The sequence below is a fragment of the Micromonospora sp. WMMD558 genome, assembly GCF_049315255.1.
In the GTDB taxonomy this organism is placed as follows: Bacteria; Actinomycetota; Actinomycetes; order Mycobacteriales; family Micromonosporaceae; genus Micromonospora.
This window is the reverse complement of record NZ_CP186061.1, coordinates 1469181-1920817: the sequence shown is the minus strand read 5'-3', so window position 1 is coordinate 1920817 and position 451637 is coordinate 1469181. Positions and strand designations below refer to the sequence as shown.

The following is a 451637-nucleotide window of genomic DNA, read 5'->3' as shown; positions in this document are numbered from 1 at the left end:
CGCCTCCGTGCCGGACGAGCCGGCGTCCCCGCAACCGGTCAACAGCCCGGCCACGGTGAGCGCGCCGACCGCGCCGATCGCCAGCCGTGTGCGTGCCTGCATGTGTGCCCGCCTTCCGTGTCCCGGCGCGACCCCCTCCGGGCCGGCCGCGTGTCCGACGGGCGATCCGAGCCGCCCGCGCGTTCCACCCAACATCCTCCACGCGGGTCCGACAACTTCAGCCGGGCTTTGTCACCGGATCGTCACCCGCAGATCGGCAGCCGGCGGATTCGAGCGCACGCCGGCCGTGCCGGCCGTCACCCGCCCGCGACCGCGTCTGCCGCACGGCGGCTCGCGCGGCGGCGGCCGGTGCGCAACGGACGGGGGGTGACGAGCCGCTCGACCAGGGCCAGGAGCAGCTCGACCAGCATGGCGAGCCCCGCCACGAGCAGGCCCCCGGCGAGGATCTGGCCGCCGCCCGCGGCGATGTCGAGGCCGAACCCGGCGCGGATGATCTGCCCCAGGCCACCGCCGTTGACGAAGGAGGCCAGCGCGGCGGTCGCCACCACCTGCACGGCCGCGGTGCGGAACCCGGCGGCCAGGTACGGCACGGCGAGCGGCAGTTCGACCCGACGCAGCAGCTGCCAGCCGGAGAAACCCATCCCGCGTGCCGCGTCCCGGGCCTCCGGGTCGGCCTGGCGCACCCCGGTGTACGCGTTGGCGAGCAGCGGCGGCACCGCGAACACGGCCAGCGCCACCACCACCGCCGGCCGGCCGAAACCGAGGAAGGTGAGCGGGAGGATGGTGAGCAGAGCCAGCGTCGGGACGGCGAGCGTCAGGTTGGCGACCAGCACCACCAGCCCACCGCCGCGCCCGGTGTGCCCGAGCCAGAGCCCGATCGGCCACGCGATCAGGCAGGCAAGGGCCACCGCCGCCGCCGACATCGACAGGTGCTCGCCCAGCCGGTCCAGGATGCCGCCCGGGTTGGTCCAGTTCAGCGGGTCGTTGAGCCAGACCACCGCCGCCTCGATCGGGCTCACCGCCACCGTCCTCCCGTACCCCGGTGGGTGTTCCGCCGGGAAGCGCCGCCACCGGCCGCCCGGACCGCGCGCACCGCGGCGCTCACGCCGGGCTCCGGCGGCGCAGCCACGGGGTGAGCAGCCGGCCCACACCGGCGAGCAGCAGGTCGAGTACGAGGGCGAGCAGGACACAGAGCAGCGTCCCGGTCATGATCTGGGCCTTGTAGAAGTTGTTCTGGAAGCCGCCGAAGATGAGCTGGCCCAGCCCACCGCGCCCGACCACCACGCCCACGGTCACCAGCGCCACCGTGGACACGGTCGCCAGCCGCAGCCCGGTCAGGATGCCGGGCAGGGCGAGCGGCAGCTCGATCCGGAACAGCCGCCCCCAGCGGCCGTACCCCATGCCCTCGGCCGCCTCCCGCACCTCCGGAGGCACCTGCGCGAGCCCGGCCAGCGCGTTGCGCACGATCACCAGCAGCGCGTAGAGCGCCACCACGCCGAGCACGGTCACCGCACCGATGCCCAGGTACGGCGCGAGGAACGCGAACAGCGCCAGCGACGGGACCGTGTAGAGGACGCCGGTGACCGCCAGGATGGGACCGGCCAGCGGACGGAACCAGTACGCCGCGACCGCCAGGGGCAGCGCCACCACCACGGCGACGAGCACCGCCCGCGCGGTCAACGAGGTGTGGTCACGCAGCGCGGCGAGGATCGTGTCAGAGTTGTCCCGCACGTACTGCCAGGAGAACCACGGGTTACCCGGGTCGGCCCGGTAGCTCAGGCGGAAGGACATGTGTGGACGGTACCCCGACGGGGCGCGCCGAGGCCGGGGCCCGGGCCGCGTCGATCACGCTCGACGCGATCAGCAAGCGCTACCCGGACGGCACCGAGGCGGTCCGGGAGCTGACCCTGGACGTCGCCGCCGGTGAGCTGGTGGTGCTGATCGGCCCGTCGGGCTGCGGCAAGTCGACCGTGCTGCGGATGGTCAACCGGCTCATCGAGCCGACCGGCGGCCGGATCCTGCTCGGCGGGGAGGACGTGACGCGCGTCGACCCGGTGCGGCTGCGCCGCCGGATCGGGTACGTCATCCAGAACGTCGGCCTCTTCCCGCACCAGACCGTGAGCGCGAACGTCGCCACCGTGCCCCACCTGCTCGGCTGGCCCCGGGAACGCCGTCGCCGGCGGGTGACGGAGCTGCTCGAACTGGTCGGGCTGGACCCGGCGCAGTTCGGCCACCGCTACCCGCACGAGCTGTCCGGTGGGCAGCGGCAGCGGGTGGGCGTCGCCCGGGCGCTCGCCGCCGACCCGGTGGTGCTGCTCATGGACGAGCCGTTCTCGGCGGTCGACCCGATCGTCCGGACCCGGCTGCAGGAGGAGTTCCTGCGGTTGCAGGCCGAGGTCCGCAAGACCATCGTGCTGGTGACCCACGACCTCGACGAGGCCGTCCGGCTGGGCGATCGGATCGCGGTGCTCTCCCAGGGTGGCCGGCTGGAGCAGTACGACACGCCCGCCGCCGTCCTGGGCGCGCCGGCCACGCCGTTCGTCCGCGAGTTCGTCGGCGCCGACCGGGGGATCCGGCGGCTCGCCGTCACCCCGGTCACCCGGGAGGCGGTCGAGCCGCTGCCCACGGCGGTGGACGGGCTGCCCACGGTCCCGCTCGGCGGGTCGGCGTACGACGCGCTGGGCGTCCTGCTGACCTCCACCGCCGACCGCGTGGTCGTGACCGAGCACGACCGGCCGGTCGGCGTGCTCACCCGGGCGCGGTTGCTCGACCTGGGCCGTCCGGCGACCTGACGGCGGCCGGGGCCGGGTGCCGCCGCGTTCCCGGCGGTCGCCGTCAGGCCCGGCCGCCGAGGCTCGCCGTGCCGACGATCCAGCCGGCGAGGAAGCCGTACGTGGCGCCGGTGCCGCCGGACTGCACGGCGGTGAGCAGCGACGGGTCGGGGCCCGCGAACACGGCCAGCAGCGAGGCGAGGCCACCCGCCAGCGCGTACGCGGCCCATCCGGTGAAGAACTGGCTGGCCGAACCGGGCACCCGGGCCGCCTGGGCGGCGGGCAGCAGGTAGAGCAGGACCGCCGCGAGGGCCACCAGCAGGACGGCGCGCAGGTTCGCGGCGAACAGCCCGCCCGGCATGTCCGGGTCGTTTGACCAGGCGGGCCAGGCGAGCAGGCGGAGGAACCACCCGCCGGCGGACGAGGAGTCGGTGTGCTGCCCGGCCCACCCGACGTACGCCGGGCTGCCGCCGACGGCGACCAGGATGAGCGCGGCGGCCGCCCCGGTGCCGGCCGCCGTCCCGTACCGGCCGACGGTGCCGGCCCGGTTGGTGAGCGCCATGATCGATTCAGTTCCCGGGCGGCGGCGGGGCGCAAACCTGGCCGGCCCCGGTCACCCCGGGTGCTTCATCAGGTAGTCGATGAAGGCCGCCCGCAGCAGTGGCGCCGACTCCTGGTAACCGTGACCGGTCATCTCCCGCCACAACGCCACCGCCTCGTCGACGGTCGGCCCGACGGAGTTCGGGGCACCGTCGAGGGCCTCCGCCTCGTCGGCGTTCGGCAGGTGACGCAGCACCGACCAGAAGAAGCGCACGTCACGGTGCTTCCGGGCCACCGCGAACGCCTGCTCGCGCAGCTCCTCGGTGGACAGTGCGTCCAGCTCCTCGAACGACCGGCCGGTGGGGGACGTCGATGGTGTGTCGGTCATGTCGCCGAGCCTAACCGCCGAGATCACCGCCGGCCCGGTGGAACGCGGGGCCGCGTCCTCGCGCACGCCCGGCGTGGCTCACCGGTCGTCTGAGTCCCAGCGCCGGCCGGCGTCCCACTGCGGGACGTTCCACGGGTCCACCGGGTTCTCGGCGTGGTGGGCCGGTAGGGCCGGCGGCCACTCGCCGATCGGATCGGCGCGCTGCACCGCCCAGCCGCTGCTGATCCGGCCGTCCGGATCCGGGGTCACGTCCGTCGCGGACGCGCCGGGGCGCGGCCGTCCGTACGTCTCGACCAGCCGGGTGGCCACCAACCCGACGCCGAGCGCCGCGGCACCGACCGCCCACCGGCTCACCGAGTGGCCCTCGACCCGGAGGTTCGCCATGACGAGCGTCACCAGCGACACCGCCAGCAGCGTGCCGAAGATCCCGCCGCGGCGGCCGAAGGCGCTGGTCCCGGCGAGCAGGGACGTGCCGACGGCCAGGACCGTCCAGTCGAGGCCGGTCACCGGGGCGACCGGTCCGGCGTCGCCGGTCCCCAGCAGGACCCCGGCCGACGCGGCCAGCACGGTGGACACGATCAGCGCGGCACCGGCCACCACGCCGGCCACCACGCCTCGGCGGCGGGCCGGGTCGACAACCGGCCGGAACCGGCCGATCAGCCGGCGGACCGGCCGGAGCGCGGCGAACAGCCCGGCGAGCACCGCGACCGCCGCGAACCCGACGACGAGGTACAGCGCGTCCCGTGTCGGGTCGTAGCCGCCCTGCGGCAGGACGGGTGCGGACCGCTGCTCGATGAACACGATCACCCCCGCAGCGGCGGCGAGGCTGGCCGCCCAGCTGGGGACGTGCAGCACCACCACCGCGAGCGCCAGGACCAGCCCGCCGAGGGCCGCCGCGACGAGGGCCGGTCCCGCGGCCGCCACCAGCCCCCGGTCGCCCTGCTCGGCCACGTGCAGGGCCGCCGCGACGGCCGCCGGCCCGATCGCCAGGTTGACGGCAGCGGTACGCAGGCTCAGCCCGGCGGCGAACACCAGCAGCCCGAGTACGACCGCGTCGACGAGCAGCCGGCGCAGGCCGTCACCCCGGAGCGTGTCCGGGGCCTCCTGCCAGAGCAGGTAGGCGACGACGGCGAGCACCGCGAGGAGCAGCACCTCCCACCCGACGTGGACAGCGAACCGGTCCCGGCCGGGCTCGCCGTGCGCCGGGTCGTCGAAGACGTTCTCGAGCACCGAGGCGGGGATCCCGGACGCGGTGTCGGCGGACTCCCGCCCCGGTTCGTCGTACCCCATGCGCCCGCCTTCCAGGTGGCCGCCCGTCCAGGGTCCGACGCGCGGGCGGACCGGCGCGGCCGTTGCTCTCCGGTCGCAGGCACCGTACCTGTGTGGGAAGGCTGGCGAAAGCCCCTGCTCAGCGCCGGCCGGAGCGGCCCTCCCGGTCGCCGGGCTCCCGGTCCTCGTCGTCCTCCTGCTCGGGGACCCGGCACGACCGCTCCAGCCAGAGCGCCGCAGCCACCAGGGCCAGGGAGGCCAGCAGGCCGGCGCCGGCGACGGGCCGGTCGTCCGTCGCGGCGTCCGTGTTCTCCACGAACAGCCACCCGGTCAGGCCGCCGTAGAAGCCGGCGAAGATCGCACCGGCCAGCGCCGACGCCTTGGCCAGCACCACGAAACGGGCGACGAGCAGCGGATTCACCGGGTCACGACCGGGCCTCCGCTCGATGCGCCCCCGGGTGTTGACGGCGGCGTACCCCTCCAGCACGGCCAGCGCGGCCAGGGTGACCACCGGCAGCCACGGCAGGTCGGGCAGGTAGTCGTAGTAGAGGAAGCTGATCAGCAACCAGGCCACCGCGGCGGCCGCGAGACCGGCCACCACCAGCGTCGAGATCCGCGTGGGGCCCATCCGGCCGGAGCCCGGGCCACCCGGAGGTGGCGACTGCGCCTGCGTCATGCCGGTCGGCTCCACTGCCTCATGTCGTCGACTCTAACGCCAGATCGGGACGGGGGCGCAGTTCCAGCGCGTCGGTGGCGATCGGCTCTGCGTTGAGCAGATCGGTCAGCCAGCCGTGCCCGGGCAGGCGCCCGTACGGCTGGATGTCGATCCACGGCCGCAGCACGAACGCCCGCAGGTGTGCGCGGGGATGCGGCAGGGTCAGCTCCGGGTCGTCGCGGAGCACCGGTTCGCCGTCGCCCGTCCAGACCGCGATCACGTCCACGTCCAGGGTGCGCGGCCCGAAACGCCGCGCGGGGTCGCGTTCGCGCCCGGCGGCGCGCTCCGCCGCCCGCGCCCGCTCCAGCCAGTCGTCCGGGGTCGCGGCCGGATCCTCCGCCAGCACTACCGCGTTCAGGTACGCGGGCTGGTCGGTGTCGCCCCACGGCGGGGTCTCGTAGACGCCGGAGACCAGCAGCACCGAATCATCCAGGGCGGTGACCGCCGACCGCAGGTGGTCGAGGCGGTCGCCGAGGTTGCTGCCGAGGGAGAGCAGGGCACGGGTCATCGGGCACGCGTCCGGGTCATCGTGACGGCCACGTCGGTGAAGGCGTGCGGCACCGGCGCCTCCGGCTTGTGCACGGTGATCGTCGCGGTGTGCACCCGGGGGTCGGCCAGGCAGACCGCGAGCAACCGGTCGGCGAGCGTCTCGATGAGGTTCACCGGCTCACCGGTGACCACCGCGACCAGCCGCTCGGCCAGCTCCCCGTAGTGGACGGTGTCGCTCACCTCGTCGGAGCGGGCGGCGGGCGCGAGGTCGAGCTCCAGGACGGCGTCGACGACGAAGTCCTGCCCCTGGGCGCGCTCGAAGTCGTACACCCCGTGCCGGCCGTGGGCCCGTAGCCCGGTCAGCGTGATCCGGTCGGTCATCGCTCTCCTCCCGGTCCGACGGCCGGGGCGGGCCGGGCGCCTCCGCCCGCGCGCTCACCGGGCGCCAGGCGGGGCGAGCCGGTCGCCTGCCAGACCGCCAGGGCGTCCACGGTGGCCCGGACGTCGTGCACCCGGACGCCCCAGGCGCCGGCCGCGACCGCGAGCAGGCTGGTGGCGACCGTCGCGATCTCGCGGCCCCCGGTCGGCCGGGGGGTGCCGTCGGGGGCGGCCAGCAGCGTGCCCAGGTACGACTTGCGGCTGGCCGCGAAGAGCAGCGGGAAGCCCAGGTCGAGCAGCTCGGGCAGGCGGGCGCTGAGTTCCCAGTTGTGCGCCGCGGTCTTCGCGAAGCCGAGGCCCGGGTCGATGACGATGCGGTCGGCCGACACCCCGGCCCCCAGCGCCGCCTCGACCCGCTGCGCCAGCTCGGCCCGGACGTCCGCCACGACGTCGCCGTAACGCGCCAGCTCGCGCATGGTGCGGGAGTGGCCGCGCCAGTGCATGAGCACCCAGGGACACCCGGCGTCCCGGACGACGCGGGCCATGTCCGGGTCGGCCAGCCCGCCGGAGACGTCGTTGACCACCGCGGCGCCGGCGGCGACCGCCAGGTCGGCGACCCGCGCCCGGGTGGTGTCGATGCTGACCCGCACGCCGGCGGCGGCGAGCTCGCGGATCACCGGCAGGACCCGGGCCGCCTCGGTCTCCGCGTCGACCCGGTCGGCGCCCGGCCGGGTGGACTCGCCGCCCACGTCGACCAGGTGGGCGCCGTCGGCCCGCAGCCGCACGCCGTGTGCGACGGCGGCGTCGAGGTCGGCGTACCGTCCGCCGTCGGAGAAGGAGTCCGGCGTGACGTTCAGGACGCCCATCACCACCGGGGCCGGAGCCCGTACCAGATCGGTCACGGGTAGACCGTACCGGTCCTCGCCGACCGTCCCGCGCAGCCCGGCTCGGGGGTGCTGACATGCGAGTTAGTACAGGTGTACGATCGGACGCCGAGGCCGGATCGGGTCGACTCTTCGCGGGTTGTCGCAAACAGTGGGTGGCCGTACGCTTTGGAATTGCCCAGCATCGAGATGGCGAAGCCTGGAGGGAGGGCCGAAGCGGGAAAATCCGCCCAGAGCTCACCACTCGCCGTGGTGGGTGACGAACGCGGCGTCGTGGCCGCGCGACGTGAGCACCGTTCCCGCCAGGCATGCCTACTGCACCGCCGCGGCGCCGCCGGCCGCGATATGGGGAGGTTCCAGTGATCGCCATCGAGCTGATGGAGACGGCGTCGTCCGCCGCCGCCCACGCTCTCTCCGCCCTGGCGTCGACGCCACTCGCCGAGCCGGCGCCCAAGGGCATCGACACCGAGGGTGTCGTCACGTTCTTCGCCAGCAAGATCGCCCCGATCCTGCTGGCCGTGCTGGGCGTGATCTTCATCGGGCGGGCCAGCCGGGGTGAGATCTCCAAGGTGCTGACCAGTTCGGCCATCGCGATCGTCGGGCTGGCCTTCATCGCGGGTGCCGCCACCCTCTTCTTCGTCGGCGACTACCTGATCGACCTGATCTTCGAATAGGCGCGGGCACGACATGCGGCTGCGCACCGACGACGACATCTACCGGGCTCGCCTGGTCTACCTCGGGCCGCCCGGCTACACCCTTCCGGTCCATCTCCCGTACGCCCAGTACGGGTTGTTCATGCTGCTCGTTCCCCTCTACATGTTCATCCACTGGTTGTTCACGCTGCAGGTCGAACTCTTCCCGGCGTGGGAGATCGCGCTCGCCATCGTGACGACCTCGTTCGTCTTCCGGTACGTCGACCCGGACCGGCCGGCGCGCATGGTGATCCGCACCGCGCTGACCGACTGGCGGCGCACCCGGGAGCCGGCCGCCGAGCAGCGCGACCCCCGCCTGATCGGCAGCCGGATCAGGATCCGGGAGGAACTGGCATGACCGGGCAGTGCAACGACGCGGGTGAGGCGGTCGCATGAGTCGCTCCTCCACGCCGGGATCCCCGGCCGGACGTCCGGCCGCACCGCGCGGTGACCGTACGCGTTCGCACGACTACGCGGGCGAGTCCGACCTGGACGAGGTCTCCCTCGACCCGGCCCTGGTGACCACACCGGGCCACGGTGGGGTCGGCGTCTTCCAGGCACCCCGCCCGCTGCAGCGGCGGGCACCCGTGGAGCCCGTCTCCGCCGACGGCACGGACATCGACTCCCCCTTCCTGGACCTGTTCGGCGGCGCCGGCCCGACGCGGTCCACGCCGACGCGTCCACCCGCCCGCGAGCACCCCGCGATCCCCCATCAGCCCGCCGCCGTCGACCCGGCCGACCCCGGCGTTCCGCCGGCACGGCGGCAACCGGCCGTCCCGGCCCCGCCGACCGCGCGGGTCCAGCCGTCGCGGCCACCGTCCACACCGGTCGAGCCGCGACCGCAGGGCACCGGATGGTCGACGGGCGAGCAACCGACGGTCGCCCCGCCGCGGAGCCGGTCCGGCTGGGCCACCGGCCAGCAGTCGACGGTCGCCCCGCCCGACGCCCACCCCGATCGGGTCGCCGGGGAGCAGCCGGTCGCGGAGCCCCCGGCGCCGGTCGAGCCGCCGCCGGTCCCCGAGCCGTACGACGACGAGGTGGAGCCGCCCGCCCGCCCCGCCCGCGTCCCGCACCAGGCCGGCGACCGGTTGCCGGCGCTCCGTACCGCGACGGACGAGCCCGGCGCCACCGGCCCGGCCACCACCGGGCCGCGACAGCGCCGGACCGGTGAGCACCTGCCCGACCGGACGGGCACGCGGGACGTGACACCGCCCCGGCAGCGCTCCGCCAGCCGGCGGGACCGCCCGACCAAGCCGGTCCGGGTCCAGGCACCGAAGATCAAGTTCGGCGACCGGGATCCGGCGGTCGAGCTGGCGATCACCGAGATCGCCGGTCACCTCACCTTCACGCCGAACACGGTCACCGCCTGGTACTGGCTGCCGGAGGTGCGGTGGGCGTTCCGCCCGGACGCCGAGCGGGAGGCGCTGCTCTCGGCCATCAGCGAGCAGTACGCCGGGTTGGCCGGGTTCCGGCTGCACCTGCGGCGGACCACCCGCCCCTTCCCGGCCGACGAGTGGGCCCGCACCATCGACGCGCACACCGCCTCGCCACTGCCCGACGTACCCGGCACGCCGGGCTGGGGGGACCACCTCGTGGCGGCCCAGCGCCACCTGATGTCGGTCAACCACGCCGAGGGGCAGACGTACCTGGGGGTCACCTTCGCCCGGCGGTCGCTGGGCGACTCTCTGGTGGAGCGGATGCTGCGCACCTTCGGCCGCGGCGTGGCCGAGGGCGAGCGGCGCAAGCTCGGCCGCACCGTCGAGCAGTTCGACGAGGTGCTGGGCGCCTTCGGCATGCGCGGCCGACGGGTCACGGCGCAGGAACTGGAGTGGCTGCTCTACCGCTCGGTGGCGCTCTGCATGGCACCGCCCGGTCAGCTCTCCCCGGTCACCGACGGGCGCTGGGAACGCGGTGACCTGCTCGCCCTGACCGAGCAGGTGGAGCGGTACCGCACCCCGTACGGTTCGACGGTCAAGCTGGTCAACCGGATGACCGGCGAGGAGCGGCACGTCGCGGTGCTGGCCGTGGGCCGGATGGAGCCGCTGGAGATCCCCGAGCGGCACGAGCCCTGGCTGCACTTCCATGAGCGGCTGCCGTGGCCGATGGAGCTGTCGAGCCGGGTCGACATCCTGGGCTCCGGCGACTCCTTCCGCAACCTGGAGCACCGGCTGCGGATGATCCGCTCCCAGCAGCTCGACTACGCCGAGCACGGCATCGACGCCCCGCCCGAGCTCGAACGCCTCGCCAAGCGGGCGCTGGTGATCGGCGACGAGATGACCACCGGGCTGCCCGTCGATTCCGCCCGCGCACACGGCTGGCACCGGATCGCGGTGGGCGGCCGGACCCGGGAGGAGTGCCTCGAACGCGCCCGCCGGCTGATCCAGCTCTACTCCCGGGAGCTGCGGATCTCCCTCCAGCATCCGAAGAACCAGGACTGGCTGGCCCGCGAGTTCATCCCCGGCGAGCCCGTCGCCAACACCGGCTACGTGCGGCGGATGCCGGTCCACCTCCTCGCCGCAGCCCTCCCGCAGGCCGCCTCCACCGTGGGCGACCGACGTGGTGACCTCATCGGTCGTACGGCGGGCACCTGCCGCCGGCCGGTCTTCCTCGACCTGCACTTCCCGATGGAGGTCCGGGAGCGCTCCGGGCTGGCGGTCTTCGTGGCCGAGCCGGGCGGCGGCAAGTCCACCCTGCTCGGCGCCCTCGGCTACCTGGCCGCACGGCGCGGCGTCCAGGTGACGCTGCTCGACCCGTCCGGCCCGTTGGCCCGGCTCTGCGCCATGCCGGAGCTGGCGCCGTACGCGCGGGTGCTCAACCTGACCGGTTCGGAGCACGGCACGCTCGCTCCGTACTCGCTGATCCCCACCCCGCTGCGCAGCGAGTTCGCGGCCGGAGCGGCGGGCGACCGGGAGTTCGAGATCGCGGTCTCCAACGCCCGCGCCGAACGCCGCATGCTCGTGCAGGACATCTGCATGATGCTGGTGCCGCCGCAGGTGGCCCGCGAGGCGTCCACCGCCACCCTCTTCCGCCACGCCGTACGCCAGGTGCCGGCCGAGGAGACGTCCACGCTGGACGACGTGGTGACCTGCCTCGGGCAACTCGACGACGACGCCGGCCGGGAACTGGCCAACCTCCTGCTGGACACCGCCGAGATGCCGCTCGCGATGCTGTTCTTCGGCAGCCCGCCGGAAGGGCTGCTGGGCCCCGACGCCGCACTGACCGTGATCACCATGGCCGGGCTGCGCCTGCCCGACCTGAAGATCGAGCGCGAGTACTGGTCGGCCGAGGAGGCACTCGCCCTCCCCATGCTGCACACCGCCCACCGCCTCGCCGTCCGCCGCTGCTACGGCGGTTCGATGTCGTCCCGGAAGCTGGTGGGCCTCGACGAGGCGCACTTCATGGAGGGGTGGCGCTCCGGCCGGTCGTTCCTGGTCCGGCTCGCCCGCGACTCCCGCAAGTGGAACCTCGCGGCGCTCGTCGCCTCACAGAACCCGAAGGACATCCTCGGCCTCGACGTGCAGAACCTGGTCTCCACCGTGTTCGTCGGCCGGATCGCCGAGGACGCCGAGATCGCCTCCGAGGCCCTGCGCCTGCTGCGGGTTCCGGTCAACGACGGGTACGAGGCGACCCTCGCCTCCCTGTCCACCGCCGACGCCACGTCGGCCGCCCGGCTGGGATTCCGCGAGTTCGTCATGCGGGACGTCGACGGGCGGGTGCAGAAGGTCCGGGTCGACGTCTCGTACGTCGACGGGCTGCTCGACCACCTGGACACCACGCCGGCGGCGGTCGCCGCCGCGGCCGGGGTGCTGCCGTCCGTCGCACCTGAACTGGAGGCGTGAGATGGCCGGGGCCCGGGCTCGGACAGCGGCACTCCTGCTCGCCCTCGGCATCCTGGCCGGAGCCACGATCGGCTGGCCGGCGGTCGGCGCGTCGGCCGCCCCGGCGGCACCGCTGACGGCCCGGGCTCCGAGCGACCTCTGCACCACCCAGGAGTGGCAGGCCGACTTCCGTGCCTGCGTGGCGCGCCTCGAAGAGGTGGCCGAGGACGAGGTCACCTGCCGCAACGCCCCGACCCCAACCGCCCCGGATTCCGGCATCGCCGGTTGGTTCGCCTCCCGCCCGGAATCCGCGAAGCAGCCCGGGCCGAAGGGCTTCTACAGCGACTACGGCTACGCCGGATACAGCTACACCACGTACGACGTCGACACCGGTTGCGCGACCGCCGTGCTGCATCCGGACTACAAGTTCACCAACACCGTCGCGAACGGTGAATTCATGATCGCCACAGCGATCGTCGGCGCCTCGAACGCCCTGCGGGAGCGGGCCTGGGACCCGCGGTCGATGTGGGGGTGGGCGGATCCGCTGGTGGACCAGGCGACGAAGGCCATCTACCAGAAGGTCTTCAGCGTCTTCGGCATCGTCACGCTCTGCGTGGTCGGTCTCTACCTGCTCTGGCGCTCCCGCCAGTCGGACATGAGCAACGCGATGACGACCGCCGGATGGGCGCTGCTGGTCATGGTCGCGGTGACGGCCCTGGCCGCGTGGCCGGTGAAGTCCGCCAACGTCGCGGACGGCACCCTGATAACCACCCTCGGGGTCGTCCACGACGCCGTCGGCCCGTCCTCGAAGGACACTCCGCCGGGCCTGTGCGACGACCCCAACCCAGTGGCGTGCAAGGACCACCGACCGCCGGCGGTGCGGGCGAGCGACACCGCCACTGAGGCGATGCTGTACCGCAACTGGCTACGAGGGGTGCTGGGCTCCGCCGACAGTGAGACCGCGAAGAAGTACGGCCCGGCGTTGTACGACGCGAAGTCGCTCTCCTGGGAGGAGGTGCAGAAGCTCCGCTCCAACCCGGCGACGCGCGAGGGGACCATCAAGGCCAAGCAGCAGCAGTGGGCCCGCGTCGCGCAGCAGATAAAGACAGAGGACCCTGAGGCGTACGAGTATCTCCAAGGGGTCCGGGACATGGACCGCGTGGGGGCCGGTTTCATCGCGGTGCTCGCCGCGCTGCTCTTCGCGATGTTCGACCTGACCGCCTCGGTGCTGGTGCTACTGGGCTTCCTGATCTTCCGGTGGGCGGTGATCGCCGCACCGATCCTCGGCACGGTGGGGCTGCTGCGGCCGGCCAGCGCCGGCTTGCGCCGGCTCGGCAACGCCGTCGTCGCCGCGATCTTCAACATCGCCATCTTCGGCACCGGCGCCGCGATCTACCTGTTCGCGGTCGACCTCATCATGAGCACGCCGACCCTGCCCGGCTGGTTGCAGGTCGTCCTGGTGTGGCTCTGCGGTGTGGTCGGCTGGCTGCTGCTGCGCCCGTACCGGCGGATCACGCAGCTCGGCGGCAAGGACAGCAGCGAGGCGGTCAGCTCCGCCGGTTCCTGGCACCGGCGGTTCTTCCGCGACATGCGCACGGCAGCCCGGCTGGACGTCGCCGAGCCCGGCGGCACCGCCGAACCGACGATGGGCCGGCGCCGGCCGGTCGTCGCGGAACAGACCACCCTGCGACCGGAGGCCCGGCGCGAGGATCCGGTGCACGCCGGCGACCGTGGGAACCGCCCGGACGGCCGGGAACGGCCCGACGAGTCGGCGGCGTCACCGGAGGAGCGGGCCGGCGGCGGCCGGCCGCCGGTCGCCCCGCGGCAGCGACGGCAGCCGTCGGCCTGGACGGAGCCGGACGTCCCGGAGGAGAGCCCGTCCTTCGTGGTCTACCGGCCCGGCTCGACCGACGCCGTCCCCGAGCGCAGCACCCCCCGCATCCGCTCCGAGGCCCGGTGACGCGGTGCGACGGGCGGTCGAGTCTCTCCTCACCCGGGTGCTCCGGTCCCGGATCGGCATCGCGCTCGCTCTCGCCGTGGTCGTGTTCGGCGTCATCGGCGCCGCCCGGCTGGTCGCCGGCCCACCGGATCCGGGGGTCGGGCTCAGCAACCGCCCGGACCGGCCGATCACGACCGTGCCACCAACCGCCGGCGACGACGGGGCGATCGCGACCGGGGCGCCGCCCACGCCGGTCACCCGGGCCGGCGAACTGACGCCGGAGCAGGCCACCGACCGGTTCGTCGCCGCCTGGCGCGGGCGACCGGGCCTTACCGCCGACCAGTGGCACGCCGGCCTGCGGCCGCTGTCCACCCCGACGCTGACCGAGAAGCTCGCCGGCGCGGATCCGGCCGGCGTCCCCGTCGGCCGGGTGGCCGGTGAGCCGGCGGTCCAACCGCGGTCGGAGACCTTCGTCGAGGTGCTGGTGCCGTTCGACACCGGTCGGCTCCGGCTCGAGCTGGTGGCGCCGGACGGGCGATGGCTCGTGGACGCGGTGGACTGGGAGCAGGAATGAGCGACGGAAACCGACCCCCTCGACGTTCGCTCCGCGCCGGCGCGCTGGCCGCCGCGCTCACCGCGACCCTCGCACTGCTCTGCTGCACCGGCGGGGCCGGCGCCTTCTTCCTCACCGAGCTGGGCGGGGACGGCGGCGACCAACTGCGGCTGACGAGCCAGGACTGCACCGGCGACTTCCGCGTCGAGATCACCGGCCAGATGCCCCGGATGTCACAGTACGGGGAGGTCCAGCTCCGCAACGCCGCGCGCATCATCAAGGTCGGCCAGGAGATGAAGGTTCCACCGCGCGGGTGGGTGATCGCGGTCGCGACCGCGATGCAGGAGTCGCGGCTGCGCAACCTCGCCAACCCGACGGTGCCCGGCTCGCAGACCCGCCCGAACGAGGGTGTCGGCTCCGACCACGACTCAGTCGGCCTGTTCCAGCAGCGGGCGAGCTGGGGCACGATCGCCCAGCGGATGACGCCGGAGTACGCCGCCCGCAAGTTCTACGAGAAGCTGCTCCAGGTGCCCGGCTGGGAGCGGATGCCACTGACCCGGGCGGCACAGGCCGTCCAGATCAGCGCCTTCCCGGACGCGTACGCCAAGCACGAGACGCTCGCGTCGACCATCGTCAACGCGCTGGCCGGCGGTGCGGCGCGGACCGTACCGGTCGGCGGCGGTCAGGCCTGCGACGCGGCGGCCGCCGGCCGGATCGCCGCCTCCGGCTGGACCGCCCCGATCCCCGGCGGCGTCGGCTCCGGCTTCCGCACCACGGACCGCCCGGCACACAACGGGGTGGACATCGCCGCGCCGAAGGGCACGCTGATCCGGGCCGCCGCCACCGGGCGGGTGCTGGTCTCCCGCTGCGACCCGGACCGGGCCGGCCGACTGAGCTGCGACGTGGACGGCTGGCCGGACAAGGGCGGCTGCGGCTGGTTCGTCGACATCCTGCACGCCGGCGACTTCGTCACCCGCTACTGCCATCTGGTCACCAAGCCCCGGGTCCGGGTCGGCCAGACGGTGGCGGCCGGCGAGGTCATCGGCCAGGTCGGCAGCAGCGGCAACTCGTCCGGGCCGCACCTGCACTTCGAGGTGCACACCGACGGCGACCGCAGCAGCCGCAGCGCCATCGACCCGGTCCCGTTCATGCGGGACCGAGGGGCGCCGCTGCGGGGAGCGGAATGAGGCGCTCACCGTCATGACGGACCCGCTGCCCGACCCCTTCGCGGGCCAGCCGGACTGGGCACCGCTGCCGCCCCGACCGATCGAGATCGTGCCCGCCACCGCCCGGGTGGACCTGCGGGGGCGCCGCGTGCTCGTCGGGCTACCCGGCCTGGGCTGGCGGGGTGACCTCCGGGCCGACGACCGCGTGGTGCAGGGCAGCCGCACCTACGTGCCGGTCATCCCGGAGCACGAGTGGTACCGGGCGGAGGCCGACCAGGTGGAGGTCTTCGCGCCGCTGGTGCCCGTCGACCGGGTCTGGGTGGAGACCGTCGGGGTGCGCCGCGAACCGGCCAGGCGGGAGGCCGACCGCCTCGTGTCGCTGGACGCACCGGCGCACCGCGCCCCGACACCGGTCTTCGAGGCGGACGCCGTCGCCGGCCGGCGGGTCGTGCACGTGGTCGACTCGGTCGAGCACCGGGACCTGCGGGCGGTCACCGAGACCTACTCGGGCGCCGAGGGGGACATCTGCGTGCGCATCACCCGGGAGGTCGAGTGGTACCGGTGGGCCTGGCGCGGCCAGTCACCCACCACCCTGGAGGTGCCAGTCCATCTCCTGTGGATCGAGTGAGCAACTAAGTAGCCTTCCGGCCACCGCAGACACGCCACTCATCGTTGTCCTGGACGACGTCGAACGTCCAGTCCTCGCGCCGACTGCTGCGGGGCTGTCCGTTGGCGGAGCTTGAGATGCTGAGCGTGGTGGCGACCGACTCGCCCTGTTCGGTCGTTGAACGACTCAGCGAACCCCAGCTGACTCGGACGTCGACGTCAAAGTTCGCCTCCCGCTGCTCGATCTCGGCGCGAAGGGCCGCCAACGCCGCCACACCCGGTTGATCGCACGTGAAGAGGTCGGCCCGGGTGTCGTTGCGGTCCACGAGGAAGGCCCGCAGGTAGTTGTCCACCACCACGTCGGGCGCGCTGCGGTCCGGGGCGGTCGCGCGGTCGTACAGCACGTAGCCGGCGGCGAGCCCGCCCAGTAGCAGAGCCACGAACACCGCGGCGGTGACGGTGAGGATCGTGCGGACCCGGCGGCGCGGCGGGATCGGCGCCGGCGCGAGGGGCGGGGGCGCAAGCTGGTCGGAGGGGGACCGCTGCGCCGGTACGCGGGAGACCTGGGAACCGGCGGGGGGCTGCACTGATTCCACCCCCTGAGGCTAGCGGCTGGCGCCGGGAGACCCAATGCCCCAGATTTCGCGGATCGTGACGGACCCCTCCCCTCCGGTGACATCCACAACAAACACCGGCGCACCGCCGCTGTGCGTCCGCCGGGAGTGGGTGATCCTGGGTTACCGTCTCTGCGCGGGGAGGGGTTGCCGACTTCGCGCAGAGGGGGTGGACACGGTGGCCGGTGCGAGGACACGGGCGAGCCGGGCCGCCGCCCTGCACCGTCGGGCCGCCGCCACCGCGATCGCCGCCGTCGACGTCCTGGACGGCATCCGTCCCGTGCCCGCCGACCACGGCCGCCAGTACGAGCTGGCCGACCGGCTGCGTACGGCCGCCGCCCTGCTGGCGCCGGGCTGGGCGGGTGCGGCGCTGGACACGCTCGCACCGTCCACTCCGGCAGGGGAGGGCCCGCCGTCCTTCGTGCGGGTCGGCACGGCGGCCCCGCTCGACGACGCCCGGTTTCCCGCCCTGGTGCCGTTGATCGGCACGGGGAACCTGGCGATCGACACCGACGCCCGGGATCCCCGGGTCGCGGGGCTGCTGCGGGCCGTACTGCTGCGGCTGTTGGCGGCCACGCCCGCCGGGTCGCTGCTGGTCCGCGCGGTGGACGGGACGGGTACGGCGCTGGCGCCGTTCGCGGCGCTCGCGGACGCCGGGATCCTGCCGCCACCGGCGACGGACGTCGCCGGCCTGCGCGCGGTGCTGACCGAGGCGGAGCAGTGGGTGGCGCCTGGAGCGAGCGGCCGCCGCCGGCACGACCGGGTCCTCCTGCTGGTGATCGCCGCGCTGCCCGAGCCGACCGGCTCCACCGACCTCGCGCGGATCGAGACGCTCGCCGAGCAGGGCCGTTCCAGCGGTCTGCACCTGCTGGTGGCGGGCTGGCCGGCCGGCCGCCGGCCGGTGCCGCGCGCCACGCCACTCGCGGTCCGCACCGCGTACGCCCTTCTCGGGGACCCGCCGGGCGCGTCGTTCGCCGGCCCACGCGCCCCGGCCGGGGCGCATCCCGACCGGGCCGGCACCGCGGGCACCGAGGGCCCGGGCAGAGCAGACGGTGACCCGCCGGGCGGCCTGAACTCACCGGTCTTCGTCGAGCCGGACCCGCCGCCCGATCTCGTCGGGACGGTCTGCCGCCGGCTGGCCGACCAGGTCGAGGCGGGCTCGCGGCTGGCGTTGGCCGACCTCCTCCCGGGCCAGGACGAGCCCTTGTGGACGGCGACCTCGGTGGGCGGCCTGTCGACGACGGTCGGCGATGCCGGCGGCCGGCCGGTGTCCCTGGGTTTCACCGAGCTCACCCCACACTGGCTGGTCAGCGGGCGCTCGGGGGCCGGTCGGTCGACCTTCCTCACCACCGCACTGCTCGGCCTGACCGCCCGGTACGGCCCGGAGGAACTGGTCCTTTACCTCGCCGACCTCGGCGGCGGCGAGTCCTTCGTGGAGTTCCTCCAGACCGAGCGGGACCGCTCGTGGATCCCCCAGGTGCGCGCCGCCGCGATGGCGGCCGACCGGGAGTACGTGCTGGACCTGCTCGATCTTCTGGTGGCCGAGGTACGCCGCCGGGAGGACGCCGGTGCCCGGGCCGGCGGGCAGCGGTTCGCCGAGTTGCGCCAGCACCGGGAGCTGCCCCGGATCGTCTGCGTGGTCGACAACCTGCCGCTGCTCCTCGCCGGGCGGGACCGGACCGCCGCCGAGGCCGCCGCCCGGCTCGACGCGGTGGCCCGCGCCGGCCGGTCGTACGGGGTGCACCTGGTCCTGGCCGGTGAGGGCGACCTGGGCCTGGGGAGCCGGACGGACCGGGACTCGGTGCTCGGGCAGTTCCCGGTGCGGGTGGCGCTGCCGGGCGGCGGCGCGGTGCTCGAACCGACCAACGACTCGGCCGCCGGGCTGCCGGTGGGCAGTGCGGTCGTGAACACCGCAGGTGGGCTCGGCGGCCCCCGGGGTGCCATCCGCGGGCACGAGCGGGTGGTCCGCTTCCCCGATCCGCAGGACCACCCCGACGTGGTGGAGGCGCTGCGGCACCGGCTGTGGGACGCCCGCCCGGAGCGGGCCGCGCCGCCCGTGGTGTTCGCCGGGTACGCGCGCCCGTTGCTGCGCAACGATCCCCGGTACCGGACGGCGCTCGGCGGCGGGGCACCGGGGCCGGCCGCCCTCCTGGGGCGGGCGTTGGACGTGACGCGATCGACGGTGGCGGTGCCGCTGGGCCCCTCACCGGGGCGCAACCTGGCCGTGCTGGGGCCGGGGCCGGAGTCGGCCGGGCTGCTGGTCACCGCTGCCCGTAGTGTCGCCGCCCACCACCCACCGGGCGCCGCTCACTTCGTGCTGGTGATCCCGGACGACGACGCCCGTCCGCTCGCCGAGGCGCTCGCCGCCGAACTGGCCGAACGGCACCCGGTCGAGACGGTCGACCGCGCCGGCCTGCTCGACGTTCTCGACGCGACCGGGCCGGCCTACGTGGTCGCCTTCGATCTGGACGGCCCGCCGGGGCAGCTCGCGCCGGAGCGGCTGGGCGTGCTGCTGCGGGAGGGACCGCCGGCCGGCCGGCACCTGCTGGGCCGGTGGCGCACCGTGCCGCCGTTCGCGGCCCTGCTGGAGCCGGAGCGCGAGGTGACCAAGATCGCCGCGGTGGCCGCGGTGGACGTGCCCGGGGCGCAGCTCGCGACGGTGTTCGGTCGCGCGGTCGAGTGGCGCCCCCGGCCGGACCGGGCGGTGCTCTGGGACGGCCCGGGTGAGCAGGGCACGGTCCTGGTCCCGTTCGCGCTGGACGGAGCACCGGCATGAGTCGCGCGCGTACCCACGCCGCCGGGCCCGGGCGCCAGCGGACCACCGACGGCACCGCACCCGCCGACGTCGCGCCCACCGGCGCCGCCGGCGGTCCGGTCACCACCGCCTGGACGGAGTACCTCGCGGCGACCCGGCAACTGGACGGGGTCCGCCGGGACGCGGCCACCGCCGCGGGCGAGCAGGCCCACGCGGTCCAGGCCGCCCGCGAGGAGCTGGCGACGGTACGCACGCACCTGGCAGCGCAGGAGGCGCGGCTGCGCGAGGCCGGTGTACCGCCGATCTCGCTGGTGCCGACACCGCCGGAGCTGACGGAGGCGACCCGGTCGATGGCGAGTGGGCCCGCGGCCGTGCTGGCGGCGCTGCGGATGGCCGGCAGCCGTGCGGACGCGGCGGACGCGGCGCTGGCCGCGCGTGGGCTGGTCGGCGCGGCGGGTTGGCCCACCGCGGCGCGCAACCTGCTGGTGTACGCGCCACTGGCCCTGCTGGTGCCGCTGGTCCAGGTGGTGCTGCTCGTGGTGACCGGGCCGGGCCCGGTGACCCTCGCCGCGCTGGTCGTCGGGCTGCCGATGCCGGCGGTGGCGTTCGCCGCGGGGTGGCTGGGGGTCGGGCGGCTCTTCCCGGCCGGGCCCGGTGGGCGGGCGGACCGCACGGCCCGGCTGGGCGCGCTGGTCTGCCTGGTGCCGGCGGTGCTGGTCAGCGCCGTTCTTCTGCTCGCGCTCCTGGCCGGCTGAGCTGAGCCCGCCACCCCACCGTCGTCGACGGCATTGGCGGGCGGCCCGCCGTTGACCGGCGGCCGGTCAGCGGGAGTTGATCAGAGCCATCGCTTCGGCGCGGGACTTCGCGTCGCGCTGGAGAGTGCCGCGCACCGCGGACGTGATGGTCTGGGCGCCCGACTTCTGGATGCCGCGCATGGCCATGCACATGTGTTCGCACTCGAGGACGACGATCACGCCGCGCGGGTCGAGCCGCTCCATGAGCAGGTCGGCAATCTGCGACGTGAGCCGCTCCTGCACCTGGGGCCGGCGGGCGAAGACCTCGACCAGCCGGGCCAGCTTGGACAGGCCGGTGATCCGGCCGTCCGGGCCGGGGATGTAGCCGATGTGGGCGCTGCCCCGGAACGGCAGCAGGTGGTGCTCGCAGAGGCTCATCACGTCGATGTCCCGGACGAGGACCAGCTCCTCGTGGTTGGCCTCGAAGGTGGTGGTGAGCACCTGCGCCGGGTCGACGCGGAGGCCGGCGAACAGCTCGGCGTACGCGCGGGCGACCCGGGCGGGCGTCTGCTGGAGCCCGTCGCGGTCCGGGTCCTCCCCGACCGCGATCAGGATCTCGCGGACCGCCTTCTCGATCCGGGCGAGGTCCATCGTGTCCTCGATCGGGCGGCCGGTGAGCTTGCCGCTGATCAGCCGGGCGGCGACGTAGTCCATGGCGTCGTCGTCGGGTTCCGTGGCGGAGGCGGCCAGCCCCCGGTGGGGGCTGGCCGCCGTCTCGTCGGTGCTCAGTGCGTACCGTCCGAGTTGTTCGAGGCCGGGCCGCCTCCGACGGAGGCACCGTCGGCCTGGGCCTGCGCCTTGAGCGCCTCCTTCTCGGACGGGGTCAGCACCGGCGGCTCGGTGGAGGGCTGGCGCTTGCCGAAGCCGTTGTACGGGGCCATCGGCGGGCGCTTCGCCACCCGGGCGCAGATGCGGGCCATGTCGGCGGTGGAGAGGGTCTCCTTCTCCATCAGCTCGAGCACGATGTTGTCCAGGACGTCCCGGTACTCGACCAGGATCTCCCAGGCCTCGTCGTGCGCCAGCTCGATCAGCGCCCGCATCTCGGCGTCGATCTCGGCGGCCACCGCGTCGGAGTAGTCCCGCTCGTGGCCCATGTTGCGGCCGAGGAACGGCTCGTCGCCGCTGGTGCCGTACTTGATGGCGCCGAGCTTGGAACTCATGCCGTACTGGGTGATCATCGCTCGGGCCAGCTGGGTGGCCTTCTCGATGTCGTTGCCGGCGCCGGTGGTGGGCTCGTGGAACACCAGTTCCTCGGCGGCCCGGCCGCCCAGCGCGTACGCCAGGGTGTCGACCATCTCGGCGCGGGTCTGGGTGTACTTGTCCTCGGTGGGCAGGACCAGGGTGTGGCCCAGCGACCGGCCGCGGGACAGGATCGTCACCTTGTGCACCGGCGCGGCGTGCGGCAGCGCCCAGGCGACCAGCGCGTGCCCACCCTCGTGGTACGCGGTGATCTTCTTCTCCTGGTCGCTCATCACCCGCGTGCGCCGCTGCGGGCCGGCGATCACCCGGTCGATCGACTCCTCCAGCGAGTCGTTGGTGATCGCCCGCTGGTCCTTACGGGCGGTGAGCAGCGCGGCCTCGTTGATCACGTTGGCCAGGTCGGCGCCGCTGAAGCCCGGGGTCCGCCGCGCCACGGAGTCGAGGTCGACGTCCGGGGTGAACGGCTTGCCCTTGGCGTGCACCCGCAGGATGGCCTTGCGGCCCTCCATGTCCGGCGCGTCCACCGGGATCTGCCGGTCGAAGCGGCCCGGCCGCAGCAGGGCCGGGTCGAGGATGTCCGGCCGGTTGGTGGCGGCGATCAGGATCACGCCGCCCTTGGTGTCGAAGCCGTCCATCTCGACGAGCAGCTGGTTGAGGGTCTGCTCGCGCTCGTCGTGGCCGCCGCCCATGCCGGCGCCGCGGTGGCGGCCGACCGCGTCGATCTCGTCGACGAAGACGATCGCCGGGGCGTTCGCCTTGGCCTGCTCGAAGAGGTCACGGACGCGGCTGGCGCCGACACCCACGAACATCTCCACGAAGTCGGAGCCGGAGATCGAGTAGAACGGAACCCCCGCCTCGCCGGCGACGGCGCGGGCGAGCAGCGTCTTACCGGTGCCGGGAGGGCCGAAGAGCAGCACACCCTTCGGGATCTTGGCACCGAGCGCCTGGTACTTCGCCGGGTTCTGCAGGAAGTCCTTGATCTCGTGCAGCTCCTCGACGGCCTCCTCGGCGCCGGCCACGTCCGCGAACGTGGTCTTCGGCGTGTCCTTGGTGATCATCTTGGCCTTGGACTTGCCGAAGTTGAGCACCCGGGAGCCGCCGCCCTGCATCTGCGACATGAAGAACAGCAGCAGCAGGACGAGCAGGGCGATGGGGAGCAGGTTGACCAGCAGGCTCACCCAGATGCTGTCGGACGACACCTTGACGTCGGCCGGGCCGGTGACCCGGTTGTTCGCCTTGGCCTCGAGGACCTCGTTCCAGACCTCGTCGCCGACCTCGTACGGGAACTGCGCCTCGATCCGGTCGGTGGTGGTGTCGCCGAACTTGACCTTTTCGGCCAGGTCGAGCTGGATCGTCTGTTCCTTGTCCTGGAAGACGACCTTATTGATCTTGGGGTTGCCGGTGTTGAGCTGGTCGAGCGCAACGGAAGTGTCCACCCGGTGGTAGCTGGGACCAGCGGTGAACAGCTGACTGAGCACAACGGCGCCGAGGATGACCAGGATGATCCAGACCACCGGTCGGCGGAAGAAACGCGTACGTTCCATACTGTTGTCGAGCGCCGTGACGCCCGCATCCTCCTGATCGACGTCCTGACCGTCTGATGGTGTCGCCGCCAGCGCGGCGGCCGAGCCGCCGTGCGGGCCGGCATCGACCCCGGGGCGCCGAATCGCGCCGCGGTCATTCGACGGTACACCGTGCACGCGAGGTATGAGCTTGCCAGCCGGGCACTTACGCGCAGGGCGAACCGGGGTTTCAAGCCGGCGCAGCGGGAGCTCCGCACCCGGCCACCCGACCGCCCGGTCACGCGGTGCGAGGGGTCGGGCGTGGAGAGTGCCTCCACGCCACCGGCCTCCACCGTAGTCCGGCTGCCTGAGAGTCCGCTGAATGTCGGCGGGACGTCGCCGTCAGGAGCGGGCGTAGACCTCGGGCTTGAGGACGCCGACGTAGGGCAACTCGCGGTAGCGCTCGCCGAAGTCGAGGCCGTAGCCGACGACGAACTCGGTCGGGATGTCGAAGCCGACGTACTTGACCGGGACCGGCACCTTCACCGCGTCCGGCTTGCGGAACAGGGCGACCACCTCGACGCTCGCCGCCGAGCGGGACTCCAGGTAGCGCAACAGCCAGGAGAGGGTCAGCCCGGAGTCGACGATGTCCTCCACCACGACCACGTGCCGGCCGGCGATGTCCCGGTCCAGGTCCTTGAGGATCCGCACCACCCCGGAGGAGGTGGTGCCCTGGCCGTACGAGGAGACGGCCATGAACTCCAGCTCGGCCGGCGGGCCCTGGCGGCCCAGCGCCCGGGCGAAGTCGGCCATGAACATCACCGCGCCCTTGAGAACACAGACGAGCAGCAGCCCGTCCTCGACGTCGGCGTAGTCCGCCGAGACCTGCTTGGCGAGTTCCGCGGTCTTCTCGCGGATCTGCGCCTCGGAGATGATCACGTGGTCGATGTCGGCGTCGTACCAGGAGCCGTCAGCCATGGCTCCTAGCCTGCCGTACGCCGGATGGCCCCCGTCGGCGGGGCCGCCCCTTTCGGGCACGGTCCCGCCCGGGATCTTTCCGACGAAGGCCCCCAGAACGCTCAGCAGGCACGGGACCGCCAGCGCCGGCCGCCGTCGGTCGGCTTCCAGTCAGCCGAGTCCCGGCTGTCGGCGGTGAGGCCGGCCGCCGAGGCGGAGGCGAGGAGGACAAGGAACAAAAGGAACAGCAGGAACTCCATGGCGGCGCTCACTTTCGCGAGGTTCGTGTCGGTTTCGCCGCCGGTGCGCACCGGACTGTCCCCATTTTCCGCCACACCCACCAACCGGGACAGTGGCAGGAATGCCATTGGCCCTCGATTTCCTGCCACCCCTGTGGTTACCCTCGTCACATGCTCCGCTCCGTCGCCGTCATCGCCCTCGACAACGTCGTCCCGTTCGAGCTCGGGGTGCTCGCCGAGGTCTTCGGTACCGACCGCACCGCCGACGGCTTCCCCGGTTACCGCTTCTCCGTCTGCACCGTCGACGGCAGGCCCGTCCGCACCTCGTCGGGCTTTCACCTCACCCCGCACGGCGACCTCACGGCGGTCGACGAGGCCGACCTGGTGGCCGTGCCGGCGCACACGCACGGCACCCCGGTGCCGCCGGCCGCGCTCGCCGCGCTGCGCCGGGCCGCCGGCCGGGGCGCGTACGTGCTGAGCGTCTGCTCCGGCGCCTTCGTGCTCGGCGAGGCGGGGCTCCTCGACGGCCGCGAATGCACGACCCACTGGAAGTACGCCGACGACCTGCAACGCCGCCACCCCGACGCGAAGGTGCAGTGCAACTCGCTCTACGTGCAGGACGGGCGGGTGCTCACCAGCGCCGGCACCGCCGCCGGCATCGACGCCTGCCTGCATCTCGTCCGCCAGGAACACGGGTCGGCGACGGCCACCCGGCTGGCCCGCCGGATGGTGGTCCCCCCGCACCGCGACGGCGGGCAGTCCCAGTACGTCGAGGCCCCGATCCCGAAGGCCCCCGAGGCGCCCACGCTGGAACCGGTGCTGGAGTGGCTGATGGGTCACCTGGACCGGCCGCTGACCGTGGACGACCTGGCCGCCCGGGCCGACATGGCACCCCGGACGTTCGCCCGGCGGTTCCGGGCGGAGACCGGCACCACCCCGCACGACTGGCTCACCAACCAGCGGGTGCTGCTGGCCCGGCGGCTGCTGGAGGAGACCCGGCTCACCGTCGAGGAGGTCGCCGACCACGCCGGCTTCTCCGACGCCGCGGCACTGCGCCACCACTTCACCCGGCGGGTGGGCGCCACCCCGCAGGCGTACCGCACCACCTTCCGGGACCGCACCCCGGCCGGCTGACCCCACCGGCCCGGCCTCGGTGCCGGTCGGTCCGGGTGGCCTCAGAAGCCGACCAGCCCGCCGTCGACCCGGGACTCGGAGCCGGCGACGTACCCGCCGTCCGGGGATCGCCAGATCGCCTGCCCGTACCCGAAGACCGACGGCTCGGCCGGGACGGCGACCTCGTGGCCCCGGGCGTGCAACCCCGCGACCAGGCCGGGCTCCGCCGCCAGGCCCGGCTCGACGAGCAGCGACCGCCCGGCGTGCCAGTACCAGCGCGGCGCGTCCAGCGCCGCCTGCGGATCCAGCCCGCCGTCGAGGGTCGCCGACACGAGCTGCACGTGCCCCTGTGGCTGCATGTGCCCGCCCATCACCCCGAACGGGCCGACCGGCAGACCGTCGCGGGTCAGGAAGCCCGGGATGATCGTGTGGAACGGACGCTTCGCCGGCGCGACCACGTTCGGGTGGGCCGGGTCGAGGCGGAAGCCCAGACCCCGGTTCTGCAGCGCGAAGCCGTACCCGGGCAGCACCACGTGCGATCCGAACGCCAGGTAGGTGGACTGGATGAGGCTCACCATCATCCCGCCCGCGTCGGCGGTGCAGAGGTAGACCGTGCCGCCCCGCTCGGGGTCACCGGCCACCGGTTCCCCGGCCCGGTCGGTGACCAGCGCCCGCCGGGCGGCCGCGTACCCCGGGTCGAGCAGCGCCGCCGTGGGCACCGCCGCGCGGTCCGGGTCGGCGACGTGGGCGTGCGCGTCGGCGAAGCCGAGCTTGACCGCCTCGACCTGGCGGTGCACCCGCTCGGGCGGCGGCACGTCCGCGAGGTCCAGGCCGTCCAGGACGTGCAGGGCGAGCAGGGCGGCGAGGCCCTGCCCCGGCGGCGGCAGCTCCCAGACCTCGTGCCCCCGGTAACGGGTGTGCACCGACTCCACCCAGGTCGAGCTGTGCCGGGCCAGGTCGTCGCCGGTGAGGAAGCCGCCGGTGCGGGCGGCGTGCGCGTCCAGCGCCGCGGCGACGGTGCCCCGGTAGAAGTCCTCCGCCCCGCTCGCGGCGATCCGCCGCAGCGTCCGCGCCGCGTCCGGGTTGCGCCACCACTCGCCCGGCCGGGGCGCCCGCCCGCTCGGCGCGAACACCCGCGCGAACTCGGCGTACTCCTCCCCCACCAGGCCGGCGTGCCCGGCGAGCGCCCGCTCCCAGGCCGCCGCCACCCCGGCGGAGACCGGGTGGCCGTGCTCGGCGTACCCGATCGCGTCGCTGAACAGCTCGGCGAACGGCAGCGACCCGAACCGGTCGTGGAGGTCCCGCCAGCCGGCCGGCGCGCCGGGCACCGTCACCGGCAGCCAACCCCGGGCCGGCATCGCCGGACCGCGTCCCTGCGCGCCGCCCAGCGCGGCCACCGGTTCCGCGCCCGCACCGCCGGTCGCGGCGAGGACCGCCTCGCGGGTCAGCGCCGCCGGGGACCGGCCGGCGCCGTTCAACCCGTGCAGCCGGTCGCCGTCCCACACGATCGCGAAGAGGTCGCCGCCGATGTCGTTGGACGGCGGCTGCACCACGGTCAGGGTGGTCGCGGTGGCCAGTGCGGCGTCGACGGCGTTGCCGCCGCGCCGCAACACGGCCAGGCCCGCCGCCGCGGCCAGCGGATGGCTCGTCGCCACCGCGCCCCGCGGGGCGAACAGGGGCCTCCGGGGGTACGCCATCCGCCATGTCTACCGCCTCCGGCGGCTCCCGGACACCCCACGCCCGCTCACCCGCTCCGGCCGCGCTCCGGCCGCGCTCCGGCCGGAAGTGACCCTCGCCGTCGCCTTTGCTCTGCTTCAACCCACGCAACACTTCCGGACACGAACTGGTGCGCCGGTTGAAGCAGTGCAAAGGGACCGAGGGGAGAGGCGGTCGCTGGCAGGCAGGCTGGGTGGTGCCTGGTTCAGCGGGGACCGACGGCGGTCAGGCGGTGGTCGCGGCGGACCACCCGCAGCCCGCCCGGCAGGTACGCCGCCCCCTGCCCGCGCCAGCCCGTGACCAGGGCGTCCAGGGCGGCCACGTGCCGGTACGACAGCGCAGCCGGCGGCGCGCCCAACTCCCGGGCCCACGCGTGCAGCACCCGGCTGCGGACGGCGGGCGCGAGACCGGCGAGCCCGGGCACCGACAGCGCACCCCCCGGCTCCCGGACCGTGTCGAACGCACCGGCGGCCAGGTCGTCGAGCGCCTCGTTGTCGGCGGCGACCAGGCGGGCGGTGCGGGCCAGGTTGTCCAGCACCCCGGGCCCGAGGGCGCGGACCAGCGCCGGCAGCACGTCGGCCCGCACCCGGGCGCGGGCGTACGACGGGTCGGCGTTGTGCGGATCCTCCCAGGGGCTCAGCCCGAGCACCGCGCACGCCGTACGGGTCTGCTCCCGGCTCACCTCCAGCAGCGGGCGCAGCAGCGGAACGCCGTCCAGACTCCGCTGGGCCGGCATCCCGGCCAGCCCGCGCGGGCCGGCCCCACGGGCCAACGCGAGCAGGACCGTCTCCGCCTGGTCGTCCCGGGTGTGCCCGGTGAGCAGCGCCGCCGCGCGGTGCCGGGCGGCGACCTCGGCCAGCGCCTGGTAGCGGGCGTCGCGGGCGGCGGACTCCGGGCCACCGGGCCGCCCGGCCACCTCGACCCGGACCGACTCGACGGGGTCGAGGCCGGTCTCCCGGGCCCACGCCGCCACCGCCGCCGCCCGCTCCGCCGAACCCGCCTGGAGGCCGTGGTCGACCGTCACCAGCCCGGCGGTACGGCCCAGCCGCGGCGCAACGAAGGCGGTGGCGGCGGCCAGCGCGAGCGAGTCGGCACCCCCCGAGCAGGCCACCAGCACCGGCCCGGAACCGGGCAGGCCGGTCAGCGCGCGGCGGACGGCGACCCGGATCGCGGCGACCGGCGGTGCCAGCGCGGCCACGGGCGGACGGTCAGCCGGCGGCCGGCAGCGGGCCGGCCGGCCCGTGCACCCGGCCCACCCAGGCGTCCGGGTCGCCCAGCTCCTCCAGCCGGGGCAGGGTGAGCGGCGAGGCGAAGATTCGGTTGAAGCCCTCCATACCGACCCGGTCGACCACACCGTGCACGAACTTGCGGCCCTCGGCGTACTGACGCATCTTGACGTCGACACCGAGCAGGCGGCGGATCGCCTTCTCCAGCGGGTTGCCGGCCTCCCGGCGACGGTTGAACGAAGCCCGGATGCGCTCCACGCTCGGGATCACCTGCGGGCCGACACCGTCCATCACGAACTCGGCGTGCCCCTCCAGCAGCGTCATCAGCGCGGTCAGCCGGTCCAGCACGGCCTTCTGAGCCGGGGTCTGGACGAGGTCGAGCACGCTGGTGCGGCTCTCCGGGTCCTTCACCGCATCGGAGAGCGTGGCGACGCCCCGGCGCAGCCGCTCCAGCAGGTTGTCGCCGCCGGCCGAGGACGCGTCGACGAACGCCTGCACCTCGCTGAGGAAGTACGCCCGCATCCAGGGCACGGCCGTGAACTGCGTCCGGTGGGTGACCTCGTGCAGGCAGACCCAGAGCCGGAAGTCGCGGGGGTCGGCGCCCAGCTTCCGCTCGACCTCGACGATGTTCGGCGCGACCAGGAGCAGCTGGCCCGGGTCGGCGGAGAACACCTCGTACTGGCCGAGGACCCGGCCGGACAGGTACGCCAGCACCGTCCCGGCCTGCACACCCGTGACGCGCGAGCCGACCGCCTCGGTCAGCGCGCCGGGCTGCTTGTCCTTGGTGAGCCGGCTGACCAGCGGGCCGATGACCTCGCGCAGCCCGGCGATGTTGGTCGCCGCCCAGTCGCGGCGGTCGACCACCCGCACCGGCGGGTGCGACACCTGCGACCGCAGCCCGGTGTAGTCGGCGACGTGCCCGGCCGCCTCGTCGGTCAACCGCCGCAGATCGCCGACCACCTCGGTGGCCTCCGCGTACGACACGCGTGGGCCCGACTTGCCCAGCGCCCCCGCCGTCGCGGCGGCCAGATCCCAGTCCACGAACTGCGCCATGGACCCACCGTACCCGCGCCGCCACAACCCGGCCCGGGCTCGACCGCCGCGCGGGGAGCACCCACCCTCCCGGCGACGCCCCGAGGGGGCCCGTTCACCGGGCCCGGTACGGCCGGTGGACAGGCCCCTAACGGCAGCCGCAGCCGGCGAGGGCAGCGGCGATGCGGTCGAGGGCGGCGCGGGGCCCCTCCTGCCCGTCCGGCGTCCGGTCGGTGAGCACGGCGAAGCCCAGCAGCCGGCCGTCGACGGTGGTCACCACGCCCGCGATCGCGTGCACCCCGCTCAGGGTTCCGGTCTTGGCGCGGACCACGCCGGCACCGGCCTTCGCCGCCGCGCCCGCGTACCGGTCGGCGAGCGTGCCGGACCAGGCGGCGACCGGCAGGCCGCCGAAGATCGCGGCCAGCTCGGGGCGGGTGCCGTTGCCGGCGAGGGTGATCAGGTCGGTGAGCAGCGACGGGCTGATCCGGTTGGTCCGGGACAGGCCGCTGCCGTCGGCGAGGGAGAGTTCGTCGGCCGGCAGGCCCAGCTCGGCGGCCACCGCGTCCATCGCCTTCGCCGCCCCCGCGAACGAGGCCGACTCGTTCCGGGCCAGGGCGACCTGGCGGGCCAGCGCCTCCGCGACGATGTTGTCGCTGTCACTGATCATGAGATCGACCAGTCGCACCATCGGCAGCGATTGCACGACGCCCAGCTCGCTGCCCGGCGCGCCGGCCGTCGCGTCCGCCCCGGCCGTCGGCGCCTTGCCGCGCTTCACGGCGCCGGTCGGTATGCCCAGCAGCCGGGCGAAGGCGCGGCCGGCGGCGAGGTCCGGCTGGCTCACCCGCTCGGCGGCGTGGTCGCCGTTGTCGTGGTCCTTCTTCGCCCGCGGCACGTCGCTGCGCGCACCGTCGGTCATCAGCGCGGTGATCGACCCGCCGTAGCCGCCGGTCGGGATGTCGTCGTCCCAGCCGGGCTCGTGCACCGGGCCCGTGTAGAGCGACGAGTCGACGGTCAGCTTCGTGGGGCTGGTGCCGCCGAGGGCCTGCTTCACCTGCGCGGCCAGGTCGTCCAGCCGGGCCGCGCCGGGGTAGAAGCCGTTCTTGTCGACGGCGAGGGTCGGATCGCCGCCGCCGACGAGCACCACCTCGCCCGGGTTCGGGCCGGCGACCGCCCGGGTGGGGATCCGGTACCCGGGGCCGCGCGCGGCGAGCACGGTCACCCCGGTGACCAGCTTCGTCACCGACGCCGGCACCGTGCCGTCGTCCGCGCCCCGGCCGTAGAGCGACTCGCCGGTGGCGACGTCGGTCACCGACACGTTCACCCGATCGCCGAGCGCGGCGGCGCCGACCAGCGAGTCGATCTCGGCGCGTATCCCGGCGGCGGTGGGCAGCGGCGCGTTCGCGTCGGCGGCGGCCAGCACCGCCGCGGGCGCCGGCTCCGGCGTCTCCGTGGCGACCCGGTCGCCGGCCGGCTCGTCGCCCAGCCACTCCGCCACCGGACCCGGGCGGACCACGACGACGCCCACCAGGGCCAGGACGAGAACCAGCACCGTGGCCAGCACGGCCGGAAGGGTCCGGCGACGGCGCGCCGGGGGTACGGGGACGGCCGGCGGGGACCCGGCGGACGGGCCGGCCGGCGGCCGGGCCGACCCCGACGGCGGCGGGCCGGCGGGCGGCCGGGAGGCGGCGGCCGCCCAGAGGTCGAGCGGCTCGGGCCGGGGCGCCGCGCCGGGCGGCACGGCCGCACGGCCGCTGCCGGGCGGCACGGCCGCGCGACCGCTGCCGGGCGACGGCCACGACCGTGCGGGGTCCGGCCCGCCGGGCGGCGGCCACGACGCCGGAGCCTCGTTACCGTGGGTGGGCCGGTCGGCGGCCGAGCCGTACATCCGACCGGGTGGTGGGGTACGCGACGGGTGGGCGTCGGGAACGTGGACCCGACCGGTGGCACCGCCCCGACCAGATCCGCCGGTCCCCCGTCCAGAGCTCTCCTCCGGGCGGTAGTGTGAATCTTCCCTCCCCACGACCCCCTCCTCCCGCTGCGAAAATCTGCTTGGGTGACACTACTTCGGTCCGAACACTATGCGGGGGCCGGAGCACCGGTCGGGGGTTTCGCCCTGTCCGGAGAGCGACGACGCCGCTGGTCCGTTGCCAGCGTGGGCAGACGAGGGAGCGTGCAGATGGATTTCGACGTCACGGTTGAGATCCCCAAGGGTCACCGCAACAAGTACGAGGTCGACCACGCGACCGGCCGGATCCGGCTGGACCGCACCCTCTTCACCTCCACGCAGTACCCGGCCGACTACGGCTTCATCGAGGGCACTCTCGGTGAGGACGGCGACCCGCTGGACGCGCTGGTGCTGGTCCCCGAGCCCACCTTCCCGGGCTGCCTCATCCGCTGCCGCACCATCGGCATGTTCCGGATGACCGACGAGAAGGGCGGCGACGACAAGGTCCTCTGCGTGCCCTACGAGGACCCGCGCCAGGAGCACCTGCGCGACATCCACCACCTGGGCGAGTTCGACCGGCTGGAGATCCAGCACTTCTTCGAGGTGTACAAGGACCTGGAGCCCGGCAAGTCCGTCGAGGGTGCGACCTGGGTCGGCCGCCAGGAGGCGGAGGCGGAGATCGCCGCCTCGTACCGGCGCGCCCAGGAGGCCGCCGAGCGCGGCGAGTCCACGCACTGAGGCGTCAGCAGACACCGACCGGCCCGGGGGCCGCTCAGCCGAGCAGCCCCCGGGCCTGTTCGTACAGGTCGAGCACCGCGCAGGCGACCGGGACGACGGAGACCACCAGGGCGGTGTCGGCGAGGTCGGCGGTCCGGCCGACGTACGGGGAGACCGGCCGCCGCGCGTACGTGGTGCCCGCCGCGACCGCGACCAGGGCCAGCGCCAGTCCGCCGAGGGTCAGCGCGAGCAGGCCCCCGGGGCCCGACCGGTCGGCGAGCACGGTGCCGAGCACGGCGTAACCGGCGAGCCCGGCGACCACCGCCGGCACCCGGTGCCGGACGGCCACGAACAGCCGGGCCCGCAGCAGCAGCACGGTCGCGGCGACGCCGACCAGCACCCAACCGGCGACACCGCCGGTGAGCCCGAGCAGCACGGCGGCGAGGCCGGCCAGCACGGCGTGTCCGACGAGCATCCCGGTGAGCATCTCGTCGGTGCGGGCCACCGCCGCGTGGACCCGTTCGCGGTCCGGCAGGTCGCGCACCCGGTCGAGGCCGCCGCCCGGATCGCCGGTCGGCAGGGTGATCGGCGGCAGCGGCACCTTCCCGAGCCGGATCGCCAGCAGCGGTATCGCGCCGACCGCGAAGACGAGCACGCAGAGCAGGACCGCCGCGGCGCCGGCCGGGTCCAGCACCATCCCCCCGATCGCGGTGACCGCCCCGGCGAGCCCCACCACCGCGCCGGCGACGAAGACCCGGACCCGGGCCGCCACGCCGGCCAGGGCGAGCACCGAGACGAGCAGCAGCGCCGTCGCGCCGGCGAGCAGTTCGGGTACGCCGAGCCACCGCAGCCCCGGCACGACGCCGACCGGGTCCCCGCTGCTGACCGCGAGGGCGCCGGCCGTCGCGGCGTACGGCAGCGCGTACCCGCCGAGGGTGGCGCCGGCCGCACCGTCCGCGTACGCCCGCGCGGCCGCCGTGCCGGCGAGGGTGAGCAGTAGGGCCACCATGGCGGCGGCGGGCCAGCCGGCGGGGTGACCGGGACCGCCCGCGAGCACGGCGAGCAGGCCGACGGCCAGCGGCACCGCCGCGCCGGCCAGGGCGGCGACCCGGGTGGCAGCCGGGGACCAGGCGCCGCCACGCCGCCGCGCCCCGTCGGCGATCGCCTCGACGACGTCGTCGTACTCCAGTTCCGGCCACTGGGCGCGGGCCGGCACCAGGTGCAGCACCTCGCCGTCGCGGACGCCCTGGGGAAGCAGGGCCTGGGCGGTGGCGAGCGCCGCGCCGTCGCTGCGCCGCAGCACCCAGCCGCCGTGCCGCTCGCCGTCGTCGGCGAGCCCTTCGCCCGCGTGGCGCAGCACCTCGGGCAGCAGCTCGGCCAGCGGCACCTGCTCCGGCAGGGCCACGTCGAGCCGCCGCTGGGGAGCGTTGATGGTGACCCGGGCCAACCCGATAGTCATCGATGAGTCTCCATGTCGAGCGGGGTTGGTGGCTGCGCGGACGACAGGACTCTACCTACGATGAGCCAGGCTCGGGTTACCCAGCGCTGTCAGGAGATCGAGTGTCCACTGTCGTCATCAAGCGGCCACCCCGCCGCCCGGCACCGGAGATTCCGGTCGGTGAACTGCCGGTGGAGGCACCTCCGGAGATCCCGCCGGTCACCGGCGGGCGTTGGCAGCAGCTGCTCATGGTGCTGCCGATGCTGGGTGGCTCGGTGGCGATGGCGATGATGTTCGGCCGCGGCGGCGGCGCGTACTCGTACGTCGTCGGCGGGATGTTCGGGCTGTCGTCGCTGGCGATGCTGGTGACCTCCTGGGGCAGCGCCTCCGGCAGCCCGAAGAAGTCGGAGATGATGGCCGCCCGGCGGGAGTACCTGCGGCACCTCACCGGGCTGCGCCGGCGGGTACGGGAGACCGCCGGACGGCAGCGGGCCGGGCTCTACTACCGGCACCCGGATCCCGGCCGGCTCTGGTCGACCGTCGACAGCCACCGGGTCTGGGAGCGGCGGCCCACCGATCCCGACTTCGCGGTGGTACGCGTCGCCGTCGGTCCGCAGACCCTGGCCACCCCGCTGGTCCCCCCGGTCACCCGGCCGTTGGAGGAGCTGGAACCGATGACCGCCGGCGCGCTGCGCCGGTTCCTGGACGCGTACTCGGTCGTGCCCGACCTGCCGGTGGCCCTGTCGCTGCGCAGCTTCGCCCGGGTCCACGTCCGTGACACGGCCGCCGGGCCCGGCGGTTCGCCCGCCGCCGCCCAGGCGCTGGCCCGGGCGATGCTCACCCAGCTCGCCGTCTTCCACGCCCCCGACGAGCTGCTGGTCGCGGTGTGCGCGGCCCCCGAGCGGCGGCCCGCCTGGGAGTGGGTCAAGTGGCTACCGCACGCCCACCACCCCACCCGCACCGACGCGCTCGGCCCGGTCCGGCTGGTGACCAGCTCGGCCGTCGAGCTGGAGGGCCGGCTCGACGAGGTGCTGGGCAGCCGCTCCCGGTTCAGCCCGGCCGGCCCGGCCACCGACGGCCCCCACGTGGTCGTGGTGCTCGACGGCGGCGACCTGACCGGCGCGGCCGACCTGACCGGAGAGAGCGGCATCGACGCGGTCACGGTCATCGACCTGGACACGCCGCCCCCGCGCCTGCTGGACCGGTACGCCCTGCTGCTGGAGCTGCGGGCGGGCCGGCTGCACTCGCACTCCGCCGACGGGCACGCCGAGGTCGGCGTGGCCGACCGGCTCGACCTGACCGACGCCGAGGCGGTGGCCCGCCGGCTGGCACCGATGCGGCTGGCCACCGCCGTGCACGGCGGCGACGCGGCACCGGGTTCCGACCTCGGCCTGCTCGACCTGCTCGGCCTGGGCGACGCGGAGAGCTTCACCGCCGAGCAGGGCTGGGCGCCCCGCCCACCGCGCGACCGGCTGCGGGTGCCGATCGGGGTCGGCGCCGACGGCGGCACGGTGGAGCTGGACCTGAAGGAGTCGGCGCAGGACGGGATGGGCCCGCACGGGCTGCTCATCGGCGCCACCGGCTCGGGCAAGTCCGAGCTGCTCCGGACGCTGGTGCTCGGGCTGGCCGCCACGCACAGCTCGGAGCAGCTCAACTTCGTGCTGGTCGACTTCAAGGGCGGCGCCACCTTCGCCTCGTTCGACCGGCTGCCCCACACGGCGGCGGTCATCACCAACCTGGCCGACGCGCTGCCGCTGGTCGACCGGATGGTCGACGCGATCAACGGCGAGCTGGTCCGCCGGCAGGAATTGCTGCGCCGCGCCGGCAACTTCGCCGGCGTACGCGACTACGAGCGGGCCCGGGCCGCCGGCACCCCGCTCGCCCCGCTGCCGTCGCTGCTGCTGGTCTGCGACGAGTTCTCCGAGCTGCTGTCGGCGAAGCCCGACTTCATCGACCTGTTCGTCCAGATCGGCCGGTTGGGCCGGTCCCTCGGCGTGCACCTGCTGCTGGCGTCGCAGCGGCTGGAGGAGGGCCGGCTGCGCGGGCTGGACACGCACCTGTCGTACCGGATCGGGTTGCGGACCTTCTCGGCGCTGGAGTCCCGGACGGTGCTCGGGGTGCCGGACGCGTACGAGCTGCCGCGCTCTCCCGGGCACGGGTACCTGCGTTCCGGCACCGACCCGCTGGTCCGCTTCAAGGCCGCGTACGTCTCCGGGGCGGTACGCCGACGCGGCGCGGCGCCGGGCGGGGACGCGGCCGAGGGGTCCCGCGTGCTCGCGTTCACCTCCCACCTCGTCCCGGTGCCGGAGCCGGTCGGTCCGCCCGCCCTGCCGGCGGCCGAGGAGCAGGGCGGCACGACCCTGCTGGAGCTGCTGGTCGGCCGCCTGGCCGGGCAGGGCCCGCCGGCGCACCAGGTCTGGCTCCCCCCGCTCGGCCCGGCGCCGGCGCTGGACGAGTTGGCCGGCCCGGCCACCGTCGATCCGGCACGCGGTCTCACCGTCGGCAATCCGGAGCTGCACGGCGCGCTCCAGGTGCCGGTGGCCGTCGTCGACCGGCCGTTCGAGCAGCGGCGGGACCTGCTGTGGCTCGCGCTCGACGGGGCGGCCGGGCACGTCGCCGTGGTGGGCGCGCCGCAGAGCGGCAAGTCGACGGCGCTGCGCACGCTGATCGCCGCGCTGGCGCTCACCCACACGCCCGCCGAGGTCCAGATCTACTGCCTCGACTTCGGCGGCGGGGGCCTGGCGGCGCTGCGGGAGCTGCCGCACGTCGGTGGGGTGGCCGGCCGTGCGGACCCGACGGCCGTCCGGCGCACGGTCGGCGAGGTCACCACCCTGCTGGCCGATCGGGAACGCCGCTTCGCCGACCTCGGGGTGGAGTCGATGGCGGCCTGGCGGCAGCGGCGCGCCGCCCTGGCCGGCACCGCCCAGCCGGCCGCCGATCCGTTCGGCGACGTGTTCCTCGTGGTGGACGGCTGGGCCACGCTGCGCGGCGAGTACGACGACCTGGAGCCGTCGATCACCGACCTCGCCACCCGCGGGCTGTCGTACGGGGTGCACGTGGTGGCGACCGCCGTCCGCTGGCTGGACTTCCGGCCGGTGATCCGGGACCTGTTCGGCTCCCGGCTGGAGCTGCGCCTCGGCGACCCGTCGGATTCGTTGATCGCCCGCCGCGCGGCGGCGAACGTGCCGGAGAAGACACCGGGCCGGGGCGTCACCGCCGAGGGCCTGCACTTCCTCACCGGCCTGCCGCAGCTCGCCACGGGCACGGACACCGCCGACCTGGTCAAGCGGGTCGCCGCCGCCTGGCGCGGCCCGGCCGCCCCGCCGGTCCGGCTGCTGCCGCCGGTGCTGCCGTACGCCGACCTGGACCTCGCCGCGACCACCGGGCTGCGGATCCCGGTCGGTGTCGCCGAGGCCGACCTGCGCCCGGTGGTGGTGGACTTCGCGGCCGAGCCGCACTTCGTGGTCTTCGGCGACGCGGAGTGCGGCAAGTCGTCGTTCCTGCGCGCGCTGGCCACCTCGATCATGGCCCGTTTCACCCCGGAGCAGGCCCGGGTGATCCTGGTCGACTACCGGCGCAGCCTGTTCGACCTGACCGAGGCGGTGCACGTCATCGGCTACGGCACCGCCGCCGCCCACACCACCGAGCTGCTGGAGTCGGCCGCGGGCTATCTCCAGGCCCGGGCGCCGGGGCCGGAGGTCACGCCGGCCCAGTTGCGGGAGCGGTCCTGGTGGTCCGGTCCCGAGCTGTTCGTGCTGGTCGACGACTACGACCTGGTCGCCAGCGGCCCGGCGAACCCGCTGCGGGCCCTGGAGGAGCACCTGCCGCACGCGCGGGACGTGGGCCTGCACCTGGTCCTCGCCCGCCGGACGGGCGGTGCCGGTCGGGCACAGTACGAGCCGGTGGCGCAACGGCTGCGGGAGCTGTCCACGGCCGGGCTGGTGATGGCGGGCAGCCCGGAGGAGGGTGCGCTCGTCGGCCCGGTGCGGCCCGGACCGCTGCCGCCGGGACGGGGGCGGCTGGTCACCCGACGGGAGGGCGTACGCCTGGTCCAGTTGGCGCATCTGCCGCCGCCGTGACTGGTGTCCCCGGAACGCCCCGAAGGGCGGGCGGGAACCGGTAATCTCCCATCGTCATGTTTGCGTCGAGGTGAATGGCCGAGGATGTGACCAGGGTGCGGCGGAGCGGTGCCGCTCGACGTGCTGCCGGCCGGGCGTTGCTCGGAGTGGCGGCCGTTGCCGTGTCCGTCGGCCTGCCGTCCGCACCGGCGGCGGCCACCGCCGGCCCCGGCCTGCAGCGGGTCGCCGCGCAGGTCACCGCACCCGGCGCGTACGTCGACCCGGTCGTGTCGGGCGCCGCCGCCGGCCCGCTCGCCGCCCCGCCGGTGGGCCGGGCCCCCGACGCGAAGGGACGCACCGACCCGGTCCGCGACGAGCAGTGGCAGATCGACGCGTTGCGGGCCACGACCGCCTGGCGCACCTCCACCGGGTCCGGCGTCATCGTCGCGGTGATCGACTCCGGAGTGGACGCCTCGCATCCGGACCTTGCCGGCCAGGTCCTGCCGGGCCTGGACCTGGTCGACCCGCAGGGCGCCGGTGACCCGGATCCGGTGGGTCACGGCACCACCGTGGCCGGCCTGATCGCCGGCCGCAACGACGACAGCCGCGGTGTGGTGGGCCTGGCGCCCGAGGCGCGGATCCTGCCGGTGCGGGTCCTCGACGCCAAGAACCGCTACGACGACGCCATGGTCGTCGCGAAGGGTGTGCGTTGGGCCGTCGACAACGGCGCTCGGGTGATCAACCTGTCGCTCGGCGGCAGCAGCGACAGCGCGGCCCTGGCCGCCGCGCTGGACTACGCCTTCGCCCGCGATGTGGTGGTCGTGGCCTGCACCGGCAACGTGGCGACCTCGACCAACAGCAAGGTGTGGTACCCGGCGCGCGAGCCGGGCGTGCTCGCGGTGTCCGGGCTCGACCGGGACAGCGAGAACCTCTGGTCCGGTGCGATCACCGGCCGCCAGACGGTGCTCACCGCGCCCGCCACCGGCCTGGTCGGTGCCCGTTCCCCCGGCGGCTACTGGCGGGTGCAGGGCACGAGCTTCGCCGCGCCCCTGGTGGCGGCCACCGCCGCGCTGGTCCGGGCCCGCTATCCGCAGATGTCCGCCGGTGACGTGGTCAACCGGCTGCTGGCCACCGCCCGCGACATCGGGCCGACCGGCCGGGACGAGCGTTTCGGGTACGGGCTGGTGGATCCGGTCGCCGCGCTGACCGCCGACGTGCCGGCGATCGGGCGCAACCCGCTCGACGACCAGTCGTCGCCCGGCGTGGTCGGCTTCGGTCCGGCACCCGGGACGGCCGACGCGGCGGCGAGCGGCGGCGAGGTGGGCATCGACGCGTCCCGGCAGCAGACCCGCTGGTCGGCCCAAGCGGCCGGCTCCCAGCACGACTCCACCCCCGAGCGGCTGTGGACCGGGCTGGCGATCTCAGTCGCGCTGCTCACCGGGACCGCGCTGGTGGTGCGCCGGCTCCGCCAGTGGGGCCGCTGACCGTTCGCCGGATCCGACCGACGCCGGTCTGACCGGGTCACTTTCCGGGTAGAACGGACGGCATGACTCCGTCCGGCCCCCGTACGCTCCACCGGCCGTCCCGCCTGTCGTGGCGTGAGCGCCGGCTGCACCCGGACCACGCCCGGGGCCTGCGGCTGACCCTCGCCGTGGCGGCCGCGTTCCTGGTGCTGGTGCCGTTCACGCTGCTCGCCCTGCTGGTGCTGTCGTCCTGGTCACCGCTGCGCCGGCTGGACCGGGCGGTGACCGAGGCGCTCGTCGGCTACGGCCTGGACCACCCCGACTGGGCCCGGGCGATGAACGTCTGGACCGACGCCTTCGGTCCGATGCCGCTGCGGGTGGGCGCGCTGGTGCTGGTGCTCTGGTTGCTCCGGCACGGCCTCCGGCAGTTGGCGCTCTGGGTCGCCACCACCATGACGGTCGGCGGGCTGCTGGGACCGCTGCTCAAGCTGCTCGTCGGGCGGCCCCGGCCGGACCTTCCGGAACCCTTGGCGCAGGCGGTCGGGCTGGCGTTCCCGTCCGGGCACGCGCTGAACGCCGCGCTGGCCGCCGGGGTGCTGCTGGTGGTCTTCCTACCGGCGGGCCGGCCCGGCGGGCGGTACGCGGTGTGCGCCGCCGCGCTGGTACTCGCCGGGGTGACCGGGTTCAGCCGGGTGGCGCTCGGGGTGCACTGGGCCAGTGACGTGGTGGCCGGCTGGCTGCTGGGCGCCGCCGTGGTGGCCGCGACCGCCGCCGCCTTCACCGTCTGGCGGGACGTCCCGCCGGCCGCCGGGCCGGCTGTCGCGCGGCCGGAGCCGCCGGCACGCTGACCGGGCTGCCCCGCCGCAGGCCGGTGCGGATCCGCGCGACAGGCCCCAGCTACGTGCACTCGCCGGTGGCGACGCCACGGGTGCGCTCGGCGCCGGCCAGGGCGACCGGCCGGGCCTCGGCGGCGGTCACCGCGAAGCCGGTGTTCGGGTCGTCGGCCGCCGCCGCGAAGATCACCCCGAGCACCAGGCCGTTCGAGGAGACCAGTGGGCCGCCCGAGTTGCCGCTCTGCACCAGCGCCCGGATCGTGTAGATCTCCCGGGTCACGTTGCCGCCGGAGTAGATGTCCGGGCCGGTGATGTCGTCGACGTCCCGGATCCGGGCGGACTGCGCATTGTACGGGCCGTCGAGCGGGAAGCCCAGCACGATCGCGTCCGCGCCGCTGCCCGCGTTGCCGGCGGCGAAGCGCATGGACGGACCGGGCAGGCCGGGGGCGTACAGCACAGCCAGGTCCCGGTCCGGGTCGTACACGACCACCCGGGCGTCGTACCGGTCGCCGTTGAGTTCCACGACCGTGGAGCGGGTGCCGGCGACGACGTGCGCGTTGGTCATCACCCGGTCGTCGGCGTACACGAAGCCGGAGCCCTCGATCCGGCGGGAGCAACTCGGCGCGGAGCCGAGGACCTTGACCACCGACCGCTGGCTGTTCGCCACCACCTGGGAGCCGGCGAGCGCCGGGTCGGGCGGGGCGACCTGCCGGGCGCGGGTCGGGGCCAGGTCGCCGAACACGTCGGGGAATCCGTTGGTGTCGACCGTGTCCCGCAGCGCGGTCGACAGCTCCTGCGCCTGGTCGGGCAGCACCCGGTCCACCACGGTGAGCAGCGCGCTGTTGCGGATCGAGGCGGCCAGCCACGGCAGCGACGACGAACCCAGCGGCACCGCGACCAGCCAGGCGACGAGGAGGACGGCGAACAGCGAGACGAACGCGCCGCCGATGTCATCGGCCTGCCGGCCGACGTCGCTGGTGATCGTGCGGCGCAGGTGGGACCCGAGCCAGCCGGCGAGGGCCTGGCCCACCACCGCCAGCCCGAACACCGCGACCAGGGAGATCAGAACCCGGGTGCCGCTGTCAACGAACTGTTGCGCGAGCAACGGCCCGATCTGGAGCCCGACCAGCGCGCCGAGGAAGAAGCCGGAGAACGACAGCACCCCGATGACGAAGCCCTGGCGATATCCGCTGATCGCGAACACGAGCATGAGCAGCAGCAGTACGAGATCCACGGCGGACACGCCGTCAAGCGTACGGGCACCGGACCCGTGGAATGACCATCGCTGGCGGAAGGTGACTGTCAAGTCAGCGCAGGGCGGTCTCGTCCACCTCGTCGGTGCCGGCCGACGGCGCCGGGCTGGCCCCCGTCGGCGGGAGTTCCAGCACGCGTCCCCGGTGCCACGGGCGGGCCCAGCCGCCCATCTCCAGCAGCGCCGACAGCACACCGGCGGTGAAGCCCCAGACCAGCATCCCGCGCACCGAGAACGCCGGGCCGACCCAGCCGCTCGGGTGGCGTACGCGCATCCGGTTCTCCGGGTCCACCAGTTCGGCGACCGGCAGCCGGGCGACGTGGGCGACCTCGGCCGGCTCCCGGGGGTGCACCGGATGCGGGGCGTGCCACCAGGCGAGCACCGGGGTCACCACGAAGTCGCTCACCGGGATCCAGAGTTTCGGCAGCTCGGCGAGGACGGTGACGCTGGCCGGGTCGAGGCCGACCTCCTCGTTGGCCTCGCGGAGTGCCGTCGCGGACGCGTCCGCGTCCTCCGGATCGGCCGCCCCGCCGGGGAAGGCCGGCTGGCCGGCGTGGTTGCGCAGGGTGGCGGCCCGCTGGAGGACCAGCACGTCCGGGCCGACGCCGGGCGCCTCGCCGAGCAGCACCAGCACGGCGCTCTCCCGCCCACCCTGCTCGGGGGTCACGAGCCGGGTGAAGTCCTCGGTGCGCGCGCTGCCGAGCCGCGTCAGCAGCGGGTCGAGCCAGGGCGGCGGTTGACGGCTCACGCGGGCACCGCCTCACTCGCCGGCGCGGCGGACGCCGCCGCCCACGCCGACGCGGCCCCGCACCCGGGCCCTGAGCCGCTCACGCGGGCACCGCCACGCCGAGGTGCTGGCGGACCAGGTCGGTGAGGCGGGTGTCGTCGAGCGCCCCGCTGGCGTCGACGTGCCGGATGCGGCCGTCGGCGTCGACGAGGACGGTCAACGGGATGGCGTTGCGGCCCAACGCCCGTTGCAGCGCCTCACCCTGGTCGACCAGGGTCGGGAACCGGACCCCGAAGTCCTCGCCGATGGACTGCGCGCCGCCGCGGGTGTCCCGCGTGTTGACGCCGAGCACCGTCAACCGGCCGTCGGCCCGGTCGCTGAGGCGCTGGAACGCGGGCAGTTCCTTGCGGCAGGGTGCGCACCACGAGGCCCAGAGGTTGATCACCACGGGCCCCCGGACGTCCCGCAGCGCCACCGGCGCGCCGCCGGTGAAGCAGGTCAGCGTCAGCTCCGGCAGCGGCGTACCCCCGCCCGGGACGGCGGTCGCGGTGCCGGACGGCGCCGGAGCGGCGGTCAGCTCGGCGCAGTCCGCGAACGGGGAGGGCCGGTTCTGCGCCGCGCCGTCCCGCGTGGCGGGGGCGCCCTGCTCCGGGCCGGCGGTGCAGCCGGCGAGCAGCAGCACCGGGACCAGCAGGGCGGCCAGCCGCGTCCTCACGGCGCCTCCGCGACGACGGCCTGGACGGGGACCAGTTCCGGATCCACCCCGGCGGCCACCGCCAGGTCCCGGGCGCGGGGGCCCTTGAGCAGCTTCGCGGCCGCCGCCGGCTCGGTCGGCCCGGTGCCGTACGACGGGCAGAGCTTCGCGAGCGTGCACGCCCCGCAGGCGGGCTTGCGCGCATGGCAGACCCGCCGCCCGTGGAAGATCACCCGGTGCGACAGCATCGTCCAGTCCCGCTTCGGGAAGAGCGCCCCGATCGCGTGCTCGATCTTGACCGGGTCGGTCTCGGTGGTCAGCCGCCACCGGTGCACCAGCCGCTGGAAGTGGGTGTCGACGGTGATCCCCGGCACGCCGAACGCGTTGCCGAGGATGACGTTGGCCGTCTTGCGGCCGATTCCCGGCAGGGTCACCAGGTCGGCGAGCTTTCCCGGCACCCGCCCGTCGTGCCGCTCGACCAGCGCCTGGCCCAGCTTGATCAGCGAGTCGGTCTTGTTGCGGTAGAAGCCGGTGGGCCGGATCAGCTCCTCCATCTCGGCCCGGTCGGCGCCGGCGTAGTCGGCGGCGCGCGGGTAGCGGGCGAAGAGCTTCGGGGTGACCTCGTTGACCTTCTTGTCGGTGCACTGCGCGGAGAGGATCGTCGCGACGCTCAGCTCCAGCGCGTTGGAGTGGTTGAGCTCACAGTGCGCGTCGGGGTGGGTCTCGGTCAGCACCCGCCCGATCCGCCGGGCGCGGCGCGTCCGCCCGAGGTCGGTCTCGGTGAAGCTGGTGGTCACGCGGGAAAGCCTACGTCGCCGCCCCGACAGACGGTCGGGCCCACGCCCGCGCCCCGGCCGGTCAGCCCGCCGCGGGCGGGCTGATCTTCCCCGAGTCGTCGAGGACCGCCCCGGTCTCCGGGAAGTCCTTCCCGCTGACCTCCCGCACCAGGCCCAGACCGCGGTCGTCCGCGTCCATCCTCGGCAGACCCGCCGAGTTCATGTACGTCGCGGCGAACGACCCGCCGGCCCAGGTGCCGTCCGGCTTGAGCGACACCTTCAGCACCCCGCCCCAGCCCAGCCGGCCGCTGTTGTTGAGCGAGTTGCCGCCGCCGGCGAAGTTTCCCAGGCTGTACGCGATCAGCCGGCCCTGGTAGAACTCCATGCCGCGCAGGACGTGCGGGCCGTGGCCGACGATGAGGTCCGCGCCGGCGTCGATCATCGCCTTGCTGAACCGCACCGGGTCGCCCCGGTTCTCGCCCAGGTACATCTCGGTGCCCGGCTTCACCCGCGTCTTGTCGGCCCCCTCGGCGCCCATGTGCACCTGCACGACCACCAGATCCGCCCTGCCGGCCGCCTTGGTGATCACCCGCTTGGCCGCCGGGATGTCGGTCAGCGGGTTGGACCACGGGTACGACGAGAAGCCGACGACCGCCACCTTGACGCCCTTCACGTCGACCACGGTGATCTGGTCGGGCGCGCCGGTGTGCGCGAGCTCGTACTTCTCGAGCGCGGCCCGGGTGTTCTCGTAGCCCTTGGCGCCGTAGTCGTACCCGTGGTTGTTGGCCTGGTTGAGCAGGTCGAACCCGGCGTCGCGCAGGTGTGCCGCGTACTCCGGCGGGGCCCGGAACTGGTAGCAGCGGGTGGAGTTGGCCCCGCACTTGCCGGTGCCGGTGTCGACGGTGAGCGGCTCCTCCAGGTTGCCCATCACCAGGTCGGCGGCGAGCGCCTTCTCGACGTCGTCGAAGAAGCCCTTGCCGTTGTTCGCCGGCAACCGGTTCGGCGCGTTGGCCATGATGATGTCGCCGGTGGCGGAGAGGGAGATGGCCGCCTCGGCGGGCTGCGACGCACCACCGGAGGCGACCGGGGCACCGGTGCCGCCACCGCCGGCGCCGGGCTGCCAGACGGGCCCGGCTTGCGGGTCGGCGTCACCGCAGCCCGCCGCGAGCAGGGCGACGAGCAGCGCGCCGACCACCGGGAGGAGGCGGCGGCGGGGACGGGGCGACAGAGGGGCGGCAGCGTACATCGCCCGCGACCCTACCGGGCGGTGGACGCGCCGACATGACCCGATCGGGCAGATGTTCAGCCTGCGGGCCGGTGGGACCAGGGGACCACGGTGCCGGCGCCGCCGGTGCTGACGGCGGCGTGCACCGCCCGGGCCAGCGGCGCGCCCCAGGTGGAGCGGGGCCCGCCGTACGCCGCCTCCGGCCCGTCGACCGGGCAGAGGACCGTCACCGCGTCGGTGGGCGTGCCGGTGCCGGGTACGCCCAGCTCCGCGAGTGCCTGCGCCTTCGCCTCGGTGGCCGTCGCCACCGCGTTGACCAGGGCGGCGGGCCCGAGCCGCGCCGGCACGTACACCACGATGTTGACCGTGCCGACCCGCTGGACGGGGGTGGCGGTTGTGTTCGCCGTCACCCCGGGAGGCTCCGGTGCCGCCGCCCAGACCGGCATGCCCAGCCCGACCGTGGCCCAGACCCGCACGCCACTGTCCGTCCGGGCCACCACCTCCGCGACGTCCACGCCGGTCAGCAGGCCCACCCCGGGCCCGTCGAGGCCGAGCTGGTCGGCCAGCTCGGCCAGGTGGTCGGCCGGGTCCTCCCGGTCGTACGACATGGACACGGTGGCATTGACGACCCATTCCCGTACTCCCAGACCACCGCCGAGTGGCGCGGAGCTCACGGCCAGTAGCGGACGGTCGGCCCGCCACACCAGCAGCGGGGCGTCCCGCCCGTCCTCGTGGCGGGCGGTCAGGAACGGCTCGTTCAGCACGTGGCGACCCTACGACCTGCGGCGCCGGCCGGCGTACGCCCCTCGGGCGGGCGCGGGATCCTAGCGGGTGATCACGACAGTCGAGTTACGTCCAAGGATCAAGATTCCAGGGGTGCGCCCTGGATACCTGCTCACGTGCGCCTAGACTTGGCGGCGCGCGAGGGAGAAGCGTACGGCGGACCCGGCCGACGGACGGCACGCGCAGGCGGAGGTGCGCGATGGACGAGGTACTGGCCCGCAGCGGGATCTTCCAGGGCGTCGACCCGGAGGCTGCCGAGGCGCTCGCCAAGGAGATGGAGACGCTCGAGGTCCGGAAGGGCGAGGTCGTCTTCAACGAGGGCGAGCCCGGCGACAGCCTGTACATCCTGCTGTCCGGCAAGATCAAGGTCGGCCGCCGGGCGGCGGACGGCCGGCAGAACCTGATCGCGGTCATGGGACCGTCGGACATGGTCGGCGAGCTGTCGCTCTTCGACCCCGGCCCGCGTACGGCGACCGCCACCGCGGTGACCGACACCCGCCTGGTGCGGCTGCGCAAGCAGGCGCTGCGCCCCTGGCTCAACAACCGGCCGGAGATCGCCGAGCAGCTGCTGCGGGTGCTCGCCCGCCGCCTGCGCCGGACGAACGACTCGCTGGCCGACCTGATCTTCACCGACGTCCCGGGCCGGGTCGCGAAGAACCTGCTCCAGATGGCCGGCCGGTTCGGCACCCGCGACGGCGGCGTGCTGCGGGTGACCCACGACCTGACCCAGGAGGAGATCGCCCAGCTCGTCGGCGCCTCCCGCGAGACGGTCAACAAGGCGCTCGCCGACTTCGCCTCGCGCGGCTGGCTGCGCCTGGACGGCAAGAGCATCATCATCCTCGACCCGGAGCGCCTGGCCCGCCGCGCCCGCGTCTGATCGGGAACATCTGACGAACGGCCCGGACCGCCCCGCGCGGTCCGGGCCGTTCGCGTCCGCCGGCCCGTCCGTCTCACCTCCCGGGGGAGGTTCCGGCGGGCCGACCCGCCCGAAGGCTTGATCAACTCGGGATCATGGAACTCGGGGTGTCGCAGCGCCGGTGACTGCCCGACTTCAGGGAAATCGAGTGGATCAAACCGCGCGGGTGCGGACAGCGTTCTGCCTAAGGCAGAAGTCCTGGACATGCCGCCTCCGGCCGGTCACGGTGGATCGATGCCGGACCGGGTCGCCGTCCTCTCCGACATCCATGGTGTGCTGCCGGCACTGGAGGCCGTACTGGCCGAGCCGGACGTCGCCGCCGCCGACCTGATCGTGGTCACCGGTGACATCGCCGCCGGCCCGCAGCCGGTGGAGGTGCTGGACCGGCTCGCGGGGCTCGGCGAGCGGGTGTGCTGGGTACGCGGCAACGCCGACCGCGAACTGGTCGAGGCCCGGGCCGGCCGGCCGTCACCGATCGACGTCTCCAACTGGGCGGCCACGCAGCTCCGCGACGACCAGGTGGGCCGCCTGGCGGCGCTGCCGCTGACCGTCACCCTGAAGGTCGCCGGGCTGGGCCCGGTGCTCTTCTGCCACGCCACACCCCGGGACGACGAGGAGGTCGTCCTGGTCGACTCCCGGCTGGAGCGCTGGGCGGAGGTGTTCGCGGAGGTGCCGGCGGAGGTCGGCACGGTGGTCTGCGGGCACACCCACATGCCGTTCACCCGGCTGGTCGACCGCCGGCTCGTCGTCAACCCGGGCAGCGTCGGCATGCCGTACGGCGGTGCATTCTGGGCGCTGCTCGGCCCGGGCGTGCAGCTCCGGCGCACCCTCGTCGACGTGGACGCCGCGTGCGCGCGGATCGCGGCCGAGTCGACGTACCCCGACGCCGCCGCCTTCGCCGACGAGTACGTGCGCTCCCGCCACAGCGACACCGACGCCCTGACCGTCTTCGCTCCCCGCGACGGTCGCTGAAGCGCCCGCCAGCGGTGTACCGGGCAAGCCCATGATCGTCTGCTGATCAGCAGGACCGGACGGGCGCCCGGGCCCAGCTCACCATCAAACGATCATGGAGGGAGATCGCCACCGCCGCATGGTGGTTGCGCCGGCACGGCTGTTGGCCCGTCAGAAAAAGTCAGGCTTGACTGTTTGTTTCGGCGGCGGCACGCTGTTCCCGTGCCGACATCGACCCGCGTCCCTCAGCAGGAACGCAGCCGCGCCACCCAGGCCCGGTTGCTGGAGGCGACCGTGGACTGCCTGGTCGAGCACGGCTGGTCGGGCACCACCACGACCGTCGTGGCGACCCGGGCGGGCGTGTCGCGCGGCGCCCAGCTGCACCACTACCCGACCAAGGCGGCACTGGTCACCGCCGCCGTCGCGCACCTCGCCGAGCGGCGGGCGGAGGAGCTGCGCATCGAGGCGGAGGCCCTGCCCGCCGGCCCGCAGCGGCTCGACCGGGTGGTCGACCTGCTCGCCGCCGCCTTCACCGGCCCGCTCTTCGTGGCCGCCCTGGAGCTGTGGGTCGCCGCCCGCACCGACCGGGAGCTGCGGGAGGCGCTGGTGCCGCTGGAGGCGCGGGTCGGCCGGGAGATGCACCGACTGACCGTCGCCCTGCTCGAGGTCGACGAGCGCCGCCCCGGCGTACGGGAGGCGGTGCAGGCGACCCTCGACCTGCTCCGCGGCCTGGGCGTCGCCAACCTGCTCAACGACGACTCCGCCCGCCGCACCGCGCTCCTCGCCACCTGGAAACGACAGCTCACCCACCTGCTCGCCCTCTGACCCCAAGGCAACGGCGCCCCTCTCCCGCCGAGCCGCATCCGACCCCACCCCGCACCGATCACCGCCGACACCCCCGGAGGGCACCATGGTCAACCTCACGGACCTGCTGACGGACCTGGCCGCCGAGTCAGCTGACGTGGACTCCCTCGTCGCCCCGCTGTCCGCCGGCGACTGGGCCAGCCCGACGCCCGCGCCGGGCTGGACGATCGGCCACCAGATCGCACACCTGGCCTGGACGGATCACGTCGCCCTGCTCGCCGCGACGGATGTCGACGCGTTCTTCGCCTCGGTCACCACGGCACCGGACCCGGCCCGGCTGGTCGACGTCGGCGCCGAGGAGTTCCTCGCGCCGCCGGACGAGCTGCTGCCCCGCTGGCGGGCCGGCCGGGCGGCGCTCGCCGCCGCGCTCGCCGCCGCACCACCCGGCGAGAAGCTGCCCTGGTACGGCACCGGGATGTCCCCCGCGTCGATGGTCACCGCGCGGATCATGGAGACCTGGGCGCACGGCGAGGACGTGGCCGACGCGCTCGGCGTCACCCGGCCCGCCACGGCGCGACTGCGGCACGTCGCGTACCTCGGCTTCCGTACACTGCGGCACTCCTTCGCCGCCCACGGCCGCGAGGTGCCGACGGCGCCGGTGCGCGTCGAGCTGGCCGCGCCCGACGGCGCGACCTGGTCGTACGGCCCGGAGGACGCGGCCGACCGGGTCACCGGGCCGGCGCGGGACTTCTGTCTGCTGGTCACCCAGCGCCGGCACCGCGCCGACCTCGCCCTGACGGCCACCGGGCCGGTGGCCGACGCGTGGCTCGACGTCGCCCAGGCGTTCGCCGGCCCGCCCGGCGCCGGCCGCGAGCCACTGTCCACGAGGGACACCACTGTCTCCGAGGTGACGGCGTGAGCGGCTTGTCGAGCGCACCAGGCCGGCGTCTCGCGCGGTCGCCGGGCGGAGCGGGGTGACGGGGTGAGCGACGTCCTGCGGATCGGCAACGCCTCCGGCTTCTACGGCGACCGGTTCTCCGCCTGGCGGGAGATGCTCGACGGCGGTGAGTTGGACGTGCTCACCGGTGACTACCTGGCCGAGCTGACCATGCTCATCCTCGGCCGGGACCGGATGCGCGACCCCGACCTCGGCTACGCGAAGACCTTCCTCCGTCAACTTGAGGGCACGCTGGGCACCGCGCTGGACCGGGGCGTCCGGATCGTCACCAACGCCGGTGGGCTCAACCCCGCCGGTCTGGCCGCCGCCGTCCGGTCGCTCGCCGCGCGGCTCGGGCTGGACGTCAAGGTCGGGTACGTCGAGGGCGACGCCCTCGTCCGGCCGGACGCGCTGACCGCGAACGCGTACCTCGGGGCGTTCGGGATCGCCGCCGCCCTCGACGGCGGAGCGGACGTCGTGGTCACCGGGCGGGTCACCGACGCGTCCCTGGTGGTCGGGCCGGCCGTCGCCCGGTTCGGTTGGGGGCGGGACGACCTGGACGCGCTCGCCGGCGCGACCGTCGCCGGGCACCTCCTCGAATGCGGGGCGCAGGTGACCGGGGGCAACTTCAGCTTCTTCACCGAACTGCCCGACGGCGGGCACCGGCCCGGCTTCCCCCTCGCCGAGTTGCGCGCCGACGGCTCGTCGGTCGTCACCAAACACCCGGGCACCGGCGGGGCGGTCACCGTCGAGACGGTCACCGCCCAACTGTTGTACGAGGTGGGCGGCCCGGCGTACCTCGGGCCGGACGTGGTGACCCGCCTGGACACCGTGGGCCTCACGCAGGACGGGCCGGACCGGGTGCGGGTGTCCGGCGTCCGGGGCACACCGCCGCCGGGCACGCTCAAGGTGGGCGTCAACAACCTCGGCGGGTTCCGCAACTCGATGACGTTCGTGCTGTGCGGGCTGGACATTCCCGCGAAGGCGGCCCTGGTGCGCGGTCAGATCGAGGAGGCGGTCGGCAAGGAGGGGCTGGAGTTCGTCCTCGCCCGCACCGATCACGCCGACGCCCACGACACCGAGGCGGCGAGCGCGCTGCTGCACGTACACCTGCGGGACGGCGACAAGGCGCGGGCCGGGCGGGCCTTCTCGGCGGCGGCGGTGGAGCTGGCCCTGGCCTCCTACCCGGGCTGCACGCTGACGACGCTGCCCGGCGACGCGACCCCGTACGGGGTCTTCACCGCCGACACCGTGCCGCAGGACGCGGTGGATCACGTGGCCGTCCTCCCCGACGGCACCCGCCTGCCGATCCCCCCACCGCCGGTAACCGGTTTGGAAGGGCCCCTTGTACAACACCAGGCGTTAACAGGGGGCCCTTCCTTGCATCCCACCCGGCGCGGCCCGCTGGGGGAGCTGGTGGGGGCGCGGTCGGGGGACAAGGGGGGTGACGCGAACCTGGGTGTCTGGGCGCGGACCGACGCGACCTGGGCCTGGCTGCGCGGCTGGCTGACCGTCGAGCGGCTGGCCGAGCTGCTACCGGAGACCGCCCCGCTGACCGTCGAGCGGTACGAGCTGCCGAACCTGCGGGCGGTCAACTTCGTCATCCGGGGCCTGCTGGGGCAGGGGGTGGCCGCTTCGACCCGCTTCGACCCGCAGGCCAAGGCGCTCGGCGAACTGCTCCGCTCCCGCGTCGTCGACCTGCCGGCGCTCGGGGAGGCGACGTCATGACCACTGTGGACACTCCCGAACGCCGGCAGCTCCGCGAGCTGACCAGGACTTTTGTGACGAGGGAGGTGCTGCCGCACCTCGACGACTGGGAGCGGGCCGGCGAGGTCCCGCGCGACCTGCACGCCACCGCCGCGAAGCTCGGCCTGCTCGGCATCGGCTTCCCCGAACAGTGCGGCGGCAGCGGCGGCGACCTGCTCGACTCCATCACCGTCACCGAGGAGATCATTCGGTCGGGCGGCTCGTCGGGCCTGATCGCGGCGCTGTTCACGCACGGCATCGCGCTGCCGCACATCGTCGCGGCCGGGAGCGGTGACCTCGTCGACCGGTACGTCCGCCCGACCCTCGCCGGCACGATGATCGGCGCGCTCGCCGTCACCGAGCCGGACGGCGGCTCGGACGTGGCGAGCCTGCGTACCACCGCCCGCCGCGACGGCGACCACTACGTGGTGAACGGCGCGAAGACGTACATCACCAGCGGGCACCGGGCCGACTTCGTGACCACCGCGGTCCGCACCGGCGGGCCGGGCGCGGGCGGCATCTCGCTGCTGGTGATCGAGAAGGGTGCGCCCGGTTTCACCGTCGGGCGGCGGCTGGAGAAGCTCGGCTGGCACTGCTCGGACACCGCCGAGCTGTCCTTCACCGACGTCCGGGTGCCGGTGACGAACCTGGTCGGCGCGGAGAACACCGGCTTCCTCGCGATCATGCGGAACTTCGCCTCCGAGCGGATCTCCCTGGCCGTCCAGGCGTACGCGACGGCGCAGCGCTGTGTCGACCTGGCCACCCGGTGGTGCCGGGACCGGGAGACGTTCGGCCGGCCCCTGGCGAGCCGGCAGCTCGTCCGGCACCGGCTGGCCGAGATGCACACCCGCGCAGAGGCGGCCCGCGCGTACGTGCTCGCCGTCGCCGAACGGGTCGCCGCCGGGGAGCCCGCGATCAGCGAGGTGGCGATGGCGAAGAACGTCGCGGTGGCCGCCTGCGCCGAGGTGGTCGACGCCGCGCTGCAACTGCACGGCGGGTTCGGCTACCTGCGCGACGCCGAGGTGGAGCGGCACTACCGCGACCAGCGCATCCTCGGCATCGGCGGCGGCACCACCGAGATCATGAACGAGATCATCGCGAAGGGCATGGGCCTGTGACCACACTCGACACCGCGATCGACCCTGCCTCCCCGGCGGTCCAGGCCAACCGGGAAGCCCTGCTGGAACGCCTCGCCGAGCTGGACACGGCGCTCGATCGGGCCCGCGCCGGCGGCGGCGAGAAGTACGTGGCCCGCCACCACAAGCGTGGCAAGCTGCTCCCCCGCGAGCGGATCGAGCTGCTGCTCGACCAGGACAGCCCGTTCTTGGAGCTGTCACCGGTTGCCGCGTACGGCACGGACTTCCCGGTCGGTGCCAGCGTGGTGACCGGCATCGGCGTGGTCGAGGGTGTCGAGTGCCTGATCATCGCCAACGACCCGACGGTACGCGGCGGCGCCGTCAACCCCTGGTCCCTCGCGAAGACCCGGCGGGCCGGCGAGATCGCCCTGGCCAACCGCCTGCCGATGGTCAACCTGGTCGAGTCGGCCGGCGCGGACCTGCCCACCCAGGCGGAGATCTTCATCCCCGGCGGGCGGGTGTTCCGCGACCTGACCCGGCTCTCCGCGGCGAAGATCCCCACGGTCAGCGTGGTCTTCGGCAACGCCACCGCCGGGGGCGCGTACGTGCCGGGCATGTCCGACCACGTGATCATGATCCGGGACCGGTCGCAGGTCTACCTGGCCGGGCCGCCGCTGGTGAAGATGGCGACCGGCGAGGACGCCGACGACGAGTCGCTCGGCGGCGCGGCGATGCACGCCTCGACGTCCGGCCTGGCCGACTACCTCGCCGAGGACGAGCGGGACGGCATCCGGCTGGCCCGGCAGTGCGTACGCCGGCTCAACTGGCGCAAGCACGGCCCACCGTCCCGCACGAGCCGCCCGCAACCGCCGAAGTACGACCCGGAGGACCTGCTCGGCATCGCCAGCGCCGACCTCAAGGTGCCGTTCGACCCCCGCGAAGTCCTTGCCAGGGTGTTGGACGGCAGCGAGTTCGACGAGTTCAAGCCGAGCTACGGCACCGCGCTGGTCACCGGCTGGGGCGAGCTGCACGGGTACCCGGTCGGCGTTCTCGCCAACGCCCGGGGCGTCTTGTTCAGCGCGGAGGCGCAGAAGGCGGCCCAGTTCATCCAGCTCGCCAACGCCGCCGACACGCCGCTGATCTTCCTGCAGAACACCACCGGCTACATGGTCGGCACCGAGTACGAGCAGCGCGGCATCATCAAGCACGGCGCCCTGATGATCAACGCGGTGTCGAACTCGACGGTGCCGCACCTGACGGTCAACCTCGGCGCCTCCTACGGCGCCGGCAACTACGGCATGTGCGGCCGGGCGTACGAGCCCCGGTTCCTGTTCACCTGGCCGAACGCCAAGTCGGCGGTGATGGGCCCGGCGCAGCTCGCGGGCGTGCTGTCCATCGTGGCGCGGCAGGCCGCCGCCGCGAAGGGCCGGGAGTACGACGAGGAGTCCGACGCCGCGATGCGGATGATGGTCGAGCAGCAGATCGAGTCCCAGTCCGGGGCGCTCTTCCTCTCCGGCCGGCTCTACGACGACGGCGTGATCGACCCCCGGGACACCCGTACCGTCCTCGGGCTCTGCCTGTCGGCGATCCACAACGGACCGGTGAAGGGCGCCGACGGCTTCGGCGTCTTCCGGATGTGACCCCGTGAGCGCGAGGAACGCAGCGGAGCGGAGTCCCGCAGTCGCGAACGAAAGGCAGGCTCAGCCTTCATGATCCAGAAGTTGCTCGTAGCCAACCGGGGCGAGATCGCCCGCCGGATCTTCGCCACCTGCCGCGCGCTCGGCGTGCAGACGGTCGCCGTGCACTCCGACGCCGACGCCGACGCGCCCTTCGTCGCCGAGGCCGACCAGGCCGTCCGCCTGCCCGGGAACACGCCCGCCGAGACGTACCTCCGGATCGACCTCATCCTCGACGCGGCCCGCAAGGCGGGCGCGGACGCCGTCCACCCGGGCTACGGCTTCCTCGCCGAGAACGCCGAGTTCGCCACGGCCGTCACCGACGCCGGCCTCACCTGGGTCGGGCCGCCCGCCAAGGCGATCGCCGCGATGGGCGACAAGATGGCCGCGAAGGCGCTGCTCGCCGAGGCCGGCGTACCCATGCTGCCCACCTGGACCGACGCCGACCAGGTCACCGCCTTCCCGGTGCTGGTGAAGGCGTCCGCCGGGGGCGGCGGGCGCGGCATGCGCGTGGTCCACGACGCCGCCGGGCTCGCCGAGGCCGTCGCCAGCGCGCGCCGCGAGGCGGCCGCGGCGTTCGGCGACGGCACGGTCTTCATCGAGCGGTACGTCGAACGCGGCCGCCACGTCGAGGTGCAGATCTTCGGCGACGTGTACGGGACGGTGGCCGCCCTCGGCGTCCGCGAATGCTCGATCCAGCGCCGCCACCAGAAGATCGTCGAGGAGGCACCGGGCGTGCTCCCGCCGCAGGTGCGGGAGCGGCTGCACCAGGCGGCGGTGGCCGCCGGCCGGGCGGTCGACTACGTCGGCGCCGGCACGGTCGAGTTCCTGCTCGCGCCCGACGGGGACATCTTCTTCCTGGAGATGAACACCCGCCTCCAGGTCGAGCACCCGGTCACCGAACTCACCACCGGCCTGGACCTGGTCCGGCTGCAACTGCTCGTCGCCGAGGGCGAGCCGCTGCCACTGTCCGCGACCCCGCCGCCGGCCGGCCATGCGATCGAGGTACGCCTTTGCGCCGAGGACCCCGCCCAGGGCTACCGGCCGGCAACCGGAACCCTGCACCGGTTCGCCCTGCCCGGCGTGGCCGCTGAGTTCGGGCCGCTGGCCGGGCCGGGCTTGCGGCTGGACTCCGGCGTGGTCGACGGCTCGGCGGTGAGCGTCCACTACGACTCGATGCTCGCCAAGGTGATCGCCTGGGCGCCCACCCGCGCCGAGGCGGCCCGCGTCCTGGCCGGCGCCCTCGCCCGGGCCGAGTTGCACGGCGTGGCCACCAACCGGGACCTGCTGGTCCGGGTCCTGCGCAGCCCGGAGTTCGCCGCCGTCGACGTCGACACCGGCTTCCTGGACCGGCACCCCGAGGTCTTCGAGCCCCTGCTGCCCGCCGACGAGGTCCCCCTGGTCGCGCTGGCGGCGGCCCTCGCCTCGGCGGCCGGTCGCCGGGCCTCGGCGTCGGTGCTGGCCGGGCTGCCGTCCGGCTGGCGCAACGTCCCCGCCTTCCCGCAGGTCACCCGCTTCACCGGCCCGGACGGGAGGGAAATCGAAGTCCGCTACCGGCTGGACCGCAGGGGAGCGCTCGCCGACTGGTCCACGAACCCGTCGAGCGACGCCAACGCCACCGTGTCCCTGGTCGAGGCCGCCCCGGAGCGCGTCGTGCTCGACGTGGACGGGGTGCGGCGGGCGTACCGCGTACACCGTCAGGGGTCGGAGGTCTTCGTGGACGGCCCGGACGGGGCGGCGAGCCTGGCCGAGCTGCCGCGCTTCCCCCTGCCCACCGCGGAGCTGGCCGCCGGGTCGCTGCTCGCGCCGCTGCCCGGTGCGGTGACCCGCGTGCACGTCGAGGTCGGCCAGCGGGTCGCCGCCGGTGACCTGCTGCTGACCCTGGAAGCGATGAAGCTGGAACACCCCGTGCTCGCCCCCACCGACGGCGTGGTCGCCGAACTGCCGGTCCCCGCCGGCGGCCAGGTCGACACCGGAGCCGTGCTGGCCGTGGTCAACCCCCTTGAGGAGGCTCAGTCATGAACTTCGACCTCACCCCCGAGCAGGATCAGCTCCGCGACGCCGTGCGGGCGCTGGGCAAGCGGTACGGCCACCGGTACTTCGTCGAGAAGGCCAAGGCCGGCGAGCACACCACCGAGCTGTGGAACGAGGCCGGCCGGCTGGGCTACCTGGGCGTGAACATCCCGACCGAGTACGGCGGCGGGGGCGGCGGCATCACCGAGCTGGCCATCGTCTGCGAGGAGCTGGCCGCGGCCGGCTGCCCGCTGCTGCTCCTCGTGGTCTCCCCCGCCATCGCCGCCACGGTCATCAACCGGCACGGCACCGACGAGCAGCGCAAGCGCCACCTGCCCGGCTTGGCGGACGGCTCCCAGAAGATCGTCTTCGCGATCACCGAACCGGAGGCCGGCTCGAACTTCCACCGCCTCGGCACGGTCGCCCGCCGCGACGGCGACGACTGGGTGCTCTCCGGCCGCAAGTGCTACATCTCCGGGGTCGACGACGCCGGACACGTGCTGGTCGTCGCCCGCGTCGCCGTCGGAGACGGCAGCGCCGGCTCAGCGGACGCGGCTCCGCAGAAGCTGAAGCCGGCGCTGTTCATCGTGCCGACCGACGCGGCCGGGCTGACCTGGTCCAAGCTGGACATGGAGATCCTGTCCCCGGAGAACCAGTTCCTGCTCTACCTGGACGACGTCCGCCTGCCCGGCGACGCCCTGGTCGGCGAGTCGGTGGAGGCCGGCCTGCCGGCGCTGTTCTCCGGGCTCAACCCGGAACGGATCACGGTCGCCGCGATGGGCGCCGGCACCGGCCGGTACGCGATCGAGCGCGCGTCGGAGTACACGGCGACGCGGGCGGTGTGGAATGGGCGGACGATCGGCTCGCACCAGGGCGTGTCGCACCCGTTGGCGCACGCGGCCGTGCAGGTGGAGCTGGCCCGCCTGATGATCCAGAAGGCGGCGGTGCTGTACGACGCCGGCCGCGACCTGGAGGCCGGCGTCGCCGGCAACATGGCGAAGTACGCGGCCGGGGAGGCGGCGGCTCTGGCCGTGGACACGGCCGTGCAGGCGCTCGGCGGGGCCGGCATGACCACGGAGTACGGGGTGGCGACGCTGCTCGGGGCGGTACGGGCGGGGCGGATCGCCCCGGTCAGCCGGGAGATGATCCTCAACTTCGTCGCCCAACACGTCCTCGGCCAGGACAAGTCGTACTGAGAGAGCCCTCAGCCGGGTCTCTGGGTCCAGCTCCGCACGGTTCATTAGCGGGCGGAGCTTGATCTCTTCATCCCGAACGCCGATACGGGACACCGATCGTTGTCGATCAATGCCCTCCTGCGCGGCATAGCGAGGCCGCCTCTGCTGTCTTGTGTCGTCTATCGGCGGCGCTGGTGGTCGTCTCGCTGCCTCGCCGCGCTGCGCTCACACGCTTTCGAGGTCTGCGACCACACGTTCGGACCGGTTCGACAGCGCACATGACCAGCAGTTCGGCTGCCCGTCGGACCGTCATGGACGACCGTGTACGGCAGCGAATGAGACCACAGTTGAGACCACCCGCCCCAACGAACAGCGCGACTGTCGAGTCACGATGCGTGATCGGACGCCTGACGGTTGCACGACGCGCCCCTCTCCACGCACCTCACTCATGAGCCTCCCGAGGGGGTGGCAGGTTGGAGAATCAGGTGCCCGAGACGGTGAACGGCTCCACGGAACTCGTCATTGGCGATACGGGGGACGAGCCGACCGAGCCACGGCCCGAGGGCCGCGACGATACCGGCAAGCTCCTGGTGGTGATGAACGGGGCGCTGATCGGGGTGCCGTCCGCGTACGCGGTGTCGAACTCGCTGGCCGTCACTGCCGTCGCCGCCGTGTTGGCGGTCGTCATGGTCCTCGCGTGCTTGGCGCGCCGAGCCCGGTGATCCCCCGGGGCCTTCAAGTTTCTTGCCGAGCCGTTGCACGCTGAGCCCCCGCCCGGTACTCAACTAACGAAGGCCAGGTAGTTGGACATTGGCCGTCGTCACGCACGACGACCGATGTGCGCGCTACCTGGCGCGCAGCGAACCGGAAAGTCCGGGACGCATATGCACGCAGGAAGGGTGATTTATATGCGCAAAGCAGAGCAAAGGCTCTGGTTTGTCCAGAGAGAACGGAGGAATGAGACATGCCGTCACAGACCGAGATCCAGCTCGCCCAGGGGCAGTTGGCAGAGTTCGCCACGTACTACGAGGGCGACTACAAGCCCCTGGTCGGACTGCTGATCCGCTGGGGGGCTTCCCGGCACGAGGCCGAGGACGTCACCCAGGAGGCGATGCACGTCGCGCTCATGAACTGGCCGACCATCAAGTCCCCGAAGTCCTTCACCCGCACGGTCGCCCTCCGCATCCTGCACCGCGGCTGGCAGGTAGCCGAGCGGGAGGTCACTGCGGCGAGGCACGTGGCGCAGGACACCGCGGTGGAGTCTTTCGATGCCAACGAGGACCGGCCGGAGGTCATGAGCATGCTGCGGGCGCTGCCGGAGGCCCAGCGCGTGGTTTTCGTGCTGCACTGCGACGGCTACGGGCACACCGAGATTTCCGAGATCACCGGACAGCAGCGCGACACCGTGCGGTCGAATTTGCGGCACGCCCGTCAGAAGGTCCTCCGCATGCTGGACCCCGAGTCGACCCGGAAGGAGGCAACCCATGGACCATGACAAGGAGCACGAACTCGACCAGCTCATGGACCGCGCGTCCACGGCCGTACTGAGGTCCTTGGACGCCACGGTCGACGTCAAGCAGCGCCTGCGGGAGCTGTTCCGCCGGGCCGGCGTCGACCCTGAACGCGTGCCCGAGTCCGGGAACCGGTAAAAACGCCCAGGAGAGCAGGGCCCCGCTTGCGCGGGGCCCTGCTGACGTCGCCCGCGAAATCAACAGTCGGGTCTTGCCAGGTCCCCTGCCCTGACGGTTGGCAGCGGCTGTCCGCCTCAACTCCGTAGCTCACGGCGACCTGCTTTGGTCGGTTCTGCGGTTGCCGGCCTCTGCGTGGTCGACCATGCCGAACGAACGACAGCGCCTGAACAACCGCGGCCCTTCCGACGCCAACGGACCCGCCTCCCCGTTCGCAGCGCGGGTTGGCGGGTCCGTTATCGCTTGGCGACTAGATGCCTGGGCTCACGTACGCGACGCAGGATGCCGGCTTGCCTGTCGTGATGGTGGACACCTCGACAGAGGCCTTGCCGGACGGCGGGATCAGGTCCGGATAGGTGGACCCCCCGCCGATGATCTTCGTCTTCGAGGCGTCATAGCAGACCACGGCCACCCTCGGGTCCTTGAGCGGTTCGGCCTTCGGGTTGGTCACCTCGAACTTGGCGTCGAACTCGTCGGTCCCATACTCGGACTTAGAGGTCCTAACAAAGTCGTACGACGTGCCGGTACGTGATGATGCAGGTAGCGAGGCCGAGGAAGGCTTCATGCATGTCATCACGGCGTTCCCACCGGATGCGTAGCCGTCGCATGCCGTGGTACCAGGCGATGGTGCGCTCGACCACCCACCGGAACACGCCGAGACCGGAGCCGTGGGGTTGGCCACGGCGGGCGATGTGCGGTCGGATGCCCTTGCCGCGTACCGCCTTGCGGTACTTGTCATGGTCGTAGGCACGGTCGCCGAAGAGCTGGTCGGGGCGGCGGCGTGGCCGTCCGCGCCGATTACGTACGGGCGGGATCTTGTCGATCAGCGGGAGCAGTTGGGTGACGTCGTGGCGGTTGCCGCCGGTCAACGACACGGCCAGGGGGATGCCGGCGCCCTCGGTCAGGACGTGGTGCTTCGAGCCCGGGCGGGCGCGGTCGACCGGGCTCGGGCCGCTTTTGGGCCACGTCGGGCGGCCCGCACGTGTGAGGAGTCGATCACGGCGCGGGACCAGTCCAGCTTCCCGGCGGCCTGCAGCTCTGCCAGCAGCAGCTCGTGCAGCCGCTGCCACACCCCGGCCCGGTTCCACTCCTCCAGACGCCGCCAGCAGGTCATCCCGGACCCGAACCCGAGCTGCTGGGGCAGGAACTCCCACTGGATCCCGGTGTGCAACACGAACAAGATCCCGCACAGCACCTGCCGGTCCGGGATTCGCTTGCGTCCCGGGCGCCGTGGGTTGCGCTCAGGTTTGGGCAGCAACGGCTCGATGCGCTGCCACAGCCCGTCCGGCACGATCCACGGCGGCTGCTCACCACGCCTCACGGCACGACATCGTAGATCGCCCTCTACAAGGGACGGAAGCCCCTAGATCATTTTGTTAGGAACTCTTAGTCACCGTCACCGGACCGGTCTTGATCTCCGGGAACGGCTCGGCGGAGAAGGTGCCCTCATCCTCCACCAGCAGCGTCGCCTCGACCTTCGCGGCCTTCTTGCCCGCGGGCAGCTCCGCCTGCGTGGTGAGCGGCATCGTCTGTCCGGGGCGCGAGAAGGTCTCCACCTGAGACTCGCTCTTGAGCAGCTCCCCGGCCGCATCCTTGATGTTGAACTGGACGGTCACCGTCTGCCCGACCTTGTCAGAGGTGTTCTCCACCATGGCGACCAGGGCCACGTAGATGTCGCGCTGACCGAAGCCGGTCGCCAGCAGGGACCCCCCGGGCTTGGCGTCGCCGGCCGCCGGCGCGCCGCTTGCTCCGTCGGCGGATCCCTGCTCCACCTTGTCGGGCTCCGCGCACGCGCCGAGGAACAGAACCGAGAGCGCGACCAGCGCAGCGGTCCGAAGTTTCACGAATTGCTCCTTGAGTTGATCTTTTGGTGATGACCGGGATTAGGGATTCTCCGAGGTGGCGGCGGGCTGAACCACCTCCTTCGAGGTGATCTCTCCGACGAAGAGTCGGACGCTGTCTGCCCTGGTGATCGCATAGTTTTCGCCGGTCGACCAGGACTCCCACTTCTCCGGGTCAAAGATCATGTACGTCGAGCCCGCTCGCCGCGCCACCTCCGGCTCTTCGTCACCCTGCGCCGTTGACTTGCGCAAGCTTCAGCCGGGTCCATACAGACAGGATCGAAACAGGACTCGTAGCGTGTAGTCGTCTGACTGCTACTGGACAGGTAGCTGAGCCGCTCCGGTGCATTCCCGTCGCAACTGCGGTTTCCGTAGCTGACATCGCGAAGCCAGTGCATCGGCCGGGAGCTCGCGCTGAGGGCGGTCCAGCCCCGGGTCCGTCGGTGACACCTCGCTTACAAGGCGCTTTCGGCAAAGGTCGCAGCGTCCGGTGACGTCCACCGGGTCCGGCTCCGAGGCGACACCCATCCGCACTCGTCCGGCCTCGGCCGCCACCGCTGATGTCAACGACTGATGTCAGGTCACCGACGCTGTCGGACTCCCTGCCCGCTAAGGGCGACCGCCGCCGGGGGGAGCCGGTCACAAGCTGTCGGCTGATGCCAGCCGGTGGCGACCCGCGTCGATGAGCAGGTGCCGGGCATCGTCGGTTGATGTCTTGGACGGCCCCGCATCGAGGCTTCCGCTGCCTCCTTGCTGCCTGGCTGCCGGATGTCTCGCTGAGAAGCTCTGTGCGGGCTGTCGCTGGCGTCTGCGCCCGTTGCTGGCCCGGGGCATAGTGCAGTCGTAGCGGCTTTGGCCCGTGCTGTCCGACGCCGTTGCTGTCAGCGATCGAACATCACGCAGGGCAGCGATCTCATGACCGTCGTTGGTATCTTCGCCGGCATGAGTCGCAAGGCGCGGGGTGGCGGCAGGTTGAAGCGGCGGCCGGTGTCCGAGGAAGAGCGGACGCAGGCGGTTGAGGAGTACCGAAAAGCGGTGGGCGTCCTGCAACACTCGGCCTTCCGCAACCTTCGGACCTCGATCGCGAACGTCGCGATCTTCTTCGGGGTGGTATCAGGCTGGCTGATCCTGACCGGCGATGCCGAGCCCGCTGCACTCGTGCCCATGTCGGTGTCCATCGTCGGCGGGGTGCTCGGCGTGAGCACTTACCTCGTACGGCGGCAGCCTTTCGCTCGGTACCTGCTCATCGGCGCCGTTGTGCTCGCCGTGGTCGGCTTGGCTGGCACCGTCATCGCGTCCCAGGCGGCGCAGTGACCCTCGTCGTGGAACCTGCGGCGCTGGCAGGCTTCGCGCGGCAGGTCGACCGAGCTGCCGAAGACGTCGGCGAGATCCGTGGCTACTTCCACCGGTACGCCGAGGCGGGCACCGGCGGAGAGGTGTACAACGTCGCCAAGGCGAGCCACGAACATGCTGTCAACGTCATCGACACCACGCTCAAACGCCTGGCCGGCCTACTGCAAGCCTCCGCCCCAGAACTCACCGCCGCTGCCACCTACTACCGCACCACCGACCTGACCGCTGCCGCGTCCCTCGACCGCACTCTCCCGTCGGCGGCCGACCGGTGCATCACCCGGCTTGAACTGGAAATCTCCGCCAATCCCTGCACCCCGGCCAACTTCGCCGACCCGCGCGACGTCACGTGGTCCCTGAAGCCGCCCGGCGAGCCGGACAACCCCGCGAACTCGCTGGCGTTCATGGACTACCTCAGCCCATCGGCGTGGGCCGCCACCGCCTTCAACATCGTGTTCGGATTCGACCCCATCGGCGAGATCCAGAAACGCGTCTTCGGTGACTGGGAGGCCCTCGCCGTCATGGCACCCGTCATCGGCAACATGGGCGGCGCGCTGCACGACGTGGCATACAACGTCCAGTCCGGGGCCACCACCCTCCGCGGCCACTGGCAGGGCACTGCCGGCGAATCCGCGTTCCGCTACTTCACCACCACTGCCAACGCCGTCTCCGACCTGCGCGGCCCCCTGGCCGCCATCAGCCAGGGATACCGAGAGATGGCCGACGCCGTGTGGGCCACCGGCGAAGCCTTGGGCGGCACCATCAAAGCCCTGCTCGATTCCGCCATCATCGCCGGCGTCAGCATCGCTGCCGGAACCGCCACCGCCTCCACCGGCGCTGGCGCCGTCGTCGGCTACGGGCTGGCCGCCGCCGAGGTCGCCTATATGCTCCACCTCTGGGGCGCCGCCACCAACCTCTGCCAGAAGCTCTCCGCCGTCGTCAACACCTTCCGCGCCCTGCTCGTGCGCGAACTCAGCAACCTCGACGCCGTCGCACTACCCTCGCTACCGAACAGCGGCCGATACGACCACCCCCTCGCCGGACTACCCGCCTAGCCATGAGCGACCTCGACGACATCGCCGCCGGCGACCACCATCGCAGCCAAGCCCTCCGCGACGCCCTCACCCGCCTCGCCAACGGACCCAACGACGTGCTACGAGAGATGGCCACAGGAGTCCTCAACGGCGACATCAGCCTCCGCGACGCCGTCGCAACCGACACCTACGCCGCCGAGCTGACCAAACCCTTTGAAGCGTTCTGGGCCCGCTACGAAGAGATGACACCCGAAGAACGCGAGCAACTGGCAGCCCAAGGCACGGCCGGCCCCGCCAAGGCACCGCAGTAGACCGCAGTGCGCGGCGTCCTTCGCTGATCTAGCCGCCAGCCAAGCACCGATGGCACCTACGGCACTGGCTGCGCCTGCGATTGCCGAGAGAGCAGCGATGAGCGTGTTTCCGTCGATGCCCACGGCGGTAGTGCGCCAAACAGCTTGGGAATCGGATTGGTCTGCTTGGGGAGTCGCCGTAGCGACCGGTCGAGAGGTGCTTGACGTTCGCACCAGGGCTGCCTGGAACCCCGTGCTCGCCCTTGCTGACCCTTGTGTCGGGCACGGATCGGGCACGCACCGGCGTTGCGCGCTGAGCCTCTAGATTGGGACGAGTGACGTGGGGATCCTCAGCGATGACGTGCCCGTGGTGTTGCGACACGCCGCCGAGGCACACGACCTGGTCTACATCCTCGGAATTGGCGACATCGCCGGCAGCCGGTTTCGCGGCAGCCAGTGTCCGGCTCCGGTTAATGCGTTACACGGTGGCTTCACTCGATGGGTGACACTCCGCCGGGTGCTGGTGGATATGAGAGTGACCGAACAGCGGCATCCGGCCCTGTTGGAGGGGTCAGGCGGGACTGGCGGTGAGGAGGTAGCCGAATCGGTACACCGCTGCTCAGGCCTCGAACTGCCCAGTCTTGAGGGCCCCCATGAAGCCGCTCCAATCACCAGGGGTGAAGGACAGCAGCGGCCCTTGCCGATCCTTGCTGTCGCGGACCATGACGGTCCAGGGTCGCCTGGCGACCTCCACGCAGTTGCCGCTTGAGCCGGACCTGGTGCTCTTGCGCCAGGCAGAGCGAGGCAGGTCCATGCCGTGCCCTCCTAGGTGATCAAGTCGGCAGCGATCGCACGAAGCGTATCTCGCGTTGGCTTGGGTGCCAGTGCGAGGGCTTGAAGCTGCTCATGTGCCGCCGCGTACGCGGCGATCTCGGACGGCCGGTCCAGGTACAGCGCACCCGTCAGCGTGTCGACGTACACCATCCGCTCCTCGGCGGCGTCCGGGTACGGGTCCGGCATGGGCGGGAAGTCCAGGATCACGAAGCTGCCGTCGAAGCCGACGCCGGCGGAGTAGGGGAGTAATTGGATCTGAATGTTGCTCCGGCCCGACTGCTCGACCAGGTGGTTGAGCTGCCGGTGCAGCACCTCCGGACCCCCGACCATTCGGCGGGCTGCTCCCTCGTCAATGACCACACGCAGCATCGGCGGGTCATCGCTTGTGAGGATGGCCTGACGCTCCATCCGTAGCGCGACCTGCCGTTCCACCTCGTCGTCACGCATCGGGACCGGCGCGCCCTGGAACGCGGCTCGGGCGTACTCCTCGGTCTGCAACAGGCCGGGCACCATCTGGCACTCATATGTGCGGATGACGGACGCCTCGGACTCCATCCCCACGTACGCGGCGAACCAGTCGGGCAGGACGTCGCTGTACCGCTGCCACCATCCACGCTGCTTCGCCTGCCGAGCGACGGCGATGACAGCCTCGGCCTGGTCGCCTTCAACGCCGTACAACGTCAGGAGCGCCCGCACATCGTTCGGATGTGGACGGACTTCCGCCGTCTCGATCCGGCTGAGCCAGCTCGCATCGTGGTCCACCCGTCGGGCCGCGTCGGCTGAGGTAATACCGGCTCGCTCGCGTAGCTGTCGAAGCGTGAGCGCCAGTCGTCGACGTCGGACCGTAGGGCTCTGACGTTGAGGCACGTCGTCATCTTGCCATGCGGAAGACCTTACTTCCTTTCGCAGACACGCGGACCGCACATTTGGGATCCGCATATTGCGGATGCCCGAGATGCGTGAGACGGTGCTCGCTGGGTGTGGTGGTCGGATGACCGTGCGTGGCCCGGCCGCCATGCCCCCAAGCGAGGAGGGCCGGATGAGCAGGCACGTCACCTACGACCAGTACGTGACCGCGGTCGCCCTGACGCTGGCCCGCCGGCACCGTCCCGTGTGGTCATGGCAGAAGTGTCAGCGGGTCTGCCGATGCGGAAGGAACCTGCCCTGCCACGCAAGACACCGAGTGCCGATCAACCGAGGGCACTGGCCGGGTGAGAGCCGATGACAACACACGGCCCGGTCCTGCCCATCTGGACGTGCGGCGGCTGTGGCGCCCCCTGGCCCTGTCGCACCCGCCGCAACGAGCTCAAAGCCGAGTACGAGGACGCCCCCGTGTCCCTCGCCCTCTACCTGGGCTCCTGCCTCGTGGCAGCCACCCAGGACATGGCCTGGGCACCGGCGGGCCAACTCCACCGCCGCTTCCTCGGCTGGCTGCCATGACCGACCTGCGCGCCGGCACCCTGCTCCACATCGGCCGAGCAGCCAGCGTCCAGTTCGTGACCCCGATCAGGTTCCGCCTGATCCGAGTGCTCGACTGGGTCACGTACGACGGCTGGGTCTGGCTTGACGGCTACCAGCTCAACGCCAAGGGCGACGCCGTCGCCCGTCGCACGATCTACGTACAAATGGCAGGACTCAACGGCACGCAGCGTCCACCCGGTGCACCGGGCGGACCCGCCGGCCCAGCCCTTCCAGCAGCGAGTCCTCGACGTGGAAGTCGTGGATCCGCAGCCGGTGGCGGGGCAGTTCCTCCTCCGACGGGCAGAGCACCTGCCCGCGTACCTGTCCCACCGGCACGTAGCGCACCCCGCCGCGCTCCTGGAGGATCACCATGTTGACATCATCGGTGGTCACCACGTGCCCCCGGATGTCCTCGGAAACCCCAGCAGCGGCCCCGGCGGTGTCCCCCACGGTGGTCACGGTGAGCGGCAGCACCGGCGTACTGATCACCGGTAGCGCCACCCACACCAGCATGGCCAGCACGGCGAGCTGGGTGAGCGAGGCGAGCGGCCGGATCACCACGCCGGGCAGCGGCCCGGCGATGAAGAGCGCCAGCAGTGGCGGTACGACCAGCAGCACGATCGCCAGCCATTCTTCCTGCCGCCAGGCGTCCCGCAGCGTCGGCACCAGCAGGAAGAGGTAGCCGCCGAACACGGCCGCGATGACGAGGACCCGGGCCACGGGTTGCTCGTGCAGGCGTTCGGGCCGCACCTGGAACGCCGCGAAGGCCGCGGGCACCAGCAGCGGCAGGTACAGCAATGGCCACGTGACCAGGGCCATCAGGAAGCTCGCCGCCACGAACCAGGTCGGCGTGACCTCGACCCAGCGGGCGAAGAGGGGTCGACGCGCGGTACCTTCCGTGCTGGCGGCGAGAACCGCGCCGAGCGCGAAGACCGCGACGAGCGCGGTGGCGAGCAGGCGCGCTGCCGTGGTGAGGAACCCGGCCAGCAGGTTGATCGGCCCGACGTTGGCCACCAGCAGCAGCGTGGTCTGCAACTCGCCGCCCGCCTCGACGCCGAGTCGGAGCACCGAGAAGATCGCCGGCACGCCGACCACGGCCGTCCAGAACGACTGGCTGGCCCGCGCCCGCCGCTCCACCTGGTCCCAACCGCCCACCGGCGTCGCGCGGGTCTCGACCGGAGGAGGCTCGACCCCCGCGACGAGCGATGCCGGCCGCGCCCGGGCGGGAGACGCCGCCGGCGCTGGCGCGGACGATGTCTCCGGTGCTGGTGCAGGTGAAGGCGAGGCGGGCGGCGTCGGACCGCCCGGATCCCCGGCCTCCGCCGTGCTCATCGCCGTGGCGCCTTGTCGTCGAAGTCGACCAGCTTCGGTACGTCGAGCGGCTGCGGTTGCCGCTTCTCGGCGCGCAGCCACGGCCCGAGCGTCCGGTTGTACGCGGTCTGCCACGGGCTGGTCTGCCCGTTGCGCCCCTGCTGGTAGCTCTTGTCGAGGAAGTACGCGACCAGGTCGCGCAGCGCCGGGTCGCCGATCGGTACGCCGACGCCGAGCAGTTCGCTGGTGCCGAACGGCATGTCGACGATCTCGAACTCGGTCGGGTGGCGGGCCAGGAAGCCGGCGAGGATCGTCTCGTCGGAGCTGACGGCGTCGTACTTGCCGGCGCGGATGCCCTCGACGCAGTCCCAGACGTCCTTGACCACGACCGTGGGGACCTGGTGTTTCTCCAGCTCCGCCTCGGTGGTGGAGCCGCCGCTCGTGCAGATCTTGTACTTCGGGTTCCGCAGGTCCTCGATGGTGCGGATGGCGTCCTTGTGCCGGGTCGGGACCAGCACCTCCTGGGTGGTGACGAAGTACGGCCCGGCGAAGCTGACCAGCTTCTTGCGCTCGTCGGTGATGGAGAAGCTGGAGACCACGAAGTCGACGACGCCGCCCTGGAGGGCGGGGATGCGGTCCTCGGTGGACACGTTCACGAACTCGACCCGCTGCTCCCCTTCGTACCCGAGGGAGGCGGCGATGTAGCGGGCGATCTCGACGTCGAAGCCGATGTGCGCCCCGTTGCGGACCTCGCCCATCAGCGGCTCGTCGTCCGCCACCCCGATCCGCAGGACGGGCTGGCCCCAGATGTGCGACTCGCGGAGCTTCTCCTGCACCGAGGGCAGCTCCGGCTCCCGCTGGCTGTCGCAGCCAGCCGCCGCAGCGAGCAGCAGCGTCAGAGCGACGGCCACGGTGGTGGCGACCGAACGAATCAGGGATCCTGTGCGGTGAACACGCATGGTCGACCTCGCTACGCGGCGGAGCCTGGGTGACACGCATCGTAGCCGCCCCCGTCGAGCAGCCGCCGCATCCGAGCCGGCCGGCAATGTCCAGCTGAGGACAGCCCGTCACACCCGCTGGATCTGGTAGGAGACGGCGGCCCGAACGTCGCCCGCCGGGATGATCAACACCGCCGAGCCGGTGACGGCGGACCGGAGCCGCAGCCCGATCGCCCCGGTGGTGACGGTGGTTCCGCACGGCAGCATCTCCTGGATGTCCGAGCGGTCCCCCAGCCGGAAGTACGCGTAGAGCGTGCCCGATCCGGCGCAGTTCACGACGAGCCGGTAGTCACCGGCCTTCCACTCCTCGGCACCCTCGTCACGGATCACCATGGTCATTGGGCCTTCACCCTGATCGACCACCGTGGGCCGGGCGCCGGCGGCGATCAGCGTGCCCTCCACCTCCGCGTTGGCCGCGTTGGCCGCCTGCACGTAGCGTTCCATCGCTGGGTCCGCAGTGGGGACGGAGGGTCGCGCGGAGGGGGACGGGTCGGCGTCGACGCGTTTCGGAGGCTCCGGCTCTCCGGTGCAGCCCGCGGACGGGATGACCACCATGGCGAGCACGGCGCTGGCGACCACGAGCCGCCGGAGGTGACTCTGTCTCGTCTCCATCACTACTCCTGGAATGGGCGGCGGTCCCGGCCGTTCGGGCATCGGCCGGGACCACCCGCTGAATGAAACTAGGAAGAGGTCTCCCAGTAGCGGTATCCCCACGTGGAAGCGCTGGGCATGGCCGTCACCGTCGCGCTCTTCTTGTTCTTGACCTTACAACGGCTGTCCACGGTGTACTTTTCGGCGCCCATGCGCCAACCCCAGTTCCCGAATCGCAGATTTCCGTACTTCTTCGGGTCGATGTTGCGGCTGTATTCCCAGGTGTGCTGAATCTTCGAGGTCACAGACGCTTCGATTCCGAAGGTGGTCTCAGCCTTGGCCACCAGCGCTCCGGCGGAGAAGCTCGCGGAGGCCGACACCTTGACGGTGGCTTCCAGGCCGGTCTGGATCGCCGCCTTGGTGGTGCCGCCGGGGCCGTTCTTGAAGGTCATACCAACCGGGATGTGGATGCCTTTCCGGTTGAAGACCCGGTAGTGCGTCCCCGCCTCGGGGCAGCCGAACCCGGGTCGCGCCGGCTCGTCCTCGAAGATCCAGCCGTTGCCCGGCACGGTGCCCGCCTCGATCTCGGCCGCCTCGGCGAGGACCACCTCCTCGGTCGTCACGTCGACCGGTCGCCCCTCGTCGGCGTACGCGGCGCCCGGTGACAGCGGCGGGACGAGGAACGCGCCCGCCGCGACGACGGCGATGATCCGCCGCCGACCATTCTTCCCTGACATGTCTTCCCTCTCCTGAACGGACATGGTTTACCGGCCGCGGAACGGAGGAGAAGAATAAACGCATTGCTCGTTGCGGATAGGCATGAGTCCACGTCTGTCGCCCCCGTAATTGCTGCGCCGCGTTCGGCAGGGGAACCGTAGCGAGATCAACGACTACCGCACAGCCCGGGATTCCGGTGACCCATCTCACAGCGGATCGATTCATTCTCGACAGTTGGCGAATTGCCGGCGTAACCGCTGTTCGGGAACGCTCCGACCCGACGCCGGGACGGCACGTGTCGATGTCCTTTGTCCACTGTCGCGAATGTTACAAGGATGGGTGGGAGCCACGCCCCGTGTCGATGCCACCCACACTCCGGTACCGGCAGACCCCGTCCCTGATGGGCGCTTCCACTCCGGACGGGTGGTTGACAGCAGGCTCCCGGCCGACATGCTGGACGGGTGACGGAACGCAGGCCCGACGCACGGCTGGTGGCGCTCGTCGCAGGAGTGGCGGCGGTCGCTCTGCTCGTGACGCTGCTCGCGCTGCGCCGCCAGGATCTCCTCGCGGTCGTCCTGGCGCTGCTCTGCGTCCTGTCGACGGCGGTCTGCGGCGTGGCCGTGGCGGCCGCCCGGGACGGCCGTGAGCCGCCCGCCATCCCCGTGTCGCCCCCGACGGCCGACGCCCTGCACGCCGTCGACGCCGACACGCTGGAAACCCTCGGCAACCGGGAGGCGGTGCGCGCGATGCGCGACCGCTACCGGGGGCCGTCAGCTGACGAAGGTCGGTGACGCGAGCGCGTCCAGGCCGCGCCCGGCCAGGCAGCGGTAGGTCCGGTCGGCGGCGTCCGGCGGGAGCACCTCCAGGTTCCACCCGTCGGTGTACGTCATGCCGCTGGTCAACCGGAAGGTCGTCGCGTTGCAGACACGCCGTACGGCGGGGTCGCTGCTGACCTCGTCGTAGCCGGCACCGAGCAGCGTGTCGGGCAGCACGCCCTCGACGTAGCTCTCCCACGTGTGCTCGCCGGCACACGGCACCCGCGCCGCCCGGGCCCGCGCACCACGCACCTCCATCGGCCCGAAGCACTCCAACTCGTCGCCGCACCGCGCCCCGGCGGGCAGCTCGGCCACCTGCGCACAGGCCGGCCGCAGGTGGGACGCGACGTCGGTGGTCGGCGGCGGCAGCGGCGCGGTCGCCCCGGCGGCCAGCCAGGCACCGGCACCGGCCGCGGCGGCGAGCGCGACCACACCGGCGCCGCCGAGAAACCAGCGGCGTCGGCGCCGCCCGTCGGTCGGCACGGTCGGGTGCGGGTCCTCCACCGGCGGGCGGGGCGCGGGCCGGGCGGACCGGCCGAGGGCGTACGGCCCGGACGACGTGCCTCCACCGTGGACCGGGGAACTGCCGTGACCGGGCACCGCGCCGCTGAGCGGCAGGTCGGCCAGCAGGGCCTTCAGCTCGGCCGCGGACGGCCGCGCCCCCGGATCGTTCGACATGCCGGCGCGGAGGATGTCGACCAGGTCCTCCGGCACACCGGGCAGGCCGGGGACCGGCTGGTGGAACATCTCCAGCACGGTGACCAGGCTCGGGTTGCGCTCGGAGCGCCAGCGGGGCGGCCGGCCGTGCATCACCGCGTAGAGGGTGGCGCAGAGCGCGTACACGTCGACGGCCGGCGAGGGCGGGCTGTGGTTGAACATCTCCGGTGGCGCGTACGCCGGGGTGAGCACCTCCAGGGCGACCGAGGCGTCGCGCATCTCGGCGACGACGGCGAGCCCGAAGTCGGCCAGCACCGCCGGGTTGAAGTGCGAGTAGAGGATGTTCGCCGGCTTGACGTCGCGGTGCAGCACGCCGGCCGCGTGGGAGTGGGCGATGGCGTCGGCGATCTTCACCCCGAGGTCGCGGGCCTCCAGCGGGCCGAGCGGGGAAGTGCGCATGCGCTCGGCGTACGACCCGTCGCAGAGTTCCATGATCAGGTAGGGGTGCTGGTCGACCGTGACCCCGACGTCGAAGAGGTCGACCACGTGCGGATGCGACGACATCCGCCCCGCCGCGCGCGCCTCCCGGAGGAACCGCGCCTGGTCCCGCTCGCTGTCCAGCGTGCGGTTCTCCACCTTGACCGCCACCTCGCGCCCCACCGAGATCTGCGTGGCCTTGTAGATCGTCGCGTAGCCGCCCCGGGCGAACACCCGCAAATCAGTCAGACCAGGCACGATGGGCATCGGCAGGGCGCCGGGCGGGGTGTCGGTCACAGCTTGAAAATACCGAATCCGGCCGGCCGCTCAGTGAACCGCGTCCGCCGCGGACGGCGGCGCGGCCCGATCAGCGGGCGTCGTGGCGGTGGCGGCCGTCGATGCGGCGCCACCCCGGCGGGCGTCCCACCAGAGGCCGGCGGCGGTCGCCAGCGCGCCCAGCCCCTCCCAGGCGGCCACCCCGAAGAACCGGCCCGGCGCGACGTCGGCCAGCACCGCGATGGTGAACACGGTGAAGGTGACCAGCCGGAACCAGACGGTGAACCGGTAGAAGGGCCGCCACTCGGTCGCGGTGGCGAGCAGGTAGTAGACCCCCATGTTGAACGAGGCCATCGAGGACGCCGTCAGGAAGGTGCCGGTGTAGTCACCGGCCGCCCGCGACGCGGGCACCTCGAAGCCGAGCAGCCGCAGCAGCGCCTCCGGCCAGATCAGCCCGACCGCGCCCATGACCAGCGCGAGCACGCCAAAGACCGCGATCGTCCAGCCGGCGGCGGAACGCGGCAGCTTCATCGGACCCCTCCCCGGCCGGCGCGGTCGTGCCCCGCGTCCGGCCCCCACACGCTAACGACCGCCCCCGACATCCACATCGGCGAAACCGTCAAAACCTGTGCCACACGGCAGCCCGGCTCGGGCGGCGGCGGCGCTCAGATCGTGAGGCGGGCGCGGAGCGCGTCGGCGTTGCGGCGTTCGCTGCGCTGCTCGGTGGCGTACGCCAGGCGGACCGCCTCCTCCGCGCTGGCCAGCGCCTCGACGGGACGGCCGCAGGCGGCGAGCGCCTCGGCGAGGACGCTGGCCGCGATCACCTGGCTGCGCACGTCCTCCGCCGGGGCGGCGACGGCCCGCCGCGCCCAGTCCAGCGCCTGCTCCCGCTGGCCGTGCGCGAGCAGGGCGGACGCGTACCGGGCCAGCGTCTGGCGGCGGGAGAAGAGCAGCGACGGCGCGTTGAGCGCGGCCGTGGCGACCGGGGCGAGCAGCCCGACGGCGGTGGCCGGATCACCGGCGGCGAGCCGCGCGGTGGCCAGCAGCACCCGCGGCGCCACCTGGGCGGGAGCCTGCGGGTTGTGCGGCTCGACGGCGGTCAGGACGGCGCGGGCGTCCCGCTCGGCGAGGTCGTGGGCGCCCATGTCCAGTGCCACGAACCCGCGCAGCGTGCCCGCCATGCCGGTGAGCAACGGGTGCGAGGTGCGGTTGGCGAACCCCAGCGCGTCGGTGAGCAGGTCGGCGGCGTGCTCCGGCTCGCCCAGGCTCCGCGCGATGACGCCCCGCACCACCAGCGCGAAGCCACGCCCCCACTCGTCGGAGACGGCGGCGAAGTCCCGGTACGCGCGCCGGGCCAACCGGTCCGCCTCCGCCAGGTCGCCGAGCTCGGCGGTGGCGAACGCCTCCACCCCGCGCAGCGTGCCCACCGCCCACTCCTCGCCGACCCGCTCCCCGAAGGGCAGGAAGACCTGCGCCAGCCGGCAGGCCTCCCGCAGCCGGCCGGCGAGCAGCCGGGCGAACGCGGTCGTGCCGCGCAGCCAGGCCCTCCCGTACGGGTCCTTCAGCTCGGCGAACAGCCGGGCGGCCCGGCTCAGCACGGCGTCGGTGCCGGCGAAGTCCCCCCGGGTGGTGGTGACCCAGGCCAGGTTCTGCAACGACCAGGCCTGCCCGCGGCGGTCCTGCACCGACAGGCTGACCTGGTACGACGCGGCGAGCCGGCTGCTCGCCTGGCCGAGCCGGCCGGCGATGAAGTCGGCCATGCCGAGGCGGCGCATCGCCGAGGCGCGCAGCGTCGGCTGCCCGTGCGCGGTGGCCACCTGCAACGCCTCCTGCCAGCAGGCCACCGCCCGGCCGTGGTCGCCCATCGTCTGGTGCGCCTGGCCGGCGAGGAGCAGGGCGCTGGCCCGGGTCGCCGCCTCGTCGCCCGCGTTGGCGGCGATCTTCTCGGCGGAGGCGAGCGCGTCGGCCGGACGGCCGATCTGGAGCAGTGCCCGCGCGTGCACCACCCGGTCGGCCGCCGGTACGGCGCCACGGGCCAGTTCGGCGGCGCGTTCCGCGTACTCGACGGCCATCGCCGGCTCGCCGGCCTGCAGGGACCGGCGGGCGGCGCGGCCCAGCGCGGCGATCCCCAGCGGGACCACCGTCCGGGCGGGCGCGTCCGGGCGCAGGCCGACCGCGTCGGCGAGCGCGGTGGCCCGCTCGACGTGCGCGGCCACGAAATCGTCCCGGGCCGCCTCGGTGAACCCGCCGGGCACCGGAGCGCCGGCCGGCGGGTCGGCCGCGGCCCAGCGGGCGAGCGCGGCGTGCCGCTCGGCCAGTTCCGCCTTGCTCACCCCGGAGTACGCGGCCTCCCGCATCAGCGGGGTGGCGAACGCGTACCCGGCGCGGGTGCGGTGCAGCATGCGCCGTTGCAGCAGCTCCTCGACGGCACGTTCCAGCTCGACGGCGACGACCGCCGCCGGCCGGCCGTCCCGGCCGGCGCGCTGCTCGCGGAGCGCCTCCAGGGTGCCGGCCGGCACGCTGTCCCCAACGACCGCCGCGTCCCGCAGCGCCGACCGGGCGTCCGGTGGCAGCGCGTCGATACGCGCGGCGAGCACGGCGGCCAGATCCCTGGAGAGCAGCCGGCTGCCGAGCGAGCCCGGCGCGAGCCGCCACGAGTTGCCGGTGCCCGCGGTGAGCGCGCCCCGCTCCATCAGCAGCGTGACCAGCTCGGCGAGGTAGAACGGGTTGCCCTGCGCGGTGGCGAGCAGCCGGTCGGCGTCGGCCTGCGGCAGCCGGCCGCCACCGAGGTAGCTGGTGAGCAGCCGGGCCGCGTCGGCGCCGCGCAGCGGGGGCAGGGCGTGGACCTCGGCGTCCGAGACGCGGGTCAGCGCGCCGGCCGTACGCACCAGCTCGGGCCGGCCGAGCAGCAGCACCAGCACCGGGCCGCTGAGCCGGTTGAGGGTCAACCCGAGCGCCTTGATGGTCTCGGCGGTGGCGTCGTGCAGGTCGTCGACGACGACCGCCAGGGGCGCCTCACCGGCGAGGGCGCTGAGCAGGTCGGCCACCGCGTTCGGCACCGCCTCGGCGTCGGCGGCCTGCCCGGCGGAGCTCCACTCGCCCTGGTCGGTGGGGCCGCCGGCGGGCAGCTCCGCGTACCCGAGGAGGGCCAGCAGCTGCTCGGTGGCGATCGGGGCGGGCTCGCCCCCGGCCCGGCCGAGCCGCTGGCCGAGCCGGCGCAGCCGCTCCTCGACGGCGGGACGGGTCAGCGCGGTGGCCGCGTCGGTGGGCAGGCCGACCGCGGCGCGCACCAGGTCCGCGAGGGGCGCGAGCCGGCGCCGCTCGCCGAAGGCCGCGCACCGGACGGAGAGCACCCGCGCGCCGGTGTGGGCGGCGAACCGGCCGGCGCCCACGTCGTAGCCGGCGGCGAGGCGCTCCACCTCGGCGGCGAAGCGGGACTTGCCGATGCCCGCCTCGGCCGTCATCAGCAGCACCCGGGGCTCGCTGCGGTCGACCACCTCGGCCAGCCGGCCGGCCACCCGGCCGATCTCGGTCTCCCGGCCCACGAAGGGGGCCTCGTCGCCGAGGCCGGACCGGGTGCCCGGGGCGTCCAGGAGGCCCAGCAGCTCGTACGCCTCGACCGGCTCCCGCTTGCCCTTGAGCCGCAGCGGGCGCAGCGCCCGCCAGGACGCGACGTGCCGGGTGGCGGCGGCGGTCCGCGCGCCGCCGTACACCGCGCCGACGGCGGCGGCGTCGGCCAGCCGGGCGGCGGTGTTGACCGTGTCGCCGATGACCGTGTACTCGATCGCGGCCTGGATTCCGGCGATCACGTCCCCGGTGTTCAGGCCGACCCGCAGGCCCAGCGGCGCGCCGCCGCCGCGCTCGTCGTCGAGCACCCGGCGGACCGCCCGCTGCATCGACAGCGCGGCCCGCACCGCCCGCTCGGCGTCGTCCTCGTGGGCGACCGGCGCGCCGAAGACCGCCATGATCCCGTCGCCGGTCAGCTTGTCGACGTGCCCGCCGAAGGTCTTGACCGCACCGGCGAGCGCGGCCAGCACCCGGTCGGTGACCGCACCGACCCGCTCCGGGTCGAGATCCTCCGACCAGGAGGTGAAGTCGGACAGGTCGCCGAAGAGCACGGTGACCACCCGGCGCTCGGTGGCCGGGAGCGTCGCGGCGGCCGGCAGCGCGGCCCCGCAGTTGTGGCAGAACCGCGCGCCGGGTACGGCGACGGTTCCACACACCGGGCAGGTCACGTCTGCTCCAACCCCACGCCGGTGTCGCCGGATTCCCGGCCCAGGTACTCGAGCTGCGCCCGCACCGACCACTCCGCCGCCCACCACAGCGAGCGGTCCACGTCCGCGTACACGATCGCGACGACCTCGGCGGCGGTGGTGGCGCCGGCGGCCAGCGCGGCCCGGACCTGGTCGAGCCGCGCCCGTCGGTGGGCCAGGTAGAACTCGGCCGCCGCGGCGCAGTCGGCCAGCGCCGGGCCGTGGCCGGGCAGGGCCGGGATCCCGGTGTACGTCGAGAGCAGCTCCAGGCTGCTCAGATAGTCCCCGAGGTGCCCGTCCGGGTGGGCGACGACGGTGGTGCCGCGGCCCAGGATCGTGTCGCCGGTGAGGACGACGCGCTGGCCCTGGTGCTCGACCAGGAAGCAGACGGAGTCACCGGTGTGGCCGGGCGTCGGCACCAGCCGCAGGTCGATGCCGGGGACGGCGGGCGGCGTACCGACGCCGACCGGCGCCGCGGCGATCGTGTGCGCGGGGTCGGCGGCGCGGACCGGAACCCCGCCGAGCAGGTCGTGCAGGGGCGCCGAGCCGTCGGTGTGGTCCGGGTGGCCGTGGGTGATCAGGACGAGCCCGACCGGCCCCTGCGCGGCGATCGCGGCGAGATGGCCGTCGTCGGCCGGCCCCGGATCGACCACCACGGCCGGTTCACCGGGGGCGGCCCGCAGCACCCAGGTGTTGGTGCCGTCGAGCGTCATCGGCCCCGGGTTGGGCGCCCGCAGCAACGTGACCCAGCCCGGCAGCTCGTCCGCGAGAGCCGCCGCCGGTGTCGTGAAGTGCCCGCCCATGGCTGCGATCGTACGACCCCCGCCACCACGCCCCGCGATCTTGCACTTCCGGTCCCCGCTTCGTGCCCGTTCAGGGCCTTTGCCGGGGCGGAAGGTGCAAGATCGCGGGTGGCGGGGCTACGCCACCTCGACGATGACCTCGATCTCGACCGGGGCGTCGAGCGGGAGCTCCGCCACGCCCACCGCGCTGCGGGCGTGCCGGCCGGCCTCCCCGAAGACGGCGCCGAAGAGGTCGGACGCGCCGTTGACGACGGCCGGCTGGCCGGTGAAGCCGGGCGCGCTGGCGACGAAGCCGACCAGCTTGACGACCTTGACGACGTTCTCCAGCCCGACCAGCGAGTCGATCGCGGCGAGCGAGTTCAGCGCGCACCGGCGGGCCAGGTCCTTGGCCTGGTCGGCGGAGACACCGGCGCCGACCTTGCCGGTGGCCAGCAACTTGCCCTCGGCCATCGGCAGCTGACCGGAGACGTAGACGTGCTGCCCCGACTGCACGGCCGGCACGTAGCTGGCGACCGGGGGCACCACCTCGGGCAGCTCGTGGCCCAGCTCGGCGAGCTTCGCGTGCGGCCCGGTCATGCCTTCGGCCGCTTCAGGTAGGCGACGAGCTGCTCCGGGTTCGGGCCGGGAACCACGGACACCAGTTCCCAGCCGTCCTCGCCCCAGTTGTCGAGGATCTGCTTGGTCGCATGGACCAGCAGCGGGACCGTGGCGTATTCCCACTTCTGCATCGCTGGGGGGCTCCCTCTCGTGGCGTGCGGCTTTTTCAGCCACAGCCTACGGTCCGCTCGCGGGCCGGGATGCCGGACGCTGCTCCGGAGCCACCGACAGGTCGCCGCACGGGCCGGTGTGCTCGTACGGCTGGGGGCAGCGGGACCGGTCGGGCAGCAGGAGGTCGCAGAACACGCGGTGCCGGTTGTTCTGGTCGTCGGCGGTGGAGACGGTGGTCTCCCCGGCGTCGACCTCGCCGAGGAAGCTCAGGGAGGTGGCGATCGTGCCCGCCAGGGCGGTGGCGGCGGCCAGGTCGGCGACCCGGATCGGCAGGTGCACCACGTACCCTGGGCTCTCCTCGTCCCTGGGCCGGTCCCCGGTCTGGGCGAAGGCGCGGAGCACGTCGACGGGCTCGGCGATCCGGCGGTACGCACGTTCGTTGATCGGCAGCCCGCTCCCCTCGCCGCCGCCCGGCCCGCCGGGACGCCGGGACGCCGCCGGGAACTGGGTTCGAGGGGTGTTCTCCACGTCGCGCATTGCCCTGCCTCCGGCCGTCGTAGCTGGTCGAGTCCGCCCTGTCGGTCCGGCCCCCGGCCCCGGCCCTCATTCCGCACCCGGGGAAAAAGGTAGGACCGGCCCGGAGTCCCGCCAACAGGACGCGCAGGATCGATCCACCACAAGTCACATATGCGACACACCGCAGGTGGCGGGGCTGATCACCGGCCCCGACCAGGGCCCGTTGTCCGCCGGCGACCCGGGTGCGGGACCGGTACGCGCGGTACGGCCGGCCCGACGGTTACCCTTCCCGACGGAACGGGCGGGTCCCACCGCCGACTTGCCCGACGTTCCGTCGCCTCGCCGATCCGACGTCAGTCCCACCCCCGGGGGAACGATGACCGAACCACCCACCGGCGATCCGGCCGCCCCGGCCGGGTCCACCGCGGCCACCCCCTCCGTGCCGCGTCAGGACCCGTCGGCGATCCCACCGCCGCCCGCCGGCTACCCCCCCTACGAGGGTCCGGAGGCGCCGCGCCGCAAGCGCGGGGTGGTGGTCGCGTCGATCGCGCTGGCGGTGATCCTGGTCCTGTGCGCCGGCGGCGGCGTCGCCGCGTTCCTGGCGCTGCGCACGGCGGAGACCGGCGAGGGTGCGAAGGAGCCGACAGCGGCCGTCGAGGAGTTCCTCAACGCCGTCTACAAGGACCGCGACGCCGGCAGGGCGGCGGCCCTCGTGTGCTCCGCGTCCCGCGACGACGAGAAGATCGCGGCCAAGGTCGCCGAGGTGGAGAGGTACGCGGCCGAGTACCAGAACCCGCGCTTCCGGTGGAGCGCCCCGCGCGTCGACAACCAGACCGGTGACCGGGCCACGGTCACCACCAAGGTCACCATGACCACGACCGACGAGAAGTTCGCCGACCTGCCGCTGCGCTTCACCGTGGTCAAGAAGACGGGTTGGTGGGTCTGCGAGGTCGCCTGACCTGGATAGGCTCGACGGGTGGGAGCAGCGAAGCGTCCGGATGAGCCGGCGGTGACGGAATGGCCGGCCCGGCTCCACGTGGTGACCGGCAAGGGCGGCACCGGCAAGACCAGCGTGGCCGCGGCGCTGGCCCTGGCGCTGGCCACCGGCGGTCGGCGCACGCTGCTGGTCGAGGTCGAGGGGCGCCAGGGCATCGCCCAGCTCTTCGACACCGAGCCGTTCCCGTACGCCGAGCGGCACCTGACCGACGCGCCCGGCGGCGGCGAGGTGCGGGCCCTCGCGGTGGACGCGGAGGAGGCCCTGCTCGAGTACCTGGACATGTTCTACAAGCTGGGCGGGGCCGGCCGGGCGCTGCGCAAGCTCGGTGCCATCGACTTCGCCACCACCATCGCCCCCGGCCTGCGCGACGTGCTGCTCACCGGCAAGGTCAAGGAGGCCACCACCCGCACCACCGGCCAGCGGCGGGTGTACGACGCGGTGGTGCTGGACGCGCCGCCCACCGGGCGGATCGGTCGCTTCCTGAACGTCACCGCCGAGACGGCGCGACTGGCCCGGGTCGGTCCGATCAAGACGCAGAGCGAGGGCGTCGCGGCGCTGCTGCGGTCGCCGATGACCGCCGTGCACGTGGTGACGCTGCTGGAGGAGATGCCGGTCCAGGAGACGGTCGACGCGATCGCCGAGCTGACCTCGCTCGGCTTCCCGGTCGGGCGGGTCATCGTCAACGGCACCCGGCCGCCGCTGCCGGTCGGACGGGCGGTCACCGCCGAGGAGCTGGCCGGCGGGCTGCGCGCCGCCGGGCTGCCCGCCGACGAGCGGATCGTCGCCGGGCTGGCCTCGGAGGCGCGCGACCAGGTGGTCCGGCGCGAGCTGGAGGACTCGCTGCGCACCGACCTGGTGGAGCTGGGGCTGCCCCTCGTCGAGCTGCCGCTCCTGCCGGACGGGGTGGACCGGGCCGGCCTGGACCGGCTGGCCGAGGCGCTGGTGAGAGCAGAATGACTCACACCTCCCGTCGGCGCGGACGCGCGGCGGGAGCCGGCCCGATACGCTCGATTGGTGCCTTCCGACAACGTGGCGCCGCCGCTGGACGTCGACCGGATCCTCGCCGATCCGGGCGTACGGATCGTGGTCTGCTGCGGGGCGGGCGGGGTGGGCAAGACGACCACCGCCGCCGCGCTCGCGCTGCGGGCCGCGGAGGAACACGGCCGGCGTACGGTCGTGCTCACCATCGACCCGGCCCGCCGGCTGGCGCAGTCACTCGGGTTGACCGAGCTGGACAACACCCCGCGCCAGGTGAAGGGGATCGACGCGGAGGCCAGCGGCGGCGAGCTGCACGCCATGATGCTCGACATGAAGCGCACCTTCGACGACGTGGTGCTCCAGCACACCGATCCGGCGAAGGCGGCGGAGATCTTCGCGAACCCGTTCTACGCGGCCATGAGCTCCACCTTCGCCGGCACCCAGGAGTACATGGCGATGGAGAAGCTCGGGCAGCTGCACGCCCGGGGCGAGTGGGACCTGATCGTGGTGGACACCCCGCCGTCCCGCTCGGCGCTGGACTTCCTCGACGCGCCGGCCCGCCTGTCCCGCTTCCTGGACGGGCGGATGCTGCGCCTGCTGCTCGCCCCGGCCCGCACGGGCGGCCGGAGCATGTTCACCTTCGTGACCGCCGGCTTCGGGGTGTTCTCGAAGGTCGTGCAGAAGATCCTCGGCGCGCAGCTGCTGACCGACCTCTCCGGCTTCGTCGCGGCGCTCGACTCGATGTTCGGCGGTTTCCGGCAGCGGGCGGAGCAGACGTACCGCATCCTCCAGGCCCGCGAGACGGCGTTCCTGCTGGTGGCGGCTCCGGAGCCGGACGCGGTCCGGGAGGCCGCCTACTTCGCGGGCCGGCTGCGGGAGGAGAAGATGCCGCTGGCCGGTCTGGTCCTCAACCGGGTCCACCGCCCGGCCGTGCCGGAGCTCGGGCCGGACGAGAGCCTGGCCGCCGCTGAGCGGCTGGCCGAGCGGGGCGGCCACGAGCGCACCGCCGAGGTGCTGCGGGCCCACGCCGCGCTGGCCCAGCAGGCGGTACGCGAGCAGCGGGTGGCCGCGCGGTTCACCGAGACGTTCCCGACCGTCCCGACGGTGTCGGTGACGGCGCAACCCGCCGACGTGCACGACGTCGACGGGTTGCGGACGATCGGTGCGGCGATCAGCCGCGAGTGACCGGGCCGGTGGACCGGCCGGGCCTCAGCTGACTGTGCCGGCGCACCCGGTGCCGGCTCAACCGGCCGTGGCGGCGAGGACCTTGTCCTTGCCGGCCTTGTCCTTGGCGTTCTTCTTCATCGCGGCCTCGAACATCTTGCGCCAGCTCGTGACCTGCGGGTGGCGGCGCAGCAACGCCCGGCGTTCCCGTTCGGTCATGCCGCCCCACACGCCGAACTCGATCCGGTTGTCCAGCGCGTCCGCCAGGCACTCGTACCGGACTGGGCAGCTCCGGCAGATCCGCTTGGCCACGTTCTGTTCGGCGCCCTGTACGAACAACGCGTCCGGGTCCCCGTTCTGACACGCCGCCAGTGACGGCCAGTCAGTGATCATGCCCATGTGTACACGTCCCCCCTTGCAGTACTACCGACCCCGTTCGCGGACCAGCCGGCAATTCCCCCCGGTCGCCCGGCCGGCCTTCCCCAAGGCGGCACGGACGACATGTGGCGCTGTCGCCGCCCTCATCATGCTCTGTAGTTGCCCGATTACGCAACGTTGTCGGCCAAATCCATCATTCCGGACACTCCCGGCTTCCCGGGCCCTCGACCGCCGGTTACCCCGCTTCGGGTACGCGAAAACGCTGCGCGCCCTCCCCAAGACGGGGGAGACTCGGCGCCAGATCCACGCAACCTCGAACCGGGGGTCGTGCGTTTAGCACAACGAGGCCGGCGCGCGCAGGAAATGGGGAAAAGACGCCCCGCGCCCCTCGTTGCCTGTTCGCGTACCCTGTCGAGGTGACCTGGATGCGGAAACGTGACCACAATGTGCTGACCAACGCCGCATCGCTACTCATCTGTGGCCTGTTGGCCGGCGTGGTGGTCGCCGCAGCGGCCTTCCCCGCAGTGGCGATGTCCGGCCTGGCCGCGAAGGCCGGCGCCGAGACCTTCGGAGCACTGCCCAAAGAGCTGACGGTGGCCCGGCCACCGCAGATCAGCTACCTGCTCGCGTCCGACGGCAAGACACCGCTCGCGACGATGTTCGACGAGAACCGTCGCGAGGTGAAGCTCAAGGACATCGCACCGGTCATGCGGGACGCGATCATCGCCGCCGAGGACCACGACTTCTACCAGCACAACGGCGTCGACCTGAACGGCGTCGCTCGCGCCTTCGTCAACAACAGCTCCGGCACCGCCGACCGGCAGGGCGCCTCGACGCTCACCATGCAGTACGTCCGGCTCGCCATCGCGTACTCGGCGACCCACCCGGCCGACGTGGTCGCGGCCACCGAGGACACCAGCGCCCGCAAGCTCCGCGAGATGCGCTACGCGCTCCAGATCGACAAGGAACTCTCCAAGGACGAGATCCTCCAGCGCTACCTGAACATCGCCGCGTTCGGCAACGGCGCGTACGGCATCTTCGCCGCCAGCCAGGTCTACTTCGCCAAGCACCCGAGCAAGCTGACGATCGAGGAAGCGGCGATGCTCGCCGGCCTGGTCAAGGCCCCGAGCGCGTTCAACCCCACCACCCGCAGCGGATACCCGCAGGCGGTGGCCCGGCGTGACTACGTCATCAACAACATGTACGAGATCGGCAAGATCACCAAGGAGCAGGCCGACAAGGCCAAGGCGGTCAAGCTCAAGGTCGTCGGCAAGCGGGCGCCCAACGGCTGTGTCGACACCACCACGAAGAGCTGGGGCTTCTTCTGCGACTACTTCTACCGCTGGTGGATGGCGCAGGAGACGTTCGGCTCGACCTCGTACGACCGGGAACGGCGGCTCAAGAGCGGCGGCTTCACGATCGTCACGACGATGGAGCCCCAGGTCCAGAACGCCGCTGACGCGGCGGTCCGGAGGAACCTGCCGGTGACCAGCAAGGCGGCCCGGATGGTCGCGGTGATCGAGCCGGGCACCGGCCGGGTCCGTGCGCTCTCGGTCAACCGCAACTACAAGCTCGACGACCCCGACAGCCCGCAGAACAAGCCGCACAGCAACCCGAAGCAGCGGAAGAAGGGCAAGCGGGGCAACTACCCGAACACGGTCAACCCGCTGCTCAGCGGCGGTGACGGCATCACCGGGTACCAGGCCGGCTCAACCTTCAAGATCTTCACGATCGTGGCTGCGTTGGAGAAGGGCGTCCCGCTCAGCTACACGATCAACGCGCCGCAGCGGTTCACGTCCGAGTACATCATCAAGCGGGGGAGCGACGCGGCCTGCGAGGGCACCCACTTCTACTGCCCGGAGAACGCGAGCCCCAGCATGGCCGGCGTCCACAACATGTGGAGCGCGTTCGGCCGCTCGGTGAACACCTACTTCATTCCCCTGCAGCAGCAGGTCGGCGCGGAGAACGTGGTCAAGGCGGCCAAGAAGCTCGGCATCAACTTCCGCTCCCAGGAGGACATCGACCTGGAGAAGGGTGCCCACCAGTGGGGTGCCTTCAGCCTCGGTGTCTCCCAGACGATCCCGCTGGAACTGGCCAACGCGTACGCCACCCTGGCGGCGGACGGCAAGTACTGCGAGCCCATCCCGGTGCAGGAGATCCGCGACCCGGACGGCAAGAAGCTCGACGTCGCGAACCCGCGCTGCGAGCAGCGCATCAGCACCGAGGTGGCCCGTGCCGCGGTGGACGCCGCCCGCTGCCCGGTCGGTGACCGCTCGTCGACGTCCAAGTGCGCCGGCGCGACCGCCGGCAAGGTGAAGCAAGAGGTGAAGGCGCCGGTGGCCGGCAAGTCCGGCACGACCGACTCGGAGAAGACCGCCTCGCTGGTCGCGATGACCAAGCAGTACGCGGTGGCCGGCATCATGGCCGACCCGGACTGGCCGCAGACCACCCAGGAGATGAAGCACGAAGAGAAGACGGGCATCAACCCGCCGGTGTACGAGACGCTGCGGGACGCGATGAAGGGCAAGGAGCGCATCAACTTCACCCCGCCCGGGAACAAGATCCGCGAGGGCGACCAGCGGCGGATTCCGGACGTCAAGTGCGTCAGCGTGGAGCAGGCGAAGTCCCGCATCCAGGGCGCCGGCTTCGACGCGGTCGTCTCCAGCAACAAGGTCCCGTCCGACTGCCCCGCCAACACCGCCGCGGGCACCAGCCCGGAGGGACGCACCATCAAGGGTGGCGTGGTCATGATCCAGGTCAGCTCCGGCCAGGGCGCCACCCCGCCCACGGGCCAGCCCGGGAACCCGCCGACCAACCCCGGCCGCCCGCCCGGCCGCCCCGGCGGCTGACCGGTCCACGACGACGAACGGGCGGGCACCCCTCGGGGTGCCCGCCCGTTTCGCGTACTCGAAAGAAGCGGTCAGACGGCGAGCTGCCGGCGTACCTCACCGGCGACCCGGCCCCCCTCGGCCCGGCCGGCCACCGCGGCCTGGGCGGCCTTCATCGCCGGGCCCATCTGCGCCTTGCCGGTGAAGCCACCCTCGGCGAGCGCCCCCGCGACCACGTCGGCCAGTTCCTCGTCGGAGAGCTGCTGCGGCAGGTAGCGCTCCAGCACCTCGCCCTCGGCGGTCTCCTTGGCGGCCTGCTCGATGCGCCCCGCGTCGTGGAAGGCGACCGCCGCCTCGCGGCGCTTCTTCGCCTCCTTGGTCAGCACCGCGAGCACCTCGTCGTCGGTGAGTTCCCGCTTGGCCTTGCCGGCCACCTCGGCGGTGCCGACCGCCGCGAGCGCCATCCGGAGGGTGGAGGTGGTCAGCTCGTCACGCGCCTTCAGCGCGGTTCGCATGTCCGCGGTGAGACGGTCCTTCAACGTGCTCATGGACGGTCAAACTACCCTGATCGCCATGCGAAAGCGCACACTATTCCGGCTCGCCGCCGGGACCGCCGCGGTCGGCGCGGCCACCCTCGCGTACGCGTCGCTCGTCGAGCGCAACATGTTCACCCTGCGGCGGTACGACGTACCGGTGCTGCCGGCCGACGCGGAGCCGCTGCGCGTCCTGCACCTGTCCGACCTGCACATGATGCCCGACCAGCGGCGCAAGCAGCGCTGGGTGGCGTCGCTGGCCGGCCTGGACCCGGACCTGGTCGTGGTGACCGGCGACAACATGGCCCACCCCGGCGCGGTGCCCGGAGCGCTGCGCGCCCTCCAGCCGCTGCTGGACTACCCGGGCGCCTTCGTGTTCGGCTCCAACGACTACACCGGGCCGGTCCTCAAGAACCCCTTCACCTACTTCCTCCCCGACCGGGAGTACGTCGAGGGCGTCGAGCTGCCGTACGACGAGCTGCGCGACGTGTTCACCGGAGCCGGCTGGGTCGACCTGAACAACGCCCGGACGACGCTCAAGGCCGGCGGCCGGCTCGTCGAGCTGGTCGGCGTGGACGACCCCCACATCGAGCGGGACGACTACGCCTCGGTCGCCGGCCCGGTCTCACCGTCGGCCGACCTGTCGATCGCGCTCAGCCACTCCCCGGAACCGCCCGTGCTCGACCAGATGGCGGCCGACGGGTTCGGACTGCTCCTCGCCGGTCACACCCACGGCGGCCAGGTCTGCGTGCCGGGCGTCGGCGCGCTGGTCACCAACTGCGGGCTGCCCCGGTCGATGGCGAAGGGTCTACACCGCTGGCCCGGCTCCGACTCCTGGCTGCACGTCTCGGCCGGCCTCGGCACCCACCCGACCGCCCCGGTCCGGTTCTCCTGCCCGCCCGAGGCGAGCATCCTGACGCTGATCCCGCGCTGAGGCGCCGGGCCGAGGGGTACCCGGTTTGACCCTCGGATCGGGTGGGCTACTATTTGTCGGCACGCCTCGGGGTGTGGCGCAGTTTGGTAGCGCGCTTCGTTCGGGACGAAGAGGTCGTCGGTTCAAATCCGGCCACCCCGACCAGTGGCAGAAGGCCAGGTGAGATCGCCTCTCACCTGGCCTTCTGGCATATCCCGGGTGAGTCCGGCCTGGTCGAGATCTGCTCGTGGCCCACGACCCCGGACCACGTCGTTGATCGGTATGCCGGTGAGCTCGGGGTCTTTTCCCCAAGGCGACAGTGCATGGGATGCGGATCCGCTGGGATGGGCGGGTGGTGGCCGATCGGCGATGGGGACGTGGACACGCGGTAGGGCTGCTGCGTGGCAAGGAGAGTGCGCAGCAGGCGACCTTCGTGGAGTTGTTCTTCGATCTGGTGATGGTGTTCGCGCTCAATCGGCTGGTGGCCGTCGCGGCGCCAGCGGTGAACGGCGGCGACCTTGCCGAGCGGTGGACGGCGACCGGACGCATCTTGTTGCTGTTCATGCCGCTGATGTGGTTGTGGATCATCACGGCTTACATCACCGCCCGGTTCGACCCGCGGTCCGCCCACACGCAGCGGATGGTGGTGGTCACGGCGTTCGCGCTGCTGGTGATGGGAGCGACGGTGCCCCACGCGTTCGGCGGCGCGGGGATGACGTTCGCGGCGACGTACGTCCTCGCCCAGGTCAGCCGCGCGTTGATCTTCGGTTACGCGCTGGGCCGGCACGCGCTGAGCCGGCTGTACCTTCGGGCCTTGATCTGGTTCCTGGTCGCCGGTGTGTTCTGGATCGGCGGGGCGTTGACCTCGGGCGGGAAACAGGCCGCCTGGTGGCTGGTGGCGGTTGCGGTTGATCTCGGGTCGGCGTGGCGGGGATGGCCGGTGCCGGGCCTGGGCAAGGGCCGGGCATCGGTATGGGCACTCGCTCCGCATTACCTGGCGGAGCGGTTCCAGCAACTGCTGCTGGTCGCCCTGGGCGAGACGATCCTGGCCGTCGGTGTCATCTACGCCGCCCGGCTCGGTCGCGTCGGCGACTACCGGAGCATCGGTCTGCTGGCGGCGTTCCTCACGACCGTCCTGCTATGGCGCATCTACTTCCACAAGGCCGGCCAACTTTTCGGCGATGCCGTCGCGTCCGCGCAGGACCCGGCCGGCCTGGGTCGCTTCGCCGCGTCCGCACACGTCGTGATGATCCTCGGCATCGTGGCAACCGCCATCGGCCACGAAATCGTCCAGACCCACCCCGCCGACCACAGCTACCCGTTGTGGCTGATCATGATCCTGGGTGGGCCGGCCTGCTATCTGGCCGGGCGGGCGGCGCTGGAACGGGCTGTCTTCTCCCGAGTGTCCCCACACCGCTGGATAGGGGCCCTGGTCCTCCTGCTGGCAGCCGTGCCTCTGATCCACACGCCGCCGATAGCGGCCGCGATCACCGCCACCGTCATCCTGGCGGGCATCGCAGCCATCGACACCCGCCGCTCGTCCCGCCGCCCACCGGAACAACCCCGCCCTGGCGACCGGAGAACCCGGTGGTTGCGTCCACGCTCCTAGGGCTTTTCAAGACCGGTGGGCGATCTCGTTGGCCGGCAGCGGGGCGACCGCGTCGGTCAGCTAGCAGCCCTCGCCGTCCGTTTGGTGACGAATCGCGCCCGGCCGCCGCCGACGCGCTGCGACACTCGGTCGGTGGGTGGCAAGCGGTGGGCGGAGCGGCTCGGCCCGGCCGTCGCGGTGGCCCCCGGTACCCGGGTGGACCGATTCGAGATCTTCTTCGACCTGGTCTTCGTCTTCTCGTTCTTCATCATCACCCGGGCCACCGCGATGAACATCACCGGCGACAGCCTGCTGCACGGCATGCTGGTCCTCGCCGTCCTCTGGTGGTGCTGGGTGGTGCACACCGTCGTCGCGACCCGGGTCCGACTCGGCGTGGGCTTCGTCCCGGCGCTGATGGTCGTCGCGATGGCCGCGCTCTTCTGCTTCTCCCTGTCCCTGCCACAGGCGTTCGGTAACCCGGTGCAGTGGGCTGTCGGACCGGTGGTGGTCGCGGTGAGCTACCTGGTGCTCCGCTTCGTGCACCTGCTGCTCTACTGGCACGTCGCCCAGGAGCGGCCCGGCGAACGTCGCCTGTTGCTGAGGTACTCCCCCGAGCTGGTGGCGAGCACCCTCCTGCTGCTGGCTGCCGCGCTGATCCCACCGCAGATCGACGACCTGGGGCTGGCCGAGATGGTGCGCGACGGGCTGTGGATCGCCGTGGTGCTGTTGCAGTACGGCGCCGGCCTCGTCTCTACCGCCTGGGGCTGGGTGCTGACCTCCGCCGAACACTGGACCGAACGGTACGACCTCATCCTCATCATCGCCCTGGGCGAGTCGATCATCTCGGTCGGCGTGGGCGGCAACCTGCTCGGGGGTGAGCCGGTCACCTGGCGGGGCGTCACCGCCGCGGTGCTCGGCATCTTCTTCACCGCCGCCCTGTGGTGGACGCATTTCGACGTCATCGCTCCGGCCGCCCGGATCGCGCAGCACGCCGCGCAGGGCCGCGCCCGGGTCGCCATGGCGCGGGACGCCTACGCGTACTGCCAGCTCGTCATGATCGCCGGGATCATCCTGTTCGCCCTCGGGGCGGAGGAGATCGTGCGGCAGGTCGCGGACGCTGCGGTCGGCCTCGCCGAGCCGACCCACGGCCCGGGCGCACCGCTGCTGTTCAGCGGGGTGATCTGCTACCTCTGCGGCGGGATGCTGTTCCAACTGCGTACCCTCCGCACGCTCTCCTGGACCCGCGTCGGCACCGTGCTCGTCCTCGCGGTCGCCATTCCCGTCGCGACGCACCTGCCCGCGCTGGCGGCGCTCAGCCTGCTGACGGCCATCTGCATCGCGTTGGTGGTGATCGAGGTGGTCGTCATGGCGGACGCCCGCCGGGCCCTGCTCGGCGCCGTGTTCGAGGAGAAGGCCACGTACGAGAAGCACGAGGCCGGCTGGCGGGCCCGCTGGCACGACGGAACCCCGGACGAAGAACCCCGATAGTCGAGGCGGGAACCGAACGGGACGCCGTGCCGTCCCACGTTCAGGACATGTCGGACGGAGGGCACATGCGCGGGGACAGGTACCTGATCGGATCGTTCACTTTCGCCGTGCTGCTGCTCGCCGGCTGCGCGGGCACCGGCTCCCCGGGCGCGGCCGCGCCGCCGTCACCGACCACCGCCACGCCAGCCGTTCCCCAGGAGCCGCTCGGGCTGGTCGGAGCGTGGTCGGTGAGCGGGCGGGGCGTGCCGGCGGACACCGTGCTGCGGCTCGCGGACGACGGTCTCGTGGTCTTCCGCGGGTGCGAGATGCTGCTCGGGGAGTGGCGGGCCGACCAGAGCGGGCTCTTCCTCGCCGGCGTCCACGGCAACTCGACGACCGACTCCCGACGGTGCGAGCCGGCGCCCCGGCCCGAGGCACCGGACTGGCTGGCGCGGGCCGCCGCTTTCCGGGCCGAGGGCGACAGCCGCGTCCTGCTCGACGCCGAGGGCGACGAACTGGCCCGGCTGCGGCCGGGGGCCCGGCCGCGGGGCGGCCCGGACGTGTACCGGCCCTGGCTGGAGCCCCCGACCGTCACCGACGAGGTGCGACGCCGGCTCGCTCCGGTGCCGGCGCTCCCGGGCGATCTCGCCGCACCCGGTCGGGACGACCTGGTCGGCCGGTGGGTGCCGGTCAGCGGGCCGGACGGCCGGACGCCGGCCCCCGGGCCCGGTGGCTGGCCGACGCCGCCGTTCGCCGAACTGGCGGCGGACGGGACGTGGCGCGCGTCCGACGGCTGCAACGGCTCGGGTGGACGCTGGGCGGCCGGGCCCGGCGGTGCGTTCGGGGCGACCGGGGGCATGAGCACCCTGATCGGCTGCGACAACGTGCCGGTCAACGGGTGGCTCACCACCGCCCGACAGGCCGGTCTCGACGGTGACGTGCTGGTGCTGCGGGACGCGCAGGGCAAGGAGACCGGCCGGCTGCGGCGCGGCTGACCGACCGCGCCGGCCCCGGGGCGGGATGCTGCCGTCCCGGGATCAGTCGTGCAGCTCGGCGCGCTGGATGTCGGTGAAGGCGGCGGCCAGGTGCGCGTCGAGCGTCGCCCCCGTGGCGGCGAGCAGGTGCGCGACGAGCAGCGGGGCGTGCCGGGCGTACGCCTCCGGGGCCGGCGGGGCCTCGTCGGCCTCCGGGTCGTACAGGCCGAGCGCGCCGGCCAGGAGCACCAGCAGGACCTGCGGGTCGACGTCGGCCCGCCAGGTTGCGGCGCCACGGACGCAGCGCTCCAGCACCGCTCGGACGTCGTCACCGGCGAGCCCGTCCGGATGACCCACCTCCAGCAGGGACCGGACCACGGCGCCGAGGACCAGCCCGGACCGCTCGGCCGCCGCGAGACGCGCGGTCGCCAGGTCGTACGCCTCGACGTCGCGGCCCTGCGCCGCGGTGACCGCGTCGGTCGCCGCCACCGCGATCTCCCGTGCCGGTGCGGGCAGGTGGCGCCATGTCGTGGTCATCGGGCCAGCATCGCAGACCCCACCGACGGCGTGGGTGCTCGTGCGCGTCCACGACGGCCGCACGACGGTCACGGCGGCCGCCACCGGGCCGGTCCCCGCCGCCCGCCGGAACGAGGTACGGGCCCCGGAGCGGCTGCTCCGGGGCCCGTGGCGTGATTCGACCGCTGTCAGGCGGCGGGTGCCTCGGTGGTGAGGCGGATCCGGTCCAGCGCCGGGCCGGACACCGGAGAGTTCGCGGTCAGGTACGCCACGAACGCGTCCAGGTCGATCTGGCCGGTGACCTGGTTGGTCCCGCCGGTGAGGACGCTGAAGCCGTCACCACCACCGGCCAGGAAGTTGTTCACCGTGACCCGGTAGGTGGCGCCGGTCTCGACCGGCACCCCGCCGAAGGCGAGGCTGCCCCGGACCACGCGGGTGCCGGCGCACGGGTCGGCGGCCGGGGCGGTGGTGCCGTCCGGGTCGACCACGTAGCGGACGGTCGACGACGGGTACAGGACCCGGCCGGTGACGAACTGCTGCTCCAGCAGGCAGTACAGCTGCGCGCCGGTGAGGTCGAGCGTCACCAGGTTGTTGGCGAACGGCTGCACCGTGAACGCCTCCTCGTAGGTGACCGGGCCGGCGTCGAGGTCGGCGCGGACACCACCGGGGTTCATGAAGGCGGCGACGGCGTTCTGCTCGTCGTCGGTGGCCCAGAGCTGCGCGTCGGCGATCAGGTTGCCCAACGGGGACTCGGCCCGGGTCGTACCGAAGAGGGTCTCCTGCGTCCGGGTGATCGCCTCGGTGGTGGTGCCCACCTGCCGGCCGGCCACCGGGCCGAGGACGGCCTTGTAGCGGTCGATCAGCGCGGTCTGCGCCGGGTCCTTGGCGACGTCGCGGGTGACCACGACGTTCTCGGCGGTCGCGGTCAGCACGTCACCGGTGCGCCGGTCGATCTTCAGGTCGATGTCGGTGACCAGACGGCCGAACGAGCTGGCGCTGGTGACCAGCTTGTTGTTGACCTCGCAGTTGTACGCCTGGTGGGTGTGCCCGCTGACGATGACGTCGATCGACGGGTCCATCCGGTTGGCGATGTCGACCACCGGGCCGGTGAAGTCGACGCAGTCGTTGATGCCGCCGGCGCCGGCCTGGGTGCCGCCCTCGTGCAGCAGCACGACGATGGTCTCCACACCCTTGCGGCGCAGCTCGCGGGCGTACCGGTTGGCGGTCTGCGCCTCGTCGGTGAAGGTGAGGCCGGCGACGCCCTGCGGGCTGACGATCTCCGGGGTGCCCTCCAGGGTCATCCCGATGAAGCCGACCTTGACGCCCTGGACCTTGTGGATGGCGTACGGCGGCAGCAGCGGCTGCTGCGTCTCGTCCACGAACGCGTTCGCGGACAGGTACTGGAAGCCGGCACCCTCGTACGGCGTACCGTCGGCGCAGCCGTCGACCGGGTGGCAGCCGCCGTTCTGGATGCGCAGCAGCTCGTCGGAGCCCTCGTCGAACTCGTGGTTGCCGACACTCGCGTAGTCGAGGCCCGCGAGGGTCAGCGCCTCGATGGCGGGCTCGTCGTGGAACGCGGCCGACAGCAGCGGCGAGGCGCCGATCAGGTCACCGGCGGCGACGGTGATGGTGTTCTTCTTCTTGCTGGCCTCGCGCAGCTCGGCGAGGTGGGTGGCGAGGTATTCGACACCGCCGGCGGGCTGGCCGGCGATGGTGCCGCTGGACCCGCTCGGCGGTTCGAGGTGGCCGTGGAAGTCGTTCAGGGCGAGCAGGGTGACGTCGACCGGCTTCGGTCCGGCGTCCGCCTGGTCGGGGGTGGTCGCGACCGCGCCGAACGCGGTCACGGCGAGCGCGGTCAGACCGATGGCGGCCCGACGCATCCCGGGGATGGACATGGATCTCCTCGTGGGAAGCGGCGCGGACGCCCGGGCGATGGGTCGCGCCGGGCCGTGCCGCGCCGTCGGCAGGTTCGGTCGCGGGTGGCGGCGGTGGGGGACCGCCGCCGGCGTCGGTCACAGCCTCTCACCGGGAACCGCCGCCAGTCGACCGGAGCAGCACATCAGAGCTGCGGGTACGGCGGATTGCCCGGACACGACGGACGGACGAGTCCGACATGACCGGCGAATGGCCGCCGGCCGGTCCACATCAGAAGCTGCACGTCGTCCCGGCGGCGTGGCTGACCTGCACGAGATGCGTGACGCAGGCGGCGCCGTCGAGCCGGTGCAGCAGCAGCGCGGTGGGCTCGGTGACCCAACCGATCTGCTCGTCCGGGCTGAGGGCGAGCGAGCTCTGCCGCCACGTGCTCGGCGCGGTGGTGAGCACCGTACCGGCGAAGCCGGCCGTCACCGGCCGGTGCAGATGTCCGGCGGTGACGCGGACCACGTGGGGGTGCCGGCCGATCACCTCGGCCAGCGCGTCCGCGTCGGCGAGCCCGACCGCGTCGGCGGCCGGAATGCCGACGGTCACCGGCGGGTGGTGGAGGCAGACCACCGCCGGCACCTCGGGCCGCCCGGCGAGCACACCGTCCAGCCAGCCGAGCTGCTCCGGGCCGATCCGGCCGCCGCCCGCTCCCGGGACGAGCGAGTCCAGCACCACGACGGTCGCCTCCGGGTGGTCGACGTGGTAGTACGCGGAGAAGCCCCCGCCCAGCCACGGCGTACCGCCGAACGCGTCGAGCAGGGACTCCCGGTCGTCGTGGTTGCCCGCGACGAGATGAACCGGAAGCGGGAACCGCCCGATGATCTCGCGCAGGGCCGCGTACTCGTCGGGGCGGCCCCGGTCCACCAGGTCGCCGGTGATGACCACGCAGTCCGGCCGGGGGTTCAGCGCGAGGACCCGGCCGAGGGCCCGGTGCAGCCCGGTGGCCGGCTCGGCGGCGAGCACGCCGGTGGTCAGGTGCGGGTCACTGAGCTGGGCGATGAGCATCGGACCTCCACTCGACCGGGATCCCCACGCTATCGCCACGGCGCACCGCCCGGGGCCCGGCCGCAGTGAACACACAGGCCCCGTCCACACCCTGTGGATAGCACGTGTGTACGAAGAATCCGCACGTCACCGCGCGCTGGTTACGCTTGATCGCGTGACCCGGCGACGGCCGGGCCCGCTGCCGACCTGGGACGACGTACGAGTGGATCATCAGCGAGTCATCCGTGACGTCACGGTCCGCCTGCCGATGGCGTCGACCGCGGCCGAGGCGTGCCAGTGGACCGTCACCGCGCTGGCCCGGCACGCCCCGGCCACCATCTCGGTGCTCCTCCAGCTCCACGACGGGCTCCGCTGCGTCGCGGCGACCGGCTCCTGGCAGGTCTACTCGACCGTCCCGCCGGACACCGGCATCGTCGGGCGGGTCTACGCGTCCGGACGCACCGCCGTCGTCCCCGACGTCGCGGCGGACCCGGACTACATCCCGGTACGCCCCGACGTCACCAGCGAGGTCTGCGTACCGGTCCTCGATCCGGCGGGCCGGCCCATCGGCGTGCTCGACCTCCAGTGGAGCGAACCGGCGGACCTGGTGGCCTGGCGGGACACCGCCGAACGCCTGGCGGGCCGGCTCGGCGCGCGGATCGTCGCACTCGGCGGCCCGCCGGCGGAGAGCCGCAGCGAGAAGCTGCTCCGGCACGCCGCCGCGCTGAGTTCGGCGCCCACCGAGTGGGACCTGATGCACGCCGCGATCACCGCCGCGAGGGACGTCTCCACCCTCTCCGCCGCCGTCCTGGTGCTGGCCGGCCGGCAGGGCCCCCGGCTCGGCGCGCCGACCGCCGCGCCGGGCGACCTGGAGTCCCGCATCCGGGCGGAGCTGGCGGAGGCCGGCCCCGAAACGCTCGGCCGCATGATCAGCCTCGCCCACCGGTACGGCGCCGGCTACACCCTCGGCGAGGCCGGGCACCCGCCCACCGACGACCATGCCCCGCTGACCCGCGCCGGAGCACGCACCCTGGTGGCGGTGCCGGTCGGCCCGTCCGACGGCGGCGGGCTGCTGCTGGTCGCCGACGAACGGCTGCTGCGCCCCGACCCGACGACGGTGAACCTGGTGGAACTGCTCGCCGGGCAGGCCTGGAACGCCCTGGACCGGCTGCGCACCCTGGCCCGACTGCGCGAGCAGGCCAGCTCCGACCCGCTGACCGGGTTGCGGCACACCGGGCCGTTCGGCCAGCGCATCGCCGCGGCGACCCCCGGCCGTACGGCCCTGCTCGCGATCGACGTGGACGGCTTCAAGAACGTCAACGACACGTACGGCCACCAGGCCGGCGACCGTGTGCTCGTCGGGCTGGCGCGGGCGCTGGAGGGGGCGCTGCGGCACGGGGACGAGCTGTACCGGATCGGCGGCGACGAGTTCGTGGCGGTGATCGAGGTGAACCGCCCGGAGGAGGCCGTCCGGATCGCCGAGCGGCTCACCGAGGCGGCCCGGCGTATCGGTCGGACGATCAGCGTCGGCGTCGCCCTGCCCCGCCCCGGCGAATCTCCCGACCTGACCCTCCGCCGAGCCGACCAGGCCCTCTACCGCGTCAAGCGCGAGGGCCGCGACGGCGTCCACCTATCCGCCGCCTAGACTAGGGCCTGGGTCGAAGTCCTCGGTCGAGCCGAGGCGAGGCCCAGGCGGCGGTCCGGCAAGGCGGTGATCCGCCCGGATGCCGGTGTTGTATCCGGGCGGATCACCAACGCGGCCGGGCGCCGTCTGGGTCCGCCGCAGGCCGGTGAAGATCCGGGAGACAGGACACTAGGTCGACGCGCGGCGCAAGCCGCCGACAGGGTATCGATTTCGCCCCGCGCCCCGGTCGGTTACCGCTTGCGTCCGCCGCCCGGGTCAGCTGCCGGATCCGCGCCGGGCGGCCCGCCACCGCTCAGGGTCCAGGGTCCGGCGAACTCCCGACATCGCCACGTGCGCGAGGTCCCCTCCCTGTGCCTCCCGATCGATCCGACCGGCCGGCTGGAAGCCCAGCTTCTCCAGCACCTGGATCGACGGGCGGTTCTCCGGAATGGCGTCAGCGCGGATTTCCCGTACGCCGGGCTGGGCGACGAGGTGGTCCAGCAGCAGGGTCGCCGCCCGGGTCGCCACTCCCCGGCCCTGCCGGGACGGCAGGACGGTGAAGTAGACCTCCACCACGCCGGGAGTCTCCGTCGGGGCGGCGCCCACCGAGCCGAGGTACTTGTCGTCGGACGCGTCGGCGATGGTCAGGGACACAACCTCGTCTTCGGTGCCGTACGACGACATGACGTAGTCGAGCATGGCCCTCGCGCCCTCGATCGACTTCTGCTCCGGCGTGAACGCCATGTACCGGGTGGCGTCGGGGTCGGTCAGGAAACGCGCGAAGGCGTCCAGGTCCGCAGGCTTGTGCGGCCGGATCACGATTTCACCGTCGCGCATCGGTGGCGGACAGGTCAGACGCACTGGGTGCGACTCCTCAGGCTAGGCCGGCAGATGACGGCGGTCGACGAGCACCGCGTCGACCGACGCTAACAACCGGCTGGGGAGCCGGCGACCGCTTTTCGGCGGACGCTTGCGGTGGCCGTCAGCCCCGGGTGAATTCGGCGGCGAGGAGTTCGGCGATCTGGGCCGTGTTCAGGGCCGCGCCCTTGCGGAGGTTGTCGCCCGTGACGAAGAAGTCGAGGGCGCGGGGGTCGTCGAGGGCGCGGCGGATGCGACCGACCCAGGACGGGTCGGTGCCGACCGCGTCGATCGGCATCGGGAACTCACCGGCCGCGGGATCGTCGACCAGGATCACGCCCGGCGCGTTGCGCAGCACCTCCCGGGCGCCCTCCGCATCCACCTCGGTGGCGAAGACCGCGTGCACGGCCACCGAGTGCCCGGTCACCACGGGTACGCGGACCGAGGTGGCGGACACCTTGAGGTCGGGCAGGCCGAGGATCTTGCGCGACTCGTTGCGCAGCTTCATCTCCTCCGACGACCAGCCGCCGTCGGCCACCGAGCCGGCCCAGGGCACCACGTTCAGCGCGAGCGGCGCCGGGAACGGGCCCAACTCGTCGCCGACCGCCTGCCGCACGTCGCCGGGGCGGGAGCCGAGCACCCGGTCGCCGGCGATCTTGGTGAGCTGGGTGTGCAGGGCGTCCACGCCGGCCTGCCCGGCCCCGGAAACCGCCTGGTACGACGCCAGCACCAGCTCGCGCAGGCCGTACTCGCGGTGCAGCGGCGCGACCGCGACGATCATGGCGAGCGTCGTGCAGTTCGCGTTGGCGATGATGCCCTTCGGCCGGTTGCGGACCTGCTCGGGGTTGATCTCGGGCACGACCAGCGGAACGTCGGGGTCCATCCGGAACGCGCCGGAGTTGTCGACCGCGACCGCGCCCCGGCTGACAGCCACCGGGGCCCATTCGGCCGACACCTCGTCCGGCACGTCGAACATCGCGACGTCGACGCCGTCGAACGCCTCCGGCGTCAGGGCCTGGACGGTCAGGTCCTCGCCCCGGCACCGGAGCACCCGCCCGACCGAGCGGGCGGAGGCGATGAGCCGGATCTCGCCCCAGACGTTCCTCCGCCCGGTGAGCAGCTCGCACATCACCGTGCCGACGGCACCCGTCGCCCCGACCACGGCCAGGGTGGGCAGCGACGTCACGGGACTACCGCCCGGTCCCCGCGTACACGACCGCCTCGGTGTCGCCGCCGAGGTCGAAGGCTTCGTGGATGGCGCGTACCGCCGCGTCCAGGTCGGTGTCGCGGCAGACCACGGACACCCGGATCTCCGACGTGGAGATCATCTCGATGTTGACGCCGGCCTGGCCGAGGGCGGCGAAGAACCCGGCGGCCACGCCGGGGTGCGAGCGCATGCCGGCGCCGATCAGCGAGACCTTGCCGACGTGGTCGTCGTAGAGCAGGCCCTTGAACTTCACCACGTCCTGGATCTTGCTGAGCGCGGCCATGGCGGTGGGGCCGTCGGTCTTGGGCAGCGTGAACGAGATGTCCGTGCGGCCGGTGCCCTCGGTGGACACGTTCTGCACGATCATGTCGATGTTGATCTCCGCCCCGGCGACGGTGTCGAAGATCCGCGCGGCCGCACCCGGCTCGTCGGGCACGCCGACGATCGTGATCTTGGCTTCGCTGCGGTCGTGGGCGACCCCGGTGATCAGCGCCTGTTCCACGGGAAGGTCCTCCATCGATCCGGTGACCATCGTGCCGGTGTTGGTCGAGTATGACGAACGGACGTGGATCGGCAACCCCGCCCGGCGGGCGTACTCCACGCTCCGCAGGTGCAGCACCTTGGCGCCGCAGGCGGCCAGCTCCAGCATCTCCTCGTACGTGATCTGCCTGATGTGCCGCGCGTTCGACACGATCCGCGGGTCGGCGGTGAAGACGCCGTCGACGTCGGTGTAGATCTCGCAGACGTCCGCGTGGAGCGCGGCGGCCAGCGCGACGGCCGTGGTGTCCGAACCACCGCGGCCCAGGGTGGTGACGTCCTTGGTGTCCTGGGAGACGCCCTGGAACCCGGCGACGATGACCACGGCGCCCTCGTCGAGCGCTCCCTTGAGGCGCCCGGGCGTGACGTCGATGATCCGTGCCCGGCCGTGCACCGACGTGGTGATCACGCCGGCCTGCGAGCCGGTGAACGAGCGGGCCTCGTACCCCAGGTTGTGGATCGCCATGGCGAGCAGCGCCATGGAGATGCGCTCCCCGGCGGTGAGCAGCATGTCCAGCTCGCGGCCCGGCGGCAGCGGGCTGACCTGGTTGGCGAGGTCGAGCAGCTCGTCCGTGGTGTCCCCCATCGCGGAGACCACCACCACGACGTCGTCGCCGGCCTTGCGGGCCGCGACGATCCGCTCGGCCACCCGCTTGATCCGCTCGGCGTTGGCGACGGAGGACCCGCCGTACTTCTGCACCACGAGTGCCACGACGGTGCACTCCCTCCCAGTGACCCTGAGCGTGCCGACGCCGCCGGGTGAGGGCCGGCGGCGCATGTCAGACGCCCTCAGCCTATCGGGCGGGCGGATCGGCGGGGTCGGGTGATCCCACCATCCGGCCCGGACGCCGGCACCCGGTGGGGTACGACACGCCGGCCTCCGCCCGGGCGGCGGGGCACCGGACACGGGCGGCGCACCCGAGAATGGGCGGGTGCCCGCCCACCTTCGTCCGGCCGTACCCGCCCGGCTCCCGGCGGTGCCGCCGACCCGGCGGCTCACCGGCCCGCTCGCGCTGGCCCTGCCGGCGCTCCTGGTCTCCTGCACCGCCGACCAGCCGGCCGCCGGCCCACCGACACCGACGGCGCCTCCGACGGCGGCGGCCGGTGCGGACGCGGCGCGGGACGAGCTGGCCGCCCTCGCGGCGGCGGCGCAGGACCGCCACCTGGTTGCCAGCTACACGCTGCGCGGCACGGACGGTCCGGACCGCACGATCCTGGTCACCACCGCCGGTGACGGCAGCTGGCGGGTCGACGTGCCCGGCGGCGCGCTGGGCGGCGGGGTGGACGTCTCACTCGCCGCGACCGCCGACGGCCTGTTCCAGTGCGCCCTGCCGTCCGCCGCGCGGCCGGAGGCGGCGGGCTGCGTACGCGTCGGCGACTCCGACGACGCCCTGCCGCGCCGCCTGGACCCCCGGGTGCAGCACCCCTTCACCGACTGGCTGGACGTGCTGACCGACCGCCGGTCGCCGCTGTCCGTGTCCCCGGCGCAGCCGCCGCCCGGCGCCACCGGGACGTGCTACTCGGTCGAGACGACGTCCGCGTCGATCAACGCGCCGCTGGACGTCGGGATCTACTGCTACGACGCCGACGGGACGCCCACCGCCGTCCACACCGCCTCGGGAACGCTGACGCTGGCCGGCCCGCCGGCTCCCGGCCCGGCCACCGTGCAACTCGCGGGACCGGTGACCGAGGGGGAACCACTGGGCACGGCCGCGCCCGAACCGACCGCCGGAACGGTCTAGGCGGCAATCCGTTACGGGTGCGTTTGCCCACATTCAGACCCCACCGCCCGCACCCGCAAATCGGCCATACGGGACGCTGTCTCCCATGCCCGACCTCACTCCGCTACTCGCGTTCCGCTGGAGCCCCCGGTCGTTCGACCCCGGCGCCGACCTCAGCCCGGCCGAGGTCGGCGTCCTGCTGGAGGCCGCCCGATGGGCACCGTCGGCGGCCAACCGGCAACCCTGGCGCTTCGCCGTCGGCCGGCGCGACGACGAGACGTGGAAGCGGATCATGGTGAACCTGCCGGCGCGCGACCAGCGGTGGGCCGGCCGCGCATCGGTCCTGCTGCTGGCGGCGCACCTCACGCCGCAGGCCGACCCGACCGGCTGTGCGCCCTACGACCTCGGCCACGCGGTCGCGCACCTGACCGTACAGGCGACCGCCCTCGGGCTGCACGTCTGCCAACTGCGCGACCTGGACCGGGCCGGCCTCACCGCCGACCTGGACCTGCCCGGCGACGTGCACCCCACCGTGGTGGTCGCCGTCGGCCGGCTCGGTGACCCGCTCAGCCTCCCCGCCGACCTGCTGGACTCGGAGACCGGCCTGCGCCGCCGCCATCCGGTCACCGACCTGCTGCTGACCGACGCCACTGCGAACTCCGTCTCATAGACCGGACCAGCCTTCCCATGGAGCAGCCCACCACGTAGGGTGACTTCGTCATGTGGCAGGCGTACCTCCTCCTTGGTTGCCGCGACGAGGCCTGACGGCCGGCACCTCGTCGCGGAGTCGAACCGCGCCGCCCAGCACTCACCGATCTTTCTCTTCGGCACCGTCGCCGACTCGGCACCGTCGCCGACCTCTGACTGCTGACGTCACATGACCACGGGAGCACTCCGCCATGGCTCACCCAGCCGGCACCACCGACGCTGAGACCGATCCGATCGCCCGGCAGCGGCCCAGCCGCATGCCGCACCGGCGTTACCAGCCGTACCAGCAGCAGTTCCGCATCGACCTGCCGGACCGCACCTGGCCCACCCGGCACGTCGAGACCGCGCCGCGCTGGTGCGCCGTCGACCTGCGGGACGGCAACCAGGCCCTGATCGACCCGATGTCGCCGGAGCGCAAGCGGCGGATGTTCCAGCTCCTGGTGCAGATGGGCTACAAGGAGATCGAGGTCGGCTTCCCCTCGGCGAGCCAGACCGACTACGACTTCGTACGCCAGCTCATCGAGCAGGACCTGATCCCCGAGGACGTCACCATCCAGGTGCTGACCCAGTGCCGGGAGCACCTGATCGAGCGCACCTTCGAGTCGCTGCGCGGCGCGAAGCGGGCCATCGTGCACTTCTACAACTCGACCTCCACGCTCCAGCGCCGCGTGGTGTTCGGGCTGGACCGCGACGGCATCACCGACATCGCCACCACCGGCGCCCGGCTCTGCCAGAAGTACGCCGAGATCCACACCCCGGACACCGAGATCCACTACGAGTACTCGCCGGAGTCGTACACCGGCACCGAACTGGACTACGCGCTGGAGGTCTGCGCGAAGGTCATCGAGGTCGTCGACCCGACGCCGGACCGCAAGCTGATCGTCAACCTGCCGGCGACGGTCGAGATGGCCATGCCGAACGTGTACGCCGACTCGATCGAGTGGATGCACCGGCACCTGCCCCGCCGGGACAGCCTGGTGCTCAGCCTGCACCCGCACAACGACCGCGGGACCGGCGTGGCCGCCGCCGAGCTGGGCCTGCTGGCCGGCGCCGACCGGATCGAGGGCTGCCTGTTCGGCAACGGTGAGCGCACCGGCAACGTGGACCTGGTGACGCTGGGGTTGAACCTGTTCTCCCACGGCATCGACCCGATGATCGACTTCTCGAACATCGACGAGATCAAGCGGGCCGTCGAGTACTGCAACCAGCTGCCCGTGCACGAGCGCCACCCCTACGCCGGCGACCTGGTCTACACCGCCTTCTCCGGCTCCCACCAGGACGCGATCAAGAAGGGCTTCGACGCCCTGGCGGTGGACGCGGCGGCGGTCGGCGTGCCGGTCGACGAGCACCCGTGGGCGGTGCCGTACCTGCCGATCGACCCGAAGGACCTGGGCCGCACCTACGAGGCGGTCATCCGGGTCAACTCGCAGTCCGGCAAGGGCGGCGTCGCGTACATCATGAAGAGCGAGCACCAGCTCGACCTGCCGCGCCGGCTCCAGATCGAGTTCTCCGGGGTGGTCCAGCAGGTCACCGACAGCGACGGTGGCGAGGTCGACCCGCAGGCCATGTGGGAGATCTTCGCCGGGCAGTACCTGGTCGACCACCAGACCGACCCCGCCGTCACGCTGGCCGACTACGCGATCGGCACCATCGAGGGCAAGGTCGAGATCGAGGCCCGCGTCGTCCACGGCGGCGAGCAGCGTGCCATCACCGCGGTGGGCAACGGTCCGGTCGACGCGTACGTCAACGCGCTGCAGGCGCTCGGCGTCAACGTCCGCGTGCTCGACTACCACGAGCACGCCCTGTCCTCCGGCGGCGACGCCCAGGCGGCGGCGTACGTGGAGTGCGAGGTCGACGGCCGCACGGTCTGGGGCGTCGGTGTGGACGCCAACATCGTCACCGCGACCATCAAGGCGGTGACCAGCGCAGTCAACCGCGCCCGCTGACGCGCAAGGAAGGGCCCCTTGTTAACGCCTGGCGTTGTACAAGGGGCCCTTCTTAACGCTTGGGCGGGGTGGCGGCAGGCAGGGAGTGGCACGGCTGGGAGGGCGGCGCCTCGCGCGGCGGGCGGTGGACGAGCAGGGCGGCCAGCGCGGCGCCCGCGATCATCAGCCCCGCGCACCAGAGCATCGCGGCCCGGTACGCGCCGCTCAGCTCGGCCGACTGCTCGTACCCGGTGCCGGAGAGGCCGACCAGCAGCGGTAGCGCGGCGACCGCGAGCAGCCCACCGGCGCGGGAGGCCGCGTTGTTGAAGCCGCTCGCCACCCCGGCGAAACGGTCCTCGACGGCGGCCAGCACCGAGGCGGTCAGGGGTGCCACCACCAGGGTCAGCCCCAGACCGAAGATCGCCACGCCGGGCAGGACGTCCCGCCAGTACGAGGCACCCGGCCCGACCCCCCGCAGCAGCAGCAACCCGGCGGCGGCGACCGCCGGCCCGACGGTCAGCGGCAGCCGCGGCCCGATCCGCGCCGACAGGGCACCGGCGCGTGGTGACCCGACCAGCAGCAGGACCGTCATCGGCAGCAGCGCGAGCCCGGTGAGGAACGCCGACCAGCCGACCACGTTCTGGAGGTAGACGGCGAGGAAGAAGGTGAACCCACCGAGTGCCGCGTAGACCACCACGGTGAAGACGTTCAACGCCGAGAAGAGCCGGCTGGTGAACAGCCCGGTCGGCAGCATCGCGGTGTCGCCCCTACGCCGTTCCAGCAGGACGAAGGCGACCGCGCCGAGCACCCCGACCGCCGCCGCCACCAGGACCGGGGCGGAGTCGAAGCCCCGGGCGGGCGCGTCGATCAGGGCGTACGTGACCCCGGCCAGTGCGGTCGCGCCGAGCAGCGCCCCGAGCACGTCGAACCGGCGGCGTCGCCGGCCCGCCCCCGCCGTACGCGACGTGTCCTCGTCCCGGCTCTCCGGCACCCAGCGCATCGCGGCCAGCACCACCAGCGCCGCCAGCGGCACGTTGAGAAAGAAGATCCACCGCCAGGAGAGCGCGTCGATCAGCCAGCCGCCGACGAACGGGCCGAGCGCGGTGGAGACCCCGGAGAGCCCCGACCACGCGCCGATCGCCTTACCCCGGTCGTCCGGGTGGAAGCTGGCCTGCAGCACCGACAGCGAGCCCGGGGTCAGCAGTGCCCCACCGGCGCCCTGGAGGAACCGGGCGGCGACCAGTTGCCCGGTGTCCTGGGCCAGCCCGCACAGGAGCGAGGCGACGGTGAACCACGCCACCCCGAGCAGGAAGATCCGCCGCCGACCGAAGCGGTCGCCGAGCGCGCCGCCGAGCAGGACGAAGGCGGCCAGCATCAGCGCGTAACCGTTGATCGTCCACTGGAGACCGGACACGGTGGCGTCGAGGTCCGCGCCGAGCCGGGGCAGCGCCACGTTGACCACGGTGCTGTCCAGGAAGACCATGCCGGAGGCGAGGACCGCCGCGAGCAGCGTGCCCCGCCCCGAGGCGGTGCCCATCCGGAGCGCGGGTGCCGTCATGGCACCCAATCTGCCCTGCACGATGTGCGAGACGCCACGAAACGCCGAAACCTTCCCCGGGTACTGTGCGGGATCGCCGGGAGCCCCCAAGCTGGAGAGGTGTCGTCTGTGCGTACCAGATCAGGACCGCGAGCCGCCGCGGCGCTCGCGGCGGCGCTGGCGCTCGGCGTGACCGCCTGCGCGCCGGTCCCGGAACCCGACACGACGCCGACCAGCGACGGCGGGAGCGCCGTGGAGAAGCTGGCCGAGCTGACGGTGGCCGGCGCCGGCTCGATGCGGGGCTACAGCCGCGACCACTTCCCACACTGGCGGGAGACCGGCAAGAACTGCGACGTGCGGGACACGGTGCTCAAGCGCGACGGTGAGGACATCAAGCTCTCCGGCTGCAACGTCGTGGCCGGGCGTTGGGAGAGCGTGTACGACGGCCGCGTCCTCACCGATCCGTCCGACGTGGATGTCGATCACATGGTGCCGCTCGCCAACGCCTGGCGCTCCGGCGCCGACGAGTGGACCGACGCGAAGCGGGGCGACTTCGCCAACGACACCGAACTGCCGCAGCTCATCGCGGTTTCGCGCACCTCCAACCGGGCAAAGGGTGATCAGGATCCGTCCCAGTGGAGGCCGGCGAACCGGTCGTACTGGTGCCGCTACGCGGAGAGCTGGGTCACGGTCAAGCACCACTGGCGGCTCACGGTGACCAGTGCCGAGAAGGCCGCCCTGGCCGAGATGCTGGAGGGCTGCACATGGGCGAGCAAGCCGTGACCGGAGGCGACCCGACCTCGACCACCGCCGGCATGGCGGCGGACGGCAACGCCGGCACCGCGGTGCCCGGTGCCGGCATGAGCGCGGACACCACCGGCGCCCCGGGCGGAGGCACGCCGGGCGCCGGGATGAGCGCCGACGCCGGCAGTCCGGCCGCCGGGCCGCAGGCCCGCATGGCCGACATCGTCCCGGGCCCGGGCGGGGTGATGACCGACGAGGTCGGCGTGGTCACCGGCGAACTGACGCTCCGCACGGAGTACGCCGACGGCCAGGTCACGCTCAGGGTTCAGTATCGGGAGGCGGACGAGTGGTACGCGGTGACCGGCGGGCGGGCCGCCCTGGCCGAGCCCACCGGGCTGGACGCCGTGCACACGATCGCGGTCGCCCTGCTGCACCGTCCCGAAGGCTGACACACAGGTGTTAGGAAGGGCCCCTTCCTATACGCCAGGCGTTAAGAAGGGGCCCTTCCTTCCACTCAGACGTACGAGCCGGGCTCGCTGGGTGCCGACACGGTGTGCGGGTCCTCGCCCTCGTCGAGCGGGCGGGTGATCTGCACCTCGACCTTGTGCGGGCGGAGTTCGCCGCTGGCGATCTGCTCGGCCCAGTGACAGGCCACCCGGCTGCCACCGATCTCACGCAACGCCGGCCGCTCGTCGGCGCAGCGGGTCGGCTGCGCCCACGGGCAGCGGGTGTGGAACCGGCAGCCCGCCGGCGGGTTGGCCGGCGAGGGCAGATCACCCGCGAGCAGGATCCGCTCCCGGCGGTCCTCGACGTCCGGGTCGGGAACCGGCACCGCCGACATCAGCGCCCGCGTGTACGGGTGCAGCGGCTCGGTGTAGAGCCGGTCGCTCGGCGCCTCCTCCACCAGCGCCCCCAGGTACATCACGCCGACGGTGTCGGAGATGTGCCGGACGACGGCCAGGTCGTGGGCGATCACCAGGTAGGTCAGGCCGAGGCTCTCCTGGAGTTCGTCGAGGAGGTTGACCACCTGGGCCTGGATCGAGACGTCGAGCGCGGAGACCGGCTCGTCGGCGACGATCAGTTCGGGCCCGAGCACCAACGCCCGGGCGATGCCGATGCGCTGCCGCTGCCCGCCGGAGAACTCGTGCGGGTAGCGGGAGAGCGCCCAGCGGGGCAGGCCCACCTTGTCGAGCGTCTCGCCGATGATCTTCCGCCGCTCGTCCCGGTTGCCGCCGATCCCGTGGGTGTGGAGGCCCTCGGTGAGGATCGACTCGACGTTCTGCCGGGGATCCAGGCTGGACATCGGGTCCTGGAAGATCATCTGCATCCGGCGGCGCATCGACCGCAGCCTGCCCGCCGGCAGCTTCGTAAGCTCGACGCCGTCGAAGACCACCTCGCCGTCGGTGGGCGGGGTCAGCTGGAGCAGCGCCCGGCCGAGCGTCGACTTGCCGCAGCCGGACTCGCCCACCAGGCCGTACGTCTTCCCGCGCGGGATCCGCAGGTCGACACCGTCCACGGCCTTGACGTGGCCGACGGTGCGGTCGAAGATCACCCCCCGCTTGATCGGGAAGTGCACCTTCAGGTCGCGTACCTCGACGAGGATGTCGTTGTCCGTCACGCTGTCTCCTCCTCGCGCGGGGCGGGACCGAGGCCCGGCACCGCCGGCGGGTCGTTCGGGACGGCCTGCGCCGGCACCGAGCCGGGCTCGGCGTCCGACGGCACCGCGCCCACGATCTCCTCGGCCGGCGTCATCCCGGGCAGCGGCGCCGGGTTGATGCACCGGTAGCTGCGGCCGTCATGGGTGAGCACCACCGCCGGCGGTTCACCCAGGCAGGCGTCGATCCGCCGGGAGCAGCGCGGGGCGAACGCACACCCGTCCGGCCACGACAGCACGTCGCGCACCGAGCCGGGGATCGGGGTCAGTCGCTCACCGCGCCCGCCGTCGAGGCGCGGCACCGAACCGAGCAGACCCACGGTGTACGGGTGCCGCGGCTCCCGGAACAGCGGACGCCGTCGTGCCGTCTCCACCACCCGGCCCGCGTAGAGCACGTTGATGGTGTCGCACATGCCGGCGACCACACCCAGGTCGTGCGTGATCATCACCAGCGCGGTGCCCGAGTCCCGGACCAGCTCCTTGAGCAGCTCCAGGATCTGCGCCTGGATGGTGACGTCCAGCGCGGTGGTCGGCTCGTCCGCGATCAGCAGGCGGGGCCGGCAGGCCACCGCCATGGCGATCAGGGCACGCTGCCGCATGCCGCCGGAGAGCTGGTGCGGGTACTCCTTCAGGCGACGCTTCGGGTCAGGGATGCCGACCCGGTCCAACAGCTGGGCCGCCTCCTTCTCCGCCGCCGCGCCCTTCATCCCGCGGTGCCGGGTGAGCACCTCGGTGACCTGCAATCCGATGGGGATGACCGGGTTCAGCGACGACAGCGGGTCCTGGAAGATCATGGCGACATCGCGACCGCGGATGTCGCGGCGGGACCGGTCGTCGAGCTGGAGAAGGTCGGTGCCGTCGAAGACGGCCTTGCCGCCGACCCGCAGACCCGGCTGCTTGGGGAGCAGCCCCATGATCGCCAGTGAGGTGACGCTCTTGCCGCAGCCGGACTCGCCGACCAGGCCGACGACCTCACCGGCGTCGACGGAGAACGAGACCCCGTCGACGGCGTGCACGGTGCGCTGACCGCGCCGGGCGAAGGTGACGGAGAGGTCGTCCACTTCGAGCAGTGCCATGGCAGACCTACTTCCGCAGCTTCGGGTCGAGGGCCTCGCGCATCGCCTCACCGAGCAGGGTGAAGCCGAGCGCGGTGATGATGATGGCGACCGCCGGGTAGATGGCCAGCCCCGGCCGGACGCCGAGGTACTGCTGCGCGTCGGCGAGCATGACGCCCCACTCGGGCACCGCCGTGTTCGGGTTGCCGAGGCCGAGGAACGAGAGCGCGGCGGCCTCGATGATCGCGGTGGCCAGCGTGAGGGTGGCCTGCACGATCACCGGGGCGAGCGAGTTCGGCACCACGTGGCTCAGCGCGATCTTCGGCTTCTTGACGCCGAGGGAGGTGGCGGCGAGGACGTAGTCGCTGTTGGCCTGAGCGATCATCGAGCCCCGCAGCAGCCGGGCGAAGACCGGCACCGAGACCACGCCGACCGCGATCATCACGGTGGTCAGGCTGGCCCCGAGCAGGGCGGCGATGCTCACCGCGAGCAGCAGGCTCGGCATGGCCAGCAGCATGTCGATGAAGCGCATCAGGACGTTGTCGACGGCCCGCCCCCACCGGCCGCCCAGCCCGGCGGCGGCGCCGGCGACCCCGCCGATCAGCGCACCGATGGCCAGACCGATCAGCGTGGAGACCACGCCCACCAGCAGGGTCTGCCGGGCGCCGACGATCAGCCGGCTGAACTCGTCCCGGCCCTGGTGGTCGTAACCGAGCCAGTGGTCGCCGTCCGGGCCGGGGATGACACCCGGTCGGATCAGGCCCTCCCGGATGCCGATCGTGTCGGTCGGGCTGTACGGGACGAGGAACGGACCGATCAGCGCGACCAGGACGAAGATCGTCAGGATCACCGCGCCGATGATGGCCGCGGGGTTGCGGCGCACCCGCCGGAACGCCTCCTGCCAGAGGCTGACGCCGCGCTCGTCGTCCCGGGCGGCCAGTTCGGCGAGCCGGTCGAGCTTTTCCTTCTTCCTGCCGGTGGTGATCGTCATCGGACCCTCACCCTCGGGTCGATCAGGCTGTAGGAGAGGTCGACCAGGAGGTTCACCAGCACGTACACCACCGCAATGATCATGATGAAGCCCAACAGCACCGGGTAGTCACGCTGGTTGATCGCCTCGGCGATGAAGGCCCCGATGCCGGTGAACGCGAAGACGGTCTCGGTCAGCACCGCACCGGAGAGCAGCAGACCGGTCTGCAGACCGATCGAGGTGACCACCGGGAGCATGGCGTTACGCAGCACGTGCCGGCCCCGGACGGTCCGCTCGGTCAGGCCCTTGGCCTCGGCGGTCCGCACGAAGTCCTCGTTGATCACTTCGAGCACGCTGGCCCGGGTGATCCGGACGATGACCGCGAGCGGGATGCTGGCCAGCGCGAGGCCCGGCAGCACGAGGTGCCAGATGGCGTCGGCGGCGGCGTCCCACTCCCGGGTCAGGATCCCGTCGAGGACGAAGAAGTTCGTGATCCGGGTGGCGTCGATGGTCGGGTCCTGGCGTCCGCTGGACGGGAACCAGCCGAGGTTCTCCGAGAAGATCGCCTTGAGCACGTACGCGAGGAAGAAGACGGGGATGCAGATCCCGATCAGCGAGCCGCCGACGGACAGGTGGTCGAGGAGCCGACCCCGGCGGCGGGCGGCCAGGTAACCCAGCGGGATGCCGATCCCGATCGCGATCACCAGCGCCGTGACGGTCAGCTCGACCGTGCCGGGGAAACGCTCCAGGAACTCGCTGACCACCGAGCGCTTGGTCGAGGTCGAGGTGCCCAGGTCGAGCCGGATCAACCGCCGGACGAAGCGGCCGTACTGCACCAGGATCGGCTCGTCGAGACCCATGCTGCGGCGGATCGCCGCGCGCATCTCGGGCGTGCCGCGCTCGCCGAGGATGGCGGTCTCGGGACCGCCGGGCAGGCGGCGGAGCCAGATGAACAGCAGGAGGGAGAGCCCGAACAGCGTCGGTATCAGCTGCAGCAGGCGTCTGACGATGAACCGGAACACGGTGGCCTCGAAATGGGTGGGGAGGGGCGCGGGCGGACGCTGTCGAAACAGCGCCCGCCCGCGGTCCTTGCGTCAGATCAGGACTTGAACTCGGCGGTGGCGTACCGCTCGTCGGTGAGCGGGCTGGCCTTGATGCCGGTCACGTCCTTGCCGAACACGATCGCCGGCGGCGAGTGCGACACCGGGACACCCGGCAGGAAGTCCATGATGGCCTTGTTCAGGGCCTTGTACTTCTCCGTCCGGGCCGCCTGGTCGGCGGTGGTGTCGGCGTCCTTGAACTGGTCGAAGAGGGCGGGGTTGTTGAAGCCCCACTCGTCCTTCTGCCGGTCGAAGAAGGTGCCGATGAAGTTGTAACCGTCGCCGTAGTCGCCGGTCCACCCGAGGAAGTGCAGGTCGTGCTTGTTACCGGAGGTGGTGGCGTTCAGGTAGTCCGGGCTCCACTTCAGCGGGATCGGCTCGACCTTGATGCCGACCGCCTGGAGGTCCGCCGAGAGCAGCTCGAACAGGTCCTTCGGGTTCGGCATGTACGGCCGGGTGACCTCGGTCGGGTAGTGGAACCGCAGGGTCAGGTTCGACGCGCCGGCCTCGGCCAGCAGCTGCTTGGCCTTGTTGACGTCGTACTCGTACTTGGTGACGTCGCCGTTCCAGCCCTCGACGGTGTCCGGCATGAAGTTCACCGCGACCTTGGCGCCCGGGGGCAGCTTCGAGTCGACCAGGGCCTGGCGGTTGAGCGCGTGCGCGATCGCCTGCCGGACCTTGAGGTCCTTCAGCTTCGGGTTCCCGTTCTGGTTGATCGCCAGGTAGAGGATGTTGAACGCCGGACGGGTCAGGACGTTGAAGCCCTCGCTCTTCAGCGGCTCGACGTCCGCCGGGCCGACCAGGTCGTAGCCCTGGATGTCACCCGAGCGGAGCGCCTGCTTGCGCGCGTTCTCGTCCGAGATCGTCTTGAAGATGATGGTCTTCAGCTTGGCCTTGTTGCCCCAGTAGTCGTCGTTGCGCTCGATGGTGAGCGTCTTGTTGGCGACGTCCCAGGCCTTGAACTTGAACGGGCCGGTGCCGGTCGGGTGCTCCGTCGCGTACGCCGGGTACTTGATGTCCTCGGCGGTGCCACCGACGTTGCTGGCGTCGTACTGCTCCAGCGCCTTCGGGCTGTGGATGGAGAACGACGGCAGCATCAGCGCGGCCGGGATCTTGCTGGAGACCCGGGTGAAGCTCAGGTCGACGGTGGTGGCGTCCTTGGCGGTGCAGGACTTGAAGAGGCTCGGCGGGAGCGTCTCGTCCTCGTTCTTGGCGAAGCCGCCCATGACGTCCTGCCAGTACGCGGTCACGTCCGGGCTCTGCATGAGGCCCTTGGCGTTGTACCAGCGGTCGAAGTTCTTGCAGACGGCCTCGGCGTTGAAGTCGGTGCCGTCGTGGAACTTCACGCCCGAGCGGAGCTTGAAGGTCCACGTGGTGCCGGCGGCGTCCGGAGTCCAGGACTCGGCCAGACCGGGGGTGACCTTGGTGCCACCCTCCTCCGGACGGACCAGCGTCTCGAAGACCTGACGTGCCACACGGAGCGACTCACCGTCGCTGGCGAAGCTCGGGTCGAGCACCTTCGGGTCTCCGGCTACGCCGAAGACGAGGGTGTCCTTCTTGCTACCGCCGGAAGAATCATCGCGGTTGCTCTCGGCGCAGCCGGCTACCGCGAGGGCCGCGACCGCGACAGCCGCGATAGCGGCCTTCGGCCTGGATGCACGCATGGTGCTTCACCTCGTCCTTGGGGGTACGGACAACGCGGTGACAGGGGCCACCGATGGCGGTGACCATAGCTCCCAGGTCGACGGTGCCGAAACTGCCGGGTGGACGGTTGGTATCGGATCGTGTCTTGCCTGCGATCTGGCCGAAGAATCGAAGGTAAACAGCCGGCATCACCGAACGATCCGCGTCCACGATGCCAAACTGTTACGTCGACTTGACCTTTCTGCCCCCTCGGTGTCAGACCCGCCGAGCCTGCTCAGCGACGCCTCAGACCGCCCGGCGCCCCTCGAAGGCACGGCCCAGCGTGATCTCGTCGGCGTACTCCAGGTCGCCGCCGACCGGGAGACCGCTGGCCAGCCGGGTCACGGCGATGCCCATCGGCTTGACCATCAGCGCCAGGTACGTGGCGGTCGCCTCGCCCTCCGTGTTCGGATCGGTGGCGAGGATCAGCTCCTTCACCGCGCCGCTGCCCAGCCGGGTCATCAACTCCCGAATGCGCAGGTTGTCGGGGCCGATGCCCTCCAGCGGATTGATGGCACCACCGAGCACGTGGTAGCGGCCGCGGAACTCACCGGTCCGCTCGATGGCCACCACGTCCTTCGGCTCCTCGACCACGCAGAGCACCTCGTCGGTGCGGCGCGGGTCGCGGCAGATCCGGCACTGCTCGGACTCGGCGACGTTGTAGCAACTGGTGCAGAACCGCACCAGCTCCTTGACCTTGCGCAGCGCGCCGGCCAGCCGGTTCACGTCGGCCGGGTCCGCGGACAGGACGTGGAAGGCGATGCGCTGGGCGCTCTTCGGGCCGACACCCGGCAGCCGGCCCAGCTCGTCGATCAGGTCCTGGATGGCGCCCTCGTACATCGGCGGCTCAGAAACCGGGCAGGCCGAGGCCGCCCATCCCGCCCGCGACCGGGCCCATCTTCTTCTCGGTCAGCTCCCGGGCCGCCTCCGCCGCGTTGTGCACAGCCGCGACCACCAGGTCCTCCAGGGTCTCCACGTCCTCCGGGTCGACCGCCTTCGGGTCGATCTTGATGGACTTGAGCTCCCCGGTGCCGGCGACGGTCGCGGTGACCAGGCCGCCGCCCGCGGTGCCGGTCAGCTCCGCCTCGGCGAGCTCGGCCTGCGCCTTGGCGATCTGCTGCTGCATCTTCTGCGCCTGCTTCAGCATCTGCTGCATGTTCGGCTGTCCACCTGGGCGCACGGATGGCTCCTTCTCGCACTCGTCTGCTCGGCCGCCGCCCAGCCTAGTCGCTGGGACTGACCCCTACCGCGCGGCGCTTCCCGCCCGGCCGAGATCCACTCGACGCCGCCGGCTTCGGGGTCTCCGGGCGACAGGACACCGCGATGCCGCCGGCACGGAGTCGATCACCCGTCCACCGGACGTCGACCCGACTACCGGGCGTCGACCTCGTTGATCTTCTCGGCGCCGAACGCCTCGCGGAGCAGCCGTACCGCCTGCTCCTCGCTGGACTGCCGGGCCGTCCGCTCGTCGATCACCTCGTCCAGCGGCTCGTCGCCCGGGTCGAACCCCTCGTACACCGGGGCGGCCGGCGGGGTGTCGCCACCGCGCACCGGACCGTCGTAGTCCGGGTCGTACGGCGGCTCGCCGGCCCAGTCCGGATCGGCCGTCTGCCGGGCCGCCGGGGTGGGACGCTGCCCCTTGCCGGCCCCGGCCGCCGCCGCGCGGGCGGCGGCGATCGCGCTGCTCACCGACGCGGCGCCGGCCTGCGACACCGCCGGCCCGGCCGGCCTGGGTACGGCGGCCGGCGTAGCCGGAACGGTCGGCCCGCCCGCGTCCTCCGGGGCGGCGCCGGCGTCCGACGGTACGGGCGGGTCAGGGTCAGCCGGGGCCACCGCGCCACCCGGGCGCGCCGCCTGCGGCCAGTCCTCCACGGCCTCGGCGGGCGCGGCGACCGGCGCGGGAGAGGCGCCACCGGGTCGGGCGGGTTCGGGCCAGTCCTCGTCCTCGCCGTCGGCGATTCCGGGCCCGCTTCCGCCGGCCGGCCGGTCACTGTCCGGGCGGGTCGGGGCGGGCAGCGGTGCCGAGCTCGGAGCAGCCGGGGTGGCGGCGGCCGGCCGGGCCGGGGCGGCCGGACGGGAGGGGCCGCCGAGCGGCGCCCCGCCCCGCTCACCGGCAACCTCGCAGCGGATCTGCCAGCGCCCGCCCAACTCCTCGTAGAGCGCGTCGGCGAGCACCGCGGCGTGGTCGGACATCATCCGCGCCAGCACCGACGACTTCACCGTCAGCACCAGCGTGTCACCGTCGAGGTCGCGGACGACCGCGTCCCGCATCAGGGCCGCGATCCGCTTGTTGGTGCGGTTGACCTTGCCGACGACCTCAGGCCAGACCCGACGTACCGCGACCGCGTCCAGGGCACCCGGGGCGGCCGCGCCGGGGCGGGGCGGGGCGGGGGTCACCGGGTCGGGCATCACGGCGGACGGCGGGACCCGGCGAGCCGCGCCCGCGGAGTCAGCCGCCGCGGCAGGACCCCGGGCGTCGGCAGCGACGTCCGCCACCGCACTGGACCCGGCGCTGCCGGCCTGCCCGGCCCCGGCATCCGGACCGGCGTGGGTCGGGGCGTCGTGGACCGGAGACGGCCCGTCGACGCCCGCAGCGGCGCCGGCCCCGGGCTGGGCGGTCACCCCGGCAGGGGCACCGGCGCCGGCGGCCGCACCCGGGTGGGCGGTCGCCCCGGCACGGGCGCCGGCGGCGGCACCCGGCTGGGCGGTCGCCCCGGCACGGGCACCGGCACTCGCGGCGGCGGCGCGGGCGGCGGCCACCCCGGACGGGGCGCCGGGAGCCGCCGGCGGGCCGGCGGGGTCGGTCGTGACCGCGGCGGCAGCCGCGGGCGGGGCGGGAGACGCCGCGCGTACCCCCTGGGGGTCGGCGGCGGGCGCGGAGCCGGCGGCGGCCGGCGGCGCGTCGGTGCCGGCGAGCGTGAGCCGGCGCTCCATGCGTTCCAGGCGCTGGAGAAGGCCGCCGGTCGTGTCGTCGGCGCCGGGCAGCAGCATGCGGGCGCAGATCAGCTCCAGCAGCAGGCGCGGAGCGGTGGTGCCGCGCATGTCCACCAGGCCGTTGTGCACGATGTCGGCGCACCGGGACAGGGTGCCGGGCCCGAGCCGCTGGGCCTGGGCGGTCATCCGCTCGACCTGGTCGTCCGGGCCGTCGATGAGCCCCTTGGCCACGGCGTCCGGGACCTGCTGGAGGACGATCAGGTCACGCAGCCGCTCCAGCAGGTCGGACGCGAACCGCCGCGGGTCGTGGCCGGCCTCGGCGACCCGGTCGACGGTGGCGTAGGCGGCCGCCCCGTCCCCGGCGGCGAGCGCATCGCACATCTCGTCGATCAGCGCGGAGTCAGTGACGCCGAGCAGCGCGGCGGCCCGGGCGTAGGTGACGCCCTCGGGACCGGCGCCGGCGATGAGCTGGTCGAGCACGGAGAGGCTGTCCCGGGCGCTACCACCGCCGGCCCGCACCACCAGCGGGAAGACCGCCGGTTCCACCTGGACGCCCTCCGCCTGGCAGAGCTGTTCCAGGTACGGCCGGAGGATCTTCGGCGGGATCAGCCGGAAGGGGTAGTGGTGGGTCCGCGACTTGATCGTGCCGAGGACCTTCTCCGGCTCGGTGGTGGCGAAGATGAACTTGACGTACTCCGGCGGTTCCTCGACCAGCTTGAGCAGGGCGTTGAAGCCGGCCGACGAGACCATGTGCGCCTCGTCGATGACGTAGATCTTGAAGCGGCTCTGGGCCGGCGCGAAGAACGCCTTCTCGCGCAGTTCGCGCGCGTCGTCGACGCCGCCGTGGCTGGCCGCGTCGATCTCGATGACGTCGATCGAGCCGGCGCCGTCGGTGGCGAGCGCCCGGCACGAGTCGCAGGCGCCGCACGGCTCGGGGGTGGGGCCGTGCGCACAGTTGAGCGAGCGGGCCAGGATGCGGGCGCTGGAGGTCTTGCCGCAGCCGCGCGGGCCGGAGAAGAGGTACGCGTGGTTGAGCCGGCCGCTACGCAACGCCTGCGACAGCGGCTCGGTGACGTGCTCCTGCCCGATGACCTCGGCGAAGGTACGCGGCCGGTACTTGCGGTAGAGCGCCAGCGCCACGGCGTCCCGCCTCCTCTCGACCGGGCCATTCTGCGCCCGTCCGGCGTGGGTGACCACCCACCACCCCGGCCCGACCTCAGGGCTTCACATGATCGACTCGGGTTGCGGCATCCGGCGGTGCCCGCAGGCCGGGACACCCCGACGTGCCGCATGTCGAGTGGATCACGGCCTACCGACGAAAGGCCCCCCGTGCACCCGTCAGAGCCCGCTTATCCTTGCTGCCTTCCGGCCCTGGGGAGGTTCACGAGATGCACGCCGCACGGGGGGTACGCCAAGCGTACCCGACCCGTGGTCGATCCTCCGGGGGTGGTGGGGTGGGCGATCCCGACGGGCCCTGTATCCTGTTCCGCGGAGGATTCGCCTAGAGGCCTAGGGCGCACGCTTGGAAAGCGTGTTGGGTTAACACCCTCACGAGTTCGAATCTCGTATCCTCCGCTCGCCAGAGCAGAGCAGCACAACGGTAGGGCCGGCCCCTCGGGGACCGGCCCTTCGTCGTTGCCGTGGCCACACTCGCCTCGACTGTCCCGTTCCCCGGGGCGGGCGGCCCGCACCCGCCGGGTCAGCGGACCGGGCCACGCCCCGGTGATACTGGCCGGGTGGGATACCAGCTCAGCGCGGTCGTCGCGGACGTCGAGCTGCTCCGTGAGGAGACCCGCGAGCTGGAACACGCGGTCCTCGGCGGGTTGCGCCAGGACTTCGCGCTGCTGCCGGTGACCCCGCAGCTGGTGGAGGAGCTGACCGGGGCACCGCCGGACTACACGGCCGGCGAGCCCGATCCGGAGCAGCCGTTCACGCTGGTGCTCTCCCCCGCGCTGACCGGGGTGCTGGCCCGCTGGTCCCGGCGGGGGCCGATCGCGTACGTCGAGGCGGTGTTCGCCGGCGGCCTCGGGCACCAGGCGGCGGTGGTGTGGCTCGGCGGCGCGCGATCCTGGGGGCCGCGCTTCGACGCGGTGTTCGACGGGCCGCGCGGCGAGTGGCCGATCAACGCCGCCCTCGTCGAGCTGGGCGTGGAGCCCGGCACCTGGATCGACTCGTTCGCCGAGTTGGGGTTGCACGTCGAGCGGGACACGGCCGGCTGGCTGGCGCACGGGCGACGCGGGCTGACCGTCGACTACTGGGACGAGCTGGCCGAGGAGTGGGAAGAGCGGCAATCCGGCATCGGCCAGCAACCAGATGGGCCCCGTTCCGTTGGGGACTGGGGGATTCCATGAAATTGCGACAATTCGGCCTCATCGCCGCGCTGATGACCGCTGCCTCGATCGCGGGCAGCGGTCCTGCCATACCGGACCGGATCGCCGTGGGCGAGCCGGCCGGCGCGGTCACCGTGGTCGACCTCGACGGACTGGCCGATGTGGACTTCGGCGACACCGAGGACGAACTCACCCGGCGGGGCATACTCCGGACGGACGTCGACGCCTGCGGCCCGATGCTGGCCGGGCACGAGACGGTCAGCCCGATCTTCGTGGAGGACCGGCTGGTCCTGCTCTGGGTCGGCGACCCGGTACGCACGCCCGAAGGGGTCGCCGCCGGCACGCCGCTCGCCGAGGTCCGGCAACGCTACCCGGAGGCGCGACACCTCGACGCTCCACAGGGGACGCACCGGTTCGACGGCCTGCTCGTCCGGGACGGCGACCGGGCGTACCTCTTCCTGCACGACGGGCAGGCGGTCCGCAAGGTCATCGCCGGGTACGCCGACTGGGCCCAGCGCGCCTTCGACGAGGGCCACGGCCCCTGCTGACCCGGCCGCGGACGAAGCGCCCGGGTCCCCCGGGCGCTCCGTCAACCGGCGGGCTGCTGGTTCAGGCGGGCCGGCCGCGCTCGGCGGGCGGAATGGGATCGTCGTACGCCCCCGGAGGACCGGTGTAGCGCTCACCGTCGAGGTACGGCATCGCGTTGGCCGTGCAGCCGTGCAGGCCGAGCGTCTGCTGCTGCATGACGGGTGCCGGGCGGCCCCGCCCGGGGCACAGCTCGTGACCGTGGCCGAGGCGGTGCCCCACCTCGTGGTTGATCATGTACCGGCGGTAGGCGGCAAGGCTGGCCCCGTAGCGCGGCACTCCCTTCACCCAGCGAGCCACGTTGAGCACCACACGGTGGCCGTTGCGGCACGAGGTGTAGCCGTCCGCCTGGTCCTGGCACAGCGCGTCACGGGTGCCGGGGGTGGCCAGGTAGACGGTGAAGTCGGCGGGTTGGTCCGCGCCGACCCGGCGCAGTCGCAGCGTCCCGCCGGCGCTCCAGCCCTGGGGGTCGTTCAAGGTTCTGGTCACCTCGGCCGCGAATTCGGCCACGGGAAGGCCCTGGATGTCGCGCTCGACCGCCACCCGGTAGCGCCACAACCGTCCGGTGCCCTGCGGCCGTGACGGCTCGGCGACGGCGATTCGCCACCGGTTGCCGCCGCTGGCGGGATAACTGACCGGGGTCGCCTTCCGGGCCGGCCTGGGCGCCGGCACCGACACCTCGGGTGCCGAGGTGGCGGCACCGGCGGCCGGGACCGCTGACCGACCAGCCGTCGGCGCCGAGCACCCCGTGACCAGTGCGACCAGCACCAGCCCCGACACCGCGCTGACGCGAATCAGTCTCGTATTCTTGCCTGCCATGTGGTTCTCCTCGCTGGTCAGCGCCCGTCGGCGCTGCGCAGCGGGAAGGACGGGTGGTTCGGTCGCAAAGTTGGTGTCGCAGGGGCTCAACCTTTCCGCCGTGCCGCTCGTCCTGTCCGGCGTGAGGTGTGGGAAGGGCCGGCATGGCTCGGGGTGACGCGGAGTTCGTCGAGTTCGCCCGGGCGGCGTCCGGGCGGCTGGTGCATGCCGCCTACCTGATGACCGGCAACCACCACCAGGCCGAGGACGCGGCGCAGACCGCCCTGGTCCGGACGTACGCGTCGTGGTCCCGGATCCAGGACGACGACGCGTACGGGTACGCCCGCTCGGTGCTGGTCAACCACCTCATCGACGGCTGGCGACGCCCGATCCGCGAGTACCCCACCGAGGAGCTCCCGGAGCAACGTCGGGACGACATCGCCGACGAGGTCGCCACCCGACGCTGGCTGCTCGCGATCCTCGGCTCGCTCAGCCCCCGCGAGCGCGCCATCGTCGTCCTGCGGTACTACTTCGACCTTCCGGAGGCCCAGGTGGCCCGCGAGCTGAACGTGTCGGTCGGCACGGTCAAGAGCACCAGTTCACGAGCCCTGCAGAAGCTGCGCACCACCGGCCGCGTACGCGATGCGCAGGAGGCGTGCCGATGAACGAGGTGGAGCAGCTCCGCCAGGCCATGCGGGCGACGGAACGCGCCCCCCGGGGCGCCCTCGACCTGGGCACCATCATGCGTGAGGGCCGCCGGATCCGTCGGCGGCGCCAGCTCGCCGGCGCCGGCGGGGCGGCGCTGTCGGTGGCGGTCGTCCTCGGCGTAGCGGTCGGCGTGCTGGGAGACCGCCCGCCGCAGCCGGAGCCCCAGCCCGCTCCGGTCGCCACCGCACCCGCCCACCCGACGGCGGCCCCCGGCCCGACCGAAGGCACCCAGGAACCGCGACCGGTCGGCGACGTGGTGGACAGCGGGATCCGGTACGGCGGCGAGGAGCGGGTCTTCTACTTCGTCCGGGTCGACCTGCCCCGACAGCCTCGGGTGACGATCGGGTTGGTCGCCGGCCGCCGCACCGCCGACGGGACGCTGACCTCGGACTTCCTGGCCAACGACGTGGAGGGCAGTGACCGCCGGCCCGGATTCCACGCGATCGGCTACGACCAGGCCGGACCCGTACCGACGAAGCCGCAGGTGCCCACCTTCGGGTACTTCGTCGGACCCGCGCAGCGGATCGTCGGCACCGTCGACGGCCGGCAGATCACGGCCCGGCAGGCGCGGTGGAGTGAGGATCCGCAGGTGGTGATCTTCTGGTTCGAACCGCGCAAGCTGGCGCCGGGAACCCCACTGGACGGCATCGTCGCCCGCGACGTGCGCGGTCGGAAGCTCTGACCGACCGACCACCGGCGAAAGCATACTGAGTATGCTGCTCGCCGTGCGCCCCGACCATCGAACGTTGGCACTCACCGCCGTCGCGGGAGGCTTCCTGCTCGGCTTCCTCGACTTCTTGTGGATCAAGTTCGTGCCGTACCCCCTCGCCGAACTCGGCAACTCCACCGCCACGTGGGCAGTCGCCGCCTTCGCCTTCGGCTGCTGGGTCCGGTCGGGCTGGTTGCGCGCGGCCCTGGGCGCCGCCGTCCTGCTCGTCGTGGCGGTGCCCAGCTACTACCTGGCGGCAACGCTCGTCCAAGGAGACGAGTTGGCCGTGGTGTGGGCACCGTCGTCGCTGCTCTGGATGGTCTTCGGTGTCCTGGCCGGCGTGGTCTTCGGCATCGGCGGCACCTGGGCGCGTGGAACGGGCTGGCGACAGATCGTCGGGACGGCACTGCCGGCCGCCGTGTTCTTCGAGGAGGCGACCAGGTACGCCCGCAATGCGAACGATCCCAACTACCCTCCCGGCCTCCTGTGGAACGTCGTCATCGACGTCGCGCTCGGCCTTCTGGTCGTCGCGCTGATCGGGAGCGGAAGCCGGCAACGGATGCTCGCACTGGCCGTGGCCCTGCCCCTGGCCCTGCTCATCTTCATCGCGTTCGCGGTGGCCGGCGGCTGGTGACCGGGAGCCGGGACCGGAAGCGGAACGCCCGGCCGATCCTCGCGGACCTGCCGGGCGTTCTCGCTGTTCACGAGCGGTGGCGGCGGGATTTGAACCCGCGGAGGGCTTGCACCCTCACACGCTTTCGAGGCGTGCTCCTTAGGCCACTCGGACACACCACCGCCGAGTAGGGTACAGGACCGCGGGATCGGACGCCGAACCGGTATGCCGCTGAGCGGCCTGGCAGGATCCTTGCCATGAGTACGCACATCGGCGCTAAGCCGGGAGAGATCGCCGAGCGGGTCCTGATGCCGGGCGACCCGCTGCGGGCCAAGTGGATCGCGGAGACCTACCTCGAGGGTGCCCAGTGCTACTCGACGGTCCGCGGGATGCTCGGCTTCACCGGCCGCTGGAACGGCGTCGACGTCTCCGTGCAGGGTTCCGGCATGGGCATGCCGTCCGCCTCGATCTACGCGCACGAGTTGGTCAACGAGTACGGCGTGAAGTCGCTCATCCGGGTCGGCTCGTGCGGCGCCCTCACCGAGGACCTCCAGCTGCGTGACGTGGTGGCCGCGATCGGGTCGTCCACCGACTCGAACATGAACCGGATGCGCTTCGACGGGCTGATCGACTACGCGCCGGTCGCCGACTTCGGGCTGCTGCGTACCTCGGTGGAGGTCGCCGAGCGGCGCGGCATCACCATGCGGGTCGGGCCGATCCTGGCGGCGGACGCCTTCTACACCGACCGGCCGGACCTCTACGACACCCTCGCCGACTACGGCGTCCTGGCGGTGGAGATGGAGTCGGCGGCGCTCTACACGATCGCGGCCCGGTTCCGGGCCCGCGCGCTGACGATCCTGACGGTGAGCGACCACATCCGCACCGGCGAGAAGACCACGTCGCAGGAGCGGGAGCAGACGTTCAGCCAGATGGTGGAGATCGCCCTCGACACGATCATCGCCTGAGCAGACCCGTCCCGCCGCCCCGCCGCCCGTCCGGGTGGCGGGGCGGCGTGCGTCGAGGGTGAGCGCGATCACCGACATAAACAATACGACCGGTCGTGCTTTTTGAGTACGCTGCTCTCATGACCGTCGACGGACGCCTCGTGCGGGGTGAACGGACGCGCACGGCCGCGCTGGACGCCGCCGTGGTGCTGGCCACCGAGGCCGGCCTGCACGGGCTCAGCCTGGCGCAGCTCGCCGACGCGCTGGGCGTGAGCAAGTCCGGGCTCTTCGCGCACTGGCGATCCAAGGAGGCGCTCCAGCTCGCCGCGATCGACCGGGCGGTGGAGCAGTGGCGGGAGCGGATCGTCGAGCCGGCACTGCGCGCCCCGCGCGGGGTACGCCGGCTCCGGGCGCTGCACGAGGCCAGGATCGACTTCTATGCGGCGCGGGTGCTCCCCGGCGGCTGCTTCTTCGCCAACACCCAGTTCGAGTACAACGCCCGCCCCGGCCCGGTTCGGGACCGCCTGGCCGAGGCGTACGCCCGGTGGACGGCCTTCCTCGAACAACTCGTCCAGCAGGCGGTCGACGCCGGCGAACTCCCCGCCGACCTGGACGTCGCCCAACTGGCGTACGAGATCGACGCGCTCGGGATGAGCGCCGCGATGCAGTCCCGGCTGCTCGAGCCGGACACCGCCTACCGGCACGCCCGCCACGGCGTGCTGGACCGCCTCCGGGCGCTGTGCCCGGACCCGACCCTGCTACCGGAAGGCCTCACATGAGCCACGCCCTCGCCGACCCGCCCGCCGTCGACTTCGGTCACGTCGAGCACGTCACCGTGCACTTCGACGACCTCGACGCCCTCGGGATCCTGCACAACGCCCGGTACGCGGTACTGCTGGAGCGGGCGCTGACCCCGTACTGGGCCGACCGGGGCGTCGCCTTCCAGGGCGGGAACAGCGCACCGGACGTGTTCCACGCGGTACGCGAGTTCGCGATCACGTTCCGGGCGCCGATCACCGGCACCGGCCCGGTCGCGGTGCACTTCTGGCTCGACCGCTTCGGCACCAGCAGCGCCGAGTACGCGTTCCAGTTCCGGTCGGTCGACGGCACCACGGTGTACGCCGACGGCCGGCGGGCGATCGTCCGGCTGGACCCGGCCACCATGCGGCCGGCGCCCTGGACCGACGCCGCGCGTGCGGTGGCGGCGACCCTGCTCCGCCCGGAGCGTTAGGAAGGGACCCTTTTACTACCGCAGGCGTTAATAGGGGGCCCTTCCTTACTCCCTCAGCGGAAGAAGGCGCGCAGGACGGCGGCGGTCTCGGTCTCGAGGACGCCGCCGTAGACCTCCGGGCGGTGGTTGAGCCGGCGGTCCCGCAGCACGTCCCAGAGCGAGCCGGCCGCGCCGGTCTTCGGTTCCCAGGCTCCGAAGACGACGGTCGAGACCCGGGCCAGCACCAGCGCGCCGGCGCACATCGTGCACGGCTCCAGCGTGACCACCAGGGTGCAGCCGTCGAGCCGCCAGCGCCCCAGCCGCTCGGCCGCCCGGCGCAGCGCCAGCACCTCGGCGTGCGCCGTCGGGTCACCGGTCAGCTCCCGCTCGTTGCGGCCGGTCGCCAACTCCACGCCGTCCGGGCCGTACAGCACGGCCCCGACCGGAACGTCGTCGGCGGTGGCCGCCGTGTCCGCCCCGGTCACCGCGATCTCCAACGCCCGGCGCATCCACAGCTCGTACCGCTGCCGGCGACCGGCGCCGTCCGGTTCGGCCAGCCCCTCGTCCGCCCCCGGGCCGACCCGCCCGGCCCGGCCGGGCGTGGGCTGCCCCGGTCGCACCGTCTCCAGGGCGGGGTCGGTGGCGTCGGCCGGCTCGCCGCCGTGCGGGAGCGGTGCGCCTCCGGCCGCCGGACCGGACCCGCCCGGCTCAGACCTCACGCAACTCCTCGACCTCGTCGGCGCAGCCCAGCACCGTGCAGATCTCGGCGGTGACGTCGGCCGGCAGCATGCCCTCGTGGGTGCAGAGCGCCAGCAGCTTCGCCGCCGGGATGCCCAGGTCGGCGAGGAGGTCCGCGTCGCCGACCGGGTCCGCCTCGGGGTCGACGGCCGGCTGCTCGCTCTCCTCGTCACCGCCGGCCGGGCGGGACTCCTCGGTCTCGTCCAGGCCGGTGACCGACGCCTTCAGGTCACCGACCAGCAGCGCGCCCAGGCGGGACTCCTCCGCGTACGCCGAGTCGGAGCCGAAGACCCGCAGGTCCTCACCCTCGTCGAGGCGGAGGATCACCAGGTACGCGTCCTCGGCCTCGACGAAGAGCAGCGACAGGTCGGCGTCCCCGTCGACGTCGCGCAACCGTTCGGCGACCTCGTCGATGTCGGTGACCCCGCGCAGGTTCACCTCGGCGGCGGTCCAGCCGCTCTCGTCGCGCACCACCGCCGCAGCGAAATACGACACGGTCCCCCCAAACTGCCTCGGCGCCCCTACAGCCGACCCGTTACGCGTGCACGTTAGCCGGTCGGGTCGGCAGGCGACCGGTCAACGCCCCGAAGGGCCGGCCAATCCTGGGGAAAGTCGGGGTCACCCGACGAGGCGGCGGCGGGTGGCGATGAGCTGCTTCAGCCGTTCGCTGCGGAGACGCTGCGGCCGCTCCCGCTGGCGTACCGCCCGGGCACCCGCCAACTCGGCGAGGAGTTGCAGGCGGCGGCGGCTGCGTTCGGGGTCGAGCCGCGGAGTGGTCCAGGCCATACCGCCGAGGGTGCGGCAGCCTACACGGTCACGTCAAGACGGGCTTCGCTGCGCAGCCGCGCCACGACGGACCGCGACCTCACCAGAGTGGCCAGTCGCCGCTCGTCGCCCACCGGACCACCACGATCGCCGCCGCGATGCTCCACCCGCCACCGGTGACGATGGCGATCCCGGTGCCCACGCCCCGGTCGCCGTGGCGCACCAGCAGGAGGGCGACCAGCCAGGCGAGGCCGCCGGCCACGAGCGTCCACCACGCGTACGTCCGCACGCTCGTGCCGAGCAGCCCGAACAGCAGCAGCCACGCCGCCGCGCCGGCGCCACCGGCGGCGACACCGCCCCCGGAGACCGGGTGCGGCTCCCGGTAGGTCGGCCGTGCCGGCGGCCCGGACGGGAAGAGCCCCGACGGGCTACGTGGGCGGAACCCGCCGTACGGATCGCTCGTCACGGTCACTCCTCCCGCCACGCACGCCTCTCGTCCTCACCGTACTGGTCTGTCAGGATGGCGCGATGCCCCCGCCGTCGACCGGGCACCGCCCGGTGTACCCGGTCCTGCTGCTGCTCGTGTCGGTGCTGGCCGCCGGTTGCGCGACGACCCGGCCCGGGGCGGACGTCGGCACGCCCACCGCGCCGGCCACGGCGGACCAGCCGGCGGCGTCGGCACCCGGTTCCGCGCCGGGCGCCGCGACCTACGGGGGCCCGTCGGCGGCGCCGACCCGCGCCGGGCTCACGCACGTCTTCCCGGTACGCGCCCGCAAGGTCGCCTACCACCCGACCCACTCGGCGTACCCCGGCACGGACATCTTCGCCGACTGCGGGGAGCCGGTCGTGGCGGTCACCGACGGGACGGTCCTGGAGGTCAGCCGGGTGGACCGGTTCGACCGGCGCGGCCCGCTCGGCCCGTGGAACGGCGGGCTGTCGGTCTCGGTGCTCGGCGACGACGGCGTCCGCTACTACGGCTCGCACCTGACGGAGGTCGCCGCCGGGATCGATCCCCGGGTCCGGGTGCGGGCCGGTCAGCAACTCGGCACGGTGGGCCGCACCGGCAACGCGAACAACGTCTGCCACCTGCACTTCGGCATCTCGCCGCCGTGCGCCGGGCAGGACGGCTGGTGGATCCGGCGCGGTGTGGTCTGGCCGGCGCCCTACCTGGACGCGTGGCGGCGCGGCATCGACCGCAGCCCGGCGACCGAGGTGACCGCCTGGCACCGCCGGCACGGCTGCCCGAAGGCGCCACGGACCGGCTGACGGGCGGGTCCCCGCGCCGCCGGTTCGTCCCCCCGAATGGCCGCGTGGGCGCGTAGGTTGCAGGACATGGCCGCCCGGGATCCCATCGCCGACCTGCGCCGGATCGCGTTCCTGCTGGAACGCGCCAACGAGGCCACCTACCGGGTACGCGCGTTCCGGTCCGCCGCGAACGCCCTGGCCGCCCTGCCGGCGAAGGAGGTGACGGAGCGGGCGCGCAGCGGCAAGCTCACCGAGCTGTCCGGGGTCGGCGACGTCACCGCCCGCTGCGTCGTCGAGTCGCTGGCCGGTGAGGAGCCGGTCTACCTGCGCCGGCTGGTCGCGACCGAGGGGACCGACCTGGACGCGGAGGCGACCGCCCTGCGTACCGCCCTGCGCGGTGACTGCCACACCCACTCCGACTGGTCCGACGGCGGCTCACCGATCGAGGAGATGGCGCTCGCCGCGGCCGAGCTGGGGCACGAGTACCTGGTGTTGACCGACCACTCGCCCCGGCTGAAGGTGGCGCGCGGCCTCACCGCCGACCGGCTGCGCCGCCAGCTCGACCACGTGGCGAAGCTCAACGAGGCCCTGCCCGAGGGGTTCCGGATCCTCACCGGCATCGAGGTGGACATCCTCGCCGACGGTTCGCTGGACCAGGACGAGGACCTGCTGGCCCGGCTCGACGTGGTGGTCGGTTCGGTGCACAGCGGCCTCAACGACGAGCGCGGCAAGATGACGCGCAGGATGCTGGCCGCCATCGCGAACCCGCATCTGGACATCCTCGGTCACTGCACGGGTCGGATGGTGTCGTCCCGGCCGGCCGGCGTGACCGGCCCGGGTGACCGGGCGCACCGCCCGCGTACCCGGGGCGAGAGCGACTTCGACGCGGACGCGGTCTTCGCGGCCTGCGCCGAACGCGGCGTCGCCGTGGAGATCAATTCGCGGCCGGAGCGGCAGGATCCTCCGAAGCGACTGATCCGGCGGGCGTTGGAGGCCGGCTGCCTCTTCGCGATCAACACCGATGCGCACGCCCCCGGGCAGCTCGACTGGCAGCGCTTCGGCTGCGAACGCGCCGCCCGCTGCGGCGTCCCCGCCGACCGGGTCGTCGACACCTGGCCGGCGGATCAGCTCGTGGTGTGGGCCGCGAAGCGCCAGGAGCCGCGTCAGTAGGGTGCCCGGCCGGGCAGCACGGGCTCGGCGGCGGGCACCGCCGGCGTGCCCACCGGTGTCGGCGTCGGTCGGCGGCCGATCAGGCCCTGGGTGACGGCGACGCCGAGGAGCACCACCAGCGCGCCGACCGGCTGGTGCCAGGTCAGGCGCTCGTCGAGCACGAGCGCTCCGATCAGCACCGCGAAGACCGGGATCAGGTAGGTGACCGTGGAGGCGGTGCTCGCCCCGGCCACCCGGATGTTGCGCAGGTTGATGACGAAGGCCAGCCCGGTGCCGAGCGCGCCGAGCGCGAGGACGCTGGCGACGACCTCGCCGGACAGGGCGGTGGGCACCGGCGGGGCGCCGGCCACCAGCGGCGCGACGATCGCGAGCTGCGCCACCGCCATCAGCAGCTGCGCGGCGGAGAGCGACAGCCCCGAGTGGGCGCTGCCCGCCACGAACTTCTTCTGGTACGGGATCCCCACGCCGTAGCAGGCCGCCGCGCCGAAGCACATCAGCTGGCCGGCGAAGTGGGAGCCGCCGACGCCCTCCCACACCCCGAGCACCACGAGCACCCCGGCGAAGCCCAGCCCGAGCCCGACGGCACGGCGGGCCGTCAGCCGTTCGGTGCGGAAGACCAGCACCGCCATCGGCAGCACGATCAGCGGGGTGGTGGCGTTCCAGATGCCCGCCAGCATGGACTCGACGCGCTGCTCGCCGTAGCCGAAGAGGGTGAACGGGACCGCCACGCCGAGCGCCCCGATCACGAAGAGGTGGGCCCAGATCCGCGGCTCGCGGGGCAGCCGGTCGCGCAGCACGGCGAGCACGACGAGCAGCGTCACCGCGCCGGCGGCGACCCGGTAGAGGGTGAGGTGCAGTGGGTGCAGCTCCCGGATGCCGACCTTGATGAACAGGAAGCTGGAACCCCAGATCGCGGCCAGGGCGATGAACCCGGGCAGCCAGCTCCGCAGCGCCGCCCGGTCAGGAGTGAAGTCCGCCGTCACCCCTGACACTCTGCCGCAGGGGTACGACGAAATCCCGCGCTTTTCGGACGCCGTGTCGACCGCCACAGCACCGGCGGTCCGGACCGGCGCCGCCGCGGTCGGGCCGCTGCCCGGCGCATCGCAAACAGGGTCGACAACCAGGCCGTGGGGTCACGTAGGGTCGCAGCGTGGGACGAATCGATGACATCGCCAACCGCTACGTGGCGGACTGGGCCGCGCTGAGCCCGACCGGCGCCACCTACGTCGGCATCGCCGGCTTCGACGACCAGCTCGACGACCTGTCGCCCGCCGGTTACGCGGCCCGCGCCGACCTGACCCGGCGCACCCTCGCCGACCTCGACGTCACCGAGCCCGAGTCGGAGGCGGAGCGGACCGCCCGGGAGGCCATGCAGGAGCGGCTCGGCCTGGACCTCGCCCGCTACGAGGCGGGGGAGGTCGGCAACGGGGTCAGCGTCATCACCAGCGGCCTGCACGACCTGCGCTCGGTCTTCGACCTGATGCCGACCGACGGCGAGGACGCGCGGGCGAACATCGCCGCCCGGCTCAACCGCTTCGCCGGCGCGCTGGAGGACTACAAGACCACGCTGCGCGAGGAGGCCGCTGCCGGGCACGTCAGTGCCCGGGCGCAGCTGCTGGAGGTCGCGAAGCAGTGCGACATCTGGGTCGACCCGGACGGCGACAACTTCTTCCACGGGCTCGTCGAGCGGTTGGGCGAGGACGGCACGCTCGGCGCCGAGCTGCGGCGCGGCGCGGCCGCCGCCACCGGGGCCACCGCCGAGTTCGGCCAGTTCCTCCGCACCGAGCTGGCGCCCCTCGGCCGGGAGCGGCAGGCCGCCGGCCGTGAGCGCTACGAGCTGGCCTCGCAGTACTTCCTCGGCGCGAGGGTCGACCTCGACGAGACGTACGCCTGGGGGTTCGAGGAGCTCGCGCGGCTCGAGGCCGAGATGCGGACGGTGGCCGCGCGGATCGTCGGGCCCGGCGCGACCGTCGACGACGCGGTCGCGGCGCTCGACGCCGACCCGGCCCGCACGATCCAGGGCAAGGAGGCGTTCCGCGACTGGATGCAGGCGCTCGCCGACAAGGCCGTCAGCGAGCTGCACGGCACCCACTTCGACATCCCGGAGCAGGTACGCCGGATCGAGTGCTGCCTGGCTCCGACGAGCGACGGTTCCATCTACTACACGGGCCCCAGCGAGGACTTTTCCCGACCGGGCCGGATGTGGTGGGCGGTGCCGCAGGGCATCACCGACTTCTCCACCTGGCGCGAGGTCACCACCGTCTACCACGAGGGCGTGCCGGGCCACCACCTGCAGATCGCGCAGACGGCGGTCCGCGCCGAGAAGCTCAACCGCTGGCAGCGGCTGCTGTGCTGGGTCTCCGGTCACGGCGAGGGCTGGGCGCTCTACGCCGAGCGGCTGATGGACGATCTGGGCTACCTGGAGGACGCGGGCGACAAGCTCGGCATGCTCGACGGCCAGGCGTTCCGCGCCGCGCGGGTGATCGTCGACATCGGCATGCACCTGGAGCTGGAGATCCCCGCCGACAACCCGTTCGGCTTCCACCCGGGGGAGCGGTGGACGCCGGAGCTGGGCTGGGAGTTCATGCGGGCCCACTGCCGGGTGCCGGACGAGAACCTGCGCTTCGAGCTGAACCGGTACCTGGGCTGGCCCGGGCAGGCACCGTCGTACAAGGTCGGCGAGCGGATCTGGCTCCAGGCCCGGGACGACGCGAAGGCCCGCAAGGGCGCCGACTTCGACCTGAAGGAGTTCCACCGCCAGGCGCTCGACCTGGGTGCCCTCGGGCTGGACCCGCTCCGCCGGGCTCTCGCCCGCCTCTGACGGGAAGAAGGTGCGGGGCCGGTGGTGCCGGCCCCGCACCGGGGTGGTGGTGGAGCGGGGTCAGTTCAGGGTCAGCCGTAGCCGCGGCTTCGCGGTCAGCGTGTCGCTGGTGACGAACGCCAGGTCCATCGCCGGCTCGGTGAAGGTGATCGGGATCGGTGAGGTGATCGGCAGGCCGTCGGGGAACGGCAGGTCCGGCGTCAACGTGATCTTGATGCCGAGCAGCCGCCCCACGAAGCGGGTCGCGTAGAAGTCGACGTTCCCCTGGACGGTCAGCTGGCCGGTGGCGAAGCCCATGGTGCGCCCGGCCGGGCCGGGTACGCGGAGCAGGAAGTCGTCGGTGACCGCCCGCGCCATGCTGAACTTCAGCGCCTTGAGGGTGCCCTGGGCGGTGGGCAGGTCGACGATCCCGTCGAACCGCAGCCCGGTCATGGTGACCTTCGAGCCGGTCAGCTTGGACGGCACGGCGTTCACCAGCGGTTGTCCCGGGTCGACGGCGACGCGCGGCAGCGGCTCGCCCGCCTCGACGTCGCCGCTCGGCCGGGGGGTGGGCGTGGCCGTGGGGCAGCCGGGCGCGGTGGGCCGGGGGCGGGGCGTGCCGGTCGCGGCGGGCCGGCCGGTCGTGGTCGCGGTCGGAGTCGCGGAGGCCGACGGCTGCTCCTCCTCGTCGTCGCCACCACCGAACAGGTCGCCGATGCCCTCCAGGATGTCGGTGATGAGGTTGCCGTCGTCCTCGTCGGCGTCCGGGCTCGGGCTCGGGCTCGGGCTCGCCGACGCCGAGCCGCTCGGGCGGGGTGTCGCCGACCGGCTCGGCGCGGCCGGGCCGGTCGTCGCCGGTCGGGTCGGGCAGGCGGCGGGGGCCGCCACGACCGCCCGTCCCGCGGGGTCGGCCGCCCGCGCCGGGGCCGGCGCGGCGAGCGCCGCCGTGGCGGAGAGTCCGACCAGCCCGAGCAGCACCGCGAGGTACCGCGGATCGCGCGGCCCGGGTACGGGCGGACCGGCCGGAGGGTGGGGCCGCGGCTCGGACACCGACGGCGCCGGCCGGGCGGCGCGGAGCGGGTCGCCGGCCGGTCCGGCCTCGTCGACGAGCGTCGGCGCGTCCGGCTCGGGTCCGGCGGGCACCGCCCGCAGGTGGCGTGCCGTCGCCTCGGCCGGCGCGGTCTCCGCTCCGGTGTGGTCGGTGCCCGCGTCCGGATCGACGTCGGGCGTCGTGGTGGGAGGGCGGTCCGGGGTCCAGGCGAAGGCCAGGGCGCTGCCGACCACGCCGAGCAGGAGCCCGGCGAAGAAGCCGCCGAGGTTCACCCCGATCAGCGAGAAGAGCGCGGTGACCGCGGCCACCACGGCGTAGAAGATGCGCTGCTGCGGGCTGAACCAGATCAGCAGGCCGCAGGTCACCAGGATGGTGGGGATCAGCCAGGAGAGGAATCCGGTGGGTCCCATCTGGAAGGAGAGACCGCCGAGCGACATCTGGGTGGTCCCGAAGATCTCCAGGCCGGCCAGCGCGGTGAGCAGGCCGCCCCAGAACGGGCGTACCCGGCGCCACCGGCGGAAGCCGCGCCAGGTCTCGCGGAGACGACCGGGCCGGACGTGCTGCGGTTCGGCGGTTGTCACGTACGCCTCCTGCCGGGTGAGGTGTCGTGGGCAGGGAACGGGCCCGCGGAGCGTGCCCTCCGCGGGCCCCGGTGATCAGGTCAGAAACATTCCTTGGCGTCCGCGCCGACGTTGACCTTGAGCTTGAGCCCGGTCAGGTTGAACGTGCCGGCGTGGGTGGAGCGGGCCACCTGGCGGAGGTTCTTGATGACCACCGTGTCGGACTGCTGGCCGAACGACTTCTTCTCGCCGGTGGCGCCCTTCGGGCCGCCGGTCAGGGTCGAGGCGTCCTGGCCGATGTTGATGTTCTTGAACTCGGCGTCGCCCTCGAGCAGGTCCATGTCGATCAGCAGTTCGCTCGCGGTGGCCGGCTTGCCGCCCCCACCGGCGTTGATCGTGAGGACGACCGGCGCCCCGGGCACCTTCACCGACTGGCACAGGTCGTAGAGCTTGGCGTCGCGGATGCCGGAGACGGCGACCGGGTGCTTCGTGCCGTTCTCCTCCTCGGCGATCCCGCCGTACTGGACGAAGCCGTTACCGCGCAGCTCCGTCGCGGAGACCTTGAACGTCTGGCCGGAGACGGCGAACGACGCCGCGATCGCGCCGTTGGACATGCCGAACACGATCGCGCCGGCGACTGCCGTCGCGGGCACCATGAGCGCGGCGAAGCGCCGCCACCGGGTACGACCCGGGTTGTCGAACCGATCCTGCACGGGGCCCTCCTCGGGGTGATGTCGCGCGGGGTGGCCGGTCGGCGGGGGTGACGACGCCCGCACCGGGTCGTCACCTGTTACCGGCGGGTAACGAGCGTGCAGTGATGGTGCACCCCTGAGGCCCGCGTCACAAGGCCCGGATTACCTGTCAGTAACAGGGAGCTGACGTACGGGCATGATCTCGTCACAGGATGTTGACAGAACGGCATCGTTTGTAAAGTTCAAGCTGACCAATATCCGGCATTCCTGGGCACAGAGGTAACGCGCGGTAGCCAAACCATCGACGGATTACGATTCCGTAACGACCACCCGGCGTGAACGGGAAAACACTGAGGGGTGGACCCGTTCGGTCCACCCCTCGTCCGTGCCGGGCCCTCAGCCCGGTGGCGTCACCGCTGCTCGACCTCGCCCGGAGCGGGTCGCTGGCCCGGCACCGACCCGTCGTCGGCCTTCCAGTTGGTCGTCGCGGGCGGGATCTCGTCGCTCATCGGACCGCCCTGCGGTTCGGCCGCCGGCTGCGCGTCGTCGCGCACCGGCTCCTGGTCGACCCGGGTGTCGTCGGTGAGCGGAGCGGCGCCGGCCCGGTGCCGGGCACCGTCACCCCCGCCGTTGCCCCGCAGCACCAGCAGGATGCCCGCCACCAGCGCGATCAGGCCGAGGACGCCGGCCACGATCGGCAGCCACAGGCTGATCAGGCCGATCTTGAACCGGTTGTCCTTCGCCGTCTCGACGCTCTTGGTGATCGTCTCGTCGGTGTAGTTGAAGTCCGCGTCCAGCAGCACCGTGGGCGTGCCGACGTCGGGGCGGAGCTCCTTGTGCTGCTGCTCGCGCACCTTGACGTACGAGCCGGTCACCGGGTCCACCCACACCGTGCGGGTGTTGCTGTAGACGACCTGGCCGGTGGTGGCCCCGGGCGAGAACCTGCCGAGCAGGTTCTTGACGCTGTCCTCCGGGGTGTTGAGCACCTCGTTCTCGATGCGCTGCTCGAACCGGTACGCCTCGAGGCCCTTGACGGTCTCGGTGCCGGTGAACTTCGCCGGCAGCGGCTTCTTCAGGTCCCGGTCGAAGATCTGGTAATCCCGCTTCCGGGTGCCGAACGGGAACTTGTAGACCTGGCCGGCGTAGCTCACGTTGCCGACCGGCGTCTGCTCGGCGCCGCTCTCGTTGAGCCACTGCTCCTTCCACGGCGCCGCGGCACCGGACACCCGGAGCAGGGCGAGCTCGGTGCTGTACTGGCTGACCACGTCCTGGTTGTCGGCGCGCCGGACCGTCTGGTAGACGTTCCAGATCACCGCGTCACCCTTGAGCTCCTTGGGCAGCCGGTCCTCGGTGTCCTCGGGCTGCGGGATGACCTCGACCGTGGAGAGCAGCGTGGCCCGCGGGACGTCGATGGTGACCGACTCCCCGACCTTCGTGATCTTCAGGAACTGGGCGTCCTTCGCCTCGGCCACCGACGTGGTCGGGTCGAGGTCGTATGGGAGCTTGGTCACGGCTGGAGCCACGTACAGCGGCAACCCGGCCGCGAAAACCAGCAACAAGACGCCCAGCCCGAAGAGCGCGGCGCCCACACGAAGCTTCACTCATCCTCCCGCAACCTGCCGCCCTACGACTGTCGCCGGGGGCACCCGATCCTTAACATGGCGGGAGGTTACTCTCCGGTCACCCTCAAAGCGACCCCCTGGATGTCCAGATGTCCACAACCGCCGCGCCACCTGCGTCGGAGCCTTCGGCCAGCGGCCGACTTCCCGCCCTCGACGCGCTCCGCGCGGTCGGTGCGGCCGCCGTGGTCGGTCACCACGTCGGTTTCCACACCGGCGCGACCGCCGCCGAGCAGTGGGGTGGGTGGCTCGCACGGCTGGACGTCGGGGTCGCGATCTTCTTCGTGCTCTCCGGGTTCCTGCTGTTCCGGCCCTGGGCGCTGAGCGCCGCCACCGGCCGGCCCCGCCCCGGCACCGGCCGGTACCTGTGGCGCCGCGCGCTGCGGATCCTGCCCGCGTACTGGCTGGCGGTGGCGGTCTGCCTGATCGTGCTCCCGCAGAACCGGCCCGCGTCGGCCGGCGACTGGCTGCGCCACCTCACCTTCACCCAGATCTACGAACGGGGTCAGCTCCGGCACGGCCTCAGCCAGACGTGGAGCCTGGCGACCGAGGTGGCGTTCTACCTGATCCTGCCGCTGGTCGCCGCGCTGGCGGTGGGCCGCACCTGGCGGCCGGTCCGCACCACGCTCGTGGCCGCGGGCGGCGTCCTGGTGACCGCCGCCTGGCTCGGCGGTATGGCGGGGGGCTGGCTCGACACCGGCCTGCACACCACCTGGCTCCCCGCGTACGGGGCCTGGTTCGGCGCCGGCATGGCCCTGGCGGCCGCCCACGTGGCGCTGCAGACCCGGACCGCACCGGCGGCCTTCCGGGTGCTGGACGACCTGGCCGCGGCACCGATCGCGTGCTGGGTGGCGGCGGTCGGTCTGCTCGCGATCGCGACGACGCCGGTGGCCGGCCCGCGTGACCTCGCCGAGCCGACCGTGGCGGAGTTCGCCGTCAAACTCACGCTGTACCTCGCGATCGGGGTGCTGATCCTGGTGCCGGTGGCGTTCGGCCGGCCCACCCGGACGCAGGCCGTCCTCGGCGCCACCCCCGCCCGCTGGCTCGGCGCGGTGTCGTACGGGTTGTTCCTCTGGCACCCGCTGATCCTCGAACTGATCTACCTCGTGGCCGACCGGCCCCTGTTCACCGGCGGTCTGGTCAGCACGTTCGCCCTGACCATGGCCGGTGGCCTGGCCTACGCGGCGGTCAGCTACTACGGCATCGAGCGGCCGATCACGCTGCTCGGCAACCAGCGCCGACAGCGGCCGGTCACGCCCGTCCCCGACGCCCCGCTGCCGGCGGTCGGCCCGTCACGCTGAGCAGCGTCATCGGATCTGACCATTGCCGCCGCCAACTGTTAACGCCTAGTGTGACGCGCGTCGCGAATTTATTACTTGAGAGTAGGACTCGCGTGGAACACAGCGCCGACACCCCCGGACACGTCCTGTTCCTCAACTGGCGGGACACCCGCAACCCCGAGGGTGGCGGCTCCGAGGTGTACGTCGAGCGGATCGCCGCGGAGCTGGTCACCCGCGGCTTCCGTGTCACGTTGTTCTGCGCCGCCCACGACCGGGCACCCGCGGACGAGGTCAACGACGCCGGCGTCCGCCTGGTGCGGCGCGGCGGTCGCCACACGGTGTACCTGTGGGCGGCACTCTGCTACGTCGCCGGCGCCCTGGGCTTCGGCCCGCTCTCGCGGCGGCGGGGCGGCCGGCCGGACATCCTGGTGGACGTCTGCAACGGCCTGCCGTTCCTGGCGCCGCTGTGGGCACGACGGCCGGTGGTGAAGCTGATCCACCACGTCCACCGCGAGCAGTGGCCCGTGGTGCTCCCGCCGTGGGCGGCCCGGTTCGGCTGGTGGGTCGAGTCGTCGTTCGCCGTACGCGTCTACCGCCGCTGCCGCTACGTCACGGTCTCCGAGGCCACCCGCCGCGAACTCGCCACCCTCGGTGTGCCGCCGGAGCAGGTCTCCGTGGTGCACAACGGCACGCCCACCCTTCCCCGCACCGACGTCGAGCGGGCACCGTTCCCGCTGCTCGTGACGCTCAACCGGCTGGTCCCCCACAAGCGCGTCGAGGTGGCGCTGCGGGCCGTCGCGGCCCTCGCGGACGAGTTGCCGCAGCTGCGGCTGGTCGTCGCCGGACAGGGCTGGTGGGAGCCGCACCTGCACGACGTCGCCGGCGACCTGGGCATCAGCGACCGGGTGGAGTTCCGTGGCTTCGTCACGGAGGAGGAGAAGGCGGCCCTGCTCGCCTCGGCGTGGGTGGCGCTGACCCCGTCGCTCAAGGAGGGCTGGGGGCTGACGATCGTGGAGGCGGGCTCCGCCGGCACCCCCACCGTCGCGTTCCGGGACGCCGGCGGCGTCGCCGAGGCCGTGGTGGACGGGCGCACCGGACTGCTCGCCGACGACATCGACGACTACGTGGCCAAGGTGCGCACGCTGCTCCACGAGGACGAAGTCCGGCGGAGGATGGGCGCGGAGGCCCGGCAGCACGCCGCGTCCTTCACCTGGGAGGCCGCGGGCGGGCACTTCGCGGCCATCGTGGCCGCGCAGGATGCGCCCCGCCGGGTTCACCGGCGGGGCGAACCGTCCTACCTGATGCCGTAGACCGTCGGGGCGTACGGATCCTGCTTGCCGGCCCGCTGGGCCGCCTCACGGACGCTCTTGGCCTCCTGCGCCGCCTCGGCGTCGGTGGTGGTGGCGGCTGCCGCGACACCCCCGAGGGCCAGGACACCGAGCAACGCCGCGACCAGACCCGAGACGAGCAGGGTGAGGGCTTTACGCATGCCAATCCTCCTATGGCGAGACGTGCGAGCGGACGTTACCACGCGGTAGGCCTCCGGCGTAGCGCCGAAAGTGCCGCACCGAGAACCACCAGGACGGCAGCCGCCAACGCCGCCACGACCGACCACCGCGCCGTTCGGCCGGACGCCGGGCGGGCCGCTGCGTCCGGATTGCGGTAGAGCGTGAGGAACGGACCGTCGTGGACGACCTGGAGGCCGGCGAGGGCGGCGGGCTCCACCCGGCCCGCCGACCCGTGCTGGACCACTACCCAGCGCACCCCGGTCGCGGCCACCGGCCGGCCCTCCCGCAGCAGGCGGCGCACCTCCCGGACGCGCGGGTTCTCCCCGGCCACCTCCAGGGTCCCCACCCGCAGCGTGTCGTCGGCGAGCACCGTCCCGGGCAGGTAGCGGGGCAGGGGATCCAGCACGACCCGGTCCGGGTTCCACGGGTACGCCCGGTACGCGGACAGCGGCAGCGCCAGGATCTCCCCGGGCTCACCGGTCACCCGCCCGGACACCACCCGCCAGTCCGCCGGGTAGTCGACCGGACGTAGCCGCCCCGCTCCGCCCACCGCGAGGTCCGGCATGGTGGCGATCGGCAGGAGCAACAACCCCGCCAGGACCAGCCCGGCCAGGTCCCGGTCGGCCCGGGCGGCCAGCCGCTCGGCGCCCAGCGCGACGCAGAGCACCAGCAGCAGCGCGTACGGGGCGAGGAACTTCTGTCCGTCACGCAGCAGCCCGGCGCCCGGCACCTCCACCACGGCCCACCGCAGCAGCGCGTCCCCGCCGGGGAGCACGCCGAGCGCCGCGAGCAGGAAACCCCCGGCGGCGAGGATCGCCAGCCGCCCGGCTGCGCCCGCCGGCAGTCGCCGCCACAGCAGGCCGACACCGGCCGCCGCGAGCGCCAGCAGCACCAGCGTCACCAGCGGCACCAGCGGCGCGGACCGGCTGCCGGGGGTCGCCTGGGCGCTCCAGATGCCACCGGTGCCCGCCAGCGCGGCCAGGGGGCCGGCCCAGTTCTCGGCGCGGGCGGCGAACGCCGCCACCCCGGCCGGGTCCGAGGAACCACCGGCCCCGGTGACCGCCGCCGCCACGATCCACGGGGCGTTGAGCAGCGCGACGGCACCAACCACCAGCGCCGACACCCGCCGGCGGCCCCGACCGACCACGAGCAGGGCCACCGTGCCGAACGCGAGCAGACCACCGGTCGGGGTGATCGCGGCGGGCGCCGCGACGAGCACCAGCCGGGGCGCCGCGCCCGACACGCCCGCCCGCACCTGGAGCGCCCCGCGCACGATCCACGGCAGCGCCGCGTACGCGACGAGCAGCCCCCACTGCCCGATCAGCAGCCGTTCGGCGAGGTACGGCGTCCACGCGTACCCGACCGCGGCGAGCAGCCGCACCGCCCGCCGCTCCGTCGGCACGAGACGACCGGCCCCGACGGCGGCCAGGAACACCGCCGCGACGAGTACCAGCCGCTGGAGCAGCCAGCCCGGCAGGAACTGCGTGACGACGGAGACCACCGCGTCCATCGGCACCGCACGCGGCAGGCTCTGCGCGGGCGCGACCAGTTCCCAGCTCAGCGGCTGCCGGGGCACGAACACCATGTCGTACAGCAGCACGTAGCCGGGTAGGGCGAGCGGGGCGAGCACCAGCGCGGTGACGGCGGCGGCGACGACGTACAGCGACGCCGAGCGGCTGGAGACGGCGGGGGGCATGGGACCGGTACTCAGGACGCCGGCACCAGCCTGCCGACGGTGATCAGGTTGGTGCAGAGACCGACCTTCGGATCGTCGACCGTGATCTGGACGGCGTCCCCCGCCCCTTCCAGGTTGAAGTAGACCTCGTTGAGGCCGCGCCGCAGGTCGAGCTCCCGCGTCGCCTCGCCGAGCCGGAACGTCGCCGTGGCCTCCCCGGAGCTGAGGTAGCCGAAGTGCACCACGTACGGCCACTCCTCCAGCGGCCCGTCCAGCGGGATCCGGGTGGACAGACCGTCCCTGACGATGTGCCCGCAGTCGGGCACGCCACCGGGCAGGATCTTCCGGCCCTGCACCGCGGCGGGCCGGATACGGCCCGCGTCGTCGAACATCGACGGCCGCTCGGCCACCGTCACGAAGACCGGCCGGCGCTCCGCCGGGCGGAAGAAGTGCGACTGCCGGTTGTCCGGCCAGAAGTACCCGGCGACGACCCGGTCGGGCACGAGACCGTCCAGGAAGACGGTCCCCGGTGGGGCCGCCGCCAACTCCTCCTGAGCGGTGGCCAGGTACTCGCGGCCGTGCTTGGTGCTCCAGTTGTCGCCGAACCGGGCGGTGGTCCAGAGCGTGCCGACCCCGATGGTCACCAGCACGGCGATCATCGACACCAGCCCGACCGCGAACGCGCCGGGCTCGCGCAGCACGGTCGGCACCGGCCAAGCGCTGACGTCGGCCTCCTCCGCGTCGGAGCGGCCCAGCAGGGCCGTTCCCACGCAGATCGCGGCGACCACCACCACGTCGGCGACGTACCGGGGCACCAGACCGGCGAGCGGGCTGAGCACGTCGCCCAGCCGGGTGGCGGCGAACAGCGCGCCCACCATCGCGACGTACGACAGCAGGAGCAGCCACGCCCGACCGGCCGACGGACGCCGCCGCACGGTCACCACGACCACCGTGAGCAGCGCCGCCCAGGACAGCCACATCGCCACGTCGTACGGGTCCGCCAGTGGCGGCCCGTCACCGGCGTACGTCCACCGCCACGGGCCGCCCAGCAGCCCGGGGATCAGCGTCTTCCCGATCAGGTCCCCGAGGAACCCGAAAACCTCGCCGACCGAGCGTGGACCGGCCAGTTCCCCGGCCGGTCGGGTCAGGTAGAACGCCAGGTAGGCCCCCGAGAGCACACCCAGGATCAGCCACGCCGGCCAGTGCCGGCGGACGGTCTGCGCCAGGGACCGCCCCACCCCGCCCGAGGTGAAGAGGAAGAGCGTCAGGAGGAACAGCAGCGGCGCGATCAGCAGCGCCTTGGTGTCGAACAGCAGGCCGAAGACCAGCCACAGCGCGATGCCGACCAGGTGCCGCTTCCGCCCGGTCCGCACGTACCGCACCTGGGCCTTGACGGCGAGCACCATCGCCAACTGCACGGGCAGCAGCAGCAACCCGACCAGCCAGAGCGAGGACGCCTCCAGGGTCAGCGGGCTGAACAGGAACATGCACAGCGGGATCAGCAGGCCCCAGCCGGGACGCAGCAGGTCGCGCAGCAACCGGTAGAAGGCGACGCCCAGCGCGGCCTGGCCGACGGCCAGGAGCACCACCCACGGCCAGCCGGTGAAGCCGGCCGCCCGGACCATCAACCACGTCGCCAGCAGGCCGCCCGGCATCAGGTGGTTGTTGAAGGTCTGGAGGAGGAAGTCCGGTGTCAGTTGCGTGTCAATGGCCCGGGCGGCGATCACGAACTCGTCCTGGGAGAACCACCCCCGGGTGGCGAGGCTCGCGCGCCACGCCACGGCGACGACGATCAGGGCGATCGCGACGGCGCGGACGCGGTCGGCGCGGAGCCACCGTCCGAGGGACCAGCGTCCACCGTCGGCCGGTGCGGCCGGTTCCGGACGCGTCACGGCCTCAGCTTCTGGCATTGACATGGTCGGCAGCCTGCCACACGCTTACACGCCGTGGGGACCGCCGTTTTCCCGATACGCGACCCCAGCGCCCCAGGTCGCCGCCCGGAACGGTGTCCGGCTACCCTCTCGCGACACCGCCAGGCGTGGGCGGCGCGTCAGGACGGCGGAGACAGGAGCCGAGATGCGTGCAGAGGTGACAGATGCCACCGATCCGGGACTGAGCCGGACACGGCGTAACGCCCGGCGCTTCCGGCACCTGACCATCTGCATCGCGCTCTCCGCGCTCGCCTTCCAGCAGGAACCCGGCCTGATCGTGCCGGACACCAAGGTCGACCTCAACGTCAACCCCGCCGGCTGGCTGCTCCGCTCCCTGCACCTGTGGGATCCCGCCGGCACGTTCGGCCAGCTCCAGAACCAGGCGTACGGATATCTCTGGCCGATGGGACCGTTCTTCCTCGTCGGCTCGGAACTCGGCCTCGCCCCGTGGGTGGTCCAGCGGCTGTGGTGGGCGCTGCTCTTCTGCGTCGCGTACCTGGGCGCGGTCCGGCTGGCCGGCCGGCTCGGCATCGGCACCCCCGCCGGCCGCATGATCGCCGGCGTCGCGTTCGCGCTCTCCCCCCGCATCCTGACGCAGCTCGGCTGGTCGTCCGTGGAGGCCTGGCCCAGCGCGGTCGCGCCCTGGGTGCTGATCCCCCTGGTGGGCCTGGCGCGGGGAGCCCCGCTGCGGCGCGCCGTCGCCGGATCGGCGGTGGCCGTCGCCTGCGCCGGCGGGGTCAACGCGACGGCGGTGTTCGCGGTCGTCCCGCTCGCCGTACTCTGGCTGGCCACGCTGCGGCCGCTACGCCTCCGGCTCACCGCGCTCGCCGCCTGGTGCGGTGCGGTCCTCCTGGCCACCGCCTGGTGGCTGGTGCCACTGCTGACCCTCGGCCGCTACAGCCCCCCGTTTCTCGACTACATCGAGACCGCCCGCTTCACCACCAGCGTCACGGACGCGGTCACGGTCCTCCGCGGCACCTCGTACTGGGTGGCGTACCTGGGCAACCCGTTCGGGCCGACGATCCCGGCCGGAGCGCGACTCGCCACCGAGCCGCTGCTCGTCGTGGCCACGCTGGTGGTCGCCGGTCTGGGCGTGCTGGGCCTGTCCCGGCGCGGGATGCCCCACCGCCGGTTCCTCGTCACCGGCGTGGTGCTCGGTGCCGCCATGGTCGGCCTCGGCCACCTCGGCGACCTGCCGAACACCTTCGCCGAGCCCCAGCGCCAGTTTCTCGACGCGGCCGGTGCGCCGCTACGCAACGTGCACAAGTTCGACGTCCTGCTGCGCCTGCCGCTGGCGCTCGGCGTGGCACACCTGGTCGGCCTGACGGTACGGGCCGCGCGGACCGCGCCCGCCCGGCGCCGTCGCCGTACGGCGGCCCGCGCCTGGCTGACCGCGGGGGTGGCGATGACGGCCGTCGCCGGGGTGGCCGCGCCGGCGCTCGCCGGCTCGCTCGCGACACCCGGCAGCGTCCGCGACGTCCCCGGCTACTGGCAGGAAGCCGCCGACTGGCTGGACGCGAAGAGCGACGGCGGGCGGGTGCTCGTCGTCCCCGGCGCCCGGTTCCCCTCCTACGACTGGGGCAACACCACCGACGAGATCACGCAGCCGCTGCTCGACGGCCCGTGGGCGGTCCGCAACGCCATCCCGTTCACCCCGCCGGCCACGATCCGGCTGCTCGACGCGATCGAGTCCACGCTCGCCACCGGCGCGGGCTCGGCCGGGCTCGCCGACCTGCTCGCGCGCTCGGGGGTCAGCCACGTCCTGTTCCGCGCCGACCTCGACCACGGCCGCTCGGACACGGCCCGCCCGCTGGTCGTGCGCCAGGCGCTGGAACGGTCACCCGGCCTGACCCGGGTGGCTACCTTCGGCCCGGTGCGGGGCGGCCCACCCGAGGGCACGCACCGCGACCAGGGCCTCGACGCTCCGGTGCGGGCCCTGGAGATGTACCGGGTCGACCGTCCCGTGGAACGGGTCGTCGCGTACGACAGCGCGGACGTCACGACCGTGGTGGGCGGTCCCGAGTCACTTCTCGACCTCGCCGCGGCCGGGCAACTTCCCGCGGCGCCGACCATCCTCGCCGGCGACCTGCCCGACGGCGGGCCGCCCGGTGCGGTCACCCTCACCGACGGGCTCCGCAAGCGGGACGTGTCGTTCGGCCGGCTGCGCGACAACACGTCCGCGACCCTCACCGCCGCCGACACCTACGACGTACCGGCGCCGGCCCACGACTACCTGCCCGAGTGGGGCGCCGAGCAGAGCACGGTCGCGCGCTTCGAGGGCATCGACGCCGTCCGGGCGTCCTCCGCCCGCTCGCAGGTCGGGGTACGCGGCGGCGCCCGGCCCGAGCACCAGCCGTACGCGGCGATCGACGGGGACGTCACCACGTCCTGGCAGTCCGCCCCGGACACCGGCGGCAGCGGGCAGTGGCTCCAGATCGACCTCGCCAACCCGACCCGGGTGACCGAGGTCCGGGTCCGCTTCGACCTGACCGCCGACACGGTGCCGACGAAGGTGACCGTCACCGCCGGCTTCGAGGCGCTCTCCGTCGAGTCGTTCGGCGACAGCATGACGTTCGCCCTGCCCGGCGTCCACGCGACCCGGGACGTCCGGATCGCCATCGACGGCACCATCGGCACTGGCCGCGGTGGCGGCACGGTCGGCATCGCCGAGGTCGAGATCCCCGGCATCCGCACCAGCCGCACGCTGGCACTGCCCGCCGCTCCCGCCACCGAGCGCCCGGCGGCGCTGCTCGTCTCGGCGGCTCCGACCACGCCGGCCTGCTTCTTCGTCGACGGCCGCCCGCGCTGCTCGACCGACGCCGCCCGGGGTTCCGAGGACGGCCGCGCGATCGACCGCACGGCGACCCTGCCGGCCGCCGGCACGTACACCGCGAAGGTGTGGGCGCGCCCGACACCGGGCGATGCGCTGAACGCGGCCCTCGACGAGGAGGTGGCCGCCGCTCAGGCGCTGCGGCTGGCCCCCACGGTGACCGCTTCCTCCACGGCCGTCCCCGACCCGGCCGGCCGGCCGGGCGCCGCGCTCGACGGGGACCCGGCGACCGCCTGGTCCCCCGCCACCAGCGACGAGGCCCCGATCCTGCGCCTGCAGTGGCTCCGGCCGCAGCTCATCACGGGTCTGCGGTTCTCGCTCCCCGCCGACGCGGCCGCCACGAAGGTGGGCAGCGTACGGGTGGTCGGTGACGACGGTGTCCGGGGCGGGCTGCTGGGCACCGGCGGCCTCCTCACCATGGACCCGCCGATGCGCACCGACGAGATCACCATCCAGTTCCTCGACAAGCCCTCCGTGTACAGCACCGACCCGTACGGGCTGCGCCCACCGGAGCCGCTACCGGTCGCGGTCGGTGAGATCACCGTCCTGCCGGCGGCGCCCACGGTGCGGCCGAAGCTGGACGCGCCCGTCCGGCTCGCCTGCGGCACCGGCCCGACGGTGGAGGTCGGCGGAGCCCGCGTCACCACCGCGCTCCGGGCCACCGTGCGGGACCTGCTGGAGCTGCGCGAGGTGCCGGCGGAGCCGTGCGGCCGTGGCACCCCCCGGCAGATCCGGCTCGCCGAGGGCGACCAGCGTCTCGTCGCCTCGGCCAGCCGCCTGGCCGCGCCCACCCGGGTCGCGCTGGTGCCGAAGGAGACCGGGACCACCGGCGCGGTGACGCCGAGCGCCGTCCAGGTCTCCTCGTGGGACGCCACCGAGCGACGGGTACGCGTCGGCGAGCACGCCGCCGACCGTGTCCTCGCCGTCCGGGAGAACACCAACCCCGGCTGGGAGGCCACCGTGGCCGGCAAGCCGCTACGGCCGGTCGTCGTCGACGGGTGGCAGCAGGGCTGGCTGCTGCCGGCCGGTGTCTCCGGCGAGGTCGTCCTGCGCTTCGCGCCCGACGGCTCGTACCGGGTGGGCCTGCTCGCCGGCGGTGTCCTGCTCGTGGTGGTCGTGGTCCTGGCGGTGCTCCCCGACCGCCACCGGGGTGACCGACCGCCGACCCGTGCGGTCCGGCGCCGGGTGACCCGGTCCGTCCCCCTGCTGGCGGTCGGCGCCGTCGCGCTGCTGATGCTCGGTGGCATCGTCGGCGGTCTGCTGGTCGCCGCCGGCGTCCTGCTCGCCCTCCCCGGCGCGATCCCGCTGCCCCGGTCGGCGGATCCACGCCGGGTCCGGCTCGTCACCCGGCTCGCCGAGACCTGGCTCCCGGCCGCCCTGGTCGTCCTGGCGGCCTGGGCGTACCTCGACGCCGCGCAACGGCACACCGCCGTCCTTCCGCAACTGCTCATGGTGCTCGCCCTCGGCTGCCTCTGGCTGTCGACGACCGTCCGGCGGCGGCCCGTCCGGCGCACACCGCCACGTCCGGCCGAGTCCGCGTCGCCGCCCGTCCCGCCGCCCGGGCTGCCGCACCAGCGCGGTCCGGAGGCAGCCTCGTGGCGCGACTCCGACCTGTCGGGGATCACGTGAACCGGCGAACCGCCGGTGGCGACGTGGTGCGTACGCGTCCCGAGCCCGTCGGCGTACGCGCGCTGGGCGCGGCCGGCCTCGCCGTCACCGCCGCCGGGATCCTGGGGAACGGTCTCGCCTACGTGGCGCCGGTCCTGGCCGCCCGGCAGCTCGACGCCGCCGACCTCAGCGCCCTCGCCACCGCCCTCGGCCTGATCGCCATCGCGAGCGTGCCGGGATTCGGCCTGCAGCTCGCCGTCGCGGTGCACCACGCCCGGCACGGGCACTCGGACACCCGCCGGGCCGCCCTGGTGACCGCCACGCTCTGCGCGGGGGCGCTGGTCGTGGCCACTCCGCTGCTCACCACCGCGCTGCGCCTCCCGGTCGAGGTGTCGATCCTGTCCGCGGTCACCACGGCGGCGATCGTGCTCGCCTGCCGCCCGCTCGGGGAACTCCAGGGCGGGCAGCGGTTCGTCCGGCTCGCCGTCGGGATGGTCCTGCTGGCCGTCGGCCGGTACGGGGGCGTACTCGTCGGTCTGCTCCTGGGTCTCGGACTGACCGGGTCGCTGCTCCTCGGCGCGGTGTCCGCCGTGCTCACCCCGCTCGCGCTCGCCGTGCTGGCCCGACCGGCCACGGCGACGGCCGCACCGGCGGCACCGGCGCTCGGCGCCGGTCGGATCCTTACCGGTTGCGGGGCGACGCTCGCCATGCTCGTCGTCTCGTACGCGGACCTGCTGCTCGCCCGCCAGCTGCTGCCGGCCGGCGACGCGGGGGCGTACGCCGTGGGGACGGTCCTCACGAAGGGCGCGCTCTGGGCACCGCAGGTGGCGACGGTGCTCGCCCTGCCCCGGCTGGCCCGCGGCGATCGGCGCAGCCGGACCGTCGCGCTGGCCCTCACCGGCGGGTGCGGGCTGCTGCTGGTGCTCGCCTCGGCGTCCGCCGGTGGGCTGGCGTTCCGGCTCGCCGGGGGCACCGACTACACCCATCTCGGTGGGTACGCGCCGCTCTTCGCCGCCGTCGGGGCGCTCTACGCGGTCGTGTTCGTTCTGCTGAACGCCGCGGTCGCGGCCGGGGTCCGCTGGCCCGCCGCGCCCCTGTGGGTGGGGAGCGTCGTCCTGGTCGTCACCGCGGTGTCGATCGCGCCCCGTACGGTGGCCGGCCTGCTCTGGTGCGCCCTCGGCACCGCCGTGGTCATGACGCTCACGATGGCCGTCCGCGCGTGGCTGACGCCGCCGGGTGCCGGGCAGCCGGCGTCTCCCGGTGTGCGGGGCCACGGCTGACCTGCCGGGATCAGCCCTCGGCGAGCCAGCGGTTCAGCAGGTGGTGGTCGATCGAGTCGAGCCGACCGAGCGGCCGGCCCGCGGCCACCCGCTCCCGCAGCTCGGCACGGGTGAACCAGCGTGCCTCCAGCAGTTCGTGGCCGTCGACCCGTACCTCCTCGGACGCGGCGATGGCCCGGAACCCCACCATCAGCCCGGCCGGGAACGGCCAGGCCTGCGAGCCCTGGTACGCCACGTCCGTCACGACCACACCGGCCTCCTCGGCCATCTCCCGCCGGACCGCGTCCTCCAGGCTCTCGCCCACCTCGACGAAGCCGGCCAGCGTCGAGTACGCCCCTTCGGGTGCGCCGGCGTGCCGGGCCAGCAGGCAGCGGCCCGGCGGACCGGGGGCCTCCATCAGCACGATGATCGCCGGTTCGATCCGGGGGAAGAACAGCCGGCCGCAGTGCACCGCGGCGCAGCGGCGGACGTGCCCCGCGTCCCGGGCCTCCGTCGGCGCGCCGCACGTGCCGCAGTACCGCTGCTGGCGGTGCCAGTGCAGCAGGCCCCGCGCGTACGCCTGGGTGGCCGCCTCGGCGGGGGTGAGCCGCCCGACGAGCCGCCGTACGTCGGTGACCGCGGTCGCCCCGGCCAGTTGGCGGGCGGCGTCCTCGGTCAGCCCGGACAGGTCCACCGCGAAGACCGGCTCCCCGGCGTCCAGGCCGAGGAACACGGCCTCGTCCGCGACAGCACGCGCCTGCGCAGCCCGTTCCCCGGCCAACCGGACCGGTGTGTCCCCGGCCACCAGGCAGTGGTCCCGCCAGAGGGCCAGCAGCCGCGCCCCGGGCCCGGCCAGCAACGCCGCCACCCGCTCCGGGTCGGCCCGCAGCGCCCCCGCCCGGTCCACCCAGCCACCGCCGTACGCCAGGACCGCATCGTCCACCCGCATGCTCACACCGTTTCATGTTCGCCACCGTGGGCGACCATCGGGTCGGTCCGCGACACGCGCTGACGGGACGGGCCGGGAGCAGGCTGCCGCGGCGCCGACACGTTGGTTACCGTAGTTGTCTTCCGGGCGGGAAACCCGCTCGTGTGTGGCGCCCCCGATCGAGGTGACTGTGACGCTGTACGGCGAAAAAACCCCGCCCGCCGACGACCGGCCCACCGTGCAGGTGACCGCGGTGCGGTGGCCGGTCGAGGAGTCGGTGCCCGCCGGGTCGCCGGGTCGCGGGCGGTCCCGCCGCGCCCGGATGCTGCTCGCCACCGGCCTCGCCACCGCGGTGCTCGCTTCCGTGGCCGGTGTGGGCGCCTACGCGTACGCCGGTGACGTGCCGCGCGGCACGACGGTGCTCGGCGCCGAGCTCGGCGGCCGGAGCCGCTCGGACGCCGCCCGCGAGCTCCGTGCGGAGCTGGACCGGCGGGCGGCCGAGTTCGGCGCACCGGTGACCGTACGCGTCGGCGAGCGCACGGCGGAGATCAACCCGGCCGATGTCGGGCTCGCGGTCGACGTCGACGCGACCGTCGCGGCCGCCGTGCAGGCGGAGGCGCACGCGGTCGACCGGCTGGTCGGGTCCCGCGACGTGCAGCCGGTGGTGACCGTGGACGTGGCCCGCCTCGACGCGGCGCTCAAGAAGGTCGTGGGCGACCAGGGCCGCAAGATGACCATGCCGGCGATCACCTGGAGCGGCCTCACCCCGAAGGCCGTGCATCCGAAGCCCAGCCTCGCCCTCGACCCGGAGCGTTCCGCGCAGGTGGTGCGCGAGGGTTGGCTGAGTGATCAGCCGATCGCCGTCCCGCTCATCGAGAAGCACCCGGCGACCACCGCCGAGGAGGTCGACACGATGGTGGCCGAGCTGGCGAAGCCCGCGGTGGCGGCGCCGGTCACGCTGACCACGGACAAGGGCTCGGTGACGATCCCGCCGTCGGCCATCGCGAAGAGTCTGCGGTTCAGCGCCGACGACACCGGCAAGCTGACCGCGCGGGTGGACGTCAAGCGGCTCCGTACGGCGCTCGGCGGCGACCTGGCCAAGGTCGAGGTGCCCCCGCAGGACGCGCAGATCACCCTCACCGGCGGCAAGCCGAAGATCACCGACGGCAAGCCGGGGCAGCAGCTGGACACCTCCATGCTCGGGGAGGCCCTGCTCGCGGTCCTGCCCTTGGCGGACGGCCGGAAGGTCACCGGCACGCTCAAGCCGGCGGAGCCGGAGCTGACCGCGGCGAAGCTCGCCGGGCTGGGCATCAAGGAGCGGGTCTCGACGTTCACCACCAGGTTCCCCGGTGGGCTCTCCTCGCCGCGCAGCCAGAACATCATCACCGCCGCCAGGGACGTCGACAACACGCTCGTCCTGCCCGGCGAGACGTTCTCGCTCAACGGGCACACGGGGGAGCGGGGCTACGCCCAGGGCTACAAGGACGCCCCGGTCATCCTCAACGGCAAGCTGGTGCCCGGCGTCGGCGGTGGCGTCTCCCAGTTCACCACGACGCTGTTCAACGCGACCTACTACGCCGGCCTGGAGGACGTCGAGCACAAGCCGCACTCGTTCTACTTCAGCCGCTACCCGGCCGTCATCGAGTCGACGATCTTCTACCCGGACCTGGACTTCAAGTTCCGGAACAACACCGACCACGGCGTGCTGATCGACACCTCGTACACGGCCAGCACCATCACCGTCTCGATCTGGAGCACGAAGATCTGGGACAGCGTGAAGACCGAGTACGGCCCGCGCCGCAACGTCACCAAGCCGAAGACGGTCTACCTGGAGCCGGGCCCCACCTGCATCGCCGCCGCCGGCAGCGACGGCTTCACGCAGGACGCGTACCGGGTCTTCCGCAAGGACGGCAAGGTGGTAAAGCGGGAGAAGTTCAGCTGGCGCTACGACGCCGAGCCGCGCTTCATCTGCGCCCCCGAACCCTCCTGACCGCCGTCCCACGCAAGCTCCACACGGCCCCGCCGGCATCCTCGCCGGCGGGGCTTCGTCATGGCGTACGCACACCACGTCCCGCCCGAGGCCACGCGCACCTGTGCGTGCTCCTGGCCCGCCGCTCGCCGACGTGCGGCATGCCGTTGCCGGCGGGCTCGTGAGCTCCTTGACAAGGCGTGCTGGACCGGGCCGAGCCGCAGCCCGGGGCGGCGGTTTCCTGCCGGTGAGCCGGACAAGCGAAGGTTGTAGCGCCGGCCGATGGTCGTTTCCGGGTGGGCGGCGTTGCGGTATCCGACAGGGTCGGTCACCACCATGCCCGCGGCATCGGGTCGATCACCCGCCGGTGGCTTGGCGTCGATTCCGGGTTGTGGCATGGCGCCGGTGAAGAAACAAAAAGGGGGGCGGAAACGCGTTCAGGGCCACCCAGTTGGGTGGCCCTGAACGGGAAAGATGTCCGGCGGTGTCCTACTCTCCCACACCCTCCCGAGTGCAGTACCATCGGCGCTGGAGGGCTTAGCTTCCGGGTTCGGAATGTTACCGGGCGTTTCCCCTCCGCCATGACCGCCGTAACTCTATCGACATGTCAAACAACACCCACACGGGTTTGTTGTTCGTTTGTCGGGAGTTGCACAGTGGACGCGTAGCAGCTTTGTTGGTCAAGTCCTCGGCCTATTAGTACCGGTCAACTGAACCCGTTACCGGGCTTACATTTCCGGCCTATCAACCCAGTCGTCTAGCTGGGGGCCTTACCCACCCCGAAAGGTGGTGGGATACCTCATCTTGAAGCGAGCTTCCCGCTTAGATGCTTTCAGCGGTTATCCCTTCCGAACGTAGCTAACCAGCCGTGCCCCTGGCGGGACAACTGGCACACCAGAGGTTCGTCCGTCCCGGTCCTCTCGTACTAGGGACAGCCCTTCTCAAGTATCCTACGCGCACGGCGGATAGGGACCGAACTGTCTCACGACGTTCTAAACCCAGCTCGCGTACCGCTTTAATGGGCGAACAGCCCAACCCTTGGGACCTGCTACAGCCCCAGGATGCGACGAGCCGACATCGAGGTGCCAAACCATCCCGTCGATATGGACTCTTGGGGAAGATCAGCCTGTTATCCCCGGGGTACCTTTTATCCGTTGAGCGACACCGCTTCCACATGCCAGTGCCGGATCACTAGTCCCGACTTTCGTCCCTGCTCGACCTGTCAGTCTCACAGTCAAGCTCCCTTGTGCACTTGCACTCAACACCTGATTGCCAACCAGGCTGAGGGAACCTTTGGGCGCCTCCGTTACCCTTTAGGAGGCAACCGCCCCAGTTAAACTACCCACCAGACACTGTCCCTGAACCGGATAACGGTCCGAAGTTAGATACCCAAACCAACCAGAGTGGTATTTCAAGATTGCCTCCACCCGCACTGGCGTGCGAGCTTCACCGGCTCCCACCTATCCTACACAAGCTAATTCAGATACCAATGTCAAGCTATAGTAAAGGTCCCGGGGTCTTTCCGTCCTGCCGCGCGTAACGAGCATCTTTACTCGTAGTGCAATTTCGCCGGGCCTGTGGTTGAGACAGTGGGGAAGTCGTTACGCCATTCGTGCAGGTCGGAACTTACCCGACAAGGAATTTCGCTACCTTAGGATGGTTATAGTTACCACCGCCGTTTACTGGCGCTTAAGTTCTCCGCTTCGCCCCCGAAAGAGCTAACAGGTCCCCTTAACGTTCCAGCACCGGGCAGGCGTCAGTCCATATACATCGAATTACTTCTTCGCATGGACCTGTGTTTTTAGTAAACAGTCGCTTCCCCCTGCTCTCTGCGGCCATACAACGCTCCACCCGCGCGGGGCTTCACGTCTCCGGCCCCCCTTCTCCCTAAGTTACGGGGGCAATTTGCCGAGTTCCTTAACCACAGTTCGCCCGATCGCCTCGGTATTCTCTACCTGACCACCTGTGTCGGTTTGGGGTACGGGCCGCTCGGAACTCGCTAGAGGCTTTTCTCGGCAGCATAGGATCACTGACTTCACCTGAATCGGCTCGGCATCACGTCTCAGCCTATGTGTGCTGCGGATTTGCCTACAGCACGGCCTACACGCTTACCCCGGCACAACCACCGGCCGGGCTCAGCTACCTTCCTGCGTCACCCCATCGCTTGACTACTACCCGCCAGGTTCCCACGCTCCCCGTGTTTGGTCCGAAGACCGCCCACAGATCGGGTGGTTAGCACAACGAGGTTCGTCAGGGTCGCTCCTTCGCGGGTACGGGAATATCAACCCGTTGTCCATCGACTACGCCTCTCGGCCTCGCCTTAGGTCCCGACTCACCCAGGGCGGATTAGCCTGGCCCTGGAACCCTTGGTCATCCGGCGGAAGGGTTTCTCACCCTTCTTTCGCTACTCATGCCTGCATTCTCACTCGTGCCGCGTCCACAACTGGGTCACCCCGCTGCTTCACCCCCGGCACGACGCTCCCCTACCCACCCACACACCTGCACCAACACCCCGAAGAGCGCCGGCGAAGTACTTGTGTGAGTGCCACAGCTTCGGCGGTGTGCTTGAGCCCCGCTACATTGTCGGCGCGGAACCACTTGACCAGTGAGCTATTACGCACTCTTTAAAGGGTGGCTGCTTCTAAGCCAACCTCCTGGTTGTCTATGCGACCCCACATCCTTTTCCACTTAGCACACGCTTAGGGGCCTTAGCTGGTGATCTGGGCTGTTTCCCTCTCGACTACGAAGCTTATCCCCCGCAGTCTCACTGCCGCGCTCTCACTTACCGGCATTCGGAGTTTGGCTGATTTCGGTAAGCTTGTGGGCCCCCTAGACCATCCAGTGCTCTACCTCCGGCAAGAAACACGCGACGCTGCACCTAAATGCATTTCGGGGAGAACCAGCTATCACGGAGTTTGATTGGCCTTTCACCCCTAACCACAGGTCATCCCCCAACTTTTCAACGTTGGTGGGTTCGGCCCTCCACGCGGTCTTACCCGCGCTTCAGCCTGCCCATGGCTAGATCACTCCGCTTCGGGTCTAGGACACGCGACTGAATCGCCCTATTCAGACTCGCTTTCGCTACGGCTCCCCCACACGGGTTAACCTCGCCACATGCCACTAACTCGCAGGCTCATTCTTCAAAAGGCACGCCGTCACCCCGCAAGGCTCCGACGGATTGTAGGCGAACGGTTTCAGGTACTATTTCACTCCCCTCCCGGGGTACTTTTCACCATTCCCTCACGGTACTCGTCCGCTATCGGTCACCAGGAAGTATTTAGGCTTACCAGGTGGTCCTGGCAGATTCACGGCAGATTTCAGGAGTCCGCCGCTACTCGGGAACACCCACAGAAGACCAGCTGCTTTCACCTACCGGACTATCACCGTCTACGGTCGGCCTTTCCAGACCATTCGACTAACAACTGGCTTTGTAACTCCTCACACGAGTGTCAGCTCGTGTAGCAGGGTCCCACAACCCCGACCACGCAACCCCTGACAGGTATCACACGCAGCCGGTTTAGCCTCAATCCGCTTTCGCTCGCCACTACTCACGGAATCACTGTTGTTTTCTCTTCCTACGGGTACTGAGATGTTTCACTTCCCCGCGTTCCCTCCACACACCCTATGAGTTCAGGTGCGGGTGACACCACATGACTGATGCCGGGTTCCCCCATTCGGACACCCTGGGATCACAGCTCGGTTGACAGCTCCCCCAGGCCTATCGCGGCCTCCCACGTCCTTCATCGGCTCCTGGTGCCAAGGCATCCACCGTTCGCCCTTGACAACTTGACCACAAAGATGCTCGCGTCCACTGTGCAATTCTCAACAAACGACCAACCCACAACCCGAAACACCCCACACCAGCAACCCCACCCCCACGGGGGCAGCATCCGGTATGCGAGGCCAGGCCGTGCCTGGCAACCAACCCTGGAACTCAACTCCAGGTCATGGTTTCCGAAAGGACAACCACCGGTTGTTCCTTCAGGACCCAACAGGGTGCCCATCATCCTCCCCCAGCCGCACCAGGACCCCGTTCCACACCACCGAAGTGGCCGTACTAGGAAGAACCCGGCCGTTGCCAGGGAAAAACTCGCCAGTGTCTCCGCCAATCGAGCACCCCGACCCGACATCCGCGGGCCGCGGGCTCCATACCACCCTTCGGTGGATGGTGCTCCTTAGAAAGGAGGTGATCCAGCCGCACCTTCCGGTACGGCTACCTTGTTACGACTTCGTCCCAATCGCCAGCCCCACCTTCGACGGCTCCCTCCCTGACGGGTTGGGCCACCGGCTTCGGGTGTTGCCGACTTTCGTGACGTGACGGGCGGTGTGTACAAGGCCCGGGAACGTATTCACCGCAGCGTTGCTGATCTGCGATTACTAGCGACTCCGACTTCACGGGGTCGAGTTGCAGACCCCGATCCGAACTGAGACCGGCTTTTTGGGATTCGCTCCACCTCACGGTATCGCAGCCCATTGTACCGGCCATTGTAGCATGCGTGAAGCCCTGGACATAAGGGGCATGATGACTTGACGTCATCCCCACCTTCCTCCGAGTTGACCCCGGCAGTCTTCGATGAGTCCCCGCCATAACGCGCTGGCAACATCGAACGAGGGTTGCGCTCGTTGCGGGACTTAACCCAACATCTCACGACACGAGCTGACGACAGCCATGCACCACCTGTGACCGCCCCCGAAGGACCCGACATCTCTGCCGGTTTTGCGGCCATGTCAAACCCAGGTAAGGTTCTTCGCGTTGCATCGAATTAATCCGCATGCTCCGCCGCTTGTGCGGGCCCCCGTCAATTCCTTTGAGTTTTAGCCTTGCGGCCGTACTCCCCAGGCGGGGCGCTTAATGCGTTAGCTGCGGCACAGGGAACCGGAGAGGCCCCCCACACCTAGCGCCCAACGTTTACAGCGTGGACTACCAGGGTATCTAATCCTGTTCGCTCCCCACGCTTTCGCTCCTCAGCGTCAGTATCGGCCCAGAGACCCGCCTTCGCCACCGGTGTTCCTCCTGATATCTGCGCATTTCACCGCTACACCAGGAATTCCAGTCTCCCCTACCGAACTCTAGCCTGCCCGTATCGACTGCAGGCCCGCAGTTGAGCCGCGGGTTTTCACAGTCGACGCGACAAGCCGCCTACGAGCTCTTTACGCCCAATAAATCCGGACAACGCTCGCGCCCTACGTCTTACCGCGGCTGCTGGCACGTAGTTGGCCGGCGCTTCTTCTGCAGGTACCGTCACTTCCGCTTCGTCCCTGCTGAAAGAGGTTTACAACCCGAAGGCCGTCATCCCTCACGCGGCGTCGCTGCATCAGGCTTCCGCCCATTGTGCAATATTCCCCACTGCTGCCTCCCGTAGGAGTCTGGGCCGTGTCTCAGTCCCAGTGTGGCCGGTCGCCCTCTCAGGCCGGCTACCCGTCGTCGCCTTGGTAGGCCATCACCCCACCAACAAGCTGATAGGCCGCGAGCCCATCCCAGGCCGAAAAACTTTCCACCCCCCACCATGCGGCAGGAAGTCCTATCCGGTATTAGCCCCGGTTTCCCGGGGTTATCCCAAAGCCTAGGGCAGGTTGCTCACGTGTTACTCACCCGTTCGCCGCTCGAGTACCCCGAAGGGCCTTTCCGCTCGACTTGCATGTGTTAAGCACGCCGCCAGCGTTCGTCCTGAGCCAGGATCAAACTCTCCAACAAAAACCTGTTGAAAAACTGTCCCAGCAACAAAAAGTGTTGCCAAAGGAATCCCAACCAGCCGAAACCACAGCCTCGACCAGTCCGGGGTATAAAACAATTTGGCACTGGCTTATCAAGCACCCTGTTGAGTTCTCAAAGAACAACCACACACCATCAGAAACCCACACCGTGGGCCCCATCCGGGGCTTCACTCCCACCCACCGCTCTCGCGCCGGGCACTTTTACTACGTTACCTCACCGTCTCGGCCGTGTCAAACCGTGTGTCCCGGTCTGTCATGCTTCGTACGGCTTGGCGCCGCTGACCGCACGCAGCGACGAACCGCTGTGCTCGATCATCGGATTCGGCAGGCCGGCCGCCGCGGTCTCCCGCTGGCTCGTCCGGTGCCCTGCCGGTCGTCAACCTTACCCGGTCGGTTCCGCCGCACCAAATCCGCCTCCCGGCAGATCCAGCGGGCCCCGCCCGACCGGCGTCCCAAGGGGTTGATCCCCCTTCCGACGCCGGCGCCTTCCCGGTCGAGAGCACCAGGTCTTTCGCCCTGTTTGCCCCGTTCCGCGCTGGCAGAGAGAAAGTTACGCGTCCGCGGGTTTGAACGTCAAATCCGTGGGCAGCGGCCCGCGTCACACTTGCCCGGCAGGGCGTCCACCGCCCCGCGAAGCGATCGGCGGCGGGCCCACGGAGAGCGACAACGCTCTGCCGCACCGCCGCATTCCAGGACCCCCCGGTCCGCTCCCGAGCGGGCCCGGACGCGCCGGCAGCTGTCCGTGCCACGGAGGGTCAGGACGTCGGTGGCCGGCGGCCGGCACGCAGGGCGCGCAGTCCGAGCACGCCAACCGTGGTGCCGATGGCCAGCGACGCCGCGATCAGCAGGGCGTGGATCCAGAGGAACCCGGTCGCCGGGAAGTCCCCGACCACCCCGGTCGACCAGGAGCGCGGGTCCTTCCAGATCGCGACGGCGAACCGCGGCCAGATCACCCAGGTCCAGACACCGACGCCGATGAGGAAGTACGCCCAGCCGCGCGACAGCACCATGGCGACCGAGTATGCCACCGGACCAGCGCCGGGACGGCTGGCCGGCGGAACCGGTGCGTGGCCCGCACCCGTAGCGCGGCGCGGGCCACGCCACGTCGATCAGAAGCAGGTGCCGATCCCGCCGATCGCCGGGTTCGCCCGGTCGTGGTAGTGGATGGCGCCGGACGGGTCCGCCATGAAGCCGCCCCAGATGGTGCAGCCGCCACGCACGTACGCCCTCGCCGGACCCGCCGCGTAGAGCCTGCCGGCGTCGTCGACCTGGGTGGGCAGGTACTGCGCGGAGAGGTAGACCTGGGTCCGGGTGAGCGCGCCGACGTACGCGGACTTAACGGTGACGGTGCAGCCGTACCCGGTGAGGGTGTTGTACATCAGGTAGACCGTGCCGAGCCGCTCCCGGCTCTCCGCGTGGTGGATGGGGTCCTGGTCCCGCACGACATAGCCCAGACCGCAGAGGGACTGGGGAGTGACGGGGTTGACGGCGGCCCGCGCGGCGGCTCCCACCCCACCGACAAGCCCCACCGCGAGCGCGATCACGATTGCGGTTCGACGAACGGCACCGAACATGTCTGTCGCCTTTCTCGGTCCGACGGATGCGGGACCAGAATGGCGGCGCGGAGTGGCTCCCCGAATGTGCCGCGGAGCCATTCCCGATCATCGTCCGGTGTGCCGACCGCCAATTCGGGGCCGGTTGAGCTGCGACAACCTTCGAGGCTACATTGATGGCGGTCGAATATGACGAATTTCGCAGGCAGGTGTTCCCGAGAAACACACATTGCCGGTGTGGTTCCGTCGTAGCCCGCTGTTTCCGCCGGGGACGGGTCAGGCCCGAGTGGTCAGGCGCGGGCCGCGAGGGCCACCGAGAGCCGGCCGAGGAACGCGCGGATGCTCTCCTCGCTGTGCGGCGCCTCGACCTGGTCGTTGAGCGGCCCCTGGTACCGCAGCGCCTCGGTGAGCGCGCCCAGGGTCTCGGCGGGGTCACCGGGGTAGAGCCCGCCGACCACCCCGTCGGCGACCCGGGTGACCACCGCGTCGTCGAGGGCCGGGTCGAACTGGATCCCGTAGAGGATCCCGTTGACGTGGCCCTTCCAGTTCTCCGTGCCCATGTTCCGCTGTCTCCCCTAGAAGATCCGGCTGCCGTCCCAGCTGTGGATCGGGACGTCGCCGAGGCCGTTGCGCTTGAACTCGGCGTCGAGATTGGCCATGTGGCTCGCGTCGGGCTGGTAGTGGCCGCTCCGCGCGGTCGCGAGCTGGACCCTACCGTCCCGGACGACCAGCTCACCCGCCGCCGCCACGGGCTGGCCGTTGCCGAGCGTGGAGTGGTGGAAGTCGCCGACCTTCTGGTAAGTGGACGCGTAGATGTTGCCGTTGCGGTCCATCACGAAGATCGCCTGGCCGTTGCCGCTGAAGACGGTGCTCGAGGCGGACGTGTCGTACGGTGTGCCGTCCTTGGCGCTGCGCAGGATCCCGTCACCGTCGAAGAAGACCCGATGCTCCTCCAACTGTTCCGGGGTGAGCCGGCGCACCGGCGTCGGGAAGAAGCCGCCGGGAAGATGCTCGTTTCGGTACTTGTCGAGCATCGGCTTCGTGTTGTGGTAGCGGGGTGTCATGTGCGGGCCGGGGATGCCCGGCTTCGGGGCGCCGCCGGGGCCGCGGCCCTTCCCGGTGAACCGGCGCAGCAGTCGCTTCGCCCGCTTCAGCAGCTGCGGGATGATCTCCTTGACGACCCGCTCCACGACCTCCTTGACGATCCGCTGGATCGCCATCCGGGCGACGCCGATCGCGACCGGGATCTGGGCGAGTGAGGCGCCGAGGCTGGGCGCCGCCGCCGCGAGCGCGATCGCCACCTGCACCACGAGGATCGTCAGCTGGATGATCACGAGGATCTTCTGCGTGAGCGTGATGATCGCCATCACGAGCAGGGCCATGCCGATCAGCTCGGCTGCCTGCGCGCCGTCCTCCATGCGGCGCGGCGGGCCCTCCTCGCCCCGCCAGGCCTGCTCGAACGCCCGGACGTCGTCGCCGCTGTTGACGCCGAAGACCTGCGACGAGCCCTTCTCCGCGTCCCCCACGGCGGTACGCAGCCGCCCGGCGAACGCGAACCACATCTGCGACGCCTCGAACAGCAGTTCCTCGTCGGCGGTCGGCCAGGTGAAGCCGACCCAGCCCAGGGCCTCCGCCAGCTCAGGGGGCAGCTGCATACCCACCGGGCAGCTCCATCCGGTTGAAGAGTTCCGCGTTCGTGGTCTCGATCGCCTCGTAGGCGTCCGCGCCGTGGTTGAGGTTCCCCGCGACCTCCAGCAGCTGGTCGGCCATCGACCGGTAGACGTCGAGCGCCTGCGTCAGCACCTCGACGTAGACGGCGCCGAAGAGCGACCCCGCCTCGTCGGAGCCCCACGGGCTGCCCGAGCCGGTGACGGTGCCTTCGAGGCTGGCCACCTCCGCGCCGAGCTGCTGGCCCGTGGCCTCGAGCGATCCGGCCGCGGCGCGCAACGCCGCGACGTCGACCTGGATCCCGTCGGACATGGGTTCACCGCCGGTCGATCCGCCGGGTGGCGGCGTCGAGGTCGCTGATCATCCGGTCGAACCCGCGGAACGCCTCCTCCGAGACGCGCTCCAACTGCCGGGCCAGAGCGGCCGTGTCCGGTGCCGCCGCCGCACCGAGCGTCTCGGCGCGCCGGGTCCGCTCGTCGTCCTGCGCCGCTCGTACGGCCTCGACCACGTACTGGGCGATGGCGCTGGTGCCGGCACGCAGCAGGCTCGGGTCGATCACCAGCGACTCCAGCCGGCCGAACGCCGAGACCTCCGCCTCGACCAGACCGTCCCCGCCGGCACCGCGGCCCACCATCTCCTCGGCGGCCGGTGGGTTCTCCGGCCCGCCCGGCTGCACCGTGCCGGCGCCGGTGGCCTGGCCCAGCAGCCGCATCGCCTCTTCCAGCGACCGGCCCAACCCGGACGGATCGATGCCCCCCATGCCCATCACCCCACGGTCCGTTTCCGTCTCTCCCCAGGACGCGCGAGACTACCAACGGGCACAGCGCCGCCGCAGCCCCGATGTCGTCTGTGGAGCGTCCGTCGTCACCCGTCGTGCACTGGAGGAACCCGTCCGTGTCGCACATCGAGAAGATCACCGTCCAGCTCCGTACCCTGTCGGCCGGCGTCGAGCGGGCGCAGGCGCTGACCGCGACCGCCGACCAGCAGGCCCAGGAGGTCGCGCTCCGCGCCGCCGGCGCCGGCTTCGCGGCGGTCGCGGCGGGAATGACACGGGTACGCGGTGCGATCGCCGCCGTCCAGGGGCGGCTGAGCGGCCTCGCCACGTCGATCGGTGAGGCGGCGACGGCGACGGCGGCCGTTCCCCGTGAGGCCACCCCGGAAGAAACGGTCGCCGGGCTGGGCCCGGTGCGGGACGGCATCGTCGGCGCGCGGGCGGCGTCGAGCGCGACCGTCAGCCAGGTCGGCGACGCGCAGCGGCTCGTGACGCTGGTCCTGCAGGGCGGGCAGCCGGGGCCGCTGCTACAGGGGCTGGAGAGCGTCAAGCAGGTCCTCGTGCAGGTGGTGCAGCGCACCACGGCGGCCGAGCGGTCTGTCGAGGCGGCGGTCGCCGAGGCCCGGCAGACCGGCGCGCCGGGCGCGTGAGCGTACGCCGGCGCGCCGTCCGGTCAGGCGGTTCCCGCGTGTGGTCCGAGCTGTCCCTGCGGTGCCGGTGCCGCGCCCGCCCGGTCGCGGCCGGGCCTGCTCGGCCGTGCGTCAGCCGCGGCCGAGAGCCCGGGCGAACTGGCGGATGTCGTCGACCAGCAGGCCGGGCTGCTCCAGCCCGGGGAAGTGGCCGCCCCGCTCGTACTCGGTCCACCGCACGATGTTCGGGAACGCCTGGTCGGCCCAGGCCCGGACGGGCTGCGACGGGTCGTGCGGGAACACCGCCACCCCCAACTGCACCGGCACCGGGGGCTGCCGTCGCGGCGCGTCGCTGACGGGGAGCATGTCGGCGGTCTCGAAGTACAGCTGGGCCGCGGAGCCCGCAGTGCGGGTGAACCAGTAGAGCGAGACGTTGGTGAGCAGCCGGTCCCGGTCGACGGCGTCCTCGGGGCTCTTGCCGGAGTCGGTCCACTCCTTGAACTTCTCGACGATCCAGGCGAGCTGCCCGACGGGCGAGTCGGTGAGCGCGTACGAGACGGTGACCGGCCGGGTCGCCTGGAGCTTCATGTAGCCGGACTCCTCGGCGAGGAATCGCCCCAGCCGGGCCAGCCGCCGGCCGGTGTCCTCGTCGAGCGCGCCCAGCTCCCGAGGGTCGCCGGGAGGAGGCGTGATGAGGAAGTTGACGTGCGCGCCGATCGCGTGCCGGGCGTCCGTCGCGGCGAGGGTGACCGTCACCCAGGACCCGAAGTCGGTGCCCTGCGGCAGGTAGCGGTCGTATCCGAGCCGGCTCATCAGCTCCGCCCACGCCCGGGCGATGCGGGGCACACCCCATCCGGTCTCGGTGAGGGGGTTGGAGAAGCCGTACCCGGGAAGTGACGGGATCACCACGTGGAACGCGTCCGCCGGGTCGCCGCCGTGGGTACGCGGATCGGTCAGCGGCCCGATGAGGTCGACGTACTCCAGGAAGCTGCCCGGCCAGCCGTGCGTGAGGACGAGCGGCGTCGCGTCCGGCTCGGGGGACCGGACGTGCAGGAAGTGCACGGTGGCGCCGTCGATCTCGGTGCGGAACTGGGGGTACCGGTTCAGCTCCGCCTCGGCCGCCCGCCAGTCGTACCCGGACCGCCAGTACTCCGTCAGCTCCCGCAGGTACCCCTGGGGCACGCCGCGTTCCCAACCGTCGACGCCCGGCTCGGGCGGCCAGCGGGTGTCGGCGAGGCGCCGGCGCAGATCGTCGATCTCGGCCTGCGGAATCTCGATACGGAACGGCTCCATCCCAGCGCCTCCCCGGTCACGGCACGCACGAGAGCCCTCATCGTCGGCCGGCGTACGCGGACCGCGCACCTTCCAACGTGCGCACCTCGGAAAATCGTGCGTCGCCGCACCGCCTGGCGCCGCGCCGATACCTAGGACTACTATGCATTGCAGTTCTAGGGTTACGGCTCGGAGGTCTCATGAGGGTCACCAAGGATCTGGTCGCCGCCTCGGCCACACCTCTGGTGCTGGGCATCCTCTCCGAGGGGGAGAGCTACGGCTACGCCATCCTCAGACGGATCAACGAGCTGTCCGGGGGAGAACTCGACTGGACCGAGGGACTGCTCTACCCGCTGCTGCACCGGCTCGAGCGCCTCGGCTACGTGGAGTCGAACTGGCAGTCGGTGACGGGGGAGCGGCGGCGCAAGTACTACCACATCACCGGCAAGGGCCGGACCGAGCTTGCCGAGCAACGCCGCCAGTGGGACACGGTGGTGAGCGCGCTCAAGGAGATCTGGCACGGCCCCGGGGATTCCAGGCCGTTCGGGGCGATCCCCGTAGGAGGGCCGGCATGACCACCGCCGACAGTCAGGACGGCCTGGAGGCCCAGTTCGCGCAGTGGCGCCAGTACGTGCAGCGCCGGCGAGAACTCCAGCGGGCCGACGCCGAGGAACTCGAGGACCACCTCCGGGGCTCCGTCGACGAGTTGGTCGGCGTCGGCCTGCGCGCCGACGAGGCGTTCCTGGTCGCGGTCAAACGCATGGGCAGCCTCGACGACCTGTCCCGCGAGTTCGCCCGGGAGCATTCGGAACGGCTGTGGAAGCAACTGGTGCTGACCGGCGACACCGACAACCCGGTGGCGGCCACCCGGTCACGCCGTGACCTGCTCGCGATGGTCGTCTGCGCAGCGGGCGCGGCGGCGTCGGTCAAGGTGCCGGAGCTGTTCGGGATGAGCCTCGAAGAGGACGGCTCCTTCTACGGCCCGAACGCCGCCCTGTTCGCACTGCCCTGGCTGGCGGCCTTCCTGGCGTGGCGCCGTCAGGCCACGAAGGCGCTGATCGGTGTCCTGGTGGCGTTGTTCGCGCTCGGCGCCGTGGCGGCCAACGCCTACCCGCTCCGGGACGACTCCCAGTCGCTGGTCCTGACCAGCATCCATCTCCCCATCGCCCTGTGGTTCGTCGTCGGTCTCGCCTACGTGGCCGACGACCTGCGCTCGTCGCGCCGACGCATGGACTTCATCCGCTTCACCGGCGAATGCTTCATCTACTACGTCCTCATGGCCCTCGGTGGGGGCGTGCTGGTCGCGTTCATGTTCGGGACGTTCGAGGCCATCGGGGTCTCCCCGGAGTACTTCATCTCACGGTGGCTGCTGCCCTGCGGTGCCGCGGCCGCGTTGGTGGTGGCCGGGTGGCTCGTCGAGGCCAAGCAGAGTGTCGTCGAGAACATCGCCCCCGTGCTCACCCGACTGTTCACCCCCCTGTTCACCGCTGCGCTGCTGGCCTTCCTCGTGGCCCTCGTCGTGACCAACGCCGGCATCGACGTCGAGCGGGAAGCGCTGATCCTGTTCGACCTTCTGCTGGTCGTCGTGCTGGGATTGCTGCTCTACTCGATCTCCGCCCGCGACCCGCTGGCTCCGCCCGGCCTGTTCGACCGGCTCCAGCTCGCCCTCGTGGTCAGCGCGCTGGTCATCGACGTGCTGGTGCTGGTGGAGATCACCGGGCGCATCACCGAGTACGGCACCACCCCCAACAAGGCGGCGGCCCTCGGGGAGAACGTCGTCCTGCTGGCCAACCTCGCGTGGTCGGCGTGGCTGGTGCTGGGTTTCGTCCGCCGTCGTACGCCGTTCGCCGCACTCGAGCGGTGGCAGACCGGGTACCTGCCGGTGTACGCGGTGTGGGCCTGGATCGTGGTCCTGGTCCTCCCCCCGTTGTTCGATCACCTCTGACCGGTCGGCAACGGCCCCGACTCCCACCCTGCCTGCGGAAACCGACGAGTACCCGGTCCACGGCACTCCGCCGTCCGGCAGCGTCTACGCTGTGACCGAGAAAGGCGGATCGTGGTCGTTACGTGTTGCCGGGCGCTGACTCCTCGCCTGTCGAGGGTCGGCCGATGAGCTCAGTCGCATTCCTCAACATCGCCATGCACGGGCACGTGAACCCGACACTGCCGGTCGTGGCCGAGCTTGTCCGTCGTGGCCACGCCGTCACCTACCACACGACGCCCGCCCACGCCGAGAAGATCGCGGCCACCGGCGCGCGGGTGCTCCTCTACTCCGGGGACGACGTACCGCTCGCTGGCCCGCCCACGCCGGTCACGGTGATGGAACAGCTCGCGCGCACCGCCGTACGCGTGCTGCCCGCCGTCCTCACCGATCTGCGCGGCACCCGGCCCGATCTGATCGTGCACGACTCGCTCTGCCCGTGGGGGCCGGTGGCCGCCCGGGAACTCGACGTGCCGGCGGCCTCGTCGTTCACCACGTTCGCGTTCAACCGACACGTGCCCAGCCCCACCCATGCCTCCTGGGAGCTGCTGGCCGCCGCGGCGGCCCGACCCCGCCACGCCGGGGGGTACCTGAAGTCGCGCTGGGAGCTGCGCCGCCGGTACGACACGCGTGGGGTGCCCCTGATCGACCTGGCGAACATCCGTCAGCCGCTGAACCTCGTCTACACCTCGCGGGCGTTCCACCCGGAGGCCGACAGTTTCGACCAGTCCTACCGGTTCGTCGGCCCGAGTGTCGGTGCCCGCGCGGCCGACCCGTCGTTCCCGATCGACCGACTGCGGGATCCGGTGCTGTACGCCTCGCTGGGCACGGTGTTCAAGGCCGACCCGCAACTGCTGCGCGGCCTTGCCGACGCGCTCGCCCCGCTGGGCGGCACCGTGATCGTCTCCACCGGGAACACCGATCCCGCCGCGCTCGGCCCGCTGCCGGCCAACGTGATCGCCCACCGGTCCGTACCGCAGCCGGAGGTGCTGGCCCGCGCGGCGCTGTTCGTCACCCACGGCGGGGTGAACAGCGTCAACGAGGCCCTGTACGCCGGCGTCCCCATGCTGGTGGTACCGCAGGGCGCCGACCAGATGTTGGTGGCTTCCCGCATCGTCGAACTCGGTGCCGGCCTCTCGATCCGCACCGAGGACGTCACCGTGGACGTCGTACGCGCCACCGCCCGACGTCTGCTCGACGAGCCCCGGTTCCGCGCCGCCGCGAGCACCCTCCAGGCTGCCCAGCGTCAGGCCGGCGGCTATTCGCGCGCCGCCGACGAGCTCGAACGCTATGCGCAGCAGGCCGGGACGCTCACTCGGTCGGGATCCGGCGACCTGCGACGGCAGGGCTGACCGATGTCCCCCTTCGTCGCCATCCTTCTGCTGTTCGCCGGGCTCTCCGAGGCCGCCGGCCGTCTGGTACCCGTGGTGGCCCGTCTGTCCGGCGCGTCGCGCACCAGGGTGATCGCGTTGATGCTGGCCGGCGCGGTGGTCGACGGCGCGGTGTTCGCGCTCTGGCCGCTGTCCGCGTGGACCCTTGCCGAGCTGGTGCTGACCGCGGCACCCTCCGAACCGCCCGACGAGGCCGCGCTGGTCTGGACACCGGGCCTGGCCGCCCCGCTGCTGCTCGCCGCGGTCCTCGCGTTCCCGCTGCTCGGGCCGCTGCTGCACTTCGTGCTCATGCTGGGAGTGGGGGCCGGCCTCGCCGGTGCGCTCGCCACGGTGGCCGGGATCGACTGGTGGGACGCAGCCGGCTGTGTAGCCGTCGCAGGGGTCGGCCTCGCCGTTGCCGTCGAGGGCGTCCGCCGACTGGTCGTGTGGCTCCAAACGACAAGAGCACCGAAGCCAGCGACATGATCGAGTTCGCGCTCCTGCTGCTGCTCGCCGGGCTCGGACCGGTCCTGCTCGCCGAGGCTCTGCTCGCCCGCTACGAGGTGCTCGCCTATGCCGCAGGCTGGCGGGCTCCCACCACCGACCTCCCCACCGGCATGCCGTACGCCCGGGGCGCGGACCCGGACCGCCCACCGGACGCCTACCTCGTCTATCTGGACGGCATCGGGAAACGCCGCTTCCACGACACCCGTGACGGCGGCCGACTGGTCAAGTGCCTGATCAACGGCGCGCCGGAACTCCGGGTGCTGGGCCAGGTGCAGCCCTACTCCCCGCTGGCCCACCCGCTAGCCGACCGGCCGGTGTGGAAGTGGGTGCGTCGCCACGTCGGGCTGCTGCTGTTCCTGCACAACGTGATGCAGATCTTCGTCGCCGCCGACCGCCGGTACCGTCCCCTGTACAACCGTGCCGTCGGAACGCAGATCGCCACCCAGCTCCGGCTCGCCGGCTACCGGCGGGACAGCGGCATCCCCGTGGTGATGCTCAGTTACAGCGGCGGCGCGCAGGTCGCCACCGGCGCGGTGGACGAGCTGTGGTCCCAGCTGCGCACGCCGCTCTGGCTGATCACTCTCGGCGGGTTCCACAACGGCGCCAACGACATCTCCCACGCCCGGCACCTCTACCGGCTCACCAGCACCGGCGACTGGATCGAGCGAGTGAGCACCTGGATCTTCCCGCAGCGGTGGCGACTGTTCCGCCGGAGCGGATGGAACCGCGCTGACCGCGAAGGAAAGATCACCGTGCACCGGCTCGACCCGGCCACCCACGTCGGTCCGGACAGCTACATCAGCCCGGGGACCCGGCTTCCCGATGGTCGCAGCTATCTCGACCAGACGGCCGACACCGTGATCGCGCTGATCCGGGACTGCTGCAGCGCGAAGTCGGGAACCGACGGCCCGCTGCCCTGAACGCCCCCATCCGCGAAACACAGCGTGTCACGCCCAAGGCGGGCAGTGGGTCAGGAGGCCGTGGCGGGCTTCCTGGTGGGGTCGGCCGAGGTGACGCCGTGAGCGGGGCGGCGGGTCAGGACCTGGGGGCCGGCAGCCGTGATGGCGACGGTGTGTTCGGAGTGGGCGGTGCGGGAGCCGTCGGCGGAGCGGATCGTCCAGCCGTCGTTGTCGAAGGTGATTTTGTCGGTGGAGCGGCAGAACCAGGGCTCGATGGCGATGGTGAGGCCGGGGACGAGTTTCATGCCGCGGCGGGCGCGGCCGTTGTTGGGGACGTGCGGGGCCTCGTGCATGGTTCGGCCGATGCCGTGGCCGCCGAACTCGGCGTTGACGCCGTAGCCGTAGGCGTGGGCGACCTCGCCGATCGCGGCGGAGACGTCGCCGAGGCGGCCGCCGGGCTGGGCGGCGGTGATGCCGGCCTCCAGTGCGACCTCGGTGGCCTCGATCAGCTTCAGGTCGGCCGGGTCGGGGGTGCCGACGATGACGGAGAGCGCGGAGTCGGCGACCCAGCCGTCGATGCTGGCCGCCATGTCGATGCTGAGCAGGTCGCCGTCCCGCAAGACATAGTCGTGCGGCAGCCCGTGCAGCACCGCGTCGTTGACCGACAGGCACAGCACGTTGCGGAACGGGCCGCGGCCGAACGAGGGAGCGTAGTCCCAGTAGCAGGATTCGGCGCCGCGTTCCTTGATCCGGCGGCGGGCGTGGTGTTCGAGGTCCATCAGGTTGACGCCGACTGCGGCGACGTCGCTCAACTCGGCGAGCAGCTCGCCGACGAACTGGCCGGTCACCGCCATCCGGCCGATCTCCTCGGCGGACTTGAGCTCGATCACGACAGCCTCCCCTCGGTCTGCGGTATTTTTATACCACGCCGGGTCGGGAGGCTCGGAGGGATATCCTGCTGGCATGGTTCGCCAACCACTCACCGCCGAACAGATCGCAGCGGGCCAACGCCTCGGAGCCGCCCTCCGGGCCGCGCGGGCCGGCCGAAGCCTCGTCGAGGTGGCCGTGGCAGCCGGCATCTCCCCCGAGACGCTGCGCAAGATCGAGGCGGGCCGCCTTCCCGCGCCGGCGTTCGGCACGGTGGTCTGCCTCAGCCAGGCCCTCGACGTCCCCCTCAGCGACCTGGCCGACGTCTGGCTGGCCGACATGCCCGTCCGCCAGGCGTCGTAGCGACCAGCCGCCCAAGTACGGCGCGCCAACATGGTCGCCGTTCATGCGACGGCGGCACGATTGCGGCGTGCCGGGATCACCCGGACGGGCTCGCAGCCCGCGGGGTGCACAACAAGACCGCGTCTCGGATCCAGGAGGGGCTGTGGAACGGGTTACCGGCATCGGCGGGGTCTTCTTCCGCGCCAACGACCCTGACCGAATCAATCACTGGTACGCCACCCACCTCGGCGTTGATCTCGCGCCAGAGTCGTACGACGTTTCCTCATGGTGGCAGCAGTCCGGCCCGACCGTCCTGGCCGCCATGTCGGCGGACTCCGAACACTTCGGCGGTTCCGAGCACTCCTGGTCACTGAACTTCCGAGTGGCCGACCTGGACGCGATGGTCGGCCAGCTGCGTGGTGCGGGTATCGACGTCGAGGTCGACCCTGAGGAATACCCGAACGGCAGATTCGCCAGCCTGCGCGACCCAGAGGGCAATGTGGTCCAGCTCTGGGAGCCGGCAGGGTCCGACAGCCGCGGGCCCCGCCGACACTGACCTCGGCCGAGCTCAACGCCTTTGCTCGTCAATGCCATGCTCGGCGCGTGACGCCATCCCACCATCAGCGTCATGAACCGTTCATGGTGTCGTCCCGCAGTTCCGTCGGCCGCGTGCGGGTGCCGTCCGGCCACGAAACGAATCTGTGGGCTTGGCGCGGATCGCCACAGCGAGGCGACGTCATCACCGTGGCCTACATCGAGGAACGCAACCGGGCTACGGATGCCCGCGTGTTCGTTCCGACATGCCTGCGGATGGCCCATGAGTCCAAAGATCACCTGGCTTGGAACCGGCCGGTCAGGCGATAGGCGGCGTGCATTTCCAGGACAACTCGGGTCTGTGCCTGCAGCGGGCCCGGCGGTGTAGCGGGATCAGCGAAAGCCACGTCGAGCACCTCGGTGCTCTCCGGCTCGATCACTCCTGACCATCGTCGGGCTTCGAAGCACATGGCGAAGCAGTGCATGCGGTCGCCGTTGGGGTAGGTGATGACGTGAACGCCTGGCTCAGAGAGGCACCCAAAGGCAACGAGATCGGAGCCTTCGACTATCAGTCCGGTCTCCTCTCGGACCTCGTCGATGGCGGTGCCGACGAAGCTTCCTCCCGGCTCGGCCGCCCCTGCCGGTATCTCCCACAGACCAGAGTCACGACGTCGCTGGAACAGGACGCGTTCGGCCGAGTCGAGGAGGACGACCTGCGCCCCGGGCATGAGTAGCAGTCGAGACCCGACCAACTGCCGAAGTTGCCAGGTGTAGGAACCGGCGTAGCCCATCCGATGATCGAACCAGACGGCTGGCATCGTCGGATGGACGGCTACCGTCGGGGAACCCTGCCTGCTCGTCCGGTGCCGCGTGCCTCCCTGTCGGCCGGAACTGCCAGTTCCCCGGCGGTAGGGCAGAACGGCCGCTACCGCCGGGGGGCCTCCAGGTCAGTGGGCCGACAGCGTTCCGCTGATCTCGTTCGGCACTGCGGGCAGCTCCACCGATCCGACGAGCTTGCCGGTGGTGAGGTCGAGCCGGTGCACCTTCTTCACGGCCGGCTCGGTGATGTAGGCGGTGTCGCCGCGGACGAACAGGGCCGGGCGGGGCTCCTGCCACTTCATCGGCTCCTTCCAGGCGGCGACGACGGGCCACGCGTTGGTGATCGTGCCGGTGGCGGGGTCGACGACGTGCAGCTTGCCGTCGGTACCCAGGATCAGGCCCTCGCCCTTGGGGCCGCGGGCCAGGGAGCGGAAGCTGTAGCTGACGCCCTCGGGCATCGGCACCACCTTGAGGGAGTTCGTGGCGGTGTCGATGAGCGCGAACTGCTCGGGGAACTCACGCTCGGCGTCCGGGTCGATCTTGTAGTCGCCGAGCAGGACGGGCGAGGCCTCGCTGCCGACCTGGGTGCCGACGGCACCGTACGCCCGGTCGCTCTTGACCTTGACGAAGGCGCCGTTCTTGAACAGCAGGACCCCGTCCTTGCAGCCGAGCCCGACGACCTCGCCCTGGGCGACGGCTTCGCCGTGGACGCCGGGGCACTCCTCACTGCGGGCGATCTCCTTGCCGTCCTTGTCGAGCGCGATCGCGCCAGGGCGGGATTCCTCGGTGCCGAGGGTGACCACGAGGGTGCCGTCGCCCAGCTCGACCGCCACGCCGTGGTGCGGCTGGGCGGTCTTGTACTGGCGTCCGGTGGGCTTGCCGTCGGCGAGGCCCGTCGGGTCGAAGCTGTGCACCTCTCCGGTGCCGTCGGTGAACAGGACGGTGCGGTCACCGTGCAGCACGACGTGACCGGGCTTCGCGCCGGGGTACGTGATGTCGGTCAGCTTTCCGGCAGCCGCGTCGAGCACCTGGAAGCCGGCCTCGGTGGAGACGATGACGCCGGTGTCGTTGCCGGCCGGGTTGATCCGGTTGAACCCGTCGAGGGCGACGGTGTGCGCCACCTTCAGGGTCTCGCCGTCGAGCACGTGGATGCCGCCCTCGTAGGTGACCGCCACCGGCTCGTTCACCGAAGCGGTGGCCGACGACGCGGAGGGGGCTCCACTCTCGCCCGTCGTTTCGGACCCGCAGGCGGCGAGCGCCAGCGATGCGGCCATGAGCGCGACCAGACCACGGCTGTTGGGTCGGTTCACTGAAACGTCCTCTCTTTAGTGCAACTGGCAATCGTTTTCAGTAACCTACACGGAGGTCCGCATGTCGAAGCCGCCAGGGGTCAGGTTCCGCTCAGGGCGCCGATGATCGCTTCGGCGTTGAAGCGCATCATGGCCAGGTAGCTGGCGGCCTCGCCGTCCGCGTCGCTGAGCGATTCCGAATACAGCCCGACGACGCGTACCGTGATGCCGGCCTCGGCGGCCAGGACCTCGGCGAGGCGGGCGGGTTGCGCGGTGTCGGCGAAGACGGCCGGCACCCGGTGGGTCTCGATGGCGGTGACCAGCGAGGCGAGGTCGGACGCGCTCGGCGAAGCCAGGGTGGTTCCACTGGGGATGATCGCGCCGACGACCGTGAGGTCGTAGCGGTCGGCCAGGTAGCCGAAGACGTGGTGGTTGGTGACCAGGACCCGACGCTCCGCCGGGATCGCGGCGAAACGCTCGGCAAGCCTCGCGTCGAGTTCGCGGACCTCGTTCGCGTACGACTCGGCGCGCCGGCGGACGACGCCGCCGTCCACGCCGTCGACATGCCTGACGATCTCGTCGGTCAGCAGCCGCACCGCGGTGACCACGCGCGCCGGATCGGTCCAAAAATGCGGATCCGGAAGCCCTGCGGCGTCGCCGTCCCGGTACTCCATCGGATCGATCCTCGCGCCCACCTCCACGGTGGGAACACCCTCGGCCTTCGCCGCCTCCACCTGGTGCAGCACGCCCTCCTCCAGGCCGAGACCGTTGTAGACGACCAGGTCGGCCGTCTGCATGGCGTGCGCCTCCCGTGCCGAGATGGCGAACGAGTGCGGGTCGGCGTTCGGCTTCATGAGCACGCTGACCTCGGCCTGGTCACCGACGATCTCCGCGACGACGTCCCCGAGGATGTTCGTGGTCACGACAATGCGAGTCCGCGTCGGCGAGGTGCAGGCGGCGCCGCCGGCCAGCAGGGCAGCCGCGGCGACGAGCGCTGCCAAGAGTCTCCTGGTCCTCATCGACCGACCTCCACGACGAGGTCCGGTCGTTCGGTGACCCGCAGCTTGCGGGCGGTGCGCAGTCCGTCGCGGTAGTCGATCTCGTGGATGAGCCGGGCGGCCGGCTCGGCCAGGTAGGCACGGTCGACATCCAGGGTCAGGTTCGCGGCCGGCACGGACGTCTGCGCGAGCACCTTTCCGGTCCCGAGGTCGTAGCTGATCAACGTGCCCGACCGGTCGAGGGCGAGCACCGTACTACCGTCGGCCGGTGACGCCGCCGCCACCAGCTGGCGTCCTCCAGCCGGGAGGTATCGCAGGGTGGCCTTCGCCGCGTTCACCGACCAGATGCCGGCACGATCGGCGACCGCCGCCTCGTTGCTCCGCGGCCGGTACCCGAACGTGCCCGTCGGGACCGGGCCACGTGGGCTGGGCAGGGTCTTGGCCGTGAGCTTCTCGCCGTCGAGCTTGACGCGGACGAGACTGTTCTCGCAGGCGATGACCGCGCCGCCGCGCAACACCGCCCAGCCGCGCGGCGCCGCGCAGGGCGCCTCCAGGGCGCCGGTCGGTTCGCCGCGCTCGTTCATCGCGACGATCCGGTTCGCCGGCCGGCCGGGATCGTCGCCGACGGCGACGAGAAGCTGATCCGCGTACGGCACGGCCAGTGCGGTGGTGCTGCGAGAGTCGATCGTGGCGAGGGTGGCGACCTTGCCGGCTTCGAGTTCCCGGCGGTCGAGCACGGTGACCATCCCGTCGGCCGTACCGATGGTGGTGTGGGCCTCGAAGCCGGCGACCGTGGTTATCGGCGCGTCGAGCGTCAGAGTGCCGACCGAGCGGGCCGGCGCCCGGTAGTAGTGGACGTGGTCGGTGTGATCGACGGTCCAGACGCCGGCGTCGACGACCTCGAGTTCTCGGTTGCCGTCGTCGGCGTAGACGAAACGGCCGTCCTCGGTGATCCGCTCCGCACCGAGCGAGAGGCCGACCTCCCTCTCCGACCCGGTGGCCAGATCGAGCAGGTGCAGCCGCCGGGCCCCGCGGGTCAGGTACGCGATGGCGGACTGGGCCTCGGCCACCTCCTCGGCACCGGCGACGTAGCCGTGCGGCGTCTCCTCGGCGGCCGGCGGATCACCCGACGAGCCGCACGCGGACACCGCGAGCGTGACACCCAGGGCGGCGGCAGCGGCGAGGCCCCTGACGTTGGTGACGATCACGAAATTCCTTCCAGTGAGGGGTTCGGGCCCGGCGCCCGGCGTCGACCCAGCGCGGTCGTGACCCGGCGTGCACCGAGAATCGCGAAGAAGATCAGCACGGCGACGGCGGCGATCGTGGCGCCGGCGGCGGTCGCGGCGTACCAGGAGATCCACAGGCCGACCAGGGTGGCGGCCGAGCCGATCACGAAGCTGGCCAGCATCACCGCGGGCAGCCGGCGCGCCACCAGCATGGCCGCCGCCGACGGCGCGATCAGCATGCCGAAGGCGAGCAGCGTGCCGACCACGCTGAAGGCGACCGCCATCGTGACGGTCAGCAGCGCCAGCATCACCGCGTTGGCCAGGTCCGGTCGCAAACCCAGTGTCCGGGCCTTACGTGGGTCGAAGGTCAACGCGAGGAACGGCCGGTAGCACGCGGCGGTGACCGCCGCGACCACGGCGACGGCCGCGGCCAGCATCAGCAGGTCGGGCTGCCGGATCGCGAGTACGTCGCCGAACAGGAAGGCCGTCAGGTCGGTCGCGAACGACCGCGAGTGCGACACGATGATGACCCCGACCGAAAGCATCCCCACGAACAGCAGCCCGATGCTGGTGTCCCGCCCGAACTCCCGGCTGTGCCGAAGGGCGTTGACCCCGGCCGCCATGGCGAAGGCGCTGGCAGCGGCGCCGACCACGAGGTTCCCGCCGACGATCGACGCGATCGCCACTCCCGGCAGCATGCCGTGGCTCATCGCCTCCCCCAGGAACGTCATCCCGCGGGCGATCACCCACACGCCGACCAGCGCGCACGCCGCGGCCAGCAGCACGCCACCGACGAGCGCACGGACGACGAAGGAGACGGTGAACGGCTCGATCAGGGACGACATCACCCGGTCGACTATACTGAAATGACAACCATTGTTGTTAAGGGGATGTGTTGAGCGCCGATGTCCTGACCGCCGAGCACATCGGCTTCCGCTACGCCGACGTTCCCGTCCTGCACGACGTGAGCCTGCGGGCCGAAGCCGGATCCATGCTGGCCCTCACCGGCGCGAACGGCACCGGCAAGAGCACGCTGCTGCACCTACTGGCGGGCGTCACACAGCCCACCGAAGGACGCGTCCACCGTCGACCGGGCACCCGCCTCGCCCTGCTGCCGCAGCGCACCAGCGACATCGACGCCCTGCCGCTGACCGTCGCCGAATGTGTGCAGATCGGACGGTTCACCCTGCGCCACCGCCTCAGCCGGGACGACCGCGCATCGGTAGCGAAGATCATGCAGAGGCTGGACATCGCCCACCTGGCCCGCCGGCGGCTCCGCGAACTCTCCGGCGGCCAGCGCCAGCGCACCCTCATCGCGCAGACGCTCGTGCAGCACGCCGACATCTACGTCCTGGACGAACCGACAACCGCCCTCGACACCGGCAGCCGGCGACAGGTCCACGACCTGCTCGCCGAACGCGTCGCCGCCGGCGCGGCGGTGGTCATCGCCAGCCACGACCCCACCGAGACCGCACTCGCCGAGCACATCATCCGCCTCGAGGGGCGAACACCGACGCCCCTGCGGTGACGATGAAATGTTGGAATGTGGCACCTGACGATTGTTCGTCGGAGCCGGCAATAGCTGCCCAGTTTCAATCGCGGTAATCAGCCGTACACCGATTGTGGCAGGTAAAGCAAGACTGACCTAAGAAAGGTAAGGCTACCTTCATTCGGCACGGCGTTTTCCGCATGATGAAAGGCGACGGGCCGCTGCGGACGATGGTTCGTTGCTACAGTGTTGGTCATTCTGGATAGATTCCAGGACGCCGACCGGCGAAGGTTTGCCTTTCGCCGCTGTGGCAATGAGGGACTGACAGACCAGTACGCGGAGCCGGGGCGTTCCTCCACCCCGGCGGCCCTCACGATATGGAGGCACCAATGAAAACCCTGCTGCAGTCGCCGCCGGTCCGCGAATGCGCCGCCACCGCGTGCAGTTTCAACGACAATGGCTGCCACGCTCCGGCGATCACCGTCGCGTCGACGGGTGCGGCCGCATCCTGCGCGACGTTCGTGGAGTCGTCGGTACAGGGCGGGATCGCCGAGGTGACCGGTTCCGTGGGCGCATGCGCGCGTTCCGAGTGCGTCTACAACACCAACCTCGCCTGCACGGCCGAGTCCATCACCGTCGGTCCAGGCGCCACCGCCAGCGACTGCCTCACCTACCAGCCCGCCTGACGAGGGTGGCCCAGCACGACGCCGCCTTGGCAAGGTAAGGCTGCCTACTACAGTCACGTTCCTAGGCCGAACTCACCTGCACTTCATGGCCGAGGGGACTGACATGGCGCTCCACCCGGCCGGGCGGCCAGCGGACCTGGCGCACGCGGCGCCCGCCACCGACGCGTCGACGGCGGGCGCCGTGACTGCGCGCTCCGCCCTGTCCGCCGCCGCGTCCCTGCGGCTCCGACTTGACGACGCCACCGTCGACCTCATCGGATCGCACACCGTCCTACCCGACGGCACGGTGGTCCTCGCGGTTGACGCGATGACCCGGACCGGCGGCCTGCTGGTTGCCGCCCGCGGTCGACCGGGGGCGGTACGGCTCGACGTGACGCAGCTCGTCCCGGTCGCCGTACGGTCGCGGGTACGGGCCCGAGTTCGGGTGCTGGGTACGGCCCGCCGGTTCGACCCGGCGAGCCTGGACTCGTGCGACAGCGACACCGTCATGTCCCTGCTCGACCTACCCCCCGTCGCGCTGTGGGCCGTCGAACCGGTCCAGGTCGGCCTCACCCGCGATCGCGGCGAAGCCACCGTGAGCATCAGCGCCTATCGTGCCGCGCGGCCGGACCCGCTCGCCACCGTCGAAGCCGTACACCTGCAGCACCTCACCCAGCGGCACAGCGACGTCCTTGACCAGCTCGCGACACTGCTCGATCCGGCGTTGACCGCCAGGTCGACGCGGGTCCTACCGGTCGCGGTCGACGCCGACGGCGTGGTGCTCCGCGCCGAAGCATCGCACGGACACACCGACGTCCGGCTGCCGTTCGCCCGCCGCGTCACCGAGGGTGCCGGCCTCGCCGAAGGACTGCGTACGCTGCTTGCCGAGGCGGCACAGCGCCGATCCGCGCGGCCATCCCGCCCGGCCAACACGGAGCGACCTCCGGCGGCCGCGTGCGACTGCGACCTACGCGCCCGGTGACCGTGCGGGTGACGTCCGGGCGGTGAACAGGCCAGTGGCGAGAACACCCGGGCGATGCTGGCACATGGATGGCACGCGGCCACGCGTTACGTGATGGACCGCTAGCCGGTCCACACCGGCAGTTCCTCGGCCTGCACCAGGCTCATTACAGGGCCCAGTGCCGCCCGCCGATCGTCACAGAGCTGATCGACGAGGACGCTGCACCCTCCCGGTCGTGTGATCCAAGCGAGGATCGCTGCAAGCGCAAGGTGTGCGACTGCCGCCGGTAGTCCGGCTCGGCTACCGCTGTGATCTTCTCGCCAGGAAACAGCCCTTCACGGTTAGCACTGGTATGTGGAGGATGGGGGCATGGAGAGGTCGACGTTCGTATACGACGGGGACTGCGCCTTCTGCACGAAGTCCGCCGAGTTCATCGAGCGGCGGATCCCCACCAACGCGCGGGTCGTGCCCTGGCAGTTCGCCGACCTGGACGCGCTCGGCCTGACCGAGGCCGAGTGCGAGGCGGCGGTGCAGTGGGTCGGCGCCGACGGGTCCCGCGCCGCCGGGCCTGACGCGATCGCTCGGTTGCTTGGCGACAGCGGTCCCCTCTGGCGGGTCGCCGGTGCCGGTCTCCGGTTCCCTCCGGTACGCGCCGCCGCCTGGCCCACGTACCGCTGGGTGGCCCGCAACCGGCACCGGCTTCCCGGCGGCACCGCCGCGTGCTCGTTGCCGCAGGAGGCGCGGGAATCCCTCTACGGCCCGACCGCCCGCCCCACGGCGGACGCCTGAACGTATTCGGCCGCCACATCCTCCGGGTCGGCGTCGACGCCGTCGCGTCGGCGGAGGAGCCGGCGCGCCCAGACGACCGGGCGGACGCGTTCCAGGGGCAGGAAGCTCGTCATCGCGGCCAGGTGCGGGGCGAACGAGATGGTGATGGTCGCCATGGTGACCAGGTGGAACGAGTAGAAGAAGCCGATCGTGGCGAGCCGCCAGCGTTCCCGCAGCACGAAAACCACCGGGCTGAGCAGCTCGAACGCGACGATGCCGAACTGGGCGACGATCAGCAGGTACGGCACCTGCGCGATCAGGTCGGCCAGCTCGGTGCCGCGCCGGATGATCGCCCGGGCCAGCACCGAGCCGGTCAGCCACTCGGGCCCGCCGAACCGCACCTTGGCCCAGGCGGCCAGGAAGTACGTGCAGATGACCGCGATCTGGGTGGCCCGCAACGCCCAGCCCCCGGCCTCGGTGCGGGTGGCGTCCCCGTGCCGGGCACGCCCGGCGGTGGGGAGCACGGCCAGGGCGACGAGCAGGCCGAACCGGTCGTGGTCGACCTTGCCGTAGCTCATCGCGACGATCATCCACTCGAGGTAGAGCGCGAAGACCGACCAGCCCAGCAGTCGAGGTGCCCGGCCGGTGGCGGCGAGCAGGGCGAGCAGCAGCAGGACCCAGAAGATCACCGCGACCAGCGCCGGGGTCGGCGTGGGCAGCGGCAGCAGCCGACCGATCAGCAGCGGCTGGTAGAGCTCGCCGGGTACCGCGACCCGGGTCCGCACCCACGGGGTGAAGACCACCAGGTCCGCGGCGACGAAGAGATAGATCAGCGTACGAAAGGCGGCGACCCGGCCGCGCGGGACCGGCTCGGTCAACCAGCGGCTCATCGGCCCGCCCGCCAGCTGACCACGGTCTCGTCCGTCCAGCGGCCGGTCGGGCGCCCCTCCTGGATGCCGTACCAGCGGATCACGATGCGGACCTCGACCAGCTTCGCCGCGCCGAGGTTGCGTTCGGCGTACGCGTCGGCCACCTCTGCGAGCAGCGCGGGGTCGGCGACGTAGCGGGCCTGCTGCCCCTCGATCTCGGCCCGCCGGATGCCGGTGGCCTCCTGGCCGAGGCCGACCACCGCGCCCGTGGAATCGACGCCCTCCACCCGCGTGTCCGGTGCCGGGGCGTCCGGCGGGTTCGACGTCGAGTACATCCGGAACGGCCCGAACGGGAAGTGGTCGTCGGTGCCCCAGCTGGTGCCGGCCACCAGCAAGGCCAGACCGAGTGCGGTGGCGGCGAATCGGGCCGCGCGACCGCGGGTGGTCAAGGTCTCCATCGCGTCGTGACGCTACGGGATGCAGCGGCCCCCGGGGGTCCCTCCGGCGGTCACTCCTGGTCGCCCGAGTCGCCCGGGTTGGCCGCCGTGGCCGCCGAGGGCCCGGCCGTGGCCGCGGTGGCTGGTCAGCTCCGTGCTTGTGCACGGCCAGCTTCTTGCCGACGTCCTCCATGTCGAGCGCCTCGACCTGCTGGATGAGGTTCTCCAGGGCCGATTCGGGGAGGCCGCCTGAACCTGCCGCTGTTGCCCTCGCCTCGATCGCACGCCGATGTGCCATCGACAGACACGCTCAAACGCCCGCAAGCATCGATGTTTGCCGCTGGAATCGGTGATCCACTTCGCCCCCGCTGCCAAGACCAACCCGGACCCACCCGCACCCCACCGGACGGGCCGGGACGTAGGGATGCTCGTCGGACGAGCAGCCACCGAGCAGCCACAGGTCCACAAGGGACGAACAAGCAAAGGGACCTGGCCCACGTTTCCGCAGGTCAGGCCCTTGTAATCTTGCGCGCCCGAAGGGACTCGAACCCCTAACCTTCTTGATCCGTAGGCGGAAGGGGAGGCTGCCCCTAACCTGCGCTTGTGCCAGCTTGTCCAGATTCGGTATGTAGCATTGTCGGCGGAACGTGACGCTAGACCGCGCTTCCCCCATGCAATGTGCCACCTGAGTGGCACGATTGCATTCATATGTATCGGTCGGTTTCGCGCGGTAGCGACTGCCGCTGGTCGAGCCTTGATGGGCAGCCGCTACTCGCTCTGCCGTCGGGCGGACACTTGCCGCACGGCGAACAGCCGGTCGGCGGCCCAGCCGTCCTCCTGCTCCCAGGCCACGATCAGCGTCGTGAGGGCTTGGCCTGCTCGCGGTGGTCCCAGCCCGCCCAGCCGACCAGCGGCGACGGGCCACCGTCGCGGCTGGCACCTGCGTACGAGACGAACCGCTCCTTGGGCAACGCGGGATCGGATCCTGGCCGCGACGCAAGGTGCATGACGACGGGATACCGGTGCAGTGGACGATCAGCGTCGACTCGTCGATCGCGCGGGCGCGTCAGCATCCCGCCGGCGTCCGCAAGAGGGTCTCCTCAACAAGTCCGACTTGACCTCAAGCTTCCTTGAACTTCTACCGTGGCGAGGTCTGTGGAACTGGTCAGAAGGAGCCATGAGCGTGGTTTTGAAGGAGTACTCCCAAGACAAGCTTGCCTCCCAGCCCATCGGCTACTGGAGCGGCGAGGCATACCGCAGAGTGGTCGGACGCATCCGGGCGGAGCTCGCTGTGGAGGATCTCACCCAGCCGCACTGGTGGACGCTCAACCATGTCGCTGGCTCCCCCGGCACCTGGAGCCGCGCCGACCTCGCCGAACGGCTCGCCCCGTTCGATGACCTCGGTATCGATTTCGACGAGGTGTTCAACGACCTGATCGCTCGTGGATGGATGAAGGAAAACGGGGGAACCTTGACGCTCACCGAGCCGGGCGAGGCGGGACGGCTCCGCGCCAAGGCACGAAACGCACGGGCTCACGAGCAGATACACGAAGGCATCGGGACCGCCGAGTACGTCGCGGCCCTCAACGTCCTGCGCCGCATGATCGCCAACCTGGGTGGTAACGGCGACCTCCCCTAGGTGTTCGACGTCGGCTGTGGCGTGTGAGCTGGCTTGACGAACTGGGCGCGGGTCGGAGATCGAAATGGGCGAGGTCTCCGGTAGATGGTTCATCGACCAAGAAGAATGACACCGGAGACCTTGGACACCCTGGCGGTGACCGGGCGGTTCGACCGCCATCCGACGGGACGCATCCCCATCCTCGCGGTCAGCCGGAAAGGGTGGCGAGCAGTTCCCGGACCTCCTGCCCGGTGCGCGGATGATTGTGGCTGTCGACATACCAGTCGAAGCGCCCAAACTTGCCCTCGTCGAGCAGCGACCGGATCAGCTCCCCGTCGTACGTGTCACCCGGCTGCCGCAGATGATACGGCGGCGGATAGAAACAGTCCCCGAGCAGCACGCCGGAGTCCGGCACCGCGACCACCGTCGAGTCCTCGGCATGCCGGCCACCGACGTGGCGAACCTCAACCCCACCCGGCAGGGTCAGCGCGTCGTCGAACTCGGTGCACGGCGGCACGACGGCGAAACCGTCCCAGGAGACCATCGCCCAGGCCCGGGCCCGGAAGCTTGGCCCGAGCGGAGATCGGCGGCCACCTCCTCGCGCAGATACCGGTGCCCCCACGGACGTCGGGCCTCTGCCTGCAGGATGCGTGCACCGGTCCGGTGTTCGATGACCTCCACGTCCGGCCAGGCGCACGCCCCCCAGACGTGGTTCCAGTGGTGATGGGTGCAGACCAGCCGGCGTGGTGCCGGCAGTCCGGCCGCCTCGATCTCCGCTCGGATCCGCCGGGCGGCCGCCGGGCTGTTGCCGGCGTCGACCAGCACACTTCCCGACTCGTCCGCGATAACCGCGACCCCACCCTGGATGTTGTCGTGGTCCTCGTCGTGCGAATACCACCACACTCGACCGGCCAAATTCCGCAACGATCCTTGCGTCGCACGCACGGCAACAACGACGACAGGAGCATCATGAACCAGGTCAGCCGCCGCGCCCGAGACCTCGGGGTCGTCGTAGGGCCGCTGTCTACCGGGCCGCACAACGCGATCACCGACGTCCCCGGGATCCTCGTCGGGCACACCACCATCGACGACGGCGCCGACCTGCACACCGGTGTCACGGCAGTCGTACCGAGCCAACTCGGCCCCGGACGGTGGACGCTGCCGGCCGCCGTGTACTCCGGCAACGGCCACGGGAAACTCGTCGGCTCAACCCAGGTGGACGAACTCGGTGTACTGGAGTCACCCATCGTCCTGACCGCCACCCTGTCCGTCTTCCGGGCCGCGGACGCGCTGCTGACCTACCTGATAGACCGCCGACCGGACGGCCTGTCGTTCAACCCCCTGGTAGGCGAGACCAACGACGGCCACCTGTCGGACATCCGCCGCCGCCCGATCACGGAGGAACACGTGCTCGCCGCTGTCACCGGGGCATCCGACCAACCGCCGGCGGAGGGCTGCGTCGGGGCCGGCACCGGTACCACGGCCCTGGGCTTCAAGGCCGGCATCGGCACCTCGTCGAGGACGGTACGGGTCGCCGACCGTCCGGCGACGGTCGGCGCCCTCGTCCAGTCCAACTTCGGCGGAGTGCTGACCGCCCTCGGCGTCCCGCTGCCGGCCGACGAGCTGATCCCGGACGCCGACCGAGTCGAGCCACCCGGCAACTCGTGCATGATCGTCGTGGCCACCGACGCGCCCCTGGACGCCCGGCAGCTCGGACGCCTCGCTCGGCGGGCGGTCTTCGCGATGGGTCGGGTCGGGGCGTCCTACAGCAACGCCAGCGGCGACTACGCGATCGCGTTCAGCACGGCCCAACCGGACCAGTCACCGATCCCCGACGGGGAAATCAACCCGGTCTTCGCCGCCGTCATGGACGCGGTTGAGGAAGCGCTACTCAATTCGCTCTTCACCGCCGCCACCACCACTGGCGTGGGCGGTCATACCAGTCACGCCGTTCCGCACCGAGCCGTGATCCGGCGGTTGTCAGCGGCCGGCCGGATAGCGGCGCCAGCCTGACTCCCGGGCTGGCCAGGACCGGCACCGGGGACGCCTCATCCGGTCGACTCCCGTCGATCACGTGACGGGCGTTCGCCTGCTCGGAACTCTGCACGCTCGAGGTCACGATTTATCTCATTCCATCCGCACTCGGCGGATGTCGAGCATCTCGCGCCTCCGCACATTCCAGCCAGGAAGATCGTCAGGTAACGTGAGACCACCTTGCGAACCTGCCCGCCGGGTCAGGCCCAGGGGGCATCGGCTCTCGGTGCAGCCGCAGAGCCTGCCGGGCTCCGGTGGGACCACCTGGGATCGGCAAGGACGTCCAGTGAGCGCGGAGGACAATTCTCAGTGCCGATCATCGCACCGCGATCAGCTCCAGCATGGGCTGCGGCGAGCTGGAGAGAGAACTTCCAGCCGGGCCACGGCTGGACCGCCACGGGCGGCAACGTCGGGTGGTCGAACCTCAACGACACCAGCGAGTTCGTACGCGGCACGCAGTCCGCCACGATCAACACCGCCGGACGCGCCACCGCGAACGGAGCCACCGCGGACCAGGCCAACATCCAAAGGTTGGGCGGGGCGCCGCTTGACCTGACCGGCAAGGCGATCCGTCTGCTGTTCAAGGTCTCCGACGTCACCCGGCTGCGATGGATCAGCTTCTACGTCGGGACGTCCGGCCTGGCCAACAACTTCCGGTGGCGGGTCCACACCCATACGACCAGCCAGAACTGGGTGCAGTCCGGCGAGTGGGTGCTGGTCACCCTGCAGTGGGGAGACGTCCAGACCGCCTCCGGGGCCTTCTCTCTCTCACCCGCCCGTGTCCCGTCCACGACGTCCGGGTTCACCGACCTCCGGTTCCAGGTGATCGACGCCGGCACCGGTCCCGTCACCGTCCGACTGCAGTCGGTCGAGCTCGTCGACGACACGACGGTGACCTACCCGGACGGTCTGGTGTCGATAACCTTCGACGACTCCTGGGCCGACGTCTTCGACAACGCCCGCCCAGCGATGGACGCCTACGGATTCCGGGCAACCACGTACACGATCGCCGACCAGATCGGCAAGCCGGGGAACTACACCATGGCCCAGCTGCAGGCGGCGCAGAACCTGTCCGGGTGGGAGGTGGCCGGACACGCGTACCAGAACGCCGCACACGAGGCACGGTACGACGGTTTGACGGCGGCCGAGGTCGATGCAGACGCGGGGAATCTGCGGGCGTGGCTGGTCGAGAACGGCTTCCACGGCGACTCGTTCGCCTACCCCGGCGGGCGTTTCGGGCAGACAACGGACGGTGTGAGTATCGAGGCGATCGTCTCGCGCTACTTCGCCGCCGGACGGTCCATCATCTCCGCCGACAACCGTGAGGCCACACCGCCTCCGATGCCACGCCGGCTCCGATCCCTCACCGGGATCAGCTCAGTTTCCAGCGGCGCGGCGAACCCCGCTTCCCTGGCCGGCCCTGGCGGGCTCCTCGACCGCGCGCAGCTGTCCGGCGGCTGGCTCATCCTGTGCTTTCACCGCGTCGTCACCACCTCTCCTAAGGACAACATCGAGTGTCACCGGGACGACTTCGCGGCGATCATGCGGGCTATCAACGTTCGGGGCATGACGGTCCTGCCGGTCGCCGAAGTCATGAGGTGAGCACCCCGCCGCACACCTTCTGACGGTGTGGCGGCGGTGGGAGCGACCGACGTCGTGGGCGTGCCGACGGTCTTCGCCGGAGCGCCGCTACCCGTCCGCGAGACGAGCGAAGCCGGCGAACCCGGCCATGTGCTCCACCATCCGCGCACGCTGGTCGTCGTCGGGAAGTACACCTCGCAGGACCGACATGTTCTCCTCAGCGTGTGCCGGGTTGCCGGTGGACTGGAGGACGACCGTGACGGCCGGGTGTGCCAGGACGTACTTCAGGAAGAATTGAGCCCAGGTCGTAGCACCGAAATCCGCCGCCCAGTCCGGCAGGTGACGGCCCTCGACCAACCGGTGCAGGCGGCCTCCCTCCATTGGCATCGTGACGATGACGCCGATGCCGTACTCGGCGGCGAGCGGCAGGAGCTGCTCCTCGGCCGACCGGGTGAGGAGGGAGTAGCGGATCTGGATGACGTCGACATCGAAGTTCCGCATCATGACTTCGATCGCCGGGTAGTACCGGGTCGAATGATGGCCGACGCCGACGTAACGGGTCCGTCCCGCACTCTTCCACCGGGTCAGCATGGGAACGACAACCTCAGCGCTTGCCAGGTCGGGCACCTGAAGGACGTCGACCCGGTCGCGTCCGAGCCCGGCCCTGACAGCTCGCCACTGGCGCAGCATGTCGTTCTCCTCGAAGCCACCCGCGGCTGGCAGCTTCTGGGTCACGAACAAGTCACTGGTCGCGCCGAGAGCGGTGGGAACCTCACCCCCGGAAGGATCGGAGTCGCCGTACAGCCGGGAGGTGTCGACCACCCGGCCACCGGCCTCGCCGTAAACCCGCATGACATCCGGCAACTGAGCACGCCCGGCCCCGGATCGCGTGCCGGAGCCTGGCACGACACCGAGGCCGATCGCGGGAAGTCGTTCACCGGTACGGCCTATGGTGCGAACGATGGCATCGCGGCGGGCTGCCACCGACCCGGTCGAGGCACCGTGCGCGGCCTGTGCCTGACCGCCGACCCCGGGAACGACGAGCGTGGCCGCTCCGGCCGCGCCTGCTGCCAACAGCCTCCGCCGAGTGGGCCGGCCGAGCAGGGACGCGCTGTAGTCATCCACGAATGTCACGCCGCTCCGCCACGTGGGCAGGATAGCCGAAACCTCAGCGAGGATCCTCTCGGGTCGGATCCTGGCCGGCACGCCGGTCGACCAGCTCGAGGCAGGCGCGCCTGCCGCTACCCAGTCCCCGTCGGGGACGGCGCCGGGACCAGCCGCGACTCAGGAGGCAGCCAGCCACTGTCGGGCGCTCTGCAGCGGAACCGCGAAGAACGTCGCGTTACCCCATCGGATCGTCTGTCCGGGCTTGTCGATCGGCTCGATCATCCACGCATCGACGATACGGCGACCATCGATGTTCACGCTGTCGCCGCCGCGGCCGTCCGCGAACTCGATGCCGCGCAGCCATCCAACGCCATCCGGGTCGCCACGCTGCCCCGCGGAGAACTCGACGACCAGGTCACCGACGCGCGGCCGCTTCATCCGCTCGCGCAGCTCGGCGCTCAGCCAGGGTACGCCGGGGCTGAGAGTTGAGCACCACAACTCGTTACCGAGCACGGCGATCAGTTGGGTCTTGCTGATAGGCACGGTAGAGATTATCTCACGTCCGGTGCGACCAGGTGAAATCCATGATCCACGCCCCGCCCGGTCCCCGCCTGGACGGCCCGCGAAGGACGATCGGTGAGTCGCACGTGCCTCGTCACGACGGCCGCGTCGAGGCCACCACCTTCGGACCGGTACCGGTCTCGCGCTTCTGGATCACGAGGTCGCCGAAGTGCCTTTCGACCAGGTCGGTCCGGACCTGTTGGGTGCGGGGATCGTCCGCCGCAATCGCACTGCCGTCCGCGTTCGCGATGAGGCAGTACACAAGGTAGTGGCCGCGTACGTCCCACGCCACGTTCGCGGCGGCACGACTGATGATGTCCGACGCACCGCCCGCGACCAGGCCGCTGAACCGGCCCTTTCCCGCATCGACGGCATCCTTGATCGCGACCGACGCCTTCTCGGCCTTCCGATCGGTTTCGAGGTTGAAGACGCCGGTCGTGATGACAAGGGCTCCATCCGACGACATCAACGTGGCCCGTACCACCTGGGTGCAGCCAGCCGTCGCCAGGATCTCCGCGATGGCTCCACCCGCGGCCACCTTGCACTCGGTCGACGCCTGCGTCTTGAGGATCTTGTACGGTCCCCGGCCCTCGGCACCGGGAATCGTCCCGGAGCCGAAGACCTCGGTCGCGGTCAGCGGCACCGGGTCGACCTTCTGGTCCGCGACCCTGCGCTCCTGTTCGGTGCGAGGCGCATCCGCCGCGCTTCGCAGGTGATACCAGCCGGCACCGCCGCCGGCCACCAGCATCACGAGGACGATGACGAAGACGAGGGGCCTGCGCGATCGGCGCCGGGCCGGGGATCCCGCGTCGGCCTGCTCCGGCCTGCGGGAGCTCGCCTGGGTCTGGTGCCGGGCCGCTCCGTACAGCTGCTCCGGCTCGCGGCGGGGAACGGCGCCGTGTTCACCCGATGGGACGCCGTAGACGGCGCCGCTGCCGCTCAAGCCCGGATCGCGGCCATACGCCTGATCGGTGGCACCGTACTCGCCGCCTCGATACGGACCGCTCCGCTGGGCCACGTCACGCCGCGACGCCGAAGACCGTGGCGGTGAACTGAAGCCCGCCGGCATCTCCGCCTGGCCACCCTGGTGCGGCGGCGACCCGCCAGGATCCGGGTGGGGCCGGCGGTTGCTGGGCCAACCCTCGCCAGCCCATTGCGAAGGCTGCCCGTAGGAGGGCTGCTGCCGCCGAACGTCGCCGTGCGGGGAAGTACCGACGCCAGAAGGTTCGTTCCGCTGGTCCCAGGACGGCCCCCGACCACGTGGGGGCGAACCCTCGCCGTAGCCGTACGTCATGCCGCACACCGTAGCGGAAGAACGCGGGGAGAAGCCCCCCAGGGATGTGCGACCCCCACACCGCCCGGCCGGCGGCTCTCCGTGGCGCTCACGAACTGCCGAATGGCCCACAAATTGGATGAAGCCGCCGAAAGAATTAGCAATGCGAAGGATTTCCTGCTCCGCCGTCCGGGGGACAGTGCCCGACCGCCATCTCTGTGTAGCATGTCCGGGCTGCTACGGGCTGCCGTCCCTTGATCGAAAGCTAGGTTCGCGTGCCTTCCCATCTCGGGTTGTTCGAAATCCTCCTTGCCGCGGTCGGCGTCGTAACGCTTTTCGCGACGTCCGTGCGCCTCTTCTGGCGACGCGGGAAGAAGCCGTGAGCAAGGCCTCCAAGACCGCACGGTGGGTCCCTGGCCGCGCGCTGCCCGCCGTGGTCCTCATGCTCGGCGCCTCCTCGCTGTGGCTCTTCCACCACGTGACCCGCATCGAGGACCCGACCACCAGCCTGTCCGCGTTCGAAGTCGTCTACACGTTCGCCTTCGTCGTGTACTTCCTGCACCTTGTCCTCGCGACCTTCGACCGCCCCAGACGCGTCACCGCCAAGCAGGCGGCCGAGCTGGCGAAGTTGAGGGTCGTGGCGGTCGTGCCGCTCTACAACGAAGACGTCGATGCCGTCATCGCGACCATCCGCGGCCTTCTCGCGCAGACCCGCCTGCCCGACGCGATCTATGTGCGGGACGACGGGTCGAACAAGGTGGACTACCTGCCCACCGAGCTGTGGGCTACCGACGCCGCGAACACGGTGGGGGTCCCACTCGTCTGGGTGCGCGACCGAAACCGGGGCAAGCGAGCGACCCACGTCGCCGCGTCCCTACGCTTCGCCGGCTGGGCGGACGCCTACCTCACGATCGACTCCGACTCGGTCCTCGCGCCGGACGCCCTCGAGAACTTGATTAAACCGCTCGCCGATCCCAAGGTGATGTCGGTCGCCGGAGTGTTCCTCACCTACAACCTGAACGGGCCGATCGCCCGGGCCGTGGATCTGATCACCACAGCCTCGCAGTTGACTGACAGGTCCGCCACGTCGGCGCTGGGGTCGGTGCTTGTCAACTCGGGCGGGATCTCGCTGTACCGCGCGCGCGTGATCGACGAGTGCCGCCTCGGCTACTCCAACGAGGAGTTCTTCGGACGACGGGTCGAGTTCTCCGACGACTCCTACCTGACGCTTCAGGCGTTGCTCCGGGGCAAGACCGTCCAGCAGTCGAACGCTTTCGCCTTCTGTGTCATGCCGGAGCGCCTCTCCAACCACCGGCGCCAGTTCATGCGTTGGCTGCGAGGATCGTTCATCAGATCTTTCTGGCGCTTCAAGTACCTGCCGATGAACCGGATCGCGTACTGGCTGCACGCGCTGAAATGGGTCCAGGCCATCGCGTCGACCATCGTCGTGTCGTCACTCTTCGTGGTGAAACCGGTGGCCGATGTCGTCGCGTGGGCGCGCGGCGCGGGGACCGACGCGTTGATCGCGGATGCGAAGCTGCTGCTGCTGACGCTCGGGATGCTGATCGTGCTCGGCTACGTCCAACTGTTGCGGATCTTCACGGTTCGGCGGTCCGACCAGAGGATGCCCGCCCAGTTGGGTTGGTTCCTCTTTCTGGCGCCGATCGCGATCCTGTGGCAGTGGTCGGTGTTGCGGGTGTGGCGGCTCTGGGCCATCGCCTCCTGCATGCGTTTCAAATGGGGCACTCGTCAGCAGGTCGAGGTCGAGATCGGGGGGGACCATGAGAAGGTACTTGCTGGTGCTGCCGCTGCTGCTACTGGCTGGATGCGCGATGAAACCGTCATCCATCAGTTCGGAGGGCCGGCAGTCCGCAGTTGCCGCAACAGATCCGGCTCTGCGAGCTAGCGCGATTCGTGCCGACGTCTCCATGCTGCGGACGGACAAGCCCGCATTCGGTGTGACCTCGGAGCAGGACGCTGCGGAAGAGGCTGACCGGACAGCGAAAGAGATCGGATGCCGGCCGGTGTGGCGCGGGGTCTACGCCTCCATCGGAGCCCCGTTCGAGTTGTCCAGGCTGACAAATGCTGCGGGTATCCCGTTTCTCACGGTTCAGCCGAAGGATCTGGGCCCGGCCGTGGAGCAGAAGTCATGGTCGCTCGCGGCCACCGTGGCGGGCAAGAACGACGCCAAGCTGCGTGCCGTCGCGGACACCGTTGTGGAGTACGGCGACCTGGTGGTCATCCGCTATGCGCCCGAGATGAACGGGGACTGGTCACCGTGGGCGGCCGGTGTCAACGGCAACACCCCGTCCCTGTACGTCAAGGCCTGGCAGCACGTGGTCACGCTGTTCCGCGAGGCCGGTGCGACCAACGTCCTGTGGCTCTGGGCTCCGAACATCATTCGCGGCGCCACCGTCGAGGGCGTCTCCCAGTTCTGGCCCGGCGACGAATGGGTCGATCTTATCGGCTTCACCGGTTACGGAGTCAACAGCTCCGTCTTCGGATTCGAGTCGTCCGCAGGGCAGACGTTCGATCCCACCATGAAGCTGCTCGCTCGCCTCTCGAAGAAGCCGGTCGTCCTCGCCGAGACCGGCGTGGAGGGGAGGGAGAAGGACCGGTGGATGGCCACGTTGGGCCCCTGGTTGCGCGCCCACCCGAATGTCATCGGCCTGATCTGGACCCAGGCGCCGCCGCCGCACTCCAGTGCAGACTGGCGATACAACAACACGCCTCGCAACATGAAGGCATTCAAGAAATCTGTCGTCCCGCACCTGGGCTGCGCTCGCAGCAGATAGGGGCGCATTGTCTCGTGGGCGCGGCGTGGAACGTTCACGACTAATCGACGTTGGTTGAGTTTCGGCAACATCATCCGGTTCGGGTGTCGCTTGAACCGGCTCGTTACGGCTGGGCATACGGGGCCTGGTCACCCAGCAGAGGAGCGACCGTGAGTGTCGACGTAGTTGTTATTGGGCTCGGATACGTGGGGCTTCCGCTAGCCCGTGAGGCGACATCGGCGGGCCTGTCGGTGATCGGATTCGACGTCAGTGCACCGTTGGTGAAGGCACTCAACGATGGCCGGTCACACGTCGATGATCTGTCCGATGACGACGTCGTCCAGATGAGGGAAGGCGGCTTCCGCGCGACGACCGACGAGGGCGAGATCGCTGCCGCCAAGGCGGTGGTCATCTGTGTCCCGACACCGTTGTCCGCCGAGGGCGGGCCCGACCTCGGTGCGGTCCAGTTGGCCACCGAGGCCGTTGCCCGCAATCTCCGCCCCGGGATGCTCGTCGTTCTCGAATCAACCACGTACCCCGGCACCACCGACGAACTGGTGCGTCCCATCCTGGAGGCTGGCGGCCTGATCGCCGGCACGGACTTCCACCTGGCGTTCTCGCCGGAGCGCATCGACCCGGGCAACAAGGAGTTCGGTCCACGCAACACGCCCAAGGTCGTCGGCGGCCACACGCCGGCATGCACGGAAGCCGCGGCGGCCCTCTACGGGCGTTTCGTCGACACGGTCGTGCGTACCAAGGGAACCCGGGAGGCCGAGACGGCCAAGCTGCTCGAGAACACCTACCGGCACGTCAACATCGCGCTCGTCAACGAGATGGCCAAGTTCTGCCACCGACTCGGTATCGACCTGTGGGACGTCATCCGCGCCGCGTCGAGCAAGCCGTTCGGATTTCAGGCCTTCTACCCCGGGCCGGGTGTGGGTGGTCACTGCATCCCGATCGATCCGAACTACCTGAGCCACAACGTGCGGGTGAAGCTCGGCTACCCGTTCCGGTTCGTCGAGCTGGCGGAGGAGATCAACGCCACGATGCCGGCGTACGTGGCAAGACGCGCCCAGAACATCCTCAACGAAGCCGGGCTGGCGACGACCGGCGCGAACATCCTGCTGCTGGGTGTCACGTACAAGGCGAACATCGCAGATGAGCGCGAATCCCCGGCCATTCCCCTCGCTCGTGACCTCAACGGTCTCGGTGCGAAGATCAGCTACCACGATCCGTTCGTTGCGGAATGGCAGCCGGGCATCGGCGTCATGAAGGTCGATGATCTGGAAGCCGCGGTCGCGTCGGCTGACCTCGTGATCCTCGTCCAGCACCATCGTGACTACGATGCTGACCGGCTCGCCGCGTTGGCCAAGCGCTTCTTCGACACGCGCGGCATCACGCGCACCGATGACGCGATCCGTCTCTAGTGCCGTGACCACGAACGTTGACGGTGTGGGGTCAGGCTGCGCGGGTGGTGGGTTGGCCCCAGCGTCGTTGTCGTTCGCTGCGGATGCGGGCGCGTTCGCGGCGTTGGGCGGCCAGGACGTCGGGGTGGCGGGCGTTGGCGTTGCGCCACCGCAGGTAGGCCTGCAGCCGCCGGGTCAGCACGGTGTGGTTGGGGTGGTTCGAGCCGGCGATGACGAAGGTGCGTAGCGGCCCGAACTGGGCCTCGATCGGGTTGGCCCAGGAGGCGTAGGTCGGGGTGAAGCAGAGCTCGACCTTGTTCCGGGCCGCCCACCTGCGGATCTTGAGGCCTTTGTGCGCGGACAGGTTGTCCAGGATGACGTAGATCGGCGCGCCGTCCGGCCGTGCGGCGCGGATCGACTTCAAGGCGGCGAGGGTGTTCGCGGCGCTCTTGCGCCGAGCTTGACGTCCCGGTCAGGGTCGGTGGACTCCTTCCACGTCTTGGTCCGCTGGAAGGTGATCCGGTGCCGGTGCAGGAGCTGCCGCAGCCGTTCCCGCCCGATCCGGACCCGCCGGGTGGCATGCAGGCGCAGGTGGTCGGCGAGCTTGCGGATGCTCCAGCGGATGAACGGCCGCCCCAGTTTCTCGGGTCGGGTGTTGGCCGTCTCGACGATGAACTGTTCCTCGTCGCTACTGATCTGGCGGGGACGGCCACCCGCCCACTGAGGGTCCAGGCTGGCCATCCCCATCTCGTTGAACCGGTGGATGACCTGCCGGATCGTGTCCTCATCGGCCTGCACGAGACGGGCGATGGCCGGCACCGTGTTCCCACCGGCCGAGGCGAGCACGACCATGGCCCGCCGTAACCGGATCGGCGAGCCGGTACCTCTACGAGTGATCCTCAGCAGCTGCTGACCCTCCTGGTCACTGAGCCGCCGAACGCGAACGGGTTCTGCCACCGCCACAGCCTGACCGCCACAACGCCGCCCGGCCGACAGGCCGGACGGCGTGTCATCCAACACCGTGAACGTTCGTGGTCACGGCACTAGGGGGCGTCGATGACCTCGCGTCCGAGAGGCCAGAACGCGGCGGGGACGAGCTTGAAGTTGGCGATGCCGAACGGGATGCCGATGACCGTGAGGCAGAGCGCGATGCCGGCGAGGATGTGGGACAGGGCCAGCCACCAGCCGGCAAGCACCACCCAGAGGACGTTAGCCAGTCCGGAGGCGATCCCGGCGCCGGGTTTGGGAACGAGGGTGCGGCCGAACGGCCACAGGGAGTAGACCGCCAGGCGCAGCGACGCGACGCCGAACGGGATCGTGATCACCAGTACGAAGCAGATCAGCGCGGCGATGCCGTAGCCGGCGGCGAGGACGATGCCGCCGCCGAAGATGAGCCACAGCACGTTGAGCACAAACCGGATCATGTTCTGAGCATGACCGACGCCTGCCACCTGGCTGGCGCTGCCGACAGGGCGATCAGCATGGTGTGTCCGGGGCGGCTACGGTTGGTGCTCCGGAGGGTCCGGTCGAGGAGGCGTCGAACAGGCCGTGGGCGGCTATGGCGTGCAGGTCACGCTGGTGTTCGTGTTGGTGTTGGTGAACGCGGTGTTCGCGGGCAGCGAGATGGCGTTGGTGTCGCTGCGGGAGAGCCAGTTGCAGCGCCTGGAGCGGACCTCCCGGGCGGGGCGGGTGCTAGCGCGGTTGGCGCGGGATCCGAATCGGTTCCTGGCCACGATTCAGATCGGTATCACCCTGGCTGGGTTCCTGGCCTCGGCGGCCGCGGCGGTGTCGCTCGCGGCACCGCTGGTGGGGCCGCTGGGGTTCCTGGGGTCGGCGGCAGAGCCGGTAGCGATCGTCATCGTGACGATTCTGCTGACCTTCGTCACCCTGGTGCTGGGTGAGCTGGCGCCGAAGCGGATCGCGATGCAGAGCGCGGAGAGCTGGGCGCTACTGGTCGCCCGCCCCCTCGACGCGTTGTCGGCGTTCTCCCGCCCGGCGGTGTGGCTGCTAAGCAAGGCCAGCGACGCGGTGGTGCGGCTGACCGGTGGAGACCCGCGCGCCCGGCGGGAAGAGGTCACCACCGAGGAACTGCGGGACATGGTCGCCGCGCAGCGCAACCTCACTCCCGAACACCGGATGATCATTTCGGGGGCGTTCGAGGTGGCCGAGCGGATCCTGCGGGAGATCCTCGTCCCGCGCCGCGAGGTGGTTACCCTGTCCGAGTCGCTGTCCGCGCCGCAGGCGCTGCGGGAACTGGCCGCATCGGGGCAGACCCGCGCCCCGGTTGTCGGTCGCGGCGGACTCGACGACACCGTAGGCGTGGTGCACATGCGCGACCTGCTCGACCAGGACGGCCCGGTCGGCGAGTACGCCAGCCCTGCGGTGTATCTGCCGGAGACGTTGAAGGTGACCGAGGCGATCCGGGAAATGCGGTCGCAGCGGCAGCAGTTCGCCCTCGTGGTGGACGAGCGGGGCTCCATCGACGGGATCGTGACGATGGAGGACCTGGTCGAGGAGATCGTCGGGGAGATCTACGACGAGACCGACCGGGACGTGCAGGCCGTCGTCCGGGAGGCGGAGGGGTCGCTGCTGATGTCGGGTGGTTTCCCGCTGCACGACTTGCCGGACGTGGGCATCGATCTCGAGGAGGACACCCTCGAGGCCGGCGACTACACCACCGTGGCGGGCCTGGTCCTGGCGCACCTCGGTCACATTCCGAAGACGCCCGGTGAGGTGGTTGAGCTGCCGGGCCTTACCGCCGAGGTGGCCGAGGTGACGGGGCGGGCCATCACCCGGGTACGCCTGCGGACCACGCCGACGCGCGGCGACGGCCACGAGGGCGGCGAGGACGAGGCGAGTTCCTGAACGGGCCGGATCGGCGACTACCGCAGAGGTGGGATGGAACCCGCCTCTGCGGTAGGGTCACGCCGGCCCTGCCCAACAGTAACCATGCGGATGCACTCAGCTACTTCTCAGGTGGCGTTGGTATTTTCCCGGCGCAGCGGCATCCATTATGGACGTCGTTGATCTCGTTGCGGCACAAGGATTTGCGTGGAAGTTCCACCGGATCCGGGCGTCGCACGGTCGTGTGGTCGTCGAGGGAGAGGTCCGTGGTGTTCAAGAAGATGCTGGGCGCGTTCGGGGTGGGCGGCCCCAGCGTCGATACCGTCCTGTCCAATCCGAACACCCGCCCGGGGCTGATGCTGGGCGGGCAGGTGAACCTGACCGGCGGCAGCCACGATGTAGAGGTCGACCACATCACCGTCGGCCTGGTCACCCGGGTGGAGGTCGACGGCGCGGAGGAGGAGTACGACGCCCTCGTCGAGTTCCACCGCGTACAGGTCGCCGGTGGCCTGCACCTGCGCGAGGGCCAGCAGTTGTCGCTGCCGTTGCAGGTGGCGATGCCGTGGGAGACTCCGGTGACCGACCTGTACGGGCAGCACCTGCACGGCATGACGATGGGCCTGCGCACCGAGGTGGCCATCCGCGGCGCGGTCGACAAGGGCGACCTGGACCCGGTGTACGTGCATCCGCTGCCGGCGCAGGAACGCATCCTGGAGGCCTTCGGCCGACTCGGCTTCGGGTTCAAGGGCGCCGACCTAGAACGCGGGCACATCTCCGGCCTGCACCAGAGCCTGCCGTTCTACCAGGAGATCGAGTACTACGCCGCCCCCCAGTACGCCCACACCGTCAACGAGGTCGAACTGACCTTCGTCGCCAACGAGCACGGCGTCGATGCCGTCCTCGAATTCGACAAGCGCGGCGGCCTGTTCACCGGAGGCCACGACTCCTTCGGCCGCTACCACGCCGCGCACGCCGACGCCGACCGCGTCGACTGGGCCGCGCAGGTCGACACCTGGGTCCGCCAGGCCCTCGACGGCTACCAGAGCCTGCACGCCGGCCACGGCTACGCCCCGCCCGCCCAGGGCTACGGCGCCCCCGGCTATCCGCCGCCCCCGCCGCCCGGCTACGGGCAGCCCGCCTACGGCGCCCCCGGCCACGGGCACGCCGGATACGGCCACCCCGGCGGCCACTACAAGGATGAGCACCACCACGAGCGGCACGGCGGCCCCGGTATGGGCGCCGTCGCCGCGGGTGTGGTCGGTGGCGCGGCGCTCGGCTTCGCCGGCGGCATGGTCGCCGACGAGGTCTTCGACTCCTTCGGCGACGACGAGGGCGGCGACGAGGAAGCCTGAACCCCTCCAATCCACAGTGGAAGCGCGCACCCGCTCCGTGATCTAATTCTGCAGGTTTGTCCGCAACCGGTCGGATTGTCCGGCCGGGATTTCGAAGGAGTGTGCATGCCCGTCACCGCCGACCTCACCAAGCTGGTCGACAAGGCCTACCAGGACAAGACCCTCACCGAGATCGTCGACGCCCCGGTGTCCGCCCTCGCCGGGGTCAGCGACGGCGACGCCAAGCTGCTCAAGGACGCCTTCAACATCACCACCGTCGGCGACCTCGGCCGCAACCCGTACTTCCGCACCGCCAACGCCCTGGTCGCCCTCGCCGGCGGCAAGTAGTTCCCTCGCGGCGTGGTGCCGGGCTTCCGGCGCCACGCCACACGGTGTGGACGTGCGCTACCGGCCTGCCAGCGCATCGGGTTTCGCTCTCCCACTGCGGCGAGCACACCCCAGGCACGAGCCGACAGCCGCGTAGGTGGTCGGACTCGGGTTCCGGTGTCAAGGACGGCGACGACGGCGAGGTAGCCACCCAGCAACAGAAATGCCCTCGAAGCCGACTCGGCCCGGCCGCGGGGCCGGCGGACCAGCATGCCGGCGAGGACGACGGCGGTCATGAACACCCCGCGGCAGTGACGAAGAGCTCGTCGGTCTGCGCGGCGTGGAACAGGGAGCCCGGCGATGACGAACACCGCGATGCTCCACGCCAGCGGCCACTGAGGGGTCGGATCAGGCATGGCAGCCAGCGTTACCGCCGTTACCGAGCCGGTGAGCCTGGTCGCGGGAGGGTCCAGCGGACCCCGGACCGTGTCGCCGCTGACGCCGGTTGACGACCGGTGCACGGTTGCATGACAGGTGTACGAAGAAGCGGCGGCAGGCCGTCAGGAAGGTTTCGCCGACGGCACCGCGCGGGCACCAGTGACCCCGGCAGACAACCTTTGAAGGGACGGCTCTCGTGGAAGTTACCGGCTTCTTCACCGCCATCATCATCGGTCTGGTCATCGGCGCGCTCGGCCGCCTGGTGGTGCCGGGCAAGCAGAACATTCCGATCTGGCTGACCCTGCTCATCGGCGTGGTCGCCGCGATCCTCGGCACGCTCGTCGCTGGCGCTCTCGGCGTGGACGACACCGCCGGCATCGACTGGATCGAGTTGGCCCTTCAGGTGGCCTTCGCCGCGATCGGCGTCGCGGTCGCCGCCAGCACCTACGGCCGCCGCCGCGTCCACTGACCACTCGCCGCCCGCACCGGCCTGCCCCTGGCAAGGGACAGGCCGCAGAGCTGCCCGGACTCTGGCGGAGCGCGGCAGGGCGAGATGGTACGCGACGGCCACGGCGGTCACGACCGCCGTGGCCGTTGTCTGCACCGGCGGCGGGCACGGGTGACGGCTACCGATCGCCGGCCGCTTCCGACTTGACGTAGGTGGGGTGCAGATGGACGGGTTCAGCCGCACGGCGCTGCTGGCGGGCCCGTACACGCAGGTTGAGAAACTCGACGAAGATCGAGAAAGCGATGGGTCCGTACACGTAGCCCTTGGGGATGTGCTGGTCGAAACCTTCGGCGATGAGGCTGGCGCCGATGAGCAGCAGGAACGACAGGGCGAGCATCTTGACCGTGGGGTGCTCGTTGACGAAACGGCTGACCGCGCCGGCGGACACCAGCATGATGATCATCGCCACAACGACCGCGGCGACCATGATGAATAGCTCGTCCACCATGCCGACGGCGGTGATGACCGAGTCGAGGGAGAACACCACGTCGAGCACGAGGATCTGGGCGATGACTGCGGCGAACGACGCCGCCTTACCGCTCGATCCGTGTTCCGCACCCTCAAGATGCTCGTGGATCTCGTAGGTGGCCTTGCCGAGCAGGAACAGCCCGCCGAGCAACAGGATCAGGTCACGCCCGGATATCTCCTGCCCGGCGACGGTGAACAGCGGCGCGGTCAGTCCGATCACCCAGGACAGCGAGGCGAGCAGCAGCAGCCGGGTGATCAGCGCGAGCGACAGCCCGATGGTGCGCGCCCGGGCCTGCTGGTGCGCAGGTAGACGGCCGGCCAGGATGGAGATGAACACGACGTTGTCGATGCCGAGTACGACCTCGAGCAGCAGCAGGGTCGCGAACGCGATCCAAAGCTCGGGGCTGGTGAACAGTTCCATGTCGCTCCCGGTAGAGGTTGGGTCTGCGCCGGCGCGGCGTCCACGACCGTACAACGGCCGCAGGTGATCCACCCGAGAAGGCCCGCGAGGAACACAGCGCAGGCGAGACAAGGAACCCGGGTGGCGTCCTGACGGCGCATACCGCCGACTGACCCGGGCACACCGCTGGGATTGCTCGATACCGGTCATCCACTGTCCCGGCCCCAGCGCCGAACGGCCACGGCCTCACACGCCGGCCCGGCCCACGCCCAGCCCAGCCCAGCCGCGACAAAGGAGTCGGACGAAGACAAGCCCTTATCCTCTCCGGGCCGCGGTGCCCACCCCCGATCCTCGTCGCGACCGCCCGTGTCCGGCAGATCCCGCAGCACCACCGTGTCGGCCGCGAGCGGCAGCCGGCCGCGGCCCAGCGCGCCTATCACGGTGGTGGTGGCGGCAACGCGGGCAGCGGCCTGAGCGGCTCGCTACGGCGCCGCCCACGCCCGGCACTGCAGCGTCACCGCGCCAGGCTCCATGGGTATCGACGACAAGATCGACAACGCCTCCGAAGAGGCCACCGGCAAGCTGAAGGAAGGCGCCGGCCGGACCACCAGCGACGAGCGGCTCGAAGCCGAGGGCCGCCGCGACCAGACCACCGCGAACATCAAGCAGGCCGGCGAGAAGATCAAGGACGCCTTCAAGAGCTGACCCGCACCGCGCAGGGCGCGGCATGGGTGAGACGACATACGACGGCCACGGCGGCACCCTCCGCCGTGGCCGTCGTCCGCGCCGACCGCTACCGCTCGACCACCGGCATCGCCCCCACCGGAAGGGCGATGTCGTCCCCGGCCTTGCGGGCCCACCGGCCGGCGGCGACCGCGTAGCCGACCGCGAGGCAGCCGTAGCCGGCCGCGGCGACACCGAGCAGCACCGGTGAACGCCCGTCGTCCGGGATGAACCGGGACGCGGCCACCATGCCGAGCACGTAGGCCAGGTTGAACGCCGTGTCGTTCACGGCGAACACCCGCCCCCGGAACGCGTCGGCGCACTCGTGCTGCACCATCGTGTCCACCACGATCTTGACGCCGTGCCCGGCCACGTTGACCACCAGCACGACGACGATCAGCAGCAGCGGGTCGAACGGCAACCCGAACACCGGCAACGCCACCGCGACCGCCGCGAGCAACCCGACCACCCACCGCCACCCGCCGACCCGGCGGGCCACCGCCGGAGTCACCGCCGCCGCCAGCAGCACCCCGGCCGCGCCCGCGGCGAAGACCAGACTCAACTGCGCCGGCACGCCGCCGAGGTTGTCACCGGCGAACCGGTTGCGGTAGAGCAGCAGCATCGCCAGCGCCAGAACCCCGAACAACACCCGGAACCCCGCCTGCGCCGCCATCGCGTACGCGGCACCGCGCGCCCGCCCCAGGTGCCGTACCCCGTCGGCCATGCCGCGCACCACCGCGACCGCCTCCCCGGCCAGACCGGGCCGGTGCGGCAGGGCCTCGTCGGGGCCCAACTCGTCGCGGGCGAAGGAGAACCGGGCCAACACGGCGGAGATCAGGTAGCCGACCGGCGCGAACAGGGCGATGGCGGCGTAACCGGCGTCACCCGCCGGGAAGACGGTCTGGAGCAGCAGGGCGCAACCCAGCCCGAGCGAGTACGCCACCGACCCCGCCGTGCCGCCGACCGCGTTCGCGGTCACCAGCCGCTGGTCGGACACCACGTGCGGGGTCGCCGCCGACAACCCCGACAACAGCAGCCGGCCCAACCCGATCACCACCAGGGTCGCCACGAAGAACAGCGGCCCCTCCGAACCGAGAAAGATCAACGCGGCGAGCGGCAGCACGACACCGGCCCGGGCCAGGTTGGTCACCACGGTCACCGTCCGGCGGCTCCACCGGTCCAGCAACACCCCCGCGAACGGCCCCACCAACGAGTACGGCAGCACCAGCACCGCCGCACCCAGCGCGATCGCCGTCGGCGTGGCCTGCCGGTCCGGGTTGAACAACACGCTGCCGGCCAGGGCGGCCTGGAACACCCCATCGGTGAACTGCCCACCGAGGCGGACGGCCAGCAGCCGCCGGAACGCCGGCACGGCGAGCAGGGCCCGGAGGTGGTGGGTACGGCGAACAGCCATGATCCGGCAAGCCTACGGCGGCGTGGCCGCCACACGGCCCCCGACTGCCACCCCGGCGGCCACCACCATCCCGACCTGTCCCAGCAACGCAGCGCCACCGCCCTTGCCACTGGGCCGCCGACGTAGACCGCCAGCCAGCCGACACGAGAGGCACGACCAGCCCGAAGACGCAGCCGCCGCACGATGACCACGGCAGTCGTGGCGCGCCCGGCCACCAGCGGCCCATCCTGCCTGTCAGGGACTCGGAAGGGCGGCAGCCATGACATCGACCGGCACGATCTTCAAGCGGTGCGGATGCCGCGACCCGCGCGGACGACGGCTGGAGAAGACGTGTCTCCGGCTCGGCGAGCGCAACCACGGCACCTGGTACTTCCACTGCTCGGCCCGCAACGTGCTCGGCCGCTCCGAGCGGATCCGCCGGGGCGGCTACCCCTCGCAGGCCGCCGCCCGCCGGGCCCGCCTCGAATGGCTGAGCACCACCGAAGCTGACCGCACCGCGCAAGGCTGGACGGTCGAGCGGTGGCTGCGGCACTGGCTCGACAACCGCACCAAGATCCGCCCGACGACGCGCTTCCACTACACCCGCGACGTCGAGAACGTCCTCATCCCGTATCTCGGCCGGTACCGGCTCGCCGACCTCGACGCTCGCCTGCTCCGGACGGTGTTCGCGCAGATCGCCAACACCATCAACAGCAAGGCCCGACCACAATCCGCCTCCGCGATGCAACACCTTCGCACCACCCTGCGCGCCGCGCTCAACCTCGCCGTCCGCGAAGGCCTGCTCGACTGCAACCCCGCCCGCCACATCGAGGTCAGCGGCTACCAACAACCCCACGCCAAGGTATGGACCGGCGCCCGCGTGCAGCAGTGGGAACTCACCGGGAACCGGCCGGCGGTGGCGGTGTGGACCGCCGACCAGCTCGCCGACTTCCTGAGCGCGGTGACCGACGACTCACTGTTCGCGTTCTGGTGGCTCACCGCCCTGCGCGGCCTGCGCCGCGGCGAGATGTGCGGACTGCGGTGGACCGACATCGACCTCGACCGCGCAGTGCTCACCGTCGAGCGCAACCGCACCACCGCCGGCTACCGAATCGTCGAAGGTGACCCCAAGACACCCGCTGGCCGCCGCGCCATCGCCCTGGACAAACGCACCGTGCAGGTGCTGCGGGCGCACCGCCGCCGCCAGCTCGACCACCGCACCCAGGCCATCGAGGACCGCAAGCCGTGGACGGACTCCGGTTACGTATTCACCCGAACCGACGGGCTGCCGATCAACCCGAACTACGCCACCACCCGATTCCGCAAACTCGTCCAACGAGCTGGACTGCCCCCCGTGCGGTTGCACGACCTGCGGCACGGCGCCGCGTCCCTCGCCCACGAAGCCGGCGCGGACCTCAAGACCCTGCAGGACCTACTCGGGCACTCCAGCATCGTGACCACCGCCGACACCTACACCAGCGTCCTGCCCGAGGCACAACGCCGCTGCGCCGACACCACCGCCCACCTCGTCCTCGCCGCAGCCCGCCGCACCCGCACCCGCACCCGCACCCGCACCCGCACCCGCACCCGCAAAAAGATCAGAAACAAGGCGCGGAAGAACCGGCCCGACCGCCGGCCGAAAACAGGTGCCCCCACCCCGGCTGTTCCCCCGTCCGGAACGAAGGCGCAGGTCGCAATGCCCAGGCACCGCGGAGAGCCGGCGCGACCTACGACACCCACATCGCACCCACGTGACACCCACTGTCCACGCCGGGCGGACAACAGACAGGGCCCGAACCGCGTTCCCGCAGCCCGGACCCCTCTTGATCTTGCGCGCCCGAAGGGACTCGAACCCCTAACCTTCTGATCCGTAGTCAGATGCTCTATCCGTTGAGCTACGGGCGCTGGTGCTCAGCCAGCCTACACGACCGACTTTCGCGCGGAGACTCCGGGATTCGAACCCGGGAGGGGCTTTAAAACCCCAACCGCATTAGCAGTGCGGCGCCATAGACCAGACTAGGCGAAGTCTCCCCGGCGACCCCTGGAGGCCACCGGGCCCGAGGATACAGGGCCCCGGCCATCGGGAGCAAAGCGACTTCCCCGGGACGCCCGACGATGGCTCCGGGTCGCGGCGGATTCTCCGCTGTGCGGGGGCGTGATCAAGACTACGCTCCATCGATATGCACGAGCAGCCGTCGAGCGAGCCGAACCGTCGAGAGCCTGCTGCCGGGAAGCGGCGGCGCTCCCCGAAGGCCACGTTCACCCCGCCCCCCGCTCCGGTGCAGCCCGCTCCGGCTGCCGGCACCGGACAGCAGCGGGCACAGCGGACAAAGCCGGCACCGACCGTGCTCTTCCAGCCTCCCGCGCCGCAGCCGCCGGCACCCCGACAGCCCGACTCCGGACCGCAGTCCGAGGCCGGGACCGGGCAGCCGGAGTCGACACCGCCCACCCGCGCCGGCCGGCTGGACGCGGCAACGTCGGGCGAACCGACGAGCCCCGCACCGGAGCCGACACCGGTCGGACCCGAGGCCGAGGCAACGTCGGGCGAGCCCACGAGCCCCGCACCGGAGCCGACACCGGTCGGACCCGAGGCCGAGGCAACGTCGGGCGAGCCCACGAGCCCCGCACCGGAGCCGACACCGGTCGGACCCGAGGCGACCGCGGCGGAGCTACCGACGGCACCGCCGGCAGGCGCAGCGGCGACCGACGACGTGACCGACGACACAGGCGGCAGTCCGTCCACCCCGGCGCCCGGGAAGACCAGGGCGCCCCGGGCGAAGCGGACGGCGGCGAAGAAGGCCGCGTCCGGTCGCACCGCCCGGACCGAGGTTGAGTCCCCGACCGGCGTCGACGCACCCGCTGCCGACGCGCCGACCGCCGGCCGCGCCCGGACGGGCACCAAGCGCACGGGCGCCACGAAGGCCGCGCCGAAGGACGGCCCCGCACGCCCCCGCAAGACCACCCGCACGGTAGCGAAGCCGGCGACCGAGCAGGCGGGCCCGACCACGGCGGTGCCGCCGGCGGCAGCCGCCGCGTCGACGGCCGAGGACGATTCCACGGCGACCGCCCCGCACGGCGCGACCCCCGCACCCGTTCCGGCCGCCACGACCGCTCCGCGACCGGCGGAGCCGGCCGAGCCGCCGGCCCTGACGCGTACGCCCGAGGTGGTCGCCCGGCGGGTGCTCGACCATCCGGGGTACGCGCCGGAGCTGCTCGCCCTCGCCGCCGTGCAGGGCGTCGGACCTCGGGCGCGTGACTGGGCCGAGCGGCTGCGGTCGGCGTACCCGAAGGCGACGGGTGACGGCCTGGCCCGGCTCGCCACCCGGCGGTACGTCCGGCAGGCCGGGGTGGGTGGCGCGGCGGCCGCCCTGGCCGGCGTGTTCGCGCCGGTGGCGGAGTTGGGCGCGGTGCTGTGGACGCAGGCGGGCCTGGTGCTGCACCTGGCGGCGGCGTACGACCGGGATCCGACGCACCCGGACCGGGCGGTGGAGTTGCTGGTGCTGACGCAGGTGCACCCGGACGAGGACAGCGCCCGGGCGGCGCTCCGGGCGGCCCGGGCGGCGGACGGGCCGGGCGAGGCGCCCTGGCCGCGGGCGGTGGAGGCCGCCTGGCGGCTGGCCGCGCCGCTCGCGGCGCAGGCGGGTGGCTGGCTGGCGTTGCGGCTGGCGTCCCGGCTGCTGCCCGGCGCGGCGGCGCTCGCGGCCGCGACCGGCGACGCGGCGGCGACCGAGCGCCTGGCGGCCCGCGCCGTCGCGGCCTACCGACCGGCGCGCGCTGCCCGCATCGGCTGAGATCCCAACAATTTCCCTGGCATCGCGGCCTTTCCGGCCTCGGGACACCGCGATGCCGGAGGCATCGTGACCCGGGACACCTCGCGCCGGCCCGCGCCGACGCCGCGAGCGGACACGGCACGCCGAGCCCGGTCGAAGACCGCCGGACCCGGTCAGAGCCAGTCGAACCAGTCTCGCGGGAGCAGGGCGTAGCCGACGAAGGCCACGATGTCGAGCAGGGTGTGCGCCACCACCAGCGGCATCACCCGCCGGGTCCGCAGGTAGAACAGGCTGAACACGACGCCCATGACGGCGTTGCCGAGGAAGGCGCCGAAGCCCTGGTAGAGGTGGTACGAGCCGCGTAGCAGCGCACTCGTCGCGATGACCGCGCCGAGCCGCCACTGGAGCTGCCGGAGCCGGGTCATCAGGTACCCGACGACGATCACCTCCTCCAGCACCGCGTTCTGCACGGCGGCGAGGATCAGCACCGGGACCGTCCACCACAGGTCGGGCAGTGCGGCGGGCACCAGCGTCGCGTTGAGGCCGAGCTGCGCCGCCACCCAGAACAGGGCCAGGCCGGGCAGCCCGATCAGCGCGGCCAGGCCGGCGCCGCGGGCCAGGTCCTGACCGGGCCGCCGGGCGTCCAGGCCGAGGGTCCGCGCCGGGGCACCGGGGTCCCGGGCCAGCAGGTGTACGGCGAGCAGCACCGGCAGCAGGGCGAACGCGATGCCGAGCACCTGGTACGTGAGGTCGAGGTAGGGCCGGGCGGACCGGGACGTGTTCAGCGCCGCGGTCTGCGCCGAGAGCGGGCCGTCGGCGGTGAGCTTGGCGACGATCGACACGAGGGCGTAGACGGCCGACTGACCGAGGGACAGGCCGAGCACCAGCATCGTCTCGGTGCCGAGGGTCCGGCGGGTCACCGGGCGGTCGAGCTCGAGGGTCACCGCACCACTCTGCCTGACCGGCGGGCCGACCGGCAGCGCCGAGGAGACCTCATGAGCTGGTCGCACATTCTGTGCGACCGGTCGGCACTCTCCGTGGACATTCTGTGGTTGCCCGATCCCCGCACGGAGAAGGAGCACGCTCCCGTGGACAACGTCGCGCGGCTGCTGAAGGAGAGCTGGACCCTGGTCGAGGAGCACCGGGACCGGCTGAGCGGTCACTTCTACGCCCGGCTGTTCCTGCTCGACCCCGAGCTGCGCTCGCTCTTCCCGGTGCAGATGTCCGGCCAGGGCGACCGCCTGCTGGAGGCGATCATCACCGCCATCCACACCGTGGACGACCCGGAGAGCTTCGACGAGTTCCTCCGCTCGCTGGGCCGGGACCACCGCAAGTACCACGTCGACGCGGCGCACTACGAGACGATGGGCGTCGCGCTGCTGGACGCGCTGCGCAGCACCGCCGGCGACGGCTGGAACCTGGAGTACGACCAGGCGTGGCGGGACGCGTACGCGGCGATCTCGGCGAAGATGCTCGCCGGCGCGGCTGCGGACGACGACCCGCCGTTCTGGCACGCCGAGGTGCTCACCCACGAGCGGTACGGGCTGGACACGGCGGTGCTGACCGTCCGCGCGCTGCAGCACCCGCTGCGCTGGAGGGCGGGCCAGTACCTCAGCGTCGAGGTGCCCCGGTACCACCCGCGGGTGTGGCGCACGTACTCGGTGGCGAACGCGCCGAACGACGACAACGTGCTGGAGTTCCACGTGCGGACGCCGCAGGGCGCGGGGTGGGTCTCCGGCGCGCTGGTCCGCCGGGTGAAGCCGGGTGAGCTGCTGCGGCTGGCGGCGCCGATGGGGTCGATGACCCTCGACCGGTCGTCGGAGCGGGACATCCTCTGCGTCGCGGGCGGTGTCGGGCTCGCCCCGGTCAAGGCCCTCGTGGAGGAGTTGGCGACCTACAACCGGACGCGCTGGGTCCACGTCTTCTACGGCGCCCGCACCCGGCAGGACCTGTACGGTCTCGCCGGGCTCCAGGAGATGGTCGCTGCTCACCCCTGGCTGTCGGTGACGCCGGCGTGCAGCGAGGACGACGACTTCGACGGCGAGCTGGGCGACATCTCCGAGGTGGTCGGCCGGTACGGGCCGTGGACGGCGCACGACTGCTACATCTCGGGTTCGGCCCCGATGGTCCGGGCCACGCTGCGCGTGCTGGCCGGGGACGACGTGCCGCCGGAGCGCACCCGGTACGACACCTTCGGCGAACTGTAGGCATTTTCTCCCCCCAGGGACCGGGGCGCGTGCCTCCGCCCGCTCGGGCACGCGCCCCGGTCCCCCCGAACGGGCGGACCGGCACCGCCCCGCACGACCACGTCCGCCCTGCCGTCCTTCCCACCTGGGCGGACGTGGTCGTGCCGCCGGGAGAGGGCGGCCGTCATGGCTGGCGAGGCCGTCGCCGCCCAGGCGACGCGGAGCCCGGGAGCGGCGTCAGTAGCGCCAGGGCTGACCGGAGTAGCGGTACTCCTCGACGGGCACCAGCGGCACCCCCGGCGCCATCCGGTCGACGTAGAGGCGCCCCTCCAGGTGGTCGATCTCGTGGGCCACGAGCCGGGCCATGCCGTAATCGAACGAGGTGATGATCCGGCCACCGTCGACGTGGGCGTGTTCGACGTCGATCCGGAGCGGACGGGGCACCAGGCCCCGGTGGTCGAAGAAGGAGAGGCAGCCTTCGTACTGCTCGTCGACGTCGGGGGACGCGTCGACCACGCGGGGGTTGAGCAGGACGACCGGTTCGGCGCCGCGGTCCGGTGGCCGGACGACGGCGGCGGCCCGCCCGATGCCGAGCTGGGGGGCGGCGATTCCGACACCCTTGCTGAACGGGTGCAGCTCGTCGAGGCGGAGCAGCGCCCCGGCGAGCCGTTCCACGACGGTGCGGGCCACCTGCTCCTCGCGCGGCAGGTCGAACGGCTGGGTGGGCTGGCGCAGCAGGTCGGCGCCGCGTTGGATGATGCCGAGGCCGCGCATGCGGTCGCTGGGCCGGACCCGGCCGGGGTCGTCCGGGTGCCCCTCGGTTCGGGCGCGGAACCGCCACTGCATCCGGTAGCGGGCGTTCAGCGGCGGGTCGTCGGTCGCCCAGTCGAAGACCACCCGGTCGCCGGCCTCGCGGCGGGCCACCGGGGTGCGGAGTGGGCCCTCCTCCGCGGAGAGCGAGGTCTCCGCGCCCCAGACCTGGGGGTCCAGCGCCGCCGGCAGGTCCAGGCGTACGGCGAGGTGCCGCGTCGGTACCCGGACGGCCCGCTGGAACCAGGGGCCCCACTTGTCCGCCCCGACGTGGTACGCGTACTCGATGGTGGCGCGGTCGCCGGGGTAGAGCGGGAAGCGGCGGTCGGCGTTCTCGAAGAGGAGCCAGATCTCCTTGAAGGCGTCCCGGTCGTGCTTGGCGCGCCAGTGCATCGCTTCGCGTTCGCCCGCGTCCAGCCGGTGCGCCCGCAGTTGCAGCTCGGTGAAGGTGAGCGGGTGTTCCCGGTGGTGCCGGTTGGACCGGCCCGGGTCGGCGGGGTAGCGGTCGACGGCGACGCGGACCAGGTAGCGGGTGACCGGTTCGGTCCCGGCGTTGTACAGCTCCCGCCGGATCACGCACCGGTACGCCTCGTCGAGGTAGGTGAGCGTGGCCTGTTCCCGCTCGACGATGAGGCCGGTGCCGGGTGGGAGCCACTGTCCGGGGATCGGGGACTCCCGGTGGTGGGCCTTGTCACTGCGGGCGTGCCGCAGTTCGTCGTACTCCCGGAAGCGCTGCCAGATCGCGCCGCTGGCCTCCAGGACGGCCTCCGCTCGGCGGGCGAAGTCCTCGGTGGGGCGGTGTCGCCGCCCCTCGACGTGGCTGACGTACGACGGGTCGAACCCCATGAGCGTCGCCAGCTGTTTCTTGGACAGTCCCCGTCCGGTCCGGTGCCGGGCGAGTTCGGCGGCGAAGGAGTCGGCAGCCCGATCGAGCGGTGAGGTCGTCATCAGCTTCCTCGTGGCCGGGAGTATTCAGTTTCACGTTCCGTCGCCGGTCGCGTACACAACTGCCACCTTGCCGACACGAGCCTTGACGAGCGAGCGACAGACGTCGATACTCCAGCCGCCGTTTCCCGAGCCGGACGCCGGGTAGAACCGCCTGAGCGCGAGCGGGCCGGTCAGCCATCCGACTGAGGTGAGCCTTTCCTTCGCCCGATCGCTGTGGTTAGGCTAGCCTTAGCTCAGCGACGGGCGTTTCGAACGGGGGGCGAGTCAGGTGACAGCGGTCATGCCGGGGCGGGAGACCGCCGCCACGCTGGCACCGGTCACCGCGGCCCTGCGTCAGATGTTCGGCACCGACGACGTGCCCGGCCTCGCCCGCGGCCTGCTGGTGGCCGACGAGCTCGGCTGGGCTCCGGCGACCGAGCTGGTCGACGGCACGCGGCTCCCCGAGTTCCTCCGCGCGGCCACCGCCCGCTGGGGTGGCACACCGCACGCCTGCGCCGCGCTCGCGTGGAAGTCGTACAGCTACTGGACCGCGCTGCCGATGGTGCTCGGCTGGGCCTCGGCCCGGCGGGTGCCCCTGCTGACCCCGGCCGACGTGCTGATCCACTTCGAGGACCACCGACCGCTGCTGACGATGGGCCTGCGCCGGTCGACCACCGTCGCCGTGCTGCCGGGCGACCCGCTGGCGCTGGCCGGCCTGCCCGAGGTGCGGGTCGTGGCCGACGAGGCGGAACTGCTCCAGGAGCTCCGGGCCTCGCTCCTCGACGCCCACCTGGCTCCGATGATCGCGGCGATCCAGGCGGAGGTGCGGATCGGCACCCGGACGCTGCTCGGCTCGGTGGCCTCCGGCATCGCGCACGGGATCCTCCGCGCCGCCGACGGCCTGCCGGGCTCCTCGGTCGCGACGATCGACACCCTGCTCGGCGCGCTCGACCTGCGCGACCTGGTGGACCTCGTCCCCGGCCCGTCCGGCGAGCCGACCGTCCAGCGCCGCACCTGCTGCCTGGCGTTCACCCTCCCCAACCCCAAGATCTGCCAAGGGTGCTGCGTCCGCCAGTGACCGGCCGGACGCCGGCCGTCAGTCGGTGAGTTCGCGCACGTCCCAGAGCCAGACACCCCCGGTGTACGTCGGCCGGACCCCGGTCAGCTCCGTCATGCCGCGGCGCAGCGCGTCGGCGTACGGGTGCGGGCCGAGCACCACCGCCCCGGCCCGCCAGTACCGCAGGTCGTCCACGGCGGCCACCCGGGCCCGCGGGGTGATCGGCGGCACCGCCCCGGTACGCCGGATCAGGCCGAAGTAGTCGCTGGTCGGGGCGGGGCGGCGCGGTGAACAGCGCCACCCGGTGCTTCCCGGGGCGGGTGTCCGGGCCGAGAAAGTAGCCCCGGGCGATCGGCATCTCCAGCCCGGTCTCGGCCGACCAGCGCAGCGGGTCGGCGTAGTGGGTGTCCGGAAGCGGCAGCGTGACGATGCTGCGCCCGCCCGCCACGTACGGGCGCCAGGCGCCGGAGGTGACGAAGGCGGGCGTGGGGTCGAGCCGTGCCGCCGGCAGTGGGGTGGGAAGCAGCGGCAGGAGCGCCATCACCAGCACGGTGCCGGTGGCGAACCGGACCTGTGGCCGGGCGTCCGGGTGCCGGGCGGCGAGCGTACGGGCGCACTCCACGCCGTACGCCAGCAGCAGCCCGATGATCGGGGTGATCGCCAGGGACCAGCGGGTCGGCACCACCGAGTGCAGGATCGGCAGGTTCTCCAGCGCCGCCCAGGGGGCCCGGATGCCCGTTTCCCGGCCGTTGAACTGGATCTCCCGGCCGAGTGAGAGCACCGCGAACAGCAACCCCAGCACGGCCAGCCCGCGGACGACGGGCTCGCGCCGCAGCCACCAGACCAGCGCGACGACGAGCACCACCAGCGGCCAGCCGAAGAACGCGTTCTCCTCGGTGGGGTTCTTCGCCAGGCCCGTCGCGCCGCGCTCGTTCCCGGCGAGGGACTCCCGCGAGTACGCGACGAAGGACGCGAGGTCGGTGGAGTAGCCCCGGATGAGGCGCGACAACCCCTGGTAGGCGCCGGGTCCGAAGAACTGGACGGAGAGCGGGTACGCGAGCAGGACGAGCGCGACCACGGCGGCGACCCCCAGCCCGGCGAGGAAGGGACGGGTCCGCCGGCGTAGCTCGGGCCGGCCGAGGGCGAGCGCGACCACGACGACGCCGAGGCCGATCGCGGTCATCAGCAGGATCTCCAGGTTGATGAAGGCCTGCCAGACGATCACCAGGGCGAGCAGTACGCCGTTGCGCAGCCAGCGTCCCGGATCGCCGAGCCGCAGGGTGCGCCAGATGATCAGCGGAACCACGAACTGCGAGACGATGTTCGGGTGGGCGTTGGCGTGGGAGATCATCGCCGGCGCGTACGCGCAGAAGGCCGCCCCGAGCCAGGCCGGTCCACGCGAGCGGAGCAGCACCCGGGAGAGCAGGAAGTACCAGGAGGTCGCGGTGGCGGCCATGCCCAGGGTGAGGAAGAGGAGAAAGGACGTTCGCGGACCGGCCAGCAGGGTGACCGGCGTCATCGGTATGGACACGGACAGGACGGACGTGTTCGCCATCAGATTGACGCTGTCCGGAACGTTCATCCGGTCGGACGTGAAAGGGTGGACGAACTCGGTCACCACCCGCGCGCCGTGCGCCATCCGCCCTCGTCGGGCCCTCCACCCGCGCCCCGGCTCCCGGTAGCGCCGGCAGGTGCGCCCGATTCCGGAGTAGTCATGACGATTCGCAGAGTAGTCGGCTATCGACCTGCCGTGACATGTTTCGGTGGGCTGGGTACCATGTGCCGGGTTCGCCGACCGCCGATCACGTGCCCGCCCCCGACACAATTCGGCCACCACCGTGCCCCGATTTGTTCTGCCTTCGATGCGGATGATTGACTCTGTCGGTCCAGGCGCGGATCGAGTCACACCGTGAGGAATCGACGCATGGCAGAAATCACCGGAGATCAGCGCGTGCAGTCCGAGGTCCTGGAGGGTCTCGCGACCGCGGTGAACCACCGTCGCTGGTTCGTCGAACTCGCGCTGCCGTACCTCGGTGACAACCCGATCGAGATCGGCAGCGGTCTCGGTGACTACGCCCTGGAGTGGGCCGAGCGGCTGCCGCGTTTCACCGCCACGGAGGCCGACCCGGACCGGCTGGTCGCGCTCAAGGAACGGCTCGCCGCCGAGCCGTCCGTCGAGGTGCGCCAGATGCTGCTGCCCCACTCGGAGCAGGGCGACTACAGCGCCGCGGTGTCGTACAACGTACTGGAGCACATCGAGGACCATGTGAGCGCGCTGCGCAGCATGCGCGACCTGGTCCGCCCGGGCGGTGCCGTGATCATCATCGTGCCGGCCTTCGAGTTCGCGATGAGCCCGGCCGACATCGCCACCGGCCACGTCCGGCGCTATACCAAGAAGACCCTGGCTGCCGCGATGACCGAGGCCGGCCTCACGGTGGAGAAGATCCACTATGCCAACGCGCTCGGCCTGATCGGCTACTTCATGGCGACCAAGGTCCTCCGGCTGATGCCGAAGGAGGGCCCGATGGTCAAGGTGTACGACACCCTGGTGCTGCCGGCCACGAAGGCGGCCGAACAGCGGATCCGTCCCCCGTTCGGCCAGTCCGTCTTCGCGGTGGCCCGCACCCCGTCCTGACCCGGGCCCCCTCCGGCGGTCCGGCGCGGGTTACTCCTTCACCTGGTAGGTGGGGCGGATGACCGCGCGGGCCAGGGTGTGGAAGGCCAGGTTGAAGCCGACGTACGCCGGGGTGGCCTCCGGGGTCACCTCGAGGCGCTCCACGTCCAGGGCGTGCACCGCGAAGACGTACCGGTGCGGGCGGTCACCCGGCGGCGGGGCCGCACCCCCGTAGCCCTGCTCGCCGTAGTCGTTGCGGACGGCGAACCCACCGGCGAAGTCGGCCTCGCTCGCTGCCCGGGGCAGCTGCGTGACGCTGGCCGGCAGATTGACCAGCACCCAGTGCCAGAAGCCGCTGCCGGTGGGCGCGTCCGGGTCGAAGCAGGTCACCGCGAAGCCCTTGGTCTCGGCCGGGAAGTCCGACCAGGCCAGGTGCGGGGAGACGTTGTCACCGCCGCCGCCGGGGTGGGCGTGGGCCGCGTCCATCGGCTCGCCGTTCTGCACGTCGTCGCTGGTGAGCGTGAACGACGGCACGGTCGGCAGCAGCTCGTACGGGTCCGGGGCGATCGGTCGTTCCAGGGTCATCGGGACGGATCCTTCCGGTGAGCGCGATTTCTCCTGCGCACCTTCATACCCCGCCGACGCCGGCCAGCGAACCGGAAGCGCCGCTGCGCCCCCGTGGGGAGGGCGGATTCAAGGCTCGGCGGCGTCGAGCAGGTCCTGCCAACCGGCGGGGCGGCGGAGCCGAACGCTGACGCACGCGAATCTGAGACTGTCCTCCGCCCCGGCGGCGCGGTAGGTTCGCAAGGTGGCCGGTCAAACCGTCAGATTGGTTAAGCAACACGCGCCTGATTCGCTGCGGGTCCTGGCCCGACGAGCGATGCTCGAAGCGCACAATGCGCGACTGCGGATCACCGTTCCGGTAATCACGAAGTGTCAGTACGAGAACATCTACCACTACGCGGTACACAAGACCGGAAGTCAATGGATAAAGGACCTGCTCAGCGACCCGGTCGTTTATCGCTACTCCGGATTGCTGCCCTACATCCCGCGCCTCTCCCGGCGGCCTCAGCGGTCCGTCCCCCCACCCGGCCACATGGCGTTGTCCGTGTTCCTCCCGTACGAACGCTACCGGGCCATCCCGAAACCCGATAGCCATCGGGCGTTCTTCGTACTCCGGGATCCCCGCGACATCGTCGTCTCGAGCTACTTCTCGCTCCGAAACTCACACGCACCCATGGGGGACATTCCACGGATTCGAAAGGTCCTCCAGGAGAGCCCGACGAAGGACGGGATGGTGCACGTCGTCAACTACCTCTCCGAGAAGGGCCTCTACCGGACGCTCCGGTCGTGGGCACTCGCGCCGAGCGCGGACACGTTCCGTCTCTTTCGTTACGAGGATCTGACCGGGGAACGGCAGCTGGACGAGGTGGATCGACTGCTGCGCCATTGCGGCATCTTCATCCCGTCGTCCGAGCTGGAAGCCCTCCTTTCCCGCTACAGCTTCTCCAGAATGCAGGGGAACCGGGGGAACGCGCGGTCGACCTCCCACTACCGGAAAGGAAAGGCCGGCGACTGGCGCAACCACTTCGATGACGGGGTCTACGAGGCTTTCGACGCAGCGGCGGGCGACCTCGTCAAGCTCCTCGGATACCCCGCACATGACCAGTCCGGTCACGCCTCGGGCGGGTAGAGCCTGACGCCCGTCGCCATTGCGAGCGGAGGGTGTGGGATTCGAACCCACGAGGACGTTGCCGCCCTACCGGTTTTCAAGACCAGCGCCATCGGCCACTAGGCGAACCCTCCCGGCCCGCGCACCCCGCTGGGATACGCGACCGTGCCTAGTCTGCCACGGCGGCCCGCCGCGTGAACGCGCACGTCCACCGCGGCGCCGGGCGTCCACAGTGGGATGCGCCGCTTCGTCGGGGATGCGTCGCCGGCCGCCGGACCGGTGCGGTAGACAGGGACCATGCACGCCATCACGATCCCGGAGCCCGGTGGACCCGACGCCCTGGTCTGGGCCCAGGTGCCCGATCCGGAGCCGGGCCCCGGCGAGGTGGTCGTCAGGGTGCGTGCCAGCGCGGTGAACCGGGCGGACCTGCTGCAACGGCAGGGGCTGTACCCACCGCCGCCGGGCGCGCCCGCGTACCCGGGTCTGGAATGCTCCGGCGTGGTGAGCGCGACCGGCCCCGACGTGACTGGGTGGTCGGTCGGCCAGGAGGTGTGCGCGCTGCTGGCCGGCGGCGGGTACGCGGAGCGCGTGACCGTGCCGGCCGGGCAGTTGCTGCCGGTGCCGGCCGGCGTCGACCTGGTCGACGCGGCGGCCCTGCCCGAGGTGGCGTGCACGGTCTGGTCGAACGTGGCGCAGCTGGCCGGGCTGACGAAGGGGGAGACGCTGCTGGTACACGGCGGCGGCAGCGGGATCGGCACGTTCGCGATCCAGCTCGGCGCGGCGCTCGGCGCGACGGTCGTGGCGACCGCCCGGGCGGCGAAGCACGACGCGCTGCGGGAGCTGGGTGCCGCGCACACGATCGACTACCGGGAGCAGGACTTCGTCGAGGAGGTCCGGCGGTTCACCGACGGCCGGGGCGCGGACGTCATCCTCGACATCATGGGCGCCTCCTACCTGGGACGGAACGTCGCCGCACTGGCGACCGGGGGCCGGCTCGTGGTGATCGGCATGCAGGGTGGCCGCAAGGGCGAGCTGGACCTCGGTGCGCTGCTGGCGAAGCGGGGAACGGTGGCGGCGACGGCGCTGCGATCCCGGCCGGTCGAGGAGAAGGCGGAGATCGTCCGGGGCGTACGCGAGCAGGTGTGGCCGCTGGTCGAAGCGGGGAGGATCCGTCCGGTGGTGGACCGCCGGCTGCCCATGGCGGACGCCGCCGCGGCGCACCGCCTGGTCGAGTCGAACGAGCACGTCGGCAAGGTGCTGCTGACCGTACCCTAGCCCGGGAGCACCAGCCGCGCGCCGGGGCCCTCGCCGCTCAGCGTGTCGCCGGGGTTGTAGAGGGCGCAGCGCCGCAACGACAGGCAGCCGCAGCCGATGCAGCCGTCGAGGTCGTCGCGGAGCTTGGCCAGCAGCCGGATCCGCTCGTCCAGCCGGTCCCGCCAGACGCGGGAGAGCCGGGCCCAGTCCTCCGGGGTGGGGGTCCGGGCGGACGGCAGCGAGTCGAGCGCCTCGCGGATCTCGTCCAGCGAGATGCCGACCTGCTGCGAGATCCGGATGAAGGCCACCCGGCGCAGCTCGATCCGCGCGTACCGGCGCTGGTTGCCGCCGGTTCGTTCGGCCCGGATCAGCCCGAGCCGCTCGTAGTAGCGCAGCGCGGACGGCGCCACGCCGCTGCGCTCGGCGAGCTGGCCGATGGTCAGTGACTCCTGCATCACGTCGCCTTGAGTTGAAGTTAACTTGAACTTGCAGGCTATCCGCATGACCAGACTCGCCACCACCTCACGGCTCATCGAGGCCGCCGCGCCCCTCGACGGCCGGCCGGTTGTCATGTCCCACGACGACCGGCACGCCGTCGCGCCGCTGCTGGACCGGGTCCGCGCGGGCCGGGAGCTCGGCGCGAACGTGTACTCCACCCTCGACGTGCTCTGGGTGCTCTACGACCGGGTCCTGCGGGTCGGTCCGGGGACCGTCGACGACCCGGACCGGGACCGCTTCCTGCTCTCCAAGGGGCACGCGGTCGCCGGCTACTACGCGGTGCTCACCGCGAAGGGTTTCATCCCCGTCGGCTGGCTCGACGACCAGGGCGGCCCGGCCAGCCGGCTCGGCGACCACCCGGACCGGATGCTCGTGCCGGGGGTGGAGATCGGCTCCGGCTCGCTCGGCCACGGCCTCGGCCTCGGCGTGGGCACCGCGCTCGGGCTACGGGCCCAGGGGCTGCTGGACCCCCGGGTGTACGTGCTGGTCGGCGACGCCGAACTGGACGAGGGTTCCAACCACGAGGCGATCACGTACGCGGGCGCCACCGGGCTGGCGAACCTCACGGCGATCGTCATCGACAACTCGTCCGCCACGCACGGCTGGCCCGGCGGCGCGGCAGCCCGGTTCACGGTCGACGGCTGGACCGCGGCGACCGTCGACGGGCGCGACCACGACGCCCTGTACACCGCCCTGACCGGGCAGGACAACCACCGGCCGCACGTCGTCGTCGCGGTCGTCGACACCGGGGAGTGACCGTGCGCGACAGCTTCGTCGACACCACCACCGCACTGCTGGCGGCGGACCCGCGTACGGCGCTGGTCCTCGCCGACATCTCGGCCGCCCAGTTCGCCCCGGCCGCGGCCCGCCATCCGGACCGCGTGGTCAACGTGGGCATCCGCGAACAGCTGATGGTCGGCGTGGCCGGCGGGCTGGCTCTGACCGGGCTGCGGCCGATCGTGCACAGCTACGCGCCGTTCCTCGTCGAGCGGGCGTACGAGCAGCTCAAGCTGGACCTGGACCACCAGGGCGCAAGCGCCGTACTGGTCAGCGTCGGCGCCTCGTACGACCGGGCGGCCGCCGGGCGCACCCACCTGTCGCCGGCCGACGTCGCGCTGATCGACACCCTCCAGGACTGGACCGTGCACGTGCCGGGGCACCCGGGCGAGGTGCCGGCACTGCTGCGCGCGACGGTGGCCGCCGACACCTCGGCGTACGTACGCCTGTCGGTCCTGCACAACGACCGGCCGTACGGGGGCGACGGCTCGCTCCGGGTGATCCGGGACGCGGGGCCGGGCGCGCCGCTGCTGGTGGCGGTCGGGCCGGTCCTGGCCGCCGCGCTGGCGGCGACGGCCGACCTGCCGGTCACGGTGGCGTACACGCACCGGCCGCGACCGTTCGACGTCGCCGGACTGCGGGCGCTCGCCGGCACCGACGTGATCCTGGTGGAGCCCTACCTCGCCGGGACGTCGAGCCGGGTGGTCACGAGTGCGCTGGCGGACCGCCCGCACCGGCTGCTGGCGCTCGGCGTCCGGCGGCGGGACCTCCGGCGGTACGGGTCCGCCGAGGACCACACCCGCTGGCACGGGCTGGACGCGGCGGGGCTGCGCCGATCGGTGACCGACTTCCTGGCGCCGGCTCTGATCTAGGGCCGGTCCTGGGAGCGGGGGCGGCGGCGGGCGCGCTCGCGACCGAGGATCCAGAGCGCCTCGACGCCGTCCTTCCAGGTGATCTTCTTGCCCTCCTCGCGGTTCCGCGCGCGGTAGCTGATCGGGACCTCGTACGGGCGGATGCGGCGGCGCAGCAGCTTGCCGGTCACCTCGGCCTCCATGCCGAAGCCCCGGGAGCGGACCTCCAGCGAGCGGTACAGGTCGACCGGCATGAGCTTGAAGCAGGTCTCCAGGTCACCGATGTAGGAGTTGAACAGGACGTTCGCCGCCATGGTGACGCCCTTGTTGCCCATCACGTACCAGAAGCTGTAGGCGCTGTGGCTGCCGAACGTGCGGTTGCCGTAGACGACGGTGGCGCGGCCGTCGAGGACCGGCGCGAGCAGCTTGGGGATGTCCTGCGGGTCGTACTCGAGGTCGGCGTCGAGGATGACCATGTACTCGCCGTCGGCGCTGTCGACCGCCGTCCGGATCGCGGCGCCCTTGCCGGCATTGCGTGGATGGGTGATGACGCGCAGCCGCGCGTCATCGGCGCGGCCCAGGATCTCACCGGTGCCGTCCCGGCTGCCGTCGTTCACCACCACGAGTTCGATCTCGCACGGGTAGTCGACCGCCAGAGCCTGCTTCAGGGCGTCCGCGATGCGTTCTTCCTCGTTGTAGACCGGCATGAGGATCGAGAGCTTCACGGAATTCTCCCGGGTAACGGACATTACGGTGCCACAGCCTACCCTGCCGGCGGGCTCCGCCCGACGGTCGGCCACTGTCCGACCGGCTCGTTCCCGCCGATGAACGGCCGGTCGTCGCCTCGCGGCGCACCGATCGGCGCCCGCGATACGCCCGGATCGCCCGGTTCGGCAGCGGGCGCGCAACCATTCTGAGACGTATTCACATACCTGCATCAAGCGCGTTACCGTCCGGTAACCCGATCGACGTCCCACGATCGAGCCGGAAAGGAGTGCGTCGATGCTTGGCAACCCCAGGCGCGGACGGACGACCCGACGGAGAACCCTCACCGCCGCGATCGCCGCCGCTCTCGTCCTCCCGCTGCTCGGCCTGCCGGCCGCCCCCGCCGGCGCAGCCGACCGTCCGACCGTCCAGCCACTCCCCGCCCACCTCGAGGCGATCCGCGCCGCCGAAGCCACCGCGCTCTACGGGTCGCCCGACATCCGCCCCCTGGAGCAGCGCCACACCTCGCTCGTCACGATGGGCGACAGCGAGATCTCCGGAGAGGGGGTCGGCAACTACGTCCCCGGCACGCACCAGCCCGGCAACTGGTGCGACCGCTCGTACGACCAGGCGGTGTTCCGGACCGGCATCACCGCCGACGTGAAGTACAACATCGCCTGTTCCGGGGCGACCCCGTGGAACCTGATCGCCGGCGGCCCGACCCAGCACAACGAGCTGAACCAGGGCGACCACCTCGGCATCAAGGCCCGCAACACCCACGTCAAACTGATCTGGGTCGTGGTCGGCGCCAACGGCGACGGCACCATCCAGTTCGGCCCGGTCGCCACCGACTGCGCCGTCCGCCGGGTGTTCTTCCAGGGTCCGTGCTGGCCGACCTACACCGACCAGTGGACGATCCGCACCGACGGCAGCCGGCGCGCCGTCGAGGACGCGCTCCGCGACATCCGGCAGACCATGACGAAGGCGGGCTACCTCACCTCGGACTACGAACTGGTGCTCATGTCGTACCCGAGCCCGGGCAGCCCGGACGTCGAGGACAACCCGAACTTCCCCGGCTGGTACGCGGGCGGCTGCCTGATCTACCTCGCCGACGCGGCGTTCGCGCGGAACAAGGCGGTGCCGCTGTTCGAGACGGCCCTCCGGGCGGCGGCGGCGAACACCGGCACCCGCTACCTGGACGCGAGCCGGCTCTTCCACGGCCACGAGGTCTGCATGGACGTCACGGCGGTACGCGGGCTCTACATCGAACTCGGCATCTGGGACGAGAACGCGGCCCGGCAGTCGTTCCACCCCAACTACCGGGGCCACGGCATGTTCGCCCAGTGCATCACACAGTTCTACGCCTCCGGCCAGGACCGGGCGACCTGCGTCGACCCGGCCAGCACCGGCACCGGCGTGCTCTACCCCGGCCTGTTCGAGTTCCGGCAGCTCCGCAACGGCGCCACCGGCACCTGCGTCGACGGCCGGGGGTACGACTCCCGCAACGGCACCGTCCAGCAGTCGTACGGCTGCCACGGCGGCCGCAACCAGGGCTTCTGGTACGACCCGACGCGCCAGTCGCTGCACTCCGAACTGTCGCACGACCGGTGCCTGGACGTGGCCGGCGGGTCGTTGACCGCCGGCACGGCGGTGAACATCTACGACTGCCACGGAGGCGCGAACCAGAAGTTCGTGTTCAGCGGCCGGCAAATCAAGGCCGCCGGCAACACCAACCTCTGCCTGGCGTTCGACAACCCGTGGCTCGGCACCCCACGGCTACGGTTGGCGACCTGCTCGACGAGCAGCCGCCAGCAGTGGTCCTTCGAGTCCCGCACCTTCGCCAACCCGGTCGGCTACGGCCACGACGACTTCATCGGCTCGCGCGTCTACTGAACAGGAGGGAGCCCCCGGCCGACCCGACCGGGGGCTCCCTCGCGGGTACCTACTTGCCGCGCGGAAGGACGATCAGGCGGGCGACGCCGTTCTCGCCATCCTTCGCGCCGGCCACGCCGAGCACGCTGCCGACCTCGACCGCCTCGGGCTGCACCGTACGGCGCCGCTCCAGCACCCGCAGCTCGGGGCCGAACGTCCAGGTCATCGTGAACCCGTCGGTGGACTTCACGGTCATCTTCTGCCCGTCGATCGCGGTCACCTCGCCGCGCTGGACGGCGACGGTCTTCGTACCGCCGTCCTTCGTCTGCACCACGACCTCGCCGTGCAGGGTGTTCTTCCGCAGCAGCACCCGGGCCTGCCGGCGCTTGCGCCACTCCTCGGCACGCTCCCGGCGGTCCGGCGCCGCGGAGGCCGACGGCGACGGCGAGGCCGGCGCGGCGACCGTCGCCACGTCCATCTCGGCGGGGTCGAAGCCCATCGCGGCCAGCGCCTGCCCCTCGACGCCCATCGCCGCGGCGACCTCGACGGCCGCCTCCCGCGCCGGTTCACCCGCCACCTGGGCCGCGCCGCAGCCGGTGACACCGAGCGTGACCGCCGCGAGCAGCGTGGTGGCGGCGAATCCCCAACGTGCCATGACTCTCCCTCTCGTCGCTCCGTGTGGCCGCGCAAGCCGCGACTCCGACACGGGAACCAGCCTGCCCCCGCCGGGCCAGCGGTGCGTCAGGCCGATGTTCGGGTCAGGTAAGGATCCGGCGGCAGCCGAACGGTGAACGCGGCGCCGCCCTCCGGCGCGTGCCCGGCGGTGATGTCCCCGCCGAGCCGGCGGACCAGGCCCGCGGCGAGCGCCAGCCCGAGGCCGCTACCGACCTTGCGCACCCCCCGGTACCGCTGGTGCAGGGCACCGCGCTCGAACGCCACCGCCAGGTCGTCGTCGGTGAAGCCGGGCCCGCCGTCCCGGACCTCCACCACCCCGCCGTCGGCCGGGTCCGCGCCCGCCGGCCGGACCGCGAGCACCACCGGCGCCCCCGGGGGTACGACCCGCAGCGCGTTCTCCAGGAGCCCGTCCACCACCTGCCGGATCCGGCCCGGATCGGTGTACGCGGGCACCGGCCGGTCGGGAATCTCGGCCCGGAACGGCACCCCCACCGCGGCGCACCGGGCGGCCCAGGCGGGTTCCGCGTCGGCGGCCAGCCGGGTCAGGTCGACGCGCACCGGTTCGAGGGGAAAGTCGGCGGCCTCCAGCCGCGCCAGCGCCAGCAGGTCGCTCACCAGCCGGTCCAGGTGCTCGGCCTCGGCCAGCACGGTACGGCCGGTGCCGGTCACCTCCTCCGGGCCGATCACTCCGTCGGCCAGGGCCTCGGCGTACCCGCGGATCGCGGTCAGCGGGGTCCGCAGCTCGTGGGAGACCGAGAGCAGGAACTCCCGCTGCCGCCCTTCGCTGGTGGCGAGCGCGGCCGCCAGTCCGTTGAGGGCCTCCGCCAGGTCCGCCACCTCCTCGGGCGGCTCGACCGGGATCCGGACCGCCCGCTCACCGGCCCGCAGCCGCGCGGCGGCGGCGGCCGCGTGCCGGATCGGCCGGGCCAGCCGGCGGGCGAGCAGCGTACCGGCGACCACGCCGGCCGCGAGCCCGGCGAGCAGCGGCAGCCAGAGACTCCGGATCACCTGCCCCCACACGCCGCCGCGCTCGACGGCTCGGGCGAGCACCACCCCGTCGCCGCCCGGCAGGGCGCGCCCCTCGACCAGGGCCGGCCGCCCGGCGACCGGCCGCCGGCCGGAGAAGTTCCGGCCCTCGGCGACGCGCTGCACCACCCGGGGCGGCAGGCCGGGCCGGTCCACCACGCCGTCCCGGACCAGGTACGCCTCGATGCCCTGCAGCCGGAGCTGCCGGATCAGCCGCTCCTCGTCGCCGGTCCGGGGTGTGCCCAGCCGGCTCCGCAGCGCCTCGGCGGCCAGCCGGGCCTGGGCGGCCAGCGCCCGCTGCTCGCCGCGCTCCACCCCGCGAACCGCCAGGGGGATCCCGACGAGCGCGGTGACCAGCACCGAGATCAACGCGACCGCGCAGGTCACCAGTACCGCACGCGAGGTCAGCGTACGGCCGGACCGGGGGCGGGGAGCCGGGTACGCCCCGGTCACCGGCAACGCGACGGTCGGCGGGTCCACCGGGTGGTCACGCATCGGCGGCGTACCCCACGCCCCGGTGGGTGCGGATCACACTCGCCGCACCGAGCTTGGCGCGGACCTGCGCCACGTGCACGTCGACGGTGCGGGTGCCGGCGTGTGCGGCGTACCCCCAGACGGCGGCGAGCAGTTCCTCCCGGGTGAACACCCGGCCGGGGCGGGCCATCAGGTGAGCGAGCAGGTCGAACTCGGTGGACGTCAGGTGGACCGGGGCGCCGGCGGCGGTCACCGTGCGCCGACCCGGGTCCAGGGTGACCGGGCCGACCGCGCGGGGGCGGTCCGCGCTCTCCGGTGGCCCGGCGGTGCGCCGCAGGACCGCCCGGACGCGGGCCACCAGTTCGCGGGGGCTGAACGGCTTCGTGACGTAGTCGTCGGCGCCGAGTTCGAGGCCGACGACCCGGTCCACCTCGTCGTCGCGGGCGGTGAGGAAGATGACCGGTGTCCAGTCGCCGGCGTCGCGCAGCCGGCGGCACACCTCGGTGCCGGCGAGACCGGGCAGGGTGATGTCGAGGACACAGGCCACCGGGCGGAGTCGGCGGGCGGCGGCCAGGCCCGCCTCGCCGTCGCGTTCGAGGTGTACGCCGAAGCCGTCCCGGGTCAGGTAGAGCCGGACCAGGTCGGCGATGGACGGCTCGTCCTCCACGACGAGGACGAGCCCGCGGGTCGGCGTGTCGACGGTCACCGGCCCATGATGGCCGACCGGGACGATGCCGGAGTGTCCGGGACGTGTTCGGGTTCGGTAAGGACGTGCCCGGTCAGCGGACCACGACGGGACGGAAGGCGGCAGGCCGAGCGGCGGCCGGCGCGGCGTCCCCGATGGTGGCCACCAGCCGCTCGCGCGCGGGCCGTACCCGGGTGCGGAAGGCGTGGTTGAGCAGGGCGTCCAGCTGCCACATCTGCTTCGGGTGCCGGGTACGGATGAGGAACCGCTCCCGGACGCCGTCGATCGCGGTGGCGGCGAGCTCGATTGAGTGCAGCCGCGGGTCGGGGCTCCAGGTGACGTTGCTCAGCTCGCGCAGCTCGGTGTTGAGGTGCAGGCGCAGCCGGTGCAGGACCCGGGTCTGCTGGGTGACGACCAGTCGACGGTGGGTCAGCAGCAGCAGGTACTCGCCGGCCACCGAACGGTCGGGGCGGCTGCAGCGGGTGACCAGAATGGTGGCGTCGCCGGAGCCGACACAGCGGCGGAAGACCGGCATGTGCCGGCTGGCGGTCTGCATCGCCACGCCGGCCTCGGCGGCGGCCGGGAGGAACGTTCGGGAGAAGACGTCCATGCTCTGCCCAACGACGCCCGGGCAGGGGTGACGTGGGCCACTCGGCGGAATTTGCAAGTTGCACGTCCGCCGTCGCACCGGGGGTGCGACGGCGGACGTGCACCGGGACCCGGCGGTCCTACACCGGGTTGGGGGCGAGCAGTTCCCCCAGCCAGCCGGGCACCGCCTCGGCGTACTCCCGGCGGGCCGGGTCCGGCGTGTCGAGGGCCCGGCGCCAGGACAGGGATCGGCTGACCGTGGTGACCCGCATGGCGGTCCCGGCCAGCTCGCGCAGCGTCGCCCGGTCGTGCCGGCCGGTCCACGGCTCCAGGTACGCGTCCCGCAGCCGCACCAGCGTCGGGTCGTCCCCCGCCAGCTCGGCCGAGTACGCGACCGACCGGAGGGTCACCAGCAGCGTGCCGAACGGATGGGCCAGCGAGGCGTCGCCCCAGTCGAAGAACCGGTACCCGTCCCCGGCCACGAAGACGTTGCCGTCGTGCAGGTCGTCGTGCTGCACGGTGGGGGCGACAGCCGAGTCGGCGAGCCGCCGGCAGTCCTCGGCGAACGTGTCCCGGTACGCGCGCAGCCGCTGGTGCGCCTCCGTGCCGAGCCCGCCCTCGGCACCGAGCAGCAGGGATTCCTCGTCGTCGAGCAGCTCCTCGAACAGCTCCGGCAGCACCTGCGGCCGGTGGTCGGGCAGGCCCAGGGCGAGCAGTTCGCCAGCGTGCACGGCGGCGGCGAGCTGCAGGTCGGCGTACTCCGGCAGGACCCGCTCCCAGCGGGAGAGGTCCCGGTCCCGGGACAGCACGTCCCGCAGCGACTCCCCGCCGGCGGGCAGCAGCGACCAGCCGCGCCGCGTGTCCACGGCGATCGGGTCCAGCACCCGGCCGGGGGCCAGCCGGGCCAGCGCGGCCACCAACCCGGCCTCGTGCACGGTGCCCCGGTTGTTGGCCTTGAACCAGACGTCGCCGTCGTCGGTCGGGACGCGCCAGACCAGGGACCACGGCCGGAGCCGGGCCTCGACCGGCCCGGTCACCTGCCGGCCGTCCGGCCGGAGCTGCTCGGCGACCCAGGCCAGGGCGGTGTCGCCCCAGCGCGGGTCGGCCCAGTCGGTCTGCGGAGTTCCGGTGGTGGTCACGCCGGGCAATGTAGGCCGCCGGCCGGCGGGCCGGCGACCTGATTACCCGTCGCGGTCAGAGCAGCTCGACGATGGTCGCGTTGGCCATGCCGCCGCCCTCGCACATCGTCTGGAGGCCGTAGCGGATGTTGTTGTCGCGCATGTGGGCGAGCATCGTGGTCATGATCCGGGCGCCGGAGCCGCCGAGCGGGTGCCCCAGGGCGATCGCGCCGCCCCGCGGGTTGAGCCGCTCCGGGTCGGCCTCGGTCTCCGCGAGCCAGGCCAGCGGCACCGGGGCGAACGCCTCGTTGACCTCGTACACCCCGATCTCCTCGATGCCCAGCCCGGCACGGCGCAGCGCCTTCGCGGTGGCCGGGATGGGCGCGGTGAGCATGGCCACCGGGTCGTCGGCGGCGACCACGGCGGTGTGGATGCGGGCCAGCGGACGCAGGCCGTGCCGGCTGGCCCACTCGGCGGTGGTGACGGCGAGCGCCGCCGCGCCGTCGGAGATCTGCGAGGCGGACCCGGCGGTGACCACGCCGTCGGGCCGGAACGGGGTGGGCAGCTCGGCCAGCTTCTCCAGCGACGTGTCGCGGCGGATGCCCTCGTCGGCGCCGAACTTGCCGCCGTCGGCGAGGGCGACCGGCGCCAACTCGGGGTCGAAGGCGCCGGCGTCCTGCGCGGCGGCCGCCTTCTCATGGCTGGCCAACGCGAACTCGTCGAGTTGGGTGCGGGAGAAGCGCCAGCGCTGGGCGATCAGCTCGGCGCCGACCCCCTGGTTGAACGGGAGCGGGGAATCCTCGGCGACACCCTCGACGCCCCGGTAGCGCTCCAGGATCGCCGGGCTGAACGGCATGCCGCCCCCCACACTGGAGCCCATCGGCACCCGGGTCATCGACTCGACACCACCGGCGACGACCAGATCGGCCTGCCCGGACAGCACGGTCGCGGCGGCGAAGTGCAGCGCCTGCTGGCTGGAGCCGCACTGGCGGTCGAGGGTGGTGCCGGGCACGGACTCCGGCCAGCCGGCGGCGAGGACGGCGTTGCGGGCGACGTTCCACGACTGCTCGCCGACCTGCGAGACGCACCCCCACATCACGTCGTCCACCTGGGCCGGGTCGATGCCGGTGCGCTCGGCGAGGGCGCGCAGCACGTGCGCGGACAGGTCGACCGGATGCACACCGGCGAGGCTTCCCTTGCGCCGCCCCACGGGGGTGCGTACGGCGCCGACGATGACTGCGTCACTCATATCTACTCCCCGGTAACCTGGCTGGCTTCGATCGTACGTCGCCGCCCGACCGGCCGTCTCGCCCCACTGGCATGCTGGGTGCATGGATGCGGAGTCCGGCAGGCGGGAGTGGCGGGTGTCGGCCGCCCTGCCGGCGGTCAAGGCCGGTGGCGCGGTCGCCCTGGTCGCGCTCGGTCTCCTGTTGGCCGACCGGGACCCGGTCCGGCTCGTCCTGGCCGGGGCGGTCGCCGTGGCCCTGCTCGTCTGGGCCACCCGGGACGTACTGGCGCCGGTCCGCCTCGCCGTCGACCCGGACGGGTTGACCGTCGTCCACGGCTTCGCGGGGCACCGGCGGCTGCCCTGGTCGCAGGTGGAGGCCGTCACCGTCGACCGGCGGACCCGGCTCGGCCTGGCCAGCGCCGTCCTGGAGGTGGACACCGGGGAGTCGCTGCACCTGTTCGGCCGCTACGACCTCGACGCCGACCCGGCCGAGGTCGCCGAGGAGCTGAACGCCCTCCGGCCGGCATCCTGACCGGCGTGCGCGGGGCCTGACCGCACGGCCCCGGCGCACGGCGGTCCGGCGTGCGGCGGCCTGGCGTGCGGGGGCGGGCCCCACCGCGGGCCGTGGTCAGGCGAGCAGGGCGGCGGTGCGGATCAGCGCCAGGCCGAGCAGCGCCGCCACGATCACCGCGCCGCCGGCGGCCTGCACCAGCGTGCGCCGCGAGCGCGGGGCGTACGCGAGGACGAGGGCCATCAGGCCGCCGACCGCGAGGCCGCCGAGGTGCCCGGGGATCGAGATGCCCGGCACGGTCAACGTGAAGACCAGGTTGATCACCAGGATCGGGATGACCTGCGAGATGTCCCGACCCATCCGGCGCTCGATGACGATCAGCGCGGCGAAGAGCCCGAAGATGGCGGTCGACGCGCCGGCCGTGGGCCGGTTCTGCTCGGTGAAGACGTAGGCGAGGACGTTCCCGCCGAAACCCGAGATCAGGTAGAGCGCGGCGAAACGCAGCCGACCGAGCTGGGCCTCCAACGACCGGCCGAGCACCCAGAGCGCCCACATGTTCAGCAGCAGGTGGATCACGCCGAAGTGCAGGAACATCGCGGTGACCAGGCGGTACCACTCACCCTCGGTGATGCCGCCGACCGTCCCGTTCGGCAGGATCGCCGCGCCGAGCACGGAACCCCAGTTGGTGAGGGGAGTGCTGTCGCCGAGCAGCCCACCGAAACCGTTGCCGCCGATCACCGCACCACCGCTGCCGGCGGAGGCGATGGACAGCAGCATGACCAGCACGTTGATCACGATCAACGCCTTGGTCACGTAGCCGTGCCGGCCGGCGGCACCGCCACCGAAGGCGGTGCGCGCCGGCCGTACGCTGCGGCGCCCCTCGTTGACGCACTCCGGGCACTGGAACCCGACCGACGCCTCGCGCATGCAGTCCGGACAGATGGACCGGTCGCAGCGGGTGCAGCGGACGTACGTCTCCCGGCCGGGGTGCCGATAGCAGACCGGGGTGGTCGGCGGGGACTCGCTCACCGGTCGGTCCTGGTGCCCGGACGCTCAGTCATGCGAGCAAAGGTACCTCGCGCCCGCTCAGGAACCGCTGCGCTCGATCTCGACCCGCTCGATGACGACGTCCTGCAGCGGACGGTCGGCCGGGCTGGTCGGGGTGTTGGCGATCGAGTCCACGACCTTCGCCGACTGCTCGTCCGCCACCCGGCCGAAGATGGTGTGCCGGTTGTTGAGGTGCGGGGTCGGCGCGACCGTGATGAAGAACTGCGAGCCGTTGGTGCCCGGCCCGGCGTTCGCCATCGCCAGCAGGTACGGCTGGTCGAAGCGCAGCTCCGGGTGGAACTCGTCGGCGAACGTGAAGCCGGGGCCGCCGCGGCCGGTGCCGGTCGGGTCGCCCATCTGGATCATGAAGCCGCTGATGACGCGGTGCGAGATGGTGCCGTCGTAGTAAGGGCCGCCGCCCGGCTGGCCGGTGCGCGGGTCGGTGTACTGCTTGGTGCCCTCGGCCAGCTCCACGAAGTTGCGGACGGTCTTCGGCGCGTGGTTCGGGAACAGCTCCAGCCGGATCGGACCGGCGTTGGTGTGCAAGGTGGCGTAGACAGCCTCGGCCACGGGTACTCCTCACTCGTTGGTCAGTTCCATGCGGATCCTCCCATGTGCCCGATCTGGTCATGCGGAGGCATCCGAAGGTGGAGGATGACGGAGGACAACTCCCAGGAGGTGGGACCGTGTTTGGAATCGGGCGGCGAAAGACCCAGGGACAGCTCGCGAAGGCCGAGCTGAACCAGGGTTTCGGTCACCTGAAGCAGGCCGCGACGTACGCGGCGAGGGGTGCCGGCGCCACGGTCGGCCCGCGGGTCCTGGCGGCCCGGGGTGCGATCGCGCCGACCGCCGTCGTCGTGCGGGACCGCGCGTCGAGCGGCTACGCGTCGACCGTCGCGGCGCTCGCGCCGCTGGCTCTCGCCCTCCGCGACGCGCAGGCCGAGGCGGCCGGCAAGGCCGTCAACGGGCGGAAGGCCGCCGCCGCCAAGCAGGCCGCCGTCAGCAGGAAGGTGAAGGCGAAGAACATGAAGGCAGCGCGCAAGAAGAAGTCCGGCCGGGGCGGGATGATGACCGGCCTCCTCGCGGCCGGCGCGGTGGCGGGCCTGGCCGGTGCCATGGCCATGCGGCGGCGCCGCGAGCAGCAGGAGTGGGCCGAGTACGACCCGACCCGTTCCCTGGAGCCGATGCGGGACGAGGTGGACACCATCGAGGTCACCACCCGGACGCCCGCCGAGAAGACCAGCTCGGCGTCCACGATGGCCGGTGGCTCCGGCGCGGCCGGCGGGCCGACCGGCGCGGGCAGCTCGGCGGTGGCCGGCGGCAGCAGCGCCTCCAGCACCAGCCCGACCAAGCAGGCGTCGGTCCACGCGACCGACAAGATCCCCGCGGTGGCCGAGGGCGCCACGGAGTCCTCAGGCCGGCCGGCCGACGACCTGGGCAAGGCCCTCAACAAGAACGGCCGCCGCTGATCCCCCGACCACGTCACCCCGCGATCTCGCACTTCTGGTCGCCCGTTCGCGGCTTTCGCCGACTTCGTCCGGGCGCTTGGTGCGAGATCGCGGGGTTTGACGGTCAGAGCCAGCCGTTGCGCCGGAACCAGCGGTACAGGGCCAGCGAGATACCCAGCATGAGGGCCAGGATCGTCGGGTAGCCGTACGTCCACCGCAGCTCGGGCATGAACTCGAAGTTCATGCCGTAGATGCCGGCGATGGCGGTCCACACCGCGGCGATCGCCGCCCAGGCCGCGATCTTGCGCATGTCGTTGTTCTGGTCGACGGTGACCTGCGCCAGCCGCGCCTGGAGGATCGAGTTGAGCAGGTCGTCGTACGAGTTGACCTGCTCGACGGTGCGACTGAGGTGGTCCTGGACGTCCCGGAAGTAGCGGCGGATCTCCTTCGGCACGTCCCGGTTCATCTGTGCGGTGAGCGTCATGAGGGGGCGCTGGAGCGGCACCACCGCCCGCTTGAACTCGACCAGTTCCCGCTTCATCTGGTAGATCCGCTGGATACGGCCGGTGGCGTGCCGGTCGAACACCTCGGTCTCCAGGGTGTCGAGGTCGTCCTCCAACTGGTCGGCGACCTCCAGGTAGAGGTCGACCACCCGGTCGGTCACCGCGTACGCGACCGCCCAGGGGCCGTGCAGCAGCAGTTCCCCCTTGGTCTCCAGGTCCGCACGGACGGGGGCGAGCCGGCAGGCGTCACCGTGCCGCACGCTGATCAGGAAGTTCGGCCCGATGAACAGCATCACCTGACCGGTCTCGACGACCTCGGAGGTCTCGGTCAGCTCGGTGTGCTCGCAGTAGCGGGCGGTCCGCAGCACCAGGAAGCTGACGTCACCGAACTGCTCCAGCTTCGGCCGTTGCTGGGCCTTGACCGCGTCCTCGACGGCCAGCTCGTGCAGCCCGTACGTGGCGGCGATCTCGGTCATCTCCGTCAGGTCGGGCTCGTGCAGGCCCAGCCAGACGAAGCCGTCGTCCGCCCGACGCGCCGCGGCCAGCGCCTCGGCGTAGGTCCAGTCGCCCGCCTGGCGCTTCCCGCCGACGTAGAGGGCGCAGTCGACGACGGAGTCGCGTCGCGGGCCAGCCGGCTCCGGGACGCGTGGCGAGCCGTCGGGGGTGAGCCGCCGGGTCATCGCCCGCACCGGTGCCACCCAGTCGCGGGACCTGGTCCGACCGCCACCCGGCAGCACCGTCCGTGCCCGGTCCATGCCGTCCGCCATCACGCCCCCCTTCCACGCAGCGCCGCGGATTGCAGGGTACGCCGTCGGCGGCGTCACCGGCGGTGACGGATCACCAGGGGGGTGGCGCCGGGCGGGCCGGGCCGCGTTGGGGGGTGAGGGGACGACACGGCCCACCCGGCGCCTCTTGGGGGCGGGGGATTGTGCTGGTGGCGCCGGGCCACGTGCGGGCGGGGCGAGTGCGCCCGGGACGGGCGCGGCCCGGTCACGCGCCGGTGACCTCCGCTACACGTGGTGAATGACGCTCGCAGCATTGTGGGCCGGCAGCCGCCCCGGCGGGAGCCCCGGGGCGGCTGATATCGCCGAACTGTCGGAAACCCGACAGAAATCAGCCGCGAACTGCGGCGACCGCCTCGGCGAGTCGGCGTACGCCCTCGTCGATCCGGTCGGCGGTCACCGCCGAGTACGCGAGGCGCAGCGCGTGCCGCCCCCCGTCGAGGACGAAGTCGCTCCCCTTCACCACGGCGACGCCACGCTCGGCCGCGGCCGGGGCGAGCTTGTCCACGTCGACGTCCTCGGGGAACTCCACCCAGAGGAAGTAGCCACCGTCCGGCTCCACGAACCGGGCCTGCGGGAGGTGCCGCCGCAGCGACTCGCCCAGCACCCGGGCGCGCTCGCCGAGAGCCCGGCACACGGTCTCGATCGAGCGGTCGATCGCCCCCGAGACGCAGAACTGGTACACGATCGCCTCGGACACCATGCCCGGCGAGATGTAGAGGCTGGTCGCCTTCTTGGCGATGTCGGCGATCAGGTCCGCCGGCCCGACCAGGTACCCGACCCGGACGCCCGGGCAGACCGTCTTGGTGAAGCTGGAGGCGTGGACCACCACGTTGCGGGTGTCGAGCGAGAGCATCGACGGCAGGGCCTCGCCCCGGAAACGGACGTCCGCGTACGGGTCGTCCTCGAAGATCGTGAACCCGTACTCGGCGGCGAGGTCGAGAAGCTCCCGCCGCTTGTCCAGGCTGAGCGTCACACCCGCCGGGTTCTGGTAGTTCGGGATGACGTGGGCCAGCCGGGGGCGCACCCCGGACTCCAGCAGCTTGCGCAGCTCGGCGGTGTCCAGGCCGTCGGGCTCGATCGTGATGCCGTGCAGCTCGCTGCCCATCCGCTTCAGGTTGAGCAGCGTCCGGTCGTAGGTGGGGCGCTCCACGACGACCGCGTCGCCGGGACGGACCAGGTGGTCGAAGAGGAACGCGTCGGCCTGCAGCGAACCGTTGGTGACCAGGACCTGGTCGGCTTGGACTCCGTGCTTCTTCGCGATCCACTCGCGCAGGGGAAGGTAACCGACGGAGGTGCCGTACGCCGTCACTCCGGCGGGGTCGGCGTCGAACGCGCGGACGGCGGCGGCCTTGAGCCCCTCGACATCGACGATGTCCAACGAGGGAGCGCCACGGGCGAAGGAGATCAGCTGCTCGGCGGTCATGGCTGTTGAGCGTACGGAAGGCGACGGGGTACGCGCGGTCGGCACGGCGATGTCCGCATCCTGAGCCACCGGGACGGGTGACCGGGGCCGACCGGTCGGCGGCAGATCAGACCGGAAGGCCGAGCGGGTCGTGCTGCGCCTCGCGGGAGAGCCCCTCCACGTGCAGGCCGAGCGCGGTCACCAACTGTCCCCAGTCGAAGTAGGACCGCCAGGCCGCGATCCGCCCGCGCCGTACGCGCACCATGTCCACGACGTCCCAGCTGATCGTCCGCATCGTCGGTGCGACCGTGCCGAAGGGCGTGTGCAGCACCCCGGTCTGGGTACCGGTCAGCCGCTGCTCCACCGCCGCCCCGCCGGCCGTCTGCACGGCGCCCAGCCGGTCCACGTACAGGTCGGGGAAGGCGCCCGTCCAGGTCCGCAGCAGCGCGGGCAGCTCGATCGGGCGCACGGTGACACCGGGCATGGCGTAGAAGGCGTCCGGCGCGTACAGGTCGGGCAACCGCGCCACGTCGCGGCGCAGGAGCATCGCGTACTGCTGCTCGACCAGTCGCTCCGCGCCGGGCATGGCATCCTCCCCCGCGGGCCACGGCCCGTCCGCGCCCGCAGGGAATTCCTTACCCGTCGATCAGCGGCCCAACCCTCGTCGCGGCCGGCGGAGCCGGCACTCAGCCGGTGCCGACCATCCGGCTGGCCGCCCAGACCCGCATGATGTCCCGCACCGAGATCACCCCGGCGACCTCGCGGCCGTCGAGCACCACCAGGTGCCGGAAGCCGCCCCGGGCCATCGCGGCGGCCGCCTCCTCGACCGTCCACTCCGGTCCCGCGTACACCACGTCCCAGGTCAGGTGCGCCCCGGTCCGTTCGACGTCGCAGTCCAGACCTGATCCGATGGCGTTGAGCACGTCCCGTTCGGTCATGATCCCGATCCCCTCGGAGTCCGGATCGATCACGACCGCCGACCCGACGCCACGGGCCGACATCATCTGCGCCGCCTGGCGGAGCGTGTGCTCCGGCCCGACGACGAGGACCTGGCTGGACATAGCTTCCCGAACCTGCATCACGCATCACCCCTGTGGGACGGTGGCACCCGGTACGGAACATGGTGCGCCGGGTGTGTTTGCGGGACAAGACCAGACATCGCCACGATCCTCGGCGGCTCGCTACTGTCGAGGCGTGTCCACCGAGCCCCTGCGCTGCGCGGGCGCGCTGATCGTCGACGACGACGGCCGCCTATTCGTCCAGCGGCGGTCCCCCGACCGGCGCCTCTTTCCCAACTGCTGGGACATCGTGGGCGGTCACCTGGAACCGGGCGAGGAGATCGAGGACGCCCTGCGCCGGGAGGTGACCGAGGAGACCGGCTGGACGGTCGCGTACCTGCTCGGCCTCGTCGGCGAGTACCGGTACGTAGCCGACGACGGGCTGGAACGGATCGAGAGCGACTGGCTGGTGCGGGTCGACGGCGACCTCGCCCGGCCGACGCTCGAGGTGGGCAAGCACACCGAGTACCGCTGGCTCACCGAGGCAGACCTCGACCTGCTCGACGAGCACCGGCACGTCAACGACGGCCTGATCCGCCGGATCGCGGAGGACGCCTTCGCCCTGCTCCGCACGATCGGTTCGTGAACGACACCGTCGACCTGGCGCCGCACCGGTTCGCCGGGCTGGTGGCCCCCGCGGTCGACCGGACGTTCGTCGCCGGCATGCGCGGCGGCCGCGACGCCGGCGGCGCCGAGGTCAGCCAGCGGTACGGCGGTCCGCGCGCCACCGGCTTCCTGGTGGATCTGCGCACCCGGCTCGCCGTCCCGGGCGGCACCGTCGAGGCGGACGGGTTCGCGGCGGTCACCCGGTACCGGGACCCGGCCGCCTGCCGGCGGGCGCTGGACCGGCACGTCGCGCACGGGATGGTCCACCGCGGGGCGGACGGCGCGATCACCGCCACCGAACGGGGGCTCGCCTTCCTCGACGAGTTGTGGCAGGTGCACGCCCGGGCGACCGGAGAGCTGTGGGCGGGGCACGCCGACCGGGTCCTGCGGCTGGTCGAGGCGCTCGGCCGGGTGCTCGCGTACGCCCTCGTGCTGGCCGACGACGACGGCGACGTGGCGGCGGGCGGCGCGTTCGCGGCCATGGCGCCACCCCACGAGCCGGACGGCACCCCACCCGGTGTGCTGCTGCTCAACCGGCTCGGCACGCTGCGCCACCACCGCGCCGACGCGCACACGGCCGCGTGGACGGCCGCCGGGCACACCGCCACCAGCATCGTCGATCTGGCATCGGGGCCGGAGCGCCTCGCCATCGAGCTGGAGACCGACCGCCGGGCGGCCGGACCGTACGTGGTGCTGACCGCCGAGGAGCGGCTGACGATGCTCGCCGACCTGGCGGCCCTGCCCGGCTAGACGCCCGGCACCGGCGCCGGAGGGCTGCCGGTTGCCGGTGGCGGTTCCGGACCGCGGCGCTATCCTCCTCCGGTGAACGCCAGACGAACGGGACATGATGCCGGCATGGTCGGAATGGTGCTGGCAGCTGGCGCCGGGCGGCGGCTGCGCCCGTACACCGACACCCTGCCCAAGGCGCTGGTGCCGGTGGACGGGGACACCACCATCCTCGACATCGCGCTGCGCAACCTCGCCGAGGTCGGGATCACCGAGATCGTCGTCGTGGTCGGCTACGCTGCCGACACGGTGCGGGAGCGGCAGGCCGACCTGGAGAAGAGGTACGGCGTCACGATCACCCTCGTGCCCAACGACAAGGCCGAGGAGTGGAACAACGCGTACTCCCTGTGGCTGGCCCGGGAGTGGTTCGCGCGAGGCGTCCTGCTGGTCAACGGTGACACGGTCCACCCGGTGAGCGTGGAGAAGACCCTGCTGGCCGGGCGCGGTCCGGGCGTCCTCCTGGCGATCGACACGATCAAGACGCTGGCCGAGGAGGAGATGAAGACCACCTTCGACGCCGCCGGCCAGCTCACCCGGATCACCAAGCTGATGGACCCGGGCGAGGCGGACGGGGAGTACATCGGCGCGACCCTCATCGAGCCGCACGTCGCCGACGCGTTGGCCGACGCTCTCGAGGCGACCTGGCGGCGGGACCCGAACCTCTACTACGAGGACGGCTACCAGGAGTTCGCCGACCGGGGTGGCGAGGTGCGCGCGGCGCCGATCGGCGACGTCTCCTGGGTCGAGGTCGACAACCACGACGACCTGGCCCGCGCCCGGGAGATCGCGTGCCGCTACTAGCCCGTACCGTCACCACGCCGCTCGCCATCGAGGTCCGCCGCGGCGCGGTCGCCGGCCTCGGTGAGCTGCTCGCCGACCGGCGGATCTCCGCCGGCGGCGACGTGGCGGTGGTGGTCGGGCCGGGGCAGGGCGAGAAGATCGTGGACCTGTGCCGGCCCACGCTGGGCTCGGCCGACGTGTTCACGGTGGCGGGCGGCAGCATCGACTCCGCCAACGAACTGGGGGACCGGCTCCGTCGCCGCCACTACGACGCGGTGATCGGCATCGGCGGCGGGAAGACGATCGACACCGCCAAGTACGCGGCCACCCGGTACGGCCTCCCGATGGTCACCGTCGCCACCAGCCTCGCCAACGACGGCATCGCCTCCCCGGTGGCGTCCCTGACCCACGAGGGCGGCAAGGGCTCGTACGGCGTCCAGATCCCGATCGCCGTCCTCGTCGACCTCGACTTCGTGGAGCACGGCCCGGACCGGCAGACCCAGGCCGGGATCGGCGACGCGGTGAGCAACCTCAACGCCTGCGCCGACTGGGAACTGGCCCACCAGGTCCGTGGCGAGCCGATCGACGGGCTCGCCGTGACCCTGGCCCGTACCGGTGCCGAGGCGCTGCTCAACCATCCCGGCAAGATCACCGACGACGCGTTCCTGACCACGCTGGCCGAGGCGCTGATCCTCGGTGGCATCGCGATGTCGATCTCCGGGTCCAGCCGGCCGGCGAGCGGCGGCGACCACGAGATCTCCCACGCGATCGAGCACCTGTGGCCCGGCACCAGCTCGCACGGGGAGCAGGCCGGGCTGGGCGCGCTCTTCTGCACCTGGCTCCGGGGCGACCTGGAGCGGTTCGGGCAGCTCGCCCGCTGCCTGCACCGGCACGGCCTGGCCACCCGCCCGGCCGACGTCGGGCTCACCGACGAGCAGTTCGTCGAGGCGGTCCGCTACGCCCCGCGGACCCGCCCGGACCGCTACACGATCCTCGAGCACCTCGCCCTGTCCGCCGACGACGTCCGGAACCGGTTGGGAGACTGCCGTGACGCCCTCCGTGATCACCTTGGCTGAGCCGTCCCGGCCGACGGTTGCCGACTTCTACCGGACCAACCGCGGCGGAGGGTTGTTCAGCGAGTCGGTCAGCCAGTGGATCGGCGCGGCGTTCGCCGTCGTCGCCCACCGGCTCGGGCTCCGACCCACCGCGCTGACGATCACCAATCTGGTGCTCGGGTTGAGCACCTCGGTGGCGGTCGTGGCGCTGGCCGAGCCGGTCGCCGCCGGCCGCGTACCGGCCTGGCTGGTCGGGGTGCTGGCGCTGGTCGGCTGGCAGGTCGCGTACGCCCTGGACTGCGCCGACGGGCAGCTCGCCCGGGTCACCGGCCAGGGCAGCGCCGCCGGGGCCCGCGTCGACGTGCTCTGCGACGTGGCGGCCCAGATCGCCCTGGTCGCGGCGCTCACCGCGACCACCGTGGCGCAGACCCCGTCGACGCCGACCTGGCTCATCGCGGCGTTCGCCGGGACCTGGATGGTCAACCTGGTGACGTCGGTGATGCAGGCCGGCCCGAACGCCGCCAGCATGGTCACCTCGACCTCGCTGCCGGTACGCCTGGTGAAGCTGGTCCGCGACTACGGCGCGGTGATCTTCGTGGCCGGGCTGGTGCTGCTGTTCGCGCCCGCGCTCACCCTCTGGGTGGTGGTCGCGTTCACGGTCGTCAACGGCGGCTTCCTGCTGGCCAGCATCGCCTTCTCGGCCCGGGCCAGCCTCCGCTGACCCGGACGCCCCGCCTCGGTCAGGGGCGGGAGACGTCGGCGTAGATGTCGATCAGGCGCTTGGTCACCACGTCCGGGTGGAAGGTGCGCTCGTAGCGGGAGCGGGCGGCGGACGCCAGCCCGGCGGCACCTGCGGCGGCCAGCGGCAGGGCCGCCGCGAGGGCGGCCGGCTCCGGCGGCACCACCCAGCCCGCCTCCCCCGTCACGATTCCGGCCGGCACGGCGGCGGCCGACGCCGGCGGGGGTGAGCCCGGCCCGGTCGCCGGAGCGGCGGCCGAGGCGGGCGCGGCCGGGCCGGTGCCGGCCGGCTCGCGCGGAGTGTCCGCGCCAACCAGGTACGGGATGCCGCCGAGCGCGGTGCCGAGCACCGGACGGCCGGCGGCCAGCGCCTCGATGATCACCGTCGGCAGGACGTCGTGCCAGGTGGAGGTGGCCAGCACGACGGCGCTGGATTCGAGCGCGGCCCGGACCCCGGCCCGGTCCAGCGGGCCGAGGAAGGTCACGTCCGTCCGCTCCGCGGCGGCGGCCTCGACGAGCGGCCGCAGCTCACCGTCACCGGCGACGCGCAGCTGCCCCAGCGCGCCGTCCGGGTGCCGGCGCCAGGCGTCGACCAGCAGGTCCAGCCCCTTCTCCGGAGAGAGCCGGCCGAGGAAGAGGAAACCGGTGCCGAGCGGGGACGGCGCCCCCGGGTCGGGGATCGCGTTCGGCTTCACCACGATCCGTTCGTCCGGAATGCCGTAGTCACGCAGGTGGTCGGCGACCGCCGTGGTCAACGCGACGAAGCGGTCCACCGACCGCCAGGTGCCCCGGTGCACCGCGAGCGTCGTCGCCATCAGCGCGCTCTGCGCCCGCGAGCCCCGGTAGCAGCGGTGCACGACGGCGGGCACGCCCAGCGCCCGGCCCCGACAGTCCTGGCAGATCATGCCGTCCCGGAAGTACAGGCCGGACGAGCAGACCTGCCGGTAGTTGTGCACCGTCTGCACCACCGGCACCCCGTGCCGGTGCGCGGTCCGCACCACCCACGGCGAGAGCAGGGGGTACGGGTTGTGCAGGTGCAGCACGTCCGGCCGCTGCTCGGTCAGCAGGTGGCTCAACTCCTGCTGGGCCCTGGGGGCGTAGATCGGGGAGATCGGCAGCAGCGCCTTGGCGGCCCGGGACATCGACGGGATCTCGTCGGAGCTGCGCAGGAACGGCAGCACCTCCACCCCGGCCGCGGTCAGCTGGGCGATCTCCGCGTCGACGATCGTGTTCTCGCCGGACGGTTGGGCCTCCCGGTACCGGTTGTGCGCCACCACGATTTTCATGAGATTGGAGGCTACCGTTGGCTGGTGCCCGAACTACCGGAGGTTGAGGCGCTCGCGGAGTACCTGCGCCAGCGCGCGGTGGGCCGGCGTGTCGACCGCCTGGAGGTCGCCGCGATCAGCGCCCTGAAGACGTACGATCCGGCGCCCACGGCCGCCGCCGGGCAAGGGGTGACCGACGCGCGCCGCCACGGCAAGTTCCTCGACGTTCTGCTCGGCGACAACCTGCACGTGGTGGTCCACCTGGCCCGGGCGGGCTGGCTGCACTACCGCGAGGCGTTCCCGTCGAGTGCACCGCTGCGCCCGGGGAAGGGTCCGGTCGCGCTGCGCGTACGCCTCGACGACGGCTCGGGCTTCGACCTGACCGAGGCCGGCACCCAGAAGAGCCTGGCCGTGTACCTGGTGACCGATCCGGCGGCGGTACCCGGGGTGGCCCGCCTCGGTCCCGACGCGCTCGCCGTCGACCCGGCCACCTTCGCCGACCGCATCCGCAGCCGGAAGGGCCAGGTCAAGGGGGTGCTCACCGACCAGACGGTGCTGGCCGGGGTGGGCAACGCGTACTCCGACGAGATCCTGCACGCGGCGAGGCTGTCGCCGTTCGCGCTCACCAACCGGCTCACCGACGAGCAGCTCGCCACCCTGCACTCCGCGACCCGGGACGTGCTCGGCGACGCGGTGGCCCGGTCGGTGGGCCAGCGGGCGGCGGAGCTGAAGGGCGAGAAGCGGTCCGGGCTGAAGGTGCACGCCCGTACCGGACTGCCCTGCCCGGTCTGCGGCGACACCGTACGGGAGGTGTCCTTCGCCGATTCGAGCCTCCAGTACTGCCCGACCTGTCAGACCGGCGGCAAGCCGCTCGCGGACCGACGGTTGTCCCGGTTGGTACGGTGAGTGACGACCCTCACCGACTACGGAGAGGAATCGGCCGCCGCGCGACGAACGTCCGGGTCGCGTCTCCACCACGGCCCCCATCCATCGGTATAGTGGCTCGGTCCCCGGCTTCTGAAATGGTCCGGAGCCGGCCAGATGCCATGCGGTTCGTCCCGACGCGCACGCCCACGGGTGAGCGTCCCGGTGCGGTGACCGCGTGGGAGACTGGGACGGTGGGCGACGTGGGCCCTTCACGCCGAGTGAGCGGCTCGCGTCATGCGGGAGGACATGGGTGAGGTGACGACAAGCCTCCAGCGCCCGGTATCCAACGAAGGCCGGAGCAAACTCGTGCGGCACGTCGACAGCTTCGAGATCCAGCCGCCGACACCGCCGACCCACAACGGCGTACCCCGATCGGCGTGGGCGCGGGCCCGGCGGCGGGTCTCCCGCTGGCACCGCCCGTACACCGCCATCCTGCTGCTGCTGGACTTCGCCGCGGCGGCGTTCGCCAGCTTCACCGCGATCCGCACCTTCGACCAGGCCCGGGCCGGCTTCTACCAGGCCGACGACGATCCGACCTGGTTCTACACGGTGGCCTTCGGCCTGCTGCCGCTCGGCTGGGTGGTCATCCTCTGGTTCAACCGGTCGTACGACCGGCGCTACCTGGGCCTCGGGCCGGACGAGTTCAAGCGGGTGATGCGCAGCGGCGTGGCGGTCTGCGCGACCGTCTCCTTCCTGGCGTTCGCCACCAAGACCGACCTGTCCCGGTTCACGGTCGGCACCGCGCTGCTCCTCGCGCTGCTGCTGATCCTGCTGGGTCGCATCCTGGCCCGGTTCGTGCTGCACGTCGTCCGGCGCAACGTCGGCCAGGCCGGGCACCGGATGGTGCTGGTGGGCACCCTGCCGGAGTGCCTGGAGGTCTACCGGTCGGTCACCCGCAGCCCGGCCGCCGGCCTGGTGCCGGTCGCGATCCACATAACCGACGGCTACGCGGCGGCCCGGGGCGTGGAGACGCCGGTTCCGATCTACGCCGGGCGGGACGTCCTCGCCCTGGTCCGCGAGGTCGGCGGCGACACGATCGCCGTCTGCGGGTCGGCCAGCGCCGAGCCGGGTGAGCTGCGCCGCCTGGCCTGGCAGTTGGAGGGCTCGGGTGTCGACCTCGTCGTGGCCCCGCAGCTGACCGACATCGCCGGCCCCCGGGTGCACATCCGCCCGATCGAGGGGCTGCCGCTGCTGCACGTGGAGGAGCCGACCCTCTCCGGCCCGGCGCTGCTGGCGAAGAACCTGCTCGACCGGGTGGCCGCCGGGCTCGGCCTGCTGCTGCTGGCACCGATCTTCCTCGTGATCGCCGTCGCGATCCGCATCTCCGACCCGGGTCCGGTGTTCTTCCGGCAGCCCCGGGTCGGCCACGAGGGGCGGACCTTCCGGGTCTGGAAGTTCCGCACCATGTACGTCGACGCCGAGGACCGGCTGGCCGGCCTGGTCGACCAGAACGAGACCGACGGCATGCTGTTCAAGATCAAGCAGGATCCCCGGGTGTTCCCCGTGGGCCGCTTCCTGCGCGCGTCGTCGCTGGACGAGCTGCCGCAGTTGATCAACGTGCTGAAGGGCGAGATGTCGCTGGTCGGGCCACGCCCGCTGCCCGCCGACGACGGCGACTTCCTCGGCGACGTCCGGCGGCGGCTGCTGGTCAAGCCCGGTATGACCGGCCTGTGGCAGGTCTCCGGCCGCTCCGACCTGTCGTGGGACGAGGCGGTCCGGCTGGACCTCTACTACGTCGACAACTGGTCGCTGGCGTACGACCTGAGCATCCTGTGGCGGACGGTCGGGGTGGTGGTCGCCCGCAAGGGCGCGTACTAGCGGAAGCCGCCGCCACCCGTCAGGATCGCGACCGTGGGTGGCAACCTCTCCGCCGTCGTCGGCGTCGTCTCGCTGGTCACCGCGCTGGCCGCGGCCCTGTTCGCGGTGGTACGCCTGCGCGGCCGCCGGGGCATCGCCACCGCCACCCAGCGGGCCACGTACGAGGTGCTGCACACCGCCGGGCTCGCGGCCGAGCCACTGCGGGCCGGGCTGACCACCGCGAACGCGGCGAAGGCCGCACGGCATCTGCGGGCCCTGGTCGGGGCGGTCGGCCTGGCGCTGACCGACGCCGACGGGCTGCGCGCCGTCGACGGCCGCGGCGCGCACCACGAGGCCCAGTTGGTCGCGGCGGCCCGACGGGCGGTGGCGGCCGGCCGGTCGACCGTGCTCGGGGAGGCCGAGCTGCACTGCGACCGGGTGGACTGCCCGGTGCGGGGAGCGGTGGTCGCCCCGCTGACCGGGGTGGACGGGCGGGTCGTCGGCGCGCTCGTCGCCGTCGCCGACGGCGCACCCGCGCCCGGCCTGGTGCAGGCGACCCTGGAGACGGCGCACTGGGCCGGCAACCAACTCGCCCTGGCCGAGCTCGACTCGTCGCGGGAACGGCTCGCCCGGGCCGAGGTCCGCGCGCTGCGGGCGCAGATCAGCCCGCACTTCATCTACAACGCGCTGACCGCGATCGGCTCGTTCGTCCGGACCGACCCGGACCGGGCCCGGGAACTGATCCTGGAGTTCGCCGAGTTCACCCGCTACTCGTTCCGGGCGCACGGCGAGTTCACGACGCTGGCCGAGGAGCTGCGGTCGATCGACCGCTACCTGACCATCGAGCGGGCCCGGTTCGGCGACCGGCTCCAGGTGCGGCTCCAGATCGCGCCGGAGGTCCTGCCGGTCACGCTGCCCTTCCTCTGCCTCCAGCCGCTGGTCGAGAACGCCGTGCGCCACGGGTTGTCCCGGAAGCCCGGCACGGGCATGGTGAGCATCGAGGCCCGCGACGCGGGCACCGAGTGCCACATCACGGTGGAGGACGACGGAGTGGGCATGGACCCGGCCGCGCTGACCGCGGGTATCGCCGAGCTGGCCGGCGCCAGCGGCGACCCGGGCGACGACCCGGGCGGCCACGTCGGCCTCTCCAACGTCGACGAGCGGCTCCGGTCGGTCTTCGGGGACGGTTTCGGCCTGGTGGTGGAGACCGGCCTCGGTTCCGGTACGAAGGTCAGCATGCGCGTGCCGAAGTTCCACCCCGGCGTACGGGCGGGGTCGTGAGCGGGTTCCTGCGGGTGCTGGCGGTGGACGACGAGCCACCGGCGCTGGACGAGCTGGCGTACCACCTGCGGACCGACCCGCGGGTGGCCCGGCTGCACACCGCCGGGGACGCCACCGAGGCGCTGCGGGTGCTCCGCGACGACGACGTGGACGTGGTCTTCCTCGACATCCGGATGCCCGGCCTGGACGGCATGGAGTTGGCCCGGGTGCTGCGGCGCTTCGCCCGGCCTCCGGCGATCGTCTTCGTCACCGCGTACGACGACGGTGCGGTGGACGCGTTCGACCTGGGTGCCACCGACTACGTCCGCAAGCCGGTCCGGGCCGAGCGGCTGGCCGAGTCGCTGCGCCGGGTGATCGGATCGCGGGTGGTGCCCAGTCATCCGGCGGCGCTGGCGCGGGCCGAGGAGGACCCGACGATCCCGGTCGAGCTGGCCGGGACGACCCGCATGCTGCCCCGCTCGGCGGTGCGCTGGGTGGAGGCGCAGGGCGACTACGCGCGGCTGCACACCGCCGAGGGCTCGCACCTGGTCCGGGTGTCGCTGGCGACCCTGGCCGAGCGCTGGGCGGACGCCGGGTTCGTCCGGATCCACCGGTCCTACCTGGTGCAGTTGAAGCTCATCGCCGAGCTGCGGCTGGTCAACTCCGGCTACGTGGTGGTGGTCGACTCGACGGAGCTGCCGGTCAGCCGGCGGCACACCCGCGAGTTGAAGGACAAGCTGGTCCGGGCGGCTAAGCAGGACTGGAGCCGCTAGGCCGGCGGCGCAGCCGGGCCGCACCGCCACGTCCTAGACGAGTGATTCCCAACTCTGGGTTGAGCGGCGTGGCAGGTTGACCAGCGCAAGTAGAGAGGGCATCGATGGTCGTTTGTGAAGACAGACCTCGACACCCTCTTGACCGCACTGTACGTGCTTATCGACGACCACGTCATCCCGCCCGGCCGCAAAGGCCCGGGCCGGCCGAAGCGACTTTCCGAGGCCGAACTGGTCTGCCTGGCCGTGGCTCAGGTGCTGCTGGGCGCCCGCTCCGAGCACCACTGGCTGCGGATCTGCTACGGCCGTCTCGGGCATCTGTTTCCCTACCTGCCCAAACAGCCCGGCTACCACAAGCGGGTCAAGGCCGCCGCGCCGCTGATCTGCCGAACCACGATGTACCTGGCCGGGCTGTGCCCCACCATCGGCGACCAGCTGCGGCTGCTGGACGCCACCCCGGTGCCGTGCGGCACCTCTCGGTCCACCGTGCAGCGCTCCGCGCTGGCCGAGATCGCCGGCTACGGCTACTGCGCGTCGCACTCGCGCTGGTACTGGGGCCTGAAGCTGTACCTGTTGACCACCGCCGAAGGGCTCCCGCTGGCGTGGTGCCTGGCCGACCCGAAGATCGGCGAACGCGAGATCGCCGAGGACCTGCTCGACTACGCACGCGAACTGGGCGCTCTGGCACCGGGCATGGTCGTGCTGGCCGACAAGGGCCTGGCTGGCAGGGCGATCGAACGCTACTGCGCCGAGCAGGTCGAGGTGCTACTGGCCAGGCCGGACCGCAAGGACGAACGGCGCCGTTTCGGCAACCTCGCCGGGGTCCGGCAGTGGATCGAGTCGGTCAACCAGACCCTGAAAGGCCAGCTCAACCTGGAAGGACACGGCGGGCGTACACCGGCCGGGGTGTACGCCCGCGTCGCCCAACGGCTCCTGGCCATGACCGCCGCGATCTGGCACAACTGGCGCATAAACGCCGACGTCAAACGCTCCCTGACCGCGTACGACCACTGATCCATTCGGAATCACTCGTCTAGGCGAGCATGGTGACGAGCGCGGCTGCGAGCATCGCCGGGCCGTACGGTACGGGGGTTCGCCAGCCCGCGCGGCGGGTGATCAGGAGACCGGCGACGAGCGGCAGGTTCACCAGTGGGGCCAGCAGCACGCCGGCCACGACGGCCGGCCACCCCAGCCAGCCGAGGTGGAACCCGAGGACGGCGCCGAGCTTCACGTCGCCGAAGCCGAGCTGGGAGCGGGGCAGCAGGGCGAGGGTGAGGTAGCCGGCGGCACAGGCGAGCGCGGCGAACGCACCGCGTACCAGCGCCGGGACGGCCTGCTCCGCGAGCGCCGCCACCACCAGCAGCGCCACCCCGCCGAGGAAGGCGACGCCGACCAGCGGGTCGGGCAGCCGCAGAACCCGCAGGTCGACCAGCGCCAGTGGCACGGCGAGGGCCGCCAGCAGCAGGAACGCCGGCAACGCCCAGGTCGGGCCGAGGGCGGCCGCAGCGGCACCGCAGGCGGCGGCGGAGAGCGGCACGGTGACCCACCGCCCCGGCACGGGCCGCCGATCGCACCCCGGGCACCGGCCGGACGACCGCCACCAGGGCGGGATCGCCGTCGCGCACCGGGGGCAGGCGGAGCGCCAGGGTGGCTTCGGCCGGCCGGCCGGCCACTCCACCGCGTACCGGTCGATCAGCCCGGGCAGTAGCAGCCCCCAGCCGGCCCCGGCGACGGTGGCGGCGGCCACGAGGGGGAGCAGCACGGGCGGGATCGTATCGACGCCCGCCCCCGGAGCGGGGCCCCGAAACGATGAGATCGGCGGAACGGGAATAACCGCCGCTCCTCGTACACTGTACGGTAGGCCGTACGAGAGCGAGGAGGCCGCCCGTGACCGAGACCCCCTTCGACCCCGCCGCCGAATTCGACCGCCAGGTGCACCGGCTGGTGGAGCTGGGCTACCCGGCCCTGGCCGGCCTGACCCCGGCGAGCTTCCGCGACCTGGTCGCCCCCTTGCGGGCGGCGGCGGCCACCGGCGCGGCCGGCCTCCCCGCCCCGACCGAGGGTCGCGTGCCGTTCCTACTGGTCGTGACCCGCGAGCTGGTGCCCGTCGAAGCGCGCGTCGGGCTGACGACGCTGGCGGGCAGGACCAAGCCCGGAATCATCGACCGGCACTACCCCGACGGCGACCTGGCCCGCTTCGATCCGATCAAGGAGCTGGAGGTGCCGGCCGGGCCGGCGTACCTCCTGTTCGACGTCGACCGGGGCGAGGAGACCCTGAACCTCGCCCCCGCCTCCGCGATGGAGGTGATCACCGGTCAGGACCGCCTGCCGCTCACCATCGACGAGGGCCTCGCCCTCGTCACGCTGCACCCGCCGGCCCTGGCGAAGAACAAGTGCTTCTCCCTGGTCGGCTCCCGCTGCGGCGACAAGCGGGTGCCGGCGATCTGGATCAGCCAGGGCGCACCGAAGCTCGGCTGGTGCTGGTGGGGCAACCCGCACACCTGGCTCGGCTCCGCCTCCGCCCACCCGGTCCGCGTCGGACTGGAGTGACCCTCGCCGGTGGGCCGGGCCCCCGTGCGCCCGGCCCACCAGCGGGTCCCGTCAGTCCGGCAACGGGAAGCGCACCCACGTCTCACCGTCGGTGGTGAGCTGGACGTGGTCGGCACCGAGCACGGACACGTCGTCCCGGCCGTAGAGCCAGGCCCGACCGGGCGACACACCGGTCCCGCCCTCCCGGCCGTACACCGACACCCGGGTGAAATGGCGCCCGCCGTCGCGGCTGACCAGCAGGTGATCGGTGGCTCCCTCGGCCTCGTGCCGGCTGTCCGAGATCATCAAGAAGCCGTCCGCGCCGATCGTGAAGCCGCGCACGACCCGAGTGCTGGGCACGTCGGTGCCGACGTCCCTCCAGGTCTGCCCGCCGTCGGAGGTGTGCAGCAGCCGCGACGGGATGCCGGGCTTCATGGGCTCGGTCCCGGGCGCCGGATCCGGTTCGGTCAACAGGTACGCCTCCGCGCCGCTCACCGCCGCCACAGCGGTCACCGAGACACCGGCCGGCGCCTTGGAAGTAGCCCAGGTGGCACCCCGGTCCGCGCTGCGCGCGACCGTCGCCCGCAGATCCGCGCCCCCCGGCCAGTACGTCACCCAGATCGCCCCGTCCGCAGCCGGGTAGATGCTGAACGGCGGGTACGGAGACACCGGATCGCCACGCAGCCGGTAAACCGTTCCCGTCCCCGGGTCGGTCGCCAGCGGCTCGGCAATCGCACCGCATCCCTCCTGACAGAAGACCGGGCGGGCCGCCCTCGGAAAGGCCGTCACCGCCACCATCGCCTGATCCGCTGGCCGCCAGGTGCGGCCGTGGTCGGTGGAGAGACTTCGCTCGCCGTTGTGGAACACCAGGTAGGAACGCTCATCGAGCACACTGAACCGAAGGTCGGTGGTGCCCGTACCGTTCTCGTCCGGTTGGCAGCCTGGTGCCTGGTACACCGCTGTCGCGTAGTCGCTCCAAGTCCGACCGGCGTCGCCGGTATGGGCGAAGCGGAGCATGCAGCTCCGGTGCTCCACACCGACCGCGGTGTCGCCGCCGGTCAGGAAGAGCCGGGTCCCGCGATCCTCGCGGATGGCGGTCGGCTCGGGCGTGGCCCAGTCGACGCCCGGTGACCGGTCGGCCAGCGGCACGACGGCCATACCGGCCATCGCGACGACGGCGGCCAGCGCGACCCCGGCGGCCCGCCTTCGGCGGCGGGCGCGGGCGGTCGCCCACAGGTCGTCCAGAGGTGGCTGGCGTACCGCGCGGGCCACGGTCGCGGTGTCGAACCCGGTGAACTCACGATCGGACATCGACCCTCCCGGTTGGTGTCGAGGCGACGTCGGGGTCGGTGAGCCGCGCGGCGAGGGCCGCCCGGCCCCGGGACAGCCGCGACTTGACCGTGCCGACCGAGACGCCAAGGGTGTGGGCGACCTCGTCCACCGGAAGGTCGACGAGGTAGTGCAGGGCCAGCGCGTGCCGCTGGCCGGTGGGCAGTTCGCGCAGGGCGGCGAGCAGCGACAGGTGTTCGGGAGCGGTGTCGGCGACCACCGGCGGCGGGCCGATCCGGTGCAGCAGCCGGTCGAGTACCCGGCGACGCCGGTACCGGCTGCGGGCCACGTTCACGGCGACCCGGCGCAGCCACGCCTCCGGATTCTCAAGGCCGGCGAACCGCCGGGGCGCGGCGAGCGCCCGGGTGAACGCCTCCTGGACCGCCTCCTGCGCCTCGCTCAGGTCCCCGGTCACCGCGTACAGCTGCACCACGAGCCGCTGGAAACACCCGGCGTAGATGTCGCCGATGATGTCGTCGTCGGACACCGTCACCTCCCTCCTCCACCTCTCCCACTCCCGGGCGAGGAAGAAGGTTCCGACCTCGCGACGAGAGGATCCCGCCGCCCTGACTGCCCCGACCGTCACCCACCGCGGACCCGAGTCGTCGCCGCAGGTCACCGTCGGCATCCCCGGAGTTATCCACAGGGGTGACGCGTTCTCCACAGGTTGTCCACAGGGCCCTTGTGCACCCGCTTGACATTCCCGTCGATCGGGCCAGACTGCCGGAGTGGCCGCTGCCGACGATCCCGTCCCAGCGCCCGGGGCGGGTACCCGGCCCGGGGCGTCGCCCGGGCGTGACGACGCCGGCCGGGTGCCGGCCCAACCCACGCGGCCGCCGGCGCGCACCCGGATCGTGCTGGCCGACGTGGTCCGGCGGGAGACGCGCACCGACCGCACCCGCACCGAGCTGGCCCAGCAGACCCGCGTCGGCGAGGCGCTGGTCCGAGGCCTGGTCCGCGCACAGCTCTCCCTCGCGCTGCGGCTCTCGCTGGTGGTGGCGATCGGGCTCGGCGGGCTGCCGTGGCTGTTCGCCATCGCCCCCTCGGTCGGCCGGGTCACCGTGCTCGGGGTGAACCTGCCGTGGCTGCTGCTCGGGGTGGCCGCCTTCCCGTTCCTGGTCACGGTGGGCTGGGCGTACGTGCGGCTGGCCGAGCGCAACGAGCAGGACTTCACCGACCTGGTCCAGCGGCCGGAGCGCTGAGGTGGACAACGGGTACGTCGTCCCGGCGATCGTCGCGGTCACCCTGGTCACCGTCGGCATCGGTTTCTACGGCCTGCGCCTCGCCCGCACCACGTCGGACTTCCTGGTCGCGTCCCGGATGGTCAGCCCGACCTGGAACGCCGCCGCGATCGGCGGGGAGTACCTGTCGGCCGCGAGTTTCCTCGGCATCGCCGGCCTGATCCTCAAGTACGGCGTCGACGTGCTCTGGTACCCCGTCGGGTTCGCCGCCGGCTACCTGGCACTGCTGCTCTTCGTCGCCGCACCGCTCCGCCGCTCCGGCGCGTTCACCCTGCCCGACTTCTGCGAGCTGCGGCTCGGCTCCCGGTGGCTGCGTACGCTCGCCACCGTCTTCGTGATCTTCATCGGGTGGCTCTACCTCGTACCCCAGTTGCAGGGCGCCGGCCTGACGCTGGCCACGCTGGCCGGCTCGCCGTACCCCGTGGGTGCCCTCGTGGTGGCGGCGGTGGTCACCGGGAACGTGGCGCTCGGCGGCATGCGCGCCATCACCTTCGTGCAGGCCTTCCAGTACTGGCTCAAGCTGACCGCGCTCGCCGTACCCGCGATCTTCCTGGCGTTGCAGTGGCAGGCCGACGCCCGCCCGGCGGTGACCCCGCCCGACGGGCCGGCGTTCCGGACCGCGACCACCGTCGTCGTCGAGCATCCCGCGACGCTCACCCTGCCCGACGGGCAGACCCGGGAGGTACGCCCCGGCGACGAACTGACGTTCGCGGCCGGCGACCCCGTGCCCGAGGTGTCCGGGGTGGCCACCGACGCGGCGGACTGGCTGCTGCCCAGCACCGCCGGGGACGACGACCGGGGGCTGTTCGCCACGTACTCGCTGATCCTGGCCACGTTCCTCGGCACCATGGGCCTGCCGCACGTCCTGGTCCGCTTCTACACCAACCCCGACGGCGCCGCCGCCCGGCGCACCACGCTGGTCGTGCTGGCCCTGGTCGGCGCCTTCTACCTGCTCCCCACCATCTACGGCGTCCTCGGCCGGATCTACACCCCGCACCTGCTGGTCACCGGGCAGACCGACGCGGTGGTGGTCCTGCTGCCCGGCGCGGCGCTCGGCGACGGCACGACCGGGCGGCTGCTCGCCGCGCTGGTCGCGGCGGGGGCGTTCGCGGCGTTCCTCTCCACCTCCTCCGGGCTGCTCACCAGCGTCGCCGGGGTCATCTCGACCGACGTGCTGGGCCGGGGCTCGGTCCGTGGGTTCCGGCTGGCCACGGTGATCGCCGGGACGATCCCGGCGGTGCTCGCGCTCAACGTGTCCGGGCTGGACGTGTCGCAGGTGGTGGGGCTGGCCTTCGCGGTCGCCGCGTCGAGCTTCTGCCCGCTGCTCGTGCTCGGCATCTGGTGGCGGGGGCTGACCGACCTCGGCGCCGCCGCCGGCGTGCTGGCCGGCGGCGGCGCCGCGGTCGGGGCGGTGCTGGTGACGGTGCTCGGGCCGCCGCTGTCCGGCTGGCCGGCCACGCTCACCGCGCAGCCGGCCGCCTGGACGGTGCCGCTCGCCTTCACCGTGATGGTGGCGGTGTCGATGGCGACCCGCCGCCGCGTCCCGGCCGGCATCGGCGCCACGATGCTCCGCCTGCACGCCCCCGAAGCGCTCCGCTTGCAAGGAAGGGCCCCTTCTTAACGCCTGCGGTAGAGGAAGGGCCCCTTATTAACGTCTTCAGCAGGCGTCGGTCCCGGCGCAGAGCCGCTCCGCGGCGCGATCGGCCAGCACCTTGGCCCCCTCCAGGTCCTTGCGCTTGCCCAGCCACACCTCGGCGACAAGGTCACCCTGGCGCAGCACGAGCCAAGTGCTCCACACTCCCTCGGTCTCCAAACCGACCAGCAGCGACCCGTCACCGACGAAGTCCCGCTCCCAGATCGAGAACTCCGGCCGGCAGCCGGTGACCAGCCGGGTGAACCGGTCCATCGCCGTCTCCGCATCGGCATCGGTGTACCGGCGCACCCGTTCGATGATCACCTGGTCGCCGTCGGCCCGGAAGACCACACCCCGCTCGGCCCGGTGCCGGACGGTCAGCGGCGGAACACCGTTCGCGCACCGGAGGGCGGCGGCAGCGTCGAGACTCCAGTCCCCGTCCAGGTCGTCACCCGCGCGCCGGTAACCGGCGGGCAGGTCCCCGATCCGCAGCAGAGCCGCGGGCGGGACGGCCGCCGACGTTCCGGTCCTGGTCGTCAACGGCGTGCCCGACGGGGTCGTGGTCGGCGTCCCCGGGGAGGGAGTCGCATCCGCCGTCGGGCCGGGTGGCACCGAGGGCGTCGGGACGTTCGTCGCGGGCGGCAGCGGCGGCCCGGCATCCGGACCACCCGCCACGGCCGCCGCGCCGGTCGCGACGGCGGCGACCGCGAGGGCACATGCCAGGCCGCCGGCAACACGGGTACGTCGCGTGCGCCGCCGGGCCCGCGCGCGCACCTCGTCGGTGGGGTCCCAGTTCAGACGCTCGGTGTCTCGGTACAGGTCGGCGAAGAGCGGATCAGGCATGGCTGACCTCCTCCGGGAGGGTGGTGTCGAGAAGCGTGGCGAGGGTCTTCCGTCCCCGCGCGAGGCGGGCCTTGACGGTCCCGGTCGGCGTGCCGGTCTGGGTGGCGATGTCGCCGACGGACAGGTCCGCCAGGTGGTGCAGGACGATCGCCTGCCGCTGCTCGGCCGGTAACCGCCGCAGGGCCGCGACCAGGGCCACCGTGTTCTCCGACGGCGGGCCGGTGGCCGGGGCGGGGCCGTGCCGGCGGTACGCGGACAGCCCGTTGCGGATCTTGCGCCAGCGGTTGACCAGCAGGCGGTAGCCGACGGTCCGCACCCACGCCTCGGCGTCGTCGTACTCGCCGATCACCGTCCAGCGCTGCCACGCCCGGACGTACGCCTCCTGCGCGGCGTCCTGGGCTTCGGTCAGGTCACCGCCGAGCGCGTACAGCACGGTGACGACCCGGTGTCGTGTGCTGCGGTAGAACTCCTCGAACCCTTCGTCCCCAGCCACCCGGCCCCTCCCTCCGAGATCCTGCTCCTGTCACACGCGACGGGGAGGGCCGGTTGCACGGTTGTCAGCAGGCGTCGGTCCCGGCGCAGAGCCGGCTCGCCACCGCCCGCGCGTACGACCGGGCCTCGGCCCTGGTAGCGCGGCCGTCCAGTCGGACCTGCGCCACCAGGTCGCCCTGGCGGACGAGGAGCAGGCGGCCCGGCTCGTCCTCGATGACCGAGCCCACCAGCAGCGACTCGGCGCCACCCAGCCCCTCCGCCAGGACGGTGAGCGAGTCGTCCGGACGGGTCGGTACGCAGCCGGCGACGGACCGGCGCGCGTTGCCCATCACCGTGACGGCGGCATCGCCGGCATGGCGGGTCACCCGCTCGATGACCACGTCGGTCGGCGAGTCGTACCGTACGTCGCGCCGGTCCACCTCGCCGACGAGCAGCGGGGGTGAGGTGTCGCGGCAGTGGCCCGCCAGCCACTCCAGCGGCCAGTCGCCGCCCACGTCGCTCCTGAGGGACCGGAAATCGTCGGACAGGTCGGCGAGTTGGAGCATCGCCCGCGCCGGGACCGGCCGGGGCGGCGTGCCGGTGCTCGGCCGGGCGGTGCCGGATCGCGAGGGCGACGGTGTCGGCCCGTCCGCCGAGGGACTCGGCTCGGTGGTCCGACGTGGGGACACGCTCGGCGCCGGGGCGTCCGCGGCTGGTGTCAGCGGCGGCGCGGCGACGGGTCGCCCCGCCACGGCCGCCGCGCCGCCCACGACCGCGGCGACGGCGACGGCACTGGCGACACCGGCGGCGATCCGGGTACGGCGCGCACGCCGACCCCGCCGGCCCATCTGCCCGGTGGGGTTCCGGAACAGCTCCTCAAGTCCGCCGAGCCCGTCGTCCGCGTTCATACCTCGCCCCTTCGTCCAGTTCCTGCCCTTCTTACGCACGGCGCGACCAGCGGGTTGCACGGGTACGCCCCAGGGATGACGGTGGATCATCCCTGCGCGGGAGCGATCCGCTGGCCGCCGCCGGATACGGTCGGACGCATGACTGGTGAGCACCCCGCCCTCGCGCTGCGCGGTCTCGTCAAGCGCTTCGACGACAAGGTGGCGGTCGCGGGCGTCGACCTCGACGTGCCGGCCGGCTCGTTCTACGGCCTGCTCGGCCCGAACGGTGCCGGAAAGACGACGACCCTGTCGATGGCGGTGGGCCTGCTCCGGCCGGACAGCGGGCGCGCCTGGGTGCTCGGGCAGGACGTCTGGGCCGACCCGGTCCGCGCGAAGCAACTGCTCGGCGTCATGCCCGACGGCGTACGCCTCTTCGACCGGCTGAGCGGCGCGGAGCTGCTCGCGTACCACGGTCTGCTGCGCGGCATGGACCCGGCGGTGGTCGACCAGCGGGCGGCGGAACTGCTGGACGTGCTGGCCCTCGGCGACGCCGGCCGCACACTGGTGGTGGACTACTCGGCCGGCATGAAGAAGAAGATCGGCCTGGCCTGCGCGCTGCTGCACGGGCCCCGGCTGCTCGTGCTGGACGAGCCGTTCGAGGCGGTCGACCCGGTGTCGGCGGCGCTGATCCGGGACATCCTCCAGCGGTACGTGGCCGGAGGCGGGACGGTCGTGTTCTCCAGCCACGTGATGGAGGTCGTCGAGCGGCTCTGCTCGCACGTCGCGATCCTCGCCGCGGGCACCATCAAGCGCGTCGGCACGCTGGACGAGGTTCGCGGGGACCGCTCGCTGGAGCAGGTCTTCGTGGAGGTCGTCGGCGGGCGTACCGCGACCGGTGAGGAGCTGGCGTGGCTGTCGCAGTGACGGGCTCCGCCGCGCCGGCGCGGCGGGTGTCCGCCCGGCACTTCGTCCGCCTCAAGCTGCGGGTGATGGGCAACAACTTCCGCGGCCAGGGCTGGCGGATCGCCCTCTTCGTGGTCGGCTCGCTGGTCGGGCTCTGGTTCGCCGCGACCGGCTTCTTCCTCTTCGCCGCCCCCGGCTTCGCCGACGCCGAACGGTACGCGCTGCTCGTCGCCGCGTTCGGCGGCGGGCTGATGGTGCTCGGTTGGCTGCTGCTGCCGCTGGTCTTCTTCGGTGTCGACGAGACGCTGGACCCGGCCCGGTTCGCGCTGCTGCCGCTGTCCCGCCGAACCCTGGTCACCGGCCTGTTCGCGGCGGCGCTGGTGAGCGTCCCGACGGTCGCCGTGCTGCTGGCGCTCTCCGGCCTGATCGTCACCGCCGGTGCGCTCGGCGGGTGGCCGGCCGCCCTGGTGCAGGCCGTCGGGGTGGTGGCGGGCCTGCTGCTCTGCGTCGCCGCCGCCCGAGCGGTCACCAGCGCGTTCGCCACCATGCTGCGGTCCCGCCGGGTCCGCGACCTGGCCGCCGTGCTGCTGGCCGTGGTCGCCGCGCTGCTCGGCCCGCTGCAACTGGCCGCGACGGCCGCGCTCCGCGACGCGGACTGGAACCGGTTCGCCTCGGTGGCGACCGTGGTCGGCTGGACGCCGTTCGGTGCGCCCTGGACGGCGGGCATCGACGTCGCGCAGGGGCGGGTGTGGGCGGCGCCGGTGAAGCTGCTGATCACCGCGCTCGCCGTGGTGGCGCTGCTGGCCTGGTGGTCCCGCTCCCTGGAGTCGGCGATGGTGGGCGCGGCCAGCAGCGGCAAGGCCCCGACCCGGCAGCCGGAGACGAGCGGCACCCCGGTCGCGCAGTTCTTCCCCCGCGCGCTCGGCTGGCTCCCGCGGGACCGGTTCGGCGCGCTGGTGGCGCGGGAGGCGCGGTACTGGTGGCGGGACGCCCGGCGGCGGGCGAACCTCGTCACGCTGGGGGTGGTCGGCCTGTTCGTGCCGGCCATGGTCAACCTGGGCGGGTCGAACCTCGTCGACGGCACGGGTGGCTTCGGCGCTCCGGACACGTCCTCCCCGGTGCTGGTGAGCCTGTCGATGCTGTTCGTCGGCGTCCTCGCCGCGGTGACCCTGGCCAACCAGTTCGGCTTCGACGGCAGCGCGTACGCGGCGCACCTGGTCGCGGGCGTACCGGGCAAGGTGGAGCTGCGCGCCCGGATGGCGGGTTTCTCGATCTACGTGCTTCCGCTGGTCGTGGTCATCTCCGTCGTGCTGGCCCTGATCCTGGGCGAGCCGGGTTGGATCGGGATGACGGCGGGCAGCCTGCTCGCCACGTACGGCGCCGGGCTGGCGGTCAACACGTTCCTGTCGGTGCTCGGGGCGTACGCGCTGCCCGAGACGAGCAACCCGTTCGCGCTCAACACCGGCGCCGGGGTGGCCCGCAGCTTCCTGACCCTGCTGTCGATGCTCGCCTCGGCGGCCGCCGCCGTCCCGATGGTCGTGGCCGCCGCGCTCCTCGGCGACGTGTGGCTCTGGCTGGCCCTGCCGGTCGGTGCGGCGTACGGGCTGGGCGCGGCACTGCTCGGCGCGTACCTGGCCGGCGACGTCCTCGACCGGCGCCAGCCCGAACTCCTGGCGACTGTGACGCCACGCCGCTGACGCCGGTTCAACTCCACTTGGCTGGGCGAGCATAGATCTGCCCAGTGGCCGCGTCCGCGACGATGTTCGGTAGTTGAGCGTCACGAAGGGCCCGCTCACGGATGAAGAACTGGCCGAGGTTGCCGACTCGGGTCAGGTGATTCGAGGCCCGCGTGTTCCCGGGAGGCATTGCGAGGTAGATCCGCTGGTCGGGATTGACCGCCTTAACGGTGGCCAGCGCGGGGGCGAGGTCGGTGTCGGCGCTGACGAGCAGGGTGGTGTCGGCGATCCGGAGAGCGGCGTCGGCGACCATCATGGCACCGAGTGCCACGTCCGTCCCCTTCTCCTCATAGCTTCTGTACTGCCGGCCGCAACTGCAGGTGTAGCTCTTGCCGCACCGGCGGCAGTCCTTGATCGTCCGCTCCTTGAATCGTCCCAGGTGCACGTGCAACAGGTCTCCGTTGCGGACCTTCATGGCGTCGATGTAGCTGGTCTGGTTCTGAGCGGCGACGGGCTCGTTCTTCACGATCGCCGAGAAGTAGTGGACGGCTGTCACGGTGTCCTTGGGTCTGAGCTGGCGAACGAGCTCAACGACGTCGAGCCACATGTGCCTGCGGCCATACTTGTTCTTCATGCCGTAGTACAGGTTGAAGCCGTCGATGTAGGCAGCGACTGTCGCCACGTTCACCTCTCCTGACTCTCGGCGTTGGTGTATGGTGGGTCCATACGACGCCGAGAGATACGGCAGGAACGGCCCCCACGGGGGCCGTTTTTTTGTCCGAGAACATCAGCACCATATCGTCACTGACTGACTGACGGTTGATCGGGCGGCTACGGGACGTACAGCCGTCGGGGTCACCCCGGTGGGGACAGATGGCGACGCGAGTTGAGTTGCGGAACCCAACCAGAATGCGGGGATGCCTGTCGTCGAGGCGGTGACGACCGTCCCGGTCCCACCCGAGCTGGCCTTCGCGGTGTCGCAGACCACCGCGCCGGTGCGCTACCGGTGGGACCCGTTCGTCCGGGAGCAGCACTTCGTCGGCGGCGCCACCCGGCCCGGCAAGGGGGTACGGACGTTCACCCGCTCGCGGCACGGCCTAGTCATGGTCAGCGAGTACGTCTCGTTCGCGCCGCCCACCAACGTCGGCATGAAGATGGTGCGCGGCCCCTGGTTCTTCGAGATGTTCGCCGGCGGGTGGCGGTTCGCCCCCGCTCCCGAACCCGGCCACACCGTCGCCACCTGGCGGTACAGCTTCCGCTGCCGCCCGGCGTTCCTACGCCCGGTCGCCGACCGGATCGGCACGTGGCTGCTCGGCCGGGACATCCGCCGCCGGATCGCCGGTTACGCCGCCGGCTGCACAGATCCAGAGGTGCTCGCGGCGGCCCGCCGCTCACTCACCGACGGCTGAGCCGGTCGCGTCCCAGGGTGCCTTTCCACGATCAGATGATGCTCTGCTGGAGCGACCGCCTGGATTCCGACCAGCGGCACATCACTTGATCATGGTGACGGCGGGTCAATGGGTACGGGTCGCGGCGAGGAAGGACCGCCAGGCGTCGGGGCGGAAGGTGAGCGTCGGGCCGGACCGGTCCTTGCTGTCCCGCACCAGCACGACCCCCGGCAGATTGTCCGCCACCTCGACACAGTTGCCACCTGAATCGGTCGAACGCGTCGACGTTCGCCAGTGAGGGTCGGCAGTGGTCATGGCGTCACCTTCAGTTTTCGGATCAGATCCAGGGATGCGCTCGTGGACAACGCTTCGCCGAGCAGGCTATCCCACTTGCGATCAACCAAGCCGATCAAGGCTGGATCGTCCATGACGTGTCCTCTGGCGGCATTCTCGAGGTAGAGCGCCCGGTCCCCATCCGGCAGTTCGGCCAACACGAAACCGCCACCGAGTCCGACATGCCCGCCCACGTCCAACGGGATGACATGCAGTCGCACAGACGGCAGGTCAGCAACGTCGAGCAGCCGGCCAAGTTGCGCCTCGAGCACCTGGGGCCCGCCTACCGGCCGGCGGACGGCCACCTCATCGAGCAGGAAGACGAGATGGGGCGGCTCGTCCCGCTGCAGGATTTGCTGCCGCTCCATGCGAACCGCGATCAGTTCGTCGACCATCGTCGGCGAATGTAGGCCGCCGGCCGAAATGACCGCCCGCGCATACGCCTCTGTCTGGAGCAGACCGGGCACCAGACATGCTTCGAAGGCGCGCAGGCGCACCGCCTGCTGCTCATAGCCGCGCCAAGGCGCAAACCACGAGGGTCCCCGCTCCCGGTCCGCAGCCTTCAAGAGTTCGGCGAGGAGGCCGCCGGTGCCGAGGGCCTGATCAGCGGCGACGGCGAACTCCATGGTCGGTCGGCGGCGGCCGGTCTCGATGGCGGCGACGGTGGACGGGCTCCATTTGATTAGCGCGGCCAGGCTCTCCTGCGAGACCTCGGCACCCGCCCGGGCCGCCTTCAACGCCCGGATCCACATGTCGACGTTCATCCTTACGTCTCCCGTAAGTACGCGGCTGCGTTGCGTAGTAAGCCCTGGCATCCTCCCCCGCCCGAGCCGAGTCCAGGGTGGAGAGTGCGCGGCCCGGCCGGTGGAGGCGACGACCCGGCGGCCGGTCCTGCGTCGGGCCGCCCCGGTCAATCCCCCGGTCGGGGTGGCCCCCGACCTGAAGGAGGCCACCGTGTTCAGACCGTTCCGGAGGAACGCCGCGCTGGGGTCGTACCGGATGAGGAGCCGGCCGGTGCCGACCGGCGTGCCGGGCGCGACGGTGCCGGACCCGGTCCCCGCCCGGTCCACGGTGCCACCAGCCTGGGCGACCTGGCCGACGGTGGCCCTGCCACGACCGGGCCGGGCCGGTTGGCTGACCCCGGCGCAGACCTGGCGGGCCAACGGCGGTCGCTGGTGACCACCATCCGCATTCCCGGCCGCTCCCCGCCGAGATCTTGGAAGGAAGCGGTCCCCGGAGGGGCCGAAAATCTCCAAGATCTCGCGCAACCAGCCCCACCCGGCGGGGCGGCGGTGAATCGGTACGTGCCGCACGTGGCGATGCGGCCGCTGTGGCGGTGCCGGGCGTGCGGTGCGCACTGGCCGTGCCAACCGGCACGGCTGGCGCTGCTGGTGGAGTATCGGCACGACCGCCCGGCTCTGCTGATCTACCTGGGGACGCTGATGGCCGAGGCGTCCGCCCATCTCGCGCAGCTCAACGGGCACGCACCGCCGACCGGGCTGCACGAGCGCTTCCTGGGTTGGGCGCGGGCCCGGGACGGCAGAATGTTCCACGTGAATCATGAGCCGGGTGCCGAGATCCACCACACCGACCCGTTCGCCGTACCGGTGGACCGGCGCTCTCCCGTACGCCGGTTGCGTGGCCGGCTGGCGGCGCCGGTGACACTGTGGACGGCGCCCGGGCCGGCGGGCCTGACGGTCTCCTCCACGCTGGTGGCGGAGGGCGAGCCGGACCGGCTGCTCGGCCTGATCGACCCGGAGGCCGACCTGTGGGCGGCGGTGGAGGAGGCGGGCCGCTTCGCGGTCGCGCCGTTGAATCCGTCGCACCGGCAGCTCGCGGACCGGTTCGCCGGGCTCTTCCCGTCCCCCGGCGGTCTGTTCGCCACCGGCACCTGGACGCAGACCGACTACGGCCCGGTGCCGTCGGACGCGGGCGGCTGGGTCGGTTGCCGGCTCGACGACGCCCGGGAGTACGGCTGGGGTCTGCTGGTGGACGCCACCATCGAGACGGTCGAGCTGGCGGAGGAGACGGACCCGCTGCTGCACTACCGGGGCCGGTACCGCGAGCTGACCTGACCAGGTCGCCGCCGCTCGGAGGTGACCACCGGCACCGCGGCCGGCCCCCGGCGCCGACCGGTCACCGGAGTGAGCCAGGTCACTCGGCGCAGCCATCGTGCCGTTCGGCGCAACCGTCGACCGACGCCGATCTCACGCTTCCCGGGTCGGGAGTGCGCTCCTTACCGTGCGCGAAACTCCCCGATGCCTGTGAAGGTGGTGATCCACAGATGTCCACGGACACACCCGCGTCCGCCCCCGCCGAGTCGGCGGCGGAACGCTATCTGGCCGTACAGCGGTCGGACGAGTTCGCCGGGTTGCGACGCGCGTTGCGCGGCTTCGTCTTCCCGATGACCGTCGCGTTCTTCCTGTGGTACGCGCTCTACGTGATCCTGTCCGCGTACGCGCGGGACTTCATGGGCACGAAGGTCGTCGGCAACATCAACGTCGCCCTGGTCTTCGGTCTGCTGCAGTTCGTCTCCACCTTCCTCATCGCCTGGCTCTACTCCCGGTACGCCGACCGGAAGATCGACCCGGTCGCCGACCGGATCCGCGCCGAGATCGGGGAGGTGACCCATGAACACGGTCCTCGCGGCTGAGGCGGGCGACACCACCGCCCGGAACCTCACCATCACGCTGTTCCTGATCTTCGTGGCGGTGACGCTGGCCATCACGATCTGGGCCAGCCGGCAGACCAAGACGGCCACCGACTTCTACGCGGGCGGCCGGTCCTTCTCCGGCTTCCAGAACGGCATGGCGATCGGCGGCGACTACATGTCGGCGGCGTCGTTCCTGGGCATCGCCGGCATCATCGCCCTGTACGGCTACGACGGCTTCCTCTACTCGATCGGCTTCCTGGTCGCCTGGCTGGTGGCGCTGCTGCTGGTGGCGGAGCTGCTGCGCAACTCCGGTCGCTACACGATGGCCGACGTGCTGGCCTTCCGGATGCGGCAGCGCCCGGTCCGCACGGCCGCGGCGGTCTCCACCATCACGGTCTCGATCTTCTACCTGCTGGCCCAGATGGTCGGCGCCGGCGCCCTGGTCGCCCTGCTGCTCGGCATCCGGCCGGGAACCACCTTCCTCGGCATGGACGCGGACGCCGCCAAGATCGCCACGATCATCATGGTCGGCGCCTTGATGATCATCTACGTGACGGTCGGTGGCATGAAGGGCACCACGTACGTGCAGATCGTCAAGGCGTTCCTGCTGATGGGCGGCGCGCTGATCATGACCGTGCTGGTGCTCGCCAAGTTCAACTTCAACCTGTCGGAGTTGCTGGGCCAGGCGGCCGAGTCGTCCGGCAAGGGCAGCGCCTTCCTGGAACCCGGGCTGCGCTACGGCGTCGAGGTGGCTGGAAACTCGACGCAGACCTTCTACAACAAGATCGACCTGCTGTCGCTCGGCATCGCGCTGGTGCTCGGCACGGCCGGCCTGCCGCACATCCTGATCCGCTTCTACACGGTGCCGACGGCGAAGGCGGCCCGCAAGAGCGTGCTCTGGGCGATCGGCATCATCGGCACCTTCTACCTGCTCACCCTGGCGCTCGGCTTCGGCGCCGCGGCGCTGGTGGGCGGCGAGGCGATCACCGCGCAGGACCGGGCCGGCAACACGGCCGCGCCACAACTGGCCGAGGCGCTCGGCGTCGACTTCCTCGGCGGTGATCTCGGCGGGGCCACCCTGCTCGCGGTCATCGCGGCGGTCGCCTTCGCCACCATCCTCGCCGTGGTGGCCGGACTGACCCTCGCCTCCTCGTCCAGCCTGGCGCACGACTTCTACGCCAACGTCATCAAGGACGGGACGGCGTCCGAGCGGCAGGAGGTGACGGTCGCGCGGATCTCCGCGCTGGTGATCGGCGCGATCTCGATCGTGCTGTCGATCTTCGCGCAGAACCTGAACGTCGCCTTCCTGGTGGCGCTGGCCTTCGCGGTGGCGGCATCGGGCAACCTGCCGGCGATCCTCTACAGCCTGTTCTGGAAGCGGTTCAACACCTCCGGCGCGGTGTGGGCGATCTACGGCGGCCTGTTCGCCGCGGTCTTCCTGGTGTTCTTCTCCCCGGTGGTCTCCGGGGCGCCGACCGCGATGTTCCCCGAGCAGGACTGGCAGTGGTTCCCGCTGTCGAACCCGGGCATCCTCTCCATCCCGTTCGGCTTCCTGTGCGGATGGCTCGGCACGGTGCTCTCCAAGGAGCGCGACGAGGACAAGTACGCCGAACTCGAGGTGCGCTCGCTCACCGGGGCGGGCGCGCACTGACCACCCCGGGTGGGCCGTGCGACGAGCGCCGGCCTGCTCGGTGCGTGATAAGAAGGGCCCCCTGTACAACGCGAGGCGTTAACAGGGGGCCCTTCCTTGTCGGGTCACCTGCCGGGCCGGTCGGTAGGCTGACCGGCATGAAGGTCGTGCAGCGCTTCGGGTCCGGTCACCGCATCCTCGTCACCGGCGGCGCCGGCTTCGTGCCGTCGCACGTGGTCGACGTCCTGATCGGCCGGGGCTGCACGGTGGTCGCGGTCGACAACTTCGTCACCGGGTCGAAGGAGAACGTCGCCCATCTGGCCGACACGCCGACCTTCACGCTGGTCGAGGCCGACATCTCGGACGGTCTGCCGACCCACCACCCCGCGTTCGCCGAGCGGTTCGACGCGATCCTGCACATGGCCTCGCCGGCCAGCCCCACCGACTTCGAGAAGCTGCCGGTGGAGATCCTGCGGGTCGGCTCGGTCGCCACCCTGCACCTGCTCGAGCGGGCGGTCGCCGACGGCGCGCGCTTCCTGATGGCGTCCACCTCCGAGGCGTACGGCGACCCGAAGGAGCACCCGCAGCGCGAGACGTACTGGGGCAACGTCAACCCGATCGGCGTCCGCAGCGTCTACGACGAGTCGAAGCGGTTCGCCGAGGCCGCCACCATGGCGTACCACCGCAGCCGGGGGCTGGACGTCGCGATCGTCCGGATCTTCAACACGTACGGGCCGCGGATGCGTCCGGACGACGGGCGGGCGATCCCGACCTTCATCTCCCAGGCGCTGCGCGGCGAGCCGATCACCGTGCACGGCACCGGCAACCAGACGCGCTCGATCTGCTACGTCGACGACCTGGTGCGGGGCATCCTGCTGCTGCTCGACTCGACGGAGACCGGGCCGATCAACTGCGGCACCGAGCACGAGATGAGCATGCGACAACTGGCCGAGACGATCGTGTCACTCTGCGGCAGCAGCTCCGAGGTGACCTACATCACCCGCGCCGCCGACGATCCGGAGATGCGTCGCCCCGATCTCACGCTCGCCCGGCAACTGCTCGGATACGAGCCGCGGGTCGCGCCCGAGGAGGGTCTGCGGCGCACGATCGCGTACTTCCGCGAGCGGCTGGGGTAACCAGCCGGCGACGGGCGGTGGCGACGCCGGCTCCGCTTCAGGGCGACACTGGCCGGACGTACGTACCCTGAGTTACATGTCAGCGACCACGCCCGCCGGTTTCCCGCTTCCGCACACCGGGGGTGTCCACCGGCTTCACCGCAGTGCCGGGCGCGCCCCGGTGCCGGGCTCCGGCCCGGCTGGACGCGCCCGGTCGACCGAGACGCAGTGGTATCCCTCGTACCACGACGAACCGTCGGGGGGTGGCCCCCGTGGCCCCGTCGGCCCCGGTGGACCCGGCGACTTCGGCGGTGGCGACGACGGTTCGGGCCGCCCCCGGCGCCGTGACCCCCGCCCGCGCTGGGGCCGGATCGGTCTGGTGGCCGGCATCGCGGTGCTGGTGCTCGCGCTGCTCGGCGGCACCGGCGCCTGGTTCTACGCCCGTGGCCTCAACGAGGACCTGGGGCGCACCGACCCGTTCTCGCAGATCACCGGCGGCCGGCCGGCCAAGGCGGTCGACGGCGCGCTGAACATCCTGATGGTCGGCAGCGACTCGCGGGACCCGGACGCCCCGGTCAACGAGGCCAGCAAGTGGCGCGCGGACACGATCATCGTGATGCACATCCCGAGCAACCACCAGCAGGCCTACCTGGTGTCGATCCCGCGTGACCTGTACGTGCCGATCCCGGAGAGCGCCAACGCGGACTGCGGCTCGGGTCGGCGCGGGAAGATCAACGCGGCGTTCGCGTTCGGCGGCCTGCCCCTGGCCGTACGCACCGTGGAGTGCTTCACCGACGTCCGGCTCGACCACGTGATGGCGATCGACTTCGCCGGTTTCAAGCAGGTCACCGACGCGCTCGGCGGCGTCGACCTGACCGTGGAGAAGACGGTCACCTCGATCCACAAGCCGTACCGGACGTTCACCAAGGGCGTCAACCACATGGACGGCGCGGAGGCGCTGGACTGGATCCGGCAGCGCAAGCAGTTCCCGAACGGCGACTTCGACCGGATGCGGCACCAGCAGGAGTTCCTCCGCGCGCTGATGGACAAGGCCGCGAGCACCGGGACGCTCTCCAACCCCGTCAAGCTGAACAACTTCCTGAAGGCGGTTACCGCCGCGGTCACCGTCGACGAGGGCTTCTCCCTGGTCGACATGGCGGTGCAGTTCCGCAACCTGCGCGGGGAGAACCTGACGTTCGTGACCAGCCCGCACAACGGCAGCCAGACGATCAACGGCGAGTCGGTGGTGGTCTCGGACCGGGAGAAGGCGCTCTCCATGTACCAGGCGATGGCCAGGGACACCATGACGGACTGGGTCAAGGCGAACCAGAAGAGCGACGGCGGCAACTGACCGCGCCACCCGCCGCATCGACGGCGGTCGTCACCGGTCGGCGGCTGAGCATCCCTGATGCCGGGTGCCAGCCGTCGACCGGTCGTTTCCGACCCCTCCGTTCGGTCGATTTATCCATCGGGCGGTCTGGATAACGGCATTTGACCGTGGGGTGAACTCGCCAGGACGGGAAAGCGTCCGTACAGTGATCCCGCCCCCGATCACGAACTGGAGCACGCATGCCGGTTCAGACCAGCGGTCGCCCGCCGTCGCTGGATGCCCCCCACGCGTCGGCCCGGATGTCCGCAACCATTCCGGCGCAGCCCGGGAAGGGTCGTCCGCCCACCACCCCCGCCAGCCGCAAGCGTCGCCGCAAGGACCCGCTGTGGGCGCGCATCACCCTGATCTTCGGTGCCGTCCTGATGCTGACCAGCGGTGTCGCGATCGTCGGCGGCAAGGTGATGATCGCCCAGGCCACCGGCAACATCGACCAGCGCAACCTGCTCGGCGACGCCGGCAAGTCGGGCGCGGAGGGCGGCGCGAACCTCGACGGCCCGATCGACATGCTGCTGCTCGGGGTGGACGCACGGCAGTCGTGGGCACCCGACGACGTGCGGGCGGACAGCATCATCGTGCTGCACATCCCGGCGACCCACGACCAGGCGTACCTGATCTCGATTCCCCGCGACACCGAGGTGCGGATCCCGGCCTTCTCGAAGAGCGGGTTCCACGGCGGGGTGGACAAGATCAACGCGGCGTTCCAGGCCGGCGCCCGCAACGGCGGCGGCTGGGAGGGCGGCGCGCAGCTGACCGCTCAGACGATCAAGCAGATGACCGGCATCAGCTTCGACGGTGCCGCGATCATCAACTTCGGCGGTTTCAAGCGCATCATCGACACTCTGGGCTCGGTCCGCATCTGTGTCAGCCAGGAGGTCAAGTCGCACCACATGGTGTACGTCGACGGCAAGCCGATGTGGAACGCGGAGGCGAAGAAGACCGGCAAGCCGATGACCCCGGTGGTGCACAAGAAGGGCTGCAAGGAGATGGAGGGCTGGGCGGCGCTGGACTACTCCCGCCAGCGGTACGGCCTCAAGAACGCCGACTACGACCGGCAGCAGAACCAGCAGCAACTGATCAAGGCGATGGCCAAGAAGGCGACCCAGAACGGCACGCTGAGCAGCCCAACCAAGATCAGCAAGCTGATCGACGCGGCCGGCGACGCGTTCGTGCTGGACACCGGCGGCGTACCGGTCATCGACTTCATCTTCACCATGCGCGGGGTCACCGGCAGCGACCTGACGATGCTGCGGACGAACGGCGGCACCTTCAACGGCAACGGCAACAACCGCGAGTCGCTCAGCGAGCAGACGCTGGAGATGTTCCGGGCCGTCAAGGAGGACCGGCTGGCCGACTTCGTGGTCGCCAACCCGGAGGTGCTCTCCACCCGGAAGTGACCGGGGGGTTTCACCGAACCGGCCCGGTGGGGGCGCTCCGGACCGTAGCCTGACGTGAAGAGAATTCGCGTGCGGGTGGCGGGGAGGAACCACGTCCAGGTCGGGGGATGGACGGGAGCGGGCCGGCGCGGGCGTCCGGTCCGGACCGCCCCGCCGGCCCCGACTCCTGCTCCGCGCCGGCCTCGCCCTGGCACTGCTGGCCGGGCTCACCGTGGTCGGCCTCCGGGTGATCGCCGAACGGTACGACCGGGCCGTGGTCAAGGAGCAGTTGCTCGACGAGAGCGCCCGCCGGAAACGCACCGACCTGGACGGAACCCTCAACTACCTCCTCGTCGGCACCGACCGGTGGCGGAGCGGCAGCGCCGCCGACCGGCGGTCGGACACCATCCTCATCGTCCACGTGCCCGCCGGCGGGCGGGAGGCGTACCTGGTCTCGGTACCCCGGGACCTGCTGGTCGCCATCCCCGCCACCGCCGGCTACGGCGGCGGGCAGGACAAAATCAATTCCGCGTACGAGCACGGCGGCGGCGGACTGCCGGGCACCAGACTGCTCTCCGCGACATTGGCCCGCCTGACCGGGCTCCGGTTCGACGGCGCCGCCCTGATCGACTTCTCCGGCTTCCGCCGGGTCATCGACCTCCTCGGCGGCGTCCGCATGTGCGTCGACACCGAGGTCCGGTCGATCCACACCGGCCGGGTCTTCCCGCCCGGGTGCCAGCAGATGGACGGCGGCACCGCCCTGGACTTCGTCCGCCAGCGGTACGGCCTCCCGAACGGCGACTACGACCGGCAGACCCACCAGCAGCAACTGCTGCGGGCCGTCCTGGACCGGACCGGCGAGACCGCGCTGCGGACCAACCCGGTGAAGCTCGACCAGGTCATCCGCGCCGTGGGTGACTCCCTGACCGTGGACACCAACGGCGTACCCCTGGAGGACCTCGTGATCGCGCTGCGCGACCTGCCGGCCGACGCCCTGCGCGGGCTCCAGGTGCCGTCCCGGCCGCAGACCGTCGGCCAGGTGTCGTACGTGGTGCTGGACGACGGCGGCGCCGGCCTCTTCGAGGCGGTCCAGAGCACCCGGGTGCCGGAGTGGGCCCGCGCCAACCCGCGCTGGGTGACGCAGTTGTGACGGGCCACCAAGACCCTAAGCTTGGTAACCGTGTTCGGACCCCGCGTACCCACCGTGACCATCCCCGAGATCACCGACGACACGTACCTGCTCGACGTCCGGGAGGACGACGAGTGGGCCGCCGGCCACGCCCCCGGCGCCCACCACCTGCCGATGATGGAACTGCCGTCCCGGCTGACGGAGGTGCCCACCGACCGGGACGTCGCGATCATCTGCCGCTCCGGCGGACGATCCGCCCAGGTCGTCGCATACCTCATGCGCAACGGCTGGGACCAGGTCCGCAACGTCGAGGGCGGGATGGGCGAGTGGGCCATGGCCGGGCGTCCCGTGGTCGGCGAGGACGGGCAGCCGGGCCGGGTCCTGTAGCGGAGAGCAACGCATGGACCGACCCCTGGTCTTCGCGCACCGCGGCTCGTCGTACGACCTTCCGGAGCACACCCTCGCCGCGTACCTGCGCGCGCTCGACGAGGGTGCCGACGGGCTGGAGTGCGACGTCCGGCTGACCCGCGACGGTCACCTCGTCTGCGTCCACGACCGTCGCCTGGACCGCACCAGCAACGGGCGGGGCCTGGTGAGCGCCCGCACCCTCGCCGAGTTGGAGGCACTGGACTTCGGGTCCTGGCACCCGGGCTGCGTACCGGCCGACGGCGACGAGGTGCTCGACGAGTCGCACACCCGGCTGCTCACCCTGGAACGGCTGCTGGACGCGGTCCTCGCCGCCAACCGGCCGGTCCGGCTGCTGGTGGAGACGAAGCACCCCTCCCGGTACGGCCGGGACGTCGAACGGCGGCTCGTCGCGCTGCTGCGCCGGTACGGGCTGACCGAACCCCGGCCCGAGCACCCGGTCAAGGTGACGGTGATGTCGTTCTCGCTGCTGGCGGTCCGCCGGATCCGCGAACTGGCCCCCGCGCTGCCCACCGTGCTGCTGCTGGAGATGTTGCCCCGCCGGGTGCGGCCGGGCCGGCTGCCGTTCGGAACCCGGATCGCCGGACCCGGCGTGGCGCTGGTGCGGGCCCGCCCGGACCTGGTGCCGGCACTGCGCGCGGCCGGCAACCAGGTGTACGTCTGGACCGTCAACGACCCCGCCGACCTGGACCTGGTTCTGGCCGCCGGGGTGGACGGCATCATCACCGACCGCCCGACCCAAGCCCTGGCCCGCGTGCAAGGAAGGGCCCCCTCTTAACGCCTGCGGTAGTAGAAGGGCCCCTTCTTAACGCTCTACGCCGGCCGGACGGGGGTGTCCGGAGATCCGCGCGGCGGGGCACACTCGGGGCATGCCGGAGCGTACGGACCTTCCCGCTCTGATCGCCGGGCACACGGTGGTCATCGAGATGATCAACTCTGGGGACGCCGGCCTTCCGGTCCTCACCCAACTGCTCCGGGTCACCCAGTCCGCGCTGGGCGCGGCCGGTGTGGCGTTCGTCGAGTTCGCACCCACCGGCGGCCGGATCATCGCCGCCACCGGCGCCGTCGACTGGACCATCGGCCGACCCGTTCCGGCCGACGACCCGGACATCGCCTGCCTGCTCTCCGGGCCCCGCGTCCGGCAGATCCGGGTGGACCGGCTCACCGGCAGGCTCGGCGCCGAACTGGCCGACCGGGGCCTGCACCGGATGGTCGCGTCCCGCGCCGAGATCGGCGGGCTCACCGTGGGGAGCCTGCACGCCCTCTACCCCTCCGACGGCGACGGCCCGGGCACCGACCAGCACGCGGTCGTCACTTACGTCGCCTCCTGCATCGCCCACATGTACGGCGACCAGAGCGGCCTGCCGGTGCACGGCGACGGCCCGGTGGTGGCCGCCATGGCCGACGGGCTGGCCGTGGTCGACCGCGACGGTCACGTCCGGCTCTGGAACCCGGCCGCCGCCCAGGTGACCGGCCGTCCCGCCGCCGACGCGCTCAACCAGCCGCTGCCGTTCCCCCTCCCCCCGCCCGGACAGGTGCTCGACCACCGGCTGCCGGACGGCCGCTGGCTGCGGGTCACCTCGGGCGAGCTGCCCGGCCCCGGCACGCTGCGGGTGGTCACCTTCCGCGACACCACCGACCAGCAGCGCCGTGACAACGACCGGGACCTCTTCGTGGCGGTCACCAGCCACGAGCTGCGGACCCCGGTCACCGTCATCAAGGGGTACGCGGACACCCTCAACGACCACTGGGAGTCGCTGGGCGACGCGGACCGGCGGATGGCCGCCCGCGTGATCGGCCAGCGCGCCAACGAGCTGGCCCGCCTCGTCGACCGCTTGCTCTCCTCGGCGACCGAGGCGGGCCCGGGTGAGGAGCCGTCGGCCCCGTACGACCTCAACGACGCCCTGTGCACGGCGGTGGCCGACCTTCCGGCGGAGCTGCGCCACCGCATCACGCTGGACCTGCCGGCGGGGCTACCCAAGGTGCTCGGCCACCGGGCGAGCCTGGCGACGGTGCTGACCGAGCTGTGCACGAACGCCGGCAAGTACTCGCCACCGGGCACCCCGATCGGCATCAGCGCCGGGGCCGACGGGCAGACCGTCTCCTTCCGGGTCTCCGACCAGGGCATCGGCGTCCGCCCCGAGCACGTGGAGCGCGCGTTCGACCGGTTCTGGCAGGGCGAGTCCGGTGACCGCCGCCGCTTTCCCGGCGCGGGGCTCGGCCTCTATCTGGTCCGCCGGATCGTTGAACAACAGAATGGATGGGTATCCCTTCGACCGAAGGCCGGTGGCGGTACGGTCGCAGAGGTGCGGCTGCCCCGCGGGTGACCGGCGGTGGCGGGGGGTGTGGAGGGGCGACGGTGTCGACGCAAGGTGCCGAACGGGCGTGGTGCGTGGTGGTGCCCCACCACGCGACGGGTGCGCGGCAGGCGCGGCACCGGCTCGCCGACGAGCTGACCGAGGTCGTGAGCCGGACCCTGCTCGCGGACCTCGTGGCGGTCCTCGCGGAGCTGGTGGGCAACGCCGTACGCCACGCCGACCCGCTTCCGGGCGGGGTGATCCGGGTGGCCTGGCGACTCCGCGACACGCCCGCCGGCCCCCGCGTCCACCTGCGGGTGACCGACGGCGGTGCGACCGCCGGGCCGCGGATGCGAACAGCCGACCCGGACGCGATCGACGGCCGGGGCCTGCACATCGTGTCGGGCCTGTCGAGCCGCTGGGGCGTCGACCGGGACGGGCTCGGCCAGACCGTCTGGGCGGAGTTCGAGCCGGCCGGGTCCGTCCGGCCCGACCTGGTGGTCGCCGGGCCGGGGCTCTGACCGCCGCTGATGCGGGTCCTCCCCACGCCGGCCCGCGCCGGCCTCTAGGCTGTCGATCCGTGAGCAAGCGTCGAAAGAGCCAGCGGGCCGCGGACACCACCGGTAAGCGCGAGAAGGTACGGGACGTCTTCGTGCCCCGCCCCTTCGCGGGGCTGGCCGACGAGCCGGAGTGGATCGCGCTGCGCGAGCTGGTGCCGGCCGCCTCCGCGCCGCTGCGGCTCACGCCGGACCTCGTCGAGGAGTACGGCGACCGCGAGGTCCTGCTGGCCACCGTGCTGCCGATGGCGGCACCGGCGATGACCAAGCCGGACGGGCGGGTCTTTATCGGTCTCCAGCGGCACCAGCAGTCCGGCGACGTCTCGCGGGACCTGGCCGAGGCGCTGCTCTGCGCACTGCGTACCGAGCCCGGTGGCCAGGTCACCGTGCCGCCGCTGCCCGGCCCCGGCCCCCGGCTCCAGGACCTGCTGGTCGACGGGCCGCTGGAGATCACCCTGCACGACGGCTTCGGGTTCTGGCTCGACCCGGGTGCGGCGGACGACCCGACCGTGCAGGCGTCGCTGGAGCGGGCCAACGCCGCCATCTACCCCACCGTCCGGCTGACCGCGGCGCGGGCCGCGTACTGGTGCCAGGTGCCGGAGAAGGCGCACGTGCGGTGGGTGCTGCCCGACGACGAGGACGCCGCGCTGGACGCGCTGGCGCGACTCAGCGCGGCCGGCGCCCTGACGCTCGGCGAGCAGACGAAGTTCGCCGGCATGTTCCGGGCGCACGGTCGCCTGGTACCGGTGTGGGACCTGCCCGAGGACACCCCGGCCGGCGAGTGGGAACAGCCGGTGGCGGACTTCGCCAAGCGCTACGCCGAGGCTCTGGCGGAGCCTACCCCCTTGGACGCCGCGGCCCGGCGCGCCCGCCACGGCCTGCTCGGCCGCCAGCTCACCCTCCGCTGAGGCCGGCTGCCGCCCTGCGGGGCCGTTAAGAAGGGGCCCTTCCTCTACCGGAGGCGTTAATAAGGGGCCCTTCCTTACCCGCGCAGCGGGTCGCGGACGAGTGGGCAGGACATGCACCGGGGGCCACCGCGGCCGGAGCCCAGCTCGGAGCCGGCGATCGGGATGACCTCGATGCCGGCCCGTTCCAGCTGGGCGTTGGTCTCCGTGTTGCGCTCGTAGCCGACGCAGAGCCGCGGCGCGAGGGCGAGGGTGTTGTTGCCGTCGTCCCACTGCTCGCGCTCGGCGGTGACCGGGTCGAGACCTGTGTCGATGACCCGGAGCTGGGCCAGGTCCATAGCGTCGGCGGCGGCCCGCAGGAACGGCGCCGGGCCGTCCACCCGCGGGTCCTCGCCGTCGGCGCCGGCGACGACGGTGTACGCGGACAGCGTGCTGGCGATGTTCGGGTACATCAGCACGGCGTCGACGTCGACCATCGTGCAGACGGTGTCGAGGTGCATCGTGGCGCGCTCCTGCGCGATCGGCACGACCAGGATGGTGTGCGCCAGCCGGGCGGCGAAGACCTGGCGCGCGAGACGCTCCGCGCCCGCCGGTGTGGTGCGCTCACCCACGCCGACCGCCAGCACGCCGGGGGCGAGCAGGAGCACGTCGCCGCCCTCCAGGTGCTCCAGCTCCGGGTGGTACACGAACTCGCTGCCGGCGAAGCGGGGATGGTGCCGGTAGATCGCGTCGGTCAGCGTGGTCTCCCGCCTGCGGGCCGTCATGGCCAGGCTGGTGACCGCGACCCGGTCACCGATCCAGACCGACGAGTCCCGGGTGAAGAGCAGGTTCGGCAGCGGGTCGATGACGAAGTCGTGCCGGTCCATCAGGGTGTAGACGAGGCCGCCGGGGCGGTCCCGGCTGATCCGCAGTTCCTCGTGCGCCAGGCCGGCGATGAACACGTCGGCCAGCGCCGCCGGGTCGAGGTACGCGAGGTGGTCGGCGACCCGGGCGCGCAGCGAGTCGCCGAGCCGGGGGGAGCGCAGCACCAGGTCGGTCAGCTCGGCGCGCGCGTCGGCGACGGCGAGCGTCTCCGCCAGCAGGTCGGCGAGGTAGAGCACCTCGACCCCCCGCTCGCGCAGCGCGGCGGCGAACGCGTCGTGCTCCTCCTGCGCGCGGCCCACCCAGGGGATGGCGTCGAAGAGGAGGGAGTCGTTGTTGCGGGGGGTGAGCCGGGCGAGTTCGGGCCCCGGCCGGTGCAGCATGACCGTGCCCAGCCGACCGACCTCGCTGTCCACGTAGTGGGTCACCATCGAAGCGTAGGGCCTGGGTCGGCGTCCCGCCGTCCGTCGCAGCGACTCGGACCGGGGGGCCGGTGCCGACGTCCCCGGCACCGGTCGTGGGAGGGGTTTGGCGGCATCCGGCAAAAGAACTGTGCGTGAATACGGCATTCATCCACAGTCACTCCGGCGCTCCAACTTGCCGACCGGGGGGACTGACAACGTAGGGTAGTGAGGACATAACTTCGAGGGACCTTTTGCCGGAGGTCGCGATGACTGTCTTCCCCGCTCGACGAGCCGTACCGTCGCCCCGGGCACTGCCGCCCGTCGCGGTGCCGCACCCCCGGACGGAACCCCAGGGCGTTCTCAGCCCGGCCCGTCCGTCCCCGTTGGAGTGGGCCCGCCGCCTGCGGGCGGAGCGCGGGGCCCGGCGGCTGGAGGCGGCCGGCGCGCGGGCGCTGGGCCAGCTCGACCACCTCGGCCCCGCCTGGCACGTCATCGAGTGGCCCCGCACCGACGCGACGGACCTGCTGCGGGACCAGGCGGGTGACGACCGCGCCGGCTTCCTCGCCATCGGGCCGAGCGGCCTTTACGCGGTCACCATCGCCGACCATGGCCGGGCCCGCGTGCTGGTGGCCGGCGACGTCGTGCAGATCAACGGCAAGCGCCCGCCGTACGTGGCCGAGGCCCGTCGCGACGCCAAGCGGGCGAGCAAGGCCCTCTCCGATGCGGTGGGCCTGCCGATCCCGGTGACGCCGGTGCTGACCTTCGTCGGCTCCGGCGTCATCAGCGTCTACGGCCTTCCGAAGGACTGCCTGATGGCGACCCACCGGGAGCTGGACCGGCTGCTCGTCGCCGCCGGCAACCGGATCAGCCCGGCCACCGCGGAGAAGCTTTCGCGGGTCGCTCAGCATCCGGCCACCTGGCTCAACGGCACCTACCGGCCGGCCGCCGACTACCGGTGGTACGAGGAGGGCCGAACGGCCGCTGACAAGCCGGTCGGCCGGCGGTAACGTCAGCCGCGACGCCACGCGACCCGGGTCCGGACGGCACCCGCCGGTCGCGCCGTCGCCGGCCGCCCGGTCAGGGCGTGGACCAGCACCCGGCGGCCCGGTGACCCCGACGCGGTCAGCGGCCGGCTCCCGGACCAGCTAGCGTGGACAGACCGTCGGTGTACATAGGAGGCTCGGTGGCCCACGTCGAACTTTCGCTCTCGGAAGTGTTCGTGCCGGCGGCAGGGACATCGACAGAGCAGGGGTCCGACAACGTTGGGCAGTGGTCCTCGACGGTCTGCCGGGCGGACGAGCCGTGCCTGCTGATCGACGCCGACACCCGGGTGATCGCCGTCTCCGCGTCCGGGTGCGAGCTGCTCTGCCTGGGCGCTCCGCAGGACGTGATCGGGCGGCCGTTGCTCGACGGTGGTCTGCGCCTGCTCGACTTCACCGCCAACCGGGGCGAGCTGACCGAGCCGGAGATCGACAAGATTCCGCCGCTGCTCGCCCTCACCTCGGGCCGCCTGGCCCGCGGGCTGCTCCGGGTCCAGGGGGCGTCACCGGACGCGCCCGACGCCACCGTCGACGCGATCTCCACCCCGGTCCTCACCGACGGGGTGGTCGCCGGCTCGCTCACCTTCTTCTCCGAGGTCTGACCTGCGGCGGCATGTGGCGTTCGCCGCACGCGGCGAAGGTGGGGTACGCGCTCGCCGAGGCCGTAAGGTGCCCTCATGCTGGATATCGCTCTGCTGCCGGGTGAGTACGCCGTCTGCCGCCTCGCGGCCGGCTCCACCCTGCCGCCCGCCCTGGCCGGCGGTCTGAGCGACGGCGCTGTCGTCACGGTGAGCTGGACCGCCGACGGGGTCTCGGTGATCTGCCCAGCCGACCGGGCGCCCGAGCAGGCCGTCGTGGAGACCGCCTGGCGCTGCCTGCGGGTGGCGGGTCCGCTCGACCTGGCCGTCTCCGGCACCCTGGCCGCGCTGGTCGACCCGCTGGCGGAGGCCCGGGTCAGCGTGGTCGCGTTCTCCACCTACGACACCGACTACCTGCTGGTCCCCGCGGTACGCCTCGACGAGGCCGTCACGGCCCTGGACCGGGCCGGGCACCGCGTGCTCACCAGATCGTGACGCGGCGTCACGGCGGGCACCGGCGCGGCGCGGCCGGGCTGTGACGCCGGGACGGTCCCGGCTTCACCCGGCCGCCGGATGCTCCTACGATGGGCACGCTCGCCCCCCACCACAACGGTCAGCGTCGATGTCCTGAGGATCGGTCCGTGCCGCCCACCCCGCCCCGCCGTGCCACCGCCCGTCCCCGCGCCGTGGTCGCCCTCCTGGCCGTGCTGCTGACGGCCGGCTGCGGCGCCCCGCCCGAACTGCGGCAGCCCTCACCCACCCGGGCGGCCCGGACCGCCACGCCGGGTCCGACCGGCACGGCCACGGCGGTCCCGAGCCCGCCGGTGACCGGGCTCCCCGGACTGCCGGGCACCACGACGACACCCTCCTCGGGCCTGGTCGCCGTCGCCTGCCCCGCCGGCCCGTCCGGTCAGCGGGTCACCGACCTGGTACGCGGGCGCGACGTGCTGCCCGGCAACGCCCGTGTCCAGGTGAAGACCGGGCCGCTCTGCGCCGACGAGTGGCACTACACCGTCCTCGACGTGGCGGGCTACGAGCCGCTCCAAGTGGTCACCCGCGGCCCGGGCGGCGCACCACGCCTGGTCACCGCCGGGACCGACGTGTGCACCGTGGAGGTGCGGGTCGCCGCCCCGGTCGGCATCCGCACCCTGGCCTGCGACGCCGGCACGGTCCCCGGCTTCGGTGCGTAGGCTGTCGCCATGCCGGGAACACCGCCGACCCGCTTCGTCTACCTCGGGCCCGAGGGCACCTTCGCCGAGCAGGCGCTGCGTACCATCCCCGCCGCCGAGCGGGCCAACCGTACGCCCGCCCGCAGTGTCGGTGAGGCGCTGGAGGGCGTACGGGCCGGGGACGCGGACGCGGCGCTGGTGCCGCTGGAGAACTCGATCGGCGGCGCGGTCGGCGTGACCCTCGACGAGCTCGCCGAGGGGGATCCGCTGGTGATCACCCGCGAGGTGATCCTGCCGGTGGAGTTCGTGCTCGGCGCCCGCCCCGGCACCTCGCTGCCGGCGGTACGCAGCGTCGCCGCCCACCCGCAGGCGTCCACCCAGTGTCGGAACTGGCTGCGCGCGCACCTGCCGGACGCCGTGGTGGTGGACGTCCTCTCCAACGGCGCGGCGGCGGCCGGCGCCGCGGCCGGCGAGTACGACGCGGCGATCTGCGCCCCGATCGGCGCCACCCGGCACCGGCTCGAGGTGCTGGCCGACAAGATCGCCGACCACCCGGACGCCGTGACCCGGTTCGCGCTGGTGTCCCGGCCGGGCCAGCCCCCGCCGCCGACCGGGGACGACGTGACCTCGCTGGCCGTCTACATCGCCCACGACCGGGTGGGCGCACTGCTGTCCGTGCTGATGGAGCTGGCCGTCCGGGGAGTCAACCTGACGCGGATCGAGTCCCGCCCGACCGGTGAGGCGCTCGGCCGGTACGTCTTCTTCCTCGACTGCACCGGGCACGTGGCCGACGTACGGCTCGGCGAGGCGTTGCAGGGGCTGCGCCGGGTGTGCGCCGACGTCCGCTTCCTCGGGTCGTACCCCCGGCACCGCTGGACCGCCGCGGCGGGCGAGCGGCCGGTCCCCGCGCCGGCGGGCCTCTCCGACGCCGACTACGCCGACGCCGCCGCCTGGCTGGCCCGGCTGCGCAGGGGCGACCTGACCTGACCTGACCGCCTGCACCCGGGGCGCACCGCGCTCGCGGCGCGCCCCGGACACGCGTCAGCTCAGCAGGCCGCCGAGGAGGCCGCCCTGCTGCTCCTGCGCGCCGCTGCCCATGACCGGCGGCTCCTCGGAGGGCTGGACGACCACGAAGCCCTGCCCGGCGAAGCTCATGGTGAACGCCTCACCGGTGCGCCGGCCGAGCAGCGTGCCCAGGCCGAGCTGCTCGGCGCGGTGGTAGCCGGTCTGGAGGTTGGCGGACCAGCAGACCGCCGCTTGCGGGTCGACGTAGGTGGGGGCGTCGACGTTGAGGACGACGGGAGTGCCCTTGGTCGTGATGGCGATCCGGCCGTGACCGGAGAAGACGCAGTTGAACAGGCCCGACGACGACGCCATGCCGGCGCCGCCGACCATGCGGATGTCGTACTGGAGGGTGGCGTCGAAGGCGAGCACGCTCGAACCGTTGATCGAGAGGGCGTCGCCCGGCTCCAGCTCGATGATGTGCACGTCCTTGGCGAAGTCCGCCAGGAAGACGTCACCCTGACCGGTGACCTTCATCAGCGGGACGCCCTCGCCGGTGAGCTTCTGCTTGAGGAACTTGCCGAGCCCGCCCGAGCCGAGTGCCTGGAACTGCACGTGCCCCTGGTAGGCCACCATCGAGCCGACCCGGGCCATCGCCTCACCGTTGAGTTCGATCTTGAGCATCTTGGAGTTCTGCAGCCGCATACCCGGCTGGGCGGACTCCTTCTCCAGGTTCTCCGAGGAGAAGAGTTCGCTGCGCATGGACGTGCCTCCTACAGTTCGCGGTGCCTTGGGCCCGACGGTAGGTCAGCAGCGCAACGGGCGGCCATCGGCTGACCGGAGCCTCGGACGCTGTCCCGACAGCCGCCAGGGCCTAGCCCCACCCCAGCTCGTGCAGGCGGTGGTCGTCGATGCCGAAGTGGTGGGCGATCTCGTGGACCACGGTGATCGCGACCTCGTCCACCACGTCGTGCTCGCTGTCGCAGATACGCAGGATCGGGTTGCGGTAGATGAGGATGCGGTCCGGCAGCACGCCCGAGTAGTCCCAGCCCCGCTCGGTCAGGGCGTGCCCCTCGTAGAGGCCGAGCAGGTTCTCACCCGGGGGCGGGTCGTCCTCCACCAGGATGACCACGTTGCTCATCAGGGCGAGCAGTTCCTCCGGGACCTCGTCGAGGGCTTCGCCGACCAGTTCCTCGAACCGCTCCCGGCTCATCTCCACCGCCACACCCCCATTCTGCCCACCGATCGGCACCCGCAAGATCCCCGGCGTTCCCCGGAACGGTTCCGCCCACCTCCACGGGAGGAGGCCCATCCGTCCCCGGATGGTCACTCCTTCCGTGAAAGTGCGGCGAGCCGGGCGGCCCGGGGAGCCCGGGCGTTGCGGGCGCCCGGATGTCAGGAAGTGAGGCGGGCGTTCAGGGTGATCTGGGCGCCCGGCGAGAGCAGGCGCGAGATCGGGCAGTTCTCCTTGGCGGCCTCGGCGAGCTTGGCGAACTGCGCCTCGTCCATGCCGGGCGCCTGACCGACCGTCTCCAGGTCGATCCGGGTGACGGTCATGCCCGCGTCGGTCTTGTCGAAGTGCACCTTGGCGCTGGTCTCCACCGAGGTGCCGGTCGCGCCGGCGTCGGCGAGCTGCTTGGAGAGGGCCATCGAGAAGCAGCTGGCGTGCGCGGCGCCGATCAGCTCCTCCGGGTTGGTGCCCTCGCCCTCCTCGAAGCGCGACTTGAAGGAGTAGTTCCCCTCCAGGCCGCCCTTGCCGGTGCGGAGGGTGCCGGACCCCTCGGTGAGGTTGCCCTGCCAACGTGCGGAAGCGGTACGGATAGGCATGCACCCGACGCTAGTCGAAAGCGGACGCCGGGGCGACCGACCCGCGCACCCGCCACTCGCGCTACCGCCCGCCGGACGCTGGCTGTGTCATGATTCCGCTCGGAGGCGGTCGGGAAACCGTGCGGCCTCTCGAATCCCCTCGGGGCCGGTCCGGTCCGCCTTCGGGCCGGCACCGACGGAACGGGCGTCAGCGCGGAAGGATGTCCCCCGATGTCCCAGGACCTCCCCATCCCCCGGCAGGAAGACCGGTCCGACGACGGCCCCGCCGTCGTGGAGTGGGGTGGGTCCGATCCGCGGCCACCCGGCCGGGCCGGGCAGTTCCTCACCGGCCTCGCCCGGGACCGCCGCCTGCCCCTCGTCCTCGCCGGCCTCGGGGCGGCCGCCGGTCTCGCCTCGCTGATCGGGGAGTGGGTGATGCTGACCATGCCCAACGCCGGGCCCGACGGCGGTGGGCTCCGCCTCCCCGAGGGGGTCTCCAACGTCGGCGGGTTCGGCGGCGCGTACCTGGCCGGTCTGCTCGCGCTGGTGGTGGCGGTCGCGCTCGCGTTGCGGGGCACCGAGGCGGCCCGCCCGAACGCCCGCATCGCCGGCCTGGTGCTGGCCGGGGCGCTGCTCGCCGTGCTGACCGCCGCGGCCATCACGATCGGCGACGCCGACCTGCGGGCCATCTACTACGGCGGCCAGGACGGATTCGCCATCGAGTACGGACGCGGGCTGGTCGCCGCGTTCCTCGCCTGTGCGTTGCTGGGGGCGGCGCTCCTGCCCACCCCGTCCGCCGCCGCGCCCGCCGCCGAGACGGAGAGCGGTGTGTCGATCCCGCCGGCCCGGCGGCGTCGCTCCCGGCGGGGCGACCCCGGTGAGGCCCTGCCGCCCCCGGCCGACCTCACCGTCGGGCCCGCCATGCCGTTCACCCGCCCGGAACCGCCGGGCTGAGTCGGGCGGCGGGGGCCGGGCGGGCCGTCCGCGACGTGCCCTGGGCAGCCTGCGACCCGTCGGCGGCAGCCCGACGCGATCACCACAGGTCAGTCGTTCCCCGTTGGCACCGGATTCGTCTGATCGCCATGGTTGCGACCGCTTCCGCGAGGTACGGTTGCTGCCCGCCGTCACGCCGGGTCACACGACCGGAACGGCTGGCCGCGACGGCGGCGGGCGAAGGAGGAACGATGACCCGCCCGGGCCTGCCCAAGCTGATCGCCACCGATCTGGACGGGACGCTCGTCCGCAGCGACGAGACCGTCTCCGCGTACACCCATGAGGTGCTCGACCGGGTACGGGCCGCCGGCATCCCGGTGGTCGGCGCGACCGGTCGCGGCCCCCGGCTCACCGAGCTGACCCGCAACGACATCCGTGCCGCGGACTTCCTGGTGATGGCCGGCGGCGGGCGGGTGGTCGACCAGAGCGATCCGGGCGGGCCGGTCGTGCTGCGCGACGAGCGCCTCCCCGGCGCCGTCCTGGCCGGCCTGCTGGCCGACCTGGAGGCCGAGGTCGGCCCGCTCACCGTGATGGTGGAGGCGTCGGACGAGCACGACGCGCCGCTCTGGGGCGACTACCACCCGAGCTGGCCGTACCAGGACCGGTTCGAGGCCCGCACCCGCACCGAGTGCCTCTCCGCAGACGTGATCAAGGCGTTCGCCCGTACCGCCGACCACCACGTCGACGAACTGCTCGACGTGGCGCGGCGGATCGTCCCACCGGAGGTCGCCACGCTCACCCAGGCCGGGCTCGGCTTCGTCGAGATCTGCCCGCCCAGGGTCGACAAGGCGACCGGGCTCACGGTGGTGGCGGAGCGGCTCGGCGTCGACCCGGCGGAGGTGCTGGTCTTCGGCGACCAGCCCAACGACCTGCCGATGTTCGCCTGGGCCGGTTGGGCCCGGGTGGCGGTCGCCAACGCCCACCCCGCGGTCCGCGCGGCGGCCGACGAGACGACCCTGCGCAACGACGACGACGGGGTGGCGGTGTACCTCGATCGACTACTCTCCCGCTGATGGGAGAGCCACCCCGCCTCGTCGCCACGGACATCGACGGGACGCTGCTGCGCGACGACCGGACGCTGAGTCCGCAGACCGCCGCCGTCCTGGCCCGGATCTCCGCGCGCGGCACGCCGGTCGTGCTGGTCACCGGCCGTCCCATCCGCTGGCTCAAGCTGGTGTACGACCAGCTCGCCGAGCCGCTGCCGGCGATCTGCGCCAACGGCGCGGTGGTCTACGACCCGGTGGCGGACGAGGTGCTGCGGGCCGACCCGCTCGCCCCGGAACTCCTCGCCGAGGTGGCCCGGCGGCTGCGCGCCGAGGTGCCCGAGGTGACCTTCGCGGTGGAGATCGTCGACAGCCGGGAGATGCGGCACGAGACGCACTACCCGCTGCGGTGGGACGCCGACCACGCGGCGATCCGAGCCGTCGAGACTCCGGAGGAGTTGCTCGCCGCCCCGGCGGTGAAGCTGCTCGCCCGCGCCGGCGAGCAGGACCCGGACGCGTTCGCCGCGCTGGTCGCCCGGGCGCTGGTCGGGCTGGCCGAGGCCACGCACTCGTCGTACTCGGGGCTGGTCGAGATCTCGGCGGCCGGCGTGACCAAGGCGGCCGGCCTGGCCTGGTACTGCTCGCGGCACGGGATCGACGCCGCCGACGTGCTGGCCTTCGGGGACATGCCCAACGACGTGCCGATGCTCACCTGGGCCGGTCGGGGAGTCGCGGTCGCCAACGCGCACCGTTCGGTCCTGGAGATCGCCGACGACGTCACCACGGCGAACACCGCCGACGGTGTCGCCGCGTACCTGGAGAAGGTCTTCGGGCTGGACTGAGCGGCCGGCCGGCCGCTCGGTCACCGGTTCACCGGCCGAGCCCGGCTGCGCCGACGTGCCTCACGGACCGAGCCCTAGAGGTACTGGCCGGTGCCGTGCCCCTCGCCGCCCTGCGGCTGGCCCAGGCCGGGCATCCCGGGGACCATTCCGCCCGGCCCGCTGGGCAGCGCGGGCCGGCCGGAGCGCATCTGCTCCAGCTGGACCCGGGCCGCCATCTGCTGGGCCACCAGGGCCGCCTGGATGCCGTGGAAGAGCCCCTCCAGCCAGCCGACGAGCTGCGCGTGCGCGATCCGCAGCTCGCCCTCGCTGGGTGCCTTCTCCTCGGTGAAGGGCAGCGAGATGCGCTCCAGTTCCTCCCGCAGCTCGGGGGCGAGCCCTTCCTTGAGCTCGACGATCGACCGCTCGTGGATCTCCCGCATGCGGTGCCGGCTCGCGTCGTCCAGCGGCGCGGCCTTGACCTCCTCCAGCAGCTGTTTGATCATGCTGCCGATCCGCATCACCTTGGCCGGCTGCTCGACCAGGCGGGACGGGTCCTCTCCCGGCCCCTCGTCGGTCTGCACCGTGCCGACCGGCCGGCCGTCGGGCCCGACCACCACCACGGTGCCGGAGCGACCGGGGCCGTCCTGATCCGGCTCGTCGTTCTGTCCAACGGAGTGCGCTTCGGTCATGGGGTCCATCTTTACCCAGTCGCCCGCCGGGATGCGCCCCGGGAGCCGCTGTCGACGACGATCGGGTGCCGGTGGCGCGCTACCGTCGCGGGCATGCCCAGCGACCCGCGAGCCGTGCTCACCCGCCCCGCGCCGGCGCCGGACGTCACCGTCGCGTACGGCGACCACCCGGACCAGATCGCGGACCTGCGCCGGCCGGCCGGCAGCGGACCGGCCCTGCCGTTGGTGGTCGTCGTGCACGGGGGTTTCTGGCGGGCGGAGTACGACCGGGGGCACACCGGTCCGCTCGCCAGCGCGCTCGCCGCGCTCGGCTACCCGGTCGCCCAGGTGGAGTACCGCCGGACCGGACAACCCGGCGGCGGCTGGCCGGCAACCCTCGCCGACGTCCTGACCGCGGTGACCCAGCTGCCGCGGTTGGCTGCCGAGGCGCTGCCCGGCCGGGTGGCTGCGGGCGCGCCGATCCTGGTCGGCCACTCGGCCGGTGGCCACCTCGCCCTCTTCGTGGCGGCGGTCGCGCCGGTGGAGGTCGGCGCGGTGCTGGCCCTCGCGCCGGTGGCGGACCTGGCCGAGGCGTACCGGCTGGACCTGGACTCCGGTGCGGTCGCCGCGCTGCTCGGCGGTGGCCCGGCCGACGTACCGGACCGGTACGCCGCTTGTGATCCACGATCGTTGGTGCCTATCCGAACACGGAGCGTGATCATCCACGGTGCACTCGACCGCCAGGTGCCGGTCGGCATGAGCCGGGAGTTCGCGGCTGCGGCACAGGCCGCCGGAAGTGACGTACGCCTCGTTGAGCTGCCCGATTGCGAGCACTTCGGCCTGATCGACCCCGAGTCCGCGGCCTGGCCCGAGGTTGCCGCTGCGTTGCGGTCATTGCATGAAGATCACTAGGCATTGACGGAGCGTCGCGGAGCAGGTAGAACGCCGGAGGGGCGAGACCCGCCCCTGCACCCCTTCGGAAGGAACTCGGTGTCGCAGATGAACCGCAGGCGGGCCCTACAACTGCTGGCCGCGCTCGGTACGACCGGACTCGTCGGCGGATGCGGCACCGACGACAGCGGGGCCGATTCCACCCCGACGCTGAGCCCGATCAAGATCGGCCTGGTGGCGCCCCAGACCGGCGACCTCAAGGTCATCGGCACCGAGATCATCAACGGTTTCCAGCTCTTCCTCGACCTCAACCAGGCGCAGCTTGGCGGCCATCCGACGGAACTGCTGACCGCGGAGGAGGGCGGCAAGCCGGAGAGCGGCAAGGCCGCCGTCGAGGGCCTGCTGAAGCAGGGTGTGCTGGCGCTCACCGGGGTGGCCAGCTCGGCCGTCATGCTCGGCATCCGGGACACGGTGGAGCAGGCGCGGGTGCCACTCGTCGGGTCCAACGCCTCGCCGACCAGCCTCCAGAGCGTCGTCTACATCTGGCGGACGTCGTACGTGCTGGACGAGGCCGGTCGTGCGCTCGGCAGCTACCTGCGGACGCGGCTTCCGGCGTCGGCGAAGCTGGCCATCGTCATGCCGAAGGGCCTCGCCAGCGAGGACGTGCTGCGCGGCTTCCGGCAGGAGTTCGGTGAGTCCGACCCCCGGATCGAGGACCCGGTGACCTGGACGACGGACGCCGTCGCGGAACGGGCCGACTACGCCACGGACATCGATCGGGCGCTCGACGCCGAGCCCACCGCGATGTTCTGCTTCTTCAACGGCGAGGCGGCGGTCAAGTTCATCAAGCAGTTGCGCGACGCCGGGTTCCGGGGCACTGTCTACGCCCCCGGCTTCCTCACCGAGGGCAAGGTGCTGGAGAGCTTCGAGAACACGCCGGGGGACGCGCTGGGCATCCAGACCGCCCTGAACTACTCCGCCGACATCAACAACGCGGCGAACCGACTCTTCGCCTCGGCGTACCGCAAGAAGCACGGCAGCTCGCCGACCACGTACGCCATGGCGTCCTACGACGCGGCGCAGGTGCTCGACCAGGCGATCCGGATCGCCGGCGACTCACCCACCCCGCAGCAGGTGAACCTCGCGCTCGGCCGGGTCGGCCAGATCGACAGCCCGCGTGGCGTGTGGCAGTTCAACCAGCCGCGTACGCCGCAGCAGAAGTGGTACCTGCGCGAGGTCCAGATGGACGGCCAGGTGCTGTCGAACGTCCTCATCACCGAACTGGCCACCCTGGGCTGAACCGACGGCCTCCGGGCCGGAACCGACGCGAAAGGGCCGGCCTCCCCTGGCGGGGGAGGCCGGCCCTTCGTGCTCCGCGCCGGGGCGCCTCTCGACGTCCCGTCGCCAGCCGCGGCCAGGGTCTGTCGAAGTCCCTGGCCGGCCTGCGGGTCGTGACGAAGGTCCTAGTGGCGTAGCTCGGCGATGCAGCACTTCACGCTGCCGCCGCCCTTCTTCAGCTCGGCCAGCTCGACCGGCACCGGCTGGTAGCCGGCGGCCTTCAGCTTCCCGGCGAGCCGGGTGGCCTCGCTGTTGAGCACCACGTTGCGGCCGTCGCTGACCAGGTTCAGGCCGAACGCGAGCGCGTCCTCGTCGTCGGCGACGACCGCGTCCGGGAAGAGCTGGGCGAGCACCTTCTGGCTGGCCACCGAGAAGGCGCCCGGGTAGTAGACGATGTTGGTGTCGTCGATCGACGCGAGCGCCACGTCGAGGTGGTAGAAGCGGGGGTCGACCAGCCGCAGCGAGACCACCGGCCGACCGAGCGCCTCCTGGGCCTCGGCATGGGCGGCCGGGTCGGTCCGGAAGCCGTACCCGGCGAGGATCAGGCCGCCGTGCGCCTCCGGCAGGTACGCGAAGTCGCCCTCGCCCTCGTTGGTCACGGTCGGCGCGATGAACCGCCAGCCCTGCGCCTCGTAGAAGGCACGGTGGGCGGCCGCCTCGGCGGCCCGCTGCTCGTGCTTGAACTGGGCGCCGTAGACGGTGCCGTCGACGACGAAGGCGCCGTTGGCCGCGAACACCATGTCGGGCAGGCCCGGCTCGGGGGTGAGCTGGTGCACCTCATGGCCGAGACCGACCAGCGTCTCGCGCAGCCGGTCCCACTGCTTGACCGCCAACTCCGCGTCGACCGCGGTGGTCACGTCCATCCACGGGTTGATCGCGTACTCGACCGCGAAGTGCTCGGGCGAGCACATGAGATATGTCCGCTTTCGCGGCACTCGCTGCTGGTTCACGGTGACCAAGGGTAGGTACCGTGGAACATCGGTAACAGCCACAACCATTGCTTCCCGGAGGCGGAACGTTGCAGATAGACGCGGTTGACCAGCGAATCATTGCGCTGCTCGTCGCCGACGCCCGTGCCTCGTACGCCGACATCGGGCAACGGGTCTCACTCTCCGCTCCGGCGGTCAAGCGACGGGTCGATCGGCTCCGCTCGGCCGGGGTCATCCGGGGATTCACGGCCGTCGTCGACCCGGCCGCCGTGGGGTGGACGACCGAGGCGTTCGTCGAGCTGTTCTGCGCCGGCCGGACCACCCCGGCGCAGATCGGAGTGGCCGCCCGACGGCACCCCGAGGTGGTCGGCGCGTACACCGTCTCCGGCGAGGCGGACGCCCTCGTCCACCTGCGCGCCGCCGACATCGCCCACCTGGAGGCGGCGCTGGAACGGCTGCGCGCCGAGTCCTTCGTGACCTCCACCCGCAGCACCATCGTGCTCTCCCGGCTGGTGGAGTCGCCCGGCGTGGGCCCGTCGGCCGGCTGAACCGGCCCCGGGGGTGATTGGAAGGGCCCCTTCCTCTACCGGAGGCGTTAAAAAGGGGCCCTTCCTTACCGGGAACCGGGCGGGGGCCGGCGGCGTCGGAGTGGGCATGACACCGGCACGGCCGACCGTCGCGGCGGGCACGCTGCTCGCCCTCACCCTGCTCGCGGGGAGCAGCGTGCTGCCCGCCACCACACCCGCGCACACCCCCCGGTCGGCGCCCACCGGACCGGGCACCCCGCTCCGGCTGGTCTCGTTCGACTCCTGCGCCGATGCGCTCGCCGACCTGCGCGCCGCGGCCGCCGCGCACGTCGGCCCGTGGGGCTTCGCCGACGACGGGACGGCGTGGCCGGGCCGCCGCACGCTCGACATGCAGCCCGCAGCCGCCGGTGCGGCGGAACGGGCCGGCGCCGCGGCGGAACAGGCCGGCGCCAAGGCGTACTCCGGCACCAACGTCCAGGAACGGGGCGTCGACGAGCCGGACCTGGTCAAGACCGACGGTCGGCGGATCGTCACGATCACCGGCGGCGTCCTCCGGGTCGTCGACCCCGCCACCCGGCGGATCACCGGTCGGCTCGACCTCGCCGGCGACGGTGACGCCGACCTCCGCTGGGCGCAGCACGACCTGTTCCTGCACGGGGACCGCGCCCTGGTGCTCACCGACTCCGCGATGTCCCCCGCCGGGCCGGCGATCCGGGTACCCGAGGGACGGCCCGCCGAGAAGCCCTTCGCACCCACCCGGCTGCCCGGCACCCGGCTGGTGCTGGTCGACCTGGCCGGCGCTCCCCGCGTGCTCGGGACGTACCGGATCGACGGCGGCACCGTCGACGCCCGGCAGACCGCTGCCACCGCCCGGGTCGTGGTCCGCTCCGGCGCCCGGGTCGCGTTCCCGTACCTGCCCGCCAGCGACGAGGCGGTCCGGACCACGGCCAACCGGGCCGCCGTCGCCGCCGCCGGGATCGACGCGTGGCTCCCGGCGTACAAGTGGACGGCCGGGGCGGAACGGCGGACCGGGCGGGTCGGCTGCGACCGGCTCAGCCGGCCGGCCACCGCCACCGGTTCCTCGGTGCTGACCGTGCTCAGCTTCGACCTCACGGCCGACCGGCTCGCCGACGGTGACCCGGTCAGCGTGGCCGCCGACGCGGACACCGTCTACGGCACCGGCGGCAGCCTCTACCTGGCCGCGCAGCGGGTGGTCGGCGGCGAGCCGGTCCCGGGCCGGCGGCTGCGGCCGACCGGTCCCTTCGTCACCGACATCTACCAGTTCGACACCGGATCCCCCGGGCGCCCACGCTACGTCGCCGCCGGCACCGTGCCGGGCTGGCTCGTCAACCAGTACGCGCTGTCGGAGTGGGAGGGCCACCTGCGGGTGGCCACCACCACCGGCACCGGCGAGCGCACCTCGGAGTCCGGCGTGCACGTGCTGCGCCGGACGGCCGACGCCCTGGTGCCGGTCGGCGCGGTAACCGGGCTCGGCCGGGGCGAACGGATCTACTCCGTGCGCTACCTCGGCGGCACCGCGTACGTGGTGACCTTCCGGCGCACCGACCCGCTCTACGCCCTCGACCTCACCGACCACGCCGCCCCGAAGGTCACCGGCGAGCTGAAGATCACCGGGTACTCGGCGTACCTGCACCCCGTCGCGGACGGCCGGCTGCTCGGGGTCGGGCAGGAGGCCGACCGGAACGGGCGGGCGGAGGGCGTCCAGGTCTCCCTCTTCGACGTCCGGGATCCCGCCCGGCCGGCGCGGCTGGACCGCTGGCACCGGCCCGGCGGCTGGTCCAGGGCCGAGCACGACCCGCACGCCTTCCTGTACGAACCGGGAACCGGGCTGCTGGCCGTCCCGGTCGACCAGGGCGTACGCCTGTTCCGGGTCGCCGGCGACACGATCACCGAGCAGGGTGCCGTGACCCACCCGGCGGCTGCCGTCACCCGGTCACTGCTCGTCGACGGCGTGCTGTGGACCGTGTCGGACGCGGGCCTGCGGGCCAGCGACCCCGGCACCGCACGGAGCCTCGCCTGGCTCCCCTCGACCTGACCCTCCCTCCCCCGGTGGGTGGGGCCCGGTCGTTCGGGGTTCCGGGCCTCACCCATCGTCAGGTCCCCGGCCGGCGCCGCGACGTCACAGGTACATGCCGGTGCGGTGTTCGCCCGGTTCGCGCTTCACCGGCTTGTCCCCCTCGCCGAAGAAGCGCTTCCCGCCGAACTCGCCGTGCAGCCGGTCGTCCAGCTCGTCCGCGAGGCCGGTCATCACCTGCACCGCGAGCATGAGGTGGGTGGCCTGGAAGTTGCGGCCGAACACCGGGATGGACGCCCAGACCGTGTCGTCGGCGCAGTAGAGCCGGCCGATCGGCATCCGGTTGGTCAGCTCGGACAGCTTCACGTACAGCCGCTCGGTCGGCTCGACCTCGGTGAGCACCGGGGAGAAGACGTCGACCAGCGGCGGATTGTCCCGGACCCGGACGAACACCATCGCCGAGCCGGCCCGGATGTTGATGTCCCCGTCCGAGTCGACCTGGAGCCGGTCGGAATCCGACTTGAGCATCGTCGAGACGACCGTACGGACCCGCTCGGCCAGCCCGAGCACGTCGTCCTTGGCCGGCTGCGCGGCGTTCAGCGCCTCGTCGAGGTCCGCTTCGACGTCGCGGTCCACGCCGAACTCGCTGCGCGCGGTGCCGAGCGGCGCGCCCTCGAGCGGCTCCCCGTCGGCGTCGTGGATCAGGTACACGAGGAAGGCCGGGTGCGGGGCGCCGTAGACGTCACGCAGCGTGCGGGAGAACAGCGCCGCGAGCTGGGTCGCCTCGGCGGCGGTGCCGTCCAGGCCGAACTGCTCGCCGGAACCCTCGACGACACCGGGCGGTGACCAACCGAGCGCCACCATGTCCGCCACGGCCGCGCGGTCCAGCCGGTACCCCGCGGGCAGGCCGGCGTTGCCGACCGCCCTGGCGGCGAGCGTCCCGTCGGGGCCCACGTCGATGCCGATGGAGTAGACGGCGTCGCCGGTGCCGGAGGCGGTCGGGTCGAGCGTCAGGTCGACGTGCGCTCCGGCCGGCAGCGAGCCCAGTCGCTCGGCGAGCGCCCGGGCGAACTCCCGCCAGGCCTGCGTCACCTTCGCCCGCAGGTCGGCCGTGGTCGGCTCGTCGAGCAGGATCGACTCGTGGTGCTCCGGCAGGCCGCCGGCCGGCGTCGGGGGGTGGTCCGCCGTCATGATCGCCTCCGTCCGTTCAAGGTCACCCTACCCACGGACCGGGTGGTGCGAATCAGGGCCGACCGGGATCGGACAGCCGGGACGCCCGTCAGGCCGGGTGGTCGCCGGGGCCTTCGGCGCCCAGTTCGACGGGCCAGTTGGCGGCCAGGTCGCGGAGCCGGGCCGCGGCGCCGGCCGGGTCCGCGCCAGCGCCGACCGCGAGCCCCAGGAGGTACGCGGTGACCGGTGCGCCCGGGCGCAGAACCTGGTGGGCCACGTCCTTCGCGAGGTCGAGCACGGTCGGGACGGGCACCTTAGCGGGGTCGAGGCCGAGTTCCGCGCAGGCCGCCGTGACCCACTCGTCCATCACCGTCATCGTGCCCACTCCTCCGCCCGGCGTACGTCCTCGTCAGTGTCGCAGTCGAACCACGGCGGCGGGCCCTCCCCGCGCCACGGCACCTCCTGGACGGTCAGCCCGTGCAGCAGCGCCCGTAGCGGCGCCCCGGCCAGGCCGGCTGTCGAGGTACGCCCCGGTGCCCGGCCGGCGGCGAGCCGGTCCACCGCGCTGCGCAGCGCGGCGGCCCGCCACACGCCGCACAGGGTCTGCCGCCGCCCCGCCTCGTCGACGAAGCACACGCCGTCTGACCCGCTGTCGAGGTGGCGCAGCAGGTTGCCGATCGCGGTGCGGGTGAGCAGCGGCAGGTCGGCGGCGAGCAGGGCGACCACGGTCGCGTCCCCGGGGAGCAGGGCCAGCCCGGCCGCGGTCGCGGCGACCGGCCCGCCGCCGGGCGGCTCCTCCCGGGTGACCAGCACGCCATCCGGCACCGCCGCCGCCGGGCCCACCAGGATGCGCGGGGCTGCGTCGGCGACCGCGGCCAGCACCCGGTCCCGCATGGGCCGGCCGCCGACCGGCCGGGCCGGCTTGTCCACGCCGCCCATCCGCCGGGCGGCACCGCCGGCCAGCACCACCGCCGCGTACGCGCTCACCCGGCCACCGTAGCCGCCGGCGCTGCCGCGGGTGCCGGCGGCAGTGCGGTCTCCGGCGTTCCGCACGCCATGCCGGCGGCATCGCGGTGTCCCGCGTCCCGGATGCCGCCATGGCGGCGGCACCGGGTGGATCGACCCGCTCCCGGAGATCGAGTGGATCACCCCGGCCGCCGGAGGCAGGATGGCGGAATGGGACGGGCGACTGACCGGCGCGGCGTACTGCGCATCGACCTCGACGCGGCGGAGGGGCGCACCTCGGTCCGCCGCCGGGACACCCTCGCCGTGGAGGAGCCGCTGGAGATCCGGGTCGGCCCGGCGGGTCCCGGGCGGCGGCGACCGCTGGCGGTCACCATGCGTACGCCCGGGGACGACCTGGACCTGGCGGTCGGCTTCCTGCTCACCGAGGGGCTGATCCGGTCGGCCGACGACGTGCACACCGCCCAGCTCTGCGCCGGTGCGGAGACACCCAACACGTACAACGTGGTGGACGTCGTGCTCGCGCCCGGCGTGCCGGAGCCGGCCACCGACCCGGCCCGCAACTTCTACACCACCAGTTCCTGCGGGGTCTGCGGGAAGGCGAGCATCGACGCGGTGCGTACCCGGTCGCTCTTCGCGGTGGCCGACGACGCGCTGCGGGTGCCGGCGGCGGTCCTGGTCGACCTGCCGGAGCGGCTGCGCGCGGCGCAGCACGCCTTCGACCGGACCGGCGGCCTGCACGCTGCCGGGCTGTTCACGGCGGACGGCGAGCTCGTCGTGCTGCGCGAGGACGTGGGCCGGCACAACGCCGTGGACAAGGTGGTCGGCTGGGCGGTCCGCGAGCGGCGCCTGCCGCTGGCCGGTCACCTGCTGCTGGTCAGCGGACGGGCCAGCTTCGAGCTGACGCAGAAGGCGTGGATGGCGGGCGTACCGCTGCTCGCGGCGGTGTCGGCGCCGAGCACGCTCGCCGCCGACCTGGCCGCCGAGGCGGGCATCACCCTGGTCGGCTTCCTGCGCGGCCGCTCCATGAACGTCTACGCCAACCCGCAGCGCGTGGTGCACTGAGCTCAGCACCTGACGGCCGGCAGGAGGAGGTGAACAGCCGTGCCGACACTGGCCTGGATCATCGTGGCCGGCACGGCGATGACCCTCCTGGCGCTGAGCGGAAGCCTGACCCTCGTCCTGCCCGAACGGATCTTCGAGCGGATCGTGCTACCGCTGGTCGCGTTGGCCGCCGGCTCGTTGCTGGGCGGCGCGCTCTTCCACCTGCTGCCGCAGTCGGTCGCGAGGCTCGGCAACGACCTCGCCGTCTACACGTGGCTGGCCGCCGGGCTGCTGGCCTTCCTGGTTCTGGAGCAGTTCCTCCACTGGCATCACTGCCACCGCCCGCCTGGGGCACACCGGCCGGTCGGATACCTGATCCTGATCGCCGACGCCCTGCACAACCTCATCGGTGGGCTCGCCATCGGCGCCGCCTTCGTCACCGACGTCCGGCTCGGCATCGTCACCTGGCTGATCGCGGCGGCACACGAGATACCGCAGGAGATGGGCGATTTCGGCATCCTGGTGCACAGCGGCTGGAGCCGGCGACGAGCCCTGGTCTGGAACCTGATCTCCGCCTCGGCGGTGCTGGTCGGCGCGGTCGCCGCGTACGGGCTCGCCGGGCGTCTCGACGTGGCGGTGCTGGTGCCGTTCGCCGCCGGGAACTTCATCTACATCGCGCTGGCGGACCTGGTCCCCGAACTCACCACGAGACCGGCCGCCCACGACAAGACCATCCACACCATCGGCTTCTTCACCGGGCTCGCGCTGCTGTGGGGGGTCGCTCTGGCCGCCTGAGATCCTCACCGCTCGAAGAGGCCCAGACGGACGGCGGCGTCGCGGGCGATGAGGAAACCGGCGATGCCGAGGACCCAGCCCAGGGTGCTGCCCGACGTCCGCGTGATCCAGCCGTTGAGACGTGCCAGCAGCGGCTCGATCCAGGTCGGCCAGGCCACCCGGGCCGCCAGCAGCAGCACCGCCGGCAGCACCATCACCAGGCAGTACGCGGCGAGCACCCCCGCCACGGCCGGCCCGCCGAGCCCGGACGTGGCGAGCAGGCCGAGCGCACCGAGGTACGGCAGCATGGTCGCCACCTCGGCGAGCGCGGCGAGCAGGGCCAGCCCGATCAGCCAGCGCACCGACGCGTCACCGGCGGTCGCCCGGTCACGCCACCGCAGGACCGCACCGCCGCCGCCCGTCCTGCGCTTCCCGCCGTACCGGAAGCTGAGCAGGAACAGGCCCACTCCGAGCACGAGCTGCCCCCACAGCACCGGCCGGGTGTCCAGGGCGCCGTCGAGCAGGTCGGCCAGGCTGCTGCCGCCCCAGAACAGCAACAGGCCCACCCCGAGGTAGAAGCCGGCGATCGTCCCGAGGTAGGTCAGGATCCGCCGTACGCTGACCGGCCCGGGAGCCAGCAGCAGCCACACCGGGATGAACAGCGTGCCGATGCTGGTGCTGTCGATCAGCGCCAGGCCGGCGAGGGAGAGCAGCAGGCCGGCGCTCACCGGCGGTCACTTCCGATTCCGATCACCGACCAATCGTCCGTTGCCGGAGCGCCGCTGCACTCGCCCTGGGGCACGAACAGCGCGTACATCCTTCGACGGACCCGGTGCAAGGAAAGGTCCCCTTTCAACGCCTGCGGTAGATGAAGGGCCCCCCGCCAACAGTGCCGGGCCATGGTCCGCCACGGGCCGCCGAGCAGGCGTGAGGACCACCAAGAGGTACGCGGCACCGACCGCGACGAGCGTCGGCGTAGTGCCGACGTGCTCGCTGGCGACGCCCGCGCTAACGGCACCGAGCGGAATGGCCTCCCAGGTGCCGCACCGATGCCTCCGTAACCGGGTGGGGTGGGCAATCGCCCGCATGGCGCGCGGATCGGTCATGTGCGAACGCGCGCCCAGGAGATGAAGCGATCGTTGAGGTCGATGGGCGAGGTAGTGCCGTCGAGCGCGGCCAGGTCGTCCCCCGCCTCCGCCTGGAGGGTGGCCAGGTAGATCAGCAGGGCCGGACGGTCGGTCCGGTACTCCCCGAGCAGGCGGAGCTTGGCCGGGGAACAGGGCCAGGCGATGCCGCAGGCCGCACAGCGCCACGTCGGCCGCGTCGGCAGGTGCGCCCGGACGCGGCTCACCGCGGGACCACTCGGACCCGGTCCACACGCACGGAGGCGTAGCGCTCGCGGACCGCGACAGAGCCGTCCTCGCGGACCTCCCGCCCGCGCAGCTCGGCCCACTCGTGCCCCTCGATCACGGTACGGCCGAGCACCTCGGAGATGTGCAGGACCAGCGGTCCGGTGCCGAACCGGTACGAGTCCTCCGGCACCCGGATCGTGCTGCCGACCACGAGACTCACGGAAACCTCCCAGGTGGACGATCGACGTGGCCCCATCCTGTCGATCGCGGCCGGACGGCTACACAGCGTTGCGATATGGTTACCGGAAATCCTGGACGTCCTCGGTGGAGGCGGCATGAACCACGTCCTCATCGCGGCGATGGCCGAGGCGGGCGAGACGGCGGAGTCCCTCGCAGGCCAGGTCGGCGTCGACCCGAAGACCGCACAACGGTGGGTGAACCCGGGACGCATCCCGCAACCCCGCCACCGGTCCCGTGTCGCCGCCCTGCTCGGCCGTGACGTAGGGGACCTCTGGCCGGACGTCCTCAAACGCCGCGAACCGGTGTGGTTCCGGCCGTGGGCCGACATCGAGCGTGAGTCCGTAGCGCTTCGGGCCTACCAGCTGTCCTGGGTGCCCGGCCTGTTGCAGACGGAGGCGTACGCACGCGCGACCCTGGCCGACGAGCCACTAGCGGCCGAAGAGCTGGACGCCCTGGTCGCCGCCCGACTGTCGCGTCAAGCGATCCTGCGCCGCACTCGGCCGCCTCTGCTGATCGCGGTGATCGACGAAGCCGTGCTCCGCCGGTCGGCCTACGGCGACCGTGACCTGATGCGCGAGCAGTGTGCCTACCTCGCCGAGTGCGCCGGCCTTCCGTCGGTCCACGTCCACGTCGTTCCGGCCGACGTCGGCATGTACCCGGGACTCGGCGGACCTTTCACGATCGCCGAACTGGCCAAGGGCGGGCGGGTCGCCCACGTCGACAGCCAGGCCCAGGCACAGATCATCGAGCAGCCCTCGGAAATTGCTACGCTGGATCGACGTTGGGAAATCATCCGGGGACAGGCACTTCCCAGGGGACGATCGCGGGGACTGCTCAAGGAAGCGGCGGAAGCATGGACGTGACCGGCGCCCGGTGGCGCAAGAGCACCAGGAGCGGCAACAACGGCGGCGACTGTGTCGAGGTCGCCGCCAACCTGCCCGGGGTCGTCCTCGTCCGCGACAGCAAGGACCGTGACGGCGACACCCTCAACTTCACGCCGACCGCCTGGCACGCCTTCGTGACCGGAGTCGCCGCCCGCGCAGGTAGCGGAAGTTAGCGGGGGCCACGTCGACCCCGCTTCCGACGGCGCACCACGCCGGGCAGCCGTACCGCCGGCCAGCCGTCCAGGTGTGCCGGCGGCACGCCGCGCCGGAGCAGGTCGTCCAGGAGCAGGGCGAGCGAGTACCCGGGGTGCAGGGTGAGCACGCGTTCCAGTGCCACCGCCGCCAACGACCCGTGTCCCGCCCGCCAAGCGGCGAAGGTGAGCAGCGAGCCGGGCGCGGCGATGAACTCCGGCTCCGCCCGGCGCAGCACGTCGGTCCAGAGCGCGATGTCGGCGTCCCGCCCGTCGGTGCGTTCCCAGGCGTGGTCGCGGACGGCCACGTCGGTCAGGAGCACGCTCAGCCAGGCCACCTCGTCGTCGTCCAGCCGCTCACCGTTGCGGTGCCTTCGACCGGCGACACGGATCGCCGCCCGCCCGGCCGCGCGCACCGTACGGCCGCCGAGCACGTCGGCTCCGGGTGCCGAGTCGAGCAGGTCGGCGAGCCGCCGCCCGGCCCGTTCGGTGGCTTGCCGCAGGGCGACACGCTCCGGACCGTCGACGGGTGCCACCTGCGCTGCGAGGGCGGCGCGGTCGGGCAGCGCGACCTGACCGGCGAAGACGGCGGCGGCGGTGACCTCGCTCGACCCGGTGTCGTAGGGGGTGCCGTCGGGCGGGCAGCACTCCGGCTCGTCGCAGAGGTACGACCAGTACCGGCCGTCGGTGACCCGCAGCGCGTCGAGGACGGGGATTCCGGCATCGGCGAGCGCCGCGCGGACCGCGTCGACGGCGGGGGTGACCCGGGACGCCGAGCCGTAGCCGAGGACCGTGGCGCGGTCGGCGACCTGCCGGGCCACCACCGCGGCCAGATGCCGGGCCGCCTCATCCGCCGACCGGGACGGCCCGGTCACGTGCCCGACCGCCCCATCCACCGACCGGGACGGCTCGGCCACGTGTCGGACCGGCTCACCAGCCGGCCTGGACGGCTCGGTCCGGCCCCCGGCCGGACCGGCGGGTGCCGGCAGGTCCGACCGGGCGGCGAAGGTGACCCGCTTGCCGTGCATGGCCACCACGACCACGCTGTCGGCCGGATGGAACCCGAGCAGGTAGGGCACGGCGGCGATCAGGTCGCCGGGGGACCGGAGGGACAGCCGAGGGACATCGGTCGAGTTCATGCACGGCAGCCTGCGCCGCCCGACCACCCCTCGTCCGCCCCTGTGGACGACACGCGGGTCATCCACAGCTACGCACGGTAATGCCACAGCTCAGGCCGCATCCGCACCAACCGCGCAAGCACCACAAGGAAAGACCTTGGAAGGAAACGGCCCCCGGAGGGGCCGAAATCTTCCAAGATCCCCAGGAAGCCCCGCCGATCGGCGCGGGAGCGGCACCGCCCACCCGCTACCGTTCCGAGGCATGGATCTGGCGTACCTGCGGGCGCACCCGGAGCACCTGCCGACCTTTTTGACCCACCAGAGGATCCGGGAGACACCGGTCTCCGGGGGCGACAGCTGTGCCGCCTCCCGCCTCACCCTCGACGACGGGCACTCGGTGTTCGCCAAGACCTGGCCGGAGCACGCCGCCCGGCCCCGGCCGGACCACTTCTTCGCCACCGAGGCGGCCGGGCTGCGCTGGCTGCGGGAGACAGGCACGGTCGCCGTACCCGAGGTGATCGTGGCGCTGCCCGACCTGTTGGCACTGGAGTGGGTCGACCCGGGCGAGCCGACCCCGGAGGCGGCGGAGCGGTTCGGCCGGGAGCTGGCCGAGCTGCACCGGGCCGGCGCGCCCGCCTTCGGCGCCGGGTGGCCGGGCTTCATCGGTGCGCTGCCGGCGGACAACAGCCCCGACGCGGGCCCCTGGTCGCGCTGGTTCGCCGAGCGCCGGCTGGTGCCGTACCTGCGGATGTCGATCGACAACGGCGCGCTCGGCCCGGCGGAGCAGGCCCTGGTGGAGCAGGTCGCGGCCCGGATCGCACAGCTGGGCGGGGACGAGCCGCCGGCCCGCGTGCACGGCGACCTGTGGCCGGGCAACGTGCTCTGGGGCGCGGACGACCGGGCGTGGCTGGTCGATCCCGCGGCGCACGGCGGCCACCGGGAGACCGACCTCGCCCAGCTGGCGCTCTTCGGCGGCGCACCCCACCTGGACCGGATCCTCGCCGCCTACCAGGAGGCGTGGCCGCTGGCCGACGGCTGGCGGGAGCGCGTCCCGGTGCACCAGCTCCATCTGATGCTGGTGCACGCAGCGCTGTTCGGCTCGGCGTACCGGGATGCGGTCGCCCACACCGCCCGGTCCGCCCTGAACGGGTCCGACCGCGCTACCGTCGACGGGTGAGCGTCGCCCCGCCGACCGTCGGCGTCCTCGTCGACCGGTACGGCCGCGTCGCCCGGGACCTGCGGGTCTCCCTGACCGACAAGTGCAACCTGCGCTGCACGTACTGCATGCCGGCCGAGGGGCTGCCCTGGCTCGCCGGGCCGCAGTTGCTCGACGACGACGAGGTGATCCGGCTGATCCGGGTCGCGGTGACCCGCCTCGGGGTGACCGAGGTGCGGTTCACCGGCGGCGAGCCGCTGATCCGCCCGGGGCTGGTGGGCATCGTCACGGCGGTGGCGGCGATGGCCCCCCGCCCGCGCATCTCGCTCACCACCAACGGGATCGGGCTCGACCGGCTGGCGCCGACCCTGCGCGCCGCCGGCCTGGACCGGGTGAATGTCTCGCTGGACACGCTGGACCGGGAACGCTTCACCCGGCTGACCCGACGGGACCGGCTCGACGCGGTGCTGGCCGGGCTGGCCGGCGCGGCGGCGGCCGGGCTCACCCCGGTCAAGGTCAACGCGGTGCTGATGCGGGGTGTCAACGACGACGAGGCTCCGGCGCTGCTCCGGTTCGCCCTCGACCACGGCTACGAGCTGCGGTTCATCGAGCAGATGCCACTCGACGCCCAGCACGGCTGGGACCGGGCGAGCATGGTCACCGCCGACGAGATCCTGGCCGGGCTGCGGTCCGCGTACGCCCTGAGCGCTGACCCGGCCGCGCGCGGCGCGGCGCCGGCCGAGACCTGGCTGGTCGACGGCGGCCCGGCGCGCGTCGGGGTGATCGCCAGCGTCACCCGGCCCTTCTGCGGCGACTGCGACCGCACCCGCCTCACCGCCGACGGGCAGGTCCGCAACTGCCTCTTCGCCACCGAGGAGTCCGACCTGCGCGGGGCGCTGCGCGCCGGCGCGGACGACGACGAGCTGGCCCGGCGCTGGCGCGCCGCCATGTGGGGGAAGCGGGCCGGTCACGGCATCGACGACCCGACCTTCCTGCAACCGACCCGGCCGATGTCGGCGATCGGAGGTTGACGTGCCCGACCCCCGTCCCGCACACGACGCGCCCGACCGGGCTGCCGCCAGCACGCTCACCGTCCGTTTCTTCGCCGGGGCGCGGGCCGCCGCCGGCCGGGCCGAGGAGACCGCCTCCGCCGGTGGCTCGCTCGATGATCTCCTCAGCGAGCTCGCGGACCGGCACGGCGAACGGCTCGCCACCGTGCTGCGCGCGGCGAGTTTCCTGGTCGACGGCGTGACCTGTCATGATCGTCGGGCACCGCTGCCGGCGGGGGCCACGATCGACGTCCTACCGCCCTTCGCGGGCGGCTGAGGGAGGCTCAACCTTGTTGGCGGTTCTCGGGTTCGTCGCCACCCTGGCGCTGATCACCGGTCTGATCCACCTCTACCTGTGGAAGCGGCTGGTGCGCGACACCACCACGGCGGGTCGCTGGCGGCGGATCGGCTCGATCACGGTGCTGGTGCTCGCGCTGCTCGTACCCGCCACCATGGTGGGCACCCGCGCCGGCGCGTACTGGCTCGCCTGGCCCGGTTACGTCTGGCTCGCGGTCATGTTCTACCTGCTGGTCCTGCTGGCGGCGCTGGAGATCCCGATGCTGGTGGCCCGGCTGGTGCTGCGCCGCCGGGTCGCGACCGCGGAACCCACGGCCGCCGCCCCCGAGCCCGCCCTGGTGGGGGCCGCCGGCCCGGCCGAACCGCCGGCCGCCGCAGCGGTCGGGCAGCCGGACCACGATCCCACCCGACGGCTGCTGCTCGCGCGTGGGGCGGCCATCTTCGCCGGGCTCACCGCCACCGGTCTGACCGGGTACGGCGTCCGCACCGCCCTCGGCCCGCCGCAGCTGGACCGGGTGCGGATCCCCCTGGCGAAGCTCCCCCGGAGCATGGACGGCCTGCGCATCGCCACGGTCTCCGACATCCACCTCGGCCCGCTGCGCGGGCGTGCGCACACCGAGCGGATCGTCGCCGCCATCAACCGGCTGGACGCCGACATCGTCGCGGTAGTCGGCGACCTGGTCGACGGCACGGTCGCCGAGCTGGGTGAGGCGGCGGCGCCGCTGCGCGGCCTGCGCTCCCGGTACGGCAGCTACTTCGTCACCGGCAACCACGAGTACTACTCCGGAGTCGAGGAGTGGGTGCGGGAGGTGGACCGCCTCGGCCTGCGGGTCCTGCAGAACCGCCGGGTGGAGATCGCGGCCCGGGGCGGCGCGCTCGACCTGGCCGGGGTCAACGACGCCGAGGCCGAGGGCACCGGGCTCGCCGGGCCGCCGGACTACGCCGCCGCGCTCGGCGACCGCGACCCGAGCCGGCCGGTGGTGCTCCTCGCGCACCAGCCGGTGGCGGCGTTCGAGGCCGCGAAGTACGGCGTCGACCTGCAACTGTCCGGCCACACGCACGGCGGCCAGATCGTGCCCTTCAACTACCTCGTCAAGCTCCAGCAGCCGGTGGTCTCCGGCCTCGGCGAGGTCGACGGCACGAAGGTCTACGTCACCAACGGCGCCGGGTTCTGGGGTCCCCCGGTCCGCGTCGGCGCCGAACCGCAGATCACCCTCGTCGAGCTGCGCTCGGCATAGCGCAGCTCACCCCCGAGCGTGGCGGCGGGCGTACGGTGTGGGCGGCGTGGCAGGATGCGGCGTGCCTCCGATCAGCGCCGCACCCCCCGGTGGCCTCCCGCCCTTCGTCGCGGACCTGCACATCCACTCGAAGTACTCGCGCGCGTGCAGCCGTGACCTCACCCTGCCGAACCTCGGCTGGTGGGCCCGGCGCAAGGGCGTCGCCGTGCTCGGCACCGGTGACTTCACGCACCCCGCCTGGTACGACCACCTCCGCGAGACCCTGCACCCGGCCGAGCCGGGCCTGCACCGGCTGAGCCCGGAGGCCGAGCGGGACATCGCGCGCCGGCTGCCGCCGCGGCTCGCCAGCGAGGCGGAGACCGACCCGGTCCGGTTCATGCTCAGCGTGGAGATCTCCACGATCTACAAGCGCGACGACCGGACGCGCAAGGTGCACCACCTGATCTACCTGCCCGACCTGGACGCGGTGGCCCGCTTCAACACCGCGCTCGGACGGATCGGGAACCTCGGGTCGGACGGCCGTCCGATCCTCGGTCTCGACTCCCGAGACCTGCTGGAGATCACCCTGGAGGCGAGCCCGGACGGGTACCTGGTGCCGGCGCACATCTGGACGCCGTGGTTCTCCGCGCTCGGCTCCAAGTCCGGCTTCGACGCCATCGCCGACTGCTACGCCGACCTGGCCGAGCACATCTTCGCGGTGGAAACCGGTCTCTCCTCCGACCCGGGGATGAACTGGCGGGTCGGCAGCCTCGACCGCTACCAGCTGGTGTCGAACTCCGACGCGCACTCCCCGCCGGCGCTGGCCCGGGAGGCCACGGTGTTCACCTCCGACCGGGACTACTTCGCCATCCGCGAGGCGCTGCGGACCGGCGACGGGCTGGCCGGGACGATCGAGTTCTTCCCGGAAGAGGGGAAGTACCACGCGGACGGTCACCGGCTCTGCGGCGTCAACTGGGCGCCGGAGCGGACCCGGGCGGCCGGCGGGCGCTGCCCGGAGTGCGGCAAGCCGCTGACCGTCGGCGTCCTCAGCCGGGTCGAGGAGCTGGCCGACCGGCCCGAGGGGCACCGGCCGGCCCACGCCCGCGACGTCACCCACCTGGTGCCGCTGGCCGAGATCCTCGGCGAGATCAACAAGGTGGGCCCCCGGTCGAAGAGGGTCGAGGGCAAGCTCAACGAGCTGGTCGCCGCGCTCGGCCCGGAGCTGGAGATCCTCACCCGTACGCCGCTGGACGAGATCGGCCGGGTCGGCGGCGACCTGCTCGCCGAGGGGATCGGCCGGCTGCGCCGCGGCGAGGTCCGCCGGGTGCCGGGCTACGACGGCGAGTACGGCGTCATCACCCTCTTCGACCCGGCCGAGCTGGGCGGCGGCGGTGGGCCGGCCACCCAGGAGACGCTGTTCGACGTACCCGTGCCGGCGCAGCGCCGGCCGGTGGAGCCGGCGCCGAAGCCGAAGGCCAAGCGCCCGGCGGCGAAGCCGGAGCCGAAGCGGGCGGCGCCGCCCCCGCCTCCGATCGCGCCGCCGCCCTCACCGCACGAGCCGTTCGAGCCGATGCTGTCCGGGATGGAGGAGGTCGGTACGGGCCTGCTCGACCGGCTGGACGCGATGCAGCGGGTCGCCGCCTCCGCGCCGGGCGGGCCGCTGCTGATCGTCGCCGGCCCGGGCACCGGCAAGACCCGCACCCTGACCCACCGGATCGCGTACCTGTGCGCGGAGCTGAACGTCTTCCCGGAGCACTGCCTGGCGATCACGTTCACCCGGCGGGCCGCCGAGGAGCTGCGGCACCGCCTGGACGGGCTGCTCGGGCCGGTTGCCGAGGACGTCACCGTCGGCACGTTCCACTCGGTGGGCCTCCAGATCCTGCGGGAGAACGCCGGGGCCGCCGGGCTGCCGGCGGACTTCCGGATCGCCGACGACGCGGACCGGGCGGCGGCCCGGGTGGAGGCCGGCGACGACCGGGACAGCTACCTCGCACTGCTGCGCAAGCAGGACCTGGTCGACCTGGACGAGCTGCTCACGCTCCCGCTGGCGCTGCTGCGGGCCGACCGGAAGCTGGTGCAGGCGTACCGGGACCGGTGGCGGTGGATCTTCGTCGACGAGTACCAGGACGTCGACGAGGTGCAGTACGAGCTGCTGCGGCTGCTCAGCCCCGCCGACGGCAACCTCTGCGCGATCGGCGACCCGGACCAGGCGATCTACTCCTTCCGGGGCGCCGACGTCGGGTACTTCCTGCGCTTCTCGCAGGACTTCACCGACGCCCGGCTGGTGCGGCTCAACCGCAACTACCGCTCGTCGGCCCCGATCCTGGCCGCCGCGGTGCAGGCGATCGCACCGTCGTCGCTGGTCCGCGGCCGCCGGCTGGACCCGGCGCGGCTCGACCCGGAGGCCCCGCTGGTCGGCCGGTACGCCGCCACATCCGTCGCCGACGAGGCCGACTTCGTCGTCCGTACGGTCGACGAGCTGGTCGGCGGTCTCTCGCACCGCTCGCTCGACTCGGGACGGATCGACGGGCGGACGACCACGCTGTCGTTCTCCGACATCGCCGTGCTCTACCGCACCGACTCGCAGGCGGCGCCGATCGTGGACGCGCTGACCCGGGCGAACATCCCGGTGCAGAAGCGCTCGCACGACCGGCTGCGCGACCGGCCCGGGGTGGCCGCCATCGCCCGCGAGCTGCGGCACGCCAACGGCCTCGGCGGTGGCCTGCCGGCCCGGGTGCGCCTCGCCGGCCAGCTGGTCGCCGAGCGCTTCGCCACGCCCACCCTCGACGGGTCGGGTACGGTCCGGCCGGACGACGTGCGGGTGGCGGTCGACCTGCTCACCCCGCTGGCCCGGCGCTGCGGCGACGACCTGGAGCTGTTCCTGTCCCAGCTCGCCACCGGCGCGGAGGTGGACGCCCTCGACCCGCGCGCCGAGGCGGTCACGCTGCTCACCCTGCACGCCGCCAAGGGGCTGGAGTTCCCGGTGGTCTTCCTGGTCGGCGCCGAGGACGGGCTGCTGCCGCTGCGCTGGCCCGGATCGGAGCCGGACGACGACGCGGTGGCCGAGGAGCGGCGGCTCTTCTTCGTCGGCCTGACCCGGGCGCAGGACCGCCTCTACGTCAGCCACGCCGCCCGCCGGACCCGGCAGGGCACCGAGCGCGACTGTCGCCCGTCCCCGTTCCTGGACACCATCGACCCCGGCCTGTTCGAACGCCTCGGCGAAACGGAACCCCGCCGCCCCAAGGACCGCCAGCTCCGCCTGATCTGAAAGGAAGGGCCCCTTGTTAACGCCTGGCGTTGTACAAGGGTCCCTTCCTAACACCGATCGCTCAGCGGCGGGCCGGGCGTTCCGTCGTGACCACCAACGCGACGCCCGCGACGATCACGGCGCCGCCCAGCAGTACCTGCGGCGTGACCGGTTCCGCCACGAGCAGCGCGCCGAGCGCCACCGCGACCACCGGGTTGACGTACGCGTACGTGCTGACCAGCGAGATCGGGGCGTGGTGAAGCAGCCACACGTACGCGGTGAAGGCCACCAGCGAGCCGAACACCATCAGGTACGCCAGCGCCCACCACGACCGGGCGGTGACCGCGCCCGCATCGAAGCCGCGCAGCTCTCCGCGCCCCACCGCGAGAAGTGCGAGCACCGCCGCCCCGGCGAACATCTCGTACACCGTGGCGACGAACGGGTCGGCCGGCATCGGCAGCCGGCCGGACAGGAACGAGCCGACGGACCAGCTCGTCGCCCCCGCGACCACGGTCAACGCGCCGACCAGCGGCACCGCCCCCACTCCGCCGGTCGGCAGCACCAGCAGGACGAGGCCGGCGAAGCCCAGCGTCACCCCACCGAGCGTGGCGAGTCCCGGCCGGTCGCCGGTGGCGGAGCGCAGCAGCACCACCAGCAGCGGCACGGTGGCCACGAGCAGCGCGGCGATCCCGGACGGCACCGCCACGCCCGGCGGCCCGGACTCGGCGAGCACCACGAGCCCGTTGCCGCCGGCCAGCAGGAGCACGCCGACCAGCGCGGCGGAGCGGAGCTGACGCCGGTCGACCCGCAGGGCGCCGGGGCCGCGGCGCAGCCGCAGCACGACCGCGAGGACCAGGCCGGCGGCCGCGAACCGGAGCGCCGCCGAGGCCAGGGGTGGCAGCGACTCCACGGCGATCCGGATGCCCAGGTAGGTCGAGCCCCAGAGGACGTACACCAGCAGCAGTGCCGTCCAGACGAGGGCGGGGGCGGTGCCGGGCCCGCCGGAGACGGCGGCCGGGCCGGTGGTCGGTGTCGCACTTGGCGGAGGTGAGCTCATCGCACCGCCACGCTACGGTGGCGGGGATGTCGGCGTCCCAGAGAGGTGGCCGGCCTCACCACTCGTGCAGGAGGGGCGCATGGCGAACTACGGACCACCGGACGGCACCGCCGGGGAGCCGTGGCGGGGCCGACGCGCCGGGGACGCGTACGGGCCGCCGGAGCGCGGGTGGCGGGACGCGTACCCGCCGGGCCCGAACCCCGGCAGCTACCCCCCGGGGTACGACCGCCCGCCGCGCCCCGACGACCCACCGCACGCCGGGTACGGCTCACCGCAGGGGTACGGCACCGAGCCGTACCGGCCGGCGTACTCGCCCTGGTCCGCGCCCGCGGACGGGCGGCCCGTGCACTCGGGCGACCCCGGCGGCCACGGCGGTGATCCGGCACCCCCCTCCCGGCCGTCCCGCCGCAGGGGCCCGCTGATCGCGGTGCTCGCCGCCGTCCTGCTGCTGGTGCTCGGCGGCGGGGCGACCGTCCTCTACCTGCTCGGCCAGGGCGAGCCCACGCCACCGGCGGCGTCTCCGACGGCTGCGGCCGCCCCCGGATCGGCCGGGCCGAGCGACCAGGCGAGCCCGGCGCCGAGCGTCGCGGCCCCCGAGTCCTCGGCCGACCCGCGTTTCGTGAAGGTCGGTCAGTGCGTCCGCAACGACGGACCGGCCGGCGGGAAGCCCAAGCTGCTGATCAGCGAGTGCGCCGCGAAGACGTACGAGGTGCTGCACCGCGTCGACGGCCCCACCACCGGTGAGAAGGACGCCGCGGCGAAGTGCGCGAAGGTCGACAACTACACCAACTGGTACTTCTTCGACAGCGAACTGGACACCCTCGACTTCGTGCTCTGCCTGAAGCAGCGCTGAGCCACCGCACCCCTGGGGTAGTGATGACCACGTACGGATCAGCCGGCCCGCCGGACGACGAGACCCAGCGCCAGCCCGGCCCGCCGGAGGGGGCGCCGCAGCCCGCCGGCACGCCGGAACCACCGACCGTTCCCGGGTGGGACGCACCCCCGTCCGACGCCGACCCGACCGTTGCGCAATGGGCCAGGCCGCCAGCCGGCGACGAGCCCACCGTCCGGCAGACCGGCGACGACCCGACGGTCCACCAGCCGCCGACGTCCGGCTCGGGATTCCCGCCGCCGCCGTCCGGTGCCGGCTACCCGCCGCCGCCCGCGTCCGGCTCGGGCTACCCGCCGCCGCCAACCTCCGGCTCGGGCTACCCGCCGCCGACGGCCTCCGGGTTCCCGCCGCCCGGGCCGTACCCGCCGGCCGGTCCGACGCCCGGTGCGTTCCCCTCCGCCGGTTCCCCGACCGGCCCGGTCCCGCCGGGCACCGTGCCCGCCGCGGGCGGGCCGTGGGGCGCGCCCGGTGGGTATCCGATGCCCCCGGCACCCGCGAAGCAGCGCGGCGGTCGGATCGCGCTGATCATCGGGCTGGTCGTGCTGCTCCTGCTCTGCCCCTGTCTCGGCCTCGCCGGCTGGGCGGTCTGGCAGGTGGCCGACAACGAGACCTCTGTCGCGCCCCCCGCGCCGACCGCTCCGGTCGACCCGACGCGGGATCCGCTGCCGACCAGCGCGCCGACGCCCACCGACGACGAGGGCGACGACTTCGCCAAGGGCGACTGCGTGGTCAACGACGGCACCGACGACGACGCCGAGCTGCGCAAGGTGCCGTGCGGCCCGAACACGTACGAGGTGCTGCTGCGCATCCCCGCCACGACCGACGGGGACCGCTGCGAGATCCTGGCGCCGCAGGCCACCGCCAACTACGTCCACGACAACTCGGTGAACCTGCTCGACTACGTGCTCTGCCTGAAGCAGCGCTGATCGCTGAAACTAGGGCTGTCTAGCGTGGACGCTAGACAGCCCTAGTTTTGTGTCGAGACCCGCAGCGACGGCACTGACCGCCGACACGCCGGTAGTCCCATCTACGGATGTCTAGCCTCGCCGCTAGACGGCCCGATACTCTCCGATGCGTGGATCCGGTCCGCAACCCGTACGCCCCGGGCGCCGGCCAGCGCCCGCCCGAGCTGGCTGGGCGGGGGCGCGAGCTGGACGTCTTCGACATCGTGCTGGAACGCATCGCCCGTGGCCGACCCGAACGCAGCCTGATGCTCACCGGGCTGCGCGGAGTGGGCAAGACGGTACTGCTCAACACACTGCGCTCGCAGGCGATCAACGGGCTCTGGGGCAGCGGCAAGATCGAGGCGCGGCCCGACCAGTCGTTGCGCCGCCCGATCGCCGCCGCGCTGCACATGGCGGTCCGGGAGCTGGCACCCCGGCACCGCGCCCCGGACCGGATCGACGCGTTCCTCGGCGTCCTCAAGGCATTCGCGCAGCGCTCGGCCCCGACCGGGCGCGGTGGCGCGGGCCCGAAGCTACGCGACCGCTGGCAGCCCGGCATCGACGTGCCCGCCGCCACCGGCCGGGCCGACTCCGGCGACATCGAGATCGACCTGGTCGAGCTGCTCTCCGACGCCGCCGCGATCGCCGAGGACGTCGGCACCGGCATCGCGATCTTCATCGACGAGATGCAGGACCTCGGCCCGGAGGACGTGTCCGCGCTCTGCGCCGCGTGCCACGAGCTGTCCCAGCTCGGCTCACCGCTGATCGTGGTCGGCGCGGGCCTGCCGCACCTGCCGGCCGTGCTCAGCGCCGCCAAGTCGTACTCGGAGCGGCTCTTCCGCTACCAGCGCATCGACCGGCTGGACCGGATCGCCGCCGATCAGGCACTGTGCGCGCCAGCCGAGCGCGAGGAGGTCGAGTACGAGCAGAAGGCACTCGACCTGCTCTACGAGAAGTCCGGCGGCTACCCGTACTTCGTCCAGGCGTACGGGAAGGCGACCTGGGACCACGCGCCCCGCTCGCCGATCACCGCCGCCGACGTGCGGGTGGCGGCCCCCGAGGCGGAAGCGGAGCTGGCGGTCGGCTTCTTCGGCTCCCGGTTCGAGCGGGCCACCCTCGCCGAACGCGAGTACATGCGCGCCATGGCGACACTGTCCCTGGTCGAGGGCGAGACCGACGGCGGCGGTCGGGACGACATGGACGCCGCCGTGCCGACGGCCGAGATCGCCCGGGCCCTGGGCCGCAAGCCCGCGAGTCTCTCCCCGGCTCGGGACGCCCTGATCAAGAAGGGCCTGATCTACTCCGGCGAGCGCGGCACGGTCGCCTTCACCGTCCCTCACTTCGGCCGCTACCTGCGTACCCAACCGGCGTGAGCGCGGCAGGCGGGCCGTGCCGGGGCGGGTCCCCGCCGGCAGCGGGCGGGATCGTTCAGACCTTGGCCCACGGGGGCGGGAAGAGCACCTCGCCACGCGGTGGCGGGCCCTCCCCGCTGGCGGCGGGCGGCAGCTCCAGCGCCTGCCACGGCTCGCCGAGGCCGGACCAGGGGCTGGTGAGGCCCATCTGGTCGGCACGGTCGAAGCCGAACCGCCGGTAGTACGCGGGGTCGCCGAGCACCACCACCAGGCGCTCGCCCAGCTCGGTGGCCGCGTCGAGGGCGGCCTGCACCACCGCCGTGCCCAGCCCGATCCGCTGCCGGTGCGGGGCGACCGCCACCGGGCCGAGGGCCAGCGCCGGCGCGTCGCCCTGATCGGAGCGCACCCGGACCCGGGTGAGCAGGGCGTAGCCGACGATCTCGCCCCCGTACTCGGCGACCATGGCCAGCTCCGGCTGCCAGGCGTCGCTGGCACGCAGCTCGTCGACGAGACCCACCTCGGGCGGCGTGCTCACGTCCGGACGGGCGAAGGCGGCGGCCAGCACGCGACGGACCGCGCCGGTGTCGGCCGGATCCTCCGGGCGGAGCCGCAGTGTCGTCACGCGGGGGAGGTTACCCGTCGCCAGGGGTCCATCCGCGACGGTCGCTGGAATCGGCGTGGCGGACACGTCAATGTCGACCGATCCGGATCGGCCGTTGCCGGGGTAGGGGTGGGCGTGACGGGGTATGACTGACCCATGAAACCCGTACGCTCCCTCGCCCGTGCCATGCTGAGCGGCATCTTCGTGGTCAGTGGGGCCCGCAACTTCGCCAACCCGGGCCGGCTCGTCGCCGCCGCCCAGCCGGTGACCGAACGGGTGACCCCGCTGCTGGAGCGGGCCCACCCCCGCATTCCCACCGACACCGAGACGCTGGTCCGGGCCAACGCGGTGGTGCAGCTCGGCGCCGGCCTGATGCTCGCCACGGGGAAGTTCACCCGACCGGCGGCGCTCGTACTGGCGGGTACCCTCGTCCCGGTCACGATCGCCGGTCATCCCTTCTGGAACAACGACGACCCGGCGGCGAAGGTCAACAACCAGATCCACTTCCTCAAGAACCTCGGCCTCTTCGGCGGCCTCCTGCTCGCCGCCGCCGACACCGAAGGGAAGCCCAGTCTGCGGTGGCGCACCGGCCACCGGATCGGCCACTCGCGACGTTCGGTGCAGCGAGCTGTCCGTACCGCCCGCCGAGAGGCCCGAATCGCCGTACGATCAGCAGCGACGGCTCGACGCCTCCCCGGCTGACCTGCGTCGATCCTCCCCTCCGTCGACCTCCACCCCCGGTCAACGCCAGAAGTCTGGCGAACCACCCGCTAGGCGTTAACGCGGTGGAAATGTCAAAAACTTGTGTGGGATCGGACACGGTCGGATAACGCGGGAGGCACTGACGTGAGGGGTCGTTCTAGGCTCCGTACCGGACCTGGACGGTTAGGACGACCTTGGTACGGGGGTGGCCACGCCATGCCGACGACCGTCGGTGGACGTGTGGACCGCCTCGCCCCAGTCCGTCGCGTTACGCGTGGGATCGATCGCAGGACAGTCGTACGGACCGGCATCGTGGCCGCCGTCGCCTACGCCGCATGGCTTGCCATCGGCGCGTTCGGGCGGCCGTACAACTTCTTCGACATGAAGATCTACCACGGCGCGGTGGTGTGGTGGGCGAGCGGCCACGAGCTGTACGGGTTCATCTCGCCCGGCACGACCCTCGGGTTCACGTACCCGCCGTTCGCGGGGCTCGTCATGCTTCCGATGGCACACCTTCCGGTGGAACTGGCCGGTCTGGTCAACGCCGCGGCGAGCATCGCCGCGCTGGCCGTGGTCCTGGCCGGGCTGCTGCGCCCGATCGTCGACCGGCTGGGCTGGCCGCTGTGGTACACGGTGGCGATCGCCACGCCGTGCGCCGTGGCCCTCGAACCGGCCCGTGAGACCCTCGGCTACGGCCAGGTCAACCTGCTCCTCTTCGCGCTGGTCATGGCCGACCTGATCGGTCTGCGCTGGCGCGCCCGCCGGGGCACGCACGTCGCCCCCACGGACGGCCTGCTGCTGCGCTTCGTCTACAGCGGCGCCTGGGCCGGCGTCGGCATCGGCCTCGCCACCGCGGTGAAGCTGACCCCGGCCCTCTTCATCGGCTACCTGATGATCACGCGCCAGTGGCGCGCGGCGACGACGGCCGTCGCCACGGTGGCGGCCGTGACGGTGGGCTCGTTCGCCGTCGTCGGTCCGGAGTCGCGGGCCTACTTCGGCGGGGTGCTCTGGCAGACCGAGCGGGTCGGCGCCGCCGACATGACGCCCAACCAGTCGCTGGCCGGCCTGCTCGCCCGGCTGTACGACTCGATCGAGACGCCGGGCCTGCTCTGGTTCGCGTTCGCGATCCTGATGCTGGCCCTCGGCCTGTCCCGGGCGGTCAACGCGCGCGCGGACGGCGACGAGCTGACGGCGTTCACGCTGGTCGGGCTCACCACCAACGTGATCAGCCCGATCTCCTGGACGCACCACCTGGTCTGGGTGATCCCGGCGGTCATCGTGCTGGCCGACGCCGCGCTCCGCCGCCGCGACGCGAGCCGGGGTCTCGCCGCCCGGGCCGGGCTGGGCGGGCTACCCGGGGTGAACGGCCTCCGCTCCCCGATCTGGTACCCGACGTTGACCGGGTTCCGGCACGGAGTCGCCGCCGTGGTCCTCTACCTGCTCTTCCTGGTCTCGCCGATCTGGCCGTACGAACACCAACTCCCCGAGGTCTCCCACTACCAGGACGGTCTCTTCGGCGCCCTGATGGAGAACTCGCTGGCGTTGGCGCTGATCGTGCTGGTGGCCGCGCTGCCGTGGCGGCCCGGCGCGGAGCCGGCCTTCTACGGCGATCGGGCCGGCCGCCCCGGCGCGGTGACCAACCGCCGCTGACGGCCGCGCCTACCGCGCGTCACCGGTCGCCCGGGACGGGAGGCGCGGTCCGGGCACACCGTGCCGGGACGAGCAGGCCGGTCGGCCTCAGGGGCAGTTCACCCACTCCTCGGTGCCGTCGGCGAACACCTGCCGCTTCCAGATCGGCAGGCGCGCCTTCACCTCGTCGACGAGACGGGCGCAGGCGGCGAACGCGGCGGCCCGGTGTGCCGTGCTGACCGCCGCCACCAGCGCCACGTCACCGATCTCCAGCGGGCCGATCCGGTGCGACACCGCCACCGCGTACACGTCGGGGTCGGCGGCGACCTCGGCGGCGACCTCCCGCAGCACCCGCTCGGCACTGGGGTGACCCTCGTACTCGAGGCTGGTCACGGCACGCCCGTGGTCGTGGTCGCGGACCACGCCCTGGAACGACACAACCGCACCGGCCCGGCGGTCGGCGACCGCCGCCTCGTGCGCGGCGAGATCGAGCGGGCGTTCGGTCACCTCGCCGAACGCGGCGGTGGGCGCGGTCACCACGCACGCTCCCCGGGCAGCAGCGGCAGTGGCACGACGGGTACCCGGTCTCCCGGCTTGCCGGACGTCCCCGGACGGATCACTGCGAACCCGTCGGCACCGGCCAGCCCCCGCAACATCGCCGACCCGACGTGCCGGACCGGGTGGGCGGTGCCGGCGGTGCGGTCCAGCCGCACCAGCGCGAGGTAGGTGTAGCCGCCCCGACCCGGGATCGGCTCGGCGAGCGTCGCGGACGGCAGCGCCGGCATCGGACGGCCGGCGAGGCCGGCGAGCAGCGGGGCGACCAGCGACACCAGCGCGACGATCGCGGACTGCGGGTTGCCGGGCAGCCCGGCGACGAACCGCACCCGACCGTCGGCGCCGACGAGCCGGGCCACCAGCATCGGGAAACCGGGACGCACCGCGACGGTGTTGACGACGTAGTCGGCGCCCAGCGCCTCCAGCGCGGGGTGCAGGTGGTCGACCGGGCCGTGCATCGTGCCACCCGTGGTGCAGACCAGGTCGGCGTTGGCCAGCGCGCCCCGCAGCGCGCCCACGTGTGCCGGCAGTGTGTCCGCGACCGGCCCCACCACGTCGGAGGGGCGCACGACGCAGCCGTAGCGGCGCAGCCACGCCGGCACCGACGGCCCCAGCGCGTCCCGGACCCGGCCGGCCCCGGGCGGACCCACCGTCAGCAGCTCGTCACCGAAGACCAGCAGCGCCGCGCGGGGCTGCCGGCGGACCCGCAGGGTGTCGTGCCCGCAGGAGGCGGCCAGACCGATCACCGCCGGGTCCGCGGGGGTGCCGGCGGGGAGGAGCTCCTCCCCGTCGTACGCCTCCTCGCCGGGCTCGCGCCACTCCGGCGCCGGCCGCGGGGTGCCGGCCACCCGCCCGTCCGGCGTACGGCTCGACTCCTCGACCCGCAGCACGGCCGTGGTGCCCTCCGGGACCATCGCCCCGGTCGCGATCTCGACGGTCGTCCCGTCCTCGGCCAGCGGCGCCGGGGTGCTGCCGGCCAGGACCCGCCCGACCACCCGCCAAGGGCCGGCACCGCGCACCGCCCAGCCGTCCACGCTGGAGGTGGGGAACGCCGGCAGCGCCGTGCGGGTGGTCAGCGGCTCGGCCAGGGTGTGCCCGTCGATCTCGGCGAGCGGCCGGCTGACCGTGGGCAGCGCGGCGGCCAGGCCCACGGCGTACACCCGGGAGCGCGCCTCCTCCCAGCCCGCCGGTGGGGGCGCGGCGACCCGGTCGGCGGCCGATGCGGTATCCGTGCTCACCGGACGAGCGTATCGGGGCGTGCCCGCCACCGCCGGTCCAGTGGGTCGAGCGCCCACCCAGCGGTCACCGGGAGACGATGCGGCGGTCACGGCCGGCCGGGGAGCCGGTGGCCAGGTCAGTGGTCGCCGCCGCGGATCTGGTCGACGGCGTGGGCGAGGATCGGGCCGAGCACGGCGAGCCCGTCGCGGGCGCCGCCGGTCGAGCCCGGCAGGTTGACCACCAGCATGCGGCCCAGCACGCCCGCCACCCCCCGCGACAGCACCGCGGTGGGCACCCGGTCCCGGCTGTACGCGCGGATCGCCTCCGCGATGCCCGGGATCTCGTGGTCGAGCAGGGCCCGGGTCACCTCGGGAGTGCGGTCCGACGGGTTGATGCCGGTGCCGCCGCTGGTCACGACGACGTCCACCCCGTCGGCGGCGGCGGCGCGCAGCGCCGCACCGACCGGATCGCCGTCCGGCACCACGACCGGCTCGTCCACCTGGCAGCCCAGTTCGCGGAGGCCGGCGGCGAGCAGGGGGCCGCTGGTGTCCGCGTACACCCCGGCGGAGGCGCGGTTGGAGGCCACGACCACCCGGGCCCGGATCACGGCCGGTCCTCCGGGCGGACCCACTCGCCGGTCTTGCCGCCCTCCTTGCGGAGCACGCGCACGGCGTCCACGGAGGCCGCCGGGTCGACCGCCTTCACCATGTCCACCAGGGCCAGGCCGGCGACCGCGACGGCGGTGAGCGCCTCCATCTCGACGCCGGTACGGTCCGCCGTGCGGGCCGTCGCGGTGATCTCGACCGTGTCCTCGGTGAGGGTCAGGTCGACGGTGACGCCGTGCAGGGCGATGGGGTGGCAGAGCGGAATCAGGTCGGGGGTGCGCTTCGCGCCCATGATGCCGGCCAGCCGGCCGACGGCGAGCGCGTCGCCCTTCGGCAGCCCGTCCCGGCGCAGCAGGTCGACGACCTCGGTCGTGGTGCGGAGCCGGCCGGCGGCGACGGCGAGCCGCCCGGTGACCGGCTTGGCGGAGACGTCGACCATGCGGGCCGCGCCGGCGGCGTCGACGTGGGTGAGCTGCCCGGAATCCGTCACGCCGGCGAGCCTATCGGCTGGGGACGACCAGACCTGCCGGTGTGTCCGGTGCGTTGCCGCAGGGACGCCCGGCCGTCGCCGACGGCGAAGGCCGGGGCCGGGCGTCGCCCGGTCGACCCGCCGTCGAGGTCGCTGGGGGATGACCCCGACGGCGGGCGCTCCGGCGATCCAGGTTCTGGCAACAGTCAGAACCTCCCCCGTCGCCGACCCGACAGAGGCTAGCGGTGCCCGCGATAAGAAATCGATAAGCCCTGTATCAGCAGGTCAGCGGGTTGCGCCGGCTCGGGAGCTCGGCTAGACGGCGTTCGACCTCGAACCGCTCCGGCACGCCCATCCGCCGGAAGATCGCCAAGGCCCGCTCCCAATACCGGCGCGCCTCGGCCGCGTCCTCCGCCAGGGCCTGCTCGGCGAGACCCGCCAACGCGCGCCCCTGCTCGTACGGGTGCGCGATGCGGGTCGCGATGCGGAGCGCCGCTCGGTGCAGGTCCACGGGCCGCTCCGTCCGCCCTGCCTGGGCCAGGGTCAACGCCAGGTCGTTGAGAACCGCGGCCTCCACGTGCCGTTCGCCGGAGTCCACAGCCAGCTTGGCGGCGAGTTCGTGCTGCTCGACCGCCTCATCGAGATGTCCCAGGTGTCGCAGCGCTACTCCGATGTCGTTGCGCACCTCTGGCTCCGCGTACCGGTGGCCGGTCCGGTCGCGCAAGGCCAACGCGGCGGACATCAGCCGGATCCCCTCGACATGCCGACCCATCCTGCTCTTGACCGAACCGATGTGGCCGAGGGCGTTGAGGATGTGGAAGTAGTTCCTGTTCTGTCGAGCGTGAAAGAGGTGGGTGCGATGCATCCGCAGCGCCTCGTCGTAGCGGCCCAGAGCCGTCAGCGCGAGGCCGATGTTCGGCAGGAAGCTCGGGACCTCGTCGCTTTCGAGGTAGCGGCGGGTACGTAGGCCGCGGTAGCCCACCTCGACGGCCTCGGCCAGGTCCCCGCGTATCCAGTACACGGCGACCATGTTTGCTCGGTAGCGGTCGATGCTCGGGCGATCGCCGAGCTCCTCGGCGATCTCCACCGCGGCGGCGAGGTGCTCGAGACAGGACCCGTACTCGGACATCCGTAAATGGGCGGAGGCCAGGTAGTTGTGCATCATCGCCGTCGCCCGCTTGTCGCCGAGTACCCGGGCGGCCGCCAGACCGTGGGCGTGCGTGGTGATGATGTCGTCGAAATAGGCGCGGATGTAGAGGAACCGCCACAGGACCCGGGCCAGGCGCCAGGTCTGCCCGTAAAGGCCGCGTCGGCGGGCCGTCGCGACGAGCGACACGAGGTTGCTGCGCTCCGCCTCCAGCCATTCCGTGGTGGGGGCGTCCGGCACCTGTACGAGGTCGGGCCTACGCGGTGTGTCCAGGGCAACCTGACGCCGGAGAAACTTGGGCTCCACGGTCAATGCCGCACGGAGTGTTGTGTGCAGCACGAAATCGAGCAGATCCGACAGTGCGCGGTCACGTTCCTGGCCCGTGTCGTCGCGTTGCGACAGCTCCTGGGAATACTGGCGGATGAGGTCGTGCATCCGGTACCGCCGGGCTGCGATCTCCTCCACCAGGTGGAGGTCGACCAGTTCGTCCAGCGCGAGTTCCGTGATGTCGGCGGGCAGGCCGGCCAGCGCTGCTGCCATCGGCAGGCTCAGGTCGCCGCCCGGATGCTGACTGAGTAGCCGGAACAAACGTTTCGCGGACGGCTCCAGAAGCTCGTACGACGTGGCGAACGCCCCGGCGACCGACCGGTCCTTCGCCGCCAGGTGCCCGAGTCGACCGGCGCTGTCCTGCAGAAGCTGCGCCAGGTGCGACACCCGCCACGCCGGACGGTTTGCGAGCCGGGACCCCGCGAGCCGGATGGCCAGCGGGAGGTGCCCACACTGGCGGACGACGGTTGCCGCAGCCTCGGCCTGCCCCGCCATTCGTGCCGCGCCGGCGGTCGCTTCGAGGAGGGCCAGTCCTTCCTCGGTGCTCAGTACTGGCAGTGAGTGCGGGGGGCCGGCGTCTAGGCCGAAGAGTCGGCGACGAGACGTGACGATCACCAGGGTTCCGGGAGTCACCGGCAGGAGAGGTGCGACCTGGTCGGCGCTGGCGGCGTTGTCGAGGACCACGATGCTGCGCCGGCCGGCGAGCTCACGACGCCAGAGCTCGACACGCAGGTCCCGGTCGGACGGTATTCGACCGGCTGGCACGCCGAGCTGCCGAAGGAGGACCCCCATTGCGGCGGTGGCGTCGATCGCACCCGAACCTTCGTGTCCCCGCAGGTCGATGAAGAGGGCGGCGTCCGGGTAGCGCGGTGCGAGCAGCCGGGCCGCATGCACGGCGGTCGTGGTCTTCCCGCTGCCGGCCATACCGTCGATGACATGCACCGGGGACATCTGCTTCTCGATTCGGCTGGTCTCGGCCAGCAGCCGATTGACCGTCTCGCCGCGCCCGATGAACTGCGGCACGGGCCGCGGCAGCCAGTTGGGCGACGCGTCCACCCGCTCTCCGCTCACCCCACCGACCGGGTTCACCGGGCCTGGTACACCGATGGCCGGTGGAACCCGTCGGCCAGCTGCGGGCGGGTCGCGAAGAAGTTCGCGCACCCGCTGGAGTTCCGCGCCGGGCACGACACCCAGCTGCTCCTCGAGCACGGTCCGGGCGGCCTCGTACGCGTCGAGCGCCGCCGCCCGATCACCGCGAAGGTGCAGCGCCCGGACGAGCAGCGCGTGGGTCGATTCGCGTAGCGGATCACGCACCAGGACCTCGCGCAACGCGGGCACGGCCTGCTCGTGTCGCTGCAACTCGATCCACAGCTGCGCGAGAAGTTCCGTGGCGCGCAGCCGCTGCTCCTCCGCAGCAGCCACGCGCGCGGAGAGAATCGGTCCGAGGGGAACTCCGGCGAGCATCCGGCTCCGCCATCGGCGGACCGCCCGGGCCAGGAGGTTCGCGGCGGACTCCCGGTCGTGCCGGCCGATCAGGGCCTGGGCCTCCTCGCATTCGGCAGTGAACCGAATGAGATCCAGCTCGCACCGCCCGAGGTGCAAGCGGTACGCATCCCCCTTCCGGACGATGAGCGCACCGGCGGAGTCGAGTCCCTGGAGGGTTCGGCGGAGGTTGGCGGCATAGGTGCGAACGTTCGGTACGGCGGATCGGGGTGGCTGCGCACCCCACACCTCATCGACCAGTTCGTCAATCGTCACCAGATGTTCGGGTGCGGTTACCAGCATCGCCAGGACCGTCTGTTGCTTCGGTGTTCCGAGGTGGACGTCGCCCGACGAGACTCGCACCGACAGCCCGCCGAGAACGTGAATCTCCAAGAGCCTCAACTCCGCGTGCCGACATTCATGACGTCATGTTCCGAAGTTTAGTTACCGCGAAAACATGATTGAAATGTCCTGCTTGGTAGTGATTGCCGCACCGATTGGCAGCACCGCCCGACCGCTAACACCTCAGTCCGAACCATTGATGAAAAGGCGAGGCGAGGCCGTCACACTGCTAACGAGGCCTTACCGGATCTCCCCTGTGGCACTCATAGGGCACCCCCACATCTTGAGCATCGGGTTAGCGGGCAGGGACGGATCGTAGCGATCTGTCATCGTATTGGCTTATTTTGCATATAAAGACATTTATCGGCCGAAAGGTGGCGCTAAGCCGCTTAAGCTGACCTCCGCACAGCAATCACTACCGCTGGGGGTCGAAATGAACTCGCACGAATGGGGCTGAGCCACCTACTTCATGTGGCGGAATCACAGTAGTCTTGCGGAGCGTAAGCCCTCTCAGTGTCGACGCGAGGACGTTGGGTGGCTCCACAAGCTCGACGGACCGGGACCGATCGGCGGCTACGGCTGCTAGTCGGTCTCGTCGTCGTGCTTGCGAGCGCAGCCGCGCTGGTCTCGGTAGCCTCCCTCGTCCGCAACCCGGTACGGGACACAGCGGTCGTCGGCGCGGCACTGACATTCCTCGTGGCGCTCGGGTTCACCGTCAAGGTCCGCATACGGATCCGCGCGACACAGCACTACATCGCCTGGACCGAGACAGCGATCATGATCGGCCTCGCTCTCGCTCCGACCTCGCTCGTCGTGGTGGCGACGGGGATCGGCGTCGCGGTCGGCACGGCCCTGACCCGGATCCCACCCTTCAAGGCGCTGTTCGGGGTCGGAAAGAACATGGTCGTGGCGGCTGCAGCCGGCGCGGTCCTGCACGGCACCGCCAGTTACCTCGGTGGCGACGGCCTGTACTCCGTGATCGCGCCCCTGGCCATCGCCTACCTGGCAGCCGTGGTGATCGACGAGCTGATCACGCTGCCAGTTATCGCCATGGCCACCGGCACATCACTCGGCTCGCTCTTCCGCCAGGACTGGGACCTCCGTCTGACCGATGCCTTGGCACGGCTCCTGGTCGTCGTGGGCACGGTCCTGACGCTCCGGATGGACAACCGCCTCCTGCTCGCCGTGCCGCCGCTGGTCCTCAGCCTGCACCTGCTCTACTCCAATCGGGTCAAGGCTCGCACCGAGCAGCAGGCGTGGCAGCGACTCGCCCGCACCACCGACGCGCTCAACGTCGTCAACCTCGACCAGGTCCTCACCACCGCCGTCACCCAGGCCACCGAGCTGTTCAGCGCCGACGAGGTCGAGATCGAGCTGCGCGAGGGCGACCGCACGGTACGCGGCGCGGCCGGCACGATCACCTACGACGGGCCGGCCGCCGAGCCGACGACGGTCGACGGCACGGTGCTGACCACCCCGCTGGAGGGCCACGACCGGGCCACCGGCGTCGGGCTGCTGCGGCTCCGGTTCCGCGGGCCGGTGCAGCTCTCCGAACGCGAGCAGTACACGCTGCGCACCTTCGCGTCCGCGCTGTGCACGGCGGTGCGCAACGCGCAGGCGTACGCCGAGCTGGCCCGGGTCGCCGACGAGCACGCGTACGCGGCCACGCACGACGCGCTGACCGGGCTGGCGAACCGCCGGCACCTGCTCGACCAGGGCACCGAGCACCTCAGCGGCCGGCACGCCGAAGGGGTGACCGCCCTCGTCCTGATCGACCTGAACCACTTCAAGGAGGTCAACGACACCCTCGGGCACGCCGCCGGGGACCAGGTGCTCGTGCAGGTCGCCGAACGCCTGAGCGGTGCCGCCCAGCCCACCGACCTGGTGGCGAGGCTGGGCGGCGACGAGTTCGCCGTACTCCTGCGCGGGCTGCCGGCCCCGGCGGTGGCCGCGCACCGCGCCGAGGCCCTGCTCACCACGTTGCACGAGCCGTTCGACCTCGACGGCATGCGGATCAGCGTCGAGGCGAGCGGCGGCATCGCCGCCGCTCCCGCCACCGGCGGCATGGCCGAGCTGCTGCGCCGCGCGGACGTCGCGATGTACCAGGCGAAACGGGCCGGCCAGCGCATCTCCACGTACGCCCCGAACCGGGACACCGCCGACGTCGCCCGGCTCACCCTCGGCGGGGACCTGCCGCGCGCCGTGGCGGACCAGGAGTTCACCGTCAACTTCCAGCCGATCGTCGACCTCGGCACCGGCGCGGTGACCGGCGCGGAGGCGCTGGCCCGGTGGCACCACCCGACCCACGGCATGATCGACCCGCTGCGTTTCCTCGAGGCCGTGGAGCGCTCCGGCCTGCTGCCCGCGTTCGCCGAGGCGATCCTCGACCAGGCGCTCGTCGCCGCGGGCACCTGGCGGGACGCCGGGTTCGACGTGCCGGTCGCGGTCAACGTGTCACCCCGCAGCCTCCTCGACGCCCGCTTCCCCGGCTCGGTGCTGGCCCGCCTACGCGCCCACGACCTGCCCCCCGACCGCCTGGTTCTGGAACTCACCGAGACGCTCACCCTCAGCCAGCTCGACGTCGTCGACCGGGTGCTCAGCCGGCTCCGCGACGAAGGCGTCCGGCTGGCCCTCGACGACTTCGGCACCGGGTACTCGTCCCTCTCGCTGCTCTCCCGCATCCCGGTGCACGAGCTGAAGATCGACCGCAGCTTCGTCACCGAGATGGAGAGCTCCGTCGAAGCCGCCGCCGTCATCCGCTCCACTCTGGATCTGGGGCGCAGCCTCGACCTCACCGTGGTCGCCGAGGGCGTGGAGAACGAACCGCAGCGCCGCGCCCTGTGGGAGCTGGGCTGCACGGGTGGCCAGGGCCACCTCTTCGCCCGGCCGATGCCCGCCGGCACGCTGCTGGCCGCCCTGCGGCGCGGCTCCGGCGGCCGCCCCGGCCTGCTGGCGCCGCCGCTCCACGACGCCGGTGCGGTCGTACGCCTGCCCGCCAGTCGCCGATCCACGGCCCGCGGCCGCAACCAGCCGGCCTGACCCACCGGCCGCCGGGTCTGCCAGACTGGCCCGCGTGACCGTCGCCGCCCCGACCGTCCGCCGCCGCGGCTGGCGCGTCCTCGACACCGCCAGCGGCGGCCTCGCCCTCGACCTGACCCTGTACGCCGCTTCGGCGGCGTTCGCCGCGGTCACCGCACTGACCTCCACGCTGCTCCCGCACCGGGCCTGGGGCGCGGTCGCCGCCGCCGGGTACCTGCTCGCCAGCCTCGCCGTCACCGCTCAGCTCCTGATCCGCCGCCGCCACCCCGCCTCGCCGCTGACCGGCCTCTCCGCCCGCTGGGCGGTCACCGCGTTCGCCTGGGCCACCACCGCCCTGCTCCCGGCGATCCTGCAGAGCACCGAACGGGCCGGTGGACGTACCGACCGGGCACAGGAGGAGGTGATCGTCGTCGAGGAATCCGGGCACCGCCTGGTCGACACCGGCACCCCCTACCTCGGGCACGACGCGATCGCCGCACTACCCCCCGGTGAACAGCTGCTCGGCTACACCCCGTACCAGCCGGGCATGGCCCTCTTCGGCCTGCCACGGGCCGCCGTCGACGCCACCTGGACCGACGCCCGGGTGTGGTTCGCGCTCGCCACCGCCGCGGCGCTCGCGCTCGCCGTGCGTACCCTCCGGCGGAGCGGCGTCCCCGGCGCGCCGGGCGGACGGGACGCGGCGCTGCTGCGTGCCGTCCAGGCCGCCACCGTGCTGCCCGTCTGCGCGCTCACCCTCGCCACCGGCGGTGACGACCTTCCCGTCCTCGCGCTCTGCCTGCTCGCGCTCGCGTTCGCCGCCGCCGGCCGGCCGGGTCGAGCCGGCGTGGCCGTCGGCCTGGCCGGCGCGCTCAAACTCTTCGCGTGGCCCGTCGCCCTGGTCCTGATCATCTGGGGAACGACCCGGCGCGCCGGGGGGCGGGTGGCCGCCGGCGCCGTCGGCCTGCCGGTCGCCGCGCTCCTGCCCGTGCTGCTCGTCGACCGCGACGCGCTGGTGGAGAACGTGCTCCGCTTCCCACTCGGCCACGGTCTGGTCACGAGCCCCGCCCAGTCACCCTTCCCCGGCCACCTCGTCGCCACCGCACTGCCGGCCGGCCGCGCGTTCGCCGTCGTGCTCCTGCTCGCCGCCGGGCTGGCGATCGCCGTCCGGCTCACCCGCCGCCCGCCCCGCACCGCCGCCGACGCGGCGCTCGTCTGCGGGTACGGGCTGCTCGCCGCGATCCTGCTCATGCCCTCCACCCGGTTCGGGTACCTGCTCTACCCGCTGGCCTTCCTGGTCTGGGCGCCCGCGCTGGCCCGCCCGGCGGGTTCGGTGGGATCGGCCAACCACCGGGCGGAGGACGCCGACACGGCGTACACCTGAGGAATGACCACCTACCGAGACCGGGCCGAGGCGGGTCGGATGCTCGCCGACCGGCTCACCGCCCTCGTCGGCGACCCGGGCGTCATCGTCCTCGGCCTGGTACGCGGCGGCGTACCCGTGGCCGAGGTGATCGCCCAGCGGCTCGGCGCCCCCCTCGATGTCCTCGTCGTCCGCAAGCTCGGCATGCCCTGGGCCCGGGAGGTCGCCTTCGGCGCCCTCGGACCCGGCGGTGTGCAGGTGCTCAACGACGTGGTCGCGAGCCGGCTCGGCCCCGAGGACATCGCCGAGGTCCGCCAGCGCGAGCAGGCCGAGCTGGAGCGGCGCGAACGCCTCTACCGCTCCGGCCGTCCACCGCTGGACCTCACCGACCGCACCGCCGTGATCGTCGACGACGGCCTCGCCACCGGGGCCACCGCCCGCGCCGCCGTCCAGGTCGCCCGTCACCTCGGCGCCCGCCGGGTCATCGTGGCCGTTCCGGTCGGCTCGCAGGAGGCGTACGAGATGCTCTCCGCCGAGGCCGACCAGGTCGTCTGCCCGCAGCATCCACCGGAGTTCATGGCGGTCAGCGCCTACTACGACGACTTCCACGAGGTCCCCGACGACGAGGTCATCGACGCGCTGAAGGCGACCGCGTGAGCCGACCAGGTACGGTCGGGTGATGAGCCTCACCTGTCCCAAGTGTCACGGAGAAATGCGCCAGTACGAGCGCAGCGGCGTCGTCATCGACCAGTGCGGCGAGTGCCGGGGAATCTTCCTCGACCGCGGTGAGCTGGAGAAGCTGTTCGAGGCGGAGGCGAACTGGAACCGCCAGCACGCCGCGCCCGCCCCGGCCCAGCCCGCCCACCAGCAGGGCGGCTACCCGCCGCCACCCCCGCCGCCGCCCGCCCCGGCTCCCCACCAGCCCGGCTACGGCGCGGTGCCGCCACCGCCCGCGCCCGCCCACGGCTACCCGCCGGCCCCCGCGTACGGGCACGGGCAGCAGCACCACGGCTACCACGGCCACTACCGGCGGAAGAAGCACAAGAGCTTCCTCGACGAGATGTTCGGCTGAGCCGGACGAAGGGCTTCACACGGGTGTGAGGACGGGGAACAGCCCTTCCTCGCACCCGTGCGCTGCCGCGCGGCCCGTGCGACGCTGCGTCCCATGACGTCCCACCGGCAGCAGCACGACGCGCTGGCGCAGGCGTACGACGGGATCACCCGGATCGTCGCCGACCTCGACGACGCCGACCTGCAACGGCCGACCCGCTGCCGGGGATGGCTCGTCGCCGACCTGCTGCTGCACCTCGTCGGCGACGCCCAACGCGCCCTCGTCGCGCTCGCCAGCCCCGCTGACGGCCCGCCCGACGTGGACGACGTCAGCTACTGGCGCTCGTTTCCTCCCGGCGACGACGGCGAAGGCGTACGGCACGCCTGGTGGGTCCGCCGCTCCGCCGCCGCCTTCGAACGGCCCAGCGGCATCGTCCGGCTGTGGACGGACACGGCGCCCGCCGCCGTCCGCGCCGCCGGAGCCGCCGACCCCGCCGGGCACGTCGCCACCCAGGGCCACGTGCTGCGGGTTCCCGACCTGCTGGCCACACTCACCACCGAAGCGGTCGTCCACCACCTGGACCTCGTGCTGGACCGGCCCGACGCACCGGGACCCGGCGTGGGCGCGTTGCGGGTCGCGGTGGCGACCATGGACGGCATCGCAGCGAGGTGGAGCCACGCGAGCTAGCAGCCATGAGAACCCGTTGGGCGGTCGCGGCCTTACGCGGGAGAGCAACAGTGGCATTGGCGTACAGCAGCTCGATGATTCTCGCCGCCGGACCACACGTCGTCCCTACGGTGTGTATCGACTTGTGTGGTCGTACCGAGAGACCGCCGATGCCTTGAGTACGCAGGAAGCCGAGGAACGCCTCAAGGACACGGCACTGTCCCACCAGCCGGAATTGAGGCATAGTGGCGGCTGTCGCCCCCGGTCTGCGGTAGATGCCGATTGAGCCGTCCCCGTCGACCACACCTCGCCAGAAGTCGCGCGATGCCACCAGCTGATCGTCGATAGGCCCTCGATACCGGCCCAGAGTGACGAGCCGATCCGCCAACCGTTCGGAGCGGAACGAGAACTGGCACGAGTGATGGGTCGGGTTCGGCGCCGAGATGGCGCTCGTCGAACCGAGAAAGGCGCGGAGTTCGGCAAGGTGGGATCGGTCCCGCTCCGCGAGACCCACTGAGATCTGGGGGATGTGTTTCGGACGGTAGCTGATCGACCCGTCGGCGAACAGGAAGCCGATCCAGTAGCAGGCGTCGGACGTCAACTCATCGAAGGCATCGTGGCGCAGGGTGTGGACGATACGCCGAAGGGCGACACCCCGCCGGAGGACAAGTCCCCTCACAGAGGGCTCGCTGATGCCGTACGCCCGGGCAAGTTGACCCGGTGTCGCTCCCTCCTGGTAGCGCTGGACGACCTCAGCCCGCTCCGCCTCCGTGAGCTTCCCGGTGGCGCGTGCCGGTATCCCACGACGTCGTAGCAGGCCCCGAACCGCTTGCCGGGAGATGCCATAGGACTGCGCAACGTTGGTGAGGCTTTCGCCAGCCAGCGCCCGATCGACGGCCGCAGTTCGCTCTGCCGCCGACAACCGCGCGCCGGTCTGCCTCATACGATCGCCATGTCGACGAAGCGCGACAGGTGGAGTTGCGCCGCGACCGTCACCGTGTCAGTCGGACCATTCCGATGCTTGGCGATTATGAAGTCCGCCTCCCCAGCTCGTGGCGACTCCTTGTCGTAGTAGTCGTCGCGGTGGAGAAGGATGACAACGTCCGCATCCTGCTCAATTGATCCCGATTCGCGCAAATCGGACAATTGCGGGCGCTTGTCGGTGCGTTGCTCCGGGCCACGGTTCAGCTGGCTGACCGCGATGACCGGGCATTCGACCTCCTTGGCCAGCAGCTTGAGGCCACGCGACAGGTCGGCCACCTCCTGCTGCCGGCTCTCGGTGCGCTTCGGCGACGTCATCAGCTGGAGATAGTCGACGACGATGAGCTTCAGGTCGTGCTTCTGCTTGAGCCGGCGCGCCTTGGCCCGGATCTCCATCAGGTTCATGCTCGGCGTGTCGTCGACGAAGAGCGGCGCCTCGCTGATCTCGCCCATGCACCGGGCGAGCTTCGTCCAGTCGTCGTCGGAGAGCTGGCCGCTGCGCAGCACGTGCAGCGGCACCCGGGCCTCGGCCGAGAGTAGCCGCATGACGATCTCGACCTTGCTCATTTCCAGCGAGAAGATCGCCGACGCCTGGTTGGCGCGGATCGCCGCGTTGCGGGCGAAGTCCATGCTCGCAGTGCTGTTGTGCGTGGGGATCATGGCACGGCCAGCCAGGTACAGGTGGTCCGGGTTGTCGACCGTCACGCAGCGAACCGGCACGCTGGGCACTGGCCGAACATCGACGATGAACCGGCTGTCGGTGCGCGCCGTACTGCTGGCGCAGCGGCGGCTCGTGTGCAGGTCGCGCTTCCGGGTGAGCCGGAAGACCTCCTCGTGCGGGGTGAAGTTCAGGTGGTAGGCCGTCGACGTCTCGGCAGTACGCCCACGCACGGACTTTCGCGAGATCGAACACCGGTACCCGAGGCTGACCACCAGCTCATGGACGTCCTCGGCCAACACCTGAGACGTCGTCGTGTACTGGACGTCGCCCGTCGGGGTGACCGTGCCGTGGGTGTCGAGCAGCCCTGCGAGCAGCGCGCGGCGCTGCTGCTCGCTGGCGCGCAGGTACTCCTGCGGGATGTGCCTGTTGTTCAATGCCCCCAACGCGCGGCTTCCGGCGCGGTGGCCGTCGCCGAGCCAGGCGCCGAGGGTGTACGGCGGGACGGGCAGGTCGCGGGCGGGAAGCTGGAGGGGCTTGGCATTCTTCACGGCGTGGTTCAGCCGCCGGTCGGCGGTCGGGGTGCGCAAGGTGTCGCGGATCTGCGCGGTGGTCACCACGTCGGTCCGCTCGACGGCGGTCATCGCCTCCCGCCAACGACCGACGCGATGGAGCAGCGCGCCGTACAGCTCCCGGGCTGGGTAGGCGCGAGCGGACCGCGCTCGCCCGGCACCACCTCCGCCGCGCCGCGTGCTGTGCCGAAGGTTCCTCGCCACGCGCCGTGCGGTGTGCACGAACTCCGCACCGACCGGGTCGACGAGCTCGGCGACGGTGCGAGTCTGGCCATCGGTGGAGGCGTGATGCGCCTCGCGCAGGCCGTCGATGGCGGGTGCCGACCAGTGGGGCTGGCGGGGAGCGGTGGCAGAGCGTCGACCGTCCCGGGTGGTCGTCTTCCAGAGGTGCTCGGCGTCGGCGACGATGACGCTGCCGTCGGAGAACTCCACCTCGTAGCACAGGCGGTCATGCCGAACCTCGAACGCGGCCGTCACCCTCGTCGGTCGCCCCTCGGCGTCCAGCAGGTGGTCGCCGACCTTGACCTCGCCCATGGTGGTCCAGCCGTCCGGAGTCGGCAGGGGGGTGTCGAGGGCGAGCGCCTTTCCGAGACCCGGCCGGCCGGCCACGATGATCAACTGCCCGGCGTGCAGGCCGTTGAGCAGGCGGTCCAGGTCGGTGAAGCCGGTGGGCACGCCGGTCATGACGCCGCCCTGGGCGCCGACCGCCTCGATCTCGTCGAGGGTGGGCTGGAGCATGTCGGCGAGGACGGCGAAGTCCTCGCTGACCCGTCGCTCGGTGACGTCGTACACGGCCTGCTGGGCGAGGTCGACGATGTCGTCGACGTCGCGGCTGCCACCGGCGGCGGTGCCGTAACCGAGCTGGACGATGCGGGTGCCGGCCTCGACGAGCCGGCGGAGGACGGCGCGCTCGCTGACGATGCGCGCGTAGTACGCGGCGTTTGCCGCGGTGGGCACGCTGGCGATCAGGGTGTGCAGGTACGGCGCGCCGCCGATCCGGACCAGGTCGCCGGAGTCGGCGAGTGCCGCCGCCACGGTGATCGAGTCGGCGGGCTCGCCCCGGCCGTAGATCTCCAGGATGGTGTCGAAGATGGTGGCGTGGATCGGCCGGTAGAAGTCGTTGCTCTTGAGGATCTCGACGACGTCGGCGATGGCGTCCTTGGAGAGCAGCATGCCGCCCAGCACGCACTGCTCCGCGGCGATGTCCTGCGGTGGTGTCTTCTCGAACTGGCCGTCGCGCTGCGCCGGCGCGGGCGGCTGCCCTCCGGAGCGCGGGTCCGCCCGCATGTCGTCGGTGACCGACACGGTCCCCCCTCACGCCGTCGGATCCTCGTCCCAGCTCTACCGCCGGGGTATGACAACAACTCCGACCTGCCGTGCCGATCGGGGGGTCATCGTGCGGTGGGCCGGGTGGTCACCATACGGAACCCGAGGTGAGCCGCTCAACAGCACCGGTGGACGAGTCTCGGGACAACCTGTGGACGCCGGTGGACGAGCATGTGCGCAGCGTGTGCACAGGCTGTGGACAACTGTTGGGGAATTCGGCCCCGATACGGCCGTGAGCTGCGGCGACGTCGTCCCCACCCTGTGGACGACAAAATCTCGGCCAGACTCCGGCCTCATTTGTCCCGTACTATCTCCACCATCGGCTACACCTGGACAGCGGATATTGCGCTTTCGGTTGAGAAGGGTCACGCTCCGGCCGTGAGTTACCGGGACTGGGGACGCGGAGAGGACGGTCCGCGCGGGCGACGCTCCATCGCTCGGTGGGACGATCCCGCCGACCCGCCGGTCGCCCCCTACGCCTCCGGCTCCGGCGACTACCGCACCCCGAGCCGTCGCCGTGCGATCGAGCGTGGCCAGCAGGAGCCGGTCGACACGTACCTGCCGCGCTGGGCCCTGGAATCCGGCGTCCGGCGGGCCGACGGTGGCGGGCGGCACGCGGCCCCGGACGACGACGATGACGGGTACGAGGAGGACCCTCCCCGGCCGTCGGGGGGTTGGCGGGACACCGAGCCGACGAGCGGTTGGCGCCGCGTCGCCGAGACGAGCTGGCGGGAGACGCCCGCGATCGGCGCCGGGCCGGACTCCGACCACACCCGGGAGTGGACCTTCGACCGTCCACAGGATCAGGGGTACGTGGGGAGCCGGCGGGCGGACGACGAGCCGGTGTCCGACGTGGGCCCGCAGGCGCGGCCGAGGCGCGCCACGTCCCGCCGACCCCAGGTGGTGTGGTCCGGGATCGACGAGGCGGAGGAGCCGGCTGAGCCGGGGCCGACCTGGTCGACGGAGCGACCCGGCGGGCGGAGCCGCCGGTCGGCCACCACGCCGCCGGTGGATCCCTGGGATCGGGAGGCGCGGCGCGCGGCGGAGCCGGAGTCGTCGTACCGGCCCGCCGTCGACCCGTGGGACGCGTCCGGTGTGCACGCGTGGCAGCCGGCTGACGAGGTCGACCGCTGGGGCCGCGCCGACACCCCGGGCCGGTGGCAGCAGCCGGACGACACGGCCCAGTGGCAGCAGCCGGACAGCACGGGCCAGTGGGACCGGTACGCCGAGCCGCGCTGGGACCGGACGGAGGTGCCCCGCTCGGACGGCGGCACCGGTGGTTGGTCGTGGGCGAGGGACGACCGGGAGGAGGGTTTCTGGTCGGGCACCCGGTTGGCCGGGGACGACCCCCGGTGGATGGACGCCCCGCCGTCGGCTCCGCGCTCGCCGGTCGTGGCGTACACGGCTCCCCGGCCGCGTACCGCACCCCGGCGGCGGGTCGATCCGCCGCCCGGTTCCGCGTCCGCGATGGCGGCGGTACGGCGCCGGATCGAGACGGCGGGTACGGGTCCGTGGGCGCGCCGTCTCGAGGACGACCTGCTCGATCCGGATCCGGGTGGGCCACTTCGGCCGCTGCTCTACACGGCGGCGTGCTATCTCCTGCCGGCCATGGTGATCTTCGTGTGGCTGCTGACGCTGGACGGCTCGGCCCCGCCGGGGTGTGTGACGGACATCAGCGGCGGGGGGTGCGACTCGCCGCGGTCGCGGGCGCTCGGTTCGCTCGTGGAGGGCCTGCCGCGGTTCGGGTTGGCGTTGGCCAGCAGTCTCGTCGTGGCGGTGCTGCTGCGTCGGGTCGGGACGACCTGGCGTGCGGCCACCGTGGCGTTGGCGGCCGCGGTCGTCGGCGGGGGTCTGTCGACGGTGATGATCAGCGCGGTCACCGGCCAGCCGATCGGCTGACGGACGCCGTCCGGCGCACGCCGTGCCGGACCCGCTTCCCTGTTCCGTCGCCCGCTGGTGCCCGGGACGGGACAGGGCCCGCGCCGGTCGGCGCGGGCCCTGTCGTGGTGCTGGTGAGGCGTCAGCCCTGGGCAACCGTGAGGTTGAACGTGGCGGTCACCTCGGGGTGCAGCTTGATCTTCACCGGGTAGGAGCCGGTCGACTTGATGTGACCGGGCAGCTCCAGCCGGCGGCGGTCGAGCGTCGGGCCACCGGCGGCCTTGACGGCGTCGACGACCTCGGTCGGGGTGACCGAGCCGAAGAGCCGGCCGCCGTCGCCGGCGCGGGCCTTCAGGGTGACCTTCAGGCCCTCCAGCTGGCCCTTGACCTCGTTGGCGTGGCCGAGGTCGCGGATCTCACGGGCCGACCGGGCCCGCTTGATGAGCGTGACCTGCTTCTCCGCGCCCTTGGTCCAGGCGATCGCGAAGCCCTGCGGCAGCAGGTAGTTGCGGCCGTAGCCGTCCTTGACCTCCACGATGTCGCCCGGGGTGCCGAGGCCGGACACTTCCTGAGTGAGGATGATCTTCATGTCCGTGCCTCCTCTCAGCGGGCCGTCGCCGTGTACGGCAGGAGCGCCATCTCACGGGCGTTCTTGACCGCACGAGCGATCTGCCGCTGCTGCTGCGAGGTCACGCCGGTCACCCGCCGAGCGCGGATCTTGCCGCGGTCGGAGATGAACTTGCGCAGCAGCGCGGTGTCCTTGTAGTCGATGTACGTGATCCCGTCCTTGTCGAGCGGGTTCACCTTCTTCTTCGGCTTGCGAAGTGCCGCAGCCTTGGCCATTGCTCTTGCTCCTGGTTTGCGATCGCGGGCGCTCGGCGCCATCAGAACGGGGGCTCCTCGTCGAAGTTGCCGCCACCCGAACCACCGCGCGAGGGGGCCGGAGCCGCGGACGCCCAGGGGTCGTCGAAGTTGCCTCCGCCGCCCTGGCCGCCACCGCCACCGAAGCCGCCGCCTCCGCCACCGGAGCGGGACATCTTCTGCACCTTCGCCGTGGCGTAGCGCAGCGACGGGCCGATCTCGTCGACCTCCAGCTCGATGACGGTGCGCTTCTCACCCTCGCGGGTCTCGTAGGACCGCTGACGCAGTCGGCCGGACACGATCACGCGGGTGCCGCGCTGCAGCGACTCCGCGACGTGCTCGGCGGCCTGCCGCCAGACGGTGCACGAGAGGAACAACGGCTCGCCGTCCTTCCACTCGCCGGACGCCTTGTCCATGAACCGGGGCGTCGAGGCGACCCGGAACTTGGCGACCGCCGCACCCGAGGGGGTGAATCGCAACTCGGGGTCATCGGTCAGGTTGCCGATGACCGTGATGGTGGTGTCTCCTGCCATGACCATCTCCTCGCGCACTCATCGTCTCGCCGTACAGGCTCTCAGAGCCGTCCGACAATGCCGACGAGGCTGATCCGGGGTGCCGGGGCGGGATGCGACTAGCGCATCTCCGGCCGGATGACCTTGGTGCGCAGCACCGACTCGTTGAGTCGCAGCTGACGATCCAGCTCGGCCACGGCCGCAGGCGTCGCCTGCAGGTCGATGACGGCGTAGATGCCCTCGGCCTTCTTGTTGATCTCGTACGCGAGGCGCCGGCGGCCCCACACGTCGGTCTTCTCCACCGAGCCACCCGCGGTCCGGATCACGTTCAGGTACGTGTCGAGCGACGGGGCGACCGTGCGCTCCTCGAGGCTGGGGTCGAGGATCACCATGATCTCGTAATGACGCAAGACGTGCTCACCTCCTGTGGGCTAAGCGGCCACGGTCCTTCCGTGGCAGGAGGTCGTGCGTCGTGGCCCGTGCCGGACCCGGGGGAACCCGGCCGGACGCGGACAACCGGACCAGGATACCCGGTCCGGACGATCATGCCCGGGGTGATGGAACGGTACGCCGGACACACGCCGACGGGGGCCGACCCGGACGTCGATGTCGAGGTCGGCCCCCGTGACGGAGGCCGCGGGGCGTCCCGTCCGCATTCCTTGGGTGGGACCTGGGGAGGAACGACCACACCGATGAGGTTGGACCGGAGACGCCCCGCGGAGCTTCATCATGTTGTTACCCGACGTTATACCGAGTCGCGCGCCTTGTCGGAAAAATCGGCAAATCACAGACAATTTTTCTTCTGTGGCGATTCGGGTTCCGGAGCTGTCCCCGCCACGCCGGGCCGCGCGGCGGGGAGCCCCTGCATCGAGGTGTCCGCACGGCCCGCACAGCTCGGCGCTTCGCCGGGCCCGCGACGGACCGTCCGTCCCACTCCCCTCAACGACGGCCCACCCCGTCCGGTGACGCCCGAGCCCGCCACCGCCGGCACACCAGGTGTCAGCGACTCGACGTAGGCTCCCCTGCATGCGTATCGGAGCCCACGTCGATTCGACCGATCCACTGGCGGAGGCGACCGCCAGAGGGGCCGAGGCCGTGCAGTTCTTCCTCGCCGACCCGCAGGGGTGGAAGGCGCCGAAACCCCGGGAGGACGCGGAACGGCTCCGGAGCGCCGACGTCGATCTCTACGTGCACGCGCCGTACGTCGTCAACGTCGCGACGCTGAACAACCGCATCCGCATCCCCAGCCGCAAGCTGCTGCTCGCGCACGCCCGGTCGGCGGCGGCCATCGGCGCGCGGGGGCTCATCGTGCACGGCGGCCACGTCAACGCGGGCGACGACATCACGGTCGGCTTCGACAACTGGCGCAAGACCTTCGCGTACGCGGCCGACTCGGGCGGCTTCGGTGTGCCGGTGCTGATCGAGAACACGGCCGGGGGCGAGAACGCCTGCGCCCGACGCCTCGACGCGCTCGCCCGGCTCTGGGACGCGATCGGTGACCACGAGGTGGGCTTCTGCCTGGACACCTGCCACGCCCACGCCGGCGGCGAGGAGCTGCTCGGCCTGGTCGACCGGGTCAAGGCCATCACCGGGCGGATCGACCTGGTGCACGCCAACAACTCCAAGGGCGCCTTCGACTCGGGTCAGGACCGGCACGACAACCTCGACGGCGGCACGATCGACCCGGAGCTGGTGGTGGCCGTGATCCGGGCGGCCGGCGCCCCGGTGGTCGTGGAGACGCCGGGCGGGGTCGACGGACAGGCCGCCGACATCGCGTTGCTGCGCGACCGGCTCGGCACGGGGGCTCCGGCCGCATGACCCCCGAGACGTCCGGCGGCTCGCGCCCGTCGCGCCCCGACGTGGCCACCGGAGCCCCCCGGTCGGGCAGCGACACCCGGATGCCCGCCGACGATCCGGCCGGCCCGACCACGTCGGCGAGCCGGGCCGCTGACGCGGACAGAACCACCGACAAGCCGGGAGCCGGCGCGGGCAAGGCGACGGACGATCCCGGAACCGGCACGGCCGGCGTGGCCCGGCCGGCGGACAAGCCAGGCGCCGGCGAGACCGGGACACCCGAGCCCACGGACAAGCCGGCAGCCGGCACAGCGAGTACGGACAGGCCGGCGGATGAGCCCACGGACAGACCGGCAGCCGGCACAGCGAGCACGGACAGGCCGGCGGACGAGCCTGCCGCGGGGACGGCCGGCAGCGACGGGCCGGCCAAGGGTGGCGCCGTGGCCGCCGCGGCCGGCAAGGACGCCGCGACCAGCACCGAGGAGCGCGACCCGTTCACCTCCTTCGCACCCGCGCCCGAGCCGGTGCCGACCCGCGCTCGCCGCGCGACCCGCACCGCCGGCCGGGTGCTCGTGCACGAGTGGACGCTCGCCGTCCTCGGCTCGCTCGTCCTGGCCGTGCTCATGACCTGGCCCACGCTGAGGTACCCGCGCTACACGCTGCCGCAGGACACCTGGGACCCGAGCCTCCAGTCCTGGCAGATGGCGTGGTCCGGCCACGCGCTGCTGACCGATCCGGGCCGGCTGTGGCACTCCAACGCGTTCTTCCCGGAGCGGTGGAGCTTCGCCTTCTCCGACACGCTGCTGGGATACGCGCCGGCCGGGATGATCGGCGTCGGCCCGGAGGCCGCGGTCCTCCGCTACAACCTCATGTTCGTGCTGGCGCACGCGCTCGCCACGTTCGGGGCGTACGCACTGGCGCGGCAGTTGGGGGCCGGTCGGATCGGTTCGGCGGTGGCCGGTGTGAGCTACGCGTACGCGCCGTGGCTGCTGGCCCAGGCCGGGCACCTGCACGTCATCTCCAACGGCGGGATCCCGCTGGCGCTGGCCATGCTGGCGCGGGGGCACGGGTGGTCCCTGCGCCACGGCTACCGCCCGGAGAAGCGCCGGGTGGGCTGGGTGTACGCGGGCTGGCTGGTCGCCGCGTGGCAGCTGAGCCTGGGCTTCGGCATCGGGTTGCCGTTCGCGTACGTGCTCGGCGGGATCGTCCTGGTCTCGGCCGTGACCTGGTTCCTGCGACGCTGGGTGGTCCGCCCGGTGAAACGCCCCTTCGGGCACCGGCTGCTCACCGCCGACGTGGTCGGCGGGCTGGTCTTCGCCGGTGTCGGCGTGCTGCTGGCCATCCCGTTCTTCCAGGTGGCCGACCTGCACCCGCAGGCGGAGCGGAGCATCGGCGACGTCGCCCTCTTCTCGCCGCCCGCCACCGGCTTCCTCACCGCGCCGGGCGAGTCCCGGATCTGGGGCGGCCTGCACGAGGGGGCACGGGCGACGCTGCCGTGGCACCCGGAGATGACGCTGCTGCCGGGCTACGTGCTCTACGCGCTGGCCCTGGGCGGTCTCTTCTTCTCGGTCTGGCGCGTCCGGCACCGGGTCCTGCTGTTCGCGGGTGTGCTGGTCAGCATGGTGCTCGCGATGGGCACGGAGTTCTTCGGCGGTCGGTTCACGTACGTGCCGCTCTTCGAGCATCTGCCCGGGTGGAACGGGCTGCGTACGCCCGGTCGGCTGATGCTCTGGGCGACGCTGCTGCTCGGCCTGCTCGCCGCTGGCGCGGTGAGCGCCTTCGCCGCCCGCGTCCGCGAGATCTCGGCCGAGCGGATCCCGTCCTGGCCGAGCCCGTGGCTGCGGATCGCCACGCTGCTCCCGCTGCTGCTGGTGACCGTCGAAGGGTTGAACCGCACCCCGCACCCGGTCGTGCCGGTGCAGCCGGTGGCGATGCGGGTGGTCGACGGCCCGCTACTGGTGCTGCCGAGCAGCCAGAACCACGACCAGCCGGTGATGCTCTGGTCCACCACCCACTTCCAGGACATCGTCAACGGGGGGAGCGGGTTCACCCCGGCCCTCCTCGACGACGTCCGCCGACTGACGATCTCGTTCCCCGACCAGACCAGCGTCGACTACCTGCGCACGCTCGGCGTCCGCAACGTGCTGATCGTCCGCGACCAGGTCGCCGGCACGCCGTGGGAGGTCAGCATCGACGCCCCCGTCGACGGCCTCGGTATCACCCGTGACGAGATCGGGGACGTGGTCGTGTACCGGCTGTGAGCCGGTCCGGCCGCCCGGGTCAGGTCGCGGCCGGCTCGGGGGCCGGGTCGAGCGTCTTCCGCGAGGGTCGTCTTCGTAGCCAGGGCGCGTCGGGTGCGCCGGCGACGACGCCGCCGTCCGGGTCGTCGGCGTACGTGCCGCGCACCGCGTCCAGCTCGGGCCGGAGGATCTCCCGAACGATCAGCGCGCACAGGATCACCACGGTCGTCAGGCGCAGCGTCGCGGCCAGCACGAAAACACCCTCGGGGAAGACCGGCCGCCCGGTCGACGTGCCGAGCAGTTCCCCGTAGAAGGCCGCGAAGTAGGCGACCTCGGCGAGCTGCCAGGCGAGGAACGCGCCCCACTTCGGCCGGGCGAGCACCGCGAGCGGCAGCAGCCAGAGCACGAACTGCTGCGACCACACCTTGCTGAAGATGAGGAACGCGGCGACCACCAGGAAGGCGAGCTGGGCGAGGCGCGGCCGGCGTGGCGCCACCAGCACCAGGACGGCCACCCCGACGCAGGCCAGGAGGAACAGCGCGTACGACAGGTTGTTGAGCACGGGGACGTTGGCGTTCAGCCACTCGAACGGCCCGAGCCCGCCGCCCCCGCCGACCTTCCCGTCGAGGTAGCGGCCGATGTACCAGAGGGTGCCCCAGTCGATCGGCCGTTCGGTGTTGAGTTCGAGGAACCGCGCCCAGTTGGTCGGGTAGAGCAGGGCGGTGGGCAGGTTCACCACGAGCAGCGCGGCGGCGCCCGCCCCGATCGCGGCCAGGGCGGCCCGGAGCCGGCTGGCCCGGATCGCCAGCAACAGGATGGGCCAGAACAGGAACAGTGGCCAGAGTTTCGCCGCGCCCCCCAGCCCGAGCAGCAGACCCGCCAGGACCGGCCGGCGGCGGGCCCAGGCGAGCAGGCCGAAGGCGGCGAGACCGATGGCGAGGAAGTCCCAGTTGACGGTGGCGGTGAGCAGCAGCGCGGGCGCGAGCGCGAAGAGCGCCACGTCCCAGGGACGGCGGCGGCGCAACGCGAGGAGTGCGGCGGCCGTGGCCACCGCCAGGGCGCCCAGCACCAGGACGTTCGCGTTGTAGAACCACATGCCCTGGTTGAGGCCGGGGTCGTCGACGCCGAGGGCGTGCACCGGCAGGCCGAGCGCGCCCATGAAGTAGCCGGTCAGGACCGGGTACTCGACCGGGTGGTCGCGGTAGGGCACCTTGCCCTCGTTGAGCCCCTCCGCGTAGTAGAGCGCCAGCACGTCGGTGTAGCAGAAGCGGGTGTACTGGACGTTGTTCGTCCAGGCGCCGTCCTGGCAGGGCGACTTCTGCACCCAGTGCAGGGCGAGCGTGAGGCACACCAGGGCCAGGACGATCCGCGCGGCCGTCCAGAAGTGACGCTCGCGGCCGACCGGGCGGTCCAGCGCGGCGGCGTGGTCGCCGAGGGGGCCGCCGATCAGGCCGGAGACACCGCGGACGAACCCGTCGGAGCGGGACGGGTGGTCCGGGGCACCGGCGTCGTCGATTCCGCGCGTCGACTGCTTGCTCATGACCGTGCATCCTGCCGTACGCCGGGGGTCCGCGTCCCGCCCGGCGACGACATGTCGTGCCCCCCGGACGACGAAGCCGCCGGTGAGCGGAGCGTCGCTCCGGTCACCGGCGGCGTTGCGTCGGTCAGTCCCGCCGTGGGGTCAGGGTCGGCAGGACGCCGTCCCGGTCACCGTCCGGTGGCGGCGGCTCGTTCGGGTTCTGCCCGCCGTTGTTGCCGCCACCGTTGTTTCCGCCGTTGTTGTCGCCACCCGGCGGGCAGAACAGTTCGAACGGCCCGCAATTCGGCTGCTGCGTCGGGGGCGGCGGAGGCGGCGCCTCGCCGTTGCCGGAGTCCGGGTCACCGACCTTGGCCGCCGGCGGGAACTCCAGCTTCTCCTTGCCCTCGAGCGCCCGCTCCATGAACTTCTCCCAGATCTCACCGGGGAGATTGGCACCCGACACATTGCCGCCACCCCGCAACTTGAGGGCCTTGCGGTTGCCGACGTTGCCGACCCAGACGGCGGTGGCGAGTTGCGGGGTGTAGCCGATCGTCCACGCGTCGCCGTTCGCCGTGGTGCCGGGCTTGAGCTCCCAGGTGCCGGTCTTGGCGGCCGCCTGCCGGCCGCCCTCCAGCCGGTGGTTGATCCGGCCCGGGTATTCCTTCAGCACGTCGGTGACGTCGGCCACGACGTCCTTCGAAATGACCTGCTTGCCCTTGACGCTGCCCTCGTCGGCGATCTTCTCCATCTTGCCGGTCTGCTGGTTCCGCTTGAACACGGAGTGGAGGAAGTGCGCCTTGACGTACTGGCCACCGTTGGCGAAGGTCGCCACGCCGTTGGCGTGGTCCAGCACGGTGACCGGGTACTGGCCGTAGGCGACCACGTGGAAGAACGGCGCCGGGGCGACGTCCTCCGCCTTCTTCTTGGTCAGGTCGATGGGCTCGGCCGGGTTGGTGTTCCACATGGTGGTGATGCCGGCCCGCTTGGCCACGTCGACGATCTTGTCCGGACCGATGTCCGTGCTGACGTGGTAGAACGGCACGTTCAGCGACTTCAGGGTCGACTCGCGCAGCGTGCAGGAGTCGCCGCAGGTCGGATTGTCGGTGCCCGCGTTGCTGACCTTGAACTTGGTGCCCTCCGGGGTGAACGCCCGGCCCTTCCAGCGCGACTCCAGGGACTTCTGGTTCTCCAGCGCCGCCGCCAGAGTGTAGATCTTGAAGCTGGAACCCGGCGGGTGACCGCCGATGAGGTTCCCCTTGCTGTCGACGTTCTTGCCGGCGTAGTCGGTGCCCGTGCCGTTGTCGCCGCCGTAGTACGCGCGGACCCGGCCGGTGCTCGGCTCGATGGAGACCACCGCCGCCATCAGGTTGTCCGGTTGGTCGGCGAGCTCCGAGCCCTTGCTCTTGCGCTGCGCCGTCTCCACCGCCGCGGTCTGGATCTTGGTGTCGATGGTCGTCCGGATCCGGTAGCCGCCGGACATCAGGGCGTCGGAGCAGGTCGGCTTGCTGGCGGTGACGTCCTCCTCGCGGTCGACGCAGACACCCTTGTCGCGCATCTCGGTCTTGACGTAGTTGATCACGTTGCCGTACGGCGTGTTGATGCCGTAATCCAGCCCGGCGCCGACCTTCTTCGGGTCCCTGATGCATCCGGCTGGGGCGGTTCCCTTCGCCGGGCAATTCTTGGGGTACTCCGCCTCGGTGGGTGCCGGCTGCCGTCCGGCAGCATTCAGCCAGCCCTCCGCGACCATGCCCTGAATGACGTAGTTCCAGCGCTGCTTGGCCTCTACCGGGTTGACCGCCGGGTCGTACCCCTTGTGCGTCTCGCTGGCCACCGGCTGCTTGATGAGGGCCGCGAGCACCGCGCCCTCCGCCACCGTGAGTTTGTTGGCCGACTTGCCGAAGTACGTCTTCGCCGCGGCCTCGATGCCGTACGCGCCCCGGCCGAAGTAGATCACGTTTAGGTAGTGCTGCATGATCGTCGGCTTGTCGTAGCGCTCGGTCAGCTTCGAGGCGAGGATCGCCTCCTTCACCTTACGGGCGTACGTGTCGTCCTTGAGGTGGTCGTAGGCGTTGCGGGCGTACTGCTGGGTGATCGTCGAGGCGCCCTGCTTGTCACCGCCGGTGAAGTTGTTCCACGCGGCGCGGGCGATGCCCTTGTAGTCGACACCCGAGTGCTTGTAGAAGTTGCGGTCCTCGGCGGCGGCGACGGCATCCTGCACGTGCGGCGGGATGTCCTTGATGGTGACCAGCGTGCGGTTCTCGGTGCCGAGCTTCGCGATCATCGTCTTGTTGTCGAACGCGTACAGCTCGGTCGCCTGCGGCGGCGTGGTGTCCTGGGGGAGCACCACGTTGGTGGAGTAGTAGGTGAAGCCGACCACGCCCAGCCCGGCCAGCATGATGAACACCGCGAACGCGGCGATCAGCAGGTTCGCCCGTTTCCGCTTCTTCGCCCGGGCGATGGCGTCCGGATCGCGACCGCCGCGCCCGAACCCGCCCGGCCCACCGGGGCCACCCGGACCGCCGGGACCGCCCGGCCCACCGGGCCCGCCGGAGACCGGCGAGACGCTGGCCCGCGCCACCGAGGCGCGACCACCGACCGCCGCCGACCCGACCCGGGCCCGCCCCGCGGACCCGGCACCGACGGACGCGGCACCCACCGCGGCGGCACCGACGGTTGCCCGCCCGGCCGACCCGCCCGGCGCCGGGGAGACCGGCACCGACGCGCGACCGGGAGCCGGCGACACCGGCACGCGACCGGGTGCCGGCGACACGGGAACCGAGGCGCGACCGCCCCGGCCGACCGAGGCCGAACCGGAGGCACCGCGCGGGGGCACGGACGCCGATCCGCCGACGGAGGCCCGGCCGCCGGAGGCGGCGCCGCGGGGGGACACCGAGGCGCGGCCCGCGGATGCCGTACCGTCCGGTGCGGCCGACCGGCCGCGCGCCTCCCCGCCCGAGAGGCGGTACGCGTCGTCGGCCTGCCCGTGGTCGCCGTGCTGGCCCGGAATCCGGGCCCGCCCGTGCGGAGAACTGGGATCGCCGTACGAGTTCATTCCTCACACCCTGCCGGTCGCGGTGGAGCGCGGCTGCGCCACCACCGGTTTGCCGTGAGATGGGACACCCGCCACCCGGGCGGTCTCGCGCCCGATGGCCGGTGTCACTTGTGAATCAATCGGGCCAATCAGACCAACGAGCCGTCGGTCGTCCCGGGCGTGCACGCGCTGGCCCGAGTCAGCCGATCGAGCTGGTATCACTGTTGCGCCTCTCGCCTCCGTCGCCCGGTCGGGGCGGCCGCGCCACCCACCGTGCCCTGCTCCGGCCCGCCCTCGGCCAACCCGTCCCGGCCGAGCAGGTACTGCTCGACGAGATGGTTCCAGTCACAGCCGAGGCACACCTCCACCACGAAGACCTGGAACTCACGCAGCGTCATCGCCAGCACGGGCAACTCCGCCAGTGTGCGGGCCTGTCCGGCGGACTGCTTGAGTTCGTCCCCGTAAATGTAGTGGACGTGGGTCAGGTTCTCGCTCCGGCAGATCGGGCACCGTTCGTCGGTCGGTTCACCGTGGAACCGGGCCGCGTTCTTCAGGTACGGCGAGGCGTCGCAGACGTCGTACGTGCCGACCCGCCCGGCCAGGAGCTCACGCAGCACCGCCCGCTTCTGGAGCGAGTAGTCGACGACCTGGCGCTGCGAACGCATGCGGAGAAGGGTACGCGGTCCGGCGCGGCGGGGCGACCGCCGTGACGATGCGTGACCACAGCATGCCGGAATGGGGGTTTGCCCTGGCCATGGTGATCCGCTAGCGTGCGATGTATCGGTCCGATACATCGCCGCGGTTAGCACTTCGTGCACAGGGTAAAGGGAGGGTGGCCGATGCTCGAATTCGCCATCCTCGGCCTGCTGCAGGAAGCTCCGATGCACGGCTACGAGTTGCGCAAGGAGCTGACCGCGAAACTCGGTGCCATCCGGGCGGCGATCAGCTACGGCTCGCTCTACCCGACCCTGCGCCGGTTGCAGGCGGCGGGCTGGATCACCGAAGCCGCCGAGACACCCGCGACTGCCGAGGAGGTTCCCGCGCTGACCAGCCGACGAGGTCGGGTGGTCTACAAAATCACCGCGGAGGGCAAGGAACGCTTCGCCCAACTCATCGCACAGGCCGGGCCCGAGACGTACGACGACACGGGCTTCGGCGTGCACTTCGCGTTCTTCGCCCGGACCGATCAGGCGACCCGACTGCGCATCCTGGAGGGTCGCCGACGCAAGATCGAGGAGCGTCGCGAAGGGCTCCGCGACGTGCTCGGCCGTGCCGCCGAGCGCCTCGACGCGTACACCCTGGAGCTGCAACGCCACGGCCTGGAGGCCTGTGAGCGTGAGGTCCGCTGGCTGGAGGAGCTCATCGCCAACGAGCGCTCCGGCCGTGCCCCGACGGTCCCGGGCACCGGGACGGCCGGCGGCCGACGAGAAGACAACAGCCCGCCTCCGCCTGGAGAGTCCAGGAAAGAGCGGCCGTGATGAAGAAGAAGGAGGCAGACGCTATGGGCTCCGTCCGCGTCGCCATCGTCGGTGTGGGGAACTGCGCCTCGTCCCTCGTACAGGGCGTGGAGTACTACCGGAACGCCGACCCGAACGACCGCGTCCCGGGTCTCATGCACGTCACCTTCGGCGACTACCACGTCTCCGACGTGAAGTTCGTCGCGGCGTTCGACGTGGACGCCAAGAAGGTGGGCATGGACCTCGCCGAGGCGATCGTCGCCAGCGAGAACAACACCATCAAGCTGTGTGACGTGCCGCCGACCGGTGTGACCGTGCAGCGCGGCCCGACCTTCGACGGTCTCGGCCAGTACTACCGCGAGATCATCGAGGAGTCGGACGTCGAGCCGGTCGACGTGGCCCAGGCGCTGCGCGACGCCCAGGTCGACGTGGTCGTCTCCTACCTGCCGGTGGGCTCCGAGCAGGCCGACAAGTTCTACGCCCAGGCCGCGATCGACGCCGGTTGCGCGTTCGTCAACGCCCTGCCGGTCTTCATCGCCTCCGACCCGGAGTGGGCGAAGAAGTTCGAGGACGCGGGCCTGCCCATCGTCGGCGACGACATCAAGAGCCAGGTCGGCGCCACGATCGTGCACCGCGCCCTGGCGAAGCTCTTCGAGGACCGTGGTGTCGAGCTGCTGCGCACGTACCAGCTCAACTTCGGCGGCAACATGGACTTCATGAACATGCTGGAGCGCAACCGCCTGGTCTCGAAGAAGATCTCGAAGACCCAGTCGGTGACGTCCCAGATCCCGCACGAGATGAGCAAGAGCGACGTGCACATCGGCCCGTCGGACCACGTGCCGTGGCTGGACGACCGCAAGTGGGCGTACATCCGCCTGGAGGGCCGCTCCTTCGGCGACACCCCGCTGAACGCCGAGCTGAAGCTCGAGGTGTGGGACTCGCCGAACTCGGCCGGCGTCATCATCGACGCGGTCCGCGCCGCGAAGATCGCGCTGGACCGGAAGGTCGGCGGCCCGATCCTGTCGGCGTCCTCCTACTTCATGAAGTCCCCGCCGGTGCAGTACGCCGACCACGACGCGCACGCCGCCGTCGAGGCGTTCATCGCCGGCGAGGTCGAGCGCTGACGCGCTGAGACACGCGACAGACGGCGAGGGCCGGGTCCGCGCGCACCCGGCCCTCGCCGTCTTCGCCCAGCTCGGGTGACCGGAGGTACGGCGAGAGTGCGGGCGCCGGCTCACCCCGACCAGGCGTGGCGCAGGGCGACGCCCGCCTCCAGTTCGAGGAGCTTGACCTTGCGGTCGAGCCCACCGCCGAAGCCGACCAGCTTTCCGCCGGCCCCCACGATCCGGTGGCAGGGAACGATGACCGGGATCGGGTTGCGGTTGCACGCCACCCCGACCGCCCGTGCCGCGGACGGGTCGCCGAGCCGCCGGGCCACCTCGCCGTAGGTGAGCGTCCCCCCGTACGGAATTCCGGTCATCTCCCGCCACACCGCCCGCTCGAACTCCGAGCCACGAGGGATCCGCACCGGCACCGTGAACGCCGTCAGCTCGCCGGCGAAGTAGGCCCGTAGCTCCGCGAGGGCCTGCCCGGCCGGCTCGTCGCCCGGGTCGGTGCCGGCTGCGGCCACCCGGCCGAAGTGCGTCCCGCACACGGCCGACCCGTCGGTGGCCACGGAGAACTCCCCGATCGGCGAGTCGAGCACGGTCCAGCGCATCCACCCATTGTCCCCGCCGGTACGACACCCGGCCTCAGAGGAGGTTCACGCCCAGCAGGAGGGTGCCCGCGACGAGGCTCGCCCCACCGGCGACGGTTAGCCAGATCAGCCTGTTGGGCCGCGTGTCGCCGGGCCGGACCACCGAGAGGAAGAAACCGAGCGGCATGAGGATCGGCGCGGCGACGAAGAGCGTACGGATCAGCGTGCGGGTGCCGTCCGAGGCGTCGGCCTGGTCGATGTACGGCAACGCGACGAGCGCGAAGAGGACCAGCACCCCGGCGTGCGCGTGCCCGGCGGTCCAGAGGCTCCGGCGCACCGGGTTGTCCAGGTAGCCGGCCTTGCGCCCGGCAAGATGCATGAGCAGGGTCAGGCCGCCGTACGCGATGGTCACGACGGTGAGCAGCAGGATGCCGGCGGTGGTCAGGGTCGCCGAGGACATGGCACACCTCCATCTAGTCACTGTAAAGATGAGGCTTCGACGGAATCTTGTCAACAGCTAGATTGCGGCGGCGGGCAAACTTCGGCCGGCCACCGGCGTCGGAGTATCTGGAGGTGGCGGGTGTCCGGAGGCATCGACAGGGAGTTCACCATGTTCGTGAACGAGCGTGGCGACGTACTGCTGCGGGTCGCGTACGCCCTCGCCGGGAACCAGCACGGCGCGGAGGACCTGCTGCAGAACGCCCTCGCGAAGGCGTACGCCCGCTGGCCCCGGATCCGGGGCGACGCCGAGCCGTACGTACGTCGGATCCTCTACCACGACCAGGTGTCCGGCTGGCGGCGCCGCTCCCGCCGCCCCGAGGTCCCGGTCGCCGTCCTGCCCGAGCGCGCCGGCGCCGGTGACCACGGGCACGACGTCGACCTGCGGCTGCTGCTGCGGAACGCGCTGCTGGCGCTGCCGCCCCGCCAGCGCGCGGTGCTGACACTGCGCTACCTGGAGGACCTGAGCGTCGAGCAGACGGCCGAGCTGCTCGGCTGCCGAATCGGCACGGTGGCCAGCCAGTCGTCGAAGGCGCTGGCCCGGCTGCGGCAACTCGTGCCCGCCCTCGACGGGCACCTCACCGAGGAGGTGCGATGAACGGATCGGCCGAGCAGGCGCTGCGTACCGCTGTCCGGGATCTCGCGGACGAGGCCCGTACGGTGCCCGACCTTGCCGGGCGGGCTCGGGCCCGGGGCCGGTGGCTGCGGCGCCGGCGGCAGGTGGCCGCGGCCGGCGGCGCGCTGGCGGCGCTGGTCGCCCTGGCCGCTCCCTTCGTGTGGCTTCGCCCGTCCACCCCCGCGCCCGGGCCGGCCGCCTGGGGACCACCGTCCGTCCCGGCGGAGTCCGCCGCCTCCGTCGTGCCGGCGCCCACCGGCGACTGGACGGGTAGTCCCGTCACGCTTCCCGGCGGCTGGCTGCTGGTCGGCGCAACCTCGACCGGTGAGTCGACCGGTGACCAGGGCGAACGAGGCTACGCCCTGGACCGCACCCGAGGCCGGTACGTCGGTTCGGAACGGTACGACGAGGTCTGGGCCGCGCCGCGCGGTGGCGTCGCCGCTGTGGTGGACCACGACCGGCGGGCCGAGCTCGGCTTGCTCGACCTGGCGAGCGGCGAGGTCCGCTGGGTGCGCACCGGCGGTCACATCAGGACGCCGCACTGGTCACCCGACGGGCGTCGGCTGGCCCTGACCGTCATGGACAAGGCCACCGGAGCCCTCTCCCTCGGCGTGCTCGGCTCCACCGGCACATGGCGGACCTTTCCGGTCGACGCCGACGAGTTCCTCTGCACCGACCAGTGCTTCTTCACCTGGACCCGGGACGGCCAAGAGGTCGCGCTCCAGCAGACCGATCCCACCGCACCCCGCTCCGAGTCGGAGCCGCACGCCCGCCGGGGCGTGCAGTTCTTCTCCCCCGACGACGGTCGGCCCACCCGGCTCGTGCCCGTCAAGGGTGACCCCGCCGGCCCCTGGTCGTGGTCGCCGGACGGACGGCAGGTCGTGGTGAAGGGCCGGCAGGGGCCGCAGATCGTCGAGGTGGCCACGGGACGGGTGATCGGAGCGGCGCCGGACGCGGACGCTGCCTGGGGCGCCGACGACCACCTGCTGTACCGGGACCGGCGGACAGAGGAGATGGTGCTGGCCGACCTGGACGGGCGGGAACTCGCCCGGCAGTCCCTGCCGGCGGCGATCGGACTGGGCATGGTCCTCGTGCTGGCGCCCCGCTGACCGGCGGTCGGCTCGGCATGGTCCTTCCGGTGGTGCCCGCCGGCCACCGGAAGGAGGTCGACGTTGCGGGGCGTCGATACCGTGCGGGACGTGGCCACGGGGACATTGATCTTCCTCATCGTCGGCGCCGTCGGCGTCGCGGTGCTGGCGCTCGCGCTGCTCGGCGGCGAGCTGCTCCACTTCGGTCAGCCGGACTTCGACGGGCCGGTGTCGACCGAGACGGTCGCCGGGTTCGCCGGCGCGTTCGGCTTCGGCGGCGCCATCGTCAACGAGCTGCTCGGCGCGCGTACCCCCGGCATGGTGGCGCTGGCGGTGGCCGGCGGCGTCCTCGCGGCCGTGCCCACCGCGTGGGTCGCGTCCCGCCTGGGGCGGGCGGCCCGCGACATGCCCACCGATCCCACGCCCACCCGCGCCCACCTGGTCGGCGCGCTCGGCCTGGTCGTCACGCCGGTACCCGCCGACGGGTACGGCGAGGTCCGCGTCCGCGTCGCCGGCACGCCGGTGAAGTTCAACGCCCGTGCCGATCGGCCGATCCCGGCGGGCGCCCAGATCTTCGTGGTCGAGGCACTCAGCGACACCAGCGTGCACGTCGAGACCTACTGACGCGTCGAAGCCCCACCGGCGCGTTCGAGCCCGATCGACGCGCCGCGATCCACCCACGCCAGAAAGGCCCACCCATGCCTCTCGTCATCGCCATAGCCGGCGCCGCGGTCCTCCTCCTCGTCCTCGTGCTCTTCGTGCTCTCCCGGATCAAGGTCGCCGGGCCCAACGAGGCCTTCATCGTCACCGGCCGCAAGGGCCGCACCACCCAGACCGCCGACGGCGGCCGGTCGACCGACATGTCCGGGCAGAAGGTGGTGCTCGGCGCCTCGGTCTTCGTCCTGCCGGTGGTGCAGAAGCTCCAGTCGCTCGACCTGTCCAGCCGCCGGATCGACGTCGGCATCCGGGGCGCGGTGAGCAAGCAGGGCATCCGCGCCGACCTGCACGGCGTGGCGATCGTCAAGGTCGGTGGCACCGAGGACTCGATCCGGGCCGCCGCCCAGCGCTTCCTGCACCAGCAGGACGAGATCGACAACTTCACCCGGGAGGTGCTGGCCGGCGCGCTGCGGTCGATCGTCGGCCGGCTCACCATCGAGGAGGTCATCCGGGACCGGGCGGCGTTCGCCAGCGCGGTGGCGGAGGAGGCCGAGCACTCGATGACCAACCAGGGTCTCGTGCTCGACACGTTCCAACTCCAGGACATCCTGGCCGAGGGGTCGTACCTGCAGGACCTGGGTCGGCCCGAGGCCGCCCGGGTGCTCAAGGACGCGGCGATCGCCGAGGCCCGGGCCCGGCAGCAGGCCGAGCAGGAGCGGCTGCTCGCCGAGGAGGCGATCGCCGAGGCCAACCGGAACCTGGCCCTCAAGCAGGCCGCCATCCAGGCCGAGATCGACGCCGCGAAGGCGAAGTCGGCGGCGGCCGGGCCGCTCGCGCAGGCCGAGCGGGACCAGGCGATCCTCTCCGAGCAGCAGAAGGTGGCCGAGCGCAACGCCGAGCTCAAGCAGCGCCAGCTCGACACCGAGGTGCGCAAGCCGGCCGACGCCGCCCGGTACAAGGTCGAGCAGGAGGCCGAGGCCGCCCGCAACGCCGCCGTGCTCCACGCCGACGCGCAGCGCCAGGCCGTCATCGCCGCCGCCCAGGCCGCCGCCGAGCAGGCGCGGCTCACCGGTGAGGGCGAGCGGGCCCGGCGGGCCGCGCTCGCCGAGGCGAACGCGATCGAGGGCGCCAAGGAAGGTGAGGCCGAGCAGCGCCGGCGCTCCGCGATCGCCGAGGCGGTCGAGCGGGAGGGGCAGGCCGAGGCCGCGGCCATCCTGGCCCGTGGGCAGGCCGACGCCGACGCGATGGCCCGCAAGGCGGAGGCGTTCGCCGCGTACGGGGAGGCGGCCGTCCTGGACCTGCTGGTCAAGGTGCTGCCGCAGGTCGTCGAGGCGGCCAGCGCGCCGATCGGCGCGATCGACAAGATAACCGTCATCTCGACCGACGGCGCGTCGTCGCTCACGAAGTCGGTCGCCGGGAACGTCGCGCAGGGCCTCCAGCTCGGCAGCGACCTCACCGGCATCGACCTGCCCGGTCTGCTGGCCCGGCTGGCCACGTCGACCCGCTCGGAGCCGAACGGCAAGCCGGCCGTCGAGAGCACCGAGACCCGCTGACCCCGGGAGCCGGGGTGCCGCCCTGCCGGTGGCGCCCCGGCCTACTCGACGACGCCCTGCTCGCGGGCCCAGCGCAACAGCTCGGCCTCGGCCTCGTCCCGCTCCAGCGGGCCGCGCTCCAGCCGCAGATCCTTGAGATGCTTCCAGGCCCGCCCGACGACCGGCCCGGGCGGCACGCCGAGCAGCTCCATGATCGCGTTCCCGTCCAGGTCCGGACGGACCCGGGCCAGGTCCTCCTCGGCCGCGATCCGGGCGATCCGCTCCTCCAGCGCGTCGTAGTCGGCGGCGAGCTGCGCGGCCTTACGCCGGTTACGCGTGGTGCAGTCGGAGCGGGTCAACTTGTGCAGCCGGGGCAGCAGGTCCCCGGCGTCGGCGACGTACCGGCGCACCGCCGAGTCGGTCCACTCGCCGCGCCCGTACCCGTAGAAGCGCAGGTGCAGCGCGACCAGCGCGGTGACCTTGGCGGTCACGTCCTTGGGGTAGCGCATGGCCTTCATCCGGGCCTTCGTCAGCCGGGCCCCCACGACCTCGTGGTGGTGGAAGCTGACCCGGCCGTCCGGGCCGACCGCCTTCGTGGCCGGCTTGCCGATGTCGTGCAGAAGCGCGGCCATCCGCAGGATGAAGTCGCAGCCGTCGTCCTCGTGCGAGACGGCGTTGCTCACCACGGTCAACGTGTGCTCGTAAACGTCCTTGTGCTGGGCGTGCTCGTCGATCTCCAGCTTCAACCCGGTCAGCTCGGGCAGGAAGCGCTCGGCCAGGCCGGTGTCCACCAGCAGCCGGAGGCCGGTGACCGGGTCGACGCCGCAGAGCAGCTTGGTGAACTCGTCCCGGATCCGCTCGGCGGTGATCCGGTCCAGGTCGGCGGCCATCCGGGTCATCGCCTCACGCACGTCTGGATGCACGGCGAACCGCAGCTGCGCGGCGAACCGGGCGGCCCGCAGCATCCGCAGCGGATCGTCGCGGAACGACTCCTCCGGCGACGCCGGCGTACGGATGATCTTCGCGGCGAGATCGTCCAACCCGCCGTACGGGTCGGTGAACCGGTGGTCGGGCAGGCTCACCGCCATCGCGTTGATGGTGAAGTCCCGGCGCTTCAGATCCTCGGTGAGGCTGGTGCCGTACTGCACCACCGGGTTCCGGCTGACCTGGTCGTACACCTCGGCGCGGTAGGTGGTGATCTCCAGCAGCAGGCCGTCGCGCTGCACGCCGATCGTGCCGAACTCCCGACCGGTCTCCCAGATGGACTCGGCCCAGCCCCGCACGATGCGCAGCGTCTCGTCCGGAAGCGCGTCGGTGCAGAAGTCGAGGTCGTTGCCGAGCCGGCCGAGGAGGGCGTCCCGGACCGAGCCGCCCACCAGGTGCAGCTCGCGACCGGCCTTCGCGAACCGGCGGCCCAGCTCGTCGGCGACCGGGGAGACCCGGAGAAGTTCGGCGACGGCGTTGCGCTGCGCGGCGGTGAGTTCGCGGCGGTCGGCGTACGGTGCGGAGGCGGCGTCGGACATGGGATGGCCAGCCTATCGGGCCGGGTCGGCATCCGGTCCGCCGGGCGCGGGTAACGACGGACGGTTGACTAGGGTCTGTGGCGAAGCCCCGGCGTGAGCCGACGTACCCCTGGAGGCGACAACGATGAGCGGCCGGCTCTACCGCAGCGCGAACGCGCAGGGTGGCGGCGGCCGGCCGCCGGGCGACGACGCCACCTTCATCTCCGCCGAACCGCTGAACCAGCCCGGCGTCGAGGCCGCCGCGCCGCCGCAGGAGGTGGTCGCGGAGACCAGCGCCGTGGCGAACAGCGCGGTCATGGCCATCGGCAGCCTGGTGAGCCGAGGTACGGGCTTCCTTCGCACCTTGATGATCGGTGCCGCACTCGGCAGTGTGGTGGGCGACATCTACACGACTGCCCAGTTCTTGCCGAACCAGGTCTACGAGTTCCTGCTCGGCGGCGTGCTGACCAGCGTGCTGGTTCCGGTGCTGGTACGTCGCCGCAAGACCGATCACGACCAGGGTGACGCGTACGCGCAGCGGCTGCTCACGTTCGCGGTGCTCGCGCTGGCCGCTGCCGCGCTGATTGCGGTGATCACCGCACCCGCACTGACAGCTATCTATGCCAGCGGCAAGGGCGGCGACTACCGGGATCTGATCACCTACCTGTCGTACCTGATGCTGCCGATGCTGTTCTTCACGGGCGTCAGCGCGCTGATCGCCGCCGTGCTGAACACACGGGGCCACTTCGCAGCGCCGATGTGGGCGCCAATCCTGAACAACCTGGTGGTCATCGGCATATTTGGTCTCTACATCGCCGTCTACGGAGCCAAGCCCCTTCGGCCTGAGGACATGACGCCTGGGCGGATCCTGCTCATCGGCGGGGGCACCCTGCTCGGTGTGGCGGTACAGGCCGCCGGCCTGCTACCCGCGCTTCGCAAGGTGGGCTTCCGGTGGAAGCTGCGCTTCGACTTCCGTGAGCTGGGACTGCGGGAACTGGCCCGGCTCGGTGGCTGGATGTTCTGTTACGTCGCGGTCAGCCAACTGGGTGTGTTCGTGGTGGTCAACCTGCTCACCCGCGCCGCCGGGGAGGACAGGGCCGGCCTTCTCATCTACAACAACGTCTTCCTGCTGCTGATGATGGCGCACGGGATCATCGCCGTCTCGATCATCACGGCGCTCATGCCACGGATGAGCGCCGCCGCGGCGGACGGGCGATTCCGGGACGTCACCGCCGACCTGTCCCGGGGCACCCGCATGGTCACGGCGGTGCTCGCCCCGATCGCCGTCTGCTACGCCGTGCTGGCCGCGCCGATCTCCGTGGTCGTGTTCCGGTACGGCGCGTTCACCGGGGAGAACGCGGTGGCGACCGCCACCGTGCTGCTGGTCGCGGCGGTCGGCCTGGTCCCGTTCGCAATCAGCCAGCTGTTCACCTTCGCCTTCTACGCGCTGCCGGACACCCGCACGCCGGCGCTGGTCAACATCCCGGTGGTCGCACTGCGGGTGCTGCTCCAGGTGGGCCTCTTCGTCGTGCTCTCGCCCGTATTCGCGGCGGCCGGCATGATGCTCGGCAACGCGATCTCGTACGTGGCGGCGGCGGTCCTGTCAGCGATGCTGCTCCGTCCGAGGGTCGGCCGTATCGGGCTCGGCGGGATCATGCGCACCATGGGCAAGGTCGTGGTCGCCGCGCTCGGGTCGGCGCTCGTCGGTCTCGTGGTGGTCAGCCTGCTGCCGGGCGACCCCGAGGACCTCGACTGGTTCGCGGCGGCCGTCCAGTTGGTGGTCGGCGGCGCGGTCATCGGGGCCACCTACCTCGGGCTCGCGATGCTGCTCCGGATCGGCGAGATCACCGAGGTGGTCGGCATGGTCCGGCGCCGGCTCGGTCGCTGAGCGTCTCCGCCCGACGGTTTCCCGGGGCCCGGGCGGTCGGAAGCGGATGGACCGCACGCTGAGTGAACGAGGATCACCAGCCTGGGGATGCGGCTGTGGATAACTCTGTGATTCACCGCTCAGTGACCGGATCAGCCTGTGGATAACCAGCCGGACGGCTGAGCATGGCGGCGAGTGACGGGGGAACTCCGATCAGCGTCGACACGGCCGCCACTCCAGGTCCGGCCCCTTCGGCGACTACTTGCGGTCAACCTCTAGATTGGCTAGTACATGTGCCAGCAACGTGGCTGACATCGGTCGTAACCGGACGAGTCCCCGTCCACCGGCCAGTCTCGAACGGTGCGGCGGGAAGATGACATGTCGGGGAGCGGGCCATCACGGGTAAGGTCGCTCTTGACGGGTACGGCAGGCGCCGGCGATCACGCCGACACCGGTCGGCCGGTTCCTGGAAGCAGAGCGGAAGCCACAATGCCCAGCAGCACGGGTCCATCGATCGACACGATCACCGAGGGAGGACGGGTGACCCAGGTCGGCGAGGGTCAGGAGGCGGACGAGAGCGCTCCGCCGGTCATGACCTTCGGTGCTCCGACGGCCGGTGAGGTCCTCGCCGAGCGGTACGAACTCGTCGAGCACATCAACAACGACAGCGCGGGCCGTCTGGTCTGGCGCGGGGTCGACGTCGTGCTGCGCCGTCCCGTCGCGGTGGTGCTGCGCTACCCGGGTGGCGACTCCGCCACCGAGATGCTCCAGGCCGCCGTCGCGGCCAGCCGCGTCATCCACCCCAACCTCGTCGGCGTCTACGACGCGATCGACGAGGGCGAGCGGGCGTACGTGGTCCGCGAGTGGGTCGACGGGCAGTCGCTGCGCGAGCTGGTCACCGAGGAGCCGCTGGATCCCGCCCGCGCCACCGCCGTCGGCAACGCCGTGGCCAGCGCCCTCGCCGCCGTGCACGCCACCGGCATGGTGCACGGCAACGTCCACCCCGGCACCGTCATGATCAGTGACGACGACCGGGTGGTCCTCGCCGACGCGCGCACGGACGGGGACGACAGCCAGGGAAGCGACGTCCGGGCGGTCGGCGGTGTCCTCTACTTCGCCCTCACCGGCCACTGGCCGCACACCGAGGTCCCGCTGCGCGGGGCCACCGCCGGCCACGGTCGCGCCGCGATCCCGGACGCCGTCCGCGACGCCGGTGACGCCATCGCCGCACCGCGCCAGGTCCGGGCCGGCGTCCCGGCGTACCTGGACGACCTCACGATGGACCTGCTGGACGCCGAGATCGCGCCCCCGCCGTCGGATGTGCTCGCGGCGGAGCTGGCCCGGCTGGACGTCCCGGCCGACGAGCACTTCCTGGACAACACCGGCCCGCTGCGCTTCGCCGCCGAGACCGGGGACGAGCCGTCCCCGCTGGCCGTGGCGGGCGGACGCAAGGTGGCCATCGGCATCGCCGGCCTGCTCGCCGTCGCCCTGGTGGGCCTGCTGGTGGGCATCAGCGCGCTGGGTGGCGGTGACAACCGGGATCAGCGATCCGGCGCCGCCAGCGCCCCCACCGCCGGCGCACCGGGCGGGGAGGCGAGCCCGGCCCCCGTGGCCGCCGGCCCGCTCACCATCCGCGACGCGAAGATCATCGACCCGGACGGGAACCGCGCGGAGGTCCGCGAGGCCGAGAAGGTCTTCGACGGCAACCCGGAAGAGGGCTGGGAGACCCAGACCTACCGGGGCCGTCCCAACTTCGGCAACCTGAAGCGCGGCATGGGCGTCTGGCTCGACCTCGGTGAGCCCCGCAACGTGAAGTCGTTGCAGGTGCAGCTGTCGGCCCGGGGTGCGTCCGCCCAACTGTTCGCCGGCACCAACAACCACCCCTCGTCCAAGTCGGGCGACGACGCGCTCTTCGTGGAGTACGCCAAGAAGGCGATCGGCGCGCCGTTGGAGAACGCCGACACCACCATGACCTTCAACGCCTTCGACCCGAATGCGAAGTACCGCTACCTGCTGTTCTGGCTCACCGAGCTGCCGCCGAGCGAAGGCGGTTACAAGGTCGGTGTCCAGGAGATCACGGTCCAGGGGTCGTGAGCCGGCGGGCGCGCATCGGGCACCGCCTCCGCCGGACGTGGTGATGAAGGCACGCGGGCCGGCGGGCGACGGAGGCACGACGCCCGCCCCGACCCCCTCCGACGTCGACCTGCTGCACGCGCACGTCGCGGGCGACCGGGACGCCTTCGCCGAGCTGTTCCACCGGCACCGGGACCGCCTCTGGGCGGTCGCGTTGCGCACGCTCGGCGACCGGGAGGAGGCGGCCGACGCCCTCCAGGACGCGCTGCTCTCCGCCCACCGCGCCGCCGCCCGGTTCCGGGGCGACTCGGCGGTGACCACCTGGCTCCACCGGATCGTGGTCAACGCCTGCCTGGACCGCATCCGGCGTCGGCAGGCGCATCCGACGGTGCCGCTGCCCGACGGTGTCCACGACACCGAGGGGGCGACCGGGGGTGTCGAGCCCGCCGCTCCCGCACCGGACCACGACACCGCCCTGGTGGTACGGCAGGCGCTGGCGACCTTGCCGGTCGAGCAGCGCGCGGCGCTGATCCTCGTCGACGTGCAGGGCTACCCGGTCGCCGAGGTCGCCCGCATCCTCGGGGTGGCCGAGGGGACGGTGAAGAGCCGGTGCGCCCGTGGGCGGGCCCGCCTGGCGACGATCCTCGGCCATCTCCGCCCCGCGCCGGGCAGCGGTTCCGCGCCGGCCGGCGACCCGGTTCCGTCCGGCGGGAACGTGCCGGCCGTCACCCGGGGGAACCCGGAGGCGGCCGGGGGCGTCCGATCTGGGTCGGGGCGGTCCCGGCGCGACACCAACCAGGAGGACACGTGACGACCGGGGGGTTCCGGGAGGTCGACCACGACCTGCTCGCCGACTACCTCGGCGGGGCGCTGGACGGCACCCCGGACGAGGTGACCGTGGCGCGGCTGGTCGAGGGGGATCCGGCCTGGGCCGAGGCGTACGCCCGGCTCGCCCCGGCGGTCGCGGAGGTGCGCGCCGACCTGCTGGCCTGGGGGGGTGCGGCCGAGGCGATGCCCGCCGACGTCACCGACCGGATCACCGCTGCGCTGGCGACCGAGGCCGCGCCGTCCGGTGCCGGACACGCCGCTCCGGTCGTGCCGAGCCAGCCGCACGGCGGTTCGCGGCGCCCCGGCGGCGTACCCCGATCGGGGGTGCCCGCCACGACCGGGCCGGGCCGGCGGCGCCGGCGCTGGGCGCGGGTCAGCGCCCCGGTCGCGCTCGCCGCGGTGGCGGTGACCGCCGCCGGGCTGCTCGGCCTCGACCAGCTCGGGAGCCGGAACGGCGACGACAGCGCGGTCACCGGCACGGCCCGCGACGAGGCGGCACCGGCCGCCGCCCAGCCGTTCCGTACGGCGGGCCCGCCCCTGCGGACCGGCGCGGACTACACCCCGGAGGGGCTGGGCGCGCTGCCCGCCTCGGTGCGGGCGCAACAGTTCTCCAGCCCGGGCTCGGCGTCGGAGCCGGCCACGAACTCGGAGGGTGGCCGGGTGGCCGGGCCCATCGGGCTCGACCGGCTCGAGGACCCTGCGGCGCTCACCGCCTGCCTCATCGAGATCGGCACCGAGCACCGGAACGGGCCGCTCGTGGTCGACCTCGTCGACTACGCGCGTTTCCAGGGCCGTCCCGCGCTGGTGGTCCGGTTCACCGACGCGGCCGGAGCCCGTTGGGCCTGGGTGAGCGGGCCGGAATGTGGCGTGCCCGGGTCCGCCTCGGACGCCCGCTACCGTGCGCGGGTAGGGTGAAACCACGGTCGTAGGGTTTCGTCCGGCGACGTGACGTGACCCACCGGATGACCGGCTCGGGAATCCCCGGTTCGTACGATGACGTTCTGCACATCAGCTGCCGGTACCGGCTGAGGCCGCCGGCACCGGATCGGCATCGGTGCGCGCCGATGGCGAACACACACAATCGGGAGACGGCAGTGGACGAGGTCCGCAACCTGATCATCATCGGCTCCGGGCCGGCCGGCTACACGGCGGCGGTCTACGCCGCGCGCGCCAACCTCAACCCGCTGGTCATCGAGGGCGTTCAGTCCGGTGGTGCGCTGATGACGACCACCGAGGTGGAGAACTTTCCCGGCTTCGCCGACGGCATCCTCGGCCCCGAGCTGATGGACAGCATGCGCAAGCAGGCCGAACGGTTCGGCGCGGAGTTCCTGACCGACGACGTCACCCGCGTCGAGCTCAAGGACACCGGCGAGGTCGGCTCGGACGCGGTCAGCACCGTGTGGGTTGGCGAGACCGCCTACCGGGCCCGGGCCGTCATCCTCGCCACCGGCTCCGCCTGGCGCCCGCTGGGCGTGCCCGGCGAGCAGGAGTACCTCGGCCACGGCGTCTCCTCCTGCGCCACCTGTGACGGCTTCTTCTTCCGCAACCAGCACATCGTGGTGGTGGGCGGCGGTGACTCGGCGATGGAGGAGGCCAGCTTCCTGACCCGGTTCGCCGAGTCGGTGACGATCATCCACCGCCGCGACACCTTCCGCGCCAGCAAGATCATGGCGCAGCGCGCGCTGGGCAACGACAAGATCAAGGTCGAGTGGAACTCGGTCGTCGAGGAGATCCTGGGCGCCGACGGCAAGGTCTCCGGTGTCCGCCTCCGCAACGTGCACACCGGTGAGACCAAGGTGCTCGACGTGACCGGCGTCTTCGTGGCCATCGGCCACGACCCCCGCAGCGAACTCTTCCGCGGGCAGGTGGACCTAGACGGCGAGGGGTACGTGAAGGTCGAGGCACCCAGCACCCGGACCAACATCCCGGGCGTGTTCGCCGCCGGTGACCTGGTCGACCACACCTACCGGCAGGCGATCACCGCCGCCGGCACGGGCTGCGCCGCCGCCCTGGACGCCGAGCGCTTCATCGCCACGATCCAGGGCTGAACAACCGAAACAATCGCGAGGAGGGTCGTAGTGGGAGCAACCAAGTCGGTCACCGACGCCAGTTTCGCCACCGACGTGCTGAAGTCCGACAAGCCGGTTCTGGTGGACTTCTGGGCCGAGTGGTGCGGCCCGTGCCGGAAGGTGTCGCCGCTGCTCGAAGAGATCGCCGGCGAGATGGGTGACCAGGTCACCATCGTCAAGCTCAACATCGACGAGAACCCGGAGACCGCCCGCACCTACCGCGTCATGTCGGTGCCGACCCTCACCGTGTTCAAGAACGGCGAGCCGGTGCAGTCCATCGCCGGCGCCAAGCCGAAGGGCGAGCTGGTCAAGCTCATCCAATCGGCACTCTGACCTGCGCTGACGCCGCCGACCCCGCACCCGGCAGTACCCGGGTGCGGGGTCGGCGTCTTTTTCCCGGCCCGCACACCTCGGGCCCGGCGAGCGCATAACCTCAAGCCAGAGGCGGTCGGGAAACGCCCGGGCGAGCGAGGTGTAGTCCAGCCGGCGATCCGGCGGCTCGGAGGTCTGCCCCGACACCGGTGCCGGGTCCGGACCGACCTCCGACACCGCGGGTCGCCGCCTGGGCCCGCCGCAGCCGCTGCGGGGTTCCCGGACCGCCTCTCAGGGCCGCCCGGCCAGCCAGCGTCCGTGCAGAGGGGGTCGAGCGTGCGTCCGATCCGACCTGGTGACCGTGGACCAGCGGTCACGGAGATCCGTACCGTGCTTGCCACCCTCGACCTGCTCTCGCCCTCGGCACCCGACGCCGACGAGTTCGACGCACACACCGAACGGGCCGTGCGGGCGTTCCAGCAGTCCCGCGGCCTCAGCGTGGACGGTCGCGTCGGCGCCGAGACGTGGCGGGCCCTGGACGCCGCCCGCTGGCGACTCGGCGCCCGCACCCTCTACCACGCGGTGCCCGAACCGCTCACCGGCGAGGACGTCCGGTCCCTCCAGGAGCGGCTGCTGGAGATGGGGTACGACGTGGGCCGCGCGGACGCCATCTACGGCGTACGGACCTCGCGGGCGGTCGCCCAGTTCCAGCGGGAGGTCGGGCTGACCCCCGACGGCACCTGCGGCCCGCACACCATGGACGCGCTGCGCCGGCTCGGCCGCAAGGTCGTCGGCGGACGGCCGCAGTGGCTGCGCGAGTCCGACGCCATCCGGCAGTCCGGACCCGCCCTGATCGGGCGGACCGTCGTCGTCGACCCCGGCCACGGCGGCACCGACCCCGGTGTGGTGGTGCCCGACGGCGCGCTCCGCTGGACCGAGGCGGACCTGGTGCACGACCTCGCCAGCCGGTTGGAAGGGCGGCTCGCGGCAGCCGGCGTGCGGGTGCAGCTCACCCGAGGTCCGGCGCTGCCGGACAGCCTGCCCGACGTCGACCGGGCCCACCTGGCCAACTCGCTCGGCGCGGACGTGTTCATCTCCCTGCACCTCGACGGGCACGCCAACCCGGCCGCCGAGGGCGTGGCGACGTACCACTACGGCACCGACAACGGGGTGACCTCGGCGACCGGGGAGCGGCTGGCCGGCCTCGTGCAGCGGGAGATCGTCGCGCGGACCGGGCTGCGGGACTGCCGTACCCACGCCAAGGCGTGGGACCTGCTGCGGCTCACCCGGATGCCGGCCGTCCGCGTCGAGGTGGGGTACCTGACCTCGCCCACCGACCGCGCCCGGCTGGTCGATCCGCGCTTCCGGGACCGGGTGGTGGAGGCGATCGTCGCCGCCGTGCAGCGGATGTACTACCCGATCGAACGGGACGTCCCGACCGGGTCGATCGACGTGAGCGAGCTACGGGCGGTGGTGGCCGCCGGCACCGTCGTCGACTGACCGGACCGGTGGCCGTCAGCGGGCGGTGGAGCGGGTCGCCGGGGCGGGGCGGACCGGCCGCAGCAGCGTCTCCGGGCTCATCGACCCCAGCAGCTTCTCCAACGCGTACTCGACGTCGGACTTCCAGCTCAGCGCCGTGCGCAGCTCCAGCCGGAGGCGGGGGAAGCGCGGGTGCGGGCGGACCGTCTTGAAGCCCACCGAGAGGAAGAAGTCGGCGGGTGCCACGCAGGCCCGCGTCGCGTCGTCGGCATCACCGAACTTCGCGTCGCCGAACGCCTCGATCGCCTTGATGCCGCGCTTGGTGAGGTCCCGGGCGACGCCCTGGACGAGCATCCGGCCGAGCCCGCCACCCGCGAAGGCGGGCACCACGTTCGCCGTCATGAGCAGCGCCGCGTCGGCGGAGACCGGTGACGTGGGGAAGGCCATCGAGCGCGGCACGTACGCGGGCGGCGCGTACATCACGAACCCGGCCGGCATGCCGTCGACGTACACCAGCTTGCCGCAGGAGCCCCACTCAAGCAGCGTCTGGGAGACCCACGCCTCCTTCTCCAGGCCCGGGTCCCCGGCGGCGCACGCCCGATCGGCAGAGACCGGATCGAGCTCCCAGTAGACACACTGGCGGCACGGGCGGGGCAGGTCCTCCAGGGTGTCGAGGGTCAAGCTGACCAGACGTCGCGACATTGGCGCATCCCCACATTAGGCTCGGAGGTGAGACCGGCACGGAACGACACCGCCGCCTTCCCTGCCCCCCGACGAGCGATCGTACGCCGCCGACGAACGTCACGGGAGGGGACGCGCAAACGGTCACCGTGGGGAGTGACGGACCGTCCGGGATGTGGACCTGGCCGTCCGGCCGGCGACGGCCCTGGTGGGCGGCGGCTAGGATCGGCATCCGGCGCCCCGAGTCGCCATGGTCGCCGGAGTCCCGGGTACGCCCGGGGCGGGGAGGCACCCGAGCACGCATCGAGGTGATGGCATGACCGGCACGACGCTCGACGACTACACCGACCGGTACGCCCGGCGGGTCCGGGGCATGACGGCCTCGGAGATCCGGGCGCTCTTCGCGGTGGCCAGCCGGCCGGAGGTGGTCTCGCTCGCCGGCGGTGCCCCCTACATCGCCGCGCTGCCGCTGGACGCGGTCGGCGACATGCTCGGCCGGCTCGGCACCGAGCACGGGGTGACCACCCTCCAGTACGGCATCGGCCAGGGCACCCTCGAGCTGCGGGAGCGCATCTGCGAGGTGATGGCCCTCTCCGGCGTCGACGCGGCGTGCGGCGCCTCCCCGGAGGACGTGGTCGTCACCGTCGGCGGGCAGCAGGCGCTGGACCTGGTCGCCCGGCTGTTCCTCGACCCGGGCGACGTGGTGCTCGCCGAGGGACCGACGTACGTCGGGGCACTCGGGGTGTTCCAGGCCGCCCAGGCACAGGTCGTGCACGTCGCCATGGACGACGACGGGCTGATCCCGGAGGCGCTGGAGGTGGCCATCGCCGAGCAGGCGCGGGCCGGACGCCGGGTGAAGTTCCTCTACACCATCCCCACCTACCAGAACCCGACCGGCGTGACGCTGACCGAGGAGCGGCGCGAGCGGGTGCTCGACATCTGCGAACGCGCCGGCCTGCTGGTGGTGGAGGACGACCCGTACGGCCAACTCGGCTTCGAGGGTGAGGCGCCCGCGCCGCTGCGGGCCCGCCGCCGGGAGGGCGTCTTCTACCTGAGCACCTTCTCCAAGACCTTCGCCCCGGGGCTGCGGGTGGGCTGGATCCTCGCGCCGCACGCCGTCCGCGACAAGCTGGTGATCGCGAGCGAGGCGCAGATCCTGTGCCCCAGCGGCTACGCGCAGGCGGCCGTGTCGACGTACCTCGGCACGATGCCGTGGCGCGAACAACTCAAGGTCTACCGGGAGGTCTACCGCGAGCGCCGGGACGCGATGCTCGACGCCCTCGCGGACCTGATGCCCGCCGGCACGACGTGGACCCGTCCGGGCGGTGGTCTCTTCGTGTGGGCCACGCTGCCCGACGGGCTCGACTCGAAGGCGATGATGCCGCGCGCCATCGCCGCCCGGGTCGCGTACGTGCCGGGCACCGGCTTCTACGCCGACGGCACCGGCACCGGCCACATGCGGCTCAACTTCTCCTTCCCGCCGCCGGAGCGGATCCGTGAGGGTGTGCGGCGGCTGGCCGGCGTCATGGAGCAGGACATCGCCATGCGCCGGGTGTTCGGCGCGGTCGGCCGTCCGGGGTCACGGCGTGGCCAGGCCGGTTCCGACACCCCGGGACCTGACTTGGCATGATTCCGGCATGCGTACGACCGCTGCCGACTCGTCCGTCGTGACCGACCTGCGCGTGCTGGTGCTCGCCGGCGGGCTCTCCTACGAACGGGACGTCTCGCTCCGCTCCGGCCGCCGGGTGCTGGACGCTCTGCGCGCCGTCGGCGTGGACGCCGAACTGCGCGACGCCGACGTCGCCCTGCTGCCGTCCCTCACCGCCGACCCGCCGGACGCCGTGGTGATCGCCCTGCACGGTGCCACGGGCGAGGACGGCTCGCTCCGGGGCGTGCTGGACCTCTGCGACATCCCCTACGTCGGGTGCGACGCGCGCGCCTCCCGGCTCGCCTGGGACAAGCCGTCCGCGAAGGCGGTGCTCCGGGAGGCGGGCATCCCCACGCCGGACTGGGTGGCGCTTCCCCACGACCGCTTCTCGGAGCTGGGCGCGGTGGCCGTGCTGGACCGCATCGTCGACCGGTTGGGCCTGCCCCTGATGGTGAAGCCCGCCCAGGGCGGTTCGGGTCTGGGCGCCGCCGTGGTCCGGGACGCCGCGGCCCTGCCGGCCGCGATGGTGGGTTGTTTCGCGTACGACTCGACCGCACTGGTGGAGCGCTACGTCCCCGGTATGGACGTGGCCGTCTCCGTGGTCGACCTGGGGGACGGCCCGCAGGCCCTGCCGGCCGTGGAGATCGTCCCGCGCAACGGCGTGTACGACTACGCAGCCCGGTACACCGCCGGCCGCACCACCTGGCACAGTCCGGCGCGGTTGGCGTCCGAGGTGAGCGGCGCGGTCGCCGAGGTGGCCATCGCCGCCCACACCGCGCTCGGGCTGCGCGACCTCAGCCGGGTGGACCTCATCGTCGACGGGGCCGGCCAGCCGCACGTCCTGGAGGTGAACGTCTCGCCGGGGATGACCGAGACCTCGCTGCTGCCGCTCGCGGTGCAGGCGGCCGGCCTCGACTTCGGCCGGGTCCTCGGCACCCTGGTGTCCCGCGCCGCCGCGCGGCGCGACTGACCTTTCCCGGCACCTCGCTCCTGGGCCGCCGCAGATCCTGGAAGCCTCCAGGATCTGCGGCGGCTCTGTCAGTCACGGGGGTTGGTGAGCGGCGTGGCGGGGGCCGGCAGATCGTCGGGCGGGGAACCACCGCCGGAGCGGTCCGTGGCCGTCGCGGCGGTTCCGTCCGTGGCGGTCGGCCCGGCGGCGGTGTCGTTCGTGCCGGCCGTCCCGGCGGTTCCGTCCGTGGCGTTCGACTCGGTCGTGGCGGCGCTGTCGTTCGTGCGTGCCGTTCCACGGGCGGCGGTGGTCGCGACCGCGTCGGCTGTGCGGGCCGTGTCGACCGTGGCGGCGGTGGGCTCGTCAGGTCCGTCAGTCGGCCGGTCGGCGGCCGGCCGTCCGGTCGCCAGGCCGCCGGTCGACGGGCCGGTGCCGCCTCCACGCGACGGGGCGTCCGCGCCCTCGGCCGCCGGAGCGTCGGTCGCCGTTCTCGTCGAGGCGGCGGCAGGGCCGGGCGGCCGGTCGCCCGTCGGAGGGAGCGACGGCTGGTCGTCCGTCGAGGGAACCGGCGTCTCCTCGACCGAACTCATCACCGATGTGCCCTCCTCCTCGGCTGGCGTGACGGTCGCCACCGGCGCGCTGAAGCTGGACGGCGCCTGCCACTGGATGCGGGGCGGTTCGGCGAGGGGGCGCCCGCCGAACTCCGCCAGCCACGCGGCGACCAGGGCGAGATTCTCCCGCCACGTCGACTCGGAGATCGGCGGCAGGATCGAGTCCCACAGCGGAAGGAACGTGCCGCGGAGTTGGAGTTGGCCGTACGGGCGGGCGAGGAACCACATGTGCAGATGCGCCGAGCCGTCGCCCCAGCGGTTGACGTGGACCCGCGCCACACCGTCCAGCGAGCGGATGGCCCGTTCGAGCCGGACCGTCATCACCCCGAGCTCGGCAGCGAGCAGGTTCGGCAGATCACCGAGGTCGAGATGGGACCGGGATTCCAGGATCAGCACCATCGGGAGGCCGGTGGGTCGATCCATGGCGCGCACCCGCCACCGCTCGCCCACCCAGATGTAGGCATCGTCGGGGGCGTTGCAGGCGGTGCACTCCCGGTGTCCCTCGCCCCTGCGGGGCGGCTCGACCGGGACCGGATCATCGAGTTGCTTGACGCGCAGGTCGCCCTCGAAGGGGAAGGACGGCCACTGGGCGAAGTCCGGAAGTGAGGGAGGGGTGTCGTGCACGACGCTGACCCTAGCCGGTCTCGTCACTGCTGTCCCTCCCCGTTCCGCCTCCAATCCCGGCGGCTTTTCCGGCCACCGAGTCGGCCCCGCCGACGAGATATCCACAGGCCCGTCAGGTGCCGACCACGGGCCGTCATCCACAGGTCAGCACGGGATTTCACGCGCTGTTTCACGTGAAACGAGGGCGGCCTGTGGACAACCGGTGTGGATAACGGCCGTCCCCTCCGCCGCGGCCGACGGCCCCGGTTTCACGTGAAACGACGGGGCTCACCGGCGGGCGACATCGGGTGGAAAGGCGACCCCGACAGCACCACGACCGGAGCGGCTCCGGGTCGGTCGGTGCGGTCGCAGAAACGACTCGGCCGCGTGGTCCCCGATCGGGACCGCGCGGCCGAGTGTGGCGTACCGGCAGTCAGGCCTCGGGCTCGTCCCGGTCGACCCCGATGAGACCGACGATCCGCTCCAAGTCGTCGACGGTCGCGAACTCGATGGTGATCTTGCCCTTGCTGCGACCGATGTCGACCTTCACGCGGGTGTCGAAACGGTCGGAGAGCCGGTCCGCGAGATCCGACAACGCGGGCGCGTGCGGCTTCGGGCGGCGCTTGGCCGACTCCTTCCGGTCGGCGTTCTCGCTCAGCGACAGCGCGACGATCTCCTCGGTGGCGCGCACCGACAGGCCCTCGGCGACGATCCGCAGGGCGAGCTGCTCCTGCGCCTCCGCGCCGTCGAGGCTCAGCAGCGCCCGGGCGTGCCCGGCGGAGAGCACCCCGGCGGCAACCCGACGCTGCACCTGAGCCGGGAGGTTCAGCAGCCGGATCGTGTTGGAGATCTGCGGACGGCTTCGCCCGATCCGCCGCGCCAGCTCCTCGTGCGTGGCGCCGAACTCGTCGAGCAGCTGCTGGTAGGCGGCCGCTTCTTCCAGCGGGTTCAGATTGGCCCGGTGGATGTTCTCCAGGAGCGCGTCCCGGAGCATCGCGTCGTCGCGCGTGTCCCGGACGATCGCCGGGATGCTGTCCCGGCCAACCGCCTGCGCCGCGCGCCAGCGCCGCTCGCCCATGACGAGTTCGAACTTCTCGCCGTCGAGTTGGCGGACGACGATCGGCTGGAGGAAGCCGACCTCCTGGATGGAGACCTTCAGCTCCTCCAGGGCGTCCTCGTCGAAGACCTGCCGGGGCTGTTTCGGGTTCGGCACGATGGCGTCGACGGGGATCTCGGCGAAGCGGGCACCCGGCACCGGGCTCAGCGTCGCCTCGCCCTGCCCGGCGGCCGGGGGAGGTGCCACCTCGGCAGCGGCGGGACTGCCGGCGTTCGGATCGAACGCACCGGTCGCTGCGGTCGCCGCCGGTCCGGTGGGGATGAGCGCGCCCAACCCTCGACCCAGACCGCCCCGAGGACGGTTCTTCATGCCACGCCTCCCGGCGACTCGTACCCACTACGCATTGCGGCTCACCGGCGCCTTGGCACCCCGCTCAGCGATCTCCTGGGCGGCCTCGAAGTAGCTCGTGGCCCCCCGCGATCCGGGATCGTAGGTCATCACCGACTGGCCGTAGCTGGGTGCCTCCGAGACCCGGACGTTGCGCGGGATGACCGCCTCGAGCACCTTGTCGCCGAAGTGGTTCCGGACGTCCTGCTCCACCGCGTCCGCCAGCCGGGTACGCCGGTCGTACATGGTGAGGAGGATCGTGGAGACCTCCAGCCGCGGGTTCAGGTGCTGACGGACCAGGTTGATGTTGTTGATGAGCTGGTTCAGCCCCTCCAGCGCGTAGTACTCGCACTGGATCGGGATGAGCACCTCCTGCGCTGCCACCAGAGCGTTGACCGTCAGCAGGCCCAGCGACGGTGGACAGTCGATGAAGATGTAGTCGAAGTGACCGGGGTACCCGGCGATGGCCCGTTGCAGCCGGGACTCGCGAGCCACCACGGAGACCAGTTCGATCTCGGCGCCGGCGAGGTCGATCGTCGCCGGGACGCACCACAGGTTGGGGATGCCCTCGACCGCCTGGGCGACGTCCTCCAGCGGCACGCTGTTGATGAGGCAGTCGTAGACGTCCGGCACGCCGGTGTGGTGCGGGACGTTCAGTCCCGTCGAGGCGTTGCCCTGCGGGTCGAGGTCGACCACCAGCACCCGGTTACCGTGCAGGGCGAGCGCCACCGCCAGGTTCACCGTCGTGGTGGTCTTACCCACGCCGCCCTTCTGGTTCGCGACGCACATCACCCGGGTCCGCTCTGGACGAGGCATGGTCACCTCGCCGCTCGGATTCAGGATCTGCACGGCCCGCATCGCTTCCATCGCCAACGGTGGGTCATCCTCTTCGCGCGTCGGGGTTTCACGTGAAACGTACGTGGCCTCGTCCCCGTCATGCCCGTACGGCACGGCCGGACTCGCCGTCGTGTCGGTCACCCGACCGGCATCCGGCACCGACCCGGGCGCGGGCTGCTGGGGGACGGCCACCTCGAAGCGCGTCGACGCGGCCGCGTTGCCCCGCGCCGCCGTCACGCGCTCGGCCGCTGGCGCGTTGCCGGCGGCACCCGACCCGTCGGACGCTGACCGGCCGGTCGGCAACTCCGGCGGTACGGGTCGGGCGACGCCGGTCGCCGGCGTATCGCGCTGCACGACCGGCTCGCAGTCCGGCGGCCGGTGGGACGGGCTCGCCGGGGAGCCGTGCGCCGCCCAGCCCGGGTAGTCGGTTTCACGTGAAACAGAGTCGCCCGCTGCCCCGGTCACGCGTGGATCGTCGTACCTGCCGTCGTCATGCACCTGTCATCCCTGCCCGCTTCGGATGGTCGGTCCGCACCCCGTCAACGGGCCGCACTCTGCTCGCACTCGGAGCGTGCGACCCGGCGGAAGCGGTCGGGACTCAGGTGATCGTCCGTCGCCGCCCGCTCCACATTATCGACGCGCGGCCAGCCTACGGCTCGCGGGCGCAACCGGTCCACGTCGGGTTCACATCCCGCCCACCCGTACCCGTTCAACGACGCGGACGCCGAACAGGAAAGGCGGATCGGCGGATCCGATACGAAGACCGACGGCCACGCCAAGGCGTACGAGAGCCGGCATCGCCGCGGAGCCGGCCCTGCCCGGCGAGAGCCGGCCCTGCCCGGCGAGAGCCGGCCCTGCCCGGCGAGAGCCGGCCCTGCCCGGCGAGAGCCGGCAGGGCCGTAGCGCCGGCAGCGCCGGAGAACCCGCGTCGCGCGGCGGGAGAAGTCAGCGGCGGCGGCCACCGCGTGAGCGCTTCGGGGACTTCGGCCGCGCCGGTCCCACCACCCGCTCGCGCACGATCTCGACCACCGTCGTCGGCGGATCGATGACGCCCTCACCGCAGTGGTGCACCTCGGGCGTACCGCCGCCGAGGCGGCCGACGGTCGCCGCGTGCTCGGCGATCTCCTCGCTGGCCGAGGCGCCCTTGAGAGCGATCAGCCGGCCGCCCGGCCTGGCCAGCGGCAGGCACCACGTGGACAGGCGGTCCAGCGGCGCGACGGCGCGTGCGGTCACCACGTCGCCGGTGAGGGGTTCACGTTCCCGCGTACCGGCGGACGCCTCCTCGGCCCGCCCACGGAACACGCGGACCGTCCGGGCGAGCCCGAGGTACTCCACCGCCTCGACGAGGAAGGCGGTACGGCGGGCGAGGGGCTCGATCAGGGTCACGGCCAGATCCGGCCGGGCGACGGCCAGCACCAGGCCGGGGAGTCCGGCGCCGGAGCCGACGTCGAGCACGGTCGCGCCCGGTGGAATGCGCTCCACCACGGCCGCGCAGTTGAGCAGGTGCCGGTCCCAGATCCGGGGCGCCTCGCGGGGCCCGATCAGGCCCCGGATCACACCGTCGGTCACCAGCAGTTCGGCGTACGCGGCGGCCAGGTCGAGCCGGTCGCCGAAGAGGGTCCGCGCGGCACCGGCCAGCTCCGGCGGCAACGTGGCGTCGGCCGGGTCGGGCGCCGGGCGGGAGCCGACAGGGGACGGCCCGGGTGGCGTGCCACCCGGGCCGGACGCGGCGCCCGCCGCGGTGTCGTCGTGGGTCACCCGGTCAGTCCGCCGGCCGGACGATGATGCGCCGGTTCGGCTCGACGCCCTCGGACTCGCTCTCCACGCCGCTCATGGCGTTGACCACGTCGTGGACGCACTTACGCTCGAACGCGGACATCGGCTCCAGCCGCACGGGCTCGCCGTACTCCTTGACCTTCTCCACCGCGTTCTTCGCCACGGCGGCGAGTTCCTTGCGGCGGCTGGCGCGGTACCCGCCGACGTCGAGCAGCAGCCGGCTGGGGGTGCCGGTCTGCCGGAAGACGGCGAGCCGGGTCAGTTCCTGGAGCGCCTCCAGGGTGGCGCCGCGCTGGCCGACCAGGCTCTGCAGGCGGGCGCCGACCACCTCGACCACCGGACGCCCGCCGGAGACCAGCTCGTCGATGTCCCCGTCGTAGTCGAGGATGTCGAGCAGGCCCTCGACGTAGTCCGCGGCGATCTCGCTCTGGCGGAACAGGCCGCTGTCGCCGGCGGCCTTCTTCTCCTTGCCCCCGGCGGCCGCCTCGTCGATCTCGTCCGCCTCGGACGCGGCGGTGGGCTCGATTCCCTCCGCGTCCAGGGACTCGTCGGCGCTGGGGATGCTGGTGTCGGTCACGGTGTCATCTCCGTACTCGCTCGGCCGGACCGTCGGGTCCGCTGGTCTCCCGGGGGCCGGCGGGAGGTCGCCGGTGCCCGCGGGCACGTCTGTACGGGCAGTCTCGCCCGTCGCCGCGCCACGCGCGGCTCTTTGCTCCGGCGCCGGCCGTACGGCGGCGGCACGGTGCGGAACGGGCCGCCGCCGGTGTCCCGACGGCGGCCCGGACGGCTCAGCCCTGCCGCTTGGCGGGGCGCCCCTTCTTCGGGTTGACCGGCTTGGCGCCGGGCTTCGGGCCGGCCACCTTCGGCGCGGCCGGCTTGGTCGGCGCCGGCGGGGCGGCCTTGCGGCCGAACAGCCCACCGGTCTTCGCCGGCTGCACCGGGTTACGCGCGCCCGACGTGCCCGTCTTGGCGGCGGTGACGCTCGGCGGCGGCGGGAACTTGCGCAGCACCCACTGCTGCTGGGCGAGCGTGAAGAGGTTGTTCGTGACCCAGTAGATGATCACGCCGATCGGGAAGATCGCGCCGGAGACGAGCAGCGACAGCGGGATGCCGTAGAGCATCAGCTTCTGGATCATCCGCTGCTGCGGGTCCTCCGCCCAGCCGGTCTTGAGGATCATCTGCTTGCTGGTGAGGTAGGTCGTGCCCATCATCACCAACACCAGGATGCCGGCCATGATCTTGACGGTGGTGCCGTTCGCCTGGAGCGCAGCCAGTTCCTCGGCGGTCGAGCCGAACTTGCCGGCGATCGGCGCGGTGAACAGCTTCGCGGCGGACGCGCTCTCGAACTGACCGATCGTCCAGCCGTAGAGGGTCTTGCCCGCCTCGCTCTTGCCCGGGTCGAGTCGGCGGAGCACGTGGAAGAGACCGAGGAAGACCGGGATCTGGAGGAACATCGGAAGGCAGCCCATCAGCGGGTTGGCCTTTTCCTTCCGGTAGAGCTCCATCATCTCCTTCTGGAGCGTCTCCCGGTCACCCTTGTGCTTCTCCTGCAGCGCCTTGACCTGCGGCTGGAGCGCCTGCATCGCCCGCTGGGACTTGATCTGCTTGACGAAGACCGGGAAGAGGATCACCCGGACGGTGACCACCAGGAAGATGATGGCGAGAATCCAGGCCCAGTTGGTGCCGAGCACCGCGGTGTCCGGTACCCCGATGGCGTCCCACGCCCGGTGCCAGACCAGCAGGATCCACGAGATCGCGTAGTAGATCCAGTCGAGACTCAATTTCTCAGGCTCCAGTCACATCGGCACGGCGGCGACCGCCCGGCTCCGGCACCGGGTCGAATCCACCTGGGTGGAAGGGGTGGCAGCGCAACAACCGCCGGACCGTCAGGCCGGCTCCCCGGAACGCGCCGTGGCGGCTGACCGCCTCGAGGGCGTACGCGCTGCACGACGGGTAGAACCGACAACGGGCCGGCAGAGCCGGACTTATCCACCGACGGTACGCGATGATGGGCCCGACCAGCACCCGGGCACCGGGTGACGTCGGGCGCGGCGCGTCCTGCCCCGTACTCACCGGGACCGCCGCCCACGCGGGGCGCGCGCGGCCGCGATCGCCGCGTCGAGGTCGGCGCCGAGCCGCTGGTACGACACGTCCGCCGCAGCCGGCGTGGCGCGCACCACAAGGGTGCTGCCCGCCGGCAGTTCGGCGAGCCGCTCGCGAACCAGGTGCCGCAGCCGGCGGCGGACGCGGTTACGGACGACGGCGTTTCCGACCGCCTTGGACACGACGAAGCCGGCGCGGGCGGGTGCGGGAATTTCCTCCGCACCGGTCCGCGCCGGCTCCGGCGAGATTGCGGCCGTCGGGGCGACCGGCAGGCTCAGGTGGACGACCAGGGCGCCGCGTCCGGCGCGCCGGCCACCGCGGACCGCTGCGGCGAAGTCAGTGCTGCGCCGCAGTCGCTGCGCGGCGGCCAGCACGACTGCCCACGTCCTGCGGATCGGACCCGGCCGGCGTTACGCCGCCAGGCGGGCGCGCCCCTTGGCCCGACGGGTCGAGAGGATGGCGCGGCCGGCACGGGTGCGCATGCGCAGCCGGAAGCCGTGGGTCTTCGCGCGCCGGCGGTTGTTCGGCTGGTAGGTGCGCTTGCTCACGTCAGGCTCTCCGTTGTCGTACGCCCCGGGCGAGGGGACCGCCGGGGTCGTGTCTGGTCCGGGTCACCTGGCGGTGACCTCCGATCGGTGCTGCCCGGCGGCGCGAGACCTCGGCGATGCGGGGAGGCCGCGGACAGCAAGCATCCATCACCCTAGCAGAGGGCGAGAGAGCAGCCGCTCCAGCCTACGCAGGGGCGCAACGACCGTCAAACACTCCCACCAGCGGCGACACCGACCAACCCGGGCGACCGAAGCGGCGCTTTTCGCGGATGCCGCCAACGGTGGCCGCGCGTCGCCGGTTGAAGGCGTGCCGACATCGCTGTTACCGTGCCCGATTGCGGTAAGAGGCTGTCGGGAGACCCCGGGCGAGCGAAGGGGTTCGTCGACAGCCTCTGGGCGTCGACAGGTGCGGTCGCCGCCAGCAGGGCAAGACCGGACAGGGCGGTGGATCGTTCGGCACGGTGTACCCGCTTCAGCGCCCGTTCTGGCAGGGGGCAGGTCCGACCCGCGTCCGGCGGGCGGCCACAATCGGCACGTACACAGGCTGTGGATAACTTGTGGACGAGGGTCGGTCGGCCGTCCGGGTGAGGGTGTTCCACCCGCTCGAACGCGGCGGGCCCGGGACGGCCGACGGGGAGAACGGCGGCGTCCGGGAGCAGAGGCGAGGGGGTGGCACGACGGTGGCCGGTACGACCGACCTTGCCGCGGTGTGGACGGCGACGACCGACGAGCTCGCCGACGAGATCATCTCCGCGCAGCAGCGGGCGTACCTGCGGCTGACCCGGCTCCGGGCGATCGTCGAGGACACCGCACTGCTCTCCGTCCCGGACGCCTTCACCCGGGACGTGATCGAGTCCCGGCTGCGCCCGGCGATCACCGAGGCGCTCACCCGCCGGCTGGGCCGACCGATCCAGGTCGCCGTCACCGTACGCGTGCCGGAGGACGCCTCCGGCCGCCCCGCGGGCACTGTCTACCGCAGCACCCCCGAGCCGGAGCCGGGCGAGGCGTACGGCGCCGGGCCGGACGGCCTGGCGCCGGAGGACGACGCCGGCCGGCAGCTCCCGTTGATCCCCGAGCAGGCGCAACCCGAACGGCGCATCGAGGAGCCGGCCGGACCGCCGCCCCCCGTCGCCGAGCGCGTCCCCGCGGTGGGCCGGGACGCCCAGGAGCCGTTGTTCGGCGACGCCTTCGCCGAACCGCCCCGTCCCGACCCTGCGGTCCGCCGGCCCGAGCGGCGCGGCTTCGACGAGCAGACGGCCCGACTCGACCCGACGGTGGACGGCCGCGCCTTCGACGCCCGGTACCGCCAGGACGGGGTGTCGCCGCGGGACCAGCACGTGATCCGGCCCCTGCCGCGGGACCTCGGCACCGACAGCGGGCCGGGACGGGTGGACCACCACCGGCCCGGCGGCCGGGACGACCGGCGGCTGCCGTCACCCGCGGACAGCGGCGGCAACCGGCTCAACCCGAAGTACATGTTCGAGACGTTCGTCATCGGCTCGTCGAACCGGTTCGCGCACGCGGCGGCCGTGGCGGTGGCCGAGTCACCGGCGAAGGCGTACAACCCGCTGTTCATCTACGGCAGCTCCGGGCTGGGCAAGACCCACCTGCTGCACGCCATCGGGCACTACGCCACGACGCTGGGCAACGCCCGCTCGGTGCGGTACGTCTCGACCGAGGAGTTCACCAACGACTTCATCAACTCGCTCCGGGACGACAAGACCAGCGCCTTCCAGCGCCGCTACCGGGACGTGGACATCCTCCTGATCGACGACATCCAGTTCCTGGAGAACCGGGAGCGGACGCAGGAGGAGTTCTTCCACACCTTCAACACGTTGCACAACGCCAACAAGCAGATCGTGATCACCTCGGACCGGTCGCCGAAGCAGCTCGCGACCCTGGAGGACCGGCTGCGGACCCGGTTCGAGTGGGGCCTGCTCGCCGACATCCAGCCGCCGGACCTGGAGACCCGGATCGCGATCCTGCAGAAGAAGGCGGCCCAGGAACGGCTCTTCGCCCCGCCGGACGTGCTGGAGTTCATCGCCTCGCGGGTGTCGAACTCGATCCGCGAGCTGGAGGGCGCGCTGATCCGGGTGACCGCGTTCGCCAGCCTCACCCGCTCGTCGGTCGAGCTGTCGCTGGCCGAGGAGGTGCTGCGGGACTTCATCCCGGACGGCGCCGGCCCGGAGATCACCGCGGACCAGATCATGGTCTCCACCGCCGACTACTTCGGGGTGAGCCTGGAGGACCTCCGGGGGCACTCCCGCTCGCGGGTCCTCGTCAACGCCCGCCAGGTGGCCATGTACCTGTGCCGGGAGCTGACCGACCTGTCGCTGCCCCGGATCGGGCAGGCCTTCGGCGGCCGGGACCACACGACCGTCATGCACGCCGACCGGAAGATCCGCCAGCAGATGGCCGAACGCCGCTCGCTCTACAACCAGATCGCCGAGCTGACCAACCGGATCAAGCAGACCACCTGACGTCTGTCCGCCCCCGTACCGATGACACCCGGCCGGTCCACCGGCCGGGTGTTCTGCGTTCTTCCAGGGCCAGGGCTTGACCCTCGACATGGTCGAGACCGCAGCATCCTGGGCGTGACCACCCACACTCCGGCTCGTTGTCCACACCTTGTTATCCACCGTCGGTGGAAAACTACCGTCCGTCCGCCGCCCGGTTACCCACAGGTTGTGGAGAAACCCTGGGGACGACGCTGTGGACGCCTGGGGACAACCTCGTCGTTGTCCACCGCGGACGGCACCCCTGTGGGGAAGCTGTTGAAGGTTCTGGGGATGACGCCGATCGACACGCGTCCGGTGATCCACAGGGCTGGGGAGAAAGTCGGTGGATTACCGGTGGACAACCGGTGGACAACCGTGGACAGCCTGGGGGCAGCCGCCGCCTGTGGATCGCGACACGGGTTGTACCCCTGGTTCTCCACAGCGAAACCACCGGTGGATAACCTGTCTGACCTGCGCGGACGACGGTTCTCCACAGTTTGCACAGGTGCGATGAAGACGACTAGTTAGATCTTCTAAGACAACAAAAACCAATCATCACCGTTGGACTTCCTGTGGATCGGGCCGAAGGCCGCCGTCGGCGGCTCGCCGGCACCGGGACGGCACGGGGTCGGGCGCACAGCCGATGCCCATGCGCCCTAAGGTGCGATGGGTACCCGCACGCTCAGGCGGGTCGGTAGGCAGCGGTCGGCATGAGAGAGTTGTCGCTGACGTCGACGCGGAGGCATTGATGAAGTTCCGAGTGGAGCGTGACGCGCTCGCCGAGGCCGTGGCCTGGACCGCGAAGAGCCTGCCCAACCGGCCGTCCGTGCCGGTGCTCGCCGGCGTGATGCTGCGGGTCACCGACGGCAACCTGCAGGTGTCGGGGTTCGACTACGAGGTCTCCAGCCAGGTGACCGTCGAGGTGCAGGGGGACGCCGACGGCGCCGCCCTGGTCTCCGGCCGGCTCCTCGCCGAGATCACCAAGGCGCTCCCGGCCAAGCCGGTCGACATCGCCGCCGTCGGCGCCCACCTCGAGCTGGTCTGTGGCAGCGCCCGGTTCACGCTGCCCACCATGCCGGTGGAGGACTACCCGAGCCTGCCGGAGATGCCGGAGAGCGCCGGCACGATCGACGCGGCCGCCTTCGCCGCCGCCGTCGCCCAGGTGGCCGTGGCCGCCGGCCGGGACGAGACGCTGCCGATGATGACCGGGGTACGCATCGAGCTCTCCGGCCGCACCCTGTCGATGCTCGCCACCGACCGCTACCGGCTCGCCCTGCGCGAGATGGAGTGGAACCCGGACGACTCCGAGATCAGCCTCAACGCGCTGGTGCCGGCCCGGACCCTGCACGACACGGCGAAGGCCCTCGGCCCGCTCGGTGGCCAGGTGACGATGGCGCTGTCCCAGGGGGCCGCCGGCGAGGGCATGATCGGTTTCGCCGGAGGTACCCGTCGCACGACCAGCCGGCTGCTCGACGGCGCCAACTACCCGCCGGTGCGCTCGCTCTTCCCCGCCAGCCACAACGCGCAGGCCCAGGTGGCGGTGAGCACCCTCATCGAGGTGGTCAAGCGCGTCGCGCTGGTCGCCGAGCGCACCACGCCGGTGCTGCTGAGCTTCAGCGCCGACGGGCTGGTCGTCGAGGCCGGCGGCACCGAGGAGGCGCGTGCCAGCGAGGCCATGGAGGCCACCTTCACCGGCGACCCGCTGACCATCGGCTTCAACCCGCAGTACCTGATCGACGGCCTCACGAACCTGGGGGCCCAGTCCGCCGTGCTCTCGTTCGTCGACGCCTTCAAGCCGGCGGTGATTTCGCCGGCCGGCGAGGATGGCGAGGTTCTGCCCGGGTACCGGTACCTCATCATGCCGATCCGCGTTTCCCGCTGATCGCACCCGAGTAGAACCACGACGCACGGAGGTACGGACAGATGCAGCTCGGCCTGGTAGGGCTCGGCCGGATGGGCGGCAACATGCGCGAGCGGCTGCGCGCCGCCGGCCACGAGGTGGTCGGCTTCGACCACAACGCGCAGCTGAGCGACGTCGCGAGCCTGGCGGAGCTGGCGGAGAAGCTGGAGGCCCCCCGCGCCGTCTGGGTCATGGTCCCCGCCGGCGTCACCGACGCCACCATCGACGAGCTGGCCGACGTCCTCGGCACCGGCGACATCATCATCGACGGCGGGAACTCGCGGTTCAGCGACGACGCCCCCCGCGCCGAGCGGCTCAACGACCGCGGCATCGGGTACATCGACGTCGGCGTCTCCGGCGGCGTGTGGGGCCGGCAGAACGGGTACGCCCTCATGGTCGGCGGCTCCCAGGAGCACGTCGAGCGGCTCATGCCGATCTTCGAGGCCCTCAAGCCGGCCGGTGACTTCGGCTTCGTCCACGCCGGGCCGGTCGGCGCCGGGCACTACGCCAAGATGGTGCACAACGGCATCGAGTACGGGCTCATGCACGCCTACGCCGAGGGCTACGAGCTGCTGACCGCCTCCGAGCTGGTGACCAACGTCCCCGGCGTGTTCAAGTCGTGGCGCGAGGGCACGGTCGTCCGTTCGTGGCTGCTCGACCTGCTCGACCGCGCCCTCGACGAGGACCCGGAGCTCGTCGAGTTGAGCGGTTACACCGAGGACACCGGCGAGGGCCGGTGGACGGTGGACGAGGCGGTCCGGCTCGCCGTCCCGCTGAACGTCATCACCGCCTCGCTCTTCGCCCGGTTCGCATCCCGCCAGGACGACTCGCCCGCCATGAAGGCCGTCGCCGCGCTGCGACAGCAGTTCGGCGGGCACGCCGTCCGCAAGCGCTGACGCCCGTCCACAGCCCGTGTACGTCCGCCGGCTCGAACTGGTCGACTTCCGCTCGTACGAGCGGGTCGGCGTCGACCTCGAACCGGGGGCGAACGTCCTCGTCGGCCCCAACGGCGTCGGCAAGACCAACCTCGTCGAGGCGCTGGGCTACGTGGCGACCCTGGATTCGCACCGGGTCGCCACGGACGCCCCCCTCGTCCGGATGGGCGCCACCTCGGCGGTCATCCGCTGCGCCGTGGTGCACGAGGGGCGCGAGCTGCTGGTCGAGTTGGAGATCGTCCCCGGCAGGGCCAACCGCGCCCGGCTCGGCCGGTCCCCGGCCCGCCGCGCCCGGGACGTGCTCGGCGCCCTGCGCCTGGTGCTGTTCGCCCCGGAGGACCTGGAACTCGTCCGGGGCGACCCGGCCGAACGCCGCCGGTACCTCGACGACCTGCTGGTGCTCCGCCAGCCCCGGTACGCGGGGGTGCGGGCCGACTACGACCGGGTGGTCAAGCAACGCAACGCCCTGCTGCGCACCGCGTACCTCGCCCGCAAGACGGGCGGCTCCCGCGGCGGGGACCTGTCGACCCTCGCGGTCTGGGACACGCACCTCGCGCAGCACGGCGCCGAGCTGCTCGCCGGCCGCCTCGAGTTGGTCGGCGCGCTCACCCCGCACGTCACCAAGGCGTACGACGCGGTGGCCGCCGGCAAGGGCGCCGCGGGCATCGCGTACCGGCCGTCGGTGGAACTCGCCGAACCGACCACCGACCGCGCCACCCTCGCGGCGGCGCTGACCACCGCGCTCGCCGAGGCCCGGGCCGCCGAGATCGAGCGGGGCACCACCCTGGTCGGCCCGCACCGTGACGACCTCGCGCTGACGCTCGGCCCGCTGCCCGCCAAGGGGTACGCCAGCCACGGGGAGTCCTGGTCGTACGCGCTGGCGCTCCGGCTGGCCGGGTACAACCTGCTGCGAGCCGACGGCATCGAGCCGGTGCTGGTGCTCGACGACGTCTTCGCGGAGCTCGACACCGGCCGGCGGGAACGCCTGGCCGACCTGGTCGGCGGTGCGAGCCAGCTGCTGGTCACCTGCGCGGTGGACGACGACGTGCCGGCGCGACTGCGCGGCGCCCGGTACGCCGTCGGCGAGGGGACGGTGCACCGTGTCGGATGATCCGCAGCCGGGCACCACCGGCCCGGTGCCGGGACACACGGCCCCGGCCGGGGCGGACGGTGCGCGTACTCCCTCGGGAGCCGGCGGCCGGGGCGGCCGCGCGGGCCGCCGGGGCGCGACCGGCGCGGCGGTCGGCCGGACGACGTCCGACGGCGACCGCCCCGGTCCCCGGCCGGGACCGGACCCGGACCGGCCGGCCGGTGGTGACGCGCCGCAGGGCGCGGACGCACGGCCCGCCGGAGGGGACCGCACGGCCGGATCCGGTCGGAGGGGCGCACCGGCGACGGACCCCGCAGGCGCGACCGGGGGCACCGGCTCTGGCGAGGCCGGGGAGCTGCCGCCCGGGGCGGCCGGGCCGCAGCTCGCGCGGGCGGTGCTCGACGCGGCGAAGGCCCGCCGGGAAGCGGCGGCGAAGACCCGGCGACGCACCCCGGGTGGCGGCGGTGACGGCAGCGGCGAGCGGCGGCTGCGCGGCTACTCCGGGCCCGGGCCGGACCCGCGCGACCCGCAGCCGCTCGGCGTGGTCCTGGATCGGCTGGTGAAGGCCCGGGGCTGGCAGCAGCCGGCGGCCGAGGCGACCGTCTTCGGGGCCTGGGAGCGGGTGGTCGGGCCGGAGGTCGCCCAGCACAGCCGGCCGGTGAAGCTGGAGGACGGCGAGCTGACCGTCGAGGCCCGGTCCACGGCATGGGCGACCCAGCTCCGGCTGCTCGCGGGCTCGCTGCTCCAGCAGATCGCCCGTGAGGTCGGCCACAACGTGGTGCGCAGGCTGCACATCCACGGGCCGGCCGCGCCGTCCTGGTCGCGCGGGCCGCGCCGGGTGCGCGGGCGTGGACCCCGCGACACGTACGGCTGAGGTCAGTTGCCGCGCCGGGCCTCCCGCTCGGCGCGCTTGCGCTCCCGCTGCTCGCGGCTCCACTGCTTGCGTCGTTCGAGGTCCTGCTTCCACCCCTCCCGGGCCTGGTACGAGCCGCCCTGTACCGCGCCCTGTACCTCGGCGGGGCCGGCGAAGTACCGGTAGGCCCAGGCCATGAGGCGGCCGCCCTCGCCGGGGACCTTGGGTTCGTTCTTCTCCGTGCTCATCCGCCGGCCTTCCTGACGAGGATCATTGGTGTGCAAACGATTGGTACACCAATCGTTGGTATGATCGCAACGATCACGTGAGGAGGCGACGGTGTCAGAGCAGCTCGACGGGGATCCCCTGGCGCTGGAGCAGCAGGTGTGCTTCGCGCTCTCCGTCGCCGCGCGCGGCGTCGTCGCGGTCTACCGCCCGCTGCTGGAGCCGATGGGCCTGACGCACCCGCAGTACCTGGTGATGCTGGCGCTCTGGCAGCACGCGCCGCTGAGCGTCCGGGAGCTGAGCCGGCTGCTCCAGCTCGATCCCGGCACGTTGTCGCCGCTGCTCAAGCGCCTCGAAGCCGCCGGCTACGTGCGGCGGGAGCGTGACTCGGCCGACGAGCGGAGCCTCGCCGTCACGCTCACGCCCGCCGGCCGGGCCCTCCGCGAGCGGGCGGAGCAGATCCCGCCCGCGATCGTCGAGCGGCTCGGGCTGCCACTGGCGGACCTGCGGCACCTGCACTCGGTGCTGACGAGCGTCATCGCGGCGGCCGGCCGCGCCGTGGCGACCGGCCCCGGCACGACCGACGACGCCGGGACGGCCGGCCCGGCGGGGTCGACCACGCCGTGACGCCGGTTCCGGCGCGACTCACCCGGCCGTGACCGCCGGTTCGGGGGTGGATCGGCGCCTCAGGCGTCGGCGTAGACCGCGAACCCCCGGTCGGCGCAGCGGCGGTAGAACGCGGCGAGCACGCTCAGCTCGGCGCACGTGAAGGTCCACTGCGGCGGGTCGCCGTTCTCGTCCCGCAGCCGGTCGAGCCGGCTGTCCAGCCAGCGCAGCTGCTGCTCGGCCAGGCGTCCGTCGCCCAGCAGTGAGCGCAGCACCTCGCTGACCGACTCGAAGGTGACCGCCTCGCCGACCGGGCGGTGGCGGGCCACGAACTTCTCCACCCCGTCGGCGATCCACGAGCAGCCGTCCGGGTCGATCACCGGATCCTCGTCCTCGGCTGAGTTCTCTGTGGCGTACAGCACATTCTCCAGCCCGAGGATCAGGTCGACCAGCTCGGTGTACGCGGTCGCCCGCACCGTGCCGGTCTTCGCGATCAGCTCGGCGAGCGCCGCGGTTGGCGCCGAGATGCGTGGCATGTCCACGATTTCGCCGAAGTCGACGAACTCGGCCGGTGCGACCGGGTCGTAGAAGCGGCCGGTCCGCGGCCAGTGCACCGCGACGTTGTCCAGCCCCATCTGGCGTCACCTCTCAAGACCGTGTCCGTTCGAACGGGTCGATCGTCCGGTTCCCGCCCCCAAAGATCAAGCCACCGTTCGTCGCGGCGTGGGACACGCCGGGCGCGGGACCGCCGGACGGCCGGTGCGGGCCGTCGATCAGGGTCACGCGTGTAGGGGGAGTCGCGGATGGCGACGTTCGGGCCGCTATGGAGGTCTGAGACGCCCCGCAGGGGTGCCGAGTGGTGGTTCTGTCGCTCGCGCACAGTAAGATTGACGCTGAGACGAAGACCCGGTGCGGAGCGACGAGACACGGGGCCGGTGCGGGCCCGCGATCATCGTCCCACGTCGGGTCGAGCCGATCGCGATCCGCGGGCAACCGCGGCGACCGGCGCGTTCGACCCGCAGCCCGGATGAGTCCCCGGCGCGCCGGTCCGCGTGCCGACGTCGCGTCCTGTCCGCCGAACCCCGCGTCCGGCGCGCCACCCGGCGCGCGCAACGGCGCGAGAAAGTGGCCGAGGGTGGCAGCGCAGGACAAGCAGGAGTACGGCGCCGAGTCGATCACCGTCCTCGAAGGGCTGGAGGCGGTCCGGAAGCGCCCCGGTATGTACATCGGTTCCACCGGTGAACGCGGTCTCCACCACCTGGTGTGGGAGGTCGTCGACAACGCGGTGGACGAGGCGCTGGCCGGGCACTGCGACACCATCGACGTGGTGCTGCTCGCCGACGGCGGGGTCCGGGTCACCGACAACGGCCGCGGCTTCCCGGTCGACCTCCACCCGAAGCTCAAGAAGCCGGGCGTCGAGGTCGCCCTGACCGTGCTGCACGCCGGCGGCAAGTTCGACGGCAAGGCGTACGCCGTCTCCGGCGGTCTGCACGGCGTGGGCGTCTCCGTCGTGAACGCCCTCTCCACCCGGATGGCCGTGGAGATCCAGAAGGACGGCTACTTCTGGCGGCAGTCGTACACCAACTCCAAGCCCACCCCGCTGGAGAAGGGCGAGCCCACCAACGCCACCGGCTCGGCGGTCGCCTTCTGGCCCGACCCGACGGTCTTCGAGACCGTCGAGTTCGACTTCCAGACCATCTACCGGCGCCTCCAGGAGATGGCCTTCCTCAACCGCGGCCTCACCATCCACCTCCTCGACGAGCGGGTCGCGGAGGGCGAGGAGGGCAAGCAGCGCGAGGTCACCTTCTGCTACAAGGGCGGCATCGCCGACTTCGTCCGGCACCTCAACGCCTCCAAGAACCCGATCCACAAGACGGTGGTCGAGTTCGGCGCCGAGGAGGAGGGCATGTCGGTCGAGATCGCCATGCAGTGGAACGAGTCGTACGGCGAGTCGGTCTACACCTTCGCCAACACGATCAACACCCACGAGGGCGGCACCCACGAGGAGGGCTTCCGGGCCGCGCTGACCAGCGTCGTCAACCGCTACGGCGCCGACAAGAAGCTGCTCAAGGGCGACGAGAAGCTCTCCGGCGAGGACATCCGCGAGGGCCTGGCCGCGATCATCTCGGTGAAGCTGGCCAACCCGCAGTTCGAGGGCCAGACCAAGACCAAGCTCGGCAACACCCCGGTCAAGAGCTTCGTCCAGCGCGTCTGCAACGAGTGGCTGGTCGACTGGCTGGACCGCAACCCGGCCGAGGCGAAGATCATCATCCAGAAGGCGTCGCAGGCCGCCCGCGCCCGCATCGCCGCGCAGCAGGCCCGCAAGCTGGCCCGGCGCAAGTCGCTGCTGGAGTCCGGCTCGATGCCGGGCAAGCTGGCCGACTGCCAGTCCACCGACCCGCGCGAGTCCGAGGTCTTCATCGTCGAGGGCGACTCCGCCGGCGGCTCGGCCAAGCAGGGGCGCGACCCGCGTACGCAGGCGATCCTGCCGATCCGCGGCAAGATCCTCAACGTCGAGAAGGCCCGCATCGACCGGGTCCTCAAGAACAACGAGGTCCAGGCGCTGATCACCGCGCTCGGCACGGGCATCCACGACGACTTCGACATCGAGAAGCTGCGCTACCACAAGATCGTGCTGATGGCCGACGCCGACGTCGACGGTCAGCACATCCAGACGCTGCTGCTCACCCTGCTGTTCCGCTTCATGCGGCCGCTGGTCGAGTTGGGCCACGTCTACCTGGCCGCACCGCCGCTCTACAAGATCAAGTGGAACAAGAAGGGCGACGACGCCCAGTACGCGTACTCCGACCGGGAGCGCGACGGGCTGATCGCCCTGCGCCAGCAGAAGAAGCCCAACGCCAAGCCGGACGACATCCAGCGGTTCAAGGGTCTCGGCGAGATGAACTATCCCGAGCTGTGGGAGACCACGATGAACCCGGCCACGCGTACGCTGCGTCAGGTCACGCTCGACGACGCGGCAACCGCCGACGAGTTGTTCAGCGTGCTGATGGGTGAGGACGTCGAGGCGCGCCGCTCGTTCATCCAGCGGAACGCCAAGGACGTGCGGTTCCTGGACATCTGACGCCCGCTACGGCCCGGCCGGCCATCCACCGGCCGGGCCTACGGGTCCACAGAGTTATCCACAGCCTGGCCGGTTTCCACAGCCGTTATCCACAGCAGGAAAACGACTCTGAGTCTGATAAGGGTTAACAAGTGACCGATACCCCCGAGTCCACACCGAACGAGCCCGAGGTCCCCGAGACCGTCGGTGCCGTCGTCGCGCACGACCGCATCGAGCCGGTCGGGCTCGAGGTCGAGATGCAGCGCTCCTACCTCGACTACGCGATGAGCGTGATCGTCGGGCGCGCGCTGCCGGACGTCCGGGACGGGCTCAAGCCGGTCCACCGCAAGATCCTGTACGCGATGTTCGACTCGGGGTATCGGCCGGACCGCGGCTACGTGAAGTGCTCCCGCGTCGTCGGTGACGTGATGGGTCAGTTCCACCCGCACGGCGACTCGGCGATCTACGACGCGCTGGTCCGGATGGCGCAGCCCTGGTCGCTGCGCTACCCGCTGGTCGACGGCAACGGCAACTTCGGATCGCCCGGAAATGACCCGGCTGCGGCGATGCGTTATTGCCTCACAGGATTTGCCCGAATTCGTACCGCTGAGGGCAGCGTGCGGATCGGCGACCTCGTGGCTGACGCGACGCCGAGCAGCGAGACCGACATCGACCTCAAGGTCCGGGACCGCAACGGCGACCTGGTCCGCGCGTCGAAGTTCTTCCACTCCGGCGAGCACCCGACGCTGCGGCTGCGCACCCGCGAGGGGTACGAACTGACCGGTACCCACAACCACCCGGTGCTCTGCCTGGTGGACGTGGCCGGCGTGCCGACCCTGCTGTGGAAGCTGCTCGCCGAGATCGCCCCCGGTGACCGGGTGGTCCTCCAGCGCAGCGTGCCGGACGAGATCGGCTACCCGATGCTGGAGCATGTCGAGGCAGCCGTCCTCGCTGGCGCCGTTGTGAGCGAGGGCTGGGTGTCCGAGGGGCGGGCCGGCTTCAACAACGTCGACCGCGACTTCTTCATCCGGGTGCTGGCCGCCTACGACCTCGCGGTCGGCGGCCCCCGGTACGTCAGCGAGCGTGTGATCGCCTCGGGCAGCACGCTGCACGAGGTGGACGTGCAGGACGTCACGGCACTACGGGACAGCATCCTCGGCGAGTTGGTGGGCGTGCGCAGCGCCGGCAAGTTCGTGCCGGAGTTCGTCTGGCGCGGCCCGGCCGCGGTCAAGCGCGCGTTCCTCCAGGCGCTGTTCGAGGGCGACGGGTCGTCCTCGCTGCTGCCGCGTCACACCATCCAGATCTCGTACTCCACCCGCAGTGAGCGGCTGGCCCGTGAGGTGCAGCAGCTCCTGCTGGAGTTCGGCGTGGTCAGCCGGCAGTGCCGGTACGACGACGGTGAGATCAAGGTCGTCGTCACCAACCGGCGGGACGCGCGGATCTTCGCCGCTCACGTCGGCTTCCTCGGCCGCAAGCAGGCCAAGCTCGAAGCGGAGCTGGCGGCGGTGCCGGTGAGCAGCAGGGCGCTGTCCGGTGACTTCGTGCCGCTGGTCGGCGACTTCATTCGGGAGCACGGTGCGAGCCGCTGGACCGAGCGGGACTGGCTGCGCCGGCACAACGTCGACCGGGTCGAGCGCTGGGAGCGGGACCGGGACGAGATCGCGACCCGGATCACGAACGCCGAGGTGCTCGAGGTGGTCGAGCCGCTCGTCGACGGCCGCTTCTACTACGCCGAGGTGACCGGCGTCGCCGACGCGGGAGTACAGCCGGTCTACAGCATCCGGGTGGACACCGAGGACCACTCCTTCGTCTCCGACGGCTTCGTCAGTCACAACACCGAGTGCAAGCTCGACCCGCTCGCCATGGAGATGCTGCGGGACATCGACGAGGACACCGTCGACCTGCAGGACAACTACGACGGCCGGGCCAAGGAACCGACCATCCTGCCGTCGCGGATCCCGAACCTGCTGATCAACGGGTCCGAGGGCATCGCGGTCGGTATGGCGACCAAGATCCCCCCGCACAACCTGCGGGAGATCGGCGCGGCCGTCCAGTGGTGCCTGGAGAACCCGGAGGCCGACGAGGCCACCACCCTCGAAGCGCTGCTGGAGATCGTCAAGGGCCCGGACTTCCCGACCCACGGCCTGATCGTCGGCCAGGCCGGCATCCAGGACGCGTACCGCACCGGGCGGGGTTCGATTCGGATGCGCGCGGTGGTGGAGGTCGAGGAGGACAAGCGGGGCCGGCCGGCGCTGGTGGTCAGCGAACTGCCGTACCAGGTGAACCCGGACAACCTCGCCGAGCGGATCGCCGAGCTGATCAAGGAGGGCAAGCTCGGCGGGATCGCCGACATCCGGGACGAGTCCTCCGGGCGTACGGGCATGCGGATCGTGCTCGTCCTCAAGCGCGACGCGGTCGCGAAGGTCGTGCTGAACAACCTCTACAAGCACACCCAGCTCCAGGAGACCTTCGGCGCGAACATGCTGGCGCTGGTCGACGGGGTGCCGCGCACACTCAACCTGGCTCAGTTCATCCGCTACTACGTCGAGCACCAGATCGAGGTCATCCGCCGGCGGACGGCGTTCCGGCTGCGCAAGGCGGAGGAGCGGGCGCACATCCTGCGCGGTCTGGCGAAGGCGCTGGATGCGCTCGACGAGGTGATCGCCCTGATCCGGCGTTCGCCGACGGTCGACGACGCCCGGCAGGGCCTGATCCAGCTGCTGGACATCGACGAGGTCCAGGCGACCGCGATCCTCGACATGCAGCTGCGCCGGCTGGCCGCCCTGGAGCGGCAGCGGATCCTCGACGACCTGGCCAAGCTGGAGCTGGAGATCGCCGACCTCAAGGACATCCTCGCGAAGCCGGAGCGGCAGCGGAGGATCGTCTCGGAGGAGCTGGGGGAGATCGTCGCGAAGTGGGGCGACGAACGGCGTACGCAGATCATCCCGTTCGACGGCGAGGTCTCGATGGAGGACCTCATCGCCCGCGAGGACGTGGTGGTCACGATCACCCGGACCGGGTACGCGAAGCGCACGAAGGTCGACGCGTACCGCTCGCAGCGGCGGGGCGGCAAGGGTGTCAGCGGTGCGTCGCTGCGTCAGGACGACATTGTCAGCCACTTCTTCGTGTGCTCGACGCACGACTGGATCCTGTTCTTCACCAACAAGGGGCGTGTCTACCGGGCCAAGGCGTACGAGCTTCCGGAAGCCAGTAGGGTGGCCAAGGGCCAGCACGTGGCCAACCTGCTCGCCTTCCAACCCGACGAGCAGATCGCGCAGATCATCGAGATTCCGAACTACCAGGTGGCGCCCTACCTGGTACTGGCCACGAAGAACGGCCTGGTGAAGAAGACGAAGCTCGAGGAGTTCGACTCCCCTCGGTCCGGCGGCATCATCGCGATCAACCTGCGCGATGAGGACGAGTTGGTCGGGGCCGCGCTCGTCGCCCCCACCGAGGATCTGCTGCTGGTCTCCAAGAACGCGCAGGCGATCCGCTTCAACGCTTCGGACGAGGCGCTGCGGCCGATGGGCCGGGCGACGTCGGGTGTGATCGGGATGCGGTTCAGCGAGGACGACGTGCTGCTCGCCATGGAGGTCGTCCGGGAGGGCATGGATGTCCTGGTGGCCACGAACGGGGGGTATGCGAAACGCACCCCGATCGAGGAATACCCGGTGCAGGGCCGGGGAGGTAAGGGCGTGCTGACTGCGAAGATCACCGAGCGACGCGGTGGTCTGGTCGGCGCTGTCGTGATCGACCCGGACGACGAGCTGTTCGCGATCACCAGCAACGGTGGGGTCATCCGGACTCCGGTGAAGCCTGTACGCCGTACGCGTGATCGGAACACAATGGGGGTCAAGCTGATGGACCTCCCGGATGGCGTGACTATCGTGGCGATTGCTCGCAATGCCGACGAGCCTGACGAACAGGACTAGTTGAATGACGGAGACACAGGCGAAGTCGGGGAACGCGGGGACCTCGGCCAACCCGGTCGACGAGGAGGCCGCGAAGAGCGGCGCACCAGCGACCGGCCGCGCGGCCGTGGGTCGGGCGACCGTCCCCGCCGACGCGCCTGCCCCGAAGTTCACGAGGGCTCCCGGGATGGTTCCGCCGCCGGACAAGCCCGCCGAGGAGCCGGAGGCCACGGACAAGCCGGAGAAGCCGGCCGAGGCCACGAAGGTCGACGCCCCCAGCGCCGGCGGCACCGCCACGTCGACCGCGGCGCGGCCGGCGACGACCCAGCCGATCGCCGTCGGTGCCGGGCGCGCCACGACGACCGGCACGTCCGCCACGGCTGGCGCGACCGGCACGCAGCCCCTGGTCACCGGCAACACCGGCACGCAGCCGCGGGTGTCCGGGACGGCCCGGCCGCAGACGGACGCCCGTCCGGCTGGCCGTCCGCAGGGCGGGGGCCTTCCGCCGGGCATCAGCGGTGCGGCGGCCGTGGGCGCCGCGCGCGTGGGTGAGGCGGTACGCGCTGCGCGTACCTCGGTGACGTCGGCCGCCTCCCGCGGACCGCGCCGGGCACGGCTGAACCTGAGGCGGATCGACCCGTGGTCGGTGATGAAGTTCGCCTTCGCGGTGTCGGTGGTGCTCTTCATCGTCGTGGTGGTCGCGACCTCGGTGCTGTACCTGGCGCTGGACGCGATGGGCGTGTTCGCCAGCGTCAACGACAGCCTGACTGACCTGGTCAGCGCCGGCGGCGGCCAGAGCACCGGCGGGTTCCAGATCACCGCCCGGGGTGTGATCCTGAGTTCGGCGCTGATCGGCCTGGTGAACGTCGTGCTGTTCACGGCGCTGGCCACGCTCGGTGCGTTCATCTACAACGTGTGCGCCGACCTGGTGGGCGGCATCGAGCTGACGCTCGCCGAGCGCGACTGAGACGACCGGACGCCGGGTGCCGCCACGTGCGGCTCCCGGCGTTCCGCCGTCCGACCCCGGTACCGTGATCCACTCCGGTTGCGGCATCCTGCGGTATCCCGCGCCCCGGACACCGCAGGATGCGGCGTCTCGCGGTCGGCCTCCCCGGAAAGTCGGTGGGCGGGCCGCTCGGGGCTCGGGTAGGTTCAGGGGCGGCGAGGCCACGCGGCCAGGCCCACCCCGATTTGGGGGCGGCCCGGCGGATGGGTTAACCTTGCTCGTCGCTACGCGGGGCTATAGCTCAGTCGGTTAGAGCGCAGAGCTGATAACTCTGAGGTCGCTGGTTCGATTCCAGCTAGCCCCACCAGAGATCGTCCGACGGCACTGTCGAGCGTGAGGGGTCGCCCCAATGTTCAAGAAGCTGCTGATCCTGGTCGGTGTCGTCGGTGTGGCGGCCGTGGTGGCCAAGAAGATCAAGGCCTCCAACGACGAGCGCGCGCTGTGGCACGAGGCGACCACGGCGCCTGACCTGCGCTGAGCGCGTCTCTCTCCTGCCAGCACCAGGCGGCGTCGACCGCCCCCGGGGCCCTAGCTCAACTGGCAGAGCACTGCCTTTGCAAGGCAGGGGTTAGGGGTTCGAGTCCCCTGGGCTCCACGCATCTTTCTCACCTGCGGCTTGTAGCGGGATGTGGTCACCAGGCGAACTTGCCGGCGTAGCATCCGTCGAAACGGTGGACACGCAAGGCGGATTTTGGTCATACTTGTGACCATGACGACGCTGCCGTTGGGGGAAGTGAAGACCCGGCTCTCTGAGCTGGTGGGGCGGGTGCACGACCACCACGAGCGGGTGACGGTGACGGTGCACGGCCGGCCGTCCGCCGTGCTGGTTTCGGTGGAAGATCTTGAGCGGCTCGAGGAAACCGTCGCGGTTCTCGGAGATGCGGGTACCCTGCGACGGCTGGCCGACTCCGACGCGGAACTGGCCCGAGGTGAAGAGGTGTCCGCCGACCAGCTTGCGGAGACCATTCGCGCCCGTCGCGCCTCTGCCGCGTGAGTCGGCGGCTGCCGGAAGGTCCGTACACGCTGCGCGCCACGCCGACCGTCCGTCGAGCGCTCGCCGAACGGTTGCCAGAGGCCGTCGCGGTTGCCGCGTACGAGTTCATGACCGGGCCGTTGGTGCGAGAGCCCTACCGGGTCGGGAAGCGCTTGCTGCCGCCGTTGTCAGATCGGTTCAGTGCCCGTCGAGGCACCTACCGGATCATCTACCGCATCGACGACGATAACCACACCGTGACCGTTGTGGACATAGATCATCGAAGGGATGTCTACCGCTCCTGACGCCCCTGGCCCTCCGACGCCGGAGGCATTGAGTACGGTGAGCGCCGTGTCGATGAACGTGGCTGCCGAGGCCGCAGCCCTTGAGGCCGAGGTAGAGCAGTATCCGGACGAGCGGGGTGAGATCCTCCTCGAGGCTGCAGACACATGGCGCCGGGCGGGGCGGCTCGATCGCGCAGCCGATCTGCTGAACAGACTGATCGCTGACGGCGGCGAGGACGGCTGCTACGCCACGGTGCAGCTCGCAGAGGTGCGATTCGAGCAAGGCGACGCCGACGAGGCGCATGACGTGCTGGACCGCCTGGCTCGCGACGCGGCGACGAACGACGGTCACTGCACGCTGGTCGCCGAACTCCTCGCCGAGCGAGGCGATCTGCACGGTGCGTTGCGCTGGTACGACCGGGCGGTGGCCCGCCTGTCGACCGAGGAGTTGCGGGCGCTGAGCGGCTCGGATGGCTGGATGCAGATGTCGTCGGTGATGATTCGCGGCCGTCGTGAGGTCCGTCAGCAGTTGGGTCTGGTTCCGGACGCTACCGATGAGCTGGCTCCGGCGGCGCCGACGCAGCGGCGGCAGATCGTCGACGTGGATGGTGTGCGGGACGCCGTGAAGTCTGGACGGGTGCCACGGCAGGTGCGGATGGTGATCTTTCAGCGCCAGGAGCGGGCCGAGGCGCGACGGCGGTGGCCTCAGGAACACGCCGTGACCGACGACGAGCACTATCAGGCTGCGGAGCGCCGGTGGCGTGAGTTGACGAACAGCGGTGTGCCAGCCATCCGGGTGGTGCCGGCAACTGTCACCGGTCTCTGCGAGTTCGCGGACCGGGTTGGTGAGTCCGCCCTCGATCCGGCGCTCAAGACCCGCTACAGCGAGACCCTGCCGGAGGAGCACACAATCGCATGGCCGCCACCGCGCAACTCACCATGCTGGTGCGGATCGACGGCCAAGTACAAGAAGTGTTGCGGCCGAGCGGTCTGATCCGCGCACTCCGACGCGCGTCGCACACGGTAATCCGTCACGACCCGGGCCGGCCTGCGACCGCTGCTGCCGCTGCCAGGGGAAGCGGGTCACCGGCGATCGTGACGGTGTGGTTCGCATGGTGGTACCTCCGGCCCACCACATCATCCGGCCTGCTCACGGCCGCAATCGCACACGCTCTTCCACACCGAGGCTCAGTCGGCGACACCAACTATTGGTGGTCGAGGCAGCCGTCACCGTCGAAGTGGACGAACCGCAGCTCACGCGCAAGCGCGTTGATGGCCCGTTGGAGCTGGGTCTGGCCGACTCCTTCGTCCACGATGAATGCCAGCCAGCCTGATGCTGGTGGGGCGGCGTCGGAGGGCCGTGCGGAGGTCGTAGGCCGCGGCACGTTAGCGTCGGACGTGTGAGCACACCGCAAGTCCTGCCCGCCGACAGCGGCATCGCCGAGGCGGCTTCCGTCCTGCGTACCGGGGGGTTGGTGGCCTTCCCCACCGAAACCGTGTACGGGCTGGGCGCCAACGCGCTCGACGCGCGGGCGGTGGCCCGGATCTTCGAGGCCAAGGCACGGCCGAGCTTCGACCCGCTGATCACACACCTGGCCGAGGCGGCGGAGCTGGAGAAGCTGGTGGGCTCGGTGCCGGCGGCGGTGGCCGCGCTCGCCGAGCGGTTCTGGCCGGGGCCGCTGACCCTGATCGTGGATCGGCCGGCGGTGATCCCACCGATCGTCACGTCGGGTCTCGAGACGATGGCGGTGCGGGTGCCGGATCACGATGCCGCGCGGGCGTTGATCGCGGCGGCCGGGGTGCCGGTGGCCGCGCCGAGCGCCAACCGCTTCGGCCAGCTGAGCCCGACCCGGGCCGAGCACGTCGTACGCGGCCTGGGCGCGGCGGTGGACGTGGTGCTCGACGGCGGGTCGGCCCGCTGCGGCATCGAGTCGACGATCGTGGACATGCGGGGGGACCGGCCGGTGGTGCTGCGCCTCGGTGCGCTGCCGGTGGAGTCGCTGGAGGAGGCGGTCGGGCCGGTGGTCGTACGCCCGGGCAGCTCCGGGCAGCCGGTGGCGCCCGGCGCGCTCGCGGCGCACTACGCCCCGCGTACGCCGTTGCGGGTGGTCTCTGGCGCGGAGCCGGCGGCCGGCGACGGTGCCCGGCGGGGCTTCCTCGCGTTCCGGGACCGGCCGGCGGGCGACTGGGCCGAGGTGGCGGTGCTCTCCGCCGGCGGCGACCTGACCGAGGCGGCGGCCCGGCTGTTCGACGCGCTGCACCGGCTGGACAGCACCGGCGTCACCGAGATCGTCGCCGAGCCGGTGCCCGACGTGGGTGTCGGCCGGGCGATCAACGACCGGCTGCGCCGGGCGGCGGCCACCTGGCGGTGAACGTCCGCGCATGGGCCGCGACCGTGGGGGTAGGAGAAACGGCAACAACCCCCCGGAAGTGAGGTGTCATACCCATGCCGACCGCACGCGAGATCATGACCCAGGACGTGACCTGCGTCCGTGAGCAGGACGACCTCCGGACGGCGGCGAAGCAGATGGCCCAGTTGGGTGTCGGTTCGCTGCCGATCTGCGGGGACGACAACCGGCTCAAGGGAATGCTGACCGACCGCGACATCGTGGTGAAGGTGCTCGCCGAGGGCCGCGACCCGGCCAATGTCACCGCCGGTGAGCTGGCGCAGGGTGAGGCCGTCACCATCGGCGCCGACGACGACGCGGCCGAGATCCTGCGGACGATGAGCCAGTACAAGGTGCGCCGGCTGCCGGTGATCGACGGGCACGATCTCGTCGGCATCGTGGCCGTCGCCGACGTGGCCCGGTCCCTGCCGGATCGCCCGGTCGGTGACCTCATCGAGGCCATCTCCGAGCGCAGCTGACGGCACGGCACGACCGATCGCCGCCTCCGGCCCCGTGGCCGGCAGGCGGCGATCGCCACAAGGGACCACTCGCCGCCGACGTGCCGCCAAGATCCGGACAACTTCGGGGAAGTTGTGGCCTCCGGCCGCCGGGAGGCCGCTACTTCCCCGAAAGTGCGCGCCTCAGGACGGCAGCAGGGACACCGTTTCGCCGCGGGCGATGGTGCGGACGCCGCCGAGGCCGCGCCGGCGGGTCTCGGCGACGAAGTGGCCCAGCGGGGAGCGGAACACGGGGTAGTCGTCGTAGTGGATGGGCACGGTGAGGGTCGGCCGGATCAGTTCGACCAGGTCGGCGCCCTGCCGGCCGTCCATGGTGACCAGGATGCCGGCGATCTTCGTGCCGCCGAGGTGGATGAGCATCGCGTCGATGTCCGGGTAGCGCCCGGGGATGTCGGCCAGCAGCGGCTTGTTGAGGGTGTCGCCGGTGACGTGGAGCCGGAACGTGCGGGTGCCGTCGCGTTCCAGGTCGACGAGGGTGCCCATCACGTCGGGCAGCAGCCGGTCCAGCGGACCGGGACCGTGCTGGCCCGGCAGCGCGGTGAGCCGCAGAGTCGTCCCGCCCCGGTGCAGCTCCCGGGAGTGCCAGGTGGGCACACCGTCGGCGGCGCGGAATCCCCAGCGGCGCAGCTTCCGGCTCGCGGCGGGAGTGGTGACGATCGGAAGCGAACGGTCGAGTTCCCGGCGGGCGACCCGGTCGAAGTGGTCCCCGTGCAGGTGGGACAGGACCACCGCGTCCAGGGCGGGCAGTTGGGCGACCTCCATCGCCGGGTCCGTACGGCGGCGTGACCACAGGCCCTTGCCCAGGTACGCGCGCTGCCCCCGATGCAGGAAGTTCGGATCGGTGAGCAGGGTGAACCCCCCGATCCGCAGCACCGTGGTGGCGGTCCCGATGAACGTCACGTCCGCGTTCCCGCTCACGGGGACACCCGTACCCCTGATCGCTGGACTCACGCGGTCGGGGCGTCCGCGGGACGCTCCGCGGCCGACCGGTCCGGACCCGGCTGGCCGGCGGTAGCGCCGTCGGGACCACGCTGCCCGTCGGGTCCGGGTTGCCCGCCGGTCGGCCACCGGCGCAGCCGGTGCAGCAGGTCCGCGTCGGGTAGCAGCGGCAGGCGGTGCATCAGGTCGGTGGCGGCTCGCGGCGGGGCCGGCAGCCGCTCCACCAGCCGGGCCACGGCGCCGTTGGCGAGGGTGGCGCCGACCGCGGAGCCGGTGGCGATCGTCCAGCCGATCGGCCCGAGCGGGGTGCAGCCGAAGAACTGGCTGAGGCCGGGGGTCTGCACGACCAGCACGAGCACTCCCACCGATCCGGCGGTGGAGATGAGGACGCCGGGCGTGGTGCCGCCAGCCAGCAGGGTCTGGCCGAGCTGCGTACCGACCAGCGACACCAGGGCGACGGTGCCGGCCCGGCGGGGTGAACCGGCCGCCCACCGGGCCAGCGCCCAGCCGGCGGTGGCGCCGAGCGCGGTGGAGGTGGCGCGGACCCCGATCTCCCGGTCCAGGGTGGTGCCGAGGGAGGTGTCCGGTCCCTCCCGGAGCAGGGCCTCGCTGTGCTCGGGGCGCGGCGGGCGGACCGCGATGGCCAGCGCGGGGGCCAGGTCGGTGAGCAGGTTGACCAGCAGCAGTTGGCGGCCGTTGAGGGCGGAACGGCCGTCGGCGGCGGCGGTGACGATGCTGAACGCGATCTCGCCCAGGTTGCCGCCGACGAGGATGCTCAGCGCGTGCCGGACCGACGACCACATGGCCCGTCCCTCGGTCAGCGTGGCGATGATGGTCTCCAGCCGGTCGTCCATGACGACCAGGTCGGCGGCGGCCCGGGCGGCGGGGGTGCCGCGCTGGCCGAGCGCGATGCCGACGTCGGCGAGACGGATGGCCGGGGCGTCGTTCGCGCCGTCACCGGTCATCGCCACGCACCGGCCGCAGGCCTGCAACGCCTGGATGATCCGTACCTTGTGGGCGGGGGTGCACCGGGCGACCACGTCGGTGGTGACCAGTCGGGCGGCCATTGCCTCGTCGTCCAGGTCGTCGAGTTCCGCGGCGGTGACCACCCGCTGGCCGTCGCCGGGGCTGATCACCGACGCGATCGCCTCGGCGGTGGCGGGATGGTCGCCGGTGATCATCACGGTGTGCACGCCGGCCCTGCGGATGCTGGCGACGGCCGGCGCGGCGCTGGCGCGGATCCCGTCACCCAGCGCCAGGATCCCGACGAAGGTCAGGCCCCGGACGTCGTCGTCGGTGACGGTCTCGTCGTCCACGGCCCGTTCGGCGATCGCGAGGACCCGCTGCCCGGCCCCGGCGTGGCGGGTCAACTCGTGCTGCACCGCCGCCCGGTTGGGCTCGTCCATCGGCACCACGCCGGCCTCCGTGCGCCGGTTCACGCAGCGGGGCAGCACTGTCTCCGGGGCGCCCTTGAGACTGAGCAGCAGGCCTCCGTCGCAGGTGCCGACGGTGGCGTGGTAGCCGCGGGACGGCTCGAAGGGCAACCCTCCGACGGGGTGCCAGGCCGCCGCCCCGGTCTGCTCCACCGCGCCGGCCTCCCGCGCCGCCCGGCGAACCGCGCGGTCGGTCTGCTCCGGGAGCTGCTCCGGATCCTCGGCGTCCGGTGTGGCGCGGAGCGCGACCGCGAGCACCGTGCGCAGGTGGTCGTCGAGCCGGTCGACCGGGGCGTACCGGTCCCCGTCGCCGACGCCGGAGAGCACCAGCCGACCCTCGGTCAGCGTGCCGGTCTTGTCGAAGCAGAGGACGTCGACCCGACCGAGCGCCTCGATCGTGCGCGGGTTGCGGACCAGGGCGCCGTGCTCGGCCAGCCGCCGGGCCGCGGCGAGTTGCGCGGCGCTGACGAGGAACGGCAACCCCTCGGGCACCGACGCGACCGCCAGGTTCGCGGCGGTCGCGGCCGTCTCCGCCAGGGGTACGCCCCGAGCCACGCCGGCGCCCGCGACGGCGATCGCCGAGCCCAGCGCGAGCGGTACGGACTTGCTGGTCAGCCCGCCGAGCCGCGCCTCGACACCGCCGCTGGGCGCAGCGTGCCGGGCCAACGCCATGCTGCGCCCGGCCTCGGTGTCGGCACCGGTGGCGACGACGACCGCCCGGCCCTGCCCGGCGGCGACGGTGGTGCCCTCGTACACCATGGAGCGCCGCTCGGCGACGGCGGCCGCGGCGACCGGCTGGTCGGTCTTGCTCACCGGCAGCGACTCGCCGGTGAGTGAGGACTCGTCGGCCTCCAGCCCGACCGCCTCCAGGACCCGGCAGTCGGCGGGTACGGCGTCGCCCGGTTCGAGGACGATCACATCGCCGGGAACCAGCTCGTCGGCGGGCACCACGCGGTCGGTGCCGTCCCGCCGGACCCGGGCGGTGACCGCCGAGCGGGACAGCAGTTCGGCCAGGGAACGCTCGGTGTTGCGCTCGTGCACCGCGCCGACCAGGGCCGACCCGCCGAGCACACCGCCGACCAGGGCGGCGTCGACGAGCGAGCCGAAGGAGGCGGACAGCACCGCCCCGGCGGCGAGGACCGGGGTGAGCGGGTTGGCCAGCTCGTCGAGGAACGCCCGGAGCAGGGTGGACGGGGCGCGGCCGTCGGGTCCGACGCCGCCCCGCCGCCGGGCGGCCTCGGCGCACTCCAGGCCGTCGGGGGTGCTGTGGAGCTGGTCGAGGACCGTCTCCACCGGCATCAGGTGCCAGGGAACCGCCTTGCGCGGGGCGGGCGCGTCGGCCGGGTTGGGCAGGTGGTGAGCACGCCACACGCCGTTGGCGAACGCCAGCGCGGCGGTGCCGTTCACCGCCGCCAGGGTCCGGCCGGGGAGCAACTCCCGGTCGGTGGTGAACGCGGACAGGGCGCCGAGCCCGGTGCCGGCGAGCGCGAGCCGGATGTTCTGCGCGCTCATCCGCCGCGCCACGCCGGCCGCCTCCACCACCAGCGCGGACACCCGCGGATCGGTGCCGACCAGAAGGTGCGCACCCCACGGGGGCAACTCCTCGTCGCTGGCCATGCCGAGACCGCAGTCGGCGGCGCCGAGCGCCGTCCGGTCCCCGGACACCAGCATCACCACCGCGCCGTCCTGTTGCAGCCGGCGTACCGTCCCGGCGAGCTGCTCACCGCCGGGCAGGACGGCGTCGGCGAAGTCGTACCGGTCGGGGTCGTCGCCGGCCACGACCAGCCGCAGCCCCGCCCGCCGGGCGGCGGCCGGCAGGATGTCCACGCCCGGCGCGGGTTCCGCCTCGACCCGCAGCACCGCGACGAGCCGGTCATCGTGCGCCAGACCGAGCACCCGGCCGTCCGCCGCCCGTAGCCGCTCGCTCTCCGGGGTGTCCCCCGGGTCCGCGGCGCCGAGCGCCTCGACCGGACCGATCCGCCAGCCGTCGGCCTCCCGGCACGCGTCGGGCTCGTCCGGGTCGAAGAGCGCGAACGCGCGCGAGGCCACCTCGCCCGCGTCGGCGTCCCCGAGGGGAGCCAGGTCGGCCAGCAGCCCCCGGTCGGAGCCGAGCACGGCGGCGTCGAGAACCAACGTGTCGATCCGGTCGAGTTCCCGCAGCACGCCACGGTCCATGGCGATGACGCCGCGCCGCGCCAGCAGGTTCCCGAGTTGGGCGGCGTACCCCTCGCGACCCGAGCCGGGGGCCTTCGGCAGTGCGGAGAGGCCGAGCGCCGCGGCCCGCTTGCCGCCGACGAGCGGGGTGGCCGCCGCCGCGGCGACGGCGCCGGTGTGGAGCATCCGCGTCACGTACCTCTCGACCGGCCCGTCCGGCTTCGGCCGGGGCCGCTCGGAGTCCAGGGTGCGGGCGACGGCCCGCTCCGGGTCGCCGGTCAGCCGGGGTTCGGCCTTCGTCCACGCCGCGAGCTGAGCCCGGGCCTCACCCCACTGCACGACGCGCTGGGCACCATCGAGCACGATGCCGGTCCAACCGCCGGTCAGACCCTGCACCACCGCCTCGGCCAGCGGGAAGAGCAGATCGGCGCGGGGGTCGGCCCGCAGTCCGCGGTTGGCGAGGGCGTGCAGCTTCGGATGCAGGTCGACGGCGCCGAGCAGGCCGGCGACCTCGGCGGGGGCAGGGGTGAAGGGCAGGATCCGGGTCGCGGCCGAGATGGTGAGACCGAGCGCGTCGGACACGAGCGCGCCGAGCGTACGGGGGGTGCGCGGCCCCTCCTCGGGCGGATGCGGGGGCGGGATCTCCGGGTCGGGCTCGTGGGGACAGACGCGTTCGGCCCGGTCGACGGTCGCGATCAGGTCACGCAGCCTCGGCTCGGGCGACTCGACGGCGACGACCACCCGGCCGGACGGTGCGTTCACCCGCGCCCACGCCACGCCGGGCACTCCCTCAAGCGCCCGCTCGACCTGCCGGGCGAGGACGTCCCCGCCGTCCTGGCAGACGCCGTGCACCTCGATGTGGTGCCGGCCCGGACGGGACCAGACCCGACGGCGGGTCAGGCCGGCGGCCCCGGCCAGCCGGACCGCGGCCGAACCGAGATTCCGGGACGCCTCCCCCACCACCTGCGACACGGCGGCCGGAGGGCGAAGACGGCCGGCGACCCGGCCCAGCGGCGTCATCGAGGCGTACGACCGGACAGGTGCCGGCCCGACCCCCCGGTGCTGCTGTTCCCGCCGCCGAACTCCATCTCGCCTCCCATGCCTGCTCCTCCGGCGGGCTGGCTTCCCGGCCGGCCGTCCGTTATGCCCCGGGGAGCAGCAAAGTTTCCCCGGCCGGCCGGGTGTGGACGGGCGGGTCGGTGGAATCCGGGTGCCGTCGCCGTTCTAGTGGAGGTCGCAATGAGCACGCTGACGCGGGAGCTCAGCGGGGGACGCGAGACGGTCCGGGCGTTCAGCCGCCGGGTGGACGTCCCGGTGCTGGGTGAGGTGGCGGTGCCGCCGCCGGACAAGTTGGCGTACTACGCGGGCCTGGGGGTGCTGGCCGCGCTGCAGGTCATCGAATGGCCGCTCGCGCTGGTGATCACCGCCGGTCACCTGCTCGCGGACCAGCACCTGTCCGGGCTCGCCAAGGGGCTGGGCGAGGCGTTGGAGGCCGCGTAGTCACGCTTGACCTCAACCGCGGTTGAGGTCGCACGCTGGGCGGGTGCTGATCGATTGGCGATGGCCCGGCGAGAGCCGTGACCTGTGGTGGATGCCGGTGACGGGTGAGAGTCGGGGTGCCCGGTGACCGCCACGATGACGACCCCGGCCCCGCCCACGCCGGCCGGTGGGCTGTTCGCACCGCGGCTGCGGGCGATGACGGTGGGTGTCGTGGCGTTGGTCTCCCTGCTGGCGTTCGAGGCGCTGGCGGTCGGCACCGCCATGCCGACCGTCGCGCGCGGTCTCGACGGCATCGCCCTGTACGGCATCGCCTTCGGCGGGCCCTTCGCGGCCGGTGTGCTCGCCATGGTGCTGTCCGGGCTCTGGTCGGACATGCGCGGGCCGAGCGGCCCGGTGTGGCACGGCCTCGGGTGGTTCGTGGCGGGCCTGGTGGTGGCCGGGAGCGCCACCTCCATGGAGGTCCTGGTGGTCGGCCGGGTGGTGCAGGGGTTCGGGTCCGGCCTGCTGTCAGTGGCGCTGTACGTGGTCGTGGGGCGCGTGTACCCGGAGCGGTTGCACCGGCGGATCTTCGCCGCGTTCGCGGCGGCGTGGGTCGTGCCGTCCCTGGTCGGCCCGGCCGTGGCGGGCCTGGTGGTCGAGCACCTCGGCTGGCGCTGGGTCTTCCTGGCGGTGCCGGCGGTGGCCGTACCGGCGGGCCTGCTGATCGGTCCGGGGCTGCGGGCGGTCGGCGCGGTACCGGCGGCCGGTCGTCCGGCTGGCGCGCTGACCCGGCTCGGCTGGGCCGGAGCGGCGGCGGTGAGCGCCGCACTGTTGCACGTCGGGGGGCAGCAGCGCGGGATCACCGCCGTCGCGCTGGTGGGGGCGGCGCTGGCCGGGCTCCTGGTCAGCGCGCCCCGGCTGCTGCCGGCGGGATTCCTCCGGGCCGGCCGGGGCCTGCCCACCGTGATCGGGCTGCGCGGGCTGGCGTCCGCCGCGTTCGTCGCCGCCGAAGTGGTGATCCCGCTGATGCTCACGCGGGAGCGGGGTCTGTCGCCCACCGCCGCCGGGCTGGTCCTCACCGCGGGCGCGCTGGCCTGGTCGGGTGGCTCGTGGCTGCAGGGGCGGATGCCGGTGCCACGCTCCCGCGCGACGCTGCCGACGGTCGGCCTCGCCTGCATCACCCTCGGCACCGCCGTGGTGACGTCCGCCCTGGTGCCGGCCGCGCCGGTGTGGGTCGCCGTCCTCGGGTGGGCGGGGGCGGGGCTGGGGATGGGCCTGCTCTACCCCTCGCTGTCGGTGCTCACGCTGGAGCTGTCCGCCCCCGGGGAGCAGGGCCGGAACAGCTCGTCCCTGCAACTGGGGGACTCGCTCTTCGCGGCGACCGTCCTGGCCCTGACCGGTGCGCTGCTCGCCGCGAGCGCGGCACCCGGTCCGGGCAGCTACGCCGGCACGCTGGCGGTCGCCGCCGGGCTGGGGCTGCTGGGCGCTCTGCTGGCCCACCGGGTGGTGCCGGCGACGCGGTGAGCGGGACGACGGTCAGGGGAAAACGCCGCGGCGACCGGGCCCGGCCCGAGAGGATGACGGGCGATGGAGTTCCTCGGCACCTTCCCGATGGCCGTCGTGATGGTCGCCGGGACCCCGCTGGTCGCGGCGGTGTTCCTCGCCTCCGCCGAGCGGCCACGCGCCGCGTCGCTGGGGTATCTGGCCGGTGCGACCGTCGTCGTCGCCGCTGGCACGACGCTGAGCTGGCTGGCCACCCGCACGGTCAAGGTCAATCTGACCGCAGGCGGCGCCGATCGCCGGACGATCGAGGGCTGGATCGACTGGTTCGTCATCGCGGTGCTGGTCGTGCTGGCGGTGGTCGTGTTCGTCCGGCGACACCGCGGTGGCACGCCGTCCTGGATCGACCGGTTACAGCGGTCCGGCCCGGCGTACGCGGCCCGGCTGGCGGCGCTGCTCCTCGGTGCGATGCCCGCGGACGACCTCACCATGCTCAGCGCGGGCGCGAGCACGGCCCGGCACGACCTGCCGTGGTGGCACCTGCTGCCGTTCGTCCTGCTCACCGTGCTGCTGCTGGCGGTGCCGCTGCTGGCGCTGCTCCTGCTCGGTCCGCGGGCGGCGGCGGTGCTGCCCCGGATGCGGGACTGGGCCGACCGGCACTCCTGGCTGATCAGCGAGGTGGTGATCGCGCTGTTCCTCGCGCTGACGTTGCAGGACGCGCTCCAGTGAGCCGGCTCTCGCCGGGTCACGTGCCGCCGTCCGGCCCCGTCTACCGGTGTGGAACAGCCTGAACGCGGAGGAGGACGGCATGCGGGTCCTGGTGACCGGCGCGGGTGGACGGCTGGGGCGGGTCGTCGTGCCCCGGCTGCTCGACGAGGGGTGGAGCGTACGGGCGACGAGCCGGCACGCCCGCGACGAGCCGACGGTCGAGTGGGTGTCGGTGGACCTGGCGACCGGGGAGGGGTTGCGAGCGGCGGTCGCCGGCGTCGACGCGGTCCTGCACCTGGCGTCCGCGCCGAACGGGCGGCAGACCTACCGGGTCGACGTGCTCGGCACGCGCCGGCTGGTCGTCGCCGCCGGGGAGGCCGGCGTCCGCCACCTGGTGTACGTGTCGATCGTGGGCGTGGACCGGGTGCCGATCCCCTACTACCGGCACAAGCGGGATGCCGAGCAGGTGGTGGGCGCCGGTGAGGTGCCGTGGACGGTGCTGCGGGCCACCCAGTTCGGTGGGTTCCTCGACGAGATGCTGCGGGGTGCGAGCCGGCTCGGGCCGGTGATCGGGGACCGGGCGGTGGTCGCCCAGCCGGTCGACCCGCGCGATGTCGCGGAGCGGCTGGTGCAGCGGCTCACCGCCGGCCCGCTGCGGGCGGTCGAGGAGTACGGCGGGCCGCAGGTGCTCCGGTTCGACGAGGCGGTCCGGGCGTGGAACGCGGCCCGGGGTACGCGCCGACCGCTGCTGGCGGTGCGCGTACCCGGTCGGTTGGGCCGGGAACTGCGGGCGGGCGGGCTGGTCACCGGGGCGGCTCCGCGCGGCATCCGCACCTGGTCGGAGTACCTGAGCGACACGTATGGGGGAACCGGCGCAAAGTGAACGTTCGCGCCGTTCACGTCCGGCCTACGGTGGCGCCATGTTCGCCATGGTGACCACCGTGATCCTGTACGTCGGCGGGTTCGTCTTCCTCTACGGGGTGATCCGGCTCGCGATCCGGCACGCGCTGGAGGAGATGGAGGTGCGCCGGATCCAGGCCGAGCGCGCCGCGGAGCTGGCCGCCCACCGCGACCGCACCCTGCTCCGCGAGAACGGCTTCCTCACCGGCAGCTGAGGTGTAAGGAAGGGCCCCTTATTAACGCCTGCGGTAGAGGAAGGGTCCCTTGTTAACACGACAGTCGGCACCGCCGGTCGGTGGGCGGTTCCCCATCACGGGTGCGAGGATCGCACCCGTGATGGGGACGCTGAAGACCGAATCTGCCCGTACCCGCCCGGACCTGCTCGCCGCGCCGGTGGCCGCCGCCCTCGCGCAGTGGCCCGCCGACGCTCCGGTGGACGTCGACGACGTGCTGGCGGCGCCGATCGACGCCGATCTGGCCGACACGGCGGCGTTCTGCGAGGCGTACGACGTGGGCCTCGACGTGTCGGCCAACTGCGTGGTGGTCGCCGGCAAGCGCGAGGGCCTCGTGCGCTACGCGGCCTGCGTCGTGCTCGCGACCACTCGGGCGGATGTGAACAACGTGGTCCGGCGGGCGCTCGACGTGCGCAAGGCGAGCTTCGCCCCGATGGCCGACGCGGTGGAGTCGACCGGCATGGAGTACGGCGGCATCACGCCCATCGGCCTGCCCGAGGAGTGGCCGATCCTGGTCGACGCGCGGGTGATCGCCACCCCGCATGTGATCATCGGCTCCGGAGTGCGGCACAGCAAGATCGCGCTGCCCGGCCCGGCGCTCGGTGCGCTACCGAACGCCCGCGTGCTCGACGACCTGGCCCGACCCGCCTGAGCGGCGGGCGACCGCCGCGTAGGCTGAAGACGATCATCGATACCGTTGCACGTGAAACATGATGATCATCAATTGACTGAGGTCTCGCCGGCCTCGCGGCGGCGCACCTCCTCGAGCGCGGCGACGAGGGTCTCCGGCTCCTGGGCGCCGGTGACGGCGTACTTCCCGGCCAGCACGAAGGTCGGGACGCTCGTGACGCCGAGCTGCCGCGCGTCGGCCAACTCGGCACGGACCTCGGCGACCCGCTCGTCGGAGTCGAGGAAGGCGCGCGCCTCGGCCGCGTCCAGACCGGCTTCGCCGGCGAGCGCGGCCAGCGTGTCCCGCGACCCGATGTCGACGCCGTCGGTGAAGTGCGCGCGGAAAAGTGCGTCCACCGTCTCACCGGCCCGACCACGGTCGGTGGCCCAGGAGATCAGCCGGTGCGCGTCGAAGGTGTTCGCGGCCAGAGCATGGCCGAAGTTCAGCGTCAGACCCGCACCCGCGGCCACCCCGGTGACGTGGGCGGCCATCTGCTCCGCCCGGGCGCGGCCGCCGAACTTGTCCGCGAGCGCGTCGATCAGCGGACGGGACTCCGGCACCGGCGTCGGGTCGAGCTGGAAGGGCCGGTAGCGGACCGTCACGTCACCGTCGTACGACGCGAGGGCCTGCTCCAGCCGGCGCTTGCCGATGTAGCACCAGGGGCACACCACGTCGGCGTAGATCTCGATCTCCATGCCCGGTGACAACTCCCCGGTCAGCGGCTCTGTTCCCGGACCTGGCGCTTGAGCCGGGCCAGGATCGCGGTGCCGCCGCGTACGCGCAGCGGGCTGATCGCCTGGGCGAGCCCCATCCGCTGGTAGAGGTCGTCGGGAACGGCCAGCACCTCCGCCGGCGTGGCCCCGGCGAGCCCCTCGGCGAGGATGCCGGCGAACGCGCGGGTGGTGGGTGCCTCGGGCGGGCAGTCGAACAGCGTCTCGACGGTGCCCTCCGGGGTCACCCGGGCACGCAGGAAGAACGCCGTCTGGCACTCCGGCACCTGCTCCATGCCCTCCCGGTCCGCCTGCTCGGGCGGCAGCAGCGGGATGACGTCGGCGTACTCCAGCAGCATCTCCAGCACGACGTCGCGGGGTGCGGCGGCGAACTCGTCGACGATCTCGGCCAGCCGGGTCGGCATCTCGGGCATCCCGCCAGGCTACCGCTGGCGACTGCGTCCGACGGGAGGTGTTAAGAAGGGGCCCTTCCTCTACCGGAGGCGTTAACAAGGGGCCCTTCCTTACACCGTCGGCGCCTGCTCGCTGATTTGGCCGAGGGCGGACTGGGGGTCGAGCTGCATGGCCAGGTCACCGAGGGAGACGATGCCGACCAGCTTCCGCTCGCTGTCGCAGACCAGCACCCGCCGGACACCCCGCTCCCGCATCAGCGCCGCCGCCTCACCCGCCGTGCAGTTCTGCTCGATCATCACGACCTCGCGGGTGATGATCGACCCGATGGTCGTGACGGCCGGGTCGCTGCGCTCGGCGACGGCCCGCACCACGATGTCGCGATCGGTGAGCATGCCGGCGAGGGTGGCCCCCTCGGTGACGACCACGTCGCCGATGTCGGCCTCCTTCATCACCTTCGCCGCCTCGTCCAGGGTGGTCTCCGTCGGCAGGTAGATGACCTGCTTCGTCATCACGTCGCTGACCTTGTAACCGGCCATGGGAGCCCTCCAGTAACGATCCACCCGATCGGGGTGCGGTACCCCGTGACGTCTCGACTACACCACACGCATGTCGGCGGTGAGGCGTTCGACCAGACCGTCCATCGGCAGCTCGGTGCGCTCGCCGGTGGCCCGGTCGCGCAGCTCGGCGTACCCGTCGGCGAGACGGCGGCCGACCACGACGGTGCGCGGGATGCCGACCAGCTCCGCGTCGGTGAACTTCACCCCGGCGGAGACGTGCGTCCGGTCGTCGACCAGCACGCGCAGGCCGGCGGCGGCGAGGCGTCCGCCGAGGTCCAGCGCCGCCTCCAGCTGCGGGCCCTTCCCGGCCGCCACCAGGTGTACGTCACACGGCGCGACCGCCGCCGGCCAGACGAGACCGCGCTCGTCGTGGTGCTGTTCGGCGATCGCCGCGACCGCCCGGGACACCCCGATGCCGTAGCAGCCCATCGTGGGCCGCACCGGCTTGCCCTCCGGCCCGAGCACGTCCACCGCGAAGGCGTCGGTGTAGCGGCGGCCGAGCTGGAAGATGTGCCCGATCTCGATGCCCCGGCGCAGTGTCAGCTCGCCGGTGCCGCAGGCCGGGCACGGGTCCCCGGGCCGGACCTCGGCCGCCTCGATCGTGCCGTCGGGCACGAAGTCCCGGCCGCAGACGACGTTCGTGGCGTGCCGGCCCGGTTCGTTGGCGCCGGTCAGCCACGCCGTGCCGGGCACCACCCGCGGGTCCACCAGGTACCGGATGTCGAGCTTCGCCATGACCTGCGGCCCGATGTAGCCGCGGACCAGCTCCGGCTGGTCCGCCCAGCCGTCGAAGACCGCGACGGTGGCCGGTGCGAGCGCGGCGTCGACGCGCTTGAGGTCCACCTCCCGGTCGCCGGGCAGCCCGATCACCAGCAGCTCCGGCTCGGCACCGGGCCGGCGGACGGTGAGGACGACGTTCTTGAGGGTGTCGGCGGCGGTCCAGTCGGCACGGCCGGCGAGGCGGCGGTCGTTGGCCAGGTCGACCAGACTGGCGATCGTCGGCGTCTCCGGCGTGTCGTGCACCTCCGTGGCCGGCTGCGTGTCCGGGTCGCCGGCCGGCGGGGCGGGCGTGGTGACCGCCTCGGTGTTCGCGGCGTAGTCGCATGCCGTGCAGCCCACGTACGTGTCCTCGCCGACCTCCGCGGCGGCCAGGAACTCCTCCGAGGCCGAGCCGCCCATCGCGCCCGACATCGCGTGCACCACCGTGTACCCGAGGCCGAGCCGGTCGAACACCTTCCGGTACGCCTCCCGGTGCCGGTCGTACGCCGCCTGCAACCCGGCCTCGTCCAGGTCGAAGGAGTACGCGTCCTTCATCAGGAACTCGCGCCCGCGCAGCAGGCCGGCCCGGGGCCGGGCCTCGTCGCGGAACTTCGTCTGCACCTGGAACAGCGTCACCGGGAAGTCCCGGTACGAGGTGAACAGGTCCTTCACCAGCAGCGCCGCCAACTCCTCGTGGGTGGGGGCGAGCAGGTGGTCGGCGCCCCGCCGGTCGGCGAGGGTGAAGATGTCGTCGCCGTACTCCGTCCACCGCCCGCTGGTCCGGTACGGCTCCGCCGGCAGCAGCGCCGGGAAGTGCACCTCCTGGTCACCGATCGCGAGCATCTCCGAGCGGATCACCTCGGTGACCCGGTCGAGGACGAGCTTGCCCAGCGGCAGCCAGGTGTAGCCGCCGGGGGCGGCGCGCCGGATATAGCCGGCGCGGAGCAGCAGTCGGTGGCTCGGCACCTCCGCGTCCGCCGGGTCCTCGCGCCGGGTCCGGAGCAGCAGGGTCGACATCCGTAGCAGCATTGCCGCAGCGTACGGCCATGCCTTCCAGGGCGGCGATCCGATTTGTCGGCCCGCCGGAAATTGCTCGTCCCGCGGGGCAACCATGCCCGCGCGGGGCGACGTCTGGGGAGGCATCACGATGATGCACCACCTGACCCCAAGGATCGGCCCGTGTGGACCCTCAGCTGAGTGAGTTCGACTCGTTCGTCCGGACGCGCACGCCAGCGCTGCTGCGTTCGGCCTACCTTCTGACCGGTGACCAGCACCTGGCCGAGGATCTCGTCCAGTCGGCGCTGGCCCGGACCCACCGGTCGTGGAACCGGCTGCACCACAGCGGGAACGCCGAGGCGTACACCCGCAAGACCATGTACCACCTTCAGGTCTCCTGGTGGCGGCGTCGCAAGGTGGCCGAGTCGATGCCGGGTGATCTGCCCGAGCCACGCGGAGGCGACTCGGCCGCCGACCACGCGCAGCAGACCACCCTGCGGCTCACCCTGCGAGCCGCGCTGGCCCGGCTGTCCGCCAAGCAGCGCGCCGTGCTGGTCCTGCGGTTCTTCGAGGACCGCACCGAAGCCGAGGCCGCCGACCTGCTCGGCGTCACCGTCGGCACCGTGAAGAGCCAGACCTCGAAGGCCCTGGCCAAGTTGCGCGCCGTCGCACCCGAGCTCGCCGAGCTGTACGTCCCGGAAGGGAGCGCCCGATGAACCACGACCGTCTCCGGATCGACCTCGCCGACCTGGCCGAGGAGGTCACCCCGGTCGACCTGCGCGACCGCGCCCTGCGTACCTCCCGCCGGCTCGGCATCCAGCGCGCGATCGCCACGTCCGCCGCGGCCTTCGTGATGGTCGGCGCGGCCACCGGCACGGCGTTCGCGCTGATCCCGCGCGGAGACGCCCCGGCTCCGATCCCGGCCGACAGCCCGTCCGTCATCGTCACGCCGTCGCCGGCCGACCCGTCGCCGACCGCAGCGACGTCCGCCGAGCCGGCGGTCCTCGCAGGGACCCGTTACTACCTGGGCATGACCGACGGTGAGGCCCGCGTTCACGCCGTCCGCGGTGCGACCGACACCGTGCTCGCCCGCGTGCCGTACTCGGACAACGACCCGTGCACCCGGAACAGCATCACGATCTCCCCGGATGGTCGGCGTCTCGCCTGGGTGGTGGCCACGGACCGGGACCGGGGGCTCGGCACCCTGGTGACCGCCGGCATCGACGGTTCGAACAAGCGGAACTTGGCGGCCGACATCAACTGCTTCGGCCCCACCGCGCTGGTGTGGCAGGGCGGTGATCTGCTGATGGTCGGTAGGCAGCCGACGCGCGAGTCCGTGCAGTACGACGTGCGTACCGGGAAGGTCGTCCTCGGCCCGCTCGATCCGATCCTGCGCCGATGGTCGGCCGACGGCCGCTACCTGGCGGCGGAGAGCACGGACGGTCAGCCCTTCGTGGACGGCCCGGGCGTCCACCGCAACTACAACTACACCCCGCCGGCGGACGATGCCGCCAAGTGGGGCGGTTGGGAGGCCCGCAGCGTGTCGATGGACGGCCGGTACGTCGCGGTCGGCTGGATCGGCACCGACGTCTCCCGGGAGGACGGCAGCTTCGCCGTGGTCGACACGACCACCGGCAAGGAGGTCGACCTGCCGGGCGGGGACGGCATCCGGAGCATCATGTTCACCGCCGACAACAAGGTGCTCGTCCGGCGGGCGACCGGCATCAGCGTCCTGGACAGCACGTTCAAGCCGCTCGGCACGGTTACCGAACCGGCCGCGCTCGGTGACCTGACGCTGCTGGCGTACGCAGCCTGAATCAGGACGATCCCAGGCCCGAGCCCGGAGCCGTCGCGTCACGGGGCGCGACGGCTCCGGCACGTCCGGGCCTCGTCAGCCGTTGGGGCGGCGAGCGCCGGCGAACATCTCCTGGATCCAGTTCGGGTACGCCGGCGGCAGCTTGCTGACCTCGTCCAGTTCGCTCAGGTCCTGCGCGGTGAGCACCAGGCCGCTCGCGCCGATGTTGTCGGTGAGCTGGTCGATCCTCCGGGCTCCCACGGTGACACTGGTGACCGCCGGCTGCGCCAGCAACCAGGCGATCGCGATCCGGGCCGGGCTCACGTCGTGCCGTGCCGCCACCGCCCGCAGCACGTCGACCACGTCGTGGCCGCGCTCCCGGTCGATGGGCGGGAAGTCCGGGTAGCCCGGGGCGGCTCGGCGGGTCTCGCCGGTCGCGCCCTCCCGGCTGATCTTTCCGGACAGGAAGCCGCCGGCCAGCGGGCTCCAGACGAACAGGCCCACACCCTCAACCTGGGCCATCGGCACCAGGTCGCGTTCGGCATCCCGGCCCACCAGCGAGTAATAGGACTGCAGCGACACGAACCGGTTCAGGTTCCGCGCGGCGGACACGCCCAGCGCCTTGCTGACCTGCCAGGCGGCGAGGTTCGCGGCGCCGATGTAGCGGACCTTGCCCTGGCGTACGGCGTCGTCGAGGGCGGCCAGCACTTCCTCGAACGGAGTGAACTGGTCAAAGTTGTGCAGCTGGTAGAGGTCGATGTGGTCGGTACCCAGTCGGCGAAGGCTCGCCTCCAGCGCCTGCATGACGTGCAGTCGGGACCAGCCGGCGTCGTTCGGACCAGGGCCGGTCGGGGAGTGCACCTTGGTGGCCAGCACCACGTCGTCCCGCCGGTGGCGCAGCGCGTGACCGAGCAGTTCCTCGCTCTCGCCGTTGCTGTAGACGTCGGCGGTGTCGATGAGGTTGACGCCGGCGTCCAACGCCGCGGCCACCATCCGGTCGGTCTCGTCGCGGCCGAGCCCACCGAGCGCGCCGTAGATCGGATCGCCCGAGCCGCCGAAGGTCATCGCCCCGAGCGAGATCTCGGAGATCCACACGCCGGTGTTGCCGAGGAGTCGGTACTTCACGTCAGCTTCCTTCCTGCGGATCCGACCTGGCCGTTCGTCGTCGGACAGCTTGTCGGACGATATGTCGGACAGTGTGTCCGGCAAGCGTAGCCGCTGGTGGCCGGGCCGACGAGTTCCCCGCCTACCATCTGCGTATGCCATCCATCACTCGGCGACCGTCCGGCGGTGCGGACCGCCGGCTCTCGGTGGAAGCCCGGATCCTGGCCACCACCGAGCGACTGCTCGCCGAGGGCGTGAGCTTCACCGAACTGGGCGTGCAGCGCATCGCCGCGGAGGCGGGCGTCGCCCGGTCGACCTTCTACGTGCATTTCGCGGACAAGACCGAGCTGCTGATGCGACTCGCCGAATCGATCAGCGCGGCGTCCTTCGACATCTCGGCCGCCTGGCAGCCCGGGGCCGGCGACGGTCTGGACAAGCTGGTCGAAACCTTCCGCCAGGTGATCCGGATCTACCGGGACCGTGCGACGGTGCTGGCCGCGATCAGCGAGCTGTCCGCGTACGACCCGAGGGTGCGCGAGTTCTGGAATGCCCGACTCGACCGGTTCACCCGTAACGCTGCACAGCTGATCCTGGCTGAGCAGGAGCGCGGCCAGGTTCCGAGGGACCTGGACGCCGTCGAGGCAAGCCGGCTGATCGTCGTCGGCGGGGACCGGTTCCTCGCCCATCACATCGCGGTCGACGACGGCTCCGGCGACGCCGCGGCAGCGCGCGAACTAGCGGCGACCTGGTGGTACGGCGTCTATCGCCGACCCGCGTGAACCCCGGCTCGCGTTCCTACCGGCTCGGGTCGGTGAGCAGCAGGGGCGAGGTGATTGCGAGGTCGGTCGGTACCGGTGCGCATTTCGTGGCACTTTATGCCTGTTTCGCCATGTTCGACCTATTTGATCTGTCGGGTAAGGCGTCGCCGTTTTTATAGGCGGGACTGGCGTCCTTACCGCAGCATCTCGGACGGCGTGCCCCGATTCCGTCAAGAGTCGACCAACCGGGCGAATTCGGCCGGATTCGCGCGGCCCACCCTCTTTGCTGCTCGTTGTCTCCGATGTCAAACACGACGACACGGGGGATTACATGAGCAGTACCTCAGCGCCACGCAGATTGGCGAGTGTCTCTACGCTGGTGGCTGCCTTCGCGCTGCTGGCCGGCGCCCTGCTGTTCGCCGGCGCCTCGCCGGCCGCCGCCGACGAGGCAAGCCCGAGGCTGAAGCTGACCAAATCCGGCAGCCCCGACAAGAACGTGAAGGCGGGGCAGGAGGTCACCTACACGTACACGGTGAAGAACGAAAGCACCGGCAGGAAAGACGAACCGATCACACACATCAGGATCAAGGACGACACGGTCACCGGGATCACCTGCGAGGACACCTCGCTCAAGCCGGGATACAGCACCACCTGCACGGGCACCTACACCGTCACCGAGGAGGACGTGAAGCACGGCAAGATTGTCAATACCGCGCACGCGATCGGGTGGTTCTGCGAGGAGAAGGTGCGGTCCAACGAGGCGACCTTCACCGTCACCACCAAGCCCAAGAAGCCGGTTCAGGCCAGCCTGTCGATCGACAAGAAGGCCCGGGTCGACTCGGACTGCCGTAAGAAGTGCGAGAACGACGGCTACGCGGCCAAGGGTGACAAGATCTTCTACACCTACCGGGTGACCAACACCGGCAACGTCACCATCTCCGATGTCGCCGTGTACGACCCGAAGGCCGGACCCGTGAAGTGCCGGACCACCACGCTGGCACGGGGCACGAGCACCGACTGCCACGCCGTCAAGCCGTACGTGGTGACCTGGTCCGACGTCAAGCACGGCAAGGTGGTCAACACCGCCCGTGCGACCGGCAGGTTCTACGACGAGAAGATCGTCTCCGACCCGGCCACCGTCACCGTCTGCATCCGGCACGGCAAGTTCGACCACCGGAAGCACGACGACAAGGACGATGACAAGGACGACAAGGAACTGCCGGTTACCGGTGACGAGACCATCGGCGCCCTTTCCCTGGGTGGAGGCCTGCTGGCCGCCGGCGGCCTGCTCCTCGGAGCCAGCCGGCTGCGCCGGCCGTCGCTCTTCCGGGGCTGACACAGAGGACGACGGGCTCCAGGGCCGTGCCGGCCCCGGAGCCCGTCGTCGCTGGTCGGTCGGTCTCGCCATCGGCGGTTCGGCCAGCTCATCGAGCATGCAGACGATGTCAACGACGGCGTTCTCGCTCACGCCGCCGGCGAATCAGAGGCGCTTGGCGCGGGCGATGAAGGTGCGCCAGGTCTGCGGGGTGAAGGTGAGGACCGGGCCGGCCGGGTCCTTGCTGTCCCGGACGCCCACGACGCCGGGCAGATTGTCGGCCACCTCGACGCACTCGCTGTTGCCGCTGCGGCTGGACTTGCGCCAGGTCGCGCCGGTCAACTCCATGACGTCATCACTTCCTTCATCAGTTCGACCGACTGGCGGTGGGGCAGAGCCTCGCTGCGGACGCTCTCCCACCTCGCCAGCAGGATAGACACGTCTTCATCTTTGTCGATCGATGTGCCGCCGAGCTGGTGCTCCAGGTAGCCGACCCAACCGCCGTCCTCACTCCGCGCGAGGGTGAACGGTCCCGCCAGGCCGACGTGGGAACTGATCTCGGTCGGTATGACGTGCACGCTCACCTGCGGGCGTTCGGCGCAGTCGAGCAGGTGCGCGATCTGCTGGATCATCAGGCCCCGGAAGCTCTCGTCGGCCCGGCGGAGCACGCTCTCTTCGAGCACCGCGACGAGCTGGGGCGGCTGCGGTTGGTCGAGGATGGACTGTCGATCCATCCGGACCGCCAGCCGCTTCTCCACCTCACCGTCGCTCAGCATGCCGTCCGCCCGGATTACCGTGCGGCCGTAGTTCTCGGTCTGAAGTAGGCCGGGAATCAGCGTCGGGTGGTAGCAGCGGAGTTGCCGGGCGTCCCGCTCAGCCTCCAGCCAGGGGCGGAACCAGCTCGGTTGGCCGGCGCGCTCGGCCATCTTCAGCAGGGACGTCAGTAGACCTCCGGTGTTCAGCACCTCGTCGGCCCGCTTGAGGAACAGCCGGTCCAGCGGTCGCTGGCCCAGCTCCAAGGCCGACACCTGCGAACCCGAGTAGTGGACCAGCTTCCCGAACTCCTCCTGACTCAGCTCGGCGTTGACCCGTAGCCGCCGCAGTTGGGTCCGGATCAGCTCCGAGGTCGGCTCAGCTTCCACAGCTCCTCCACGATCTCCCAGACGTCTCAGGAACGGTCCCGCCGGGCGACCCCGCCGCCCGGACCTCGCCACACCGACCGTCGATGCCTTCCGACCGTAGTCGCGTCCTCACCACACTGTCACGCGACGAGTTTCGCCCTGGCAGACAAAGGAGTGGTGATGAGTGGTGGTCTGCCCGTACCCCGGCTGGGGCCGCACCCGGACCGGCCCCGCGCCTATCCGGCGGACCGCACGCCCCACCTGCCGATCCGCCCGCTGTGGGTGTGCCGGGCGTGCGGGGCACCGTGGCCGTGCGCGGAGGCCCGGCTGCTGCTCAGGATCGAGTACGGCGACCACCCGGTCGACCTGGCGATCTACCTGTCCGGCCTGTACCACGAGGCGACGCACGACCTGTTCCGGCTGAACCCGCACGACGGCCCTACGCCGCGGGAGCTGTTCGAGCGCTTCGTGGCGTGGGGTCCCTACCGCCGGCCGGCCGTCGACCCGCCGCCGCGATGACGTCCGCCACGTTCCGGTGCCGGTCGACACCGGCCGTCGCCTGCGGTGCGAAACTACCGCTGTTAAGAAGGGGCCCTTCCTCTACCGGAGGCGTTAGCAAGGGGCCCTTCCTTACGACCGGAGGGAGCACGGGTGGGCTGGCGCAGTTTCGTCGCGGTCGGGGACAGCTTCACCGAGGGGATGGACGACTCCTACCCGGACGGCACCTACCGGGGCTGGGCCGACCTGGTCGCCACCCGGCTCGCCGTCGAGGCCGGCGCGGACTTCCGGTACGCGAACCTCGCCATCCGCGGCCGACTCTTCCCCCGGGTGGTGGACGAGCAGGTGCCCACCGCGCTGGCCATGAAGCCCGACCTGATCAGCTTCGCCGCCGGCGGCAACGACGTGCTGCGCCGCACCTTCGACCCGGACAGCCTGCTCGCGCGTTTCGACGACGTGGTCGGGCAGCTCCGGTCCGGCGGCGCCGACGTGATCCTGTTCCGGTTCGCCGACGTGATGGCCCGGCTGCCCGGGCAGCGGCTGGTCGCTCCCCGGGTGCAACTGCTCAACCGGGCGGTCGGCGAGACCGCCGAGCGGCACGGTGCCATCCTGGTCGACCTGTACGCCGACGACACGTACCTGAACCCGTTGCTGTGGAGCACCGACCGGCTGCACCTGTCGTCGGCCGGGCACCGGCGGGTGGCCGCGCAGGTGCTCACCGCGCTCGGGGTGGGCTGCGACGAGGAGTGGCTGCTGGTCCCCGAGCGCCCCCTGCCGAAGCCGTGGCTGACCGCCCGCACCGACGACCTCCGCTGGGCCGCCCGGCACCTGGCCCCCTGGCTCAAGCGCCGCCTCACCGGCCGCAGCTCCGGCGACACGGTGACGGCGAAGCGCCCGACGCTGGCCCCCGTGACTGACTGACCCCCGCGACCCGGCCCCGCCCACCCGTCCCCCGCCCGGGGTCACGGGGTCAGCCGGGTCCAGGCCCGGATGGGGCCGGAGCCGACCCCGAGGAAGGTCGCCGTCGGGCCGGTCAGCACGATCGTGTCGTCGGCCAGCACCTCCACGGTCGGGGCGTCGCTACCGTCCGCCCGCGCCGAGCCGCCGAGCTCGGGTATGGGCGTGTACCTGCCGTCGCGCACGTAGCCGCCGCCACCGTAGGCGCTGCTGACCGGCAACAGCCCACCGTTGGCTGCGGCGACCGAGAACGTGTCGTCGGGCAGCCCTGGACCCTCCTGCCAGCTGTCACCGACCAGCCGCCACACCCGATTCCAGTCGGTGACGTCGAACGCCGACTGGTGGTCGTTGACGCTGACCAGCCAGACGTCGGCGCCGTCCGGGGAGACCAGCAGGCGGTTGGCCCCGCTCACTGCCGGGAGCTTCCGCCAGCTGGTCGCCCTGTCGGCGCTGACCACGACGGTCAGCCGGTTCCCGTCGCCGACGGCCAGCCACAGCCGGCCGTCGCCACCCTCGACGAGGTGTCGGGCGGTGTCCGCGCTCAGGGTCACCGGGGGTTGGGTGGGCGCGCCGCCCGCACCGACCCGGGCCAGCTCCTGCCGCGGGCAGCGGGGTGTCCCGGGATCGCCGGGACAGCGGATCACAAATCCACTGCGGGTCGCCAGGGCGAGCTGGGCGGTGGTGGGCGGATTGCCGGCGGGGTGCTGGGTGAACGACGCACCGCCGTCCGTGGTGACCAGGTAGCCGTACTCGAAGTAGATGACCAGCCGTTGGTTGTCCACCGGCAGCAGGCTCACGGCTGCCGGACCGCTCGGCTCGGCGCCGCCCACCGGCAGCGCCACCTCCCGCCAGGTGGCGCCACCATCCGTCGTACGGCCGAGCGCCCGCTCGCAGCCGCCGGCCCCGGAGTCCGCCGCGTTGCAGGTGTCGAAGAACGCCCAGCCGTGCCGGGCATCGGCGAACCGCAGCTGCCGCAGCTCACCGGCCACCCCGGGCAGTGCCACCCGCCGCTGGACGGGGTTGTCGTCGGGCGACGGGGACACCGACGGGCTGGGGGTCGGGACGGGTGAGACCTCGTCCCCGTTCCGGCCAGCGACCGCGTACGCCCCCGCGGGGCCGGCCAGGAGCAGCGTCACGACACCGGCCAGCAGACCGCGCCGGCGGCGCTGTCGCTCGCGCAGCCGGCGTTGAGCGTCGGGTACGCCGGGCGGCCGGAAGGTCGGCAGAGCCTGCGCCTCGAACTCGGCGAACAGCTCATCGAGGTTCTGCTCACGCACGGTGGGCCTCCTCCCGCTCGGTGAGGTGGCGGGCCATTGCCGTCCGGCCCCGCGACAGCCACGACTTGACGGTCCCCTCCGGCACACCCACCTGGTCGGCGATCTCGGCGACGGTGAGGTGGGCGAGGTGATGCAGGACGACCGCCCGCCGCTGGTTGGCCGGCAGGGTGGCGAGCGCCGCCATCAGCACCACCCGGTCCGGCCCGGGCCCGGCCACGTGCTCCTCCCGCTGCCGGGCAAGGTGACGGAGTTGGGTGCGGACCCGGCGCAGCCGGCTGGTGGCGAGGTTCCAGGCCACCCGGCGCACGAAGGCCGACGGATCGTCGTACTCGCCGACCCGGTCCCAGCGCTCCAGCGTCCGGCAGAACGCCTCCTGCGTGAGGTCCTGCGCCTCCGCGTGGTCACCGAGGTACGCGTAGAGCTGCACCGCAACGCGGTGGAAGTGCGCCTGGTAGAACTCGGTGAAGTCCACCGGCGGTGGGGCGGCCCCGGAGCGTGGCCCTTCAGTCATGTCGGTCCTCGGTGTCGGCGGGTCTCGCCACTGTCACGCGTCACACGTCGCATCCGCTGCACCCGATTTCCGATGGCGGGTCGGCAAGGTGGGAATCGGCGTACCTTGGGGATCATGTCTGTGCCGAGCGATCCTGATCCCCGACTCCGGTCGTACGCGGACCCGCAGAAGCTGGTCACCACCGGGTGGCTGGCGGAGCACCTGGGCGACGAGGGGCTCGTCGTCATCGAGTGCGACGAGGACGTGCTGCTCTACGACACCGGTCACATCCCCGGTGCCATCAAGGTCGACTGGCACCTGGAGCTGAACGACCAGGTGACCCGCGACTACCTGGACGCCAAGGGCTTCGCCGAGCTGTGCGCGGCCAAGGGCATCGGCCGCGATGACACCGTGGTCTTCTACGGCGACAACTTCAACTGGTGGGCCGCGTACGCCCTCTGGGTCTTCTCGCTCTTCGGCCACCCGGACGTGCGGCTGCTGGACGGGGGCCGGCAGAAGTGGATCGCCGAAGGGCGCGAGGTGACCCGCTACAAGCCGACCCGCCCGCGGGCGGAGTACCCCGTTCCGCAGCGGGACGACGCGCCGATCCGGGCGTACCGCGAGCAGGTCATGGCGCACATCGCCGCCGGCCGGCCGCTGGTCGACGTGCGGTCGCCGGGTGAGTACACCGGCGAGATGCTGCACATGCCCGACTACCCGCAGGAGGGCGCGCTGCGCGGCGGGCACATCCCCGGCGCGGTGAACAAGCCGTGGAAGTCGGCGGCGAACGACGACGGCACCTTCAAGTCGCCCGACGAACTGCGGGCGATCTACGCCGACCAGCTCGGGTTGGACGCGGACGACGACATCGTCGCGTACTGCCGGATCGGCGAGCGGTCCAGCCACACCTGGTTCGTGCTGCGACACCTGCTCGGTTACCGGCAGGTCCGCAACTACGACGGCTCGTGGACCGAGTGGGGCAACCTGGTCCGGGCCCCCGTCGTGAAGGGCGACCAGCCCGGCGGCCTGGCGAGCTGACCGGCGTTAAGAAGGGTCCCCTGTACAACGCCAGGCGTTAACAGGGGGCCCTTCCTTTCTGCAAGGTTGGGTGGTCAGCCAGGCCGGCCCCGAAGGTAGCGCTGGATGGTCGGTCCCACCCACGCCACCACCTCCGCCCGGTCCATCTCGACCACGGGTGGCAGCCGGACGATGTAGCGGGTGAACGCGAGGCCGAGGATCTGGCTGGCCACCAGGCCGGCCCGGCGGGCGGTGGTCTCCGGGCCGGCGCCGAACGTGGCGACGGCCTCGGTGAGCTGGTCGGCGAAGATGCCGCGGATCCGCTCGGCCGCGCCCGGGTTGGCGCTCGCCGCCCGCAGCAGCGCCGCGAGGGTCTCGTCGCCCTCCCAGCGGTCGAGGAAGTGGCGCACCAGCGCCTCGCCGAACCGGTCGGGCGGCACCCGCGTCAGGTCGGGCAGGCGCAGGTCGAACTCGGCCGCCGCCGCGAACAGCCCCTCCTTGCTGCCGTAGTACCGCATCACCATCGACGGGTCGATGCGCGCGTCGGCGGCGATGGCCCGGATGGTGGCCCGGTCGTACCCGTCGGCGGCGAAGCGGGCCCGGGCGGACCGCAGGATCGCGGCCCGGGTGGCGTCGGAGCGGCGGGGGCGGGTAGGCGCTGCCTCGGTCATGCCCACGACCGTATGCCAACACTTGTTGACACGCCAGTGTGAGGTGACCTAACGTTGCCTACACATGTTTGCCAACATGCGTTGGCATTGATGATCGCGGAGGTGCCGGATGCTGCCGACCGAGACGGACGTGCTGGTGGTGGGGGCCGGGCCCACCGGGCTGACCGCCGCGCTCACGCTGGCCCGGCGCGGGGTGCCGGTGACCGTGGTCGACCGGCTGGCCGAGCCGCCGGTGACCTCGCGGGCGGCCGTCGTGCACGCGTACACCCTGGAGGAGCTGGACCGGATCGGCGCCGGCGCCCCGCTCGTGGCACGCGGGGCGCGGGCGCCGGAGTTCACCGTCCAGGACCGCGACCGGGTGCTGCTCCACGTGCCGTTCGGCGACCTGCCGTCCCGGCACCCGTACGCGCTGATGGTCTCCCAGGCGGTGACCGAGGAGGTGCTGACCACGCTGCTCGCCGCCGCCGGCGTGCCCGTGCTGCGGCCGTACGAGATGACCGGCCTCGACCTCGGCGGGCCCGGCGCGGTCGCCACCTTCGCCGGCGGTGCGACGGTCCGCGCCCGGTACGTCGTCGCGGCGGACGGCATGCACAGCACGGTCCGCGATCTGGCGGGCATCGGCTTCCCCGGCCCGGACCACGGGACGGAGTCGTTCGTGCTCGCCGACGTCCGGGTGTCCAGCGCGCTGCCACGCGACCGGGCGACACTCTTCCTCGCCCGGTCCGGCCCGCTGATCTGGGCGCCGCTGCCCGGTGGGGTGGTCCGGCTCGTCGCCGCCGTCCCGGAGGCACCGGCCGACGCCGACGTGGGGTACCTCCAGGGCCTGCTCGACGAGCGCGGCCCGGCCCGCCGCCCGGACCGGGTGACGGAGGTGCTCTGGTCGTCCCGGTTCCGCCTGCACGAGCGGATCGCCGACTCCTTCCGGGCCGGTCCGGTGCTCCTCGCCGGTGACGCCGGGCACGTGCACAGCCCCGCCGGCGGGCAGGGGATGAACCTGGGCGTCGTCGACGCGGTCGACCTCGGCGGCACCCTCGCCGACGTGCTGGCCGGCGGCCCCGACACGCTGCTCGACGGCTACGCGGCCCGGCGCCGCCCGATGGCCGAGGACGTGGTCTCCTTCGCCGCCGGGCTGACCCGGCTGGCCACCCTGCCGCCCGCCGCCCGCCCGGCCCGCAACCTGCTGCTGCGCCTGCTCTCCGCGCTGCCTTCGGCCCGCCGCCGGATCGCCCTGCGCCTCTCCGGCCTCGCCCACCGCCCGGCGGGCGGGTCCCGGAGCCCGGGCCGGGGCCGCGTCTCGCCGGCACGAGATCCGGGGGACACGCAGTAGGCTGCGCCGATGGGGCAGGTGTGGCGGGACTGGGGTGCCGTCCTGACCGCCACGGCGATCGGCCTGCCGGTGGTGGTGGCGTTCGTCGCCGTGCTCGCCCGGCTCCGGCGGGACGCTCCGACGCGCGGTGAGGCGTGGGGGCGCAGCGTCGCCGAGGTCGGCGCGGTGGCCGGCACCCTCCCCTGGGTCTGGATGATCCTCACCCCGCGCGACGCGCCCCGCGGGCTCGACCTGGTGCCCCTGCGCGACCTGGCCGACCTGCTCACCGCAGCCCCGGCCACCGTCGTGGTCCAGGTGGTCGGCAACCTGCTGGTCTTCGCCGCGTTGGGCTTCTTCGCCCCGGTACGCGTACCCGCGCTGGCCGGCGCCGGCCGGCTCTTCCTGCTGGGCGCCGCCTGCTCGGTGCTGGTCGAGTCGGCGCAGTACACCCTCGACCTCGGCCGGGTCACCTCGGTCGACGACGTGCTGCTCAATGCGGCCGGGGCGGCGCTGGCCGGGCTGCTCTCGCGGCCGTGGTGGGCCGCCCGCCGTACGGTCGCCACGGGTGCCGCCGTGCCGGCCGGATGTGAGCAACCGGCCGGTAACCACGCCTCCACCTGAGGCGGCGCGCGGTCTACGCTTGCCCGGTGACGGTGGAGCAGCAGGCGCGGGGCGCGACGAACGGCGGCACGGGTTCGGGCCGGCGCCGGTCCCGCAAGGACGAGATCCTGGAGATCGCGGTCGGGCTCTTCGCCGCCCGCGGCTACCACGGCGTCTCGATGGACGACATCGGCGCGGCCGCCGGGGTCACCGGTCCGGCGCTCTACCACCACTTCGCCGGCAAGGAGGCGATGCTCGTCGCCGCGCTGATCCCGGTCAGCGAGGGGCTGCTCGCCGGTGGTCGGGAGCGGTCCGCCGGCCACCCGGACGACCCGCGCGGCGCGCTCGAGTCGTTGATCGACTTCCACGTCGACTTCGCGCTGGCCAACCCGGCCGTGATCGCCCTGCACCTGCACGAGCTGGACCGGCTGCCCGACGAGCCGCGCCGCCGGATCCGCCGGCTCCAGCGCCTGTACGTGGAGGAGTGGGTGACCGTGCTGACCGCGCTGCACCCGGGCATGCCCGACGGTGAGGCGCGCGTGCTCGCCCACGCGGCGTTCGGCCTGATGAACTCCACCCCGTTCCTCGGCGGCGAGGTGGACCGGCAGCGCCGGGCCGAGTTGCTGCGCGGCGCGACGCTGGCCGCCCTGCTCGCCCCCACCGCGCACTGAGCGCTCGCGCGGTGGCGTGACGTCCGCACTCAAGCGACTCGTCAGTAACCGGGGCGGCGTGGTTTCCTTAACCTTCGTTAAGCCTGGGACGCTGGAGGAGACATGATCGAGTCGCTGCTGGTCGCCAATCGGGGCGAGATCGCCCGCCGGATCATCCGTACCGCCAAGCGGCTCGGGGTTCGCGCGATCGCGGTGCACTCGGAGGTCGACGCCGGCCTGCCGTTCGTGACCGAGGCGGACGAGGCGGTCTGCGTGGGTCCGGCCAATCCGGCCCAGAGCTACCGCCACACCGAGGCGATCCTCGCCGCCGCCAAGTCCACCGGCGCGCAGGCGATCCACCCCGGCTACGGCTTCCTCTCCGAGAACGCCGAGTTCGCCCGTACCGTCGAGGCGAGCGGCCTGATCTGGGTCGGGCCCGGCGCGGACGCGATCACCGCGATGGGCGACAAGATCAACGCCCGGAACCTGATGGCGGCGGCCGGGGTGCCGGTCGCCCCGGGCACCACCGACCCGGCGGCCGACCTGGACGCGGCGGTCGCCGCGGCGGCGGAGATCGGCTACCCGGTGATGGTCAAGGCCGCGGCCGGCGGTGGCGGCATGGGCATGGGCGTGGCCGTCGACGAGGCCGCGCTGCGCACCGAGTACGACAAGGTGCGCTCGTTCGCCGAGCGGATGTTCGGCGACGGCTCGGTCCTGATCGAGCGGTACTTCCCCCGGGTGCGCCACGTCGAGGTGCAGATCCTCGGCCTGGCCGACGGCCGGGTGGTGGCCCTGGGCGAGCGCGAGTGCTCGGTGCAGCGGCGCAACCAGAAGCTGGTCGAGGAGTCGCCGTCCCCGGCGGTGTCGCCGGAGCTGCGCTCGCGCTTCCTGGCCGCGGCGGTGCGCGCCGGTGAGGCGGTCGGGTACCGCAACGCGGGCACGGTCGAGTGCCTGCTGGTCCCGCGCCAGCGGGACCTCGCGGTGGACGGTCCCGCCGCCGACGAGTTCTTCTTCCTGGAGATGAACACGCGCCTCCAGGTCGAGCACCCGGTGACCGAGCTGGTCTACGGCGTCGACCTGGTCGAGGAGCAGTTGCGGGTGGCGGCCGGCCTGGCGCCGACCTTCGACCCGGACGCGCTCACGCCGCGCGGCCACGCGATCGAGCTGCGGATCAACGCCGAGGACCCGAAGCGCTTCCTGCCCGGCCCGGGCGCGATCACGACCTGGGTCGAGCCGGCCGGTGAGGGCGTACGGGTCGACTCCGGGTACGTCGCCGGCAACACGGTCACCCCGTTCTACGACAGCCTGATGGCGAAGCTCATCGTGAGCGGGGCGACCCGCGCGGAGGCGATCGAGCGCGCGAAGGCCGCGGTCGCGCAGTTCGAGCTGTCCGGCCCGAAGAACAATCTCCCCTTCTTCGCCGAGCTCCTGGAGAACGAGGAGTTCCGCTCCGGCGACTACGACACCGGCATCGTGTCCCGCATGCGCTGACCCCGGGGCTTCTCTGCGTCGATCATGAGGTTAGCGGGTTCGTACGCCTGATTTGTCCCCGCTAACTTCATGATCAACACTGGCGGGTCGGTGGGATGACATGCTGGTGGTGTCAGGGCCGGTGGTGTCACAGTGGGGTGATCGCTTATGGCGGGGATGCCGGATTTCGTGTCCGTCCGGGAGGTCGGGCCGCGGGACGGGTTGCAGAACGAGGAGCCCATCCCGACCGACGCGAAGGTGCGGCTGCTCGACGCGCTGTCGCGGACCGGGGTCAGGCGGATCGAGGCGGTGTCCTTCGTGCATCCGAAGGCGATCCCGCAGATGGCCGACGCCGACGAGGTGTGGCAGCGGGCCGCCAAGGTCGACGGGGTGCGCTACTCGGCGCTGGTGCCGAACACGCGGGGCGCGCAGCGCGCCCTGGCCGCCGGCTTCACCGAGATCGAGGTGGTCGTCTCGGCGAGCGACACGCACAACCGGCGCAACGTCAACCGGTCCACCGAGGAGTCGCTGGACGACATCGCGGAGCTGATCGACCTGCTGCACGGTGCCGGTGCGCGGGCCGAGGTCATCATCGCGACGAGCTTCGGCTGCCCGTACGAGGGGGACGTCGACCCCGCCCGCGTGGCGGGCATCGTGGACCGGGTGGTCCGCGACGGCGCCGACCGGGTGGCCTTCGGTGACACCACCGGCATGGGAACGCCGCGCCGGGTTCGTGAGCTGCTGACGGCGGTACGCGACCGGAACGCCCACATCCCGGTGCTGCTGCACTTCCACAACACCCGGGGCACCGCCCTGGCGAACCTGCTGACCGCCCTCGAACTGGGTGTCACCGAGTTCGACGCCAGCGTCGGCGGCCTGGGTGGCTGCCCGTACGCGCCGGGGGCCAGCGGCAACCTCGCCACCGAGGAGGCGGTGCACATGCTGCACGACATGGGCATCGACACGGGGATCGACCTGGACGCCCTGATCGAGGTCGCCGAACTCGCCGAGGAGCTGACCGGAAAGCGTCTCCCGTCCGGCGTCCTCCGCGCCGGCCCCCGCACCCGCCTGACCCCAAAACCAGCCTGACCCCCCACCCAGCCTGACCCCAAGGGGTGCCGTGGGGTGCCGAGGTGGTCGCCAGTGCGCTAACCTAACGATCGTTCAGGTCGGATGGCGCGCTCACGAGGCGCGTGCGCGGCGGGCAAGGGGGAGCGCTGTGACGCTCGACGGTGAGGCACTGGAGCAGCTGCGCAAGCGCGCCAAGGCCGGCGGTGCGGACAAGTACCACGCGGCCAACGCCGCCAAGGGCAAGCTCTTCGCCCGGGAGCGGGTCGCGCTCCTGGTCGACGCGGGCTCGTTCGTCGAGGACGGCCTGTACGCCAACGCGCTGGCCGAGGGCCTGCCCGCCGACGGTGTCGTCACCGGCACCGCCACCATCGACGGCCGGCCCGTCTGCCTGATGGCGAACGACTCCACGGTCAAGGCCGGGAGCTGGGGCGCCCGGACCGTCGAGAAGATCATCCGGATCATCGAGCGGGCGTACACCACCGGCGTGCCGATGGTGTACCTGGTCGACTCGGCCGGCGCCCGGATCACCGACCAGGTCGAGCTGTTCCCCGGCCGCCGGGGCGCCGGGAAGATCTTCTGGAACCAGGTCCGCGCCTCCGGCTCGATCCCCCAGGTCTGCGCGCTGTTCGGGCCGAGCGCGGCGGGCGGGGCGTACATCCCGGCGTTCTGCGACGTGGTCGCCATGGTCGACGGCAACGCCAGCATGTACCTGGGCTCCGACCGCATGGTCGAGATGGTGACCGGCGAGAAGACCACCCTGGAGGCGATGGGCGGCGCCAAGGTGCACTGCGCCGAGTCCGGCGTGGGGCACTTCCTCTGCAAGACCGAGGCCGAGGCGCTCGACGTGGTCAAGCGCTACCTGTCGTACCTGCCGGCGAACTGGACCCAGCAGCCGCCCACCGCCCCCGCCGAGGAAGCGCCGGAGAAGGCCGACCTGGCCGCGCTGGTACCGGCGAGCGAGCGGCAGGCGTTCGACATGCGGCGGTACGCGAAGGGCCTGCTCGACGAGGGCAGCTTCTTCGAGATCCAGGCACTGTGGGCCAAGGAACTGACCATCGGCTTCGGCCGGCTGGACGGCGAGGTCGTCGGCGTCGTCGGCAACAACTCGATGTTCAAGGGCGGCGTGCTCTTCGTCGACTCGGCCGACAAGGCGACCCGGTTCGTGCAGCTCTGCGACGCGTTCAACGTCCCGCTGCTGTTCCTCTCCGACGTGCCCGGGTTCATGGTCGGCAGCGCGGTGGAGAAGCAGGGCATCATCCGGCACGGCGCCAAGATGATCACCGCGATCTCCGAGGCGACCGTACCCAAGATCTGCGTCGTGGTCCGCAAGGCGTACGGCGCGGGCCTCTACGCGATGGCCGGCCCCGGCTTCGAGCCGGACGCCACGATCGCCCTGCCCACCGCGAAGATCGCGGTGATGGGCGCCGAGGCGGCGGTCAACGCCGTCTACGCCAACAAGATCGCGGCGATCGGGGACGAGGCCGAGCGGGCCGCGTTCGTGGCCGCGAAGCGCGAGGAGTACGAGCGGGACATCGACATCGTCCGCCTCGCCAGCGAACTGGTGGTCGACGCGATCGTCGAGCCGCACGAACTGCGCGCCGAGCTGATCCGGCGATTCACCGCCGCCCGCGGCAAGGAGCGGCACTTCTCCCGGCGCCGGCACGGCGTCACCCCGGTCTGAGTCCGCCGCCCACCCGGCCGGCGGCGGCCCGCCACCGCACCGACCCGTCCCGGCGTCACGAGCGCCCGGCGGCCCTTCCACACCAGGAGGAACCCATGGACTTCCGGCTCACCGACGAGCACGAGGCGCTGCGGCAGAGCGTGCGGGACTTCGCCCGCGAGGTGGTCGCGCCGGTCATCGCCGAGCACTACGAGCAGCACACCTTCCCGTACGAGGTGGTCCGCCAGATGGGGAAGATGGGCCTGTTCGGGCTGCCCTTCCCGGAGGAGCACGGCGGCATGGGCGGCGACTACTTCGCGCTCTGCCTGGCCCTGGAGGAGTTGGCGCGGGTCGACTCCAGCATGGCGATCACCCTGGAGGCGGCGGTCTCGCTCGGCGCGATGCCGATCTTCAGATTTGGTACTCCGGAGCAGCAGGCGCAGTGGCTGCCGAAGCTGTGCAGCGGTGAGGCGCTGGCCGCCTTCGGCCTGACCGAGCCGGGCTTCGGCTCGGACGCCGGCGGCACCCAGACGCGGGCGGTGCTGGACGAGACGACGAACGAGTGGGTCATCAACGGCTCGAAGGCGTTCATCACCAACTCGGGCACCGACATCACAGTCCTGGTCACCGTCACCGCGGTCACCGGCACGAACCCGGACGGCTCGAAGGAGCTGTCCACGATCATCGTGCCGTCCGGGACGCCCGGTTTCACCGTCGCGCCCGGCTACTCCAAGGTCGGCTGGACCGCCTCGGACACCCACGAGCTGACCTTCGACGACTGCCGGGTGCCGGCGGCCAACCTGCTCGGTGAGCGCGGCCGTGGCTTCGCCCAGTTCCTGCGGATCCTCGACGAGGGCCGGATCGCGATCGCCGCGCTCGCCGTCGGTCTCGCCCAGGGCTGCGTCGACGAGTCCGTCAGGTACGCGAAGGAGCGTCACGCCTTCGGCCGGCCGATCGGCAACTACCAGGCGATCCAGTTCAAGATCGCCGACATGGAGATGAAGGCGCACACGGCCCGGCTGGCGTACTACGACGCCGCGGCCCGGATGCTCGCCGGGGAGCCGTTCAAGCGCCAGGCCGCGATCGCCAAGTTGCACGCCAGCACCATCGCCGTCGACAACGCCCGCGAGGCGACGCAGATCCACGGTGGCTACGGCTTCATGAACGAGTACCCGGTGGCCCGGTTCTGGCGGGACTCCAAGATCCTGGAGATCGGCGAGGGTACGTCCGAGGTGCAGCGCATGATCATCGCGCGTGATCTCGGCATGTGACGGACACCACCGGGCCCGGCCTTTCCGGTGGTCGGGCCACCTTGCGCGCCGGCGTTGCTGTCGGATATCCGCAGCGGGGGGTCGGCAGGACGACGATCCGCTGTCGGCGGTCGGACGTCGTCCGTACCCTTCCTGCCCATGACCCCGGAGCATGATCGTTCGCCGAGACCGGGCGGCCTCACCGGGCTGCCCGACCTGCTCCGCGGACACCGGCTCGCCGCCGGCCTCACCCAGGCCGAGTTGGCGTCCCGGGCCGGCATCGGCGTACGCACCGTTCGTGAGCTGGAGCGCGGCCGCTCCCTTCGACCGCAACGCACGACGGTCGAGCTGCTCGCCACCGCGCTCGGGCTGGCCGAGCCGGCCCGCTCGGCGTTCCTCGCCGCGGCCCGCCCGGTGCCGGCTCCCCGGTCGGCCACGGCCGAGCCGCCACCGGCCCGCCACGACGACACCGGCGCAGCCGCACCGGTCGCGCTGCCACCCGCCGCCGAGCTGATCGGCCGGGAACGCGACGTGGCCGAGCTGGTCAAGATGCTCACCGACGAGCCGGCGCCCCGGCTGGTCAGCCTGGTCGGGCTGGCCGGGGTCGGCAAGACCGCACTGGCCCTGGCGGTCGCCCACGCGGTGGCCGGGCGGCACCCGGGCGGCGTGGCCGGGGTGCTGATCGGGGAGGGCTCGGACGCGGCCGACGTGCTCGCCGCCTCGATCGCGGTCTTCGAGGTGGCCCGCCTCCCCGACCTGGCCGTACGCCTCGCCGGCCGGCCGGCGCTGCTCCTCATGGACGCGGTGGAGCGGGCCCCCGACCCGGTCGCGGAGACCGTGCGCCGGCTCGCGGTCGCGGTGCCGTCGCTGCGGGTGCTGGTCACCGGCCGGCACCCGGTCGGGTTGCGCGGCGAGCGGGTCCGCCCGGTCGCTCCGCTGGACGTCCCGCCGCCCGGCCGGGACCATGCCGGGCCCGACGCGCTCACCGGCTACCCGGCGGTCGCGCTGTTCGCCGCCCGCCTCGCCCAGGTGCGCCCCGACCCGCCGACGCCGGCCGAGCTGCCGGCGATGGCACGGCTGGTCCGCCGCCTCGGTGGGCTGCCCCTGGCCATCGAGCTGATGGCGGCGCGGGGCCGCGTCCTCGACCTCAACGAACTGCTCGACCGGTACGGCGACCGCGTCCTGGACCTGGCGACCTCCTCCGGGGCGGCCGAGCGGCCGGGCTGGAACGCCACCGACCCGGCCGTGGCCGAGACGCTCCGGGACGCCGTGGCGACCAGCTACCTGCTGCTCGCGCCGGAGGAGCAGGCCGCCCTGCGGCGGCTCGCCGTCTTCGGCAACCGCTGGTCCATCGAGCTGGCCGAGGAGGTGCTCGCCGATGACGTTGATCCGGCGGGAGTCGTCCCGGATCCGGTCCCGCTGCTGGACCGGCTGCTCCAACTGGGGCTGCTGAGCGTACGCGGCAGCGGGCCGTTCCGGTTCCGGCTGCTCGACGCCGTGCGGGACTTCGCCGCCGAGCAGGCCGCCGGCGCGGGGGAACTCTCCTGCGTGCGCCGGCGCCACGCCCGCGCGATGGCCCGGCTGGTGACCCGTACGGCGCCGGAACTGGTCGGCGTCCGCCTGACGGCGGCGGTGCACCGGCTCGACGAGGTGAGCGGTGACATCAGTTCCGCGTTGGCGCACGCCGCCGTCGACGACCCGGTGACCGCACTGCGGCTGGCCGCCGGGCTGTCCCGGTGGTGGCGCTTCCGGGGCCGGGACGTCGCCGGCCGGCGGTGGCTGCGGCGGCTGCTCGCCGATCCGCGTACCGCCGACGCCGACCCGGTGCTGCGGGCGTGGGCGTCCCTGGGGGTGGCCCGGCTGGCCGCCGAGCACGGCGCCGGGGGCGAGGAGATGCCGTCGGCCCGGGCGGCGCTGGCCGCTTTCCGCGAGGCGGGCGACGTCACCGGCGAGTTGGAGGCGCGGACGGTCCTGTGCGCGCTGCTGATCGGCACCGGCGGTCACGACGAGGCGCGGGAGCAGGCCGAGGCGGTGCTGGCGCTCGCCACCCGGCACGGGCGGACGCGGGACATGGCGGTGGCGCAGAACAACCTCGCCTGGCACGGCATCCGGGTGGGTGATCTCGTGGCCGCCCGACGGCGGCTGGCCGCGGTCGACCGGCTGGCCACGCAGTCCGGTGAGCAGCGGCTGCGGGTGCTCGCGCAGGCGAACCTCGCCGAGGTGGCCCGCCTGGAGGGCCGGTACGCCGACGCGGTCGACCGGGGCCGGCGGACGCTGTCGGCGTTGACCGGCCTGGGTGACCCCGGCCACCGCCGCCGGGTGCTGGGCACGGTCGGGTTGGCGTTGGCCCAGGACGGGCGGACGGCGGAGGCTGCGGAGGTGCTGGCCCAGCTGCGGCCGGCGGGCGTGGCCGGGACCGGTCCGGGTGCGACGTACGGGCCGGCCGGTGGGCCGGGGCGGGCGGCCGCGGGGCCGGGGACGGTCACCGGTCCGGCGGACGGCATCTGCGCCTTGATCGAGGGCAATCTGGCGCTGCACCGGGGTGACCGGGAGCTGGCGGCCGAGTGGTTCGCCGCCGCGGCCGAGGCCGCCGCCGACGGCCAGGACCGTCGTGACCTGGTGGAGGCGCTGGTGGGGCTGGCGGCCAGCACGGCGGACCCGGCCACGCTGGACCGGCTGGACGAGGTCTGCCGCAACAGCGGTGTGCGACTGCTGCCGCACGAGGAGCAGTTGCTGTACGCCCTCGCGGCGGCCCGGGCGAAGTAGTGCCCCGGAACCGTGGGACCGGGACCGGGGCGCGGGGACGGGGACCGGGGGTGGCGCGAGCGACAGAGCCCCCTCTTGCTACCCCTTGCTCATCGCTCGCGCCGTTTCCCCCCGGTGCGTCCCCGCTGCACGAAGATTAGCCATCACGCGTGTACCGTCCTGCCCGGTTTGATGGCCTATCGCCCGGGTGTACGGCAGTTCTGCCGGTCTTTCTGCCGGTGGCCGGCAGAGCCGGTCAGCACCGGCCGGCGGGCGCCGTGTGTCCGGTCGGGAGCGGGTCGGTGCTGCCGGCCGTGGCGCCCGGGTGGACGGCGTCCCGCACGCGGCGCAGGCCGTCGAGGAGCGCGTTGAGCGCCTCGGGCTCGAGTTGCCCGGTGAACCACTCCTCGATGATGCGCAGGTGGCCCGGGAGCACCTCGTCCAGCCGCTTCAGGCCGGTGGTCGTGACCACCGCGTACGAGCTGCGGCGGTCGGACGGGCAGGCGCGCCGGGTGAGCAGCCCGTCCCGTTCCATCCGGTCGACCACGCGGGTGACCCCGCTCGTGGACAGGGAGGTCTGGGCGGCGAGGTCGGTCATCCGCAACTGGTTGCCCGGGGAGCGGGCGAGGCGGGTGAGCACCTCGAACTCGACCGGTGACAGGCCGTGCTCGTCGAACTGCGCGGCGAACCGGGCCGACAGCCCGGCGTGCGCCTCGACGAGCAGGCCTACAGCGGTGATCCGGGGATCGTCGAACACGCTCTGGTTCACTCGGCCATCCTAGCAGTCCTTGACACACGGAATATTGTCGCCGCTATAGTTGCTGAGACAGCCGTTGGCCTACTCAACGATTTCCCCGGAGGGAAGCACTCATGACCAGCAGCACCGAATCGGTTACCCGCGACTGGGAGGGCCTCACCATCCCCGCCGCCGGCACCTACCTGCTGGACGTCGCCCACAAGCGCGTCGGCTTCGTCGCCCGGCACATGATGGTGAGCAAGGTACGCGGTGAGTTCACCGACGCCACCGCGACCATCACCGTCGCGGAGGACCCGATGCAGTCCTCGGTCACCGCCACGATCCAGGCGGCCAGCATCGACACCGCCCAGGCCGACCGCGACGCGCACCTGCGCAGCCCGGAGTTCCTGGACGTCGAGCAGTACCCGACGGTGGAGTTCCGCAGCACCGGCGTGAAGTCCCGTCGCGGAAACGAGTTCGTCCTCTCCGGCGAGCTGACCATCCGGGGCGTGACCCGCCCGGTCGACCTGGCGGTCGAGTTCGAGGGCGTCGGCCGCAGCCCGTTCGGCCAGGACATCTTCGGCTTCTCGGCGAGCACCGAGATCGACCGCGAGGACTTCGGCCTGACCTGGAACGTCGCCCTGGAGACCGGCGGCGTGCTGGTCGGCAAGAAGATCAAGATCGAGATCGAGGGTGAGGGCGTCCGCCAGGCCTGACCGCTCCGGACGTACCCGAAAGGCCCGCGCCACGGCGCGGGCCTTTCGCGTCGGTGCGATTTGTCACGACATGTTCGTGGCTCGCGGCGATGCTCAGCCGCCCAACCAGGGTAGGGATCCCCCAGGAGCACGTACGGCCGCCAGCCCCGGCGCACCGAGCGCCGGCTCAGCCTCTGGCCCGCCGCCGTGGGCGCTCTTACCGTGGATGGTTCACAATGCGCTGCGGAACAACATCGTTCCGTCGCGCCGGCGCCGGGAGGACACATGGGCAGGGACGTCGAGCAGGGCGCCTTCTCCCGGGAGGACCGGGTCCGCTACCGGCAGAAGGTACGTCGCTGCCTGGACGTCTTCGCGCTGATGCTGGACGACTTCGGGTTCGACGCCGACCGGCCGATGACCGGCCTGGAGATCGAGCTCAACCTGGTCGACTCCGCCGCCGAGCCGGCGATGCGCAACGACCAGATCCTCGCCGACATCGCCGACCCGCTATTCCAGACCGAGCTGGGGCAGTTCAACCTGGAGCTGAACGCGCTGCCCCGGCTCATCGAGGGCACCGGGTTCGGCGACTACGAGCACGACCTGCGGAGCAGTCTCACCCGCGCTGACGAGCGGGCCGCCAAGTCGGACGCGAGGATCGTCCTGGTCGGCATCCTGCCCACGCTCACCGAGCGCCACCTCGTCGCCGACAACCTCTCCACCAACGAGCGCTACCGGGTGCTCAACGACCAGATCGTCGGGGCGCGTGGCGAGGACATCGAACTCGACATCCGGGGCGTCGAGCGGCTCCAGACGCACACCGACTCGATCGCCCCCGAGGCCGCCTGCACCAGCCTCCAGTTCCACCTCCAGGTCGCGCCGGACAGCTTTGCCGACTACTGGAACGCCTCCCAGGCGATCGCCGCCGCGCAGGTGGCGATCGGGGCGAACTCCCCGTACCTGTACGGGCGGCAGCTCTGGGCGGAGACTCGGATCGCGCTGTTCCAGCAGGCCACCGACACCCGGCCGGACGAGCTCAAGGCCCAGGGCGTACGGCCCCGGGTGTGGTTCGGCGAGCGGTGGATCACCTCGATCTTCGACCTGTTCGAGGAGAACGTCCGCTACTTCCCGCCGCTGCTGCCGATCTGCGAGGACGAGGACCCGGTGGAGATCCTGCACGCCGGGGGCGTGCCGCAGCTCGGCGAACTGCGCCTGCACAACGGGACCGTCTACCGCTGGAACCGGCCGGTGTACGACATCATGGACGGCCGCCCGCACCTGCGGGTGGAGAACCGGGTGCTGCCGGCCGGCCCGACCGTGGTCGACATGCTGGCCAACGCCGCCTTCTACTTCGGCCTCGCGCGCGGGCTGGCGGAGGCGGACCGGCCGATCTGGAGCCAGCTCACGTTCAGCTCGGCGGAGGAGAACTTCCACGCGGCCGCCCGCCGGGGCATGGACGCCGTCCTGTACTGGCCCCGGCTCGGCGAGGTGCCGGTGACGAAGCTCGTCCTCGACGTCCTGCTGCCGACGGCGGCGACCGGGCTGGACCGGTTCGGTGTCGCCCCCGCCGAACGGGACCGCCTGCTCGGGGTCATCGAGCAGCGCTGCCGGACCGGCCGCAACGGCGCGGTCTGGCAGACGGAGACGGTGTGGGCGGCCGAGCGGCACCGCAACATGGGCCGGGACGCCGCCCTGCACCACATGGTGCAGCGGTACGCCGACCTCCAGCGCAGCAACGAACCCGTCCACACCTGGCCGGTCGGCTAGCACCGGGCCGCAGGCGGCCGCGGGCGGGCGCTGGCGGGCGCTGGCGGCTGCGGGCGTGATCTTGGCAAGGCCGACGCCGGTGGTCAGTGGTCGCGGCGGGGAGGCCGGGCACGGCGGCCAGCCGGTCGAGCCGACGTCTCGTCCGCTGTCCCGGCACCGTCGGTCGCGTCGGACATCGCGGCGGAAACCTGCTCGGCCTCGGCTCGCTGGGTGGGCAGCCGGTCGGTGACGGTCGCCTTCTTCCCGGTCGCTCGGGCGGCTGTGGTCCGGCCGCGCCCGGTGCCGCCCGTGGCATCACCGGCCGACATCGACCCGCCCGGTGCCGCCTCCGCGTCCCCGCCCGTGCCGCCCGCCGCCCCGCCGCCCGATGAGCCGGCCATGTCCCGGCCCCGCGTCGCGCCGACCGCCTCGGCACCGCCAGCCACTCCGGTGCCGTCGGACGCCGGCCCCCCGGCGGCCTCGTCCGGCCCCCCGCCGAACCCGGACGCGGTGCGCTGCCGGGGCACGCGTACGGCGGCGCGACGACCGGCTCGCTGCCCGAGCGTGGCGACCAGGGCCGAGCCGCCGAGGCCGACGATGACGGCGTACGGGGCGATGAGGTGCGCCGACACCTGCTCCGGGCCGATGGCGGTCAACCCCGGGACGGCGAGCAGGTAGGCGACCGCGACGAGCAGCGGGCCGGCCGCACCGGAGGTGGTCGTGCCGACCCGGCGGTCGGGGTCCCGCCCCGCGCGGCGCGCGGCCAGGATGCCGATGAGGAGCGCGGAGCCGAGCGACAGCAGCGCGCCCGGCCAGTAGAACCAGTCGCGGATCCAGAGCCCGTCGCCGCCCGCGCTCAACTGCCAGATGCCGAGCTGGGCGCTGGTGAGCCCGCGTCCGGCGAGGACGCCGTCGACCACGGCCACCACGGCGAGCAGCCAGAGCCAACCGACGGTGGCGATCACGTTGCCGGCGGCGGCCCGCGAGTGCAGCGCCCACCCGGCGATCGCGACTCCGACCAGCACGCCCAGCGCGGCGTAGACGGCGGCGACGTCGCGGGGCGCCGAGATGTCCGGTACCACGGCGACCCGCGCCGGTACGGCCACCAGCAGCACGGTGATCAGCGCGCCGGCCCCGGCGGCCACGGCCAGCGCGATCCAGCCCAGCGTCCCGCCGTCCGCTTCCCGCCCGGCACGGACGTCCGCCGTGCCGGTGGTGCCGGGACCGGCGGTCGGGACGGTGCCGGTGGCGGACGAACCCGCCGCCGCGGCACCGGCCGCGCTGTCCGCGCCGCCGGTCGACGAGCCGCTCGCGGCGTCGGAGGAGGCGGCCCGGGAGTCCCCGGCAGCGCTGTCGGGCTCGGCCGGACCGCGCGCCCGCAGGCGCTGCGCGCAGACCGCGCCGAGCACCGTGGACGTGGCGGCGATCCAGGTTGCCCAGATCAGACTGGCCGTCCAGGCTGTCGCGGCGGCCGCCCCGTCGGGCGGCGGAGCCCAGTTGATGATGCCGAGCCCGTAGCCGAAGCCCAGCTGCGCGGCACCCGCACCGGCCGCGACGCCGAGCGCGGTCGTGATCGATCCTCCCCAGCCCCTGGCCATGCGGGGGAGCGTAACGTCCCGTGGTCGGCGCGGCGAGTGGTGACGGTCGACCGTCACGCTGCGCGGATGGTCGGGCCGGGTACGGTCGCCGATGACCGAGAGGCCGCAGGTTTCCGGCGGACCCGGGGAGCGGTGGGGGATGACGGACGGCAACACGAAGCCCAGCACGGGGCACGACCGGGTGACACTGGTGCTCGGCGGTGGGTTGGCGACCGTGCTGCTCGCCGCGCTCGGCGCGACGACCGGCTGGATCCTGGCCGGCGAGGACGACCGGCGGGCCACGTCGACGGCGGGTGCGAGCGCCACGCCGACCACCCGCCCGGTCACGGCCACGTCGTCACGGTCCACGCCGCCGCGGTCCACCCCGTCGCGTCCGGCGGCCACCGGGCCGACCGTGCCGAACCTGGTCGGCCGCGACTTCGACGACGCACGGGACGACCTCGAGGAGCGGGGGCTGCGGTGGCGCCTCGTCTTCCAGGGTGGCAGCGGGCGGGCCGTGGAGCGCACCTACCCCAAGGCCGGCACGGCGGTCAGCCCGGGGCGGACGATCACCCTGTACGTGAGCGGCCCGCCGCCGGTCGTACGGGTGCCCGACGTGGTGGAGGACGACTGCGCCGAGGCGGCCGAGGAGCTCGCCGGGGAGGGGTTCCGCGTCGTGTACACGCTGCGCCGCAGTGGCCCGGTGCGCAAGCAGGAGCCGCCCGGCGACAGCCAGGCTCCGTGGGGCGACCCGGTCGCCCTGTGGTGCGGTGATCCCGCCGACGGCACGCCGTCGCCGAACCCGTGACGCGCTGATCCCGGCCGATTCCCCTCCGTCCAGCTAGGTTGACGTCAGGCCGCGAGCGGAGGACGTGCGATGAGCGACGATCGTCAGGAGCCACCCGCCGGAGAGCACGACGACCGGACCCGGCCGCTGCCCCCGACCGGTGGCGAGCCCGCCGACCGTACCCAGCGGTTGCCGCGACCGGAGGACCGGCGACCGCTGGGGGCGTCCGGCGACGAGACCCGGCCGATGCCCGCCGACCGCAGCACGCCGATGGACCGCACCGCGCCGATACCGCCGGAGGCGCGTGGCCCGGCGGCGTGGTCGGGGCGGGCCGGGGTACCACCGCCGCGGCCCACCGAGTACCGGGAGACCACCGAGTGGTACGCCGAGGACCAGGGGGGCCGCCGCTGGTGGCTGCCGATCCTGTGGGGCGTGCTCGTCCTGCTCCTGCTCGGCGCGCTCGGCGCCGGCCTGTGGTTCGCCCTGGCCGCCGACGACGACGAGCCGATCGGTCCCGAGCCCTCGCCCTCGGTGTCGGTGACCCGGGCCTCTCCCACGACGGCCGCGCCGACGACCTCGGCCGCGCCGACGACCGCCTCCCCGTCGCCGTCGCCGACCGAGGCGGGTGAGGTGCGCATGCCGCCGGTGGTCAACCTGCCGCTGGCGACCGCCCGCGCCATCCTCGACCGCGCCGGGGTGGATTACCGCATCGAGTACCGGACGTCCGACCGGCCCGCCGGGACGGTGCTGGACACCGAGCCGGACGCGGGCGACCTGGTGGGGGAGGACGAGGAGGTCACCCTGGTGGTGTCCCGACCCGAGCCGTCACCGACCACCGCCACGCCGAGCCCGGAGCCGACGCCCACCGCCTGAGCGGACGCCGCTCACCACATCCGGCGTCTCGTGCCGACCAGGCCCAGCCCGGCGAGCGAGATGGCCAGTCCGAAGATCCCGGACCAGAACAGGGAGCGCCGGACGTCGTCCGGTGAGTGCGACGCCGCCTGGGCGCCACCCCCGCCGGCGGCCGGCCCGGCGTCGGCCGGCGGAACCTCGGTGGGTACGCCGAGATCCCCGACGGGGGCGTCGGGATCCGGGTCGCCCCCGAATCCGTGGACCGGCTCCTCCTCGACCACGGTGATCTCCGGGGCGGGGACCGGCGTGGTCAGTCGGGTGGAGGAGAGGGCGGGGTCGCGTACCACGACCACGAGGGTGGTTGCGGCGCCGACGAGCGCCAGGAGTCCGAAGGCGTAGGCGATACGGGAGCGGTGCCGCCGCACGGCGGGCTGATTGACCATGGCCATCCCAGGTTCGGGGTCCTGGTCGCGCGGGGTGGAGCCGCCGGGGTGGGCGTACCGCTGATTCTATGGCCGCGGCACGCCCTCCGGCGGCGGATCGCGGGAGGTCAGCCCACCCGGACGGGGGTACGGGTGACCGGCCGGCGCACCGTCCGAACGGTGTGCGGCCGGTGCTGGGGAGCGGCCTGGACCTGGTGCAGGCCGTCCCGCTGGACGAAGATCGATCGCCGGCTGACCGCGTCCCCCGATGCGTTCAACTCGTAGCCTTCGAGCCAGAGCCAACCGTCGTAGGTCGGCCAGTCGAGGACCCGGATCACCCGGAAGGTGATGGGCCGGAGGAACTGGACACTCGCCGCGCGAGTCACGTGCAGTACGTCACCGGAGCGGGGAAGCACATGGGCTCCTGGGAGGGAAGGCCGGCGGACGGGCCGGCGGGAGCTTGATCGGGGGACGTCTCTGGTCCGGCCTCGGGGTCGTGCCCTCGGGGAACCGGTGGTGCTGGTGGTGGTCGGGCCGTACCCGCTGGTGGCGCGCCGCCACCCGACCAACACCCGGCTGCTCCGGGTCTCGCTCCCGCCGCCGCAGCCTTCGGGCGTGCAGCGGTGGGGTCCTCATCCCGGGGCAGGTCTGGTTGCCGTGGCGCGGGTGCGCCCACCGCCTCGCGTCCCACTGGTGGTGATCTCACCACGGCGGGGGATCGGACGGAGACGGTGAGTGACCCGTGCCATACGGACAGAGTGCATCAGCGGCGTGCGACATGCAAGTTGCACGTCGACTTTTGCCGATACGCGAGCGGCTCGCGCAATGCAACGCTTGAAGCCGTTCGCATTCGGACGGCACACTGAGGACCGGTTTCGCCCGTCGCGGCCGGTCGACGACCGGCACCACCCCACCCCGCCGCGAACGCCCGTCCTTCGGCGCTCCTGCCGGCGCGACGACACGGGTGGGCGGTGTGTCGAGGTGAAGGGGGACGGGGTTGGCCAGCAGCCGGCGGTCCGACCAGCAACCGAGGTGTCGCCGTGAGTGCGAGGAGTGAGCCGGGTCGCCGCCCCGCGGTCCCAGGTCGTGGCGTGAGCGCGGGGTGGTGCCGTGACTGAGCGGCGGAGCCCGACAATCCGTCGCCGACGGCTCGGCGCGGAGCTGCGCCGGCAGCGCGAGGCGGCGGGCATCACCATCGAGGCGGTCGCGGAGCAGCTCGAATGCTCGGCGTCCAAGGTCTCGCGCATCGAGACGGGCCACACCACGGCGACGCCGCGTGACGTCCGGGACATGCTCCGGATCTACGGCGTGGTGGGCGCCGAGAGCGACGAGCTGGTGCAGATCGCCCGGGAGGCCCGGCAGAAGGGCTGGTGGCATCCGTACAGCACGGTGCTGGTCGGGGCGTACGTCGGGCTGGAGGCGGCCGCCAGCTCCATCCGGGCGTACGAGCAGCAGGTCGTGCCCGGGCTGCTGGAGACCGAGGAGTACGCGAGCGCGATGATCCGCGCCGCCCGACCCGACTTCACGCCGGAACAGGTCGCACAACGTGTCCGTGTCCGGCTGGGTCGACAGTCGTTGCTGACTCAGGATGATCCGGTCGATCTGTGGGTGGTGCTCGATGAGGCGGTGGTGAGCCGGCCGGTTGGCGGGGACGCAGTGATGCGTGACCAGCTCAAACGGCTGGTGGAAGTGGCCGAACTGCCGAACGTGACGTTGCAGATCCTGCCTTTCGAGGTGGGGGCGCACGCCGGCATGGACGGCACCTTCACGATCCTGAGCTTCCCCGAGCCCGGTGATCCGGATGTCGTGTACGCGGAGAACGCCACGGGTGGGCTCTTCCTCGAGAAGAGTGACGAACTACAGAAGTACAGCTTCATCTTCGATCACATCCGCGCGGCGGCCATTCGTCCGGAGGAGTCCATCGCACACATCGCGAAACTGGCAGAGGAGCCGCTGTGGAAATGGCGACCAAGGAGTGCCCCGTGGACCTGACGCAGGCCACCTGGTTCAAGAGCTCGAAGAGCGGGCCGAACTGCGACAACTGCGTGGAGGTGGCGTACGTGACGGGGGCGGTCGGCGTGCGGGACTCGAAGGACAAGTCGGGTCCGGCCCTGATCTTCAGCCCGGGTGGGTGGCGTTCCTTCGTCACCGGCGCCCGGGGCGGCGGCTTCCACCGGGACTGACCGACGACCCTGTGTCCCCGTCCGGACCGGACCGGACGGGGACATCGGCATGCCCTGACCCACCGCCGGTGGGCGGCGCCGCGCACGACCGCGCGTGTCCCCGTCGCCACATCGGTCCCGTCTCGTTGAACCGGTCGGTACGGCGTTGGTCGACAACCGCCGCACGGATCGGCGACCGAGCGAGGCAGGCGAGACGGATGACGACGATCGGGTCAGAGAACCTCACCAACGGACCGGGCAAGCCGGAGCGGTTCGGGGGCAAGTACCGGGGGGCGCGCCGGGACACCGTGCTGACCGAGGTCGTGTCGTCGGACGCCGAGGTCGGTGAGCGGGAGGCGCCCGCTCCGGAGCCCGCCGGCCCGCCGCTCACCCTGCCCTCGCTGGACCCGAACCCGCTGACCGAGCCGTCCTACCCGCCCGGCGGCTGGCGGCCGGAATCCCACGAGTCGCTCGTCGACCACCCGCTGCTGCGTGGCCTGCTGATGGAGTTGCCGCCGAAGGGCAGCGTGCCCCCGCCGGGCTGGCTGGACCGCTGGTTCGAGGCGACCCGGGCCATCCTCGAACTGCTATACGTGCAGGGCTCCGGCCGGTCGCGCTGACCCGGGCCGGGCCGGGGGCGTCGCCCGCTCCACCAGGCGGTTGTGGCGCAGGGCGTGACGGACGCCGATCACGACGACGCCGAGCGCGCCGACGGTGATCGCGGGACCGGTCGCGCCGTCGCCGGTGAGCATGCCGGGAGCGAGTGCGGCGGCCAGCGCCGGAAGGATCGCCAGGCCGGTGAGCTGCACCGGGAGCCCGACCAGCGGATGGGCCGCGGCGGCGCGCAGGCCGTGCGGGGCGGGGGTGGCCGGCGCCGCCGCGAAGGCACCGGCGCCCGCCCACAGGCGGCGGACGCGGCGGACGGCGCAGGCCGCGACCGCGATCGCCGGGACCGCGGCGAGGCCCAGCCCGGCGGCGGCGCGGTCGGCCGGGGACGAGTCGCCGCTGGAGAGGCCGACGACCAGCACGGTCGCCGTGAGGACGAGGCCGGTCGCGGTCAGGGCGAGCACCCGGCCGGCCTGCCGGCGCAGGTCGCGGGCGTACGTCGCCCGGGGCAGCCGGTCCGCGAGCCAGCCGGCGGCCAACCACACCACGGCGAGCGGAAGCAGGACGACGAGCTGACTCTCCATGGTGCACAGCCTTGCCCGATCCGGCGTCACGCGAATCCGGGCCGGTCCCCCGTTGACCCCGTAACCCGGCCCCGTAGGGGTCATCCTGCCGGTGTTATGGACAACTCGACATGTTCAGTTCGCGGTTCATCGCGCTCTACCCTCAGCTCGATCGGCGGTCATCGATTCACTCGCCACGAACGAGTGGACGGTCGACGGCCGTTCGGAGGGAGGTAGGAGATGGGTATCCCACGCAGGTCCGTCCTGGTCGGGGTGGCCGCGCTGGCCATGGTGGCCACCGCGACACCGGCTCTCGCCGCCGAGCCGGTGGGTACGGTCCTCAGCGCCGGCGGCGCCACCGCCGTCCGGGACAGCTACATCGTCGTCTTCAAGGACAGCGCGGTGAGCCGGGCGGCCATCGGGTCGTCGCTGAACCGGCTGGTCGGCAAGCACGGCGGCACCGTGGCCCGGACGTACAGCGCGGCCCTGCGCGGTGCCGAGCTGCGGATGAGCGCGCAGGCGGCCGCCCGGATGGCCGCCGACCCGGCGGTGGCGTACGTCGAGCAGAACCACACCGTGTCGATCGCCGGTACCCAGACGAACCCCCCGTCCTGGGGCCTCGACCGGATCGACCAGCGAAACCTGCCGCTGAACAGCTCGTACACGTACCCGAACACGGCGGGCAACGTGACGTCGTACGTCATCGACACCGGCATCCGGACGACGCACTCCGACTTCGGCGGCCGGGCGACCTGGGGCACCAACACCGCCGACAGCAACAACACCGACTGCAACGGCCACGGCACGCACGTCGCCGGCACCGTCGGCGGTACGGCGTACGGCGTCGCCAAGGCGACCCGACTGGTGGCCGTCAAGGTGCTCAACTGCCAGGGCAGCGGCACCAACGCCGGGGTCGTCGCCGGCATCGACTGGGTCACCGCGAACGCGGTCAAGCCCGCCGTCGCCAACATGAGCCTGGGTGGCGGGGCGAACACGTCCGTCGACAACGCCGTGATCAACTCGATCAACTCCGGCATCACGTACGCGGTGGCCGCCGGCAACGGCGACTTCCTCGGCAACCGGCAGAACGCCTGCAACTACTCCCCGGCCCGCGCCGCGCCGGCGATCACCGTCGGTGCCACCCAGAACAACGACGCCGCCGCCAGCTTCTCCAACTTCGGCACCTGCGTGGACATCCTGGCGCCGGGCGTGAGCATCACGTCCGCCTGGCACACCAACGACACCGCGACGAACACGATCAGCGGCACCTCGATGGCGTCGCCGCACGTCGCCGGCGCCGCGGCGCTGGTGCTCTCGGCCAACCCGTCGTGGACCCCGCAGCAGGTCCGGGACTACCTGGTCACCAACGCCACCCCGAACGTGGTCACGAACCCGGGCACCGGCACCCCGAACCGGCTGCTCTACGTGGTCAACGGCGACACCCCGCCGCCGCCCAACGACTTCTCGGTCTCGGTGTCGCCGACCTCCGGCTCCACCGCGCCCGGCGGCTCCGTCACCGCGACCGTGGCCACCGCCACCACCAACGGTTCCGCCCAGTCGGTGAGCCTCTCGGCCAGCGGCCTGCCGTCCGGCGCCACCGCCACGTTCAATCCGGCGACGGTCACCTCGGGCGGGTCGTCGACGCTGACCATCAGCACCTCGGCCAGCACCCCGGCCGGCACGTACCCGGTGACCGTGACCGGCACGGCCGCCTCCGGCACCCGGACCGCGACGTACACGCTGACGGTCACCGGCACCGGCGGCGGTTGCTCCGGCACGAACGGCAGCGACGTGGCGATCCCGGACACCGGCGCGACGGTGGCCAGCACGATCACGATCTCGGGCTGCAACCGGAACGCCTCGGCGACGTCGACGGTCGCGGTGAACATCGTGCACACCTACCGCGGTGACCTGGTCATCGACCTGGTCGCCCCGGACGGCTCGTCCTACCGGCTGAAGAACAGCAGCTTCTGGGACGGCACGGACAACGTCAACGCCACCTACACCGTGAACCTGTCGAGCGAGGCGGCGAACGGCACCTGGCGACTCCAGGTGCGGGACGTCTACTCCGGTGACACCGGCTACATCAACACCTGGACGCTGACCCTCTGAGACCTGGTTCCCACGGGCCGAGGCCCCTTCCGGATCACCGGGAGGGGCCTCGTGCCGTCCGGGGACGGCTGGTCAGACCGCGAAACCGGCGGGGCGCTCGGTGGCGGGGGCGGGTGGCTCCGCCTTCCACACACCGGTCTTCTGCGCGGCCAGCCGGGCGAGGTACACCGGGTTGAGGATCACGTACCGGCGCCAGAGGCGTCTCGGCTCCAGGCCGAGCCGCCAGAACCATTCGAGGCCGGCCCGCTGCATCCACGGCGGCGGCTGCTTGAGCAGGCCGGCGTGGTAGTCGAAGGCCGCTCCGACCGCCATCAGCGGCATGTCGAGCAGCGGCCGCATCGCGTACGCGAAGACCTCCTGGCGGGGGCAGCCAAGCCCGACCAGGACGAGCCGGGCCCCGCTGGACTTGATGCGGTCGGCGATCTCGGCGTCCTCGCCGGGCTGGACGGCGCGGAACTTGGACGGCTCCACCCCGGCGATCTTCAGGGCCGGGAACATCCGCTCCAGCGCCGGGATCAACCTGGCGAGGGTCTCCTCGGTGGACCCGTACAGGTAGACCGGCAGCCCCTCCTCGGCGAAGCGGCGGAGCACGTGCAGGGTCAGCGTCGGGCCGTAGACCCGCTCGGTCAGGCCCGCGCCGTGCAGCAGGTTGAGCGCCCAGCGCACCGGCTGCCCGTCGGGGGTGACCAGGTCGAACGAATTGAGCCGGGCGTTGTGCGCGGGGTCGAGCACCCCGGTCATCACGCCGTGCACCGCGAGGGCGGTGAGTGCCAGCGGCCGGCGCTCGTGCGCCGCCGCGACGACCGCCTCGGTCGCCTCGGCGTAGTCGGTGGCGTCGACCAGGACGCCGAGGACGTTCCGCTTGCCGCGACCACTCATGCCTGGGGCACCCACTTGTCCACGTTGGCCTCGTAGATCTCACGGAGGATCATCGGCACGTCGTAGCTGATCTTCCAGTTCGGGTAGTGCTCCTCGAACCGGGCCATGCTGCTGACGTACCACTGGTGGTCGCCGGTCCGGGCCTTCTCGACATAGTTGATCCGCGCCTCGCGGCCGGCGATCTCCTCGGCGATCCGGAACGCCTCGATGTGCGAGGTGTTCGAGTGCCGGCCACCACCCAGGTTGTAGACCTGAGCCGACCGCGGCTCGCGGAAGAACGCCTCGAAGGCGGTCAGCACGTCACGGGAGTGGATGGCGTCCCGAACCATCTTTCCCTTGTAGCCGAAGAGGTTGTACGTCCGGCCCTCCATGACGCAGCGCATCAGATAGGCCAGGAAGCCGTGCAGCTCGGCTGCCGAGTGGGCGGGACCGGTCAGGGTGCCGCCCCGGAAGCAGGCGGTCTTCATGTCGAAGTACCGGCCGTACTCCTGGACCATCACGTCGGCGGCCACCTTCGAGGCTCCGAAGATCGAGTGCAGCGACTCGTCGATCGACATGTCCTCGGGGATGCCCTCGTAGTACGGATGGTCCGTGGGCAGCTCGTACCGGGTCTCCAACTCGACCAGTGGCAGGCTGTTCGGACGATCGCCGTACACCTTGTTGGTCGAGCAGTGGATGAAGGCCGCGTCGATCGCGTACTGGCGGGTGTTCTCCAGGACGTTGAGGGTGCCGCCGGCGTTCACGTCGAAGTCCGTGAACGGCTCCTTGGCGGCCCAGTCGTGGCTGGGCTGCGCGGCGCTGTGGATCACGACCGCGATGTCGGAGCCGTACTTCTTGAAGATCTTCTCCAGGCCGGCACGGTCCCGGATGTCCACCGAGTAGTGGGTGTAGGCGTCGCCCAGGTCGGCGGTGAGGCGAGCCAGACTCCAGGACGTCGAACCATCCTTGCCGAAGAAGTACTGCCGCATGTCGTTGTCGATACCGACCACGTCGAGCCCGAGGCCGGCGAAGTGCCGGACCGCCTCGGAGCCGATCAGCCCGCCCGACCCGGTCACGAACGCGACACTCACACGACACCCCATCGTCCGTCGGTGGCAGAAACCATCGGAGCATAGCGTGACGTACGACATGCCCCGATACGCCACGAGGGCCCCGCTAGCGCGGAGCCCTCGTTCATGGTGGGGAAGGGGGGAGTTGAACCCCCACGCCCTTTCGGGCACACGGACCTGAACCGTGCGCGTCTGCCATTCCGCCACTTCCCCGTGGCTTCGACCCGGAACACTGTACTGCGTCCGACCCACCGTCTCCAGCGGGCCCGGCCATCCTACGCGGCTCCCGGTCGTTGCCGCGAACCGTTACCCTGTGTGGCGGTTACCGTTCGCGGCGGACGAAAGAGTAGCACGACGAAATCGGCCCGGCCGAACGGGCCGCCGCCATCCGGCCGAGCGGCGTGTGAGCTGCGCGCGCGCCGGCCGGATACCATCATGTCCTCGGGACCCGAGGAGGAGCCGGTGAGCGTGCTGCAACGCTTCGAGAAGCGTCTGGAAGGCCTGGTCGAAGGGGCCTTTGCCAAGGTCTTCAAAGGGGTGGTCCACCCCGTGGAGATCCTCAACGCCATGCAGCGGGAGGCCGAGGCGCACAAGGCGATCCTGGCCGGTGGGCGCACGTTGGTGCCCAACCGCTACGTGATCGATCTCTCGCCGTACGACCACAGCCGTCTGGCGCCGTACGCCGCCGCGCTGGCCCAGGAGCTGGCCCAGTCGCAGGCGGAGTTCATCGGCGAGCAGGCGTGGACGGTCTACGGCGACGTGATCGTCGAGATCGAACGGGGTGAGGGCCTCGACACCGGCATGTTCCGGGTCACCGCCGAGGTCTACACCGGCGGCGAGGTCGCCCCGGCGCCCGCCCCGGGCTACGACGCCGGCCCGCCGGCGTACCCCGCGTACGACCAGGGCGGCGGCTACGGTCAGCCGCCCGGCCACGGCGGCGGCCGCAACGTGCGGCTCGTCTCCGGTGACGGGCGCACCTACCCGCTCCAGATGGGCTCGACCGTCATCGGCCGCGGCGACCAGGCCAACCTGCGCCTGCCCGATGTCGGCATCTCCCGCCGGCACGCCCGGCTCGACTTCGACGGCGGTCAGGTCGTGCTGACCGACCTCGGCTCGACCAACGGCACGATGGTCAACGGCCAGCGGGTCTCCGCCGTCGCCCTCAACCCCGGTGACATGATCCAGCTCGGCACCACGACGCTGACCTTCCGCGTGGACGGCTGATCCGCCTTGCCGGAACTCGTCATCACCGTCGCCCGGTTCGGGTTCCTGATCCTGCTGTGGATCTTCGTGTTCACGGTGGTCGGAGTGATCCGCCGCGACCTCTTCGCGGGGGCCCGGTCGGGCCGGCTGGTGGCGGCGCCCCGCGGCGTCGGCGCCTCCCTGGGGCAGCCGTCGAAGCCGGCCAAGGTGAAGCGGGGACGGGCGGCGCACCAGCTGGTGGTGACCGCCGGCCAGCTGGCCGGCACCCGCATCACGCTCGGCGAAGCGCAGATCACCATCGGTCGCGCCGAGGACTCCACCCTCGTCATCACCGACGACTACGCCTCCGCGCGACACGCCCGGCTGGTGCCGCGCGACGGGCAGTGGTTCGTCGAGGACCTGGGTTCGACTAACGGCACGTACCTGGATCGCGCTAAGGTCACCGGACCAACCCCCGTCCCCCTCGGCGTGCCGATCCGGATCGGCCGCACTTCACTCGAATTACGGCCATGACTCTGACCCTGCGCTATGCGGCCCACAGTGACCGCGGTCTGATCCGAGACGGTAACCAGGACTCCGTCTACGCCGGGCCGCGGCTGCTCGCCGTGGCCGACGGCATGGGCGGCATGGCTGCCGGTGACGTCGCCAGCAACATCGTCATCGGTGCCATGGCGCCACTCGACGAGGACGTCCCCGGTGACGCCCTGGTCGACGCGCTCCGCTCGGCCGTCAACAACGCCACCCAGCAGCTCCGCGAGACCGTGGACGCCAACCCCCAGCTGGAGGGCATGGGCACCACGCTCACCGCGATCCTCTTCTCCGGCAGCAAGCTGGGCATGGTGCATATCGGTGACTCGCGGGCGTACCTGCTGCGCCAGGGCGAGTTCGCCCAGATCACCAAGGACGACACGTACGTCCAGATGCTCGTCGACGAGGGCCGGATCAGCGCCGAGGAGGCGAGCAGCCACCCGCAGCGGTCGCTGCTGACCCGGGCACTCGACGGCCGGGACATCGACGCGGAGTACTCGGTCCGTCAGGTGCTTCCCGCCGACCGCTACCTGATCTGCAGCGACGGTCTGTCCGGCGTGGTCAGCGCGGACACCATCGCCGAGACCATGCGCGAGTACACCGATCCGCAGCAGTGCGTCGAGCGGCTGGTGCAGCTCGCGCTGCGCGGCGGCGGCCCGGACAACATCACCGTGATCATCGCCGACGCGACCGACCAGGACATCGTCGAGGCGAGCCCGATCGTCGGCGGTGCCGCCTCCCGGGACCGGGGCATGGCCACGTCCGCCGACGTCTCCACGCCAGCGGCCCGCGCCTCGGCGCTCTCCGCGCCACGGCCGGCCGCGCCGGAGGAGCCGGCGGCCAGCGCCGACGACGAGCCGGAGCGCCGCCGGCACCGGCCGGTGCGCGCCGCCGCGATGACGCTGGCGCTGCTCGTCCTGCTGGGCGGGGCGGTGTTCGGCGGGTGGAGCTACACGCAGCGGCAGTACTACGTGGGAGCCACCGAGGAGGGCCAGGTCGCCGTCTTCCGCGGCATCCAGGGTCAGATCGCCGGCATGGACCTCTCCACCGTGCACTCCACCAGCCCGGCCGACCTGGACGACCTGACGCTCGCCGCGCAGGAGCAGGTCAAGCAGGGCATCCCGGCGAAGAGCGAGCCGGACGCGGAGCGCCGCCTGGCCGAGCTGACCGCCGACACGCCGACGAACCCCAACCTGAAGCCGACCTGCCCGCCGAGCCCGACTCCGAGTGCGGTCGCCGTCACGGCCACCCCGACGCCGACCGTGGCGCCGGGGACGGCCACGCCCACCGCCAGCGCGGCGCCGACCACGCCGGCCGCGACCGAACTGCCGGCGGCCCCGACCACCACGCCCGACGCCCTGCCCTCGGACCCGGTCACGCCGACCGTCGACCCGGCCGCCTGCCGGTCGCCCGAGTGAGCGTCGGCTCGACCCGTCAGGACGTTCCGTGACCGCAGCGGCCACCCCGGCATCCCCGCCCGCCACCGCGGGCGGGCAGCCCGGTGTACGCCTGGCCCGGTCCCGGCGCAACGCCGAGCTGTCCCTGCTGCTGGTCGCGATGGTGCTGGTCGCCGCGTACGCGGCGATGGTCGAGGCGAACGTGCTCGAAACCGTCACCCCGGACTTCTGGGTGCCGGCCGCCGCGCTCAGCGCGGTCTTCCTCGCGCTGCACGTGGCGATCCGGTTCCTGGCCCCCTTCGCCGACCCGGCCCTGCTGCCGGCGGTCGCACTGCTCAACGGCCTCGGAGTCGGGTTCCTCCGCCGGCTCGACCTGGCCCGGGCCACCCCCGCCGAGCGGGCCGACCTGGCGATCTTCGCCGGTACCGGGGGCCGGCAGCTCGCCTGGACGCTGGCCTCGGTGGTCCTCGCCGCCGGGCTGCTCCTCGTGGTCCGCGACCACCGCTCGATCTCCCGCTACGCGTACACCCTGGGGCTCGCCGGCATCGTGCTGGTGATGATCCCGGCGGTGCTGCCGTCGAGCATCTCGGAGATCAACGGCGCCAAGCTCTGGGTCCGCGTCGGTGGCTTCTCCATCCAGCCCGGCGAGTTCGCCAAGCTGGCCCTGCTCGCCTTCTTCGCGTACTACCTGGTCCGTAAGCGGGAGGTGCTCTCGCTGGCCAGCCGCCGGATCCTCGGCGTCGACTTCCCGCGCGGACGGGACCTGGGCCCGGTCGTGGTGGTCTGGCTGATCAGCCTCCTGGTCCTCGTCTTCGAGAAGGACCTGGGCACCTCGTTGCTGTACTTCGGCATGTTCGTGGTGACGCTGTACATCGCCACCGAGCGGGTCAGCTGGCTGCTCATCGGTCTCGTGCTCTTCTTCGGCGGCGCCTACCTGGCGTACGTGCTGGGCAGCACCGTCGGCGGACCGTTCGCCAACTTCTACCTGCGGGCCGAGATCTGGCTGGACCCGTTCGCCGACCCGTACGAGGACGGCTACCAGCTCGTGCAGGGTCTGCTCGCCCTCGGCACGGGTGGCCTCTTCGGGGCCGGGCCCGGCGGCGGCCAGCCGCTCAAGCTGCCCGAGGTGCAGAACGACTTCATCTTCGCCGGCATCGGAGAGGAGATCGGACTCTTCGGCCTCTCCGCCCTCCTGGTGATCTACCTGCTGATCGTCGAGCGGGGGCTGCGCGCCGCCCTGGCCGTGCGCGACTCGTTCGGCAAGCTGCTCGCCGGTGGCCTGGCGTTCACGCTCGGCCTGCAGGTCTTCGTGATCGTCGGCGGGATCAGCAAGTTGATCCCGCTCACCGGCCAGACCACCCCCTTCCTCTCCGCCGGTGGCTCCTCGCTGATGGCGAACTGGCTGCTCATCGCGGTCCTGCTCCGGGTCTCCGACGGCGCCCGCCGGCCGGTGACCGGCGGCGGCGGGGTGACCCGGCCGGCGGGTGGTCCGCCGGAGCAGCTGCACGGTGCCCCCACGGAGGTGATCAAGCCGTGAATGCACCCCTGCGCCGCGTCGGCGTCGTCGTGATCGTCCTGTTCGGGCTGCTCTTCGCGAACCTGAACTGGATCCAGGCCTACAAGGCCGACGAGTACCGCAACAGCGACTACAACGGTCGGGTCCAGGTCGCCGAGTACAAGCGCAAGCGCGGCAACATCGAGGCCGGCGGTACGGCGTTCGCGGTCAGCAAGGAGACCAGCGGCGAGCTGACCTACCTGCGCACGTACCCGGGCGGGGCGCAGTACGCCCACGTCCTCGGGTACAAGCCGGTCAACCTGGCCGACCGCGGCATCGAGAAGTCGGAGAACGACTTCCTCGCCGGCACCAGCGACCAGCTGATCGCCAACCGGGTCAAGGACCTGTTCACCGGCGACCAGACCGCCGGCGGCAACGTGCTCCTCACCATTTCGAAGCGGGCGCAGGACGTCGCGTTCAAGCAACTGCGCGACAACCGCAACGGCGTGACCAAGGGCGCGGCCATCGCGATCGATCCGCGTACCGGTGCGGTGCAGGCGCTGGTCTCCATGCCGAGCTTCGACCCGAACCCGCTGGCCAGCCACGACACCGACGAGGCCGCGGCCGCGTACAACGAGCTGGAGCGGAACCCGGACGGCCCGCTGAAGAACCGGGCGCTCGGCGAGGTGCTTCCCCCGGGCTCGACCTTCAAGATCGTGGTGGCCGCCGCCGCCCTGGAGAACGGGGTCACCCAGGAGACCCAGATCCCCGCCGGGGCCAGCTACACCCCGCCCACCTCCGGCACGCCGATCCGCAACGCCGCCCAGTCGATCTGCCCCGAGTCGCAGGTGCCCCTCAAGGAGGCGGTCCGCGAGTCGTGCAACACCGGCTTCGCCCAGCTCGGCGTCCGGCTCGGTGCCGACGCCATCAAGGAGAAGGCCCGGCAGTTCGGCTTCGAGCAGGACGACCTGACCGTGGGGCGGCTCGGTGAGGGTGGCCACCCGGTCGCGGCCAGCCGGACCGGCAGCATGGAGAACGCCGACGGCGGCGACGACCCGGCGGCGCTCGCCCAGTCCTCCATCGGGCAGCGCGACGTGCGGATGACCCCGCTCCAGGGCGCCCTGATCGCGGCCACGGTGGCCAACGGCGGCAGCCAGATGCGGCCGTACCTGGTCCGCCAGCTCCTCGGCCCGGACCGCACCACCGACTACTACACCGCCCGGCCGCGCGAGCTGCGCAAGCCGGTGAGCGGCCAGGTCGCCACCGACCTGCGCGAGATGATGGTGAGCGTCGTCGAGGACGGCACCGGCCGGAACGCGCGGATCAGCGGCTACACGGTCGGCGGCAAGACCGGCACCGCCCAGTCCGGCCCGAACACCCGCGACCACGGCTGGTTCATCGGCTTCGCGCTGGACAAGGACGGCAACCCCGTCTCGGCGGTCTGCGTCCTGCTGGAGGAGGCCGGCGACGGCGGCAGCGCCGAGGCGGCCCGGATCGGTGGCCAGATCATGCGGGCGGCGATCGCCGATCCGGGGAGCCGTTGACATGCTCAGCCCCGGGGTGAAGCTCGGCAACCGCTACCGGCTCGACGAGCGGATCGCCAGCGGCGGCATGGGCGACGTCTGGCGCGGCACCGACCAGGTGCTCGGCCGGACGGTCGCCGTGAAGAGCCTGCTCCCGGCCCTGCTCGACGACCCGGACTTCGCCGAGCGGTTCCGCGGCGAGGCGCGGACGATGGCCACCATCAACCACCCCGGGGTGGTCGACGTCTACGACTTCGGCAGCGACCAGCAGATCGCCTTCCTGGTGATGGAGTACGTGGAGGGCGATGCGCTCTCGGCGACCCTCAGCCGGGTCGGGCGGCTCACCCCGGCCCGGACGATGGCGCTGGTCGCCCAGGCCGCCGACGCGCTGCACGCCGCCCACGTCAAGGGCATCGTGCACCGCGACGTGAAGCCCGGGAACCTGCTCGTCCGGCCGAACGGCACCCTGGTGCTCACCGACTTCGGCATCGCCCGCTCCGACCTGGTCGCCCAGCTCACCGCCGCCGGGTCGGTGCTCGGCACCGCCTCGTACATCTCGCCGGAGCAGGCCATCGGCGGGGTCGCCACCCCCGCCTCGGACGTGTACGCGCTCGGCGTCGTCGCGTACCAGTGCCTCGCCGGCCGGCGGCCGTTCGAGGGCGACAACCCCCTCGAGATCGCCATGCGGCACGTCCAGGAGACGGCCCGGCCGCTTCCCGCCGACATCCCGCCGCAGGTGCGCACCGTGGTCGAGCGGGCCATGGCGAAGGACCCGGCGGCCCGCTGGCCGAGCGCGGCGGCGCTGGCCGGGGTGGCGCGCCAGTTGAAGGTCCAGCTCTCCCAGGCCGCCCGCGCGTCGGGCCGGGCGAACCCGGTCTCCCCGGCGTCGCCGGCCCCCGGCCGGGCCCAGGTGCCGCCGCCGGCGACGGCCCGGCCGCCGGTGGCCCACCGGCCGCCGGCGGCCGCGTCCCCGGCACCCCGCCCGCCGGTCGCACCGCCCCGCCCGCCGGTGGTGGCGGCCACGTCGGCGCCGAGACCGCCGGCCGCGCAGCCCGTCCGGCCGCACGGCGCGGCGGCGGTGCCGTCGGCGCCGACCCGACCGGGGTACGCTCCGAAGCCCGCTCCTCCGCCGCCGCCAGCGCGCCGGTCCCGGCCCGGGATGGTGTTCCTCGTCATCCTCCTGGCCGTACTGGTACTGGTCTGCTCCGGCGTGATTTCCTACAACCTGCGGTCGTCGGCGCTGCCCGGGGAACCCGGCACGCCGGCACCGCGGACGGTGACCTCCGGCGTGCTGCGGCTCGACGGACGCGACGAACCGGCTGGGACGTCGTACCGTCGACAGCAACTGCCGCGGCCGGGCGGCGACGTGACGACGACGAGCGAAGGACGACAGACGCGATGACAGCGCAGGCCCGCCTGCTCGGTGGCAGGTACCAGGTCGGCGAGCTCCTCGGCTACGGCGGCATGGCCGAGGTGCACCGCGGTCGCGACCTGCGGCTCGGTCGGGACGTCGCGATCAAGATGCTCCGGACGGACCTGGCCCGGGACGCCACCTTCCAGATGCGGTTCCGCCGGGAGGCGCAGAACGCCGCGTCCCTCAACCACCCGGCCATCGTCGCCGTGTACGACACCGGCGAGGAGCAGGCGCCCACCGGGGAGACGCTGCCGTTCATCGTGATGGAGTTCGTCAACGGGCGGACCCTCAAGGAGGTGCTGGGCGCCGAGGGCCGGCTCCAGCCGCGGCGGGCGCTGGAGATCTGCGCCGACATGTGCGCGGCGCTGGAGTTCAGCCACCGGCACGGCATCATCCACCGGGACATCAAGCCCGGCAACGTCATGCTGACCCAGACCGGTCAGGTCAAGGTCATGGACTTCGGCATCGCGCGGGCCCTGGCCAGCGGTGCCACCACCATGACGCAGACCAGCGCCGTGATCGGCACCGCGCAGTACCTGTCGCCGGAGCAGGCTCGGGGCGAGGCGGTCGACGCCCGCTCCGACGTCTACGCCGCCGGCTGCGTGCTGTTCGAGTTGCTCTGCGGGCACCCGCCGTTCGTCGGGGACAGCCCGGTCAGCGTCGCGTACCAGCACGTACGGGAGGCGCCGCCGACGCCGAGCGACCTCAACCCGGAGGTCAACCCGGCGGTCGACGCGATCGTGCTCAAGGCCCTGTCGAAGAACCCGCTGAACCGCTACCAGAGCGCCGGCGAGATGCGCGCCGACCTGCTCCGCGCCGCCGCCGGCCGCCCGGTGCTCGCCACCCCGGTCATGCGCGAGGAGGAGACGACCCAGCTCGCCCCGGCCGGTGCCGGCTACCCGCCCGCCGCGGCGGGCGGGTCGCGGACCCAGCAGATCCCGGCCCGGGTCGGCGACCCGCGCCGCCGCAAGGCGTCGTCCTGGCTGATCGCCACCTTCGCCGCGCTCGGCGTGCTCGCGGTGATCGCCCTGGTCGCCGCGCTGCTGTGGAACCGGGAACCCACCCAGGCCATCGTCCCGACAGTGACCGGGATGACCCAGGAGGCGGCGTTCGCGGAGATCCGGAAGGCCAACCTGACGCCGGACGCCGGCGACCCCGTCTTCAACGCCACCTGCAAGAAGGGGCAGGTGACGGACCAGTCACCGGGCCCGGACGCCCGCCTGGAGCCGAGTCAGGTCGTCACGGTCCGGGTCTGCGGCGGTCCGCAGGAGGTCTCGATCCCCAACAACCTCGTCGGCGGCCAGTACGTCAGCGCCGCCGAACGGCTCAAGGAACTCAAGCTCGTGCCCAAGCGGAAGGACGTCGACAACGAGCAGCCGAAGGGCATCGTCGTCAAGGTGACGCCGGACTCCGGCACCGCGGTGGCGGAAGGCACCGAGGTCGTTCTCGAGGTTTCGAAGGGCAACGTCCGCGAGGTGCCGGACGTGGTGGGCGAGACCCGCGAGGACGCGGAGGACGAGCTGCGGGACGCCGGCTACAAGGTCCGGGTCCAACGGGGAGACCCGGTGCCGCCGGAGGAAGCCGGACGGGTCGTTTCGCAGGACCCGAAGGCGGGCAGCCCGCTCGCCAAGGACGGGACGGTGACGATCGTGGTGACGGTGCCGCAGGAGGAGCCGACCCAGGAGCCGACGCAGGATCCGACCTCGACCCCGACGACCCCGCCGACCACCCCGCCCCCGGGTGGTGGCGGAGGCGGCCTCCCGCTGTTCCCGACCACGCCGCCGGCCCGCCAGAGCGCCGACTGACGCGATCCACGCCGGTCATCGGGAGGACGCGCGGGATGTGCTCCACGTTTCTCGCCGGGTTCGTCCGGTGATCGCGGTTGCCGCACCCGGGGGTCACGCGTACCGGTGGCGGCGGCGCCTGGCGCGCGGGGCCGTCCTGGGCCTGACTGCGCTGCTCGTCGCCAGCCTGCCCTGGTTGTGGACGACGGCCGGCGCCCGCGGCCACGTGTACGACGAGGCCGACGCCCCCGCCGCCGACGTGGTGATCGTCCTGGGCACGGCGGTGGCGGCGGACCGGCGGCACCCGGAGAACCGGCTCGCCGGCCGGCTGGAGACCGCCGCCGAGCTGGTGCACAGCGGGCGGGCCCGGGTGGTGCTGGTGTCGGGCGACGGGGGCGGCGCGTCCGGTGACGAGCCGGCGGTCATGACCACCTACCTGACCGAACGGCTCGGTGTCGACCCGCGTCGGATCGTGGCCGACCCGTACGGCCTGGACACCTACGACAGCTGCGCACGGGCGCGTGAGGTGTACGGAGTCGAGCGGGCGCTGGTCGTCACGCAGTCCTGGCACGTCTCCCGCGCGGTGACGCTCTGCCGCCACCTCGGCCTCGACGTCGACGGGGTGATCGCCCGCTGCCCCGGCTGCGGGACCGCCCTGTTCGTCGAGAAGACGATCCGGGACTACCTGGCCAGCGGCAAGGCGGCGTGGGACGCCGTGCTGCGTCGGCCGCCCGCGGTCCACTCGCCCGCGGATTCCGGTGTCCGGGACGCGCTGACGAGCTGACCGCCCGTCAGCCGGCGCTGAAGGCGGCGCGGCGGCGGGCTTCCACCTCGGCGGCCAGCTCGGGCGCGCGCGTCAACGCCTCGGCGTACCCGCAGGAGGCCAGCCAGTTGGCCAGCATCAGGTGACCGCCCTCGGTCAGCACCGACTCGGGGTGGAACTGGACGCCCTCGATCGGCAGCGTCCGGTGCCGCATCGCCATCACCACGCCGGAGCCGGTCCAGCCGGTGACCTCCAGCTCGTCCGGCAGGGTTTCCGGCAGGACGGCGAGCGAGTGGTAGCGGGTGGCCGTGAACGGATCCGGCAGGCCGGCCAGCACGCCGACGTCGTGGTGCCGGACCTCCGAGGTCTTGCCGTGCAGCAGCTCGGGGGCACGGGCGACCGTCGCGCCGAACGCCTCCCCGATCGCCTGGTGACCGAGGCAGACGCCGAAGAGGGGCAGCGTGCCCGCGTACTCCCGGATGACGTCGAGGCAGATGCCGGCGCGGTCCGGGCTGCCCGGCCCGGGGGAGAGCAGGACGCCGTCCGCGCCGACCTTCCCGACCTCGGCGACGCTGATCTCGTCGTTGCGGCGTACCTCGCAGTCCACGCCGAGCTGGCCCAGGTACTGGACGAGGTTGAAGACGAACGAGTCGTAGTTGTCGATGACCAGGACGCGCACGGGTCACTCTTCCGGGGAGGGTGGCGGGGTGTTGTTCTCGTCGGTGTCGTACGGCAGGTCGTGCTCGTCGCCGGCGGGCGTCTCCCCGTCGGCGGGCAGCGGATCACCGGGTACGCCGGAGTCCTGGGTGACCTGCACGTCGTCGAACGGCAGCAGCGGTTCCGCCCAGGGGAAGACCACGTACCAGAGCAGCGCGACCATGGCCGCGGCCAGCAGCAGGCTGCCGGTGAGCTTGCCGGGCAGTCCGAACGGCAGTTTCCGCCAGATCCAGACGTACATGACCCCTCAGTTCCCCAGCTCCGCCGGGCGACCCGCCGACTTGGCCTGCTTCCGGGTCAGCTTCGCGTGGATGATCAGCCGCTCGTAGTTGTCGAACTTGGGGTTGCAGGTGGTGAGGGTGAGCATCGCCGTGGTCGGCCGCGCACTGGGCTTCCCCGGCACCGGGGCCACCACCTCCACCTGCGTCGGCGTGACGATGTGGTTGCGCGTCACCTGGTAGACGTACCAGTTGTCGCGGTCCTCCACCACGATCGTGTCGCCCTCGTTCAGCTCGTCGAGCCGCCAGAAGGTGGCCCGGTTGCGGTGGCCGGCGACGGAGAAGTTGCCGACCTGGCCGGGCAGGGCGCTCTTCGGGTAGTGGCCGGGTGCGTACCGGATGTCCTTCTGGGTGACGCCCTCGACGACGATCCAGTTCTTGTCGAGCTTCGGAATGTAGAGCCCGGCGATGGGCCTGCCCTGGACCGGCGTCGGCGGTTTGGCGGACGCCGGCGGACCGGCGGACGGCGCGACGGTGGGGTCGCCGGTCGGGCCCCAGGCCTGGGCAAGCTGCTGGCTGAGGTCGTTCTGATGGGCGTCGACGATCGCCGACTTGCCCCAGACCTCGTACCCGGCGAACAGGAGCACCACCAGGCCGAACGTGATGAGCAGTTCCCCGGTGACGCGGATGCCGCCGCGCAGGCGGGAGCCGAGCGTCGGGCGGGTCAGCTCCGAGTAGACGCTCTTGTAGCCCTCGCCGGTCTGCTCTGGGCGCAGCTTGACGACCCGTTCGCCCCGGCGCGGCGCGGGCGGTTCCGGGGGGCCGCCGTCGCCGGCCGGCTCCTCGGTGTGGGGCGGGCGGGGGACGGCTCCCATCAGGGCGGTGAAGTCGAGCGCGGGCGCCGGCGGCGTACGGCGAGGCACCGCCGGGATCAGCGCGGTGGCGTTCGGGTCGCCGGACGGCGCCGGGGAGACGGGAGCGGAGTCGGTGCGCGGGTTCCCGCCGCCTCCGCCGGCACCCGGGCGCGCGGCCGTCGCGGCCGGGATGATCGCGGTCGGGGCGTCACCGGGCCGGCCGGCCCGGTCGCGGGGCGGCCGCGGGGCCTCGCGGTCGACGCCGGGGCCGGCGGTGACCGGCCGTACGTCGTTTCCGGGGCGTGGCCGCTCCACCGGCCGGGCCGCGTCGCCGGGGGCCGCGGGCCGCTGCGGGGCCGGCTCGGGCGGGACGGACGGCACGGGGCCGGGCTGCGGGGGCGTGCCGGGGCGGGCGGCCTCGGGACGGTGCCCGAACGGGTCGGGGCGGGCGGCCTCGGGGCGATGCCCGAACGGGTCGGGGCGTCGCGTGGCGTCCTGCGGCGGGGGAACCGGTGCGGCCCCGGTGCCGGGCCACCGTGGCGGGGCGGCGTGACCGGGCCCGGGACCGCCGGCGAGCGGGGACGGGCGGTCCGGTGCGGGCGGCCGGGGCGGCACCATCGGCTCGGGCCATCGTCCGGCCGGCCGGTTCGCCGTGTACGGCGGTGCGCCGGACGGCTGCGGTGGCTGGTTCGGCGGGGGGCCGGGAGCCGCCGGCGGGTGCTCCGGACGGTGGGGGTCGCGGGTCGGGCGGTCGACCTTGCGAAGGAACGCCGTGGGCTCGTCGCTCCGGTCCCGGTGCCGGCCGTCCCGATCGTCCCACCAGTCGTCCGGCGTCCGGGTCACCTGGGCACCGTCGCGGAGCGCAGGGCCGTCGAGCCATCGAACGCCGGCACCGTGACGGTGGAGATGGTCTCCGAGTATCCGAGCTTGTAGGTGTCGACCAGGTCCCTGAACAACCGGACTCCCTCAGACTCGGCGAGGGCCCGCGTGAGGGCGGCGGGATCACCGATCGCTACGATCTTGAACGGAGGGGAGTACACCCGGCCGTGCAGCAGCAGGGTGTTACCGACGCAGCGTACCGCGCTGGTGGCGAGCACGCGGACGTTCATGATTGACATGGCCTCCGCGCCGCCGGCCCAGAGCGCGTTCACCACGGCCTGCACGTCGCCCTGGTGGACGACCAGGTCGTCGTTGGTCGCCCCGGCGGGGAGAGTGCCGTCCCCGCGGCGCGGGGCGTCGTTGAGTTCCACGGTCACGCCGGGCCCGGTGAGCGCGGTGAAGCCGGCCGCTTCGCGGCTGGCCGCCGCCCGGTCCTGCTGCTCCTTGATCGGCCCGTCCGATTGGGCGAGGGCGGTGGTGCGGCCCTCGACCTCCTCGCGCAGCGTGGCGGCCTGCTGCTCGCTCGCCGCCACCTCGTCCCGGCGGTCCTGGATGAGCTGGTTGAGCTGGGGGCGCCGGTCCTCGCGCAGGGTCGTCCCCCCGGCGGTGGTGGCGGTCGTGGTGAAGAGCAGCCCGGCGGCTGCCGCGATCAGCGGCACGCCGATCGACCATCCGGGGCGTCGTCGCCGGGGGCGCCGCAGCAGCGCCGCGCCGGCCCGCCGGAGGGCCTTCTGCCAGGAGGCCGCGCCGGATGTGTACTCCACGGGGCGTTCCTTCCCCTCGTCACGTTGCCGACCTGTCCCGGCGACACCGCCGGCCGGCGACCCGTCCGACCCCCGATCGGGGAGGTCCGAGCACCGGAGAAGACCCTTTCGTGGCTTGGACGGGTCTTCGGGACTACGCTAGCTGTCGAACATTATTGGCCAAGGACCGTCGCCCTCGCGCCCGGTTGTCAGGCCGGACGAGGTCGTCACCCCCTCTGGAGAGCGTCGTGCCCAAGTCTCAGGTCCGCAAGAAGAAGGTGTACACCCCGCCGACGGACGTACGTCCGACGGCGACGGCGGCGACGCGCAAGCCTAGCCCGGTCTGGCTGCCCATCACGGCGGTCGCGCTCATCGTCGTCGGCATCGGCTGGCTGGTGGTCTACTACCTCTCCGAGCAGGAGTACCCGGTCATGTCGTGGGGTTACTGGAACCTCGCGGTGGGCTTCGGCGCCATGGTCGCCTCCCTGATCCTGCTCTCGCGCTGGCGCTGACCTCCCTGGATCTCGCCGTCCCGGTCGATGCCGGGAGGAACCACGTCACTCGGCACGGCCCCTGCCCGGCAGCGCCGGGCGGGGCCCCCTATGGTGTGCGCAGGGCGGCGTGGCCGAGGTGCGAGAAGACTCACGTTACCGCTGGGTAACCTTGCGCGTAGGCTGCACTGCATGACCGAGCGGAGCGAGGTCATCGACCGGTCCGGTCGAGGGTGCGGCAGCGGCGATCCGCCGACCGCCCCCTGATCCGGGAGCCGGTCGCCGAGCCGCTCGACGCAGCAGCAGACCGGGGAGGGCCGACTCGATGGGCAGCGTCCAGATCGTCACCACGATCGTCGCGGCCGCCATCACCGCCGTGGCGGTGTGGCTCGCCGTACGCGCGGTCATGAAGATGACGGCAGTCATCCGGCTGGGTCAGCCCGACCCGACGCGCTTCGGCGACAAGGCCACCCGGACGAAGACCATGCTGGCCGAGACCGCCGGCCACACCCGGATGCTCCGGTGGAGCGTCGTGGGCGCCGCGCACTGGTTCGTGATGGTCGGCTTCATCGTGCTGTCACTGCTCGTGCTCGAGGCGTACTTCGAGGTCGTCTCGCCCACCGGCGGGCTGCCGCTGGTCGGCGGGTGGGCCCTCTACGGCCTGGTCACCGAGTGGCTCGGCATCCTCGGCATCGTCAGCATCCTGGTGCTGATCACGATCCGGCTGAGGAACCGCCCGACCCGGCCCGGGGGCAAGTCCCGGTTCACCGGCTCGACCATGTGGCAGGGCTACTTCGTCGAGGCCATCATCCTCGCCGTCCTGATCATGGGCTTCCTCATCCGGGGCTTCAAGGTCGCCACCGACCACTTCGAGTACCCGGTCTGGGCGGCCCCTCTCAGCCACGCGGTCGGCGGCCTGCTGCCGAACTGGGACGCCGGCGTCAGCGTGGCCGCCGTCATCAAGATCGTGATCTCGATGACCTGGCTCATCGTGATCTCGCTGAACGTGACCATGGGTGTCGCCTGGCACCGCTTCCTCGCGTTCCCCAACATCTTCTTCAAGCGCAACCCGGGCCGGAAGGGCTCCGGCCTCGGCGCACTGAAGCCGATGACCAGCAACGGCAAGCCCCTCGACTTCGAGGAGGCCGACCCGGAGAAGGACCAGTTCGGCGTCGCGCAGGTCGAGCAGTTCACCTGGAAGGGTCTGCTGGACTTCAGCACCTGCACCGAGTGCGGTCGCTGCCAGTCGCAGTGCCCCGCGTGGAACACGGGCAAGCCGCTGTCGCCGAAGCTGCTGGTGCTCAGCCTGCGCGACCACGCGTACGCGAAGGCCCCCTACCTGCTGGCCGGCGGTGGCAAGGACCTGACCGGTGAGGAGAAGGCGACCGCCGCGCAGCTCGCCCACCTGGACGTGCTGGCGCTCGCCGAGGCCGACAAGCCGCTGATCGGCACCGCCGAGGAGAACGGCGTCATCGACCCGGACGTGCTGTGGTCCTGCACCACCTGCGGCGCCTGCGTCGAGCAGTGCCCGGTCGACATCGAGCACGTCGACCACATCGTCGACATGCGCCGCTACCAGGTCCTCATCGAGTCGAGCTTCCCGTCCGAGGCCGGCGTGATGCTCCGGAACCTGGAGAACAAGGGCAACCCGTGGGGCGCCCCGCAGAACACCCGCGAGGACTGGACCAAGGGCCTGGACTTCGAGGTGCCGCGGGTCGGCGAGGTCGACGACTTCGAGTACCTGTTCTGGGTCGGCTGCGCCGGCGCCTTCGAGGACCGGGCCAAGAAGACCACCCGGGCGGTCGCCACGCTGCTCAACGAGGCCGGCGTCTCGTTCGCCATCCTGGGTGAGGGCGAGACCTGCTCCGGCGACCCGGCCCGCCGGATCGGCAACGAGTTCGTCTTCCAGATGCTCGCCCAGCAGAACGTCGAAACCCTGAACGAGGCGTTCGAGGGCCGTGAGAAGAGCAAGCGGAAGATCGTCGCGACCTGCCCGCACTGCTTCAACACCCTGGGCAACGAGTACGGCCAGCTCGGCGGCGAGTTCGAGGTCGTCCACCACACCCAGCTGCTGGCCCACCTGGTCGCCGCCGGCAAGCTGACCCCGGTGCAGCCGGTCGACGGCGGCGTCACCTACCACGACCCCTGCTACCTGGGCCGGCACAACCGGGTCTTCGCCGCCCCGCGCGAGGTGCTGGGCGACGCCATCAACGGCGAGATCACCGAGATGCCGCGGAACAGCGAGCGCTCCTTCTGCTGCGGCGCCGGCGGTGCCCGGATGTGGATGGAGGAGCGGATCGGCAAGCGCATCAACGTGGATCGGGTCGAGGAGGCCATGGCCACCGGTGCGAAGACCGTCGCGGTCGGCTGCCCGTTCTGCTCGACGATGCTGAACGACGGCGTGAACGGCAAGGGCGCCGGCGAGCAGGTCGAGGTGGTCGACGTGGCCAGCGTGCTGCTGCGCTCGGTCAAGCCCCAGCAGGCGCAGGGCGAGAAGGCGAGCGAGCCGGTCGCCGGCTGACACGTACCGCTTCGGCGGCGGCACCCGACGGTGCCGCCGCCGTCGTCGTCTCAGGACGTGGTCGGGACGATGACGGCCGCGGTGGCGGCGGAGTTCGCCAGCAGGAGGGCGGCCCGGGTCTCGGTGTCGTATCGACTACTGTCACCGCCCCCGACGTCGTGCACCCGCTGTAGGCGGGCGGTCGCAGAGCAGTGATGGGGACGTTGGCCGTCTTGATTCCGTTACGGACGTTCCCTAATGTGGGTCGTCGGCCGCTGTGGATCGTCTGCCTCGCCCCTCTTCCCCGTCGCGAGGCGCCCGGCGGTCAGGTTGCAAAAGGAGTCGGTGCCGGTGGCAACCACGCCCCCTCGTCGTCCCGTCCCGGGACGGTCCCGCCGCCCGGGCGGCCTGCGCCGGGCCGTCCACCGTCTGCTCACCCTGGTCGCCGCCGTAGCCATCGGTGCCGGCGCGCTCGCCGCACCCGCGTACGCCGAGCCGTCGGTGGACGAGATCGAGGCTGCGATCGACAAGCAGTGGGAGCGGTTGGAACCCACGATCGAGCAGTACAACAAGGTCCGGGCTCAGCTCAAGGTCAACAAGAAGAAGTCGGACGACCTGCAGAAGAAGATCACGCCGCTGGCTCTCGAGAGCGAGCTGGCGATGAACCGGGTGGGCGACCTCGCCGCCCGGTACTACATCACCGGGCCGTCCCAGGAGATCGGCGCCCTGCTGGTCAGTGGCAAGCCCGATCTGCTCGGCGAGCAGGTCACCATGCTGGACCGGCTGGCCGCCCAGGAGCGCAAGGAGCTCGAGGGCGTGCTGGCGGTGCGGAAGAAGTACGACGACCAGAAGCAGAAGCTCGACGCGCTGATCGCCACCCAGGAGGCGCAGCAGGCCGAACTGGCCGCCCGCAAGAAGCAGATCGACGCCGAGATCAAGCGCCTGCAGGCGTCGCTGCCCAAGACGACGGTCAAGGTGACCGGCTGCCCGACCATCAACGGCGTGGTCAGCGAGGCCGCCCGGATCGCCATCAGGACCGCGTGTGCTCAGGTCGGCGACCCGTACGTCTGGGGTGCCACCGGGCCGAACTCGTTCGACTGCTCCGGCCTGACCCAGTACGCGTACAAGGCGGCCGGCATCTACCTGACGCACTACACCGGGGCGCAGTGGAACGAGGGTCGAGCCGTGAGCCGATCCGAGGCGCGCCCTGGTGATCTGGTCTTCTGGCCCAGTCACGTCGGCCTCTACCTCGGCAACGATCTGATGGTGCACGCGCCGCGGGCCGGCAAGCCGGTGCAGGTCGCGAGCATCAACCGGATGGGTCAGACGATCAAGGGCTTCCGTCGCCCGGGCTGATCCACAGTGAGTTCGACGCGGCCCCGGTCATCGTGACCGGGGCCGCGCGCCGTCTCCGACTCAGTGGGCGTACGGGTGGGTCCGGCGCGGGCTCGCGCCGGCCGCTTGTCAGCGGGTCGGCCAGGTGCGCCAGCTCTGCCAGGAGCGGCTCGGCGTCGGCCCGCGCTGCCCCTGGTACCGCGAACCGTAGACCGCGGATCCGTACGGGTGCTCGGCCGGCGAGGAGAGGCGGAAGATGCAGAGCTGGCCGATCTTCATGCCCGGCCACAGCGTGATCGGCAGGTTCGCCACGTTCGACAGCTCCAGCGTCACGTGGCCCGAGAAGCCGGGGTCGATGAAGCCGGCGGTCGAGTGGGTGAGGAGCCCGAGCCGGCCGAGCGAGCTCTTGCCCTCCAGACGACCGGCGAGCTGGTCGCCGAGCGAGATCACTTCGAGCGTCGAGGCGAGCACGAACTCGCCGGGGTGCAGGACGAACGGCTCGCCGTCCGGCACTTCGACCACCGACGTCAGGTCGTCCTGCTGTCGCGACGGGTCGATGTGTGTGTACAGGTGGTTGTTGAAGACCCGGAAGAGCTTGTCCAGCCGTACGTCGATGCTCGACGGCTGCACCAGCGTGGGGTCGAACGGCTCCAGCGCCAGCGTGCCGGCCTTGATCTCGGTGACCAGGTCGCGGTCGGAGAGCAGCATCGCACCACCATAGCGAGCACGACGGTCGAGTCTGGTGTCGGCGTGCTGTTCGTACATTTGTTCGATAGAATGCCGGCATGGCTTCCTGGTCCGAATTCGCCGCCGACGAGCCCCGCCTCGCCGACGGGATCCGCCGTCTCCTCCAGCAGTACGGGCCGGGTCTGGCCTACCTGGCCACGGTCCGTGCCGACGGCGGGCCCCGGGTGCACCCGGTCTCTCCCGTCGTCACCGAGGAGGGCCTGTTCTGCTTCGTGATCGACTCGCCGAAACGGCGCGACCTGGAACGCGACGGGCGCTACGCGCTCCACTCCTTCCCCGCCGAGGACAGCGACGACGAGGCGTACGTCGCGGGCCACGCCCGCCCGGTGACCGATCCCGCCCGGGTGGCCCGCCTGGCCCAGCTGCACCGCGCCGCCTCCCAGGTGGACTGGCGGCTCTTCGAGTTCACCGTCGACGTCGCGATGCTCGCCCGCCACGACTCCGCTGGCGGGCTGGGGCGGCCCGCCGTCCAGGTCTGGCTCGATCCGGGCGCCCGCCGCGCTCCGGACGCCCACGTGGCGCTCGCCCGCCGGGCGGCCTGAGTCCTCGGGTTCGGCCCGGAAAACGCCGGTGCCGGCTCCGAGGTTCGGAGCCGGCACCGGATCGGGTACGCGGGGAGCTACTTGGCCCGGTACGCGTTCCAGGCGGTCAGCATGCGGCTGGCCTGGCCCGGCGTGAACTGGTACATGCAGTCGTCGTACGTGTAGTCCATGAAGTTGGTGATCGGGTCCAGGCCTGGCGCGGTGCAGGTGTCGCGACCCGTCGGGCACTCGAAGGCCGGGGAGGCCTCGGCCGGGGTGTCGCTGACGCTGTCACCCGAGCCGCCGCACCCACCCTGGAAGGTGTGGTAGAGGTTCAGCCAGTGGCCGACCTCGTGGGTGCCGGTGTCGCCGCGGTTGTAGTTGGTCGCGCTGCCGCCGGGCAGCGACTCGCTCAGCACGACGACGCCGTCCATCTTGTCCAGCGACCGCTTCGGGAAGGTCGCCCAGCCGAGCAGGTCGTCGCCCAGCGCGCCCAGGTAGACGTTGAGCGTGCTCTTGCCGCCCGTGCGCAGCGAGGTCTTCATCGACCGCTCGGCCGAGGAGCCCTGCACGATCGGGTACCAGCTCGGGTTGGTCACCCGGTTGATCTTCTGAAGCGAGAAGGCGAAGGCCGTGGACGCGCCGCCGGTCGCCCCGCTGAACGACTGGTTGAGCACGTTGATCTGCGAGGTGATCATCGAGTCCGGGATGTTGCCGCCGGCGCGCGTGCTGTCCTCCTGGATCACGTGCACCACCACCGGAATGGTGATCGACGCGGCGGCGGCGGTGGTCTGCGAGCGCAGGCCGTTCCGCTTGGCGCGCTCCTGCACCAGGTCGGCCAGCTCGGCCTCCCGCGTGTGCACCTGGGCGAGGGTCAGCTGGTTCGGGTCGTGCTTGGTCACACCACCGGGGCGCTTCTTGGACTTCGCCAGGGCGCCGGCCGGCTCGCACACCTCACTCGCCGCGGGGGCGGCGAGCGGCGTGCTGGCGGGGGCGGCGGTCGGCAGGAGACCCACCGTGGCGACACCGAGGAGCAGGGCGAACGACGTCGACGCGATGCCGGCGTTACGACGAGTCAGCAGGTTGGGACTGAGTCCCATGGGCCCACCTCTTTCTGGCGGCGCGGCAGGGGGTGTGTCGCGCCGTGGCTGGAAACGTGTGGCAGACGTTACAACCCATCGACAGATTTGAGAACGGCCATATGTTGCCGGGAAGAAACTTTTTCCTGTCATGGGTCGACTCATGATCGATGTTCGAGGGGCTGCTGTCCACCCCGTCCCGACCCCCGGGCGCGCCCGCTCGGCGGCACCGGCCGTGTCGCCAGGTACCTGGGTGCACGGAGGGCGCGGCCTCAGGTACAGTGGTGCCGCCTGCGGGTGTAGTTCAATGGCAGAACATCAGCTTCCCAAGCTGACAGTGCGGGTTCGATTCCCGTCACCCGCTCCACGATCGAGGCCCTGGCCAGGACGACAGTCCCAGCCAGGGCCTTTCGATGTTCCAGGATCAACGATCATTCGGCGTGCCATTGGCGTGCCATCAGCCCCGGTCGGAGGAGGGGCATCTTGCATGCGAAGCTGACCCGGGACGAGGCGGTTGTCCTCGTCGAGCGGATCATGCGGCTCGACTATACGGACGACGCCTAGCTGAACGACGGGCTGTCGACGTCCTGCCGCTCTGATCTTCTTCTCATCCCAAGGCCCTCCGTCGGTCTCCGCCTGTTCCCAGCGAGGCTTGCGGCGACTCGTGACGACCATTGGCAGGGGTGCTAGCGTGACGGACCCCGAAGATCATGAGATGAGTGGTAGGGCCAGGGCTCCAGGGAACGGGTGCGATGACCGAGGACTTTTACTGCGACGAGGCACTCAGTGGCCGTACCGAAGTGACCGTGGTGGTGGAAACCGAGGACGTGTTGGCCTTCGAGCACACCCGGCCCTTCTGGCCGGTGCATATCGTGGTGGTGCCGAAGCGTCACGTGCCATCCCTGGTGGACCTGGGTGATGCCAGCCAGGATCTCCTGCAGCGCGTCGTCGAGGTGGTCCGCCAGGTCGCCGCCCGCGTCGAGCGCGAGCAGGGTGCCTGCCGGGTGCTGACCAACCTCGGCCGGTACCAAGACTCGAAACATCTGCACTTCCACGTCTGCAGCGGAGCGCCTCTCCGGCCCGACACTGCTTAGGACCGGCGACGTGCCATAAGCGTGCCATTGGGCCCAGCCGGGGCCTTCGATGTTCCGCCGGCCACAAACGCCTGACGGGCCATCCACGGGCCACCAGGCACGATCCCTGACGGGGCGGTGCCTGGCTTCAACTCCGAGGAGCCCCGGCAATGGGCCTCTAGCAGACTGCATCACTGGGCTTCGCCACGCACCGAGAATGGACTTTCTTGATCTACCAGATACGCCGCATCGCCGCCGGAGAATGGCGGCAGTTGAAGTCCATCCGGCTGGAGGCACTTCAGGACGCACCGACCGCGTTCAGCACGCCACTCGCCGAGGCGACCGCCTTCAGCGACACCGTCTGGCAGCAGGAGGCGGCCCGCGAAGCCGACTCCGCCTCGTCAGCGACATTCGTTGCCACCGACGAGGCAGGCGATTGGGCCGGAATGGCTGCCGTCGCGCCGCTTGCCGAAGTTCCCGACCACGCCCACGTCCACGCGGTCTACGTCACCCCGGCGCACCGCGGCCCGGCTGGACCCGCCGTCGCCCTGATGGCTGCGGCGATCCGCTTCGCCAGCGACCACATCGACGTGGCGTCGTTGACCCTGGGCGTACACGAGGGCAATCCCCGGGCCCGGGCGTTCTACCGCAAGCTCGGGTTCACCGAGACTGGCAAGGCGATACCCTATGCCCTGAACCCGTCCCAGAAGGTGCACATCCTGGGCTACCAGAACTTCCGCAGCGCGCGGAGATGATTGAGTCCCATCACCCGCAGCGTTTCCTGCGCCCGCCGCCGACCCCGGCGGTCTGCGGCCGCTCCATCCGAAAGGCCCCGGGTAAGGACGCGAGTCCCAGCCAGGGCCTTCGATGATGCTGCGGTCAGTACACCCTCATCCGTCGCGGACGGTGCGGGAAGCCTCCACGTGTCGGTCAGCCGGCGAGCTGGTCGCGGCGGCGGGTGAGGTAGGCCCGCTCCGCGGGGTTGCCGGCGAGACCGATGGCCCGGTCGTACGCCGCCCGCGACTCGCCGCCGCGCCTGAGTCGCCGCAGCAGGTCGGCGCGCGCCGCGTGGAAGGCGTGGTAGCCGTCGAGAACCTCGGCGAGCCGGTCGATCTCGGCGAGCCCGACCGCGGGGCCGTCGACCTCGGCGACCGCGACCGCCCGGTTGAGCCGCACGATCGGCGAGGGGTCGAGCAGCATCATTCGGTTGTAGAGGGCGACGATCGTGGACCAGTCGGTGTCCCGCGCGGACGGAGCATCCGTGTGCACCACGTTGATCGCGGCCTGCAGCTGGTAGCGCCCGGGTGGGGCACCGCCGGGCGTCACCGCCGCGAGCCGCTCGCGGACCAAGGCGTTGCCCTCGGCGATGAGGGTGCGGTCCCATGCGCCGCGGTCCTGCTCGTCGAGGGTCACCAGCTCCCCGGTGCGGGACACGCGCGCCGGCCGCCGGGCGTCGGTGAGGAGCATCAGGGCAAGCAGGCCGGCTACCTCGCCGTCGTCCGGCAGGAGAATTCGGAGCAGGCGGCCCAGGCGGATCGCCTCATCGGTGAGGTCGACGCGCACCGGGTCGTCCCCCTCGCTGGCGAGATAGCCCTCGTTGAAGACGAGGTAGACGACCGCCAGCACGCCGGCGAGCCGCTCGCGGATGTCGTCGGCCCGGGGCACCCGGTAGGGAATGTGTGCCGTCCTGATCTTCGCCTTGGCGCGGGTGATCCGTCGCGCCATCGTGGTCTCCGGCACCAGAAAGGCGCGGGCGATCTCGGAAACGGTGAGGCCGCCGAGCAGACGCAGGGTGAGGGCCACCCGGGCCTCCATCGCGAGCGCCGGGTGGCAGCAGGTGAAGACCAGTCTGAGCCGGTCGTCCTCGACCGGGCCGGTCGGATCAGGAGGGGTGTCGTCGTACACGAGCTGGGCCTCCTGGTGTTTGGCGTCGCGCTGCGACTCGCGACGGAGCCGATCGATTGCCTTGCGGGTCGCCGTGGTGGCGAGCCATCCGCCGGGATTGGGCGGTACGCCCTCGCGCGGCCACCGCTCAGCAGCCGCTACGAACGCCTCGGCCGTCGCTTCCTCGGCGACGTCGAGGTCGCCGAAACGGCGCGCGAGGCCGGCGACCACCCGTGCCCACTCCTCGTGGTGGACACGGGTGATCGCCTGCTCCACGGTGGGGCCGGTCACGGTGCCAGCAGCGCGGACGGCACCGGGCTCAATTCTCCCCGGAGCCGTCACGCCGGGCCTCCCCGGGACCTCGGAACCGGTGCACCTCCTGCGGCCAGTCGAGCACGGTCGCGAGCCGGCCGGCCCAGTAACGCGCCGCCGCGTCGTCGGGCACGTCCACGACGGCGAAGCCGCCGAGGTGCTCCTTGGTCTCGACGTACGGACCGTCGGTAAAGACGGGCTTGCCGTCGACCGGCTCGACACTGCACACCGCGGTGGACCGGTCGAGCCCGCCGTTGCTGAAGATCAGGACACCGGCGGCCCGCATCTCCTCGATCACCGCGCGGCCGGCCCTGCCCTTCTCGCGCAGCTCCTCCGCCGTGTGGTCGGGCACCCACTCATCGTTGAAGGTGATCAGGTACTCCGTCATGGTCGTCTCCTCTCGGTCCCCGGACGAGGGCCCCTCCCGACTCCTCGTGTCCGGCGGCCGGCCGGCCGCCGCACACTGGTTCCACGAACGGCTGCGCCTCGATACGACACCATCCCGGAAATTCCTCTCCCTCGCAGCCCCGGGGGCGTGGCGACTGAGGAAAGGACCGACCTCGTCCTTCGCCGCGGTCTTTGGCACCCAGCAGGGGGAATGAGCCGCTTGAGAGGCGCCTACTGTGGCCCCGTGGACGATGATCGCGTGCGCCCGTCGCTGCTGGCCGGCTTCTGGTCCTTCCTGGCGGGCGGCCTGGTCCTCGTGGCCGTGATCGTGGCACTGGATCCGATCACCCGCCGAGAGGAGTGCCCGAACTACGGGGCCGCCGGCAACGCGAGCGCCTTCGCGGATCCGGTCTGGGACCTGTACCTGCCGTTGATGGCCATCGCATGGATCAGCTTCGTCGCTGTGGAGCAGACCCTTCCGGTCACCCGACGCCACCGCAGTAGGGCGGCCTGGGCGGCCCGGGCGGCTGCCGCGCTCGTCCTGGCCGTTGTTGGTTCGTGCTGCCTGGTCGTGCCGCTGGGCATCGTCTGCCACTGACGGCACGGCGACCGGCAGCAGTCCTCATGACTGTGAGCCTCGCGATTCGTCACGTCGGTTCGACGGGTAGCCACAGCTCGCAGGTCGCGGTGCTGAAGTCGTCCGCGCGCTCCAGGACCGCAACGATCGAGGGACCCGGCCGCAGACGCCACGGGTTGGAGGGGAACCATTCGGTCGCAGTCGCGGCCCAGGTCGTCTGCAGGGCCTGCGGATGGGGCCCGGCGGTGCGGAAGACGGCCCACATGCCGGCCGGCACCTCGATGACGTCGAGATCGTCGGGGGCCGGGCTGTCC

Annotated in this window: 430 protein-coding genes, 10 tRNA genes, 3 rRNA genes, 1 other RNA gene and 6 pseudogenes (2 of these 450 cut by a window edge); 243 read left to right on the top strand and 207 right to left on the bottom strand. The window is 72.3% G+C overall.

Annotation, left to right across the window (positions count from 1 at the left end):
• The 3 genes from ACN26Y_RS09370 to ACN26Y_RS09360 form a co-directional block, all read right to left on the bottom strand.
• Nucleotides 1-102: the start of a glycine betaine ABC transporter substrate-binding protein gene (locus ACN26Y_RS09370; protein ID WP_155329914.1), read on the bottom strand. The gene continues 903 nt to the left of window position 1, outside the view; the window shows 102 of its 1005 coding nt (coding positions 1-102); it begins with the start codon at nucleotides 100-102; its stop codon lies beyond the left edge, outside the window.
• Between the two features lie 194 nt (nucleotides 103-296).
• Nucleotides 297-1019, bottom strand: a complete 723-nt coding sequence (locus tag ACN26Y_RS09365) for an ABC transporter permease (RefSeq protein WP_155329913.1) — start codon at nucleotides 1017-1019, stop codon at nucleotides 297-299.
• 82 nt (nucleotides 1020-1101) lie between these two features.
• Nucleotides 1102-1791, bottom strand: a complete 690-nt coding sequence (locus tag ACN26Y_RS09360) for an ABC transporter permease (protein ID WP_155329912.1) — start codon at nucleotides 1789-1791, stop codon at nucleotides 1102-1104.
• 2 nt (nucleotides 1792-1793) lie between these two features.
• Here ACN26Y_RS09360 and ACN26Y_RS09355 point away from each other — a divergent pair, with 2 nt between their 5' ends.
• Entirely contained in the window at nucleotides 1794-2792 is a 999-nt protein-coding gene (locus tag ACN26Y_RS09355; protein ID WP_155329911.1) for an ABC transporter ATP-binding protein, read from the top strand.
• Between the two features lie 43 nt (nucleotides 2793-2835).
• On the opposite strand, the gene ACN26Y_RS09350 is transcribed toward ACN26Y_RS09355, so the two are convergent.
• The 7 genes from ACN26Y_RS09350 to folP all read right to left on the bottom strand — a co-directional run bounded on the left by ACN26Y_RS09350 (nucleotide 2836) and on the right by folP (nucleotide 7452).
• Entirely contained in the window at nucleotides 2836-3333 is a 498-nt protein-coding gene (locus ACN26Y_RS09350; protein ID WP_422734613.1) for a hypothetical protein, read from the bottom strand.
• Between the two features lie 51 nt (nucleotides 3334-3384).
• Nucleotides 3385-3699, bottom strand: a complete 315-nt coding sequence (locus tag ACN26Y_RS09345; RefSeq protein WP_422734612.1) for a hypothetical protein — start codon at nucleotides 3697-3699, stop codon at nucleotides 3385-3387.
• A gap of 78 nt (nucleotides 3700-3777) precedes the next feature.
• A complete protein-coding gene (locus ACN26Y_RS09340) occupies nucleotides 3778-5004 on the bottom strand; it encodes an ABC transporter permease (RefSeq protein WP_422734916.1) in 1227 nt (408 codons plus the stop codon).
• 103 nt (nucleotides 5005-5107) lie between these two features.
• A complete protein-coding gene (locus ACN26Y_RS09335; protein WP_422734611.1) occupies nucleotides 5108-5644 on the bottom strand; it encodes a DUF3180 domain-containing protein in 537 nt (178 codons plus the stop codon).
• Nucleotides 5645-5663: 19 nt separating this feature from the next.
• Nucleotides 5664-6191: a 2-amino-4-hydroxy-6-hydroxymethyldihydropteridine diphosphokinase gene (gene folK / locus ACN26Y_RS09330; RefSeq protein ID WP_422734610.1), complete on the bottom strand. Its 528-nt coding sequence runs from the start codon at nucleotides 6189-6191 to the stop codon at nucleotides 5664-5666.
• Nucleotides 6188-6553 (bottom strand): dihydroneopterin aldolase, encoded by a 366-nt coding sequence (folB, locus tag ACN26Y_RS09325; RefSeq protein ID WP_366602997.1) that lies wholly within the window; start codon nucleotides 6551-6553, stop codon nucleotides 6188-6190. The genes folK and folB overlap by 4 nt, the downstream gene beginning before the upstream one ends.
• A complete protein-coding gene (gene folP, locus ACN26Y_RS09320; RefSeq protein ID WP_422734609.1) occupies nucleotides 6550-7452 on the bottom strand; it encodes a dihydropteroate synthase in 903 nt (300 codons plus the stop codon). Before folP ends, folB begins: the two co-directional genes overlap by 4 nt.
• Nucleotides 7453-7793: 341 nt before the next feature.
• On the opposite strand from folP, the gene ACN26Y_RS09315 reads away from it, so the two are divergent.
• Genes ACN26Y_RS09315 through ACN26Y_RS09285 form a run of 7 tightly spaced genes read left to right on the top strand, consistent with a single transcriptional unit; the run spans nucleotide 7794 to nucleotide 16230 of the window.
• Nucleotides 7794-8108 (top strand): hypothetical protein, encoded by a 315-nt coding sequence (locus ACN26Y_RS09315; protein ID WP_422734608.1) that lies wholly within the window; start codon nucleotides 7794-7796, stop codon nucleotides 8106-8108.
• A gap of 13 nt (nucleotides 8109-8121) precedes the next feature.
• Nucleotides 8122-8484 carry a hypothetical protein gene (locus tag ACN26Y_RS09310; protein WP_422734607.1) on the top strand — a complete coding sequence of 121 codons (363 nt, stop codon included), beginning with the start codon at nucleotides 8122-8124 and terminating at the stop codon, nucleotides 8482-8484.
• Between the two features lie 34 nt (nucleotides 8485-8518).
• The gene (locus tag ACN26Y_RS09305; protein ID WP_422734606.1) at nucleotides 8519-11965 is read left to right on the top strand and encodes an ATP-binding protein; all 3447 of its coding nucleotides are present in this window, start codon (nucleotides 8519-8521) and stop codon (nucleotides 11963-11965) included.
• Nucleotide 11966: 1 nt separating this feature from the next.
• Nucleotides 11967-13904, top strand: a complete 1938-nt coding sequence (locus ACN26Y_RS09300) for an MFS transporter (protein ID WP_422734605.1) — start codon at nucleotides 11967-11969, stop codon at nucleotides 13902-13904.
• Between the two features lie 4 nt (nucleotides 13905-13908).
• Complete coding sequence (locus ACN26Y_RS09295) at nucleotides 13909-14457, top strand: hypothetical protein (protein ID WP_366603005.1); 549 nt, start codon at nucleotides 13909-13911, stop codon at nucleotides 14455-14457.
• Nucleotides 14454-15623, top strand: a complete 1170-nt coding sequence (locus ACN26Y_RS09290; protein ID WP_422734604.1) for a M23 family metallopeptidase — start codon at nucleotides 14454-14456, stop codon at nucleotides 15621-15623. Before ACN26Y_RS09295 ends, ACN26Y_RS09290 begins: the two co-directional genes overlap by 4 nt.
• A gap of 13 nt (nucleotides 15624-15636) precedes the next feature.
• Nucleotides 15637-16230: a hypothetical protein gene (locus tag ACN26Y_RS09285; protein WP_422734603.1), complete on the top strand. Its 594-nt coding sequence runs from the start codon at nucleotides 15637-15639 to the stop codon at nucleotides 16228-16230.
• A gap of 4 nt (nucleotides 16231-16234) precedes the next feature.
• On the opposite strand, the gene ACN26Y_RS09280 is transcribed toward ACN26Y_RS09285, so the two are convergent.
• Nucleotides 16235-16795: a hypothetical protein gene (locus ACN26Y_RS09280; RefSeq protein ID WP_422734915.1), complete on the bottom strand. Its 561-nt coding sequence runs from the start codon at nucleotides 16793-16795 to the stop codon at nucleotides 16235-16237.
• A gap of 196 nt (nucleotides 16796-16991) precedes the next feature.
• Here ACN26Y_RS09280 and ACN26Y_RS09275 point away from each other — a divergent pair, with 196 nt between their 5' ends.
• Entirely contained in the window at nucleotides 16992-19598 is a 2607-nt protein-coding gene (locus ACN26Y_RS09275; protein WP_422734602.1) for an FtsK/SpoIIIE domain-containing protein, read from the top strand.
• A complete protein-coding gene (locus tag ACN26Y_RS09270) occupies nucleotides 19595-20332 on the top strand; it encodes a hypothetical protein (protein ID WP_422734601.1) in 738 nt (245 codons plus the stop codon). Before ACN26Y_RS09275 ends, ACN26Y_RS09270 begins: the two co-directional genes overlap by 4 nt.
• Nucleotides 20333-20398: 66 nt before the next feature.
• Here the strand turns inward: ACN26Y_RS09270 and folE are convergent, their stop codons facing one another.
• The 4 genes from folE to ACN26Y_RS09250 form a co-directional block, all read right to left on the bottom strand.
• The gene (gene folE / locus ACN26Y_RS09265) at nucleotides 20399-21061 is read right to left on the bottom strand and encodes a GTP cyclohydrolase I FolE (protein ID WP_155329896.1); all 663 of its coding nucleotides are present in this window, start codon (nucleotides 21059-21061) and stop codon (nucleotides 20399-20401) included.
• 35 nt (nucleotides 21062-21096) lie between these two features.
• Nucleotides 21097-23115: an ATP-dependent zinc metalloprotease FtsH gene (gene ftsH / locus ACN26Y_RS09260; protein ID WP_155329895.1), complete on the bottom strand. Its 2019-nt coding sequence runs from the start codon at nucleotides 23113-23115 to the stop codon at nucleotides 21097-21099.
• Between the two features lie 360 nt (nucleotides 23116-23475).
• Nucleotides 23476-24051, bottom strand: a complete 576-nt coding sequence (hpt, locus tag ACN26Y_RS09255; RefSeq protein ID WP_155329894.1) for a hypoxanthine phosphoribosyltransferase — start codon at nucleotides 24049-24051, stop codon at nucleotides 23476-23478.
• Between the two features lie 101 nt (nucleotides 24052-24152).
• A complete protein-coding gene (locus tag ACN26Y_RS09250; protein WP_155329893.1) occupies nucleotides 24153-24398 on the bottom strand; it encodes a hypothetical protein in 246 nt (81 codons plus the stop codon).
• Between the two features lie 42 nt (nucleotides 24399-24440).
• On the opposite strand from ACN26Y_RS09250, the gene ACN26Y_RS09245 reads away from it, so the two are divergent.
• Entirely contained in the window at nucleotides 24441-25403 is a 963-nt protein-coding gene (locus tag ACN26Y_RS09245) for a GlxA family transcriptional regulator (RefSeq protein ID WP_155329892.1), read from the top strand.
• Between the two features lie 41 nt (nucleotides 25404-25444).
• Here ACN26Y_RS09245 and ACN26Y_RS09240 read toward each other — a convergent pair whose 3' ends face one another.
• From ACN26Y_RS09240 to dacB, 4 genes are all read right to left on the bottom strand, one after another.
• Nucleotides 25445-27079 (bottom strand): gamma-glutamyltransferase family protein, encoded by a 1635-nt coding sequence (locus tag ACN26Y_RS09240; RefSeq protein WP_422734600.1) that lies wholly within the window; start codon nucleotides 27077-27079, stop codon nucleotides 25445-25447.
• Between the two features lie 224 nt (nucleotides 27080-27303).
• Complete coding sequence (gene tilS, locus ACN26Y_RS09235) at nucleotides 27304-28296, bottom strand: tRNA lysidine(34) synthetase TilS (protein WP_155329890.1); 993 nt, start codon at nucleotides 28294-28296, stop codon at nucleotides 27304-27306.
• Between the two features lie 10 nt (nucleotides 28297-28306).
• Nucleotides 28307-29377, bottom strand: coding sequence for a zinc-dependent metalloprotease (locus ACN26Y_RS09230; RefSeq protein WP_155329889.1), 1071 nt, complete (start codon nucleotides 29375-29377; stop codon nucleotides 28307-28309).
• Between the two features lie 127 nt (nucleotides 29378-29504).
• On the bottom strand, nucleotides 29505-30917 hold the full coding sequence (gene dacB / locus ACN26Y_RS09225) for a D-alanyl-D-alanine carboxypeptidase/D-alanyl-D-alanine endopeptidase (RefSeq protein WP_422734599.1): 1413 nt from the start codon (nucleotides 30915-30917) through the stop codon (nucleotides 29505-29507).
• Nucleotides 30918-31532: 615 nt separating this feature from the next.
• Between dacB and ACN26Y_RS09220 the strand changes: the two genes are divergently transcribed.
• Nucleotides 31533-32039, top strand: a complete 507-nt coding sequence (locus ACN26Y_RS09220; RefSeq protein WP_155329887.1) for an inorganic diphosphatase — start codon at nucleotides 31533-31535, stop codon at nucleotides 32037-32039.
• Between the two features lie 34 nt (nucleotides 32040-32073).
• Here ACN26Y_RS09220 and eccD read toward each other — a convergent pair whose 3' ends face one another.
• Nucleotides 32074-33477, bottom strand: a complete 1404-nt coding sequence (gene eccD / locus ACN26Y_RS09215; protein ID WP_422734598.1) for a type VII secretion integral membrane protein EccD — start codon at nucleotides 33475-33477, stop codon at nucleotides 32074-32076.
• A gap of 101 nt (nucleotides 33478-33578) precedes the next feature.
• Here eccD and eccCa point away from each other — a divergent pair, with 101 nt between their 5' ends.
• The 3 genes from eccCa to ACN26Y_RS09200 all read left to right on the top strand — a co-directional run bounded on the left by eccCa (nucleotide 33579) and on the right by ACN26Y_RS09200 (nucleotide 39825).
• On the top strand, nucleotides 33579-37535 hold the full coding sequence (eccCa, locus tag ACN26Y_RS09210) for a type VII secretion protein EccCa (RefSeq protein WP_155329885.1): 3957 nt from the start codon (nucleotides 33579-33581) through the stop codon (nucleotides 37533-37535).
• 74 nt (nucleotides 37536-37609) lie between these two features.
• On the top strand, nucleotides 37610-38998 hold the full coding sequence (gene mycP, locus ACN26Y_RS09205; RefSeq protein WP_155329884.1) for a type VII secretion-associated serine protease mycosin: 1389 nt from the start codon (nucleotides 37610-37612) through the stop codon (nucleotides 38996-38998).
• A gap of 62 nt (nucleotides 38999-39060) precedes the next feature.
• The gene (locus ACN26Y_RS09200; protein WP_422734597.1) at nucleotides 39061-39825 is read left to right on the top strand and encodes a phosphatase PAP2 family protein; all 765 of its coding nucleotides are present in this window, start codon (nucleotides 39061-39063) and stop codon (nucleotides 39823-39825) included.
• A gap of 49 nt (nucleotides 39826-39874) precedes the next feature.
• On the opposite strand, the gene ACN26Y_RS09195 is transcribed toward ACN26Y_RS09200, so the two are convergent.
• From ACN26Y_RS09195 to ACN26Y_RS09170, 6 genes are all read right to left on the bottom strand, one after another.
• A complete protein-coding gene (locus tag ACN26Y_RS09195) occupies nucleotides 39875-41053 on the bottom strand; it encodes a MarP family serine protease (protein ID WP_155329882.1) in 1179 nt (392 codons plus the stop codon).
• 64 nt (nucleotides 41054-41117) lie between these two features.
• Nucleotides 41118-41810: an NUDIX hydrolase gene (locus tag ACN26Y_RS09190; RefSeq protein WP_155329881.1), complete on the bottom strand. Its 693-nt coding sequence runs from the start codon at nucleotides 41808-41810 to the stop codon at nucleotides 41118-41120.
• 79 nt (nucleotides 41811-41889) lie between these two features.
• Entirely contained in the window at nucleotides 41890-42504 is a 615-nt protein-coding gene (locus tag ACN26Y_RS09185) for a TlpA family protein disulfide reductase (RefSeq protein ID WP_155329880.1), read from the bottom strand.
• Nucleotides 42501-43280 carry an endonuclease III gene (nth, locus tag ACN26Y_RS09180; protein WP_155329879.1) on the bottom strand — a complete coding sequence of 260 codons (780 nt, stop codon included), beginning with the start codon at nucleotides 43278-43280 and terminating at the stop codon, nucleotides 42501-42503. The genes ACN26Y_RS09185 and nth overlap by 4 nt, the downstream gene beginning before the upstream one ends.
• 61 nt (nucleotides 43281-43341) lie before the next feature.
• Nucleotides 43342-44505, bottom strand: coding sequence for a CapA family protein (locus tag ACN26Y_RS09175; protein ID WP_422734595.1), 1164 nt, complete (start codon nucleotides 44503-44505; stop codon nucleotides 43342-43344).
• Between the two features lie 56 nt (nucleotides 44506-44561).
• Nucleotides 44562-45248: an adenosylcobinamide amidohydrolase gene (locus ACN26Y_RS09170; protein ID WP_155329877.1), complete on the bottom strand. Its 687-nt coding sequence runs from the start codon at nucleotides 45246-45248 to the stop codon at nucleotides 44562-44564.
• A gap of 218 nt (nucleotides 45249-45466) precedes the next feature.
• Between ACN26Y_RS09170 and ACN26Y_RS09165 the strand changes: the two genes are divergently transcribed.
• The 12 genes from ACN26Y_RS09165 (at nucleotide 45467) to ACN26Y_RS09110 (ending at nucleotide 58210) form a co-directional block, all read left to right on the top strand.
• Entirely contained in the window at nucleotides 45467-46144 is a 678-nt protein-coding gene (locus ACN26Y_RS09165) for a Crp/Fnr family transcriptional regulator (RefSeq protein ID WP_088981720.1), read from the top strand.
• A 273-nt stretch (nucleotides 46145-46417) separates the two neighbouring features.
• Nucleotides 46418-47155: a metallophosphoesterase family protein gene (locus tag ACN26Y_RS09160; RefSeq protein ID WP_422734594.1), complete on the top strand. Its 738-nt coding sequence runs from the start codon at nucleotides 46418-46420 to the stop codon at nucleotides 47153-47155.
• A 201-nt stretch (nucleotides 47156-47356) separates the two neighbouring features.
• On the top strand, nucleotides 47357-47959 hold the full coding sequence (locus ACN26Y_RS09155) for a TetR/AcrR family transcriptional regulator (protein ID WP_422734593.1): 603 nt from the start codon (nucleotides 47357-47359) through the stop codon (nucleotides 47957-47959).
• Nucleotides 47960-48044: 85 nt separating this feature from the next.
• Nucleotides 48045-48857, top strand: coding sequence for a TIGR03084 family metal-binding protein (locus tag ACN26Y_RS09150; protein WP_422734592.1), 813 nt, complete (start codon nucleotides 48045-48047; stop codon nucleotides 48855-48857).
• A 63-nt stretch (nucleotides 48858-48920) separates the two neighbouring features.
• Entirely contained in the window at nucleotides 48921-50603 is a 1683-nt protein-coding gene (locus ACN26Y_RS09145; protein ID WP_422734591.1) for an acyclic terpene utilization AtuA family protein, read from the top strand.
• Entirely contained in the window at nucleotides 50600-51739 is a 1140-nt protein-coding gene (locus ACN26Y_RS09140; protein ID WP_422734590.1) for an acyl-CoA dehydrogenase family protein, read from the top strand. Before ACN26Y_RS09145 ends, ACN26Y_RS09140 begins: the two co-directional genes overlap by 4 nt.
• Complete coding sequence (locus ACN26Y_RS09135) at nucleotides 51736-53337, top strand: acyl-CoA carboxylase subunit beta (protein WP_422734589.1); 1602 nt, start codon at nucleotides 51736-51738, stop codon at nucleotides 53335-53337. The genes ACN26Y_RS09140 and ACN26Y_RS09135 overlap by 4 nt, the downstream gene beginning before the upstream one ends.
• Before the next feature lie 69 nt (nucleotides 53338-53406).
• The gene (locus ACN26Y_RS09130; RefSeq protein ID WP_422734588.1) at nucleotides 53407-55395 is read left to right on the top strand and encodes a biotin carboxylase N-terminal domain-containing protein; all 1989 of its coding nucleotides are present in this window, start codon (nucleotides 53407-53409) and stop codon (nucleotides 55393-55395) included.
• On the top strand, nucleotides 55392-56582 hold the full coding sequence (locus tag ACN26Y_RS09125) for an acyl-CoA dehydrogenase family protein (protein WP_155329869.1): 1191 nt from the start codon (nucleotides 55392-55394) through the stop codon (nucleotides 56580-56582). The genes ACN26Y_RS09130 and ACN26Y_RS09125 overlap by 4 nt, the downstream gene beginning before the upstream one ends.
• A gap of 464 nt (nucleotides 56583-57046) precedes the next feature.
• Nucleotides 57047-57283, top strand: coding sequence for a hypothetical protein (locus ACN26Y_RS09120; protein WP_155329868.1), 237 nt, complete (start codon nucleotides 57047-57049; stop codon nucleotides 57281-57283).
• 242 nt (nucleotides 57284-57525) lie between these two features.
• Nucleotides 57526-58056 carry an RNA polymerase sigma factor gene (locus tag ACN26Y_RS09115; RefSeq protein WP_155329867.1) on the top strand — a complete coding sequence of 177 codons (531 nt, stop codon included), beginning with the start codon at nucleotides 57526-57528 and terminating at the stop codon, nucleotides 58054-58056.
• Nucleotides 58046-58210, top strand: coding sequence for a hypothetical protein (locus tag ACN26Y_RS09110; protein ID WP_155329866.1), 165 nt, complete (start codon nucleotides 58046-58048; stop codon nucleotides 58208-58210). The genes ACN26Y_RS09115 and ACN26Y_RS09110 overlap by 11 nt, the downstream gene beginning before the upstream one ends.
• 289 nt (nucleotides 58211-58499) lie before the next feature.
• Here the strand turns inward: ACN26Y_RS09110 and ACN26Y_RS09105 are convergent, their stop codons facing one another.
• The 3 genes from ACN26Y_RS09105 to ACN26Y_RS09095 form a co-directional block, all read right to left on the bottom strand.
• The gene (locus tag ACN26Y_RS09105; protein ID WP_422734587.1) at nucleotides 58500-58700 is read right to left on the bottom strand and encodes a hypothetical protein; all 201 of its coding nucleotides are present in this window, start codon (nucleotides 58698-58700) and stop codon (nucleotides 58500-58502) included.
• Nucleotides 58701-58749: 49 nt separating this feature from the next.
• Nucleotides 58750-59543 (bottom strand): IS5 family transposase gene (locus ACN26Y_RS09100; RefSeq protein ID WP_422734914.1). Its coding sequence is split into 2 segments (ribosomal slippage): nucleotides 58750-59210 and nucleotides 59210-59543, totalling 795 coding nucleotides; the frame shifts between segments, so codons are not numbered across the junction.
• An 82-nt stretch (nucleotides 59544-59625) separates the two neighbouring features.
• Nucleotides 59626-60093: a hypothetical protein gene (locus ACN26Y_RS09095; protein WP_422734586.1), complete on the bottom strand. Its 468-nt coding sequence runs from the start codon at nucleotides 60091-60093 to the stop codon at nucleotides 59626-59628.
• 912 nt (nucleotides 60094-61005) lie between these two features.
• Between ACN26Y_RS09095 and ACN26Y_RS09090 the strand changes: the two genes are divergently transcribed.
• The 3 genes from ACN26Y_RS09090 to ACN26Y_RS09080 are packed head-to-tail and all read left to right on the top strand — an operon-like array spanning nucleotide 61006 to nucleotide 62785.
• Nucleotides 61006-61404 carry a hypothetical protein gene (locus tag ACN26Y_RS09090; RefSeq protein WP_155329864.1) on the top strand — a complete coding sequence of 133 codons (399 nt, stop codon included), beginning with the start codon at nucleotides 61006-61008 and terminating at the stop codon, nucleotides 61402-61404.
• Nucleotides 61401-62495, top strand: a complete 1095-nt coding sequence (locus tag ACN26Y_RS09085) for a hypothetical protein (protein ID WP_422734585.1) — start codon at nucleotides 61401-61403, stop codon at nucleotides 62493-62495. The genes ACN26Y_RS09090 and ACN26Y_RS09085 overlap by 4 nt, the downstream gene beginning before the upstream one ends.
• Nucleotides 62496-62497: 2 nt before the next feature.
• On the top strand, nucleotides 62498-62785 hold the full coding sequence (locus tag ACN26Y_RS09080) for a hypothetical protein (protein WP_155329862.1): 288 nt from the start codon (nucleotides 62498-62500) through the stop codon (nucleotides 62783-62785).
• 598 nt (nucleotides 62786-63383) lie between these two features.
• Here ACN26Y_RS09080 and ACN26Y_RS09075 read toward each other — a convergent pair.
• Entirely contained in the window at nucleotides 63384-63578 is a 195-nt protein-coding gene (locus ACN26Y_RS09075; protein ID WP_155329861.1) for a DUF397 domain-containing protein, read from the bottom strand.
• Nucleotides 63579-63589: 11 nt separating this feature from the next.
• Nucleotides 63590-64465 (bottom strand): helix-turn-helix domain-containing protein, encoded by an 876-nt coding sequence (locus ACN26Y_RS09070; RefSeq protein WP_230688937.1) that lies wholly within the window; start codon nucleotides 64463-64465, stop codon nucleotides 63590-63592.
• A gap of 354 nt (nucleotides 64466-64819) precedes the next feature.
• On the opposite strand from ACN26Y_RS09070, the gene ACN26Y_RS09065 reads away from it, so the two are divergent.
• Together ACN26Y_RS09065 and ACN26Y_RS09060 are read left to right on the top strand one after the other, a co-directional pair.
• Nucleotides 64820-65038, top strand: coding sequence for a hypothetical protein (locus ACN26Y_RS09065; protein WP_155329859.1), 219 nt, complete (start codon nucleotides 64820-64822; stop codon nucleotides 65036-65038).
• Nucleotides 65035-65274: pseudogene (locus tag ACN26Y_RS09060) on the top strand (hypothetical protein); the annotation flags it as partial. The gene ACN26Y_RS09065 and the pseudogene ACN26Y_RS09060, both read left to right, overlap by 4 nt.
• Here the strand turns inward: ACN26Y_RS09060 and ACN26Y_RS09055 are convergent.
• The 4 genes from ACN26Y_RS09055 to ACN26Y_RS09040 all read right to left on the bottom strand — a co-directional run bounded on the left by ACN26Y_RS09055 (nucleotide 65234) and on the right by ACN26Y_RS09040 (nucleotide 68720).
• Nucleotides 65234-66196, bottom strand: a complete 963-nt coding sequence (locus ACN26Y_RS09055; RefSeq protein ID WP_155329858.1) for a hypothetical protein — start codon at nucleotides 66194-66196, stop codon at nucleotides 65234-65236. The pseudogene ACN26Y_RS09060 and the gene ACN26Y_RS09055 sit on opposite strands and share 41 nt — an antisense overlap.
• 191 nt (nucleotides 66197-66387) lie before the next feature.
• Nucleotides 66388-67281 (bottom strand): transporter substrate-binding domain-containing protein, encoded by an 894-nt coding sequence (locus ACN26Y_RS09050; protein WP_230688936.1) that lies wholly within the window; start codon nucleotides 67279-67281, stop codon nucleotides 66388-66390.
• Between the two features lie 156 nt (nucleotides 67282-67437).
• On the bottom strand, nucleotides 67438-67980 hold the full coding sequence (locus ACN26Y_RS09045) for a hypothetical protein (RefSeq protein WP_155329856.1): 543 nt from the start codon (nucleotides 67978-67980) through the stop codon (nucleotides 67438-67440).
• A gap of 68 nt (nucleotides 67981-68048) precedes the next feature.
• Nucleotides 68049-68720: a hypothetical protein gene (locus ACN26Y_RS09040; protein ID WP_155329855.1), complete on the bottom strand. Its 672-nt coding sequence runs from the start codon at nucleotides 68718-68720 to the stop codon at nucleotides 68049-68051.
• A 417-nt stretch (nucleotides 68721-69137) separates the two neighbouring features.
• Here ACN26Y_RS09040 and ACN26Y_RS09035 point away from each other — a divergent pair, with 417 nt between their 5' ends.
• The gene (locus ACN26Y_RS09035; RefSeq protein WP_155329854.1) at nucleotides 69138-69467 is read left to right on the top strand and encodes a hypothetical protein; all 330 of its coding nucleotides are present in this window, start codon (nucleotides 69138-69140) and stop codon (nucleotides 69465-69467) included.
• Here ACN26Y_RS09035 and ACN26Y_RS09030 read toward each other — a convergent pair.
• From ACN26Y_RS09030 to ACN26Y_RS09000, 7 genes are all read right to left on the bottom strand, one after another.
• Nucleotides 69447-70892: a serine/threonine-protein kinase gene (locus ACN26Y_RS09030; protein ID WP_196255892.1), complete on the bottom strand. Its 1446-nt coding sequence runs from the start codon at nucleotides 70890-70892 to the stop codon at nucleotides 69447-69449. The genes ACN26Y_RS09035 and ACN26Y_RS09030 overlap by 21 nt on opposite strands.
• A gap of 60 nt (nucleotides 70893-70952) precedes the next feature.
• The gene (locus ACN26Y_RS09025; RefSeq protein WP_155329852.1) at nucleotides 70953-71432 is read right to left on the bottom strand and encodes a hypothetical protein; all 480 of its coding nucleotides are present in this window, start codon (nucleotides 71430-71432) and stop codon (nucleotides 70953-70955) included.
• A 134-nt stretch (nucleotides 71433-71566) separates the two neighbouring features.
• Complete coding sequence (locus ACN26Y_RS09020; protein ID WP_422734584.1) at nucleotides 71567-75136, bottom strand: adenylate/guanylate cyclase domain-containing protein; 3570 nt, start codon at nucleotides 75134-75136, stop codon at nucleotides 71567-71569.
• Nucleotides 75133-75957: an MBL fold metallo-hydrolase gene (locus tag ACN26Y_RS09015; protein ID WP_422734583.1), complete on the bottom strand. Its 825-nt coding sequence runs from the start codon at nucleotides 75955-75957 to the stop codon at nucleotides 75133-75135. The genes ACN26Y_RS09020 and ACN26Y_RS09015 overlap by 4 nt, the downstream gene beginning before the upstream one ends.
• Before the next feature lie 117 nt (nucleotides 75958-76074).
• The gene (locus tag ACN26Y_RS09010; RefSeq protein WP_155329849.1) at nucleotides 76075-76533 is read right to left on the bottom strand and encodes a RidA family protein; all 459 of its coding nucleotides are present in this window, start codon (nucleotides 76531-76533) and stop codon (nucleotides 76075-76077) included.
• Complete coding sequence (locus ACN26Y_RS09005) at nucleotides 76530-76685, bottom strand: DUF4177 domain-containing protein (protein WP_013736319.1); 156 nt, start codon at nucleotides 76683-76685, stop codon at nucleotides 76530-76532. The genes ACN26Y_RS09010 and ACN26Y_RS09005 overlap by 4 nt, the downstream gene beginning before the upstream one ends.
• Nucleotides 76686-76731: 46 nt before the next feature.
• A complete protein-coding gene (locus ACN26Y_RS09000) occupies nucleotides 76732-77202 on the bottom strand; it encodes a hypothetical protein (protein ID WP_155329848.1) in 471 nt (156 codons plus the stop codon).
• A 355-nt stretch (nucleotides 77203-77557) separates the two neighbouring features.
• Here ACN26Y_RS09000 and ACN26Y_RS08995 point away from each other — a divergent pair, with 355 nt between their 5' ends.
• From ACN26Y_RS08995 to ACN26Y_RS08985, 3 genes are read left to right on the top strand one after another with little or no spacing between them, the layout of a single operon-like run.
• Nucleotides 77558-78139 (top strand): hypothetical protein, encoded by a 582-nt coding sequence (locus ACN26Y_RS08995; RefSeq protein ID WP_155329847.1) that lies wholly within the window; start codon nucleotides 77558-77560, stop codon nucleotides 78137-78139.
• Nucleotides 78140-78157: 18 nt separating this feature from the next.
• Nucleotides 78158-79135: an ArsA-related P-loop ATPase gene (locus ACN26Y_RS08990; protein ID WP_155329846.1), complete on the top strand. Its 978-nt coding sequence runs from the start codon at nucleotides 78158-78160 to the stop codon at nucleotides 79133-79135.
• Between the two features lie 54 nt (nucleotides 79136-79189).
• Nucleotides 79190-80341 carry an ArsA family ATPase gene (locus ACN26Y_RS08985; RefSeq protein WP_155329845.1) on the top strand — a complete coding sequence of 384 codons (1152 nt, stop codon included), beginning with the start codon at nucleotides 79190-79192 and terminating at the stop codon, nucleotides 80339-80341.
• Between the two features lie 57 nt (nucleotides 80342-80398).
• Here the strand turns inward: ACN26Y_RS08985 and ACN26Y_RS08980 are convergent, their stop codons facing one another.
• Complete coding sequence (locus tag ACN26Y_RS08980; RefSeq protein ID WP_155329844.1) at nucleotides 80399-80719, bottom strand: WhiB family transcriptional regulator; 321 nt, start codon at nucleotides 80717-80719, stop codon at nucleotides 80399-80401.
• A gap of 404 nt (nucleotides 80720-81123) precedes the next feature.
• Here ACN26Y_RS08980 and ACN26Y_RS08975 point away from each other — a divergent pair, with 404 nt between their 5' ends.
• Complete coding sequence (locus ACN26Y_RS08975; RefSeq protein WP_422734582.1) at nucleotides 81124-83547, top strand: penicillin-binding protein; 2424 nt, start codon at nucleotides 81124-81126, stop codon at nucleotides 83545-83547.
• Nucleotides 83548-83618: 71 nt separating this feature from the next.
• Here ACN26Y_RS08975 and ACN26Y_RS08970 read toward each other — a convergent pair whose 3' ends face one another.
• Nucleotides 83619-84074, bottom strand: a complete 456-nt coding sequence (locus ACN26Y_RS08970) for a GatB/YqeY domain-containing protein (protein ID WP_155329842.1) — start codon at nucleotides 84072-84074, stop codon at nucleotides 83619-83621.
• Nucleotides 84075-84099: 25 nt separating this feature from the next.
• Here ACN26Y_RS08970 and ACN26Y_RS08965 point away from each other — a divergent pair, with 25 nt between their 5' ends.
• From ACN26Y_RS08965 to ACN26Y_RS08945, 5 genes are all read left to right on the top strand, one after another.
• Complete coding sequence (locus tag ACN26Y_RS08965) at nucleotides 84100-84993, top strand: metallophosphoesterase (RefSeq protein ID WP_155329841.1); 894 nt, start codon at nucleotides 84100-84102, stop codon at nucleotides 84991-84993.
• 67 nt (nucleotides 84994-85060) lie between these two features.
• A tRNA-Pro gene (locus ACN26Y_RS08960) sits at nucleotides 85061-85137 on the top strand.
• A 163-nt stretch (nucleotides 85138-85300) separates the two neighbouring features.
• Complete coding sequence (locus ACN26Y_RS08955) at nucleotides 85301-86581, top strand: low temperature requirement protein A (RefSeq protein ID WP_155329840.1); 1281 nt, start codon at nucleotides 85301-85303, stop codon at nucleotides 86579-86581.
• Between the two features lie 132 nt (nucleotides 86582-86713).
• Nucleotides 86714-88048, top strand: a complete 1335-nt coding sequence (locus tag ACN26Y_RS08950) for a low temperature requirement protein A (protein WP_422734581.1) — start codon at nucleotides 86714-86716, stop codon at nucleotides 88046-88048.
• 65 nt (nucleotides 88049-88113) lie between these two features.
• The gene (locus ACN26Y_RS08945; protein ID WP_155329838.1) at nucleotides 88114-89022 is read left to right on the top strand and encodes a hypothetical protein; all 909 of its coding nucleotides are present in this window, start codon (nucleotides 88114-88116) and stop codon (nucleotides 89020-89022) included.
• A gap of 42 nt (nucleotides 89023-89064) precedes the next feature.
• On the opposite strand, the gene ACN26Y_RS08940 is transcribed toward ACN26Y_RS08945, so the two are convergent.
• The 3 genes from ACN26Y_RS08940 to ACN26Y_RS08930 form a co-directional block, all read right to left on the bottom strand.
• Nucleotides 89065-89538, bottom strand: a complete 474-nt coding sequence (locus ACN26Y_RS08940) for a hypothetical protein (RefSeq protein WP_155329837.1) — start codon at nucleotides 89536-89538, stop codon at nucleotides 89065-89067.
• Nucleotides 89539-89705: 167 nt separating this feature from the next.
• The gene (locus ACN26Y_RS08935; protein ID WP_155329836.1) at nucleotides 89706-91412 is read right to left on the bottom strand and encodes a bifunctional metallophosphatase/5'-nucleotidase; all 1707 of its coding nucleotides are present in this window, start codon (nucleotides 91410-91412) and stop codon (nucleotides 89706-89708) included.
• 250 nt (nucleotides 91413-91662) lie between these two features.
• Nucleotides 91663-92442 (bottom strand): phosphodiesterase, encoded by a 780-nt coding sequence (locus tag ACN26Y_RS08930; RefSeq protein ID WP_155329835.1) that lies wholly within the window; start codon nucleotides 92440-92442, stop codon nucleotides 91663-91665.
• 247 nt (nucleotides 92443-92689) lie between these two features.
• Here ACN26Y_RS08930 and ACN26Y_RS08925 point away from each other — a divergent pair, with 247 nt between their 5' ends.
• Nucleotides 92690-94066, top strand: a complete 1377-nt coding sequence (locus tag ACN26Y_RS08925) for a sensor domain-containing diguanylate cyclase (protein ID WP_370463353.1) — start codon at nucleotides 92690-92692, stop codon at nucleotides 94064-94066.
• A gap of 255 nt (nucleotides 94067-94321) precedes the next feature.
• On the opposite strand, the gene ACN26Y_RS08920 is transcribed toward ACN26Y_RS08925, so the two are convergent.
• From ACN26Y_RS08920 to ACN26Y_RS08910, 3 genes are all read right to left on the bottom strand, one after another.
• Nucleotides 94322-94864: a GNAT family N-acetyltransferase gene (locus tag ACN26Y_RS08920; RefSeq protein WP_230688935.1), complete on the bottom strand. Its 543-nt coding sequence runs from the start codon at nucleotides 94862-94864 to the stop codon at nucleotides 94322-94324.
• Nucleotides 94865-95027: 163 nt separating this feature from the next.
• Complete coding sequence (locus tag ACN26Y_RS08915; RefSeq protein WP_155329834.1) at nucleotides 95028-96089, bottom strand: aspartate-semialdehyde dehydrogenase; 1062 nt, start codon at nucleotides 96087-96089, stop codon at nucleotides 95028-95030.
• Nucleotides 96090-96093: 4 nt separating this feature from the next.
• Nucleotides 96094-97359: an aspartate kinase gene (locus ACN26Y_RS08910; protein ID WP_155329833.1), complete on the bottom strand. Its 1266-nt coding sequence runs from the start codon at nucleotides 97357-97359 to the stop codon at nucleotides 96094-96096.
• Between the two features lie 220 nt (nucleotides 97360-97579).
• On the opposite strand from ACN26Y_RS08910, the gene ACN26Y_RS08905 reads away from it, so the two are divergent.
• From ACN26Y_RS08905 to leuA, 3 genes are all read left to right on the top strand, one after another.
• Nucleotides 97580-98389 (top strand): hypothetical protein, encoded by an 810-nt coding sequence (locus ACN26Y_RS08905; protein WP_230688934.1) that lies wholly within the window; start codon nucleotides 97580-97582, stop codon nucleotides 98387-98389.
• An 85-nt stretch (nucleotides 98390-98474) separates the two neighbouring features.
• Nucleotides 98475-99038 (top strand): nitroreductase family protein, encoded by a 564-nt coding sequence (locus ACN26Y_RS08900; RefSeq protein WP_155329832.1) that lies wholly within the window; start codon nucleotides 98475-98477, stop codon nucleotides 99036-99038.
• Nucleotides 99039-99267: 229 nt separating this feature from the next.
• The gene (leuA, locus tag ACN26Y_RS08895) at nucleotides 99268-101022 is read left to right on the top strand and encodes a 2-isopropylmalate synthase (RefSeq protein ID WP_422734580.1); all 1755 of its coding nucleotides are present in this window, start codon (nucleotides 99268-99270) and stop codon (nucleotides 101020-101022) included.
• Nucleotides 101023-101074: 52 nt separating this feature from the next.
• Here leuA and ACN26Y_RS08890 read toward each other — a convergent pair whose 3' ends face one another.
• Nucleotides 101075-102559 (bottom strand): MFS transporter, encoded by a 1485-nt coding sequence (locus ACN26Y_RS08890; RefSeq protein ID WP_366602077.1) that lies wholly within the window; start codon nucleotides 102557-102559, stop codon nucleotides 101075-101077.
• Between the two features lie 99 nt (nucleotides 102560-102658).
• Between ACN26Y_RS08890 and ACN26Y_RS08885 the strand changes: the two genes are divergently transcribed.
• The gene (locus tag ACN26Y_RS08885) at nucleotides 102659-103321 is read left to right on the top strand and encodes an HNH endonuclease family protein (RefSeq protein ID WP_196255821.1); all 663 of its coding nucleotides are present in this window, start codon (nucleotides 102659-102661) and stop codon (nucleotides 103319-103321) included.
• Complete coding sequence (locus ACN26Y_RS08880) at nucleotides 103303-103731, top strand: hypothetical protein (protein WP_155329829.1); 429 nt, start codon at nucleotides 103303-103305, stop codon at nucleotides 103729-103731. The genes ACN26Y_RS08885 and ACN26Y_RS08880 overlap by 19 nt, the downstream gene beginning before the upstream one ends.
• A 65-nt stretch (nucleotides 103732-103796) precedes the next feature.
• Here the strand turns inward: ACN26Y_RS08880 and ACN26Y_RS08875 are convergent, their stop codons facing one another.
• The 9 genes from ACN26Y_RS08875 to ffs all read right to left on the bottom strand — a co-directional run bounded on the left by ACN26Y_RS08875 (nucleotide 103797) and on the right by ffs (nucleotide 114087).
• Entirely contained in the window at nucleotides 103797-104900 is a 1104-nt protein-coding gene (locus ACN26Y_RS08875; RefSeq protein ID WP_155329828.1) for an ABC transporter ATP-binding protein, read from the bottom strand.
• Nucleotides 104897-106012 carry an ABC transporter ATP-binding protein gene (locus ACN26Y_RS08870; RefSeq protein WP_155329827.1) on the bottom strand — a complete coding sequence of 372 codons (1116 nt, stop codon included), beginning with the start codon at nucleotides 106010-106012 and terminating at the stop codon, nucleotides 104897-104899. Before ACN26Y_RS08870 ends, ACN26Y_RS08875 begins: the two co-directional genes overlap by 4 nt.
• A gap of 7 nt (nucleotides 106013-106019) precedes the next feature.
• The gene (locus ACN26Y_RS08865) at nucleotides 106020-106982 is read right to left on the bottom strand and encodes an ABC transporter permease (protein ID WP_155329826.1); all 963 of its coding nucleotides are present in this window, start codon (nucleotides 106980-106982) and stop codon (nucleotides 106020-106022) included.
• The gene (locus tag ACN26Y_RS08860; protein ID WP_155329825.1) at nucleotides 106979-107983 is read right to left on the bottom strand and encodes an ABC transporter permease; all 1005 of its coding nucleotides are present in this window, start codon (nucleotides 107981-107983) and stop codon (nucleotides 106979-106981) included. The genes ACN26Y_RS08865 and ACN26Y_RS08860 overlap by 4 nt, the downstream gene beginning before the upstream one ends.
• A gap of 77 nt (nucleotides 107984-108060) precedes the next feature.
• Nucleotides 108061-109725: an ABC transporter substrate-binding protein gene (locus tag ACN26Y_RS08855; RefSeq protein ID WP_155329824.1), complete on the bottom strand. Its 1665-nt coding sequence runs from the start codon at nucleotides 109723-109725 to the stop codon at nucleotides 108061-108063.
• A 265-nt stretch (nucleotides 109726-109990) separates the two neighbouring features.
• A complete protein-coding gene (recR, locus tag ACN26Y_RS08850; RefSeq protein WP_155329823.1) occupies nucleotides 109991-110584 on the bottom strand; it encodes a recombination mediator RecR in 594 nt (197 codons plus the stop codon).
• 7 nt (nucleotides 110585-110591) lie between these two features.
• Complete coding sequence (locus tag ACN26Y_RS08845) at nucleotides 110592-110900, bottom strand: YbaB/EbfC family nucleoid-associated protein (RefSeq protein ID WP_230689043.1); 309 nt, start codon at nucleotides 110898-110900, stop codon at nucleotides 110592-110594.
• Between the two features lie 215 nt (nucleotides 110901-111115).
• Nucleotides 111116-113818, bottom strand: coding sequence for a DNA polymerase III subunit gamma and tau (locus ACN26Y_RS08840; protein WP_422734579.1), 2703 nt, complete (start codon nucleotides 113816-113818; stop codon nucleotides 111116-111118).
• A gap of 178 nt (nucleotides 113819-113996) precedes the next feature.
• An RNA gene (ffs, locus tag ACN26Y_RS08835) (signal recognition particle sRNA small type) lies at nucleotides 113997-114087 on the bottom strand.
• Nucleotides 114088-114168: 81 nt separating this feature from the next.
• Between ffs and ACN26Y_RS08830 the strand changes: the two genes are divergently transcribed.
• From ACN26Y_RS08830 to ACN26Y_RS08820, 3 genes are all read left to right on the top strand, one after another.
• Nucleotides 114169-114253 (top strand) — tRNA-Ser (locus ACN26Y_RS08830).
• Nucleotides 114254-114414: 161 nt separating this feature from the next.
• Nucleotides 114415-115029, top strand: a complete 615-nt coding sequence (locus tag ACN26Y_RS08825; protein WP_422734578.1) for a hypothetical protein — start codon at nucleotides 114415-114417, stop codon at nucleotides 115027-115029.
• A gap of 32 nt (nucleotides 115030-115061) precedes the next feature.
• Entirely contained in the window at nucleotides 115062-115556 is a 495-nt protein-coding gene (locus tag ACN26Y_RS08820) for a hypothetical protein (RefSeq protein ID WP_422734913.1), read from the top strand.
• 61 nt (nucleotides 115557-115617) lie between these two features.
• On the opposite strand, the gene ACN26Y_RS08815 is transcribed toward ACN26Y_RS08820, so the two are convergent.
• Nucleotides 115618-116412 (bottom strand): DUF3152 domain-containing protein, encoded by a 795-nt coding sequence (locus tag ACN26Y_RS08815; RefSeq protein ID WP_422734577.1) that lies wholly within the window; start codon nucleotides 116410-116412, stop codon nucleotides 115618-115620.
• Between the two features lie 143 nt (nucleotides 116413-116555).
• Between ACN26Y_RS08815 and ACN26Y_RS08810 the strand changes: the two genes are divergently transcribed.
• Genes ACN26Y_RS08810 through ACN26Y_RS08800 form a run of 3 tightly spaced genes read left to right on the top strand, consistent with a single transcriptional unit; the run spans nucleotide 116556 to nucleotide 118442 of the window.
• Nucleotides 116556-117056 carry a SigE family RNA polymerase sigma factor gene (locus ACN26Y_RS08810; protein ID WP_155329820.1) on the top strand — a complete coding sequence of 167 codons (501 nt, stop codon included), beginning with the start codon at nucleotides 116556-116558 and terminating at the stop codon, nucleotides 117054-117056.
• Entirely contained in the window at nucleotides 117053-117781 is a 729-nt protein-coding gene (locus ACN26Y_RS08805) for a hypothetical protein (protein WP_422734576.1), read from the top strand. The genes ACN26Y_RS08810 and ACN26Y_RS08805 overlap by 4 nt, the downstream gene beginning before the upstream one ends.
• Nucleotides 117782-117812: 31 nt before the next feature.
• A complete protein-coding gene (locus ACN26Y_RS08800) occupies nucleotides 117813-118442 on the top strand; it encodes a DUF6518 family protein (protein ID WP_155329818.1) in 630 nt (209 codons plus the stop codon).
• Between the two features lie 74 nt (nucleotides 118443-118516).
• On the opposite strand, the gene ACN26Y_RS08795 is transcribed toward ACN26Y_RS08800, so the two are convergent.
• A tRNA-Ser gene (locus tag ACN26Y_RS08795) sits at nucleotides 118517-118603 on the bottom strand.
• Between the two features lie 75 nt (nucleotides 118604-118678).
• Here ACN26Y_RS08795 and deoD point away from each other — a divergent pair.
• The 3 genes from deoD (at nucleotide 118679) to ACN26Y_RS08780 (ending at nucleotide 120596) form a co-directional block, all read left to right on the top strand.
• Nucleotides 118679-119386: a purine-nucleoside phosphorylase gene (gene deoD, locus ACN26Y_RS08790; RefSeq protein ID WP_155329797.1), complete on the top strand. Its 708-nt coding sequence runs from the start codon at nucleotides 118679-118681 to the stop codon at nucleotides 119384-119386.
• Nucleotides 119387-119505: 119 nt separating this feature from the next.
• Nucleotides 119506-120144, top strand: a complete 639-nt coding sequence (locus ACN26Y_RS08785) for a TetR/AcrR family transcriptional regulator (protein WP_155329796.1) — start codon at nucleotides 119506-119508, stop codon at nucleotides 120142-120144.
• Nucleotides 120141-120596, top strand: a complete 456-nt coding sequence (locus ACN26Y_RS08780; protein ID WP_155329795.1) for an acyl-CoA thioesterase — start codon at nucleotides 120141-120143, stop codon at nucleotides 120594-120596. The genes ACN26Y_RS08785 and ACN26Y_RS08780 overlap by 4 nt, the downstream gene beginning before the upstream one ends.
• 53 nt (nucleotides 120597-120649) lie before the next feature.
• Here ACN26Y_RS08780 and ACN26Y_RS08775 read toward each other — a convergent pair whose 3' ends face one another.
• The 4 genes from ACN26Y_RS08775 to ACN26Y_RS08760 all read right to left on the bottom strand — a co-directional run bounded on the left by ACN26Y_RS08775 (nucleotide 120650) and on the right by ACN26Y_RS08760 (nucleotide 122544).
• A complete protein-coding gene (locus ACN26Y_RS08775) occupies nucleotides 120650-121084 on the bottom strand; it encodes a nucleoside deaminase (RefSeq protein WP_155334005.1) in 435 nt (144 codons plus the stop codon).
• A gap of 199 nt (nucleotides 121085-121283) precedes the next feature.
• Complete coding sequence (locus ACN26Y_RS08770) at nucleotides 121284-121808, bottom strand: tRNA adenosine deaminase-associated protein (protein ID WP_155329794.1); 525 nt, start codon at nucleotides 121806-121808, stop codon at nucleotides 121284-121286.
• A 123-nt stretch (nucleotides 121809-121931) separates the two neighbouring features.
• Entirely contained in the window at nucleotides 121932-122099 is a 168-nt protein-coding gene (locus tag ACN26Y_RS08765; RefSeq protein WP_196255818.1) for a hypothetical protein, read from the bottom strand.
• 79 nt (nucleotides 122100-122178) lie between these two features.
• On the bottom strand, nucleotides 122179-122544 hold the full coding sequence (locus ACN26Y_RS08760; RefSeq protein ID WP_155329793.1) for a hypothetical protein: 366 nt from the start codon (nucleotides 122542-122544) through the stop codon (nucleotides 122179-122181).
• Nucleotides 122545-122606: 62 nt separating this feature from the next.
• Here ACN26Y_RS08760 and ACN26Y_RS08755 point away from each other — a divergent pair, with 62 nt between their 5' ends.
• Together ACN26Y_RS08755 and ACN26Y_RS08750 are read left to right on the top strand one after the other, a co-directional pair.
• Nucleotides 122607-123344 carry a M23 family metallopeptidase gene (locus ACN26Y_RS08755; RefSeq protein ID WP_155329792.1) on the top strand — a complete coding sequence of 246 codons (738 nt, stop codon included), beginning with the start codon at nucleotides 122607-122609 and terminating at the stop codon, nucleotides 123342-123344.
• A gap of 66 nt (nucleotides 123345-123410) precedes the next feature.
• Nucleotides 123411-124493 (top strand): PHP domain-containing protein, encoded by a 1083-nt coding sequence (locus ACN26Y_RS08750; RefSeq protein ID WP_155329791.1) that lies wholly within the window; start codon nucleotides 123411-123413, stop codon nucleotides 124491-124493.
• Here the strand turns inward: ACN26Y_RS08750 and ACN26Y_RS08745 are convergent.
• Complete coding sequence (locus tag ACN26Y_RS08745; RefSeq protein ID WP_366602047.1) at nucleotides 124487-125476, bottom strand: DMT family transporter; 990 nt, start codon at nucleotides 125474-125476, stop codon at nucleotides 124487-124489. The genes ACN26Y_RS08750 and ACN26Y_RS08745 overlap by 7 nt on opposite strands.
• Before the next feature lie 167 nt (nucleotides 125477-125643).
• Here ACN26Y_RS08745 and ACN26Y_RS08740 point away from each other — a divergent pair, with 167 nt between their 5' ends.
• Nucleotides 125644-127314, top strand: a complete 1671-nt coding sequence (locus ACN26Y_RS08740; protein WP_155329789.1) for a DUF885 domain-containing protein — start codon at nucleotides 125644-125646, stop codon at nucleotides 127312-127314.
• A gap of 60 nt (nucleotides 127315-127374) precedes the next feature.
• Here the strand turns inward: ACN26Y_RS08740 and ACN26Y_RS08735 are convergent, their stop codons facing one another.
• From ACN26Y_RS08735 to ACN26Y_RS08725, 3 genes are all read right to left on the bottom strand, one after another.
• Nucleotides 127375-128925, bottom strand: coding sequence for a DUF6114 domain-containing protein (locus ACN26Y_RS08735; protein WP_422734575.1), 1551 nt, complete (start codon nucleotides 128923-128925; stop codon nucleotides 127375-127377).
• A gap of 80 nt (nucleotides 128926-129005) precedes the next feature.
• A complete protein-coding gene (locus ACN26Y_RS08730; protein ID WP_155329788.1) occupies nucleotides 129006-129617 on the bottom strand; it encodes a DUF6230 family protein in 612 nt (203 codons plus the stop codon).
• Nucleotides 129618-130006: 389 nt separating this feature from the next.
• A complete protein-coding gene (locus ACN26Y_RS08725; RefSeq protein WP_155329787.1) occupies nucleotides 130007-131197 on the bottom strand; it encodes a DUF3068 domain-containing protein in 1191 nt (396 codons plus the stop codon).
• Nucleotides 131198-131307: 110 nt separating this feature from the next.
• Here ACN26Y_RS08725 and ACN26Y_RS08720 point away from each other — a divergent pair, with 110 nt between their 5' ends.
• On the top strand, nucleotides 131308-132516 hold the full coding sequence (locus ACN26Y_RS08720; protein WP_422734574.1) for an acyltransferase family protein: 1209 nt from the start codon (nucleotides 131308-131310) through the stop codon (nucleotides 132514-132516).
• 92 nt (nucleotides 132517-132608) lie between these two features.
• The gene (locus tag ACN26Y_RS08715) at nucleotides 132609-133805 is read left to right on the top strand and encodes a glycosyltransferase family 4 protein (protein ID WP_155329785.1); all 1197 of its coding nucleotides are present in this window, start codon (nucleotides 132609-132611) and stop codon (nucleotides 133803-133805) included.
• Here the strand turns inward: ACN26Y_RS08715 and ACN26Y_RS08710 are convergent.
• From ACN26Y_RS08710 to ACN26Y_RS08700, 3 genes are read right to left on the bottom strand one after another with little or no spacing between them, the layout of a single operon-like run.
• Entirely contained in the window at nucleotides 133790-133984 is a 195-nt protein-coding gene (locus tag ACN26Y_RS08710; RefSeq protein WP_155329784.1) for a hypothetical protein, read from the bottom strand. The genes ACN26Y_RS08715 and ACN26Y_RS08710 overlap by 16 nt on opposite strands.
• 35 nt (nucleotides 133985-134019) lie before the next feature.
• A complete protein-coding gene (locus tag ACN26Y_RS08705) occupies nucleotides 134020-135699 on the bottom strand; it encodes a hypothetical protein (protein WP_422734573.1) in 1680 nt (559 codons plus the stop codon).
• An 11-nt stretch (nucleotides 135700-135710) separates the two neighbouring features.
• The gene (locus tag ACN26Y_RS08700; protein ID WP_370463352.1) at nucleotides 135711-137588 is read right to left on the bottom strand and encodes a hypothetical protein; all 1878 of its coding nucleotides are present in this window, start codon (nucleotides 137586-137588) and stop codon (nucleotides 135711-135713) included.
• Nucleotides 137589-137754: 166 nt separating this feature from the next.
• Here ACN26Y_RS08700 and ACN26Y_RS08695 point away from each other — a divergent pair, with 166 nt between their 5' ends.
• Both ACN26Y_RS08695 and ACN26Y_RS08690 read left to right on the top strand, forming a co-directional pair.
• Complete coding sequence (locus ACN26Y_RS08695) at nucleotides 137755-142068, top strand: alpha-(1->3)-arabinofuranosyltransferase (RefSeq protein ID WP_155329781.1); 4314 nt, start codon at nucleotides 137755-137757, stop codon at nucleotides 142066-142068.
• Nucleotides 142065-143327, top strand: a complete 1263-nt coding sequence (locus tag ACN26Y_RS08690) for a polysaccharide biosynthesis protein (protein ID WP_196255815.1) — start codon at nucleotides 142065-142067, stop codon at nucleotides 143325-143327. Before ACN26Y_RS08695 ends, ACN26Y_RS08690 begins: the two co-directional genes overlap by 4 nt.
• A gap of 10 nt (nucleotides 143328-143337) precedes the next feature.
• On the opposite strand, the gene nudC is transcribed toward ACN26Y_RS08690, so the two are convergent.
• Nucleotides 143338-144255 (bottom strand): NAD(+) diphosphatase, encoded by a 918-nt coding sequence (gene nudC / locus ACN26Y_RS08685; protein WP_155329780.1) that lies wholly within the window; start codon nucleotides 144253-144255, stop codon nucleotides 143338-143340.
• A gap of 163 nt (nucleotides 144256-144418) precedes the next feature.
• On the opposite strand from nudC, the gene ACN26Y_RS08680 reads away from it, so the two are divergent.
• Nucleotides 144419-146224 carry a VanW family protein gene (locus ACN26Y_RS08680; protein ID WP_155329779.1) on the top strand — a complete coding sequence of 602 codons (1806 nt, stop codon included), beginning with the start codon at nucleotides 144419-144421 and terminating at the stop codon, nucleotides 146222-146224.
• 455 nt (nucleotides 146225-146679) lie between these two features.
• Here ACN26Y_RS08680 and rrf read toward each other — a convergent pair.
• The 9 genes from rrf to ACN26Y_RS08635 form a co-directional block, all read right to left on the bottom strand.
• Nucleotides 146680-146796, bottom strand: a 5S ribosomal RNA gene (rrf, locus tag ACN26Y_RS08675).
• 83 nt (nucleotides 146797-146879) lie between these two features.
• A 23S ribosomal RNA gene (locus tag ACN26Y_RS08670) occupies nucleotides 146880-149995 on the bottom strand.
• A gap of 387 nt (nucleotides 149996-150382) precedes the next feature.
• Nucleotides 150383-151898: ribosomal RNA gene (locus ACN26Y_RS08665) — 16S ribosomal RNA — on the bottom strand.
• The 16S, 23S and 5S rRNA genes sit together here, the layout of an rRNA operon.
• Nucleotides 151899-152673: 775 nt before the next feature.
• A complete protein-coding gene (locus ACN26Y_RS08660) occupies nucleotides 152674-152946 on the bottom strand; it encodes an SCO4848 family membrane protein (RefSeq protein WP_422734572.1) in 273 nt (90 codons plus the stop codon).
• 81 nt (nucleotides 152947-153027) lie between these two features.
• Nucleotides 153028-153492: a hypothetical protein gene (locus ACN26Y_RS08655; RefSeq protein ID WP_155329777.1), complete on the bottom strand. Its 465-nt coding sequence runs from the start codon at nucleotides 153490-153492 to the stop codon at nucleotides 153028-153030.
• Between the two features lie 269 nt (nucleotides 153493-153761).
• The gene (locus tag ACN26Y_RS08650) at nucleotides 153762-154031 is read right to left on the bottom strand and encodes a hypothetical protein (RefSeq protein ID WP_155329776.1); all 270 of its coding nucleotides are present in this window, start codon (nucleotides 154029-154031) and stop codon (nucleotides 153762-153764) included.
• Between the two features lie 15 nt (nucleotides 154032-154046).
• On the bottom strand, nucleotides 154047-155132 hold the full coding sequence (locus tag ACN26Y_RS08645) for a hypothetical protein (RefSeq protein ID WP_155329775.1): 1086 nt from the start codon (nucleotides 155130-155132) through the stop codon (nucleotides 154047-154049).
• Complete coding sequence (locus ACN26Y_RS08640; RefSeq protein ID WP_155329774.1) at nucleotides 155110-155451, bottom strand: WXG100 family type VII secretion target; 342 nt, start codon at nucleotides 155449-155451, stop codon at nucleotides 155110-155112. Before ACN26Y_RS08640 ends, ACN26Y_RS08645 begins: the two co-directional genes overlap by 23 nt.
• 4 nt (nucleotides 155452-155455) lie before the next feature.
• A complete protein-coding gene (locus ACN26Y_RS08635; protein WP_196255814.1) occupies nucleotides 155456-155899 on the bottom strand; it encodes a YbaB/EbfC family nucleoid-associated protein in 444 nt (147 codons plus the stop codon).
• A gap of 134 nt (nucleotides 155900-156033) precedes the next feature.
• On the opposite strand from ACN26Y_RS08635, the gene ACN26Y_RS08630 reads away from it, so the two are divergent.
• Nucleotides 156034-156561: a DUF6244 family protein gene (locus ACN26Y_RS08630; RefSeq protein WP_155329772.1), complete on the top strand. Its 528-nt coding sequence runs from the start codon at nucleotides 156034-156036 to the stop codon at nucleotides 156559-156561.
• Nucleotides 156562-156672: 111 nt separating this feature from the next.
• Here the strand turns inward: ACN26Y_RS08630 and ACN26Y_RS08625 are convergent, their stop codons facing one another.
• The gene (locus ACN26Y_RS08625) at nucleotides 156673-157833 is read right to left on the bottom strand and encodes an epoxide hydrolase family protein (protein ID WP_155329771.1); all 1161 of its coding nucleotides are present in this window, start codon (nucleotides 157831-157833) and stop codon (nucleotides 156673-156675) included.
• A gap of 179 nt (nucleotides 157834-158012) precedes the next feature.
• On the opposite strand from ACN26Y_RS08625, the gene ACN26Y_RS08620 reads away from it, so the two are divergent.
• The 5 genes from ACN26Y_RS08620 to ACN26Y_RS08600 all read left to right on the top strand — a co-directional run bounded on the left by ACN26Y_RS08620 (nucleotide 158013) and on the right by ACN26Y_RS08600 (nucleotide 162590).
• On the top strand, nucleotides 158013-158387 hold the full coding sequence (locus tag ACN26Y_RS08620; RefSeq protein WP_155329770.1) for a PadR family transcriptional regulator: 375 nt from the start codon (nucleotides 158013-158015) through the stop codon (nucleotides 158385-158387).
• Entirely contained in the window at nucleotides 158384-159757 is a 1374-nt protein-coding gene (locus tag ACN26Y_RS08615; RefSeq protein WP_422734571.1) for a permease prefix domain 1-containing protein, read from the top strand. Before ACN26Y_RS08620 ends, ACN26Y_RS08615 begins: the two co-directional genes overlap by 4 nt.
• Before the next feature lie 164 nt (nucleotides 159758-159921).
• Nucleotides 159922-161145: a macrolide family glycosyltransferase gene (locus tag ACN26Y_RS08610; RefSeq protein ID WP_155329768.1), complete on the top strand. Its 1224-nt coding sequence runs from the start codon at nucleotides 159922-159924 to the stop codon at nucleotides 161143-161145.
• A 3-nt stretch (nucleotides 161146-161148) separates the two neighbouring features.
• Complete coding sequence (locus tag ACN26Y_RS08605; RefSeq protein WP_155329767.1) at nucleotides 161149-161649, top strand: hypothetical protein; 501 nt, start codon at nucleotides 161149-161151, stop codon at nucleotides 161647-161649.
• The gene (locus tag ACN26Y_RS08600) at nucleotides 161610-162590 is read left to right on the top strand and encodes a hypothetical protein (RefSeq protein ID WP_230688931.1); all 981 of its coding nucleotides are present in this window, start codon (nucleotides 161610-161612) and stop codon (nucleotides 162588-162590) included. Before ACN26Y_RS08605 ends, ACN26Y_RS08600 begins: the two co-directional genes overlap by 40 nt.
• A 50-nt stretch (nucleotides 162591-162640) precedes the next feature.
• Here ACN26Y_RS08600 and map read toward each other — a convergent pair whose 3' ends face one another.
• Complete coding sequence (map, locus tag ACN26Y_RS08595; protein WP_155329765.1) at nucleotides 162641-163459, bottom strand: type I methionyl aminopeptidase; 819 nt, start codon at nucleotides 163457-163459, stop codon at nucleotides 162641-162643.
• Nucleotides 163460-163532: 73 nt separating this feature from the next.
• On the opposite strand from map, the gene ACN26Y_RS08590 reads away from it, so the two are divergent.
• Both ACN26Y_RS08590 and ACN26Y_RS08585 read left to right on the top strand, forming a co-directional pair.
• Complete coding sequence (locus ACN26Y_RS08590; RefSeq protein WP_155329764.1) at nucleotides 163533-163799, top strand: helix-turn-helix domain-containing protein; 267 nt, start codon at nucleotides 163533-163535, stop codon at nucleotides 163797-163799.
• 142 nt (nucleotides 163800-163941) lie between these two features.
• Nucleotides 163942-164334 (top strand): VOC family protein, encoded by a 393-nt coding sequence (locus ACN26Y_RS08585; protein WP_155329763.1) that lies wholly within the window; start codon nucleotides 163942-163944, stop codon nucleotides 164332-164334.
• A gap of 274 nt (nucleotides 164335-164608) precedes the next feature.
• Here the strand turns inward: ACN26Y_RS08585 and ACN26Y_RS08580 are convergent, their stop codons facing one another.
• The 5 genes from ACN26Y_RS08580 to aztB form a co-directional block, all read right to left on the bottom strand.
• Nucleotides 164609-165130, bottom strand: a complete 522-nt coding sequence (locus tag ACN26Y_RS08580; RefSeq protein WP_230688930.1) for an NUDIX domain-containing protein — start codon at nucleotides 165128-165130, stop codon at nucleotides 164609-164611.
• Nucleotides 165131-165259: 129 nt separating this feature from the next.
• Complete coding sequence (gene aztD, locus ACN26Y_RS08575; protein WP_422734570.1) at nucleotides 165260-166441, bottom strand: zinc metallochaperone AztD; 1182 nt, start codon at nucleotides 166439-166441, stop codon at nucleotides 165260-165262.
• Nucleotides 166442-166521: 80 nt separating this feature from the next.
• Complete coding sequence (aztC, locus tag ACN26Y_RS08570; RefSeq protein ID WP_155329761.1) at nucleotides 166522-167439, bottom strand: zinc ABC transporter substrate-binding protein AztC; 918 nt, start codon at nucleotides 167437-167439, stop codon at nucleotides 166522-166524.
• On the bottom strand, nucleotides 167436-168626 hold the full coding sequence (locus tag ACN26Y_RS08565; RefSeq protein WP_155329760.1) for a hypothetical protein: 1191 nt from the start codon (nucleotides 168624-168626) through the stop codon (nucleotides 167436-167438). The genes aztC and ACN26Y_RS08565 overlap by 4 nt, the downstream gene beginning before the upstream one ends.
• Complete coding sequence (aztB, locus tag ACN26Y_RS08560) at nucleotides 168623-169489, bottom strand: zinc ABC transporter permease AztB (RefSeq protein WP_155334002.1); 867 nt, start codon at nucleotides 169487-169489, stop codon at nucleotides 168623-168625. Before aztB ends, ACN26Y_RS08565 begins: the two co-directional genes overlap by 4 nt.
• 47 nt (nucleotides 169490-169536) lie before the next feature.
• Here aztB and aztA point away from each other — a divergent pair, with 47 nt between their 5' ends.
• From aztA to ACN26Y_RS08540, 4 genes are all read left to right on the top strand, one after another.
• Nucleotides 169537-170172, top strand: a complete 636-nt coding sequence (gene aztA / locus ACN26Y_RS08555; protein ID WP_155329759.1) for a zinc ABC transporter ATP-binding protein AztA — start codon at nucleotides 169537-169539, stop codon at nucleotides 170170-170172.
• A 350-nt stretch (nucleotides 170173-170522) separates the two neighbouring features.
• Complete coding sequence (locus ACN26Y_RS08550; protein ID WP_155329758.1) at nucleotides 170523-170819, top strand: DUF1540 domain-containing protein; 297 nt, start codon at nucleotides 170523-170525, stop codon at nucleotides 170817-170819.
• 85 nt (nucleotides 170820-170904) lie between these two features.
• Complete coding sequence (locus ACN26Y_RS08545) at nucleotides 170905-171780, top strand: DUF2470 domain-containing protein (protein ID WP_422734569.1); 876 nt, start codon at nucleotides 170905-170907, stop codon at nucleotides 171778-171780.
• 348 nt (nucleotides 171781-172128) lie between these two features.
• Nucleotides 172129-172548, top strand: coding sequence for a thiol-disulfide oxidoreductase DCC family protein (locus ACN26Y_RS08540; protein WP_155329757.1), 420 nt, complete (start codon nucleotides 172129-172131; stop codon nucleotides 172546-172548).
• Here the strand turns inward: ACN26Y_RS08540 and ACN26Y_RS08535 are convergent.
• The 4 genes and pseudogenes from ACN26Y_RS08535 to ACN26Y_RS08520 form a co-directional block, all read right to left on the bottom strand.
• The gene (locus ACN26Y_RS08535; RefSeq protein WP_155333999.1) at nucleotides 172512-173417 is read right to left on the bottom strand and encodes an HTTM domain-containing protein; all 906 of its coding nucleotides are present in this window, start codon (nucleotides 173415-173417) and stop codon (nucleotides 172512-172514) included. The genes ACN26Y_RS08540 and ACN26Y_RS08535 overlap by 37 nt on opposite strands.
• Entirely contained in the window at nucleotides 173414-173854 is a 441-nt protein-coding gene (locus ACN26Y_RS08530; RefSeq protein ID WP_155334000.1) for a hypothetical protein, read from the bottom strand. The genes ACN26Y_RS08535 and ACN26Y_RS08530 overlap by 4 nt, the downstream gene beginning before the upstream one ends.
• Before the next feature lie 133 nt (nucleotides 173855-173987).
• Nucleotides 173988-174092, bottom strand: a pseudogene (locus ACN26Y_RS08525) (thiol reductase thioredoxin); the annotation flags it as partial.
• A 595-nt stretch (nucleotides 174093-174687) separates the two neighbouring features.
• Complete coding sequence (locus ACN26Y_RS08520) at nucleotides 174688-174804, bottom strand: DUF7008 domain-containing protein (protein WP_422734568.1); 117 nt, start codon at nucleotides 174802-174804, stop codon at nucleotides 174688-174690.
• Here ACN26Y_RS08520 and ACN26Y_RS08515 point away from each other — a divergent pair.
• Together ACN26Y_RS08515 and ACN26Y_RS08510 are read left to right on the top strand one after the other, a co-directional pair.
• A pseudogene (locus ACN26Y_RS08515) lies at nucleotides 174804-174945 on the top strand (IS5/IS1182 family transposase); the annotation flags it as partial. The gene ACN26Y_RS08520 and the pseudogene ACN26Y_RS08515 sit on opposite strands and share 1 nt — an antisense overlap.
• 71 nt (nucleotides 174946-175016) lie before the next feature.
• Nucleotides 175017-175472 (top strand): MarR family transcriptional regulator, encoded by a 456-nt coding sequence (locus ACN26Y_RS08510; RefSeq protein ID WP_422734567.1) that lies wholly within the window; start codon nucleotides 175017-175019, stop codon nucleotides 175470-175472.
• Between the two features lie 187 nt (nucleotides 175473-175659).
• Here ACN26Y_RS08510 and ACN26Y_RS08505 read toward each other — a convergent pair whose 3' ends face one another.
• Together ACN26Y_RS08505 and ACN26Y_RS08500 are read right to left on the bottom strand one after the other, a co-directional pair.
• Complete coding sequence (locus tag ACN26Y_RS08505; protein ID WP_230688928.1) at nucleotides 175660-175995, bottom strand: hypothetical protein; 336 nt, start codon at nucleotides 175993-175995, stop codon at nucleotides 175660-175662.
• Nucleotides 175935-176276 (bottom strand): MBL fold metallo-hydrolase, encoded by a 342-nt coding sequence (locus ACN26Y_RS08500; protein ID WP_370463351.1) that lies wholly within the window; start codon nucleotides 176274-176276, stop codon nucleotides 175935-175937. Before ACN26Y_RS08500 ends, ACN26Y_RS08505 begins: the two co-directional genes overlap by 61 nt.
• A gap of 144 nt (nucleotides 176277-176420) precedes the next feature.
• Between ACN26Y_RS08500 and ACN26Y_RS08495 the strand changes: the two genes are divergently transcribed.
• Nucleotides 176421-177464 (top strand): P1 family peptidase, encoded by a 1044-nt coding sequence (locus ACN26Y_RS08495; RefSeq protein WP_155329755.1) that lies wholly within the window; start codon nucleotides 176421-176423, stop codon nucleotides 177462-177464.
• A 330-nt stretch (nucleotides 177465-177794) separates the two neighbouring features.
• On the top strand, nucleotides 177795-179087 hold the full coding sequence (locus tag ACN26Y_RS08490; protein WP_196255813.1) for a polysaccharide deacetylase family protein: 1293 nt from the start codon (nucleotides 177795-177797) through the stop codon (nucleotides 179085-179087).
• An 87-nt stretch (nucleotides 179088-179174) separates the two neighbouring features.
• On the opposite strand, the gene ACN26Y_RS08485 is transcribed toward ACN26Y_RS08490, so the two are convergent.
• The 3 genes from ACN26Y_RS08485 to ACN26Y_RS08475 all read right to left on the bottom strand — a co-directional run bounded on the left by ACN26Y_RS08485 (nucleotide 179175) and on the right by ACN26Y_RS08475 (nucleotide 181752).
• The gene (locus ACN26Y_RS08485) at nucleotides 179175-180200 is read right to left on the bottom strand and encodes an aldo/keto reductase (protein ID WP_422734566.1); all 1026 of its coding nucleotides are present in this window, start codon (nucleotides 180198-180200) and stop codon (nucleotides 179175-179177) included.
• Between the two features lie 150 nt (nucleotides 180201-180350).
• Nucleotides 180351-180716 carry a hypothetical protein gene (locus tag ACN26Y_RS08480; protein WP_155329752.1) on the bottom strand — a complete coding sequence of 122 codons (366 nt, stop codon included), beginning with the start codon at nucleotides 180714-180716 and terminating at the stop codon, nucleotides 180351-180353.
• Nucleotides 180717-180828: 112 nt separating this feature from the next.
• Nucleotides 180829-181752: a hypothetical protein gene (locus ACN26Y_RS08475; protein ID WP_155329751.1), complete on the bottom strand. Its 924-nt coding sequence runs from the start codon at nucleotides 181750-181752 to the stop codon at nucleotides 180829-180831.
• A gap of 634 nt (nucleotides 181753-182386) precedes the next feature.
• On the opposite strand from ACN26Y_RS08475, the gene ACN26Y_RS08470 reads away from it, so the two are divergent.
• From ACN26Y_RS08470 to ACN26Y_RS08460, 3 genes are all read left to right on the top strand, one after another.
• Nucleotides 182387-183913, top strand: coding sequence for a glycosyltransferase family 2 protein (locus ACN26Y_RS08470; protein WP_196255812.1), 1527 nt, complete (start codon nucleotides 182387-182389; stop codon nucleotides 183911-183913).
• Nucleotides 183807-184802: a glycoside hydrolase family 26 protein gene (locus ACN26Y_RS08465; RefSeq protein WP_230688927.1), complete on the top strand. Its 996-nt coding sequence runs from the start codon at nucleotides 183807-183809 to the stop codon at nucleotides 184800-184802. The genes ACN26Y_RS08470 and ACN26Y_RS08465 overlap by 107 nt, the downstream gene beginning before the upstream one ends.
• A gap of 149 nt (nucleotides 184803-184951) precedes the next feature.
• Nucleotides 184952-186208, top strand: a complete 1257-nt coding sequence (locus tag ACN26Y_RS08460) for a nucleotide sugar dehydrogenase (RefSeq protein ID WP_155329748.1) — start codon at nucleotides 184952-184954, stop codon at nucleotides 186206-186208.
• 31 nt (nucleotides 186209-186239) lie between these two features.
• Here ACN26Y_RS08460 and ACN26Y_RS08455 read toward each other — a convergent pair.
• Nucleotides 186240-187144: pseudogene (locus tag ACN26Y_RS08455) on the bottom strand (helix-turn-helix domain-containing protein).
• A gap of 86 nt (nucleotides 187145-187230) precedes the next feature.
• On the bottom strand, nucleotides 187231-187611 hold the full coding sequence (locus ACN26Y_RS08450; protein ID WP_422734565.1) for a YccF domain-containing protein: 381 nt from the start codon (nucleotides 187609-187611) through the stop codon (nucleotides 187231-187233).
• Nucleotides 187612-187735: 124 nt separating this feature from the next.
• On the opposite strand from ACN26Y_RS08450, the gene ACN26Y_RS08445 reads away from it, so the two are divergent.
• From ACN26Y_RS08445 to ACN26Y_RS08430, 4 genes are all read left to right on the top strand, one after another.
• Nucleotides 187736-189052, top strand: a complete 1317-nt coding sequence (locus ACN26Y_RS08445) for a hemolysin family protein (protein ID WP_422734564.1) — start codon at nucleotides 187736-187738, stop codon at nucleotides 189050-189052.
• 245 nt (nucleotides 189053-189297) lie between these two features.
• The gene (locus ACN26Y_RS08440) at nucleotides 189298-190383 is read left to right on the top strand and encodes a sporulation protein (RefSeq protein WP_155329745.1); all 1086 of its coding nucleotides are present in this window, start codon (nucleotides 189298-189300) and stop codon (nucleotides 190381-190383) included.
• 105 nt (nucleotides 190384-190488) lie between these two features.
• Nucleotides 190489-190710: a hypothetical protein gene (locus ACN26Y_RS08435; RefSeq protein WP_088977233.1), complete on the top strand. Its 222-nt coding sequence runs from the start codon at nucleotides 190489-190491 to the stop codon at nucleotides 190708-190710.
• A gap of 613 nt (nucleotides 190711-191323) precedes the next feature.
• On the top strand, nucleotides 191324-191596 hold the full coding sequence (locus tag ACN26Y_RS08430) for a GlsB/YeaQ/YmgE family stress response membrane protein (RefSeq protein WP_422734563.1): 273 nt from the start codon (nucleotides 191324-191326) through the stop codon (nucleotides 191594-191596).
• A gap of 157 nt (nucleotides 191597-191753) precedes the next feature.
• On the opposite strand, the gene ACN26Y_RS08425 is transcribed toward ACN26Y_RS08430, so the two are convergent.
• Entirely contained in the window at nucleotides 191754-192524 is a 771-nt protein-coding gene (locus tag ACN26Y_RS08425; RefSeq protein WP_155329743.1) for a TerC family protein, read from the bottom strand.
• A 510-nt stretch (nucleotides 192525-193034) separates the two neighbouring features.
• Between ACN26Y_RS08425 and ACN26Y_RS08420 the strand changes: the two genes are divergently transcribed.
• A complete protein-coding gene (locus ACN26Y_RS08420) occupies nucleotides 193035-193208 on the top strand; it encodes a CsbD family protein (protein ID WP_422734562.1) in 174 nt (57 codons plus the stop codon).
• Nucleotides 193209-193296: 88 nt separating this feature from the next.
• Here the strand turns inward: ACN26Y_RS08420 and ACN26Y_RS08415 are convergent, their stop codons facing one another.
• Nucleotides 193297-194640 (bottom strand): MFS transporter, encoded by a 1344-nt coding sequence (locus ACN26Y_RS08415; RefSeq protein ID WP_422734561.1) that lies wholly within the window; start codon nucleotides 194638-194640, stop codon nucleotides 193297-193299.
• Nucleotides 194641-194899: 259 nt separating this feature from the next.
• Between ACN26Y_RS08415 and ACN26Y_RS08410 the strand changes: the two genes are divergently transcribed.
• Nucleotides 194900-196486 (top strand): tyrosine-type recombinase/integrase, encoded by a 1587-nt coding sequence (locus tag ACN26Y_RS08410; RefSeq protein ID WP_422734560.1) that lies wholly within the window; start codon nucleotides 194900-194902, stop codon nucleotides 196484-196486.
• On the opposite strand, the gene ACN26Y_RS08405 is transcribed toward ACN26Y_RS08410, so the two are convergent.
• Nucleotides 196452-196524: transfer RNA gene (locus tag ACN26Y_RS08405), tRNA-Arg, on the bottom strand. The two genes, ACN26Y_RS08410 and ACN26Y_RS08405, sit on opposite strands and share 35 nt — an antisense overlap.
• Before the next feature lie 35 nt (nucleotides 196525-196559).
• Nucleotides 196560-196650, bottom strand: a tRNA-Ser gene (locus ACN26Y_RS08400).
• A 680-nt stretch (nucleotides 196651-197330) separates the two neighbouring features.
• Between ACN26Y_RS08400 and ACN26Y_RS08395 the strand changes: the two genes are divergently transcribed.
• Nucleotides 197331-198410 (top strand): hypothetical protein, encoded by a 1080-nt coding sequence (locus ACN26Y_RS08395; protein WP_196255810.1) that lies wholly within the window; start codon nucleotides 197331-197333, stop codon nucleotides 198408-198410.
• A 152-nt stretch (nucleotides 198411-198562) separates the two neighbouring features.
• Here the strand turns inward: ACN26Y_RS08395 and ACN26Y_RS08390 are convergent, their stop codons facing one another.
• Nucleotides 198563-199333 (bottom strand): CPBP family intramembrane glutamic endopeptidase, encoded by a 771-nt coding sequence (locus ACN26Y_RS08390; protein WP_422734559.1) that lies wholly within the window; start codon nucleotides 199331-199333, stop codon nucleotides 198563-198565.
• 144 nt (nucleotides 199334-199477) lie between these two features.
• Between ACN26Y_RS08390 and ACN26Y_RS08385 the strand changes: the two genes are divergently transcribed.
• Complete coding sequence (locus tag ACN26Y_RS08385; RefSeq protein WP_422734912.1) at nucleotides 199478-200596, top strand: globin domain-containing protein; 1119 nt, start codon at nucleotides 199478-199480, stop codon at nucleotides 200594-200596.
• A gap of 216 nt (nucleotides 200597-200812) precedes the next feature.
• Here the strand turns inward: ACN26Y_RS08385 and ACN26Y_RS08380 are convergent, their stop codons facing one another.
• A complete protein-coding gene (locus tag ACN26Y_RS08380) occupies nucleotides 200813-202333 on the bottom strand; it encodes a peptide deformylase (protein WP_422734558.1) in 1521 nt (506 codons plus the stop codon).
• 280 nt (nucleotides 202334-202613) lie between these two features.
• On the opposite strand from ACN26Y_RS08380, the gene ACN26Y_RS08375 reads away from it, so the two are divergent.
• Complete coding sequence (locus ACN26Y_RS08375) at nucleotides 202614-203390, top strand: IucA/IucC family C-terminal-domain containing protein (protein WP_155333995.1); 777 nt, start codon at nucleotides 202614-202616, stop codon at nucleotides 203388-203390.
• Between the two features lie 18 nt (nucleotides 203391-203408).
• Here the strand turns inward: ACN26Y_RS08375 and ACN26Y_RS08370 are convergent.
• Nucleotides 203409-205110: pseudogene (locus ACN26Y_RS08370) on the bottom strand (hypothetical protein).
• Between the two features lie 183 nt (nucleotides 205111-205293).
• Between ACN26Y_RS08370 and ACN26Y_RS08365 the strand changes: the two are divergent.
• Nucleotides 205294-206004 (top strand): class I SAM-dependent methyltransferase, encoded by a 711-nt coding sequence (locus ACN26Y_RS08365; protein WP_155329732.1) that lies wholly within the window; start codon nucleotides 205294-205296, stop codon nucleotides 206002-206004.
• Nucleotides 206005-206034: 30 nt separating this feature from the next.
• Here ACN26Y_RS08365 and ACN26Y_RS08360 read toward each other — a convergent pair whose 3' ends face one another.
• A complete protein-coding gene (locus tag ACN26Y_RS08360) occupies nucleotides 206035-206568 on the bottom strand; it encodes a YbhB/YbcL family Raf kinase inhibitor-like protein (protein WP_422734557.1) in 534 nt (177 codons plus the stop codon).
• Nucleotides 206569-206791: 223 nt separating this feature from the next.
• Between ACN26Y_RS08360 and ACN26Y_RS08355 the strand changes: the two genes are divergently transcribed.
• Nucleotides 206792-207676: a sulfotransferase domain-containing protein gene (locus tag ACN26Y_RS08355; RefSeq protein ID WP_230688924.1), complete on the top strand. Its 885-nt coding sequence runs from the start codon at nucleotides 206792-206794 to the stop codon at nucleotides 207674-207676.
• Nucleotides 207677-207702: 26 nt separating this feature from the next.
• On the opposite strand, the gene ACN26Y_RS08350 is transcribed toward ACN26Y_RS08355, so the two are convergent.
• A tRNA-Ser gene (locus tag ACN26Y_RS08350) sits at nucleotides 207703-207789 on the bottom strand.
• Between the two features lie 163 nt (nucleotides 207790-207952).
• On the opposite strand from ACN26Y_RS08350, the gene ACN26Y_RS08345 reads away from it, so the two are divergent.
• On the top strand, nucleotides 207953-208930 hold the full coding sequence (locus tag ACN26Y_RS08345; RefSeq protein WP_155329729.1) for an NAD(P)H-quinone oxidoreductase: 978 nt from the start codon (nucleotides 207953-207955) through the stop codon (nucleotides 208928-208930).
• Here the strand turns inward: ACN26Y_RS08345 and soxR are convergent.
• Entirely contained in the window at nucleotides 208927-209364 is a 438-nt protein-coding gene (soxR, locus tag ACN26Y_RS08340; RefSeq protein ID WP_155329728.1) for a redox-sensitive transcriptional activator SoxR, read from the bottom strand. The two genes, ACN26Y_RS08345 and soxR, sit on opposite strands and share 4 nt — an antisense overlap.
• Nucleotides 209365-209410: 46 nt before the next feature.
• Here soxR and ACN26Y_RS08335 point away from each other — a divergent pair, with 46 nt between their 5' ends.
• The gene (locus ACN26Y_RS08335) at nucleotides 209411-210163 is read left to right on the top strand and encodes a transketolase (RefSeq protein WP_422734556.1); all 753 of its coding nucleotides are present in this window, start codon (nucleotides 209411-209413) and stop codon (nucleotides 210161-210163) included.
• A 2-nt stretch (nucleotides 210164-210165) separates the two neighbouring features.
• A complete protein-coding gene (locus tag ACN26Y_RS08330; RefSeq protein WP_422734555.1) occupies nucleotides 210166-211056 on the top strand; it encodes a transketolase family protein in 891 nt (296 codons plus the stop codon).
• Here ACN26Y_RS08330 and ACN26Y_RS08325 read toward each other — a convergent pair.
• Nucleotides 211053-211760: a glycosyltransferase family 2 protein gene (locus ACN26Y_RS08325; RefSeq protein ID WP_155329725.1), complete on the bottom strand. Its 708-nt coding sequence runs from the start codon at nucleotides 211758-211760 to the stop codon at nucleotides 211053-211055. The two genes, ACN26Y_RS08330 and ACN26Y_RS08325, sit on opposite strands and share 4 nt — an antisense overlap.
• 277 nt (nucleotides 211761-212037) lie before the next feature.
• Here ACN26Y_RS08325 and ACN26Y_RS08320 point away from each other — a divergent pair, with 277 nt between their 5' ends.
• Nucleotides 212038-213633: a ricin-type beta-trefoil lectin domain protein gene (locus ACN26Y_RS08320; RefSeq protein ID WP_155329724.1), complete on the top strand. Its 1596-nt coding sequence runs from the start codon at nucleotides 212038-212040 to the stop codon at nucleotides 213631-213633.
• Nucleotides 213634-213682: 49 nt separating this feature from the next.
• Here the strand turns inward: ACN26Y_RS08320 and ACN26Y_RS08315 are convergent, their stop codons facing one another.
• The 6 genes from ACN26Y_RS08315 to ACN26Y_RS08290 all read right to left on the bottom strand — a co-directional run bounded on the left by ACN26Y_RS08315 (nucleotide 213683) and on the right by ACN26Y_RS08290 (nucleotide 219427).
• Nucleotides 213683-214267, bottom strand: coding sequence for a hypothetical protein (locus tag ACN26Y_RS08315; protein ID WP_155329723.1), 585 nt, complete (start codon nucleotides 214265-214267; stop codon nucleotides 213683-213685).
• An 86-nt stretch (nucleotides 214268-214353) separates the two neighbouring features.
• A complete protein-coding gene (locus ACN26Y_RS08310) occupies nucleotides 214354-215808 on the bottom strand; it encodes a sensor histidine kinase (protein WP_155329722.1) in 1455 nt (484 codons plus the stop codon).
• Nucleotides 215801-216493, bottom strand: a complete 693-nt coding sequence (locus ACN26Y_RS08305) for a response regulator transcription factor (RefSeq protein WP_155329721.1) — start codon at nucleotides 216491-216493, stop codon at nucleotides 215801-215803. The genes ACN26Y_RS08310 and ACN26Y_RS08305 overlap by 8 nt, the downstream gene beginning before the upstream one ends.
• Before the next feature lie 73 nt (nucleotides 216494-216566).
• Nucleotides 216567-217082 (bottom strand): hypothetical protein, encoded by a 516-nt coding sequence (locus tag ACN26Y_RS08300; protein WP_155329720.1) that lies wholly within the window; start codon nucleotides 217080-217082, stop codon nucleotides 216567-216569.
• A gap of 118 nt (nucleotides 217083-217200) precedes the next feature.
• Nucleotides 217201-218199 carry a phosphotransferase gene (locus ACN26Y_RS08295; protein WP_155329719.1) on the bottom strand — a complete coding sequence of 333 codons (999 nt, stop codon included), beginning with the start codon at nucleotides 218197-218199 and terminating at the stop codon, nucleotides 217201-217203.
• A gap of 55 nt (nucleotides 218200-218254) precedes the next feature.
• The gene (locus tag ACN26Y_RS08290; RefSeq protein WP_155329718.1) at nucleotides 218255-219427 is read right to left on the bottom strand and encodes a thiolase family protein; all 1173 of its coding nucleotides are present in this window, start codon (nucleotides 219425-219427) and stop codon (nucleotides 218255-218257) included.
• An 82-nt stretch (nucleotides 219428-219509) separates the two neighbouring features.
• Here ACN26Y_RS08290 and ACN26Y_RS08285 point away from each other — a divergent pair, with 82 nt between their 5' ends.
• Nucleotides 219510-219938, top strand: coding sequence for a PH domain-containing protein (locus tag ACN26Y_RS08285; RefSeq protein ID WP_366599440.1), 429 nt, complete (start codon nucleotides 219510-219512; stop codon nucleotides 219936-219938).
• 96 nt (nucleotides 219939-220034) lie between these two features.
• Here ACN26Y_RS08285 and ACN26Y_RS08280 read toward each other — a convergent pair whose 3' ends face one another.
• Nucleotides 220035-220946 carry a rhomboid family intramembrane serine protease gene (locus tag ACN26Y_RS08280; RefSeq protein WP_422734554.1) on the bottom strand — a complete coding sequence of 304 codons (912 nt, stop codon included), beginning with the start codon at nucleotides 220944-220946 and terminating at the stop codon, nucleotides 220035-220037.
• Nucleotides 220947-221003: 57 nt separating this feature from the next.
• Nucleotides 221004-221534 (bottom strand): peptidylprolyl isomerase, encoded by a 531-nt coding sequence (locus ACN26Y_RS08275; protein ID WP_422734553.1) that lies wholly within the window; start codon nucleotides 221532-221534, stop codon nucleotides 221004-221006.
• A 59-nt stretch (nucleotides 221535-221593) separates the two neighbouring features.
• Between ACN26Y_RS08275 and ACN26Y_RS08270 the strand changes: the two genes are divergently transcribed.
• The gene (locus ACN26Y_RS08270; protein ID WP_155329714.1) at nucleotides 221594-222433 is read left to right on the top strand and encodes a hypothetical protein; all 840 of its coding nucleotides are present in this window, start codon (nucleotides 221594-221596) and stop codon (nucleotides 222431-222433) included.
• Between the two features lie 103 nt (nucleotides 222434-222536).
• On the opposite strand, the gene corA is transcribed toward ACN26Y_RS08270, so the two are convergent.
• The 4 genes from corA to ACN26Y_RS08250 all read right to left on the bottom strand — a co-directional run bounded on the left by corA (nucleotide 222537) and on the right by ACN26Y_RS08250 (nucleotide 226181).
• Nucleotides 222537-223682, bottom strand: coding sequence for a magnesium/cobalt transporter CorA (gene corA / locus ACN26Y_RS08265; RefSeq protein ID WP_155329713.1), 1146 nt, complete (start codon nucleotides 223680-223682; stop codon nucleotides 222537-222539).
• Nucleotides 223683-224028: 346 nt separating this feature from the next.
• Nucleotides 224029-225123 (bottom strand): PLP-dependent aminotransferase family protein, encoded by a 1095-nt coding sequence (locus ACN26Y_RS08260; protein ID WP_155329712.1) that lies wholly within the window; start codon nucleotides 225121-225123, stop codon nucleotides 224029-224031.
• A gap of 106 nt (nucleotides 225124-225229) precedes the next feature.
• A complete protein-coding gene (locus tag ACN26Y_RS08255; protein WP_155329711.1) occupies nucleotides 225230-225688 on the bottom strand; it encodes an ester cyclase in 459 nt (152 codons plus the stop codon).
• Between the two features lie 100 nt (nucleotides 225689-225788).
• Nucleotides 225789-226181, bottom strand: coding sequence for a cyclic nucleotide-binding/CBS domain-containing protein (locus tag ACN26Y_RS08250; protein WP_155329710.1), 393 nt, complete (start codon nucleotides 226179-226181; stop codon nucleotides 225789-225791).
• 115 nt (nucleotides 226182-226296) lie between these two features.
• On the opposite strand from ACN26Y_RS08250, the gene ACN26Y_RS08245 reads away from it, so the two are divergent.
• The 5 genes from ACN26Y_RS08245 (at nucleotide 226297) to ACN26Y_RS08225 (ending at nucleotide 230108) form a co-directional block, all read left to right on the top strand.
• Nucleotides 226297-226746: an NUDIX domain-containing protein gene (locus tag ACN26Y_RS08245; RefSeq protein WP_196255809.1), complete on the top strand. Its 450-nt coding sequence runs from the start codon at nucleotides 226297-226299 to the stop codon at nucleotides 226744-226746.
• Nucleotides 226743-227516 (top strand): hypothetical protein, encoded by a 774-nt coding sequence (locus ACN26Y_RS08240; protein ID WP_155329708.1) that lies wholly within the window; start codon nucleotides 226743-226745, stop codon nucleotides 227514-227516. The genes ACN26Y_RS08245 and ACN26Y_RS08240 overlap by 4 nt, the downstream gene beginning before the upstream one ends.
• Before the next feature lie 105 nt (nucleotides 227517-227621).
• Nucleotides 227622-228353, top strand: coding sequence for a sugar phosphate nucleotidyltransferase (locus ACN26Y_RS08235; RefSeq protein ID WP_422734552.1), 732 nt, complete (start codon nucleotides 227622-227624; stop codon nucleotides 228351-228353).
• Nucleotides 228341-229408: an iron-containing alcohol dehydrogenase family protein gene (locus ACN26Y_RS08230; protein WP_155329706.1), complete on the top strand. Its 1068-nt coding sequence runs from the start codon at nucleotides 228341-228343 to the stop codon at nucleotides 229406-229408. The genes ACN26Y_RS08235 and ACN26Y_RS08230 overlap by 13 nt, the downstream gene beginning before the upstream one ends.
• Entirely contained in the window at nucleotides 229392-230108 is a 717-nt protein-coding gene (locus ACN26Y_RS08225; protein WP_155333994.1) for a CDP-alcohol phosphatidyltransferase family protein, read from the top strand. The genes ACN26Y_RS08230 and ACN26Y_RS08225 overlap by 17 nt, the downstream gene beginning before the upstream one ends.
• A 19-nt stretch (nucleotides 230109-230127) precedes the next feature.
• Here ACN26Y_RS08225 and ACN26Y_RS08220 read toward each other — a convergent pair whose 3' ends face one another.
• On the bottom strand, nucleotides 230128-231411 hold the full coding sequence (locus tag ACN26Y_RS08220) for a glycosyltransferase family 4 protein (RefSeq protein ID WP_155329705.1): 1284 nt from the start codon (nucleotides 231409-231411) through the stop codon (nucleotides 230128-230130).
• Nucleotides 231412-231435: 24 nt separating this feature from the next.
• Between ACN26Y_RS08220 and ACN26Y_RS08215 the strand changes: the two genes are divergently transcribed.
• The 5 genes from ACN26Y_RS08215 (at nucleotide 231436) to ACN26Y_RS08195 (ending at nucleotide 237158) form a co-directional block, all read left to right on the top strand.
• Nucleotides 231436-232296 (top strand): Fpg/Nei family DNA glycosylase, encoded by an 861-nt coding sequence (locus ACN26Y_RS08215; RefSeq protein ID WP_422734551.1) that lies wholly within the window; start codon nucleotides 231436-231438, stop codon nucleotides 232294-232296.
• A 267-nt stretch (nucleotides 232297-232563) separates the two neighbouring features.
• Nucleotides 232564-234135 carry a sugar transferase gene (locus tag ACN26Y_RS08210; protein WP_155333993.1) on the top strand — a complete coding sequence of 524 codons (1572 nt, stop codon included), beginning with the start codon at nucleotides 232564-232566 and terminating at the stop codon, nucleotides 234133-234135.
• A 33-nt stretch (nucleotides 234136-234168) separates the two neighbouring features.
• On the top strand, nucleotides 234169-235395 hold the full coding sequence (locus tag ACN26Y_RS08205) for a histidine kinase (RefSeq protein ID WP_155329703.1): 1227 nt from the start codon (nucleotides 234169-234171) through the stop codon (nucleotides 235393-235395).
• A complete protein-coding gene (locus tag ACN26Y_RS08200) occupies nucleotides 235392-236147 on the top strand; it encodes a LytR/AlgR family response regulator transcription factor (protein ID WP_155329702.1) in 756 nt (251 codons plus the stop codon). The genes ACN26Y_RS08205 and ACN26Y_RS08200 overlap by 4 nt, the downstream gene beginning before the upstream one ends.
• A 114-nt stretch (nucleotides 236148-236261) precedes the next feature.
• The gene (locus ACN26Y_RS08195) at nucleotides 236262-237158 is read left to right on the top strand and encodes an IS982 family transposase (protein ID WP_155331462.1); all 897 of its coding nucleotides are present in this window, start codon (nucleotides 236262-236264) and stop codon (nucleotides 237156-237158) included.
• Between the two features lie 19 nt (nucleotides 237159-237177).
• Here the strand turns inward: ACN26Y_RS08195 and ACN26Y_RS08190 are convergent, their stop codons facing one another.
• Entirely contained in the window at nucleotides 237178-237906 is a 729-nt protein-coding gene (locus ACN26Y_RS08190) for a prepilin peptidase (protein ID WP_155329701.1), read from the bottom strand.
• A 125-nt stretch (nucleotides 237907-238031) separates the two neighbouring features.
• Here ACN26Y_RS08190 and ACN26Y_RS08185 point away from each other — a divergent pair, with 125 nt between their 5' ends.
• Nucleotides 238032-238694, top strand: coding sequence for a DUF5701 family protein (locus ACN26Y_RS08185; protein WP_155329700.1), 663 nt, complete (start codon nucleotides 238032-238034; stop codon nucleotides 238692-238694).
• A 51-nt stretch (nucleotides 238695-238745) separates the two neighbouring features.
• On the opposite strand, the gene ACN26Y_RS08180 is transcribed toward ACN26Y_RS08185, so the two are convergent.
• Nucleotides 238746-239984, bottom strand: coding sequence for a hypothetical protein (locus ACN26Y_RS08180; RefSeq protein ID WP_422734550.1), 1239 nt, complete (start codon nucleotides 239982-239984; stop codon nucleotides 238746-238748).
• Nucleotides 239971-240489 carry an RNA polymerase sigma factor gene (locus ACN26Y_RS08175; RefSeq protein ID WP_230688923.1) on the bottom strand — a complete coding sequence of 173 codons (519 nt, stop codon included), beginning with the start codon at nucleotides 240487-240489 and terminating at the stop codon, nucleotides 239971-239973. Before ACN26Y_RS08175 ends, ACN26Y_RS08180 begins: the two co-directional genes overlap by 14 nt.
• 325 nt (nucleotides 240490-240814) lie before the next feature.
• Here ACN26Y_RS08175 and ACN26Y_RS08170 point away from each other — a divergent pair, with 325 nt between their 5' ends.
• A complete protein-coding gene (locus ACN26Y_RS08170; RefSeq protein WP_155333992.1) occupies nucleotides 240815-241204 on the top strand; it encodes a hypothetical protein in 390 nt (129 codons plus the stop codon).
• A 1-nt stretch (nucleotide 241205) separates the two neighbouring features.
• Nucleotides 241206-242864, top strand: a complete 1659-nt coding sequence (locus ACN26Y_RS08165) for a cation acetate symporter (RefSeq protein WP_422734549.1) — start codon at nucleotides 241206-241208, stop codon at nucleotides 242862-242864.
• A 36-nt stretch (nucleotides 242865-242900) separates the two neighbouring features.
• Here ACN26Y_RS08165 and ACN26Y_RS08160 read toward each other — a convergent pair whose 3' ends face one another.
• The 3 genes from ACN26Y_RS08160 to ACN26Y_RS08150 all read right to left on the bottom strand — a co-directional run bounded on the left by ACN26Y_RS08160 (nucleotide 242901) and on the right by ACN26Y_RS08150 (nucleotide 245098).
• Nucleotides 242901-243719, bottom strand: a complete 819-nt coding sequence (locus ACN26Y_RS08160) for a hypothetical protein (RefSeq protein WP_422734548.1) — start codon at nucleotides 243717-243719, stop codon at nucleotides 242901-242903.
• Nucleotides 243712-244212 carry a SigE family RNA polymerase sigma factor gene (locus tag ACN26Y_RS08155; RefSeq protein WP_422734547.1) on the bottom strand — a complete coding sequence of 167 codons (501 nt, stop codon included), beginning with the start codon at nucleotides 244210-244212 and terminating at the stop codon, nucleotides 243712-243714. Before ACN26Y_RS08155 ends, ACN26Y_RS08160 begins: the two co-directional genes overlap by 8 nt.
• A gap of 64 nt (nucleotides 244213-244276) precedes the next feature.
• Entirely contained in the window at nucleotides 244277-245098 is an 822-nt protein-coding gene (locus tag ACN26Y_RS08150) for a hypothetical protein (protein ID WP_422734546.1), read from the bottom strand.
• A 138-nt stretch (nucleotides 245099-245236) separates the two neighbouring features.
• Here ACN26Y_RS08150 and ACN26Y_RS08145 point away from each other — a divergent pair, with 138 nt between their 5' ends.
• Nucleotides 245237-246001 carry an ABC transporter ATP-binding protein gene (locus tag ACN26Y_RS08145; RefSeq protein WP_155329695.1) on the top strand — a complete coding sequence of 255 codons (765 nt, stop codon included), beginning with the start codon at nucleotides 245237-245239 and terminating at the stop codon, nucleotides 245999-246001.
• Nucleotides 245986-247677 carry an ABC transporter permease gene (locus tag ACN26Y_RS08140; protein WP_422734545.1) on the top strand — a complete coding sequence of 564 codons (1692 nt, stop codon included), beginning with the start codon at nucleotides 245986-245988 and terminating at the stop codon, nucleotides 247675-247677. Before ACN26Y_RS08145 ends, ACN26Y_RS08140 begins: the two co-directional genes overlap by 16 nt.
• A gap of 7 nt (nucleotides 247678-247684) precedes the next feature.
• Here the strand turns inward: ACN26Y_RS08140 and ACN26Y_RS08135 are convergent, their stop codons facing one another.
• Nucleotides 247685-248338, bottom strand: a complete 654-nt coding sequence (locus ACN26Y_RS08135; RefSeq protein ID WP_155329693.1) for an NYN domain-containing protein — start codon at nucleotides 248336-248338, stop codon at nucleotides 247685-247687.
• A gap of 235 nt (nucleotides 248339-248573) precedes the next feature.
• Here ACN26Y_RS08135 and ACN26Y_RS08130 point away from each other — a divergent pair, with 235 nt between their 5' ends.
• Nucleotides 248574-249065: an SRPBCC family protein gene (locus ACN26Y_RS08130; RefSeq protein WP_155329692.1), complete on the top strand. Its 492-nt coding sequence runs from the start codon at nucleotides 248574-248576 to the stop codon at nucleotides 249063-249065.
• 105 nt (nucleotides 249066-249170) lie between these two features.
• On the opposite strand, the gene ACN26Y_RS08125 is transcribed toward ACN26Y_RS08130, so the two are convergent.
• Nucleotides 249171-249359, bottom strand: coding sequence for a DUF397 domain-containing protein (locus tag ACN26Y_RS08125; protein ID WP_155329691.1), 189 nt, complete (start codon nucleotides 249357-249359; stop codon nucleotides 249171-249173).
• Nucleotides 249356-250141 carry a helix-turn-helix domain-containing protein gene (locus tag ACN26Y_RS08120; protein ID WP_155329690.1) on the bottom strand — a complete coding sequence of 262 codons (786 nt, stop codon included), beginning with the start codon at nucleotides 250139-250141 and terminating at the stop codon, nucleotides 249356-249358. The genes ACN26Y_RS08125 and ACN26Y_RS08120 overlap by 4 nt, the downstream gene beginning before the upstream one ends.
• A gap of 190 nt (nucleotides 250142-250331) precedes the next feature.
• On the opposite strand from ACN26Y_RS08120, the gene ACN26Y_RS08115 reads away from it, so the two are divergent.
• The 13 genes from ACN26Y_RS08115 to ACN26Y_RS08055 all read left to right on the top strand — a co-directional run bounded on the left by ACN26Y_RS08115 (nucleotide 250332) and on the right by ACN26Y_RS08055 (nucleotide 262855).
• A complete protein-coding gene (locus ACN26Y_RS08115; RefSeq protein ID WP_155329689.1) occupies nucleotides 250332-250556 on the top strand; it encodes a hypothetical protein in 225 nt (74 codons plus the stop codon).
• A gap of 212 nt (nucleotides 250557-250768) precedes the next feature.
• Nucleotides 250769-251452: a flavin reductase family protein gene (locus ACN26Y_RS08110; protein ID WP_230689153.1), complete on the top strand. Its 684-nt coding sequence runs from the start codon at nucleotides 250769-250771 to the stop codon at nucleotides 251450-251452.
• Between the two features lie 209 nt (nucleotides 251453-251661).
• Nucleotides 251662-252030 (top strand): DUF485 domain-containing protein, encoded by a 369-nt coding sequence (locus ACN26Y_RS08105; RefSeq protein WP_155329688.1) that lies wholly within the window; start codon nucleotides 251662-251664, stop codon nucleotides 252028-252030.
• Nucleotides 252008-253681 carry a solute symporter family protein gene (locus ACN26Y_RS08100; RefSeq protein ID WP_155329687.1) on the top strand — a complete coding sequence of 558 codons (1674 nt, stop codon included), beginning with the start codon at nucleotides 252008-252010 and terminating at the stop codon, nucleotides 253679-253681. Before ACN26Y_RS08105 ends, ACN26Y_RS08100 begins: the two co-directional genes overlap by 23 nt.
• Nucleotides 253682-253818: 137 nt before the next feature.
• On the top strand, nucleotides 253819-254796 hold the full coding sequence (locus tag ACN26Y_RS08095) for an NAD-dependent epimerase/dehydratase family protein (protein WP_155329686.1): 978 nt from the start codon (nucleotides 253819-253821) through the stop codon (nucleotides 254794-254796).
• Nucleotides 254797-254872: 76 nt separating this feature from the next.
• On the top strand, nucleotides 254873-256126 hold the full coding sequence (locus ACN26Y_RS08090) for an LCP family protein (RefSeq protein WP_155329685.1): 1254 nt from the start codon (nucleotides 254873-254875) through the stop codon (nucleotides 256124-256126).
• A 218-nt stretch (nucleotides 256127-256344) separates the two neighbouring features.
• On the top strand, nucleotides 256345-257559 hold the full coding sequence (locus tag ACN26Y_RS08085; protein ID WP_155329684.1) for an LCP family protein: 1215 nt from the start codon (nucleotides 256345-256347) through the stop codon (nucleotides 257557-257559).
• 193 nt (nucleotides 257560-257752) lie between these two features.
• The gene (locus tag ACN26Y_RS08080; protein WP_230689152.1) at nucleotides 257753-258688 is read left to right on the top strand and encodes an LCP family protein; all 936 of its coding nucleotides are present in this window, start codon (nucleotides 257753-257755) and stop codon (nucleotides 258686-258688) included.
• A gap of 30 nt (nucleotides 258689-258718) precedes the next feature.
• Complete coding sequence (locus ACN26Y_RS08075; RefSeq protein ID WP_155329682.1) at nucleotides 258719-259054, top strand: rhodanese-like domain-containing protein; 336 nt, start codon at nucleotides 258719-258721, stop codon at nucleotides 259052-259054.
• Between the two features lie 13 nt (nucleotides 259055-259067).
• Nucleotides 259068-259871, top strand: a complete 804-nt coding sequence (locus tag ACN26Y_RS08070) for a glycerophosphodiester phosphodiesterase (protein WP_155329681.1) — start codon at nucleotides 259068-259070, stop codon at nucleotides 259869-259871.
• Between the two features lie 91 nt (nucleotides 259872-259962).
• Nucleotides 259963-261420, top strand: a complete 1458-nt coding sequence (locus ACN26Y_RS08065) for an ATP-binding protein (RefSeq protein WP_422734544.1) — start codon at nucleotides 259963-259965, stop codon at nucleotides 261418-261420.
• Nucleotides 261421-261485: 65 nt separating this feature from the next.
• Entirely contained in the window at nucleotides 261486-261911 is a 426-nt protein-coding gene (locus ACN26Y_RS08060) for an ATP-binding protein (protein WP_230689151.1), read from the top strand.
• Between the two features lie 59 nt (nucleotides 261912-261970).
• Nucleotides 261971-262855, top strand: coding sequence for a DUF5926 family protein (locus ACN26Y_RS08055; protein ID WP_155329678.1), 885 nt, complete (start codon nucleotides 261971-261973; stop codon nucleotides 262853-262855).
• Between the two features lie 74 nt (nucleotides 262856-262929).
• Here ACN26Y_RS08055 and ACN26Y_RS08050 read toward each other — a convergent pair whose 3' ends face one another.
• Nucleotides 262930-264144: an arginine deiminase gene (locus ACN26Y_RS08050; protein ID WP_230688920.1), complete on the bottom strand. Its 1215-nt coding sequence runs from the start codon at nucleotides 264142-264144 to the stop codon at nucleotides 262930-262932.
• A gap of 239 nt (nucleotides 264145-264383) precedes the next feature.
• On the opposite strand from ACN26Y_RS08050, the gene ACN26Y_RS08045 reads away from it, so the two are divergent.
• The 5 genes from ACN26Y_RS08045 to pheA all read left to right on the top strand — a co-directional run bounded on the left by ACN26Y_RS08045 (nucleotide 264384) and on the right by pheA (nucleotide 267891).
• Entirely contained in the window at nucleotides 264384-265124 is a 741-nt protein-coding gene (locus tag ACN26Y_RS08045; RefSeq protein ID WP_155329676.1) for a hypothetical protein, read from the top strand.
• A gap of 176 nt (nucleotides 265125-265300) precedes the next feature.
• The gene (locus ACN26Y_RS08040; RefSeq protein WP_155329675.1) at nucleotides 265301-265759 is read left to right on the top strand and encodes a hypothetical protein; all 459 of its coding nucleotides are present in this window, start codon (nucleotides 265301-265303) and stop codon (nucleotides 265757-265759) included.
• 75 nt (nucleotides 265760-265834) lie between these two features.
• Nucleotides 265835-266230 carry an ACT domain-containing protein gene (locus ACN26Y_RS08035; protein ID WP_422734543.1) on the top strand — a complete coding sequence of 132 codons (396 nt, stop codon included), beginning with the start codon at nucleotides 265835-265837 and terminating at the stop codon, nucleotides 266228-266230.
• Nucleotides 266231-266319: 89 nt separating this feature from the next.
• Nucleotides 266320-266925 carry a hypothetical protein gene (locus ACN26Y_RS08030; RefSeq protein ID WP_370463313.1) on the top strand — a complete coding sequence of 202 codons (606 nt, stop codon included), beginning with the start codon at nucleotides 266320-266322 and terminating at the stop codon, nucleotides 266923-266925.
• A 9-nt stretch (nucleotides 266926-266934) separates the two neighbouring features.
• Entirely contained in the window at nucleotides 266935-267891 is a 957-nt protein-coding gene (pheA, locus tag ACN26Y_RS08025) for a prephenate dehydratase (protein WP_422734542.1), read from the top strand.
• A 54-nt stretch (nucleotides 267892-267945) separates the two neighbouring features.
• Here pheA and ACN26Y_RS08020 read toward each other — a convergent pair whose 3' ends face one another.
• The 3 genes from ACN26Y_RS08020 to ACN26Y_RS08010 form a co-directional block, all read right to left on the bottom strand.
• On the bottom strand, nucleotides 267946-268668 hold the full coding sequence (locus ACN26Y_RS08020) for an AIM24 family protein (RefSeq protein ID WP_422734541.1): 723 nt from the start codon (nucleotides 268666-268668) through the stop codon (nucleotides 267946-267948).
• Between the two features lie 112 nt (nucleotides 268669-268780).
• Nucleotides 268781-269125 (bottom strand): metallopeptidase family protein, encoded by a 345-nt coding sequence (locus ACN26Y_RS08015; RefSeq protein ID WP_196255891.1) that lies wholly within the window; start codon nucleotides 269123-269125, stop codon nucleotides 268781-268783.
• A 176-nt stretch (nucleotides 269126-269301) separates the two neighbouring features.
• Nucleotides 269302-269733, bottom strand: coding sequence for an OsmC family protein (locus ACN26Y_RS08010; RefSeq protein WP_155329670.1), 432 nt, complete (start codon nucleotides 269731-269733; stop codon nucleotides 269302-269304).
• Nucleotides 269734-269943: 210 nt separating this feature from the next.
• Between ACN26Y_RS08010 and ACN26Y_RS08005 the strand changes: the two genes are divergently transcribed.
• The 3 genes from ACN26Y_RS08005 (at nucleotide 269944) to ACN26Y_RS07995 (ending at nucleotide 272530) form a co-directional block, all read left to right on the top strand.
• A complete protein-coding gene (locus ACN26Y_RS08005; protein WP_422734540.1) occupies nucleotides 269944-270666 on the top strand; it encodes a hypothetical protein in 723 nt (240 codons plus the stop codon).
• Between the two features lie 230 nt (nucleotides 270667-270896).
• Entirely contained in the window at nucleotides 270897-271718 is an 822-nt protein-coding gene (locus ACN26Y_RS08000; protein WP_155329668.1) for an HAD family hydrolase, read from the top strand.
• Nucleotides 271718-272530 (top strand): HAD family hydrolase, encoded by an 813-nt coding sequence (locus tag ACN26Y_RS07995; protein WP_422734539.1) that lies wholly within the window; start codon nucleotides 271718-271720, stop codon nucleotides 272528-272530. The genes ACN26Y_RS08000 and ACN26Y_RS07995 overlap by 1 nt, the downstream gene beginning before the upstream one ends.
• Before the next feature lie 74 nt (nucleotides 272531-272604).
• Here the strand turns inward: ACN26Y_RS07995 and ACN26Y_RS07990 are convergent, their stop codons facing one another.
• Nucleotides 272605-273207: a bacterial proteasome activator family protein gene (locus tag ACN26Y_RS07990; RefSeq protein ID WP_155329666.1), complete on the bottom strand. Its 603-nt coding sequence runs from the start codon at nucleotides 273205-273207 to the stop codon at nucleotides 272605-272607.
• Nucleotides 273208-273291: 84 nt separating this feature from the next.
• On the opposite strand from ACN26Y_RS07990, the gene ACN26Y_RS07985 reads away from it, so the two are divergent.
• Entirely contained in the window at nucleotides 273292-274089 is a 798-nt protein-coding gene (locus tag ACN26Y_RS07985) for an alpha/beta hydrolase family protein (protein ID WP_155329665.1), read from the top strand.
• A gap of 78 nt (nucleotides 274090-274167) precedes the next feature.
• Nucleotides 274168-275367 carry an ABC transporter substrate-binding protein gene (locus ACN26Y_RS07980; protein WP_155329664.1) on the top strand — a complete coding sequence of 400 codons (1200 nt, stop codon included), beginning with the start codon at nucleotides 274168-274170 and terminating at the stop codon, nucleotides 275365-275367.
• Between the two features lie 164 nt (nucleotides 275368-275531).
• On the opposite strand, the gene ddaH is transcribed toward ACN26Y_RS07980, so the two are convergent.
• Nucleotides 275532-276365, bottom strand: coding sequence for a dimethylargininase (gene ddaH, locus ACN26Y_RS07975; protein WP_366599392.1), 834 nt, complete (start codon nucleotides 276363-276365; stop codon nucleotides 275532-275534).
• A gap of 59 nt (nucleotides 276366-276424) precedes the next feature.
• On the opposite strand from ddaH, the gene ACN26Y_RS07970 reads away from it, so the two are divergent.
• Both ACN26Y_RS07970 and ACN26Y_RS07965 read left to right on the top strand, forming a co-directional pair.
• Nucleotides 276425-276883 carry an Lrp/AsnC family transcriptional regulator gene (locus ACN26Y_RS07970; protein ID WP_155329663.1) on the top strand — a complete coding sequence of 153 codons (459 nt, stop codon included), beginning with the start codon at nucleotides 276425-276427 and terminating at the stop codon, nucleotides 276881-276883.
• Nucleotides 276884-276989: 106 nt separating this feature from the next.
• A complete protein-coding gene (locus tag ACN26Y_RS07965; RefSeq protein WP_422734538.1) occupies nucleotides 276990-278918 on the top strand; it encodes a beta-propeller domain-containing protein in 1929 nt (642 codons plus the stop codon).
• 84 nt (nucleotides 278919-279002) lie between these two features.
• Here ACN26Y_RS07965 and ACN26Y_RS07960 read toward each other — a convergent pair whose 3' ends face one another.
• The 3 genes from ACN26Y_RS07960 to mobA all read right to left on the bottom strand — a co-directional run bounded on the left by ACN26Y_RS07960 (nucleotide 279003) and on the right by mobA (nucleotide 281120).
• Entirely contained in the window at nucleotides 279003-280088 is a 1086-nt protein-coding gene (locus ACN26Y_RS07960) for a T3SS (YopN, CesT) and YbjN peptide-binding chaperone 1 (RefSeq protein ID WP_366599390.1), read from the bottom strand.
• Nucleotides 280089-280176: 88 nt separating this feature from the next.
• Entirely contained in the window at nucleotides 280177-280443 is a 267-nt protein-coding gene (locus ACN26Y_RS07955; protein WP_155329660.1) for a DUF6457 domain-containing protein, read from the bottom strand.
• Entirely contained in the window at nucleotides 280440-281120 is a 681-nt protein-coding gene (gene mobA, locus ACN26Y_RS07950; protein WP_422734537.1) for a molybdenum cofactor guanylyltransferase, read from the bottom strand. The genes ACN26Y_RS07955 and mobA overlap by 4 nt, the downstream gene beginning before the upstream one ends.
• Nucleotides 281121-281243: 123 nt before the next feature.
• Between mobA and fdhD the strand changes: the two genes are divergently transcribed.
• Entirely contained in the window at nucleotides 281244-282095 is an 852-nt protein-coding gene (fdhD, locus tag ACN26Y_RS07945) for a formate dehydrogenase accessory sulfurtransferase FdhD (protein WP_155329658.1), read from the top strand.
• A 39-nt stretch (nucleotides 282096-282134) separates the two neighbouring features.
• Nucleotides 282135-282869 (top strand): ZIP family metal transporter, encoded by a 735-nt coding sequence (locus ACN26Y_RS07940; RefSeq protein ID WP_196255808.1) that lies wholly within the window; start codon nucleotides 282135-282137, stop codon nucleotides 282867-282869.
• A 5-nt stretch (nucleotides 282870-282874) separates the two neighbouring features.
• Here ACN26Y_RS07940 and ACN26Y_RS07935 read toward each other — a convergent pair whose 3' ends face one another.
• The 3 genes from ACN26Y_RS07935 to ACN26Y_RS07925 form a co-directional block, all read right to left on the bottom strand.
• On the bottom strand, nucleotides 282875-283576 hold the full coding sequence (locus ACN26Y_RS07935) for a GAP family protein (RefSeq protein ID WP_422734536.1): 702 nt from the start codon (nucleotides 283574-283576) through the stop codon (nucleotides 282875-282877).
• 374 nt (nucleotides 283577-283950) lie between these two features.
• Nucleotides 283951-284199 (bottom strand): flavin reductase, encoded by a 249-nt coding sequence (locus ACN26Y_RS07930; protein WP_155329656.1) that lies wholly within the window; start codon nucleotides 284197-284199, stop codon nucleotides 283951-283953.
• Nucleotides 284196-284420: a hypothetical protein gene (locus tag ACN26Y_RS07925; RefSeq protein WP_155329655.1), complete on the bottom strand. Its 225-nt coding sequence runs from the start codon at nucleotides 284418-284420 to the stop codon at nucleotides 284196-284198. The genes ACN26Y_RS07930 and ACN26Y_RS07925 overlap by 4 nt, the downstream gene beginning before the upstream one ends.
• 115 nt (nucleotides 284421-284535) lie before the next feature.
• Here ACN26Y_RS07925 and ACN26Y_RS07920 point away from each other — a divergent pair, with 115 nt between their 5' ends.
• Together ACN26Y_RS07920 and ACN26Y_RS07915 are read left to right on the top strand one after the other, a co-directional pair.
• Nucleotides 284536-285303, top strand: coding sequence for a DUF5753 domain-containing protein (locus tag ACN26Y_RS07920; RefSeq protein ID WP_155333985.1), 768 nt, complete (start codon nucleotides 284536-284538; stop codon nucleotides 285301-285303).
• Nucleotides 285294-285497, top strand: a complete 204-nt coding sequence (locus ACN26Y_RS07915; protein WP_155329654.1) for a DUF397 domain-containing protein — start codon at nucleotides 285294-285296, stop codon at nucleotides 285495-285497. The genes ACN26Y_RS07920 and ACN26Y_RS07915 overlap by 10 nt, the downstream gene beginning before the upstream one ends.
• Here the strand turns inward: ACN26Y_RS07915 and ACN26Y_RS07910 are convergent.
• Nucleotides 285494-286654 carry a DUF4192 domain-containing protein gene (locus ACN26Y_RS07910; protein ID WP_155329653.1) on the bottom strand — a complete coding sequence of 387 codons (1161 nt, stop codon included), beginning with the start codon at nucleotides 286652-286654 and terminating at the stop codon, nucleotides 285494-285496. The genes ACN26Y_RS07915 and ACN26Y_RS07910 overlap by 4 nt on opposite strands.
• Nucleotides 286655-286895: 241 nt before the next feature.
• Here ACN26Y_RS07910 and ACN26Y_RS07905 point away from each other — a divergent pair, with 241 nt between their 5' ends.
• The 5 genes from ACN26Y_RS07905 (at nucleotide 286896) to ACN26Y_RS07885 (ending at nucleotide 293620) form a co-directional block, all read left to right on the top strand.
• Nucleotides 286896-287810, top strand: coding sequence for a fructosamine kinase family protein (locus tag ACN26Y_RS07905; RefSeq protein ID WP_155329652.1), 915 nt, complete (start codon nucleotides 286896-286898; stop codon nucleotides 287808-287810).
• Entirely contained in the window at nucleotides 287807-288820 is a 1014-nt protein-coding gene (gene moaA / locus ACN26Y_RS07900; RefSeq protein WP_155329651.1) for a GTP 3',8-cyclase MoaA, read from the top strand. Before ACN26Y_RS07905 ends, moaA begins: the two co-directional genes overlap by 4 nt.
• Nucleotide 288821: 1 nt before the next feature.
• Complete coding sequence (locus ACN26Y_RS07895) at nucleotides 288822-289115, top strand: MoaD/ThiS family protein (RefSeq protein ID WP_155329650.1); 294 nt, start codon at nucleotides 288822-288824, stop codon at nucleotides 289113-289115.
• A 13-nt stretch (nucleotides 289116-289128) separates the two neighbouring features.
• Nucleotides 289129-290373, top strand: a complete 1245-nt coding sequence (locus ACN26Y_RS07890; protein ID WP_366599384.1) for a metallophosphoesterase — start codon at nucleotides 289129-289131, stop codon at nucleotides 290371-290373.
• 61 nt (nucleotides 290374-290434) lie between these two features.
• Entirely contained in the window at nucleotides 290435-293620 is a 3186-nt protein-coding gene (locus tag ACN26Y_RS07885) for a UvrD-helicase domain-containing protein (RefSeq protein WP_422734534.1), read from the top strand.
• 61 nt (nucleotides 293621-293681) lie between these two features.
• On the opposite strand, the gene ACN26Y_RS07880 is transcribed toward ACN26Y_RS07885, so the two are convergent.
• Nucleotides 293682-294656, bottom strand: a complete 975-nt coding sequence (locus tag ACN26Y_RS07880) for an EamA family transporter (RefSeq protein WP_366599381.1) — start codon at nucleotides 294654-294656, stop codon at nucleotides 293682-293684.
• A 343-nt stretch (nucleotides 294657-294999) separates the two neighbouring features.
• Here ACN26Y_RS07880 and ACN26Y_RS07875 point away from each other — a divergent pair, with 343 nt between their 5' ends.
• From ACN26Y_RS07875 to ACN26Y_RS07865, 3 genes are all read left to right on the top strand, one after another.
• A complete protein-coding gene (locus ACN26Y_RS07875; RefSeq protein ID WP_422734911.1) occupies nucleotides 295000-295509 on the top strand; it encodes an LppU/SCO3897 family protein in 510 nt (169 codons plus the stop codon).
• A 560-nt stretch (nucleotides 295510-296069) separates the two neighbouring features.
• The gene (locus ACN26Y_RS07870) at nucleotides 296070-296474 is read left to right on the top strand and encodes an LppU/SCO3897 family protein (protein ID WP_422734910.1); all 405 of its coding nucleotides are present in this window, start codon (nucleotides 296070-296072) and stop codon (nucleotides 296472-296474) included.
• A 149-nt stretch (nucleotides 296475-296623) separates the two neighbouring features.
• Nucleotides 296624-297865, top strand: coding sequence for an ATP-binding protein (locus tag ACN26Y_RS07865; RefSeq protein WP_422734533.1), 1242 nt, complete (start codon nucleotides 296624-296626; stop codon nucleotides 297863-297865).
• A 55-nt stretch (nucleotides 297866-297920) separates the two neighbouring features.
• Here ACN26Y_RS07865 and ACN26Y_RS07860 read toward each other — a convergent pair whose 3' ends face one another.
• Entirely contained in the window at nucleotides 297921-298466 is a 546-nt protein-coding gene (locus ACN26Y_RS07860) for a GNAT family N-acetyltransferase (RefSeq protein WP_155329646.1), read from the bottom strand.
• 135 nt (nucleotides 298467-298601) lie between these two features.
• Here ACN26Y_RS07860 and ACN26Y_RS07855 point away from each other — a divergent pair, with 135 nt between their 5' ends.
• Both ACN26Y_RS07855 and ACN26Y_RS07850 read left to right on the top strand, forming a co-directional pair.
• A complete protein-coding gene (locus ACN26Y_RS07855; protein WP_422734532.1) occupies nucleotides 298602-299147 on the top strand; it encodes a DoxX family protein in 546 nt (181 codons plus the stop codon).
• Between the two features lie 216 nt (nucleotides 299148-299363).
• The gene (locus tag ACN26Y_RS07850) at nucleotides 299364-300797 is read left to right on the top strand and encodes a glycosyltransferase 87 family protein (RefSeq protein ID WP_155329644.1); all 1434 of its coding nucleotides are present in this window, start codon (nucleotides 299364-299366) and stop codon (nucleotides 300795-300797) included.
• 87 nt (nucleotides 300798-300884) lie between these two features.
• Here ACN26Y_RS07850 and ACN26Y_RS07845 read toward each other — a convergent pair whose 3' ends face one another.
• The 5 genes from ACN26Y_RS07845 to ACN26Y_RS07825 form a co-directional block, all read right to left on the bottom strand.
• Nucleotides 300885-301313: a molybdenum cofactor biosynthesis protein MoaE gene (locus tag ACN26Y_RS07845; RefSeq protein WP_155329643.1), complete on the bottom strand. Its 429-nt coding sequence runs from the start codon at nucleotides 301311-301313 to the stop codon at nucleotides 300885-300887.
• Nucleotides 301310-302569 carry a molybdopterin molybdotransferase MoeA gene (locus tag ACN26Y_RS07840; RefSeq protein ID WP_422734531.1) on the bottom strand — a complete coding sequence of 420 codons (1260 nt, stop codon included), beginning with the start codon at nucleotides 302567-302569 and terminating at the stop codon, nucleotides 301310-301312. The genes ACN26Y_RS07845 and ACN26Y_RS07840 overlap by 4 nt, the downstream gene beginning before the upstream one ends.
• Before the next feature lie 116 nt (nucleotides 302570-302685).
• Nucleotides 302686-303156 (bottom strand): MogA/MoaB family molybdenum cofactor biosynthesis protein, encoded by a 471-nt coding sequence (locus tag ACN26Y_RS07835; protein WP_155329641.1) that lies wholly within the window; start codon nucleotides 303154-303156, stop codon nucleotides 302686-302688.
• Entirely contained in the window at nucleotides 303153-303644 is a 492-nt protein-coding gene (gene moaC, locus ACN26Y_RS07830) for a cyclic pyranopterin monophosphate synthase MoaC (protein WP_155329640.1), read from the bottom strand. The genes ACN26Y_RS07835 and moaC overlap by 4 nt, the downstream gene beginning before the upstream one ends.
• Before the next feature lie 256 nt (nucleotides 303645-303900).
• The gene (locus ACN26Y_RS07825) at nucleotides 303901-306972 is read right to left on the bottom strand and encodes an AfsR/SARP family transcriptional regulator (RefSeq protein WP_155329639.1); all 3072 of its coding nucleotides are present in this window, start codon (nucleotides 306970-306972) and stop codon (nucleotides 303901-303903) included.
• Between the two features lie 549 nt (nucleotides 306973-307521).
• Here ACN26Y_RS07825 and ACN26Y_RS07820 point away from each other — a divergent pair.
• The 5 genes from ACN26Y_RS07820 (at nucleotide 307522) to ACN26Y_RS07800 (ending at nucleotide 313037) form a co-directional block, all read left to right on the top strand.
• Complete coding sequence (locus tag ACN26Y_RS07820; RefSeq protein WP_370463311.1) at nucleotides 307522-309960, top strand: putative bifunctional diguanylate cyclase/phosphodiesterase; 2439 nt, start codon at nucleotides 307522-307524, stop codon at nucleotides 309958-309960.
• Nucleotides 309961-309994: 34 nt separating this feature from the next.
• Nucleotides 309995-311320, top strand: coding sequence for a glycosyltransferase 87 family protein (locus ACN26Y_RS07815; RefSeq protein WP_155329638.1), 1326 nt, complete (start codon nucleotides 309995-309997; stop codon nucleotides 311318-311320).
• A 3-nt stretch (nucleotides 311321-311323) separates the two neighbouring features.
• On the top strand, nucleotides 311324-311956 hold the full coding sequence (locus ACN26Y_RS07810) for a phosphoribosyltransferase (RefSeq protein WP_155329637.1): 633 nt from the start codon (nucleotides 311324-311326) through the stop codon (nucleotides 311954-311956).
• 19 nt (nucleotides 311957-311975) lie between these two features.
• On the top strand, nucleotides 311976-312371 hold the full coding sequence (locus ACN26Y_RS07805) for a zf-TFIIB domain-containing protein (protein WP_155329636.1): 396 nt from the start codon (nucleotides 311976-311978) through the stop codon (nucleotides 312369-312371).
• A 93-nt stretch (nucleotides 312372-312464) separates the two neighbouring features.
• Nucleotides 312465-313037, top strand: a complete 573-nt coding sequence (locus ACN26Y_RS07800) for a maleylpyruvate isomerase N-terminal domain-containing protein (RefSeq protein ID WP_422734530.1) — start codon at nucleotides 312465-312467, stop codon at nucleotides 313035-313037.
• A gap of 664 nt (nucleotides 313038-313701) precedes the next feature.
• On the opposite strand, the pseudogene ACN26Y_RS07795 reads toward ACN26Y_RS07800, so the two are convergent.
• Together ACN26Y_RS07795 and dnaB are read right to left on the bottom strand one after the other, a co-directional pair.
• Nucleotides 313702-313959: pseudogene (locus ACN26Y_RS07795) on the bottom strand (hypothetical protein); the annotation flags it as partial.
• On the bottom strand, nucleotides 313956-316514 hold the full coding sequence (gene dnaB, locus ACN26Y_RS07790) for a replicative DNA helicase (RefSeq protein ID WP_422734909.1): 2559 nt from the start codon (nucleotides 316512-316514) through the stop codon (nucleotides 313956-313958). The pseudogene ACN26Y_RS07795 and the gene dnaB, both read right to left, overlap by 4 nt.
• A 417-nt stretch (nucleotides 316515-316931) precedes the next feature.
• Here dnaB and ACN26Y_RS07785 point away from each other — a divergent pair, with 417 nt between their 5' ends.
• Nucleotides 316932-318452: a hypothetical protein gene (locus ACN26Y_RS07785; protein WP_155329634.1), complete on the top strand. Its 1521-nt coding sequence runs from the start codon at nucleotides 316932-316934 to the stop codon at nucleotides 318450-318452.
• A 121-nt stretch (nucleotides 318453-318573) separates the two neighbouring features.
• Here ACN26Y_RS07785 and rplI read toward each other — a convergent pair whose 3' ends face one another.
• The 4 genes from rplI to rpsF form a co-directional block, all read right to left on the bottom strand.
• The gene (rplI, locus tag ACN26Y_RS07780) at nucleotides 318574-319020 is read right to left on the bottom strand and encodes a 50S ribosomal protein L9 (RefSeq protein ID WP_155329633.1); all 447 of its coding nucleotides are present in this window, start codon (nucleotides 319018-319020) and stop codon (nucleotides 318574-318576) included.
• A 14-nt stretch (nucleotides 319021-319034) separates the two neighbouring features.
• The gene (gene rpsR, locus ACN26Y_RS07775; RefSeq protein WP_007073789.1) at nucleotides 319035-319274 is read right to left on the bottom strand and encodes a 30S ribosomal protein S18; all 240 of its coding nucleotides are present in this window, start codon (nucleotides 319272-319274) and stop codon (nucleotides 319035-319037) included.
• 41 nt (nucleotides 319275-319315) lie between these two features.
• Nucleotides 319316-319843 (bottom strand): single-stranded DNA-binding protein, encoded by a 528-nt coding sequence (locus ACN26Y_RS07770; protein ID WP_196255805.1) that lies wholly within the window; start codon nucleotides 319841-319843, stop codon nucleotides 319316-319318.
• Nucleotides 319844-319923: 80 nt separating this feature from the next.
• Complete coding sequence (gene rpsF / locus ACN26Y_RS07765) at nucleotides 319924-320214, bottom strand: 30S ribosomal protein S6 (RefSeq protein ID WP_076468436.1); 291 nt, start codon at nucleotides 320212-320214, stop codon at nucleotides 319924-319926.
• A gap of 616 nt (nucleotides 320215-320830) precedes the next feature.
• On the opposite strand from rpsF, the gene ACN26Y_RS07760 reads away from it, so the two are divergent.
• Both ACN26Y_RS07760 and ACN26Y_RS07755 read left to right on the top strand, forming a co-directional pair.
• Nucleotides 320831-321622, top strand: coding sequence for a deoxyribonuclease IV (locus tag ACN26Y_RS07760; RefSeq protein ID WP_422734529.1), 792 nt, complete (start codon nucleotides 320831-320833; stop codon nucleotides 321620-321622).
• Nucleotides 321619-323859, top strand: coding sequence for a hypothetical protein (locus ACN26Y_RS07755; RefSeq protein WP_155329630.1), 2241 nt, complete (start codon nucleotides 321619-321621; stop codon nucleotides 323857-323859). The genes ACN26Y_RS07760 and ACN26Y_RS07755 overlap by 4 nt, the downstream gene beginning before the upstream one ends.
• Before the next feature lie 19 nt (nucleotides 323860-323878).
• On the opposite strand, the gene ACN26Y_RS07750 is transcribed toward ACN26Y_RS07755, so the two are convergent.
• The 3 genes from ACN26Y_RS07750 to ACN26Y_RS07740 all read right to left on the bottom strand — a co-directional run bounded on the left by ACN26Y_RS07750 (nucleotide 323879) and on the right by ACN26Y_RS07740 (nucleotide 329053).
• Nucleotides 323879-325378 (bottom strand): glycosyltransferase family 87 protein, encoded by a 1500-nt coding sequence (locus ACN26Y_RS07750; RefSeq protein WP_155329629.1) that lies wholly within the window; start codon nucleotides 325376-325378, stop codon nucleotides 323879-323881.
• A 124-nt stretch (nucleotides 325379-325502) separates the two neighbouring features.
• Nucleotides 325503-328409: a transglycosylase domain-containing protein gene (locus ACN26Y_RS07745; RefSeq protein ID WP_155329628.1), complete on the bottom strand. Its 2907-nt coding sequence runs from the start codon at nucleotides 328407-328409 to the stop codon at nucleotides 325503-325505.
• A gap of 197 nt (nucleotides 328410-328606) precedes the next feature.
• Nucleotides 328607-329053 (bottom strand): DUF5318 domain-containing protein, encoded by a 447-nt coding sequence (locus ACN26Y_RS07740; RefSeq protein WP_155329627.1) that lies wholly within the window; start codon nucleotides 329051-329053, stop codon nucleotides 328607-328609.
• A 174-nt stretch (nucleotides 329054-329227) separates the two neighbouring features.
• Here ACN26Y_RS07740 and ACN26Y_RS07735 point away from each other — a divergent pair, with 174 nt between their 5' ends.
• Both ACN26Y_RS07735 and ACN26Y_RS07730 read left to right on the top strand, forming a co-directional pair.
• On the top strand, nucleotides 329228-329866 hold the full coding sequence (locus tag ACN26Y_RS07735; RefSeq protein WP_155329626.1) for a PadR family transcriptional regulator: 639 nt from the start codon (nucleotides 329228-329230) through the stop codon (nucleotides 329864-329866).
• 23 nt (nucleotides 329867-329889) lie between these two features.
• Nucleotides 329890-330969, top strand: coding sequence for an inositol-3-phosphate synthase (locus tag ACN26Y_RS07730; RefSeq protein WP_155329625.1), 1080 nt, complete (start codon nucleotides 329890-329892; stop codon nucleotides 330967-330969).
• A gap of 110 nt (nucleotides 330970-331079) precedes the next feature.
• Here the strand turns inward: ACN26Y_RS07730 and ACN26Y_RS07725 are convergent, their stop codons facing one another.
• Both ACN26Y_RS07725 and ACN26Y_RS07720 read right to left on the bottom strand, forming a co-directional pair.
• Nucleotides 331080-331562, bottom strand: a complete 483-nt coding sequence (locus ACN26Y_RS07725) for a methylated-DNA--[protein]-cysteine S-methyltransferase (protein ID WP_155329624.1) — start codon at nucleotides 331560-331562, stop codon at nucleotides 331080-331082.
• A gap of 34 nt (nucleotides 331563-331596) precedes the next feature.
• Nucleotides 331597-332001 (bottom strand): hypothetical protein, encoded by a 405-nt coding sequence (locus ACN26Y_RS07720; protein WP_155329623.1) that lies wholly within the window; start codon nucleotides 331999-332001, stop codon nucleotides 331597-331599.
• 120 nt (nucleotides 332002-332121) lie between these two features.
• Between ACN26Y_RS07720 and ACN26Y_RS07715 the strand changes: the two genes are divergently transcribed.
• The 4 genes from ACN26Y_RS07715 to ACN26Y_RS07700 all read left to right on the top strand — a co-directional run bounded on the left by ACN26Y_RS07715 (nucleotide 332122) and on the right by ACN26Y_RS07700 (nucleotide 335953).
• Nucleotides 332122-332637 (top strand): SigE family RNA polymerase sigma factor, encoded by a 516-nt coding sequence (locus ACN26Y_RS07715; protein ID WP_155329622.1) that lies wholly within the window; start codon nucleotides 332122-332124, stop codon nucleotides 332635-332637.
• Complete coding sequence (locus tag ACN26Y_RS07710) at nucleotides 332634-333764, top strand: TolB family protein (protein ID WP_155329621.1); 1131 nt, start codon at nucleotides 332634-332636, stop codon at nucleotides 333762-333764. The genes ACN26Y_RS07715 and ACN26Y_RS07710 overlap by 4 nt, the downstream gene beginning before the upstream one ends.
• A gap of 81 nt (nucleotides 333765-333845) precedes the next feature.
• The gene (locus ACN26Y_RS07705) at nucleotides 333846-334367 is read left to right on the top strand and encodes a hypothetical protein (protein ID WP_230689149.1); all 522 of its coding nucleotides are present in this window, start codon (nucleotides 333846-333848) and stop codon (nucleotides 334365-334367) included.
• Between the two features lie 74 nt (nucleotides 334368-334441).
• Nucleotides 334442-335953, top strand: a complete 1512-nt coding sequence (locus tag ACN26Y_RS07700) for a flotillin family protein (protein ID WP_155329619.1) — start codon at nucleotides 334442-334444, stop codon at nucleotides 335951-335953.
• Nucleotides 335954-335994: 41 nt separating this feature from the next.
• On the opposite strand, the gene ACN26Y_RS07695 is transcribed toward ACN26Y_RS07700, so the two are convergent.
• Nucleotides 335995-337455, bottom strand: a complete 1461-nt coding sequence (locus ACN26Y_RS07695) for a CCA tRNA nucleotidyltransferase (RefSeq protein WP_155329618.1) — start codon at nucleotides 337453-337455, stop codon at nucleotides 335995-335997.
• 124 nt (nucleotides 337456-337579) lie between these two features.
• Between ACN26Y_RS07695 and murJ the strand changes: the two genes are divergently transcribed.
• From murJ to ACN26Y_RS07660, 7 genes are all read left to right on the top strand, one after another.
• Nucleotides 337580-339322: a murein biosynthesis integral membrane protein MurJ gene (gene murJ / locus ACN26Y_RS07690; RefSeq protein ID WP_155329617.1), complete on the top strand. Its 1743-nt coding sequence runs from the start codon at nucleotides 337580-337582 to the stop codon at nucleotides 339320-339322.
• A gap of 468 nt (nucleotides 339323-339790) precedes the next feature.
• Nucleotides 339791-341395 (top strand): protein kinase family protein, encoded by a 1605-nt coding sequence (locus ACN26Y_RS07685; RefSeq protein WP_422734526.1) that lies wholly within the window; start codon nucleotides 339791-339793, stop codon nucleotides 341393-341395.
• 43 nt (nucleotides 341396-341438) lie between these two features.
• On the top strand, nucleotides 341439-342185 hold the full coding sequence (gene sigM / locus ACN26Y_RS07680) for an RNA polymerase sigma factor SigM (protein WP_422734525.1): 747 nt from the start codon (nucleotides 341439-341441) through the stop codon (nucleotides 342183-342185).
• Nucleotides 342182-343117, top strand: a complete 936-nt coding sequence (locus ACN26Y_RS07675) for a hypothetical protein (RefSeq protein WP_155329614.1) — start codon at nucleotides 342182-342184, stop codon at nucleotides 343115-343117. The genes sigM and ACN26Y_RS07675 overlap by 4 nt, the downstream gene beginning before the upstream one ends.
• Before the next feature lie 179 nt (nucleotides 343118-343296).
• A complete protein-coding gene (gene trxB / locus ACN26Y_RS07670) occupies nucleotides 343297-344250 on the top strand; it encodes a thioredoxin-disulfide reductase (RefSeq protein ID WP_155333981.1) in 954 nt (317 codons plus the stop codon).
• A 30-nt stretch (nucleotides 344251-344280) separates the two neighbouring features.
• A complete protein-coding gene (gene trxA, locus ACN26Y_RS07665; protein ID WP_155329613.1) occupies nucleotides 344281-344604 on the top strand; it encodes a thioredoxin in 324 nt (107 codons plus the stop codon).
• 315 nt (nucleotides 344605-344919) lie between these two features.
• On the top strand, nucleotides 344920-346083 hold the full coding sequence (locus tag ACN26Y_RS07660) for an N-acetylmuramoyl-L-alanine amidase (protein WP_155329612.1): 1164 nt from the start codon (nucleotides 344920-344922) through the stop codon (nucleotides 346081-346083).
• Nucleotides 346084-346098: 15 nt separating this feature from the next.
• On the opposite strand, the gene ACN26Y_RS07655 is transcribed toward ACN26Y_RS07660, so the two are convergent.
• On the bottom strand, nucleotides 346099-346764 hold the full coding sequence (locus ACN26Y_RS07655; protein WP_155329611.1) for a GNAT family N-acetyltransferase: 666 nt from the start codon (nucleotides 346762-346764) through the stop codon (nucleotides 346099-346101).
• A 295-nt stretch (nucleotides 346765-347059) separates the two neighbouring features.
• Here ACN26Y_RS07655 and ACN26Y_RS07650 point away from each other — a divergent pair, with 295 nt between their 5' ends.
• Nucleotides 347060-348373 carry a PLP-dependent aminotransferase family protein gene (locus ACN26Y_RS07650; RefSeq protein ID WP_155329610.1) on the top strand — a complete coding sequence of 438 codons (1314 nt, stop codon included), beginning with the start codon at nucleotides 347060-347062 and terminating at the stop codon, nucleotides 348371-348373.
• 7 nt (nucleotides 348374-348380) lie between these two features.
• Nucleotides 348381-349361, top strand: coding sequence for a D-alanine--D-alanine ligase family protein (locus ACN26Y_RS07645; protein WP_155329609.1), 981 nt, complete (start codon nucleotides 348381-348383; stop codon nucleotides 349359-349361).
• A gap of 68 nt (nucleotides 349362-349429) precedes the next feature.
• Here ACN26Y_RS07645 and ACN26Y_RS07640 read toward each other — a convergent pair whose 3' ends face one another.
• The 3 genes from ACN26Y_RS07640 to ACN26Y_RS07630 form a co-directional block, all read right to left on the bottom strand.
• Nucleotides 349430-350350, bottom strand: coding sequence for a hypothetical protein (locus ACN26Y_RS07640; protein WP_422734908.1), 921 nt, complete (start codon nucleotides 350348-350350; stop codon nucleotides 349430-349432).
• A 637-nt stretch (nucleotides 350351-350987) separates the two neighbouring features.
• On the bottom strand, nucleotides 350988-351980 hold the full coding sequence (locus ACN26Y_RS07635) for a ParB/RepB/Spo0J family partition protein (RefSeq protein ID WP_422734524.1): 993 nt from the start codon (nucleotides 351978-351980) through the stop codon (nucleotides 350988-350990).
• 27 nt (nucleotides 351981-352007) lie between these two features.
• Entirely contained in the window at nucleotides 352008-353072 is a 1065-nt protein-coding gene (locus tag ACN26Y_RS07630) for a ParA family protein (protein WP_305070159.1), read from the bottom strand.
• Here ACN26Y_RS07630 and ACN26Y_RS07625 point away from each other — a divergent pair.
• Nucleotides 352966-353259 carry a hypothetical protein gene (locus tag ACN26Y_RS07625; protein WP_196255804.1) on the top strand — a complete coding sequence of 98 codons (294 nt, stop codon included), beginning with the start codon at nucleotides 352966-352968 and terminating at the stop codon, nucleotides 353257-353259. The genes ACN26Y_RS07630 and ACN26Y_RS07625 overlap by 107 nt on opposite strands.
• Nucleotides 353260-353780: 521 nt before the next feature.
• Here the strand turns inward: ACN26Y_RS07625 and rsmG are convergent.
• The 6 genes from rsmG to rpmH all read right to left on the bottom strand — a co-directional run bounded on the left by rsmG (nucleotide 353781) and on the right by rpmH (nucleotide 357262).
• Nucleotides 353781-354485 carry a 16S rRNA (guanine(527)-N(7))-methyltransferase RsmG gene (rsmG, locus tag ACN26Y_RS07620; protein WP_230689148.1) on the bottom strand — a complete coding sequence of 235 codons (705 nt, stop codon included), beginning with the start codon at nucleotides 354483-354485 and terminating at the stop codon, nucleotides 353781-353783.
• A 112-nt stretch (nucleotides 354486-354597) separates the two neighbouring features.
• Nucleotides 354598-355188, bottom strand: coding sequence for a protein jag (locus ACN26Y_RS07615; protein WP_422734523.1), 591 nt, complete (start codon nucleotides 355186-355188; stop codon nucleotides 354598-354600).
• Nucleotides 355189-355399: 211 nt separating this feature from the next.
• Nucleotides 355400-356392: a membrane protein insertase YidC gene (gene yidC, locus ACN26Y_RS07610; RefSeq protein WP_422734522.1), complete on the bottom strand. Its 993-nt coding sequence runs from the start codon at nucleotides 356390-356392 to the stop codon at nucleotides 355400-355402.
• A gap of 4 nt (nucleotides 356393-356396) precedes the next feature.
• On the bottom strand, nucleotides 356397-356684 hold the full coding sequence (gene yidD / locus ACN26Y_RS07605) for a membrane protein insertion efficiency factor YidD (protein ID WP_155329603.1): 288 nt from the start codon (nucleotides 356682-356684) through the stop codon (nucleotides 356397-356399).
• Entirely contained in the window at nucleotides 356681-357088 is a 408-nt protein-coding gene (rnpA, locus tag ACN26Y_RS07600) for a ribonuclease P protein component (RefSeq protein WP_422734521.1), read from the bottom strand. Before rnpA ends, yidD begins: the two co-directional genes overlap by 4 nt.
• Before the next feature lie 36 nt (nucleotides 357089-357124).
• On the bottom strand, nucleotides 357125-357262 hold the full coding sequence (rpmH, locus tag ACN26Y_RS07595; RefSeq protein ID WP_155329601.1) for a 50S ribosomal protein L34: 138 nt from the start codon (nucleotides 357260-357262) through the stop codon (nucleotides 357125-357127).
• 680 nt (nucleotides 357263-357942) lie between these two features.
• Here rpmH and dnaA point away from each other — a divergent pair.
• From dnaA to ACN26Y_RS07570, 5 genes are all read left to right on the top strand, one after another.
• Nucleotides 357943-359742: a chromosomal replication initiator protein DnaA gene (dnaA, locus tag ACN26Y_RS07590; RefSeq protein WP_155329600.1), complete on the top strand. Its 1800-nt coding sequence runs from the start codon at nucleotides 357943-357945 to the stop codon at nucleotides 359740-359742.
• Nucleotides 359743-360508: 766 nt separating this feature from the next.
• Nucleotides 360509-361642, top strand: coding sequence for a DNA polymerase III subunit beta (dnaN, locus tag ACN26Y_RS07585; RefSeq protein ID WP_155329599.1), 1134 nt, complete (start codon nucleotides 360509-360511; stop codon nucleotides 361640-361642).
• A 41-nt stretch (nucleotides 361643-361683) separates the two neighbouring features.
• The gene (gnd, locus tag ACN26Y_RS07580) at nucleotides 361684-362556 is read left to right on the top strand and encodes a phosphogluconate dehydrogenase (NAD(+)-dependent, decarboxylating) (protein WP_155329598.1); all 873 of its coding nucleotides are present in this window, start codon (nucleotides 361684-361686) and stop codon (nucleotides 362554-362556) included.
• Between the two features lie 16 nt (nucleotides 362557-362572).
• Nucleotides 362573-363706: a DNA replication/repair protein RecF gene (gene recF, locus ACN26Y_RS07575; RefSeq protein ID WP_155329597.1), complete on the top strand. Its 1134-nt coding sequence runs from the start codon at nucleotides 362573-362575 to the stop codon at nucleotides 363704-363706.
• Between the two features lie 334 nt (nucleotides 363707-364040).
• The gene (locus ACN26Y_RS07570; protein ID WP_155333979.1) at nucleotides 364041-364559 is read left to right on the top strand and encodes a DUF721 domain-containing protein; all 519 of its coding nucleotides are present in this window, start codon (nucleotides 364041-364043) and stop codon (nucleotides 364557-364559) included.
• 2 nt (nucleotides 364560-364561) lie between these two features.
• Here the strand turns inward: ACN26Y_RS07570 and ACN26Y_RS07565 are convergent, their stop codons facing one another.
• Nucleotides 364562-364786 (bottom strand): hypothetical protein, encoded by a 225-nt coding sequence (locus tag ACN26Y_RS07565; protein ID WP_155329596.1) that lies wholly within the window; start codon nucleotides 364784-364786, stop codon nucleotides 364562-364564.
• A gap of 91 nt (nucleotides 364787-364877) precedes the next feature.
• On the opposite strand from ACN26Y_RS07565, the gene ACN26Y_RS07560 reads away from it, so the two are divergent.
• Complete coding sequence (locus tag ACN26Y_RS07560; RefSeq protein WP_155329595.1) at nucleotides 364878-365390, top strand: MarR family winged helix-turn-helix transcriptional regulator; 513 nt, start codon at nucleotides 364878-364880, stop codon at nucleotides 365388-365390.
• 59 nt (nucleotides 365391-365449) lie between these two features.
• Here ACN26Y_RS07560 and ACN26Y_RS07555 read toward each other — a convergent pair whose 3' ends face one another.
• Nucleotides 365450-366004 carry a hypothetical protein gene (locus ACN26Y_RS07555; RefSeq protein WP_155329594.1) on the bottom strand — a complete coding sequence of 185 codons (555 nt, stop codon included), beginning with the start codon at nucleotides 366002-366004 and terminating at the stop codon, nucleotides 365450-365452.
• A gap of 392 nt (nucleotides 366005-366396) precedes the next feature.
• On the opposite strand from ACN26Y_RS07555, the gene gyrB reads away from it, so the two are divergent.
• The 12 genes from gyrB to ACN26Y_RS07495 all read left to right on the top strand — a co-directional run bounded on the left by gyrB (nucleotide 366397) and on the right by ACN26Y_RS07495 (nucleotide 377470).
• Nucleotides 366397-368451, top strand: a complete 2055-nt coding sequence (gyrB, locus tag ACN26Y_RS07550; protein ID WP_422734520.1) for a DNA topoisomerase (ATP-hydrolyzing) subunit B — start codon at nucleotides 366397-366399, stop codon at nucleotides 368449-368451.
• A 131-nt stretch (nucleotides 368452-368582) separates the two neighbouring features.
• Entirely contained in the window at nucleotides 368583-372362 is a 3780-nt protein-coding gene (gene gyrA / locus ACN26Y_RS07545) for an intein-containing DNA gyrase subunit A (RefSeq protein ID WP_422734519.1), read from the top strand.
• Nucleotides 372363-372366: 4 nt separating this feature from the next.
• On the top strand, nucleotides 372367-373308 hold the full coding sequence (locus tag ACN26Y_RS07540) for a DUF3566 domain-containing protein (protein WP_155329591.1): 942 nt from the start codon (nucleotides 372367-372369) through the stop codon (nucleotides 373306-373308).
• Nucleotides 373309-373577: 269 nt separating this feature from the next.
• Nucleotides 373578-373654, top strand: a tRNA-Ile gene (locus tag ACN26Y_RS07535).
• 42 nt (nucleotides 373655-373696) lie between these two features.
• The gene (locus tag ACN26Y_RS07530) at nucleotides 373697-373825 is read left to right on the top strand and encodes a DLW-39 family protein (protein WP_208862918.1); all 129 of its coding nucleotides are present in this window, start codon (nucleotides 373697-373699) and stop codon (nucleotides 373823-373825) included.
• 44 nt (nucleotides 373826-373869) lie between these two features.
• A tRNA-Ala gene (locus ACN26Y_RS07525) sits at nucleotides 373870-373942 on the top strand.
• Nucleotides 373943-374056: 114 nt separating this feature from the next.
• On the top strand, nucleotides 374057-374341 hold the full coding sequence (locus tag ACN26Y_RS07520; protein WP_091614758.1) for a type II toxin-antitoxin system Phd/YefM family antitoxin: 285 nt from the start codon (nucleotides 374057-374059) through the stop codon (nucleotides 374339-374341).
• Nucleotides 374338-374625, top strand: coding sequence for a type II toxin-antitoxin system RelE family toxin (locus ACN26Y_RS07515; RefSeq protein ID WP_230688916.1), 288 nt, complete (start codon nucleotides 374338-374340; stop codon nucleotides 374623-374625). The genes ACN26Y_RS07520 and ACN26Y_RS07515 overlap by 4 nt, the downstream gene beginning before the upstream one ends.
• Nucleotides 374626-374677: 52 nt before the next feature.
• On the top strand, nucleotides 374678-375598 hold the full coding sequence (locus tag ACN26Y_RS07510) for an SEC-C metal-binding domain-containing protein (protein ID WP_370463349.1): 921 nt from the start codon (nucleotides 374678-374680) through the stop codon (nucleotides 375596-375598).
• Nucleotides 375599-375815: 217 nt separating this feature from the next.
• The gene (locus tag ACN26Y_RS07505; protein ID WP_255456163.1) at nucleotides 375816-375938 is read left to right on the top strand and encodes a hypothetical protein; all 123 of its coding nucleotides are present in this window, start codon (nucleotides 375816-375818) and stop codon (nucleotides 375936-375938) included.
• Between the two features lie 84 nt (nucleotides 375939-376022).
• Entirely contained in the window at nucleotides 376023-376976 is a 954-nt protein-coding gene (locus ACN26Y_RS07500) for an L-threonylcarbamoyladenylate synthase (protein WP_155333977.1), read from the top strand.
• Nucleotides 376977-377050: 74 nt separating this feature from the next.
• Nucleotides 377051-377470: a CBS domain-containing protein gene (locus ACN26Y_RS07495; RefSeq protein WP_422734518.1), complete on the top strand. Its 420-nt coding sequence runs from the start codon at nucleotides 377051-377053 to the stop codon at nucleotides 377468-377470.
• 162 nt (nucleotides 377471-377632) lie between these two features.
• On the opposite strand, the gene ACN26Y_RS07490 is transcribed toward ACN26Y_RS07495, so the two are convergent.
• Nucleotides 377633-378427, bottom strand: coding sequence for an MBL fold metallo-hydrolase (locus ACN26Y_RS07490; RefSeq protein ID WP_422734517.1), 795 nt, complete (start codon nucleotides 378425-378427; stop codon nucleotides 377633-377635).
• Nucleotides 378428-378456: 29 nt separating this feature from the next.
• Nucleotides 378457-383055, bottom strand: coding sequence for an HAD-IC family P-type ATPase (locus ACN26Y_RS07485; protein WP_422734516.1), 4599 nt, complete (start codon nucleotides 383053-383055; stop codon nucleotides 378457-378459).
• A gap of 219 nt (nucleotides 383056-383274) precedes the next feature.
• On the opposite strand from ACN26Y_RS07485, the gene ACN26Y_RS07480 reads away from it, so the two are divergent.
• The 6 genes from ACN26Y_RS07480 (at nucleotide 383275) to ACN26Y_RS07455 (ending at nucleotide 387507) form a co-directional block, all read left to right on the top strand.
• Nucleotides 383275-383535, top strand: coding sequence for a hypothetical protein (locus ACN26Y_RS07480; RefSeq protein WP_155329576.1), 261 nt, complete (start codon nucleotides 383275-383277; stop codon nucleotides 383533-383535).
• Between the two features lie 123 nt (nucleotides 383536-383658).
• Nucleotides 383659-385038 carry an MFS transporter gene (locus tag ACN26Y_RS07475; RefSeq protein ID WP_422734515.1) on the top strand — a complete coding sequence of 460 codons (1380 nt, stop codon included), beginning with the start codon at nucleotides 383659-383661 and terminating at the stop codon, nucleotides 385036-385038.
• 63 nt (nucleotides 385039-385101) lie between these two features.
• Nucleotides 385102-385743, top strand: a complete 642-nt coding sequence (locus tag ACN26Y_RS07470) for a GAP family protein (RefSeq protein WP_155329575.1) — start codon at nucleotides 385102-385104, stop codon at nucleotides 385741-385743.
• A gap of 79 nt (nucleotides 385744-385822) precedes the next feature.
• Nucleotides 385823-386605, top strand: a complete 783-nt coding sequence (locus ACN26Y_RS07465) for an SDR family oxidoreductase (protein ID WP_155333974.1) — start codon at nucleotides 385823-385825, stop codon at nucleotides 386603-386605.
• Nucleotides 386606-386642: 37 nt separating this feature from the next.
• Nucleotides 386643-386837: a hypothetical protein gene (locus ACN26Y_RS07460; protein WP_155329574.1), complete on the top strand. Its 195-nt coding sequence runs from the start codon at nucleotides 386643-386645 to the stop codon at nucleotides 386835-386837.
• A 121-nt stretch (nucleotides 386838-386958) separates the two neighbouring features.
• Entirely contained in the window at nucleotides 386959-387507 is a 549-nt protein-coding gene (locus ACN26Y_RS07455) for a YbaK/EbsC family protein (RefSeq protein ID WP_155333973.1), read from the top strand.
• Nucleotides 387508-387575: 68 nt separating this feature from the next.
• Here ACN26Y_RS07455 and ACN26Y_RS07450 read toward each other — a convergent pair whose 3' ends face one another.
• From ACN26Y_RS07450 to ACN26Y_RS07435, 4 genes are all read right to left on the bottom strand, one after another.
• The gene (locus ACN26Y_RS07450; RefSeq protein WP_155329573.1) at nucleotides 387576-388220 is read right to left on the bottom strand and encodes a DsbA family oxidoreductase; all 645 of its coding nucleotides are present in this window, start codon (nucleotides 388218-388220) and stop codon (nucleotides 387576-387578) included.
• 20 nt (nucleotides 388221-388240) lie between these two features.
• Entirely contained in the window at nucleotides 388241-388669 is a 429-nt protein-coding gene (locus ACN26Y_RS07445) for a SufE family protein (RefSeq protein ID WP_422734514.1), read from the bottom strand.
• Nucleotides 388670-388759: 90 nt separating this feature from the next.
• A complete protein-coding gene (locus ACN26Y_RS07440) occupies nucleotides 388760-389185 on the bottom strand; it encodes a CBS domain-containing protein (protein WP_155329571.1) in 426 nt (141 codons plus the stop codon).
• 57 nt (nucleotides 389186-389242) lie between these two features.
• Nucleotides 389243-390994 (bottom strand): proline--tRNA ligase, encoded by a 1752-nt coding sequence (locus ACN26Y_RS07435; protein WP_422734513.1) that lies wholly within the window; start codon nucleotides 390992-390994, stop codon nucleotides 389243-389245.
• Between the two features lie 152 nt (nucleotides 390995-391146).
• Between ACN26Y_RS07435 and ACN26Y_RS07430 the strand changes: the two genes are divergently transcribed.
• Both ACN26Y_RS07430 and ACN26Y_RS07425 read left to right on the top strand, forming a co-directional pair.
• The gene (locus ACN26Y_RS07430) at nucleotides 391147-391677 is read left to right on the top strand and encodes a SigE family RNA polymerase sigma factor (protein WP_155329569.1); all 531 of its coding nucleotides are present in this window, start codon (nucleotides 391147-391149) and stop codon (nucleotides 391675-391677) included.
• Nucleotides 391674-392777 (top strand): WD40 repeat domain-containing protein, encoded by a 1104-nt coding sequence (locus ACN26Y_RS07425; RefSeq protein WP_155329568.1) that lies wholly within the window; start codon nucleotides 391674-391676, stop codon nucleotides 392775-392777. The genes ACN26Y_RS07430 and ACN26Y_RS07425 overlap by 4 nt, the downstream gene beginning before the upstream one ends.
• A gap of 75 nt (nucleotides 392778-392852) precedes the next feature.
• On the opposite strand, the gene ACN26Y_RS07420 is transcribed toward ACN26Y_RS07425, so the two are convergent.
• Nucleotides 392853-393881, bottom strand: coding sequence for an aldo/keto reductase (locus ACN26Y_RS07420; protein WP_155329567.1), 1029 nt, complete (start codon nucleotides 393879-393881; stop codon nucleotides 392853-392855).
• Between the two features lie 134 nt (nucleotides 393882-394015).
• Here ACN26Y_RS07420 and ACN26Y_RS07415 point away from each other — a divergent pair, with 134 nt between their 5' ends.
• A complete protein-coding gene (locus tag ACN26Y_RS07415; RefSeq protein ID WP_366601016.1) occupies nucleotides 394016-394639 on the top strand; it encodes a TetR/AcrR family transcriptional regulator in 624 nt (207 codons plus the stop codon).
• A gap of 262 nt (nucleotides 394640-394901) precedes the next feature.
• Nucleotides 394902-395954 carry a DUF7507 domain-containing protein gene (locus tag ACN26Y_RS07410; protein WP_155329565.1) on the top strand — a complete coding sequence of 351 codons (1053 nt, stop codon included), beginning with the start codon at nucleotides 394902-394904 and terminating at the stop codon, nucleotides 395952-395954.
• A 144-nt stretch (nucleotides 395955-396098) separates the two neighbouring features.
• On the opposite strand, the gene ACN26Y_RS07405 is transcribed toward ACN26Y_RS07410, so the two are convergent.
• Both ACN26Y_RS07405 and ACN26Y_RS07400 read right to left on the bottom strand, forming a co-directional pair.
• Nucleotides 396099-396281, bottom strand: a complete 183-nt coding sequence (locus tag ACN26Y_RS07405; protein ID WP_155329564.1) for a DUF397 domain-containing protein — start codon at nucleotides 396279-396281, stop codon at nucleotides 396099-396101.
• A complete protein-coding gene (locus ACN26Y_RS07400) occupies nucleotides 396272-397075 on the bottom strand; it encodes a helix-turn-helix domain-containing protein (protein ID WP_155329563.1) in 804 nt (267 codons plus the stop codon). The genes ACN26Y_RS07405 and ACN26Y_RS07400 overlap by 10 nt, the downstream gene beginning before the upstream one ends.
• 159 nt (nucleotides 397076-397234) lie before the next feature.
• Between ACN26Y_RS07400 and ACN26Y_RS07395 the strand changes: the two genes are divergently transcribed.
• Together ACN26Y_RS07395 and ACN26Y_RS07390 are read left to right on the top strand one after the other, a co-directional pair.
• Nucleotides 397235-397573 carry a hypothetical protein gene (locus ACN26Y_RS07395; RefSeq protein ID WP_155329562.1) on the top strand — a complete coding sequence of 113 codons (339 nt, stop codon included), beginning with the start codon at nucleotides 397235-397237 and terminating at the stop codon, nucleotides 397571-397573.
• Nucleotides 397574-397705: 132 nt separating this feature from the next.
• A complete protein-coding gene (locus ACN26Y_RS07390; RefSeq protein WP_155329561.1) occupies nucleotides 397706-398473 on the top strand; it encodes an SGNH/GDSL hydrolase family protein in 768 nt (255 codons plus the stop codon).
• 41 nt (nucleotides 398474-398514) lie between these two features.
• Here ACN26Y_RS07390 and ACN26Y_RS07385 read toward each other — a convergent pair whose 3' ends face one another.
• Entirely contained in the window at nucleotides 398515-399786 is a 1272-nt protein-coding gene (locus ACN26Y_RS07385) for a WD40/YVTN/BNR-like repeat-containing protein (protein ID WP_422734512.1), read from the bottom strand.
• On the bottom strand, nucleotides 399779-400297 hold the full coding sequence (locus tag ACN26Y_RS07380; protein ID WP_155329559.1) for an RNA polymerase sigma factor: 519 nt from the start codon (nucleotides 400295-400297) through the stop codon (nucleotides 399779-399781). The genes ACN26Y_RS07385 and ACN26Y_RS07380 overlap by 8 nt, the downstream gene beginning before the upstream one ends.
• 114 nt (nucleotides 400298-400411) lie before the next feature.
• On the opposite strand from ACN26Y_RS07380, the gene ACN26Y_RS07375 reads away from it, so the two are divergent.
• Nucleotides 400412-401314: a sulfurtransferase gene (locus ACN26Y_RS07375; RefSeq protein WP_422734511.1), complete on the top strand. Its 903-nt coding sequence runs from the start codon at nucleotides 400412-400414 to the stop codon at nucleotides 401312-401314.
• A 74-nt stretch (nucleotides 401315-401388) separates the two neighbouring features.
• On the opposite strand, the gene ACN26Y_RS07370 is transcribed toward ACN26Y_RS07375, so the two are convergent.
• The gene (locus ACN26Y_RS07370) at nucleotides 401389-401964 is read right to left on the bottom strand and encodes a TetR family transcriptional regulator (RefSeq protein ID WP_196255801.1); all 576 of its coding nucleotides are present in this window, start codon (nucleotides 401962-401964) and stop codon (nucleotides 401389-401391) included.
• A gap of 109 nt (nucleotides 401965-402073) precedes the next feature.
• On the opposite strand from ACN26Y_RS07370, the gene ACN26Y_RS07365 reads away from it, so the two are divergent.
• The 8 genes from ACN26Y_RS07365 (at nucleotide 402074) to ACN26Y_RS07330 (ending at nucleotide 412737) form a co-directional block, all read left to right on the top strand.
• A complete protein-coding gene (locus ACN26Y_RS07365; RefSeq protein WP_155329556.1) occupies nucleotides 402074-403291 on the top strand; it encodes an FAD-dependent oxidoreductase in 1218 nt (405 codons plus the stop codon).
• Nucleotides 403292-403300: 9 nt separating this feature from the next.
• On the top strand, nucleotides 403301-403891 hold the full coding sequence (locus ACN26Y_RS07360) for a VanZ family protein (protein ID WP_422734510.1): 591 nt from the start codon (nucleotides 403301-403303) through the stop codon (nucleotides 403889-403891).
• Between the two features lie 26 nt (nucleotides 403892-403917).
• Nucleotides 403918-404541 carry a TetR/AcrR family transcriptional regulator gene (locus ACN26Y_RS07355; RefSeq protein WP_155329554.1) on the top strand — a complete coding sequence of 208 codons (624 nt, stop codon included), beginning with the start codon at nucleotides 403918-403920 and terminating at the stop codon, nucleotides 404539-404541.
• A 102-nt stretch (nucleotides 404542-404643) separates the two neighbouring features.
• The gene (locus ACN26Y_RS07350) at nucleotides 404644-406011 is read left to right on the top strand and encodes an acetyl-CoA carboxylase biotin carboxylase subunit (RefSeq protein WP_155329553.1); all 1368 of its coding nucleotides are present in this window, start codon (nucleotides 404644-404646) and stop codon (nucleotides 406009-406011) included.
• Between the two features lie 156 nt (nucleotides 406012-406167).
• A complete protein-coding gene (locus tag ACN26Y_RS07345; protein ID WP_422734509.1) occupies nucleotides 406168-407079 on the top strand; it encodes a hydroxymethylglutaryl-CoA lyase in 912 nt (303 codons plus the stop codon).
• 130 nt (nucleotides 407080-407209) lie between these two features.
• Nucleotides 407210-408742, top strand: a complete 1533-nt coding sequence (locus ACN26Y_RS07340) for an acyl-CoA carboxylase subunit beta (RefSeq protein WP_155329552.1) — start codon at nucleotides 407210-407212, stop codon at nucleotides 408740-408742.
• A 95-nt stretch (nucleotides 408743-408837) separates the two neighbouring features.
• A complete protein-coding gene (locus ACN26Y_RS07335; RefSeq protein WP_155329551.1) occupies nucleotides 408838-409992 on the top strand; it encodes an acyl-CoA dehydrogenase family protein in 1155 nt (384 codons plus the stop codon).
• A gap of 138 nt (nucleotides 409993-410130) precedes the next feature.
• Nucleotides 410131-412737 carry an ATP-binding protein gene (locus ACN26Y_RS07330; protein ID WP_422734508.1) on the top strand — a complete coding sequence of 869 codons (2607 nt, stop codon included), beginning with the start codon at nucleotides 410131-410133 and terminating at the stop codon, nucleotides 412735-412737.
• Between the two features lie 235 nt (nucleotides 412738-412972).
• Here the strand turns inward: ACN26Y_RS07330 and ACN26Y_RS07325 are convergent, their stop codons facing one another.
• On the bottom strand, nucleotides 412973-413485 hold the full coding sequence (locus ACN26Y_RS07325) for a MarR family winged helix-turn-helix transcriptional regulator (RefSeq protein WP_155329549.1): 513 nt from the start codon (nucleotides 413483-413485) through the stop codon (nucleotides 412973-412975).
• A 101-nt stretch (nucleotides 413486-413586) separates the two neighbouring features.
• On the opposite strand from ACN26Y_RS07325, the gene ACN26Y_RS07320 reads away from it, so the two are divergent.
• Together ACN26Y_RS07320 and ACN26Y_RS07315 are read left to right on the top strand one after the other, a co-directional pair.
• A complete protein-coding gene (locus ACN26Y_RS07320) occupies nucleotides 413587-414168 on the top strand; it encodes a YceI family protein (RefSeq protein WP_155329548.1) in 582 nt (193 codons plus the stop codon).
• 264 nt (nucleotides 414169-414432) lie between these two features.
• Complete coding sequence (locus ACN26Y_RS07315; protein ID WP_155329547.1) at nucleotides 414433-415911, top strand: glutamate--cysteine ligase; 1479 nt, start codon at nucleotides 414433-414435, stop codon at nucleotides 415909-415911.
• Nucleotides 415912-415994: 83 nt separating this feature from the next.
• Here ACN26Y_RS07315 and ACN26Y_RS07310 read toward each other — a convergent pair whose 3' ends face one another.
• The gene (locus ACN26Y_RS07310) at nucleotides 415995-417488 is read right to left on the bottom strand and encodes a hypothetical protein (RefSeq protein WP_230688912.1); all 1494 of its coding nucleotides are present in this window, start codon (nucleotides 417486-417488) and stop codon (nucleotides 415995-415997) included.
• Nucleotides 417489-417627: 139 nt separating this feature from the next.
• On the opposite strand from ACN26Y_RS07310, the gene ACN26Y_RS07305 reads away from it, so the two are divergent.
• Entirely contained in the window at nucleotides 417628-418275 is a 648-nt protein-coding gene (locus ACN26Y_RS07305) for a PASTA domain-containing protein (protein ID WP_422734507.1), read from the top strand.
• A 69-nt stretch (nucleotides 418276-418344) separates the two neighbouring features.
• On the top strand, nucleotides 418345-419127 hold the full coding sequence (locus ACN26Y_RS07300; RefSeq protein WP_155329546.1) for a PASTA domain-containing protein: 783 nt from the start codon (nucleotides 418345-418347) through the stop codon (nucleotides 419125-419127).
• A gap of 11 nt (nucleotides 419128-419138) precedes the next feature.
• Here ACN26Y_RS07300 and ACN26Y_RS07295 read toward each other — a convergent pair whose 3' ends face one another.
• Both ACN26Y_RS07295 and ACN26Y_RS07290 read right to left on the bottom strand, forming a co-directional pair.
• Nucleotides 419139-419555: a hypothetical protein gene (locus ACN26Y_RS07295; RefSeq protein ID WP_196255800.1), complete on the bottom strand. Its 417-nt coding sequence runs from the start codon at nucleotides 419553-419555 to the stop codon at nucleotides 419139-419141.
• Nucleotides 419556-419656: 101 nt separating this feature from the next.
• On the bottom strand, nucleotides 419657-419944 hold the full coding sequence (locus ACN26Y_RS07290; RefSeq protein WP_155329544.1) for a hypothetical protein: 288 nt from the start codon (nucleotides 419942-419944) through the stop codon (nucleotides 419657-419659).
• A gap of 694 nt (nucleotides 419945-420638) precedes the next feature.
• Here ACN26Y_RS07290 and ACN26Y_RS07285 point away from each other — a divergent pair.
• From ACN26Y_RS07285 to ACN26Y_RS07275, 3 genes are all read left to right on the top strand, one after another.
• On the top strand, nucleotides 420639-421520 hold the full coding sequence (locus ACN26Y_RS07285; RefSeq protein ID WP_155329543.1) for a helix-turn-helix domain-containing protein: 882 nt from the start codon (nucleotides 420639-420641) through the stop codon (nucleotides 421518-421520).
• Complete coding sequence (locus tag ACN26Y_RS07280) at nucleotides 421490-421711, top strand: DUF397 domain-containing protein (protein ID WP_155329542.1); 222 nt, start codon at nucleotides 421490-421492, stop codon at nucleotides 421709-421711. The genes ACN26Y_RS07285 and ACN26Y_RS07280 overlap by 31 nt, the downstream gene beginning before the upstream one ends.
• 197 nt (nucleotides 421712-421908) lie before the next feature.
• The gene (locus ACN26Y_RS07275; RefSeq protein WP_155329541.1) at nucleotides 421909-422310 is read left to right on the top strand and encodes a hypothetical protein; all 402 of its coding nucleotides are present in this window, start codon (nucleotides 421909-421911) and stop codon (nucleotides 422308-422310) included.
• Here the strand turns inward: ACN26Y_RS07275 and ACN26Y_RS07270 are convergent.
• Entirely contained in the window at nucleotides 422278-422880 is a 603-nt protein-coding gene (locus tag ACN26Y_RS07270; RefSeq protein ID WP_155329540.1) for a hypothetical protein, read from the bottom strand. The two genes, ACN26Y_RS07275 and ACN26Y_RS07270, sit on opposite strands and share 33 nt — an antisense overlap.
• Nucleotides 422881-423099: 219 nt before the next feature.
• Here ACN26Y_RS07270 and ACN26Y_RS07265 point away from each other — a divergent pair, with 219 nt between their 5' ends.
• On the top strand, nucleotides 423100-424971 hold the full coding sequence (locus ACN26Y_RS07265) for a S8 family peptidase (protein WP_155329539.1): 1872 nt from the start codon (nucleotides 423100-423102) through the stop codon (nucleotides 424969-424971).
• Nucleotides 424972-425043: 72 nt separating this feature from the next.
• Here ACN26Y_RS07265 and ACN26Y_RS07260 read toward each other — a convergent pair whose 3' ends face one another.
• The 3 genes from ACN26Y_RS07260 to ACN26Y_RS07250 form a co-directional block, all read right to left on the bottom strand.
• Nucleotides 425044-425850 carry a WecB/TagA/CpsF family glycosyltransferase gene (locus ACN26Y_RS07260; RefSeq protein ID WP_155329538.1) on the bottom strand — a complete coding sequence of 269 codons (807 nt, stop codon included), beginning with the start codon at nucleotides 425848-425850 and terminating at the stop codon, nucleotides 425044-425046.
• Entirely contained in the window at nucleotides 425847-426920 is a 1074-nt protein-coding gene (locus ACN26Y_RS07255; RefSeq protein WP_155329537.1) for an NAD-dependent epimerase/dehydratase family protein, read from the bottom strand. The genes ACN26Y_RS07260 and ACN26Y_RS07255 overlap by 4 nt, the downstream gene beginning before the upstream one ends.
• Before the next feature lie 106 nt (nucleotides 426921-427026).
• A tRNA-Leu gene (locus ACN26Y_RS07250) sits at nucleotides 427027-427112 on the bottom strand.
• Nucleotides 427113-427334: 222 nt separating this feature from the next.
• Between ACN26Y_RS07250 and ACN26Y_RS07245 the strand changes: the two genes are divergently transcribed.
• The 8 genes from ACN26Y_RS07245 to ACN26Y_RS07210 all read left to right on the top strand — a co-directional run bounded on the left by ACN26Y_RS07245 (nucleotide 427335) and on the right by ACN26Y_RS07210 (nucleotide 437027).
• Complete coding sequence (locus ACN26Y_RS07245) at nucleotides 427335-428123, top strand: FhaA domain-containing protein (RefSeq protein WP_155329536.1); 789 nt, start codon at nucleotides 427335-427337, stop codon at nucleotides 428121-428123.
• Nucleotides 428124-428129: 6 nt separating this feature from the next.
• Entirely contained in the window at nucleotides 428130-428615 is a 486-nt protein-coding gene (locus ACN26Y_RS07240) for an FHA domain-containing protein FhaB/FipA (protein ID WP_155329535.1), read from the top strand.
• Nucleotides 428612-430048: a PP2C family protein-serine/threonine phosphatase gene (locus tag ACN26Y_RS07235; protein WP_422734506.1), complete on the top strand. Its 1437-nt coding sequence runs from the start codon at nucleotides 428612-428614 to the stop codon at nucleotides 430046-430048. Before ACN26Y_RS07240 ends, ACN26Y_RS07235 begins: the two co-directional genes overlap by 4 nt.
• 28 nt (nucleotides 430049-430076) lie before the next feature.
• The gene (locus tag ACN26Y_RS07230) at nucleotides 430077-431564 is read left to right on the top strand and encodes an FtsW/RodA/SpoVE family cell cycle protein (RefSeq protein WP_155329533.1); all 1488 of its coding nucleotides are present in this window, start codon (nucleotides 430077-430079) and stop codon (nucleotides 431562-431564) included.
• The gene (locus ACN26Y_RS07225; RefSeq protein ID WP_155329532.1) at nucleotides 431561-433066 is read left to right on the top strand and encodes a peptidoglycan D,D-transpeptidase FtsI family protein; all 1506 of its coding nucleotides are present in this window, start codon (nucleotides 431561-431563) and stop codon (nucleotides 433064-433066) included. The genes ACN26Y_RS07230 and ACN26Y_RS07225 overlap by 4 nt, the downstream gene beginning before the upstream one ends.
• A gap of 1 nt (nucleotide 433067) precedes the next feature.
• Entirely contained in the window at nucleotides 433068-434447 is a 1380-nt protein-coding gene (locus ACN26Y_RS07220) for a serine/threonine-protein kinase (RefSeq protein ID WP_155329531.1), read from the top strand.
• A complete protein-coding gene (pknB, locus tag ACN26Y_RS07215; protein ID WP_155329530.1) occupies nucleotides 434444-436264 on the top strand; it encodes a Stk1 family PASTA domain-containing Ser/Thr kinase in 1821 nt (606 codons plus the stop codon). Before ACN26Y_RS07220 ends, pknB begins: the two co-directional genes overlap by 4 nt.
• Nucleotides 436265-436331: 67 nt before the next feature.
• A complete protein-coding gene (locus ACN26Y_RS07210; RefSeq protein ID WP_422734505.1) occupies nucleotides 436332-437027 on the top strand; it encodes a SanA/YdcF family protein in 696 nt (231 codons plus the stop codon).
• Nucleotides 437028-437034: 7 nt separating this feature from the next.
• Here ACN26Y_RS07210 and ACN26Y_RS07205 read toward each other — a convergent pair whose 3' ends face one another.
• Genes ACN26Y_RS07205 through ACN26Y_RS07190 form a run of 4 tightly spaced genes read right to left on the bottom strand, consistent with a single transcriptional unit; the run spans nucleotide 437035 to nucleotide 440438 of the window.
• Nucleotides 437035-437685, bottom strand: coding sequence for an aminodeoxychorismate/anthranilate synthase component II (locus ACN26Y_RS07205; protein ID WP_155329529.1), 651 nt, complete (start codon nucleotides 437683-437685; stop codon nucleotides 437035-437037).
• 3 nt (nucleotides 437686-437688) lie between these two features.
• Nucleotides 437689-437964, bottom strand: coding sequence for a hypothetical protein (locus ACN26Y_RS07200; RefSeq protein ID WP_155329528.1), 276 nt, complete (start codon nucleotides 437962-437964; stop codon nucleotides 437689-437691).
• Nucleotides 437965-437970: 6 nt separating this feature from the next.
• On the bottom strand, nucleotides 437971-439638 hold the full coding sequence (locus tag ACN26Y_RS07195; RefSeq protein WP_155329527.1) for a class E sortase: 1668 nt from the start codon (nucleotides 439636-439638) through the stop codon (nucleotides 437971-437973).
• The gene (locus ACN26Y_RS07190; RefSeq protein ID WP_155329526.1) at nucleotides 439635-440438 is read right to left on the bottom strand and encodes a DUF881 domain-containing protein; all 804 of its coding nucleotides are present in this window, start codon (nucleotides 440436-440438) and stop codon (nucleotides 439635-439637) included. Before ACN26Y_RS07190 ends, ACN26Y_RS07195 begins: the two co-directional genes overlap by 4 nt.
• Nucleotides 440439-440665: 227 nt before the next feature.
• On the opposite strand from ACN26Y_RS07190, the gene ACN26Y_RS07185 reads away from it, so the two are divergent.
• The 3 genes from ACN26Y_RS07185 to ACN26Y_RS07175 all read left to right on the top strand — a co-directional run bounded on the left by ACN26Y_RS07185 (nucleotide 440666) and on the right by ACN26Y_RS07175 (nucleotide 444764).
• The gene (locus ACN26Y_RS07185; protein ID WP_155329525.1) at nucleotides 440666-440929 is read left to right on the top strand and encodes a cell division protein CrgA; all 264 of its coding nucleotides are present in this window, start codon (nucleotides 440666-440668) and stop codon (nucleotides 440927-440929) included.
• 304 nt (nucleotides 440930-441233) lie between these two features.
• Nucleotides 441234-443429 (top strand): (Fe-S)-binding protein, encoded by a 2196-nt coding sequence (locus tag ACN26Y_RS07180; protein ID WP_155329524.1) that lies wholly within the window; start codon nucleotides 441234-441236, stop codon nucleotides 443427-443429.
• Nucleotides 443430-443753: 324 nt separating this feature from the next.
• Nucleotides 443754-444764: an NlpC/P60 family protein gene (locus ACN26Y_RS07175; RefSeq protein ID WP_230688909.1), complete on the top strand. Its 1011-nt coding sequence runs from the start codon at nucleotides 443754-443756 to the stop codon at nucleotides 444762-444764.
• A gap of 108 nt (nucleotides 444765-444872) precedes the next feature.
• On the opposite strand, the gene dcd is transcribed toward ACN26Y_RS07175, so the two are convergent.
• Complete coding sequence (gene dcd / locus ACN26Y_RS07170; RefSeq protein ID WP_155329522.1) at nucleotides 444873-445451, bottom strand: dCTP deaminase; 579 nt, start codon at nucleotides 445449-445451, stop codon at nucleotides 444873-444875.
• A gap of 77 nt (nucleotides 445452-445528) precedes the next feature.
• Between dcd and ACN26Y_RS07165 the strand changes: the two genes are divergently transcribed.
• A complete protein-coding gene (locus ACN26Y_RS07165; protein ID WP_155329521.1) occupies nucleotides 445529-446032 on the top strand; it encodes a pyridoxamine 5'-phosphate oxidase family protein in 504 nt (167 codons plus the stop codon).
• Between the two features lie 77 nt (nucleotides 446033-446109).
• Here the strand turns inward: ACN26Y_RS07165 and ACN26Y_RS07160 are convergent, their stop codons facing one another.
• Nucleotides 446110-447111, bottom strand: coding sequence for a zinc metalloprotease (locus tag ACN26Y_RS07160; protein ID WP_155329520.1), 1002 nt, complete (start codon nucleotides 447109-447111; stop codon nucleotides 446110-446112).
• Nucleotides 447112-447383: 272 nt separating this feature from the next.
• Between ACN26Y_RS07160 and ACN26Y_RS07155 the strand changes: the two genes are divergently transcribed.
• The 3 genes from ACN26Y_RS07155 (at nucleotide 447384) to ACN26Y_RS07145 (ending at nucleotide 448918) form a co-directional block, all read left to right on the top strand.
• A tRNA-Gly gene (locus ACN26Y_RS07155) sits at nucleotides 447384-447457 on the top strand.
• 385 nt (nucleotides 447458-447842) lie between these two features.
• A complete protein-coding gene (locus ACN26Y_RS07150; protein ID WP_155329519.1) occupies nucleotides 447843-448184 on the top strand; it encodes an HIT domain-containing protein in 342 nt (113 codons plus the stop codon).
• Between the two features lie 206 nt (nucleotides 448185-448390).
• The gene (locus ACN26Y_RS07145; RefSeq protein WP_196255799.1) at nucleotides 448391-448918 is read left to right on the top strand and encodes a GNAT family N-acetyltransferase; all 528 of its coding nucleotides are present in this window, start codon (nucleotides 448391-448393) and stop codon (nucleotides 448916-448918) included.
• A 175-nt stretch (nucleotides 448919-449093) separates the two neighbouring features.
• Here ACN26Y_RS07145 and ACN26Y_RS07140 read toward each other — a convergent pair whose 3' ends face one another.
• Both ACN26Y_RS07140 and ACN26Y_RS07135 read right to left on the bottom strand, forming a co-directional pair.
• Entirely contained in the window at nucleotides 449094-450338 is a 1245-nt protein-coding gene (locus tag ACN26Y_RS07140; protein WP_422734504.1) for an RNA polymerase sigma factor, read from the bottom strand.
• 28 nt (nucleotides 450339-450366) lie between these two features.
• Nucleotides 450367-450747 carry a YciI family protein gene (locus ACN26Y_RS07135; RefSeq protein WP_155329516.1) on the bottom strand — a complete coding sequence of 127 codons (381 nt, stop codon included), beginning with the start codon at nucleotides 450745-450747 and terminating at the stop codon, nucleotides 450367-450369.
• A 243-nt stretch (nucleotides 450748-450990) separates the two neighbouring features.
• On the opposite strand from ACN26Y_RS07135, the gene ACN26Y_RS07130 reads away from it, so the two are divergent.
• A complete protein-coding gene (locus ACN26Y_RS07130) occupies nucleotides 450991-451344 on the top strand; it encodes a hypothetical protein (RefSeq protein WP_230688908.1) in 354 nt (117 codons plus the stop codon).
• A 49-nt stretch (nucleotides 451345-451393) separates the two neighbouring features.
• Here the strand turns inward: ACN26Y_RS07130 and ACN26Y_RS07125 are convergent, their stop codons facing one another.
• Nucleotides 451394-451637 carry the 3' end of an AraC family transcriptional regulator gene (locus ACN26Y_RS07125; protein ID WP_155329514.1) on the bottom strand. It continues 626 nt past the right edge of the window, so the window shows 244 of its 870 coding nt (coding positions 627-870); its start codon lies off the right edge, out of view — the gene reads right to left on this strand; its stop codon occupies nucleotides 451394-451396.

Bases quoted from the DNA above. Each gene is read 5' to 3' on its own strand.
- ACN26Y_RS09360 (WP_155329912.1), bottom strand. From the start codon at position 1,791: ATGTCCTTCCGCCTGAGCTACCGGGCCGACCCGGGTAACCCGTGGTTC.
- ACN26Y_RS09350 (WP_422734613.1), bottom strand. From the start codon at position 3,333: ATGGCGCTCACCAACCGGGCCGGCACCGTCGGCCGGTACGGGACGGCG.
- ACN26Y_RS09345 (WP_422734612.1), bottom strand. From the start codon at position 3,699: ATGACCGACACACCATCGACGTCCCCCACCGGCCGGTCGTTCGAGGAG.
- ACN26Y_RS09335 (WP_422734611.1), bottom strand. From the start codon at position 5,644: ATGACGCAGGCGCAGTCGCCACCTCCGGGTGGCCCGGGCTCCGGCCGG.
- folK (WP_422734610.1), bottom strand. From the start codon at position 6,191: ATGACCCGTGCCCTGCTCTCCCTCGGCAGCAACCTCGGCGACCGCCTC.
- folB (WP_366602997.1), bottom strand. From the start codon at position 6,553: ATGACCGACCGGATCACGCTGACCGGGCTACGGGCCCACGGCCGGCAC.
- ACN26Y_RS09310 (WP_422734607.1), top strand. From the start codon at position 8,122: ATGCGGCTGCGCACCGACGACGACATCTACCGGGCTCGCCTGGTCTAC.
- ACN26Y_RS09305 (WP_422734606.1), top strand. From the start codon at position 8,519: ATGAGTCGCTCCTCCACGCCGGGATCCCCGGCCGGACGTCCGGCCGCA.
- ACN26Y_RS09300 (WP_422734605.1), top strand. From the start codon at position 11,967: ATGGCCGGGGCCCGGGCTCGGACAGCGGCACTCCTGCTCGCCCTCGGC.
- ACN26Y_RS09290 (WP_422734604.1), top strand. From the start codon at position 14,454: ATGAGCGACGGAAACCGACCCCCTCGACGTTCGCTCCGCGCCGGCGCG.
- ACN26Y_RS09285 (WP_422734603.1), top strand. From the start codon at position 15,637: ATGACGGACCCGCTGCCCGACCCCTTCGCGGGCCAGCCGGACTGGGCA.
- ACN26Y_RS09270 (WP_422734601.1), top strand. From the start codon at position 19,595: ATGAGTCGCGCGCGTACCCACGCCGCCGGGCCCGGGCGCCAGCGGACC.
- ftsH (WP_155329895.1), bottom strand. From the start codon at position 23,115: ATGGAACGTACGCGTTTCTTCCGCCGACCGGTGGTCTGGATCATCCTG.
- hpt (WP_155329894.1), bottom strand. From the start codon at position 24,051: ATGGCTGACGGCTCCTGGTACGACGCCGACATCGACCACGTGATCATC.
- ACN26Y_RS09250 (WP_155329893.1), bottom strand. From the start codon at position 24,398: ATGGCATTCCTGCCACTGTCCCGGTTGGTGGGTGTGGCGGAAAATGGG.
- ACN26Y_RS09245 (WP_155329892.1), top strand. From the start codon at position 24,441: ATGCTCCGCTCCGTCGCCGTCATCGCCCTCGACAACGTCGTCCCGTTC.
- ACN26Y_RS09240 (WP_422734600.1), bottom strand. From the start codon at position 27,079: ATGGCGTACCCCCGGAGGCCCCTGTTCGCCCCGCGGGGCGCGGTGGCG.
- ACN26Y_RS09230 (WP_155329889.1), bottom strand. From the start codon at position 29,377: ATGGCGCAGTTCGTGGACTGGGATCTGGCCGCCGCGACGGCGGGGGCG.
- ACN26Y_RS09220 (WP_155329887.1), top strand. From the start codon at position 31,533: ATGGATTTCGACGTCACGGTTGAGATCCCCAAGGGTCACCGCAACAAG.
- eccD (WP_422734598.1), bottom strand. From the start codon at position 33,477: ATGACTATCGGGTTGGCCCGGGTCACCATCAACGCTCCCCAGCGGCGG.
- mycP (WP_155329884.1), top strand. From the start codon at position 37,610: ATGGCCGAGGATGTGACCAGGGTGCGGCGGAGCGGTGCCGCTCGACGT.
- ACN26Y_RS09200 (WP_422734597.1), top strand. From the start codon at position 39,061: ATGACTCCGTCCGGCCCCCGTACGCTCCACCGGCCGTCCCGCCTGTCG.
- ACN26Y_RS09175 (WP_422734595.1), bottom strand. From the start codon at position 44,505: ATGTACGCTGCCGCCCCTCTGTCGCCCCGTCCCCGCCGCCGCCTCCTC.
- ACN26Y_RS09165 (WP_088981720.1), top strand. From the start codon at position 45,467: ATGGACGAGGTACTGGCCCGCAGCGGGATCTTCCAGGGCGTCGACCCG.
- ACN26Y_RS09160 (WP_422734594.1), top strand. From the start codon at position 46,418: ATGCCGGACCGGGTCGCCGTCCTCTCCGACATCCATGGTGTGCTGCCG.
- ACN26Y_RS09150 (WP_422734592.1), top strand. From the start codon at position 48,045: ATGGTCAACCTCACGGACCTGCTGACGGACCTGGCCGCCGAGTCAGCT.
- ACN26Y_RS09140 (WP_422734590.1), top strand. From the start codon at position 50,600: ATGACCACTGTGGACACTCCCGAACGCCGGCAGCTCCGCGAGCTGACC.
- ACN26Y_RS09130 (WP_422734588.1), top strand. From the start codon at position 53,407: ATGATCCAGAAGTTGCTCGTAGCCAACCGGGGCGAGATCGCCCGCCGG.
- ACN26Y_RS09125 (WP_155329869.1), top strand. From the start codon at position 55,392: ATGAACTTCGACCTCACCCCCGAGCAGGATCAGCTCCGCGACGCCGTG.
- ACN26Y_RS09115 (WP_155329867.1), top strand. From the start codon at position 57,526: ATGCCGTCACAGACCGAGATCCAGCTCGCCCAGGGGCAGTTGGCAGAG.
- ACN26Y_RS09110 (WP_155329866.1), top strand. From the start codon at position 58,046: ATGGACCATGACAAGGAGCACGAACTCGACCAGCTCATGGACCGCGCG.
- ACN26Y_RS09090 (WP_155329864.1), top strand. From the start codon at position 61,006: ATGACCGTCGTTGGTATCTTCGCCGGCATGAGTCGCAAGGCGCGGGGT.
- ACN26Y_RS09080 (WP_155329862.1), top strand. From the start codon at position 62,498: ATGAGCGACCTCGACGACATCGCCGCCGGCGACCACCATCGCAGCCAA.
- ACN26Y_RS09075 (WP_155329861.1), bottom strand. From the start codon at position 63,578: ATGGACCTGCCTCGCTCTGCCTGGCGCAAGAGCACCAGGTCCGGCTCA.
- ACN26Y_RS09065 (WP_155329859.1), top strand. From the start codon at position 64,820: ATGACAACACACGGCCCGGTCCTGCCCATCTGGACGTGCGGCGGCTGT.
- ACN26Y_RS09045 (WP_155329856.1), bottom strand. From the start codon at position 67,980: ATGGAGACGAGACAGAGTCACCTCCGGCGGCTCGTGGTCGCCAGCGCC.
- ACN26Y_RS09040 (WP_155329855.1), bottom strand. From the start codon at position 68,720: ATGTCCGTTCAGGAGAGGGAAGACATGTCAGGGAAGAATGGTCGGCGG.
- ACN26Y_RS09030 (WP_196255892.1), bottom strand. From the start codon at position 70,892: ATGCCCATCGTGCCTGGTCTGACTGATTTGCGGGTGTTCGCCCGGGGC.
- ACN26Y_RS09025 (WP_155329852.1), bottom strand. From the start codon at position 71,432: ATGAAGCTGCCGCGTTCCGCCGCCGGCTGGACGATCGCGGTCTTTGGC.
- ACN26Y_RS09015 (WP_422734583.1), bottom strand. From the start codon at position 75,957: ATGGGCGGGCACTTCACGACACCGGCGGCGGCTCTCGCGGACGAGCTG.
- ACN26Y_RS09010 (WP_155329849.1), bottom strand. From the start codon at position 76,533: ATGACCGGGCCGCACGCGAAGCTCGCCGAGCTGGGCCACGAGCTGCCC.
- ACN26Y_RS09005 (WP_013736319.1), bottom strand. From the start codon at position 76,685: ATGCAGAAGTGGGAATACGCCACGGTCCCGCTGCTGGTCCATGCGACC.
- ACN26Y_RS09000 (WP_155329848.1), bottom strand. From the start codon at position 77,202: ATGCGCGACGTGGAGAACACCCCTCGAACCCAGTTCCCGGCGGCGTCC.
- ACN26Y_RS08995 (WP_155329847.1), top strand. From the start codon at position 77,558: ATGACCGAACCACCCACCGGCGATCCGGCCGCCCCGGCCGGGTCCACC.
- ACN26Y_RS08980 (WP_155329844.1), bottom strand. From the start codon at position 80,719: ATGGGCATGATCACTGACTGGCCGTCACTGGCGGCGTGTCAGAACGGG.
- ACN26Y_RS08975 (WP_422734582.1), top strand. From the start codon at position 81,124: ATGCGGAAACGTGACCACAATGTGCTGACCAACGCCGCATCGCTACTC.
- ACN26Y_RS08970 (WP_155329842.1), bottom strand. From the start codon at position 84,074: ATGAGCACGTTGAAGGACCGTCTCACCGCGGACATGCGAACCGCGCTG.
- ACN26Y_RS08965 (WP_155329841.1), top strand. From the start codon at position 84,100: ATGCGAAAGCGCACACTATTCCGGCTCGCCGCCGGGACCGCCGCGGTC.
- ACN26Y_RS08955 (WP_155329840.1), top strand. From the start codon at position 85,301: ATGCGGATCCGCTGGGATGGGCGGGTGGTGGCCGATCGGCGATGGGGA.
- ACN26Y_RS08945 (WP_155329838.1), top strand. From the start codon at position 88,114: ATGCGCGGGGACAGGTACCTGATCGGATCGTTCACTTTCGCCGTGCTG.
- ACN26Y_RS08940 (WP_155329837.1), bottom strand. From the start codon at position 89,538: ATGACCACGACATGGCGCCACCTGCCCGCACCGGCACGGGAGATCGCG.
- ACN26Y_RS08935 (WP_155329836.1), bottom strand. From the start codon at position 91,412: ATGTCCATCCCCGGGATGCGTCGGGCCGCCATCGGTCTGACCGCGCTC.
- ACN26Y_RS08930 (WP_155329835.1), bottom strand. From the start codon at position 92,442: ATGCTCATCGCCCAGCTCAGTGACCCGCACCTGACCACCGGCGTGCTC.
- ACN26Y_RS08925 (WP_370463353.1), top strand. From the start codon at position 92,690: ATGGCGTCGACCGCGGCCGAGGCGTGCCAGTGGACCGTCACCGCGCTG.
- ACN26Y_RS08900 (WP_155329832.1), top strand. From the start codon at position 98,475: ATGCCCGACCTCACTCCGCTACTCGCGTTCCGCTGGAGCCCCCGGTCG.
- leuA (WP_422734580.1), top strand. From the start codon at position 99,268: ATGGCTCACCCAGCCGGCACCACCGACGCTGAGACCGATCCGATCGCC.
- ACN26Y_RS08890 (WP_366602077.1), bottom strand. From the start codon at position 102,559: ATGACGGCACCCGCGCTCCGGATGGGCACCGCCTCGGGGCGGGGCACG.
- ACN26Y_RS08880 (WP_155329829.1), top strand. From the start codon at position 103,303: ATGGGCGAGCAAGCCGTGACCGGAGGCGACCCGACCTCGACCACCGCC.
- ACN26Y_RS08870 (WP_155329827.1), bottom strand. From the start codon at position 106,012: ATGGCACTGCTCGAAGTGGACGACCTCTCCGTCACCTTCGCCCGGCGC.
- ACN26Y_RS08865 (WP_155329826.1), bottom strand. From the start codon at position 106,982: ATGACGATCACCACCGGCAGGAAGAAGGAAAAGCTCGACCGGCTCGCC.
- ACN26Y_RS08855 (WP_155329824.1), bottom strand. From the start codon at position 109,725: ATGCGTGCATCCAGGCCGAAGGCCGCTATCGCGGCTGTCGCGGTCGCG.
- recR (WP_155329823.1), bottom strand. From the start codon at position 110,584: ATGTACGAGGGCGCCATCCAGGACCTGATCGACGAGCTGGGCCGGCTG.
- ACN26Y_RS08845 (WP_230689043.1), bottom strand. From the start codon at position 110,900: ATGCAGCAGATGCTGAAGCAGGCGCAGAAGATGCAGCAGCAGATCGCC.
- ACN26Y_RS08820 (WP_422734913.1), top strand. From the start codon at position 115,062: ATGACCGCTGCCTCGATCGCGGGCAGCGGTCCTGCCATACCGGACCGG.
- ACN26Y_RS08815 (WP_422734577.1), bottom strand. From the start codon at position 116,412: ATGGCAGGCAAGAATACGAGACTGATTCGCGTCAGCGCGGTGTCGGGG.
- ACN26Y_RS08810 (WP_155329820.1), top strand. From the start codon at position 116,556: ATGGCTCGGGGTGACGCGGAGTTCGTCGAGTTCGCCCGGGCGGCGTCC.
- ACN26Y_RS08805 (WP_422734576.1), top strand. From the start codon at position 117,053: ATGAACGAGGTGGAGCAGCTCCGCCAGGCCATGCGGGCGACGGAACGC.
- ACN26Y_RS08800 (WP_155329818.1), top strand. From the start codon at position 117,813: ATGCTGCTCGCCGTGCGCCCCGACCATCGAACGTTGGCACTCACCGCC.
- deoD (WP_155329797.1), top strand. From the start codon at position 118,679: ATGAGTACGCACATCGGCGCTAAGCCGGGAGAGATCGCCGAGCGGGTC.
- ACN26Y_RS08785 (WP_155329796.1), top strand. From the start codon at position 119,506: ATGACCGTCGACGGACGCCTCGTGCGGGGTGAACGGACGCGCACGGCC.
- ACN26Y_RS08780 (WP_155329795.1), top strand. From the start codon at position 120,141: ATGAGCCACGCCCTCGCCGACCCGCCCGCCGTCGACTTCGGTCACGTC.
- ACN26Y_RS08775 (WP_155334005.1), bottom strand. From the start codon at position 121,084: ATGCGCCGGGCGTTGGAGATCGCGGTGACCGGGGCGGACACGGCGGCC.
- ACN26Y_RS08765 (WP_196255818.1), bottom strand. From the start codon at position 122,099: ATGGCCTGGACCACTCCGCGGCTCGACCCCGAACGCAGCCGCCGCCGC.
- ACN26Y_RS08755 (WP_155329792.1), top strand. From the start codon at position 122,607: ATGCCCCCGCCGTCGACCGGGCACCGCCCGGTGTACCCGGTCCTGCTG.
- ACN26Y_RS08750 (WP_155329791.1), top strand. From the start codon at position 123,411: ATGGCCGCCCGGGATCCCATCGCCGACCTGCGCCGGATCGCGTTCCTG.
- ACN26Y_RS08720 (WP_422734574.1), top strand. From the start codon at position 131,308: ATGTCCACAACCGCCGCGCCACCTGCGTCGGAGCCTTCGGCCAGCGGC.
- ACN26Y_RS08710 (WP_155329784.1), bottom strand. From the start codon at position 133,984: ATGCGTAAAGCCCTCACCCTGCTCGTCTCGGGTCTGGTCGCGGCGTTG.
- ACN26Y_RS08705 (WP_422734573.1), bottom strand. From the start codon at position 135,699: ATGCCCCCCGCCGTCTCCAGCCGCTCGGCGTCGCTGTACGTCGTCGCC.
- ACN26Y_RS08700 (WP_370463352.1), bottom strand. From the start codon at position 137,588: ATGCCAGAAGCTGAGGCCGTGACGCGTCCGGAACCGGCCGCACCGGCC.
- ACN26Y_RS08695 (WP_155329781.1), top strand. From the start codon at position 137,755: ATGCGTGCAGAGGTGACAGATGCCACCGATCCGGGACTGAGCCGGACA.
- nudC (WP_155329780.1), bottom strand. From the start codon at position 144,255: ATGCGGGTGGACGATGCGGTCCTGGCGTACGGCGGTGGCTGGGTGGAC.
- ACN26Y_RS08655 (WP_155329777.1), bottom strand. From the start codon at position 153,492: ATGTTCGGTGCCGTTCGTCGAACCGCAATCGTGATCGCGCTCGCGGTG.
- ACN26Y_RS08650 (WP_155329776.1), bottom strand. From the start codon at position 154,031: ATGGGCACGGAGAACTGGAAGGGCCACGTCAACGGGATCCTCTACGGG.
- ACN26Y_RS08640 (WP_155329774.1), bottom strand. From the start codon at position 155,451: ATGTCCGACGGGATCCAGGTCGACGTCGCGGCGTTGCGCGCCGCGGCC.
- ACN26Y_RS08635 (WP_196255814.1), bottom strand. From the start codon at position 155,899: ATGGGGGGCATCGATCCGTCCGGGTTGGGCCGGTCGCTGGAAGAGGCG.
- ACN26Y_RS08625 (WP_155329771.1), bottom strand. From the start codon at position 157,833: ATGGAGCCGTTCCGTATCGAGATTCCGCAGGCCGAGATCGACGATCTG.
- ACN26Y_RS08620 (WP_155329770.1), top strand. From the start codon at position 158,013: ATGAGGGTCACCAAGGATCTGGTCGCCGCCTCGGCCACACCTCTGGTG.
- ACN26Y_RS08615 (WP_422734571.1), top strand. From the start codon at position 158,384: ATGACCACCGCCGACAGTCAGGACGGCCTGGAGGCCCAGTTCGCGCAG.
- ACN26Y_RS08610 (WP_155329768.1), top strand. From the start codon at position 159,922: ATGAGCTCAGTCGCATTCCTCAACATCGCCATGCACGGGCACGTGAAC.
- ACN26Y_RS08605 (WP_155329767.1), top strand. From the start codon at position 161,149: ATGTCCCCCTTCGTCGCCATCCTTCTGCTGTTCGCCGGGCTCTCCGAG.
- ACN26Y_RS08590 (WP_155329764.1), top strand. From the start codon at position 163,533: ATGGTTCGCCAACCACTCACCGCCGAACAGATCGCAGCGGGCCAACGC.
- ACN26Y_RS08580 (WP_230688930.1), bottom strand. From the start codon at position 165,130: ATGCCAGCCGTCTGGTTCGATCATCGGATGGGCTACGCCGGTTCCTAC.
- aztC (WP_155329761.1), bottom strand. From the start codon at position 167,439: ATGAGGACCAGGAGACTCTTGGCAGCGCTCGTCGCCGCGGCTGCCCTG.
- aztB (WP_155334002.1), bottom strand. From the start codon at position 169,489: ATGTCGTCCCTGATCGAGCCGTTCACCGTCTCCTTCGTCGTCCGTGCG.
- ACN26Y_RS08550 (WP_155329758.1), top strand. From the start codon at position 170,523: ATGAAAACCCTGCTGCAGTCGCCGCCGGTCCGCGAATGCGCCGCCACC.
- ACN26Y_RS08545 (WP_422734569.1), top strand. From the start codon at position 170,905: ATGGCCGAGGGGACTGACATGGCGCTCCACCCGGCCGGGCGGCCAGCG.
- ACN26Y_RS08540 (WP_155329757.1), top strand. From the start codon at position 172,129: ATGGAGAGGTCGACGTTCGTATACGACGGGGACTGCGCCTTCTGCACG.
- ACN26Y_RS08535 (WP_155333999.1), bottom strand. From the start codon at position 173,417: ATGAGCCGCTGGTTGACCGAGCCGGTCCCGCGCGGCCGGGTCGCCGCC.
- ACN26Y_RS08530 (WP_155334000.1), bottom strand. From the start codon at position 173,854: ATGGAGACCTTGACCACCCGCGGTCGCGCGGCCCGATTCGCCGCCACC.
- ACN26Y_RS08505 (WP_230688928.1), bottom strand. From the start codon at position 175,995: ATGGTCTCCTGGGACGGTTTCGCCGTCGTGCCGCCGTGCACCGAGTTC.
- ACN26Y_RS08495 (WP_155329755.1), top strand. From the start codon at position 176,421: ATGAACCAGGTCAGCCGCCGCGCCCGAGACCTCGGGGTCGTCGTAGGG.
- ACN26Y_RS08450 (WP_422734565.1), bottom strand. From the start codon at position 187,611: ATGATCCGGTTTGTGCTCAACGTGCTGTGGCTCATCTTCGGCGGCGGC.
- ACN26Y_RS08435 (WP_088977233.1), top strand. From the start codon at position 190,489: ATGCCCGTCACCGCCGACCTCACCAAGCTGGTCGACAAGGCCTACCAG.
- ACN26Y_RS08425 (WP_155329743.1), bottom strand. From the start codon at position 192,524: ATGGAACTGTTCACCAGCCCCGAGCTTTGGATCGCGTTCGCGACCCTG.
- ACN26Y_RS08420 (WP_422734562.1), top strand. From the start codon at position 193,035: ATGGGTATCGACGACAAGATCGACAACGCCTCCGAAGAGGCCACCGGC.
- ACN26Y_RS08415 (WP_422734561.1), bottom strand. From the start codon at position 194,640: ATGGCTGTTCGCCGTACCCACCACCTCCGGGCCCTGCTCGCCGTGCCG.
- ACN26Y_RS08410 (WP_422734560.1), top strand. From the start codon at position 194,900: ATGACATCGACCGGCACGATCTTCAAGCGGTGCGGATGCCGCGACCCG.
- ACN26Y_RS08380 (WP_422734558.1), bottom strand. From the start codon at position 202,333: ATGACGACCTCACCGCTCGATCGGGCTGCCGACTCCTTCGCCGCCGAA.
- ACN26Y_RS08375 (WP_155333995.1), top strand. From the start codon at position 202,614: ATGCCGGGGCGGGAGACCGCCGCCACGCTGGCACCGGTCACCGCGGCC.
- ACN26Y_RS08365 (WP_155329732.1), top strand. From the start codon at position 205,294: ATGGCAGAAATCACCGGAGATCAGCGCGTGCAGTCCGAGGTCCTGGAG.
- ACN26Y_RS08360 (WP_422734557.1), bottom strand. From the start codon at position 206,568: ATGACCCTGGAACGACCGATCGCCCCGGACCCGTACGAGCTGCTGCCG.
- ACN26Y_RS08345 (WP_155329729.1), top strand. From the start codon at position 207,953: ATGCACGCCATCACGATCCCGGAGCCCGGTGGACCCGACGCCCTGGTC.
- soxR (WP_155329728.1), bottom strand. From the start codon at position 209,364: ATGCAGGAGTCACTGACCATCGGCCAGCTCGCCGAGCGCAGCGGCGTG.
- ACN26Y_RS08335 (WP_422734556.1), top strand. From the start codon at position 209,411: ATGACCAGACTCGCCACCACCTCACGGCTCATCGAGGCCGCCGCGCCC.
- ACN26Y_RS08320 (WP_155329724.1), top strand. From the start codon at position 212,038: ATGCTTGGCAACCCCAGGCGCGGACGGACGACCCGACGGAGAACCCTC.
- ACN26Y_RS08315 (WP_155329723.1), bottom strand. From the start codon at position 214,267: ATGGCACGTTGGGGATTCGCCGCCACCACGCTGCTCGCGGCGGTCACG.
- ACN26Y_RS08310 (WP_155329722.1), bottom strand. From the start codon at position 215,808: ATGCGTGACCACCCGGTGGACCCGCCGACCGTCGCGTTGCCGGTGACC.
- ACN26Y_RS08300 (WP_155329720.1), bottom strand. From the start codon at position 217,082: ATGGACGTCTTCTCCCGAACGTTCCTCCCGGCCGCCGCCGAGGCCGGC.
- ACN26Y_RS08290 (WP_155329718.1), bottom strand. From the start codon at position 219,427: ATGAGTGACGCAGTCATCGTCGGCGCCGTACGCACCCCCGTGGGGCGG.
- ACN26Y_RS08285 (WP_366599440.1), top strand. From the start codon at position 219,510: ATGGATGCGGAGTCCGGCAGGCGGGAGTGGCGGGTGTCGGCCGCCCTG.
- ACN26Y_RS08270 (WP_155329714.1), top strand. From the start codon at position 221,594: ATGCGGAGGCATCCGAAGGTGGAGGATGACGGAGGACAACTCCCAGGA.
- corA (WP_155329713.1), bottom strand. From the start codon at position 223,682: ATGGCGGACGGCATGGACCGGGCACGGACGGTGCTGCCGGGTGGCGGT.
- ACN26Y_RS08260 (WP_155329712.1), bottom strand. From the start codon at position 225,123: ATGACCGCCGAGCAGCTGATCTCCTTCGCCCGTGGCGCTCCCTCGTTG.
- ACN26Y_RS08255 (WP_155329711.1), bottom strand. From the start codon at position 225,688: ATGCCCGGCGCGGAGCGACTGGTCGAGCAGCAGTACGCGATGCTCCTG.
- ACN26Y_RS08250 (WP_155329710.1), bottom strand. From the start codon at position 226,181: ATGCAGGTTCGGGAAGCTATGTCCAGCCAGGTCCTCGTCGTCGGGCCG.
- ACN26Y_RS08235 (WP_422734552.1), top strand. From the start codon at position 227,622: ATGGTCGGAATGGTGCTGGCAGCTGGCGCCGGGCGGCGGCTGCGCCCG.
- ACN26Y_RS08220 (WP_155329705.1), bottom strand. From the start codon at position 231,411: ATGAAAATCGTGGTGGCGCACAACCGGTACCGGGAGGCCCAACCGTCC.
- ACN26Y_RS08210 (WP_155333993.1), top strand. From the start codon at position 232,564: ATGGGTGAGGTGACGACAAGCCTCCAGCGCCCGGTATCCAACGAAGGC.
- ACN26Y_RS08180 (WP_422734550.1), bottom strand. From the start codon at position 239,984: ATGTCCGATCGTGAGTTCACCGGGTTCGACACCGCGACCGTGGCCCGC.
- ACN26Y_RS08160 (WP_422734548.1), bottom strand. From the start codon at position 243,719: ATGCCTGATCCGCTCTTCGCCGACCTGTACCGAGACACCGAGCGTCTG.
- ACN26Y_RS08150 (WP_422734546.1), bottom strand. From the start codon at position 245,098: ATGAACGCGGACGACGGGCTCGGCGGACTTGAGGAGCTGTTCCGGAAC.
- ACN26Y_RS08145 (WP_155329695.1), top strand. From the start codon at position 245,237: ATGACTGGTGAGCACCCCGCCCTCGCGCTGCGCGGTCTCGTCAAGCGC.
- ACN26Y_RS08130 (WP_155329692.1), top strand. From the start codon at position 248,574: ATGCCTGTCGTCGAGGCGGTGACGACCGTCCCGGTCCCACCCGAGCTG.
- ACN26Y_RS08125 (WP_155329691.1), bottom strand. From the start codon at position 249,359: ATGACCACTGCCGACCCTCACTGGCGAACGTCGACGCGTTCGACCGAT.
- ACN26Y_RS08120 (WP_155329690.1), bottom strand. From the start codon at position 250,141: ATGAACGTCGACATGTGGATCCGGGCGTTGAAGGCGGCCCGGGCGGGT.
- ACN26Y_RS08105 (WP_155329688.1), top strand. From the start codon at position 251,662: ATGTCCACGGACACACCCGCGTCCGCCCCCGCCGAGTCGGCGGCGGAA.
- ACN26Y_RS08100 (WP_155329687.1), top strand. From the start codon at position 252,008: ATGAACACGGTCCTCGCGGCTGAGGCGGGCGACACCACCGCCCGGAAC.
- ACN26Y_RS08095 (WP_155329686.1), top strand. From the start codon at position 253,819: ATGAAGGTCGTGCAGCGCTTCGGGTCCGGTCACCGCATCCTCGTCACC.
- ACN26Y_RS08090 (WP_155329685.1), top strand. From the start codon at position 254,873: ATGTCAGCGACCACGCCCGCCGGTTTCCCGCTTCCGCACACCGGGGGT.
- ACN26Y_RS08085 (WP_155329684.1), top strand. From the start codon at position 256,345: ATGCCGGTTCAGACCAGCGGTCGCCCGCCGTCGCTGGATGCCCCCCAC.
- ACN26Y_RS08070 (WP_155329681.1), top strand. From the start codon at position 259,068: ATGGACCGACCCCTGGTCTTCGCGCACCGCGGCTCGTCGTACGACCTT.
- ACN26Y_RS08065 (WP_422734544.1), top strand. From the start codon at position 259,963: ATGCCGGAGCGTACGGACCTTCCCGCTCTGATCGCCGGGCACACGGTG.
- ACN26Y_RS08050 (WP_230688920.1), bottom strand. From the start codon at position 264,144: ATGGTGACCCACTACGTGGACAGCGAGGTCGGTCGGCTGGGCACGGTC.
- ACN26Y_RS08045 (WP_155329676.1), top strand. From the start codon at position 264,384: ATGACTGTCTTCCCCGCTCGACGAGCCGTACCGTCGCCCCGGGCACTG.
- ACN26Y_RS08035 (WP_422734543.1), top strand. From the start codon at position 265,835: ATGCTGGATATCGCTCTGCTGCCGGGTGAGTACGCCGTCTGCCGCCTC.
- ACN26Y_RS08030 (WP_370463313.1), top strand. From the start codon at position 266,320: ATGGGCACGCTCGCCCCCCACCACAACGGTCAGCGTCGATGTCCTGAG.
- pheA (WP_422734542.1), top strand. From the start codon at position 266,935: ATGCCGGGAACACCGCCGACCCGCTTCGTCTACCTCGGGCCCGAGGGC.
- ACN26Y_RS08020 (WP_422734541.1), bottom strand. From the start codon at position 268,668: ATGCGCAGCGAACTCTTCTCCTCGGAGAACCTGGAGAAGGAGTCCGCC.
- ACN26Y_RS08010 (WP_155329670.1), bottom strand. From the start codon at position 269,733: ATGCCTATCCGTACCGCTTCCGCACGTTGGCAGGGCAACCTCACCGAG.
- ACN26Y_RS08005 (WP_422734540.1), top strand. From the start codon at position 269,944: ATGTCCCAGGACCTCCCCATCCCCCGGCAGGAAGACCGGTCCGACGAC.
- ACN26Y_RS08000 (WP_155329668.1), top strand. From the start codon at position 270,897: ATGACCCGCCCGGGCCTGCCCAAGCTGATCGCCACCGATCTGGACGGG.
- ACN26Y_RS07995 (WP_422734539.1), top strand. From the start codon at position 271,718: ATGGGAGAGCCACCCCGCCTCGTCGCCACGGACATCGACGGGACGCTG.
- ACN26Y_RS07990 (WP_155329666.1), bottom strand. From the start codon at position 273,207: ATGGACCCCATGACCGAAGCGCACTCCGTTGGACAGAACGACGAGCCG.
- ACN26Y_RS07985 (WP_155329665.1), top strand. From the start codon at position 273,292: ATGCCCAGCGACCCGCGAGCCGTGCTCACCCGCCCCGCGCCGGCGCCG.
- ACN26Y_RS07965 (WP_422734538.1), top strand. From the start codon at position 276,990: ATGACACCGGCACGGCCGACCGTCGCGGCGGGCACGCTGCTCGCCCTC.
- ACN26Y_RS07960 (WP_366599390.1), bottom strand. From the start codon at position 280,088: ATGACGGCGGACCACCCCCCGACGCCGGCCGGCGGCCTGCCGGAGCAC.
- ACN26Y_RS07955 (WP_155329660.1), bottom strand. From the start codon at position 280,443: ATGACGGTGATGGACGAGTGGGTCACGGCGGCCTGCGCGGAACTCGGC.
- fdhD (WP_155329658.1), top strand. From the start codon at position 281,244: ATGGGACGGGCGACTGACCGGCGCGGCGTACTGCGCATCGACCTCGAC.
- ACN26Y_RS07920 (WP_155333985.1), top strand. From the start codon at position 284,536: ATGAACCACGTCCTCATCGCGGCGATGGCCGAGGCGGGCGAGACGGCG.
- ACN26Y_RS07915 (WP_155329654.1), top strand. From the start codon at position 285,294: ATGGACGTGACCGGCGCCCGGTGGCGCAAGAGCACCAGGAGCGGCAAC.
- ACN26Y_RS07910 (WP_155329653.1), bottom strand. From the start codon at position 286,654: ATGAACTCGACCGATGTCCCTCGGCTGTCCCTCCGGTCCCCCGGCGAC.
- ACN26Y_RS07905 (WP_155329652.1), top strand. From the start codon at position 286,896: ATGGATCTGGCGTACCTGCGGGCGCACCCGGAGCACCTGCCGACCTTT.
- ACN26Y_RS07880 (WP_366599381.1), bottom strand. From the start codon at position 294,656: ATGAGCTCACCTCCGCCAAGTGCGACACCGACCACCGGCCCGGCCGCC.
- ACN26Y_RS07855 (WP_422734532.1), top strand. From the start codon at position 298,602: ATGAAACCCGTACGCTCCCTCGCCCGTGCCATGCTGAGCGGCATCTTC.
- ACN26Y_RS07850 (WP_155329644.1), top strand. From the start codon at position 299,364: ATGCCGACGACCGTCGGTGGACGTGTGGACCGCCTCGCCCCAGTCCGT.
- ACN26Y_RS07810 (WP_155329637.1), top strand. From the start codon at position 311,324: ATGACCACCTACCGAGACCGGGCCGAGGCGGGTCGGATGCTCGCCGAC.
- ACN26Y_RS07800 (WP_422734530.1), top strand. From the start codon at position 312,465: ATGACGTCCCACCGGCAGCAGCACGACGCGCTGGCGCAGGCGTACGAC.
- dnaB (WP_422734909.1), bottom strand. From the start codon at position 316,514: ATGCGGGCGGACCCGCGCTCCGGAGGGCAGCCGCCCGCGCCGGCGCAG.
- rplI (WP_155329633.1), bottom strand. From the start codon at position 319,020: ATGAAGATCATCCTCACTCAGGAAGTGTCCGGCCTCGGCACCCCGGGC.
- rpsR (WP_007073789.1), bottom strand. From the start codon at position 319,274: ATGGCCAAGGCTGCGGCACTTCGCAAGCCGAAGAAGAAGGTGAACCCG.
- ACN26Y_RS07760 (WP_422734529.1), top strand. From the start codon at position 320,831: ATGCGTATCGGAGCCCACGTCGATTCGACCGATCCACTGGCGGAGGCG.
- ACN26Y_RS07755 (WP_155329630.1), top strand. From the start codon at position 321,619: ATGACCCCCGAGACGTCCGGCGGCTCGCGCCCGTCGCGCCCCGACGTG.
- ACN26Y_RS07750 (WP_155329629.1), bottom strand. From the start codon at position 325,378: ATGAGCAAGCAGTCGACGCGCGGAATCGACGACGCCGGTGCCCCGGAC.
- ACN26Y_RS07745 (WP_155329628.1), bottom strand. From the start codon at position 328,409: ATGAACTCGTACGGCGATCCCAGTTCTCCGCACGGGCGGGCCCGGATT.
- ACN26Y_RS07740 (WP_155329627.1), bottom strand. From the start codon at position 329,053: ATGCGTTCGCAGCGCCAGGTCGTCGACTACTCGCTCCAGAAGCGGGCG.
- ACN26Y_RS07735 (WP_155329626.1), top strand. From the start codon at position 329,228: ATGCTCGAATTCGCCATCCTCGGCCTGCTGCAGGAAGCTCCGATGCAC.
- ACN26Y_RS07730 (WP_155329625.1), top strand. From the start codon at position 329,890: ATGGGCTCCGTCCGCGTCGCCATCGTCGGTGTGGGGAACTGCGCCTCG.
- ACN26Y_RS07725 (WP_155329624.1), bottom strand. From the start codon at position 331,562: ATGCGCTGGACCGTGCTCGACTCGCCGATCGGGGAGTTCTCCGTGGCC.
- ACN26Y_RS07720 (WP_155329623.1), bottom strand. From the start codon at position 332,001: ATGTCCTCGGCGACCCTGACCACCGCCGGCATCCTGCTGCTCACCGTC.
- ACN26Y_RS07710 (WP_155329621.1), top strand. From the start codon at position 332,634: ATGAACGGATCGGCCGAGCAGGCGCTGCGTACCGCTGTCCGGGATCTC.
- ACN26Y_RS07700 (WP_155329619.1), top strand. From the start codon at position 334,442: ATGCCTCTCGTCATCGCCATAGCCGGCGCCGCGGTCCTCCTCCTCGTC.
- ACN26Y_RS07695 (WP_155329618.1), bottom strand. From the start codon at position 337,455: ATGTCCGACGCCGCCTCCGCACCGTACGCCGACCGCCGCGAACTCACC.
- murJ (WP_155329617.1), top strand. From the start codon at position 337,580: ATGAGCGGCCGGCTCTACCGCAGCGCGAACGCGCAGGGTGGCGGCGGC.
- ACN26Y_RS07685 (WP_422734526.1), top strand. From the start codon at position 339,791: ATGCCCAGCAGCACGGGTCCATCGATCGACACGATCACCGAGGGAGGA.
- sigM (WP_422734525.1), top strand. From the start codon at position 341,439: ATGAAGGCACGCGGGCCGGCGGGCGACGGAGGCACGACGCCCGCCCCG.
- ACN26Y_RS07655 (WP_155329611.1), bottom strand. From the start codon at position 346,764: ATGTCGCGACGTCTGGTCAGCTTGACCCTCGACACCCTGGAGGACCTG.
- ACN26Y_RS07650 (WP_155329610.1), top strand. From the start codon at position 347,060: ATGACCGGCACGACGCTCGACGACTACACCGACCGGTACGCCCGGCGG.
- ACN26Y_RS07645 (WP_155329609.1), top strand. From the start codon at position 348,381: ATGCGTACGACCGCTGCCGACTCGTCCGTCGTGACCGACCTGCGCGTG.
- ACN26Y_RS07640 (WP_422734908.1), bottom strand. From the start codon at position 350,350: ATGGTGCTGATCCTGGAATCCCGGTCCCATCTCGACCTCGGTGATCTG.
- ACN26Y_RS07635 (WP_422734524.1), bottom strand. From the start codon at position 351,980: ATGAAGAACCGTCCTCGGGGCGGTCTGGGTCGAGGGTTGGGCGCGCTC.
- dnaN (WP_155329599.1), top strand. From the start codon at position 360,509: ATGAAGTTCCGAGTGGAGCGTGACGCGCTCGCCGAGGCCGTGGCCTGG.
- gnd (WP_155329598.1), top strand. From the start codon at position 361,684: ATGCAGCTCGGCCTGGTAGGGCTCGGCCGGATGGGCGGCAACATGCGC.
- ACN26Y_RS07565 (WP_155329596.1), bottom strand. From the start codon at position 364,786: ATGAGCACGGAGAAGAACGAACCCAAGGTCCCCGGCGAGGGCGGCCGC.
- ACN26Y_RS07555 (WP_155329594.1), bottom strand. From the start codon at position 366,004: ATGGGGCTGGACAACGTCGCGGTGCACTGGCCGCGGACCGGCCGCTTC.
- gyrB (WP_422734520.1), top strand. From the start codon at position 366,397: ATGAGTCCCCGGCGCGCCGGTCCGCGTGCCGACGTCGCGTCCTGTCCG.
- ACN26Y_RS07540 (WP_155329591.1), top strand. From the start codon at position 372,367: ATGACGGAGACACAGGCGAAGTCGGGGAACGCGGGGACCTCGGCCAAC.
- ACN26Y_RS07530 (WP_208862918.1), top strand. From the start codon at position 373,697: ATGTTCAAGAAGCTGCTGATCCTGGTCGGTGTCGTCGGTGTGGCGGCC.
- ACN26Y_RS07520 (WP_091614758.1), top strand. From the start codon at position 374,057: ATGACGACGCTGCCGTTGGGGGAAGTGAAGACCCGGCTCTCTGAGCTG.
- ACN26Y_RS07510 (WP_370463349.1), top strand. From the start codon at position 374,678: ATGAACGTGGCTGCCGAGGCCGCAGCCCTTGAGGCCGAGGTAGAGCAG.
- ACN26Y_RS07495 (WP_422734518.1), top strand. From the start codon at position 377,051: ATGCCGACCGCACGCGAGATCATGACCCAGGACGTGACCTGCGTCCGT.
- ACN26Y_RS07485 (WP_422734516.1), bottom strand. From the start codon at position 383,055: ATGACGCCGCTGGGCCGGGTCGCCGGCCGTCTTCGCCCTCCGGCCGCC.
- ACN26Y_RS07480 (WP_155329576.1), top strand. From the start codon at position 383,275: ATGAGCACGCTGACGCGGGAGCTCAGCGGGGGACGCGAGACGGTCCGG.
- ACN26Y_RS07470 (WP_155329575.1), top strand. From the start codon at position 385,102: ATGGAGTTCCTCGGCACCTTCCCGATGGCCGTCGTGATGGTCGCCGGG.
- ACN26Y_RS07465 (WP_155333974.1), top strand. From the start codon at position 385,823: ATGCGGGTCCTGGTGACCGGCGCGGGTGGACGGCTGGGGCGGGTCGTC.
- ACN26Y_RS07460 (WP_155329574.1), top strand. From the start codon at position 386,643: ATGTTCGCCATGGTGACCACCGTGATCCTGTACGTCGGCGGGTTCGTC.
- ACN26Y_RS07455 (WP_155333973.1), top strand. From the start codon at position 386,959: ATGGGGACGCTGAAGACCGAATCTGCCCGTACCCGCCCGGACCTGCTC.
- ACN26Y_RS07450 (WP_155329573.1), bottom strand. From the start codon at position 388,220: ATGGAGATCGAGATCTACGCCGACGTGGTGTGCCCCTGGTGCTACATC.
- ACN26Y_RS07445 (WP_422734514.1), bottom strand. From the start codon at position 388,669: ATGCCCGAGATGCCGACCCGGCTGGCCGAGATCGTCGACGAGTTCGCC.
- ACN26Y_RS07440 (WP_155329571.1), bottom strand. From the start codon at position 389,185: ATGGCCGGTTACAAGGTCAGCGACGTGATGACGAAGCAGGTCATCTAC.
- ACN26Y_RS07435 (WP_422734513.1), bottom strand. From the start codon at position 390,994: ATGCTGCTACGGATGTCGACCCTGCTGCTCCGGACCCGGCGCGAGGAC.
- ACN26Y_RS07425 (WP_155329568.1), top strand. From the start codon at position 391,674: ATGAACCACGACCGTCTCCGGATCGACCTCGCCGACCTGGCCGAGGAG.
- ACN26Y_RS07415 (WP_366601016.1), top strand. From the start codon at position 394,016: ATGCCATCCATCACTCGGCGACCGTCCGGCGGTGCGGACCGCCGGCTC.
- ACN26Y_RS07405 (WP_155329564.1), bottom strand. From the start codon at position 396,281: ATGGAGTTGACCGGCGCGACCTGGCGCAAGTCCAGCCGCAGCGGCAAC.
- ACN26Y_RS07395 (WP_155329562.1), top strand. From the start codon at position 397,235: ATGAGTGGTGGTCTGCCCGTACCCCGGCTGGGGCCGCACCCGGACCGG.
- ACN26Y_RS07380 (WP_155329559.1), bottom strand. From the start codon at position 400,297: ATGACTGAAGGGCCACGCTCCGGGGCCGCCCCACCGCCGGTGGACTTC.
- ACN26Y_RS07375 (WP_422734511.1), top strand. From the start codon at position 400,412: ATGTCTGTGCCGAGCGATCCTGATCCCCGACTCCGGTCGTACGCGGAC.
- ACN26Y_RS07370 (WP_196255801.1), bottom strand. From the start codon at position 401,964: ATGACCGAGGCAGCGCCTACCCGCCCCCGCCGCTCCGACGCCACCCGG.
- ACN26Y_RS07365 (WP_155329556.1), top strand. From the start codon at position 402,074: ATGCTGCCGACCGAGACGGACGTGCTGGTGGTGGGGGCCGGGCCCACC.
- ACN26Y_RS07360 (WP_422734510.1), top strand. From the start codon at position 403,301: ATGGGGCAGGTGTGGCGGGACTGGGGTGCCGTCCTGACCGCCACGGCG.
- ACN26Y_RS07350 (WP_155329553.1), top strand. From the start codon at position 404,644: ATGATCGAGTCGCTGCTGGTCGCCAATCGGGGCGAGATCGCCCGCCGG.
- ACN26Y_RS07345 (WP_422734509.1), top strand. From the start codon at position 406,168: ATGCCGGATTTCGTGTCCGTCCGGGAGGTCGGGCCGCGGGACGGGTTG.
- ACN26Y_RS07335 (WP_155329551.1), top strand. From the start codon at position 408,838: ATGGACTTCCGGCTCACCGACGAGCACGAGGCGCTGCGGCAGAGCGTG.
- ACN26Y_RS07330 (WP_422734508.1), top strand. From the start codon at position 410,131: ATGACCCCGGAGCATGATCGTTCGCCGAGACCGGGCGGCCTCACCGGG.
- ACN26Y_RS07320 (WP_155329548.1), top strand. From the start codon at position 413,587: ATGACCAGCAGCACCGAATCGGTTACCCGCGACTGGGAGGGCCTCACC.
- ACN26Y_RS07315 (WP_155329547.1), top strand. From the start codon at position 414,433: ATGGGCAGGGACGTCGAGCAGGGCGCCTTCTCCCGGGAGGACCGGGTC.
- ACN26Y_RS07310 (WP_230688912.1), bottom strand. From the start codon at position 417,488: ATGGCCAGGGGCTGGGGAGGATCGATCACGACCGCGCTCGGCGTCGCG.
- ACN26Y_RS07305 (WP_422734507.1), top strand. From the start codon at position 417,628: ATGACGGACGGCAACACGAAGCCCAGCACGGGGCACGACCGGGTGACA.
- ACN26Y_RS07300 (WP_155329546.1), top strand. From the start codon at position 418,345: ATGAGCGACGATCGTCAGGAGCCACCCGCCGGAGAGCACGACGACCGG.
- ACN26Y_RS07295 (WP_196255800.1), bottom strand. From the start codon at position 419,555: ATGGCCATGGTCAATCAGCCCGCCGTGCGGCGGCACCGCTCCCGTATC.
- ACN26Y_RS07280 (WP_155329542.1), top strand. From the start codon at position 421,490: ATGGCGACCAAGGAGTGCCCCGTGGACCTGACGCAGGCCACCTGGTTC.
- ACN26Y_RS07275 (WP_155329541.1), top strand. From the start codon at position 421,909: ATGACGACGATCGGGTCAGAGAACCTCACCAACGGACCGGGCAAGCCG.
- ACN26Y_RS07270 (WP_155329540.1), bottom strand. From the start codon at position 422,880: ATGGAGAGTCAGCTCGTCGTCCTGCTTCCGCTCGCCGTGGTGTGGTTG.
- ACN26Y_RS07265 (WP_155329539.1), top strand. From the start codon at position 423,100: ATGGGTATCCCACGCAGGTCCGTCCTGGTCGGGGTGGCCGCGCTGGCC.
- ACN26Y_RS07260 (WP_155329538.1), bottom strand. From the start codon at position 425,850: ATGAGTGGTCGCGGCAAGCGGAACGTCCTCGGCGTCCTGGTCGACGCC.
- ACN26Y_RS07245 (WP_155329536.1), top strand. From the start codon at position 427,335: ATGTCCTCGGGACCCGAGGAGGAGCCGGTGAGCGTGCTGCAACGCTTC.
- ACN26Y_RS07235 (WP_422734506.1), top strand. From the start codon at position 428,612: ATGACTCTGACCCTGCGCTATGCGGCCCACAGTGACCGCGGTCTGATC.
- ACN26Y_RS07220 (WP_155329531.1), top strand. From the start codon at position 433,068: ATGCTCAGCCCCGGGGTGAAGCTCGGCAACCGCTACCGGCTCGACGAG.
- pknB (WP_155329530.1), top strand. From the start codon at position 434,444: ATGACAGCGCAGGCCCGCCTGCTCGGTGGCAGGTACCAGGTCGGCGAG.
- ACN26Y_RS07200 (WP_155329528.1), bottom strand. From the start codon at position 437,964: ATGTACGTCTGGATCTGGCGGAAACTGCCGTTCGGACTGCCCGGCAAG.
- ACN26Y_RS07180 (WP_155329524.1), top strand. From the start codon at position 441,234: ATGGGCAGCGTCCAGATCGTCACCACGATCGTCGCGGCCGCCATCACC.
- dcd (WP_155329522.1), bottom strand. From the start codon at position 445,451: ATGCTGCTCTCCGACCGCGACCTGGTCACCGAGATCAAGGCCGGCACG.
- ACN26Y_RS07165 (WP_155329521.1), top strand. From the start codon at position 445,529: ATGGCTTCCTGGTCCGAATTCGCCGCCGACGAGCCCCGCCTCGCCGAC.
- ACN26Y_RS07160 (WP_155329520.1), bottom strand. From the start codon at position 447,111: ATGGGACTCAGTCCCAACCTGCTGACTCGTCGTAACGCCGGCATCGCG.
- ACN26Y_RS07150 (WP_155329519.1), top strand. From the start codon at position 447,843: ATGACCGAGGACTTTTACTGCGACGAGGCACTCAGTGGCCGTACCGAA.
- ACN26Y_RS07135 (WP_155329516.1), bottom strand. From the start codon at position 450,747: ATGACGGAGTACCTGATCACCTTCAACGATGAGTGGGTGCCCGACCAC.